Origin of the sequence: Flavihumibacter petaseus NBRC 106054, assembly GCF_000974785.1 — a bacterium.
In the GTDB taxonomy this organism is placed as follows: domain Bacteria; phylum Bacteroidota; class Bacteroidia; order Chitinophagales; family Chitinophagaceae; genus Flavihumibacter; species Flavihumibacter petaseus.
On record NZ_BBWV01000002.1, the window covers coordinates 230,687 to 692,059 of the forward strand.

Here is a 461,373-nt window from a genome sequence, read left to right on the forward strand (position 1 = left end):
CAGGATAGAGAAGTTGCAGGCGCGGTTTAATATTGTACCAACAGATTGCTTTCTAATCTAACTGGAATTATGGGAATCACATTGCTTGACACGAATCTAATGCATCCGGCCGAACAGATCACCATCATCATGCAAAGAATTTATGACCGCGTGATGACCACCACATCGGGTGGAAATATTTCGGTGATCGATGATGCGGGGAATATATGGATCACACCGACGGGAGTGGACAAAGGCCTGCTGAAAGAGTCCGATATTGTTTGTATTAAAAAAGACGGAACTGTAGAAGGCGTTAATCAGCCCTCCTCTGAATTTCCCTTTCACCAGGCCATTTATGAAGTGCGGCCCGATATCAGGGCAATTGTTCATGCCCATCCGCCGGCGCTGGTCGCCTTCAGTATTGTACACCAGGTGCCTGACATGAGCGTCTTTCCGCAATCCTGGAAACTCTGTGGTGAAATTGGTTATGCGCCCTATGCCTTGCCCGGTACAGCTGCACTGGGCAAAGAAGTAGCGGAAGCATTCAGTAAAGGACACGATGCGATTATCATGGAGAATCACGGTACCGTGGTAGGAGGGACTGATCTCAATGCCTGCTATCAGCGTTTCGAAATGCTGGAGATGACGGCACGCACCATCATTTACAGTAATATGATTGGCGCAACACCTGATTACCTTGATAAAGACATGCTGGCAAATTATGGGATTGCCCAGGGTAAGCCTGTCATACAGGAAGGCCGGGCACTGAGTGGCGAAGAACGCTCCCGCAGATCTGAAGTGTGCCGCATTGTGGCGCGTGCCGGTAAGCAGGGACTTATTCTCAGCGGTTTCGGAACAGTATCCGTGAGATTGAAAGATGGCCTGCTGATCACGCCAGGCAATAAGCCGCGAACGGATCTCCAGCCACATGACCTTGTTCGCGTGACCAATGGGAAGCAGGAGCCCGGTAAGGTGCCCTGTGCTTCAATCCTGCTGCACCAGTGTATTTATGACCGGCACCCGGAGATCAATGCCATTATCCTCACCCAGCCGGCCTACCTGATGGCTTACGCTATTTCAGATGCACCGTTTAATGTGCGTTCTATACCCGAAACCTGGATCTACCTGCAGGACCTTCGCAAGCTGCCCTTCGGCTTACAGGAGGAAGGCGCACCGGAAGCGATTGCAGAAGCCTTCTCTCCCGATCAGCCGGTGATGCTCATACGCAACGAAGCCGTACTGGTTGCGGGCACCAAACTGTTGCAGACATTTGATTACCTTGAAGTTTCCGAGTTCAGCGCCAAATCACTTGTCCTGTCTACCAGCATCGGCGACATGGTGCCGATCAGCAAAGAGCGCGTCGACGAACTCGGCAAGGTGATGAGCAAATGGAAGAACTATGAGTGGAAGATGTAACATTACTTACCGTATAAAATAAGGCTATGAGTTATCAGTATTCAATCATTCTGGGAAACCTGGGGAATACCTGCGACCGCTTTTGCAAGGGGTACAAGGATAATCCGTCTTCTCCCGAAATGTTGTCACGTGCCCTGGCAGCCATGCCGGGTATCAGCGGAATCGAACTGGTGGGAACCTGGGATATTCATTCCGGCAATGTTAAGGAAATGAAGCAGCGGCTGGCTGATGCCGGTGTCGCCTGCGCCAGCATTATTCCCGATACCTTTTCTCCCAAAGAATATGGCAAAGGTACTATCACCAGCAGGGATCCTGCTATCCGTAAAAAGTCACTCGATTATCTCCGTGAAATGAGTTATATCGCACTCGAAATGGATTGCAATATTGTGAACCTCTGGATGGCGCAGGATGGTTATGATTACCTGCTGGCAGCTGACTATGACCAGGGCCGGGAATGGCTGAAGGAGAATACCCAAAAACTCGCAGAAGAATTCCCGTCGCTTCGGTTTGCGCTTGAATATAAACCCAAGGAGCCGCGCAATTTTTCCTATCACGCCCGTATGGCAGATTCCATTCTTGCTGCAAAGGAAACCGGTTGCAGCAATGTAGGGATAACCATCGATACCGGTCACAGCTTTGTTGCCGGGGAGAATGTTGCCGAAGCCGTAGTACTCGCGAAACGCGCAGGCGATATGCTTTTTCATATGCACTTCAACGACAATCATGGCAGCTGGGACGATGATATGATCGTGGGTACCGTACATTTCGCTACCTATATCGACCTGCTGTTCTGGCTAAAGAAAACTGGTTACAATGGATGGATCTCCATGGATCAGTATCCCTACCGGGAAGATGCTGCTGAAGCCATTGCAGAGAGTATCCGCTGGGTACAACACTACGAAAGGCTGGTTGATGCCCATTTTGACGAGATCGATTCCCTCATCAAAGAAAACGATGCCATCCGCACTTCCCGATTCCTGCGCAAGCTGGTGGGAGCCTAATGCCTAATGTTATTGCCATGATTGCTATTCTTTCGCGTAAACCTGCGTTCGCGCTGGTGTTCCTCTTTCTTGTTGCCTGTACGGGAGCACTCCGTGCACAGACAGTATCACAATTGCAACCAACCGTTCAGTATGCCGTAAATCCACTCGGTATCGATGAAACAAACCCGGTTTTTGGATGGACCATACCGGAATCACAACGCAGTTTCCGGCAGCGCAGCTACCAGGTTCTCGTTGCTGATGATCCCGCACTGCTGACTCCAGCCACTGCGAATGTGTGGAACAGCGGCCTGGTAACAGGTGCCGTGTCGTCCGGTATCACCTATGCCGGAAAGCCGCTGGAAAGCCGCCGCCGCTACTATTGGAAAGTCTTATTGCAGGGAGTAAAGTCTCCTGATACCCTGAGCAGTGATGTGGCGAATTTTGAAATGGGGTTAATGCAACAATCCGACTGGCGGGGTGACTGGATCAGTTATCCATTTGGCTGGGTGGGACGGGTATTGTATTACCGCTGTGTTTTCCCTGCTGGTAAACCGCTGAAGCGTGCGCGGGCATATGTTTCGGGTATTGGCTATTACACCCTGAAACTGAACAGTAAAAAAGTAGGTAATTGTGTACTGGATCCCGCTACCAGTGACTATGCGAAATCTGTTTACTACAATACATTCGATATTGCACCGTACCTGACCGCTAACAATGTAATGATGCTTACGGTAGCACCCGGCTGGTATGGACAACCCAAGATGCGCCTCCAGGTTGAACTCGAATTCACCGATGGCAGCCAGCAAAGTTTCACGTCTTCGGATATGCGCATTGTTACACTCGGCCCCATTCAACGGGCAGGTATTCTCGACGGCGAGTATTATGATGCCCGCGAAGAACACCCGGAATGGTGGTTGCCGACCGATACCATTATCCACGGGCTGCCCAGCAAACACTGGGGTGTAGCCCATTCTGTAGAGCCACCCGGCGGCCGGATGCGGGCACAGCAGCTGGAGCCCATTGAAGTAGTGGAAACGATCCGCCCAGTCGCAGTATCGCAGCCGAAACCTGGTGTGTATGTGGTTGATGCGGGACAAAACCTCGCCGGCTGGGCCGCACTTAAACTTGCAGGGAAGCGCGGTGATAAAGTGGAACTGCGGTTTGCAGAGACGCTATATCCCGACGGAACGATCAACCAGGAGAACCTGCGCACGGCTGCAGCTACGGACACTTATATTTTTAAAGGAGAGGGCACGGAAAGCTGGGAGCCATCTTTCACCTATCATGGTTTCCGGTATATCCAGGTGGAGGGGTTGAGCAAACCACCTGCAGGTGACGAACTGCTGGTGCGTCGCGTACGTTCGTCGGTTCCGGTTTCCGGCACCTTCAACAGTAGCAATCCATTGCTCAACCGCATATACAAAATGGTACAGCATACGGAAGCCAGTAACCTGCACAGCATTCCGACGGATTGCCCCCAGCGTGATGAACGCATGGGATGGATGAATGACCTGACGGTACGTATCGAGCAGGCGTTGTACAATTTCAATATGGCGCGTTTCTATCCGAAGTTTTTACAGGATGTGGTGGATACGCAGCATGAAGACGGCGATATTACGGATACGGCGCCGTACCGCGTAGGCGGCCGGCCTGCGGATCCCGTATCAGCCAGTTTCCTGTTGCTGGCTGCGGAGAGCTATCGCTTCTATGGCAACGGTCACCTGGTTGAAAAACATTATACCGCATTGAAAGCCTGGGTAGATATGCTGGAAAAGAAAACGGTGGATGGCGTGCTGGAATACAGTTATTACGGCGATTGGTCGCCGCCCGCGGCCTTTAGTGTCAATGGCCAGGCCTATGGTGCACTGTCGAAAAATACACCCGGCAACCTCATGTCCACTGGTTATCTCTATTATTCCGCGGCGCTGTTGTCTAAAATGGCCGGGGTGATTCGCAATCCATCCGACAGCATCCGGTATGCACAGTTGGCACAGCGTACCGCTGCCGTGTTCAACAACAAATTCTATAATGCTGCCACCGGTGGATATGGCAGCAACAATCAGAGCTGCAACTCCTTCGCCTTATTCCTGGGGATTGTGCCTGCAGATAAACTTCAACGGGTGGTAGCGAATCTGAAAGAAGATGTCGTGAAACATGATTTCCACCTGACTACCGGTAACCTGTGTACGAAATACCTGTTGGAGTCGCTCACAGAGAACGGCGAGGTGGAAGCCGCCTACAGGATCGCTACACAGGAGACCTACCCCTCCTGGGGCTATATGTTGTCGAAGGGTGCTACCACACTCTGGGAGCGTTGGGAATATGAGACCGGCGGTTCCATGAATTCGCACAACCATCCTATGATGGGATCAGTGGGTTCCTGGTTTTACAAGTACCTCGTCGGGATCGTTCCGGAGGCAGAACATGCAGGATTTGAACGTTTCACCATCAGGCCTTACCTGCCGGAACACCTGCAGTTTGTGGAGGGTAGTTATCATTCCGTAAAGGGAATGATCCGCAGCAGCTGGAAAAAGGAAAAGGGAAAGGTGCAGTTTACGGTTACCGTGCCACCCAATAGTGTAGCGAAGGTGTACATCCCGGCACATGATCCGAAAAGCGTCCGCGTCAACGGGAAGTCCCTGAAAGCAGCAGGTATTACCGCCAGCGGTACCACCGCGCAGGCAGTAATGGCTGACTTGCAACCCGGCGAATATCACTTCAGCAGCAAGTGGTAACGGATACCGGATCGATTAATAATGATTGCCATGAAAAAGAATATCATATTGTTTGTCATCCTGCTGGCTGTAATGCAGCTGCAGGCGCAGCCGGATCTGAAGGTGGACGCGCTGCGTGTTGAAGGGCTGCAGGAACCGCTGGGAATTGATCGCGGGAATCCCCGTTTCAGCTGGAAAATAACGTCCGCTGGAAGGAATGTGCACCAGCGATCCTACCGGATCCTGGTGGCATCTTCACCAGATAAGCTCGCCAGGAAGTCTGGTGATATCTGGGATTCGGGAGTGGTACCCGCAGATCAGTCACTCGATGTACTATACGCCGGTAAACCGCTGGCAAGTTTTAAAAAGTATTACTGGACAGTGGAAGTGAAAAGCAACCATGGGGGGGCAGTTTGGAGCCGTCCCGCTACCTGGAGTATGGGGCTGCGAGACCCGGCTTTGTGGAAAGCTTCGTGGATCGGTATCAACGGTCACCGCAAGGAGGACCAGGTGGATAGTGTATTCACGCGGTTGTCTGCCCGCTACCTTCGGAAAGAAGCAACTTTGTCCAAACCGGTCAAACGTGCTACTGCCTACATTGCGGGACTTGGCCTGTATGAATTGTATGTGAATGGAAAGAAGGCGGGAAATGCTGTACTGGCACCCACTACCGCTGAATATGACAAAAGGGTGGTGTATAATGCCATCGACATTACTGCACAATTGAAGCAGGGGCGCAATGCACTGGGGGTGATCCTGGGGAACGGCCGCTATTTTATGATGCGCAATTACCAGGGCAAGCCGGATCCGCTCACCGGCATCCCACAGGCCAATTACGGTTATCCCTGCCTGTTGGTACAGGTTCAGGTGGAGTATACCGATGGCAGCACTGCGCAGATTGTCTCCGACCAGCAGTGGAAAGTAACCGATAATGGTCCCGTGATAGCGAACAGCGAATATGACGGGGAAGACTACGACGCCCGTAAAAACCTGAATGGCTGGGCTATGCCGGGCTATGCAGATCAATCCTGGAAAACGCCCGATATTATGCCCACACCAGCGCCGGTGGTGGAAGCGCAGCCCAATGAGCCGATCGTTGTGAAGCAAAAGCTGACGCCTGTTGCCCTGCATCGTACTGCGTCTGGCTCCTGGATCCTGGATATGGGACAGAATATGGTAGGCTGGGTAGCTATCCGGGTTAAGGGGAAGGCTGGAGATACAGTCACCCTGCGTTTTTCGGAAAAGCTGAAAACAAAAGACTCCCTGTACACTGATAATTTGCGAAATGCCAGGGCAACGGATAATTATGTGATAGGTGGCAACGGCTGGGAAAACTGGGAACCGCGATTCACTTATCATGGGTTCCGTTATGTGGAAGTAAAGGGATTGCAATATGTGCCGGATGCCTCACAATTTACGGGAAAAATAGTCTATGATGATATTGCTACAACAGGCTGGTTCAGCAGTTCCGACAGCACCATGAATGCAGTATTCCGGAACGCTTACTGGACCATCCGCGGCAATTATCGCGGTATGCCGACTGATTGTCCGCAGCGCGATGAACGCACCGGCTGGCTGGGAGACCGGGTCATGAGCAGTTATGGGGAAAGTTTTGTGTTTGATAACGCACGGCTGTATGCGAAATGGCTGCAGGATATAGCAGATGCACAACTGGAGAATGGCAGCATTCCTGATATTGTTCCCTCTTTCTGGAAGCGGTACGCCGACAATGTAACCTATCCCAGCGCGTTTATCCTGATTCCTGACATGCTGCGCAGGCAGTATGGTGACCAGGAAAGTTTCCGCAGGTTTTATCCGGCCATGAGAAAATGGATGGCCTATATGTGGAACACCTACAATGAACAGGACCTGGTATTGAAAGACAATTACGGGGACTGGTGTGTACCGCCGGAATCACTCGACCTGATCTGGTCGAAAGACTCTACGCGGGTGACGGAAGGCGGTTTGCTGGCGTCGGCCTATTTCTATCATTGCAGCCGCCTGATGGAGAACTATGCGCGACTGCTGCATAACGAAACCGATGTGCAGTATTTTTCGGGTATTGCTGACCGGGTGAAATCAGCCTTTAACAAACGTTACTATAATCCGCAGAAACAGCAATATGCCAACAATACCATTACGGCCAACCTGTTGCCCCTGAGCTTCGGTATGGTGCCTGAAAATGATCGTGCTGTCTTGTTCACCCGGATCGTGGATAAACTTAAGACTGCTGACAACCATGTGACCACCGGCATCATTGGCGGCATGTGGATGATGCGGGGATTGTCGGACAACGGCAGAACGGACCTTGCGCTGCAGCTGGCGACCAATACCACTTACCCAAGCTGGGGATATATGGTGGGGCAGGGCGCCACCACGATCTGGGAATTGTGGAATGGCGATGCGGCGAATCCTATGATGAATTCCGGCAACCACCAGATGCTGCTCGGCGACCTGTTGGTGTGGTATTATGAATACCTCGCCGGCATTAAAACTGACCAAAAGCTTACCGGCTTCAAAAAGGTGGTGATGCGACCCGAATTTCCTGCGGGCCTGAAACAGGTCAGTGCCTACCTGGATAGCCGTTATGGAAAGATCGCATCGGCCTGGAAAAAGCAGGACGGGCAAATCAGCTGGACGGTCACCATTCCACCCAATACGACAGCGGCCCTTGACATTCCCGGTAATGCAGCCACCATCCGTGAAAGCGGCAAACTGATCGCTGGTCAGCAAACATTTACAACATCCCGGGTGAGCGACACCGTTACACGCGTTGAAATCGGCTCCGGTACCTATCAATTCACAGTTGCCAATCCTTAACTGTATGCAAGCAATATTTGGTGTTATCTATCATTTTATCGGCGGCTTCGCTTCCGGGAGTTTTTATATCCCCTTCCGGAAAGTGCGGTCCTGGAGCTGGGAAACCTATTGGCTGACCGGCGGACTTTTCTCGTGGCTGATTATGCCACCATTGATGGCATGGTTAACGATCCCGGATTTCGGCAAGATCATCAGTGAAACATCCTCCTCCACGTTTTGCTGGACCTTTATATGGGGCATGCTGTGGGGTGTCGGCGGACTCATGTATGGCCTGGGGATGCGCTACCTGGGAATGTCGCTCGGTAATTCTGTACTGCTTGGTTTCACCTCTGCGTTTGGCGCGCTGGCACCGGCGATTTATTATGATTTCGCCCCGGTTGCCGGAAAGACCGGATTTCTTGAACTCCTGCAGACCGGCTGGGGCAGAACCGTACTCGCCGGGGTGCTCGTTTGTCTGATCGGAATTTATTATTGCGGAAAAGCAGGTTTTCTGAAAGAAAAGGAGTTGCCCGAAGAAAAGAAGAAGGAAAGTGTAAAAGAGTTCAACCTGACAAAAGGCCTGGTCGTATGTATCGTTTCCGGCATACTCAGTGCATGTTTCAACTATGGCATAGAAGCCGGTGCCCCGATGGCGCAGGCTGCCAATGCTGCCTGGAAAGCGCAACACCCGGAAGCGACCATCAATTTTCTTTTTCAGAACAACGTGATCTATGTAGTGCTGCTCTGGGGCGGACTGACCAGTAATCTTGCCTGGTGTCTGTTCCTGCATTTTAAGAACAAAAGTTTCCGGGATTATACCGATAAGAAAACGCCCCTGCTGAACAACTACCTGTTTGCTGCGCTGGCAGGCATCACCTGGTTCATGCAATACCTGTTTTACGGGATGGGGGAAAGCAAACTCGGCAACGGCGCCAGTTCCTGGATCCTGCACATGGCTTTTATTATCCTTGTAGCGAATATCTGGGGATTTGTGATGGGCGAATGGAAGGGCGTGAGCAATACAACCAGGAGGAATATCCTGGTGGGTGTTGCTGCTATTATTTTATCGGTAGTATTGGTAGGTTACGGAAATTCGTTAAACAACAATTGATATGCGTGCCGTGGAGAATGTAGTGGCGGTTTTTGATATCGGGAAAACGAACAAAAAACTGCTGGTTTTTAATGAAGACTATGAACCTGTTCTGGAAGAGAGCAGCCAGTTTGCAGAGACTGCAGATGAAGATGGATTTTCCTGTGATGATATAGCGGCGATCGGAAACTGGGTGAAGGAAAGCATGCGCCGGCTGATCCACTCCTCTGCATTCCGGTTGAAAGCAGTGAATTTTTCTACCTATGGTGCCTCGCTGGTGCATGTCGATCAGCAGGGGAAACGGGTTACACCGTTGTACAATTACCTGAAAGATTATCCCGCGGAGCTCCTGGAGCAATTCCTGGCTACCTACGGCGGGGCTGAACAGATCGGCACTTCCACCGCAACACCATTTACCGGCCATCTCAATACCGGCCTGCAGTTGTACTGGCTGAAGCACCGGCGGCCGGAACTGTTTGCACAGATCAGCCGCACCCTGCACTTTCCGCAATACCTCAGTTATCTGCTGACGGGAGAAAACTATGCGGAACTCACGAACCTTGGTTGTCATTCCGGGTTATGGGATTTCAGGAAGAAACAATATCACCCCTGGCTGCAGGCGGAAAGGATACTGCATAAACTCGCGCGGGTGACCAGTGGCAGTGAAGTAAGTGTTGTGGCGGTTGATGGCGTTTCGGTACAGGTTGGCCGTGGCCTGCACGACAGTTCAGCTGCACTGGTGCCTTACCTGCGGCAGTTCAGTGATCCCTTCACCGTTATTTCCACGGGTACCTGGTCGATCAGCCTGAATCCATTTAATCCTGAATTGCCCAATGCACAGGAACTGGCGCAGGGCTGTTTAAGCTACCTGTCGTATAAGGGGGATCCGGTAAAGGCTTCCATGTTGTTTGCCGGTAATGATCATGACCAGCAGGTGAAACGGATTGCGGCTCATTTCCTGGTGGATGCGGCCTTTTACCAGCAGCTGCCATACCAGCCCGGCGAAACATCCGGTGAAAGTGAGCGGCAGCAATATTACTATAACGGTGGTGTACAGCCGAGTGTTTTTGGCAGTCGTGATTTATCCTCGTTTTCCGATGTTACTGCTGCCTATCGCTGCCTCCTGCAGGATATCATTGCACAGCAGGTGATCAGTACCCGCCAGGTGCTGGGTAATGTCCGGATCCAACGCATCCTGGTGGATGGCGGTTTTGGCCGTAACGAGTGGTTTATGCGTCTCCTGGGCGCTGCATTACCCGACAAAGAAGTGATGGCCGCCTCCATGCTACAAGGTACAGCCATGGGCACGGCGATGGCCATTCATGACCATTGGAATACGAAACCGTTGCCTGACAATGCCATTAAGCTGAAGCGTATCAGTTAAACCGGCCCCCAAATATGTAACCATGGAACAATCCAGAATTGCGCTGCCTATCGGTAGTACGCTTGACCGTTTCCTGAAGAAGAGTGTCACCGGGACGGGCAATTTTGCCGGGGGACTACAGCAGGTACTGCTTGATATCGCACTGGCGTCTAAAGTCGTTAGGCGGGAAGTCAATAAGGCAGGACTGGTAGACATCAATGGCCTGAATGGCCTGGAAAATGCCGGCGGCGAACAGCAAAAGACACTCGATATGCTGGCGCATATCCGTTTCAGCCGCGCGCTGTTGAAAGGCGGCGAGGTTTGCGCACTGGTTTCGGAAGAAGCGCCGGAGCCTGAAATTTTGAACCGCGTGGGTGCTTATGTTGTCGCGATGGATCCGCTGGATGGTTCGGGTAACATAGATGTGAACCTGCCAATCGGGACGATCTTTTCCATCTACCGGCGCGGCACATCCGAAAACATGGATCCTGCAGCGGCTGATCTGTTGCAGGATGGTCGTCAGCAGGTTGCAGCAGGATATATCCTTTACGGCGTTTCTACGATGTTTGTCTTCAGTATGGGCAATGGCGTACAGGGGTTTACCTATGAACCGTCATTGGGGGAGTTCTTTCTGTCGCATCCCGATATCCGGATCCCGGAAGACCCGGCTTATTATTCTGTCAACGAAAGCCTGGCCGATAATTTTCAGCCGGGTATTCAACAGTTTATTCAGTACTGTCGGGAACGGCGTTTCAATGCCAGGTATGCCGGCTCGCTGGTAGCTGATTTTCACCGCAATCTCCTGAAAGGCGGCGTATATCTTTATCCCGACACGGATCATTATCCAAAAGGAAAATTGCGTCTATTGTATGAATGCCGTCCGCTGGCGTACCTGGTGGAGCAGGCGGGCGGGGCAGCAACAGATGGAAGGATGGATCTGCTGGATGTGCTTCCTCAAAGCATTCATCAGCGTTCGCCACTGATCATTGGTTCACCGGAACTGGTAAAGCATGCGACCGCCTGGGCAGGTAAACCAGTAATCCTGCGGGGGATTTATTAAGGCAGGCTGTGTAATTTTTCCACTGGCTGCCCGGCAACATCAGTGTTTACAGGCCTTATCGGGAGGCACGCCTTTTGATTATATATTATTGTGCGATGTTTCTGATCATCCCGGCAACCATTGCGGTGTTTGAGAATGCATCTGACAAGTCGCACCTGTAAATAGCAGACAGCCATGTGGTGCCCTATCGTTGACGATTCCGCTGGGGCAGCAAGGTGCCTTGCTATATTGAAGGGACAAACAGGAAATTTCGGTTTGTCCTTTTTTTGTAGGGTAGGCTTATCCGATGGGGACTTTTTCACGAGGATTTCGCAATATCTTACATGGATAAAAGCGCAATGCATGATAGCCTACTTCGCGAAAATTATGGTGGCCCTGATCGCACTGGAACACCTGTTTATTCTTTATATGGAAATGTTTGCCTGGGAAACTGTCGGCAGGAAAGTTTTCCGGGGAGCATTACCCGATGAGATGTTTCGTCCCACCCGGGTGCTCGCGGCGAACCAGGGCCTGTACAACGGGTTCCTGGTGGCAGGCCTGGTATGGAGCCTGCTGATTGATGATCCGTTGTGGCAACGAAAGGTGGCACTGTTTTTCCTTGGTTGCATTATTGTGGCCGGTGTATATGGTGCCGTCAGCGCCTCCCGCCGGATCTTTTTTACCCAGGCATTACCGGCGATTATTGGGTTTATTTTGGCATATGCTGCATAAGTAAAAAGTATTGTCCTTCCTGACGCTCGCCGTCGCCGGAAAAAAGAAAATGCAGGCTATTTGTTTCAGGATAAGCAGTCGGTTGCCGTTAACAGATTGATTCGATGGTCATCACACGACCATTGAAGGTCAATTGATCCCCTGGTTTTTTATTGATTATTGTTTTTGCCAATGGTGCGTGTGGCGAAAGAAACAGGATAGGCTGGCCATCGACCGTTTGTTTGCCCAGACCGGCACTCAGAAAAAAGAAAAGTGCGCCACTGCATTGCAGCAAGGCACCTGGCGTGACAATTTGGTGAACTGCATCAGTGTTCAGGCTGTTGAACTCACTTAATTCTTTCAAGTGACCTGCCAGCTGCCGCGCGAACATCTCCTTGTTGAGTTGCCCCATTGCCCTGGCGGTTTCATATTTATCTCCTGCAGAACTTTTTTCTTCTGCATTGGCTGCTTCCTGGGCACTGTCCATCGCCTGCCGCGCAGTGGCGATCCTGCTTTCAATAGTCTCCCGGCAGAACCGGGAAAGTCTTTTCTTCAGTGCAATCATATCGGCATTTGGAGTCATATCAGGCAATGTTAAGATTATTGCTCCGAAACAAATGAATTGTGTAATTTTCTCCGGAAAGGCATCTGATTAAAAACCTTGTTCATGAAGTTGAGCATACCGAAGCCCTGTAGCCAGTCCTGGAGCGATATGCATCCTGTTGATGATGGCCGTTTCTGTGTCCAATGCAATAAGATAGTGACTGACTTTACCTCCCTGTCTGATGAGGAGTTGTTGAATCATTTCAAAAAAGTGAAGGGGCAGGTCTGCGGGCGCCTCCGGGATGATCAGTTGAATACACCTTTAATTCCGAATGTTTCTGGCAGTTCTTTTGGCAGGCGCATTTCCGGATATTTCTGGGGAATACTGCTGGCAGCGGGTTTGCCGCAACTGGTGTCGGGAAAACCGGCCCTCAGGGCATCCGAGGCACAACCGTTTGTCCGACCGGCAGCATCACCGGGCGATACAACAAGGATCATAGGCGGACAAATCATGGATGATAAGGGACAAGGTGTTCCTTACTCGCTTGTCCGCATAACGGGTACAACGCTTAGTGCCATGGCTGACAGCAGCGGTAGATTTGCCCTGAAGATTCCAATGGATAAAATTCCGTTTTGCCAGACACTGGAAATCTCCGCAGTGGGATTCAGCCCTTGCAGCCATTCCCTGCCGGAAACCAATGCGTACCTGGAAATTCGTCTCGATGCTGTCTGCTCAAATCAGGCGACTGTCAGCGCGCCAGTATACAATCAGGAACTATGCGGTAGCATAGGTGGCATTTACATCAGCCGTCCAACATTCTGGCAGCGCGTACGGAACCTGTTCCAGTAAGCGCCGGTTGCCTTCAGGGGTTACAAATTTTTAATCCAGTGCTGCAACTTGCCAAACTGTTCCATCAGGAAAGATTCGTGTTCTTCACCGGTATCGCTTTTGGGCGGAAGTATATGTTCATAATAGGAACCCTTCAGCAATCTCCTTAATAGTCCTTCACCGGGAAAGGGTTTGTTGTCGTTCAGCGATTTCGTTGCTTTCAGCAGATGGCGGATATCATATTGCAGCGGGTTGATATCGGGCACCTGCTTGTTGATGTTCAGCAGTTCATATACCGCAATACGGCCTGTTCTTACCGAACTTTCCATCGTAAACACCACATCATTGTTGGTTTCTACAAATTGACCTACAAGTCCCAGGTTTTTGCAACCTTCGGGCACCACCCTTGGGCGGTCGCCCTTGGCCCTGGGCATGAACATCGACGTGATATAGGGCAGGTAGGAAGAACGGACAATGGTGTTGGCGATCACATTATCCAGCTGATCAATGATGCCCAGGTGATAACACAATTCTGCAAGAATCTCATTGCCCGTACAGAGCGGCATGGGCTTTTTGACATGGTTGCCTTCCTTGTCCATATACAGGGCATATACCCAGACTACGAGGATGTCATCAGGCTGCGTGGGGAAATGCGGCTGCCGGTTGCAGGTGAAGCTCATCAACCAGTTGGAATCCGTGATGGTGATGATGCCACCGGTAACCGTTTTTCCGGAATAGGGATCATTCACCGACAGCGCTTTCAGTTTTTCTACAAAAGCTGACGGTTTACAGGTAAGGGTAGCCGATTCCCATCCGGATTTCTCAATATTGCTGCAAAACTTTTCCGGCCTTCCGAAGATGGGCGATTTGGCTGCGAGATTTTTCCAGAGCTTCCAGCCGGAGCTTTGTCCGCTGTTGCTGTTGTCGATAGCAATGACCGGCGCCGTAGTATTGTTGCCATAAAACGTATCCTCTGTCATGGAGCCGGTGGTCACAATGACAAAATCACCTTTGGCTATAGGGATCGATGTTTCCTTTCCATCTTTTTCAATGATGATGGATTGCACCATTTTGCCGTCGGTATTGCTGTGCAGGCCCAGGTCTTTGACCAGTGTATTGAGGTCAATCTTTACGCCCTTGCTTTGCAGGTAATTGCGGAGGGGAACCACGAAATTATCATACTGGTTGTATTTGGGGAATACCAGGCAGGAGAAGTCCTTCATGCCGTCAATGGCATGCAGGAAGCGGTGCATATAGAGTTTCAGTTCGAGAAGACTGTGCCAGTTCTCAAAGGCAAACATGGTACGCCAGAGAAACCAGAAGTTGCTGTTGAGAAAAGATTCGCCAAAATAGTTTTCGATGGTGTGATCGTCGAGGTCTTCTTTTTTCTTCAGCAACAATTTGATAATGTCCAGCTGGTCTTTTTTGGTGAGGCCGAACTGGCTGAAGTCCTTTACCTGTCCCTGTTTGTGAAGCAATCTTGATTTGGAAAAATTGGGATCGTTATCATTCACCAGCCGGTACTCATCCAGTACGCTATAGGGTGCAGGAAGTTCCATGGCGGGTATATCCTGGAACAGGTCCCACAGGTTTTCATAAGTGAAATCCATTTCACGTCCGCCTCGTACGATATAGCCGTCTTTCGGATTCCCGGCTCCATCGAGGGAGCCGCCTTCGATATGCAGCTGGTCGAGGAACAGGATGTTTTCTCCCGGGATATGGCCATCGCGGATAAAATAATAGGCGGCGGACATGCCGGCGATGCCGCTGCCCACGATATAGACCTTGCTGTTTTTGTAGTTGTTCGGGGGGATGCCCTTGCTCCGCTGGTAGTTGCCGATCTGGTCGGAAAAGGGGAGGGTTTTGTCGGGTGTGTTCAGTTGTACTTCTTTGCTGGAATCTGGCTCGTGATCCATTTTGCCATAGGCTGACGCATTGTCGAGCAGCTTGTTGAATTTTGAAGTGATCTCGTTCATGGAAGCGATTTTGGTGATGGATGATGATTTGCTTCAGTGCACAAAATTCCATCAACAAGCCAAACGCATGATTGTTTTTATGTATTTGTGTTTTAATTCCTTGCTGCGGAAATCTACCCAACTACCACCTTTCCTACACATTCATGTAGGTAGTAAAAGTGAAAATGCTGAGTACTTTTCGGATGACCGGCTGAACAGTTGACAACCTTCAAAATGAATCGTCATGTTCCGGAAAGTATTCCTGTCACTACTTTGTTGTAGTGTTACCGCCATGGGCATATCCCAAACAATTACCAGCAGCAGCAAATGGATCTACAAAAAAGGGGAGACCTACAATTCCATCGCCCCAAGGCATTTCGGGCCGAAGGGCGTGCCCGATATCATCAACCAGCCCGGGTCGCGGAAAAGCGCCATGGTATGGCGGGATGCTTCCGGTAATCCATGGGTCATGGGTGGTCGGTCACGGGTTTATTTCAATTATCATATCTACTTCAATGACCTCTGGAAATATGATAAGGCCACGGACGACTGGACCTGGATGAAGGGTGACAACCGCATGGACGGTATCGGCTTCACCGGACTGATGGGAGTGCCTGGTCCAGACAACAATCCGATTTCGAGGGACAAGGCAGCAACCTGGACCGACAATCATGGGAATTTCTGGTTGTATGGTGGATTTGGCATGTCACGCGCCGAATTCGAAAGTCACAAGCATATGCCCCGGAACGATCTCTGGAAATTCAACCCGGTAACCAACGAATGGACCTGGGTCAAAGGGGTGCCGAATACCTATCATTTCATGCTGGTCACTCCGGTTTATGGTACACGAGGGGTAGCGCATAATCTCAACGAGCCGGGTGGGCGGTTTGGTGCTGCTACCTGGACGGATGCATCCGGGAAACTCTGGTTGTTCGGCGGTAATACGGAGAATCCGGCAGCCGGAACACCGAGTGAACTGTACAACGATCTCTGGATGTTTGATCCTGAGACGCAAAACTGGACATGGATGAAAGGGGCCGCCTCAACTGATGCTGCCGGCAGCTACGGATCCTTCGGCGTGGCGGCAGCGTCCAATACACCCGGGGCCAGGAGCAGCGCCATGTCGTGGACAGATGGTGAAAGTTTGTGGTTGATGGGCGGATATGGATTCGATGGTTCGGGCAGTGGCACAAAGGGATATCTGAACGATTTATGGCGATATGATATCAGTACGGGCATGTGGACATGGATCAAGGGCGGCAATTCGGTGGAATCACTGGCAATCTATGGCCTGCGGGGTATTGAGGGTCCCACCACCCGTCCCGGCAGCAGGAGAGACGCGGTAGCCATCACAGATGATGACGGGAATTTCTGGCTTTTTGGTGGCTTTGGGCATACGGGTTCCGGTGAAGCAGGGCACCTGAATGACCTCTGGAAATACAATCGCGTCAGCAACCGATGGACCTGGATCAGCGGAAGCAACCTGACCAACCAGTTGGGTAACTACGGGATCAGGTGGGATGGTGATGAAGATAATGTTCCGGGCGGAAGAATGGAAGCCTGTGGTTGGGCGGATAACGATGGGAAACTATGGATCATGAGCGGAAGCGGCTATGATCAGAAAGGATATAACGGCGATATCAATGACCTGATGATGTTCGATCCGACGAACGGTGAATGGACATGGGTGAATGGTTATTTCCTGACCAACCTGTTGTCTTATTCCCTGACTGATGGAAGTGCTGATATTATGAATACACCGGGTGCAAGAATGGGTTCCTCCGGGTGGACAGACACTGATGGCAATTTATGGTTATTGGGAGGCCGTGGGGGCGATTTCAATACTTATGGCTCGTACAGTGTCATGAACGACTTGTGGGTGTTTAGTCCTGTTACCAACAACTGGATTTTCAGGGGAGGAGGTAAACTGGCAAATGACGAAGGTGATTACGGCGTGATGGGTGTGCCTGCCGCTTCCAACTTCCCCAGGGCAAGGGCAGAGGCGGCCAGCTGGAAAGACAGGTCAGGCAAATTCTGGTTATTCGGTGGTGAAGCTAGTGGAGACTATGGCAGGGCAAAGCTGGATGATATCTGGCGTTTCGATCCGACTACAGGGCTGTGGACCTGGATGGATGGGCGCACCGGGATTAATAACGCGCCGGTTTTCGGTACGCGTGGAGTTCCGCATCCCGCCAATTCACCGGGTGGCAGAAGTTACACGGCTAAATGGTCTGATGCAGCAGGGAATTTATGGGTCTTCGGCGGCACGGATCATAGTGGGATGCACGGCGGTGGTAGTTACAGTGACCTTTGGAAATATGATATTACAACTGGCAACTGGACCTGGATGACTGGCCCGAATACCCTCGATGTGCCCGGTGTTTTCGGAACAATGGGTGTTGCTGCGACAACAAACAATCCGCCACCACGGGAAGGCGGTACCACCTGGACCGACAATGACGGCAAGCTCTGGCTGATGGGTGGTGATGGTCTTGGATTCGCTAATTTCCTGCACGACATGTGGTGTTATGATCCTGCTACCAATCTCTGGACATGGGTGAAGGGAACCAGTGAACGTTTTGTGAATCCAGAGTACGGAACAATTGATGTGCCCGACCCGGCGGACTTTCCCGGAGGAAGAATCGGCGCTTTAACCTGGACGGACGCGAATGGCGATCTCATTTTGTATGGCGGATTTATTTACGATGGGGGACAAGGTTGGAATTTTCTCAGCGATCTCTGGAAATATAACAAGGTTACGAATATCTGGACCTGGATTAAAGGAGACAATGAAGTGCAGGTGTTCGGCGACTACCTGGGTCAACATGGTGTAACTGTTGAAAAGCCCGGAGGTAGGGCTTATGCAACCACCTGGAAAGATAACCTGGGCGCATTGTGGTTTTTCGGCGGACAGGGGTATACTTCCAATGAAGGTCCATTGGGTACCAATGACATGTGGCGATTAACGCCGGCAGACCTGCTGACCTGTTACCGGGACAATGACGGCGATGGGCATGGCGATGCAGCCAGAACCAGCGAAGGGTATAGTTGTCCTGCCGGATATGTGTCCAGCAACGATGACTGTAATGATAACAACAATACGATCTACCCCGGAGCGGTTGAGATCTGTGGCAATGGAATAGATGAGAACTGCAGCGGTAAAACTGATGATGATCCCTGTATGATCACGCCGGAAATGCTGTTGCCGGTCGTGAGGGTGCCGGAAGCTGTTGCCCAGGCGGTTCTTACCGTTACACTCAACCGGACAAGTGACAAAGACGTGATGGTGGAATTTATCACGATAGACGGCAGTGCCCTGAGTAAGAAGGTAAATGGTCAGCCTGCGGATTACGAAGCGACATTCGGGAAGTTGCAGATCAAAGCCGGCAGCTCTTCAGGCAAGATTGTTATTCCAGTATATAAGGATGGAGTTAAAGAGGCCGAGGAATATTTTAAAGTGTTGTTCAGCAACCCGCAGCATGTGAAGTTGAAGACGGATATCGTTGAGGTGTTTATTGTTGACGATGGTGCGGGGCAAAAGAATGCTGCAGGTGTAACAAGCCAGGTGGGTGTGGCAAAAGAAGCTTCAGAAAAAGGGAATGACAATTTGTTTGAAGTGATGATATCGCCTAATCCGAGCAATAATATGTTTACGGTACAATTGCGGGGTAATAATCAAGAGCCGATGTCAGTGCAGGTGTTTGATGTAAATGGAAAATTGAAGGAGAAGCTGGCAGTTGCTGCAAATAGTGTGATTCAGGTGGGAGGGTTGTATCCTGCTGGGGTCTATGTTATTAATGTTGTGCAGGGGAAAGAACAACGGGTGGTAAAGGTGGTGAAGCAGTAAAGGAATTACCTGGGAGGGAGTGGTGATTTAATCTTTTGCAGCGCTCTGTTTGCTTCAGCTAGTTTTCTCGCAGCACTTTCTGTTTTATTTGACAAAATTAAATAGTTTCTGCTCTCCAGATTTTTTCACGCAGGCTGCAGTGCAAAAGCCTTGCAGCCCAGGGTGACTGATTGTTCGTAAAGTATCTTTTCCTGTTCCCTGCTTTTCATCGAATACTTATTGACAACATTTGGGCAGGCGCTGCCTGCCCAAATGTTGTGATGTATTATTTTCAGGATTGAATAAATGCCAGGAGATCTTTATTAATGGTCTCTGCTTCTGTTACCGGCATTCCGTGTGGAAAACCAGGGTAAGATATGAGTTTGCCATTCTTCAATAATTTGACGGCTTTCCTGGCTGTCAGTTCAAACGGAACTATCTGATCATCTTCGCCATGCATTACCAGTACAGGAAGATCAACAGCTTTCAGGTCTTCATTAAAATCGGTTTCGGAAAATACTTTGATACAATCATAATGAGCTTTGATGGCACCCATCATGCCCTGCCGCCACCAATTGTCCCGCACACCCTGCGATTCTTTTGATCCTTCCCGGTTATAGCCAAAAAAAGGAATGGTAAACTCTTTGAAGTATTCGGATCTCCTGGTGGCTGTGTTCACCCGGATATTGTCAAATACTTCCCTTGGCACACCTTCGGGGTTGCCGGCTGTTTTTACCATTAAGGGCGTAATAGCACTGATGAGCACGGCCTTTGCTACCCGGCCTTTCCCATGCCTGGCTACATAGCGGATCACTTCACCGCCCCCGGTAGAGTGGCCTACATGTATAGCGTCTTTCAGGTCAAGTGCTTTTGTCAGCTCTGCCACATCTGCCGCATAAGTATCCATGTCGTGTCCATCAGCTGTTTGCGAAGAGCGGCCATGACCTCTCCGGTCATGCGCAATGACCCGGTAACCTTTGCTCAGGAAAAACAACATCTGTGTGTCCCAGTCGTCTGCCGACAGCGGCCACCCGTGGTGAAACACGATGGGTTGACCGCTTCCCCAGTCTTTGTAATAGATTTCTGTACCATCTTTCACTGTAATGCTGTTCATGATTTTGGTTTTTGTGTTGAAGAAATTTTATTGCTTGCTATTAGTACCCGTCCCGATTTGCTTCGGGCAACTTTGTTTCATTATTCAGGATAAGGTCACGTAACCTGGTTTCGTTTTCATCAGCCCATTTACCCAAAGCTCCAATGAGCGGGATGATTGTTTTTCCAAAAGCAGTCAGTGAATATTCCACTTTGGGCGGAACGACCGCGTAAACTTTCTTCCTGATCAGGTCGTGCGCTTCAAGTTCATTTAACTGTACTGTCAAGACCCTCCGTGAAGCGCCCGGGATTTTTCTGTGCAATTCACTTGGGCGTTTATGCCCTTCGCTGATAAACCAAAGTAACCGGATCTTCCATTTTCCATACAAAACCTCACCGATCAGGTCAAGACCGCAATTCAGGTTCAAAGGAATTTTTCTTTCGCGCATCCTATAAAATTAACCTATGTTCCTCTAAATGCAATATGGGACAAATTTAGCCCTATGCAATTCGATCATCCCTTATTGTTAAAGCTGCTCATACGTTTGAATTTCGCAGTATCATTTTAAAACGAACGTATGAATTACAACAATGAGTTACAGGGAAAAATAGCCCTGGTATCCGGAGGTACAAAGGGAGCAGGAAAAGCTATTGCAGAAAGGTTGCTGCATGCCGGCGCAACGGTGATCGTGACTGCGAGGAACACACCTGCTGATCTGGCCACGGGCCTGCAATTTATTCCCGCAGATTTGAGTACGGAATCAGGGACGCAAAAAGTGGTGGATGAAGTCTTGTCTGCGCATAAAAAAATTGACATCCTGGTAAACAACCTGGGAGCGTCGGAAACCCCCGGCGGTGGCTTTGCGGTGTTAACCGGTCAGGACTGGGAAAAAGCGCTGCAAACGAATTTATTGGCACCAGTAAGGCTGGACAGGGCATTTCTACCGGGAATGCTGGAACAGCAAAATGGGGTGATCATTCACATTGCTTCTATCCAGGGGCGTCTTCCCCTGCATGATGCAACGCTACCATATGCGGCCGCCAAGGCCGGGCTGATCAACTACAGCAAAGGACTGTCTAAAGAGGTGGCTGCGAAAGGGGTACGGGTGTTGACGGTTTCTCCCGGATGGATCAGGACAGATAATGTAAAAACATTTTTGGAACGGATTGCCCGGAATGCCAATAGTTCTATCGAAGAAGCGCAACAAAGCGTTATGGATGCTTTGGGAGGAATACCCTTCGGAAGGCCCGCAGAGCCTGAAGAGGTGGCTGAGCTGGTTGGCTTCCTGGTTTCTCCCAGGGCAAAATATCTGACAGGAACAGAATTCGTTATCGATGGCGGCACTATTCCTACAATTTGAAAATCAATAAACAATCATGAACTTACCTAAAGTATTAGCTGACCTCGTGACAGCACAGAACGAATTTAACAGTGTAGCTTATGCGAACTGTTTCTCAGAAACAGCCGAAGTGTTTGATGAGGGGAAAACGCATTCCGGAAGGAAAGCAATCGAAGTTTGGATCGATGATTCAAATAAAAAGTATCAATCTGTCATGGAGCCTCTTTCCATAACGCACGATGGTAGTACCAGCATTTTGTCTGCAAAGTGTTCAGGAAAGTTTGAGGGAAGTCCGTTAGTGCTGCAGTTTCATTTTGATATTGAAGACGGACTGATTCAAAGATTGAGGGTGACGGGGTAGTGGTATTGGTTCGGTTTGAAAGTGAGTTGTAGGGGACTGGATTAATGTACCATTGATCCAGGTACTCCTGCGAGGGGCCTACCCAAAGGCCCCCGCGTCGCTATCGCGCCCGCGGCTTTCAACGCTGCCAAATAAAAAACCCCGACTTATCGTCGGGGCCTTTGTGCCCAGGACTGGATTCGAACCAGCACGCCGTTTCCAGCACCACCACCTCAAGGTGGCTTGTCTACCAGTTTCAACACCTGGGCGCCTGCTTAAAGCGGATGCAAATGTAAGAATTTAGGAATTACTGCCAAGTAAAAATTGAAAGGGCTGAAAACAGTTGATTTTCAGCCCTTTCAATAATAATTAAAACCTGATGGTATCCGGTAGGTATTTGGCCACAAGGGCCTCGTAATATGGCTTCAACTCCGCCCAGTTTGGCGGAACCGGGTTCTTGGAATACAAATCATATGGATTAAACAACTTCACCCAGGGCAACATTTTGCGGTCATGATCATCCAGCAAATACTCATACTCGCCTTCGCGATGCCAGGCATAAAAGGAATGATACCGCAGCATATACAATCCCTCTTCCGGGATATGCCCCTTCAGCATCTGGTACACATATTCATCATGCCCCCAGGACATGTCCACATTTCTCAGCCCGCACCCCTTTTCATATACACCGAGCGGCGTATTGAACTTTTCATCGGTGTAATCCGGGTTATTGGCGAAGTATTCTGGATAAACAACTTTATTGGAATAGGCACAGCCAACAGGAAATGTATCGCCTACCACTGCCCACTGCGGCTCACCAAAAAGGCACAATACCTTGCCCATATCATGCATCAGGCCAACCAATACCATCCAGTCCGGATGTCCATCAGCCCTGATCGCTTCCGAAGTCTGCAACAGGTGCTGGAACTGGTCCAGGTCCGTATCCGGATCTGAATCATCCACCAGCTGGTTCAGGAACTGGAATGCCTCCCAAACCGGCATCTGTTTTTTATCAAACTTCAAATATTCCGCTTGCTTCTCTTTTACAAAGGCATGCGTCTGGTAGGTATGATTGAGCCGGTAGAATTCCCGCACCGTATCGCGGCCGGGTTCTTCATAATTCCGGAACTCCTCTTTGGTTTTGGCAGGCTCGCCGGCAACAGGATATCTTTCCAGTACGGCTTCCTCCCATTGATCCAGACTTTCTAAAGGATTGATCTCTTTTTCTGAGAACTGGTGGTGCTGAGGTGCAGACATAACAATCGTTTTTATAGCTTACTATCTGACCTAAAATACTACTTTAATTGGATATATTAGCGATACAACGATTGTTATGGACCTGAAAATGGCTGATTACTGCATCATCATCCTTTATTTTCTTTTTGTTATCGGGGTAGGCTTTGTAATTAAGAGAAAAATCAAATCCAGTAATGATTTCCTGGCCAGCAGCCGCACCATCCCGCTGTGGATCACCAGTCTCGCCTTTATTTCGGCTAACCTCGGCGCACAGGAGGTGATCGGCATGGTAGCCTCCGGTGCGAAATACGGCATCGTCACGGTCCACTTTTACTGGGTGGGCGCCATCTTTGCCATGATCTTCCTGGGCGTATATATGATGCCCTTTTACTATGGCAGCAGGGCAAGAAGTGTTCCCGAATACCTGAAGCTGCGCTTCGATGAAAAAACAAGGGGACTGAATGCGATTTCCTTTGCCGTGATGACCGTTTTTTCTTCCGGCATCTCGTTGTACGCACTGGCGAAAATGCTGGAGATCATCCTCAAATGGAATTTTGATATCTCCATCTGGATCGCCGCGTGTATTGTGATGGTCTACATCTTCATGGGCGGCCTCACCAGTGCAGTGTACAACGAAGTGCTGCAATTTTTCCTGATTGTGCTGGGCTTTTCCCCACTGGTGATTGTAGCCCTGCAGGATGCCGGCGGATGGGCAGCCGTAAAAGCCAATCTCGCGCCCAATATGACGCACGCCTGGAAATACATGGGCGATAAGGATGCCAACCCACTCGGACTGCATTTTATGTCGCTCATCTTTGGATTGGGCTTCGTTATGTCCTTCGGGTACTGGTGCACAGACTTCCTCGTCATACAAAGGGCGATGATCGCCAAGAATATGCGGGAAGCGCGGCTTACCCCGATCGTTGCCGCAGTTCCGAAAATGCTGATGCCCCTGATCGTGGTTTTGCCGGGAATCGTAGCGATCGCCCTGATGCAGCCTGCATTGGCCAATGGTTATAAAATACCGGTGGATGAATCGGGACAACTGAACTATACCATGACGCTGCCTTCCCTGATTGCCCACTACTATCCCAGCGGGTTGCTGGGCGTGGGCATTACCGCCCTGATGGCCTCCTTCATGAGCGGCATGGCGGGGAACGTGACGGCATTCAATGCGGTATTTACTTTCGACATCTACCAACCCTATTTTGTAAAGAATAAATCGGACCGCCATTACCTCATCGTGGGAAAATGCGTGACGGTGGTGGGCATCCTGATCTCAGTAATGACCGCCTATATCGCCAAAGGCTTCAATAATATCAATGACTTCCTGCAGCTGGTGTTCGGGTTTGTGAACGGGCCGCTCTTTGCTACTTTCCTGCTAGGCATGTTCTGGAAACGAACCACTGCCCATGGGGCTTTCTGGGGATTGCTCGCCGGTACGGTGGGTGCAGCGTTGACGCACGGACTCACGATGGCAGAAGGGAAAGGCGGTTGGATAGCACCGTTATACGAAATCAAAAGCGGCATGGGCCAGGCCTTTATCGTGGCGCTGGTGAGTTGGATCGTAAACTTTTTCACCACCATCCTGGTGAGCCTTGTCACGAAACCGAAGTCCGATGAAGAACTGAAAGGGTTAGTGTATTCTCTCACCGAAAAGCAGGTGGACCATGGTGGCCCCTGGTATAAGCGGGTGACACCGGTTGCCCTGTTGCTGCTGCTGATTACGATTATCCTGAATATTATTTTCTTCTAAATCGAAAGGGATGCTGAAAAAATTCAATCAACTCAGTTTTGTGATCGGCGCCTTTTTTGCCATCACCGCGGTGATCCTTTTCGCCAATGAATTGCTGTCAGGAATGGCAGAAAAGATCAACCTGTATTCGGCTGCAGCTTTCCTTGCCTTTGGTGTTTTTATGATTTATCTCAGCAGTAAGGAGGAAAGTTAAGCGGACGCCGTGGGCAACACTATCCTGAAAGTTGTGCCCTTGCCCGGTTCAGAATGTTTTACAAACAGTTCGCCGCCATGGTACTGTTCGATGATGCGTTTGGATAGGGATAGTCCCAGTCCCCAGCCTCTTTTCTTGGTGGTAAATCCCGGCTGAAATACCCTTGCAAGGTTCGCGGACTGGATCCCTTTCCCGGTATCGGTCACATCGATCTGGATGTTATGGTGGCTTTGTTTAATATCAATCTGGATCGTACCCGCGCCATCCATGGCATCGAGGGCATTCTTCAGCAGGTTTTCCATTACCCAGTCGAACAGTGTAGGGGAGAGGGGAAGAATCAGCGACCCGGCTGCTGGTGCTTGCAGGTCGAACTTTACGCGGCTGGGTGCACGGCGCTTAATATAGTCCACCATGGCTTCCACTTGCGCCACCAGGTCGGCTGTTTCCAGGTGCGGCGTGCTGCCGATCTTGCTGAAGCGGTCGCTTACCAGTTTCAGGCGATCCACATCCTTTTCCAGCTCCCGCGTGATATTGTTTTCCTGTCCCGACTCCTTGAGCATTTCTACCCAACCCTGCAATGAGCTCAGTGGTGTGCCCAGCTGGTGTGCGGTTTCCTTGGCCATCCCGGCCCAGAGCTGGTTCTGTGTGGAGCGGTGTTGCGTGGTCAGCAGCAGCAGCAGCAACAGCAGGAGGAGGCCAACGATCACGAGCTGAACGATGGGGTAATACTGCACCTCATTGAGCAGCCGCGTATTGCCGTAGTAATAGCGGTTGGCGAGATAGGGGGTATCACTGAGCACCAGCACAAAGGGCTCATTGGCCCGTTTGAATTCGCGGAGCTTGCGGGGCAGGTAATCAGGATTGTTCAGGGCCTGTGCGGAATCGATGTTCACATAGCTGACGATGCTGTCGCGTTCATTCGTTTCGATGATGGGGATGGAGGTCTGGTCGTTCCGGATCATATTGGGCAGCGTAAGGGGTACATCCGGGTTGTCGAAGATGGCTTTGCTGGCGCTGACCCAGAGTTCCACCTTGTTGCGTTCTTCGAGGGCGATCTTACGGGCAAGGTAACGCGAATAGAAAATGGTGCCCGTTACGATACTGATCGCCACGACGGCCAGCCATACCCGCCAGTTGGAAAGAAAGCCTATCATCGGACTAATTTAGCTATTCGTATAGATCGGTTCCTGTATTTTTGCCCACTAAATTCCATATACCCCTTTTGACGCCCCGTATCGCCATAGTAATCCTTAACTGGAACGGCCGCCGCCACCTGGAAAATTTTCTGCCCACTGTTATCCGCCATAGTCATCCGCATGCTTCCATTATTGTGGCGGACAATGCCTCATCGGACGATTCCGTGCAGTGGTTGCAGGCGCATCACCCGGAAGTACGGGTTATTCAACTGGATAAAAATTACGGCTTCGCGAAAGGATACAATGAAGCACTGAAACTGGTGGAGGCAGAGTTCTACCTGTTGCTCAATTCCGATGTGGAAGTGACACCGGGCTGGTTGGAGCCTTTGCTGGAAGGGATGGACAGCAATCCGTCTCTCGGTGCCTGTCAACCGAAAATGCATTTGTGGGCGGATAAAGCTTCCTTTGAATACGCAGGCGCTGCTGGTGGTTGGCTGGATAGTTTAGGTTATCCCTTTGCCCGCGGCAGGGTATTCGATTATTGTGAGCTGGATCACGGGCAGTATGATGATGCGATAAAAGTATTCTGGGCAAGTGGTGCGGCGTTGCTGGTGCGGGCGGAATTGTATCGTCGGCTCGGCGGACTGGATGAGTTTTTCTTTGCGCACCAGGAGGAGATTGATTTCTGCTGGCGGTTGCAGCTGGCGGGATTTGAAGTGATGGTATTTCCAAAATCACTGGTGTATCATGTGGGCGGCGGAACCTTGCCGAAGGGCAATGAGTGGAAGGTATTCCTGAATTTCCGGAACAACCTGATCATGCTGGCGAAAAATCTGCCGTGGTATGAAGTGGCGTGGAAATTACCGTTTCGCTTTGCCCTGGATGCGGTATCGGCATGGCGGAGTTTGTTTCATGGGCAGGGCATATATTTTAAAGCGATCCTGGAAGCACATATCGGCGTGATCGGATGGATCCTGATCAGGAGAAAGCAATCAGTTTTTCCGGTCAGCAGGAAAGGAAAAGTTCATGGATGGTATCACGGGAGTGTGATCTGGCAACATTTTATAAAAGGGAAGAAACAATTTTCGGAAATTGTAGGTTGAACCCTATTTTTGCAGGGCAATTAACAAAACTATGGCGCACGAGCATACACATTCACATGCACAGGAGTGGGACAATCCGGCCGAGAAGGATTTCAAGTACAGCTGGGTGAATTCTTCAACTTTCCTGTTTTACCTCCAGGTTTTCTGTATTCTTGCTTTTGTACTGGGTGGTTGCTATGGCTTGTATACGCACAAGTATAAGGGGCATCCGAAGGTGAATGTTCCCGGCAATACGCAGTATACCCCGAGCTATAAATAATTAGAAAAAAGGGGCCTGGAAATTTGGCAGGAAACGGAAACTCCTTATCTTTGCCATCCCAATTGAAAAACAGTTCTTTATAAAGCACCGGTACCCAGGTAGCGGTGTGATAAATGCGGAAGTAGCTCATTTGGTAGAGCACGACCTTGCCAAGGTCGGGGTGGCCGGTTCGAGCCCGGTCTTCCGCTCCAGGAAATTCCAAACTTTGTTTGGAATTTTTTTTTGCCAGACATTTGGCAACAGGACACCCGGGTGGTGGAACTGGTAGACACGCCGGACTTAAAATCCTGTGATCTGCAAAGGTCGTACGGGTTCAACTCCCGTCCCGGGTACAGGAATAGATGCCCGCATTGAACAAAAGTTTAATGCGGGCATTTTCATTTAGATTATCATCCGGATCTCTAAAAAAAGAGTAGTTTGGTGTCTAAAACCTTATCTCATGACGCGCTTACACCTTGCCGTTGGCATGATGTTCTTTCTTGCCTTGACTTCCTGCAGCCACGATGACGACCCGGTACCGGAACCCGACAATACCCCGCTCCAGCTCGTAAAAAAGATTACCCGCCGCGAAATCGGAGGGTCACTTAAAACTGACTCAACAGCTTACACTTACGATGCTGAAGCGCATCTCACCGCCGTGATCAATCTAAGCACGACCTGGCCGCTTCAGAAAATGCTCTATACGGGCGATAACATGACTGCCCTGATTACCTATATCAATGAGGTGCCTGATACCCTTGAAAACCCGGTATCCCTCAGCAATGGCGGAAATACTATTGTTGTTGACTTTACCCGTCCCGTTACCGCCGCTGTTACGGATACTACCCTTGTCACTTACCAATGGCAGGGTGACAAATTGCTGGAAAGTTCAACCTACCTGCATTTAGTGACGCCCCCGATGCAGAGTTTGCAAAGAAAAGTTTTTTCGCATGATGCAGCCGGAAATGAGACGGAGCAAACGACAATACCCGGAATTGGAGACCCGCAGGTAGATTGGAGAATACTGGAGTTTGACCAGCAGAAGAATTATTTCCATGATATTCCCCGTCTCAACTACATATTCGGGACATGGGGCTTCCCTTATGCCACGAGATCAATTAATAATCCTGTAAAGGCGGAGTTGTATGGCGAAGTGGTGGAGTATAGCTGGACCTATAACGCTGCCGGCTATCCGCTTACCATGAAGGTCAAAGGAAAAGACTATGTGGCGGCAGAGTTTTATTACAACAGGTAATGCAGCAGCCATTGGCGCTGAAATCCATATTTAAAAGAACTTCAGAAAAATTAGAAATCCGCCTGATCCGGAAAAGAAGTTTGGGACGAGGTTAGATGTCACGGTTTGACCTCGGAATCCGAGGTGTTTGCCTCAATGGCGCTGTAATAGAAAGCGAAGCCGTGATAGCAGCAGTGGATTCAGCAAGTCAAGTACCGGTTGTCAGGCATCCCTAGAAAATGATTATTAATCGTCCATTTTTGATTGTCATTAAGCTTGTGAATAGCCCCAATGCTTATTTTGTAGTTAATGTGGAAAATGCTGAATTGCTTACGAAGAAGTAACAGGACATGGCTTTGCTCCCTGTTGTTGCTGGCAAGCTGTGGTTCCAGGCAAGACAATGAAATTTCTCAGCCATTGTTACTGCTTGCAGACACTATCCGCCCGGAAAGCCGGTATTTCGGAACGTGGCACGCTTCATTCACCATTTGGGATAAATCGGAATTGGTGTTGCAGGCGGATGGTACTTTCAGGTTAAAGAGCGGGGATTGTTTCGGTCAGCAATTCTCGGCCGGCCGATGGGTTTGCACCATGGGAATGATCCGGTTAACCAGTTTCGAAGACTTCCGGCAGGCTTCGCCTATCGTCCTCCAACCAACGGATTCTGCCCGAATATACCTGGATAATGTTCTGTTGAAGTTAGATAGTGGCGCGCTTTTCTGTTTAACAGGCAATAGATATCTTCATTGCGGACCGTTACGCAAAATGAGAACAGGATTATGAATTACTGGAAGCACAGCTTGTTGTCGAAGAAGAAATTTGGTGGTTCGGCTGATGACTACCTGCATATTCACAAATTTATTGACACCAGCAAGTTGTTTTACTTTGATTTCAAACACAGGATACTGCTGCATCATACCTATGGTATCGATATTTGTATTCAGAAGTTTGGAGAACTGGTTGTCAATTCCGACAACCAGACAATCCTCGTTCGTGATATCGCGGCTGAACACTGCAAGGAAGACCTGATGGGTGTAGTTCCCACCCTGAATAATTGGTTCAGGTATGTTGATGGCCGTGTGCTGGATCATATCAGACCGATTAATCCGTCGGATAGCCAATTGAAAGAATTCATACTCAGGCCAATGTTCCTTTCTGGCCTTAAATCAACACTGATTATCACCCACAGTAATTTTGGTATTTTTCTGGTAAAGGAATTGCTGGGCCTGGAGTATGCGTTGGAACTTGTTAACTATTTGGAGGAAGCCAATGTGAATGAACTGCTGCAATATGTGAAATTGAAGGAACGTTGGCAGTATACACCGGATGTAAATCAACTAAAACAGATCGATAATGGGATTAATCAGTAGTGTAATTAAGTTCATCTTCGGACAGCGACAGCAGCAGGCAAATGGGAAAGTTCCGGTCAGTAACGGCTATTTATCCAGGTGGGAGAAGGAGCGCCAGGCAAGGATAGCGGCCGCTGAAGCACAGCTGAAACCCTGGATTGGAGAAGTCTTAAAGGAAGAAGGGGAGCTGAGTTTTAGTTGGGAAAGCGGTAATGATGAAGCTTTTGTCACTTTTCAGAATAGCGATGAAGCCAGGGCAGATAATTTCGAAGATCTGGAGTTTTACATTATTGATAAGCTGGATATTCCCGATGCCGGTGAGTTTCAGATGAATGGCAGTGGTACGGTTTTTCTTGCAGGAAATTCTGTAAAAGTGAAATACAGCTCGATAATGAAAGAGGTAGTTGATTTTAATGAGGAAACTGAGGAAGAAATATATGGCGAGCAGATTGTTGATGGCGACGAAATCGTGTTGTTTGTATTATGATGAAACAAAGCCGGGGAGCACCTTCTGAAATCCTTCCACGCGGTGAAAGTGTTAGCGTTGTTGCACTCATTCCCCGCCTTCGGATATGCGGAAGCGGTAGGAGCTTAAGTCAGTTTTTCCAGTTGCCGCAAAACCGGGATCATAGCCATCCCTTTCTCCGTAAGGTGATATTCAATGTGTAAGGGCTTCTGCTGTATCACCGTTTTTTGGAGAAGTTCCGCTGATTCCATTTCCCTCAGCGCAACCGACAGCGCCTGTTTATTGGTTCCCTCCAGCTGACGCAGCAGGCTGTTGAACCGCAGTGGTGCTTTTTCCGCCAAACGAAGAATTTGTGGTTTCCATTTGCCGGACAATAATTTCAGTGCCTGTTGCGCCGGACAGGTTTCCCCGGCGTCTGTATTGTTTGGGGTAGTCATAAAAATGTGACTTATTGTGCAGCTGGTTACCGTTGGTGAATTTTGCGAAGTTAACCAATAGTACCCAGCAATATGGACAAGAAACATCCTGTGTTGTGTGATCCCGGCAGCGGAATCTGTGAACTGCCGGCAACCTCGTCTGCTATCCCTGTAATGTCTTCCGTTTCCAAAACGAAGCAATCCGTGACGAAGCCCCTGAAGCTCCTGTATTTCACAGATCCGATCTGTTCCTCCTGCTGGGGTATTGAAGCGCCCCTGCGTAAACTGAAACTTGCGTTTGGCCACTGCCTGGAAATTGAGTACAGGATGGGCGGCCTGCTGCCTGACTGGCGGTACAACAGCGGCGGGATCAGTAAACCTTCGGATGTTGCCGGCCATTGGGATGAAGTGAGCAATTATTACGATATGCCTATTGATGGAGATGTATGGCTGGAAGATCCGTTGCCCTCCTCCTTTCCGCCGTCGATTGCCTTCAAGGCCGCACAATTGCAGGATCCATTCAAGGCAGTGCAATGGCTTCGGGAGATCAGGGAAATGGTTTTCTTGCGCAAAAAGAATATCACCCGCTGGGAGCATCTATCCATGGCGGCGGTGATAGTTGGACTGGATGCAGTTCAGTTGAAGGAGGATTTTGCAGGAAAGGCTAATGAGTTATTCCAGGATGACCTGAACCTCGCCAGGGCAATGGGGGTGCGCGGTTTTCCCACGATCTTCTTCAGCAACCCGGCAGGGGAGGTGGTTAAAGTAAATGGCGCAAAACCATATGCAGTATTTGAACAGGCTGTATTGAAGGTGTATCCTGCTGCAAAACCGAACCGATATGACCAGCAGGAAGTTGCCCTGTTTACCCATTTCTCCAGCCTTACCGCAAGGGAATTTTCTGAACTGACTGATACGCCGCGGTTCGAGGCCGAGAGCCGGCTGAACGAACTTGTCGCACAGGGACACCTGGAAAAGTTTGTAACGAAGAACGGCAGTATCTGGAATAGGGGCGCACGCCCGTGATCTGTGCGGCATCCGCACCTTCAAATACCTGTACACTTGGGCTCAGTCATTTCCAGGGACGCACTTTTATCTTAATCTACATAAACTCCGATGCAACCCTGTTGATAAGCTTGTGAAACCCCATTGATTCTCCGGGTTTTACCCGGAATTGACCCGTTTTCCCTATGAAAACCAGGTAGAATCCGGGTAAAACCTGGATGCCCATCGGGTTACCAAAGGATAAACAAAGGATAGACAAAGGCGTGGTAACAGGGTTGCAGTGTAGTTGATTTATGGCTGAGCAGAAGTAGCAATGAAGTTGAATAGTGGTCACACTTTCCCGATCTGATACGGTGACCCCTGACCTGAGCAATCCTGTCCACTCGTAAGCATATTTGCCATAGAAAGGATCATGCAGGTTATGGAATACGCTCCGGAAGTATTATTTTGGAGAGACTAAACCTTAATTCTCATGAAACATGTTCCATCTTACTTTCTTCAAAACAAATAACCCAATCATTTTTTGGATAAAATCGGAATAGCAATTGTGTGAAAAAAGCAGCATCAACTATTTTATTCTTCATATTGACTTTCCAGGCTAATGCTCAGGATTACAAAACGGAGGTGAACAGGCAATTTGTAGATTTTTACAATTTATTTACTCAAAAGGATTTCGCCAACGCGGCAGAATACATTAATGAGGATTTTGTAAAACTTATTCGGGGAATTTCACGATATAAATTCGTGTAACTAATGTCTGTCTGGCAGAATTTTAAGGATACCGACCATAGTTTTGAAAAACTTTGTTTTAAATATCTGGCGTTTGGAGCGTTAGTTGCTTTGTGCTTATTCATAGGTATTATGATTTTCAGTAAAATCCCAGCTGTCGGCAGATCGTTACTGGAGAATAGCGGCACCTTTCAAATGTTCCTGGTTGCTTTTATCCTTGTTTTATTGCTAACAGGAAAGTTGTATTGGATGTCGCTTGACTATTTAGATAGCGAAACACACAAAACCGGACTAGTTCTGAGAATTTGTATTGGGATCTGGGTAGCCTTCTGGATTTGCTGGAGTGTGTTCTGTGCGCGGATGACTTTTGTGCCTGAGAAATGGACTAATTGGGAAAACCTGGCCATGTTGATCATCACTGTACTTCCAGGGTTTGGCGCATATCTGTTTGCAAGAAGTGTACGGTTGGATCAACTGAGGGAGAGGGACGCGTTTAAAAGACTGGCAGGGGATAAATGGAATGATTCGGGTTCAGATATATTGTACTCCGATAGAAAGTATTATTGCGGCTATTATGGACTAATTAGTCTGCCGGTCTACCTGGTATGTGTATTGGTGCATTACCTGCTCTGAACCCTGACAAGGGTCGCACAGGTTCATTACATATTACCCGAAGCATTATTGTATTTACTTCTATACTCCACCGGCGTAATTCCGGTAACACGCTTAAATACTTCCCTGAACGCCTGGATGTCAACATAGCCCACCTCCAGCATAATTTCGGAGATCGACTTCCTTCCCATCTCCAGTTGCTTTTTGGCGGCTTCTATCTTCACGCGTTGCATGTACTCACTGACGGTATGCCGTGTCGCCTTTTTGAACCTTCTTTCAAAGGTCCGTCGCGTCACAATGAATTTATCCGCCAGCTGATCCACTGTCAGCTTTTCTGCATAATTCGCCTCGATGTACTGCTGGGCGCTTTTGATCACCTCGTCGTCATGGTCTTTCAACCCATTGAACACGATGAAGGGGGACTGCATATCCTTATCGATATCCACCACGAAATACTTGGCCGCAAGAATGGCCATTTCGCGGCTGGTGAATTTCTCGATCAGGTGCAACAATAAATTCCACCAGGCATTGTTGCCGCCGCTGGAATACAAGCCGTTCTGGTCGGTAATCATTTTTTCATCCACCAGGTTTACGGTAGGGTAGAGGTACGCAAACTCGTTGGCATATTGCCAGTGCGTGGTACATTGACGACCTTTCATCAAACCGGAAAAGGCCAGTAGAAAGGCCCCGGTGCACATGCTGGCGATTTCAGCACCGCCCTTATATTGTTGTGCAATCCAATTGGCATATTCGCGGTTCACGTAGGTGGCGCCCAGCATATCCCCTGCCAGGGAAGGGATAATGACGAGATCGCTTTTGGGGGATCGATCCAGCGTGCTGTCAACATGAATGGAAATCCTGCCGCCCTGCAGGGGCACCACTTCGGTATCGGCAATGTATTGTACCACGAACCGGGGCGGCTGGTTGCGTGCCTTCAGGAAGTCATTGACTTTCTCAAAAGCATACCGGGCATCCGTTATTGCCGCCGGTACCGCATGGTTCAATACCAGGATCGAAATCGTCTTCATAGGGTAAAGGTAAACGGAACAATTGTCGCAATCAACCACCCCAGAATGTCGTATTCACACACCATAACATTGAAATAGTGACAATAACTTTGGGTATGATCAGTACAAATCCTTATCTGCATTTCGATGGCAACGCTGAAGCAGCCATGACCTTCTACAAGCGTGTATTGGGTGGATCGTTTACCATTTTCAGCCGGTATAAGGACATGCAGGGCAGTGAAAAATTGAGTGCTGACGACCAGCAGAGATTTGTCCACATCTCGTTAGCCGTCCGGGAAGGGGTGGTGATCATGGCAACAGACTCCCTGTCGTCCATGGGACAGAAGATTGTAACCGGCAATAATTATCACATTCATGTCCAGGCGGAGACCGGGGCTGAAGCGGACAGGATCTTTGAACAACTTGCCGAAGGCGGGAAAGTAGAGATGCCCATGAACATGACTTTCTGGGGCGCCTACTTCGGCATGTGCCAGGACAAATTCGGTGTGTACTGGATGATCAACTTTTCTGAACAGCGATGACCACTATTTAATCACCATAAAATCTTACCAGATGGACAGTTCAGTTTCAACCACAGCCTTGTGGGCAGGCCGCATATTGAAAATCCTGCTCTGCCTTTTTCTCGTGTTTGACAGCACGATGAAAATCATCCGCCATAGTACGTCAGTTGAAGGCACCAAACAGTTTGGCCTTCCAGATGCCAGCGTCAGGTTTCTGGGCATCTACCTGTTTGTCATAACGATCCTGTATATCGTTCCCAAAACGACCATTGCCGGTGTATTACTCCTTATTGCCTACCTGGGCAGCGCCACCGCCATCATGTACCAGCACCAACCGCAGGGATGGGGCTTCCTTTTCCCGGTAGTGTTTGCGATACTGATTGTAACAGCAGAACACCTGCAGAATGCCAGTTTCAGAAATATACTTCACCTCAATCCATAAGTCATGTCATTTCAGGCCTATATCGACAACATCAAACTGAAAACCGGTAAATCACCGGCCGATTTCAGAAAGCTAGCTAAGAAGAAAGGATTCCTCGACAAAGCGGGAATCAAGGCAACCGTAAAGGCCACCCAGATCACGGATTGGCTGAAAGCGGATTTCCAGCTGGGGTCCGGTCATGCGATGGCCATCTACGCGACATTTAAGGGTAAGACGGAATAAGTTCCGGTGATCCCCGGTCGGAAAAGGCTTATGTTCGCAGTATCGTTCTGAAAATGAACCTTATGTTGAAAGGCTTGTCCCCCGACTGCTGCGGATCTGTAAAACGATTTATCACCATTTTTTTCTCCGTGCTTGTAACCTGTCTTAGTGGATGCTTCCTTGCTCCGGGGAGTTATCCCTATTCGGAAGATTATGAAATCGATTTACCGGAAGAAGATGTCATCAAAGCCATTAAAGCATTTAAGACTGATAACCCTGAATTCGTAGTGCCCGGACCAGTGGGATACATGGATGGCAGGAAAGATAGCGCCGACTATTGGTACCATGCTTTTTTCTATTATTCAAAAGAGAACGTCATTGTCAATACCTGGACCCGACCAGTCAGCCGGTACAAAACAACTTTTGCATTTGTTGGTCTTAATAGTGGCCTTCAATTGGGCAACTGGAAACTGATCAATCACGATTTCGGCAGGTCTGAAAACAAGAGGCAGAAGAAATTGTTTGAAGAAAGAATTCTGAATGCGATCAAAAATACGACCATCAGCGAGGTGCCGTTATCAAAACACGGTTTGCCTTACGGCTACTACAGGCGTAAACCGCAAATGGAACAATACCTTAACCTGCACTCTCTTGAAAATGGCTTTGATTCATTGCAGATCAGGATCTGGTATAAATCTGGTGATTACGAAACCTCAAATCTCTTCGTTTTGAAAAGTCAGTCAGCGGAATGGCAAGCTGACCAATTTAACTGGACTTACCAGGAAAGTGTACATGGCGATTCGGTCTGGCCGGTTGGAATACAACATCGGCAGAGTGTGCCACGATCCGGTTGGCAAGTATTTATCGGAGAACTGAACGCGCTGGAGCTTACCACTTTACAGGACAGTCATTCCATTAAAGATTATCCGGATTTTGCTGATGGTAGCGGGGTGGTGGTGGAAGTAGCTTCCAAAAAACGCTACAGGATTTATTCCTATGCAGAACCAAAGCAAGCTGCAAAGAATGTACCGGAGGCTGCGCGTATTAATGCAGCATTGGAACTGATAGAGAATGAATTTGGGGAAATTGCAGGGTCTTCCCACTAAGGGAAACAGGGTTGCAACGTTTAAGGGCAGGATGTGGTAAGAAATGCAGGGACAGGAGTGGTGCCAGGGAAGTGCAATGAAAGTGCTGTGTAAGGGCCAGGAATACGCTGCTGTAGTGCAGGAAAAGAGCCGGCCGGGTGCAGGAAATGCTATAGCGAAGTGCGGGAAATATGCCACGATCTGTTTTATCTTCATGTGTTAAATAGAAACACTATGAAGGGACTGTTAACCGCCCTGTTTTTTTGCCTGGCGATAGGTAGCAGCAAAGCGCAGACCTCAAAAGAGCTTATTGGTAAATGGAAGCTGGTAAAAGAGACCAAAAATGGTAATGTCACCACGCCAAAAGACACCTACCAGGTATTTATGGAAGATGGGGTTTTCCATGGTATCAAAGAAGACAAAAGCAGAAAGGGGAAATGGAAATTGTCGGAGGATAATACAAAGCTTACCATCTCTATCAGCATTGTATCCATAAAATTCACTGTGGACTATTTTGATGCCAAAAAAAGGATCATCAGCAGCAGCGAAACCGGCACACTGGAGTATGAGAAAGTGGAAGAATAGTCCAGCAAATCAGGAAGTCTTCCGGTAGTTATAAATCGCCAGGCCATTTAGCAGCAGGGCAAATCCGATCAGGTAATAGAGCTCCATGCGTACATGCTCCAGCCCGCTGCCTTTCAGCACGATCAACCGCACCACGGCAATGAAATGGGTGACCGGCGTCAGCACAGAGATCTGGCGCGCCCACGGCGGCATGCTGTCGATGCTGGTGAAGAACCCGCTCATCAGGGTGAAGATCATCATGAAGAAGAAGGCCACGAACATCGCCTGCAACTGGGTGTCGCTGAAAGTGGAAATCAATAATCCGAATCCCAGCAATGCCACCAGGTAAACTGCGCCAAACAGGTATAACACCGCAATGCTTCCCTTCGGAAAGATGCCATACACCACGTACATCACGGTCAATCCGACCGTGAACACGATCATCCCTACGATCCAGAAGGGGATCAGCTTGCCCAGGATAAACTGCCATTTTTTGATCGGCGTTACATTGATCTGCTCGATGGTGCCGATCTCTTTTTCCTTCACAATATTCAGCGCTGTAATAAAACCCCCGATCATGGTCAGCAGCAATACCAGGATGCCGGGAACCATATAGTACTTGTATTCCTTCCGCGGGTTGAACCAGTCGGACCAGGTCACCTCAATCGGCGGCGCTTTCAGATCGGCGGTATTTTGCGGCATCCGGGTGATCACATCCAATGAACTATTGAAATCGCCCAGTACCGCGGTAAGATAACCACCGCCAATGGAAGATTTCGTACCATTGATCGCATCCACGGTCATGTTCACCTGCTGGCTGCCTTCCCGTACCAGGTTGCGTTCAAACCCCTGCGGAATCTCCAGTATCACATCGGCCTCATTCTTTTCCACCAGGTACAAGGCCTCACGATATCCCTGTTCATACCCCACGATCCGGAAATAACCGCTGGACGCGATCTTGTCCATCAGCCTCCGGGAATAGGTGCTATGGTCATGATCCACAAATGCTACGTTGATGTTCTTTACTTCGAAATTGGCCGCCAGGGGCAGGATGACCATCTGGATGATCGGCAGCATGAACATCATCGCCAGTATCGTTCTGTCCCGGAAAATCTGCCGGAACTCCTTCTGCAGTATAAATCCCAGCCTTTTCATGATAACCGCGTTTTGAATTTAGCCAGGGCAATTCCCAGCAGTCCGACCGACATACACGCGAGCACGAGGGTCTCTTTCCAGATATAACTGAAGTCGAGCCCTTTCAGCATCACGGCCTTGATGATGATATAGTAGTACCGTGACGGCACAATACGGGAGATGACCTGCAGGGGGATGGGCATATTCTCAATGGGGAACAGGAATCCGGTGAACAGCAGCGTCGGCAACATCATGCCCATCATGGAAATCAGCATGGCTGTTTGCTGCGAGTTGGTCAGGTTGGAGATCAGCAGGCCCAGTGCGAGACAGGTAATGATGAAGAGCACACTTTCACCAAAGAGCAACAGGAAATTTCCCCGCACCTGAACATCCAGCAGGTAGACCGACAACAAAATAATCAGGATGAAGTTGATGATCGACAGCACCAGGTAAGGGATGGCTTTGGCCACCAGCACCATAATGGGACTGAAAGGGGATACCAGCAGGACCTCCATCGTGCCCATTTCTTTTTCCCTTACGACGGATACGGAGGTCAGTGCGGTGCAGACGATCATGAAGATGAGAGCAATCACTCCCGGTACAAAATTCAGCGAGCCATTTTGTTCTTCGTTGTACAGCAGGCGCAACTGGGGCAGAATCTGATAATTGAGGTGCGGCGCGGGCCGCGTTTGCTGCAGGTAACTGTTGACCATACCCGAAATATAATTCACCGCAATGGTGGCCGTATTGGGGTCGGAGGCATCCGCAATCACCTGCACCTGGGCTTTGCCCGAGCGTTCCATATCAGCGGAAAAGTCTGCAGGAAAAACCAGGGCACACTTGATTTCTCCTTTCTTGAACCGCTCCTCTATTTCGGGATAGCTGTGAATGGCGGGTTTTACCAGGAAATAGCTGTTGGTCTGCAGGCGGTCGGTCAGCTGCCGGGAGTTGTTGTCCTGCGCATTGTCCAGCACGGCAATGCCGATATTCTTCACTTCGCTGCTGAGGGCAAAGCCAAAGAGGAGGATCTGCACCACGGGCAGGCCGAAGAGGATCAGCAGGGTGCGCTTGTCCCTGAACACGTGGTGAAATTCTTTCCGGATAAATGCCAGCAGTTGCTTCATGATCAGTCCGCGGTTCTTTGGGCACGGCGTGCCAGTTGATAAAATACTTCATCCATGGTCTGCGCCTGGAAAGAGTGCTTGAGTTGTGTGGGCGTATCCAGTGCTTCCACGCGACCATCCACCATGATGGAAATGCGGTTGCAATATTCCGCTTCATCCATGTAGTGCGTGGTCACAAATACGGTAATGCCATCGGCGGCTGCCGAGTAGATCAGGTCCCAGAACTGTCGCCGTGTCAACGGGTCGACGCCGCCAGTGGGTTCATCCAGGAACACGATCTTCGGCCGGTGAAAGATGGCCACTGAAAACGATAATTTCTGCTTCCAGCCGAGGGGCAATTCGCCCACCAGTTTTTTAGCTGATTGAGAAAGTCCCAGCATATCGATCATGTCGCCACCCCGTTTTTTGATTTCGGTTCGGGACAGTCCGTATACTCCCCCGTAGAATTCAATATTCTCGGTGACGGTCAGGTTTTCATACAGGGAAAATTTCTGGCTCATGTAGCCGATATTGGCCTTGATTTTTTCCTGCTGGTGGTACACATCAAATCCCGCCACAGTGGCCTTGCCGGAAGTCGGGAAGGAGAGTCCGCAGAGCATACGCATGGCAGTTGTTTTTCCTGCACCATTGGCGCCGAGAAAGCCAAAGATCTCGCCCTGCTCCACCTCGAAGCTGATATGATCGACGGCTTTGAACGCGCCGAACTGTTTGGTGAGGTCCTGGCAGATGATGGCTTTATTGCTCATGGTATTGTTTGTTGCATCAGGCGGATAAAACTGTCTTCGATCGTGGGGACGGTCTTTTTATACTCAAATTCAGCAGGCTGGTATTTGTCGCGCAACTGCTGCATCAACTGGTCGCAGTTGCCGGCATCTTTGAACGTGAGGTGCAGGTATTCACCGAATGCATAACAGCTTTCGACCGCGGGGTCTGACCGGAAATCCTTCAGCAGCTGGTAAAAGTTTTTTGCCTTAGCGGCATACAACGGTGCGGGAAAATTGCTGATGATATTTTGCGGTGTATCCACCGACAGGATATTGCCATTCTGGATGAGGGCGATGCGATCACATAAAGAAGCTTCATCCATATAGGGTGTGGAAACGAGAATGCTGATGCCCTGTTGTTTCAGTCTCTGCAACATCTCCCAGAATTCTTTCCGCGATACGGCATCAACACCCGTGGTGGGTTCGTCGAGGAACAGTACATCCGGTTTATGAATCAGCGCGCAGCATAGGGCGAGTTTCTGTTTCATACCGCCGGAGAGTTTTCCGGCCGGACGGTCGCTGAAGGGTTTGATCTGGTCGTAGATGTCTTTGATCAAATCATAATTCTCCTTGATGGATGTTTTGAATATCGTAGCAAAAAAAGTCAGGTTCTCCGAAACGGTGAGATCCTGGTACAGGGAAAACTTGCCGGGCATATAGCCGACCTTCCTGCGGATGGTTTTGAAGTCCTTCACCACATCCAGTCCTTCTACGGTTGCTTCCCCCTGGTCGGGCAGCAGTACCGTGGTCAGGATCCGGAAAATGGTAGTCTTGCCTGCACCGTCGGGACCGATCAGTCCGAAGAGTTCGCCCTTGTTCACGTCAAAGGAGACACTGTTGACGGCTTTCACCGTTCCCTTGTTGTAGGTCTTGCTGATATGTTGCAGGGATACCGCAGGCATGACTGATTATTTGAAAATGACTTCTCCGTACATGCCGATTTTCAGCAGGCCGTCATTGGGTACGCTGATTTTGGTGGCATACACGAGGTTGGCTCTTTCATTTTTGGTCTGAATGGTTTTCGGGGTGAATTCAGATTTGTCGTTGATCCACGTGATCTCCCCCTGTGTCTGCCGGTAACCGCCTTTGCCATCGTCGGTGCGGACGGTCACTTGCTGACCGATCTTAATCTGGGAAAGCTGGTCGCCGGTAACATAGGCGCGGAGGATCATTGTAGAAAGGTCAGCGATCTTATACAGCGGTTTACCAACCATGGCCATTTCGTGGGGTTCGGCATATTTGGTGAGCACCGTACCCTTCACCGGGTTGGTGATGGTGTATTTGCGCAACTGATCATTGATTTCCCTGATCTGTGCATCTACAGTGCTGCCCTGTTCCGTGAGGGAAGCCGTGGTGGTTTGCAGTGAGCTTTGCAGGGCGCGGATCTGTGCCTGCAGGGTGGCGACTTTGGCGCTAGCATCATCCAGTTGCTTCTGGGAGGCAACACCGCCTTTTACGAGGTTTTCTGCGCGGTTGCGGTCGAGCGTGGCATTGACCAGTTCTTTCTGCAATGCTGCTACCTGCAAAGCTGTTTGCGGGCGGCCGCTGAGGATGGCTTTTTTATTTTGTGCCAGCTGGCTTTTGCTGAGATGCACCTGGGTACTGTCGATATAACCGATCACGGTTCCCGAATCGAGTTGCTGGCCTTCTTCGATGGCAAACTGCAGTAGTTTTCCATTGGCTTCAGCGGCGATGATCGTTTCTGTTGTTTCGAAGGAACCCGAAGCATCGTACCCTTTTTCTTTTTCCTTGCAGGCGGCGATGGCGAACAGCAACAATAGCAATGTGGCGATCCTGGTCTTTTCCATGTTGGTATAATTAGTTTCCGGAAATCGTTTTATAGTCGTAGATGGTCATGAGCAACTGCATTTCGTGCAGGGCTTTCAGGGCGCGGGCATCGAGTTCGCGCTGACCGGCATTGAGGAGGTCGATCACGGGACTGACGCCGTTGTCATATTTTACCTGGTAGCCTTCGCGAATGGACCGTCGCAGGGCCACGATGGATTCGTCGTCGGTAAGAATAGCGCGTTGTTTGTCGATTGTGGCAGCCGATTGCGACAACTGCAGCCGGGTGTTGAACAGGAAGGTAGCTTCCTGCACGTCAATCTTGTTCAGCTGCTGCGTGGTGAGCTGTTTGTCGTTGTTGTTTTTGTATAGGCCGTTGATGTTCCAGGAGGCACTTACCCCGAGAACACCGAGACTCGACAGGGCAGTGGGGCCAAGATTGATGCCCGGGGCAAACAACACCCCTGCCCCCAGTACACCCAGCTTCGGGTAAAGATTTACTTTCTGCATACCGGCCTGGGCAGTAGCGAGGTTGCGTTGCTGTTTGAACAGGTTGAGTTCCGGTCGCACAATGTCCATACCGGCATATTGGCCAGCCGGGAGGGGTTTGTCAAGTATAGCCTCGTTGTTGAGCGGGCGGGCAATCAGCAGGGAAAGTACTTTGATATAACCGCTGCGCGTATAACTGAATTCGGTGCGTTGCTGGTGGAGACGGAGCTGTTCTGCCCTGACCTCATCCACATCTGTTTTGTACGCGAGACCGTTATCGCTTTTCAGCTGCACCGCCCGGATATTGTTGTTGAGAATGGAGTCCTGGATGGCCAGCTGTTTGAGTTGTTCGTCCACCATCAATACGCCGAAATACAACTGGTTGACGCGGGAACGAATGTCATGAAGCGACACATCGACTGAGGCTTTGTCGGCTTCGGCGGAAGCTTCAATGATTTTCTTTTGCGTTTTCGTGGCTCCGCCATCCCAGACGGTCTGGTTCACCTGCGCCAGCCCGATGAATTTGAAATTGCTGCCACCGGATTCCGGGAAACCGCCGAACACATAGCCTTCAATGGCCGTGAGGCTCACCTGTGGCAGGTAGGCCTTGGCTGCATTGTTCAATGTGTAGTCGCGCGTTTTGTCGATGAGGGCGTATTGCCGGATCTGCGGATAGTTACGCAGGGCCATCGCGTAACAACTGTCGATGGTGAGGGGTTGAGCTTTAGCCTGCGCAGCAGCTAACCCCATACAGGCGGCGATTTTAATCAGGTGTTTAAACATCTCCCAAAAAAATTTATTTCGCTTTCAGCATCGCTTTTACCCACACCGGTATGCGTTGCTTTCTTTCAAGCATGAGCTTTTCAAATTGTTTGTCGGATAGTTTGGCGATCGTTTTCACCATAGGGCTGGCGATAAAAGGGAACATAATCATACCGAGCAGGTTCAGCAGAAAATGCAGGGGATTGGGTTCGGTGATTTTTCCCTGCTTCACCGCTTCCTGGTACTGGGAAACAAAGACAGTCTGCAGGATCGATTCCGGGCCTTTCAGCCTGGTCAGCAGGTTTTTGGCGCTGGTCCTGATCTCACTCATCATGAAAAGCGGTACTTCCGGTTCGGTGATGATCAGGTCAATATATCCTTCCACGGCCAGTGTTATCTTTTTTTCCAGGGTGGTGCTTGTATCGTTGAACACCACCAACATGGTTCCGAAGAAGCCGGACAAGGTCTCTACCATGATGATCTGAAACAGGTTTTCCTTGCTTTTGAAATAATAGTTGAGCAGGGCCAGGTTCATGTTCGCTGCGGCTGCGATGTCACGGGTGCGGGTGGCGGCAAATCCTTTCTGGTGGAAAACCGTACGGGCTGCGGATTTGATAATGGATTCAGTGTTGGAGTCAAGGGGGCGCTTCGGTTTGGGCGAAACCTTTGCCTTTGCCGGTGCGGTAGTTTTCGCTGCCTGTGCGCTGTTGCGCTTACCTTTTGCGGAAGTGGCTTTGGTGGCCATGACGTTCAGATAATGGGGCAAAGATAGGGGGTTAATCAAATATTTTAATCAGATGATTAAATTATTTTCTTCCGGAGAAATGTCGTATTATTAATAGGATAAAATGAATCTTGAACATGACGGCAGTTCCGGATAAACAGTTTCATAAAGCAGTTGAAGCAATAGATGCCGGTGATATTATGGCCTTGCAATCCCTGCTGCAGGAATATCCGACATTAATCACCAAACGCCTGGAAACTGCGGAATCGGAAGGGTATTTCAAAGACCCTTACCTGATCTGGTATGTTGCAGACAATCCCATCCGGCACGAAAAATTACCAGCCAATATAGTTGATGTGACGGAAGTGCTGATAGAAGCGCTGCAACAACAACAGGACGCCAATTATGCTTTCATCCTGAACTATACACTGGGACTGGTAGCAACAGGTCGCATCCCAAAGGAGTGTGGTTTGCAGATTCCCCTGATGGAAATATTGATCGCGAAAGGAGCCAGTGTAAACGGGAGTGTATTGGGACCCATCGGGCAACGAAATCTTGACGCTGCGAAATTCCTGCTCAGCAAAGGTGCCGGGTATAACCTGGCAACGGCCATTGCGCTTCAACAAACTGCCGATGCGAATAGATTACTGGCTACTGCAACACCCTCGGAATTATTTGTTGCCTTAACAGTGGCGGCTTTCTTTGGCGATGCACCAGCAATTGACCTGCTGCTGCGAAATGGCGCCCAGGCTAACGGCAGTGGAAGCCTGTCGGACTTCGGGGGCTTCCATTCTCATGCAAGCCCCCTGCACCAGGCCGTATTTTCCGGATCACTGGAAGCGGTAAAGCTGCTGGTGGATGCCGGTGCAGATCTTAATGCCCGCGATATGGCTTATGATGGAACGCCATTGAACTGGGCCGAATACATGCCGACAGAAGGAAAGGATGCCGCAGCGGTTGCCCGGTACAAGGCGATCGAAAAATATTTATCAGCGGTACAGCGGTAATGACGCTGTATCCCTGATGGTGATGGCCTCTTTCAGCCGGATGTCTTCGGAAGATGCTCCGATCATGATGTCAATAGTGCCAGCTTCTACCATTCTTTTCATTTCAGGGTTGATCACGGACAGATCATAGTCACTCAAACGGAGGTTGACCTGGACGGTTTCACCTGCTTTTACCTGCAGCCGCCTGAATTGTTTCAGTTGTTTAATGGGTTGCACGGTTGAGGCTACATTGTGCCTGAGGTACAGTTGTACTACTTCCTCGCCATTGATGGTGCTGGTATTTTTAACAGCGAAGCTGATGGTAAAACCTTTGTCTGCGGGTTCAATTTTCAGATCGCTGTAAACGAAACTGGAAAAACTTTTACCATAGCCGAAAGCATACAAAGGCGTGGCCGGGCCCTCCACATAATCGTGGCCGCGGGGGATTTTTTTGTTATAATAAACCGGGAGTTGCCCGACGGAGCGCGGAACAGAGATCGGCAGACGGCCCGCAGGATTGTAATCACCAAAGATCACATCAGCGATCGCATTGCCGCCTTCCTGTCCGGGGTACCAGGCTGTCAGCAGGGCGTCAGCATTTTCAGCAGCCCAGTTCATATTCAGCGGCCTTCCCTGGATATACACCACGATCAGGGGCTTACCCGTTGCCTTCACTGCTTTCAGCAATTCCAGCTGGTTGCCCATCAGATCGAGTGTGGACCGGTCAAAGCCTTCGCCGCTTTCCATATCGCTCACCGATTCGCCGGAGGCAGTGGCGGCACCGGTTTCTATGTATTCTGTTTTGAAATCACGGGCACTGGAACCGCCAACCACAACAATGGCAACATCCGAATTCCGGGCGGCTTCCACAGCGTCCGGGATAGCGGTTTGTGTGGTATCGCGGATGGCAGTTCCTTTTACATACAATACTTCAGCATGGGGCAGCTTCGCCCTGGCACCATCAAGTACCGTGCTGATATTGGAACGATCCTGCGGTGCCGTATAGTCTCCCAGCTGGTTATAGTAGGTGTCTGCATTGGGGCCGATCACCGCAATTCTTTTGATGTTTTTGGACAAGGGTAGTGTGCCTTGTTTATTTTCCAGCAATACAACCGATTCACGGGCTGCTGTTCTGGCCAGAGTGATGTGTGCTGCAGTGCGAACACCCGTCTTAGCCTGTGCCGGATCCACATAGGGGTGTTCAAACAAACCCATTTCGAATTTCAGTCGCAGGATCCGGAATACTGCAGTATCGATTACGCCAACTTTGATAGTGCCTTCTTTCACTGCCAGTGGCAGTTCAGAAAAAGGTCTGGCGCCAAGGTCGGCATCAACGCCTGCCTTTAAAGCCATTGTTCCCGCCTCGCGGATGCTGCGGGCAACGCGGTGGCTGCCCATGAGTCCGTCAATACTGAAAAGATCAGACACTACAAATCCATTGAATTTCCACGCACCGCGCAGTACATCATTGAGCAGGTAGCCATTTCCGGTACAGGGAATACCATCGATCGAATTGTATGCCGTCATGATGGACAAGGCTCCTGCATCAACAGTGGCTTTGAACGGTGGCAGGAAAGATTCCTGTAGTTCGCGCGGACCAACAATGGAGGAATTGCCGTTGTGGCCACCTTCGGGAATGCCGTAGGCAATAAAATGTTTGATGGTGGTGATGGTGCTGAAGGGATTTTTAAGATTGCCACCACCAGCGCCCCTGGCAGAAGCGGCGCCCATAGCACCACTGAGCACCGGGTCTTCGCCGTAGGTTTCCTCCACCCTCGACCAGCGGGGTTCGCGGGAAAGGTCCAGTACGGGACCATATCCGATATGGGCTCCCTGGAGACGGACTTCTTTAGCGATAGCCTGAAACACCTGCTCCTGCAGGGAAGTGTTCCAGGTTGATGCAAGACCGATGCCGACGGGGAAAACAGTGGTACCTATGGCCATATGTCCGTGCGGGGCCTCTTCCGCAATAAAAACAGGGATACCCAGCCGCGTCTTTTCCATGGCATATTGTTGAAGGGCATTGGCAGCCTTTGCTGCCAGTTCAGGTGTCAGACCATTGGCCAGTGTTTTTTTCGTCCACGGATCAGCCCGGAACACGGCCCAGAACATGCCGACGTGCTGGGAGTCGATCAGCGCCTTATATTTTGCGGAATAGGTGACATCATTTCCTTTTCTTTCATACATCTCCCAGCCCATAGGGCAAAGGAGTTGTCCCACTTTTTCTTCCAGGGTCATCCGGCTGATCAGGTCGCGCGCCCGTTCAGAAGAAGACAGTTTGGGATTTTTATAGGGGAGTTTTTCCTGTGCGTGCAAAGGCTGAAGGAGCAGGAGGGCAATCAATGAAATTACAATAGCTGTTAAGGGTTGTCGTGCACGCATATACTATCCTTGACTAGGAAATCACGAAACTACATTGTTTTGGCTGCACCAATACATTGTAAATTCGCTTCATGTCCATCAGATCACTGGTATTTTTTGTATTCCTGGCAGCGGCTGTTCTTACTCCTGCAATTTCCTGGTCACAACAGGCAACATCAGAAAACATGATTTCCGAAGAGAACTTTATTGCTATTAACGGCATCGAGCAGTGGGTGACCATAAAAGGCGATCGCAGCAAGCCGGTCATCCTTTTCCTGCATGGCGGTCCCGGTAGTGTAATGAGCCCCTATGCCGATCATATTTACAAGGACCTCGAAAAAGAATTCGTGCTGGTGCAGTGGGATCAGCGTGGTGCGGGAAGGACATATGGAAAAACTGCGCCGGATGAACTGACATCATCGTTTCTGCAGGCCAATCCGTTAACAATCGATCAAATGGCAGCGGATGGTATTACCCTTGCGCAGTTTCTCTGTCAGTATCTGGGCAAACAAAAGATCATCCTTTTCGGAACATCCTGGGGGTCTGCGCTTGGCGTAACGATGGTTACCCGGCAGCCTGATCTCTTTTACGCCTGGGTAGGACATTCCCAGATCGTCAATCCTTCCAGTGATTCCCTGTTGTATGAAAAGGTCTTGACACTGGCAACGAGATCACATGATACTGCATCGCTGAATAAGCTGAGGGAAATCGAAAAGCCGCCTTATAGCCGGGCAAGAACAGTGGGACAATTGTGGCGGATTGTCAAGAAATATGAAAGGGAAAATTCAGCGCCTGCACCCAAAGGATGGTTTACAGAAATGCCCGGCTTTGATAACGCTAAGGATAGCCGGGACCGTGAAAATGGAGACGACTATTCCTTTGTCAACTTTGTTGGCGATCAGCAATTGAAGGTATCGGCGATGCGCAGATCCATCAATTTTGCAGAGAATAACCTGGAATTCAAAGTGCCTGTTTACCTCATTCAGGGCGAAGCAGATCTGCTCACACCAGCGGCGTCAACCAGGCAGTATTTCGACAAGCTAAAAGCACCGCATAAGGAATATGTTCTTTTGCCCAATACGGCACATGGATTCAACCAGGCTGTTGTAGATGCACAGGTAAAGATTTTCAGGGGCATCAGGATCACTGATCATTAAAGAAATCTATTTCCAGTCGAACGCCATTTTACTGCCTCTCTCCGCGCCAATTCTTTCTCCCACATGTTGTGGATCAGCCAGGAAGTAGTATTGCATCTGTTGGTTTGCCGGTCGCTTACGGTCAACACAAAAAACGATATGTTGACCATCAGGGGACCAGGCACCTTCACCCGGACTGCCACTATCGAATGTGGTCTCAGTAACAATGTTCTTACCGTTAAAGTCCATCGAAATCAGTGCAGTCTTGTAGACATCGGGCCGCACCTGTAACACCATGATCCTGTAGTCAACCGGCGACAATGCAGTGATGATACAGTTGAAGGATTTATCCGTCAGCAATGTGCTTTCACCCGTGGCCACATCATACCGGTATACGCCGGTCAACAGGGAATCCTTGGTGGCAGTGTAAAAAATATGTGCACCATCCCTTGACCACATCAGGTAGTTGTCGGTTATATTGTTGAGTTTGCCATTGTTCCACTGCGCCAGGGTTTTGCGTGTATTGTCGGGGTAAAGCAGATTGAGTTGCCATACTTTATAGTTGGATGCATTGATAAAAGCAACCAGTTTGCCATCGGGTGCGGGGCAGGCAATCTGTTCATTCGAATTTGGCGAATTGGTCAGATTGGTAAGACCTGTTCCGTCGGCTTTGATGGAAAAGATATCATGGTTTGTCGTGCCTGTTTCGGGCCGGGCAGTAAAAATAATGCGATCCGAAGTCCTGTCGAACCGCGGAAAGCGGGCTAAGCAGTTGACAACTGTGTCGTTTTCAGGATAAAGGAGCCGCTCAGTTCCCGTTGCCATGTCAATGATGCCCACCCGGTCGGAAACCTGATATTGGCTTGACCGCTCTCCATAGACGATCAGCCCGGAATGATAGCCAGCGGTTGCAATGGAGTCTGTTGGCGGTTCATATACAGGAACTTCGGGAACCAGGGTGTCTTTGGAGCCACAGGAAAAAAGAGAGATGAGCAGAAATAGGGAAAGCATCTGTTTCATAAGGAAAGGTTGTAGGCATGCAAATATAGCTGCTGCCTGGTAAAGTCATAGAAAGAAAACAGGCGGCAAGAAGGGCAAATATGATCAGGTCGGTCCACATCGCAACCGCTTCATTAATGCCTGTGGGTTTCTTAATAATGTGGAGCAATCCCGCAAGGCCATAGTATAAACCACTGGCAAATGCAGCCGGCATTCGCCAGTCTGGCCGCGAAATGGAGATGATGCCCATGAGTCCCAGGCAGATATTGGCAAATCCCAGTTCCCGGATCACGGCATAACTGTCGGTGCCGGTAAAATGGAAGATCTTATGTGCAGTAAAAGAAGGTTGCAGTGATTGCCTTAGCCCGGCGATAAAAAGGCGTAACCCTGCAGCGGAGAAAATAAACCATTTGCCAAATAGTTCGACAGTGAATGGAATTTCTCGCCGGCTAAGTTCCAGGAATGTTCCGGTTACAGGAACAACCAAGATCAGTAACAACAGGCTGACGAGATAGGTCTTGTTCATGCAGATACCCTGCACTGTTCAGGGGACTGCTGAAGATACTTCTAATTACCGGAATTACTTGCGGCTGCGCCCGATCACGATCATAATCAATGCTATCAGCCCAACTACCAGGATAATACCGAACCACATGCCTCCTTTGAAAATAGTGCCGATCGCTTCGCAACCGGAGAATACTGCAGCCATGGCGAGTAACGAAACAGGAATGGTCTTATTCATACGGGTTATTTGGTACACAGGCTATTCAAAAGCTATGCCCGTCAATCCCCAAAAACCGCTACCTTCAACACCTACACGCCATGGCAGTAGCAATCAACAAGTATACATTTCTGGAAGGTGGTGGAGAACTGGGCGAACTGGTCAGAAATTTCGACTGGTCTTCAACAGCCGTAGGGTCAGTAGAAGAATGGCCACCTGCGCTGCGTACCACCGTCGGCATTATCCTGCATTCAGGCTTTCCCATGTTTCTTTGGTGGGGAGATGAGATGATCCAGTTTTACAACGATGCTTACCGGCCAAGTCTCGGCGAAAATGGCAAACACCCCATAGCGTTGGGTCAGCACGCCCGTGATTGCTGGCCAGAAATCTGGGAAATTATCTACCCGTTGATCCGGAAGGTCAGGACGACCGGGGAATCATTTTTCCTCGAAGACCAGCTGGTTCCTATTTACCGCAATGGTAAGATCGAAGATGTTTACTGGACCTTCAGTTACAGCGCTGTTTTTGACGAAGACGAGATTGGGGGCGTATTGGTGGTTTGTCATGAAACCACCAATAAAGTGGAAACGATCAGGAAGCTGGAGAATGCGCAGATTGCGCTGCAACGCAGCGAGGTGAATCTGCAAAATATGATCCAGCAGGCACCCGTTGCAATCAGCATTCTGAAAGGACCCGATCATATTGTAGAAATCGCCAATGACCGGATGTTTGAACTCTGGGGCAAACCGAGGTCGCAGATGATGGGCAAGCCCGTATTTGATGAACTGGTGGAAGCCAGGAAAGAAGGTTTTGAAGCGTTGCTGGATTCTGTCTATCAATCCGGACTGACCTATACCGCCTATGGCGCTCCTGTTACCCTTTACAGGAACGGTGGAACCCAACTGGCCTATGTGCATTTTGTATATGAAGCTTTCCGCGATGGCGAAGGTAATATCACGGGTGTGATGGTGGTAGCAGTGGATGTGACGCAGGAAATGATCGTGCGCCAGAAACTGGAGCAAAGCGAAAACAAGATCCGCTCACTGGTAGAAGGTGCGCCGTTCCCGATCGGCGTTTACGAGGGTCCGGAAATGACCATTACCATGCTGAACCAGGCCATCATGACCGTTTGGGGAAAGGGCCATGATCTTATCGGTAAAACCTATATGGAAGTGTTGCCCGAACTGGAGAGCCAGGATATTTACCCGCAGCTGACAAATGTGTTCAAAACCGGCAAGGCATTTCATGCAAGGAACCAGAAGGTTGACCTGGTTGTCAATGGAAAACCGGATTCCTTCTTTTTTAATTACAGCTTCACGCCGTTGCTGGATAGCCGGGGCAATGTTTATGGAATCCTGAACACGGCTGCCGATGTGACCGATCTTAATCTTGCCAAATTGCAGGTGGAACAGAGTGAAAGTAATTTCCGGCAGATGGTGAAGCAGGCGCCGGTCGCCATGTGCATCCTGCTGGGCCCTGATCATGTGGTAGAGCTTGCCAATGATATGATGCTGGAACTCTGGGGGAAGCCTGTGGAATCGGTCATGCAACGGCCCATCTTTGAAGGCCTGCCTGATGCGCGCAACCAGGGCCTGGAAGACCTGCTGGATAATGTTTACCAGACCGGCGCGCCTTTTGTGGCCTATGAAATGCCCGTCCAACTGGTGCGGAACGGTATTGCTGAAACGGTCTTCCAGAATTTTGTGTACGAACCTTACCGCGATGCCAATGGCGTGGTAATCGGGGTGCTGGCGATTACGAACGATGTAACACCACAGGTTCTGGCACGCCATAAGATTGAAGAGATTGTTCAGGAGCGTACGGAAAGCCTGGAAAGAAAAAATGCGGAGTTGTCGCAGTTCGCATACATCTCCTCTCATGACCTGCAGGAGCCGGCGCGTAAGATCAGCATCTTCATCGATGCATTGAAGAACCTGCTGGCTGACTCCCATGATCCCAAGGTTAATAGCTATATCGAGAAAATCAGCCGTTCTTCCTCCCGGATGCTGGCCCTGATCCGCGACGTGCTGAGCATCTCGCAATTGTCGTCTCACCTGGAAAAATTTGAAAGGGTTGACCTCAATGAATTGCTGGCGGATGTCATCACTGATTATGAACTGATGATCCAGGAGAAGCAGTGCACTATTGAAGTAAAGGGATCGTTGCCGGTGGTGGAAGCTATCCCTATCCAGATGAGCCAGGTATTTGGCAACCTGATTTCGAATGCACTGAAATTCGCCAAAGCAGATGAGCCGCTGCGGATCGTCATCTCCCACCGGTTGCTTGATGCGGGCGAGCAGGTTGCGGCACACCTGAAGCCTGGTATTGCCTGCAGCCGGATTGATTTTTCTGATAATGGCATCGGCTTCCAGCAGGATTATGCCAACCAGATCTTCAATATTTTTCAGCGGCTGCATGGCCGTACGGAATATGCCGGAAACGGGATCGGGCTGGCCATGTGTAAAAAGATCATGGAGAACCACAACGGCCAGATCTTCGCTACTGCAACACCCGGTGCAGGTGCTACATTCACCTTGCTGCTACCACACTTATTGCCTGCAGTACCTGCTGATCAGCTGTAATCTGATTTCCTGTGCTTTCCTGCCCTTTGCCCGTTTGCTGAATGTGTCGGATGAACTGTTGTGCCGGTTCATACAGGGAGTTTGCCAGTTCATCGGTCAGGCGTGGCTGTTACCCGCAGATTGTTATTATTTAGCGATGAACTAAAACACTTATTATGCCTGCTCACACCGAATATGAATTGCTTCAGCAACAATTGCTGCAACAACGGAAGCGACTGAACCGCATCTCCTTCATCGCCTCCTTCCTGGTACTCGCACTCTTCGCACAGGTTCTGGTTTCCTTTCGGGACAAGGGAGATAATGCAAAAGTTATCCGGGCAAAGGGGATCGTTATTGTAGATGACCAGGGACGCGAAAGGATCCTGATCGGCGCCCCGCTGCCACAGGCTTCCAACCGGGTGAGGACAGATACTGCCCGGGTAAGGGCTTTGTGGTCGAAGCGGTTTGGCAATGCCGACCAGTATATGAAATGGTACCGGGAGTACAATCACCAGGCGAACGGGATCCTGGTGCTGGATGAAAATGGATTTGATAAGGTTTGCCTTGGCGACGGCGTGCCTGATGCCAATATCGGCCAGCGGATCGGTAAGCAAACCGGGTTGATCTTTTGCGATCACGAAGGATTTGAGCGGGGTGGGATAGGGGTCATTCGTCTTGAGAACCAGCAAAACCGGGTGGTGATGGCACTGGATGGCGAAAACGGGACGGATGCAACCGGCATATCGGTGATGGAAGACGGAGAGACTGGCTTTTTTGCCGGTGGAAAGGGATATCGCCTGTTCATGGGAGCTTCTCCCGCCGATGGGTATACGCCGGAGCCCTTGTTCGGAATGGTGGTCAACCAGAAGAAAAAGCAGCTGTACAAACTGAACCTGATGACAGATACCCTGTCGAAAAAGTAAGGGCAGCATCGGTCATGCCGGCCTAGCCACGCATCGGCCTGTATTTCCCCGGGCCCCTTCGTTGTGCCTGCTGTTGCTGGTATTCCTTCCACTTGGGACTGTTGCGGCTGATCATCATGCAATCGTAGTAACGGATCTGTTCGCGGCTGCCCATCGTTGCTGCGGCTTTGTTCAGGAAATGATTAAAGACAAAGTCCAGGTCATCGCTGGTGATCGCCCGCGCACCCTCCATTTTACGCCCGGAGGCGTCCACTATGGTGATCCAATACAGCCCCATGGAGCAAAGGTAATGCTAAAATAATTAGTAATTGTGCTCCGTAAAAATGTTCCGTTCCAATTGTCTAATTTGGTCCATCCAAAAACCAAAAGACGTTAACTATCAATGCAAAACAGCATCAATAAAATCAGGCAGGTCAGGTTATTTATCCTCCGGCAACTCGATGGACTTTCCAATGAGCAACTGAACAGAATCCCGGAAGGTTTCAACAATAATATCATCTGGAACATTGCCCACCTGATTTGTGCGGGCCAGGGATTGAGTTACCTGCGTTCCGGGCTACCAGCGACCGTGGACCAGAAATACATCGTTCCCTTTCGGACTGGTACTAAGCCGGAAGGCATTATTGCTGATGCCGAAACAGATACGATCAAGGAACTCTTTATCAATTCCATCGATGACATGGAGCGTGACTATAACAACAGTATCTTTCAACAGCAAACCTATACACCATCGGAAGGCATCCAGAAAGGGTATGGCATCACCCTCAGTAATATTGACGATGCGCTGGATTTTCTGCTGTACCATGAAGGCCTGCACAGCGGTCAGATACTTGCGCTGAAGCGCCTGGTAGTGTAGCTTATTTTTGAATGGAAGACGCAGGCCTGAAGAAACCACTAACTGCGATGACTGTACGTTTTACTGCAACTGCTGCTGTTTGTATTTCCTGCATTATAGGCTGCGCTGGAAAAGCTGTGGCCCAGGGTCATCCTGCTGAAAGGGCTGCAAAACCGTTGTTCGACAGTGTAAAAGTGCAGGACCTGCCAAGTGATGAACATGATCCGGCTGTTTTTAATGAAACCTCACTGCGATGGGATAAAGTCTTTGGGAAATCATTCGCGGTCAATATCAATGGCACTTACAGCATGGGAACAGACTGGTATGCAGACAGCAGCGGACCACACTGAAACACCGGGGGCCATCCATTGGAGGAGACTATTACAGTACCATAACCTGGAATGTTTTTTGGACGCTGCCCCGAATTGCATTAACACAGCAACAGAAACTTCAGTAAATTCTGGTATGAAATTCAGGAAAGGAATTCCGATTTTGTATTCCTCGGATGTGCTGCGCAGCGTGGCATATTACACCAGCGTGCTGGGCTTCGACAATCACTGGACCTGGGGCGATCCGCCAACATTTGCCGGCATCAGTAAAGATTCGTTCGAGATTTTTTTCTGTGAAAAGGGGCAGGGTAATCCCGGCACCTGGATGTCGGTTTTTGTGGACAAGGTGGACGAATATCATGACCTGATCAAAAGCCGCGGTGCGCAGATCCTGGTACCGCCTGTCGACCGGGAGTGGGGCGTCCGGGAGATGCTGGTGCAGGACCCCGATGCGCACAAGATCCGATTCGGATGCGGCATCTCCATCCGCGACAAAAGTTCAGTCAGTTTACCTGAGCAGGTACGCATCGTCGTGAGAAAGCCCTCACTGGAAGAAGAGTTGTCATTAGTTGCTTCAGTTGGCTGGACTGCCACCGGCGGGGTAGCTGACCAGCAGCGTCTCAATCAGTTGGTTTTCTCTGTTGTGGCAGAAGACACCCAGACAGGAACAGCTATTGGCTGTGCCGAAGTGGCCAGCGATCTTGCCAGTATCTATTACATCAAAAATGTAATCGTTCGTCCAGAATGGCAGAACCAGCGGATCGGTGCAGCACTGATGCAGGCCGTCACCCACTGGATTGATGCGAACGCGCTGGAAGATGCCCTTGTAACCCTCTTCACCGGCGAAAACCTTGCGCCTTTTTACCGGCAGTTCGGTTTCAATCCCGGCTACGGCATGACCAGGAAGCCGGGCAACAAAAAGTAGAGTTGGTTGTCGGGGATTAATTTAAAGCAATCATTGCAAGCTTGTAAAGTCCGAAACAGGTGAGGATAATACCGGCGATGAGAAAGAGGTTGAGCAGTGTTTTGACTAGGCCGGAAACGCTCCTTTTTGTAATAACCAGCCAATAGACTGGTGGACGCCCGACGGGGTATTCGGTGTTGTTGTTTGAAGGGTCTCTTTCAAAATACCTTAGGCTTTATGGCAAATGATAACGTGAATATCGTTGATTAGGTCAGCATTGATGCTGATGGCAGGAGACAACTGCATCGATGTTTACTTTAAATATGCGCCCAAAACAATAGCCATGGAATTTCCGGCACATGTGAAATCATTCCTTCACGATAATGGCTACTTATTTCGGCGGAAAGTGCTTGACATGCGCGACTGATTTTTACCAATCCTGCTCTCTGACACCACTTCGAATTTTTTATAAAAAACCATTGCGCCTTTGCTCCTCTGCGGGGAGCGTAGCGACCTTGCGAGAAAAAACCTTTGCGGGCTTTTCCCCAAAAAAACAGCAGCGTGAAACACGCTGCTGCCGTTGTGAAATGACCCTCGCGCTTACGCGAAAGGATTTTACACAGTTGGCGGATATTCGTATCGCTACAAAGACGCCATCCTGGTTCATTAAAGAGTCTTTCAACTTTGTTTTCAAGGTACGGGTACAGCCTACATTAAAAAAACATCGTGCCAGCAACGTTATCAGAGTTTCACTTTCTGTCCCGACGCCGCTGAACGCGTAGCAGCATCAAGAATCTTCACCACGATCAGGTTGTTCTCGAGGGAAGAAAGATCCACACCGGGGGCAACTTCTCCCCGGAGATAAGCCTGCAGGTACTGAATATTGTCTGTGTATTTGGTGATCGGGGGATTCAACTGCTGATAAGTGTCCTTGCTTCGCTGCCTTACCCGGTTGCCATCCTGGGCCTGGAGGTAACCTTTCACGCCAAAAACTTCCAGGTCTTTGATGGAATAGGGCCAGTTCCAGGAGGCTTCGATGATGCCAATGGCATCGGGGTATTCCAGCACGATCACAGCATCGTCATCCACTTTGGGATAAACATTCGGCTTAATGCGTTTGATGGTGGCAGTTACCGAAATGGGTGCCCTTCCGTCCATCAGCCAGGTCATCAGGTTTGCGCCGTAACAACCAAAATCCCGGGAGGCGCCGCCACCATTGCCAACAGGGTCGGTCAGCCAGTTCAGGAATTCGGCACTGCAGCCGATTTCTTTCGGTCCCTCGTGCCCATCATGGGCTACCATCTTCCGGATGGCACCGATCGATCCCTTGTTCTTCACCTCGCTGTATACAAACTGGTTGCTGTTGTACCAGGTGGTTTCGTAGTTCGTGAGAACCGGTACCTTATGTTTGCGGGAAAGCGTAGCGATCTTGTCGGCATCCACCATGGTGGTGGCAAGCGGTTTCTCCACCATTACAGGAACACCCTTCGGAATGCAGGCCTCCACAACGGCCAGGTGTTCATTGATCGCATTGTAGGCGAGCACGGCATCCGGCTTTTTATTCATGATCAGCGTCGTGAGGTCATTATAGAACAGGCTGTCCGGCAAGTCATAGGTTTTTTTGTAACGCTCCACCAGCAGGTGATCCCGCTCCACGATGCCTACAATTTCCACCAGGCTTTTTTTGAATTGCGACATTACCTGGTGGGCATGATCATGGGAGAGTCCGGCCACACCGACGCGCAGGAGGGCCTGCTTTTGCGCTGCTGCGGGCAGGTTGGCAAGTGTGGCTGTCAAAAGGCAGAAAACAGCCAGTAAATGTGGTACCAGGCGCATGGGGGAGAACTTCTGCATGGGTCCGTTTGTTTTATCATCCTAAGCTATTACTAAAACCATTACAATGATCCAACATCTTCCACTCGGCAGCCAGGGACTCGTGACGTCCCGCCTTGGTCTCGGCTGCATGGGCATGAGCGAATTTTACGGACAAACCGATGACGGGGAGAGCCTCCGTGTACTGGACCGCGCGGTGGAGCTGGGTGTCCATTTCTGGGATACGGCCGATATGTACGGTCCCTATACCAATGAGGTCCTGGTCGGCAAAGCGCTCAGAAAGCACCGGCAGGCGATCACGCTGGCCACCAAATTCGGGATTGTGCGGCAGCCCGGTGCGCCGCAAAGTCGCGGGGTGAACGGGCGGCCGGAGTATGTCCGGGAATCCTGTGAGGGTAGTCTTCAGCGGCTGGGCATCGACGTGATCGACCTGTATTATGTACATCGCAGGGATCGCAATGTACCGGTCGCGGAAACGATCGGTGCGATGGCTGACCTGGTAAAAGAAGGCAAGATCCGGGCGATCGGTCTTAGTGAAGTATCCGTGGAGACGCTTCGGGAAGCGCATAAGGTGCACCCGGTAACAGCGGTGCAAAGCGAATATTCCCTATGGAGCCGCGAACCGGAAGATGGCATGCTGCAGGCCTGTAAGGAACTCGGAGTCGCGTTTGTGGCCTACAGTCCTTTGGGTAGAGGTTTCCTGACGGGACAGATCAAAACACCCGAAGACCTTGCAGCTGATGATTACCGCCGGCATAGTCCCCGTTTCCAGGGAGATAATTTTTACCGGAACCTTGAACTCGTCAGGGCAGTGGAAGAGATCGCGCTGGCCAAAGCCACGACCACCGCAAGGGTTGCCCTGGCTTGGGTGCTTGCCCAGGGGGAGCATGTTTTTCCGATCCCGGGAACCAAAAAAATGAAATATCTTGAAGACAACGCTGCTGCGGTCAAACTTGAACTGACACCCGAAGAACTGGACAAATTGAGTGAAATTTTCCGCAATGGTGCAACGGGAACACGTTACCCGGAGTCATCGATGGGTTCACTAAATGGCTAATGATGAGGAGAGGACTGGCCACTATGGCCGCATGCTGTTTTTTAATAGGAATGCTGACTGCGTGTACACACCGTGACGGTTTTGCCGTTACCGCGAAAGTTATGAAAGTAATGCCCGGTGGAAAAGACGGGTATACTGCCGAGATCCAGGATGCGGACGGCAAGACTTATCACGCTGTGATCAGTCGTGTCAATATGGCCGTAGCAGGTATTTACCGTGAACTGAAAGTAGGAGAGGAAGCGCTATTTTTTGGAGACTCCACCCAACTCGAAAATGGCATCAGTATCAGGGTGCTGAAATTGCATTAAATTCCCGGGAAAATCCCTGATGAACTTTCACCGGTCTTTTAGCTCACAGGAAAAGCTTCATGTTGTTCTGTTGCTGTTGGCGTTGATGGCGGGCATTATGTCGCTGCGGGCGCAGCAGGAACGCTGGCTGACCAATCATGTTGGATATGATATGCGCGGCGCCAAAAATGCACTGCTGCAGGCAGACAAAACCGTTGCCCAGCCCACCTGGGAACTAATCAGCACCGCCGATGGTAAACTGATTCAAAGCGGTCCGCTCGTTTCCAGGGGAGGTATTGCGGGATGGGATAAACACATTTATTATACGGCTGACTTCAGCAACGTTCGCCAGGCGGGTACTTTTCAGTTGCGGTTGGCCGGCACCGGTATACTGTCGCATCCTTTTCAGATCGACAGCCAGTTGCTGGAAAAGGCTACACTTTCAGATCTCACTTATTATTTCAAGGGCCAGCGCTCCACCGGCCTTTTTGATGCCGCAGATCACCATTTGGCAATGAAAGCCTTCCCTGACAATAATATTGATGCCCATGGGGGCTGGTATGATGCCACGGGTGACTATGGAAAGCACCTGTCGCACCTGTCTTTTTCCAGTTATTTTAACCCGCAGCAGATTTCATTGACTGCATACAGCCTTTTCAAAGCTTATGAAGGATTCCGTAAGCGACCCGGAACTGATTTCCGGCAGATCAACCGCCGCCTTTTTGATGAAGCGCTTTATGGTGCGGACTATCTCGTTCGGATCCAGGTGAAAGGCGGATCCTTTTACCGGTCTGTACAGGCGCCGGGACCCGGGAAACTGGCAAAGGACCGTGTGATCGCCCCGGAGAGTTCTGGTTATGCCATTAAAAAAACAAAAGACCAGTCATTTGGCGGCGGTGCAGAAGGGAAGGATCCATTGGGCTACCAGGTGAGTTTTCGTTCCGGCGGGGGACTGTCCATCGCTGCGCTCGCCATGGCGGCGGGATATGATACCAGCGGTGAGTTTACCCGGAAGGATTATCTCGACGCAGCTGTGCGCGCTTTCGATTTTCTCGAAGCCAACAATGCCCGCCTGACCAATGACGGCAAGGAAAATATCCTGGACGATTACTGTGCGCTGACAGCCGCAACTGAATTGTACCGTACCACCAAACACACGAAATACAAGGCAGTCGCCAACAGGCGGGCCGGTGCGCTGCTGACACGCCTGCAGACTTCCTGGAAAAAGTACCAGTATTATTGGCGGGCAGATGATGCGGACCGGCCATTTTTTCATCCTTCGGATGCCGGGTTGCCCGTGGTTGCCTTACTGGAATGGTTGCCAATGGCAGATGCGGCACAGGCTGCAGCGATCAAAAAAGCAGTTGGCGTTTCATTGCGTTTCGAAATGACTATTACCCGTGAAGTCAATAACCCGTTCGGGTATGCAAGGCAGTTGGTGCAGGATACAGCCGGCCGGCGGTGGACATCCTTTTTCTTTCCCCACGGTTCAGAAGCTGCGCCCTGGTGGCAGGGAGAGAATGCCCGTCTCGGTTCGCTGGCCACTGCCGCGAGAATGGGCGCTGCTGTATTTGCCGGCGAGCGGGCTTTTGCGGACAGCCTGCAGGCATACGCAGCTGACCAGCTGAACTGGATCCTGGGATTGAACCCCTACGATGCCTCCATGTTGCAGGGCACCGGCTATAATAATCCCGCCTATGGCTTCTTCGGTACTTTTGAGTATAACAATGCGCCTGGCGGCATCGTCAACGGAATCACCAGTGGTGTGGAAAATGAGGCCGGCATCGATTTTAATCTCTCCTATGCGCAAACCGGAAAAGATATTGACTGGCGTTGGGCAGAGCAATGGTTGCCGCACGCAGCCTGGTACCTGATGGCGCTCGCCGCCGGGCGATGAATGGCTCGCGGTCGCATCAGGCACTGCCAGACAGTTGAAGCACTTGCCATAATGAATGAGCCCTGGGTAATGGGAGGTGGGTTTCTAAAAATTGGTAATTTATTAATTGCTCTGAAATCCGCTACCAGACTTCGTTTCAGAAAATCAGACGCTTTAATACTTCTTCTGCCAGAATAACGCTCCTGGCAGATTTATGGTAAGTGGGGCTTTTTCTGATCCTTGACGCCTGACGAACCTGAGGCTTTGGCCGATTAATCGTGCAATACAGCTTTCCACAAGCATCGCTGCAACTAATAAACTTCTAAACTCCTCAACTTCTAAACTCCTCAACCTTCTCCTCACTTCGAATAACTATACACCACTTTCCCCAGCAACTCCTGCTGTTTGTTATAGCACAGATCCATTTTCTTCAGGCCATTCTGCTCATATTGGTAGTACCATACCTGGTAGTCACTTGTGCCGGCAGGCACCAGGGTCATCTTTTTCAGTTGTCCCTCTGGACTGTATTCAAACATATAGTAGGGAAGGAGCCGACTGGCACGCGGATTAAAACGCACAACGTCGGTCAGTCTCCCGGAAGCATCGTGGTAGTAATAGAATGCCGGAACGGGAATGGCAGATTTTATTGTCTTTTCTTCACCCACCAGCCCCTTCTCATCCGGCAGAAACTCGATCAGGGAAGTATCGGAATTGTTCCTGATCCGCGTCATGTTTTTGGGGGTGCCATCAGGATTATACTGGTAGGTGTGGGTTTCTGAATTGGTGATATTGTCTGACTTGCTGTTACTGGTCAGCCGGGTCAGCCGGCCTTCTGCATCATATTCATACGCTGTTTTGGTAACGGCTTCCTGCGTGCTGTCGTTGGTGCTGATCAACTGTCCGTTAGCGTTATAGGTAGCCAGCACAAAAGAATTTCCGATAACGGCAGTTGTAGTCGTGCTGAGGATGGTCCGTTTGGCCGGATCGATTGTTTGTCCCGCGCTGAAACCCGCAGTCTCATTGGAATTGCCGTCAAAGCTGGCAAGTTCCACTTTGCGCACACCGGCAGCGGTGAGCTGTGCGTATTGGCGGTTCGTCTCCCGGGTGGTAACGATATCCTTATAATAGTATTGGGAATAAGCGAATTGAAAGGGCAGGACAAATAGGCCGAATAGGATATTTTTCATCTATTTTTATTCAAATTTCAGGAAAGTGTCGCATTATCCCCAAAGAACGGAAAAAGATTGTTTGAATTGCGGAACCATTGTAGAAGGTCATTATTGCCAGCATTGCGGACAGGAAAATATCGTACCCAAAGAGACATTCTGGGGCCTGCTGACGCACTTTGTGTATGATATCACCCATTTCGATGGAAAGTTTTTCAGCACGATCAGGCTGTTGCTCACGAAGCCGGGATTCCTGTCAAAGGAGTATATCCGCGGTCGCCGTGCCAGTTACCTGCATCCTATCCGGATGTATGTATTCACTTCGGCTATTTTTTTCATATTCTTCTTCATGCTTTTCAATGCAAAGAATATGATCACTTCCACGAAAGAAAAGCGGGAAGCCCAACTGACACAGGTTAACCAGGCGATCGATAACCTGGAAGAAACCTTACCTAAACAACAGGATAGTGTTCGTCGCCAGGCGGTGGTGAAAGCGATGGCTACCCTGGAAGCGGAGAAGCTGGCGCTGGAAAAGAAAATAGCGGCAGATTCCACGAAGATTACCGATAATGAGGAAGCTGATAAGGCAATAAAATCAGTATCTGATTCCCTCGCCAGAAAAGGCGTGGAGGTGCCGGATATGATGAAGCCCAGAAAAGTATGGAATGCAGATACGTCAAAGTCTTCCACAGGTTTCAATGAAGAGGTTACAAAATACAACCTGCATTCTGTGCTGGCTTACCAGCACATTCAACAGGCATTACCGAAGGCAGAAAGGGATGGCTTTCTCAAACGGAACCTCGCTGTACTGGTGGTGCGCGCAGTGGAAGATGGTCATAACCAGGGCAGTAAGGCATACCTGAAAAATTTTGTCGATAACCTGCTGCATCAGTTTCCCAAAATGCTGTTCGTGTCGTTACCCCTGTATGCACTGATCCTTCAACTGCTGTATGTGCGGAACAAGAACCTATTTTATGCTGATCACGCCATTTATACCATTCACCTGTATTGTGCCACTTTTATCTTCCTGTTGCTGTGGTTTGTTTTCCTGAAACTGAACGAAAGGTCAGGGTCTGCAATTTTACCCATTTTGCAGTTCCTGCTGATGACGGGGATCTATTTTTACCAGTACAAGAGCATGCGGAAGTTTTACGGACAGCGACGCGGTAAAACCATTCTTAAATTTATTTTGTTGAATTGGTTAAGCCTCGTAATGATGGTATTCCTGGTGGTTGTATTTACAGCGCTCAGTGTAACGATGATGGGAGGTTCCGGAGGAGGACATTAAAAAAATATTTTATGGCAGCAAGTGAGCAGGCTACAACCGCATTTGGCCAGTTGGTTCAGATCATGGAGGAGTTGCGGGAACAATGCCCCTGGGATAGAAAGCAGACTATTCATACGTTGCGGCAGCAGTCCATCGAAGAATTGTATGAACTGGCGGACGCCATATCCACATCCGACTGGAAAGGCATTAAAGAGGAATTGGGCGATCTTTTCCTTCACCTGGTTTTCTATGCAAAGATCGGAACAGAACAGAACCAGTTCACCCTGGACGAGGTGCTCAATGGAATCTGCGAGAAACTGATCCGGAGACATCCGCATATTTATGGCGATGTGGAAGTGAAAGATGCAGAGGAGGTGAAGAAGAACTGGGAACAGCTGAAGTTAAAGGAAGGCAAAACTTCTGTGTTAAGTGGCGTACCGCAATCACTTCCTGCTACGGTGAAAGCGATGCGGTTACAGGAAAAGGCCAAACAGGTGGGCTTTGAGTGGGACAACCGCGAGCAGGTCTGGGATAAAGTGGAGGAAGAAATGCAGGAATTGCATGCTGCAGTGGCCAGTGGTGACCAGGAGCATGCGGAAGAAGAGTTTGGGGATCTGGTATTTTCCCTGATCAATTATGCACGGTTTTTGCACCTCGATGCCGAAAATGCCCTGGAACGGACCAATCGAAAATTCATCCACCGGTTTACGGCGATGGAAGCCCGGGCGGCAGCACTGGGAAAATCATTAAGAGATATGACACTGACGGAAATGGATGCGCTCTGGAATGATATCAAAGCTGAAAAACGGATTACTTGAGAAAGTTTGCCCTGCTCATATTAAACCGTAATGCCTATTTTCTCCTGGCTTCGGCCTGGCTGTTCACCATTGCGTTTATCATCAATAATTACTATTCCGGCGCCTCCAGTGCCCCTTATCTCCAGTCAGCCATACAGAAACGGATCCGCCAGCTGGAAACCCAGATCGACGTGGTCGCCAGGGATACTGTTCAGTTGAAGGTCTTTTCTGAAGGTACCTATACAGAACAACAACTCCGCAAACTAATAGACCTCGATTTCGGCATTTACCTGTATAAACCCGCGCCCTACCAGAACTGGAGCCTTGCATTCTGGAGCAACCAGCAGTCCGAGCCAAACGCTGAAGTCATTTATGCGCCGGATACACGGCGGCTGGTCAGTCTGCGCAACGGACAATATGAATACGTCCGGAAACTGGTGCCGCTTGCCCGGGATTCCTTGCTGCTGATTGCTCTCGTTCCGATCCGCACGGAGTATTTTATCCAGAACAGCAACCTGCAGAAGCAATTTGTCAATTTTCCGCAGGCGGAAAACAGTGTATCCCTGCTCGAAACAGAAACGCAATATCCCGTTCGTTCAATAGATGGCAGTGCACTCTTTTACCTCGAACCCAAGAACCGCTACGCCGGTCAGTCCGCCAATGAATGGGCCCTGCTGCTGGAGGTGCTTGGTGTTATCCTGCTCCTGATCATCATCCACAATATTGCCACCGCCATTTGTGAAACATATGGCGTTTTGCGGGGGATCCTGTTCCTGATGGTTACCATCTTCTTCTTGCGTGCGATGACGTACTGGTTCAAGGAAGGGTTGAGCTGGCGGGCATATGACCTGTTTGATCCTTCTATCTACAGTTCGAATGCCATCAACTCGTCCCTCGGTGATCTCCTGATCAATGCCTTTCTGTTTTCCTGGCTGCTCTTTTTCGTGAACCGCAAGACGTATCGTTTTTCGCTCGCGGAATGGAGAGGGAAATTGCTGCACTGGCCAATCGTTGCCGCCGGGGCACTGATGATGGTAGTCATCACATTTGTACTTGCCGCCGTGGTGCAGAGCCTTATTGCCGACGCGCGCATATCCTTTAACGTCACGAACTTTTTCAGCCTTGACCGCTACAGTTTCTTCGGCTTTGTAGTGCTGGCTATGCTGGCGCTGAGTTATTTCCTCGCCTCCACGGTGATCATGCGGTTGCTGCAACCCCTGCTGAAAGGCCGGTCAATCGTGTTTTATGCGCTCATGGCCCTGTTCGGGCTGATGATGATCACTTTCATTGAGGGCAGTTCTCTGGTGGAATTAAATATTTATGTGCTGCTATGGCTGATCGGGTACATCTGGCTGATGCGCCTCCCTGTGGTGAGTTCGGTAGACAGCCGCTGGTCGATCTCCGTGCTGTTGCTGTGGATCTTCCTGTACTCGGTTTCGATTTCCCTGATCATCATTGCCGAGAATAGCCGCATTGAACTGGAACAACGGAAGCGGACAGCCGAAAAACTTTCGTTGCAGGCTGACCCGACCAGCGAAAGACTGCTCAGTATTGCGCTGACCTATTTCGACAACGATTTTCTTTACGCCAATTTTGACCGCTTCCGGGTAGAGTCCAGCAACCATTACCTGAAAGACAGTCTCATTAATAAGAATTTCAGCGCCTACCTCAATAAATACGACACACGGATCTACACCTTTGATGCCGCTGAAAAACCGCTGTATAATGATAATTCAGTCAGTTACGATACCCTGAACACCATCTTCCGGATAGAAGGCAAGCCGACCAATGTGGCCGACATGCGCTACTTTGAAAAGTCCTTCGACAAATTTTCCTACATCTCCCGCAAGATGATCACTGACTCTGCGGGGGTGGCCGTAGGATTTATGTTTGTTTTATCTGAGCCCAAAAAATACAAGAGCGATGCGCTCGTACCGGAACTGTTCCGCGCCCGCAAAGACTTTCTGCCGGATGAGTATTCGCCCATCTACAGCTACGCCATCTATAACAACCGCGAGCTGGTGGACTATTATAATGATTATGCCTTTCCCACCCGGCTGTCACCGGCACAGGTTCCGAAAGCCAGTTTCACGAGGCGCCAATCCTATAATTATGATGAACTCTGGTATCGTGATGATGCCAAGGTGGTGGTGATCGCCCGCCGCGATAACCTCTGGCTGGAATCCATGACCCTTGTGGCTTACCTGTTTACCACATTCCTCGTGCTTCTTGGACTTTTCCGCCTGGCCGCCATGCTCGTCCGTTCGCGCCTGCGGCTCAGCCTCATCCGCAAGGAAATGCAGCTCAACCTGCGCACCCAGGTGCATGGCACGATCATCTTCATCAGTCTTTTCTCCTTCCTGGTGATCGGTGCGGCTACGATCTTTTTCTTCATCAACCGATATAACAAGAACAAGCAGGATCAGCTCAGCAAGGCCATCCAGATCATGACAAATGAAGTGCAGTCAAAGATCAGCAGCCGTACTTTCTTTGATTATATGCTGAAGTTGTATGAAGAGGGGCAGAATGAAATTCTGGAAAGCCTGGTGCAGGAAGTATCTGAGATCCACGGTACCGATATCAATATTTATGATACCAACGGTGAATTGCGCCTTTCTTCCAATCCTTTTATATATGACAAGGGCATCCTGAGTGTGCGCATGAATCCGGAGGCTTATTTCATGATTCACCGGAAGCGGCTCGTGCAGGTGACCACGGAAGAACAGATGGGTGGCATCAGTTACCAGAGTATCTATTCGCCCGTTCGGGACGACCAGGGCAACGCCTATGCCTACCTGAATATGCCTTCTTTTGACTCCCAGGTAGAACTGAAAAAAGAGATCTCCAACTTTCTTGTGACCATCATCAACCTGAATGCCTTTATCTTCCTGTTTGCCGGTGTGATCGCGCTCTTCATTACCAACCGGATCACGTCATCTTTTTCGCTGATCAGTGAAAAGATGCGGGCAGTGAGTCTTGGACAGCACAACGATGAGATCGAATGGCACCGTGATGATGAAATCGGTGAGCTGGTGACGGAATACAACAAGATGGTATTGAAACTGGAAGAAAGTGCTGCGGCACTAGCCAAGAGTGAAAGGGAAGGGGCCTGGCGGGAGATGGCCCGGCAGGTGGCGCATGAGATCAAGAATCCGCTGACGCCGATGAAGCTGAGTATCCAGTACCTGCAGAAAGCTACAGACGCCAATACCGGTGATGTGAAGCAGCTGACGGCCAATGTCGCCCGCACCCTGGTGGAGCAGATCGACCACCTTTCCAAGATTGCCAGTGAATTCTCCCAGTTTGCCAATATCAGCATGGCTACCAATGAAGTCTTTGATCTCCACGAAATTCTCTATTCGCTTTCACACCTGTATAACGCCAGCGAACAGGTTCGTTTCAGCTGGATTCCGGTCAACCATAAACTGATGGTAAATGCGGACCGTACACAACTAAACCGCCTGTTCACCAACCTGCTGCAGAATGCCGTGGAAGCTACCATCAATGATGATGACCGTATGGTGCGGGTGCTGGAAGAAGCGGAAGATCATAAAGTGCTGGTGAGCATTTCTGACAATGGCCACGGCATTCCCGAGGCGATGCGCTCCAAGATCTTCACCCCGAATTTCACTACGAAAAGTTCAGGTACCGGCCTGGGGCTCGCCATGAGCAAGGGCATCGTGGAGCAGGCCAAGGGGCGCATCTGGTTCGAGACCAGCGAAGGGCAGGGGACCACCTTCTTCGTGGAATTACCGCTGATCAACGAACAGGCCTAAGCGCGCAAAGATTTTACGCAGGAATTTTTGGGTTTTGAGTCATGCACGGGCGGCGCTGCGCGCCTTTTTTTGTTTCGCGCAAAGCACGCCAGGGTGCAAAGGCGCAAAATAGAAGTATGGTTGAAATTGATTGCTGCTTCCCGAGTATAAAATTTTTCGGGCCCAACAAAGTTACTCTCAGATACATTTCCCTTGCGCCTTTGCACCTTGGCGTCTTTGCGAGAGCCCCTTTGCGGGAAAATCCTTTGCCGGCTTTGCTGCCCTGCCGGTTGAGTTGCCTACATTTGACTTTCCAAGCTACCATCATGCTCGACAACTACGCCATAGCCGACCAGTTTTCGCTTCTGTCAAAACTCATGGATATTCATGGGGAGAATTCCTTCAAATCGAAATCTTACAGTGTAGCGGCATTCAATATTGAAAAGCTTCCGCTGCAACTGGCAGACACACCTTCCGAAAAGATCGCCGGACTGAAAGGAATAGGCGACAGCACGTCAAAGAAGATAATAGAACTGTTGGAAACCGGTCGCCTCAAAGTGCTGGATGATCTTGTTACGCAAACACCCACAGGCATTCTCGAGATGATGCAAATCAAGGGGCTTGGCCCCAAAAAGATCGCAACCATCTGGAAGGAGATGGGGCTGGAATCATTGGGAGAATTGCTGTATGCCTGCGATGAGAACCGCCTGTTGCTGTACAAGGGTTTCGGCGAGAAGACACAGGAAAGTGTAAAGCAATCCATTCATTTTTACTTCACCAATAAAGGGCATTTCCTTTATGCGGAGATCGAAAGTTTTGCGCTGCAGTTAATCGGCAGCCTTCAGAAAGCTTTCCCTGAACAGCAGGTTTCCCTGGCAGGAGAGGCACTTCGCCAGAGCAATATTGTCAGCCAGCTCGAAGTGTTGAGTACGGTTCCCGTAGGAGAATTGCAATCCTTTCTCGAGGCAGCGTCATTTACGATCACTCAACAAACACCGGAAAGTCTTCTTGCCGGAAGCAGTCAGCATATCCAGGTGTTGTTTACTACCTGCACCACCAGCCAGTTTGTGGTCAAACGTTTTGTTTCCTCATGCAGTGAATTATTCCTGAATACGTTTCAGCAGAAAGGATTTTCACCTGGAACGACCTATGCGTCTGAAGCTGAAATTTTTGAACAGGCCGGGGTGCATGGAATCCCGGTGAATCAGCGTGAATTACCCGAAACCATTCAACAGGCAACCAGCGGTCCACTGGCCCCAGTGATCCAGGTAGACGACATTAAAGGGATCATCCACTCTCACAGTACATGGAGCGACGGGTTACACGACCTGGAAACAATGGCGAAAGCCTGTATTGCCAAAGGGTTGGAATACCTGGTGATCAGCGATCACAGCCGCACAGCTTTTTATGCCAACGGACTTTCTGTTGAGCGCGTACGCGAGCAGCATGCACAGATCGATGAACTCAACCGGAAACTGGCACCTTTCCGCATCTATAAAAGCATCGAGTCAGATATCCTGAATGACGGCAGCCTCGACTATCCGGATGAGATCCTGGCGAGTTTTGATCTTGTAATTGCCTCTGTGCACAGTAACCTGAAGATGACGGAAGAAAAGGCAATGATGCGGCTGCTGAATGCAATCCGTAATCCATATACCCGCATCCTCGGTCACATGACAGGCAGACTGCTGCTTAGCCGTCCCGGTTACCCCGTCGACCATCATGCGATCATAAATGCCTGCGTGGAAAATAAGGTAGTCATTGAGATCAATGCGCATCCCCGGCGACTCGATATCGACTGGAGCTGGATCCCCTACGCCATGGAAAAAGGTTGCCTGTTGTCCATTGATCCTGATGCGCACCAGGTGGAAGGTTTTGACGATATCCGGTATGGCGTGATCAGCGCGCAAAAGGGTGGCCTTACTGCTTCCCGCAATCTCAGTAGTTTTTCGCGCGAAGCTTTCGACACCTGGCTCGCGAAGTTAAAGTGAGTGGTGGTGATAGGGGTATTCACATGCGGTGTGTTTCCCGTAAGTATTGATTGACTATGTAATGCTGCGCATTTGGCGGCTCTGTTGCATTTTTTTCACGCCAGGTCGCAAAGGAGCAAAGGCGCAAATTTATTAGGAGTTGCGGCGTTGTTTCGGTTTGTTTGGGAACGGGTAAATGCGAAGGGTCAAACTTTGGTTATTGGGTAGTCATGTTAGAATTTTGTTCCATTTCAATGCCGGCGGATCGGCAACCCGACAAGAGATTCGGCCCACTACGGTCAGCCCGGGTAGAAATTAGGAAACCTTTTTTTTACACCTATCCTTTGCGATTTTGCTCCTTTGCGACCTGGCGTGAAAAACGTGCAACCAGGTCTGAAAACTGAGACTAAAGCCACACATTCCCTGCGTGAAGCCAGGGTACTGGAGCAGAAGGAATAACATTTAATAGCGGGAAGTGAAGGGGGAAGCGCAAATTGCGGCCTTTTTCAAAAAGAAAAGTCCCGGTAAAACCGGGACTTCAGTATCATTAAACTGCGAGCAATTTGGCTTATTTGCCAGCTGCTTTCTTAGCGATAGCTTTACGAACAACAGCTCTCTTGATAGCTTTCTTAACGACAGCCTTCTTGATTGCTTTTTTAACGACTGCTTTCTTAACTGCTTTTTTAACAGCAGCTTTCTTAACAGCCTTTTTAACTACGGCTTTCTTAACAGCTTTTTTAACTACAGCTTTTTTAACGGCTTTCTTAACAGCCTTTTTTGCTACAGCTTTTTTAACGGCTTTTTTTGCAGTTGCCATTTTTTTAGAATTTAATGATTAGTAAATGGGTTATTACACCGTAAAAATATAAACTAATCTGAAACTGCAAAATTTTTTTTGCCGTTTAATCGGAATTGATTAAGCGACAACTTCAACGGGAGTAACCGAAATAACAGTTTTATCACCCCTGGTTTTGCGGAACTCCACTACGCCGTCAATGTCAGCGAAGAGGGTGAAATCGCGGCCAACAGAAACGTTCTTACCAGGATGATAAGTTGTTCCGCGCTGACGCACGATGATGTTGCCGGCAATAGCTGGCTGACCACCGAAGATCTTTACTCCGAGACGCTTGCTTTGTGAATCGCGACCGTTCTTTACGCTGCCTTCACCTTTTTTGTGTGCCATGATCTATGAATTTTTGCGGACGTTATCCGCGGTTACGCGATTTCGCTGATCCTGATTTTGGTGTAGTGATTACGATGACCAAGTTTCTTGCGGAAACCTTTCCTTCTCTTCATCTTGAAGGCGATCACTTTGTCACCCTGCAGGTGATCAACGATCTCAGCTTTTACCACTGTCTTTACATCAGCACCAGCAGTAAGGCTGCCGTTGTTGTCAACCAGCAACACTTCAGAAAATTCTACTTTGTCGCCGGCGTTTCCTGCAATCTGAGGAACGTACAAAGTCTGGTCTTTTTCAACCTTGAATTGCTGTCCGGCTATTTTAACAACTGCAAACATAACTTACCAAAATTAGGAGTGCAAAGGTAAGGAGATTTTTGGTAGCTCCCAACCCTTTTTCAGAAATAATTACCCCAAATTTACGGGGCAGGAAGCAAATGGTCACCTAAATTTGTCGGCGTTCATCGAACACAGTACCATGAAATTCAAGTCTTTTCTTGCCAAACCGTTTGCGGCATACGTGGTAAAACAGATCCGGCGGTCCATGCAACAGGCAGTTCCCGACCAGGAAGCTATCTTTCAGGATCTCCTTAAAACCGGCGCCCATACTCAATTTGGCAAGGATCACCGGCTCGAAGAGGGCATGTCCCTGGCAGCCTACCGCCAGGCGGTCCCCATCCGCGACTACGAATCCCTGAAGCCTTATATCAACCAGATCAAGGAAGGGAAGCATAATATATTATGGAAAGGTCAGCCGCTTTACCTGGCCAAAACCTCCGGAACCACTTCCGGCGTCAAATACATTCCCATTTCCAAAGAATCCATGCCCAACCATTTCAATACGGGCAGAAATGCAGTTTTCTGCAACCTCACCGAAATGGGCAGCACCCGGGTCTTTGACGGGAAAATGATCTTTTTATCGGGGTCCCCGGAACTCGAAAGGGTAGGGGGCATCCCCACCGGACGCCTCAGCGGCATCGTTAATCACCAGATTCCCAGTTACCTGCGTACCAACCAGCTACCCACCTACGAGACGAACTGTATCGACGAATGGGAGACCAAACTCGACCGGATCGTAGAGGAGACCATCGATCAGAACATGACCCTGATCAGTGGTATCCCGCCATGGATGCAGATGTATTTTGACCGCCTGACCCAACGCAGCGGTAAAAAAGTGGGTGACCTGTTCCCCGAATTCTCCGTGCTGGTTCACGGCGGCGTTAATTTCGAACCCTACCGTGCCCGCCTGCTGGAGACCATCGGCCGCCCCGTTGCCACCATTGAAACTTTCCCGGCTTCTGAAGGCTTTTTCGCTTTCCAGGATTCACAACTATCAGAAGGCCTGTTGCTGAATACCAACAGCGGCATATTCTTCGAATTCGTACCGGTAGGTGAGATCTTCTCTGAAAACCCCACCCGTCTTTCCCTGCCGGAGGTGAAAACAGGAGAGAATTACGCACTCATCATCAACAGTAACGCCGGGCTCTGGAGTTATAATATTGGTGATACCGTACGATTCGTTTCCCTGAATCCCTACCGGATCGTCGTTACCGGGCGCATCAAACATTTCATCTCCGCTTTCGGCGAACATGTGATTGGTGAAGAAGTGGAATACAGCCTCATGAAAGCCGCCACCGAGTCGGGTGTTCATATCACAGAATTTACTGTAGCACCCATGATTTCGCAACAGGAAGGCAAAAGCTACCATGAGTGGTTCGTGGAGTTCGATCACGCACCCGATGACCTGGAAGCCTTTGCCGGCAAAGTGGATGGGAACCTCCGCAATAAGAACATCTATTATGACGACCTGATCACCGGCAATATCCTTCTGCCCCTGAAAATCAGGCCTGTCCGCCGCAACGGCTTTATCGAATACATGAAAGCACAGGGTAAACTCGGTGGTCAGAATAAAGTTCCGCGCCTGAGCAACGACAGAAGCCTGGCAACTGCGCTGGAGTCTTTTGTGGAACAATAATCCTGCCCCCAGGCTAAATCTCTGCAAGCAGTGTTTTTCACGCAGTGTTTTTCACGCAATGGCGCCTTTGGCACCAAGCAAAGGGGCAAAGGCGCAAAGATTTTTTGAAATTGGTGATAGTATGGATGCTGCAAGCATTGCGATTTCCAAATTATTGCGCGGGGCACATAACCTGTTAAGCACACCTCAAGAATTTTCGCGGATCCAACCCGCCATTACGAAGCGAACCTTTGCGATCTTCCAGCCGCAGGCTGGTAAACTTTCGGGTGTAAAACCCTCCGTATGTTGCATCGCTATCAGCTCCATTGTCTGCAAATTCTTTGCGGCTTTGCCCCTTAGCGTGCTTTGCGTGAAAACAAAAACGCCCTGCGTGAAACCCGTAAAGCTTACGCTTGTTAGCCTCAGCCGCTGAGTTTTATATATTTTTTTTGCCTGCATTCCGGCAAAATCGTATAATTTTGGCGAGCAAATTAAAAACACTGGCGTAAAGATGAAAGCATTCCAACAACATAGTGCCCCTGTTCAGATGAACGGCCTGGTTGTATTCTCCCCGGAAGCTACCCTTTGTTTGTACCCGCGACCGCGACGTGGTTGCTGATAGGACGAGCCCTTTGCACCGGCCCCTATCAGTGAAAAAAGCCCCGAGACTTTTTTACACACCACTGGTGTACCGCTAAAAACATCTTCTGATCCTTAATTTATTGCCGTTGGAAACAACATCCATTATCGTGAGGGTAGCCACTCCCGATGATATCCATTTTGCATCCACCATCACTGATGAGATGGAATCTTCCGCAAAAGCGAGGGGAACCGGTATCGCTAAAAGATCGCCGGACTATATCGCTGAAAAAATGCGCGAAGGAAAGGCAGTGATCGCCCTGACTGACACCGGAACATGGGTAGGCTTCTGTTATATCGAAACCTGGAGCCATGGAGAATATGTGGCGAATTCCGGGCTGATCGTATCCCCAAATTTCAGGAAGAGCGGTGTAGCCAAACGCATTAAGGAATGCACCTTCAAATTGTCGCGGGAAAAATTCCCGAATGCCAAACTGTTCGGTCTCACCACCGGCCTCGCCGTCATGAAGATCAACAGCGACCTGGGATACGAACCGGTGACCTATTCCGAACTCACGCAGGACGAAGCCTTCTGGGCCGGCTGCAAAAGCTGTGTCAACTTTGACATCCTTACCAGCAAGGAAAGAAAAAACTGCCTCTGCACCGCCATGCTCTACGATCCCAAAGATCATTACAAGCCCGAGGAAACTGCTGAAGATTTCAAGCAGCATTCCAAAGCCTATGAGCGCCTGCTGCGGTTCAAACAATCCCGCTTCCTCAAGGTCTTCAAGAAAAAGCAGGCCCAGGAAAATGCCGGAGGCGGTGATGCCGGTAAGAAAAAAATGTTCGCTGCACTTAGCTCCCTTTTTCATTTTTAAAACTGTTCAATCGTCAACATGGCCAAAAAAGTAGTACTTGGATTCAGTGGTGGTCTCGATACAACCTTCTGTGTAAAATACCTCAGCGAAGACCGCGGATTTGAAGTGCATTCCATCATTGTGAATACTGGTGGTTTCACCAAAGAAGAACTGGACCAGATCGAGCAGCACGCGTATAAACTGGGCGTGAAAAGCCACACCACAGTAGATGCCGTCAAAGGATACTATGACCGGATCATCCGGTACCTCATATATGGTAATGTCCTCAAGAATAATACCTATCCCCTGAGTGTAAGCGCCGAGCGGCTCAGCCAGGCGATCCATATCGCCGAGCATGTGAAAAAGCTCAATGCCGATGCCGTAGCGCACGGCAGCACCGGCGCCGGCAATGACCAGGTACGGTTCGATATGGTATTCCATATCATGATCCCCGGCGTGGAGATCATCACCCCCATCCGCGATCTGAAACTCAGCCGGGAAGCAGAAATTGAATACCTGAAAAGCAAAGGCGTGAATATGAACGCCGAAAAAGCCAAATACAGTATCAATAAAGGTCTTTGGGGTACCAGCGTCGGCGGCAAAGAAACCCTTTCTTCCAATGGCATGCTGCCCGAATCCGCGTGGCCAACACAGGTAACCAAAACCACCGGCGAACAGGTGAAAGTTCACTTTGAAAAAGGTGAGCTCACCGGCATTAATGACCGCACCTTCGATCACCCTTCCGATGCGATCCTCTTCCTGCAAAGCATTGCCGGTCCCTTTGGTATCGGCCGTGACATTCATATCGGTGATACGATCATCGGCATCAAAGGGCGTGTGGGCTTTGAAGCTGCCGCGCCGATGGTGATCCTCAAAGCGCACCATGCGCTCGAAAAACATGTGCTTACCAAATGGCAGCTGAACTGGAAAGATCAGTTGGCACAGTTTTATGGCAACTGGTTGCATGAGGGGCAGATCCTCGACCCGGTAATGCGGGATATCGAAGCCTTCCTCGCCAATAGTCAGCAACAGGTGACCGGTGATGTATTTGTGGAACTGATGCCATACCGTTTCCAGGTGACCGGCATCGAATCAGCCTTTGACCTGATGTCTTCCAGATTCGGCAAGTACGGTGAGATGAACAATGGCTGGTCAGGTGATGACGTAAGAGGCTTCAGTAAAATCTTTGGCAACCAGACTGCGATCTGGAACAGTGTGAACGAAGAGGCCAACAGCAAAAAGTAACATTCTAAACAGAAACAAGTGATCAAGGTCGGCATAATAGGAGGAGCAGGGTATACGGGCGGAGAACTGATCCGGCTGCTGGTACACCATCCCGCTGCTGAGATAACATTCGTACACAGCAAGAGCAGCGCTGGAAAACCTTTATACAGCATTCACCATGACCTGCTGGGAGAAACAGAACAACTGTTCACCGGTGAGCTCAGCACGGATATTGATGTGTTATTTCTCTGTACCGGGCATGGCGAAGCGCGAAAATTCCTGGAAGCAAATACTTTTCCGGCAGGCGTGAAGATCATTGATCTGTCCAACGATTTCCGGCTGCAGGCAGGCAACAGCCTGGGCGACCTGCAATTCGTTTACGGCCTTCCGGAACTGAACCGCGACAGGATCGCAGGCACTAACGGGCATGCCCCGGCGCAGGCGATTGCCAATCCGGGTTGCTTCGCTACGGCCATCCAGCTGGGGCTTTTACCACTGGCACATGCCGGGTTGCTGGATGAGATCTATACTACCGGCATCACCGGATCCACCGGGGCAGGACAATCGCTCGCAGCTACTTCTCATTTCAGCTGGAGAGCCAATAATATCCAGGCGTACAAAACGCTGTCGCACCAGCACCTGGGAGAGATCGGCGAATCCCTGCAGCAATTACAGTCCGCCACGGTCAACGCGATTCCCGACAAGGCGATCGGTCTTCATTTTGTGCCCTGGCGCGGTGATTTTACAAGAGGGATATTTATCAGCTCCACCCTCACGCTCGACCGCCCGATCCGCGACCTGGTGGCCCTTTATAAAGAATTTTACAAAGGACATCCGTTTACGCATGTCGCCGACGATACCATTTTTCTCAAGCAGGTGGTGAACACCAACAAAGCGGTGATCCACCTGGAAAAAGCCGGAACCAAACTCGTTGTGCACAGCGCGATCGACAATCTCCTGAAAGGAGCCAGCGGTCAGGCCGTGCAGAACATGAACCTGCTGTTCGGTGTTCCCGAAACAACAGGCCTCCAGCTGAAAGCAAACTATTTTTAAACCGATAAAAGACGCCAGATGAAATTATTCGACGTTTATCCCCTGAACAACATCACCATCGAAAAGGCCAGTGGCTCCAGAGTATGGGATGACCAGGGAAATGCCTACCTGGACATGTACGGCGGTCATGCCGTAATCTCTATTGGTCATACCCATCCGCACTGGGTTAAACGAATCGAAGATCAGCTGGAACGCATCGCGTTTTATTCCAACTCCGTACTCATCCCGCAACAGCGGGAACTGGCGGAAAAACTCGGCCATCTTTCCGGAAAGGAGAACTACCAGTTATTCCTTTGCAATTCCGGTGCGGAAGCCAATGAAAATGCCCTGAAACTCGCATCATTTCATACCGGCCGTAAAAAGGTCATTGCCTTCCGGAAATCCTTCCACGGAAGAACTTCCCTGGCCGTTGCCGCTACTGACAACCCGGCCATCGTGGCACCGGTAAACCAGACCGCTAATATCATCTTCCTTCCCTTCAACGATACGGATTCCCTCAAAGCCTGTTTCAAGGCACAGGGATCAGAGATCGCTGCAGTGATCGTGGAAGGTATCCAGGGTGTAGGTGGAATCAATGTGGCTACTGCGGAGTTCCTGCAGGCCATCCGTTCCTGCTGCGATGAATATGGTGCGGTGTATATCGCCGACAGTGTGCAGTGCGGTTACGGAAGAACCGGTAAGTTCTATTCTCACGATCATGCCGGTGTAGACGCTGATATCTATTCTATGGCAAAGGGCATGGGCAACGGTTTCCCGGTAGCCGGTATTTCCATTGCACCGCACCTCCAGCCCAAATATGGTATGCTGGGCACTACATTTGGTGGCAACCAGCTGGCCTGCGCTGCTGCATTGGCCGTGTTGGAAGTAATGGAAGCTGAAGACCTGATGGAAAAAGCGGCTGAAACCGGCGAATACCTGATGGAAGCCCTGCGGCAATTACCCGGCATTTCCAATGTGCGGGGCGTGGGACTAATGATTGGTTTCGATGTTCCGGATAACCTGAAAGACCTGAAGAAGAACCTGCTCAGCAAACACCATATTTTCACCGGTGAAGCCAAACCCAATGTGATCCGCCTGCTGCCTTCCCTTGCGCTCAGCAAAGAAGAAGCAGATGAGTTCCTGGAAGCGATCCGGGCAGAAATCACCACCCTTGAATTGTCGTCCACCCCAATTACCGCATAATGAATCATTTTGTTTCCGTTGCTGACGTACCGGACATCCCGGCACTGGTCAGTAGGGCTTTAGCTTATAAGAACGACCCATACCAGGATGTGACCCTCGGTGAACGCAGGCGAATCGGCATGCTGTTCCTGAATCCTAGTATGCGGACGCGCCTCAGTACCCAGGTGGCAGCGCAACAGCTCGGCATGGAAGCCGTAGTGTTCAATGTGGGCAGTGAAGGCTGGGCCCTGGAATTCGAAGAGGAAGCAATTATGAGCGGCAACACAGTAGAACACGTGAAAGACGCAGCGCCGATCATGGGCAAATATTTTGACATCCTCTGCATCCGCACCTTTCCATCCCTGAAGAACCGTGAAGACGATTACAGCGAACTGTATATTAACCAGTTTATCAAATACGCCGGCATTCCCATCGTGAGCCTGGAAAGCGCGACACTGCATCCGTTGCAGAGCTTTACCGATATCATCACGATCACAGAACAACTGGCACTGCAGGGCAAACTCGATACCGCTACCGGCAAGCCCGCACGGAAGCCGAAGATTGTGCTGACCTGGGCACCACATGTGAAGCCACTGCCGCAATGCGTAGCCAACAGCTTTGCTCAATGGGTGAATGCCTGGGGGGAAGCAGATTTCGTGATTACTCACCCTGAAGATTATGAACTCGAACCTTCCTTTACAAAGGGAGCTACCATCACACACGACCAGGATGAAGCACTGAAGGATGCAGACTTCGTGTATGTTAAGAACTGGAGCACCTTCAACGACTACGGCAAGATCTATGTAAATGATCCCGAATGGATGCTCACCAACGAAAAACTGGCACTCACCAACAATGCGAAAGTGATGCATTGCCTCCCGGTACGCCGTAATGTGGAACTCAGCGATGAGATTCTCGACGGACCGAACAGCATCGTGACTACACAGGCAGGTAACCGGGTGTGGGCAGCACAGGCCGTATTGTCGGAACTAATCCGCCGTAAATGAAACAGGTATTTGTCATCAAGATCGGCGGCAATGTGATCGATGATCCCGAAGCGCTAAACAGTTTCCTGGAAGATTTCCACCGGATCGACTCCCCGAAAGTGCTGGTGCATGGCGGGGGCAAGATCGCCTCGAGGCTTGGCGACCAGCTGGGCATCAAATCCAACTATGTTGACGGCAGGCGCATCACCGATGATGCTACCATTGACCTGGTAACAATGGTCTACGGCGGGCTTGTCAACAAGCAGGTCGTAGCGCAGCTGCAATCACTCGGATGCAATGCCATCGGTATCACGGGTGCTGATGCGAACCTGTTACCTGCCATTAAACGGCCCGTAAAAACCATCGACTTTGGTTGGGTGGGCGATGTGGAAGCCGGAAAGATCCCTGTGAATCGCTGGCAGGTTTTGCTGGACAATGACTTTATTCCCGTACTCGCACCACTCACCCACGATGGGCAGGGGCACATGCTCAATACGAATGCCGATACCATGGCTGCTGTGATCGCCGAAGCACTGAGTGTACAATACAATGTTCGCCTGCTGTATTGTTTCGAGAAAAAAGGTATCCTGGAAGATGTCAATAATGACGCCTCCGTGATCACGCACCTTGACAGGAACAGCTATGCGACACTCCGGCAGGAAGGAAAATTGTTTGCCGGTATCCTGCCGAAACTCGATAACGCCTTCGCAGCGATCGACGCCGGCGTAAAGGAAGTACTGATCGGACACGCTGAAGACCTCCTTCAGAACACTACCACAAAAACCACCGGAACCCTCATCACCGCATGAGTCAAACGCAACTATATGCAGCAGCTATTGACCTGTTGCAGGAACTGATTCGCATACCCTCCCTCAGCAGGGAAGAAGAAGGAACGGCCACCGCTTTGGTGCAGTTCCTGGAGCGGCAGGGCGTAACAGCGCGGCGCAGCGGTAATAATGTCTGGGCATTCCCCCGGCATTTTGATCCCCGGAAACCCAGCCTGCTGCTGAACTCCCACCATGATACCGTGAAGCCCAATCCGCAATATACACGCCTGCCATTCGTACCGCAGGTGGAAGATGGCCGCCTCTATGGACTGGGATCCAATGATGCGGGCGGGCCACTGGTGGCGCTGATCGCCGCATTCCTGTTTTTCTATACGCAGCATGATCTTCCCTGGAATATTGTGCTGGCTGCGACCGCTGAAGAAGAGATCAGCGGTCTCAATGGGATCGAAGCGCTGCTGAAAGATGAAGCGTTTCTTGAGGCTGCCCGCACCAGCGATGGTGAAACTTTCCGTTTATGGTCGGCCATCGTAGGAGAGCCCACCCAGATGGAAATGGCGGTTTCCGAGAAAGGATTACTGGTACTGGATGGCGTGGCAACCGGTAAAGCCGGGCACGCTGCGAGGGAAGAAGGCCTGAATGCACTTTACCTCGCCCTTAACGATATCAACTGGATCCGGAATTTTCAGTTTCCCGAAGTATCGCCAACACTGGGGCCGGTAAAGATGACCGTAACCGTGATCCAGACGGAGAATAATGCGCATAATGTTGTGCCGGCAGATTGCCGGTTCACCGTTGATATCCGGGTGACGGATAGTTATGCGCATGAAGAGATCCTTGAGATGGTTCGGAAGTCAGTCAGTTCCGTAATGACGCCGCGCAGTATGCGCCTGCGGGCAACGGCCATCGCAACGGACCATCCGCTGGTAGCAGCGGGGATTTCAATGGGAAAAGGATATTACGGGTCACCCACCAGTTCCGATAAAGCCCTCATGCCTTTCCCGGCACTCAAGTGTGGTCCCGGTGACAGCGCCCGGAGCCATACCGCCGATGAATTCATCTACCTTAGCGAAATCGAAAAAGGCATCGACGATTATATCACCCTCATTGGAAAAGCGATGACACTTCCTTTTCCGACAAGCGCTGCATAAAACCATTCACATGAAGCTCTGGCAGAAAAATACCGACTCCCTTAAAGAAGTGGAACAGTTTACGGTTGGCCGCGACCGTGAATTCGATACCATGATGGCCCGGCAGGATGTTCTGGGAAATATGGCACACGCTATCATGCTTTCCGAGATCGGGCTGCTTACCGCAGCGGAATGCCGTCAGTTACTCGATGCGCTCAGGGATATCTATGCCACCATCCAAAACGGCAACTTCCGCATACAGGATGGCGTGGAAGATGTCCATTCACAGGTTGAATTTTTACTCACCGAAAAACTCGGCGACACCGGTAAGAAGATCCATGCCGCACGCAGCCGCAATGACCAGGTGCTGGTTGACCTGAAACTGTTTCTGCGTGACGAATTGCAGTCGCTCACGGAAGCTGTACAGCCATTTTTCACGCTGTTGCAGTCGCTCAGTGAATTGCATAAAGACAAATTGCTGCCAGGTTACACGCACTTGCAGCTGGCCATGCCTTCTTCCTTCGGGCTTTGGTTCGGTGCTTACGCAGAAAGCCTGGTAGACGACCTCCTCACCTTGCAGGCGGCGTATAAGGTAGTGAACAAAAACCCACTCGGTTCTGCGGCGGGATATGGCTCATCTTTTCCCATTCAACGGCAACGAACAACCGAATTGCTGGGTTTTGAACGGATGAATGTGAATGTCGTTTACGCGCAGATGGGAAGGGGCAAGTCAGAGCGCATCGTTGCCATGGCGCTGGCCAACCTTGCGGACACGTTGTCTAAACTTTCCATGGATGCCTGCCTGTTCCTCAACCAGAATTTCGGATTTATTACGTTTCCCCCTGAATTGACTACCGGCAGCAGCATCATGCCGCATAAAAAGAACCCGGATGTGTTTGAAATCATCCGCGGGCATTGCAACCGGCTGAAAGCCCTGCCCAACGAGATCATGATGATGACCACCAACCTGCCGTCGGGATACCATCGTGACCTGCAATTGCTGAAAGAACACCTTTTTCCTGCATTCGGCACCCTGAAGGATTGCCTCAAAATGGCCAGCCTCATGCTGGAACATATTGAGGTGAAGGAAGGTATCCTGCAGGATGAAAAATATAAGTACCTCTTCAGCGTAGAGGCCGTAAACCAACTCGTATTGCAGGGGATGCCCTTCCGGGATGCCTACAAAACAGTGGGGTTGTCGATCGAGTATGGCAGCTATCACCCGGAGCATACCGTAGCGCATACCCATGAAGGCAGTATCGGAAACCTGATGAACGGGGAAATAAAATCCTCAATGGAATCCGTGCTGGAGGGATTCGGCTTTGCAGCTACCCGGGCAGCTGAACAGTCGCTATTGGACCTGTAAACAATTATCCTTTAATTTGCTGTTCGCCACAAGGAATAATGATGCAGAAAAGAATCGCCATTTTTGGTTCAACCGGATCCATTGGAAGACAGGCACTCGACGTGATTGCTGCTAACCCCGGATTGTTTTCCGTGGAAGTGCTGACTGCCATGCAGAATGATGAACTGCTGGTGCAGCAGGCAAAGCAGTTTCAGCCGAATATCGTAGTGATCGGGGATGAAGGCCGTTATACAAAAGTGAAGGAAGCGCTTTCCGGCACAGATTGCAAGGTATTTGCCGGCGAGAACGCCATTGAAGAAGTGGCGGCGATGGACTGTTACGACATGATGCTGGCAGCCATTGTGGGGTTCGCCGGACTTAAACCGACCCTGCAGGCGGTAGAGCAGGGGAAGGCAGTAGCCCTGGCGAACAAAGAGACACTCGTTGTTGCAGGCGATATTGTCATGAAAAAAGCCATCGAAAAAAGGGTGCCGATCATCCCGGTGGACAGCGAGCATTCTGCCATTTTTCAGTGCCTGGTGGGAGAGAACCTTAATCCGATCGACAAGATCATCCTGACCGCCTCCGGCGGGCCTTTCCTGGGCAAGAAACCCAACTTCCTGGTGAATGTGAAACGGGACCATGCATTGCAGCACCCTAATTGGAATATGGGCGCAAAGATCACCATCGATTCCGCTACGCTGATGAATAAGGGACTGGAAATGATCGAAGCGAAGTGGTTATTTGACCTGCGCCCGGATCAGATCCAGGTACTGGTACATCCGCAAAGTATTATACACAGTATGGTGCAGTTCGAGGACGGCAGCATCAAAGCCCAGATGGGTGTGCCTGATATGAAATTGCCGATCCAGTATGCGCTGGCATTTCCCAACCGGCTGCAGAACAAATTTCCCCGGTATGATTTCCGAAAGCCGAATACGCTTGCATTCGAAGAACCGGATATCAAAACTTTCCGGAACCTGGCACTGGCAACCGAAGCATTGCACCGTGGCGGTAACCTGCCCTGTATCCTGAATGCGGCCAATGAGATCGCCGTATTTGCCTTTTTAAGAAACAGGGTGGGCTTTCTCGACATGACCGACGTAGTAGAAAGGACCATGGCCAGGATTCCCTTCATTGCCCAGCCCACCCTGGATGAATATTTCGAAACGGATGCCAACGCGCGCGAATTTGCCGCTACGCTCATCCATCTCTGACGTTTATGGATTAACCACAACAAGCGTATCTGCCCTGAACAGGACGTCATTGTTGTAAAACCGGAATACCAGTTTGCCGGTCGCTTTCGGCGTGATCGTCAGGAAAGTGTCCTTGGTAATGGGAAAGTTCATGCAGGCAGATGGGTCATACCCGGAATAATCGGGGTTGGGGATGGATCCCACTGCCCGGATATCATACTGGTTACCAGCACTTGGTGTGCCGTTAAATCCTTCGAATTTGTAACAGGTATTGCTTCCGGTAACGGTTACATAGGATTTTACTGTATCTCCAACTGCGGCAGTATCAGGACTTTGTACTACGCTAAAGGACATTGAAGCATAAATGCGTTCAGCAGCGGGTGGAGTGCTCGTTTTCATACAGGCAGCCAATGCAACCATAACCACCCCGGCAAGAACAAATTTTTTCATGTACGTGTTTTTAAGCCTGACAAGATACGGGTTGCCAACGTTGCCCATTAGTAAAATTTTATCAGCTTGTTGAGCATTTTTCCCGGATATTTGTCACCATTCAAAAAAAGCACCGGAACGAATTATCAGTATGAGTTTGCTAGCAATTAACTGGGCTGAGGCAGGAATTAAGGCGGGACAGTTCATCTTATCATTTTCCATTATAGTTGTTCTGCATGAGCTTGGGCACTTCCTTCCGGCCCGTTGGTTCAAATGCCGGGTAGAGAAATTCTATCTCTTTTTCAATCCCTGGTTTTCCCTTTTCAAGAAAAAAATAGGTGAAACGGAATACGGTCTCGGCTGGGTACCTTTCGGCGGATACGTGAAGATCGCCGGAATGATCGATGAGAGCATGGACAAGGAGCAGCTGAAAAAACCTGCACAACCCTGGGAGTTCCGGAGCAAACCAGCCTGGCAGCGGCTGATTATCATGCTGGGCGGGGTAACGGTGAACCTCATACTCGGCTTTACCATCTACGCCGTTATGTTATGGCACTGGGGGGAAAGCTATGTACCTACCAATAAACTGGCTTACGGCATTTCAACAGATTCCCTGGCCCAAAGTATCGGCCTTCGAGATGGTGACCAGATCAAATCAGTAGACGGTGAATATATTGACCGGTTCAGCAAGATTCCCCTGAAAGTGGTGCTGGGCAGTGCAAAGACCATGGAAGTTGAGCGGGACGGTCAGCCGGTTACCATCAACATTCCTGACGATTTTGCCGCCAAACTGATCCATTACAAGGCAATCAATTTCATTGATATGCGGGTGCCTTTCCTGGCCATTGACTCCGTGGTGGACACCACAGTAGCCGGAAAAATCGGATTACGGCACGGCGACCGGATCCTTTCCGTGAACAACAAGCCCGTGCCTTATTACCATGAGTTCCGCAAATCAATCCAGGGCAGCAAGAACAAAACAGCTGACCTGGTGGTACTGCGGGGTGCAGATACGATGAACCTTAAAGCACCGATTGGTGCCAACGGACAGATCGGCTTATACCCGGTTTCCGTGAAAGAAAAGTTCGAAGTAAAAGAAATCAAATACGGCTTCTTCGAAGCCATCCCTGCCGGATTCAAGAAAAGTATTGAAACCCTTGAAGGATACTGGCTGCAGCTAAAACTCATCTTCAGCGGAAAGGTGAATACCAATGAATCCCTCGGTAGTGTCATCAGCATCGGCAAGATGTTTGCACCGGAGTGGGACTGGCAGCAGTTCTGGAGCCTGACGGCATTCTTCTCCCTGGTACTCGCACTGATGAATATCCTCCCGATCCCTGGCCTCGATGGTGGTCATGCCCTGTTTACGCTCGTGGAAATGATCTCCGGCCGCAAGCCCTCCGAGAAATTCCTGGAATATGCCCAGATGGGCGGCATGGTATTGCTGCTTGGCCTGATGGCATACGCGCTCGGGCTCGACATTTTCCGCGTGATCAGAGACCTGTTTTAACAAGAAGATTTGAAGTTTGGCTTTGCCCACCGAAGCTTTAGCGTAGGTGGGCTTTGCCCACCGTCTTTGACTGCTGAAGCTTTAGCGTAAGCGGTAGCTTTAGCGTAGGTGGGCTTTGCCCTTCGTAGCCTTGGCGGAGAAGGGAGCTGCTTTTTGAAAAAGGTGCAATATGTAAAACTCAGTGAAATGAGCTACCAGACTGAGTTTCACAAACTTACACGTTTGCAAACGGGTGTTGAATGTTGGTGGGTTATCCTGGTGCCGAAGCAACTTTGTAAACTGTTCCTCCCGTTACTGGTTATGATTTCACCAGCCGGGCTTCATAAAATTTTACCCGTATAAAATTTTATCCTTTTGGCAATTTGTCCGTTTAACAGGACAGTATTGTAAACGGATAATTCACATACGGCTCTGAAACGCAGTGTGGTGGCTCATTTCACTGAGTTTTTGAAATTGCGTTAATTTGAAAAAGTAGACACCTCCCGCGCGATCGAAGCGGCCTGTTTCTATTCGAGTTCGATACCGATCTTCTTCATAAGGATGCTGGCGTTCATACTCGTGCAGATGCCGTCTTTCAGTTTGTAATCGAAGTAGAGTTCTTCGCCTTCGACGCTTACATCAAAATGATAGTTGCGGATAGTATCAGGGTGGTCTTTAGCCAGTTCTGTAAGGCTGAGGTCATGGGTGGCCAGCAGGCCTGCGCCATGGTGGCGGATGAGCTGTAACACCAGCGCCCTGGAACCTGCCTGGCGGTCGTGTGAATTGGTGCCGCGCAGGATCTCATCCAGCAGGAAAAAGACAGGTTCCTGCCGGTTCACGGCTTCAATGATCGTTTTCAGTTTACTCAGTTCTGCATAAAAAGTAGAGGCATTCTCTTCGAGATTGTCGGCGATGCGCATGCTGCTCATGATGCGCATGGGCGAGACCGTCAGGTGTGCAGCACAGGCAGGCGCGCCAGCCATAGCCAGCACCTGGTTGACGCCGATGCTCCGCAGGAAAGTGCTCTTCCCGGCCATATTGCTTCCCGTGATCAGTGATACGGCAGGACGACCCGAAGTAGCGTAATCGCTCGTTACTCTTTTCTTTTCAGGGATCAGCGGGTGGCCAAGGCCGGTAGACTGGAATGTACCGGGCTTTTCCGTGATCTCCGGGAAATGCCAGCCGGGATGATTCAACGTGGCCCGGCCGATACTGTTGATCGCTTCAGTTTCACCGATCACCCGGAACCAGTCGGGTATCGCATCTTTTTCCAGTTGTTTCCATTTTTCCAGCCGCAGGATCTGCTGAAGGTCCCACAACAGGAATACGTTCAGCGGGAGGAAGACGAGCGGATTGAGGCGGTAGTCGAAGCGGTCGAGAATCGCGTGCAGCAGTCTGATCTGCGAAGAGGCGGATGTGTTGTTTAGGTGTTTAGGGTTTATAGGTTTAGTTGTTGCGTGGTTGCTTGTGACCAGCCTTTGTTGTAAGGTGGTGAGATAGCTGGCGGTAAAATTTCCGGATTCGATGGCTTTCAGCATCGCGCTGAGCGTCGAGAGCTGCGGTACGACCTTGTTCAACGATTTGTAGGCCGGGATAACCTTCCTGGTGATGGCGAAGGCGACGATTATATAGATCAGTATAAGAAAATAAAATCTGGGTGCATTGAGCAGATCATACCAGTAGGCGAACAAGGATCCCACGCTGATGATGGGGAAGACAATGGCGAGGAGCTTCCAGAATTTTTGACGAAAAACTGCCGGCTCTGACAGCCATTTCTGCAGCTGGATAGCGGTGTCCCATTGCAAGTGTGATAATTGTCCCGTTGCCTGTAGCAGAATGCTGTATTCCGGTTGTCTGGCAAGTTCTCCGGCGGCTTCCTGGCGCAAGGCGATAACCGGTGCGGTTGCAGGCGCCAGCAACCAGTCTGCAAAGACCTGGCGGCCGGGTTCTGACGGGCACCGTTGCAGATACTGGTAAAGGGAAGCCGGACCGAACAGGTCAAGATCGCCGGCATAGTCGTGTTGATGAGGCTGAAGGGATTTTCCGTCGAAACGGTGATGGAACTGGTGCTGGGCAATAGTCAGTTCTTCGGAACAGGTATCGATCTGCTGGGTGAGAAGGTCGATCTGTTGCTGAAGGTTGAGTGTTCTGGTAACCAGGAAAAGAAAGCTTCCGATAGCGATGACCAGTAACAGGAGCAGGGCATACCAGGGCAGGGGCCAGGTGAAATATATAATAGCGGCAGAGATGCCAACGATCAGCAGGCGAACGACAGCAACCTGGTTCTTCCGGCGCGTTAATGCGCTCTTTTGTGTAGATAAGGTTTGGTGAAAATTCCGGTAGAACAGGAGATAGTCTTGCTGTTTCATGCGGTGAAACTAGCATTTTTAGTATATTTGCAATCCGCTTTTTATGGGGTTGTACTGGCTTCGACAGCGTAGATCTTTGAACGTGTAAGCATGTAGTGCGTTGGATAATTAGCACTTTAATCTGAATATTCAAACTTCAAATGGCAATACTCAGTATGCCATGGCTGCCTAATCAGTGATTAAGTAGTCATTAGGGCCGCTTGAGCAGGTTGGTCTGTTACCATGCTCCGCCGCCGACTAAAAAGCAAATACAGGCTGCTGCAACGAAAGGCTGTGACCGTTGCCTAAGACCATCCAGCTAAGGAAAGAATCGGTTTGTTGGTTTCCTGTTCTTTCCCGACAAATAATAATCAAATAAACATGTAGAAAGCGTTTGGAGGATATGTTTGGACGGGGGTTCGACTCCCCCCAACTCCACTATACCCGACCTTGACAAGCCCGTTGGACAATTTGTTCTGCGGGCTTTTTCATCTGAAAAAATATGACTGCATTTACCGTTATCAGTTCGATTGTGTCGCCGGCTGCAATAGTGGAATTTGTATCCGGGCAATATTCGTTTATTCAGAACGCCCGTTGCCGTTTACTGAAAACAGGGATCAATGCCACTTATCGCATTGACGGTGATAATGCGTCTTTTGTTTTCAGGATCTATAGCTACAATTGGCGGACGCAAACTGAAATAAATGAAGAACTGGATCTGCTATTGTTGCTGCAACGCAACGGGGTTTCGGTTTCATACCCCGTTGCCGGCAACGACGGTATTTTCATCCAGACTATTAATGCACCAGAGGGGATGCGATATGCTGTACTGTTTACCTATGCGAATGGTAAAAAGCTTCTCAGCTTTTCCCGGGATGCACACTATAATGCAGGCATGCTGATGGCCCGTGTACATAGCGTTACTGAGGGACTGAAACAGGACCGTATCACCTATACGCCTGAAGTGCTCCTGCACCATTCACTGGACAGAATCCGGCAGTTCCTTCCGGAAGAATCAGAAGAGATGCAGTTTTTGCTGGCAACCCGGCCGCTGTTGGAGACGGAGTTGCTGAATGCTGACAAAAACATGCTGCGCCACGGGATCGTGCATTTGGATATCTGGTTCGACAACCTGAATATCTCCGATGACAATGAAATCACGCTTTTTGACTTTGATTTCTGTGGCAATGGCTGGTTGTGTCTGGACCTTGCCTATTATATAATGCAGTTGCACAGCACTGGAAAGGAAGAGGCAGCGAGAAATGATAAAATTGAAGCATTTTACTGCGGTTATGAATCCATCAGCAAGATCAGCAGCGAAGAAAGGCGGCTCATTCCTTTGCTGGGAATATGCCTGTATTATTTTTACCTGGGCGTTCAATGCCAGCGCTTCGATAACTGGTCCAATACTTTCCTGAACGACGTCTATCTGAAGCGATTTATTACCATTCTCATAAGAGGCTACTATGAGAAAGCAATTTCCCGGTCTGCCTTCGTGCAATAACAGTATACAAACGTATACGTTTGTGAAACGCAGTCTGGTGGCTCATTTCACTCGGTTTTATGAATTGACCGTTTTCGGAAAAGCAGCTCCCTTCTTCGCCAGGGCTACGAAGGTGAGCAACGCCCCCGCTGATAAGGCAATAGATTTTTTTTACTCTGTTCGCAGACTTTTAACGGGGTTGGCCATTGCGGCCCTCAAAGAATGGAAACTTACCGTTGCCAGGGCAATGCCCGTCACCAGTAATCCGGAAGCCCCAAACAGCCACCAGCTCAACGTTATCCGGTAAGGGTAATGCTGCAGCCACTGGTTAGTTGCCAGCCACGAAGCGGGAAGGGCAATCAGCAAAGAAATAAATACCAGTTTCAGAAAGCCCGTTGACAATAAAGCTAATATATTGCCGGCAGAAGCACCCAGCACTTTGCGGACGCCAATCTCTTTTGTTCTTCTTTCCGCGGACAATACCGACAATCCGAATAAACCTATACAGGAAATGAATATAGTGAGCATCGCGGAAGCCAGTATCATTTTTTTCCAGCGACGCTCGGCGGCATAGCTGTTTTCATTTTGTTCCTGTTTAAAACTGTATACAAAAGGGTCCAGCGGAAACAATTTGCTGAAAGTCTTCGATACGCAAAGCAAACTTGCGGATGCAGTGCCAGGTTTTATTTTGATATAGGCTGTCCCGTAGTCGTTGTTCGGATTCATGGTGAAAAGCTGCGGCGTCACCTTTTCAGTCATCGGCTTAAAATGATAGTCCTTCACCACGCCTACCACGAAGTAAGACCGACCGCCATCAATGCTTTCTATCTTTTGACCCAGGGGTTCTTTCCACCCGGCTTCCTTTACGAAAGTTTCATTTACCAGTGCTGCGTTCACCGGATCGGACGCAAATGCTGCTGAGAAATTACGTCCCGATAATATCGGTGCCTTAAGCAATGGAAGATAGCCCTCATCCGGCGTTTCCACTATAACATTGATATTCGTTTCACCATTTACTTTGACGGTATTGCCGGAAAAGTCCTGGTTCTTGAAGGCAACACCGGCCACACCTGGCTGCTCCAGCAGCAATTGTTTGAACAAAGCCGCGTCTTTTCGGCTTAATCCTGCTTTGTTGACCGTAATCAGGTCGCTGTCGTCATACCCTAACTTTTGTGTCGTAAGAAAATTAGCCTGAAGAAAAATGGCAAGCGTTCCCGCAATCAGAAATGTTGCCAGGGAAAACTGGACAACGACCAGGGCCTTCTGCAGGTAATTGCCGCCACCGGCCTGAACCCTGTTGTAGATTGTCTTTACCGGCTGGTAAGCGGATAATACAAGTGCCGGATAAAAGCCTGCCAGCAGTCCTGTAATGACTAAAATCCCAGCACAGGATGCCAGTGATTTCAACTGCAACAGGTAACTGAGAGAAAGTGCCTTGCTGGTCAACTGGTTGAAGACCGGCAGGAATGCAGAAACGATCACCAGCGCCAGGGCGAAGGCGGCAATACAAAGGATAAATGATTCTCCCATAAACCGGATCATCAATTGCTGCGGAGAGCCACCCATTAGTTTCCGGATGCCTATTTCTTTAGCGCGTTTCGAGGAGCGGGCAACGCTGAGGTTTACAAAATTGATGCAGGCGATCAGTAATATAAATACAGCAACTGCAGAAAGTATCCAGGAATAAGTGGGGTTGCTTTTGTTAAACAGGCTCTCATTTTCCGAAGACACCATCTTTCCAAGATGGATGTCGGCAAGCGGTTCGAGAACATAGGAAATACCAATATCCTGTATGCCATACCTGGATCTGATCAGGCTGATCGATTCATTGGCATCCGCTTCAAACACCCTGTTCATTTTCTGGTTGACAGCTGCCAATTCTGCACCCGGAGACAACACCACGAACGTGGTTAGAAAGGAATTGAACCAGTTCTCATTTTTGTTTTCGTCAGCAGCAGACACCTGTAAAGGCATGACGATCTCAAACCGGATGGATGAGTTTTGCGGACAATTTCTGGCAACGGCTGTTACTTCATAGGGAGTAAAGCCTTCCTGTCCTTTTATAGAAATAGTATTGCCGGTTACATCGGTACTGCCGAAGAATTTTTTGGCGACATCCTCTGTGATGACCACTGAATTCGGCCGGGAAAGCGCTGTTGCCGCGCTGCCGTGCAGCAATGGGAAGTTGAATACGGTGAAGAAATTTGCATCGGCAATGCTCACCGTTTGTGACTGGATCTCACTGCCGTTTTTAATATCGGCATAGGTTGTCTGAAATCGGACGAACTGTTGGATGTCAGGGATCTTTGCAGCAAACCGGGGACCAGGAAAATACCCGGTATAGCTGCCGGTCGAAACGCGCCCATCTTCCTTGCTGACTGTTTTGTCGATGCGATAGATCTGTTCTGTATGATGGTGAAACCGATCGTAACTGACCTCGTCGTTTACGTAGAGCAGAATGCATAAGACACATGCCAGGCCGAAACTTAGTCCGGCAATATTGATAACGGAGTAGGTTTTGTGGTGCAACAGGTTCCTTACGGCGGTTAAAAAGTAGTTCCTGAACATGGTAGGCTTCTTTGATAGGTAAAACTTACAAATGCGATACCATTGTTTTTGGTTCTGATAATCAGCCGTCTGGCCTACAGTTCCGGTAAATTATGTGCGCTTTTGATACAGCAGCGTCCGGTTGCAGCGAACATATTCCCTTGAGGATACTTGAGCTCACCGCCATGCCCCCTGGTAACAATGTCTTAGCTCAGGCACAATCCCGGTCCCGTTCCCTGGCCGGTGGGCTTGGTGGTAAAGAAGGGCTGAAAGATTTTTCCGATAATATTCTGTGGGATACCGTAGCCGTTATCGCCAATAGAGAAATCAAAATATTGCATTATTGACTGAAGAAAGTTTGTTTTTACCGGCAGTGGGAAGCTGGTGCACGCCAATGGGAGAATATCTGTGTGATTATTTCGTTAGCAGACAATCATTACTATATTGCACGGCAGATAAAAAATGGCCATTATTTTTTTGACCTTTTTTATAAATAAACCAAATCCCAATTTTATGCTGAAAGCATTTTCCGCAATTACCTTGTCCCTTGTTTTGTCCGTTTCCATGATTGCTTGTAAAAAGGGCGATGACGGCCCAAAGAATGAGCCTCATATGACTGCTAAATTCAACGGCGAGTCTAAGTCCTTCTCCCAGGCGCACGCCATGAAGACCCAGTTAGGTGAAGGCTACAATCTTTCTATCGTTGGTGTGAACGGTACAAAAGAGACCTTCACGATCAACCTTTGGAGTGACATGAATGATTTCCACAGCGGTGAAAGTTTTACTTCAGAAGCAGCCGTTAACGGCAGTGCCAATTCACTCGGCTGGGCTGCCGATCTCATGAATTCCAATGAAACCACTATCTGGTCCAATGCGTCTTTTTACGTGGAGAATCCTGAAGAAATGCATGTTACCATCACGGAAATCAACAGTGAAACCGTAAAGGGAACGTTCTCGGGAACTATCTACCAGAATGTGGCGAATCCTGGCAGCCGCACGATCACAGAAGGCGAATTTGTTGCAAAATTCTCACTGCAGTAAGCGACAACAGTCTTAGTGTATATTATTTCAGACCGCCTGTTGAAGGCGGTCTTTTTTATAATTGGACCGCACTTCAGCGTCATAGTCGCCCACCCAGTAACTCCAGTATTTCCTGCTTCCTGCGCCGGGATATCGGGACCCGGTTGCTGCGACGGATTTGTCATCCTTACCGAAAAAGAGATCGATGAGCTATTTGGCAGGAAGTAGACCGGGGAAAACCGGCCACAGTGGTTGCGCCTTCTTACCTTTGAAGCGGCTTGTTCAAATTCAGCCCCGGAAATGAAAAAGACTGTTGTAAAGGTTCTGAAGATCACCGGCATTGTCGCCGCCTCCGTGCTTGGCCTCCTGTTTTTATTGCCCATCCTGTTTCCTGTTACCATTGCCGCCCGCATTAAGGAATGGACCAACCAGAGCATAAAAGGCGAGCTCAATTTTTCGAAAGCCCGCCTTAGTTTCTTCCAGCATTTTCCAACGCTGACCCTCACCCTGCATGACTATTCCCTGTTGGGGGCCGAACCCTTTGCGAAAGATACCCTGATGGCTGGCCACGACCTGAGTTTCGGGATCAACCTGGCTTCCTTGCTGCACGGGGGGCTGGTAGTGGACCAGTTCTTTGTCGATGATTCCCGCATTCATATCCGTATCGATGAAAAGGGCAATGCAAACTATAATATTTACCGCTCTTCTGAAAAGGCAGCGCCTGCGACCACCGATACGACCAGCAACACCAGCCTGAAAATAGAACGCATTCAATTGTCCGACTGCCAGCTGATTTATGACGATCGCTCCCTGCCCATGCGGATCGAAGCAGTGGGGTTCGATTACGAGGGAAAAGGTGACCTGGCAAAAAACGAGTTTGACCTGCGCTCAAAGTTTCATGCCGATGCACTTGATTTTACCTATAATGGTACACACTACCTGAACCGGCGGAAACTGGAAGCTGACCTGATTACCAGTATCAACACTTCTTCCCTCAGGTTCCGGTTTCAGCAAAACAAACTGCTCATCAACCAGCTGCCGGTCGATTTTTCAGGTACCATGGCGATCCTGAAAGACGGTTATGACATCGACCTTCACGTGGTGTCCGGTACTACTGATTTCGGCAATGTGTTTTCTATATTGCCACCCGACTATGAACAATGGTTCAGGGATACGCAATTCAACGGCACCAGCCGGCTGACGGTGGACCTGACCGGTGCCTACCGGGCTGCAACAAACGAAGCGCCGGATCTTGCCATTGGCCTTTGGGTACGCAACGGCAGTATCAACCATAACAAAGCACCAGTGCCGTTAAAAGATGTAGCCATCAGGGCTGACCTTATGCTGCCCGGACTCAATGCCGACAGCCTGGCACTGACAGCTGATTCAATAAATTTCACCCTGAACGGGTTACCCACCAGCACCAGCCTGCAGTGGAAGGGTCTGACCACGCCACAGGTCAAAGCTAATATCAATAGCCAGCTTGACCTTGGTTTACTGCACCGGGCACTGGGGATGACCATTGCTGCACTGAATGGAAAACTGGATCTCAGGGCAACGGCAGACGGCACTTACCGTACAGGCCAGAACCCAAAGAATTTCCGGCCTGACACTGTTGTTTTGGCTATTCCCAACTACACGCTCCAGGCGACGGTCAGCAACGGCTATTTCAAATACAAAGACCTGCCTTTGGCGTTGGAAAACGTACATGCTGAAATCAATTCCACTGTCAATACGGGCAGGTGGGAAGATATATCCGCCAATATCAGCAACCTGCAGGCTGCTATCGGGAAAGGGCATTTACAGGGCAGGCTGTCGGTAACAGGACTCGACAAAAGCGAGCTCAATGCAGACCTGAAAGCTGATCTTCCCCTTGAATCCATCACACAGGCCATTCCGTTGCAGGGTTATGCCTTCGGAGGCGAATTGCATGCTGATATCAAGGCCAACGGTCACCTGGATGCCGGTCGCAGATTGTTTCCCGCCGCCCAGGGCAAACTGCAATGGACCAACGGTCTGGTACAAACGCCCTATTATCCCCATCCTGTTCGCGATATCCAGGTAAACGGACAGCTGAACAGCAATAAAGGATCGTATGATGACCTGATGGTGGTGCTGGAGCCGGTATCCTTTACTTTCGAAGAACAGCCCTTTGCACTCACTGCCCGCCTGTCTGATTTCAATGATTTGCGGTACGCGCTCACTGCTACCGGTGCCCTGGACCTTGGCAGGATCTACCAGGTGTTCGCCATAAAGGGATATTCGGTCAGCGGCCTGGTCCGGACCAATTTATCGCTGGGCGGCACGCAGGCAGATGCGGTAGCAGGACGATATCAGCGCCTGAAAAACAGTGGCACCCTGCAAATGGAAAACCTGTCACTCCGGAGCGACGACTATCCCTATCCCTTCCTGGTGCCGGAGGGGACTTTGGAGTTCAGACAAGACAAAGCCTGGCTGAAAAACACGGTGTTGCAATACCAGGAAAATAAATTCAAATTGAATGGTTATGCGCAGAACCTGGTTGCCTACTGGCTGCAGGACGAACTGCTCACCGGAAAAATGGAAATAGCTTCCGAAAGGGTAGTGGTGAACGATTTTATGGTATTTGCCGATACCGCAACTTCGGCCAATACAGGTGCTTCTTCGCCCGGCGGGGTGGTGTTGTTGCCGAAGAACCTTAACCTTTCCCTCCAGGCCACCATAAAAGAGATCATCTATGGCGCTTCAAAACTGAACGATTTTGCAGGTAGTGTGACCCTGCAGAACGGCCAGCTGGTACTCAATGATGCCCGGGCAGGGATCGCAGGGGCGGTGGTATCAGTGGCCGGCAATTATGCTCCTGTTGACTTGCACAAGGCAGGCTTTGGTGTAACGCTGAAAGCCGATTCCTTTGATGTAAAACGCGCTTACCGCGAAGTACCGCTTTTCCGGGAAATGGCCAGTTCAGCAGCGAATGCCGAAGGGGTGGTTTCTGTGGATTATGCCATCAACGGGCGGCTCAACGATAAAATGGAACCGGTTTACCCTTCCCTTGCCGGTAAGGGTGAAGTAAAACTGGAAGATGTAAAAGTAAACGGACTGAAATTATTCGGTGCCGTCGGCAAAGCTTCCGGAAAAGACAGTATCAATAATCCCAACCTCAAGGCTGTAGTGATCCGGTCTTCCGTTAAAAATAATATCATCACGATCGAACGGACAAAAATGAAAGTGTTCGGGTTTCGCCTTCGTGCGGAAGGACAGACTTCACTCGACGGCAAACTTAATATGCGCTTTCGGCTTGGCCTGCCGCCTCTTGGTATCATAGGCATTCCTATGACGATTACCGGCAATGCGGAGAATCCTGTTGTGAAGGTCCGGAAGGGCAGGGAAGAAGATGAGTTGGAGGAAGAAGAGGATACGGAGGATGTACATGAATAGGTTTGGGGTTTGGTGTTTGGGGTTTGGAATGGGTTCGGTTTTTTGACATCCGGCAATTTTTAACACTGAGTGAAATGAGCCACCAGGCTGGATTTTGGAAAAATAAACGTTTGTATAAAGTTACTCCATCATTGCAGCGCAGGTCGCGGCTTTACAACCCGGCGCACTGCAGTTCGGGTCCTTGCGGTAATCCTGCCAAGGGCAGGCCTTGGTACCAACGGGATTTTTACCCGGAGCATTTCATATAAAATATCCGGTTATAAACGGTCATATAAACGGTCATATAAACGGTCATATAAACGGTCCTATTAACCATTTAATAAACCGTATATTAAACATTTGGTACACATACGGAACTGAAACGCAGGCTGGTGGCTCATTTCACTCAGTGTTACAAATTGGTCCATTCTGGAAAAATGATACCTCCCGGTGTATTGCAACTTGTGCGGCACTTTATTAATTTGGCGGCAAATAGCCGGATGAAAGTATTTCAGTTATTGATATTGACAGTGCTGATCTGTTCAGGCATGGGATGCAGTCATTCATTTGATTTCCGGATAAGTACGGGGTGCTCGAATCCTATGACAATATGGAATGGCTTACCGGTGCAGTCCTGGCAATTGACAGCGCGACTTTGCACCGGTTTATTTATGACCAAAAATTTGACACGGCAAAAGATTTGTCCCAGGTTAATATTTCAGGCAATGGTTATTTGAAGAACTTTCCTGCTGCATTCAATACAGCAGAAAACATTTACCTTCTAAACAGGAGAGTTGGTGACAAAACCGTGAAATACGTCGCAGACCTGAACAGGCAATTGCTTTGGGCTGAAATCAATTATGCTGACTGGTCAGGAAATTGAGCTTTTATGATTGCGATACCCTCATAAAACTTTCTACCGTAACAAGGAGTTAACATCCTGCTTCATGGGTTTAGACTAACTTCACCATACGCCTGCTAAGTAGCTCCATTCTATTTTATCCGGTCGATTCTTCATCTTTAAGATTTACAATGGGTTTTATTGATCAATTGCTCCATACGCCTTCGTATGGGTGGGAAACTATATCCGGAACTTTACAGCAACCGTCAGCGGGGAAACTTTTCAACGAAGCTGCTTCGAGGATAAATATCTTCAAATCACGCACGAACTGGATCTCTTTATTGTCTGTGCTGATGATGTTATGCCTGGTGCCTTTCCTGTACTTCTTCCTGTTTCATTATTTTTCGTGGTGGTACCTGGGCGCCATGCTGTTTTACAGCCTCATCGTAATGGGTACCCATGGAACGGTATGGTATCACCGTTACTGTACGCATAAATCCTTTCGTTTCAGCAACCCGGTAACGCGCTTTATAATGCAGCACCTGGTAATTAAAACGCTCCCTGAAGAGATTTACGTGGTGTCACATCATGTACATCATGCGAAATCCGATAAGCCCGGTGATCCATACAATGCAAAGGGTGGTTTGCTTTATTGCATGCTGGCCGAATTCAATCATCAGCGCGTATCTGAAACACTTTCTGAAACAGACCATCGGAAAGCCTCCGCCATGCTTAACCATACCGGCGTTGGATTGAACAGCTTCCCGCAATATAAAAAATGGGGCTCGCTCACCAGTCCCGCATACACCCTGCTTTCCACTTTGATGAACTGGATCGGCTGGTACACGGTGTTTTACCTGCTGGGCGGGCATGGTCTTGCCTGCGCACTGTTCAGCGGCGCAATATTGTGGATGGCGCTGGTACGGGCGTTTAATTACACCGGGCACGCGCATGGAAAGGAAAAGCATATTGATGGTGTTGATTTTGACCGTTCCAATCTTTCTGTGAACCAAACGAGGCCGGGATTGTTTACAGGCGAATGGCACAACAATCATCACCTTTACCCGGGTAGTGCAAGGGCGGGCTTTCTGCCACACCAGGTTGATCTCGCCTGGATCTGTATCTACCTGATGTACAAAACAGGTGCTGTTGCCTCGTTTCATGATTCAAAGGCGGCCTTCCTTGAAAAATATTACAGCCGGCAAACAGTTAAATGAGTATCTTTACATTTGTGAACAACAGTTCTACTGCAAATAGTCAGGATCAGTTATAATTTTTACCCGCTCGTCCCCCGTAATTATTTTCCTCCTCTTTACACTTGTCTTAGCTCTCTTGTTACACCTTTTTATTTATCAAAACAAGTTTGTTATGAACATGTATGTATCGAACCTCGGTTACCAGGTTCAGGAGAATGATTTGCTGAAACTTTTCAGTCAGTATGGAGAAGTGACATCCGCAAGAGTTATTACGGATCGTGAAACTGGCCGCAGCCGTGGATTTGGATTCGTGGAAATGTCTTCCAATGAAGATGCTAATAAGGCGATGGCAGAACTGAACAGCCGTGAACTCGATGGCCGGGCAATTGCGATCAGCGTAGCGCGGGAAAAAGAGAGCCGGGCTCCACGCAATAAATGGTGATAAATTTTTCAGAAGGTGTCCTTAAAGGGCACCTTTTTTTCTAATCCAAACCAGTCTATGTCCAAATCAAGAGACACTTTCAATAAGCGCAACAGGCAATTACAAAAACTTAAGCAACGCCAGGATAAACAACTAAAAATGGAAGAGCGGCGGGAAAACACCCCCAAAGGAAAGAAGCTTGAAGATATGCTGGCCTATGTAGACGAGAACGGCAACATCAGCAGCACTCCTCCCGACCCGCGTAAAAAGATCGTTGTCCGTTCGGAAGATATATCGATCTCTACGCCAAAAGGCAACGAACGTGATAGCAGCCATACCGGCACGGTCCAGTTTTTTAATGAAGAAAAAGGGTTCGGGTTTATTACAGAAAATAAATTCCAGGAAAGAATATTCTTTCACAGTTCGCAATTGGCCGTTCCTGTGAAACTGAATGATAAAGTGGCATTTGACACGGAGCCCGGCGAACGTGGCCCTGTTGCAGTGGCCATCCGGAAAATTGAATTACCATGAATATTTATATCTCCAATTTAAGTACCGCGGTTCGGGAAGCAGATCTGCGGGATCTTTTCTCCCGTTTCGGCCCCCTGCAGTCTGTTAAACTTGCATTAGAAAGCAGCACAGGCCACAGCCGTGGATTTGGCTTTGTAGAAATGTCCAGGGAAAACGGCCTGAAGGCCATCCGCAGCCTCCACGGTAAGATCATTGAAGGAAAAGCCATTTCCGTGGCAGAATCCATCAAAAGAAACGGCATCTACGGCTGATCACCTGGCCCCGAAGGTTATTCGCTCCTCAGGCTTTCCACGGGGTTGCTAAGCGCCGCCCTGACCGTATGGAAAATCGTTGTCATCAGCGTGATCAGCAGCACCACCAGTGCCGATAATATAAACGGACTCACACTAAGGCCGGTATTGTAAGGAAAGATCTTCAGCCACTTCGTCATGAAATAGCCCGCCACCGGAAAGGCAATTATGCACGACAAGCCGACAAGGAATACAAAGTTGCGTGACACCAGCGGAATGATCTCTCCAACACTTGCCCCCAGCACTTTGCGGATACTGATCTCTTTCTGCCGCTGCTCGGTAGTGAAGGCGATCAGTCCAAGCAAACCGAGACAGGTGATGAGTATGGTGAGTACGGAGAATACCGTGAAGATCTTGCCGCGCTTCTGGTCAGCCGCATACTGGCTGTCAAAGTCCTGGTCGAGAAAGGTATATTGGAAGGGAATATCGGGGAAGGTATTCTTCCAGGTTTTTTCAATGCCGGCAACAGTGCCCGGAATATTGCCGCCGCTCAGTTTCATCTGGATCAGGTTGCCATTCCGCGTATAAACAAGGATCAGTGGTGCGATCTCGTTGTAAAGGGATTTCTGGTTGAAATCCTTTACCACGCCAATCACTTCGAGGTAGTTGCCTGAGGTGTCACCAGGGTATTTTACGCGTTTTCCCAGCGCTTCTTCACCCCACCCAAACTCCTTGACCAGCTTTTCATTCACGAGAATGCTGTGCAACGTATCGGCAATGCCGGAGAAGTTTCTGCCTTTCGCCATTTTGATGCCCAGGGTCTTCACATAATCTTCATCCACTGAATAAACATCAACACCTTTGTCTGTAAAACCGTTTTTGGTCTCCACCGAAAACAGGTTGAAGCTGATGCCGCCGCCGGGAATACCGTAAGATGAACTCACCGATTGAACACCCGGGTTCTTCCGCATTTCATTTTTGAAAGAAATGACGGCACTACGGATATCCCGGTCGATAATAGCCGAAGCGTTCATCACCTTGTCCTTATCAAAGCCGAGATCTTTGCTTCTTAAGTAGTTCAGTTGTTTATATACTACCCAGGTGCAGATCAGCATGATCATCGAGATGGAGAACTGCAACACCACCAGGGAGCGGCGGAGATTCACATTGCTTGAGCCTTTGGAGAGGCTTCCCTTCAGTACACTGATCGGATTGAATTTGGAAAGGTAGAAAGCCGGGTAGCTGCCACCAACTATACCGACAAAAAGCACGACGCCAAGCAGGATCAGGATCGTGTCCGGCCGGAATAATGTCAGGAACGAAATATGCTTGCCGGCAATATTGTTGAACAGGGGCAGGAAGATGGCGATCAGGCCGATACTGATCAGCAGGGCAAAGAATGCAGTCAGGGTAGATTCGATCAGGAACTGCATCACCAGCTGAGACTTGTTGGATCCGGTCACTTTCCGGATGCCGATTTCTTTTGCCCTGCGGGCGCTACGCGCGGTAGTCAGGTTCATGTAGTTGATGCAGGCAATCAGCAACATAAAAAAAGCAACTGCCGAAAAGATATAGATATAGGACATGCTGCCGAGTTCCTCAGGTTCATTAACGGTAGTGGAATGCAGGTGAATGGTGGTAATGGGTTGCGCTTCGAACCTGATCTTGATATTATACTGTTCAAAGATGGACGCGAGGTATTTGTCATACATCGGTTTCATCTTGTGGGTGAATGCAGCTGCCGATGTGCCGGGTTTCAGTAATACGTAGGTGTAAAAGTCAAAGCTGCCCCAGTTGTTGCCGAAATCAGCTGGCAGGGTCTTCCGGGAAACGAGCACATTGAAAAGGAAATGGGAGTTTCTCGGCACATCTTCCATGACGCCGGTTACCTTGTAAACTTTACCATTAATATTCTCCAGCGTTTTGCCCAGGTACCGCTGGTTGTTGCCGAAGAATTTGATGGCAGAAGATTTGGAAAGTACCAGGGTATTCGGTTCCTGCAGAGCGGTTTTGGGATTGCCTTCGATGAATTTGCACTGGAATACCTTGAATACATTGCTGTCTGCAAAGAACACTTTTTCCTCGTATAACTTTGTCGCCCCGTTTTTAAACATGGTGCGGCCGCTACCCACAAAGCGGACGGCCTCTTCCACTTCGGGATAGTCGCTGGCCAGTGCAGGTCCGGCAGGGAAGGGGGCAATGGCCCAGCGCATCGTATCCCGGTCTGCTTCCTTAATAATGGAATTGATGCGGTAGATCCGGTCAGCATTCGGATAGAATTTATCGAAACTGAGTTCATCCTTGATATAAAAGATCAGGAACATCCCGAAGGTAATGCCGATGGTCAATCCAAGGATGTTGATCAGGCTGTACCATTTGTCCTTCCGGAAATTGCGGAGTGCTACCAGCAAAAGATTTTTGAACATAACGGGCTTTTGTAAGTAAAATCAATATACCTAAAAAAGCCACCGTCCCCTGTTTAGCAGGGATAGCTGGCAGATCTTCTATTTTAACGGTTGCCTTCTGCTTCAGAAAGGAATTCTTCGGGAGTATATACCGGCAACATGGGGATGGCGGCTCTTTTCAGGGATTTATCCCGGCTGATGAAATAATCGAGTTTATGGTGGATGGCAGTATAATACTGAAGCGCATCTTCGATGTCTCCTATTTTGGAGTGCAGGGCATTGACCGCTATTTCATGATTGGTGTCAATAACGGTTACATCAGCCAGCAGGGTGAGCAGCAGTTCCTTTGCTTTTGCGTTTCCATACGCTTTTGTAAGCCAATAGCCGATTATGTGAACAATGGAAGGGGTGATAAATGCCTGCACCTGACCTTTGACCACCAGCTCCAATATTTTCCTGGAAAGCGGAAATGCGTCTCTTTTCAGCGTAAGATCCAGCAGGATGTTGGCATCCAGGAATGCTTTAGAAGCCATATTTTTCGGATTGCTCCTGGTAAAAAAGGTCTTTGAGATCGGCCTTTGGTGCGATGTCAGGCCGCTCCAGCTTATCTACCAGCTGGAGAATATTTTTTCTCCTGGAAGGACGGGCAACCGTTCTGAAGTGGTTTTCCACCAGTTCAGAAACACTGACGCCTTTGATGGCTGCGTAAGACTTGATCGCTTCCAGTAATACCTCGTCCACTGTTATGTTTAATCTTACTTTCAATTCCCAAAGATACGCATATTCTGTAAATATGCGCATAACCCAGAAAAAATGGTGGAATAACGGATTTTTTAATCTCCGGGCTGATGCAATCCTTTAACACCCCATTTACAGTTTTCTACAGAATTGCTACAGAACCCCATGTCACTTTTGGTTGATCAATCAAACCAAATAAAAAGAAATGACACTTCAGAAAGCCTTAACAACAACCCTGGTGCTGGGTGGCCTCGCCACCGGCAGCGTCTGGGCCTATAAACACTACCGGCACGAAGATTTTTTTGCCGGCAATCAAAACAGTAAATCCCTTTTTGAAAACGCGAAGTATACCGATAGCAACGGCAGCACTGTGGCTACCCCCATGGTGGACTTTGAAAAGGCAGCCACCAAGGCCAGTCCTGCCGTCGTCCACATCAAAACGGTGATGCGTGCCCAGCGTGGCGCCACGGCACAGATTCCTGACCAGTTGCGGGATTTCTTCGGTGATGGATTCGGTGATGAATTCGGGGGTGGCGGTTCCCGCCAGGCGCCGGCACAGCGCGCGTCCGGTTCCGGTGTGCTCATCACTGCAGATGGATATATTGTTACCAACAACCACGTGGTGGCTGATGCCACTGAGCTCACCGTAACGCTCAACAATAAAAAAGATTTCAGGGCTAAGGTTGTGGGAACTGACCCCAGCACCGACCTGGCCGTTATCAAAATAGAAGGAAAAGATCTTCCTTACCTGCGCTTCACCAATTCTGATGATGTGCACCTGGGGCAGTGGGTGCTGGCTATCGGCTATCCCCTGAATCTTGAAACAACCGTTACTTCAGGTATCGTCAGTGCCAAAGCACGCAATATCGGGATCAACAGCCGCAACAGCAGGGCTGCGATCGAATCCTTTATCCAGACCGATGCGGCCGTTAACCCCGGTAACAGCGGCGGCGCCCTGGTGAACACCGAAGGTGACCTGATCGGCATCAACAGTGCCATTGCTTCACCCACGGGTTCCTATGCAGGTTACGCTTATGCGATCCCTTCCAACCTCGCCCAGCGCGTGGCCAATGATATCATCAAATATGGCAGTGCGAAAAGAGCCTATCTCGGCATCTCCTTCCCGAATGATCAACTGAGTGAAGAGGAGCGCACGAAGAATAATATTAAGGAAGGAAAAGGCGTGTACGTCATGGAAGTTGCGGGCGGTAGTGCTGCTGCTGAAGCGGGTATCAGGAAAGGTGACTTCATCACCGCACTGAATGGCGCCGAGATCAACAGCGGTACAGAACTGATGGGCAAGGTCGGTGCCTTGCGTCCCGGTGATAAGATCGACATCACGTATAGCCGCGACAATGCAGAGAAGACTGTCACAGCAACCCTGAAAGGCAATGCCGGCGCATATGCTGCATCCGAAGGCAAAGCGCCTTCTGCCAACCAGCTTGGTGCCACTTTTGAAAACCTGGGCGCAGATGATGCTGCACAGCTGAACCTGCGTGCCGGTGTGGTGGTGAAAGACCTGGGAGACGGCATCCTTTCCGACCAGACCAGGATCCGCGAAGGATTCATCATCACCAAGGTCAACGGCCGCAGTGTTGGTTCCGTGGAGCAGCTGAATGAAGCCCTGCAGCGTTCCGGCAACAGCGCGCTCATAACGGGGGTGTACCCGAATAATCCCCGGGAAGAATATCAATATGCCCTCAACGATTTGAACAGGTAAGGTTTTTTAGTGGAGAGGTTTGGTTCCGCCCGCCCGGTAAGGGCGGGCTTTTTTGTCAGTATATTTGAAACACATGAAAATACTGGTGATTGAAGACGAGAAAGGGTTGCGCGAATCCATCCAGCAATACCTGGATTACCAGGGATACGTATGCGAAACAGCCGACAATTTCCTGTCAGCAAAAGAAAAGATCAGTGCATTCAGTTACGATTGCATCGTGGTGGATATCGGCCTGCCATATGGCAGCGGGCTCGACCTCGTGCGGGAGCTCAAACACATGGAATCTGAAGCGGGGATCATCATCATTTCGGCAAAGAATTCGCTGGATGATAAACTGACAGGGCTGGAGCTGGGGTCAGATGACTACATCACCAAACCCTTTCATCTTTCGGAACTGAATGCACGGATCAATGCCGTTTTGCGTCGCCGTAATTTCGGCGGAAATAAGGCCATAAGTTTTAACGAGATCAGGCTTTTTCCCGATGCGAAGCGCGTCACGGTCAACGAGAAAGTGCTCGACCTGACGGAAAAAGAATACCGGCTTTTGGAATATTTCCTGGTGAACCAGCGGCGTGCGCTTACCAAGCAGGCGATCGCCTCGCATGTTTGGGGTGACGAGTATGACTACCTGAATAATTATGATTTTATCTACACCCACATCAAAAACCTGCGTAAGAAGCTGGTGGATGCTGGTGGTTCGGATTATATCAAAACCGTGTACGGTTCAGGGTATCGTTTTACTGACAACTAAAATAGGAACATGCGGCTGCTGACAAAAACAACACTGTACTTCCTGGGCGCTATGACCCTGTTGCTCCTGCTGGCCGGGGCTTACCTGTTCCGGCAGTTCAGCCGCGAACTCGACCGCAAGGGCGACATGGAATTGCTGCAGGATGAAGCCGCCTGGATCCGTTACCTGCATGCAGAAGCAGCAAACGGGGTGACCTTTATGCTGCGGTCACCGGAGTTGTCGATTTTTTCGGTGGACGCACCACCGGGGAGACCAGTTATTACCGATGAAAGAACCAGTTTAACCGCTTTCCCCTATCGCCAGTTATCGCAGGTGGTCGTCGTTTATGGCATCTCTTACCAGATTGTCATCAGGAAATCCCAGGAACAGAAAGCTGCCTTGCTGGCGGACATCACGCGGATTATCCTGCTGGTGTTTGCCGGATTGTTCCTGGCAACCATCCTGTTCAACTGGCTGATCAGTAAACGCATGTGGGAGCCTTTCTACCAGACGCTGAATACGATCCGGAAGACCAACCTGACGGAAATCCGGGGAACACATTTTACATCCACCAACACCAGGGAGTTTAATGAACTCAATGCCGCACTGAACGGGATGACGGAGAAAATTCACAGCGATTTTCTCAGCATGAAAGAATTCACGGAGAATGCCGCACATGAAATGCAGACACCGCTTAGTGTGGCACAAAGCAAGATGGAGTTGTTGCTGCAGAAAGAAGATCTGCCCGAGCAGGATGCACACCTGATCCTGGAGGCGACCAATGCCTTGACACGCCTGTCGAAACTGAACCAGGGTTTATTACTGCTGGCAAAGATCGAAAACAACCAGTATGTGGCTTCGGAAGAACTCAACCTGACCACTGTGATCCGCAAACAGCTGGAGCTTTTTTCGGAGCTTATCCAGGACAAACGTCTGAACGTGACCACCGATTTCCACGCTTATTTTATGGTGCGCATGCATCCCATGCTGGCCGATTCACTGGTTTCCAACCTGCTGGGAAATGCTATCCGGCACAACTATGAAAACGGCAATATTGAGATTGTTGTTTCGGCGAACAACTTCCGGATCAGCAATACCACCCACCAGCCCGTTATTCCACGGGAGAAAATCTTTACGCGCTTTGCCGGTGGCGGGGGAGGAACTGCCGATTCTACCGGGCTGGGACTGGCCATTGTTAAAAAAATAACGGATATGCACGGGCTTTCGATCAGCTATCGTGCGGAGGCTGGCGAAACCATCTTTGATCTTCAGCGACGGTAATGTTTTGCTGAATTTTCTGTGGATTTCGTGATACAGTGCATCTCAGCTGATTTTAAAAACAGCCAACATGCGTATACTTTCCTTGCTGGTAACAGGATGTGTTGCTTTGGGTTTTATGTTGCCGGTAGCCGGGCAACCACAAAAAGGGACCCTGGTAACAGACAGCTTCACGTCAGTGGTACTTCGTGAAAACAAGCTGGCCCTCGGACTCAACAGGAAGGTTAAAATCTACCTTCCCCCTGGTTATACGGCTTCCGGCAAAGCTTACCCGGTAGTGTATTATTGCCACAGCATATTCGGAAATCCCGGCAGTATTTTCGGGGCGGCAACCGACCAGGTTGACCGAGCGGTAGCAGCAGGGGTGACGCGGGCATTTATACTCGTGGTGGCGGACTATTCTTCACCGACCTCCGGCAGCATGTACGAGAACTCCCCGGTGAGCGGGAAATGGCTCGATTTTACCGTGCAGGAGCTGGTGCCGTTTGTTGACAGGAAATACCGGACGATCCGACACCAGAACAGCCGGGCAATCACCGGTGATTTTATGGGTGGCCGGGGTGCACTGAAGCTCGCCATGACCTATCCCGATGTTTTCAGCGTTGTGTATGCGCTGCATCCTGTAGCCACCGGGGTGGGAACCCGACCCTGGACGGAATTAGGGGTCAACTGGACAAAGATCAATAAGGCGACAACCTATGCTGAACTGGCAGGGGATACCCCGTCACAGATCTTTGTTTCCATCTGCCAGGCCTTTCTACCCAACCCTTCCCGGCCTCCATTTTACTGCGACTTTTTCATGGAGCCTGATAGTTCCGGTGGCGTGAAAGTAAATACGCCGCATATGATCCATGTGCAGCATGATTTCATGCTGGAAGGTCAGTTGGCGGAGTCTGCCGGCAACCTGAAAAAGTTGCGGGCAATTGCTTTTGACTGGGCACGTTACGACGGCAATTTTGATCACGTATATGCGAACCGTGCTTTCACCCGTGATCTGGAGGATCTTGGTATAGAGCATGAAGCGGAGGAGTACCGCGGAAGACCCTGGAATAAAACCTGGAATGATGACGGACGGTTTTACACCCGCGTACTGCCATTTCTGAACCGCAACCTGGTCTTTGAACAGTGAAATCGCCTTGTTCAGATGCCGACCGCCAGGGAAGTTTCATTTCCAGGCAGGTCCCTGGCTGTTACCTGGACGACAGTACCTGGAGGGACAGGGTTGGAGGGCTGTGTTGAATAGATCCACCGGTTTTTAAACACGGGACTCATAGCAGCATAGCCCTCTTCTACGACGTCGCCCCCGGTTGTCAGGATGGTTACTTTCACCGCAACTACCCTGAAATCATCCGTGGCATGAATGGAGATGGCCTTTCCGGCCTGGCCTTCATAATCAGCTGCTTTGACCCATTCTATCACAGGGGCCGTCCTGTAATCTTTCATTGCGGCATTGTAAGCGGCTTTTCCGCGGGCACAGCCCATTTGATATTCGGCTTTGAGATCGGGATCGGCGATCGCCGTCCTGGCATATTGCTGGGAGTCACTGAAAAGGTCGCGGTTCCGCTCCTGGCTGGCTGAGGGTGGTTTGGACCTGTCATATTTTGGCATTTTGGTGATGATGGTGTCGTCGCCTTTTTGCTTGTACACTATCTGCTCACCCAGTTTGCCCCTGGCCCCTTTCACCAGGAGGTTATCAGTAATCTTACTCATGAATATTGATTTTTCACGTATTAGGTTAACGGCAAGTTACTGAAATTTGTAATATACTACGATAAACTTGCGATTAAAATTCGATAATCCTTCGAATAGCCCGTAGTGAGGTAGATGGTTTATCAAGGTAAATTCGAATTTTAATCGAAGGATTGATTAAATTTCCTGTTAATGCGAACCTGATTTTGGTCAGTTCGTGCAACCCCAACGACATAATACCTATCTTCATCGGTCTCGCATCCATAATTAAACCAGGAACCGGTTCATGAAGAAGTTGACTTTCAATAACAAACAGGCTGATTTTTCCAAAACACTCAACCGGGCGGCCGACCAGTATTTCAGCAGCCGGCAGCTCGCGAAAACGGGCAATTGGCGGTTGTATTCCAAAACCATTGTGCTGATTTCCGTTGCTGTCCTCGCTTACCTGGTGTTCCTTTTTATACCGATGAACCTCGGCTGGATGTTTCCTTTGGGGTTGCTGCTGGGCGTTACCAGTGCCTGCATCGGGTTCAATGTAATGCATGATGCCAACCACCAGAGCTACTCTTCCCGTAAATGGGTGAATCAGACCCTTGGCTTTTCCCTCAATGCGCTTGGCGGTAACAGCTTCATCTGGAAATACAAGCACAATGTAATCCACCACACCTATACCAATATTGATGGTATTGATGACGATATCGCGAAGAGCCCGCTGATCCGGTTATGCCCTTCACAACCCTGGGTTCGTGCGCACCGGTTTCAACACCTGTACACACCGGTGTTGTATGCTTTGAGCTCACTGATATGGGTACTCGTACAGGACTATGATAAGTATTTCCGGCCCCGTTTAGGTGACCAGGCAATGGCCGAAAAAATGCCCTTGAATGAACACATCATCTTCTGGGTGAGCAAGGCGATGTACCTGGCTTTTTACATTGTTATTCCGATTGTGGTAGTGGGCTGGCTGCCCTGGCTGGTTTTTTTCCTTTGCCTGCACGTGGGCCTGGGACTGACGCTCGCGGTGGTGTTTCAGCTGGCGCATGTAGTAGAGGGGCCAACCTTCGAAACAGCACATGACCATGAACACAAAAAAATTGAAGATGAATGGGCGATCCATCAAATCAAGACCACCGCGAATTTTTCACCCAATAGCCGGGTGATTACCTGGCTGGTGGGCGGACTGAATTACCAGATCGAACATCACCTGTTCCCGAGGGTAAGCCATGTGCATTATCCTGCGCTGAGCAAGATCGTGCGGGCCACCTGTGCGCAATTCAACCTGCCTTATCATTGCATGCCTGATTTTGCATCAGCGGTGAATTCGCACTTTAAACAGGTGAAGCAATTGGGCCGCGATCCGAAACTTGCGCTGTAATAGCTTCACATCATTTTCAAATAACTTTAAGCCTTGTCATGAACAAGGCTTTTTTAATTGACATTAAGAACGGAAGAGAAAGGACCTTCAGGCAGGCGCAAAAAAAAAGGGATGTATAGACATACTTCCCCGTTTTTAAATCCAATATCCTATGAAAAACCAATACCAAGATAGTAACTAAAACTGTGCCTCCTAGTTTTACAGCTTCGTTTTCGCCGGATTGCCCGTTATTGTCGATAATTGGGGAATTTTTTGTCCCCGTCCGGGGAATTTAGTTGTGTGAAAACGCTACAAAAACCTTTCAACAGGCAGGCAATGGATACCCGAAACCTCCCGGTATGAGTTAGTGCTATAGATCCGGTCGATATTTTCCAGGGTGGTTCCCTTGCTGAAAATGCCGTGGCTCACAATGAGGTGAACGGCGGCCGCGCCTTTTTGTTTCAGCAGGGCCGCGGTGCCCACAAAGGTTCCGCCGCCATCGCAGATATCGTCTACAATAAAACAGGTGGCGCCGGACAGTGAGGTGGCCGTGGTGGTGAATCCTGTTAGTTTCCCGGTTTTTACCTCCCGCTCTTTCATGCATTCCACGAGATGGGTAATGCCCAGGTGCTGGGCCAGCCCGTGGATTTTTTTCAGGGCGCCTGCATCGGGAGACACCAGGTAGTACCTGTCAGGTTGTAACGCCGGCTGCGTTTCCGCTAAAACCTGCTGCACATAATCATGATTTGTTACCGCATAGGAGCGTTCGATCATGGCAGTAGTGACTTCGGAATGCGGGTCGAAGATTTTAACCTTACGAAACTGCGCCTGGTTGATCATGGCAGCGATTACTTTCAGGGAGAAAGGTTCACCGCCCGTCATTACCCTGTCCATTCGGGCACAGAGCAGGTAGGTGATGTGCAACTCGATATGTTCGAATTCATGATAGTCGAGTGTGTTCTTAACGAACAGGGCCAGCAGGATATCATTCGCATTGGCCATGCGGGTCAGGATGCGTATAGGGGCGTTGTGATCGAGCTGCTGCAGGTCATCCGGATTGATTTTAATATGCGGTTGTCCGTCAGGAAAGATCATGGTGGTGAACTGCAGGTCAGATTTTTCCGGGGAGACCAGGTTGAGGGTATTCATGTTGAGTGTTCTTGAATGGATGGGTGGATGTTAACCAGCTACGGCAATTTCTTTTTCTGAAAACGCTGCCTGGCCGATAACACGCTGCCGGATGTCTGCCAGGGAAAAATCCACGATCAGTTTTCCATCCCGATATACAGTGACCAGTTCCCCCTGTGCTTCTTCTTCCCAGCTGCACTGGTCCTTCAGTTCCAGTTTACCGGTTTCTTCGTTGCGGTATACCTGCATCAGTCCTTTCGCAGATTTTTTGGTGCCGTCATCAGTCTTGGGATCCTTGAAGATCTCACGGCCTTCCCCGTTTACTTCGCCATACGTGGCTTTCATGGCAAACCCGTAGCTGTCGCGGGTGACATATTCATAAGTAAAGGAGCCGATGCCCAGCACCACATTGTAACTCGCAAAGCCATTTTGTTTCAGGCCTTCAAGTATGTCCTGTTGCCTTTCCAGCGTGATGCTGTCGCCATAGATCAGCCCGATATGCGGATCGAGCAATTTGTAACCCTGGGAAGTGATGGTGCCGCCAAAGGTTTCCCACATACAGGCAATCGCGCCTTTGTGTGCGGGACTGCCAGCGGGTGCGGACGGATCGCCGACGATGATTTTAACCGGGTCACCGCTGTCGGGCCGGATCACCACTTTTCCATTGCGGGCAAGAATTTCATTTTTCAGAGCGGGGAGGAAATCTGTGATGACCTGCCAGAAGTCCCACGTGTCACTTACAATGGAAACGATGCCGGTGGGGTAAACCTTGTCGATCAGCCTGCGGAAAGTGGCGAGTTCGTCTGTTTGCGTGCCCATGCACATCACACTGTGTTCTGTTGCCGCTACAGAACCACCGACCAGCTCTTCATCACTGTTGGCCTGGTAATATTCTTCGAGAAAATCGATGGCAGGGATGGTATCGGTACCGGTAAAGGAGAGGAGGTGGGCAGCGCCGCTCATCACAGCATCTTCGATGCCGCTCATGCCGCGGAACGAAAAATCGTGTCCCTGCCATGGAATAAAGGAAGTGTCTGCGCCGACTGTTTCAGCAGCATAGCGGTGAAAAGTGCAGAGGTACTGGAAAGCCGTGGTGGCAGAGGTGCAGGGTTTCCACAGGATCGCACTCATGACGGTTTCGAGCATATTGGTCAGCCAGAAAAAATCAGGGTGCGTATTGCGGATGGTGAGTACCGGCACCCGCATGGGTACCAGGGTTCCTTCCGGAATGGCTTTGATTTCGAGCGGCAGGTATCCCAGGTCGTGCAAAGCCGCAATATGGTCGAAAGTGATACTGTCTTTACCCAGGTAATTGTCTATCCTGCGCTGGTAGGTGCGGATGGCGGCTTCTTTCGGAAGGTTGAAAAAGCCTTCGTGAAACTGTCGTTGGAGATATTCTTTAATAAAATACTGCAGGCCGAAAAATACGATCTCGGAGATCTCTTTGTTGCGTGATTTGCGCGGCGTCAGGTTGGAATACACAAGTGTTGTGCCGTCTGGGTACTGGAACTTGTGACCGACTTTGTAACCATCTTTCAGTAACAGGGGAGTGATTCTCATGACAAAGGTTTATATGATTCAGATGTTGATCGTAAAATTTCCCGGATCGATATTGCTATTGAACTGGTAAATATCAGGATGCCGGTGTTGTGCACCGGTCTTTTTTTCACCGGTCATTACGATATAGCCGCTATCCAGGATTTTCCGGCGGAAGTTTCTCCGGTCAATCGGAATGCCGAGTATGGTTTCATACAGCCGGTGTAATTCCGGAAGGGTGAATTCGTGGTGCAGCAGTTCGAAGCCAACGGGATGATAGAGGATTTTGGCACGCAGCCGTTCAGCTGCCATTTGTACAATTGTGGTGTGGTCGAATCCGAGGCGTGGTAATTCTTCCATTGAAAACCATTTTACATCGTTTGCCATTTCGCCGGCAGTGATGTCGTAGTGGTCAGGGTTAACAAGAGCAAAATAAGCGACGGACAATACCCGGCCGCGTGGATCACGATTGGGCTGGTCAAAGGAATAGAGTTGTTCGAGGTAGAGATCCGCGATTCCCAGTTTGGTCTCCAGGATACGCTGGCATACCTGCCGGAAGGTTTCTTCCAGTCCAAGAAATGCACCCGGCAATGTCCATCGGCCTTTGAATGGTGCTTCTTTCCGGTTGAGCAGCAGGATGGAAAGCTGTTCACTATGATAGCCAAACACCACCAGGTCGACGGCAATGGCGGGATTTCGGTAACTGGTGAACGATCTCTTTTCCATGAATGCGTTATTATGACGCAAACAAACAACTTATTTTGATTTCCAGCAAACTTTAAACGGAAAATATTGGTTAAATAAATTGCCTACCTTTAAATGCTCTGTAACAGGAGCGAATAAGAAACTCCACCGGAACCCGTAGTAATCCTGCGGGTTTTTGTTTCCATCCGGTTCTCATTAGTACGCTCAACGATCGCTTGTCCATTGCCTGTGGATTCCTTTGATCATTTTTAAAAACAAAATCATGAGTAATGTTACATCAGTAGCGGACTATGCCTCCGACCCGGCCATTGAAGTACAGACCAAAGCATTTCTGACAGCTTTGAATACCAGTGGCGGAAAACCAATGGAAACGATGCAGCCCGATGAGGCACGGAAGGTGCTGGAGGGCGCACAGACATCAGTATCCGTTGATCTCTCCGGCGTGGAAGTATCGGAAAAGACGATCACGGAAGATGGTATTACTGTTAAGCTCTTTATTACGCGTCCTGCCGGGGTAAGCGGGGTGCTGCCGGTCTTTATGTTCTTTCATGGCGGTGGTTGGGTACTGGGTGATTTCCCGACGCATCGCCGTTTTATCCGCGACCTCGTAGTATACTCAGGAGCTGTTGCCGTTCATGCAGAGTACACGCGTTCGCCGGAAGCGCGTTACCCGGTAGCGTTGAATGAATGTTATGCAGCAACGAAATGGGTGGCAGCTCACGGGGCGGAGATTAAGGTAGATGGTAAAAGGCTCGCGATCGTGGGCAATAGTGTTGGAGGGAATCTTACTGCAGCAGTAGCCCTGATGGCAAAAGATAAAAAAGGTCCCGACCTGAAATTCCAGGTGTTATTCTGGCCGGTAACCAATGCAGATTTTGAAACAGGTTCCTATAACCAGTATGCCAGCGACCGCTTCCTGACGAAGAATATGATGAAATGGTTCTGGGATCATTATACTACTACTGACGTTTCAAAGCGAAAAGAGTACTATGCATCGCCCCTGCAGGCTGATGTCAGTCAGCTGAAGGGCCTGCCGCCCGCTTTGGTGCAAACTGCCGAGAATGATGTGTTGCGGGATGAAGGGGAAGCATATGCCAGGAAGCTGAATGCGGCTGGTGTTCCGGTATCGATGGTAAGGGGATTAGGCATGATCCACGATTACGGATTGCTGAATCCGCTTGCTGCAATACCTGAAGTACAGTCTTTGCTCCAGTATGCCGGCGCAGTATTAAAAGATGCATTGAAATAGATGCTGCACGATGATCACTTTTACGCATATCGACACCGCCTGTGTGTTGCTGACGATAGATGGCTTTACAATTCTCACCGATCCCACCCTGGATGCTGCCGGTCATTGGTACCACCACGGGATCGGGGCTTTCTCCAGGAAAACTTAACCCATTTTAAAGAGAATGAATTGCATTTGCGCAAGGCGATTGAGAGAAATGATGCGTTAAATAAAAAGACAATTATTCCAGAGCCGGGAAAAATGATCACGCTGTTGTACTGCCTTTTGTTTTTGTTCCTGTTGCCATTGGGCAGTGCCGGCCAGTCATTTCCCTTCTGGGGGGCCAAAGCGCCGTTGCCGCTGGAAACTCCTGTTGATTCGCTGAAGAAGGGGCAGTTCACCTGGGAAGCAGAAATAGCGCCGGCTGGTCCTATCCTGGTGGTAGTGAGCCTCGATGAGCAAAAGGCCTTTACCTATCGCAACGGTATACTGATAGGCGTCGCAACAGTCAGCACCGGCAAGAAAGGACATCCGACACCAACGGGAGTTTTCACAACCCTGCAGAAAGATGTCAATCATCACTCCAGTATTTACGATAACGCATCCATGCCCTATACCCAGCGGCTAACGAATTACGGCATTGCCCTTCATGCAGGCGGCCTGCCGGGTTATCCATCCTCGCACGGCTGTGTACACCTGCCTTCAGAATATGCGCGGCGCTTGTTCCAGGCAGCACCCCTGGGGATGACCGTAGTGATCGCCAACAGCCGCACGGCACCACAGGCAGTTGATCATCCTGCTTTTTTATCGCCGGTTTCTGTGAAGGGTAAAGTGGTAGATGCAAAGCGGCTGGATCCTGGTGAAAGTTATCGCTGGAACCCGGAATTATCTGCAACCGGTCCGCTATCGGTGGTCATCAGCCGCGCGGATCAACGCATTGTAGTGATGCGCAATGGCATTGAGATCGGCAGGAGCAGGGTGGATTTTGAACAGCCCGGGGATTCGATCGGTACGCATATCCTGGTCGCTCAAAATCCTGATACGGCACAACTTCCTTCTGTTTTAAAAGACGGAGGGGCCATCCGTAAATGGGTTTCTCTTTCTTTCAAGGATCTGAAATATGAACAACCTGTATTAGACCCGGTCAAAGACAATCGCTTTACCATCCCGCGTGAATTTCTTTCAGACCTCCTGCCGCAGGTTACAACTGGTACGTCTGTCGTGATCACGGATGCGGCTATCCTGCCTCAGAATTCCGGTGTCAGTATGGCGTTGCTGACATCACATCCGCAGGCATCAGGGAAAGGTACCAACTAAAGCACCTTTTAGGGTAACGATTATTTGAAGTCCCTCGACCGGGGTATGGACTGTGCTATGGATTTCGAGCGGGCATCACCCGGAGCAGGAGCTGATTTTTCATCGGCAAATGCCAATGTCAGCACAGGAAGGGTTTCTTTTCGTGAAGGCGTAAGATCACGCAGCAAACGGGTGAAGTCATAACAGTGTTCAGCGATCACATGAATCACTTCACCTTCCACCTGCAGTTTCCCTTCTACCATGATCAGCCTGCTTTGAAGAATAACTTTCCGGTATTGCTCAAACAGGTTTTCGAAGATGACCAGGTTGGCCACGCTGGTTTCATCTTCAATGGTCATAAAGCAAACACCTTTTGCGGTGCCGGGTCTTTGGCGTACCAGGACAAGCCCGGCTACCTTTACCCGGTCACCATTTTTCGCGGTGGACAAAGCCGCAGTGGTAAGAATATGGAGCTGGCTGAGTTTTTCGCGCACAAAGGAAACAGGATGGGCTTTCAGGGAAAAAGACATGGAAGCATAGTCCTGCACCACATGTTCCGAAACCGACATGGCAGGCAGGGTAACTTGTTCGTCCGGTGACTCGGAGGATTGTCCTGCATACAACAATTCGGGCCTGTCCTGAATAGCTGCTTCCCACAGCGCCTGCCGCCGGTCAAGCGCAATGGACCGGAAGGCATCACCCCTGGCCAGGATCTCCAGGGCGCTATCTGAAATGCCTGTATTGCGCAGTGCATTCGTGTGCGCATAACCGTTACCCCTGTTGCGGATCAGTACTTCAGCATCGGAAGCTTTGAATCCCCTGAGTTGCCGGAATCCCATCCTGATGGCGTGGTATTTTCCTTCAGCGGGTTCCAGGGTATTGTCCCATTGCGAACAGTTGATATCTACCGGTCGAATTTCCACCCCATGTTTTTTGGCGTCACTGATGATTTGCGCTGGCTGGTAAAAACCCATGGGCTGGCTGTTCAGCAGCGCACAGGCGAATATGTCGGGATAATGACATTTGATCCAGGCGGAAACATACACCAGCAAGGCAAAGCTGGCGGCGTGACTTTCAGGGAAACCATAACTGCCGAACCCTTCCAGTTGCCTGAAAACCCTCCTGGCATATTCTTCCGTATACCCATACTGCAGCATTCCCCGGATAAGCTTTTGTTCAAACTGGGTGACCAGTCCTTTTGCTTTGAAAGTAGCCATGCTTCGACGCAATTCGTCTGCTTCTGCGGGGGTGAAACCTGCAGCGACGATGGCGATCTTCATGGCCTGTTCCTGGAAAAGCGGAACGCCCAGTGTTCGTCCCAGGATGCCTTCCAGTTCAGGGGAAGGAAATTCTACCGGTTCCTCGCCATTGCGACGGCGGAGATAGGGGTGCACCATATCGCCCTGGATAGGACCGGGGCGCACGATGGCCACTTCAATCACCAGGTCATAAAAGCTTCTCGGCCTGAGTCGCGGCAGCATGGATTGCTGTGCCCGGCTTTCGATCTGGAAAACACCAATGGTGTCGGCGTGGCAGATCATTTCATACACTTCCGGATCATCCTGGGGAATATTGGCCAATGTCCAGTTGAGCTGGTAATGATCACGGGCCAGATCAAATGCTTTGCGGATACAGGTGAGCATCCCCAGTGCAAGTATGTCTATTTTGAGAAACCCCAGGGCCTCAATATCATCTTTGTTCCATTCAATATTGGTGCGGTTTTCCATGCGTGCATTCAGCACTGGACAGAGATCGGATAATTTTGTTTCCGTGATCACAAAGCCGCCGGTGTGCTGACCGAGCTGCCGCGGGAAGCCCATAAAAGCGCGGGTTAATTCCAGCACTTTTCGCAGATGAGGATCATCGGGATTGAGACCCTGCTCTGTTATCCGTTCGCCTTCAAACCATTCATCGGTAAATTCCCAGACTGATCCTGATAAACGGTTGATGGTATCTGCAGACAGGCCCATGGCCTTTCCCACATCGCGGAGGGAACCCCGTTGGTGTTGCTGGGTGACGGTGGCAACAATTCCTGCACGATCTCTGCCATATTTTGCATAGATATATTGCATGACCTCTTCCCGCCTTTCATGTTCAAAATCGACATCAATATCCGGTGGCTCATTGCGGGCGGAGGAAATAAACCGTTCAAAGAGCAGTTCAAATTTGGTGGGGTCAACGGCAGTGATCCCCAGGCAATAACATACGGTTGAATTGGCAGCGGAGCCGCGGCCCTGGCAAAGGATCCCATTTTTCCTGGCAAAGCGGACGATGTCATGAACTGTCAGGAAATATTCAGCATATTCCATTTTGCCAATGAAGTCCATTTCATGATGAATCGCAGTGATTACTTTTTCCGGTAATTCCTTCCCATAGATTTCATGCGCCCCCTGCCAGGTGAATTGTTGCAGTGCCTGCATGGGCGTTAGCCCTTCCGGCGTTACTTCTTTTGGATACTGGTATTTGATTTCATCCAGGGAAAAGTTGCAGGCTTCAGTGAGTACCTGCGTCTGATAAATTGCTTCGGGATAGGAGCGGAAGAGTCTTTTCATTTCGGGCACATCTTTCAGGTAACGTTCTGCATTCGCCTGAAGGCGATAACCTGCTTCGTAGATGGTGCATTTCTCCCGGATGCAGGTAAGGATATCCTGAAGTTCCCTTCTATCCGGTTCATGATAATATACATCGTTGGTGGCGAGCAGGGGGATGTCAAGCTGTTTTGCCAGGACTGACAACTGGTGCAACAATTTTCCGTCATCGCCATCATAACGCCTGGAAAGGGAGAGGGATAATTGTTTACCAAATACTTCGCGGTAGATGGCCAGGTCTTTGCGGAAGGCGGCTTCGATCTCAAAATCCGGTTGCAGGGTTAAGGGCGGAACAGCCACCCATTGTATATTTCCGGCGATGGGATAAACATCCGCTTTCCACAGGTCACATTTTCCTTTTTCTGTCCGCAGGTTTCCTGTGGTCAGCAGGTTGCTGAGTTGCGTATATCCCTGCAGGTTAGTTGGATAGGCCAGGAGGGAAGGACCATCTTTCAGGATGAGGCGGCAACCGGGGATAAAACGGATCCCGCATTTTTTAGCAGCCGCATGTCCCCTTACGATACCTGCCAGTGTATTGTGATCCGCCTGTGCAATAGCAATGTATTCCAGTGAATTTGCGGTCACAGCCATTTCTTCCGGGTGTGATGCGCCCCGGAGAAAACTGAAGTTGGTGGTGACCTGGAATTCGGTATAAGCCATATGCTTTTTTATGATGAAGGCTCATGCAAAGAATCCATGCAGGAACCAGCGATAGGTTTTTTCAGGATCATAATGGCCGGAACGGAAAAGCCAGAACCGTTCTCCTGCTTCATTTTCTACCCGGTAATAATCCCTGTGTTGTCCCTGGCTGAGCCACCATTCCTGTTCGATGCGTTCGGGGCCATCAGCCCTGGTGATCTTGTGCAGTTTTCCTTTATAGCGGAAAAGCATAGGGGGGTAGTCAGGGATGGGAGCAGTTACTTCAATGGGTTCCGGGTGGGGAAGCATCAGTATAGGCCGGAGTTTATGATCGGGCCATGCAAAGGGTAGCGGGTGGCTGACCGGTGCGGTGGTGAAAGCTCGTTCCGGCCAGTAATGCGCAGCAGGCAAATATCTGCGGATGGCTTTTTCCCCGATACGGTTGGATACCTTGTCAATCCATTCTGTCAGCACCTCCTCTTCCCAGGCGTTTTTGAGGGTCCACAACTGTTCCTGGTGGGGTTGAAGGTCATCTGTAACAACAGCTTCCAAAACGAACAATTCAATACCGGGATCCGGGTTCCATGACGGGATTTTGAGTCCGAAAAGTTGCAACAGGTGATGCTGTCGCAATGTCGGCTGCTGGGTCTGAATGAAAACCTCAACTAACTTTCCATCCGTACGGTATCCTTTAAAAACCGCCTTTCGGATACCCTTACCCGCTAAGCGTAACTGTTCGCAGAGTTCCCGCAACAGTTTTTCAAGGGCGATGGTAATACCTGTGGCGGTGATCACAGGATCGAAGCAGTTCACTCTTGCAGAGAATTGCTGAACGGGTTCAATTGCTGTCAGGGTCTCTTTGATTTTCCCGAAAGCCTGATCAAGCCTTTCCAGGATACCGGTTCCGAATCGCCTGCGCAAGGTGGCGCGGGGAATAGCCACCAGTTCACGGACTTTATACAAACCGAGTTGTTGTAATTTTTCCCAGAGCGTATTGTCGATCCGCAAGGCGATGGCCGGCAGGTCAAGCAGCCGCTGCTGATGGGTTTCGGGCGGGAGGATTTCAAGGCCGGTTGCTGCAACAGCAGGTTGTCCATAACGTGCTTTTGCCCAGGCGGCACCAATGGTATCTGCCATAGCGGCTGCCACGTGGAATCCTTTTTCATTGATGCGGTGGATGATCTCCTGGAGATAAGGTTCATCTCCACCCCATAAATGGGAACAGCCGCTGGCATCCAGCAGTATGCCTTCCGGAAGGTCAATACCTGCAACAGGCGTAAAGCGGATACACCAGGAAGCCATCCTGGACAATACCTGCCCTGCAAGATCAGGAATACTGTTCCGTACTTCCAGCCCTGGTATGAGTGCACGGGCATCTGCGAGGATCATACCAGGATAAGCGCCCTGGCTTCTTGCTTCCGCATTGGCGGCTTCCACGAGCATCCGGCCATGGGATTTGTAACTTAATACCAGCGGCTGGCCTATCAGGGATTGCTCGCGGATAGAGAAATAGTCCGTCAGCAGGTGCGGAAGCCATATCGATACGAAACGCTTTGCCATTTTAACCGGTTTTTCGCCTGATCTGAGGCATGCTGAAAGATTCTTTTTCGACCGCATGGAACCGCTGGTTTTTCCAGCATAGGGTGATTTGTCTGGGAACTCCCTGTCGAACCTTCAGCAGGTCCACCTGCCACTGCGGAAATCCGATTCCGGGAAGTGATTTAGGTGTATGGCTGGTTACCGGCTTTATTCGCCAGCGGGAAATACAGGCCGTTGCAGGCAGTTTATCAGAAAATGGGTGCAGGATGCATCCGGTAACTTTGCTGGATTCAACTGCCAGCTGCATTCTCCTGGATGCTGTAAAGGTTAATTCGGGTAATTCCGCCACTACAGCGGCAAAGCCACGGCATTTCAGCGCTTCTTCAGTCACCCAGAACAGGTCTTTTTCATTGGCAGGATGAATAAAAAGGACCTTGTCCGGCCGGATACCATAATGCACCAGGGCGGGGGGGTAAAGCTCCTTTTGCAGACCGATCCATACCATGGTCCCTTCCTTTTGCAGGAGGGGAGCGAGAATGGCAGCAATAAAAGCTGCTGAGGCGGACTTTTCCGGCCTGGAACCGACCAGCCATTCATGCATGCCGCCATAGGGAAAAACATGGCCGGGAAGTATGTCCGGCAGGTCTCCCAGTTCCTGGCTTGCAGACTCCATTACCACAGAAGGTTTGGTTCCTTCCATGATCCTGATCTGTTGTTTCAGGCGGGAAATGATGGTGTCGTCCGGCAATGTCATAAAATAGTCTGACAACAAAAATACTAAAAAATTTAGTAAAAAATGAAAAAGTTTTATTTGAAATGGGTTGTGCTTTCTTGAAATTTGTCAATTTTAAAAACTGAGTGAAATGAGCCACCAGACAGCGTTTCAGAAACTAAAATGGTTAAAGACGAATATTGAACGGTTTTTGTCTGATCTACATTGACCGACCGTGCACAATTTTGGAAAAGTCAACGGTTGAGGTTGTTTTTGAAGTTGGGTTTGAAGTTGATCATGATGGATTTGCAATTCTGTAAATCAATAGATTAAGTATGTGGAAGGGTATGGAAAGGGTAGGAACCACGGGGAAATAACCAGGGCGCTTTGCAATAAACGGATCCACGAGTTTATTTTTATGAAACGCTGTCTGGTGGCTCATTTCACTCGATTTTGTAAATAGCACGTTTTCCCAAAAGCAGGATCCGCCTCCGGAAATACTAAGTGGGCAATAACTCCAAACCCACACCTTCGCTAAAGCTACAGCTAACGCTAAAGCTTCAGCAGTCAAAGACGATGGGCAAAGCCAAACTTCAGGCTTCAAACAATTCTTATCTCCCTAATTCCTTAAACGTATTTCCCTGGCTAATGTCTCCGGTTTCAAAACCTTTTTTGAACCAGTAGACCCGTTGTGCTGAAGTGCCATGGGTAAAAGCATCCGGAACCACCCGGCCGGTGGACTGTTCCTGGAGGCGGTCGTCGCCAATCGCATTAGCAGCGTTCAGGGCTTCTTCAATATCGCCCTTGTCGAGGATGTTTTTCATCTTCTGTTCATAATGTGCCCAGACACCTGCGAGAAAATCAGCCTGCAATTCCATCATAACGGAGTACCGGTTGGCTTCGGCCTCGCTGGATTGCTGCCTGATCTGGTTTACTTTCCTGGCTGTGCCATTCAGGTTCTGGATATGGTGACCTACTTCATGGGCTATTACATAGGCCATGGCAAAATCACCGGGGGCATTCAGCTTGTCCTGCATTTCCTGGTAAAAGGAAAGATCGATATATAATTTGCCGTCACCCGGGCAATAGAAGGGGCCTGAAGCAGCACTGGCATACCCGCAGGCGGATTCCACCTGGTCGCGGAACATTACCAGGGTGGGTTCCTGGTATTGCTGTCCCTGTTCTGCGAAGAGTTTGTTCCAGACATCTTCAGTTTCAGCAAGGACAACTTTGACAAAACTTGCCCTTTCATCATCTGCTTTTTTCTCTGTTTCAGTCAGTTCCCGCTGGTTGGTGGTACCCGGCAAGCTGGGAATCTGTGAAGGGTCTACTTCACGGCCACCCAAAAAGGAATAGATCAGGTAAATGATCACCCCGATGACGCCACCGCCGGTGACCATTCCACCGGTGGATAATCCCCGGCGGTCTTCAACATTGGAGCTTTCTCTCCGGCCGAACCATTGCATAGAAGTTGTTTTAAGGTTATATTCATATTTCATACCAACAGCGGTAGCGGAAACTTGTTTTGGTTTTTGACATTGTTCAGCAATCCTGCTTAATATGGAACGTTCCTACAGGCAAATCATCTGGCTGTTCATTGGGATAGCCCTGATCATTTTTGCAGGGTTTTACAAAACCTATTTCCAGTACTTTCCCCATTGGTCAAAAGTGGATAATTTTCATCATTTCCATGCCATTGTACTTTGCTGCTGGCTAACCCTGTTGATCGTGCAGCCATGGCTGATCCGGCGGAAACAATTTGCCTGGCATAACAGGTTGGGGAAACTTTCGTATTTCCTGGTTCCCGTCATGATTGTTTCCATGCTGATAGCCTATAAAACCCAATATCTTCGGCTCGAAGCATCCGGAACACCACATAAGGACAACCTGGCAACTTTGTTTATGCCTTTTACGGATGTGTTTCCGTTTGCTGTATATTTTGTGATGGCCATGCTGAACAGCAATCATGTGCAGAAACATATGCGTTTTATCATCGCAACCGGATTGATTGTACTGGAATCGGGTTTGTTTCGCATACTGTTCTTTTATTTCAGACTTCCTTTTGTTACCTCTTTTAACCTTACTATCCTGACTGTTGCCTTGTTGTTTATTGCATTGATCGCTTATGACTATCGTAATGGAAAACCAGTGCGCCGGAACAGTTTTTCGACAGCATTGCTCATCTTCCTGGTACCAAATATGCTTTTCTTTTTGATTCCCCGGACAGCGTGGTTTCAATACATCGCAGAAGGATTCGTAAAACAAGTATTTTAGCAGGATGTCAAAAAGTGTTCCTTTGCGTATGGTGTACGCACCACAACGATTGTTGATCGGAAAAAAGATGGCGATGACCTTAGCGGACGACCAGACCCCCGTACTATGGCGCAGTTTTATGCCTTTCCGGCAAAATATTCCCCATCGTGTGAACGAGGAGTTGATCAGTCTCCAGGATTATGGCACAATGAAAATGGATCCCCCCGATCCGCAGGCTGTTTTCACCAAATGGGCGGCAGTGGAGGTAAGTGCGGTGGATAATGTTCCTGAAGGAATGGAAGTCTTTACCGTGCCGGCAGGTTGGTATGCTGTATTCCTGCACCGGGGATCAAACCAGGATACTTCCATATTCCAGTATATTTTTTCAGCGTGGTTGCCGGCTTCAGAATACTTGTTGGATCAGCGACCGCATTTTGAAGTATTGGGAGCGCGTTACCGGAATGGTGACCCGCTGTCGGAGGAAGAGATCTGGATTCCCGTAAAACCGAAGTGTGTTTTAACTTAGTACTTCTAAAACCCTCGTTATGCCCAAATACGTTATCGAAAGGGAGGTGCCCCAGGTGGGTGCTTCTACAGCCGCAGATCTGAAAAATATGGCTGCTACATCCTGCGATGTGTTGCGGAAAATGGGATCGGAAATTCAATGGGTACAAAGCTATATAACGGGAGATAAGATTTATTGTGTATATATCGCTCCCAATAAGGAAATGGTTTATGAACATGCCCGCCAGGGCGGATTTCCAGCGAATTATGTGGCAGAAGTGGCAGAAGTGATTGATCCCACAACGGCAGAGTAAGATCGGTCAGATGGCCTATATTTGAAAGCTTAAAATATAGACCATGCAGCTATTCCGTTCAAAAATTTTCGTTTATTGTACCCTGTTATGCATTGCCGTATTACCCCTCTCTGCATTTGCCGGAGATCCTGCAATTGAAGGACGGTGGGACGCGACGGTGATGGTAGATGGGAAAGCATTTCCTTCCTGGGTAGAAATTTATCATAGCGGTCACAAACGCCTGGTTGGGCATTATGTGGGTATCAGCGGCAGTGCACGCCCGGTAGCCAGCGTAGAATTCAGCAATAACAAGCTTCATTTTTCACTACCGCCACAATGGGAAGCTGAAGACAATGACCTGATCATTGATGCAGCACTGGAAGCGGATACCCTTCGCGGAACACTTCGTGCAGCAGACGGCAAAACCTATCCCTGGTCTGCCCACCGTGCTCCGGCTTTGCGGAAGACAACTGCGCCTTCCTGGGGAAAAACAATTACCCTGTTCAACGGAAAAGACCTGAAAGGCTGGCATGCACTGGGCAACAACCAGTGGGTAGTTGAACCGGGCGGGATTTTGCACAGCCCGAAATCCGGCGCCAACCTGGTAACAGACGAGGTATTCCAGGACTTTAAACTGCATATCGAGTTTCGATGCCCTCCCGGCAGCAACAGCGGCATTTACCTGCGTGGCCGATACGAAGTACAAATTGAGGACAGCTATGGAAAAGAACCGCAGAAGGATTACCTGGGAGCGATCTATGGTTTCCTGACACCTTCTGAAATGGCGGCAAAACCGGCTAATGAATGGCAGACTTACGACATTACCCTGGTAGGAAGGATGGTAACTGTTGTGCTGAACGGTAAGGAGATTATCTGCAACCAGGCGATCCCGGGTATTACCGGCGGTGCACTGGACAGCAATGAGGGGGTACCCGGTCCGATCTATATCCAGGGAGATCATGGGCCGATTGAATACCGGAATATTGCAATTACGCCGGCGAAGTAGTATCTTGCCAGCCGAGTCCAAATATACCTTATGAAAAATTTACGTGTATCCCTGCTTGTTATTTCGTTCGTTATTGGCATTGCCGGTACCTCCTGTGTGCATGTTCACCACACCGATCATGTTCATCATAAAAAAGGTCTCCCACCGGGACAGGCAAAAAAAGTGAACGGAGACAAATCTGCAAAAGCTTACGCCCCCGGTCAGCAAAAGAAGAAACATTAATTGTATTTAACGCACCTGGCCCTTTCCCTGGATGATCCACTTCTCAGTGACAAGTTTTTCCAGGGCAAAGGGCCCTCTTGCGTGGAGCTTCTGCGTAGAGATCCCAATCTCTGCCCCGAGTCCGAATTCGGCGCCATCCGTAAACCGTGTGGAGGCATTGGAATAGACTGCAGCAGCATCCACAAGATCAAGAAAGGCCCGTGCAGTAGTCTTGTTTTCTGTTACAATGGCTTCAGAGTGTTTGGTGGAATGGCGGTCAATATGATCGAGTGCTTCAGGAAGGCCATCAACAATTTTTACTGCACACTGCAGGCTGAGGAACTCCCGGTCATAGTCTGTTGCCTGTGCTTCTTCCAGCATGGGATATCCTTTCAGGAATGGTAACGCACCGGCTTCTGCAAATATTCTGACACCGGCATCGGCCATTGGTTTGGCAAGCAGGCGCAGGGTTTTTTCAGCGATTTTTTTATCCAGCAGTAATGTGTCCATAGCATTGCAGACGGAGGGCCGCGATGTCTTTGCATTTACTACGATCGCCACTGCCTTTTCCAGGTCTGCTTCCCTGTCCACGTAGACGTGGCAAACTCCTGCACCGGTTTCGATCACCGGAACCAGGCTGTTGCGGCGCACATATTGGATCAGTCCGTCAGATCCGCGGGGAATGATCACGTCCACATATTGAGGTGAATGTAATAGTTCGTCTACCACTTCCCGTTCGGCAGGCAGGAGGGTGATGCAATCCGGATCCAGCTGGTGTTTATTAAGTACGCTTTGCAGGATGGTTACGGCGATAAAATTGGTATGCCTGGCTTCACTGCTTCCTTTCAGTACCGCCACGTTACGGCTCCTGAGGCAAAGGGCAGCGATATCAAAAGTTACATTTGGCCTGGATTCATAAATGGCTCCCACCACACCCAGCGGAACAGTCACTTTACGCAATTTGAGGCCGTTTGAAAGGGAACGTTTAAGGAGAACCTGTCCCGTGGGGTCAGGGAGGTCAGCAACAGCGCGTACGCCATTGGCGATCTCCTGCAGGCGGTCTCTATTTAACAGGAGCCGGTCCCGTTTGGGATCATTAAGGTCAAAATTGTCCAGGTCCAGCTGGTTGGCGGCCAGGATTTCTGTTTCCTGTTTAAGAATGGCTTTGGCAATATCCAGGAGGCATTTCCGGATCTTTTTTCCAGGGGCCTGCTGCAATGATCTGCGGCTATGGTGGGCAGTGAGTAACTGGTCTTTAACGGTAGTCATGGTATCAGAATAGTACAATGTCGTCGGCATGTGCTGCGACTACATTTTTATGCGTTAATTGTTCCCGGAGCAGTGTTGCATCCAGTTTAGATTTGGCGACGCCGAGCAGTGTCCGGTCTTCATCCTTCAGCTGAACCACTTCGCCGGCAATGAATTTACCATCCACTTCACGGATGCCTACTGTCAGGAGGCTTTTGCGGTTCTGCAGGGCTTTTGCAGCGCCTTTGTCGACCGTGATCGTTCCCAAAGTTACTGATCCGCTTGCCAGCCATTTCTGACGGCTTCGCAAGGTGGAGGAGGAGGGTTCAAAATAAGTTCCGTTGGTGCCACCGAGCGCATTTGACAGCGGCTCGCTACCGGAAAGTCCGCAGATGATTACCGTAATGCCGAGGGAAACTGCCAGCCGGGTAAATGTCAGTTTGGACAGCATGCCGCCGAGTCCGACGCCGCTGGTGGTATGGTCAACAAACCGCTGGAGTGAGGCATCGATCTTTTTAACGCGGGGAATTACTTTTTTCTGGTCATCCAGTAATCCTCCTGCGCTGGTACAAAGGATCATGGCCGCGGCATCGAATCCGATGGCGATCAGGGTGGCGAGTTCGTCGTTATCCGAGAACTTGATTTCGACATTGCTGACCAGGTCATTTTCATTGACCACCGGGATGGCCTGGTTGGCCCAGAAGGTTTCAAAGGTTTCTTTTAACTGCAGGAACTGGCTCCTGTTGGAGAAATGTACTCTTTCGCAAAGGGCCTGGGCGACCGTGATGCCAAAAGGTTGAAAATAGTGCCGGTATTGCTGGATCAGGATCGGGTTGCCGATGGCCGCAGCAGCTTTGCGTTCGGAGAGGGTGCCTTTGTAGTTGTGAAGGAATTTCTTTCCGCTGCCAACAGCGCCGCTGGATACGAGGATAACATTGTATTGTTTGGAAAGTGAAGCAATTTCAGCTGCGATCTTTCTTATGATATTTTTTTCAATATTTCCTTCCTTGTTGCTGATAATGGCAGTTCCCAACTTGATAACCAACACTTTCTTCGACATAATTGCTTGCTTGAGCGGGCATTAAAAGTAAGAAAATTCCCTAAACTCCCCTAAACCGGTAGGGAAGTGTAGAATAAATGGAACAAGGCCTTTGGGTAATTTATGGCAATATTTTGTCATGTTTAAGATTAAGACGTCCTTCGTATTGAGATTCCCCTTGCCGGAGAATCTCATTTTTTATTTGGTTTCAACCATACTTTATGAATTTCAGCAAGCAGATCCTGGTACTCCTGGGAATATTTAGTGTTGTAACAGTAAGTGCACAGCAGGTAAATGATTACCGGACAAATCCGACCGCAGATGTGACGGTTGCGCTGAATTCGGCCACCAACTGGCAGATTTATACCAGTCCGGGTGGATGGATTACAGCTACCACCGCTCCATCTCTCAATACTGGTTTTAAGACAACAACACCATTTAATACGATCACAGTATCAGCAGGGGATACATGGAGTCATACTACTCCTCTCACCTTTCCGGCAAGTACAAACCGCGGAATCAACTTTGTGATCCAGGGAAATATTGGAACTGTTTCTGCAACACTGGCATTCCAGAACAACACCTCGACTTTAGTGTCTATTGAAAGATCGGGAAGTGTTGATCTGGCAAATTCTCTCAGTACGATAACTTTCAGGAATCTGAGTTTTATAGGTACTCCTTCTGCTTTAAGTGCTACGATTACGAGCAGTCTTACCGTTTTAAACAATCTGACATTAAACAATGCTACCCTGACACAAAACGGCTCCGGCCGGAACATGGCAGTCAGCGGCAACGTCGTTTTTACAGGGACAAGTCACCTCAACCTTGCAGGTACGTCCAACATATTGACATTAACGTCTACCAGTGCTTTTACCAATGCCAGTTCAACCAGTTATATTCAAATGAACGGAGCTGCCAGGGTAGTCAAGCCAATGACTTCGGGGGTAGCCGTTACTTTTCCAATCGGTACTACTCAGTATTATCTGCCTGCAACTGTTACAACGGGCGCGGGTGCCAACAAAACCGTTACAGTTGGTGTGTTTACACCTGCAACTACTGACGGAACACCTGGTGGTCCACCCTTCAATGCTACTCAATTATCATGGATGGTAAATGCAATGTGGATTATTCAAACCAACATGGGGGGCGGTGGCGGAAATCCTGGAGCCAGTGGTTCTTCTGTAAGTTATCAGTGGCCCGCTGCGTTGGAAGGTGAGCACTTTTCACCTTTAACGAACAGCCAGATTGGTATATCGAGTAAAGCGTCAACTGTTACTACCTGGTCCGGCGCTGCGCAGACAACTGGAAACAACAGCACCAACCAACTCACGCTCAGCAATGTTGTGTTGGGAAATGCTACAACATCCTCCTTTGGTATTGGCAATATCAACAGTCCTCTTCCCCTGAAAACCCGCGACCTGGTTGCCAGGTGGGTGGGTGAAGAAGTGAAACTGAGCTGGACAGGCGAAGCAACGGCTACAGCAGCATTTTTTACAGTAGAACGAAGCACAGAATTAAATGGTCACTATGAATCGATAGGAGACGTTCCTGTTTCCGAGACAGGTTCTATACGGTACCAGTTTACCGACAAAGCGGCCCGCCAGCCGACATATTATTACCGGATCCGCAATACGGATGAAAATGGAAAGGTTACCTATACGCCTTCTGTAAAATTGCAACTGGCTACCGGCAGGCTGGTGCTGGAGCAATTCTATCCGCAACCGGCAAAGAGCCAGCTTAACCTCAACCTGGTTACAGAACAATCCGGGAATACGGAAATGTTCCTGGTGCAATCCAATGGCCAGACTGCCTGGAAGCAAAACATGAATCTTCAGAAAGGCAGGCAGACGGTGCAGTTGAATTTCCCGGCTTTGTCTGCAGGTATTTACTGGCTGATCATCCGTAAAGGAGAAGACCAGCTGCAGCAGACGATCATCATCCAGTAGGCGCCAGTCGTGTCAGCGTTGAGGAAGTGTTTTCAGCGCTACCGGATCGTGGCAAACCATGGTGCCTGGAACTGCATTTCGTCGAATCGCAGGCGGAGATTCGAATTGAAGGATATCGCAAAACTGTTGATCTGGCCGAGCGTTCGCGGATACCAGGTGAGCCTGCCTTCGATGGTGCCAAAGATCAGGTTCTCATTCCGCGTCCGGAAACCGCCACCAATTGCGCTGAAAAGTTTCCCGCCGGTCAACGCTTCGGTTTGCCTCGAAAGCATTGCGCCTTTGGCGAATGCAAAGAACCCGATCTTGAATCCGAACAGTTTCCAGGGCGTGAACAACATGGTTTCCGTCCCCAGGGTCAGCCGCTGGGTTCCATAAGCGCTGTCAGTATTGTATCGGTCGAGGCCATAATCATTGTTCAGGTACAGTTTGTCGTACGCAGTAAAGTTGTTGATGCCGGCATAGCTTATCGTGGCATATTGCCTGACCTTCACTTTCCTGTATTGCAGCAGCGGGCTGTACCAGTTCATGGCTGTCAGCAGGCTGTTATCCGAGAACCCGTCTTTATTGTAGTTGGTGCCAAGCGCCAGGGTGTAGGACAATAGGTGGTCATGTTTGAGCACCATCCAGTGATTGTATTCCCATCCCAGGTAAGTGCGTTTCAGGCTATCGATCCTGGTTCTTCCCAGGATGATTTTGCGGGAGAAACCGACGGGCACATCTTCTGTGACACCGAACCCGAGGATATAGTTGGTCCGGTAATAATTCTGCCTGTACCAGCTGAAACTGCCCAGCACGAATTGTTTGTCCGTGTACAGGTAGTGGTAAAATGGGAGGTCTGGTTTTTCGGAAAATTTCTGATTGAAATAACGCAAGGCAGCAAAGCGGCGATTCCGGTCATCGGGTACATAGCGGCTACCCGTTCGGGTGATGCGGGTGCCGAAATTGTATCCCAGCCACACATCCTGCAGGTGATATGCATAAGCCCGGTAAAGACTGTCCGGTTTCTGTGTCCTGTTTTCCGATTTGCTTTGGTTAAGGTGAAGGCCGCCAGCCCATTTGGCATTGGGAGTGTATAGTGGTCTGTCCAGTTTAATATCGGCAGAAGTTTCATATTCATCACCCAGGGAAATTCCGCTGTTGATGTTGGAATAGGAGATCTCGCCATTGACGAATGAGCCGGCAATATTGTATTTGCGGTAAAGGATCTTAGATCCGAAGGCGGGACTACGGCCATGGTCGTACAGCAACGTATATTCTAAACGCTGGGCCCAACCGAGAAAATTGGCATCATACAGGGTGGCGTCAAAATCACTGATGCCATAGGCAGATGCTTTTACACCGAGACTGAACACATCCCTGACTTTTACGATCATATCCACGGAATCTTCCCCGACCGGTAACAACTGGATCCTGGCATCCTTAATGAAATCAAGTTGTCGCAACAATCTTTCATTATCTGCCAGTTGAAAGGGATCAACAGCGTCACCAGGGGACATAAACAGGAACTGATGGATGATGTATTGTTTGGTTCCGGCCTGCAGGTTATTGGCAAGTTTGGAAATTGTGGTGATCACCCTGTGGGTGGTATCGAGAACGTTCCTGGAAAAGTCTACCTTTTCGATAATGGTCTGACGGATCACCCGGCCGGCGTACTTCCGGTAACTTTGTTCACTCCGCTGGATGAAGGCCGTATCGTTCGGCAGTTGTTTTACCCTGAGGTAACTGTCATAAACATCCTTTGCCAGGCTCCTGGCTTTATTTTTGAGATTGCTGCTGTCCTGTGCATGCACTATTGATACGGCCAGCAAGAGCAGCAGACTAACCAGCCATTTGATCATATTGTAAAGTTGTCCCGTTTGGACCCATTGATGGTCCGGATAATCCTGTTGTCAGAAGTATACCGAATGTAATTTACGGGGAGATTAAAAAATCAGGCCATGTTGTTAAAAGGAAAAAACGCAGTAGTATTCGGTGCAGCCGGATCGCTGGGTACCGCGCTCTCGAAAGCATTTGCCAAAGAAGGTGCAACGGTATATTTATCCGGGCGCCGTCTGCAGCCGGTTCAGGCGCTGACTGATGAGATCATAGCCGGTGGCGGAAAGGCATATGCTGACCAGGTGGATGCATTGGTGGCGGGAGAAGTGAATTCATATGTTGACCGGGTTGCAGCGCAGGCGGGCAGGATTGACCTGGCCATTAACCTGATCAGCCTGGAAGACAGGCAGAATATGTTACTCACCGAAATGGCGCCGGAGGATTTCGAAAGACCAGTACAACGGGCGACGCGTACCCATTTTCTTACGGCAACGGCGGTAGCGCGTAAAATGATTCCCTTCCGATCCGGCGTGATCCTGTCACTGACTGCTACACCAGGTGGTATTGGTTATGCACTCACCGGTGGTTTCGGGCCGGCTTGCTGTGTGATGGAATCCTTCAGCCGGAACCTGGCTGCTGAGCTGGGGATCCACAATATCCGGGTGGTGAATATCAGGAGCGGGGGCTCGCCGGATTCCCGGGTATTCAGGGAAGCTATTGAACAGGGTGGGGACAGAACAGCGGCGTTTATTGACAAGATCAAAAATGATACGATGCTCAAGGCCATGCCGCTGATGCAGGATATCGCTGATGCAGCGGTATTCCTGGCGTCAGACAAAGCATCCAGGATCACGGGGGTGACCCTGGATGTGACAGCCGGTACGACGGCTGCGCTGAATTATAAAATGACCGACATCGCTTTCCTGGAGGAGGAAGACAACCGCTGGCGTTAATGCATGATGACCATCTTTTCCTGGTGGCTTTCACCGTTTCTGAGGTTAACACGGATCAGGTAATTACCGGATGGCAAATTGCCTATCCAGAGTGAGCGGCGGGGTGTGCCGTCCCAGCCATCGCGCCAGGATTGCACCAGTCTGCCTTCTGTATCAAACAATTCGGCTGATGAGGGTTGCTCGTTGTGCTGTGCTGAAGATTGTATTTGTATCCATGAAGTTGCCGGATTGGGGTAGATGCGGAAAGTGTGGACAGGTGGTGTTCCCGGGGTTGCTTCCCTCAGCGCACTATATCCTTCCAGTGTAATGCTGGCCAGCATGGCAGTATAGGTTTGTAGCGCTGCATGACCGATCATGATCAATTGATTGCTGAACAGCTTAGTATCCGTAATGGATTCCCGACCGGATGCGAAAGAGACTGCACTTTTTCCGTTAGTGCCAAAGCTGTTGTCTATTGTGCCATTAGGAAGTAAGCGCAGGTTGACCATTTCATTTTCATATAACGCGCGGTCTAAACAGGTGAAGAGCAGTTTTCCGTGATCTTCATTAATATCTATTCCACTAGCCTGTTCATTGGTAAGTGTTGCCTGGAAAAGCCCCTGGTTGGCAAATCCGGTCGCCCGGGTTCCATTGCTGTTAAATTTGAGGAGTGCAGCGCTGGTATGATACCCAGCATCGTAACCGTTTACACCGGCTATAAACAGGGAGTTGTCCGATTGTACCAGTGCGCCAAGCGGATTGAATTCTACGGTTCCGGTGGCGATGGGTTTGATCCCCTGTTGGTACGCCGGATCTGGCTTGCCATTTTCCAGCAAGCGGGTAATACCCAGCCGCCGGCTGCTTTCGGTGATGGACAAGGTGACCACGATGATCTTTCCATCCCGTTGTTGCCGCAGCAGGTGCATGTCATCATAGAAGGTTTCGAGATCGATATTGGTAAAGCCACCTGTTCCGAAATTCCAGTCGCGGCTGCCATCTGCCCTGAGGCACCAGGCTTGAACATCCCTTCCGTTGAGTCCTGTATTATACTCCTTTTCGTAGGCAAAGCCAATGAGGATGCGGTTATCGCGCAATACCCTGAGCTGTACATCCCGCGACAAGGGAGGAAGTTGCACCTGGACGTCACCGTTAGTTCCCCAGGTATTTTGCAGCTGGCCGGCATTGGTGTATTTTCTGATGTGTAGGATTGAGGGATCTGCCGCAGTACTGCTGCCCTGCAGACGCCAGAACAGGAAATGGCTGGTGCCCGCAGGATCAATACCCGCATTGTATTGGTCCATGGGTATGGTTAATGTACCGTTGTTGGCAAATGTTTTGATATCTCCACCTGCAGTATTGATTGCCTTGATCAGGTATTTCGGTTGACCGCCGTTAAATATGATTTGCCCGACAAGTACACCAGTTTCACCCAGTTTGATGCAACTGGTCCATCGGGAAGGTTGAAATGGCAGATTCACGGTCACGAATCCATCCTGGTCATAATAACGGTCCGGTACGCCCGAAGGGTTGATCTTGCCCAGTACAAAATTGATACCTGTTGTTCCGGAACCGGTGATCATGAGGTTTTTGCGGGGTGTCAGAGCGATATCATAATAGTAATTGTCGGGGTATTGGTCCAGTTGCAGCCACCCGGTAAGGTTGAATTGCGGGTCGGGATTTCCGGAAGGTGTGAGGCGTACAATACGCCCCTGTACCGGGTAACTCATCAGCAGGGAAAACCGGCCGTCTTCATCTGTTACGCCTTTGGAAACGGCACCCGTGAACGGGAGGGAAACTAGTTTCGTCCAGTTGGATACAGCAAAGTCGGGTGTGCCGTTTTGTTTCAGCAGGCTGAACCGGAGGGGTGCGTCATCATTGTGTGTTGAAGTGATTACACAGTAACCACCGTATTTCCGGAAGCCTGCAGCACTGATCTTGTCACCGGAAAGGAAGCCATTTAAATTCTGTACGCCGGCGTTACCAAAACTATTATCCTGTGTGCCGTCTGCATTCAGCCGGATGAGTAATTTTTTGTAGGGACCACCATCGCTCGGGTTATCGTTCAGTGCGATCAGGAATTTGCCATCAGGCTGCCGGCTGATGGCAACCAGGAACAGCTGAACACTTTCCTGACCAACGGGCAATTCGAACATGCCGTAGTTGGGTAAAGCGGGGTCATAGTCTCCCGATGCGGATAAGGTCAGTACGAACAATCGACTCTGGAGATATTCCTGCTGGTGGAAGATGACCATCAGTTTTCCGTTGGGAAGTTTCGTGATGTACTGTGGTTGGATGGAATTTCGGATGGGGAATATTTTTTTGATGCCTTTGTCTCCGAAATTATTGTCCCATTTCCCCTGCGGGTTGAGTTTTCCCAACACGAAATCACTGGTGTAATAGTCGACGCCAAAACCGGGTTCAATTTGATTGAATCCCGCGAACAGTACAGAGCCGTCGGGTTGCAGGAAATGCGCGCGGCCACCGAAGTTGAAGCAGTCCGAAAAGCCTTTGTTACCATATTGTGGTAAAGCAAAGCCATCGCCGGAACGTTTGTAAATGCCGATACCTCCGGCCATGCGGATCGTCGTATAGGTGTCGGCATTGTCATTCATCATGATGTCTTCTACCGTAACTGGATCGGAGGTGCTGCCGGGCACATAATCCAACCGAAACCCGTTGTTGCCAAATGCGGTGTTGAGCGATCCCGGCTGTGCTTGCAACAGAATAGGTACAGCAACGAAACATAGCGCCAGACACTGAAAGCGAATTGCGCAGCGGTAGGAAAGGTTACGTTTCATGCGAAAAGTTTTTGAGTTGATTTTTTTTTAACAGCTGCTGCCAATCAGTGCAGGATCACGATTTTTTCCTGCCGGCTTTCGTCATTGCTGAACCTGACGCGCATCAGGTAGTTGCCGGCGGGTATGTTGCCAATGTATAGGGCGCGGCGCGGGATGTTTTCCCAGCCGTTTTTCCATTGTTGAACCAGGCGTCCTTCTGCGTCGAACAATTCGGCGGAGGTGGGGTGGAGCGCAGGGTTGCCTGAAATTTCCAGTTGAATCCAGGTGGTGGCCGGATTGGGGTAAATGCGGAAGGTTTTTGTGGCAGGAGCAGCGGGTGCTGATTCTCTTAATGCACTGTATCCTTCCAGCGCAATGCTGGCCAGCATAGGCGTGATGATCTGCGTAGCGGCACTCCCTATCATGATCAATTGGTCCGAAAACAATTTGGTGTCAGTCACCGATTCAAAGCCTGTGGAGTAGGATATCGTGCTGCTTCCATCGATGCCGAAACTTTTGTCCGGCTTGCCATTTGCCAGCAGCCGGAAATGGATGATTTCGCCATAAGGCACTGTTCTGTCGATACAGGTAAACAGCAGTTTTCCGTGGTCATCATTGATGTCAAGTCCAGATCCGTAGTCCTGTGAAATTGGTGCTACAAAAATACCCTGGTTGGCAAACTCAGTGGCGCGTGTACCGTTTTCGCGGAACTTCAACAATGCGGCAGCATGAAAGTGATTCCCTGCATAGGCACTGTCACCTGCGATGAACAGGGAATTGTCAGCCAGCAGGAGGGCGCCGCCTATCCTGAATTCGGAGCTATACTGGTTGGTCTCCCGGATGCCCTGCACATAGGCGGGATCAGGCTTTCCATTCTCCAGCAGTCGGGTGATGGCCAGCCTGGGATTATCTTCCGTCCATGCGTTGCTGATGACGAGGATTTTCCCGTCTTTTTGTTGCCGGAACATTTCGATTTCATCCTGGAAGTCTTTCAGGTTAATGGTTACTGTTCCGCCATCACCAAAATTCCAGTCCCGGCTGCCATCCGGTTTGAGGCACCAGATTTTTGCATCTCTTGTGTAACGGGTCACCGCGTCATCATTGTCAACAGAGAAGCCAACCAGGATGCGGTTGTCGCGCAATACCCGCAGCACTATACTGATAGCCTTATCGGGGAGCTGTACCAGGCGCTCGCCATTGTTTCCCCATCGCAGGTCTTGTTGCCCGTTGTTGGTATAACGTTTAATGGTTACGACAGAAGGGCTGGTGGTGGAATAGTAATACGGGGAATGCCAGAACAGGAAATGGTTGTTGCCATAGGGGATGATACTGGTGGCTGCCAGTTGTTCCGGCAAGGGAATCAACAGGGAACCCCTGTTACCGAAGGATTTGATGTCTTTCCCTTCCGTATCCACTGCTTTGATCAGAAAACCGGGCTGTCCGTTGGTGGTGACGGTGGCTCCGGCAAGCAGACCCTTTTCGCCCAGTTTGATGCAGGCCTTCCATTCTGTTGACTGGAAAGGAAACGTCACCGCTACATACCCATCCCTGTCATAATAACGGTCTGGTATACCTGAAGGGGTGATCTTGCCGAGCATGAAGTTTGTTCCGGGTGTTCCCGATCCTGCCACCATCAGGTTTTTTCGTGGTGTCAGTGCAATGCTGTAATACCAGTCGTTGGGAAATTGGTTCAGCTGCAGCCAGCCGGTGCCGTTAAACTGCATGTCCGGGATGCCTTTTTCATCGAGTTTGACCAGGTAATGCAGGCCATAACTACCCATCAGGAGGGAAAACCTGCCATTGTCATCTGTGAGTCCGTCGATAACCGGGCTGGTAAAGGGCAGGGATACCAGCTTTGTCCAGTTTGGATTGTTGCTTGCCGGACTGCCGTTGGGAAGCAGCCTGCTAAAGCGGAGTGGGGAGTCATCGTTGAGGGAGGACGTGAGTACGATATATCCGCCATATTTCCGGAAGCCGGCGGCACTGATTTTGCCATCGGGAATAAAGGCGTCCAGGTACTGAATACCTGCATTACCGAATGCGGGATCAGGGCTGCCATCCTGGTTGATGCGGATCAGGATTTTGCGGGTAGTGCCATCCATCTGGTTGTCATTGAGGGCAATCAGCGATTTGCCGTCCTGCTGCTGGTTGATGGAAACCACGAACAGCTGTGCACTTCCCTGTCCAACGGCCAATTCGGTTATGCCGAAATTGGGAAGTGCAGGGTCATAATCGCCTTCCGCAGAAAGCACTACGGTGAAGAGTTTGCTGTTGCCGTATTCCTGCTGGTGCAGCATCACCAGCAATTTTCCATTGGGCAGTTTGCCCAGGTATTCCGGTTGTATGGTATTAACGAGCGGAAATATATTCCGGATACCGCGGGTGCCGTATTGGTTGTCTATTTTGCCCTGGGGCGTCAGTTTTCCCAGAACGAAATCACCTGTATTGGTGCCGGAAAAGTATTCTTCTATGCCCAGGAAACCAGCAAACAAAGCCGACCCGTCAGCAAGCAGGAGATGTGCATCACGACCGAAACTGAAACAGTCGGAAAATCCTTTGGTTCCATATCCGGCGGAAGGTGTGCCGTCTCCGGATCGTTTATACAGACCGGTTCCGCCAGCCATGGCGAATACCGAGTAGGTGTCTGCGTTGTTGTTTACCAGGATGTCATCAATGGTGGTATTGTTACTCTGTTCGCCAGGAATATAATCCAGCCGGAAACCATTGTTGGCGAAACGGGGATTCAGAGATCCCGGCTGTGCGTAGAGTAAAGCGGGTAAAAAAGAAAGCAAAACAAGGAAGTTGTTGCGCAGCAACATGCGCAGGAAGGATAAGTTTAGGTTCATGCCTGGTTATTTTGAGGATGAAAGTGGCAGGCCGGAAAATAAAGGCAGGATTTTTGGGTAGGAAGTTTTGAGATAGGCCCGGATCCGGCCAACAAATCTACGGCCGTCTTTATTACAGGAAAACGGGAAAATTCCCGTACCCTCAAACTTTGTTAACTTTATCACATGGTTACACTCGAGCAGATCAAAGCGGCTCATGCGAAGGTGAAAACCGGAGCAGATTTCCCCGCTTATACGCGTCAGCTGACCTTACTTGGCCTTACGCATTATACTGTTGAAGTGCGGGATGGCAGTGCCACCTATTTCGGGCCGAACCAGGAACCGATTCACGCCACACCCCTTTATGCGCCAATCGATATCAAAACGCCGGGTGATCCGGCCAGGTTAAAGCAGGCCCTGGAAAGGCATCAGAAGGGGCTGACCGATTATCTTGCCTTCTGTGTGCAGGCGGCTGATGCCGGGGTAGAACGCTGGACTACCTACCTCCTGGAAAAGGAAGTGCGTTATATTGACACTACAGAAGAAGTATTGTTGCGCGAACCGATTCCCTGATAGGTTGAGTTTCAGATCCGGGTAAAATCCGGAGTGGCAATCTGTGCCGCTTCGGCAAGCTATGTAGGCACAGCATTGAGTCGAGCTGTACAGTCAGAAGCAGGGGCAGGAACTCCTTTTTGAAAAAAAAGTGTTCACAAGTGGCTGTGCATTGATGCAATTGCGCAATGAACATTGCGCAATATTTTTAATTGAAGATCAGTTGTTTGAATTAGTATCCGGATTGCGGCTATTTGCTTATTTTACATAAATACAAATGTTAGCAGCAAGCATGACGACGACCCTGAATTACATATCAGACGTTGGATTTACGTTGAATTCTGTACCAATTAATTGGTTCACCACCCGTGCCGATGTAAGAAGACTAATCAACCTTCCATTTAAAGACATGGACAGCACCATTGACATTGGGGACAATCAGACAATTGAAAGCAGACGTGACGTTTATCAAAATATTAACGGTGGCGAAAACTATTTCTTTTTAAACTATAATGCGGACAATGTCTTGACTGAGGTCGAAGTTCATTGGGGCGTTGACATTTTCGTTAAAGAAGTTGCTCTCAATTTTAAAAGTCATATCCAAGACAATGTTAACGCTCTAAAGAAGCTGACTGACAACTTTAAGGAAATTGAGCCTGGTAATTATTTATTCTCAGACTTAAAGCTAACTATCGCCGACGCTGAATCATGTGGTGGTGACGGCCATGAACTAAGATACTTTTATGCGTCAACCGACATAGCGCATTTGAACGAATAGTGCCTGCTGCTAACATCGCATTGGCAATATGCGGGGGCGACGAATAAATCTTGTTCGACAGTAACACGGATTAATTGTAGTTCTAGCTTTCCGGATCACAGATGAGCTTTGGAATATACTCTCAGCTGTATATCTTTACCCGGCTGACGTTCCAGCAGGACGAAACACGGAATACCCGTACATCGCCAATACGCGGACGTAAGCGGCAACCTATGAAGCGTTTCAAAATCAACAACATTATGAATTTTGAATTAGCGGAGGACATCAGCGAACTTTTATCCACCAATAAACTTGATGATGCAATATTACTTGCGGAAACAAAATTAAAGGAGCAAGTTTCAACCGACTTCAACAAACTTTTAGGTCAGGATTTGCTCCACCAAACAGACAAATTGGTTGACTTCTTCTCGGACTTTTGCGAATCAGTGATTAGTAACCTCGACCTAAAAGCAATCTATGCAGAAATGAACGGTTTTACAATCAATTGCGACCTATGGTTTCTTGACTTATTCGCTTATGATAAAGTTGGCGGGACTGACGACACAGACTGGCTTGCTGACTGGGAAGAAGGCAATTCAACAACAAATAGCTTTCCATTGACAGGTTACGAAGAGTTACAAAAGACCTATCAGGACTATATGGACAATCAAAAATATAAGGACAGTCAAATACAAGCAGCAAGCGATGTGGCAGAACTTTTAATAGTGCTGCGACTGCAAGAATTAGTAAGGGCAGCGACAGAAGTAGCAAAAAACAAAAACTTATTTTGGGCGACCATTCCAGTATTTGCATCAGCACACGACTATTATGACACAGTCTACAAAGCAAATTAAGCAGACAAAATTCGTTTGAGAACTTTGGCAGCCGCTAACAGGCGGTTTGGCAATATGGCGTAGTGACGAATATTTGCTCAACATTTTGTTCGCTATTTGGCTTCAGTTCCAACCGACGAATAACGCCGAGCAGTAGAATAAGCAATGAGCTTTTATTTATAAATTTAACAACGGTTATGGGCTGACGATTATCAAATTCCGCCACATCACCAAGCCGTGTCCGTTGCCTGCAATTTTGAGAGACACAACATGCGACTCATTAGAAAATTAATATCAAACCTGTTATTTCTCCTCCCATTTTTCACCCAAGGACAATCTCAAGACAAAGTCATAGACATTTTTCAATTAAAGCAAACCTCATTTTTTAAAGAAACTAATAGTTTTAAGTCCGACTCGACCTTTACAATCCGACAAAAAGTATTCTATAATGAACCTTATAAAAAAGACGAAGAATATTCTCACCTATTGACAATCACAATTTTCGACAATTCTAAATTAGACTCAACAAATACATTTAACTTAGAAAAAGATGCTTCTGCAATTACATGCTCTTATGACAAATCCTCAGTTTGGAATTGGCACGCCGAAAAGACATCCATTAGCGGACAAGTGACAATAATATCAAAGACTGCAAAAAAAGCAAAATTGAAATTTGAAATCACAGTTTTAGACTCATCACATCAGACAAAATTAGTTTATACCGGCATTAGGACTTTCAATAGGGTTAAAACAATTAATAATCTATATTGACAGCAAGCGGTTATGGGCAGACGGAATGCTAATTCCCAACCTGCATAAGGCCCTGCTCGTTGTAAGCAACCCTGACAAAGACTGTGGTTATTGGTAAAATCAAAACTGTTTAATATGAAAAATAACTTTTTCCCACTCAGTTTTTTTTTGCTGCTATTTTATTTGTCTTCATGCAATAACAGCAACACCGCCAACACACAGAGCCAAGGCAGTACAGAGCCTCAACTCAAAAGCATTTTCATTAACGGTGACAGCATTCATTACATTGATATGGGTAAAGGCGACCCTGTGGTTTTTGTTCACGGTGCATTGAGTGATTACCGCACCTGGCGGAATGAAATAGATACTTTTGCCAAAACCCACCGGGTCATTTCTTACAGCCGGCGCTATGCCTGGCCTAATCAGCAAACGATAATCGACTCTTCTAAACATTCCTATGCATCCCATGTTAAAGACCTGGTGGAATTAATAAAGGCACTTAAACTTGAACCGGCTCACCTGGTAGGGCATTCCTCGGGCGCCTTTATTGCCATGTTGACCGGTATGGGACATCCTGAGCTTGTGCGTAGTCTTACACTTGGAGAACCGCCGATAGTGTCATTATTGCCTGAATTGAATGCAAACCGATTTTGGGGGCCAGTTGCCGAGGCATTTATAAACAATGAACAGGAAAAAGCGATAAAAATCTTCCTTGCCGCCGGGATAGACAGTACATACTTCTCCAGGATTTCCCCATTCGACCGCGAAATAGCTATGGCGAATCCTCAGGAACTTAGAGCTGCAGCTTTTGGCCAGGATTTTAAGCCGAATGTTACCTGCAAGGATTTGGAAAAAATAAAAACACCTGTATTACTCCTGGGCGGCGATAAAGCCTTCTCCGATGGATCAATATTTATTAAGATGGAACCTTGTTTAAGCAATAAAGAAAAAGCAACACTGCCCACGACGCATGGATTGGAGATTGAGAACCCGTCTGAATTTAATAAAGTTGTACTTGGGTTTATAGATAAATATTAAGTGCATGATTGCGGATAAAGAAGGGCTTCTTACAACAGGTTTTGCGTCAGCAGGGGGCGACGAATAGATCCTCACCAAAATTACTACTATCAGCTATATATCTGGCTGACCGAACACGGATGAGCTATAGAATGTATTTTTCACCTTTTGTAACTTACATCGGCTGCAGTAATAAAAGAGTTTCTAAGCGCTTTAGAAGTAGCGGTTGAAAAAAAGAAAGTATCTCAAGTTCAGGCTGCGATTAAGAAAACAGTTACCACGCTCAATAAACTCAACCCGAAGAATAATAATTTTATAGAGACACTTGAAAGAGACGAATTGATTGACTTTATGACAAAGGCTGTTAGGCTAACAGGTTTTAAGATTGAAGAAGGTGCAGACATCACAGAAGATTGGAGGGAATGGTAAATAGTATAACGACAGCTGACAGGGTATTACCGCAAGCCGGGCGGACGGAAGCTGTGTCGCATGACTTGGAATTTTTTTCAGCAGTAGGTCGGGCAGGACAGGTAACTTTAGCCGAGTACTTATCTTCAACTTTATCTATATTTTCAACATCAGTTGGCCTGGCAGCGGAAAACTATTTCCCAGCCTGCGTTAATGCCTGATCGTTGTGTACTATGCTCAATGACGCAAAACCGGTTCAATAATTTAAGAGATGCATAGTTATCACCTTTTCACAAGCAATTTGGTTGAGTTTTCATGAACCCTTTCGCTTGCAAACAATCAATTCCTGATCGTGTTTATCTGATATTTCTGTTGGATGCAAACCATGAGGTGCGACCACTATCTTCAGCGAATCGCCGTTCAGCTCATAACCAATACTCACAGGTGTGGGATTGTTAAGCGTGTCCTCTGACCGAACAATAAGCAACCTGGGGTTGGCGATAGTGTCCAGCTTGAAGGAATACTTCATCTCCTTCCCGGTCTCGTCTGTGAAACTAAGTGTATCGCCTTTGAAGACATACAGGAAAGATACATCTTTTTTGATCCCGTTCAGGCTTTCTGTTAGCCCCATCCAGGCTCCTTGCATGTTTTCCTTGTCCGTAGATGTTGCCGCATCCCCGGCGTCACTACATGACAAAGCGCAAACGAGTACTAATATGATGAGGTAAATTTTCATAATGTTTTATTTCTAAAACGCATAACTAAATGAAAGGTTACAAAATTGCTGTCTATCGATTATAATTATTATGCTCAGGAACAAACAACTCGCAAAATAAAAGAGAGAGAGGACACTACATAATACCCGACAACACAGCACACAACATTAGCTTTTTTGCAATTTTGGCGTGATCAGCAAACATCAACAAATCGCAAATCCAGGCTGTGGTTCGGCAGGACAAACAACTTTGAGCTTTAGTACTTAAATTCGACCTTATATTTTCAATCAGCAGTGGTTGTCGGCGTTGTATGCAATCTGAGAACTAACACCCTGAATTGGATAGTATAAAAGAGAATATGGAAAATTACTTAGACGGATTTGTGCTTCCGGTTCCACGAATTTACCTGGATGAATACAAGCGTGTGGCTGAAAAAGTGGCTGAAATTTGGAAAGAATATGGAGCACTGGCTTACTTTGAGTATGTCGGGGAAGATTTGAAATTGGAAGGCACGCGTTCGTTCGTCGAATTAGTGGAATTGAAAGAAGATGAAGTAATAGTGTTTGGGTGGGTTGTTTTCCCTTCCAAAGAGGTTCGTGACAGGGCTAACAAGCAAGTTCCCTCTGATTCAAGAATGACGGAATTGGTTGCTCCATTAACCGACCCGAGAAGATTGATTTTTGATGCCGAAAGAATGGTGTATGGAGGTTTTAAACCACTCGTTTAGTCGAGTGCCAGTGAAGTTGGATAGACTACAGATTATAACCACCGTACTCTTTATACTACACAGTTATGACATTTCGTAGGACTCAACTTTTTATATTTATCAGCTTAATAGCTTGTAATCGCATCGAGACAGGAGACGCATTAAACATGTCTGACATAGCTCGAATGCAGAAACTAAACCTGCTTGACAACGACGAAAAAGTTTATAGGTTCTACTCTGAATTTGGAAAAGAGGTAGCTGGCAACTTTTTTTCAGATAAGCGCATGGCCAAATATTGGATAGACAAAAAAGACAAAACAAAAGACGAAGTTTCATTTGCCTTTTATCAAGATATCAAATCAATTGACACAGTTTACTATGCAGGTTTGGCGTACTGCCCATATATGTTGGTGACAAAAAACGATAGTTCAAAATTCAAGGTTTGTGTTGACGGAGAACGAGAAGAAATAGGAGCTTTTTTTGAAGATGCACTTACAAATTGGAGACAAAGAAAAAGTGTAAAATGACTTATACAGTACAGTATTTCCGACCGGCATAATTAGCACGACTGCCCATTCGTACTGACCGTGACGATGTTTGCTCACGCAGGTTTCCAATAGCGAAATTCTTTATTGACTGGCAGGAAATTTATACGAATCCTGTATTTTTAGTAATTATCATGATATTTATCCGCAAAATTTTACAATGAGACCAATCAACGTTGCTGTGGTGGGTACAGGATTTATCGGTCCTGCCCATATCGAAGCCCTCCGCCGCCTGCCGAATATCCGCGTTGCTGCTTTATGCGAAGCAACAGCTGAACTCGCCAGGGAAAAGGCAGATGCGCTCGGAATTGAACGCGCTTATGTATTTGAAGAATTGCTGAAGCAGGAAGATATTGAGGCGATACATATCTGTACGCCGAATTTTCTCCATTATTCGCAATCCAAAGCTGCCCTGCTTGCCGGAAAACACGTGATCTGTGAGAAACCGCTTGCCACCAAAATCGAAGAGGCGGAAGAGTTGGTAAAACTGGCAAAGGAAAAAGGCCTGGTAAATGCAGTGCACTTCAACCTGAGATATTATCCGCTCGTCAGGCAGATGAAAACCATGCGGGAAAAAGGTGACCTCGGTGATATTTACGCTGTGATGGGCTCTTACCTGCAGGACTGGCTCTATTTTCAACACGATTACAACTGGCGCCTCGAGCCCGACAAGTCCGGTGAATCACGGGCGATTGCCGATATCGGGTCCCACCTGCTGGACATTATCGAATATGTGACGGGGTTAAGGATCACGGAAGTGATGGCAGATTTCTCCACCGTACATAAAACAAGGTTAAAACCCCTGAAGCGTATTGAGACGTATTCGCAGACAGCGCTCAGTGCAGCTGACTATGAAGAAGTTCCCATCAATACAGAAGACCATGCGAACGTTTTGTTGCGCTTTGACAACGGTAATAAGGGTGTGGTAACGGTAAGCCAGGTGTCTGCAGGCCGTAAAAACAGGCTGAATGTAGAAATCTCCGGGTCAAAAGCTAACCTGGAATGGAATTCTGAAAGACCCAACGAGATCTGGCTGGGAAAAAGGGAAGGGGCCAACCAGGTGCTGTTAAAGGATCCGTCGCTGGTTTACAGGGAATCCGCACAATTGATCAGCTTTCCGGGTGGACACAACGAAGGTTTTCCCGATACCTCCAAGCAGATGTTCAAGGAAGTGTATGCTGCCATTGAAGCGGGAAAACAGCCTGAGCATCCCAGTTATCCCGACTTTGCGGCAGGGCTGAGAGAACTGCTGATCTGCGAACGTATTATAGAAAGTCATAAGAAACAGGCCTGGGTAAAAATTTAACCAGGTTGTTAACAGGTACCTAAACCTGTTGCTTTAGCAGGCATACGGCAAACTTTTACAGATAGGATTCGTCTATGAGACGGATCCTTTTTTTATGCTTAAAAAGTTCTGTATGAAGTCAACTTTGAAATTGTTTGCCGTTTTTTCACTGGTTGCTATCCTGGCAACTTCCTGTCTGAAATCTTCTGACAATCAACCGGCCACCCCGGTGGCAGGATTAATGGCGTTTAACCTGGCGCCCGACCAGAACAGTATGGGGATTCGCCTAAATGGGAATAACCTTACCAATCAGCCCCTTTCCTATACCAACTACACGGGAGCCTATCTTCCGATATATGTAGGAGACCGTTCGGCCTGGGCTTTTGACTATTCCAATGGTGCGCCGCTTACAGAAGAAACAAAGTTTTCCGCTGCAGCAGACCAGTATTATTCGCTTTTTGTGGTCGGTTCCGACAGCAGCTATAAAACACTGGTGACCACTGATAACCTGGATAGCCTTCCTTTCACTGCCGGAAAGGCTTTTGTGCGGTATATCAACGCTATTGTCGATACGACCACTTCGCCTGAAGTAATCGTTGCAGGTGGCAGTACTTCCTATCAGCAGGAAGTGTCATTCGGGCAAGTAAGCGCTTTTCAACCCATCGACGCAGGAGATATCGCGGTATCTGTGAAAGCAGGAACGACGATCGACAAGAGCCGTACTTTCCCGGTGGAAGCTAATAAGATCTATACCGTACTGCTGGTAGGTGAACCTGGTGCTGCAGGCAACAAAGCCGTTGATATCAAATATGTGGTAAACGGCACTATACAAGATTCGACAGCGCATCAATAATTCTTTAATTGCCGATATTTGCGCAAAATTTTCAACGTATGCGCATTGCCATCAACGGGATGGGAAGGATCGGGCGGTTGTTGTTCAGAAGATTGCTCGGAGAGCAGGATGTGGAACTTGTAGCGGTGAATGATATCATGCCTTCAGATAACCTGGTTTACCTGCTGAAATATGATTCGCTCTACGGGCCAAATCCTGCTCCTTTGTTTTTGGAAGGGAATGCTATTGTTTCCGGTGATAAACGGATAATGGTATTCCAGGAAGATCATCCTGCTAAACTGAACTGGAAAGAACTCGGCGTGGACGTAGTGCTTGAATGTTCCGGGCGATTCCACCAGGCTGCGGGAGCAAAAGAACACCTGCAGGCAGGTGCGAAAGCCGTATTGTTGTCAACAACCGGTTCTGCTGATATCCCGTTGATGATCTATGGTTTCAATCAGCACCAGCTGACTAAGGAAACACAGGTAGTAAGTCCCGGTGGCTGCATGACCAACTGTTGTACCCATATCATTTATCTTCTGCAGTCAATCGGTATCGAGTCCATTCATTTCAATATCCTTCATTCTTATACATCACGACAGGAATTAGTGGATACCGCTCATAAACAATTCCGTCGCGGCCGTGCTGCCGCTGAGTCCATCATCCCTGTGGAAATCGACCTGGCCTCTTCCCTGGAACGATTGTTCCCCCTGAAAGACAGGATAGCTGCATTGTCCATCAGGGTGCCGGTCACGAACGGTGCCATGACTGACGTAACCGTGACCTTAAAAACAGAAACTTCTGCGGCGGAGATCAATAACCTGTTCCGGCATGCCGCTACGGGTCCCTATAAGGGAATACTGGACTATACAGAAGAGCAACTGGTTTCTGCCGACATCAAGGGGAATACCCATTCTCTTGTGATCGATGGCAGCCTTACGTCGGTTGCAGGCCGCCAGGTCAAACTGATCGCCTGGTTCGATAACGAATACGGTTATACGAGCAGGATGATTGACTGGCTCAGGTACTGGCAAAAGATCCGGTGACCAGGCCGTGACTCAGAAAGTTGACGGTACGAAGGCTGAATGTTTTCCTTCAAAATACCAGTGGGTGGCGATATATTTCTGAACATGGCCACGGCTTTCCTGTGGAAGGTATTGCTGCAATTCAAAGAAGTCGCGGCTTCCGGATTTTTTAATTGCCTTGTACACCGGCCCGGGACCGCAATTGTAGGCAGCGAGCGCCAGGAGCCAGTTGTCAAATTCTCCATAAAGGTCGCGTAAATACAAAGCGGCAGCTTTGGTGCTGAGCCGGGAGTTGAGGCGTTCGTCGATACTGTCGGAAACCTGCAGGCCGAGATCTCTTGCAGTTTCAGGCATCAGTTGCCACGTTCCAAGTGCACCGACCGGGCTGAGTGCTGTTGATTTGAGCTCAGATTCCACCACGGCGAGGTATTTCAGTTCAACGGGAAGTTTGTATTTGCGGAGGATTTTTTCCATCATGGAAAATGTACCGCGGCTGCTTTTACGGATGGCAACAAGTGCTTCTTCGTTGGAACGGAGATAAGCTTCCATTTTGCCATGTGTTTTCTTCCGGGCTTCAGTCTTGCTTTCCGCTTTCCCTTCAACGATACAAACCCGGAAGGTGTTGGCTGGAAGTGAACCCGTTCCTGCTGATGCCGACAGGAACAGAAATAGGTTGCATACGACGAGCATGCGGATTACTTGTGACCTGTACATTGTTTTCATTTTTTAAATGGTACAATGCCGAACCAGGTAGTGGATTAGATCAACAAGTTTTTGGCAGAGAATATTGGGAGGAAAAATAACCAACCGGTGTCGGACAAACAGGTTTTTCAATTGTCCGGGTGGCCATTTGGTCTAACAGCAACAAATCTAATACCAGCTTTTTTATCATCCTAAGGTGTTATACGTAGAAAATCTACTAAGTCTATTCTGAACGCAATGATTTGACAGGGTTGGCTAATGCTGCCTTAAGTGCCTGGAAACCAACAGTTAACATGGCAACTATTGCCGCGGTGGCTGCCGCCAGCACAAACACCCACCAGTCTAACCCGGTACGGTAGGCGAAATTCTGAAGCCATTGACTCATAGCGTAATAGCCCAGCGGAATGGCTATGCAGGTTGCCAGTACTACCGGTTTCATCAGATCCTTCGACAACAGTAGGATAATATTTGATTCGGATGAGCCCAGTACCTTCCGGACGCCTATTTCCTTGGTCCGCCTGGCAGCTGTAAACGAAGCCAGGCCGAATAGTCCAAGGCAGGCAATAAAAATGGCCAGGGCTGCAAAAATGGTCATGATCTGCTGCTGTTTCAGGTCGGTCTTGTATAACTGGTCGAATTTTTCGTCGAGGAAATTATATTCAAAAGGAAATTGGGGTGCCGCGGCGCTGTACTGTTGTTTTACGGCTGCGATATTATCGGCTATCCTACCGCTTTTGAATTTCACCAGGGCCACGCGGTTGTCGTCAGACGGCGAGATGACCAGCGGGTTGACCTGTTGTTTCAGTGACTGGAAATTGTAGTCGGCCACCACGCCGATAATATGCCTTCTTTCTGTGTCACGGATCGTGTTTTTGATCCATTTGCCGATGGCCTGTTCTGGTTGCTGGCAACCGAGGGCCCGCGCTGCGGTTTCATTGATCAGGACTGATCCTGCGCTGTCTGTCGGGAACGAACGATCGAAATCCCGGCCGGCTATAACTTTCAGGTTAAGCGTTTTCACCATGTCAAAGTCGGTGAATTCCGTGCAGGACTTCAACACCTGGCCATCCATTCCTTCCGCCTCAAAGGTATGTGTGTCGAAAAAGCCGCCTGGTTCGCCAGAGACTAGTGACACGCTGGCGATGCCGGATTGCCGTTCCAGTTCCTTTTTAAAATGGAAACGGTTATCGTAAAATTCATTGTTATCGATAGGGATGACGAGGGTCTGAGACTGGTCAAAGCCAAGTTCCCTGGAGCGTACGTAAGACATCTGTTTGGTGATAAAGATGGTTCCGATGATCAGCAGCACGGAAATCGAAAACTGCACCACTACGAGTCCCTGCCTGAACCAGGAGCCTTCCCTGCCAAGATTCAACTTCCCTTTTAATGCCTGAATGGGCGAGTATGCGCTGAGGAAAATGGCAGGGTAGGTTCCGGCAAAAGCACCCACCAGGAGCACAACTGAACCGAGGAACCCGTAGATCGGAAACCTGGTCCATTCAATAGCCAGTGTATACCCCAGGATATGGTTGTAGAAGGGTAGCAGGATCAGGGTCAGCATCACCGCAAACAGGCAGGAGATCAGCGCCAGGAGTATCGATTCACCGATGAACTGGGCTACCAGGTGGTTACGGAGCGCCCCCATCACTTTACGCAGGCCGACCTCCTTGGAACGTTCTACTGCCCGCATGGTACTCAGGTTCATAAAGTTGATGCAGGCGATGACCAGGATCAACACGGCAATGGACAAGAAAATATAAACAACCTTTTTATCGCCATGGCGAACAGCGTCAAAACGGGTTGCACTTTCAAAATAGATTTCATTCAGTGGATTCAGTGTCAGGCCGACCTTACTCTGGAACCGCTCCATTTCCTTGCCCATATACTTTTGCATAAAAGCCGGGAACTGTCTTTCCAGGCGGGCTGCCGAGCCTTCGTCTTTCAGCAGGGTATAGGTGAACATAGAATTGTTGATCCATACCTTAAACCATGGCCTGTTATAATAGTTGGACAACGGGGCGACCATATCAAATTCGAGGTGGGAATTCGCCGGAATATCTTTAGCGACACCTGTAACCGTCAATTGAATTTCCTTGTCGAGTTCCAGTCTTTTTCCGATAGGGTTCTCCTCACCAAAGTATTTCCTGGCTGCTGTTTCTGTAAGCACGATGCTTCCCGGCTCTTTCAGAACAGTATTGGGATCGCCTTTCAGCAGGGGAAAAGAGAACATGCTGAAAAAAGGCTCGTCCGTCAGTATAAGTTTCTTTTCGTTGAAGGACCTGGTTCCGGAGGTGACCAGGGCGTTGGAAGGCATTACACGCACCGCAGAGACAATTTCACCCTGGAAGTCGTTCAGCAGGGCGGTGGCATAAGGACCGGATACATAAGGGACTTTTGCCGGCAGTTTATCCAGCTCCATCGTGCGCATTACCCGGTAGATCCTTTTGCCATCAGCATGGAACTTGTCAAAACTGAATTCATTCTGGATATAGAGAAAAATCAACAGGCATACCGTAATACCGATTGTGAGTCCTGAAATATTGATGAGGGAGAAAATTTTATTCTTCTTGAGGTTTCTCCAGGCGATTTTGAAATAGTTCGTAAACATGCTTTCGGATTGATATACCATGTAGTCAAGGGGCGTGCCTCTTTTTCAATGCTTTAATAATCAGTATTTTGAGCCCTCGCTACGGTTGTGGCTGTCCGGTATCGGACAGTTTTTTGTCCGGTTCCGGTCATGTCGTAGATTGCTGCCCAAATCTGAACAGCATTGCCGGTTACTTCTTTTCCGTTAAGACAGGTGCAGGTGAATCGATATGTTACGCCGCTCAGGGAGGGTGGGTCATTGCCCGCGATTGCAGAGGCAGATGACGGGTTCCTGTATGTGCTGAAATTCAGGGGTGCCGGCCAGGGTGTAAAAGCTTTGATCGCTGAAGTGATCGGCGGCGAATTGGCCCGTGCAGCCGGACTGAAAGTGCCGGAGCTGGTACTGGCTACGCTGGATGAGGGCTTTGGCCGCACCGAACCCGACGAGGAGATCCAGAACCTCCTCAAGGCCAGTATCGGGTTGAATATCGGTTTGCACTATCTCAGCGGATCGATAACCTTTGATCCGGTGTCTACGCAGGTTGGGGCAACGCTTGCCTCCAGGATTGTCTGGCTGGATGCTTTGCTCACCAATGTAGACAGGACAGCCCGGAATACCAACCTGTTGAGCTGGAACCGGGAATTATGGCTCATTGACCATGGCGCATCCCTTTATTTTCACCACAACTGGGCCCAGTGGCAGGAACAGGCAATCCGGCCATTCGCTGCCATAAAGGACCATGTATTGCTGCCATTCGCTGAGGAACTGGAAGCAGCCGATACCTTTATGCAGGAACAGCTTACACCGGAACTGATCCGTGAAGTGGTACAGCAGGTGCCGGATAACTGGCTGCTGGCGTATCCCGATGAAGGCACGCCGGAAGAAAAGAAGCAGATTTACACCGATTTTCTGATCACCCGCAGGGCAAACGCACCTGTGTTTTTAAAAGCTGCAACTGATGCCCGGAAAGCACTTGTTTGAATATGCCGTGATTCGTTTTGTTCCCAGGGTGGAGCGGGAAGAATTTGTGAACATCGGTGTAACGGTGTTCTGTAAACGCCCGGCCTTCCTGGGTACCAGGATCAATATGGATATGGACAAGCTCCTGCATTTTGCACCAGAACTTGACATTGAAATGCTTAAAGAGCATCTTTACGGGTATGAGAAAGTGTGCCGGGGAGGGCCGGAAGGCGGGCCTATCGGTCAGCTCGATCATGCTTCAAGGTTCCGGTGGCTGACAGCGACCCGCAGTACTATTGTGCAGTGTTCCAGGGTGCACGCCGGGTTCAGTGACGATCTTGAGGCGACGTTGCATGCGTTGTTCCAGAAGCTGGTGTTGTAGCGTTTCACGCAATTTTATTGGGTTTTTTGTGTTTGAGGCGCTGGCGCTTTTTGGGCCTGGTTGGGTTTTTTTTCACGCGGAGCTCGCAGAGGAGCAGAGGCGCAAAGCGGAAGGTATTGGTGTGGAAAATACTTTACTTTTCGACCTTCACGTTGCAGCAGAAGTAGAAGAAATTGGCATTGGATCAGCCAGTAAATAAGGTTGCTCACGTAGCGATATAAACGCTATTCAAAATTTTTTCTTCTTTGCGCCATTGCACCTTAGCGTGCTTTGCGAGCAAAAACACGAGAAAAAACGAGCGGGAAACAAAACGACCTTTCGAGAAAACTACAGCGCGCTTTGCTTTAAGGAAACTGTAACAAATAATCTTTTAACCTCGCGATGGTGCGACAGTCCTAATAGCAAATGATCCCATATGAAAAAGCTATTCTACTCCATCGCATTGTTTGGTTTACTGCTTGTTGCCGCTAAATCCGAGGCGCAGGTACAGGTAGGTGTACAAGTGAATATCGGCGCCCAGCCGATGTGGGGACCTACCGGGTACGACTATGCGGAGTATTATTATCTCCCGGATATTGATGTTTATTACAATATTCCCCAACGGCAGTTTGTTTATCTTGATGGCGGCCGTTGGATCTTTGGGGCTTCCTTACCCTATCGCATGAGGCACTATGATCTCTACAGGGGGTACAAGGTTGTAGTCAATGCACCGACTCCCTACCTGCGTTGTGATTATTATCGCGGACAATACGGTCGTTACCGTGGATATACCGGCCATCAGGTAGTATTAAGGGATGCACCTCCCCGCAGGGTGTACCGCGACTATGACAGGCGTGACCGGAGAGATGACCGTTATGATCACAGGGATCGCAGATACGATCGTTATGACAGAGATGGTCACTATGACAAACGCGACAAGCATGACAGGCATGATAATGGCCGCCACAACGGGCGTCATCATTAATACAAAGTTCTATCCGTACGCTTTGAAGGATTGGTTGGCACCCTGAAGCAGCTCCCGAGAGCTGCTTCTTTATTTGATGCAATGGTTAGGTTAGTGATGTTTTTTAAGCCGGGTGGTATAAATGACATCGCGTTTGATCTGCGTATAGGTCTGAATGTCTTCGCTGAGATCCCTGGCCGTCAATACCAGCACGCTGTCGGGCTCCCAGCTGTAATGGTAGGTCTTGGCATAGGCGGGATAGAAGTATCCACCCGTAGCGGCAATCACAAAGTTGAACCCATCGAGATGTACCGAATCCTTTTGTTTCAGTTCCAGGGAGGCGGTAAGATCTTCTTTGCCAATAGCGGCATTGATATAGCCGATTGATTCAGGTAGTTCAACACCATTTAACGTTCCGGTTGTTTTCACTTCGGTATCCAGTACACGATAGGCCAGTCCGGCAACGCTCAGGTGCGCCTCATCAATCGTAACGACACCTTCGTTTGCCGTTGTCACGTAATCAAGGTGGCTTGTGGTCAGCGTTCTGTCAGATTCATACTGATGGTCAGTATTGACAGTTCCTTTAATGGTAATTCCAAGAAAGTCATACTGCCCGTAAAGATGATTGGCTGACGGAGGTTGCTCCTCCTGTTTATCTTTTGAACAGCCTGACAGTACAGTGCAAAACAGCAATGCCCCGGTGGCATATATTAAATATTTCATGCAAAGTTGTTATAGGAATTTTAGAATCAGGGGCGCTTTTTGTATCGTACGGTCATTTTAATGTCTACGCTGACAGTTACCGACGGATCAGGACTATTGGAGTCGATATAAGCATCATTTAAAATCAGGATATCGCCATCCCAACGATACTTCATAGTGGTGTTGGTTTTTCCTTCCAAACCGGAAGCGTTGACAGGTGGGTTGATGTTAAATCCTGTAAACTTAATGGAATCAGCTCCTTTCAGCACATAATCACCTTCGGCGTCTGAAGGAGGAAAGCTTTCATCCATGGGGAAGTCCAGGGGAACTGTTCCCGGAATACCTACCACCTGTGATTCTATACGAATGTTCTGTTTAACATCATAGCCAAGGCCTTTTGAGGTGACCTTGTTTTCAGTGAGTGTAAGCACGCCTTTGTTATTGATGGAAGTGTAGTCAAGGTAGGCGGTGCTCCGCATTGTCATCCCACCGGTTCTTGATTCCGTTTTGGTAGTTCCTTTAACGGCCATATCTATAAAGTCATACACGCCAACAAGGTTGCCGCCGCCGCCGGGTTGGTTGGGGTCATCCGGGTCATTTGGGTTGGCCGGGTTGTTAGGGCTGGCATTCGGCGTTTCAAAGCTGATTTCTTTCTGGCAGGCGGGGAGAATAAAAAATGAGATGGCGACCAATAGGGCCGTAGTAAGTTGTTTCATGGTGTAACGATAAGGTTTGGAGTTAGCAAGATTAGTTTACAGGGGGGCAAAATACATAAAAGTTATTGATTAAGCGATAAGGTGCAGTTTACGTCGTGGGCAAAAAGATCAACGGTGCGGGATTTGACATTAAATTAAGCTGAGCTGGTCCGGAACAGGGTGTTTCTGGCACCATTTTGGTCGTAAAACCCTTGTTGTTACCTAATCATCAATTATAAAATTGTTCGTTATGAAAAAGTTACTGGTATTGAGTTTATTCCTGGGATTTCTCACCATGAATGCAATCGCCCAGGATCACAAAATGGACAAATCAGAATGGCACAAGAAGGTAAAGGATGAATTGAAACTGACACCGGAACAGGTGACCAAGTACGATGCGCTGACCACCGAATATGATCCTAAGTTTGATGCGATCAAGAATAATTCATCGCTCACCAAAGATCAGATGAAGGAACAAAAAATGGCGCTCATGAAAGAAAAGGATGTCAAGCTGAATGAATTCCTTACCCCCGAGCAACAGACCAAATACAAGGAAATGATAGAAAAGAAGATGAAGGACATGAAAGATCATAAACAATAGCGATCGCGCTTACTGTATTTGAATACCATTTTCAAGCATAAAAAATGCCCCTGCAATGCAAGGGCATTTTTGTTGAAATAGGTTATCAGGGTTCGGTCAGACACCCAGGTTGACGGTTTTCCTGTTTGTTCTTACCACAAAATGTAAAAGGATCAGTGCTGCGCCAAGGGAATAGCCGGCAATCAGCTGGCTTTTATCTTCCCGGCCGATCATCCAGGTGATCGCCACTTGAGAAAGGCCCCAGACAAGCAAAACCTGCCTGATAGCCGCAATGAGGAACCTGCGGATAGTTAACATAGGGATAAATTTTGATGTAAGTATAACCATCTGGCCCCTGAAAAATTGTATCAATGCCCCGGATTTCGACGATTGACCCCGCAGAAACGATGAATGGCTAGTCATACAGGTAGGTCCATGCGCTTTCATGGGCTCCTGATTCCCCGGCAAAATGGATAAAATCACTGTAAAAGGGGTATTGCGACAGGGTAGCGCTGTCGCCAATGATGACGAGCTTTTTTTTGGCTCTTGTAACAGCCACATTCATTCTTCTCACATCTGCGAGAAAACCGATAGTGCCTTCGGTGTTGCTTCTGGCCAGGCTGATATAGATAATATCCCTTTCCTGACCCTGAAAACTGTCAATCGTATTTGCCGTAACTAAACTCCGCGGGTAAAACTCCGGTCCCTGTTCCTCCAGCTTGTCCTGCAGTATCTCGACCTGCAACCGGTAAGGAGAAATAATGCCGATATCGGGCAATTGGTTTCCCGGAAATTTCGAACGGATCTGGTCAACCAGCTGACGCAGGTGAAGCATCAGAAAATCAGCTTCTTCGGGATTGCAGATTCCGGTTCCTTCCCGCTTTTCTTCATATCCACATCCCGCCGTGTCAACAAAGGAAAGGGGAAGTTGGTCGTCAGGCAAAGTTCGTGTGGCCACTGCGGGGGCGGCAACGAGATGGCCGTTATAGAACTGCCGGGACGGAAATTCCATGATCAGCTGATGCATGCGGTACTGCATACTGAGCAGAAAAACCTGTTGCGGCAATGCTGCCGCCATCTTTTGCAAAAGTGTTTCTGACAAGCCGCCGTTGGCAGCGTCAGCAGATTTTACAGTTGGGGACAGCTGATGGTGGTCACCGGCCATAATCAGTTTACGGGTTTTCAGTACCGGAATCCAGGCGGCGGGTTCCAGTGCCTGGCCGGCTTCATCCATCACCACCATTGCAAACGATCTGTTGTTCAGCGTTGTATTGGCAGCGCCTACGAGGGTTGCAGTAATCACCTGCGCCCGCTCAAGTATATCCCCGGCAATATAATTTTCTGTTGCCATCACTTCCTTCATGATCTTACCCGCTTCATCAAACAATGCCTTCCGCTGATCCCGTTCTGCTTTTCCGAAACTGCGTTTGTATTTATGGGCCAGGTTGCGGTACTCGCTGGCCTGCCGCCGGAGTGCTTTGATCTGCTTCATCTGGGGATGGGCGCTCATCTGGTAATCGAGCGTCAGGTTGAGCTGTTTTTCGGCAACACGCGCCGGGTTTCCGATGCGCACCACCTTCAATCCCGCCACGGAAAGCCGTTCGCTGAGCAGGTCGACTGCGGCGTTACTGGGAGCAACCACTAATACCTGTTCGCCGGCCCTTAAATGACCGGAAAATGCAGCTTTCAGCAGGGCAACCAGGGTAATGGTCTTGCCGGTTCCGGGAGGTCCGTGAAGGATCGCTAATTCTTTGGCTTCCAGTGCAGCCTGCGCCGCAGCAGCCTGGGCCGGATTCAATCCCGTAAATTGAAATGGCGGGAGTGGAGCAGCGGGGGAAACTTCACCGGTCTTCGTAAGAATACGGATAAGTGTACCGTCTTCCCGGTGATCAAGTCTTTTTGAAGCCTGTTGCAATGCCGACCGCATTTCATCATAGCTGTTTTCGTCAAACAGCAGGTCCACACCCAGTTTACCTTCACGGGTCCAGCGGGGCAATTCGTCAACAGACAGGGATAATTTAAGTGTGTTCCCACTTAACCAGGTGATGATGCCATCCAGCCGGTCTGTTTCTGGGTCGTGTTGCGAAAACAGGGATGCGGGCATCCCGGAGCGGAATTGATGGACTGTATCCGTATGGGTGGTTCGTTCGATCTCAATGGTAATGTAATCGCCGCGGCCGATTTCAGTTCCCTTAATCGCAATGGGATACCAGCTCATGCCATTTGCCCGCCTTTCACTAACGGGGTTCTCATGTGTCAGCCGTCGCCAGGTTTCCCTGTCCTCTTTTCGTTCTGTTTCCAGGAGGGAAAGTAATCTGCTGAAATAATCCATGTGGGCAAAATTGCTTAAATAAAATGATTTCATCAGCGGGGCAACGGTATGGAAAGGATATCTGTCAGCATCCTTGTAACCGGACTGTGCCATAAAACCTTAAGACATGAAACTGCCAAAATCCCTCCTCAGCGCTCTTGTGATCGGAATAGCCGTTCAGGCCGTTCCTGCCTGTACCAAAACCAAAGAATCTCCGTCACAAAAGGCAAAGAAAGACGCCAAAGAGAAGGAAACAGAGAAGACCTCAATTCCGTTTAACTGCCCGGCTTGTGGAATGGGATGACAACATTAGCCGCAGTTGCCCTTAATCCTGACAGTAATTTGCTCACTGCAGCATTACCGCTGCTGGAGGAAGAAATGGTGGATGCTATCGAATGGTCATTCGATGCGGTAGATACCACCGGAAGGTTGCCTGCATACTTTCACGATCTCCTGCAATTTTACGCGAGCCACCATCGCCTTATCGGGCATGGGATCTATTTCTCGGCTTTTTCCGGGAAGTGGACACCAGACCAGCAGGAATGGCTTTCAAGGCTTGCGGCAGTTTGCCGCCAGTTTCCGCTGGAACAGGTCACTGAACATTTCGGTTTCATGACCGGAAAGGACTTTCACAAAGGGGCGCCGCTCAATATTCCCCGGAATGCGGCAACGCTCGCAATCGGGCGTGACCGGCTTGCAAGGATCAGACAGGCTTGTAATTGTCCGGTCGGCCTGGAAAACCTGGCTTTCAGTTATTCCCTTGAAGAAACCAGGCACCATGGGGCTTTTCTTGCTGAACTGGTTGAACCTGTAAACGGGTTTATCATACTGGACCTTCACAACTGTTACTGTCAGGCGATGAACTTTTCGGTTGATGCTGATCGTTTGCTGGATACCTATCCGCTTCACCTTGTAAGAGAGATCCATATCAGCGGGGGCAGTTGGGAACCTTTTCCGGATGCGCCGGGAGGAATGGTCAGGCGGGACACTCATGATGATAGTGTGCCACAGGAAGTTTTTGACCTGTTACAGCTGGCATTGCGCCGTTGCCCCAACGTCCGGTATGTTACCCTCGAACAGTTGAGTACGGCATTGGAAACAACATCTGCACAGGAGCAATTCTGCAAAGATTTCCGGCGGATGCGTGGAATGATGGCAATACCGGAAGGTGAAAGACAGCAAGCGGCATCCGGGGTGCCCCAGGTTGATTTCCATAGACCCATTCCCCTGTTAACCGGTCAGATTCCGGTTGAAGATATGCTGCTGTATCAGCAACAACGGGAACTTGCGGGTATTCTGGAATCTTCAGAGGACCTGGCGACAGCCCAAAAATTACTGCGCAATTCTTCGCTGGCGGCATCGGACTGGAAGATAGAAAACTGGGCGCCCTATATGGTGGAGACCGCGCGGCAGATTGCCCGGAAATGGAAATAAATTATCTTGCCGCTCATGAATTTTCTGCGTGTGTCGGCATTGTCGGTTAATTACCGCGAGGTTCCCATTTTACAGGATGTGAGTTTTCACCAGGAACCCCTGGAACGACTGGCCATCGCAGGAGAAACAGGATCCGGTAAAACCACCCTGCTGAAAGCAATCGGAGGACTGGTAACTCCTGCTGCCGGTGCTGTCCATTTTGAAGGCGAAAAGGTCCTGGGACCCCTGGAAAGGCTAATTCCCGGCCATCCGCACATCGCCTATCTTTCCCAGCATTTCGAATTACGCAATAATTACAGTGTATATGACATCCTGGAGTATACGAACCGGCTGAGTGATGACTGGCTTCCGCGGATCATTGAAATATGCCGTGTGGAGCATCTCCTGAAGCGGCGAACGGACCAGTTGTCGGGAGGTGAAAGACAACGGGTTGCCCTTGCGCGGCAATTGTTGACCAAACCCCGTTTGCTGTTGCTGGATGAACCATTCTCTAACCTTGATGGTAGTCACCGGGATCAGTTGCGGCTGGTGATAGATGAAATGGAAGCTGCATTGGGGGTGACCTGTCTCATGGTGTCGCATGACCCCTATGACAGTCTCAGCTGGGCTTCTCAACTTCTGGTAATGGAGCGAGGGTACCTTGTGCAACGGGGACGGCCAGCCGAAATATACGAACGGCCGGCGAACCGGTATGCAGCGCGGTTGTTCGGAAAGTTTAATCTTTTGCCTGCAGGCGGCAGGTTGCGGTTTCTGCGTCCTGAGCACATGCAGCTTACCGATCAGCAGGATGACGCGCTGCCAGGCAGGGTTGTACAGGCCAGGTATTACGGTTCGTTTTGGGAGTGGGAGGTGGAAACAACTGCCGGCCGGTTGCTGGTGCAGACAGGTAAACCTGATCCGGGCAAGGGAACAGGGATCCATATCCGCATTGATCCCCAGGCGCCGCATCACCTTGTTTCATCAGATTTCTAACGTACATTTCAAATCCGAAATAATTTGCCAATGAAAAATTTGCTTCTTCCGGTATTGCTGTTCGCCGGCATCACAACAATTGCGCAGCCCAGGCTTCCAGAAATTTTTGGAGACAATATGGTGTTACAGCGGGAACGCGCGCTGACCATATGGGGCTGGGCGGGCAAAAATGAAAAGATCACGGTCAGTTTTCACGATCAGAAACAAACGACAAAAGCTGATAAGCAAGGCAAATGGTCAGTTGAACTGTCACCTGAAGTTGCCGGCGGACCTTTTGAACTGGTTGTATCCGGGAAAGGGGAAAGAAGGATCAAAAATATTCTGTTGGGCGATGTGTGGCTTTGCAGCGGACAATCAAATATGGAATGGAATGTACGCAGTTCCAATAATGCTGAACAGGTCATTGCGGGTTCTGCCAATGACCGGATCAGGCATTTTGCGGTCGCCAAAACTATTTCAGATAAACCGTTGGATAATGTAAAGGCGGCCGCGTGGGAGATCGCAGGACCTGCTACCACCGGGAACTTTACCGCAGTCGGGTATTTTTTTGCAAAAACCCTGGAGAAGGAGTTAGGCGTTCCCGTCGGACTCGTGCACAGCTCCTGGGGTGGAACCGATGTGGAAACCTGGACTAGCCGCGAAGCCCTTGCAGACAGCAAGGAGTTTCACGACCTGATGACCGGTTTACCGAAACTGAACCTTGATTCATTGGCAGCTAAAAAAAATGCAGAAGCTGCTGCAGTGGTAACCCAATTGCAGGGTAAACTACCCGATGCGGCTACTGTTGCCAGATTTCCATCAGTTGAATTCGATCAGCGTTCCTGGCCGGAGATGCAACTACCTGAATTATGGGAAACACAACAGCTTAAGAATTTTGATGGTGTAGTATGGTTCAGAAAGACCATTCAGCTGACCAAAGAACAGGCTGCACAGGCGGCTACTTTGTTGTTGGGAACAATAGATGATTCAGATGACACCTATGTGAATGGTAAAAAGGTGGGAGCTACCATGAACTCTTATAATGTTGAACGCCGGTATGTTATCCCTGCCGGATTGTTGAAAGAGGGGGTCAATGTGATCGCCATACGGGTGGAGGATACAGGCGGCGGTGGTGGTGTTTACGGCGGTGCCGACCGGCTCCAGCTGACGCTGGGAGACCAGCATTTGCCGCTGGCAGGGAAATGGGCCTTACAGGTAGAGCGCCTTGCTGCCACTGCCACTTCGGTTGGACCGAACAGTTATCCATCGCTGCTTTATAACGGCATGATCCATCCGCTATTGAAGTTTCCTATAAAAGGTGCTATCTGGTACCAGGGTGAGAATAATGCCGGGCGCGCAGCGCAATATGCAACAGCCTTCCCTGTGATGATCAATGACTGGCGCAAAGGCTGGGAGGAAGGGAACTTTCCTTTTTACTTTGTTCAGCTGTCCAGTTTTATTGCCGGTGATGGCGACAGCAGGAAAGGAAGTGCATGGGCTGAATTACGGGAAGCCCAGACCCAGACACTGGTACTTCCCCAGACGGGGATGGCGGTGACGATTGATGTTGGCGAAAGGAACGATATCCACCCCCGTAACAAACAGGATGTGGGTTATCGCCTTGCTTTGCAGGCTTTGAAAAAAACTTATGGTAAAGGCGTTGTTGCCGATGGTCCTGTTTTTTCAAACATGGAGATCGACGGCAACGAGGTCCGCCTCGGCTTTGCCAATGCGGATGGTCTAATGGCCAAAGGCAGTGACGGTGTTGTATTGGGCTTTGATGTTGCCGGGGCTGACCGGAAATTCTACCCGGTAACAGGCAAAATTGAAAACGGCAAGGTAGTGTTGCAGGGAGATGCCGCTCAAAAACCGGTTGCGGTAAGGTATGCATGGGCGGATGATGCCGGTAAAGCTAACCTGTTCAATGGTGCCGGGTTACCGGCGCAGCCTTTCCGGACGGACCACTGGGAAGGGATTACAGAAAAAAATAAATACCAGGGAGGAAACTAAAACGAAAATGCCCCGCAAGGGGCATTTTACTGAGTAGGGTAGGGATCAAAATAGAGACATCCATGTAACAACCAAACCGTCTCTGAATCATTTTGGTATAACAAAGATGCAAAGCGTTTAGGTGCTCCTGAAATTGATTCTGCAAATGATCCCAAACCTTCGGTAACTGGACAGATTTGCCCGATTAGCGGGATAAGCTGAATAGTATTTTCATTAGTACCCTGTTCTGTTCCGGGTTGTCAAACGTAGCGGATAGCTCCTGGTTGGTATGGTGCTCATAATCGATATCATTATGACCCATATTAAAATAGACCATCCGGTAATGTTTGTTGGCCCAGATCACAGGGTAATATCCATCATGCCAGATTTCGTGAGGTTTCGGGCCGGTTCCCAGGGGGAAGGAAGTGCTGTCAATTGCATAAAGAATCCGGATAGCGCTGTCCCTGGTCAGATCGCGCTCCCAGCTGTACCATTCATTCGGAGAGGTTTTGAACTGGTCAGGAAGACCGGCTGAAACCGGAAGAACATTACCTGACTTTTGCAGAATGGCCGAAGTGGGCCGCCAGGTATTTCCCTTATAGGATCCGGCTCCCAGGAATGTATTGTGATACCAGTCCCAGTTTTGAGGATAGGCTGAAGGTGTAAGGGCAAACCCGGCAAAATGGAAGCCCATCCATGCTCCTCCGGATTCCATGTATTGCTGAAATGCGGCTCTTTGTTCAGATGTTTCGGGACGCGTATCCAGAAACAGCACTACCTTATATTCCGACAGATACTCCAGGTTAAGATTATTCCAGTTCGATGTGGTATCATATTGAAAATGATACAAGCCGGCCATCCGGGCCAGGTACTGGTTCGCTTCCCGTACAAAACTGATATGTGCCTGGTCGTGGTTGCCGGTAAAGAAAGCAACAACTTTCAGGTTTTTTGCCATGTTCGCAGCATCCGGAAGCAGGGAGTAAGCGCTGGTGTCGATATTTTTCCCCCTTGTTCCCCGCCACCTTTTCCAGAAATTTTCCCTTTTGTTTATCGGAGTGAACCCTGCCACCTGCTTTCCGGTAAAATCAATTACCGGGTCTTTCATGTCAGGCTCAAGCGCTGCCAGCTTGTCGGTTACAAATGGAATAATGGAAACAGTCGGTTCAACTTTTTTTCGGACATACCGGGTCAGCAGTTTTGTTTGAAAGGGATCTGATGCCAGTGCGATCCGGTTGAAGCCAAGGGTCTTTGCCAGGCGATAGCCATAATAGATATTTTCCGTGCTGTGTTCAGCTTTTGCTTCTGTAAAAATGTGTGTAGCCGGAATGCCCAGTGCGATGGCATATTCCCGCATCACTACAGCTTCTGTATAGGGAGTGTAGACAGCCCCTCCGGAAAACATGATGTTTTTAACGATCCCCTGGTCATACAGGTATTTTGCCCAGTAAATCCTGCCCTTCATAGTGCGGCTCCAGGATCCATTCTCGAGCGGCACCCCCGGCGCTACAGCAACATCAAAAGGCCCGTTGTTTCTTGCTTCCTGCAACAACCTGCGGGAAGTTTTTGAGGAGTAGGAACAGCCGGTAAATAACCCGGTGAGTAGTAACAGGTAAGTTGTAAGCTTGCAGATGCTCATGTTCCGGAAAGTTCCAGGATCAATCCATTTTCTTCAAAACTGCAGCGGGTAACCTGCAAATGCTGCAACATATTGGTGAGTTGCGGCACCTTGCGTAAATCAACTTCCAGCTGGCGCTGATCTTCCAGCCATGAAACTGGGGGTACTTTTTCAAGCTCCTTTTTGATTGCGCCACGCATTCCGGAAATCATCATCGATACAATTCCAGATGTATGGTAATTCAACAAAACGCCATGGGGGTAAACTTTATTAACGGACAGGGAAACATTTGCCATAAAGTTTACCTCAAGCTTGTGATTTCCTTCATATCTGAGGCTGATTGGTTTTTTGGACAGCTCTCTGATCAGTAATTCCAGTTCCGGGTAAGGTATTTCCAGTTTCATGCGATAAAAATAGCCAAAAATCATGCGACGGATAGGGGTAAAAGCAACCTGGGTTGTCGGATAGCAAAACTATTTTACGATGAACCCGATTCGTGTTATGATTTCAGCCGTGTTCTGCCTCATTGGGGCAACAACGCTTGCTCAGCAAAACCAGACAATTTTTGGCGACAAAGGCATTCATGGTTCAACCGGATATGGCGCCGCCGGTAATAAATTCACCAGTATCAACGGCCATTATGCCAATATGCCTGAAATATATGGCGGCTGGTTTGTCAACCATCGTTTTATGATCGGACTGGAAATGGCCGCAACGACCAACCGAATTCCTGTTCCGGCGGCCAATCAGATCGTTCCGGATCCCGACCGGTGTTACCAGTATGGCCAGTTTGGCCTGATGACCGAATATGTATTTGCCTCGAAAAAGAGTTTTCATGTTGCCGTTAACCTGATGACAGGCAGCGGCTTCATGTTGCAGTATTACAGGGGAAATAAATACGACTGGCATTATGATAGTGAGGTTTACGATGAGAACTTCTTTTTCGTAATGGAACCCGGCGTACAGCTTGAGGTAAACCTGTTGCAATGGTTGCGGTTTAGTCCCGGCATTTCCTACCGGCGGGCATTCGGGAGCAGCAGCAAGGGACTGACCGATGATGATATCAGCAGCCTGTCCGGAAATCTGACCCTCAAGTTCGGCAGGTTCTGACCGGAACTGTTCAGTTTCATGCAACAGGATGTATCGTAACCGAACACAGACTGAAGGATCGGGATTGCCAATTGGTTATTTATCAGTGGGTTAATTTATGGCATACGCTTGGCGTTGAAAAAGGTACATAATTAACCATCATGAAAATATTGCTAACATTCCTGTCGGTACTGACTGTTGCAGGTCTGGTTCAGGCACAGGACAATGCACAGAAACCTTACCAGGTAAAAAAACTATCCGGCAGCGATCAGATCAGTGCTGCGCGCATGGAAACTTCGGGTGGTAACCTGACGGTGACCGGCGTAGACAGTGATCCCAGGCTGGAGGTGTATGTTCGGCCCAATAATAACCGTGACCGCAGCATTTCCGATGCGGAAATAAAAGAGCGGCTTGAGCGCGATTTTGATTTGTCTGTTTCTGTGACCGGGGGTAAGCTGGTGGCAATTGCCAGGCAAAAACGCAATATCCGTGACTGGGATAAAACTGTTAGTATTTCGTTCAGGTTATATGCACCCCGCCAGGTGTCTACCGATCTCACCACCAGCGGCGGGAATATCAGCCTCGAAGGCATTACCGGGGGCTCACAGGACTTTACTACAAGTGGTGGCAACCTCGACGTAAAGTCGGTGTCAGGTAAGATAAAAGGGGTGACTTCAGGGGGTAATGTTCACCTGGAGAACTGCAGCGATAAAATTGATATGGCTACCAGTGGTGGTAATATTACTGCATCCGGCAGCAAGGGGAATCTTCGTCTGACCACATCAGGCGGAAATGTGAACCTGAATGACCTGGATGGTCAGGTTCTGGCAACTACAAGCGGTGGGAATGTGAAGGGTGATAATATCGGTGGAGAACTGGAAGCTTCCACCAGTGGTGGCAGCGTGCGGCTGGACAATCTTCGTTGCAGCCTGGAAGCCTCTACCAGCGGCGGTAATATTTCCGTCAACATGAAAGAGCTGGGCAAATATGTCAAGCTCGATAATTCCGGTGGCAATATCGACCTTGAAATCCCTTCCGGAAAGGGGCTTGACCTCGCGCTCCGCGGTGACAAGATCAAAACTTCCACCCTGAATAATTTCAAAGGTGACGTTGATGACAACTCCATTAAAGGATCCATTAATGGTGGAGGAATTCCTGTAGATATCCGGGCAAGCAGTGGCAGAATAACATTGACCATGCGGTGATTACCGTAGCGGTCAGCAACCTTATCCACAGTGCCGCAGCATTTTAGCTGCGGCATCTTTTTGTACTTTATTTTTACCGTTTACCGGTATTTTTTTTGCCTTCTGCTGTACCCGTTACAGAATTCGTGAGCCAATTCATCAGAATGCGGTAAATTAATCGCCTATATGAAAAAGCTAACGATACTGCTGACACTCAGTCTCTTCATGACTGCAGGGTTCTCGCAAAAGAAAAAGAAACTCTTCAACGGAAAAGATCTCTCCGGGTGGAATGTTCATGGTACGGAGAAATGGTATGTCGATAATGGTGAACTGGTTTGCGAAAGCGGGCCGGACAAGCAATACGGCTATCTCAGTACTGACAAGCATTACAAGAATTTTATCCTTACGTTGAAATTCAAACTGGAAGCCAACGGCAACAGCGGTGTTTTTATCCGTTCCGGGATCGAAGGCACCAAGATCAGTGGCTGGCAGGTAGAGGTTGCTCCTCCCGACATGCACACCGGCGGCATTTATGAATCTTATGGAAGAGGCTGGCTGATCCAGCCAAAGCCGGAAGACGAAAAGGCACTGAAGGCAACAGAATGGAATGAAATGAAGATTGAAGTGAAGGGTGATGAAGTAACCTCCTGGCTGAATGGTACACAAATGGTGCACCTTAAAGATGAGAAGATCGGAGCAGGAGACGGATTCATTGCCTTGCAGATCCACGATGGCGGCGGCATTAAAGTGCGCTGGAAAGATATCAGGATCCAGGAACTCAAATAATTCACAATCCCTTAAACAGCATCAATGGATAAGAATCACGAAGCATCCCGCCGGAGGTTTCTCCGGCACCTTGCGGCAGGCACAGCCGCAGTCGCAGCAGGCTCAAATGTTTTTGCAGCAGGCGAAGAGCGCCGCATTTTCCAGGAGAACCTCATCCGTAAACCATTTGCCGCCAATGACCAGATCAACATTGCATTGATTGGTGCGGGGGGGATGGGGGTACAGGATACCATCACGGCACTCGGTGTACCTGGTGCAAAGCTCGTAGCCGTCTGCGATTTATACGACGGCAGGCTGAAAGATGCCAAGGCCAAATGGGGAAATGACCTGTTCACCACCCGCAGCTATAAAGAGTTGCTATCCAGAAAAGATATCGACGCCGTAATTGTTGCCACACCTGATCATTGGCATCAGCAAATTTCTATTGATGCCATGAGGGCAGGCAAACATGTATACTGTGAAAAACCGATGGTGCACAGTATCACTGAAGGACCTGCGGTGATCAAAGCGCAGAAAGAAACCGGGAAGGTATTCCAGGTTGGCAGCCAGGGGGTTTCTTCACTGGGTAATGAGAAGGCAAAGGAACTTTTGAAAGAAGGCGCTATCGGTACTTTGAATTATGCCGAAGGATTCTGGGCAAGGTTTTCACCTACAGGAGCGTGGCAATACCCGATCCCTTCGGATGCTTCACCGGCGACCGTAGACTGGGATACTTTTGTAAGCAATACCACTAAAAGGGCATTCGATGCCACCCGGTTTTTCCGTTGGCGGAACTATACCGATTATGGTACCGGCATGTCAGGCGACCTGTTCGTACACCTGTTCAGCAGCCTCCATTTCATTACCAACTCCTTCGGACCTGAAAAGGTTTATGCTTCCGGCGGATTGCGCTACTGGAAGGACGGCAGGGAAGTACCCGATGTATTACTGGGTACATTTGACTATCCGCAAACCAATGTTCATCCGGCATTCAATCTTTCACTGCGTTGCAATTTCGTTGACGGCACCAGTGGCACCACTTACCTGAAGCTCGTGGGAAGTGAAGGATCCATGGATGTTACCTGGGATTCGGTGACGCTGAAAAGGAATAAGACCATTGCATCGGATGATCCGTTTTATATCGAGCAGCTGAAGAAAGCCGGCAAACCCATATCAGATCGCAAAAGAATCCTGGGGCCGGATGAATATACCTTCGAAGCTGAAAAAGGATACCTGGGCGGACCACACGACCACTTTGTCAATTTCTTCACAGCGATCCGGAATGGCGGCACTGTTGCAGAAGATGCAACGTTCGGATACCGCGCAGCAGCCCCGGCATTATTGTGCAATGACAGTTACAACCAGGATACTGCCATCCGGTGGAACCCTGAAAAAATGCAATTGATTAAAAAATAAATAGCTTTAACATGACGATCACCTGGAAAAAACAAATTCCGGCAGTTGCGCTTATGGCACTGGTGGCCTGTAACAACGCCGGCAGCAATCAGGAAACAACAACAGGCAGTACGGTGACAGCAACAGACACCACTGCAGCAACTTCAGCTCCAGCCGCACAACCGGAGACCCTGTTCGATGGCAAATCCCTGGCTGGCTGGCATGGCTTCAATAAAACCGGCGAAGTAAAGAACTGGGAAATTGAAGATGGCGCGCTTGTTTGCCTTGGAGCGGCCAAAGGCGACTCCGGTGGCGATATTGTAACTGACAAGGAATACACCAATTTCGAATTGAGCTGGGACTGGAAGATAACCAAAGGTGGAAACAGCGGTGTGATGTACCATGTGGTGGAGACTGCAAAATATCATGCCCCATATGAAACTGGTCCGGAATACCAGCTGATTGATGATGCCGGCTGGCCGGACAAACTGGAGGAATGGCAGAAAACCGGTGCTGACTATGCCATGAACCTTGCTGGTCCCAATAAGAAACTCAACCCGACGGGCGAATGGAACAACAGCAAAATTGTATTTAACAACGGGCATGTTGAACATTGGCTGAATGGGGAGAAGATCGTTGAGTTCCAGGCATGGGATGAAAAGTGGGAAAAAGAAAAGAAAGAAGGAAAGTGGAAGGATTATCCTGACTACGGTACGGCAAAATCCGGCAGAATTGCGCTTCAGGACCATGGCCATAAAGCGTATTTCAAGAATATTGTGATCAAACCCCTCTGAGTATTATGAAACGCGTGCTGATTTCCGGAGCCAACGGAGCATTGGGCAGTATTACAACGCAGTATTTCCTGGACAAGGGATATGCCGTAATTGCAATTGTGTCGGACATCAATAGCCGATCGCACCTGCCTGAACATCCAAACCTGGAAATTGCAGCAGTTGATCTCCGGGAGGAGAAAGCGACTGCAACGCTTATAACGGAACTGGTCACACGAAATAATAAGATTGACGGGGCATTGTTGCTCGCTGGTGGTTTCGCGGCCGGCGGCCTGGAATCCATTTCAGGTGATGCCATCCAGGAACAACTGCAGCTGAACTTTATGACTGCATTCCATGTTGCCCGCCCTGTATTTTCTCATTTTCTGCTGAACGGCAGTGGCAGGCTGGTGCTTATCGGCGCCCGGCCCGCCCTGCTTCCTTCAGCAGGAAAAGATATGATGGCCTATGCGCTGTCGAAATCCCTGCTTTTTAATTTTGCGGAACAACTCAATGCCACAGCCAAAGGCAAAGACATTACGGCCACTGTGCTTGTACCCAGCACCATTGACACGCCGGCCAACCGGAAATCAATGCCGGATGCAGACGCAGCCAAATGGGTTGACCCCGTAAAACTTGCCGCGATCATGGAGTGGCTCTTCAGTGCTCCCGCTGATGTGCTGCGGGAAACAGTACTGAAGGTTTACAACAACGCCTGACTTTATTTTACCGTGATAATGGCTTCCTGCCTGATATCACGGGAAGATGCACCGATCATCAATCTGAACTGACCCGGCTCAACCACCCGCTTCATTTCCCTGTTCAGCAGCTGTAATGTTTTTGGCCCGATAACGAAGTGCAGTTCCTTTTTTTCTCCGGGATCAAGTTTTACTTTCTGAAAACCGTGAAGTTCCAGCACCGGCCTGGTTACGCTCGACAACAAATCATTTACATACAACTGGACCACTTCTTCGCCGGTACGCTTGCCTGTATTGGTCAACGTAAAATGCAGGTCTATAGAGTCATCCGGCGCAATTTCGCTTTTGTTCATCGTTAATGGACCATAACTGAACTGTGTATAACTCAGGCCGTAGCCGAAGGGGAAAAGCGGCAGGCCTGACAGATTATGATAGTCATCACCACGGCCTGTCGGGTGATGGTTATATACCAGCGGGAGCTGCGATTCGTGCACCGGGAAAGTGATCGGGAGCCGACCTCCCGGATCCCTGTCGCCAAATAATACTGCGGCGATGGCTTCGCCACCGGCTTCGCCAGGATACCAGCAGTGTATCACAGCCTGTACTTTATCCAGCCAACGTTGCATGGTGATAGCGCTTCCGCCGGTAAGTAATACAACCACCGGCTTGCCGGTTGCCGCTACTGCAAGAATGAGGTCCTCCTGGTGTCCGGGTAGTGAAAGGTATGCCCGGTCCTGGAATTCGCCTTCATGAATGCCTGCTGCTATAATTGCAATGTCAGACCGCCGTGCCAGTGCTACGGCGCTGTCGATTGCTGCCTTCCAGGCCTGCAGTGCCCTGGGAGCCCAGATCAACCGTATGTGAGCGTTGCCAACCGGCTCATAAAATTCAACCCGGATATTATAGGCTTTCCCTTTTTCGAACAGGTATTTTTTCAACCGGCTGGAATACGAAGTTTTTGACCATTGATCAATGTGCAGGGCATTGTTGATATATAACCTGAAACCGTCGTTTCCTTCCAGCCCGATAGCAAATTCTCCGCTTTGCGGCATGGTGATCTGACCTTCCCACCGGATGCTGTATCGATCAGTGGTCAGGTCTCCAGTAGGGCGGGACAGCGTCCAGGAGAAGTCTACCTGCCCATCGGTCTTTTCCATTACCGGTTTACCTGTCAGGCTGGTATTGCTCCAGATACTGGTCTTTAATCCGGGTTTACCATCGTTACTTAGAAAGCTCGCAGGAACAGTTTCTGTTTCCTTATCAAATACACCGGCACCCCGAATATATTTTACGTTGGCCGTGTATTTCCGGATACCTTCAAGGATACTGATCTTACCGTTGCCGGTACCGCTATATCCGCCGAGCCTGGCAGTAATCGCCTCTTCGCCGATCAGCGCAATGTTGCGTGCCGGAGATGTAACTGGCAGTAATGCACCGTTGTTTTTCAACAAAACCAGCGCAGAAGCAGCAGCTTCAGCCGCAATTTTCTTATGCGGAAGCTCCTGCTGCTGACGAATGATCGCAGCTTCATCCATATAGGGTTGTTCAAATAACCCCAATTCAAATTTTGCTGTCAGGACCCTGCTCACGGCGTCGTCAATACGCGCCTGTGGAATGCTGCCATCCAGAAACGGGGGAATAAAAAGTTTGTAGTGATTGTATTCCGTCTGAAAAATTACATCCAGCCCGTTGGTGATGGCATTTTTTCCTGCTTCTGCATAATCCTTTGCTGTATGGTGCAACACAACTTCTCCGCCGACTGCATTGGCATCAGAGATGACAAATCCTTTAAATTCCCATTCTTTCTTCAGTTTCTGCATCAGCAGCCAGTTGTTGCTGGAACTGGCCGTTCCGTCAACAGCATTATAGGCGGTCATGATGGATCTGGAACCTCCCTGCTTCACGCAGGATATGAAAGGCGGAAAGAATACCTGTTCAAGCTGACGGTCGTTCCAGAAAATGGGATAACTGTCCCTGCCACCATCACCCACATTGGCTACAAAATGTTTGGGCGTGGTGACGATGCCACGATCTTCGAAGGCCTTGACGAAGGCAACACCCATGGCGCTGCTGAGCAGCGGATCTTCACCATAAGTTTCTTCCGTCCTTCCCCAGCGCACATCACTGGCAATATTGACCACCGGTGTCAGGATATCGCGGATGCCACGGGCGCGGGTTTCTTCAGCAATTGCTCCGGCTACCCTGTTCATCAATGTGGTATCCCAGGTTGCTGCCAGCGCGATGGCCTGCGGAAAGGACGTAGCACCTTCGCGGACAAGTCCGTGAAGGGCTTCATCAAATGCGATGATTGGGATACCCAGCCTGGTCTTTTCCACGAAGAATTTCTGGATGGCATTGATCTTTCTCAGCAACACCAGCCCGTTTTCACGGGTATTGTAGGAGAGCAGCTGGCCACCCGCGTCTCCTTTTGAAGCCGCACTGACCTGCAGGCCGAATATTCCCTGTGTGTATTGACCGGGCTGAACATTGTCGAGATCGCCGGGGATCATGAACAACTGCCAGAACTTTTCTTCCGGAGTCATGCGGGAAAGCAGGTCTTTCACTCTTTCCGGAACCGGAAGTGCAGGGTTCCTGTATGGAGCGGTATTTTGTGCGGTTGATAAAAAGGAGGTAAATAATAATAGTATCAGCGTAGGGGCAAATTTCACGATTGGTTATTTTAGCCGTATAAAGCTACAGTGCCAGGCGGCAACGTAATGCCTGAAAATTGCCTTTTCCTGTCGCGGCACTTCTAAAATCAGACGATATGCTGAAGCAACTATTGACAGCGGGATTATTCGCCCTGCCCTTAACGGGGCTGCTGGCGCAGGAACACAACATGTCACGGGATTATGTAAAGCCGGAAGATCCGCAGGTGCAGCAAAAACTTGCTGCCTGGCAGGACCTGAAGTTCGGACTGTTCATGCATTGGGGAACTTACAGCCAGTGGGGTATCGTGGAAAGCTGGAGTATTTGTCCTGAAGACGAAGGATGGACCCAGCGGAGAGGGCCGTATGCTGCCAGTTACAACGAATACATAAAAGCTTATGAAAACCTGCAGACGACTTTTAATCCGGTCAGATTCGATCCTTCCAAATGGGCCAATGCCGCTGAAGATGCAGGAATGAAATACGTAGTGTTTACAACGAAACACCACGATGGCTTCTGCATGTTTGATACCAAACAGACAGATTATAAGATCACTGATGTCAAAACGCCGTTTTCGTCCAACCCGAAAAGTAATGTTGCCAAAGAGATCTTCAACACATTTCGTGATAAGGGTTTTATGATCGGTGCATATTTCTCCAAGCCTGACTGGCATTCAAAAGATTATTGGTGGCCATATTTTCCGCCAAAGGACAGGAATGTGAACTATGATCCTGCTAAATACCCGGAACGCTGGAACGCTTTCAAAACCTATACTGCCAACCAGATCGGCGAGCTGATGAGCAATTACGGCAAGATGGATATCCTGTGGCTGGATGGCGGCTGGGTACGCCCCAAGGCCAGCATTGATCCTTCAGTGGACTGGCAAAAGTCCATCACCTTTAACCAGGATATAGATATGGCATCTATTGCAGCAGCCTCAAGGAAATTGCAACCGGGTCTGCTGGTGGTAGACCGCACTGTTGGAGGGCCGTATGAAAACTATGTTACACCGGAACAGACTATTCCCAGGCAGCCGCTTGATCATCCCTGGGAAAGCTGTATTACCATGGGCAACTCCTGGAGCTATGTTCCCAATGATCATTACAAGTCAGCCAACCAGATTATCCATATGCTGTTGCGTATTGTATCCAGGGGTGGCAGCTTGTTGCTGAATATCGGACCATCACCTGAAGGTGATTTCAGTGATACCGCTTATGCCAGGCTGAAAGATATCGGCGGGTGGATGAAGATCCATGGCAATGCGGTTTACGGCACCTCACCACTGGCACCCTATGAAGAAGGCCAGGCCGTTTACCTGCAATCAAAGGACAGGTCCCGGTACATTATTCACTACCTGAGCAATGAGCAGCAGCAGATGAATGTTCCCGAAACTATCGTATTGCCGGATTGGGAAAATGTTGATAAAAACACCGTTGTTACCAGTCCTGATCTCCCTGGCAAAAAGCTGAAGTTGCAGCAAGAGAATGGTAAATGGGGAATTGTTGTGCCGAAAGCGTTGCGTGAAGGAATGAATCTCCGGGCATATGCGATTACCTTTATAGTTGCGCCTTCAAAAAGTCGCAAATAAAGGCGCCTGCCTGCTTCCATCTTTTTTTCGCACCAAACCCGGCGAAGAGCGGATTGAAGTGCCGGTGAAGTTCATGTCCGCAGCGTTCAAAAGGGAGTACACTGTTTATTAGTTGTATCCTGTTTGCTTCCCGGTGGATGCTGGCGCTTCCGAATATAGCTTCACCGGAAACATCAGGAGGAACGACCCTGTCCCTCGTGCCATAAACACTGACAATGGGTACGGAAGACCGCTCTATCCAGAGCGTGTCAAAAATCGCGCCCCAGCAGTTTGCGATTGCGCGAACGGGTTGTGCCGGAATGTGGTTGCTGAAAACATATTGCAGCGCTACCATGGCGCCAGCTGAATTGCCGGCGAGAAAGATCCGGTTGGTATCTATCCGCAACTCATCGGCGTGTGCTTTAAAATAACGTATGGCTTTATCCAGGTCTTCAGTTGCATCAAAGCAGGCTTCCCTGAGGTCTTTCTCAAATTTCAATGGACGTTTCCGGCTCTTGCGGTAATTGATGGATGCTGTGACAAACCCAGCCCGGGCATATGTCCTGCTGAAAAAAGGCGTGCTTGCGCCGGATTTGTTCCCGATCTTGAATCCGCCGCCATGAAGGTTGATCAGCAATGGTCTTTTACTGCGCTGATCGCCTTTCCCTTCATACCAGTCATACCGGTAAAATTTTTGTTTTTCATCTTTCCCGGCCTCATAGTACTCCAGTTGTTTTGTTACAGAAAGCTTACTGAAAGTTGTATCGCCGGCGACCGCCTGCAATGAAGAGAATAGCATTACAATGCAGCTGGTTAGCATATGCGCCGTTTTTTTTGCCATACCTTCAATGTTACAAAATCGGATTTGAATACACCATTAATAAATCTTTGCATGAGGATGTTTATTTTGCTGCTGACGCTGATTACGCTGAACATTGAGCTGAATGCCCAGAAAGGCAGTAGCTATGATCTGAAAAAATTGTCCATTGAATGGCAGTTGACTACCAACCGGTATGAAGATGGTTCCAGGGCACTGAATACGCTGATCATAACCAATACCGATAAGCGCCCGTTTCCAGCTTCCGGTTGGATCATTTATTTCTCGTCTGCAAGGGAAATGTTGCCATCGTCTCCATCGAACGGTCTTTCCTGCACCCATGTAAATGGCGATATCTATCAGCTGGTACCGCAACCGGGTTTCACGGGAATTGAACCGGGTAAGTCTATCCGGACAAACTATATTACTAATGGGTTTTCCTACAACAAGTCCGGAGCGCCAACCGGGATGTACCTGGTTTGGGGCAATCAGCCGGAGAAAGGGATTCCGCTTGACAATTACCGCATTGGCAATAACCTGGATACTACACAGGTATATAAAACGCCGGAAGCAATATTTACCCGGAATACACTTTATTCAGCACCTGATCCTGCCCGGTTGTCACCGGTTTTCCCGACTCCCGAATCCTTTGAAAGGGGAACCGGCAATTTCGAACTGACCAGTGAAGTAGCCATCCTGTGCGGTAATGAATACCGGAAAGAAGCTGAATTCCTGGCAACGGCCTTGCAGCGGGTGACGGGTAAACAACCGGTTATCGCAACAGCATTTATCAGGCCGGTCCGATCGATCCAGTTTTTGCCAGCCACACTTCCGGATGAAAGTTATTCGCTTATGGTAGATACTGGCCAGGTGACGATACAGGCCGGTTCCGCCTCCGGGTTTTTTTATGGCGTTCAATCACTGCTAACGATGATGCCGGGTGAAACAACAGCCGGCCGGTCAGTTTCACTGCCCGTTTGCCGGATCACTGATAAACCCCGTTTTGGATACAGGAGCCTGATGGTGGATATCGGCAGGAATTTTCAGACAAAGGCAGAATTGAAAAAAATGCTGGACTTGATGGCCTTGTATAAGCTCAATACGCTTCACCTCCACTTCAGTGAAGACGAAGGCTGGCGCATCGAAATGCCTTCCCTGCCGGAACTGACTGCAGTTGGGGCGCAGCGGGGGCATCCACTCGATAGTAAAAAGAATCTGCCGCCCTCCTTCGGCGCTGGTCCGCTCACCGGAAAAATGCCTGCCAGTGGTTACTATTCACGAAATGATTTCATAGAGATACTCCGGTATGCCAGTGCGCGGCATATCCGCATTATTCCTGAAGTAGAGACTCCGGGACATGCAAGGGCAGCGATCAAGGCCATGGATGCCCGATACGATGCATTCAGTAAATCCGGTAACATGACTGGTGCACTGCAGTATCTCCTGAGGGATACGGCTGATCAGTCCCGCTACAGTACCGCCCAGGCATGGACGGATAACGTGATGTGTGTAGCCCTGCCATCCGTATACAGTTTTATCGAAAGAGTGGTTGACGATTTCAGGGATATGTACCGCGAAGCGGGCGTGCCCCTTAAAACGATCCATATGGGAGGCGATGAGGTTCCGGATGGTGCATGGGAAAAATCACCTGCCTGCCTGGCTTTGCTGAAGCAGGATTCCTCGCTCACAGAAATCAATGATCTCTGGTATTACTACTACACCCGTGTGGCTGAAATTCTCCGCAAAAGGAATATTGAAATGGCAGGATGGGAAGAAGTAGGCATGCGGAAAACGAAACTGGCAGGTGTGAAGAAACTGATAGTTAACCCGCGGCTGGCCAATGAAGGTTACCAGTTGCATGTTTGGAACAATATGGTCGGATGGGGAAATGAGGACCTTCCTTATCGCCTGGCCAATGCTGGTTACAAAGTGATCCTGAGCCCGGTCAGCAACAACTATTTTGATATGTCCTATTACAAACATCCCGACGAGCCCGGATTTTACTGGGGAGGTTTTACGGATGTGGACAAGCCTTTTTATTTCATCCCATTTGATTATTTCAGGAATACCACGGAGAATGCCAATGGTGACGCTGTGCGGGCAGATGCTTTTGTCGGAAAAGACCTGTTGACAGACTACGGAAAGTCCAATATTATCGGGCTGGAAGGGTTGATCTGGTCGGAGACCATCAGGAGTGAAGCTAACCTCGAATATATGGTGCTGCCGAAACTGCTGGGTCTTGCGGAGAGGGCATGGGCGCCGGATCCTGCGTGGGCAAATGAAAAAGATACGGCTAAAATGAATATTGCTTACCGGAAGGCCTGGTCTGATTTTGCTTACAGGATAGGGGTGATGGAATTACCGCGGTTGTCCACCTGGTTTGGTGGCTACCGGTACCGCATACCCGCACCTGGTTTGGTGGTTGACGCAGCAGGCGTGCAGGCAAATCTTCAGCTGCCGGGCTTTACGTTGCGCTATTCAACAGATGGGTCTGAGCCGGATCTGAAATCAAGGATCTTCACTGGTGTGATCAGGGAAAAGGGAGTAATCCGGATAAAAGCCTTTGACAAAACCGGCAGGGGCGGAAGATCAGTTTCTGTGACGGTAAAATAGCAGGTACTATTCCTGCTCACGTCCCGCATCTGCGGGAGTGCTTTGTGTGACTACATCGAAATCGAACTGCATGTCGTTCAGCCTGCGGTACAGGCCGTCGGTTGCCATCAATTCTGCATGGGTACCTTGTTCGAGAACGATGCCCTTATCGATCACGACGATCCGGTCGGCATTGCGGATGGTAGACAACCGGTGGGCGATCACGAATGAAGTACGCCCCTGCATCAGGTTTTCCAGTGCTTCCTGTACGAGTTGTTCAGATTCACTGTCGAGGCTGGAGGTTGCTTCATCAAGAATCAGGATCGCAGGATCTTTCAGGATCGCGCGGGCAATGGCTATCCGTTGCCGCTGCCCCCCGCTGAGTTTGATGCCTCTTTCTCCCACAATGGTCTGGTACCTTTCGGGGAATGCGTCTATAAACCCGTGAGCGTTTGCTTTTTTTGCGGCATTTTCCACTGCCTCATCAGTAGCCTCCGGGTGTCCATAGGCAATGTTTTCGCGGATAGAACCGCCGAAAAGGATTACTTCCTGGGGCACAAAAGCAAGTTGATGCCGCAATACGGATATTGGGAAACGGGATGGTGCCTTGCCATCGTAAAGAATTTCACCTGATTCCGGCTGATAGAATTGCAATAACAGTGAAGCGACAGTTGTTTTGCCTGCTCCGCTGGGTCCGACGAGCGCGATCTGTTCGCCGGGTCGCGCTTCCAGACTGAGTTGGCGTAATACCGGGATGTCGGGCCGGGATGGATAACGGAAGGCTACATGGTCAAAACGGACGCTTCCCGATAACCGGTGTTCCGGCTCGATGGTTACCGGGTGCAGGGCTACCGGTTCTCCTTCACCCCGCAGGATCTCCCGAATGCTTTCTGTAGCACCAAGGGTTTTTTGAAGTTGTGAAAAAAGGTCGGCGAAGCCGGCAAAAGTGCCGCCCACAAACATGGAAAAGATCACGAACATGGTCAGCGCACCGATGGTGAGACTGCCGTCCTGGATCATCCTTACGCCGTACCACATCACAAATGCCATGGCGCCAAAAACACTGAAGATCATAAAGGAAACAAATGCTCCCCTGTAGCGCGCATTGGTGATGGATGTATCCACAACAGCATAAACAGTCTGCAGGTAACGTTTTATTTCCCACCATTCACTTGTAAAAGCTTTTACCACCGTAATGCCATGAAAAGTTTCCTGCACAATATTGCTGCTGTCAGCCAGCTGGTCCTGAACCTTTCGTGCCAGCCTGCGGATAAACCTGCCGAAAAAAACAGCCACCAGGGCAATTACCGGTACTACGGATAGCATGATCAATGCCAGCTTCGGCTGAATCCAGAAGATGAAACACAAGCCGATAATCAGGGTAAAAATTCCCCGGAGAAATTCGGCTAATGAAAAGGAAACCGCGTCCTGGATCTGTGACAGGTCCGAAGAGATACGGCTGCTGAGTTCGCCCACTCTTTTCTCTGTAAAGAAAGTCATCGGCATGGTAAGCAACCGCGTATACACATCCTTTCGCATATCCGCCAGAGACTTTTCACCTACCTCGGTGAGCAGGTAAACCCGGAGGAAAGAAAAAATGGTCTGTACGCCCAGCTGGACAAAAATAAGCATCAGGGTAGTGTTGAGGCTCCAATGGACATGCCGCAGTTTTTCACCCAGAGACATAAATGTACCCATGGATGGAGCAGGGTTGCCTGCAGCAGTTGTACCCGCCACTGTGGCGGCATCGATCATTTTGCCCAGGAATAATGGAAACAAACTTGTCGTGAAAGCCGACAATGCAATACAAACCAGTGCGGCAATAAACCTGAGCCGATAAGGGCGTACGTAGGCAAAAAGGACAAAAGCTTCTCTTAGCCTTTCACGCGTTATCTTTATCCGGGGCTTCCGATTTTCTGCCGATGCCATGCTGCAATGAATTAGGCTGCAAGTTAACGCCCCTTTATCAATCACCCGAATGATGAACAAATTGAACGTGAAGACCCTTCTGGGAGGCATACTGCTAACCGGAAACACCTTCCTGGTAACCAGCATCGCTGCGCAGGAAACCTCCATAACGTACGACCGGTATGACCCGGTTTCCACGCTGGTAGTTACTGGTCATGAAGTAAAGCGGGCAAGATACCCGTTTATTGATGTGCATAACCACCAGGGAAGCATGAATGCAACGCATTTACGGGAACTGGTTGCTGATATGGATCAACTGAATATGCGGGTGATGGTAAACCTGAGCGGCGGGTCAGGAAACTCCCTGAAACAGTCCGTTATCTCCATCCGGGAGCACTACCCCGGCCGGTTCCTCGTTTTTGCCAATATCGACTTTAGCGGCGTTGGCGATCCGGGTTGGGGAGAAAAGGCAGCAGCTCAACTGGAAGCCGACGTGAAAAATGGAGCCAGCGGATTGAAGATATTCAAGAATCTTGGTTTTTCGGTTACGGATAGAAGTGGTAAACGCGTGCCGGTAGATGATCCCCGCCTGGACCCGATCTGGGAAAAATGTGCCGCATTGAAGATTCCCGTCCTGATACATACTGCTGACCCGAAGTCCTTCTGGGATCCACTGGATGAACATAACGAAAGGCTGATGGAGCTGCAAACCCATCCGGGACGGCAGAGAGGCGACAATAACCCTGAACCCTGGGCTGACCTTATCGATGAGCAACACAGGATGTTCGCCAGGCATCCGCGTACGACGTTTATTGCGGCCCACTTTGGCTGGTACCCCAATGATCTTGCGAAACTTGATCAGTTACTGACCCGTCTGCCTAATGTGGTGGTGGAATTCGGGGCAGTGATCGCTGAACTGGGGAGGCAGCCCCTTACCGCATCGCAATTCTTCAGTAAATACCAGAACAGGATCCTGTTCGGAAAGGACAGCTGGGTACCCGCTGAATACGCCACTTATTTCCGGGTGCTTGAAACCAAAGACGAATACTTCCCCTATCATAAGCGCTATCACGCCTTTTGGCGGATGTACGGGATGGGGCTTTCCGATGAAATACTAAAGAAAATCTACTACCGGAATGCGCTGCGGTTATTCCCCTCACTTGACCCCGCAGCGTTCGAACAGGTGTCCGTTAGTGGTAGGTGAGTTGTCTATTTTTTTACTCAATTACGACATATAATCGAATTTTACAATTTTAATTTGACTTTCTGAATTTCATTTATTTTCTTTGCTACCGGCTATTTTAGCCAATGGTTTAGCCACTGCTTACACCGCCTACCTGTCCTCTGTAACATACAATTCCTATAAAACCATAAGATCGAAACTGCCTGGACTCTAAACCCGCCAGGTTAACACGTGGAAAGATCCCCAACAGGGATTATCATATTCGTGACTTACATGCCTATGAATGCCTGGAGTGTCTGACTAACTGCAACGCTCATCGTACCCGGCATTTAAACCCGAGAAATCATGAAGGCCAGTAGAATCTTCAGGCGCCTTTGTTGCTGGTTGTTGGTGAGCAATATCATTGCTGTTCAGGAACTCGCTGCGCAGAGCAATACTATTTTATATTCGGATTTTGAGGGTCCCAACATTTCGTTGGGATGGGATGGGATGGAAACATGCTGTTCCTATTCCATGACTACGAGCACCACGTATAAACGAACCGGAAAACAGTCGCTCCGGCTGGAACTCCGTAAAACGGATACAGAGATCTACGGCAATAAAAGAGCGGAACTGGCAGACAACAGTTACCCGATACCGCATGAAACAAACCGTCGCTGGTGGGGATTCAGTACTTTTTTCCCGCCTGATTTTCAAAAAGATTCCGTTCATGAAATATTCGCACAGTGGCATTACCGCGCCACAAGTTCCAATATTTCCGCATCTCCGCCACTTTCCCTGCAGGTGTATAAGGGTGACTGGATTCTCGAAATACGGTATGACTCGGTTGATATCAATACGGACAAGGGCAGCAACATAAAGCTGGTATCCATTAACCTCGGTCCGTGGACGAAAAGTGCGTGGACAGATTGGGTGTTCAATTATAATTACTCACCGAATGACGACGGGTCGCTGAAGGTGTGGAAGAACGGTCAGTTGGTGGTGGATTATAAAGGAAAATGTTATTACAAGGGATCTTATGACCCCTTCTTCAAGATCGGTATTTACCGATGGGTTTGGGGCGCCACCTGGCCTTCCGTACTTGAACAGTCTGTTTTGAATACGCGGGTGTATTATGTCGATAATGTGCGCATTGGCAATAAACAATCCATTTTGCAGGACTTTTTGCTCCCCGCTTCATTGCCCACGAATGTAACTCCTGTGGCAACCGCCGGGGACGATCAGAGTATGCCGGTTCCGTATTATACAGCAACCCTGAAAAGCACGGGAACATTTGATCCTGACGGAACAATTGCCGGTTACCAATGGAACCAGGAATCGGGACCAAATATTCCCACATTGGCAGATCCCAAAGCTGCGGACCTGAAGATTTCCGGAATGAAACAGGGAAGCTACCGGTTTCGGTTAACCGTTACCGATAACCAGGGGGCTAAATCCTCCAGTACTGCTGAGGTAACAGTTACGGGTACAGCTGCCATCAATCAGCCACCCATAGCCTTCGCCGGAAATACGAAAATACTCACCCTGCCGACTAATGCTGTTACATTGTCCGGAACCGGATCAACAGATCCTGATGGGCAGATAGCCAGTTATACCTGGTCGCAGGAGTCTGGGCCATATACCGCACAGATTTTAAATCCGAAAAGCGGCAGCACAACGGTTTCCGCATTACAGAAGGGTTCGTATTATTTTAAACTGGTGGTAGCAGACAACAGTGGGGCAATCGCAACAGACTACGTACAGGTTTATGTGGATGGTGTTGCTGCGATGCCCAATGTAGCGCCCGTAGCAGCTGCCGGTAATGCACAGACGATCACCTTGCCGGTGAACAGCGTCACGCTGTCGGGGTCAGCATCATATGATTCAGACGGGAGCATCTCCGCCTACAGGTGGACGCAGTTGTCCGGTCCATCAACAGCTACGCTGGGCAATGCAGCAACGGCTACTGCAACCGCAGGTTCCCTCGTGGCGGGCACCTATGTGTTCTCGTTACAGGTTACAGATAATTCCGGTGCAACAGATACTGCCCAGGTAGCTGCAGTGGTGAATCCTGTTCCGGCCGGCGTTAATGTACCTCCTGTAGCCAATGCAGGAACCAATCAGACTTTTCCTTACTACTATAATACGATCACGTTAAGAGGTACCGGCTCTTATGATCCTGATGGTACCGTGGTGGCTTATCAGTGGAGCCAGGATTCCGGACCGGCTGTGTTGCTGTCAACCCCTGATTCAGTGAGCACGCTTGCGAGAAATGTGACGGTATCCGGAACTTATGTTTTCCGGTTAAGAGTAACCGACAATAAAGGGTTGACCAGTTCGGGCACCGTGACCGTTGTGCTGACACCTGCTGTGGACGGCGTGAGTGGCATACCTTCCCCGAACACATTGCCGGTGGCCCGCCCCGGCTCTAATGCCAGTTATCAGAATATGTACAATACGATTACCCTTAATGGTAATCAGTCGACAGATAGTGACGGTTTGATCGTCAAATACAAATGGGTGCAGGAATCCGGTCCTTCGATCCAGCTGGCTACACCGGATTCCTTTTACTGCCTCGCCCGGAATCCACAGGTGGCCACTTATGTATTCCGCCTTATTGTGACAGACAATAAGGGTGGCGTGTCTTCTGCTCCGGTTACCTACAACCTTCTGCCGGTGAATGTGAAACCGGTTGCCAATGCCGGGTCGTCGCAAACTTTTCAGATCATGTACACCACCATTACACTCAATGGCGGCCTCTCTGCCGACAGCGATGGTGTGATCTCAAAATACAGGTGGGATAAAGAATCGGGACCATCTGCAGGGACATCTTCCACCCCTGATTCTGTAGTGAATGTTGTAAGAGGAATTGCGGTAGGAACCTATGTATTCCGACTGGTTGTAACGGATGACGACGGTGCTGCAGATACCGCCAGGGTAACCATCAATGTTTTGCCCATTACAACAACGGCAAGGGTAACAGGAGGTACTGAAACTATTGCTGCTGAGCCAACGGCATTCAGGAGAAGCGGGGACGTCTGGAAATGGGGACAATTGCAGGCGGTGACCTATCCCAATCCTGTACGCAATCAGCTGCAGCTGGAAATGAACAGTAAGGACCAGGGCCGCGTTGTTGTCAGGTTGTTTGATCTGCACGGTGCACTGATCTGGCAGGACCGCTTTGAAAAGAACGGCGCCAGGGTGAACCGGACTTTGTATCTTAGTGGCGTGCCGGCCGGAATCTATCTGCTGAAGGTTACCCAGGGAGACAGGTCAATTCTGAGCAAGCAGGTCAGCAAACTCGAATAATCGTCAAAGAGCGGATGGAAAAAGGTAAGCAAGAAGTATTCAGCGCGGTATTACATATTGGTGAAGATCATGTGCATTTCAGGGGAGGGATCGGGGCCGTGCTGGCTACCTATAAAAAATTCTTTCCCGCTTTCAGGGCAATCGGCACCCAGCGCAGGATCTCAAACATCGGAAAGGTCTTTTATTTCGCTCAGAATTATATCAGGATGTGGTGGACCCTGCTTACCCGTCCGGAGATCAAACTCCTGCATATACATGGTTCGTTTGGGCAAAGCGTATACCGGAAAGCAGTAGTCGCGTTTACTGCAAAATCAATCTTCAGGAAGAAGTTTATCTATCATATTCATTCTTCCGAATACATTCTTAAATATGATGCCGGATCGGGGCTGTACAAAAAATTCTGCCATTATCTTCTGGATCATGCTGATGTAGTCGGCTGCCTGACCCCTAAATGGGAGGAACAATACCGGCAGAAATTCGGACTCACCAATACCAGGGTAATGTACAACCTGATCGCGCCACCGGCAGCGATCGATTTCCCCCGGGCGCATAAAGACCCCGCGGAACCGCTGAAGCTGCTTTTTCTCGGGCTTATTGACGAGAAGAAGGGCGTCTTCGATATGGTTGAAATGGCGAGAAGGCACCGTGCTGCACTGGAAGGGAAACTCACTATATTCCTGGGCGGTGTTGGTAAAACAGACAGGCTGAAAGAAGAGATCAGCCGGGATTCCCTGGAGAATATCCTGGATTACCGTGGATGGATCAATGAAACTGGTAAAAATCAGTACTTCCGGAATGTTGATGGATTTATACTTCCTTCCTATAATGAAGGGTTACCCATCTGCATCCTCGAGGCCATGAGTTACGGACTACCGGTAATGGCCAGCCGTGTGGGTGGAATTCCGGAGATCATGGAAGACAGGGTGAATGGATTCCTCTTTGAGAGGGGAGACCAGGAGGCCATGTTTGCTGCAATCAACCAGTATGTGGAGAATAACTACCTGCTGGAACAGCACAGTAAAGAGTCATTGCGGCTGATTCGTCATTTCTACCCGGAAGAAGTTGTTCCGCAGATGGAAGCGCTATACAGAAGCCTGCTATAATTATCCCGTTAATCAGATAAATACCCTCGTGCCGGCACCAACCGCATTGTAATTTTCCCTGAATTCTTTCGGAGTACAGCCTTTCTTCTTCTTGAAAACCCTGTTGAAGTTCGACATGTTATTGAAGCCGCAGCGATAGGCGATTTCACCGATGGAGTTGGTGGTGTCGATCAGCATGCGGGATGCATGGCCCAGCCGTATATCGATCAGGCTGTCGATAAAATTGTTGCCCGTGCGGGTTTTAAAAAAACGGGAGAAAGCAACATCACTCATACTTACCAGCCGGGCAACATCAGACAGGGAGATTTGCTTATCGAAATTGGCGTTCATGTATTCCAGTGACTTTTCTATCCTCCGGCTGTTATAAGTGAATTGTTCAATATTATTGAAGGTTGCATCTGAAAGTATGCGCATATTCCTGGAAATGCTCAGATCGTGCAGGATTGAAAACAACTCCAGTACGGAATCGAAACCATGTTTCTGATTGAGGTTGAGGATGCGGGGCGCTAGTAGCCGGGTGGTTTCAGGGGAAAAAAGGATGCCACGCAGCGATTTTTCCAGCATGGCGCGGATGAAACTCAGCTGGTTTCTGCGCAACATTTTTTCATCAAAAAGGTCTTTGTGAAACTGGATCGTTACTTCACGGATCTCACCGGACTGACATTTGTGGGTGAACCAGCCATGCTGCAGGTTGGAACCTACCAGCACCAGTTCCATGTCGTCGATCTCTTCCATATGATCACCCACCACCCGCCGTGCAGCCCTGGCATTCTGGATAAAATTGAGCTCGAATTCTTCGTGCATATGCAATGGGAAATCAAAGGCAGTCTTCGATCTGCTGAAAATGGTGAAACAATCACTCTGGGTTAACGGGGTAATTTCCCGTAGTATTTTTTCATTTTCCCTCTTCATGAGCTGCAATAAAAGTATTATTAACGGATCGGGCTATGTTTATTGTAAACTGGTGACATTCAGAACCTTAAAACAATGCTCCTCCAAAAATAAATAATCTGCCATATAAAAGTATAGTCTATTGATAATATAGTATCAGGATTCGGCTGGATTAGAATATATTTTTGATAAAACGAATTTGCCATAACTAACCGCATTTTTATACGGACTTACCTGTGTTCAAAGATCTTAGCAGTCGTAATGATGGCAGCAAGCCTTCTGTGTCTACAATCGGCTTCACTGCCATTTCTTAATTTATCAATCGAAAATTCCCCATGAAGCTGCAATGGATTGACTGGTCTATCATCGCTGCCTATTTACTGCTGATGGTCTTATTGGGGTTCTGGTTCAGAAAAAAAGCCAGGCAGAATCAACAGTCCTATCTCCTGGGTGGAAAATCCCTCCCCTGGTATATGCTGGGACTTAGTGATGCCTCTGATATGTTTGACATCAGCGGCACCATGTGGATGGTGGCTTTATGTTTTGTTTATGGAATGAAAAGTATCTGGATCCCCTGGTTATGGCCGGTGTTTAACCAGGTATTCATGATGATGTTCCTGTCTAAGTGGCTGCGGCGTTCCAATGCTGATACCGGAGCAGCCTGGCTGACGACGAGATTCGGGCATGCCGGAAAAGGAGTAAGAGGCTCGCACAATGTAGTGGTGGCATTTGCATTGCTCAGTTGCTTCGGATTTCTTGCCTATGGTTTCATTGGCCTCGGAAAATTCATCGAGATTTTTGTTCCCTGGCACCTGGTGCAGCAATATATTCCTTTCAGCGTATCGCCTCAATATGTTCCGCATTTCTATGGGATCATTTTTACGCTGTTTGCTATGTTCTACTCAATCCTTGGAGGCATGCACAGCATCGTGCTGGGTGATTTTATCAAGTACCTGATCATGACGGTCGCCTGCATTGCTGTGGCCATCATTGCCATAAAGCACCTGCACCGGCCGGGCATTCAGCTGCATACGCCAAAAGGCTGGACAAATCCCTTTTTCGGATGGAAACTGGACCTGGACTGGAATGCCATTGCGCCTGCAGCAAATGACAAGATCAGGGGAGATGGTTATGGTTTGTTCGGCATCTTTTTTATGATGATGCTTTTTAAGGGTTATTTCGCCAGCCTGGCGGGCCCGGCGCCCAACTACGATATGCAGAAAGTGCTGAGCACCAGGTCGCCGAAGGACGCCAGTAAAATGAGCGGGTTCGTCTCGATCATCCTGCTTCCCGTTCGTTATTCCCTGATCATTGGGCTCACCGTACTGGCCTTGCTATATTATAACCAGTTACCCCTGCAGGGCGCGGATGGTATTACAGATTTCGAAAGGATTCTGCCCGCGGCCATCAATAGTTTCCTCCCCACCGGTATACTTGGCCTCGTGCTGACAGGTTTGCTGGGAGCCTTCATGGGTACCTTTTCCGGCACCCTGAATGCCGCACAGGCGTACATCGTGAATGACATCTACCTGAAATACATTAACCCCGGTGCACCAACCCGCACCATCATCCGCACCAACTATATCGTTGGGGTCATCGTCGTTTCTATCGGTGTGATACTGGGATTTTTTGCAAAGGATGTAAACACCGTACTTCAAATTATCGTAGGGGCACTGTATGGGGGATACATCGCCGCAAATGTTCTGAAATGGTATTGGTGGCGCTTTAATGCGCATGGGTTTTTCTGGGGAATGCTTTCGGGTATCCTAGCAGGCCTCGTTTGCAGCATGGTGTATACGGGGTTATCGCTGTATTATTTCCCGGCATTGCTCGTGATCTCGCTGGCCGGTGCCGTTGCCGGAACCTATACAGCCCCTCCAACTGAAGAAGCTGTACTGATAAATTTTTATAAAACGGTCAGGCCCTGGGGATGGTGGGAACCGGTGCGGAAAAAAGTGCTGGCTGAGGACCCCGCATTTCCGGTGAACCGGAATTTCAGGCTTGATATGTTCAATGTAGTGCTGGGAATTATTGCGCAGTGCTGCCTTACGATTTTGCCCATGTACCTCGTGTTGTGGTTAAAGACCCCGCTGATGATTACCATCGGGATACTGGCGGTGATCATCTTTATTCTGAAAAAAACCTGGTGGAACAAATTGGAAAACTAACGCCAAAAAATCTTGTGATGAAACAGAACTATAACCGCAGATTGGAAAAGTTGCAGGAAGAACACCGGAGATTGCTGGAAAGGGAAAATTTCCCGCAAAAGGAAAGCAACGGCATCATTCAACGGTATCAATACCCCGTATTGACTGCGGAACATACTCCGTTATTCTGGCGATATGACCTCCGGTATGAATCAAATCCACACCTGATGGAGCGGTTCGGCATCAATGCTGTGTTCAATGCCGGTGCTATCAAATTCAATGACCGGTATTGCCTGGTGGCAAGGGTGGAAGGTGCGGACCGGAAATCATTCTTTGCCATCGCGGAAAGTCCCAACGGTATCGATAATTTCAGATTCCATGACTACCCGGTACGCCTGCCGGAAACCGCAATACCGGATACGAATGTTTATGATATGCGGCTCGTGGCACATGAAGATGGATGGATCTATGGCCTCTTTTGCACGGAACGCAGGGATCAGTCGGTTGGGGAGGCAGATCAGTCCGCCGCCATTGCCCAGTGCGGCATAGCCCGCACAAAAGATCTGGAAAGCTGGGAAAGACTTCCTGACCTGGTAACAGCCTCACCGCAGCAACGAAATGTAGTGCTGCATCCCGAATTTGTTCAGGGTAAATATGCATTCTATACAAGGCCCCAGGATGGATTTATCGATGCCGGAAGTGGAGGTGGAATCGGCTTCGGACTTTGTGATGATATTTCCCGTGCGGTGATCCATAAAGAAGTTATTGTTGACCGCAAGCGTTATCATACAGTGTATGAATCCAAGAATGGTCTCGGCCCGGCGCCAATAAAAACTTCGGAAGGCTGGTTGCATCTTGCCCATGGGGTTAGAAACACAGCAGCGGGTCTCCGATATGTTTTGTATCTTTTTCTCACCGACCTGGCCCAACCTGAAAAAGTTATTGCGAAACCGGCAGGTTATTTCATGGCTCCTGAAGGTGAAGAACGGACCGGTGATGTTTCCAATGTATTGTTCAGCAACGGCTGGATAGTGGAGGAGGATGGTACCGTACTGATCTATTACGCAGCTTCGGATTCGCGGATGCACGTGGCCGTGAGCAGTATCGCCCTGTTACTGGAATATGTAAGGCAGACTGCACCGGACGGATATACGTCCGCAACATCCGTAGATACACTTTGCCGGATCATCGATAGCAACCTGCAGGTAGCCGCGCAGGTCGGTTAAACCGAAACCAATATGCTGTTTCAACGATTGCAGCGGGAACTCCTTAATGAACTGGAAGCTATCCTGCAGTATTGGGCCATGCACATGCCAGACAACCGGTACGGTGGTTTTTATGGCCGAATTGATGAAAACAACTATGTCGTGCAGGGAGCTCCCAAAGGCGCCGTACTCAACGCCAGGATTTGCTGGACTTTCGCGGCTGCCCACCGGATCCGGCCGAACAAGGAGTGGCTCGCGCTTTCACAACGGGCTTACCATTATCTCAACCGTTTTTTTATCGACCCGGTATATGGTGGGGTTTGCTGGACAGTTGATCACACCGGGAGACCACTGGATACCAAAAAGCAGGTTTATGCCATTGCGTTTGTGCTCTATGCCTGCGCAGCGTATTACCGGGCATCTGAGGATGAACAGGCATTAACGGATGCCTGGAGCCTTTACCAGCAACTGGAGCAGTATTGTCTTGACCAGGAATACGGCGGTTACGGCGAAGCGTGGTCGCGTGAATGGGGCCGGCTCGACGACCTCCGCCTGAGTAAAAAGGATGCCAACGAAGCGAAAAGCATGAACACGCATCTGCATGTGTTAGAGGCATATGCAGCACTCTATCAGTGCCGGCCTGATCCCCGGTTGAAACAATCCATTGTTTCCCTGCTCAACCTGTTTGATCAGCATATCATTGACAGGGCTACGGGTCACCTGCACCTGTTCTTTGCTGCCAACTGGGAATTGCGGTCTTCCACCATCTCATACGGGCATGATATTGAAGCAGGCTGGCTGCTGCTTGAAGCAGCAACCATTACCGGCGATGCCGGCCTTGTCGAAATTTTCCGCCGCCGCGCCGTAAAGCTCACGAATGCTGCTTTGCGGGGAATGGATGCTGATGGTGGATTATGGTATGAGTATGAACCTTCCACCCAGCATCTTGTACAGGAAAAGCACTGGTGGCCCCAGGCAGAAGCACTCGTCGGACTGTTTAATGCCTGGCAGGTGACACTGGATGAATCTTACCTGCAACAGGTACTTGCCACCTGGAAATTCATCCAGCAGAAAATAAAAGACAAAGTGCATGGCGAATGGTTCTGGGGTGTTGATGCCAATGGACTTCCATTGCCCAACCAGGACAAAGCAGGTCTCTGGAAATGTCCCTACCACAATGGCCGGGCCTGCATCGAACTGCTCGAACGGATTCAAACCGGAATTGTTCACACACCAGTTGCCTCCTAACCCCTTATATTTACGTTCCATTTGTATAGTATGAAATATGCTTTGATGATGCTTTGCGCATCGGTTCTGGTAGCCATGTCTCTTCCCGCAAGAAAAAAGAAAGTGATTTTTTTCGGTGATTCCATCACACAGGCTGGTGTGGAAAAAGGAGGGTATATCACCCGCATCGGAGAAAACCTGCAGAAGCAGGGAAAAGGCGCAGACTACGAACTGATTGGCTCGGGAATCGGTGGAAATAAAGTGTATGATCTGTATCTCCGCATGGACAGTGACGTGCTGGCGAAAAAGCCGGACATAGTTTTCGTATATGTAGGAGTGAACGATGTGTGGCATAAAACCCTGCTGGGAACAGGTACTGATCTGGACAAGTTCACCAGGTTCTATTCGGCGCTCCTACGCAAAATCAAAGCAGCAAATGCGAAAGTGATCATGGTGACTCCTGCTGTAATCGGTGAAAAGAAGGATGGTGACAATGCGCAGGATAAAGACCTGGACATTTACAGCCAGGCGCTGCGGGATCTCGCAGCACAGGAGCAATGCCCGCTGGTGGATCTCAGGAAAATCTTCCTGGATTTCAATATACAGCACAATACAGGCAACGAGGCAAAAGGTATCCTGACTACCGATGGCGTTCACCTGAATGACACCGGTAACCAGCTGGTAGCGGATAAAATGACTGAATCACTCTTAAACCTGAAGTAACCAGATGTATACGCCCTCACCTCACCGGTACCAGAACATAAGTTATCGTCGATGTGGAAACAGTGGCCTGTTGCTGCCGCCAATTTCACTTGGACTGTGGCATAATTTCGGCGGAGTAGACGTTTTTGAACAGGGGCGTGCGATCATTCGCGCAGCCTTTGACAATGGCATAACCCATATCGATCTTGCCAATAATTACGGGCCGCCGCCAGGTTCAGCCGAATCCAATTTCGGAGAGATTCTGAAAAAAGATTTTACTGGCTACCTGCGCGATGAGTTAATCATCTCCACCAAAGCAGGTTATACTATGTGGGAAGGTCCTTACGGCGATTGGGGTTCCAGGAAATACCTGGTCTCCAGCCTGGACCAGAGCCTGAAACGCATGGGCCTGGAATACGTGGACATTTTCTATTCACACCGGCCTGATCCCAACACCCCGCTGGAAGAGACCATGATGGCCCTCGATCAGATTGTACGAAGCGGTAAAGCCCTTTATGCCGGTATTTCCAATTACAATGCCGATCAATCCGCCAGGGCAATGGCAATTCTGCGGGAACTGGGAACACCCTGTCTTATCCACCAGGCCCGGTATTCTTTATTTGACCGGTGGGTGGAAGACGGGCTGCTGGAAGTGCTGAAAGAGCAGGGGGCAGGCTGTATAGCATTTTCTCCGCTTGCACAGGGGCTACTGACCGACAAATACCTGAAAGAAATTCCTGTCGATTCCAGGATGGCAAAATCACATGGTCACCTGCAGCAATCTGCGCTTACTCCCGCAACGCACACCGCCATACGCGCACTTCATGCGCTGGCAGTTTCACGGGGACAAACACTGTCGCAACTGGCGCTGGCCTGGTTGCTGCACGATCAGCGGCTGACCTCTGTGATTATTGGCGTCAGCTCTGTTACCCAGTTACATCAGAACCTGGCAACGCTTGAGCATACGGCATTTGATGAAGAAACGCTACGGGCGATCGAGAACATTCTGAATGAAAGGAAAAAAGAAACCGCTGCCTGATCTGAACAGGACAGCGGTTGTACATGATAAACCAACTTATTTATAGCTGCTTGCTGGCTTCTTTTTTGCGGACCGTCGTTGTACCACCGCCATCGAGCGTGAGGTTGACGGGCTGATTGGTTTTCCAGTTTCCGCGGGTGAAATCCGGCACATCCACTGAACGGCTTCTTTTAGCCACAGATGCTTCTGATAATGGTGCCACGGCGCTCCAGAGCGCTGCATCGTAAACGTCCTGATCCAGCGGGAGTCCGTTGCGCAGGCAGTCGATCAGGCGCCAGTCCATGATGAAATCCATACCGCCGTGACCGCCAACGGATTTTGCAATATTGCCAATATGTTTCACAATGGGAAGGGTATATTTTTCTTCCAGTGACTTCATTTCCGATTCATTCACCCATTCATCGTTGAAGGCAATTTTCGCAGGGTCGGGCCATTTCTGTGCCATGCCTTTTGTTCCGCTCAGGAGATGAATGCGGGAGTATGGGCGGGGAGAAGTGACGTCATGCTGTACCATGATGGTTTTGCCTTTCATGGTACGGATAAGCGTCGTATTCATATTCCCCCTGAATTTCTGCGTGGTAAACTCGTTGTAAAAGGGGTCTTTGGCAGCCAGTTCCTTTGCATGGGCCTGCATCTGGAAATCATTGCTGCTCATGGCCACGAGGTGATCCATCTGATCACCGCGGTTGATATTCATGCATTGTGCGATCGGTCCAAGGCCATGGGTGGGATAGAGATTGCCGTTCCTTTTGCCGTTTTCGCGGAGGCGCCACATGTCCGCATATCCCTTTTTATTGAAATTCAGGTCGAGCAGGTTGTGGATATATGCCCCTTCTGCATGCACCAATTCTCCGAACAGCCCATTTCTGGCCATATTCAGGGTAAGGAGCTCAAAGAAATCATAACAGCAGTTCTCGAGCATCATGCAATGCTTGCGCGTCTTTTCAGAAGTTTCTACCAGCTGCCAGCATTCATCAAGGGTAACTGCAGCAGGAACTTCGGATGCAGCATGTTTGCCATGATTCATTGCATATACAGCAATCGGCGTATGCAGGATCCAGGGAGTCGTGATATAAATCAGGTCAATATCAGCACTCTCGCACATTGCTTTGTAACCCTCTTCACCGGAGTATTCCCTGGCTTCGGGAAGCCCCGCTTTGGTGAGGATGTTCTGCGCTTTCTTTACGCGGTCAGGATACTTGTCGCAAAGCGCCTTGATCTCCACGCCTTCAATAAAACTCATGCGTTCAACCGCCCCTGGTCCACGCATACCGAGTCCTACAAACCCGATACGTACCTTATCCAGTTTCGGTGCCGCATAGCCGCACATGTTGAATCTGCCAGCCCGGGCTACTGCTTCACGGGATGCCAGTTCCATGGCGTCACTTTCATTCGCCCAGGATGGAAGGCCACTGATCAGGGCGCCGGTGCCCAGGGTGATATCACGCAGGAAATGTCTGCGGTTCGAGCTCATTTGTTTGTATTTATGTGTTGATGCAATATTTTTTCCAGTTCGGGTTCTTCCCGCTGTAATTTCTTCAGCAGGTCAATCTGGTTGAGCGCCCTGTAGTAATTATGACCCGGGTAGCGGGCACCATAATAAATATCGTCATTAAAGTGATCAGCAAGAAAACGGATCGCCTGCATGTAGATCATGATCTTTCCGGCAAATATGAACGAACGTTTTTCCGCCATGGTCAGTTCATCCCGCATTTCCACCAGGTAACCTTTTACAATGGCTTCAAAGATCTCCTTACGGATATGATTTAAACTCAGATCGGTCTCTTCCTCACTCACTGGTGAAAGATACGTGCGGAGCATGTCGCCGGCATCACTGAAAAAATGGCCGGGCATCATGGTGTCGAGATCGATCACACACATGCCTTTGTTGTTTCTGTCGAGCAATACATTACTGATCTTGGTATCATGATGCATCACCCGGATTTTGTATGCCGGATCATTACAAATGCTGTCGTAGCCACTTACAATGAACGTAAATGCTTCAATGTCCTCGATGGCTTTCCCTGACGCTGCGATCCTTTCGCGGTTTCCTTTAATGAGCGATTGCCGGAACTGGTCGTACCGCAATCGAAGGTTATGAAAGTCGGGGATCGTAATGTGCAGCGCACTTGGATTCAGTTCACTCAGCCTGGCCGCAAAACGGCCGAACTGAAGGGCTGCTTCGTAGGCCTCATCCGGGTTTTCCACCACATCCAGTGAAGTAGAGCCTTTTACAAACGGGCTCAACCGGTAATAACCCATTCCTTCCACAAATGCCAGTTCCTGGCGTGATTTTGTCTGAATAGGCAATACAAAGGGGTAATCCGGATGGTTTTTGCGGAGATAGTCGCCGATCTTCCTCACATTATCTGCAATTTTCTGGGGATCACGGAATACCTGCTGATTGATTCGCTGGAGTATATAATCCTGGCTCCCGGTAAAAACGCGCCAGGTGGTGTTGATGAGGCCGGAACCATATGGTTCAGTTCTTCCATCGGTAAGGTTAATGGCAAATTCCGGTAAGACGGATGTAACCAAATCTGATTGTTCTATTGATATCATTCTGCGACTAACTTAGAATTTAGTCATCAGGTTTTGGTATGCAACCGTTTGCCCAAAAATGAATATCCCGTCGCAGGAGATTTACTCAATCGTTTGCTTATGTAATCTGGCTGCTGCAATGCCCTTTTCCGCATAGGGGTTTCCGGGGTTGATGCGCAGGTCTTCCCTGAAGACAGTTTCCGCTTCTTTGAATTTTTTGCTCTTCAGCAGCAGGTTCCCCCACCAGTGCCGGGCGGGAAGTAACCAGTCTCTCGGCTCGTCATAAATCATGGCATCTTCCGCTTTTGCCGCTGCCTCATAGGTTTTCAGTGCCGCTTTAGTATTCTTTTCGTTTTCTTCTATAGCTCCCTTAAGGATGAGCAACCCTACCCGCGAGCCGCTGGCCGGGGCATTGATGGGGCCGAGGGGCGCATAAAGGCCACTATCCTTTTTCAGGATCGCTTCAGCGCTTTCCAGTTCCTGCCTTGCTTCTTTGGTCCGTTGTGTGTTGGCATAAGCCACCCCTTTGCTAAAATGCTGTAACAGCCTGGCATAGGTGAGGCTGTCTGACATGTCGGGCTGGTCCAGGATCTCGTCCCAGCGCTGGAAGGCTACCCGGATAAACTCGGGAGTCATGTAGATATACTGCATGTAATAGCCGAATACCGGCATGGCGAGATATTCGTAGGGAATCGCTGCCTGACAGTCTTTTCCGTAACGGAGCGCAGTGGTATAATCATTCTGATTGATCGCGCAGGCTGCCTGCATATGCCTGTTGTGATATTCGTACAGGTCTGCCTTGTTAACGACATCAGGAAAGAGACCTTTATAGTGCAGGTAGGCTTTGACTGCGGTATCGTTAACTTTTATGCCTTCCTGGTACCGGCCTGTCCTTACATAGATGTGGGAAGGCATGTGAAGCATGTGGGAGAGGGCGGGTGTCAGGGTTCCCAGGCGATCGGCGCTGGGTGCAGCGTGTTCGGGATGCGGGGATGCCTCAACCACATGGATATAATAGTGATTCAGCCCCGGATGCATCGGCGCATCTTTGAGCGAGCTTTCGAGCAGTTTGACCAATGCCGGCGTCCAGGCGCGGGGATTGCCATCGGTTGTCCAGAAATCCCAGGGATGCAATAACATGTACGCGTCTACCGTCAATGCATTAACGTCGGCGACAGGAAATTTTTTGCTGAGTGCCTCCATGGCTTTGGCATAGGTCTCATTTAACTGCGCCTGGTTGGCACTGCTGTCGCCGGTATATCTTGTATCCATCGCTGAAATCAATGCCTTTTCGGTCTCACTGGCATTGTCAAGATGCCGTTTGGCTTTCTGAACAGCCTGCCAGGCATCATGGGAAGCTACGTAGCCAAAATCATTGATGTTTGGGCCAAGTGCCAGCGCTTCACCCCAGTACAGCATCGCACAGGCAGAATCGAATTGCTGCGCTTTCCGGAATGAGGGGACGGATTCAATGATATGGAAACCGTAATAACAATTGATTCCCTGGTTAAAATAAAACTGGGCGCTGTCGCTGGTGGTGGAGATTTTCCATTTCCAGATGCCGCTGCCCGGTAACGGTATCATTACATCGGCAAGTTCTTCAATGTTCAGTGTGCGCCAGTCAGGAGTGCAGGAGATTGCCGTAAGGGCTACTTTTTTGCGCGCTTTTTCAATTTCATCGGAAGGTTTGGTGGCTGAGCTTTCCGGGAACAGCGGAAATGATACCAGTAGTGTGCTGTACACCATGAAAGCCCAGATCATAAGAGGGTTCATGAAAAGTTAGTTTCCGGATAAGATACAAAAATCAGCCGGTTTACTACCCCTGTTTTTTCCATTGTTTTTTCTGGTGAGCCAGGTACCGGTCCAACAGAACAAGGGCCAGCACGATGTTAACCAGGATGAAAATATTGATATAGGTGTTATTGAAGATCCTTTCCAGGTGAAGGTCTTCTACTTTGAAGGGAATCCGGGTTCCGGAATCTGCTATTGTCCAGTTAATCTGTCCAAAGGCGTAAACCAGGAAACCCACGATCAAAAGCAGAAAGAAACCGCCAATGCCAAAGATGATCTTCTTATTGATATAGGAACCGGTTGCAGGAGCAATATGGTGGCGCATGATCTCTTCCATCACATTCCTGTTGAAACGGAGGGATGGTTCTTCCAGCGAGATGTCTTCCCCGAGGGAAACGCTGAATTGCAGCAGGTCTTCATATTTCTGCTTCCATTCCTTATCGTTGGCGATCAGGTTTTCGACGGTGGAACGCTCTGCAGCACTCAGGTGCCCGTCAATATATTCCCAAAGGAGGGAATCCATGGATGGATGTTCGTTCATATAAATCGTTTTAGCGCTCATCATGATGCGAGGTCACGCACCTCGGAAGCAAAATGTTTTTCCATTTTTTCTTTCAGCCTTTGCCTTGCCCGGAACAGGCGGACCTTGATGTTATTGGGTTCCTGACCCATAATCTGTGCAATTTCTTCCAGCGACTGTTCTCCTTTATAAAAGAGCGTAATCACCTGGGCATCGTCCGGACTCAGCATCGCGATTGCCTTATTGACCATTGCTGAGCGGGATTTTTGTTCCACCAGGTTTGCCGCCATGCCACTGTCAAGATTTTCTGCCTGGGCCAGCACTTTTTCGTTGTCCAGCGAATGGACTTCCAGCTTTTTCTTCCGCAGGAAGGTAATGCAGGTGGTTGTGGTAATGGTATACAACCAGGTGCTGAACTTACTATCCCCCCGGAAATCCCCGAGGCTCCGGTAGGCCTTGACGAATACATCCTGGGCCACTTCTTCGGCGTCTTCCCGGACTGGTAAATAGCGAAGCACTATGGTAAATACGAATCCCTGGTACTTTTTGACCAGTTCCGCATAGGCGCTTTGCTCGCCCCGCCGGACAAGACGGATGATATCGTTATCTGAAATCCCTATTTGCATCGACAAGCATATGACTACAACAGTATGAATCCGGTTACAGCAAATACAATTTACCCAAATTTTTGCCCTGGCTGTAACCTGACACTTCCAGCCGTAGTCAGATATTCCAGAAACAACAACAACTGAATATTTTAAATTAAACCTTTATGGACTCCGATGCACTGATTCTTGGAATTGTATTTCTTGGTTTTTTTACCATGATTTTTGGTCTTGTTTACCTGCGCAGCAGGGAAAATATGGCGATGATCGACCGCGGCATGAATCCCAAAGATGTAAAACCCCGGCCGGCCCCTTATAATAACCTTAAATATGGCCTGCTTCTGCTCGGATCAGGTATAGGGCTGGCGCTGGCCTACGTCATCACGCAGCATATGTTAAATACCGAAAACCCGGCACTCTGGTTTGCCTTTATCGCCATCGGCGGCGGTGCCGGCCTGATCGTTTCCTACAGGATTGAAAAGAAGGAAGTGCTGGATAAGCAATAGACCTTACACTAAAAACCTTGTCCAAAGCCCCGGTTCGGGGCTTTTATTTTTTATTGCCGATCACTTCCACTGCTTTTTCGATAGCCCTGTCGCCGTCGTTCATCACTTCAAAAAAGCCTTCGGAGCGCCATACATACCTGGCAATCAGTGCTTTCATCCGCTGGTTCAGGAAATAGCGGTCTTTTTCTGTAAGGCTGGCTACCGGTATTCCGGATTGTTTGGCAAAACGAAGGAAATCCTGCCAGTCCTTATCCGTCCACTGAAAATCCCTGACAAAACGCTGGGGTTGTTGGTAAGCTTTCAGCTTGTCTGCATTCGCCAGGTAGTAGAAGTAAGTAAAATTGTTGATCACATTGTTCTGGTAAAGTACCGTCACAATATTGCCGATGGCGGAGGTATCTGCGGCAACGAAATAATCGGGGGTAATACCGCCGCCGCCGTATACTGTTTTGCCACCATTTGTCTTATAAGCTTTGCCGTGTTCAGCGTGATTGCTGTCGGCATTTACCATTTCACCATGTTCATAACGCCGCACCAGGTCATTGTCGTAGTCATCCACGCCTTTGTCGTAGGGCTTCTGAATACTCCTTCCCGAAGGGGTATAATACCTGGCCACAGTCAGCCGCAGGGCAGATCCGTCACTGAGATCATACTGTTCCTGTACCAGTCCTTTTCCGAAGCTGCGCCGCCCTACAATTTCTGCACGATCCCAGTCCTGCAATGCACCAGCCAGTACCTCGCTGGCTGATGCGGATGCCTCATCGATGAGCAGCACTACTTTTCCTTTTTCAAAAAGTCCCGGACGTTTCGCACGGTATTCCTGGCGGGACACATGATTCCCCTCCGTATATACGATCAGTTTGTCGTCACTCAGAAACTCATCTGCCATATCAACCGCCTCACCCAGGATCCCCCCGCCATTGCTGCGGATATCCAGCACCAGGTCTTTCATCCCCATACCCTGGAGTTTCTCCAGCGACGCCATGAATTCCTCATAGGTTGTTTCCGCGAATTTGCTGATGCGGATATAGCCGGTTGAAGGTGTCAGCAGGTAGGCTGCATCCAAAGAAGGAAGAGGAATCAATCCTCTTGTTATGGTGAAGGGAAGTTTCTCTTTACCCCTTAAGATTTCCACCTGAACCGTTGAACCGCCGGGACCGCGTAATAATTTCTTAATACCCTCGGACGTGATCTTTCCGGCAACAGCTGAATCACCCACTTTCAGAAACTTGTCACCAATCATGAGGCCGGCTTTGGCACTGGGTCCGTCCGGCACCACGTTCATCACATTGACAGTATCATGGAAAATCTGGAATTCAATTCCGATGCCCTGAAAATTTCCCTGGAGATCTTCATTGATATCGGTGAGTCTTCTTGCCGGGATAAAACTGCTGTGAGGATCCAGCTTGGACAGCATGTCCTGAATGGCGTCATTGCCCAGTGTATCGGTGTCTACCTTGTCAACATATTTGAGCATCACCAGATCGAGCACTTCCTGCAGGGGCGACCGCTTCTTGCTGAACTGGAAAATACTGGTCGCGGTAATGGTGTTTTCCTTCAGTTTGTATCCCAATACCATGCCCAGCACCATTATGATGGAGAATAGAAAAGGTAGCCAAACCTGCAGTTTCTTTTTTTCGGGCATAGATTCCATTGTTCCGCAAATTACGCAACATAGTTTTATTTTCGTTTCACCATTAATGTAATAGTATGCCGATCCTGATAGCAGATAGCGGGGCGACCAAGTGTGAATGGTGTGTGGTAGAGAAGGGAAAACTGAAAAAGACAGTATTTACACTGGGAATCAGTCCCTATTTTCTCGATGGCACCCAGATTGAGGAATTGATCAGGAGAGACCTGGTGCCCGAAATCAGAAAGTTTTCGCTGGATGCCGTCTTTTATTATGGGACCGGTTGTAAAAATCCAGCCAACCGTAAAATGATCAGCAAAGCCCTGGGAAGGGTTTTTACAGAAGCTGCAATTGAAGTGGATCATGACCTGATGGGCGCTGCAAGGGGCCTTTGCCAGGCGTCCAAAGGTATTGCCTGTATCCTGGGGACCGGTAGCAACAGCTGTTATTTTAATGGTAAGAAAATTGTTAAAAACAGTCCGGGGTTGGGGTACGTACTCGGTGACGAGGGCAGCGGTGCCTACCTTGGGAAAAAAGTGCTTCAGTATTATCTCTACCAGACATTTGATGAGGAACTCCGGTACCGTTTCGATCAGAAGTTTGCGCTTTCCGAAATGGAAATTCTCGATAAGATCTACAAGCAGCCCTTGCCGAACAGGTTCCTGGCGTCATTTGCGTTATTCCTGGCCGAAAACAGGGGGCACTTTATGGTGGAGAACATTATTGAAGATGGCCTGAATGACTTTTTCTTTAATCATCTTTGCAAATACAGTGAAAGCTGGAAACTGCCCGTGCACTTTGTGGGAGGGATAGCGTTTGGTTTCCGCGACGTTATCGCCGAACTTTGCGGAAGTTACGAACTGGAACTAGGATCGATCCTGCAGCATCCGATGCAGGGGCTGATCGATTACCATGGTCAATAAATCAATATGAAGGATTTCGTGAAAGTTACCGAACAGGATAGTCCCTATCGTCACCTGGATAAAATGCCTGTCGGGGAATTGCTTGAGCATATCAACGCAGAAGACAGGCAGGTACCTGATGCGGTGGCGAAAGCGATCCCGCAGATCGAAAAACTGGTGGTAGCGATCAGCGACAAAATGCTGGCGGGCGGAAGGCTTTTTTATATCGGCGCCGGCACCAGCGGTCGCCTGGGGATACTGGACGCCAGTGAAATTCCTCCCACCTACGGAATGCCCTATGGCCTGGTGATCGGGCTGATTGCCGGCGGTGAAGTGGCTATCCAGAAAGCCGTTGAAAATGCGGAAGACGACGTAGATCAGGGCTGGAAAGACCTGGAAAAGTATTTTATTTCAGATAATGATGTAGTGGTAGGCATTGCGGCAAGCGGTACCACACCATATGTTATTGGTGCGTTGAAACACTGCCGCGAAAAAGGCATTACCACAGGATCCATTTCCTGTAACCCACAATCGCCGGTCAGTGAGCAGGCCGATTTTCCCATTGAAGTGGTGGTCGGTCCGGAAGTGGTGACCGGAAGCACCCGGATGAAAAGCGGCACCGCACAGAAACTGGTTTTGAACATGATCTCTACTGCCGTAATGATTCAGATCGGAAGGGTGGAGGACAACAAGATGGTCAATATGCAGCTCAGCAATGAGAAAATTGTTGACCGTGGTACCCGGATGGTGATGTCGCGTCTGCGGCTGGAAGATTATGAAACTGCACGGCAACTGCTCCTGAAATGGGGAAGCGTGAAGAAAGCGATTGAAAGTCATGCACAACATTGAGCCATTTTATAACTGGCGCCACATTTATGTGAGTGAAGAGGATGAGCGATCGCCTTTCTATGGCAGGGTGTATTCCGAGTTCGAGTTTTCCCAGACCATTTACAATTATTATATCCATCCGCAATGGGATGAATTCGGCTCAAGAACACTTTACCTGAAAGTGATCATGGCCGACTATGAAGAGGGATATGCCATTATCGAACTGATCGGCGAATGGAATGATGCCATTGAAAATGATATCATGAGCCTGAAAAGGGAAGTGATCGATAAATTCGAAGAATATGGCATCTACAAGTTCATCTTAATTGCCGAAAACGTATTGAATTTTCACAGCAGTGATCGCGAATACTATGAAGAGTGGTATGAAGAAATGATGGATAATGATGGTTGGGTCGTGTTGCTGAATATGCCTGAACAAACCCAGTATGAATTCCGAAAAGCCAAGCTGAACCGCTATCTGGAACTCGTTGAGCTCGATAACTGGCGCATCTTCAAGCCATATCATCTCTTCAAGAAAATTGATGAGGAACAACGCAAAAGACTGGCGTGAAGCCAAAAAAACTAACATTCGTAAGGAAAAAATCTTTTTGAAGTTGTTTGCGAATGATTATTTTTACCACATGATGAATCACAACGCATTTGGCCGATTTTATTTTTACTTCTACTTTTTTACCAGCAGAAGGCCGGCGATGCTTTGTGTTCGATCAGCAAACTAAGATCTAAACAAACAACATAAAGAGTCCCGGCAGAAAGCCGGGACTCTTGTTTTTTATGGCAACAAGAGTATCGATACAAGGTTACGAAGGCAGCTTCCACCAGGTGGCAGCGCAGCAATTCTTCGGGAAACAGGTGGAGGTGATCCCCTGCGATAATTTCAGGGATGTAGTCAAAATTGCCGGCAATCCCCGTGAAAGCGATGGCGGGGTAATGGCGATTGAGAACTCCATTGCCGGCAGCATTCTTCCTAATTACAACCTGCTGCAGAGAAGCAATCTCCAGGTGATCGGTGAAGTTTATCTCCAGATCCGGCAGAACCTGCTGGTGAATCCCGGTGTAAAGCTGGAAGATATCCGCGAAGTACATTCCCATCCAATGGCCATTCTCCAGTGTATCGACTACCTGGAAAAATATAGCTGGAAACTGGTTGAAACGGAAGACACGGCATTGAGTGCCAAACACATTCACCAGAAACGACACAAACATGCTGCTGCCATCGCCAGCAAACTGGCAGCCGAGCTCTTCGAACTGGATGTACTTGCTCCAAACATCCACACCATGAAAAACAATTACACCCGCTTCCTGGTGTTGCAGCCTAAAAAGGAGGCGCTTGCCATCGAAGGCGCCAACAAGGCGTCAGTGAATTTCCACACCGACCACTCCCGCGGAAGCCTCGCCCGCGTACTGTCTTCCATCGCGGAAGGCGGCATCAACCTCAGCAAACTGCAAAGCTTCCCCATCCCCGGCACCGACTGGGAATACAGCTTTCATGCAGACATGGAATTCGACAATATTGAACAATTGCAGCATATCCTGGAAGTCATCAAACCATTGACTGTTTCCCTTCAGGTATATGGCATCTATAAAAACGGCAGAAAATGAAGATCAACACCGCAAAGCGCCTGGATGGCATCGGAGAATATTATTTTTCCACCAAGCTCAGGGAGATTGATGCCTTGAACCAGGCAGGCAAGGCCATTATCAACCTTGGCATCGGCAGTCCTGATCTCCCGCCGCATCCCGATGTCATCAGGGTGCTTGCAGAAGAAGCTGCAAAACCGTCAACGCATGCTTACCAGAATTATAAAGGCGCTCCGGCATTAAGGGAAGCCATTCGCGACTGGTACCAAAACTGGTATGGGGTTGACCTGGATCCTGCTACAGAGATCCTCCCCCTGATCGGCAGCAAGGAAGGTATCATGCACATCTGCATGACCTATCTGAATGAAGGTGATAAAGCACTGATTCCCAATCCGGGTTATCCCACTTACAGCAGTGCCGTAAAACTTGCAGGTGGAATCCCGGTGCCCTACGAGTTGAAACCTGATCTTCACGGCGAGCCCGATCTTGATGCCCTGGCAGCCGGCGATCTTAGTGCCGTTAAGCTGATGTGGGTGAATTATCCGCATATGCCTACCGGCCAGTTGCCTTCCAAAAACTTCTTTGAAAAACTCGTGGCATTCGGAAAAAAGAACGGGATCCTCATCTGTCACGATAATCCCTACAGTTTTATACTGAACGATAACCCCGTCAGCCTCCTGGCTGTTCCGGGAGCGAAGGAAGTGGTACTGGAGCTGAACTCCCTCAGCAAAAGCCAGAATATGGCGGGCTGGCGGGTAGGTATGCTGGCCGGTGCCAAAGAAAGGATCGATGAAGTACTGCGTTTTAAAAGCAATATGGACAGCGGCATGTTCCTTCCTGTGCAACTGGCTGCTGCTCATGCACTGCGGCTGGGAAAGGACTGGTACGACAGTGTAAACGCCATTTATTCCCGGCGCCGTGAAAAAGTATTCAGGCTGCTCGATCTCCTGGGTTGCACTTATGACCGCAACCAGGTCGGTATGTTTGTGTGGGCACCGGTACCGGATAGCTACCAGGATGGCTTCGCCCTGAGTGATGCGGTGCTGTACAATGCCAACGTATTCATTACTCCAGGCGGCATCTTTGGTTCGGCCGGAAACGGATTTATCCGGATTAGCCTTTGTTGTACCGAAGAAAAACTCCAGCAGGCACTTGACAGGGTGCAACACTCACTCACCACCGTTAATGCGTAAGCGAACAATAAAATGGAAAGAAAGAAGATTTGTATCGTTGGGGTAGGACTGATCGGCGGATCAATGGCGCTACAGCTCAATGAGAAAGGACTTGCAGCCGGACTGATCGGCGTGGAGAGCAGTGAAATTCACGCCAGCCGTGCCCTGGAGCTGGGACTGGTAGATGAGATCCTGCCATTGGACCAGGCAATCAGAAACAGTGAAGCCATCGTGCTCGCCATCCCGGTCGATACACTCACGGGCCTCCTGCCGCAGATACTGGACCAGGTGACCAACCAGATCGTCTTTGATGCTGGTTCCACCAAGGAGCAACTGATCGAAGCAGTAAAAGACCATCCCAAAAGAGGGCGGTTCGTTGCCACTCACCCAATGTGGGGTACGGAATACAGCGGCCCCGCTGCTGCAGTTAAGCATGCTTTTGAAAATAAGGCCGTGGTCATCTGCAATGCAACGGACAGCGATGAAGATGCCGTTGAATGGGTAAAACAAGTTTACCGGAAGATCGGTATGCACCTTCTCGAAATGGATGCGGTATCCCATGACCTGCATGCTGCCTATGTGAGCCATATTTCGCACATCACCTCTTTTGCACTCGCCAATACTGTTCTCGAAAAGGAACGGGAAGACGAAGCCATATTCGAAATGGCCAGCGCTGGTTTCGAAAGTACCGTCCGCCTCGCCAAGAGTAACCCTGCCATGTGGGTGCCCATTTTCAAGCAGAACAGGGAAAATGTACTCGATGTGCTGAATGAACATATCGCGCAGCTGCGCAAGTTCAAATCGTGCCTGGAGAAAGAGAACTACGACTATCTGCAGGAACTTATTGAAAATGCCAACCGGATCCGCAGGATCCTTAAATAGTAATGATTTTTTGACTTTTTAATTATAATCTACCTTTACATGATGCAAGCAACCGATAACAAAACCATGAAACAAGTAACACAGGAAGCATGGGCAAAACGCCCCCTGATCATTTCAGGTCCCTGTAGTGCAGAGACTGAAGAGCAGGTGCTCGAAACCGCACAGCGGCTGGCCAATACGGGAAAAGTAGATGTGCTTCGCGCCGGTATCTGGAAGCCACGTACCCGTCCCGGGTCTTTTGAAGGCATTGGCACGAAGGGACTTCCCTGGTTGCAGCAGGCGAAAAAACTCACTGGCCTTCCCGTTGCTGTTGAGGTAGCTACCGCAAAACAGGTGGAAGATGCTTTGCATTTTGATGTGGACATCCTCTGGGTGGGTGCAAGAACAACTGTGAACCCCTTCAGTGTTCAGGAAGTGGCAGACGCCCTGCGTGGTGTTGATGTGCCCGTGCTGATCAAGAATCCCATCAATCCCGACCTGGAACTCTGGCTCGGAGCGGTTGAACGTGTTGCCAAAGCAGGTATCAACCAGATCGGCCTGATCCACCGTGGTTTCTCTTCTTACGGTAATACCGAATTCCGCAATGCGCCGATGTGGCACCTTGCTATCGAAATGAAGCGCCGGAATCCGGAACTGATGATCATCAATGACCCTTCCCATATCTGCGGTCGCCGCGATATCCTGATCGATGTTGCCCAGAAGGCCATTGACCTTGACTTCGACGGTCTCATGATCGAAAGTCATATTGATCCCGATAAAGCATGGAGCGATGCCAAACAGCAGGTGACACCGGAAAGACTGGCAGAAATGCTCGACAGCATTGCCTGGAGAAAAGAAGATGTCGATTCAGCAGCTTTTCATGCTGCCCTGGAAAAATTGCGTCAGCAGATCAATCACCTGGATGACGAACTGATGCAGATCCTCGGCCAGCGAATGAAAGTAGCTGAACAAATCGGTACTTATAAAAAGAACAACGGCATCACTATCCTGCAGACAAACCGCTGGAATGAAATTCTGGAACGTGCCTATGTAAAAGGCGACAAGCTGGGTCTGAGCAAAGAATTCATCACCCGCTATTTCGACGCCGTTCACATGGAAAGCATCAATCACCAGAATAAAATCATGAACAGCTAAGGCTGCAATACAGGAATGGAAAAAAAATCTATCCGGATAGGGCAGGCTGTTACAGACTATTATTTTGGTGGCGGGCTAAAGCAACTCGCAACGGTGACGGATAAACGCCATACCGTTGTACTGACCGATGAAAACCTTTATGGCATTTACGAAAAGCAGCTGAAAGGCTGGAAGACCATCGTGCTGCCGCCGGGCGAAGCGCACAAGCAGCAAAGCACGGTAGACGGTGTGATGAACCAGTTGATCGGGGCAGAGGCAGACAGAAAGTCTACGCTGGTGGGGCTAGGTGGTGGCGTGATCACCGATCTCGCCGGATATATCGGCGCCACCTATCTGCGGGGTATCAGGGTGGGCTTTATTCCGGGTAGCCTGCTGGCAATGGTGGATGCCTCGATTGGCGGGAAGAACGGAGTTGATGTGGGCGTTTACAAGAATCTTGTGGGCACCATCAGGCAACCTTCCTTTTTGCTTTTTGATGCAGCACTCCTGCAATCGTTACCGGAAAATGAATGGCAGAACGGTTTTGCCGAGATCATCAAACATGCCTGTATCAAAGATGCGGCGATGTTCAGGGAGCTCGAAGCAACTGATATCGCCGGATACCGTAAAAATAAAAAGGCACTGGCAGCCCTGCTTCGCCGAAACGCCCTGCTGAAAACAAAAGTGGTGCAGAAAGACGAGACAGAACAGGGTGACCGCAAGCTGTTGAACTTTGGTCATACTCTTGCCCATGCGCTGGAGAATCTCTTTCAATTGAGCCATGGGGAAGCTGTGGCCATCGGGATGGCCTATGCCAGCGAAATCTCTGCCAGCGAACTCGGCTTCAGGCAGGCTGAAAGGGTAAAGCGCGTGATCGCACAGTATGGATTGCCAACGAAGCTCAGTTTTGATCCGGATCCTGTATTTGACATCCTGAAGCATGACAAGAAGCGGGAGCGTGACTCCCTGCATTATATCCTGCTGGAAAGAATCGGCAAAGGGGTAGTACATACCCTGCCTTTGACGACCGTTAAAAAAATCATTGAACAAATTTCATAACCAGTACTATACATGACTGTTCGAGTTGAACCATCCGTGCTCGGGGGAACCATCTACGCACCGGCTTCCAAAAGTTCCATGCAACGTGCCTGTGCAGCTGCGCTTGCGGCAGGTGGCACTACACTGATCAAGAATCCCGGGCGCTCCAATGACGATCAGGCCGCAATAGGGGTGATCTCGGCCCTGGGAGCGGAAATCAGGCAAACACCTGAAGGACTTGAAGTGACTAGTTCGGGTGTACATGCCAGTAAGGACGAAGTGTTTTGCGGGGAAAGCGGCCTTGGAATCAGGATGTTCACACCCCTGGTGGCTATGAACAGGGGACCCATCAATATCAACGGTGAAGGAAGCCTTAAAACAAGGCCTATGGATTTCTTTGATAGTATCCTGCCACAACTGGGTGTAACGATCCATTCCAACGAAGGCAAACTTCCGCTTACAGTTGAAGGCCCTTTGCAACCGGCTGATATCCGGATAGACGGATCTCTCAGTTCGCAGTTCCTTACTGGTTTGTTACTGGCCTATGCAGCATCCGGTGCGAATGGTGTAACTATTTCAGTAGACAACCTGAAAAGCAAGCCATATGTGGATCTTACCCTCGAAGTAATGAAGGCTTTCGGCATGAACGTACCGGAGAACCGCAACTACGAGGCTTTCCATTTCGGTCAGCCCAAAACCGCTGCTGCTGCCACGAGATCCTACACGGTGGAAGGTGACTGGAGCGGTGCCGCATTCCTGCTGGTTGCAGGCGCCATTGCCGGTGATATCGTAGTAGAAGGACTGGATACCTTTTCCACCCAGGCCGATAAGGCCGTGTTGCAGGCCCTGATGCAAAGCGGTGCAGGATTAAGTATAGAAGCCAACCAGATCGCTATCCGGAAAATGCCGTTGAAGGCTTTTCATTTTGATGCAACAGATTGTCCTGATCTCTTCCCGCCACTGGTGGCGCTTGCAGCCTGCTGTTCCGGCACTACGGTGATAGAAGGTGTTGACCGCCTGGCGCACAAGGAAAGCAACCGCGGACTTACCCTTCAGGAAGAATTTGGGAAGATGGGTGTTGAAATTACCCTGCAGGGCAACCTGATGCTTATTAAAGGCGCAGATCAGATCAAAGGCGCAGTTCTCAATTCCCATCACGACCATCGTATAGCCATGGCTGGTGCTGTTGCTGCATTAAGAGCAGATGGTCCGTGTACTATCGGGCACGCATCCGCCATTAATAAATCCTATCCCGATTTCTTTGACCATATTGCCCGTTTGGGTGCCAAAGTTGATATAAGCCAGTAACATGAATGCATTCGGACGTCTTTTCAGGATCAGTATTGTTGGAGAATCCCACGGCCCGGCGGTAGGTGTGGTGATTGACGGTGTTCCTGCCGGATTGCCATTGTCCGCAGATGATTTCGCCGTTGATATCGAACGTCGTAAAGGTGGACTTCAGAAAGGCACCACGCCGCGGAAAGAAGATGATTTTCCCCTGTTTCAGACCGGTCTTTTTAATGGTCATGCTACCGGTGCTCCGATGACCATTTTCTTCGAGAACAAGAACACGCGTTCCGGAGATTATGAAAAGCAGCGCGCCGTTCCGCGGCCGGGGCATGCTGATATGGTCGCTCACCAGAAATTCGGTGGTTATGAAGACTTCAGGGGCGGTGGCCATTTCAGTGGTCGCCTTACTGTAGGACTGGTAGCTGCTGGTGTTGTGGCAAAAAAGATACTGGGAGATATATCAGTAAAAGCATCCATCCTGGAGATCGGGGGAGAACCTGACATTGAAAAAGGGCTGCAAAAAGCGATTGATGCGAAAGACAGTATCGGCGGTATAGTAGAGTGCCGGGTTAGCGGGCTTCCTGCAGGAATGGGTGAGCCTTTTTTTGATTCCGTTGAATCCCTGCTGGCGCATGCCGTTTTTGCAATTCCCGCTATCAGAGGCGTCGAGTTCGGCAGCGGTTTTGCAGCAGCCCGCATGTTTGGTGTGGAACACAATGATGCAATCGAAAACGTTTCGGGAAAGACGCGTACCAACCACGCCGGCGGTGTTGTTGGTGGCATTACCAACGGCAATGAACTGGTATTCCGCATTGCTGTGAAACCGACATCTTCCACACCTAAGGAACAACTTACCCTGAATTGGGAAACCGGGCAACAGGAAGAATTTTCTGTAAAGGGCAGGCACGACCTGTGCATAGCGTTGCGGGTACCTGTGGTACTGGAAGCAGTAACTGCAGCTGTTTTGGCAGACCTGCTGTTACAGGTGAATGCAGTTCCCAGGGTTTGGAAATCCTGACGCCTGCAGACAGGTGAAAGGAAAACCCTATCTTGTTGATCCGAAACCTGAATCGCATGAGATTGAAACCATATTTGTTGTGGTTGAGTTTACTGTTTTTCGTAGCCTGTGGAAACCCGTCAACGCCCCCAAAGCCACCCAGCGAAGTGGTGATCGCTGAAAAGCCGGAAGAAGTTCAGGTTAAAGCCAGCGAACAGCTGGAGAAACTGATCAGTTTCCTGGGTGAATCGAATGGCAAGCTGAATGATTCCACCACGTTGCGCAATTACCAGTTGCTGCGTGATATTTACAGCGGTAGTGGTTATGAGCCCATATGGAGCGAAAACAATCGCTGGAAACTTCTCGGTGATTCCCTTTTTCACGTCATTTTCAAAAGCAAGGAGTTTGGCCTTTTCCCGTCGGACTATCACCTCGAACCGATCCTGGCGATACGTAACAAATTCGTGATCGATACCGCTGCGAGAAAAAATATTGCTTCCTGGACCAGGGCGGATATCCTCCTTACCGACGGATTTCTCCAGATGGCCCGCGATCTCTACTCAGGTCGCCTGGTGAAAGACAGCATTACCATGCGGGCTGACAGTCTTTCTCCCCAACAGCTGAAGGGTTGCCTGGATACATTGCTGTTAACGAACCAGCCCCACGCCGTACTTGAACCGCTTGAACCACAACATCCGGGCTATAAGGCACTGCGCGCCGCATTACCGGGCTTCCTCGATTCCACGCAGTTCAGGAAGTACACCTATGTGCAGTTTCCCCAGGCTGATTCTATGACGCTGATCAGGGAGGTGGCCAGGCGACTCCAGGAAGACACCCTGCTGGCGGCAGACTGGCAGGAACAGGATTCGGCAGCGTATTCAGCAGCCGTGCGGAAATATCAGTCCGCACACAGCATCCGTACCACTGGTGTCGCTGCAGAACTGACCGTCAAAAGTCTTAACAACACTGGTTGGGAAAAATTCAAGCGGATAGCGATCAATCTTGACCGTTATAAGCAGATTCCAGCCAAACTTCCCGAGACCTATATCTGGGTGAACCTGCCTTCATTTACCCTCACCCTGGTGGATATGGACACCATCGCACTGCAATCAAAAGTGATCGTTGGGGCATCAAAAACCCGTACTCCGGTGCTGACCAGCGAGATCGTGAACTTCATTACCTATCCACAGTGGACAGTTCCTTACAGCATCATTTTCAAGGAGATGTTGCCGAAAATTCAAAAGGATACCAATTTTCTCGCCAGGCAGAACCTGATGGTGGTAGACAAGAACGATAGCGTAATCAGTCCTTCCTCGATCGACTGGTTTAAACTCAATAAGAATCATTTTCCATACCTGATCAGGCAGCGGCAGGGGGACGACAATTCCCTGGGAGTCATGAAATTCAATTTCAGGAACAAATATGCCGTATACCTCCACGATACCAATGCCAGGGGGTTGTTCAGCCGGAGCGCGAGGGCGCTTAGTCACGGTTGCGTACGGGTTCAGGAATGGGAAAAATTAGCACATTTTCTGGTTCGGAATGATGAAATAAGATACCATCCTGATACGTTAAGGGCATGGATCAGCCGCCAGGAAAAGCACGTAATCTCGGATTTTGTTCATGTTCCGATATTTATTCGGTATTTTACCTGTGAGGCGGACGGTGGCCGCATTAAGTTCTTCGATGACATTTATGCGGATGACCGGATGCTGGCTGAACGGTATTTCAGGAATAAACCCATTAATTGATCCATGAAAATCCTTCCCCGCGTATTGCTGGCCCTCAGCCTGCTTTATACGGGAGTGGCCGTTGCACAATCGGAACAGACACAGCCACCCACCCGGAAAAAAAGGAAAGCCAACACAGCCAAAGTGCAGTATGGCACAGCCAGTTATTATGCCAGTAAATTCAATGGCCGCAAAACTGCCAGCGGCGAGATCTACGACAGCCAGAGGATGACCGCTGCGCATAATGGATTACCGTTAGGCACATGGATCAAGGTGACCAATATGCGCAACAAACGAACCGTTATCGTTCGTATCAATGATCGTCTTCATTACCGCAACCCGCGCCTGGTGGATCTTTCACGTGCAGCAGCAAAAAAGCTCGGTTATACCGGACACGGTCTGGCCAAGGTGAAAGTTGAAGTGCTGGGCAAGAAAACTCCTGCCGAATTACCGGCCCTGACTACGAATAAATAATTTACGAATCTGAAGGCAAATTCTATTTTTGTGCCTTCAAAACAACCAACTTATGATGAAGAAACTGCTATTGTCATTGACGGTAGTTACGAGTGTATTGGGAAGTGTTACTGCACAGAATGCCGACTACAAAAAGCGGCCGGCGATCGGGATCCATTTTATTACAAATGATTTTGTAACGCCGCAAAGGATCAAGGAGACTTCTCTCACTGATGTGTTGAAAGATAAACAATGGGCAAAATTCGGTGAGATGGACTATGGTTTCGGCATCAGTTACCTGAAGGGTCTTTCCAATAAAATCGACTTCTCCACAACGTTAGGTGTTTCATTTTTGAGCTATCCCCTGAAAGATAATCCCAGCAATGGCGACGATGGCGCCCTGCTGGAATGGGATGCCATGGTGAGGGCAAAAATGACAAGCGACAAATACTGGGTATCTCCCTATATCTCTGCCGGTATCGGTGCTTCCAAATGGCGTGGCTATTATGGCGCCATTATCCCGGTTGGCCTGGGTATCCAGGTAAACTTCTTTGATGAGGCTTTCCTCTTGCTGGAAACACAATACCGCACCGGCATCACCAGCACCACCAGCAACCACTTTTTCAACAGCCTGGGCATTGCCGGCAATATCGGAAAGCCAAAAGAAGAGAAAGTTGTTCCGCAGCCGCCTTTGCCGATGGTTGCGCTGGACGAAGATAAAGATGGCGTGGTGGATTCGCTGGATGCCTGCCCGACAGTTCCCGGCCTTCCTGCCCTGCAGGGATGTCCTGACCGTGATGGCGACGGCATTGCCGATAAAGATGATAAGTGTCCGGATACACCGGGTATCGCCAAATACCAGGGCTGCCCCATTCCTGATACAGATGGCGACGGTATCAATGATGAAGAAGATAAATGTCCAACAGTTGCGGGCGTAGCCAAATACGAGGGTTGTCCTATTCCTGACCGGGATAATGACGGCGTGAATGATGATGAAGACCGTTGCCCGGATATTGCCGGACCAGCAGATAATGGCGGTTGCCCGAAACTGGAAACTTCTAAATTCAATGCTGCTGCTGTTCAGTTTGTTACTGGCAGTGCCACACTGACTGCTGCTGCAAAACGCGAGCTGGACAAGGCAGCGCGCATCCTGAACGAGCAATACCCGACGGTAAATGTTGAGATCGCGGGTCATACTGATAATACCGGGTCAGCACCTTTCAACCAGAAGCTGAGTGAAAAGCGCGCTGCAGCCGTGAAGACCTACCTGGTGAAGAAAAAGGTAAGTGCTGACAGGTTGACTGCCGTTGGCTTTGGCCAGGACCAGCCGATCGGAGACAACAAGTCAGCGTCCGGAAAAGCGCAGAACCGTCGGGTAGAATTCAAGGTTAGTCAGTAAGCGTATACTATAAGCTTTTAACCTTTTAACTACCAGTAGAATTCACTTTAAATCATAACATCCCCCGGCCTGAAACCGGGGGATGTTTTTTAAATGCTAACCCATTGGCATCCTGATGCCACCTCAATGATTATCTATTGGTAACCCGGCCAGTAGCCCGAATTTACCCGGATTCTACCCGGTTTTCATAGGGAAATCGGGTCAATTCCGGGTAAAACCAGGGGTACCAATGAGGTTCCAAAGGCTTATCAACGGGGTTGCATCAGGGTTGATGTAAAAAAGATAAAGGCTTCTTCCCTGTTTCATATAAAATGAAAATATAATTTTGCGGCCGGTTTTTGAAAAGTGGGGGTCGCAAGGAGCCATGGGAGAACGACCCCATGTTCTTCCCGCCGCTCAGAAACCACGTCGGAGGGTCTATAAATAGGAAGTCACCAAATAAATATTCTGGAAATTGAAATATTTGTTACTTATAACTTTCGTAATGATCTCTGGTTGTATTAGTAATTGTATAGATTGGAAGAAAAAAGCAGATAAAATTAATAGGGAGAGCCAGTTGTTGTTCTCAAATCAAAGGGAGGAGTTTGATGAATTGGCCCAATTAATCGATAGTCTGATTATAGTTGAGGCCAATTCTGTAAATTCCAAATCATATATCGGATATACAATTGAGCGCGAAAATTATTCAGATGGAAAGGTTAATCGACAAAATGAACATCTGTCAAGACTTTTATCTGGTATAAAATATAAAGAACTCATTATTGAATATAAAGTGCCCGGTGATTCTTTACCAATAGTAATATTATACCCAGGCAATTTAGACGATTTAAATACAGATGAAAATTGCCCGATTTTCAATGCGGAGCTGTTTTATAAACCAAACGTGAAAAGTTATGAAGTGGACAGCCCAAACTTCATATTCTTTAAATTGAGCAACAATTGGTTCATCAGATCAAGTGTGGCGACATTATGAAAAGGTAAATTCCCGGTACTTCTATCGCTTCAGACCGCAAGCTTGGTATAGGCCGGGAGCAGGGTACGAAAAGATTTTATACAAGCTCCCTGAACACGTCCAACACCGACGACCACAGCTTCATTCCAGCACACATCCGGCCAGCTACCGGCCTGGAAACACTATCGCCGGAGTATAGAACAACGAATGCCGCAATATATTAAACACTCTGATCAATACCCGGTTTTTGCCGGACCACAGTAACCCAACCCCAAACCCCAGACTACAAACCCCAAACCATTTCCTAGTTCTTATCCTTCTTCCCTCCAAATATCTTTCTCAAAAGTCCCTTCTTTTCCTTTTTGGGAGGCTCAACGGCAGGCGGTTTATCTCCGCCCTTTTTGTCGTCCTTTTTCTGATCCTTGTTGGCTTCCTTCAGTACATTCTGCTCTTCGTCGGACAGTTTGCTTTCAGGAGGAATGTTGGTGGTATCCGGTTCCATCATATAGTCACCGGCGCCGCCATTGCCCTGGTCTGCGCCTTCGGCGCCGGGTGGGGGCAACTGATCGATGATTGGTGTGTAGTCGTAGTTAAACTCCTTCCGGATGCTTTCAGGTTGCGTGAATCGGGCTTCGCGATCAATGCCCAGCGATTTGTCGGCATACACTTTCTGGAAGAAATACTCCCAGATCGGCATCGCCGCACGGCCGCCATAACCCAGGCCGCTTTCCAGCCGGATGAACCGGTCATCGCACCCGATCCAGGTACCACCCAGCAATTGCGGCGTAAAGCCGATGAACCATGCGTCAGCATTGTCATTGGTGGTTCCCGTTTTACCCGCCATTTCAGCTGCGCCCAATCTAGCCCGCAAACCTGCAGCCGTACCCACTTCCACCGGGCCAGCGAGCATTTTGGTAGTGATATAGGCTGCAGACTCACTGATCACCTGGTTCATTTTTGTCTGAAAACTTTCCAGCACATTGCCGTTCCTGTCCTCAATGCGGGTGATATAAGTCGGCTGTACACTGAAGCCACGGTTGGCAAACATGGTGTAGCCATACAGCATTTCATACATGGAGAGATCAACAGCACCGAGACAGATGGAAGGGTAGGGCTCTATCGGGGTCTTGATATTGATGTTGTGCAGGAAGTCCACGAACTGTTTGGGGCCCACCTGCTTCATGATATAGGCAGTGGCGCAGTTCAGGGAATAGGTTAAAGCGCTGGCCATGGAAACCGTATTGCCTTTGCATTCTCCCTTTGCCGGAACCAGGCCGTAACCCGGAAAGTTCTGGGCAACATTCTCCACCGGCGTTTCCGGTGTGAAACCCGCTTCTTCGAGCGCTTCACAATACAGGAAAGGTTTGATGGATGACCCTACCTGCCTTTTCGTGCCGATATTGACGTGATCAAATTTGAAAGTCTTGAAATCAATTCCGCCCACCCAGGCTTTTACTTCTCCTGTAATCGGATCAGTTACCATAAAAGAAGTTTGCAGCATCTGGTGATGATACCTGATCGAATCCATCGGCGTCATAATGGTATCCTTTTCACGCTTGGGATTCCAGGCAAATACCTTCATCGGTACTTTCTGGTTGAAACTGGCCTTAAGCGCAGCATCACTCATATTATCGTCCTTGCCGTTTTCCCACCTGTCACTGGCTTTCATGGCAGCGTCGAGTACATTGTCCCGTCCTTTCCACACGGTCCCTTTCTTAACGCTGTTCTGTGCACTTAGCACCTTTTGCAGCACCGGCATATGTCGGGCTACCGCTTCTTCCGCATACAGCTGCATACGAGGCACGATGGTGGTGTAGATCCGAAGGCCATCTTTGTAAATATCATATGGATCACCTGTACTGGGATTGTTGTGTTCCTTACACCATTTTTTGATGTCGTTCCGAACTACTTCCCTGAGATAGGGAGCGAGGCCGGTGTTTTCATCCTGTTTCTTATAGTTGAGCACAATGGGATCCTTTTTCAGCTTGCTTGCTTCCGCAGCAGTGATGTAGTTGTTCTCCATCATCTTATTGATCACATGGTTCCTGCGGGCCAGTGCCGGCTTGGGGTTCCGGCGGGGGTTAAAGAGTGTCGGACCGTTTACCATGCCGACCAGGATTGCAGACTCTTCAACATTCAGGCGGTCGGGTTCCTTGCTGAAGAAGGTGAGTGATGCATTCCTGATGCCATATACGTTATCACTGAAGGGAACCACATTGAGGTACAATGCCAGGATCTCCTGCTTGGTGAAATTTCTTTCCAGTTTGATGGCAATAATCCATTCTTTCAGTTTCTGAATCATCCGGGTGACCGGGTTTCTTGCCCGCTCATCAAACATGTTCAATGCCAGCTGCTGCGTAACAGTACTGCCTCCGCCTCTTGAACCCAGGAACAACAATGCCCGCAATACGCCCTTGCCATCAATACCGGAGTGTTCGTAAAATCTTTCATCCTCAGTTGCGACCAGTGCGTTGATTACATGTTTGGAGATGTCTTTGTATTCTACGTTACTCCTGTTGCCGCGTTCCCGGAAATACTTACCCATCAGGGTTCCGTCTGCAGCGTAGACCTCCGTTGCCTGCAGGATGGAAGGGTTTTCCAGTTCGCTGAGGGACGGGAGTTTTCCGAATACGCCAAGGTTGATCAGCAACAGCAGCAATGCAAATGCACCGATGCCAATAAAAAATAGTCTCCAAAATACGCGCGTGGCTTGTTTCATATGATTCGTCTGGTATTATAGATCTGGGAACAACTGTTGAAGGAATTTCCGGTAGCCCGGCAGGTCTTTGCTGGACATCAGCAGGTCCATATTGTCTTCCGCTACCGGTATAAAATAATACTTGTCAGCCTTGAGCCACGGTATGATCTCGCGGTTGGCGATCTCTTTGGCTTTTTTGATATAATCGACCGCTGCCTGTTCGTTGGCCAGACCTTTGATGGCAACCATCTTCACTTTGTCGTTAAGGCTTACCACCGTTACGTTCATCGGTGTGTTGTAATATTTCTCCTTGTTGTATCGGTCGAATGCATTCCTTGTTTCGTTCACATAAACCGGATCAACATCTTCCAGTATGATGGAAACGAAATGCGGTTGCTGGGCATGCCTGCTGAATTGCGTACCGGCAGGTGGTTTCGGTGCTTCTTTTTTCAGTCGTGTGCTGTCGGATACCGGCAGGTCTTTTACGATGCCGGGTACCTTGCCGGCCTTCGCTTCCGGTTCACGGATAACTGGTTCAGGAACTACAGGCGGCACTGCTTTCTGTTCTTCTACTTTCACAGGTTCTTCAACAGGGAGGGCAACACTGTCCTCTGCCGGTCTTTCAATCTGCAGGTTATTCAGGTATTGTTCGATCTCGGCGCGCCTGCTGAGCACACTGATCAGGTTGGTCGCCCTTTCTGCCAGGGGATGATCCGGGAACTGTGTGGCGAGCTGTCCCAGGGTTTGAATGGCGAGGCTGTCCTGCCGCACTTTCATGTAATAGATGGATTCTATATAGAGCAACTGCGGCGTCCAGTGATGTACACCAAACACACTGTCTGCTGCACGTTTTGCATCAACAGCTTCCGTAAACTGACCGCTGAGGAACATGTTGTAGATCTCTTCGTAGCGGGCGGTTGCCTGCCTCACCTGGGTGCTGTCTGATTCCTGAACGGCTTTCGGATCCACGGCAAGATGGGCCTGCCGGCTATCCGGGAAATCTTTCAGCAGTTTTGCCTTGAGCTGCGCCATCTGATCGGTCTTTCCGAGGTATTGATAGCAGATATACAGGTTGTACAGGATCTCCGCTTCATTTTCGTTATTCGGGAATTTTTCGAGGATTGTCTCATAGGCTTTTGCTGCGCCGGCATAATCCTCCAGCTTTTGCTGCAGGGTCATCCCCAGCAGGAATTGTGCACGGCGGATAGAGTCGTTGGAAACCTGCATCTGCTCGGGTGTCAGCGGAATCGGAGCCAGTAGTTTTTCCAGGCTCAGCTCATTTCCGCCTTCCGCTTCCTGACCTGTGACGCCGGCTTCGGGAACCTGCTGTGCGGGTTCCAGGTTGCTTGCACTGCTGCTGCGCCGCCAGTTGTCGGTATTCGGCCGGTTGCCCCATTTCTGCCGGAACTCTGTAAAGCCGCGCGACTTCAGGGAGTTGTTGTAGAAGTACCATTCGCCTGCATTAAAGGTGTTGAAGAGGTCAGTGGGTACTGAACTGGCATTGGGCAACAATACGGGTCCTCCTACCTGGGGTAACGATTCTTCTTCTTTCAACCCCTGTTGTTTACGCAAAGCCTTGAGTTGTTTTTTCAGGAATGCAGTACGGTCGGCTTCCGGCATGGCGGCAAGGCGTTGTAGACTGTCCTGCCGCTGGAGTACATAAAGCTGTTCCGTTACCAGGCCCAGTACTGCTTTCCGGTTTTCCAGGTTTTGTCCATCGGCTTCCGGCAACTGGTTGGTCTCAACACTGTCATAAAACATTTTGGCATTGAGGTATTGCTGCTGTTCGAAAGCCAGGTCGCCGAGCATCAGGTAAGATTTTGTTTTCTGCTCCGGGTTGTTAAAGCTGTATTTCACGCTTTTCAACAAGTGTCCCTGTGCCTCAGGTAGTTTTTCCCTGCGCAGGTCGATTCTTGCGATTGTATAATAAATCAGGTCGCGGTAATTGGTATAGCGTTCCTTTTTTGCCATTTTTTCAAGCGCGGCCACAGCGGCCTGCCAGTCAACTTCGTTGATGTTGTCGAATTGCTGGGTGGATTGCAATTGTGCGGCCACTTCCAGTACCGGGTTGAGGGTATGTTTTATGGCGCGGGCGAAAGCATCTTTGGCTGCTGCGCGGTTGCCGGAAAGACCGTAAAGCTGGCCAAGGAGGTATTCCCAGCGTGACAATTCGTTTTTATCAGCGGCCTGGGGGAGCGCTTTTTCGAGGTACCAGGCAGCGCTGTCGTATTGTGGCCGGTTATAGAAGTAATATGCCGTCACTTCCGCGAGGGCCGGTTGCAACCTATTGGGAAAAGTCGGATCATGCTGAAGTGTCTGGATCAGGGTTCCCGCAGCCGCCATATTTCCCTGTGTAATATAGGTGCGGATCAGCCAGATCAATCCATCATTGCGGCTGGGCGGCTCGGAAAAAACACGCTGGGGGAGGTTCCGTTTCTCTTCTGTAGATACCTGCATGGCATTTCCGCCCTCATTGGCGTTGGAAGCGATATAAAGGTCATAGCCATCGGCATCTTTCGGTGCAAAGGCATAGTTCATGTAATGAAAAGTCATATAGGCGGAATCCAGCTGGTTCCTGTAATAATAGGCCTGCCCCATAAGCAGGTACAGGTTGTCCATCCAGTTGCTTCTCAGGTCATGAAGGAGAATACCGGCATTTACTTTATAGATAACCGAATCAAGTTCAATTTTCTGTGTGGAAGTGGCTTCCAGGCTGTAGTTATAAAAAGGCAATAATTCTGTGTACCGGTCAATATGTTGCGCTTTGGCATCGTTGACGACCTTCTCCAGTTTGGCTTCAGCGTTAAAGGCGTAGTTGTAGTGGGTGTAGGTGTTCTGGAAAAAACGACGGGTAACCGTAAATCTCTTTTCTCCCGTTTTTTCTGCCCGCAGGGTACGATTCTCGTACTTGGCAGGTTTTTTAAGGTCAGGGTCCAGCGTTGGCTGCCCCCAACCGGTGAAAAAACAGGTAAGGCAGAATATTAAACAAACGATATATCTGTTACCCTGGCGTTTGGTCATCGGCGCAAACTAAATGGATTAAAACTACCGTGCAAGAAATTTATTTTAAAGTTATCCAATTTTTTTGGCCCGGATTTTATGTAAGTTGTGGACCTCATTCTGAAATAAGTGAACAATTTTAATGCCTGAAAGCAATACAGATACCACCTTTAAGCGTTTACGTAACCGGTACCGGCTGGTAGTGATGAATGACGACAGTTATGAGGAGGTGGTTACCTTCAAATTATCGCGGTTGAGTGTATATATCGGGCTGAGTACCATATTTGTAGTGTTGACCAGTCTTACTGTGGCATTGATTGTTTTCACCCCCCTGAAGCTTTATATCCCTGGTTACGGGTCTGTAAGTGCGACAAGGGAACTCCGGCAGCTCAAAATGCGGACGGATTCACTGGAACAGGCGATGGAGTTCAAAGACAAGTACCTGCAAAGCATCAAGAGCGTTTTACAGGGAGATGCGACCGTTAAACTGGATACCACCTCCCTCAATATACCGGCAACGGAAACGACCACTGATTAAATCCATTACTATGTTCAACGGAAAATCCAAATCTGAATTTGCTACTGAGACAACGGGCAACAGCACCAGCCTTATTGGAAGCGGTACCACCCTGAAAGGCGATCTGTCCAGCAATGGCGACATGCGCATTGATGGTACCCTTATCGGAAACGTGATCAGCACGGCCAAAGTGGTGATTGGCGCCAATGGGGTGGTAGAAGGTGATATCATCGGCCAGCAGGCGGATATCATGGGCAAAGTTACCGGCACCATCAAAGTAAAGGAACTGCTTCAGCTGAAGGCATCCGGTATTGTGAATGGCAATATTCACGCCGGCAAACTGCAGATCGAACCTGCTGCTACCTTCAATGGAGCGTGCCATATGGGAACCCCGGTAGAAATTGCCGAGGCACCCAAAATGAATGATAAGCAAAAAGACTCCAAGGCAGCCTGAGGATAGCAACAGCTGGACGCGATGGCTTGGCCTGGGCGCCCGATTCGTTGCTGTAATCACGCTTTCCCTGTTAGCCGGTTCCTGGCTGGACAAACGGCTGGGTACCGGCATGCCCCTATTGATTTGGATATTACCTTTGTGCCTGATCGCTGTCACCCTGTATCAGCTGGTGAAAGAAACAGCACGTCGCAATAATGGAAATAAAGACTCCGGCGCGTAAAACTGCCCTGCTCCCCCTGATTGTTATTTTTTTACTGGTTAATGTAGTCCTGATGATCTGGAACAAACGACTCACTGCCATGGGGGTAGATGTTCCGGTATTGCAGGTTGGTAACCTGGTGCTATTCCTGCTATTCCTGCTTTCCGGCCTCATGTACCGGGGTTCTTCCAACACTACACAGGCATTTCTCCGCCCGGTATATGGCGGCATGATGTTAAAACTGTTCGGAGGCGTTATTGCCGCATTTATATACATATATGTAATGCGGGAAAAAGTGAATAAACCCGCATTATTCGGTTGCATGTTCCTGTATGTGTTGTACAGTGCGCTGGAATTGCGCACGCTACTGAAAAAGAACCCGGCTCACTGACGATGCCCAAGAAAGAATACCCACTCCAGCAATTGGAACATTTTTTACCGGCCGGTGCTTTCCAGAAAGTGGTCGTCTACCTCCATCATTACAGGGTGCACCTCAGCATTACCCGTGAACGGAAAAGTCTGCTTGGGGATTACCGCCATGCGCACAAGAATGAGCATCACCGGATCAGTGTGAACGGCAATCTGAATCCCTATGCCTTTCTGATTACCCTGGTGCACGAGCTGGCCCACCTGCTCACCTTTGAGAAATATGGCCACCGCGTAATGGCACATGGCCAGGAGTGGAAAGCGCTGTATAAACTGTTGCTTCAGGATTTTCTTGGCCGGAATATTTTTCCTGCCGATGTGGAAGCGGCTCTTTTCAAAAGTCTCCATAACCTGCCGGCCAGCAGCTGCGCTGATGAACCACTTATGCGTGTGTTGCGGAACCATGACCATCCTGCGGAGCGGTCAACCCTGGTGGAAGAATTACCGGAAGGGACATTGTTTTCTATTGCGGGCGGACGCATCTTCCGAAAGGGAAAAAAGTTACGAAAACGTTACCAGTGCAAAGAAGTGGCGACGGGAAAACTGTATCTCTTCAGCGGACTTTATGAGGTGGAGCTGGCTTCCTGATCATCCAGGTTTTTAAGCATCCATAGTCCACATCCGAAATGACCGGAGTTGCCCATTGGTGCCTTCAGGTACCTGAAACCGAATTTCTCGTACATGGACAGTGCCTTTTTCAATTCGGGCATGGTTTCAAGGTAAACTTCCCGGTATCCCAGCATGGAGGCTTCTTTAAGGCAATGGGTAACCAGCGTACCACCGGTTCCCTTTCCCCTGGCAGCAGGGGTGAGGTACATCTTGACCAATTCACAGCAACCTTCCGGCAAGCTTTCTGTCGGGAAGATGCCTGCACCGCCCAGAAGACGTCCATCGGGCTCCTCGGCAACAAAATAAGCGCTGCGGGGTTGCCGGAAAAGTTCAAACAGATGATCAGTAGTGGGATCAAAGTAGACAGTGCCGGGTTTATCGGCACCGAATTCAGCCAGTGCTGCACGGATGATCCCGGCTAGCACTGCATTATCTTCCGGAAGAATGGGCCTGACGCGTAAACTCATGGCCCAAATCTAATGATCAGGCTAATACGAGGGCAAATACTGAATAAAATACCACCAGCGAGGTGAGTATGGCGGCGAGAAATACTCTATCTACGTTTTTCATAAATGGACCTTTTGCGAATAACGTGCCAAACCCCCGTTATGGTATGTAGCGAAAGCTTAATATTTTGATTGTCAGCTAGCGGTAGGCTTCCCTTACCGGCGTCCAGCTGTCGATCACCCGGCAATCGGTCAGTGCAAGGCCGCTGTGCGGAACATTGGGCGGGATCACCTGCACATTTCCCGGGCCGAACACGGTGGTTTTGCCGCCGATCGTCATCTGTAGCTCACCTTCAGTAATATAGGTAATCTGTTCATTCACATGGGAATGTTCGGGAATCACAGCTCCCTTTCTGATTTCCCAGACGCCCAGGGTGCTGGATTCACCGTGAAGCATTTTGCCAAAAAGTCCCGGCAGGAACTCCTTTGCCGGAATATCGTTGAGGTGTAACATATGAGGCTGAATTGATTATTGTTCCATGAAGCAGACTGATCCGCCGACCCATCGCTTATCCTTATTGTAGCGGACTCCGATCATCTTTCCCTTGCTGAGGCGGGCAAGATTGATGGCAGGCCTGGGCCTTTCCCAGTCATCTTTCCAAAGGTACATGATCCGGATCTCCGTTTTGGCCGGGCCATCGGGCGTCGGGATGACGTCCGCATAATTCACCTTCTGCTGGAGGATCCAGTTTTCGGGATCGCTGATGCGTTCAATGTCAGCCTGTTCCACATCAATCACCACACCCTGTCCCGCAAAGGAAAACAGCGGTTTCAATACATACCGTGAAAGGTCTGCCGGCAACTGTTTGAGTTCATCCAGGTAATAAGTGGGTGGTACATAGGGATGGCGGATCAGCGGTAACGTGAACTTGCTGATGCGGTAAAACCAGTTGGGATGCGGCACCCATTCAACGTCCAGGTCCTGTGTAATGTCAACAAAATTACCCAGGCTGGCACGGTTGGCGTTCAGGTCATCGAAGATAACGCGGTTGTATATGCGCCGGATCCGCTGTTTCTTGCCATTGAGGAGGTAATACAGTTTCCGGCCTTCCTGGATCAGTTCGGTTATGCATACCAGTTGTATGCCGGTATAGTCGCGGGTGCAGTAAAAGTCGATCCTCGTTTTCTGCTCATGCGGCCTGATCTCCAGCAGGATGACTTCCTCAGCCTGATGGTTTCCCAACAGCACTTCCCGCAAATCACGGAGATAAGTGTCGCGGTTATAGCCACCGAGGTATTGCTGATAATTGGCGGGTATCTCAAAATGCCGCCGCAGCACATCAGGATAGTACACCTGGAACCCGTAAAGGGTAGGGAAGCCCTGCATCTCGATCAGTTGCGGCTCCAGTTCGCCGGCGGAATTCGTGCAAACACCAAAATCAAAAGCAATCATTTGCGGCTGGCCTGTCTCATGTGGAACATATTCCTTAACGGGAATACTTCTTTCCGTCGCCTCGGGGAATGAATCCTCCAGCACCGCGTCAATGATCGTTTCACAGGCATCCAGCATTTTAGCCGTAAATGCCTTGTCAACGAAGACCGGCGTTTCTGCCACGCGGAAATCTATTGCATTGGGATAACCGCTATGAAGATCATTCAGAAATTCCTGGTATTTCTCTTCTGTAAAATGATTATTGTAGGCTGCTCGCAGTTCGGGAACCATGAAGGGCGCTTTTGTTATCGGGCAATTGTGCCAGTGAACTGCTGATGAAGTTAGGCAAAACCTGCTGGTAGGTCCAACGGATTTTATCCGGATCATCCAGGTGCTCGATCATGCTTTTCCATTTCTCCAGGCCGTGACTGTTAATCACGGTTTCTTTTTTGTCTTCCCGCTGCAGGTACATGCTCATGCCGGTTGCATCGGCTTCCGGATGGAACTGTGTGCCGATCATATATGGGTTGAATCGGATGGCCATCATTGCCCTTTCCAGCGGAACGTGGGGGCGGTCTTTTTCGATCGCAAGGATCTTTGCACCCAGTTGCCGGATCCGCACATAGTCGGGCTGTATTACCTGGAAATCGCGGCTGTCCACCGAATAAAAGGGGTCCCTGAGGTTCTCAAAAACCGGTTCACCGTGGGCACCCGGGAGGATATGGACCGGGAACACGCCGAATGCCGTAGACCGGCGACGCGTTACCTGTCCCACACCAAAATGGCGGCAAGCCAGCTGATACGAGTGGCAAATGAAGAAAACGAATTTTTTGGCGGAGTGAGCGGGGTCGGCATTAAAAAGTTCGATGTTGCGGAGCCATCCGAAGTAAACATTTTCCCATTCCGAACCGGCGGATTCAAGGGGACTCCCCGGACCGCCGCTGGAAATGTACAGATCAAAACTGAGGTCGGGTACCTGGTGTTTGATCCTCACCTCAAATTCCTCCCACACCAGGTTAATGCCGTGATGTTCGCGATACGAGGTAAGGATTTCACGGATACAGCGCATTCCCTGGTTTTCCGCGCCTTCATAGAGATCCAATACTGCTATCCTGATGTGTTTAGCCTCATCCATGTATTCAAAAATAAGCAATTTCGGGCCGCAGGTGGCGCTGGTAAGCCGTTACGGGCAAATGGATTGCCCTTTCGGGCAGCATGCGGTTGATGCTGTTCAGTCTGCTCATTTGGCGCCATGTACTTTTTTACCGCCTACATAGGTTGCTTCCACCCTGGTTTGCAGGATCTTTTCCGGCGCTACAGTCAGCAGGTCCTGGTCCAGCAAAACAAAGTCTGCCCATTTTCCCTTTTCCAGGCTGCCTTTTTCGCCTTCTTCAAAATTGGCTTTCGCTGCCCAGATGGTCATGCCTCTGAGGGCAGCTTCACGGGAAAGTGCATTTTCCATCTGAAAACCGCTGTCCGGCTTTCCAGCTGCATCTTTTCGCACCACCGCAGCATAAAAGGTTTTAAATGGTGAGATGTCTTCCACCGGGAAATCGGTTCCCAGGGGGATCCAGCCATTTTGCTGCAGCAGTTGCTTATAGGCATACGCACCCTTCACGCGTTCCGGCCCAAGTCTTTTCCCTGCCCAATACATGTCTGATGTGGCATGAGTGGGTTGAACCGAGGGAACGATGGACGCAGCACCAAATTTTGCAAAATCTTCCGGCGCAATGACCTGGGCATGTTCGATCCGCCAGCGCTTATCGTTTTTGCCTTCGAGTCGCCGTAAGTAAGTGTTCAGTATCGTCCGGTTGCCACTGTCGCCGATGGCGTGGGTGCACATCTGGAAATCGAGCGCCGCAAGCTCGTTGGCCACCGAGTCGAAATGTTTCGGGTCGCTGAGCAGAAAACCATAATGACCAGTCTGATCAGCATAAGGTGCAAGCAGGCAGGCACCCCTTGATCCAAGGGCACCGTCAGCATATACTTTAAAGGCCCGTACCGACAGCCGGTCAGTTTTGATCTTTCCCTTTTTACGGGCGAATTCATAGTTTGCCGGGGCGTCACTCAGCATCGCGTAAACGCGCATGGACAGTTTTCCTGTTGTCTGCATACTATCGATAAAGCTGACCACACGGGCATCCAGGCCGCAGTCGTCAACCGTTGTCAGTCCAACGGCAAAGCAGTTCTGTTGCGCATCAAGTAATGCATGCTCCACATCAGCCGGGCCGGGAGCCGGTATTTTCGCATATACGAGGTCAACGGCATTGTCCACCAGCAAACCGGTCAGCCGGTTTCGATCAGTATGAACTTCACCACCGGTGAGGGTCATGCCAGGCTGCACGCCGGCAAGCGAAAGTGCCTTTGCGTTGGCGATGGCGGCATGTCCATCGATCCGAGTCAGCAAAACCGGACGGTCGGGAAATAAAGTGTTCAATACATCATTGTTGGGAAATGCCTGGACGGCCCAGTCATTTTGGTCCCAGCCTCTTCCGATCAGCCATCCGTCGGGATGACGCACTGCGAAGGCCTTCATTGTATCAAGGATCGCCTCCCAGGAAGTTGTGCCGGTCAGGTCTGCCGTCTGCAACCCGAGGCCGTAATTGAAAAAGTGGCAATGCGCATCAATAAAGCCGGGATACAGGAATTTGCCACCTGCATCCAGAAGGTCAGGCGCATCGAATTGACCGAAGATCGCGTCATCTGACCCCGTTTCAACGATCTTTCCGTCTTTGATCGCCATTGCTGACACCCTGGAAAAAGTACTGTCTATCGTGTAGATTTTGGCGTTGTAAACGATCAGGTCTGCTTTTTTCCGGCTGCAGGAGACACAACAAATGATGCAGAGAATTGCCGTAAGGCGGGAAATTGTTTTAAATGCCATAAAGGAATTGATCTTTGATATAGTCTACGACTGCTACCATACTGTTGGTTTCATGGTACACGCGGAGCTGACGGTCTGCGCCGGTTCCTGTTTCCAGCAAATTAGGTACCAGCTGCAGGATATGCCGGCTGCCGAGGTGATCAACCACATCATCCACAAAGTCGAGGAGTTCATAGATCAGCACGCGCATGTTAACTTCTTCTTCCTTGCCGAAGTCAATGAGTCGTCCATCCAGGCCGTAACGGCTGGCGCGCCATTTGTTTTCATTGATCAGTGCACGGGAATACTGAATATAGTTCATGTTCTGGGTGCGCAATTTGTAGATCTTGGCGCATACTGCCTGGAAAAGGGCTGCAATCAGGATCGTTTCATGCGTAGTCATGGGAACATCGCAGATGCGGAACTCCACAGTATTGAAAAAAGGATGCACCCGAAGGTCCCACCAGATTTTTTTCGCGTTGTCGATACAATTGGTCTTCACCAGCAGTTTGATGAAATTGTCGTAATCTTCAATTGTAGCGAAATATTCAGGGATGCCAGTCCGCGGAAATTTGTCGAAAACTTTTGTCCGGAATGATTTATATCCTGTTTGTCTGCCTTCCCAGAAAGGGGAGTTGGTGCTCAGGGCATAAATATGGGGAAGGAAATAACGTGTGCTGTTCGCGATATGGTTGGCCATTTCACGGCTTTCCATACCCACATGCACGTGCAGGCCGAAGATGAGATTACTTCTCGCAGCTTCCTGCAATTCGTTTACAATTTCACTGTAACGCACATGGTCGGTGATGAGCTGGCTTTCCCAATGGCTGAAGGGATGGGTGCCCGATGCGCCCATGGCAAAACCGAGTTCTCCCGCGACCTGTGCGATGGTCTTCCGGAGATTGCCCACATCATGCAGCGCTTCATCGATGTCGCGGCAGATATCTGTACCTACTTCCACTACAGCCTGATGCATTTCCGCCTTGACCTTATCCTTGATCAGTTTTTGTCCTTCCAGAACGATCCGTTGCTCATGGCTTTTAAGCTCTCGTGTATTCGGATCAATCACCATGTACTCTTCTTCTACACCCAGGGTGAACTGCTGGTAATTGATTGTGCTCAATGTAAAAAGTGTTTAGATGTTTAGATGTATAGAAGTTTAGTAGTTTACCACCCGACGTTTGAATATTTCCTGTGATTGTTAGATGCTTGTGGTTGTGGGTAACCGTAGTTTGACATTTTAATAGTTGAAGCGTTAAATCTGCGGGGAACTAACAAATAAACCAGTAAACAGTTAAACTACTAAACTAATTTCTTCTTCGCCGCGCTTCTCGTTACATACTCGCCCCAGGTCAGGTTATCCTGATTGGGCTGGTGTGCCATCGCTTTTTCAATGGCAAAATTGGCGGCAGTTTCTACTACCCAGGCGAAATTGTCTTCCCCTACACTTTTGATATCAGCATCCGGGGCCGGATTGCAAAAGTCGATGGCATAGGGGATGCCATCCCGCAACGCGAGTTCAACCGTATTGAAATCATAACCGAGGTAGTGGTTGATGCGGAGCACGATGTCCTCCATCAGTTTCAGTTTTTCAGGGCTGGGACTGAAACCAGCCTGGTACCTGAGGTGATGCGGATTGCGCGGTTCATATGGCATGATCCGTACATATTTGCCGCCGATACAATAGCACCGGTAATATTCCTCAAACACGATCTCTTCCTGCAGCAGCATTACCAGTTCGCCTGTTTCTCCGTGCTTTTCAAAAAAGTCATTCATGCTTACCAGCTTGTACACATTCTTCCAGCCGCCGCCGGCAAATGGCTTCATATATGCGGGAAATCCGATATAATTAAAGATGCTCTCCCAATCCAGCGGATAGGCCAGGTTGCTGAACGACTGATCCGTCGTATCAGCGGGATGATCCCGTGAGGGGAGGATCACGGTTTTGGGTACCGGAACACCGATCTTGGTAGCCAGGCAGTTGTTGAAGAATTTTTCGTCTGCGCTCCACCAGAATGGATTATTGATCACCGCTGTACCACAAAGCGCAGCGTTTTTCAGGTAGGCCCGGTAAAAGGGGACGTCCTGTGAAATCCGGTCAAGTATAACCGCATAGTCAGTTGCTTCACCCTGAACGACTTTGGAGATGTTCACCGGTTCAGCCGTTATACCCTCGATTTGTTTGCTGTTAATCCTCTCGATAAAGGCCATGGGAAAGCTCCTTTCCTGGCCAAACAGGATGCCGATCTTCTTCATGCGCGCGCTGCGGTTTAATGGTTACTAACTGCAGTCAATATACTGGATTTTCGGCAAAAACCTGTAATTTACCGGCTTTACAACCTGCATGAGAGGAACTGAAGTACAACAACCCGTGAGCCTGGAAAACAGTAATGCAATTGAACACATCCGACTGGAAATTGAGTCGGTGTGGCTGGACAGAACCGTTATATCGGAAGCCTTCTTTCCAGGAGCGATTTCCCCCTCCGTTACACCATCGCTGTTGCTGATGAATGATGGTCAGCACCTCACAGAACTGGATGTTACCGCTTTACTGGAAGAAGGGTACCATAGCGGAACGTTGCGGCCGCTTGTCGTGATCGGGATCCATGCGGGTCCGGAAAGGAAACGTGAATATGGTACCGCTGCACAGGCCGACTATCTCGGGCGGGGTGACAAAGCAAATGCCTATACGCAGTTTGTCTTCAGGGAATTGTTGCCGGCATGGCGGAAGGCGCTTCCGTGGAGCGAATTCCGCGAGAAAATATTCGCAGGATTTTCCCTTGGCGGTTTGAGTGCGCTTGATATTGTCTGGGCCCATCCGCACGAGTTTACCAAAGTAGGTGTGTTCAGTGGATCATTTTGGTGGCGCAGCCTCGACCAGGATGATGCAGCATACAACGATAACCTGCACCGGATCATGCACCAGATGATCCGCAAAGGCAACTTTGCTCCATGGCTGCAGTTCTTCTTTGAAACAGGATCGCTGGATGAGACCAATGACCGCAACGGCAACGGCATTATCGATTCCATTGACGATACCTGTGACCTGATCACCGAACTGAAAACCAAAGGTTATCCTGCAGAACAAATCGCCTATCTCGAAATAGCAGATGGCAAGCATGATATCACCACCTGGTCCAGGGCGATGCCCGCTTTTCTCCGCTGGGCATTTGCGTATGGACAGTAGCGGTCATTTCCGCAGGAAATCCAGCACCGCAACCGCAAATTCAGGTGTTCTTACCGCACCACCGTGATCGCCGGGTACTGTTACATATTTTCCATTTGAAAACAGGTCTGCCAGATCAGACGCCTTGCCGTTATCGGAATCTTCCTTCCCGCAAACTACCAGTACGGGTTGTTTCACTTTTGCCAGTGCCGCTTTCGGTGTGGATGGTTGTTCCTTTTGCAACAGGGCGAGTGCCTGCTGGTCGAGTCCACTCTGCTGAACATAACGCACCATAGGTTCCAGCTCTTTCACCGTGTCGCCGCTGAGTGCACGGTAAAACATTTTGCGGCGGGGCCATTCGGGATCTGTAAAATCAGTTCCCATCCCACCCATTACTGCACGCCGTAATCGTTTATCCATTACAAGCAGTCTTGCAGTAATGATCGATCCCCGCGAATAGCCGACGGCAGTGTACTGCTCCAGGTTGAATTTGTCAGCCAGCAGCATGATGTCTTTTGCCTCTGCATCATTCGCATAGGCGTCAGCCAGATGCGGTTTTCCAGATTTTCCGTTACCCCTCAGGTCCATGGTAATCACCCGGTAACCCGAACGCAGCAATGAATCATACAAAGCTGTTTTTTTCCAGCTCTCACCATTTACAATAAACCCGTGAATCAGCAGCACAGGATCTCCGTTCCCCCTGGATTCATAATAAATGGGCGTGTGACCTATACCATCCAGGTAGCCCGAATCAACCTGGCCGTATACTTTTACAGTCAGCAGGAGCATCATCGTCATGCCGCCAAACACTCTTTTCACAATTTCCCCAAAACCAACCCTTCCCCTTTGCGTCTTTGCCCCTTCGCGAGCTTTGCGGGAAATAATTTGCGTGCTTTCCATTCTTTGCGAGCTTTTCCCAAAGTAAGCAGCAAAAACCATAAATTGAAAACTCTTCAACCACATGATATGCAGAAAGCACTGCGCAGCCAGCAATGGTTTGGAAAAAAAGGAAAAGATGGATTTATCTATCGCTCATGGATGAAAAACCAGGGGCTGCCGGACGACGAGTTTACCGGGAAGCCTGTTATCGGGATCTGCAATACCTTCAGCGAACTGACACCCTGCAATGCTCATTTCCGGGAACTTGCTGAATCGGTTAAACGGGGCGTATTGCAGGCGGGTGGCATTCCTTTCGAATTTCCCGTAATGTCGCTGGGTGAAACACTGATCCGCCCCACCGCCATGCTTTACCGGAACCTGGCCAGCATGGATGTGGAAGAATCTATACGTGCAAACCCTGTGGATGGGGTCGTATTGCTTTGTGGTTGTGATAAAACAACGCCATCCCTCGTGATGGGCGCCTGCAGCGTTGATATACCTGCCATTGTTGTTTCCGGTGGTGCGATGCTCACGGGTAAGTTCCAGGGCAGGGATATCGGCACTTCGGATGTGTGGCGGTTTGCCGATGCGTTGAAATCCGGCGCACTGGCAGAAGAATTGCTCAACAGCGCTGAAGGCAGCATGTGCCGCAGCAGGGGGCATTGTGCAGTCATGGGAACTGCTTCGTCGATGGCTTGTATGGTAGAGGCACTGGGACTAACCCTTCCGGGTAATGCAGCGATCCCCGCGGCCGATTCCAGAAGGAAAACCATCGCCCAGTTATCCGGCCGGCGGATCGTTGAGATGGTAGCGGAAGACCTTGTTCCTTCGCAGATCCTTACCCGGAAAGCTTTTGAGAATGCTATCAGGGTAAATGCAGCCATTGGTGGTTCCACCAATTTTGTGGTGCATCTCCTCGCAATTGCGGGAAGAATCGGTGTACCGCTAACGCTGGAAGATTTTGATCAACTCTCCCTGGATGTTCCGCTTGTTGCGAACATACAACCCAGTGGCAAATATTTCATGGAAGACTTTTATTACGCCGGTGGCTTGCCTGCACTGATGAATGTTATCGCTCCTTTCCTTCACCGGGAAGTAATTACCGCGAACGGAAAAAGCGTGGCAGAAAATATTACGGATGCGGTAAGTTTCAACCAGGAGGTGATCGGTACACTGGAACAGCCGTTCCGGGAGCAAAGTGGTATTATGGTGCTGAAAGGAAATCTTTGCGCGTCAGGAGCGGTGCTGAAGCCATCTGCCGCAACGCCGCAGTTATTGCAGCATCGCGGCCCTGCGGTGGTATTCGAGCATATTGAAGACTACAAGGCACGTATTGATGATCCGGATTTGCCGGTCACGGCAGACAGCATCCTGGTATTGAAACAGGTCGGCCCAAAAGGATACCCTGGTATGCCTGAAGTGGGCAATATGACACTTCCTGCAAAACTGCTTGCGGCTGGCGTTACAGACATGGTGCGCATTTCAGATGGCCGGATGAGTGGAACAGGTTTCGGTACGGTGGTATTGCATGTGTCGCCGGAATCTGCCGACGGTGGCCTGTTGGGATTGGTGCAGGATGGTGATATCATCGAACTGGATGCTGCCGCAAGAAAGCTGACGCTGGTGGTTGAGCCCGCAGAAATTGAAAGGCGCCGCGCTGTGCAACAACCTTTTGAAAGTCCTTACGCCCGCGGATATGTGCAATTGTATGTACGGCATGTTGAACAAAGCCACCTGGGCGCCGACTTTGATTTTTTACGGGGTGGTTCGGGTAGTACCGTTACGCGTGATTCGCATTGATCATGGCTGCAGTTAAACACCAACTTCAATCAAGCTACATGCAGACAAGCTTTATCGGACAAACAGCGATTGTCACCGGGGCAGCACAGGGCATTGGCTTTGAAATCTGCCGGCAGTTGTCTGCCAAAGGAGCTTTCCTGGTGTTGAATGACCGCGACGAACAACTGGCAGCTGCAGCGATTGAAAAGTTGTCTGCCGAAGGCGGACGTGGCATTGCCGTTGCCGGTGATGCCGGCAGTATGCATTGCATCCGCGAGTTGGTTGCTACGGCTTTAAAGGAAACAGGAAGGCTGGATCTGCTGGTTGCCAACGCGGGTATCACGCTGTTCGGTGATTTCTTTACCTATACGCCGGAGGACTTCCAGCAGGTAATGCAGACCAACCTGGCAGGTACTTTTTTCCTGGCACAGGCTGCCGCAAAGGAGATGCGTTCACAGGCTTCCGGCAGTAGCGGAAGTTTTCTGTTTATGTCTTCCGTTACCGGACACCAGGCACACCAGCATCTTGCCGCATACGGTATGACCAAGGCCGCCCTTGAAATGCTGGCCCGTCACCTGGTTCCGGAACTGGCGCCCCTTGGTATCAATGTGAATGCCGTGGCACCGGGCGCAACCATGACAGAACGTACCGCAGCAGACGCTGATTATGCTTCTGTCTGGTCGCGCATCACACCCATGGGGCGACCTGCCACCACTGCCGATATTGCATCGGCCGCATGCTTCCTGCTGTCTCCGGCTGCCCGCCACATCACCGGGCAAACCCTGATCATCGATGGCGGATGGACGGCCATGAGTCCACCACCTTTTTAGCCCAAAGCACGCCAAAACAGTACACCTGCTGTATCAATAACGGACATGCGCGCCGCCTGGAAAACGAGTGTGTACTGATAATCAATTGGTTATAATCTGGTATTGCCCTTGTTTAGCAATAGGGACCAACAACACCATAGCATGCTGTTCAATTATTTCAAAACTGCCTGGCGCACCCTTCTTAAGAACAAATTCAATTCCGTAATCACCATCGGAGGGCTCACCCTGGGCCTGGCGATCGGATTGTTGATCCTGCTCTGGGTAAAAGATGAAAAATCCTACGACACTTTCGCTGCCAATGGCCGTCAGATCTACAAACTGGAAAACATGGCCGGCACCGGTTCCAGCCGGCAGCTGTGGACCAACACCAATGCGGCAATCGGACCGCTGGGCGTAAACGCCTTCCCCCAGATACAATCCCAGGTGCGAACCACTTATGATTACACCCATTCTATCTTCCGTTTTGAGAATAAGTCCTTCCAGGAAGATTATAAATTCTTTGTGGACTCCAACTATTTCCGTTTCATGAATTTTCCCCTGGTTGCAGGTGATCCGGAAAAACCATTTACCGACAACCAGTCAATTGTGCTCAGCCGCCGTATGGCGGAAAAGTATTTCGGCACGGCTAATGCTGTGGGCAAAACGCTGATCGCAGATGATACCATTCCACTACGGGTAAGTGGCATCATTGCGAATCCCCCGGCAAACAGCAGTTTCCGTCTTTATGAAATGCTGCTGCCAATGGCCGCGCTGGAAAAATATATGTATGCAGGTGAACCCGGAAAGGCTTTCATCAACGATTTCAACCAGTACAATTACAACACTTACCTGACACTTCATGAAAATACCAGCCTGAAAGACCTCAGCGTCCGCCTCCGTGATCTTCATCTGCAACACAAGGCAGATGACACCGATATCGAATACCTGTTTCTGCCGTTGGAAAAGATGCACCTGTTCAGGGCCGATGGGGGAGACAATGGCTACAAGACGGTTCAGTTGTTTACTTTGATCGCCGTGCTGATCCTCGTGATCGCCTGTATCAATTATGTAAATCTGTCCACTGCGAGGTCGCTGCTGCGTGCCAAGGAAGTAAGTCTCCGGAAAATATCAGGAGCCAACAGGTCGCAGTTGTTTCTCCAGTTCATCGTGGAGACGACGTTGTTGTTTGCCATTGCCACAACACTGGCCCTTGCCCTGATCCCCGTACTGCTGCCTTATTTCAACCAGTTATCGGGCAAAGAACTCGAATTCGGACTGACCGATACGGGGGTCTGGAAACTGATCGGGCTGACGACACTGGGAACTCTTGTTTTGTCAAGCATCTATCCTGCCGTCCTATTGTCTTCTTTTGAGCCCCTTAAAGCGATCAAGGGGAAGATCACCCCCCGTTTCAATGATGTATTGTTCCGGAAGGGACTTGTAGTGGTGCAGTTTTGTTTTTCAATCATGCTGATCGCCGGTACGATCGTGATCGGGCGGCAATTGAAGTTTATCCGCGAAAAATCGCTGGGCTATAATAAAGACCAGGTATTCAGTTTCACCATGCGCGAAATGGGCAATCATTATGATGTAGTGAAGGCGTCGCTTGAAAAACAACAAGGCATCAGTGCCGTTACGCGGTCGGACAATAACAATATTGTTTCGCTTGGTTCGATGACCGGCAACACCGATTTCGACGGAAAGGAACCCAACTCGACCTTCATGATCCACGTGATGGCGATTGATAAAGACTTCCTTCCCTTCTTTAAAATGGATCTTGCCAAAGGAAATAATTTTACCGGCAGCAAGGCCGATAGCAGCCATGTGATCCTCAATGAAACAGCCGTGCGGGAAGCCAATCTTGGCCCGGATCCGATCGGAAAGCGATTCCGGATCTGGCAGAATAACGCTACTATTATTGGGGTGGTGAAAGATTTCCACTATGCTTCCATGAAAGACAAGATCGGGCCGGTGGTCATGTTCTATAACCCAAATGTGGAGAACAGGATTTATATCCGTACCCGGGGAGGACAGGCGCAGCAGGCGATTGCCGCTGCGGAGAAAAGTTTTAAACAATACAATAGTAACTATCCTTTCAAATATGCTTTCCTGGATGAAACCTATGACCAGTTGTACCGGTCAGAAACCAGGGTAGGTAACCTGTTCAAGGTATTTGCTGCCATTGCCGTATTCATTTCGTGCCTTGGATTGCTGGGGCTTACTGCCTATGCCGCGCAGGTTCGTCTCCGGGAAATCGGGATCAGGAAAGTGCTTGGTGCCAGCACGACGGGTATCGTCCGGTTACTGGCAGGTGACTTTATCCGGCTGGTATTACTGGCGATAGTGATCGGCAGTCCTGTTGCCTGGTGGTTCATGAGCAAATGGCTGGAAGATTTTGCCTATCGTGCGCCGCTCAGTGTGACCGTGTTTTTCTGGTCTGGTATCGCTGCTGTAGGGATTGCCTTGATCACGATCAGCCTGCAATCGCTAAAAGCGGCATTGACCAATCCTGTCAAAACATTGCGTTCCGAATAAAGAGTGTTTTTTTAGCAGTAGTAAATTGGTATTATCTTGAAAGCAAAACCCCCTGCTTCAGCAGGGGGTTTATTTATAGGCATGACCTTATTTCTTCCATAATTTATTGGAAAGGATTTTCTCCATCACCTGTTCCCGGTACTGTCGACCGATCGGTACGCGCCCGGAAGGCAGGATGATCTCGCCATTGTCGATGGCTTCCACCTTGCTGAGGGAGACCAGGAAGGATTTGTGCACCCGCAGGAATCGCGATCTGTCCAGTTGTTCTTCAACCTGTTTCAGGTTGAGCAGGGTCATGAATTTTCCCCGAGTGGTGTAAAGGGCAACATAATTCTGTAATGCCTCAATATGCAACAGGTCGGCCAGGTAGATCTTTTCATATTTGTAATCGCATTTGATGAAAAAGAAATCCGGTACAAGTGCTGTTCCCGCAGTTGCGCTGGATTGATAGTGCAATTGAAGCTGCTGGAGTTCTCTTGCTTTATTAACTGCCTTAAAAAACCGGTTGAAGGTAATGGGCTTAAGGAGATAGTCCACCACATCGAACTGAAAACCATCGAGCGCATAGCTGGGGTAGGCTGTGGTGATTATTATCATTGGCTTCCTGTTAGCCATACGGAGGTATTCGATCCCATTCATTAGTGGCATCTGGATATCGAGAAAAACGAGATCAATGGATTGCCCGCCGAGCAATTTTGACAACTCGATGGGATTGGAACCCGTACCGGCAAGTTCAAGAAAGTCAACCTCCCTTGCGTAGTTGACCACACATTCCCGGGCCAGCGGCTCATCGTCAATTACGACGCAACGAAGTGTCATACTGCAAGTTTTTGAAACTGTTTTTCCTGTTTCAGCAGGATTGACAGTGACACCTTGAAATCTGTCGCTTCCTGCTGCAGGTCTAATTTATAGATGTCCGGATATATTAGTTCCAGCCTTCTTTGCACGTTTTTCAATCCAATCCCGGACGAAGGGGGAAGGGAAGACCGGTTAAGCAGCCGTGAAGAGGTACTGTTGCTGGTGGACAGATAAAGGGTGTCTTCCGCCAAATTAATATTGATCCGGATATGGTTAGATTTTTCTTTGTCCTGCGAAACATGTTTGAAGGCGTTTTCAACAAAAGGCAGCAGGATAAAGGGCGCAATAAGCAAACTTCCTGTAGGATCAGTTGGAATAGTGATGGTTGTCTCTACATGGGTGTCGTGTCGCAATTGTTCCAGGCTGATAAAATTAGCCAGGAAATCAAGTTCCTGCTGCAATGGGATTTGCGCATCATTGCATTCATACAACTGGTGCCGCAACAGGTCCGAAAACTTTGCCAAAGCATCAGATGCCATGGAAGGGTTTTTGTGGATCAGTACAAATATGGAATTGATGGTATTGAACAGGAAGTGGGGATTGATCTGGGATTTAAGGAATTTCAATTCGGTTTCGAGTTTCTCCTTTTCCAGGGCCTGTTCCCGTTTTCTGCTCCTGATCCAGTTTCCGGCAAGTTTCAGACTCATCCCCAGTGTTGTACTGGCAACCGTGGATGGAAATGTGTTGATCTGAAAAAAGTAACTATAGTGCGATGGCGGAATCCCGTATAATTCCTGGAAGTCGCGCCCGGACAGCCACGCGCTTACGTAATATCCCGGCACGATCAGTATGGCCGTCACCAGCATGGTAAGCAGCAACAAGCCTGCATACCACCAATACCTGCCTTTCGCCAGGTAGCGCGGGATCAGATAATACAAATTGAAATAGACGCAGAGGGCCTGAAAGATGACGTAGAACAAAAATTTTATGGAGTAAGGCGTAAAGAACAGGTTGTTTGCGACCGCCCACACACTTCCGATAGTGAGGGTCCACCACAGGTAATGATAGACAAACCAGAAGGGCAGGTGGTACAATTTATACCGGTACCACCAGCGGGTATGTAAAGGTGAATTCACTTGTTTAAAATTAGCCAAAAATCGAGTGCTGTACCCCGTTTGAGGATGACCAGCATCCAAACATTGACAAGAGGTGCCTGGACAGGGCTGAAATGCAGATGCCGGCTTTTTCAGGGTTTTTTCCGGTAGCCGGAAGAAGGGCAGCGGCTCATCAATAATTTCCTGTCGTACAGCAATCGGAATTTTTCCTGCTGGCAGCAACAGTTTTCTTTACGGGCAATCAGCAAAAACCAACCATGAAGATTATATTGATCCTGCTGCAGGTGTTCCTTTCGGCTTATTCCATAGCCCAGGTAACGGGATCGGTCAGGAATGCCGGTAACCGGGCTGTTCCAGCTGCCAGCATATTGTTAATGGCTGATTCCGGCAGCATTGTAAAAGCGGTTCAGTCAAATGATTCCGGTGATTTTCGCATAAGCGGGATGGATAGTGGCAGCTACTTTGTAAAGATCAGTTCGATAGGATATGTCACCTGGAAATCTCCGGTTTTCAACTGGAAGGGAGCACCGTTTTCAGTTGCGTTGGGTGAGATTGAATTGCAAGCCGGGGAACAGTTGCTCAGCGCGGTATCGGTAAAAGCTCCGGCATCCATGATCCGTCAGACCGGCGAAGGGCTGGTGATTGACCCCACCAAAAGCCTGCTGACAACCGGGAGCACCATTCTCCAGGTGCTGGAAAGGTCATCCGGTATCAGTATCGACTATCAAAACAACAGCATTACGGTAAATGGTAAGCAGGGGGTGCAGGTGATGCTGGATGGCAGGCTGCTGATGCTTTCTCCGGAACAGGTGCTGCGGCTGCTCAGCGGAATGAATGCTGAAAACCTTGAAAAGATAGAAATACTCAGTACGCCGGGGGTTAAATACGATGCGGAAGGAAGCGCCGGCATCATTAACATTGTTTCCAGGAAACAACGTGGCCGGGGAACCCTCGCCAATGTATCACTGACTGCCGGATATGGGAGGGGCGAAAAAGTGCTCGCCGGTGTTCAGCTGACGCATCACAAAGGCCGGTTTCGATTGAATGGAAATTACAGCTATTCTCTTGATCACACCTATAGCGACATTGATATTCAAAGTGGCCAGCTGATGCCTTTACTGGGCGGGGCGCTGGCAGTGACTTCTGTCTCCGCGGCCAACAGGCGGCAGCAGCAACACGATGCAGGCCTGGGTATGGAAATGGATCTGGATTCCCGGACGAAAGCAGGTATACAAATGAATTTGAACAGCAGCCTTGGTCCGATGCATACGGAAACCATTGCCACGTACACTGTATTGCCCGATTCATCGCTTTACTTCAGGGGAAATATCGATTCGCGGAACAGGTGGAATAACCTGTTATCCACCTTGTACCTCGAAAAACAGTCCGTCAAGAAAGGAAAATGGAGATTGGGGGTCGATTTTCTTTCTTTCCGGAACACCAATCCCAATACCGTTAACAGCAGCTTTCTCAATGAAGCAGGCGAAAAAGCAGGCGGCAATGACAGCCTTTTTTCACCCTGGCAACGTGGCTACGCGGAAACCAGGATCAATGTGGCGGTGGGAAAACTGGACTACGAGCGGCCGCTTTCCGGCACCTGGAAAATAGAATCCGGATTGAAGGCTTCTGTTACCCGGGTGAACAGCAGTGCTGGCATTGAGTCACTGGTAGATGATGTCTGGATTGACCGGACTGGTGCAGCAACGGAAACAGGCATGCGGGAGGCAATCCTCGCAGCTTATGCCAATGCCACGGTAAAACCTGTAACAAACCTGTCCATCTCACTGGGTCTCCGGTACGAATATTCCATGATGGAACCTGTCGGCAAATCCGGGAATGTACAGGCTGCTCCGGTGCGCCGGTTGGGTGCGCTTTTCCCGGCATTTTTTCTGAACCGGCAAACGGGTGCCGGTGGCGAGTGGCAATTGTCGTTTACCAAAAGAATCAGCCGACCCTCCTACAATGACCTTGCTACCTATGTGGTGTACAGCGATCCTACTGCTGTCTTTACGGGTAATCCATTCCTTCAGCCGGCGATCCTGTATAATTTCAGAATAGGTTACAGTCAGAAGGGGTACAGTCTTTCCATGGTGCTTAGTGACGAGAAAAACGCTATTATCCGCTACCAGCTTGGGTATGGCCCGGTTGAGGGCTTGCTATATGTTGCTCCCAGGAATCTTGGTGGCCGGAAAAGCATTGACCTGACTTTGAGTTTGCCCATTGCTATTACCGAATGGTGGAAGCTCCAGATCGGTGGCAGTGGCGGTCCCCGGAAGTTCGAACTGACTCACACACCGCTACCAGCAGCAACAACCTATTTCGGTTTCACTGCCAATGCATCCATCGACCTGCGGTTTCCGAAAGCCTACGGTATGGAAATTTCTGGCTGGTACAGTGGCTCTTCGTATAATGGAAATGTGATGAATAAAGGTTTCGGATCACTGAATGCCGCTATTAAAAAAGTGCTGGACAAGAACCGCGGCACGTTGCAGCTGACCGCGAACGACCTGTTGCGGAGTATCCGGGTATACAACTATTATGGGGCCGTTACGCCGGAAGTGTTTTCCATAAAAAATGAGGTGATCTACAAGGCGGAGAGCACCCGTTTTCCAATCATCAAACTCAGCTATACCCGGACTTTTGGTTCCCTGGTAAAAAAGAAGGCTGAACAGGTGCCGGACAGGAAGGAAGAAGAAAGCCGTGTGAGGAAGGAGTAAAAAAGAACAGGTAGCGAAATATTCGCTACCTGTCAGTTCAGGGATTAGAGATACTATTAATTGAAAGTGTACCGGATGCCCACCTGGCCCTGCCAGCGGGAACCGAAGGTCATACTCCAGGGAATTGAATTCGGCGTATAGGTATATCCTTTGACGTTATTCACTGTTGCTGTGTTCAGGATGGTAAACGCCTGGTTGGTTACAATGAACTGCCGTCCCCACTCTTTATTGATCAGGTTGGTCAGGTTGAAAATGTCAAACGTGAGTTGAAGCCCGTGACGTTTGCCGCCTGCCGTGATAAAGAAATCCTGGGCAATACGGGCATCGATTACATGCTCCCACGGGGTACTTGAAGCATTTCTTTCTGTATACTGACCTTTACGTTTGCTCAGGTACTTATCATTGTCAATATAGGCGAAGAAGGCATCAGACTGCTGTTTTGCAGTATACCTTACCTGCCCGTTCTGGATCAGGTCAACAAAATTGATCTGGCTGGGATCAGCCGGTACATAGAGCAGGTCATTTCCGAATCGACCGTCGCTGTTAAGGTCAACGTTTACGAGGTAGGTGAACCGCTGGCCGCTGTTACCTGAATAAAACAGGGATACTGATGTTTTGAAATGTTTCGCATATTCTTTACCATAAGTAGCTGTTGCCAGGAAACGGTGTGTAAGGGAGTAGTTGCTGATAGCCAGTGGAGCATTGTTGGGATCACCCACAACCTGAACAAATTCCCAGTTCGATAGGGCAGTTGAACTGGCGCCGCTGTTTACATCTGTTGCGCCGTTGTGGTTATAGGAAACCTGTGTGTAAAGGTTCTTGAACGCTTTGCTTAAGGTGAAGCCGATATTGTAGCTAAATCCTTTACTGGTATTGGTCAGGTACAGCGCATTGGTAATGGACGGATTTATCCGGCGGGCAGCATTGTTGGCACCGAAAGCGATCCTGTCATCATAACCATTGTTGTAGGCCGGGTCAACAACACCTACAGCCGGGGTAAGGTTAACATCCTGGTAGAATACGTTGTTGATCGTTTTGCTGTAGATGAACTCCAGGGTGGCATTAATTCCACCAGGTAGTTTGGCATCTACGCCGACGTTGCCTCTGAAAACCTGGGGAAGTTTGAAGTTCTTATCCATCAGGTTGGTTTCAAAGCTGTTGCCGGCGGCGCCAATATTGCTCTGATTGTTGGGATCCGGATCAAAGCCTTTTCCGCCATTTACATCAAAGGGGGGCTGTGTGGGTGAATTGTCCGTTTGGCTGGTAGTACGCAACATCATACCGGTTCCGCCATACTGGTTGGAAATCCACACGAAGGGAACGCGGCCGGAGAAAATACCAACACCACCGCGTACGATCAGGCTGCGGTCACCCTCAACGTCATAGTTGAAGCCGACGCGGGGAGACCACATCAGTTGTCCATTGGGAATGTTCTGTGTGTTATACTTGCCGCCATAGGTTGAATCCACTACAGGATTGTACGTTGGTTCATCGGGTAGCACGGGTACGTCAAGACGAAGTCCGTAAGTGAGTCGGAACTGTGGATTGAACTGGATCTCATCCTGTGCGTAGAAGCCCAGCTGGGCTGCATTAAACTCAGCTGCGGGACGGGGATTCGTGGTTTTATTTGCTGAAAATGACACGTCGAATTGCCGGGGGAAGTTTCCGTAGAAATCATCCAGGCTGTTAAACCGCCAGCGGCCATTGAGGTTATTGATGAACAGGTTCCTGAATTGGAAAAATTCATTATGCGTGCCGAAGGTGAAGGTATGCTTGCCTTTAAATAGTTTCAGGTTGTCGGTAATTTCAAAGATATCCTGGTCCAGTTCGTTGGCAGTTGAACTTCTTTCAGAACCCAGTTGAAGTGTACCGCCACCTTTGGTGATTTCGATCGATGGGAAGAGTGAACCGTAGGTGCTGCGGTAGTCGCGAATGCGGTGCAGGCCCAGGATGAGGTTGTTGGAAACTGAATTGGAGAACCGGCTTCTCAATTCAAGAACAGTGATGTTCTGTTTGTTATTGAAACGATAGGTGTTGTTACCGAAACGGAATAGGGTTCTTGAGCGCGTGATGTTGTCATCGTAGGCATCAATATAGTTGTGGCGAAGGGTTAGACGATGCTTCTCATTGATATTCCAGTCAATTCTGGCGAAGAATTTATTGCTTTGTGTTTCTGCATCAAAAATATCGGCGGTACCTGCTTCATAATTATACTTGCTTTTCATATAGTCGGTAAGCTGGGTAGCTTCCGCCTTGGTAAGTACTGCGCCGTCATCGCCGGCGTTGAAGGTAGTCGGTGCGGAGCGGCGGGCCAGTTCAGCATTGGCAAAGAAGAACAATTTGTTTTTGATGATAGGGCCGCCCAGCCGGATACCATATTGTTTGTCGCTGAACTCCGTGGTTTTTACCTTGCTGACAGGGTCCTTGCCGGTCATGCCTTCATTACGGAAGAAATAATAAACAGATCCTTCCAGGTTATTCGTTCCGGAACGGGTTACAGCATTTACTCCACCACCGGTAAAGTTGCCGTAAGTGATATCATAGGGGGCCAGCACCACCTGGATCTCCTGGATCGCATCCAGGGAAATAGGCGTGGTATTGGCTTGTCCGCCGGGCGTACCGTTGCTGGCCAGACCAAATACATCATTATTCACAGCTCCGTCAATGGTAATATTATTGAAACGGTTGTTCATCCCGCCAAAAGAGTTGCCGTTGGCCTGAGGCGTCATCCGTGTAAAATCGGAAAGGCTCCTGTTGAGTGTGGGCATGGAAGCCAGTTGTTCTTTACTGATATTGGTCGATGCGCCGGTTTTGCGGCGACTCGTGCCGCGCTGGGCAGAAACCACCACGTTGGTAAGTTCTTTGGAACTGCCTTTCAGGTCTCCATCCAGGCGAAAGTTATCTCCAAGTGTCAGTGTAATTCCTGATTCCTGGTAGGGGTCAAATCCCACATGGGTAATTTCAACAGAATAGGGCCCGCCGGGAATCATGTTGGGAATATTGTAATTCCCGTTCTTGCCGGTCCGGGTGGAATAAATTGTGCCTGTCGGGATATGGACAGCTTTCACCGTAGCATTTTCCAGGATTTCGCCGGTGGCAGATTTCACGACACCGTTCAGGCTGCTGCTTGTTACCTGCCCCAGCATTACCGCCGGAAAAAGTAACATAATTAAAATCTGTAAGATGTTTCTTGTCATGGTGTGGGTTGGTTTACAGCTGCAAAGAAAAAGAATAATCGCGTCAAGGCGTTATGACAATATTAACAAATTGTAAGCTGCATCATGTGTAACCGGACTATAACCAATTATTACCATGTATCCGGCCGATCTTATCGGCTATACCGAACAAGCCGCCCTAATAATCGTTAGTTTTGTACTTAAATCCTGAAAACGCATGTTGGATACTATAGAGTCTGCCATTGAGGATATCCGCCAGGGTAAAATGCTGATTGTGGTAGATGACGAGGACCGTGAAAATGAAGGTGATTTTGTGATCGCCGCCCGGTTTGTGACCCCCGAAATCATCAATTTTATGAGTAAGGAGGGCCGTGGACTGATCTGCGCGACTCTGATCGAAGATCGTTGCGATGAGCTACAGCTGGAAATGATGGTTAACAGCAATACAGCACTTCATGAAACTGCGTTTACCGTGTCCGTCGACCTTCTCGGTCATGGTTGTACTACCGGAATTTCCGCCCACGACCGCGCTGCGACGGTCCAGGCCCTGATCAACCCGGCTACCAAACCATCCGACCTGGGTCGTCCCGGTCATATTTTTCCTTTGCGTGCCAAGAAGGGCGGGGTCCTTCGCCGTGCCGGTCATACGGAAGCTTCCATCGACCTTGCACGCCTGGCCGGCCTCGAACCTGCCGGCGTACTGGTGGAGATCCTGAATGAAGACGGAACTATGGCCCGCCTCCCGGAACTCCGCGAACTGGCTAAGAAATTCGACATGAAGCTGGTTTCCATCAAGGCGTTGATTGAATACCGGATCAAGCGGGAAAGCCTGATCGAAGAAGTGGTGCGCGTGGATATGCCCACCAAATACGGCCATTTCAAAATGGTTGCCTTCCGCGAAAAACATACCCAGAACGAACATATTGCCCTGATCAAGGGCGAGTGGGACAAAGACGATCCCATCCTTGTCCGCGTTCATTCTTCCTGTTTTACGGGTGATATCCTGGGTTCCCTGCGCTGCGACTGCGGAGAACAGCTGCATAAAGCCCTCCAGATGGTGGAAGCCGAAGGGAAGGGAATGGTATTATATATGAACCAGGAGGGAAGGGGTATCGGCCTGATGAACAAACTCCGCGCCTATAAACTACAGGAGGAAGGCATGGACACGGTAGAAGCCAACCTGCACCTCGGTTTTCCGATGGATCAGCGCGACTATGGCGTCGGTGCCCAGATTCTGCGTGCCCTGAACATAACCAAACTCCGACTGATCAGCAACAACCCCCGCAAACGGGCCGGCCTTGTCGGTTATGGTATCGAGATTGTTGATACAGTTCCTATCAAAATCAAACCGAACCCTCATAATGAGAAGTATCTGAAGACCAAGCGGGATAAGCTGGGGCACAGGATATTGGACTCCGAGTAAAAAGGGGTAAGGTTAAGTTTGGAAGTTTATCAGTTTAGATGTTTAATAGTTGCGATCCGTGACTGAAGGTGGTTTTGTAGGGGTAGATGTCGTGCCCAGAGCTGCAGGCTGTTGCCTGGACGCTATTGTGCAACCTTACAGCGTAGAGCCTGAACTGTCGGAGGAAATGGGATCGGCGGGTGCACCCTGGCGGAATGGCTTCTTCTTCTTGCGCCGCAGTAATTCATTGAAACGGTCAAATTCCTTGCGATAGGAGAAACTTACACCCGAACGTTGCAGCGCATTCTGCGCGATATAACTCCAGTTGTTGCGGTAGAAAAAGGTGAGCCTGAATTTTCCGTCAGGAGTAAGTTTGTATTCTGCTGTCACATCCGGAAGGAACTGGAAGGTGGATGTCTGCTGAGCACTGATCCCAAAATCAATGGCGCTTCCTACAATAAAGGTCAGCCTTTCGTTCAGGTAGCTCTTCGATACATTCACGTTGATGTTGGTACGGTCGGGAAGCAGGATCTGTGAATTCGATGCACCGGTAATATTGGTGCCGCTGTAAAGTGAAGCACTGAGGTTCACTTTCAGGCTTTTGTCGTTGAATACGTTTTGCAGCAGTTTAGAAAATTCATTCGTCAGCACAGAACTCAGAAACCCGGAGATACTGTTCACTACAAGGCTTTCAAATGCAGCTCCGGCAAATGCACCGGAATTGTTGCTGACGCTTCCTGCGGCGGTCAGTGGTCCAAATGTATTAAAGAGGATCAGGTAGGATACCTGTTTATTCAGCTCATTCTCATCCCGCTGGATTACACCTATCAGGGCTGCAGCTTCTGAGTTGTTTTTCAGCGCGCTGTTATCGGGAAGTTCAATCTGGAACTTAATCCTGGGTGCGGTAAGTTTTTCTGTTATACTCGCAATAACATTTACCTGGCCGCGGTACCGTTTCACATCTTCGCTGTTCACATAAAAGCCGCCGCTGCTCAGCAGGTCGCTAAAGCGCACATTTTCTGCTTCATACAAAGCGTCAATCTTGATTGTGGCGTCATATGGGTCACCATTCCAGGAAATGGAATTACCCCGGTCAGGCATCAGTTTGAATGTCTTCTTCCAGGCCTGGAAATTGAAATTATAATATCCGCTCTCAATTTCATAACGGCCGTTCATGGTGAAGTTCTGGTTGGTGCCTACCCTCATTTTCAGGTTGCCATTTCCCCGTGCCTGGATGATATCACCGGTTGTTTCGTCGATGATCATGTACACCGTAGCTTTATTATTTGCTGTGATATCAAGGTTTACGGTCAGGTTGCTTTCCTTGCCATAGGGGCGATAGGTTTCCATCTCTTTGCCGTATTGCTTCCACACGATGAAATCTGCATCTGCACTTTCCCGGCTGTTTCCGGAATTGATATAAACCTTGCTGCTGTCTGTTGGCTCACCCGCAATGTCCATCACCATGTCATATTGCGGTCCGGTAAAGTTCATGGTAGCCCGTCCGATCACATTTCCATAAAACAGGTTGTTGTCGGTCCGTTTCGTATTCAGCAGCAACATTTTGTTCGTTCGTACACGGAAATCGAAAGCCATATCCTTAAAATTGTTGTGGTACAACTTTCCTTCCGTAAGTTCTCCTTTATTGCCCAGGGTATCCTGCAGCTGGAATTTTCCGAAATCGATCTGGCCATCTGAAAAATGAATCTGCGCAGCCGGAATTTTATAATACACTTTGGTGTAGTCCACGAGCAGACCACCTTCCTGAAGACTTACGTCGCCCAGGTATTTCAGGTTGTTCGCCTTGCCCACTATGCGGAGTTGCCCGGTCGCCCGCCCTTCTACTTTGGAAAAGATGCTGGTCAGGTACTGCTGCAACACACCGATCTTCGTATTGTTGAACTCCGTCAGGATGTTCACTTCGTCAGAAAGACTGTCTTTTGTATTGACGAGGCCATCAATATTAAAATGATAATCTGCATTCGCCGAAATTGTTTTGAATGCCACCTTTCCCGATTTACTGGAATAGGTAGCGGAGAGATCCAGTACACCGACGGAGTCGTTATCCAGCCGGAATTGTTCAGCCCTGGCATTGCTTTCCACCTGAAGATTACCGAAAGGCTCAATCACCTCCACCGTGCCCGTAAGTTCTCCTTCGATGCGGTTGGATTTTACAAAGAATGGTGTGAAGTCCCCGATATTGATCCGTTTCAGATCCACTTTCAGGTCATTGCCCCGCCCTATCGAAGAGGGAGCACTCGTGATCATTATTTCCTGGACGCCACTATGTATCCTTACGCCATCCGTTGTCACCAATTCCCGGCTGAGAATCAATTCACCGCCTTTGTCGATCACCCATTGCTTGTTGTTAATGTCAAAAGTGGAGGGGTGGAAATTGATGCGGATACCATTTTTCAGGGTTTGTACCGTTGCCGAAATATCGGCGGTATTTAAAGTCTGATTGGCACTGGTCTTGATGTTTACATTCGAAATGTCATTGCTTGCATTAACCGACAGCTGCGTGCCTGGGAAATGCAGACTGTCGTTAACATAAGTGTCGCCGATGCTGGCAGCAACACTCAGTGAATCATAGTTGCCCCGGCCCTGCAGTTTGACATCATAAAATGCCAGTTTGTTATAACCGAACTGCGGAACCTCTGCATCGATATCAAAAACATTCTCGCGGGTATTGAGCCTGCCGTTGATGGTGCTGTAGTTGAAGCCTTTCAGACGTTTGTCCAGGAGATCAAGGTAATCATCCACTTTTCGGGTAGTGATGTAGAAACTGAAGTTGTCTGTCACCTTCTTACGCGATGCGGCGATATAACTTGGATAGTATCGGTTGAGGAAAGTCTGGAATGCATCCGGCAGCGTACTGATATTAAATTCGCCGGCCAATACCGCTTCGAATTCATTGCTCTTCACGGATATGGTTTTGTTGTCGTTACTGAGTACGGATGATTCCACATAGAGGGAATCAAATGAAATTCGTTGTCCGTTCTTGAAGACGGATGCGTCAGAAATCCGGGCTGTACCGATGAAGTTGTCGATCGTGTTTCCTGAAAAATCCATATTGAAACTGCCATTAAAATCCACTTCATCCTTGGTGAATTTGAGGGCATGCAGGTTCGCATTATTTACCAGTGCGTTGAAATTGAAAAGTGGAACCTTGCCGGACAAATCCACGAGCCCCTTCATGGTAGCCTCCAGGTGTTCGTCGTTAATGGCGAGATTACCGTTAAACAACCGTTTGGCAACTGTACCATCCACTGCTATATCCTTATAACGATAGCCATTGTATTCCAGGAAGGGCAGGGTTCCTTTCAGGGTTGCTTCCAGGGAACTCATGGTAAAACCTTTTCCCTGGATATCCCCCTCAAAGGCGAGACTCCCCAATATGGGCAATTCCAGCAGGGTGCCCAATTGCAATCCCGTCGTATTGACCGTCCCCTTGTAAGTGGGTGGGCCCTTTTCAGGAATCTTCATGTTCACATCAGTGCTGAGGGTACCCAAAGCAGTTTCGATTGTGCCGTAGGTTACAAAATCGCGGATGAAACCTGTAAAGCTCCCCTTGAATTTGAGCCAGTCGAGTTTATCCAGCCGCAGTTCTTTGATGTCTTTGATCTGTGGGAAGATCCGGACCGCGCTCTCATAGTTAGTGCGAAACTCATTGGCCGTAAAATCAATATAGGTACTGTCGATATCCGGTAGTCCTTTGAGTGCGATATCACCATCGAGATAGGTGTTGTTGCCGGCGGTGATCTTCAGATGCTTACCCATCAGGTCGCTTACGGGACCTTTGATTCTGCCGGTGATTGACAGTTGTTTTTTCCAGTCAGCCAGCGCGGGAGCGAAATAAGCTATATCATCACTATTGATAGTGGCGTCAACAAAACTGCCGTCAAGTGTGACTTTTTCAATAAAATCACTCATGTCGTCGAAAGTCTTGTACCGCATGGCGAAAGCATTGCGCAGCCGGCTTTTGCCGGTTCTGATATCAAGCTGATGAAATTCCATGCCTTCCGGATGGAATTTCAGGTTTGCCTGAAGTTTTTTGACTTCGAACCCGGAGCGTTCCTTTGTAGCAATATCGATTTTCGCAGAAATTGTATCCCTTTTCAGGATGACATCGGTGAAATGACTGTTGATGTCGTACCAAACAAAGTGGGCGCCATCAAAATAGTAATATGGCTTTCGTTCGGTATACACATCATTCTTGAACGCACCTTCCCGGATATTCATGTCCCGGATGGCGATATTCCAGCCGCCGGAATTCCAACGCAGCCTGGTGCTGTCATTCGGCGGAATCTTTTCCTGACGCATCCGGGTACGTGGTGGCCGGTACCCCTCATAGTTATAAATGGAAAAAATAGGATTGTCGATATTCAGCCTGCTGATGACAATCTCCTTCTGGTGCAGATCGAACCTGTCCGTTTCCAGCACCAGCTCCTTCATCGTTAAGCCCATATTCTCCCCCCGCCATTCATCCTGTTGCAGCAATCTGATATTCTTCAGATCCACATTTTTGACGGACAATTCAATGGGATTGTTCTTTTTAGCAGAAGGCGGGGCAGCAAAATAGTCAAGCAGGAACTGATAGTTCCAGACGGAATCCTTGCGGTGGAGGTAGATCGAAGCGTTTTCGAGGCCCAGGTATTTGAGTTCTACCTTGTCTTTCACAAAAAACCAGTCGGTAATATTGACCTTCAGCGCACCGGCATACAAGAGGGTGTCTTTATTCAGATCCCTTACCAGGGTCCCCTTCAGTTCGAGTGTATTGAAGAATTTGAGCCGGATATGGGAGACCCTCACTTCCGTTTTCAGCGCTTTTGACAGCCGGCTGGCTGCCTGCCGGGCGATATAATTCTGCATGAAACTTGTCTGCAGCAAAAAATAGATCAGTACTACCAGAAGCAGTAGCGAAAGAAGAATGTAGCCAATTATGGAGAGTACTCTTTTCACTTTTATATTCGCTACTTTGCGGATCGGGTCAGGTGCTATAAACGAACGAATTTACTATATGAGACTGATATACACTATCGTAGGTTTAATGCTTTTTAACATGGGATTGGCGCAACAAAAGCCGGGAACGGCAGGGGAAAAATACGTGCTGGTGATTCACGGCGGTGCCGGCACGATCCTGAAGAGCCAGATGAGCCCCGAAAAAGAGAAGGCTTACAGGGAAGGTTTAACACAGGCACTGGAAAAAGGGTATGCCATCCTGAAGTCCGGCGGATCGGCCCTGGACGCCGTTACCGCTGCGGTGACGGTACTGGAGGATAACCCCCTTTTCAACGCAGGCAAGGGGGCTGTATTTACCCATGAAGGGAAAAATGAAATGGATGCGGCTATCATGGATGGCAGCAAACAGGCGGCCGGCTCGGTGGCCGGGGTTACGGTCATCCGGAACCCGATCCTTGCGGCACGGGCTGTGATGGAAAAAAGCAATCACGTCATGATGACGGGCAAGGGCGCTGAAGCATTTGCCGCCAGCCAGGGAATCGCCATCGTAGATCCATCGTATTTTTACACGGAAGAACGCTGGAAATCCCTTCAGCGCGTAAAGACTGAAGACTCCCTGAAGACCGAACTTGACCATGGGAATAAACCCGGCAATAAAGGCACAGCCTTTCAATTTGAAAATAAAGACTCAAAATTCGGGACCGTGGGCGCCGTTGCACTCGACAAATCCGGCAACCTTGCTGCAGCCACCAGTACCGGCGGTATGACCAATAAACGTTACGGACGGGTAGGGGACGCGCCGATCATCGGGGCGGGTACCTATGCGAACAATGCCACCTGCGCCGTCAGCTGTACCGGTTGGGGGGAATATTTTATCCGCCTCGTGGTAGCGAAATCCATCAGCGACCAGATGGAATATGGCCACAGGTCACTTGACGAAGCCACCCGCGACCTGATCATGACCAAAGTTCCCGCCCTCGGCGGTGACGGCGGACTCATCGCGGTTGACCGGGAGGGTAATTATGCGATGCCGTTCAACACCGAAGGCATGTATCGCGGTGTGGTTAAAGCTGACGGAAAGATCGAAGTGTATATCTATAAACATTAGGAAAAGCATATTGCAGCCTCGGTGCTGGCGCGCCTTTCACGCTAAGGTATTTCACGCAATGGCGCGCTGGCGCGCCACGCAAAGGGGCAAAGGCGCCAAGTGATAAGCTGTGCAAGGGTAAATTAATTGTTCGTGTAAAAAGTATTGTGCGGTCGTTTCGGGTTTTTAGACTAGGTATTGAACAAATGCAAAATTGCGGTGATGTACATCCCTCGCCGCCCTGGTTCTTCCCGTTTAGTAATACCCTCAATCCCCTTTGCAGAAACAAAAACCATTCTTTGCGGCTTTGCCCATTTGCGGGGCGCGCCTGCGCCCTTGCGTGAAAATGAAGTAGCGTGAACTACCGGCATTTTATAAAATAGCGGGAAAACGATCAGCGTACCAACGCCTTCCGGAGCACGACCAATTCTTCGAGCAATCCTTCGAGCAAGTCAAGCTGCAGCATATTGGCGCCATCGCTCAACGCCTCTGCGGGCTTCGGGTGGGTTTCGATGAATAGTCCGTCTGCCCCCGCAGCCAGTGCTGCTTTGGCAATTGTGCCGATCAGCTGCGGGTTGCCGCCAGTTACACCGGTTGTCTGGTTTGGCTGCTGAAGGCTGTGGGTGACGTCCATTACAACGGGAACGCCGTGGGCCTTCATCCAGGGAATATTGCGGAAATCAACGACCAGGTCCTGGTACCCGAAAGTCGTGCCACGTTCTGTCAGGATGATTTTGTCATTTCCGGCTTTTCGGATCTTGTCCACTGCAAATTTCATTGCGGGACCGCTTACAAACTGGCCTTTTTTGACATTTACGATCTTGCCGGTATGCGCCGCTGCCTGCAACAGGTCGGTCTGCCGGCACATGAATGCGGGGATCTGCAGCACATCCGCATAACCGGCAGCAGGAGCTGCTTCATCGTGCGCATGTATATCGGTAGTAGTGGGTAAGCTAAATTTTTCACCGGTTTTCTTCAGCAGCTCCAGGCCTATGTCGTCACCGAGCCCTGTGAAGGAAGAGGCGCTGGTCCGGTTTGCCTTGCGGTAGGAGGATTTAAATATATAGGGAATGCCCAGTCGTTTGCAGATGCCGCTTACCTTTTCAGCAACCTGCAGCAGAAGGGCTTCGTTTTCAATAACGCAGGGACCCGCGATCAGGAAAAATTGCTTGTCGTCGTAAGTTTGTCCCTTGAACAGATCTTTTAAAAATGGTTCCATTGCATGAAGGTATGAAAACGATTGCGCCCGGCTCACCAAAAAAGCGCGGGGATTTGTACGTTTGCACACCTAATCTGTATACATGATCAAAGAGAAAATTCTCGTAATCGGCGCCTGCGGCCAGATCGGCGTTGAACTGACACTTGCCCTCCGAAAGATTTATGGCAATCAGCAGGTAATTGCTTCCGATCTGCGGGAAGAAAACGATTTGCTGAAGGGTACGGGACCTTATGTGTCTATCGATGCGCTGAACAAGGAAATGCTGCATGTACTCATCATCCGGCAGAACATCACACAGGTTTACCTGCTTGCTGCCATTCTCAGTGCGACGGGAGAAAAGAACCCCAACCTTGCCTGGCACCTGAATATGCAGAGCCTCCTCAATGTGCTTGACATTGCACGTGAAGAGAAATTGCATAAGGTCTACTGGCCTTCCTCCATCGCCGTTTTCGGTCCTACATCACCAAAAAAGAATTGCCCCCAGTACACCATCATTGAACCCACCACGGTCTATGGCATTTCCAAGTATGCCGGTGAGTTCTGGTGCAATTATTATTTTCAGCGGTTCGGTGTGGATGTACGCAGCCTCCGATATCCGGGACTCATCAGTTATAAATCAGCACCCGGTGGCGGCACAACCGACTATGCCGTGGAGATCTATCACGAAGCATTGGAGGAAAAGACGTATAAATCCTTCCTGAAAGAAGATACCTATCTGCCTATGATGTATATGCCCGATGCTATCCGGGCAACCATTGAGCTGATGGAAGCACCTGCAGACAAAATCACGGTACGTACTTCCTATAATCTTTCCGGAATGAGTTTTTCTCCGAAAGAAATAGGTGCTTCCATACGCAGGGAAATCCCCGATTTCTCCCTTACCTATGAACCGGACTACCGTCAGGCGATTGCGGACAGCTGGCCGCAAAGTATTGATGACAGTGTTGCCCGTCGTGACTGGGGCTGGAAAGAGGAATTTGATCTTGATGGCATGACAAAGGATATGCTGGAGAATTTGAAGGGGCAGTACAGCAATGAGTAAACTGCAGATTTCAGCGATAATCCTTATATTGCCGACTAATTTGGTAGACTATGAAGCGGTTTTTGATCCTGTTGCTGGCAGCATTGCCGGGTTATTTCACTTTTGCGCGTTCTGGTGACGGCTCTCCAGTACCGCTGAAAACGGGTAACTGGAAAGGTGTATTGCAGCGTGCTGACGGTGGCCAGATCGTTTTCATTTTTGACGTCCGGTATGAAAAAGGAAAACCGTTATTGCGCATCCATAATGCGGGAGAGCGGTTGGAAGTGAAACAGGTGAGCCAGTCCGCCGACTCTGTGTTTATCGAAATGCCGTTTTTTGAATCTTCTTTCCGGTTACAGCAGCAACCGGATGGTTCGCTTGCCGGTAACTGGATCAAAGGTACCAGCAGCAAAACCATCGTGATGCCCTTCACTGCCACCCCCGGCAACATCCCGCGTTTCACGGCGGCGGCAGCTCCCCAGGCCAATCTGACTGGCAAGTGGGAACTCACATTTTCAAAAAACGGCGATACAACTCCTGCTGTTGCTCAGCTGCAACAGAAAGGCGCGTTGCTTACCGGAAGTATCCTGACTCCCACCGGCGATTACCGCTACCTGGAAGGGATCGTTGCGGGTGACAGCCTTTACCTCAGCACCTTTGACGGTAGCCACGCCTATGTATTTACAGCTGCAGTCGGTGAGGGGCAAACGCTCAGGGGTGGCCGTTTTATATCAGGCCCTGTTTACCAGGAAGATTTTACAGGCAGGAAAAATGAGCAGGCTATGTTGCCTATGGAAGAAGTGGCCATGCGGCTGAAAGGGGATGAGGACCGGCTCAATTTCAGGTTTCCCGATATCAATGGCAAGCCGGTGGGCATCAATGACAAACGATTCGCCGGAAAAGTGGTGATCGTGCAGATCATGGGCAGCTGGTGCCCGAACTGCATGGATGAAACAGCCTTCCTGAGTGAATATTACCGCAGGAACCGCGGGCGCGGGGTGGAAATGGTTGCCCTTGCCTATGAGTATAGCACCGATACGGCCCGATCGAACAAGACGCTTCGCAAATTCCGCGATCGCTTCAATGTAACGTACCCGATACTGCTGACCGGCGTTACAACGGGTGATACCTTGCGGACACAGAAAACATTGCCGCAGCTGACAGAGATCAAATCTTTTCCCAGTACTGTCTTTATCGGCCGCGACGGCCGGGTGAAAAAAGTGCACGGCGGCTTTTTTGGTCCCGCTACCGGAGAAGCTTATACGCAGTATAAGGCGGAGTTTGAAGAAACGGTGAATAGTTTGCTGGTGGAGTAAGGGAAGAGTTGTTTAGTAGTTTGGGAGTTTAGTTGTTTAGTGGTTGCTTTGTTGCTGGAGGAGTTACAATTGTCCTGACGACAACTTCAAACTCATTGTTCCGCCGAAATATTTCATCATTTCCGGTCCCCCAACTTGTAAACAAATAAACAGCTAAACTCTTAAACTGCAGCTCCAGGCTCTTCCTTCATTACATCAAAGCCAGATCTGCCACAGTCTTTGTATCCAGTACTGTCAACGTTGCGTCACGTACTTCACGCATGAGATGATTCAGGCCGCAGCTCTTTTCATCGCAATCAGCGCAACGTTTGTAGAAATTAAGGCTGGCGCAGGGTACCAGGGCGATCGGGCCGTCTAGCAGCCGGATGACTGTGGAGACTTTGATCTTTTGCGGCGGCTGCGCAAGAAAATAGCCACCGCCTTTTCCTTTTTTGCTTTCCAGGAGCCCGGCCTTGCGGAGGTCCAGCAGAATGCTTTCCAGGAATTTGATGGGAATGCTTTTTTCTTCGGCAATTTCAGCAATCAATACTGGTCCCTTTTTGTCCTGCTGGGCCAGGTAACTTAATGCCTTCAGCCCATACTGGGTTTTCTTCGAGATCATAGCCTAATTTACAATCCTAATACGTCTTTCATCGTATAAATGCCTTTTTTTCCGGCCAAAAATTCCGCCGCAAGCACCGCGCCGGTGGCAAATCCGGTCCGGCTGTGCGCAGTATGGATGATTTCGATATCGTCAATAGCAGAGGAATACAACACTTTGTGGGTTCCTGGTGCCGGATCAATCCTTTCACTGATAATTGCCAGTTCCTCCGCCTTGTCGCTCGCATGATTCACCCATTGCTTCTTGGCGGGGTATCGTTGGAGGATCTGTTCCGCGAGGCTAACCGCCGTACCGCTTGGGGCATCCTTTTTCTGCGTATGGTGGATTTCTTCCATCCGGATCGCATATTCGGGATGCGGCGCCATCAGTTCTGCGAGGCGTTTGTTAACCTCAAAGAAGATATTCACCCCTACGGAAAAATTACTGGCATACAGGAAACTGCCCTGCTCCTGCAGGCAGTATTCTTCGATTGCTTCGTATTTGTCCAGCCAGCCGGTGGATCCGCAAACCACGGGTACATGGAAACTGAGCAACCGTTTCAGGTTGTCAAATGTGCTATGGGGGGAAGTAAATTCAATGGCAACATCGACCCTGGCCAGGTTTTCTGCCGTGAATGCATCCATATTTCCCAGGTCAATCGTCAGCACGATCTGATGTCCGCGGGACAAGGCAATCTGTTCGATCGCTTTTCCCATTTTTCCATATCCAATAAGCGCAATATTCATAGGGCGTAAAGTTAATCAGAAAAGAAAGACAGACAAGCCGCGTCCCGGCAACCTGCATTTCTTTCCCGAGTGCGCAACTTCACACGGGAATTTAACAACGTTGCATAGTACTGGAGAGGTTCGCATAAATACATCTTTGCGGCTCTGCACCTTTGCGTACTCTGCGTGGAATAAAAAAAGCGCGCAGCGCCAGCCAATTAAGCGGGAAAAATCGTTGCGTGCTTTTCCTTACCGAACAGACAGTGGTGCTGATCGCTTCGCTTTATGAATATCAAAGGCGAGGCTTAGTCCCGCAGTGCCCGGCGAGAACCCTGCCGTCGCCATGGCCGATCCGGTGCTGCTTACGCCGGGGAAGGTGGGCTTGATCCTCATACTGATATTGGGACTGACATCAAAATCCTTCAGGTGGGCATCAACGGTAGCATCCACTACATTGAGTCCCCAGAAAAGCATAAAGATCAGTACCGAGTAGTCGATATTCCTGCGAAACTCCCGGCGGTAGTTGTCGAGTGAGGTCGTTTCGTCCGGAACGAAAGGTTTCAGGTAATCGGCAACATCGTCATACTCATCGGTAAGCTTATTGACGCTCACTTTGTACGCATAGTTCACCTCGTTGTAGGTCTTCACGTTGTTGATAAATACAGCGCCTGTAATGCCCAGCGCAGCATACACAATCGGGATCTTCCAGTATTTTTTGTTGTATGCCTGTCCCCAGCCCGGAATGATTGCGGAACGTATGGCTGCCTTCCTGGGACTGTGTTTGGTAGTGGTATCGTCAATATTAAGCGGTGAGACGTCCATTTTCTGTGCAGTGACACTGTCCAGGCTTCCCCGCACCTGGGCAATAGCGGGCCGCGTGGCCAGCAGCCCCGGAATTCCCAGTAACAAAAGACACCAAATGCGGATGCTTTTCATGTATTTAGTTCACCTGCACACCCATCGATTCAAGGAGCTTATTCAGTTCCTGGATCGAATAATATTCCAGTGTGATACTGCCATGTCCTTTTTTGTTATGGTTCAGTTTTACACGGGTGCTGAAATGCGTTGCTAAATTATCTTCTATTTTCTTGTAGGCAGGGGGAAGTGCCTGATTTGCAGCAGATTTAACAGTGTTACCACCTTCCTTGTACATTTTGCGGACAAGCTCTTCGGTTTGTCTCACCGACAAACCTTTCTCTTTGATCTCCTTGAAGATGAAGAGTTGCTTGTCTACCACATCAACGTTGATCAGCGCCCGGGCATGTCCCATACTGATCACATTGTTCCTTACCGCTACCTGGATATCGGGTGGCAGCTTTAGCAGGCGAATATAATTGGCAACGGTACTTCTTTCCTTGCCCATCCTTTCGGCGACCTGCTCTTGCGTATAAGTGAGTTCATCCATCATGCGCTTGTAGCTGAGGCTCACTTCGATTGCATTCAGGTCTTCACGCTGCAGGTTTTCCAGCAGGGCCAGTTCAAGGAGTTGCTGGTCGTTTGCCTGGCGCACATAGGCCGGCATGTCTTTCAGGCCGGCGATCTTGGCAGCACGGAAACGGCGTTCACCGGAAATCAGGCGGTATTTTCCTGACGGCAGTTTGGAAACCGTTACGGGCTGGATGATATCATGGATCCTGATGGAAGCCGCAAGTTCATTCAGGGCCTGCTCATCGAAATCGTGGCGGGGCTGTTTGGGATTGGTTTCAATCTCCGTCAGTGCAATCCTGTTCATGCTGGTAGCCGCTTCCACCACCTGCGGCTTCAGCTGGCCGGAGGTGTTCTTAAGGTCGGCATCTATATTCTGGAGTAAGGAACGTATCCCTTTTCCAAGGGCATCATTTTTTTTATTGGGAGTAGACATGTGACAATAATAATTTTAGGATTCATCTTCTTCGGGCACTTCAATAATCCGGTCTTCCTGGCTGATCTTCGTCATATTGTTCTTTTGCAGGATCTCTTTCGCCAGGTTGAGGTAGTTCACAGAACCCTTGCTAAAGGCGTCATACAGGATAACAGGTTTTCCGACAGACGGCGCTTCGCTGATCCTGGTGTTGCGGTGAACAATGGTATCGAATACCAGTTCATCGAAGTGGCGGCGCACTTCACTGACCACCTGGTTGCAGAGACGAAGACGGCCATCGTACATGGTCATCAGAATGCCTTCAATTTCCAGTTCCTGGTTGAGGCGGTTCTGAACGATTTTGATCGTATTCAGGAGTTTACCGAGGCCTTCCAGGGCGAAGAATTCCGTTTGTACAGGAACGATCACCGAATTGGCGGCTGTTAATGCGTTGACGGTAATCAGGCCAAGGGAAGGGGAGCAGTCGATCACTACAAAATCATAATCATCCAGCACCGGTTGCAGAATTCCTTTGAGCACCTGTTCCCGGTTGGGGTAGTTGATCATTTCGATCTCGGCACCGACAAGGTCGATGTGAGAAGGAACAACATCGAGATGGGGCACTTCCGTTTTCAGGATCACGTCCCGGATCGGGGTCTGATTGACCATGCAATCATAAAGGCTCTGGGTAATGTTATGCAGGTCAAAACCCACGCCGGTGGTGCTGTTCGCCTGGGGATCAGCATCCACCAGCAGCGTGCGGAATTCGAGTACCGCGAAACTCGCTGCCAGGTTAATAGCCGTGGTGGTTTTGCCCACGCCGCCTTTCTGATTTGCTACGCCGATAATTCTAGCCATAATAGGGTCCTTATAAAGCAATACTGCCGCCAATGGCGGGCAGGTGCAATTTTCTGCCGGCAGCGGAAAATACCTGCTGCGCAGCCTGGTGATCGATCTTGATATATCCGAAAGTATCGTAATGCACACCGACTACCTGCTGGCATTGAACCATTTCGGCAGCGGCTAACGCATCGTGAACGTCCATCGTAAAATTGTCGCCAATCGGCAATACCGCAAAATTAAGTTTTGCCCAGCGGGGGATCAGCTGCATGTCAAGGGTAAGCGAAGTATCGCCGCTATAATAGAAATTGCCGGCGTCAGAAAACAGGATAAAACCCATGGGGTTGCCGCCATAGCTGCCATCGGGCAATCCGCTGGAATGCTGCGCCACCACACATTTTACCCGGAAATCACCAAAGTCCCAACTGCCGCCGGTATTCATCGGATGGGTATTCTCCACGCCATTTTTATTCAGCCATTCATGGATCTCAAAACTGGCGATCACTTTCGCGCCCGTCCTTTTGGCAACAGCAATGGCATCCGCCACATGGTCACCATGCCCGTGCGACAACAGGATATAATCCGCCGGAATGGTATTCACGTCCACCACATCCTTTGCCAGCTCATTATAAGTGACAAACGGATCGAAGAGTACGTGTTTCCCGTTGAGCCTCACGGAAAAACAGGAGTGACCATAATAGGTGAATTGCATGGCTGATTACCTTTAGGGGTAAGGATGGCAAAAATAATATTTCAGGCCAACAAAAAAGGAACAACATGTACACCATCATTTCCGGGACCAACAGACCAGGGAGTAATACGATTAAAATAGCCGCCCAATATCAGGAATTACTGAAAGCCAAAGGAATAGATGCAAAGATGATTTCACTGGAGAATCTTGAAGTCGGCACCCGCAACGACGCGATCCGTGCCCTGGAAGAAACCATTCTGATCCCATCAGAAAAATTCATATTTGTTTCTCCTGAATATAACGGGAGCATTCCCGGGGTACTGAAATCTTTATTTGACAGCAGCGATATTCAGCGCGTATGGTGGGGGAAAAAAGCGTTGCTGACTGGGGTATCCACCGGCAGGGCAGGGAATCTGCGTGGTATGGAACACCTTACCGGTATCCTCCATTATATGAAAGTAGTGGTGCATCCGAACAAACTGCCTATCTCGGTGGTAAATGTGCTGTTGAACCTGGATGGCACAATCAAAGACCCTGCTACCCTCAGGGCCATTGACCAGCAGCTGAATGAGTTCATCGCATTTTAAATTTTACGCATGCGAAACACCGGATTTCTCTGGATCATCATCGCGATCCTCATCGTTCTGGATATTTATGTTTACCAGGCCCTTAAAGTAGTCAGCCAATCCGCCGGTTCAAGGCTCCGGCTGATCCTGACCACCGCGTACTGGACTATTTCCGTTGCCACTATTGTGCTGCTGGCCGGGTTGCCCTACCTGCAAAGCGAACAATGGCCCAAAGCCCTGCGCACCTACAGCTTCGCCATTATCGTAGGATTATTCTTTTCCAAACTTATTGCCAGCACCTTCTTCCTGGTGGACGATGTACGCCGCGGCATGACCTGGATGGTCGGCAAGCTGTTCAGTAATCCTTCTGTACCGGTATCCCAGGGCGCAGATGGCATCACCCGATCTGCTTTTCTCAGCTGGCTGGGACTGGCGGCCGGGGGTACGCTTTTCAGCTCACTCGTGTATGGCTTTTCCAACAAATACAATTACCACGTTAAAAAGGTAAAGCTGAAATATGCCAACCTGCCACAGGGGTTCAAAGGACTAAAGATCCTGCACATCAGCGATATCCATTCCGGCTCATTCACTGATCACGAGGCCGTGTTAAAAGGGGTGCATACCATCCTGAAGCAACAGGCCGATATCGTACTGTTCACAGGCGACCTGGTTAACGACCGCGCCGTCGAAATGGATACTTACAAATCCGTTTTCTCCCAGGTAAAAGCGCCGATGGGCGTCTATTCCACCCTGGGCAACCATGACTATGGCGACTATTACCGCTGGGAATCACCGGAAGCCAAGGTGGCGAACCTCGAATCACTGAAAGCAGTGCATGGCGAGATCGGCTGGCGCCTGCTGATGAATGAGCATGTTGTACTGGAAAGAGGCGGAGACAAGATCGCGCTGCTCGGCATTGAGAACTGGAGTGCCAAGGGAAACTTTCCAAAATACGGGAAGATGGATCAGGCTTATCCCGGAACGGCTGACTATCCATTTAAGATCCTGATGAGCCATGATCCCAGTCATTGGGAGGGTGAAGTGAAACAGGTGTATCCCGATATCGACCTGATGCTCAGCGGCCATACCCACGGCATGCAGTTCGGGGTGGAACTGCCCGGGTTCAAGTGGAGCCCGGTACAATATATGTATAAACAGTGGGCGGGACTATATGAAGACGGCAAGCAGAAACTCTATGTGAACCGCGGGTTTGGTTTCATTGGCTACCCGGGCAGGGTGGGCATACTCCCGGAGATCACGGTGATCGAATTGGTTTGACTTTAACAGGCAGGCTTAACCGTAACCAGGGGCCATCCGCTATCTTAGCAGTTACAACTATCCCATATGAAAGTCAAATTGCTTCTGGCGGCAGCATTGTTTTGTGCAGCGACCGCTACCCAGGCCCAGGGCCTCCATTTCGGAATTAAAGGCGGCGCCAACATCACCAAGGTTGATGGCAAGGCCATGAGTGATGAATTTAATTTCGGTTACCACCTCGGCGGTTTTGCGGAGATCGGTTTCGGAAAAAAGATCTTCATCCAGCCGGAATTGTTATGGTCACAATATACCGGTCAGACCGGCAGTGATTTTTCTGATATTGTAGATGGCGCATTGCCCGGTTCCAACAACCAGGATATTAAATTGAATTATCTCCAGATTCCTATTACGCTCAATTATCGGCTGCTCGACTGGCTCAGCCTGCAGGCCGGTCCGCAGTTCAGTGTGTTGCTGGACAATGAGAAAAGCCTGCTGGAAAACAGCAAGGACGCTTTCAGTGCGGGTGATTTCTCCATAGTGGGCGGTGCACAGATCAACTTTGGTGCATTCCGGGTTACCGGACGTTATTTCACCAGTCTGAATGACATCAGTTCTTCGGAGATCGAGAATGCCTGGAAGAACAAAGGCTTCCAGATCGGCGTTGGTTTCAAGATCCTGTAAGGGCAAGTTTCGCTACATTAGCGGAAATTTTTTGCTATGGAGCTCAAAGAGCAGATTCTGCAGGCCTGGTCTGACAGGGAATTATTGAAAGATGGGAACTATGCAGACGCCGTACGGTCTGTGATGGAAGAACTGGATAAGGGTCGCCTCCGCGTGGCTTCTCCAGGTGAGAACGGGTGGGTAGTGAATGAATGGGTGAAGCAGGCCATTCTCATGTATTTCGGTATTCAACAGATGAAGACCTGGGAAGTAGGTCCTTTTGAGTTTTACGATAAGATGTCGCTCAAGAGCAATTATGCCAGTCTCGGTGTACGGGCAGTTCCTCATGCGGTAGCGCGTTATGGTGCATTTATTGCGCGGGGTGTGGTCCTGATGCCCAGTTATGTAAATATCGGTGCTTATGTGGATGAAGGCACTATGGTGGATACCTGGGCTACGGTAGGCAGTTGCGCACAGATCGGCAAAGGCGTGCACCTGAGTGGTGGCGTGGGCATTGGCGGCGTACTGGAGCCGCTGCAGGCCAGTCCGGTGATCATTGAAGATGGTGCATTTATCGGAAGCCGTTGTATTGTGGTGGAAGGCGTGGTAGTGGAGAAGGAAGCCGTGTTGGGCGCAAACGTGGTGTTGACGAAAAGTACCAAGATTATCGATGTGAGCGGTGCGGGTCCCGTTGAACATAAAGGCCGCGTTCCGGCACGCAGTGTGGTGATCCCGGGCTCTTATACAAAGAAATTCCCCGCAGGCGAATACCAGGTGGGCTGTGCGCTGATCATCGGTCAGCGGAAAGCCAGCACCGATCTCAAGACCAGCCTGAACGATGCGTTGCGTGATTTCAACGTAAGCGTATAATGCGCTGGACCGGAGTATTGCTCGTTTTTTTCGGCGCAGTAATGTTTTCCACGAAGGCCATCTTGGTCAAACTGGCTTTCCGTGAAGTACAGATGGATGCGGTAACGCTCCTTGCATTGCGGATGCTTTTTTCGATGCCCTTTTTTCTGGGAGCAGCCTTCTGGTCAAAACAACAGGGAGAAAACAAATTGACCACACGGCAATGGACAGCTGTAGCGGTACTGGGACTGCTCGGGTATTACCTGAGCAGTCTCTTCGATTTTGTAGGATTGCAATACATCTCCGCTGGCCTCGAGCGGCTGATTCTATTTCTTTATCCCAGTTTCGTTGCGCTGATCAATTTTATCTGGTTGAAGCAGGTGCTGAGTAAACGGCAGCGCTGGGCCCTGCTGCTTACCTATACCGGCCTTGCCATCGCTTATCTAGGCGAATTCCAGGTGGATCAGCAGAATCCGAATTTCCTGTTGGGCAGCTTCCTCATCTTTCTATGTTCCATTACCTATGCCTTCTATATTGCCGGCAGTGGAAAAATGATTCCCCAGGTGGGTGTTACCCGCTTCACCGCCTACGCCATGCTGGCCAGTACATTTGGTGTGTGGGTGCATTTCCTCCTGACGCATTCCGTCAATGCCCTGCAGTTTAGTCCTGCTGTGTGGCGCTATGGTATCCTGCTGGCCGTATTCGCCACGGTGATCCCGGCTTTCATGATAGCGGCAGGGATGAAAAGAATCGGATCTAACAACGCCGCGATTGTTTCCAGTATTGGCCCGGTAAGTACGATTGTGCAGGCATATTTCTTCCTTGGCGAAAAGATGCATGCGGGACAATTTATCGGCACAGTGCTGGTGGTGGCCGGCGTGATCCTGATAGGGTGGAAGGGGGGAGTAAGGTTGACTAAAGGCGAAATTCGACAAGATTCAAGACTATGAAAAAACTTTTAGAGGAAAATTCAATTGGTGGATGGTCGTCCTGCGGGTTGTAGCATTGACCTTATTTGGCGGTTTGTTTTTGCTAATGTCTTATTTAACCATCCTGGCTTTCGGACACCAATCCGCATTCGGCATATTTCTGTTGCAATTGTTCATGGGTGGCTGTTTATGCGGATTTTCATTAATTATATGTTGCCAGGTTTTTGCTGGACTCCTTCGGCAGCGGTATTCCGTGACCATAAATACTGATCATCTGGAAATCACCAATATTTTTTCTGCTAAAACGGATGTCGTTGAGATGGCAGCAGTAAGGGGTTTCAGTACTTCTGATATTATTACCAGGTATCGCACAATACATATGGTAATTCTATATTTTCAGGATGGGAGTGTAAAAGAATTCCCTGGAACTACCTTGAGGAATTTCAAACAATTGAAACCCGCGCTTAGAACTATTAATGTGCCCTACCTGGGTCATGAACGATATAGTGTCAGTTTACTGGGCCAGCGATATTATTCATTTTTATGGCAGGAATAGCAAACACAGATTTTGCCGGGAACAATAATTTCCTATATTTGCACCCCGTTACGCCAGTAACAGGATGCCCAGGTGGCGAAATTGGTAGACGCACCGTCTTCAGGTGGCGGCGCCGCGAGGTGTGCTGGTTCGAATCCAGTCCTGGGCACAAAGGCCCCGACGATTGTCGGGGTTTTTTTATTGGGCGGCGTTGAAAGCTCGCTTTCAAAAGTAGACCAATAAAAAAACTGAGCGGCGCGATAGTGACGCTGGACCTTTGGGTACGCCCCTCGCAGGAGTACCTGGATCAAGGACACATTAATCCAGTCCTGGGCACAAAGGCCCCGACGATTGTCTGGGTTTTTTATTGGTGCGCATTGAATCTTTACTTTCTTAAGCAAACCAATAAAAAATGGATTAATTCAATTTCTTAGAAACCTGAGGAGGTGAAATTGCCAGTCAACGTTTTGGGAGTTGTTTGGGAAGCTGTTTTGATGGTTCGGCTAATGGCAATTCTTGTTGTGAAAATATCATACATATCCACAGCAGGGGTGGTGACCAGGGAGAACTTATTGCCTGTAACCCCGTAATTTAACCGGAAATTTTCCTCATGAAAGCATTGTTCAGATTTTTCCTTTTCTGCGGACTCATCGCTGTTGCAGCATATTTTACCAAACCTTCGGAGACCACTATCCGAAAAGCAATACGTGAGCATTATATGGAGCACGCCGACGCTGGTCCAAGGGGATCCGTAACCGAGTCTATTGCGGGAGGACTGGCAAAGCTGGCTGCCGAAAAGTCGATTATAGTAGCGGATCAGGTGGTATACCGGACGGCAATATCCAGAGTTACCGGAGACGTTACAGCCATTGCTGCTTTTGGGCGGGTGTTTTTCCTGTGAGCCTGGTATTCCGGTAACTGAAACAGTTCCCTGTTTTGGCAGGTTATTTTGTGGTATTGAGCACCTCACAGCGTTTGTCAGAGAATAGACGCCAGTTTAGCCCCACAGAGACTAACATTTTCTCCTCGTTGTTTGTCTTCCATATCGATAAACACAACGTGCTACCAGTTAGATTTTAAGATACACATCGTCGCAGCAAGACGACAGATCACACAGTATTTCATAATGCTGAATTCTCATTTCCGTAACAAGTAGGTAATATGCCCTTCAGAACTTGCGGGCAAATAACCACTTACTATGAAACTGTTATTCATCAGCCTGTGTGCGTTTGTTAGTGTATCCGTAAATGCGCAATCAGAAAAACAGTCCCAGTTAAATCAGCAATGCAGAAAGAACGACCCTGGTTTCGATGTTATCGTGAAACCGGAGCAGGGCGGATCCTTTGTCTTACAGTTGGATAACCCGGAAATGAAAAAAATCAGTATCCAGATCAGTCATGCGGAATTAGGGACGGCGGTAGATACTGTGGTGCAGTCTGCTACTTATTATTGCCGGTACCGGTTTGACCTTGCGGAAGACGGTAATTATACCATCAGGGTAGGCAACGGAAAACAAGTTGTTTCCAGGAAGCTGCAAATCGAAACCAGGGCATTTGTAACAAGGCAAATTGAAATCAGGTAGTATTGGTGTCAGGCAGCATTGATGATGTGTCGGATTCCTGCTTCCGTCAGGCGTACCAGGCTTCGCTGTTCTGCGCCTTCCAGCCGGATAAGACCGGTTTCCTGTAAGGTTTGCAGGTGCTGTGTGATAATGTCCCAGGTCAGCGGGTGCCGGAGCAGGATTTCCGAAGGTGTAACGGCGTACCGCGTTGGCTGCGCTTCGTTACATACGGTGTTGTATAAGACCTGCAGGGTTATCGTGGCGCCATTCATGAACCTAAAATATGGTGTGGCGCCGAAAAGTGAAAATCGAGTTATGCACAATGCGATCAACTGTAAATGTTGCAACCAGGGTATTGTAGATGGTTAAAGCGCTTCACCAGGCACGTAGATGCAAAGTGAAGCGCTTTCTGATTTATTCCTGGGTGCCTATGAAGTGCATCGCTGCTTCATAATTTGTCCAGTCGATATTAAGTTTGGCCGCCCGGGCAGCCACGCCGCCTGGAATGATCACATACCTGTACTGCAAAAGCGTGGACAAGTTGACACTATTGCTATTATCATGTGTGAAACGGGAAACAAGGATTTTGCCAGTCATAGGGATAAATGCGATGGTATTTGGCTTATCTCCGGCATATGAAGTATAGGGCAATACCATCACACCGCCACCATATGTAAAGTATACCTGGATCAGTGAATTGCTCAGGTTCTCCGATGTTATCGATGGAGCATTGACATACCCACCTTCACGGATGAATGGTCGATGATGCTGTCATTGAATTTCGACGCATAGTTCCATCCGGAATAGATCACGTTTGCTGTTCCCGGATCTCCTTTCGGACCTTTCAGGCTGACCGGCGCATTCCATCCATTGGTATCTTTCGGACCATAAAGGTTATAGGTGTCTTTGTCCAGAAAATAATCCCCGGGGGTACCAATATTGGCAGCAGGAATTCCTGTACCTGCTATAATAGAATTCCCGTTTGCACCTGCCGCGCCAGTAGCGCCAGCGGCTCCCGCAGCTACCGTAGCTCCCGTAGCACCAGTGGCTCCTGTAGCACCAGTTGCTCCCGTAGCTCCGGCCAGCAACAGGGGTGTTCCCCATCCGGAAACCGTTTTAGGGCCATACAGTTTGGATGAACTCAGGTCGAGATAGAAGTCTCCATTGACGCCTGACGTTACTTCGGGGGCGCCGTTGCCGCTCACGATTTGTGTGCCGTCCGGCCCCTGGATGCCGGCTGCGCCCTGTGCGCCTGCCGGACCTGCCGGTCCTGTTTCTCCGGTATCTCCTTTTTTACAGGAAAACAACAGGGAAGTAACGATATGGAAAAATGGTATCGGGAATTCGACGGTCAGCCGCAAGAACGGCCGATTGGGGAATTTATTGACCACCCGGTAAGGCACACGGTACAACTACCGCTAATTCTTTATCGGCTACTATAATATCCGGAAGCATGGATTATTTGGCAGGTAATGGTTTTTGTTTAACTTTGCTGTTTGACAATAATGTCAAACATTGCCCATGGCTATCAAAGACAGCAATACGGAAAAACAGATCGTGGAGGCAGCCCGCCATATCTTTTTCAAGGAAGGACGGTTCAAAGCCACCACCCAGGAAATCGCTGATGCCGCAGGTGTCACCCGTACCCTGTTGAATTATTATTTCCGGTCACGGGACGTGCTGTTTGAGAAAATCCTGCAGGACGCCAGGGAAAACATGGACGCGAAACTCAAAACCGTCATGGAAGGAAGCAGCAGCTTCCGGGAAAAAATTGAATACTTCATTGATGTTTTTATTGAGCAATCCCTCAACCTGCCCTATATCGACGCCTATATGATCTCCCGGATGAATGACGGGATCCTTAACCCGGATGAAGTGGTGGACAAGCTGGCGACCAGGGATATGCATACCAAAGTGAAGCGCTTCCTGAAAGAAATAGAAACGGAGATAGAGAAAGGGACCATCCCCCATATGACCCCATTGGATTTCATGGTCAACCTCAGCTCCCTGCTGGCTTATCCCGGGGTAGCCCAGCCAATGTTCAAAAAAATATTCCAGATGAGTGATAAACAATACCGGCAATTCCTGGCGCAACGGAAAGCCGCCATTTTAAAAGCCTTGTTCAAATAGGCGATTTTTTTTGCCTGTGAATTGACATAAATGTCAAACAATATATTCAAACAATAATGTTAGAATTAAAAGTTAAAATTGAAAAGGAAGCCTGCAGTTTATTCAGCCGGTTCGGTATAAAAAGCATTACCATGGCGGAGCTCGCAGGTAAAATGGGGATCAGCAAAAAGACCATCTATTCCTGTTTTCAGAACAAACAGGAACTGGTGGACGCTGTCTATACACCGCAGCTGAAAGAGGCAAAGGCAGCCTGCCTGGCCAGCATCGCCACAGCAGAAGATGCCATCGAAGAATGCCTCCTCTGCTGGATCAGTCTCCGCCCCGTGATCACCTTCTTCCGGCAGAAAGCATTCTCCGATATCCAGCGGGAATTTTATCCGCTGTCTGCCCGCTATCAGCAATTCAGGAATGTCTTCCTCCGCCAGATGATCGAAAAGAATATTGAACGCGGACATTCAGAAGGCTTATACCGTCCATCCATCCATCCTGCCATCATCGCAAGCCTGCAAACCATACTCATCGAAGCGATGAGCGGGGAAATCCCTTTGTCCGGCAAATGGTCTGAGGACACCGTCGATGAACAGATTCTCCTGCACTACCTCAATGGCCTAGTTACTGCACGGGGTGCAGCACTTCTTGAACAGTATGAACAACAGTATTTAATAACTCCACAGGCATAAAACAACTTTTTCTCTTTAATCGAATGAAAATGAAACAACCGCTTTTCTTTATTTGCCTGCTCTTACTGGTTATCCCGGTATTTGCACAGGATAAACCACTCACCCTGCCGGATGCATTGAAATATGCCCTGTCCGCCAGCCAGACTGCCCACAAAGCCAAACTGGATGTGGAGAATGTAGAACACCAGATCGCCGAAGTGAAAGCCGGCGCCCTACCCACTATCTCTGGATCTGGTTCGCTGACCTATAATCCCTTGCTGCAGCTAACCCCCATACCGGGTGAATTGACCGGCCAACCCGGCACCACCACCCTGGTGGCATTCGGGCAGAAATGGAACTCCGGTGCCAATGTCAATCTTTCACAAAACCTGTACAACAAAGGGGTAATTACGGGTCTGCGTGCAGCAAACTCCAGCCGGGAATTTTATCGCATCAATGCACAGCTGACTGATGAACAACTCATCGAACAGGTATCCGGCATTTATTACCAGGTATTGGTGGAAAAACACAAACTGAATGTGCTGGATACTACTATTGAAAATACCGCCAGGATCAGTAAAGTAATCAAAGGCCTCTATGAAAGCGGCCTCGCCAAAGAGATTGATGTGGACAGAACAACCGTCAATCTCTCCAACCTATATGCCCAGCGCCAGCAGATCCTAAATTCCATCACGCTGCAGGAAAACCAGCTGAAGTTTGCCATGGGTATGGAAATTCAAACCCCACTTACGTTCCCGCCCATTGAGTTTAAGAAAATTCTCACCCAGGGCGATACCAGCCGGCCGGATGTCAATTCCCTTACGCAAATGCAGTTACTGCGCAAACAGGGAGAACTGCTGGAATTCAAAAAACAATCCATCAAGGCAGAATATTATCCCAGCCTCAGCCTCTCCGGTAATTACGGCGTACAGGGACTGGGCAATAGTTTTCCAATGGGCAAAGGTCCCTCCGTAAACTGGTTTGACTATGCGTCGATCGGATTGAACCTGAAGATTCCCATCTTCAACGGATTCTCCACACGGTCAAAAGTGAGACAGGCCAATATCGAAATCCTGAAAATGAAGGAAGATATCGATCAGGCAAGTCTGTCGCTGAACCTGGCCTATGAAAATGCTGCCACCCAGCTGAAGAACAGCCTCGTGGTATTGCGCAGCCAGCTGGATAACGCCACCCTGGCGCAGAAGGTGTACCGCAATACCCAGAGCAATTACAACCTGGGCCTCGCTCCGCTGACCGATCTGCTCGATGCAGAAAACGCACTAACGGATGCCAACAACAACTATTCCTCCGCCTTACTGGCTTACCGGATTGCTGAAATTCAATTACTGAAAACACAGGGTAAACTGAAATCCCTCCTCAACGAATAAACACCGATCAAAATAACAGTTATGAAGAAAAAGAAAGTTTTTAATGTTCTGATCACCGTAGTGATGCTTACCGGGCTGGTGGTGATCGTCGGACAGGTGCTGTCGAAGAACAAAAAAGAAAATGCAGCGAAGACGGCCATTGTTGCCCAGGCGGATGGTAGGGTAACTGTGCGTACCACTACCGTTCAGAAAGATTCACTCGCTCAGAATATCATGGCCAACGGAAATTTTATCCCTGCACAGCAAATGAATTTTGCAGCAGAAAACTCGGGCCGTGTAACCAGCGTACTGGTGGATGAAGGCAGCCGGGTTTCAGTTGGCCAGGTGCTGGCCATCATCAAGGCCGATCAACTGAACGTGGATGTGGAAAGTGCCAATGCGGCCTATGTTAATGCGAAAAGCGATCTCGGTCGCTATGAAAGCGCTCAGCAAACAGGTGGCGTCACTGCACAGCAGGTTGATCAGGCCAAACTGGCCCTGGTGAATGCAGAAGCCCGTCTACAGCAAGCTAAACTGAAAGTAGGGGATACCTATGTACGGTCATCCATCAATGGCATTGTAAACAAGCGGCTGATTGAACCCGGTGCAGTAGTTTCTCCAGGTACCCAGCTGTTCGAACTGGTGAATATCTCTTCCCTGAAACTGGCCGTAACCGTAAATGAACAACAGGTAGCCCAGGTAAAAGAAGGCGATGCCGTCAGGATCCGGGTGAGCGTGTTCCCCGACCAGGTGTTTACCGGGAAGATCAGTTTCATTGCTCCCAAATCAGATGCCAGCCTGAGTTTCCCCATGGAGATCGCATTGACAGCCAACCCCGGCAACAAAGTGCGCGCTGGTATGTATGGCACAGCTGAGTTTGATTTTGGTGCCGGGGCACCTGTCCTGTTGCTGCCCCGTTCCGCCTTTGTCGGCAGTGTGAGCAATAACCAGGTTTTTGTCAGCGCCGGTGATTCTGTTGCCAGGTTGAGAACGGTAACAGCCGGTCGCATTGCCGGAGAGCAGGTAGAAATTTTAAACGGATTGACAGCGGGAGAGAAAGTGATTACCAGCGGACAGGTGAACCTTAATGATGGCACCGCGATCACAGTGGTTCAATAAGCCCAAAAAGACTATCATGAAAATTGCAGAAATATCCATTAAGCGGCCGACCCTGGTAATCGTACTGTTTACAGTACTGATCCTCGGCGGACTGCTCAGTTATACCATGCTCAACTATGAGCTGTTACCGAAATTTTCGCCATCCGTAGTGTCGGTCACCACGGTATACCCGGGCGCTTCTCCCAGTGAAGTGGAAAACACCGTCTCCAGGAAAATCGAAGATGCCGTGTCCTCCATGGAAAACATCAAAAAATTAGAAACAAAATCCTTCGAAAGCCTCTCCATCGTGACGATCACCCTGAACAGTGGTACCGATGTTGACCTGGCTTTGAATGACGCGCAACGGAAAGTAAACGCCATCCTGGGCGATCTGCCGGATGACGTGGATCCGCCATCACTCAATAAGTTTTCGCTCGACGACCTGCCGATCATGACCCTGGCAGCAACCGGCAAAACCAGTGAAGCGGCCTTTTATGACCTGATGGACAAAAGGATCTCGCCGGTGTTGTCAAGGGTAGGTGGTGTCGCCCAGGTGAATCTCATCGGCGGACAGGAAAGAGAGATCCAGGTGAATATCAACGCAAAAAGCCTGGAAGGATTTGGGTTATCACTGGCACAGGTGCAGCAAGCCATCCTGACTTCCAACCTCGACTTTCCTACCGGTAGTGTTCAAACGCGGCAGAAAGATATCCTGATCCGCCTCGCGGGCAAATACCGCAATGTGGAAGAGTTGCGCAACCTCGTGGTGTTCAATAAAGATGGGGTACAGGTGAGACTCCGCGATATCGCAGATGTGCAGGATGTTCAGAAAGATGTTGAGAAGCTTGCCCGCGTAAACAGCCAGAGTGCGATCGCGTTGCAGATCATTAAACAATCTGATGCCAATGCCGTATCGGTAAGTAAGGAGGTAACCGCAATTGTAAAAAAACTGGAAAAGGATTATGCCAGCACCGGCCTGAAAATAGACATCGCGAGCGACAGTTCCGTGTACACGCTGCAGTCGGCCGATGCCGTGATTCACGACCTTATCCTGGCGATCGTACTCGTGGCCTTTGTGATGTTGTTCTTCCTGCACAGCATCCGAAATGCGCTGATCGTGATGGTGGCCATACCTGCCTCCCTGATCGCCACCTTTATTTTTATGAAGCTGCTGGGGTATTCCCTCAACCTGATGTCGCTGCTTGCCCTGTCGCTGGTGGTCGGGATCCTGGTGGATGATGCCATTGTGGTACTGGAGAATATTTACCGGCACATGGAGATGGGCAAGAACCGCGTGAGGGCTGCTTTTGATGCAACCAAAGAAATCGGCTTTACCGTGACATCCATTACACTTGTAATTGTAGTGGTATTTGTGCCGATTGCCATGAGCACCGGCCTCGCCGCCGATATCCTGAAGCAGTTCTGCGTAACGGTATCCATTGCCACTTTGTTATCATTACTGAGCTCCTTTACCATTGTGCCCTGGCTCTCCTCGCGCTTCGGCAAACTGGAAAAAATCACCGGCAAAAACTTTTTTGGAAAAATAATTGTCGGATTTGAAAGGCTGCTCTACAATTTCACCAACTGGGTAACCGGCCTGTTGAAATGGTGCCTGGGTCATAAAAAGACGACCCTGCTGGTGATGCTGGCCTTGTTCTTTGGTTCTTTCTTCCTGGTAGGTGCCGGTTATATCGGTGCGGAGTTCTTTGCCAAATCTGACCGGGGCGAATTCCTGGTACAGATAGAAATGCCCAAAGATGCTTCGGTGGAACAAACCAATGCCATGGCCCGCAAAGCGGAAGAGTTTTTAAAACACAAACCGGAAGTGACCAGGCTGATCACTACCGTCGGACAAAGCAGCGACGGGGGCATGGGGGCTACACAGTCCACCGCCTATAAAGCGGAGATCAACGTGCAGATGGTGCCTCGGGTTGAACGGGAAGATGAATCCAGTATCTATGCCGTCAAAGTAAAACGTGAATTGCAGGAGCAACTGGTGGGCGCCAAAGTGAAGACAGTTCCCGTGAGTATTCTCGGAACAGCTGAACAGGCACCGCTTGCGCTGGTGGTCACCGGTCCCGAACTCGACAGCGTGTTGAAATTTGCGAATGGCGCCATGAGCGAATTGCGCAAGGTGCCGGGCGCTTCGGAAATGAAGCTCTCGGTTGAAGCAGGTAACCCTGAAATCAATGTGCAGGTAGATCGCGACAAGATGGCGGCGCTGGGCCTCTCGCTCGGCGTGGTGGGCAGTACCATGCAAACCGCTTTCAGCGGCAACACCGATGGGAAATTCCGCCAGGGTGAATATGAGTACGATATCAATATCCGCTACCAGAATTTCAACCGGGAAAGTATGGACGATGTGCGCAACCTGGTTTTCATTAACGACAAGGGGCAACAGATCCGCCTGTCGCAGTTTGCTGCGATAAATGAAAGCAGCGGTCCCAGTCAGCTGGAGCGGAGGGATAAAAGCACGTCTGTAACTGTGCAATCGCAGGTAGTGGGCCGGCCATCAGGAACAGTCGCAGCCGAATGGCAGGCGAAATTCGACCAGCTGCCCCGTCCGCTTGGTGTGAGTTATGTGTGGGGTGGGGATATGGAAAACCAGAGCGAAGGATTTGGCTCACTGGGCATTGCCCTGCTTGCGGCCATTGTACTCGTATACCTCATCATGGTGGCATTGTACGACAGCTTTGTATATCCCTTCGTGGTATTGTTCTCGATCCCGCTGGCCATCATCGGTGCCTTCCTGGCACTGGCGCTGACCAACAATTCACTCAACCTGTTTACCATTTTGGGTTTGATCATGCTGATCGGCCTCGTGGCGAAAAATGCCATCATCCTGGTCGACTTTACCAACCAGCGAAAAGCAGAAGGCGCCAACACTTACCAGGCACTGATTGATGCCAACCATGCCCGTCTGCGACCCATCCTGATGACCACCATTGCCATGGTGATCGGTATGCTGCCGATTGCGCTGGCAAAGGGTGCGGGAGCCGAATGGAAAAATGGCCTGGCCTGGGTGATCATCGGGGGATTGATCAGTTCATTATTCCTGACCCTGGTGGTGGTGCCGGTGATGTATGCCATCTTCGATAAGCTGATCAACAAATTCAGTAAGAAGAAAAACAACACCACCATTGCCGAACAAATGGTGGAAGACTATACGCCGCTGGAACATGCCGATAGTCACGGATTCGATCCATCGCATATCTGATGAAGTAAAACGGCCGGTTCACAAAGGACCGGCCGTTATTATTTTTCAGCACTTTTCCAGCACTTTTCCCGCACCTGGCCAGCACTTTTGCTGCACCTTTCCTGCACTGCGCCGGCTCATTCACAGCACATTCACAGCACTTTCCCGGCACATTCCTGGGATATCATGCTCCATCTTTTCTCAAAATGCCCTTGTCAACGCTTTCGTTGATCAGCTGCGCTGCATATTTCCAGATGGCAGCTGATCCATCATTAATTGCCTTTTTCTTTTCGTACACTTTGTGGTAAGGGACATTAAATTCTGCCCAGGTGCCGCCATCATTGGAGGTGTTCTGCAGTAAAGGTTCAAACCTGTCCATAGACCTTGCAAATTTTGCTTCATCCGTCTGACCGTCTTCAAATTCTTTCCAGACGGATATCAGTTCTTCGGCCTGCGCATCAGGCAGCAGACCAAAGATCCGTTGTGCAGCAACCATTTCTTCGTCAGTATTGGTATGGTTTTTTGCTGCGTCATACAGAAAAGTATCCCCCGCATCAATCTCCACGATGTCGTGAATCAGGACCATTTTCAGTACCTTAAGCACATCAACCGGCTTATTGGAATGTTCTGCCAGTACAATCGCCATCATGGCCAGGTGCCAGCTGTGTTCAGCATCATTTTCCGGGCGATCGCTGTTAAACAATTTTGTTTTTCGCTGAATGTATTTGAGTTTGTCAATCTCTTTAATAAAAGCAACCTGTTTTAATAAGTCTTCCGGATGCATGGTTCCAAATTTTTAACGGCGTGGTATCGCCGGCAAATTTCGGAATAATCTTTACGCGACGGCTACTTCCTGGCTAACGCCGGGGGAGTCGGCTGGACGGAAACATTTTTTACTGGCTTAATGGTTTTCAGGTAGGCAAATATGGCCTTTAATTCATCGTCACTCATGTGTTTAACCGGCATCATAGACATGGGTGGCATCAATGGTCGTCCACCAGCCATTCCTTTACTGATACTATTCCTCAAGGCATAAAGGAATTGTTCTTCCGTCCAATTGCCCAGGCCGGAAGGGTCAGGTGTCAGGTTTGCCGAATAGGTAATGCCCCACGGACCGATCCAGGCGGTAAAATCTGAGGTTACTACAAGACCCTTGCTTTCCATGGCCTTCCTGTCAACTTCTGGTGCAGGTAAAGTTTCAGGATGTCCGGATAACATTAATGTACTGTCATCCGCGGGCCCCGCAGGTGTCATTTTCTTGGGGGTATGGCAATCATTGCAGCCACCGATAGTAACGAGGTGTTCGCCCCATTTCACCTGGGTGTCAAATCCTCCGAAATTTGGTTTTTCAGCTTCAGTAGTGGCGACAGTGGTTGCCGGCACATCAGCTTTGTTGTTTGAACACCGGGACAGGCAAGCGATAGTAAGTACCAGGCCGGTAATGAGTAGAAGGGACTTTCTCATAAACGTGCGGTTTTATGGTAATGAACAATTGTGTAACCAAACCTGATAGGGTATCACACAAATAACCTAATCACCATTCACGATTAACCTGTTCTCGGAGAGCGGATCGGGATGTAAGAAAGGCCGGAAATGTATTTCCATGTAAAAGCTAAGAAATTCCTTCCAATAAATTATCGGTTAGCCGGGAACTTGTTTCAGTCTGCTATTCCTGCCTCGGGTTCCAGTCTCCATGCAGGAATGCTGTTGTTTGCCGGATAAAGTCCGGCGTGTTTGATTTGCCGAGATGTGGCATGTGCCAGCCATTGGGTACTACCCACAGATGTGCACTGGAAATATGCCGGAACATTTCCCAGGCCTGCGAAACCGGGACAAAATCATTGTCCCCATGAACGACAAGTGTGTGGGCACTGATTTTCTTAAGGTCTTCATCTCGTATATCGGGGTCGCCCTTTAACTCATGAAAGTGATAAAACTGCCTGGCCAGTATCATGCCTTTTTCTTTACCGTGTTGCGCTTCCATTTCATTGAACTTCATGTAGTCCTCCGGCTTTGCGTTTTGACTGATAAAACTCCTGACCTCTGGACCGAAAAATGTCTGCGCGCTGACCGGTATGATGTTTACAAATCGACCGGGTTCTATCGTTGCGGCATACAACAACAGTATTCCGCCGGAACTGTGGCCGATAGCGCTGACTTTTCCCAGTTTTAATTTCTCCATGAGCAACAGGAGGTCTTTTGCGGCAACTTTATGCAGGAACGCCACGCCTGTGTCCGGATTGGACGATCGTCCATGTCCCCGCATATCCCAGGCGATCACCCGGTAGGTCCTGGCGTATTCGGAAATGAACGGCCTCCAGTCTTCCAGTGTACGGCCAAATCCGTGCAAAAGGATCAACGGTTCACCCTGGCCATATTCCTCGTAATAAATATTTGCTCCGTTTACCTCCATGAAATGGCCATTGGGATTTGCCTTGACCTGGGCGAGTAGGGTAGAGGCCGGAAACGATACTGAAAGCACAAACAGCAGGACCCAAAGTGATTTTATTGGTCCTGCTGATGTTGTTATTTTTATTTGTTCCATGATATACCTTTTTCCTGCATGTGCTGGCGTGTTATTGGGATAGCTTAAGTGTCTGTAAAGCATTGTCAATTGAACTGTCGGAAGTAAAATATTTTTTTTCGATTGCTTCCGACTGGGCAGAATTGTTCAAAGTGGTATACAGTGTTTTCCTGAGAAAAGCATAGTCGGTGAATTGGGTGGGGGTATTCAACAGGACCTGCAGCCACTTCCACATGTTGCCTTCCCCGATCTCTTTTTCAATAGCGAGAAAAATTGTCGGTGCATAATAGTATACATACAATTCCCTGTCATGATAGTCATTCCTGGTGTTGACCCTGGCAAACGGCACTACTTTGAAACCAGTCAGCATGCTTGCCTTTTTCCTGATGGTGGTGGTATAAACACTGTCGCTGATCAGGTCTTTGGTGACCTTGTAAGACAGGAACTCGGAAAAGCCTTCACTCATCATGTCTCCCAGTGCCGAATTGAATACTTTGTAAGTGCCAAAATAGTAATGCCCCAGCTCATGCGCAATATAGGGGCGGGCCCAGTCAGCCCTGGACTTCTCGATGAATTTTTTCATGCCCCATTGCCCGCGGCCAATATTGACGATGGTAGGATAGGAAACAAACAACCAGGAATTTTTCTCTGACGTAGGTGTTGTCTGGATGAATACCGGGTTACCCTTGTAGGGGATCGATAATTTTCCCTGCAGGTAGGATTTGAACCGGTTGGTGATGGTGGCAAATTGCTCAAGGTCCTGGCTGTTGAGATCCGGATTCAGGAAATAACTCCCGCCGATATTATTAAAATCATATTTCCCGGAAAACAGCGTCAGCTGGTAGGGGACGGTACTTTGAAAGCGTGCCGTTGAACCTTTTACAGGTAATGAGCCATTCACATAAATGCTGTTGCAGTCGGCGCAATCCACTTCTATATCATACCGCAGCTTGTCATACCTGCGGTCATTGTTGATGTCATACAAAACAGGATACCAGGCGCTTTGCATGCCATCTACCCGTAAAGAGTATCCGTTAAAGGAAAGGTTTCCCTTCCAGTCTTCCACGCTGAAGTCACCGGAACCCTCGCGAATTACCGGGTACATGCCCACATAGCGGAACTGAATTTTCCGGGGCAGGTATTTTCTTTTTCCTTCATTTCCCGCGGGGAAATAGTAAGCATTGGTTTCCCCGGTAGACATCGTATCGGCAAAGGATTTCTCGTAATAGATCAGGTTATTGTAGTCGAGGTCCCGGAAAGCATGAATGTTCATGCCGGAGTTGATCCTTATATAGTAGTTTTCAATGGCAGGAATATCGCTCAGGGTGAAATCGCACGCTATTGTTCCTTTGGTAATGGAAAGGGTTACTTTTCCGGTAAGCAGGGGGATGGTATCCTGGCTATAGGCGATCTGAATAAAGGCCAAAACAGGAAATAAGAGCAGGAAAATTCTTCTTGACATAGGAAATCCGGTTTGCGGATTTAAAATATATGTTTTTCCTGGATATGTTCCGTTGTATGATGAAATTTGTTCCGAAGTATGGTGAAATATGTGCTGAAACATACGTTTACCTCAATTCATTCGGAATTGATTCGAACATGAACCACAGATCGTTCATAAAACCCGTTCCGGAGCGGAAGCGGAAGGGAGTGCTCAATTTGATGGCTTTCTGATGGCAAAAGCCTTTCTCGGCCTTCGGGATGATTTCCCCGTAAAGAAGTCCATTAGCTCTTTTCGTTCCAGATCAGTTTGTTCCTGTACCATCCAATGGCTGGAGCCGGCGAGAAAGCCTGCGGACTGGGTTTGCCTACTTTTCCCGTTACTTTCAGTAATATACAGGATGATAGCTTTTAGCTAGATTCCAAAATTCAAAGCCAATGCTACCCCAGGTAAAAGCAGCAGCCCTGCTCTTCTGTCTCATGCTGGCCAACAACAGCAACGCTCAGCCGAAACCCCGCGCCCGCGACCTTGGAATCCCTTTTGAAGGAACGCCGGGAACCTATAATGCCATCACGGATGTGAAAGGGGTAGAAGTGGGCTACAGCACCATCATTTCAGGAACCGGAAAGAATATCAGGGGTAAAGGTCCGGTACGCACCGGGGTCACCGCTATTCTGCCGAGAGGCAAAAACAATAATCCCGTCTACGCCAACTGGTATGCGCTGAATGGGAATGGCGAAATGACCGGCACTACCTGGATTACGGAATCCGGCTTCCTGGAAGGACCGATTATGATCACCAACACCAACAGCGTAGGAGTGGTGCGGGATGCCGTGCTGAAATGGTATGTGAAGAAGGGCTGGTACAAGGAAGATTTCTGGTATACCTACCCGGTGGTGGCAGAGACTTATGATGGATTTCTCAATGATATCTATGGCTTCCATGTGAAAGAGGAGCATGCCTGGGCAGCGCTGGACAGTGCCAAAAGCGGTTCGCTGCGGGAAGGTAATGTGGGTGGCGGTACCGGGATGATGTGCCTGGGATTTAAAGGTGGCACGGGTACAGCATCAAGAGTAGTGAAGATCAAGGATTCTACCTATATTGTGGGTGTATTGGTGCAGTCCAACTTTGGGGGCAAACGGAATTTCCAGGTAGCGGGTGTTCCGATTGGCCGTGAACTGAAGGATACCCTGAATTACGAATTGAAAGGGTCGCCCGATTACCAACCGGGACAAGGATCGATTATTGTGGTGGTGGCAACGGACGCACCATTGCTGCCACACCAACTGAAACGGATCGCAGCGAGGGTGCCGCTGGGTATCGCCAACCTGGGAGGTTTTGGTGAAAACAGCTCCGGCGACATTTTCCTGGCGTTCTCCACTGCCAATACCACGGCCTTCCAGCGGGAGAAATTTACTGCCTCAGATGATCTGCCCAATGATCTGATCAATGCGCTTTTCGTGGCGACGGTTCGCGCTACGGAAGAAGCTGTGATCAATGCGATGGTAGCGGCCGAAACCATGGAAGGCATTAATGGTAATAAGGCTTATGCATTGCCCCACCAGGCGGTAAAGGAGATTCTGAAAAAATACAACCGGTTGAAGTGAAATTATAGTTTGTCAAGCTGAGTTTCCACTTCCAAAACTCTATAGTCTGGTCTGCAAAAGGGAAAATTAAGCAAGGACTGCAGCTGTGCCTTTCTGAGAAAATGAACTGAAGCCGAATTTAGATTAAAAGGTGAAGACAAATTATAGATGCTGGGTTGCGCTGGGTCGGGCAGAACCGAGACCGAAATATGAACTACTGTTTAGCTCGACCTTGCTTCAGCCCCGCTGATGCAAAATCAGCTGTTAGCGGCATCAGTCAGCCCAAAACTCGTTCCGTTTTATTCGTAATGACTTTGAATACCTGTCTCCGTTGTCAGTATACAAGTAGTTATATCTCCAAGTGCCGGTAGAAAGATCATGTACATATTCACTAATCAATGTCCCTTTGCTGTCGTAGACATACCTTCGATAATTGTCTAAAATGCCGTCATAATCATTAGGATCAGTGTTTTGACATGTAAAGCTCCAATGCTCTCTATATGCTATTAAGCCATTTGTGTCAATGTAGTTTGTATAAGAATGCTGAACACGACCGGTGACATTTTTTATATCGATCTTCTGCCGAGTGAATCCCATAGCATTTTTAGAATGAATGATCAATGAGTCCTTTGTGTTTAATAACGTGTCAACAAAGGTTGTCTCTGTCCAGTGAGATTTGATAAATTCAGAACGCTTCAACGAAAAAGTGTCAATATTGACAGTTTGTGATTTGGTCTGAACTGCACAAATGAAACAAAGGAGAAAGAACAACATCCTCATAATCTTGGATTAGTTAGGTTGCCGCTAACGGTCAGGGCTTGCTGCTGTGGCGGTATTCATTAGACGTCACACCTGGAACTGCTGCCGATGCTTGCAAATAGCTGAAGTTAATTGTGCAGCCAAATTTTGCCGGACGATATTTGGCTACCATTTTGTTTAACTATTTGTCAAAAAAACTCTTTATACTTTTTAACGTACTCAATATTTAAAGTATTTAAGTCGTCTTCGTATTCATGAAATTTCTGGTCAAGGTCGCTCCAGACTTCGTCGGCAGTTTCTTCAATCTGTTCAACAATTACAGTTCGTTCATCTCTGTCCTTTGGAACGTTTTTATTGGGGAATTGATTAATTGCCTTTTGAAGAATGTCCGCTGTGCTGTCAGCGCCAATTGCTTTGAGCGATAAAATTGTTTCGTGAGCATTGTCACCACTAGAATTACGAAAATATTGATTGAAACCACCATTATTAATTTCTCTTTCCAGGTTTTGGTTCAGGTAAAAACTTTTCTGGTAGTCTGTCAACTTGCTAATGTCATCGCCATATTCACAGAGTTCACCAATGAAATTGTCAAGTTCGATAATGCTTCCATTGGTGTCTTCTGAACTTAATAAAGTGTCTAAGATTGGAATTTTTGTCATAACGATTTTATGGTTTGGAACGTGGCGATTGGTTTGCAAACAACGAGCAGGGCTTTATCAGGTAGGAATTCATACTCTTCCGCCCACAACCGCTGCCAATTGAAAAGCTAATGTTGAAATTAAGAACTAAAGCTCAAAGACGTTTGTCCTGCCCGAACCACAGCATGGATTTGCAAATTTGTTGCTGTTTGTTGGGCATGCCCAACTTGCATAAACCCAATGATAGTGGCACACTTTTTACGTGTCGGTTGTTATGTCGTCCCAATCATCGGCATACATCGTCAGCCAGTTTAACGCAAAATGCCTCTCCATTACAATGTCCTCACTTAAAACAGCAGGCATTTTCCTGCCTTTTAAACGAGCTTCGGTTGTTGCCCAATGGATTCTATATATCAAATCTGTCTCGTTTAGTATGTCTTCTGTGTCACGCAATTTTGATTTTGCAATCCATTCAGTTGGATCGGTATCTAGGTTAGGAAGATTTCTATAATTGCCAAAATCACACATTGTTGTAGGAAAACTCAATGTGTCAAAATTGTCTAAAGCCCAAAGTAATACATTGAGATTTTCAATACGCCAGGTAATTAAGTTATTATCTTCACCTGTCTTATTCTCCTTTTCTAAATATTGTCTTTCATCAGGTGAGACTGTGTTCCAAAGATTATATTTTTTGAAATAGGTAATTATCTCCTCTGATCTCTTTTCTCCATGACCTACATAGATAAGCCCGTAAAGCACGACTGCTTTTTTAGCAACCTCGTTTCTATCTCGGAATTTGGCTTCTGTAAAATCTTCTACTAACGGCAGATGGTCTAATGTGGGAACTCCTTTTTGTTTAAGAAATCTATTAGAAAAATCCTTTCGCTCCTGCCCGGTTAGCTTGTGGTCTTTTGGGTAAAATGCAATAGAGCCTGTATCAACTGCGTTGGTCTTTGTATTAGAATTTTTCGTTTGCCCGCACCCAAAAAGTGAGAACAATCCTGCGAGAAGTCCCATAGAAATTAAATAAGTAATTTGTTTTTGCATGGTCACTTTAGAGTTGCCGCTAACGGTTCGGGGCTTTGCGATGGTGGGGCAATTGAAGCACAAATCTTCAATTTTGTACTAAAGTTCAATCGAAGATCTGCCGTTGAACTTTGCAGTTTCGCCCTACTATTACAAAACCCATGTTATCGGCTCATTTTTTTGTCGTTCCACTCTTTCATGTGTTCTTCAATTAGCAATTTGTCAATTGGTAGTTGTTGTTTAAATGTTTCAAGCATCGTTAAATAGTCTGATTTAGAAAAATTGAGTTCTTCAAATTTGTCAAACCATTCTACTGTCGAGCCAACTTTTTCAGCTTCCCATTTTTTTGTTTTGTCAATACCAATATGTTTCCATTGTATCAAGTCTCCGCAATTTCTTACTTCAGCAACAATTAATGTACAAGAAAAGTCATTGTCGTCAGGACACATAAGAATTGGGCAAATTGTAGTCTCGTTTTCGTCAGGTAAAATTCTTTTCCAAACGATTGCTTTTTCGTCCTCTTGTTCCATCCAGTAAACAAGTGTCGGAATAAGTCCTTTGTACATATTGTTTGGATAAATTTCGTCAAGCTTTTCGTCAAGCCAGTATCCGTCAATATGAAAATTTATGAAGTCCCAATAATCTTCATAATCACTTTTGTCCAGTATTCCTTCTATTTTGTTCATAGGGTTCTCTTAAAATGACCGCTAACGTTCGGGGCTTTGCGAAGGTTGGGCATTGGCATTCCTGTCGCTTGCAGTTATTCATTTTTTTAAGATCTGTCGAATTGCTTTTTCATATTGAGTCGAATCATTTGGATTTTCGTTAAAACTGTGTCCTAGATTTTTTAATTTGTTCTTTGTGTCAATACGATAAAAGCTGTAATAATTTGTGCCAGAAAGAGCAATGCTTGTAATGATATTATTAGTCGTATCTAAATCAGGATTTGGTAACTCCTCGAAATCTTTTACCCGAATCAATCTATGGTTTTTAAGATCGGTCAGGTATAAGTGATATGTCGGATTTGCTCTTGCGCCCGTATAGTAGAAAACCGTTATGTCAGCTATTTTGTCATTATTGAAGTCTTTAAAGTCAATGTCCTGATACATACAAAACATAGAATCACGGAATAGAGCCTTTGTTTGATTCCTGCCTTTCTTGCTAAAAGTTAAAATCGTATTGTTTTTCTCTGCGTCATAATTATTTGTCGTGTCAAATAGGTGCAGTATCAAGATATAAGAACTGTCGCCAAACAGTATGGTCGTATAGTCGTTGTTAAGTTTTGGTTGTGTTTGATTAAATGAGTCAGCTTGGTTTGCTGTATTTGTGTCAAGATTTGTCACCTGCATTTTGGCGAAAAAAGCAATAAGCGAAATAATACACACAATTATTATAAATGGTCTGTCCATATAATTGCACACAACGGGTAAGGGCTTTATGCAGGTTGGGATTTAGAATTCCGTCTGCCGATAACCACTGCTGATTGAAAATATAAAATTGAATTTAAGAACTAAAGTTGAAAGTTGTTTGTCCTGCCCGAACCACAGCTGGATTTGCAATTAGCTGATGTTTGCTGGTCATTCCCGACTTGCATAAAACCCCTTGTTGTGCGTTCGCTTTATTCAATAAGTATTGTTATTCGATTGCAGCTACTACACCACCAATATTTCTTTGAATTGTCCTCCAATTTACTCTCTTTCTTTTTGTGACTAATTAGAACATTCTCTTTCTAATGATTCATCTTCAAAAGCAGCATAGCCGCATTCATAACAACCCCATCTTGTCAACGGCGTTTCATCTTCGTCAATGCTCCATGTAAAGGAATCTAGCTTGCAATTTGGACAGATTTGTGTCGCCATAATAGTCTTACCGTTGAGTTACTTTTTTTTGTTCAGAAACAAAAAACATATTTGAATCAGTCCTAATGTCGCAATTATCCAAAGTCGTTTTGTAGCAAGTGCAGAATTTACCTTTGTGTTGTTCCTTATTATGTCAATGCTTGTATTTGCAATAGATTTTAGAGAATCAATATTTTGAAGACGGTCGACTTCCATTTTCTTCATATTGGTTAGTCCATTATTTTTTGTCGCAGCTATGTCGAGTTGAAATGAGCTGTCAATAAACAACCAAACTAATAATCCCAAAGAAAGTAAGACTAAAATGTTTTTAATCGTGGTATTTGGTGTCATGAAATAAGGGCTGTCTAAAGTGACGCACAACGAGCAAGGCTATATGCAGGTTGGGAATTATTATTCAGCCAGCCCACAACCGCTGCTAATTGAAATTATAAAGTTGAATTTAGTACTAAAGTTGATGATTGTTTGTCCAGCCAGAACCACAGCTTGGCTTTGCAATTTGCTGGTTACAATGTCATGCCAAACTTGCATAAAACCCAATGTTATGCGGTCGTTGTGGAGTTGTGCTCCTCAAACTCTTTCATCCATTTTTTGAAATGGTCTTTAATTATTTGGTCAATGTTTTGTCTGTTTGCACCGTCCCAATACCACTGAACCTCGTCTACTATCAGGTCGTCTTTGGCGTAGTAGAGTAGATAGAAATCCATGTACGCTGATTCCAAATCCAAGTCCTGGCAAATATTCTTTAACTCTCGAAGTGTTTTGCAATATGTTTCTGGATGGTCAACCGAGCTTATTATAAGATAATAAACGTAGTTTTTAAGAACAGTGTCTTTGTCTGCATAGGTGAAGCCTAAATCCTCTAAAACATTTCTTGTCAATTCGTGAAGTTCAAATTGATTGAAAGGTTTTGTCTTGCCAGCCAGAATATAAAGATTGTCTGACTGATAACCTGCCTCCATCATTTCAAGGGCCCAGTCAACCCAGGTCTCGTCAATATTTTCATTGAACGCTTTTGCTTTTAATATTTTATATGTAGATAAGACCTTCATTGATCAGTATTCGTCTGACTGTGACCTTTGAGAGTGTCCGTTCACAATGCCGCATAACGTTTTGGGGCTTTGCGTTCGGGCGGGAAATCGAAGCACAAAAGACAATATTATTACTAAAGTTCAATTAAAAAACCGCTGTTGTGTTTTGCACTTCAGCCCGCCTGACGCAAAACCCGTGTTAGCGGTAGTTTTTATTTCATTTGTCTAAATGTCAAACTAATTCTTCCATTTTCAGTGTCCGATTTTGGAATTGCGTGTTGCCATTTAGTTTGAATTTCTTGCGACATATAGATCAAGCTTCCCGATGGTAATTCATAACTCAAAAACTGCTCTGGATCGCTTATGTTCCTAAACCGCAATTCTCTTGTCTCGCCAAGCGACACAATTGCAATTCCTGAATTATTCTCTAGAATGTCGGTCTGGTCAGAATGATAACCCATCTTCGATTTTCCGTCCAAGTAGTAATTTATTAGGCAATTATTTGGCTCAAATCCTATTGCAGGTCTCAACTTCTCAATAACAAACTTAAGTTCAGGTATGAACTCTTGAAATGGATAGGCAATTTGTGAGTAGTTATATGCTTTACCAAAACTTGCAGTCTTTCTTGCAGTCATACGTTCGTCCCATTCTACTTTGGTCGATAATAACTCAAACAGTTCATTTGGATTGTTAATGAAATTCTCTATGTACAATATGCCGTCCATTCTTCAATTGTCATTTTGTGGTGTCACTTAAATTACCGCTAACGGTAGGTATTTGCGATGGCAGGGCATTCTGTGTTCCGTCAAGCCGATACCAAAGCTGATTTTTATTTGTAGCCGAAGATAACTACGAACGCTCAACAGCGCTCGGTAGCCGACAACTGCAGATAAAAAAAATTACTGCTGCCGAAGTGCGTTCCGTCGCCCCCTGCTATTGCAAATACTTTTGTTGTGCGTTCGTTTTTAGTCCTCTTCATTCTCGTATAAATTGAAAATTAAAGAATATCCGCTATCTATTATTTCATCATAGTACTGACTATAATTTTCATCCAGTCCTTCTTTGTCTTCAATAACAAAATATTCTTGCTCAAGCTCTATTATTTCCCAATCTTCTTCTTTAATGTAATATTTCGCAAGTTCAAATGCTCCGTCAATGTCCTTATAGTTTATGAACAAAACAGCATATGCTCCTTTGTACTTGGCAAAATGTCTTGAGTTTTCAGTCGGCTTTACGTGTGCAATTATTTGAAACATATTTATGTAATATCAGTTGTCCAAATAAGAATTTCATTAGTCAAAACTCAATAAGTAAGTCAATGCTAAATTGAAAGTGTTAGTCCGGCTACTAAAATTTTCGGAATGAATTTATTCCTTGATTTGTTGCCTCTTTTTATATGCCGCCAAATAAAGAAACTTGTCAAACCAATTGGATAAACAATTATCAAAGCGGCATTATACGTCCAAACTATTCCTGCCCACGCAAACCAAATTGCAGTCATAATTTCTGCCCAAAATAGAAAATTGTTCTTTGAAACTGTCATTGGTTTGGGTGTCGCTTTAAAATGACGCACAACGATAAAGCGTTGGCGATGTGGCGGTATTCTCTGTTACTTCTGCCAGGTGCCGTTGATGACTACAGATACAAAAGCTCATTGTTTATTCTGCCGATCGGTACTGTTCGTCTGGCGGAACCAAAGCTGATTAGCAAATAAAAAGCTGGGATTATATTCGTCGTCCGCCATATTGCCAATGCAATGTTAGCTGTGGTTTTTTCATTTGTCAAGCCCATATTTTTGTCCGTATTCCTTTACAGTCATTAGAAAATGAGGATTTTCTTTATTCTTCAGTAGTCCTTCGTATTCCCGTCTAGCTTTGTCAAACTTTTTAAGTTCTCCATAAACTATCAGTTTTCCTAAAGGTGTCATCATCATATCTGAGTTGTCTAGCTCTTGAAGCATTTTTTCAGTACTATTCATTCGGTCAAAATATGGCAAAATGAAATCTGTCAGATTTTTCCTCATTTCGGCAATTAGTTGTTGCTCTTCTGTTCGCTCTTTAATGTAATACCATGTGTCGTGCTGGTTTCTCAAGTTTCCAATTCTCTTTCTAATCAGACATTCTGGTTCAGTTGGATAGTCTGGAAGTCCTTTGTCGCTGTAATTATAAAATGCTAGCCAATATTCAGGGACAAAAATTCCAGTGTTTATAGTAAAACTAATACTGTCTTTATTTCCAAACGCACTTTTCTGAACATTAATGATTTGTCCGATAGAGTAAAGCTTTAAGTAGAAGTTATTAGCCTTTTTCTTAAAGCCCAATGGTTTTAGAATTTCGTAAAATCCGTCCTTTAAAATTTTGTCAAACTTTAGTTCTGACGTTGTTTTCATTTCTACTTACGATGTGCTGGTATAAAGTCACAGCTAACGTATGTGTTTATGTAATAAAGGCCATTAGACGCAGTTGCGATTTTTTGCTAAGTGGTTGGCGGCCAATAAAAAATATTGCGCAATGTGTATTGCGCGATTGCGGCAATGCGCAAGGTGATATTTTGTAATGTTTCTGTGATTTTCCTGTTGATATTCGCGAATGCTTCGCCGCCTCACTCACAGGTTGCGTTTGACCAACCGGCAGGCAGGGGATAAGGTTATGGAATCTTCTACGTATAATATTAGGTATTTCTAATGGTTGTTGCAACTGTTATTGTTGTGTTTGTGTGGTGACTTTGTTCCGGTTGGAACTGGACCGGCGCTTTAGGTTTTCTCGGCAATTGGCGGTAACTTAAAGGGACAAACCCGCCTCCATGCCTCCGTCCAGACAACTGGCTGCGATCCTGTTCGCGGACATCATGGGCTATACTGCCATGATGCAGGAGGAGGAACACACTGCCATCGCCCTCAAGGAAAAATTTAAAAACAAACTTGAAGCAGAACTCGCCCTCCATGGCGGCCGGCTCATCAAATTCAGCGGCGACGGCGCCCTCTGCAGCTTCAACAGCGCCCTCGAAGCCGTCACAGCAGCCGTCAATACCCAGCTGTTCCTGAGAACCGATCCAGTAGTACCAGTCCGGATGGGCATCCACCAGGCCGATATCGTCATGGACGACGCCGATATCTACGGCGATGGGGTCAATATTGCCTCCCGCTTCGAATCTATGGCGGTGCCGGGAAGTATCCTGGTATCAGGAAAAATCATCGATGACGTCAAGAACCACCACGAAATTCAATCCGTCCTCCTCGGCAAATACGTACTCAAAAATGTGAAGGAACCAGTTGACGTATATGCCATCAGTAACCCGGGACTCGAAGTGCCACTGAAGAAAAAGCTGGAAGGCAAAGCAGCCTTGTTTGTCGATCATAAAAAAATCAACAATAACCGCCTGCGGATCGCCGGCGTGTTTTTCCTCGTCGGCTTCCTTGCCGCAGCAACTTACGCCTTCCTGAATCCATGGATGAAAAAACAGCGTGCCCGCACAGAACTCATTCCCGCCATCCAGAAACTGATCAGCGAAAATTTCCAGGCACCCACCGCCGCCTTCACCATGGCAACGGAAGCAGAAAAATATCTCTCCAAAGATTCCGTACTGCAAAAACTGTGGCCGCTATTGTCCACCAGGGTCAATCTGAAAACAGCGCCCGAAGGGGCAGAAGTATGGTGGAAGGATTACGGTCAGCCCGATACCGCATGGCAACTGGCGGGTACCACACCGCTCCGCCAGGTCCGTTTCCCGCGATCCTACCTGCGTATCGAAATCCGAAAGCCCGGTTACCAACGCATCGAATACGCCGGACCGGGACTATACTGGCGCCTATGGAAAGACTCCGCTTCAGCGCTGCAACTCGACAAGGAAGGCTCCCTGCCAGAAGGTATGGTTAGAATCCCCGCGAGCGAAACGGACATCTATATTGTTGGCCTCGAACAAAGCGGACCGAAATACGTGCCGGCCTTCCTGATTGACAAATACGAAGTGACCAACAAAGCATTTAAAGTTTTTGTAGATGCCGGCGGCTATAACAACCCCCTTTACTGGAAGTACCCGGTTGATCGCAGCGCATTTACGGATAAAACCGGGAAACCCGGACCCGCCAACTGGGAAGCCGGTACTTACCCCGATGGCCAGGAAAATTTCCCGGTAACGGGTATCTCCTGGTACGAAGCGGCTGCCTATGCTGCCTGGGCGCAAAAATCCCTGCCCACCATCTACCACTGGGGCCGCGTTGCCGAAACTTCACGCACCTACAATATCGTTCCGCTGAGCAACTTCAACGGCAAAGATGCGGTACCGGTTGGCACTACCAAAGGGTATTCCAGCTTCGGGCTGTACGACCTCGCCGGAAACGCACGCGAATGGTGCCTTAACCAAAGGGGCGATCAACACGAGCAACATTATATCCTGGGCGGCGGCTGGAACGATCCTACCTATGCTTTCAACGATGGTTATACGGCAATAGCAACCGACAGAAGCGTTGCGAATGGTTTCCGGTGTATCAGGACCTTACCCGGCGATACAACGGTCACCGCTTTGTCTGCCCCCGTGGAAATGGCCTTCCGGGATTACAAAAAGGAAAAGCCCGTGGATGACAAAACATTTGAGATCTATAAACAGCAATTCCTCTACGATAAAGTACCCCTTGACCCTAAAGCTGATACCACGATAACGGCTGAATTCTGGCGCGCCGAAGCGGTCAGTTTCGAAACAGGCTACAACAAGGAACGCATGCAGGCCTGGGTATACCTGCCCAAAGAAGCAAAGCCGCCCTACCGCGTAGTATTGTTCTTTCCCGGTTCCGGAGATATCTTCCAGAAAGCATATAAAGACCACAACATCATGAACCGGTTTAATTTCCTCCTGAAGAATGGATACGCCGTGGTGCGCCCCATCTTCAAGGGAACATTCGAGCGGCACGATGCTTTGAAAAGCGACCTGCCGGATGAAACTGTTTTTTACCGCGACCACCTGGTCATGTGGCGCAAGGATATCGGCAGAACAATCGACTACCTTGAAACGCGAAAAGATCTGCGTGCCGATCAGCTGGGCTACCTCGGCTGGAGCTGGGGTGGCTATATGGGGGGGATCATGCCAGCAATCGAACCACGCATCAAAGCCGTGGTGCTGAATGTTGGCGGCATGGTCATGAACAAATCATTGCCCGAAGCTGACCAGCTGAATTATCTCCCGCATGTTACCCAGCCAGTGTTGATGTTAAATGGCCGGCACGATATGTTCTTCCCCGTTGAAACTTCGCAGATGCCCATGTTCAACTTTCTGGGAACACCGGCCGCACATAAGAAAATCATCATTTACGATGCCGGGCACCTCGTTCCGGTAACTGAATTCATGAAAGAAACACTGGCCTGGTTCGACCAGTATCTAAAACCATAACGGTCAGGCCTACACCACAACCGCAATCGTTTGCCTGAACTGACACATCTGCCGTAGTCAAAATGCAATCGGTCATTATATAACGGTAGCTTTGGAAAAGCAAAGCCTGCACAACATTCATCAAGTATTGTAAATAATATGAAAAGATTATTGACCCTCACCTGCTTACTGGCAGCCATTAACGCCATCTCACAAAAAACGCCGTCACCCGGAAAATGGATTCAGCTCTTTAATGGCAAAGACCTCAACAACTGGACAGTAAAAATTGCAGGCCATCCGGTGGGAGAGAACTACGGCAATACCTTTCGCGTGGAAAATGGCGTGATCAAAGTATCCTACGACCAGTACAATAACCAGTTCAAAGAACAGTTCGGCCACTTGTTTTATAAGGGGACTTTTTCGGCTTACCTCCTGGTGGTGGAATACCGGTTCACCGGTGACCAGATCAAGGACGGCCCCGGATGGGCCTACCGCAACAGTGGCCTGATGCTTCACGGACAAACACCGGAAAGCATGGTGCTTGAGCAGGACTTTCCCATTTCCCTTGAAGCGCAGTTGCTGGGTGGTAACGGTAAGGAACCCCGGTCAACCAACAACCTCTGCACGCCAGGCACTAATGTGTTCATGAATGGAAACCTGTTCACCCCCCATTGTGTGAACTCCACTTCCAAAACCTACGCGGGTGACCAGTGGGTCAGGGCTGAAGTGCTTGTACTCGGCGACTCCCTGATCAGGCATATTGTGGAAGGCGACACCGTGCTCACGTATTCCAAACCCCAGTACGACGGGAACGACAAATGGGTGAAAGCCGCGGGACTCACCGGTGGTCAGCTCATTCATGAGGGAACAATTTCCCTGCAAAGTGAAAGCCACCCCGTGGAATTCAGGAAAGTGGAATTGTTTGACCTGTCACCGTATAGAAACGATCCGAAAGCCCTCAATAAGGTGCTCCAGCAGCTGCATACTCGGAAAATTAAGTAGCCATCATCGTGTTGCTGGTTTGCCGGCGGAGACCAAGCTCCTGCAACATCAATCCGATTTTGTCCACCATTTCGATAGAAGCTTCGATCTCCGTTTTCCGGATCGCAACACTTTCTATATTGAATCCGAAAGGCACTTCTCCTGCGGCACAGAATTTCGCCAATGCCCGGGCCGTATTCAGGCAGAAATCCACTGACTCCTGCAGCATGTCATCGGCCTGCAATAATTGCGTCTTCAGTTTTTCCGGCACATGAATGCCCAGCCATTCCATAAAGGATAAGGTTTGTGCAGATCCGCAGGCGGTAAGGGTAAACAGGAGCGTGGGCATTCGCCGGTTTTCCCGCCGGCACGTTCGCCATAACGCGGCGGTCATTTGTTTGGCATAATCCAGGTTGAATACACATTGCGATACAAAAAAGGATACACCGCCTGCTGCCTTTTGCAGCATCCGGCTATCCTCATCCTGCAGCCTTGCATGCCTTTCCGGGATCGTCACCGCACCCAGTACCGTAGTATCGGCATAGGGCTGCCATAAACGGTAAGCATCTTCCAGGCTTGTTTTCACCGGGCTGCCGGGAGAGGGCTTACCTACCAGCACCGGGTGAAAGCGCTGCTGATGCACAGCCTCCAACCAACAGGATAACTCATCCGGCGTGAAGTTGCCGGCGGGGCGGTACAGGATCTTCGGCAGATCGAGCTCCGACAAATAGTTGGTGGTAAAATGCAGGGGATCCAATGCCCTGCGGAAAGGGAAGGGCCGGTCGGTGGCATTGCGTGCCGATTCATCCTGTACATCGTAAACCACCAGTGCATCAAGATCGAGGTGGGTAATCCGCGAAATTGTTTTGGCTGCAATTTCAGTGATGCGGTCAGGTGCAGTATCAGACTTGGGCGGTGTGATACCATACGTGAGGATGCCTGAAGCACCCGAATGTATTTTATGGGGAAACATAGTGGTCAATTGGTCTTTGGATTTCTTCGCGTGCCTGCCTGGCGGCTGCTACCATGTTGATAAGCGCGGATTTCGTCTCCGGCCATTTTCGTGTTTTTAGTCCGCAATCCGGGTTCACCCAGATGTTTTCTACCGGCAATAGCGCAGCAGCTTTTTTCAGCAGCGCTACGATTTCTGTGGTGGTGGGAACACGGGGAGAGTGTATATCGTATACACCCGGACCGATCTCATTCGGGTACCGGAAATTGGAGAATGCCTGCAACAGCTCCATTTGTGAACGGGAGGTTTCGATCGTGATCACATCAGCGTCCATAGCAGCCAGGTGTTCGATGATCTCATTGAATGCACTATAGCACATATGGGTATGGATCTGCGTATGGTCGTCCACACCAGCGGAAGCAATCCGGAAGGCTTTCACTGCCCAGTCCAGGTACTGTGCGCGCTTGGAACGCCGCAAGGGAAGTCCCTCGCGGATAGCAGCTTCATCGATCTGTATCATCCCGATCCCCGCATTTTCCAATGCCGCTACTTCATCGCGGATGGCCAGGGCAATCTGGTTGGTGGTCACTTCGCGCGGCTGATCGTCGCGTACAAAAGACCACTGTAAAATAGTGACCGGGCCGGTAAGCATTCCTTTCACCCATTTGCGGGTTTGTGATGCTGCAAAACGTGACCAGCGCACCGTCATATCTCCGGCACGTTGTACGTCGCCATAAATTACTGGTGGCTTAACACAACGGCTGCCATAACTCTGCACCCATCCATGTTGCGTGAACAGAAATCCTTTCAGTTGTTCACCGAAATATTCCACCATGTCATTGCGTTCAAATTCACCGTGCACCAGCACGTCCAGCCCGATCTCCTCCTGCCAGCGGATAGCGTCAACGGTCGCTTCCTCCACCGCCGTTTCATACTGCTGATGGGTGAGGGCTCCTTTTTTCAATTGGGCACGTAATCGGCGGACATCATCGGTCTGTGGAAAGGACCCGATGGTAGTAGTGGGAAACAGCGGCAATTGAAACCGCGCGCGATGTAGTTGCTGCCGCGTTTGGAATACACTCTTCCGGCTGATATAGGCTTCGCTGACAGCGGCTACACGGTCTTTCACTTCCTGCACATGCACTTTCGCTGACAAAAGCCTGCTTTGCATCGCCGACTGGTTAGCCTGCAACAGGCTGCTTCCGCTTCCTTCCGTTATCTGCTTCAGGGCAGCCACTTCCTGCAATTTCTGTTTGGCAAAAGCCATCCAGTTTTTGATTTCAGGATCAAGGGTTGTTTCGCTCTCAAGATCAATCGGGCTGTGCAACAGGGAGCAGGAGGGTGCGATCAGTACCCGGCAGGCACCCAGTGCCTGGACTGCCTGCTGAATCATCATAAGCGACCGGGCATGGTCGTTTTTCCAGACATTCCTTCCATCCACCAGTCCCAGGGATAGTTCAAGGTGATCTGGTACAAGGGGCAACAATTCATCCAGCTGTTCGGGGCCGCGCACAAGGTCTATATGCAGGGCAGCTACCGGGAGGTTCATTGCTACAGCCGCATTGTCTGACAATGCTTCAAAATAGGTCGCCACCAGCAGTTTTACGCCCTTTACACTGGCAGCCAGTACACGATAGGCTTCCGCAAATGCTGCCTTTACTTGGGGATCGAGGTCCAGGCACAAACAGGGTTCATCCAGCTGAATCCAGGTGGCACCCTGGTCCTGAAGGCGACCGATAATTTCAACATATACCGGTATCAGCCTGGAAAGGAGATCGATCCTGCTGAATCCATGCTCTTTTTCTTTTCCCAGTAACAGATAGCTTACCGGCCCCGGCAACACCGGCTTTGCCTTATCGCCCAGCAGCTGCCTGGCTTCTTTGAATTCATCGAACAGCTTATCAGAAGATATGCTGAAAGTTTGCCCGGCAGTAAATTCCGGTACGATATAATGATAGTTGGTGTCCAGCCATTTGGTCATCTCCATTGCGGTAATGTCAAGTCCATCCTGCTGGTAGCCGCGGGCCATGGCAAAGTAGCGGTCCGTTTCCGTTTTCCCCTTAATGGCAGACACCGCGTCATAGCGTTTTGGGATAACACCGAGCAACACACTGTGGTCCAGTATATGATCATAAAGACTGAAATCATTGCAGGGGATAAGGTCCATCCCGGCATCAAGCTGGGTTTGCCAGTTGTTGTTTTTGATGCGTCGGGCCACTTCGTGCAGGGAGGGTCCGTCAATTGCAGCTGCCCAATATTGTTCACAGGCTTTCTTAAGTTGTCTTTGGCCGCCGATCCGCGGATAGCCCAGGTTGTGCGTCAACATGATTAGTGATTTATTTAAGCGGAACAAATCTATGCCTGCCGGAATAGAATTCTATGCGAATACTTAAATACAGAAAGAATATCTTTTAATCTGTATTATTGCAAAATAATGTGCTGACGGGGCAGTGTATTCAGCTTGTAAAAAGAATATTCTTCTATGGACCAGTTAGACAATATTGATCTGAAATTACTTCGCTTGCTGGGAGAAGACTCCCGGCTCACTACAAAAGAACTGGCCGCGAAGGTGAACCTTTCTCCATCTCCCGTTTTTGAAAGAGTGAAGCGCCTCGAAGCAGCAGGCTATATCAAAAAATATATCGCCCTGATTGATGCGGAAAAGCTCAACTATGGTCTTATCATTTTCTGCAATATCCGCTTGAAGCAACATGATAAAAGTATCGGGCACCAGTTTGTAACGGATATCATGAAACTGAAGGAAGTGGTGGAGTGTTACAATATTTCGGGGGACTATGATTTCCTGCTGAAAGTTTATGCGAGGGACATGAAGCACTACCAGGATTTTGTTTTCAATAAACTCGGTTCAGTAAAAAGTATCGGCAGCACACATAGTACATTCGTCATGTGCGAAAACAAAAATACCCATAACATTAACTTCTGAGCGAGCGCCCTCCCCGGGCAGTTCCTGTTCCTGTTGATCCGCTTGTGTACAATATTGCCCGGCAACCCGCATGCCGGAAAGTACCCGGCTATGCGCATATTCTACCGGAGAAATATTTCAGGGAAAAATTTTGGGAATTGTAAAAAAACGATAATATTGTATACCAGTATGTACCAGTTCATAAATTGGTCTTACAGTAAAAAACGCTAACCGACCAAAACGATTGTTATGATCAGTTTACAGTTCCTTCCCCGGGTACTCTTCCTTCTGATCCTGTCGCTTTCCGTAACAGGACTTGTTGCCCAGACAACCATAACCGGCAAAATTGCCGACACTGACGGAAAAGCAGTGTCCGGTGCCACTGTTACCGTTAAAGGGCAGAAAGCCGGCGTCGCAGCCGACACAGAAGGAGCATTTAGTATCAGCGTACCACCAGGTACCAAATTTCTTGTGATCAGCTCTGTCGGCTATGCCGAACAGGAAGTGGACATTGCCGGCAAATCGGTGGTGTCTGTCGTTCTTACACCAGAATCCAAAACCTATTCCGACGTTGTAGTGGTCGGTTATGGAACCGTCCGCCGCCGTGACGCCACTGCGGCCATTGCCAGCATCGGCTCAAAAGATTTCAGTTCCGGTATTATCGTCAATCCTATGCAGCAGATCCAGGGAAAGATCGCCGGCCTTTCCATCACCCAGGCCGGTGGTGATCCGAATTCCAACCCCATTATCCGCCTCCGCGGACAAACCTCACTCAGCGGCGGCCAGACGCCCCTGATCGTATTGGACGGTATTCCGTTGGATGATCCCAATCAGATCTCCTCCATACCACCGGGTGATATCACTTCCTATGATATCCTCAAAGACGTGTCCGCAACCGCTATCTATGGTTCACGCGGGGCAAACGGGGTGATCATCATCAATACCAAGAAAGGAACTGCCGGCAGAACACGTGTAGAATACAATGGTTTCGCTGCTATGGACCGCCTCGCCAAGGGTTTTGACCTGGCCAATGCAGACGAATGGCGGCAGGCTAACCAGCTGGCTGGCGTAGACCCCGCCACCATTGCCAGCTATGATAAAGGTGCCAATACCGACTGGGCAGATGCTATTACCCGTACCGCCTTCACGCATAGCCACAATGTGGCTGTTTCAGGCGGAACCGGCGGCTTCAATTACCGCGCTTCTGTTTCCTATATGGACCAGGAAGGCATTGTGATCAATACCGGCAAAGAACAATTCGCAGTGCGTTTCAACGCGCAGCAGAAGGCGATGAAAAATAAACTGGATCTCCAGGTGTCGGTATTCAACAACCACAACAACCGGAACTATGCCGACTATGCCATCTTCGCTTATATCAATACCACACCACCGGTTTACCCCGTCTATAATCCTGATGGCAGTTACTATGCTTACAATGGCTTTGAGCAGCAGAACCCCGTTGCCCGGCAGGAATTGCAAACCAATAAAGCAGTTGACGACCTGACCCAGATCCTGGGCCGTGCCGATTATGAAATCATCCGTGGTTTGAAACTCGGGGTACTGGGTTCTATCTCCCGGTACAACATTCAGACGCAGAATTTCACACCCACACTTCCAGGTGTCGGCAATATCACGACCGGCAGCCAGGCCAACAGCAACCTCAATTCCAAAAAAGGTGACGTTCACCTGAATTACAATAAGGATTTCGGCAGGCACAACATTGCTGCCACCGCGGTATACGAATACAACGAATTCAACAACCAGCGCTTCAATGCAGGCGGGCAGGACTTCCTCGTACCCGACCTTGGTGTGGATTACCTGCAGGGCGGTAACCCCGCGTTGAATACGATCGGTTCCTACCGCGACCAGTTCAAGATCATTTCTTTCCTTGGCCGGGTAGCCTATAACTATGACCAGCGCTACTATGCTACAGTAAGCCTTCGCCGGGATGGTTCTTCCAAATTCGGTGAGAACAACCGCTGGGGTACATTCCCCGCTGTTTCAGCCGCATGGCGCATTTCAGGCGAGTCCTTCATGCAGGGGATCTACTGGCTCAGCGACCTGAAGCTAAGTGCCGGCTATGGCGTGGTGGGTAACCAGGATGCCATCTCACCCTACAATACGCTGCTGACACTCGGTGGTTCTACCCGCTACCTCGATCTCGGAAATCCCAGCTACCTTTTCCCGCAGTCCTATACGCCCAACCAGAATGCGAATCCCGATCTGAAATGGGAAGAAAGGCACGGTACCAATATCGGTCTCTCTTTCGGATTGTTCGACAACCGGTTTACCGGCAACATCAACTGGTATAACGACAAAACCAAAAACCTGCTGTTCAATTACCAGGTACCCATCCCGCCATTCTTCTACAATACCATCCTGGCCAACGTAGGCGAACTGACGAACAAGGGCGTGGAAATTCAACTGAATGCAGATGTTACCCGCGGCAAGAAATTCCAGTGGAACATCGGCGGCCAGATCACCTTCAGCAAAACCAGGATCACCAGCCTGTCAGGCTCTTTTGCCGGCCTGGATATCAAAACCGATGACGTGCGGATGGGGCAGGCTACCGGAAGAGGATATGCGAACAACTACATCACCTTCCTGAAAGTAGGCTATGCCCCCTATGTGTTCTACCTGCCGGAGTTTGCCGGGGTATCAAAAGAGATCGATCCTACCACACAGAGCAATCAGCAGTACTATGATGAGAACGGCGAACTGACCTATTCCGTTACTGCAGCCCGTAAAAAGTATATCGACCCCAGCCAGAATTTCAATTACGGCATTAACTCCACGATGGCCTACGGAAAATGGGGATTCAATTTCTTCCTGCGGGGCGTATCGGGACAGAAAGTGTTCAACAATTACCAGAACATCACCAGCAACCTGAGCCGCCTGCCGGGTAACAACATCACTAAACAGGGCCTGACCAACGGGATCCGCGGATCTCAGACAGCCTCTGATTACTGGCTGGAAGATGCCGGGTTCATGCGGCTCGACAATGCCACATTGTCATACACTTTCGGCGAAGTGGGCGCTTTTGAAAGTTTGCGACTGTACCTCACCGGTACCAACCTGTTCGTGATCACGAACTACACAGGACAGGATCCTGAAATCGCAAATGGCAACAGCGTGCAGTCCTATATCGATGCGAATGTGTCGGGTCTCGGATTCTATCCACGCTCACGCACCCTCACCCTCGGTATAAACCTGTCCCTGAAATAAACCATTGGCCCTTATCATAAACTAAGCGCATATGAAAAGCATCATCACCAATACTACCTTTTCACTGGCAATGGCCGCAATGCTGGGGTTATCAGCATGTACCAAGCTGGATGAAAAAGTATATAGCGTTGTTCCCAATCAGAATTTCTGGAACACGCCTGAACAGATTGCCGCCGGTGTGGCACCCGCCTACGCCAACCTTTCCCAGATTCCTTCTGGTGAATTCCAGAACCTGATGGAGCATTCCGGCGATGGACAACTCACACCAGCCCGTGGTGCCGACTGGCTTGCTGCCGGACAGCACATCGAAATGTGGACCCATACCTGGCATGCGGAAACAGAAGCAGTGGTAAATACCTGGCCTGATCTTTACCGCGGTATCAGCCAGATCAATTTTATTCTCAGCATTGTTAACGGCCTCAGCCCGGCACCGGAAAACCTGGCATCCATCAATGCAGAGCTGAAAACAGTTCGCGCATTGTACTATTACTGGGCGATGGACCTCTACGGTAATGTTCCGCTGGTGGTCGACTTCAATACCAATCCCAACACTGTTACGAACAGTCCGCGGAAGGATGTTTACGATTTCGTGGAAAAAGAACTGCTGGACAACAAAGCTTTCCTTTCGACCACAGTGGGTGCAACCACCTACGGCCGCGCTACCCGTTACCTGGCGTTCACCGTGCTGGCCAAGTTGTACCTCAACTCCCAGGTGTATGTCAATACGCCGCGCTGGGCGGAAGCCAGGGCGATGTGTGATTCCGTGATCAACAGCGGAAAATATACCCTGATGGCAAACTTCTACGACAACTTCTCCGAGAACAATACTGCTTCTACAGAAAACATCTTCGTAGTGCCGTTCGACAGGGCCAATATCGGCGGCAACAATATCCAGATGCAGACGCTGCATTACAACAACGGACCCAATACAGGTGTGCCTGGCGGCGGATGGAACGGCTATTGTTCCAATGCAGAATTCTACAGCAATTTCGATACTACTTCCACCTATTCCAAACGCGCCGGCAATACCTACCGCACCTTCCTCGACCAGCGCAGTGGTCAATACCTGATCGGCCAGCAATTCAATGAAATCATTACTTACCCGCCGAACAAAGACATGCTCGTGGCCAGTGATGATCCTTCCAAAAAACTGGTTGATGTGGGTACGGGCAAATTGCTGTCTTTTTATCCTGATGTAAAAGAGATCAACAACCCCGCGGATACTTTCCGTTTGGCAGGTGTACGCAACATCAAATTCTTCCCGAACAAAGGTGTAACGACTTCCATGAACAATGATTTTCCGCTGTACCGCCTGGCTGATGTGCTCCTGATGCGTGCGGAAGCATCGATGCGCAATGGGGATGCAAGTGATGACGATCTCAATGCCGTTAACCTGGTACGTTCCAGGGCTTACAACGGCGATCAGACGAAATTGTGGACGATGGCACAACTGACGCTGACCAATATGCTCGCTGAAAGGGCCAGGGAACTTTCCTGGGAAGACCATCGCCGTACGGACATCATCCGGTTCGGTACATTTGGAAATGCCAGGGTTCCCGCCAAAGCGCAGGATCCTGCCGACCGGCACCTGGAGATTTTCCCCATCCCGCTGGCAGAACATCAGGCAAACCCTAACCTGGTTCAGAATCCCGGATACCCTCCGTTTTGATTGTTTTCGTGAAAAAGAAAAAGCAGCGGTGATTCGCTGCTTTTTTTACTTTGTTGTGTCGCCATGAAATGTATTAACCATACCCTGGTTTTGTGCCTGGCCCTTTCCTGCCTGGTTGCCTGTTCCGGAAGCAGGGAGAATGATCCCTGTAAAGACCTGTTTACGCTGCTGCCAGCTTCGGAAACAGGCATCGGGTTTATCAACACGGTGAAAGACAGCGCTTCAGTCAACATTCTTAATTTCCGCAATTTTTACAATGGTGCGGGCGTAGCGATCGGCGATGTGAACAACGACGGGAAGCCGGATCTCTTCTTTACCGCCAACCAGCAGCATAATGCGCTGTACCTGAACAAAGGTAATTGGCAATTCGAGGATATTACCGAATCTGCCGGGGTACGGGGAATCAACAAATGGCACACTGGCGTGACCATGATTGACATCAATGCGGATGGCTGGCTGGACATTTATGTCTGCAACAGTGGTGACGTTGCCGGGAATTTCCGCCGTAATGAATTATACCTTAACCTGAAAGATGGCCGGTTCAAAGAATGTGCCGCCGCTTACGGACTCGATGATGACGGTATCGGCACACAGGCGGCGTTCTTTGATTTCGACCTCGATGGCGATCTCGATTGCTTTATCCTCAACAACAGTTTCCGCCCGATTGAAAGCTTCGGCTACGACAAACGTATCCGCCATATCCGCAGCAGGAGCGGGGGCCACCGGCTACTGCGCAACGATGAAGGTCATTTTACGGATGTCAGTGAAGCGGCCGGCATTTATGGCAGCGAGATCGCTTTCGGACTAGGAGTTAGCCTGGCGGATTTTAATAATGATGGCTGGCCGGATTTCTATGTGTCGAATGATTTTTTTGAACGCGACTACCTCTACATCAACCAGCGCAATGGTACGTTTAAGGAATCCATCATCGAATCCACCGGCCACACCAGCCTGGCTTCCATGGGAAGCGATGTGATGGATATCAATAACGATGGTAATCTTGACATCTTTACCACCGATATGCTCCCTGAAGGCGACTTTCGCCTTAAAACCACCTCCCGGTTTGATGACTATGATGTGTATAATGCCAAACTGCACAACGATTTCCACCACCAGTTCCAGGCGAATTGCCTTCAACTCAATAACGGCGACGGCACTTTTAAAGAGATCGCAGCCTATGCCGGCGTAGAAGCTACCGACTGGAGCTGGGGCGCCCTGAGTTTCGACTTCAACAATGACGGGTGGAAAGATATCTTCGTTTGTAATGGCATCAGCAAAGATCTGACTGACCAGGATTTCCTGGACTTCTACAGCGCCGCTGATATCCGCATGCATGCCATGACCAACGGATTCAGTTATACCGATTTTTTGCAAAAGCTGAAAAGCACACCCATCCCCAATTATGCATTCCTCAACCGCAAGACGATGAAGTTCAGCAACGAGGCGGCACATATGGGGCTCGCGACGCCCTCCTTCAGCAATGGTGCGGCATACGGTGACCTTGACGGTGATGGTGACCTCGACCTGGTGGTGAATAATGTAAACATGCCTGCTTTTATCTACCGGAATGAAACCAGCGAAAGACACATGGGCAACTATCTCGGCATTACATTGGAAGGTGACACACTCAATCGTTTCGGGATCGGTGCGCGCGTTCAGGTATACACCGGGGGCCAGCAGCAGGTTATGGAGAATTTTGCCTGCCGCGGATTCCAGTCATCGGTAGAACCGAAACTCCTGTTCGGGCTGGATAGTGCAACGGTTGTAGATAGTCTGGTGGTGCGCTGGCCTGATCAGCGCCGGCAAACACTGTATCATGTCAAGGCCAACCAGCATATCGTATTGAAGCAGGAACTCGCATCGGCGCAGCAACTTTCACCTGAACCGGCAGTTTCAACACCTCTTGTCCAGGCGAACGAACGCCTTCACCCGGTACCCATCCACCACGAAAACAATTTCAATGATTTTAACCGTGAACGATTAATACCGAAAATGCTTTCGGCAGAAGGTCCGCCATTGGCAACAGTTGACCTGAATGGCGACGGTCTCGAAGATTTTTTCCTGGGGAATGCTGCCGGTGACACCGCTAAAATTTACCTGCAAACACCAGATGGCCGATTCAGACCGGAGACCATCCCGGCATTCATTCAGGACAGAAATTTTGAGACAACCGGGGTTGCCAGTATAGATGCTGACAACGACGGAGATCTTGATTTGGTGCTGGTGTCAGGAGGCAACCAATGGCCCGACGGACACCTTAATCAACAGGTTCGCCTTTACCTGAATAATGGCAAAGGTGGTTTTGAAAAAGCATTTGCAGGCTGGCCCGCTGTATCGCTCAATGGTTCCTGCATTACCGCGGGGGATGTTGACGGCGATGGCCTGACGGACCTTTTTATCGGTGCGCGAAGCATCCCGGGTATTTATGGTGCGAGGCCCACATCCCGCTTACTGAAGAATAGAGGCAACGGCCAGTTCGCTGATGTGACAGCAACCCAGGCGCCGCAACTGCAGCAAATGGGTATGGTAACCTCAGCACTTTGGGTCTCCCTGGTACCAGGCAAGGCACCAGTATTGGTAGTAGCGGGCGACTGGATGCCCATCAGTTTGTTCCGCTACGAGGGCGGTCGCTTACAGCGGTATGACAGTTTGCCAACGTCATCCGGCTGGTGGAATGGATTGGCTGTTGCTGACCTCGATGGCAATGGATTGCCGGATCTCATCGCCCTGAACCAGGGGCAGAATTCAAAGATCCGTGCCGACAATAAACACCCTGCCCGCCTTTTTGTCGGAGACTTTGATAAGAATGGCCAGGAAGAATGTTTGCCGGCATATTATAAATCTGACAACCGATCCTATCCCTATCCGCTTCGCGGCGACCTGGTGATGCAATTGCCATCCTTCAAAAAGAAATTTCTCTATTACGCTGACTATGCCGGTAAAACCATTGAGGAAGTGCTGACTCCCGAGCAACGCAAAAATGCACTGACGTTTACCGTAGACGAAACCAGGTCAATGATATGGTACCAGGTCAGCCCCGGCCATTTTGAAGCGCAGCCACTCCCTGCAGAAGTCCAGTTTTCTGCAATGTATCGGGCCGTGGTGAAAGACATCAATAATGATGGAAAACCTGATATCCTTTTAGGTGGAAATTGTTACGGGCTGAAACCCGAAACCGGGAGGTACGATGCGAGCGAAGGCGTAGTGTTGATGAATGCTGGCAACCGCAGGTTCAGTTATTTGCCGGCAGTTCAATCGGGGTTTAAACCAACCGGCGAGATCCGGGATCTGAAAGTCATCAGCACGAAAAAAGGCGCAGCTGTTCTCGTGGCCCGAAATAATGAGGCACTCCAGTTTTATGAAATACGACCATGAGAATATTTGTCGCACTATGGATATTGCTGATGCTGGCCGGTTGTAAGGCGGAACCGCGCGCTGCGTTTGAAACGCTTTCACCGGGCCTCACGGGTATTTCTTTTGTGAACATACCCAACCATTCAAACGGTCTTAATTTCCTCGATTACCTGTATTATTACAATGGCGGCGGTGTGGCTGCAGGGGACATTGATAACGACGGACTGATCGACCTGTACTTTACAGCTAACAACGGACACAGCAATAAACTCTATCGGAATAAAGGCAATTTCCGGTTTGAAGACATTACGGATCAGGCGGGTGTAGCTGGTACAGCGAGCTGGCACTCCGGTGTTACCATGGTTGATGTTAACGGTGATGGCTGGCTGGATATTTATGTTTGTGCCGTAAGCGGTAAGCTGGGATTGGAAGGTCGTAACCAGCTTTACATTAACGATGGTACTGCGCACTTCACCGACCAGGCCAAGGCCTACGGACTCGATTTCGAAGGTTACTCCACGCAGGCTGCCTTTTTTGATTATGATCACGACGGCGACCTGGATTGCTACCTGCTTACCCAGTCAGACCATTCCGTTGAGCGCCTGGCAGATACTTCGCTGCGAAGAATGCCCGGCGGTAAAGCAGGCGACAGGTTTTTCCGCAACGACAACCATGTATTCAGGGATATCACTGCTTTGGCAGGGATCTATTCCAGTGTGCTCGGATACGGCCTGGGAGTAGCAGTTAGCGATATCGATGGCGATGGCTGGGATGATCTCTATATCGGCAATGATTTCCATGAGAACGACTATTATTATCATAACGATGGGAACGGGCATTTTACCGAAGAAGGCTCCCGGCATTTTGCGCATTATTCCCGGTTCAGTATGGGCAATGATATTGGCGATTTCAACAATGATGGCGCCCCGGACATCATTACGGTGGACATGCTCCCGGAAGAAGAAGCCTACCTGAAAACCTATAGTAGTGGTGAATCGCTGGATATCTACAGGCTGACCATTGAAAGGAATGGCTATCAGCCGCAATACTCCAGGAATGCCTTGCAGGTCAACCTGGGCAATGGGGTTGCTTTCAGTGATGCCTCACTGATGGCAGGCGTTTCAGCTACAGACTGGAGCTGGAGTCCCCTGTTTGCTGATTTCGACAATGATGGCTGGAAAGATCTTTTCATATCCAATGGGATCAGGCACAGGCCGGTTGACCTGGATTATATGCGATACATTTCTGACAATCTTGTGCAGCGGACAATGGGTCAGACAAGGCAGTTGGATAGTGCAGCCATTTCCCGGATGCCCGATGGCGCCGTACACAACTACCTGTTCAGGAACCAGGGCGGTAACACATTCGACAATATCAGCCAGGTGGCTGGTCTCACAGCAGCGGGATATAGCGCCGGGGCGATATATGCCGATCTTGATAACAACGGTACGCTCGACCTGGTAACCAACAATAGTTTTGCACCGGCTGTTGTATACAAAAACAATATCGCAACAGGGCATTGGCTGCAAATTTCCCTGCGCGACACAAGCGCTGCCAATAGGATGGGAGTGGGGGCGAAGGTGTGGCTATGGCAAAATGGGAAAATGCAATACCAGCAGCTGATGTGTACACGCGGGTTCCAATCGTCAGTAGCGCCATTGCTGCATTTCGGAATTGCAGCTCCCTTGGTCGATAGCTTGCGGATCGTCTGGCCCGATCAGTCCACTCAGCTTTTCACCGGCATCAACGCCGGCCAGCACCTGGTGTTGCAAAAAGGTCATGTGCCGGAACATTTCCGAAAAAAAGAATCGCCATTGAAACGCTTTACTGATGTAACGGACAGCATTACAATTCCCTGGGCACATCACGAGAATTCCTTTACTGACTTCAGCGTCCAGCGCCTGATTCCGCATGAACTTTCTGACCGGGGGCCAAAATTGGCAGTCGCCGATATTAATAACGACGGATGGGATGATTTTTATGTATGTGGTGCTGCCGGCAAAGCAGGAGCATTGTTTGTGAGTAATCATAGCGGCGGCTGGATCAAAAAAGAAATTGATGCCGGCTATTTGCCGGCTACCGATGAAGTGGCTGCGATATGGCTCGATGCTAATGGAGACGGGCTACCCGACCTGTACATAGCTTCGGGCGGTAATGAAAAATGGACGGGGGATAGCAGCCTGGCCGATCGCCTCTATCTTCAGGCAAAGACAGGCAGGTTCACAAGGAGCAATGGGCTGCCGCCGTTGTTGGAAAATAAATCGGTTATTGCCACCGGTGATCCTGATGGCGATGGCGATACAGATATTTTTGTCGGCGTGCTGGCTGATGCAAAGGCCTACGGAAAACCTGTTTCCAGCTACTTGTTGATCAACGACGGTAAGGGGCATTTTAGTAAGGCAGAAGAATCTGTAATACCGTTGAATGACCTGGGGATGGTCACCGGTGCAGTTTGGGGAGATCTCAATGGTGATAAAAAACCAGACCTGGTAGTGGCGGGGGAATGGATGCCGGTAACCTGTTTCATTAATAAGGGGAACAGGTTTGAAAAGTTTTCCTTTCCCCATAGTGAAGGCCTCTGGCAGTGCCTGCAGCTGGCTGATCCTGATGGCGACGGGGATCTTGACATTATTGCCGGGAATTTTGGTACCAACAGCAAACTCCGCGCAAGCCAGGAATATCCCCTGAAATTGTATGTGAAGGACTTTGATCAGAATGGCAGGACAGACCAGTTGCTGACTTACAGCAATGCCAAAGGGGAATTCAGTTTTTGGGGGAAGGATGAACTCGAAACCCAACTGCCCCTGATCAAACGCAGGTTTTTGTATTACCGTGATTATGCCGGAAAAAATGTGAAGGAAGCTTTTGGTGACTGGTTGAAAGACGCATTGGTGCTGAAAACCGAAACGCTGGCATCCGCGATCTTCAGGAATGACGGTAACATGAATTTCTATTCCATTGATCTGCCCTGGGAAGCACAGCTGTCTCCGGTCTTTTCCTTCCTTGTCGACGACATAAACGCAGATGGCAGAACAGACCTGATCCCCGGAGGGAATTTTTATGGTTCAAGCCCTTATGAGGGCCGGTACGATGCGAACTGGGGTTTCATACTACTGGGGAGAGCTTCCCTTCGCTTTGATGCCTGGTCACCTGCGGCAAGTGGGTTGTTAAATCCTGGTGAAACGCGGGATATTCAAAAATTACGCAGCAGCCGGGGATCTTTATACCTGGTAGCGCAAAACAACAGCCGGATAAGGGTGTTTCAATAAACAGGTACGATCACTTCCAGCTCCTGTTTCGGATCCCTGATGATTGCACCATCCCGTACCGGAAATTTATCCATGACCACCGCCACCCTTTTCATACGCTGATCATATATATAGTTGTTCAATGCCTGCTGCAGGGATGATTTTTTTTCAAGACTGCTTTTGCCTACCAATAATTTTCCCCGTGATGGTAATGCCAACACCTTCGATTCACCTGCTTGTGCCGGGCGCTTTTTAACCGGAACGCCAACCGCAGTTTCCACCAGGCCATTGGCTAAGCTGACCTTGCTGACAAAACAATAGCCTGGCATTTCTTCCCCCGGCAACTGCTTCAGGGTCTTGTACAGGCTTTGCGATAAAACATTGGCGATGCTGTCACTTTTCTCCCGTTGGCCAACGCGCTGCAGGGTAAGGATCAGCGAGTCGGAAACAGCCACAGGCCTGATTTCAAAGCCATATCGCCAGGCCGGGTCTTCCATCAGGGCCTTCAGTTTGTATAAAGTCTGCTTTTCCGGTGATCCGGCAATTTTTACCTCACAGGCGTGATCGCGGGTTACCGGGATAATCTCAAATGTATAGTGAATACTGTCCTGGTTATCGTACGTACTTAACACTACCGTTGATGCGGAAACTTGTCGCAATGTAACCTGGTGGTTGAATTTTTCCGGAAGCCACAAGTGATAACTGTTGCTGTCTGTCAGCTTTTGCATCACGTCGAATGGTGTTGCGTTTATGGAGATGACCTGTTCACGACTGTCAGTCAGAAAAAAGGCCGCAGCAATTGACGCAATGATTACGATTGCCAGGAGCGCCCATCGGATCCAGCCTTTCTTCATAGATCAAAAATAGTGCTGCCCGGTATGCATTTGCGTTTCGCTCGCAGATTTAACAGCATAGGAAAATCCCTCCTGGAGACAAAAGGCACCATGAACACCCTGTTTATTCAACGCGAGAAATCCTACCTGCATTTCTTTTGCTTTTGCGGGACTGCGTTTTACGATTCTTTCCACAGCTTCCCTGCACGCCTGTTGCGGCGTAAATCCCTGTCGCATGAGTTCCACGATCAGGTGCGCACCCGCAATCCTGATAACCTCTTCGCCAACACCGGTTGCTGTGGCGCCGCCAATTTCATTGTCTACATATAAGCCTGCCCCGATAACCGGGGAGTCGCCAACCCGTCCCTGCATTTTGAACGCCATTCCGCTGGTGGTACAGGCGCCGCTTACATTACCCTGCTGGTCAATTGCCAGCATGCCAATGGTGTCATGATTGTATTTACGGCCGGGAAGACTATCCTTCCCGCTATTCATCTTGTTTTCAATATTGATGACCGGCTCATATTTAGATGTCTTTAACCATTCTTTCCAGGCTTTTTTGGACGCCGGTGTCAACAGGTCAACTTTTTTGAATCCATTGGCCAATGCAAATGCCTGCGCGCCTTCTCCCACCAGGATAATGTGTGGTGTCTTATCCATCACCAACCGGGCAACAGAGACAGGGTGCAGGATGTTTTCAAGGCACATCACCGATCCGCAACCATACTTGTCGTCCATGATGCAGGCATCCAATGTCACGCGGCCATCCCGGTCCGGTAGTCCGCCAAGACCAACAGTAAAGTTATTCCCCGCTGCTTCAGTTACTCTTACACCCGCTTCTACGGCATCTACTGCCCGGCCGCCTTTTGCTAGTACGGCCCAGGCGCCTTCATTAGCCTCCCGGCCAAAATCCCACGTGGAAATGACGATGGGAAACACGGCGCTGCCGGAAACAGCTTTAGTTGCTGCAAGCATAGTATTTCCTGCCAAAAGGCCTGCAGATCCGGTAATGGACTGCTGGATGAATTTTCGTCGGTTGACCATTATCGGTGTATTAATGGGGGGCTACAAAAACATTCTCCATTTCTTCAAGTGATTTGCCCGAGGTTTCCTTTACGATATTGATACTGAAAAAATAGTTGATGAGACTGCACACTGCAAAGATCCAGAAGGTAATTCCGGCACCCACCGATTCCAGCAGCCACGGGAAGAATTGACCTACGATCCAGTTGGCGATCCAGAGAAACATGGTGCAGATAGAAACTGCCTTTACGCGTACGTCGGTCGGGAACATTTCATTGATGATGATCCAGGTGACGGGGCCAAGTGAAAAAGCAAAACAGGCAATGAAGATGAGGATCAGGGTGAGTACCAGTACGGGCGGGGTGTAACCGGTATAAAACAGGAATCCGCAGGTGAAGAGAGAAAAAACAATCCCGGTAAGTCCCCATTTTAAGAGTGCCTTTCGACCGTAACGGTCCGCAGTTTTAATGGCAACAATCGTGAACAGAACATTCACTGCCCCGAGAATGGACTGGAAAACCATGGCATTCTCATTCCCGGCATTCGCTGACGCAAATATTTTCGGACCATAATAAATAATGGCATTGATACCGGAAAATTGCTGGAATACCGCCAGTACGATTCCAATGATCAGCGGAAGCCGGATGGCAGGATCCTTCCAGGAACGTTGCTGTGTACTTTGCCGGGATGCTGCGGTTGTAATGGCATCCAGTTCTTTGGCAGCCTGTTCTGCAGGCCTGAGGTCATGCAGAATTACTGATGCCTGTTCCCGTTTCCCTCTTGTGATCAGCCACCGGGGACTTTCCGGCACCCTGAAAAGCAGGAGCAGGAATAGGATACTGGGTATGGCCATCACCAGGAACATTGTCCGCCATTTTTCCTGGACCAGCAGTGCAGCGATCGTGTTGCTGTCGGTTGCACCCTGCGGGAGGCCACTGATAATCACGTTGGAGAAATAAGCTGCTAGAATACCTGCTGTGATTGCCAGCTGGTAATAGGCAATCATGCGGCCGCGGCTTTCCGGCATGGCAAATTCTGCGATGAGCATGGGTGAGATGACAGATGCCATGCCCACCCCAACGCCGCCGATCAGGCGAAAAAAGATCAGTTGCGAAACGCTGGAAGGAAAACTACATCCGATTGCCGATACCAGGAACATAAAGGCTGCAAGCAGTATCGTTTTTTTTCTGCCGATACGGTCACTTAAAATTCCTGTGATCAGTACGCCAATGATGCAGCCGAGCAGGCCGCTGCTCACCAGCCATCCTTCCATAACAGTATTCAGGGAGAACTGGCCTTTGATCATCTGGAGGGCACCGGAGATCACTGCGGTATCGAAGCCGAACAGTAGTCCGCCGAGGGCAGCGGTCATGCAGATCCGTCGGGTTCTGGCAGCGTATTGTTTTGTATTCATGGGCAATCGTTAATAGCAATCTGTTTGAAGTTACCGGATATAATCATCATCGTAGCGGGCAATGTCTTCCTGCTGCCAGTTGCCAAAAGCAACTTCGAGCACCCGGACGGCCGAATTTCCATGGCAGCTCAAACGGTGTTTCTCATTGGCAGGAATCCAGATCTCATCACCGGCGCTGCATTCCCTGATTTCTTCACCCACCTGCACCACCGCGCCATCATCGATCACGATCCACAATTCTGCCCGGCCGGTATGCGACTGGAGACTCAACCGCTGACCAGGAAGACAGGTCATCATGCTCACCGTACAGTCTTCATTAAAAGCATATTGTTTGAAACTTCCCCAGGGCCGGGTCACAAAAGAAACGTCAGGCTTTTTTTCAGGAATGGGTTTGGTAACATAATTGATCATCTTGCTATAATTATGGTTGATGTCTTACAAAAGCTTTAATAGTGGCAATGGTCTTACCCTCGCTTTCACCATAAGGCCGGATGGTATATTGGCCAACTGCTGCCGGCAGGATAAATGTTTCTGCATAGTGCACTACGAATGGCTCAAAGGCCCCGGTGGCACTTTCTACGATTGCTTCCCTGCCTTCCACCAGGTTGAGCACGTTGACAGAACCATTGGTGTGGTGGTCAACCGGCTTGCTGAACCAATGCCGGCGCGTTTCAATGAATTCGCGTTCGTGCAGTCCGGTTCTCTCTTCTTTCCAGCCATCTCCTTCGCCGATAACGGTTACTGCATTGATCAGTTCCCGGCGGGTGCTTTCCGGTGTGCGATTGCGGTCAAGCACCTTTGCACCATGTTTGATATTGATTGGACGTGGTTTCCCGTCCAGCCCCATTCTTCCCCAGTCCCATAGTTTGAAAGTGAAAATATAGGGGGTCGCACTGATTTCCAGTACCATCGAATTGGTGCCTGAACAGTGTATGGTGCCAGCGGGGATCAGCACATGATCATGCTTTTTGACCGGCCACCTGGCCACATACTGGTCCGTGTCAAAGGTTGTCTTTCCTTCCTGTGCAACGGCCAGATCATGGAACATTTTATCGGTATCAACGCCGTCGTTTAATCCCAGGTAGACAACGGCATCATCAGACGCATCCAGCATGTAATAGCTTTCATCCTGGGTATAGTCCATGCCAAAATGTTCGCGTATATATTCTGTATAGGGATGCACCTGCAGGCTGAGGTTTCCGCCCTGCATGGTATCGAGGAAGTCGAACCGGATGGGGAACTCATCGCCGAAACGGGCTTGTACCGGATTTCCAAGAAGTTTCCTGCTCTGCGCGAATACCAGGTTGATGGCTGGTGTTTCAAACAGCAGGTCATTGAACCGGATCATCAGGCTGTTTTCCTCCGGCACGCAATCAAAACACCAGGCATAATTCACTGCACTGCGATCAAGATCACAATATTCTTTCATCCATTGTCCGCCCCAGGGCCCCGGGTCAAAAAATGGTGTTACCCTGAACGGACGCTCCGCCGTTTTAGCAAGAGCCTCCCGCAAGGCAGTTCCCGTCACCATTTTGGGTTCTCCGGGCACCGTACTGTCAATCACCAGGTCCCATTTAGGGATCAAAGTCTTTTTTAATTTGTCTGCCACGCGCCAGTCTACAAAAAACGCCTGTTTGTATTGCAGGGATGCTTTTGTGTTTTTATTCTGCACGCCAAGGTTGTTCACCTCATTGCGCCGGAAACGCAGCTGGCCTTCCCAGCGCGGCATATCGAAATATACTAGGAGATCATAGGCCGGGGCAACGAGACTGGCACCCGGACCATACACGAAAATGGTCTCTCCTTTGGCGGCTGCTAATGTTTGCTGTAGGGCGCCGGTTTTTACGGGATCGAAAAAGTTTTTCATTTCCAACCGGGTGATATAGCCGAAGATCTCATCGTCGGTTACATCAGGATATACCATCGCTGAAATTGCTTCCGGCGACTGCATGCAGGCCGAAGTGTGAAAGATCCGGCCGGACAAACCTTTTTCCAGGGCCGGGATAACTTCTTCTTCCAGTAAACCCGGGTAACATTCAAGTGCTACAATACAGGTACTCTTTCCGGTGGATTCAACCTGCCGGGTGATCTGTTCACAGATAGCAGGCCATCCTTTCCAGGAGATCTCACCACTTTGCCGGAAATCAACAAAGGGGTATTTGTCATAATTCGGTAGATATGCCATTTCGTTGTAAAGGGATGATTATTTGGAAGCAAGTACGGGTTCACCGTTTTGTTCAACCAGGATGCCGGAGAATCCTTTTTCACTGATGCTTTGGTAGTCGTGGCCGGCATCTGAGGGCCAGAAGGCACTGAATACAAGCATGCTGTTCCCGGTATTGGCTGTGCGGTGTGCCGTATGTCCGGGAATATAGTGAAGACTCCCCGGGTACATTTTTTCTGCACGTGTCTGGCGATCTTCATCCATTAGGATCAACATGCCTTCGCCTTCCAGGCAATGGTAAAACTCACCGCGGTCCCGCAACTGGTGAAAATGTCCGCGGGTCATAAAATATTCAGTGCCCACCTTGCCGGGGTAGATGTAAGTAATGCCAAAGAATAACCCTGCCGTTGTACCATCCGCTACCGGAAAATAACAGGCAACATCATATACCTTCTGATCGGCAGCCATGGCTGCCAGGGCATCCTTATCAGAAAAAACATCGGTCAGGTCCCCAAGCGTACGGGTGACACGGTCAATTTCCGGACCTTCAAGGGTTGTGCCCTGGAATAGCACGGCGGGATCATTAATGCTGGACATATATATACTTTAAAAAGAATTCCTGTCGATTATATTGAAGTTGTTTTCTATTACTTCTCCTTTTCCGGTCATCACCATTTCAGCCATTGAGCGGCCCATGGCGACAAAATCAGTGGTTATCGTGGTAATGCCGTTGCCGATGATCGATTTCAGGTTGGTCTCATTGTAGGAGATCAGACCGATATCTTTACCCAATTGCCATTTTTGGGATTTCGCGAGCTTTACGATATCAACAAGATGGTTGTCATCTATCACAATGAACGCATCGCCCGGCTTCACATCGGCAGCATTTATGCCGTTGATCACTGCTGATTTGATGATTTTTTTGCGGGCAAATTTGTTGAAGCCCGAAATGATGTCCGTGGTTTTTGCCGAAGCCGGAAATACAAGAAAGAGCCGCTTGTATTTTGCCATCATTTCTTTTGAAGCGACAAGGATATCATAAATGTCTTTCTCAAAATGCTGGTAGACTCCGGGAAAATTTTTGTGATAGTCATTGTAACCTACGTCAAACAGGAAGGTCCGCTTGGGATCCAGTTTTTCAAGAATTGCCCGGGCATCCGGATGGGTTTCGGGCATGATGATATAGGTATTGTAGTACGGCGCCTGCTCCCTGATCAGGTTCTCGAACATTTTCATACTGTGGTGATGAAAATAGATATCGAGCGATGCGTTTTTGGGAAGATGGTTTAACAGGGCATTGTACAATGTTTCCTTATAGGGAGTGAACGTGCTGAAAAGGAGGAATATTTTTTTGGCCAGGTTGGTTTCTGTGCTGGTCACGAAATAACCCTTCCCCGGAATGGAATCAATGATGCCGGAAGACCGCAATTCATTGTATGCCGTAAACACTGAACCCCGGGCCAGTGAAAAATGAGCCGCTATCTGGTTTACCGATGGAAGCATGTCGTCTTTTCCGAGACTTCCGTTATCTATGTTCCGGTGAATGGATTGAACGATCTGCTTGTATACAGGCGTGGTAAGCGTTGTGTCAATAAGGATAATGTCAGCGATATTCTTTTGCTTACTCATAATGGCAGCGCTTTTTGGGTGTTGACGGGTAAAAATAATAATTTCTCTGAAAATATGAACTGGTATATACTGGTATTTTTTTATTCCTATATTTGGAATGCATAAAACCCCGGGATAAAGATATTCATCGCCGGGAACGAACTGCAAAACTGATTGCTTCATGAACAACCAATCTTCCGTAAGTCTGAAAAAAGTAGCATGGCCCGATTATGGGAAAGCTATGCCTGTAATTATGCCCGGTTCTGGCGAAATCAGTGACCGGATCGCCCGCTGCAGGCGCGAAATGGCAACAAGGGGAATCACACACCTGGTGGTTTATGGTGACCGCGAACATTTCGCGAACCTGTTGTATCTCGTACATTTTGATCCGCGTTTTGAAGAAGCCTTGCTGCTCATTGACGGCACGAACAACCCGTTATTACTGGTGGGCAATGAATGTGTCTCCCACCTTACCGTTTCACCCTTATTCCTGGCCGGTCATCTGCGCTATGAGCGCTACCAGCCATTTTCACTGCTTAGCCAGCCACGCGATGAAAGCAGGCAGCTGTCAGATATTTTCAGGGAAGAAGGGATTGGGACGGGAGCAACTGTCGGCTGTGTCGGCTGGAAATATTTTCAGCAGTCCGAGTTTCGTCAACCCACGCTCGCCATTGATCTGCCTGCTTTTATAACTGACGAATTGCGAGACCTGTGTGGTCGCGAAAACGTCGTGAATGCCACCGACTTGCTCATGTCCCCGGTGGATGGCCTGAAAGCCACCTGTACACCGTTTGAAATTGCACAGTTCGAATTCTCAAATTGTATGGCCTCCGATGGCATGACCAGTTTCCTGCGAAACTTCACTACCGGAGTGACCGATTTCGAAATGGCAAAACATTACCAGTATACCGGGTACCCGCTGGGTTGCCATACAGGTTTGAAAAGCTCAGCCAACCTGCATATCGGGTTGTCCAGCCCGGCAGGGGGGGAGATCCGCCTGGGTGACCCGTGTTCCACCAATATTTCCTATTGGGGAAGCAACATCTGCAGGGCCGGCTGGGTGGCTTCCTCCGAAGCTGATCTGCCGGAATCCGCAAGAGGATATGTTGCTGAATTCGCATCTCTTTATTTCCTCGCCTGTGTGCAATGGCTGCAACAGCTCCGGCCAGGCGCCCGGGGCGGGGATATCTACGAGCTGATCCAGGAACTGCTTCCCTTTGACAAGTTCAATGTTTTTCTGAATCCCGGTCACCTGATCCATTTTGAAGAATGGACCACCTCGCCCATTTATAAGGATTCCAATGACACCATAAAGTCCGGCATGTATTTTCAGCTCGATATCATTCCGCGTTCCAAACAATTCTTTTCTTCCCGGATGGAAGATGGTTATGTTGTGGCAGACGCAGCGCTGCAACAGGCTTTGGCAGACCAGTATCCTGAAACCTACGCCCGTTGTATGGCCCGGCGGAACTTTATGCGTGATACGCTGGGCATAGACATGCCTGCTGAAATACTGCCGCTGTCGAACACAGCCGGCCTCGTTCCACCATTTTTCCTCGACTATCAAACTGTTTTCAGCCTGAAATAATTGTCTTTATGATTAGGTTCCTGATGATCGCTATTAGTTTTTTGCCAGTCACACTCCTGGCAAAAACAGCTCCGGTCAGCAAACGCATTCTCACGCTGGGCATCCGGAACGAATCAAATACATTCTCAACAGCACCCACCCGACTCTCAGATTTCCAGGTCAAAAGAGGGAAAGCCGTGCTTAAGGATGTGGAGTGGGCAGCTATCGCAGCCTCCGCAGGGGTACAGCTGATCCCTACGTTGCATGCCTATGCCTGGCCCGGCGGCGTTGTGGAGAAAAAAGCATTCGATCTGTTTAAAGCGGAGATACTGGACAGTATCCGGAAATCAGGACACCTCGACGGGATCTTCATGGAAATGCATGGTGCCCTGCATGTGGAAGGCTACGAAGATGCGCAGGCTACGCTCATCAAAGAAATTCGCGGCATCGTTGGCAATGCTGTGTTGATCAGTGCCAGCTTCGATCTCCACGGCAACCTGTCCCCGGCATTTGTATCCGGACTCAACCTGCTAACAGCCTACCGCACGGCACCCCATCGTGATGTGGAAGAAACCAAATCCAGGGCAGTCAGGCTGCTCATCAAAGCCATAGATGAAAATCTTCGCCCGGTAATGGAATGTGTCACCATCCCGATTCTTGTTCCCGGTGAAAAATCCATCACAGATAAGCTTCCGCTGAAACCCATCTACGATCAGCTTCCCGTCGTGTCCGCAAAGTCCGGTCTGCTGGATGCATCTGTTTTTGCAGGATATTGCTGGGCTGATCTTCCCCGCTCCGCCATGCGCGTATTTGTGCTTGCCCGCGACAGCAGTTACCGCGCGCTGGCCAGAAAAGAAGCACAAGCTTTGGCCGGCCAGATCTGGAAAGCAAGAACAGCCATGCAGCTCAGTGTTCCATCAGGAACCTTCGATGAAATGCTGACACTTGCCAATAAAAGCGACGCCAAAACAGTATTCATTTCCGATGCAGGTGACAATACCACCGCCGGGGCGCCGGGTGATAATACCTATGTGCTGGAACGACTGCTTGCTCAGAACCAGAAAAATATATTGCTCGGGGGAATCGTCGACCCGCAGGCTTTTGATGCCTGCATGGCGCGACAGCTTAATGATACAATCGCGTTAACGCTCGGCGCTAAAATAGATAACCGCTTTTCACACCCTGTCCGCATTACCGGAAAACTATTGTCCAAATCCAATGATGCGGCGATAGCCGACAAGCGTGGAGCCGTGGTATTGGACGTTAACGGCATCCGTACAGTAATACTCCGCGACCGCCGTTCGCTGAAGGAACGCCGTGATTTTGCAGACCTGTCGCTTGATCCGCTGTCCTTTAAAATCGTTATTGTCAAACTGGGTTATCTTTTTCCTGAACTCAATGAGATCGCACCCCTGCAACTCATGGCGCTGACACAGGGTTTCTGTAACCTCGATATCGCCCACCTGCCTTACAAACAGGTCACCAGGCCTGCCTATCCGCTGGACGAAACAATGGAATGGGATCCGGCGAATGAGACCAAAGAAGATTATGGACTTTCCTATGAAGGAAAAGCAGCTACGGCGCTTGTGGGTGATGGTAAGTTTATCGTCAAAACAGCACCGGAGCATTTTGTTGCAGCGCGGGGCATGAAAATGAATGGCCGGCTTCGCTTTTACCGCCAGGGGGAAGAAGTACTGCCGGCCAGTACGCTTTGGAACACTGTTGTGTTTCCCGGTGGAGCCCGCTATTCGATCCGGTTGGGCAGGGATAGTGTGACGGTAACTTATGGTGTACCTGCCGGGCCGGGATTTACCGTTGCCGTCGATGCTCCCATCTCCATTAGCCCCATCCTTGAAATGGAAGCCGGTACTAAGCTTGAAGAAAAAAGACGCCGTAACGGAGACCGCTATTTTACCAGTTTCTCACAAAAGGCTGCCACTTTCATGGCCTCAGATCCTGCTGCGTTTCAAAGCCAGCTGGAACAGGTGTACAGGAGTAAGCTGGTGGTGCAGACGCCACTGCCAACCCTGAATAAGGCGGTAGCTTTTTCACAGGAGCTGCTCGATCTCAGCTACAATGGCGACCTGATGTATTGTGAGTTATTCCGCTGGCTCGACATCTGGGCCCGCGACCTGGGTTCCGGCCTGCTGCCAGGCGCCCTTATCTCCGGACGTGGGGTGATGGCCCGGCAATCGCTGGTGTACGACCTCAACCGCTACGCTGGGATGTCGCCTTCAGATTGTAAAAACTCCAATGATCCGTCACAGGGAGGAACAGCATCCGAAGTGGGCTGGACAGTACGCTCTGTCTGGAATTATTATACCTGGTCCGGAAACCTTGACAGCCTCAGGAAAGATGCGGCCATCATCAGGCCATGGGTCACCTTCTGGATGAGCAGGGACTATGATGACGATGGACTGATCACCGATGTAACGGATTTCATGGATCATATGATCATGATGTTAAGCACCAACGGTGTACGGACGCTGGCTTCCAATTCCATGTATGCATCACTGTTGTTATACGCATCACGGATAGAGGAAGCCCTTGGCAACAAAAAACTGGCAGAAGAGCTGGATCACCGCTATCAACGGACGGTCAATGCCCTGAACACCATCTTCTGGAATGACGACAAAGGTTATTTCAGCAACATGACTTTATGGGATGGTGTTTGCCGGCGCAGCTCCCAGGCATCGCAGTCCATGTTGCTGAAGATCGGCGCCACAGATGCGGCCAGAACCAGGCGAACCCTTGATTACCTCCGGCAGAACAACTGGTGCCGGGCAGGCTCCATAACCATCACACCCCGCATGAATCATGTGGACATGGATAATGATCAGAACGTAAAGGTGTGGCCTTGGTGGAACCTTTGGGAAGCCGAAGCAAGGTTTCAGAACGGTGATCCGGGCGGCGGATTGCACCTGTTGCAACTGGCAGCAGCGACGATTGAAGATGAGAAATACCCCGGGCTCATTGAGGAAACGCTGGACACGACTGGTGTCTCAACCGGGGGGAACCTTTTTGTTACAGCAGCCGGCAACCTCCTTGAAACAGTGATCAAAGATCTTTTTGGGGTTGAACCGGCAAGGCCCGGCTGGCTTGAAGTGAAAGTGATGCCTGCAGTTCCGTCCTCATGGACAACCTATTCCTGCCGCATACCAACTCCGGGGGGATTCATCAGCCTCGATTGCAGGGAAGGCAAACTCCACATCACCGTAGCGGATCCCCGCATTAAGAACATATGGGTAAGACCAGGTGACAATTCCGTGGTGAACGGGGCAATAAGGCAGGAATGGCGCGCTCCGCAACCAAAAACGACTACCCCCTACACCAGTGTCAGCCGCCAGCAGCCAGCGCCCTTGAAAAAGGGGAGAAGCGTGCTGTTCTATGACGCTTCATTCCACCCGCAACAGCCGGCACTTGACATGGAAACCATCAACCTGTCGCAACTGGAATCACTCAACGCGCAGGGGCATCCGAAACTGGTGATTACCGGTAATATGCTTCCCTTGCATACACTTTCCGGAAAACCAGTGAAAGACCTGCTCGATCGTTATGTGCAACAGGGTGGTACCATCATCTGCTACGGCGCCCGAACCCATCCGAAAACAGAGGAAGATGGCGCAGGCATTCTTGGCGAACAGCATGGCATCATCGACTGGTATGATTTTCTGTCCTTAAGGAAAACCATTCCCCTGCAGGGATGGACATTTCAGCCAGCGGAACAAAACCCCGACGGCGCCAGGCGCGATGGTGTATACACCTGCACCGTATCGCCGGATGCAGCATTCAGTGGCAGCGATATTTACCTTGAACTCGGTCCCCTTGCCGGACGCGATAGTGTCTTCATCAACGGTCAGCTGGTTGCCACTTACCGTGATATGGAAGCTTTCATCCGCCAGGAGTACCCGACCCGAACACCTTATCCCGATACACACCGGTACAAAATGCTGAGCCGCTACTATATGATCAAAGCGGGAAGTCCGGCTTATCGCGCCATTCAGTTTGGTGCTACCAATAAAGTAGAAGTAAAGATGCAGGGCGATGGACTGAACCTCGGCATACCGGAAAGCAACCATCCATCACTGGGTATTATGACGGATAAACGCCAATGGCAACCGCTCGATGAAGCGCTGCCGGGAATCGGCCTCGCTAACCCGAAACGCAAAGGCGTAAACTATTGGGGCAACGAACAGTTCTTCAATTCCTGGAGCACCAAACATGGCCTGTTCGGGTTCAGCGTTAAAGGCAAAGGCGTTCAGTTTATGCCGGGTACAGTGCTCGCGGAACTTCCCGACACACCCCTTATTGTGAACGATATCTATACCGACTTTGCCGTCTTTAAACCCTGGAATTTTGAAGTGCTGGCCTACACCGGAACACAGGAGTCTTTATTGTATCCGGAGAAGACGGAAAGATATCCCTGTATTGCCCGCATTGCGCATAACGCATCGGGCGGCGGATTCATCCTCATCGCACCAGCCATCGCAGATAGCCCGCTGGGCCCTGAAGTACTGAAAAAAATCTCTGGCCGATAATCATAACAACATGCGAAAAATAGGCAGGAACATCCTGGCAATGATTTTCTTTCTGGCGCCGCTTGCAGGAGGCGCACAGTTGCATTCGGTTGACTATCGCTATGCGCCGCAATGGTATGCCTCCTGTATCTCCTTTCCTGACGATACCTGCAAAACTCTGGTGGGCCCCCTGGGACAGTTACTGTATGATTTCGGTGGGAAAAACTTTTTTCCCTATGCCAACGAGCGCGGATTTCATTCTGTAGTACATGTGCTGGCCGACGAAAATATGATCATCGAAAAACAGCAACTGCATAACGCAAGGGTGCCCATTGTAGTCACCGATTCGCGCTATGCGGGAACGCAGATCCGCCAGGAAGCCTTTGCACTGGCAACGGATTACATGCAATATGGTACTTCTACCAAAAACGGGAACCGCGAAGACATCGTGGTCACTACGATGCGCAACAGCACGCAGGAGATAAAACAATTGCATCCCACCGTAGTGTTGAATTCGGATCATCAGGTTCAGGTCAATGGGAATGTGGTGGTGTTTACTGACACGCTCGGCCACCACCGCAGACTATTACTGGGCAGCCAGGTTACCCGCATAAGGCAGTCACTGGTAGAAAACAACCGCAAAACGATCATCGATCTTGAGCAGATCACCTTACAGCCAGGCGTTGAAAAATCTTTCCTGGTGGTTTACGATAACGGCAAGCCCTCCCGTATCGCAGCCAGGATGCAGGCTGACCCGGCGGCACTGGTGGGAGAGGCTGGCAACCTGAAAAAAGAAGTCATCGCGTACTGGACCAGTCAGTCAGGGATACCTTACAATACCATCAGCATTCCTGACAGGGAGATCCAGAACCTGGTGGATGCATCAGTACGCGGCATCTGGCAGGCAAGGGAACGAAAACATGACAGCATCGCTTTCCAGGTGGGACCAACCTGCTATCGCGGACTCTGGATCGTTGATGGTGCGTTCCTGCTGGAGACCGCCACCATACTTGGCCGCGGCCAGGATGCGCGGCAGGGAATCGAATACATGTTGTCTTTCCAGCAACCTGATGGCGGATTCAGGAAGATGAGTGATAACTACTGGAAAGAAAACGGGATCGTATTATGGGCATGTGTGCAGCATGCCCTGCTGACCCAGGATGAGGTATGGCTGAAAGCTACCTGGACCAGGCTCCGGAAAACAGTTGATCATATCAAAGCACTTCGCATCCAATCCGCCACTAACAACATTCCCCTGGATGATGGCCTGATCCCTCCCGGGGAGATTGATGGTGGCTTATGGGGCACGTCAGACAAAGCTGAGTACAGCAATACCTACTGGAACCTGATCGGTCTCAGGGCAATGATACAGGCTGCCAAATGGCTGGGAGAAAATACTGACGCGGTAAACTGGCAAAAGGAATACGATGACTTTTTTGCCCGCTTCCGCCAATCAGCACAACGCGACCTGGCGACCGATGCATTCGGTAACAAATATATTCCCATTGTGATGGATCCAGCCATGCGGTCTCTGCCGCAGCGTGCACAGTGGACTTTTTGCCAGGCCGTATTTCCCGGACAGTTATTTGCTGCAGGTGATCCGTTGATGACCGGCACCATGAAAATGCTGGACGCCACTTTACAGGAAGGGATGGTGATGGGAACCGGGTGGCTGGCCGAGGGGATCTGGAACTATTTTGCCAGTTTTTACGGGCATGCCAATCTTTGGCTGGGCGATAAGGAAAAAGCGATCTCTTCACTTTATGCCTTTGCCAACCATGCTTCGCCTTTGTATGCCTGGCGGGAAGAACAAAACCCGCGTGACCTTCAGGCCAGGTATGTTGGCGACATGCCCCACAACTGGGGCAGCGCCGAGTTCATCCGCCTGGTTGTGCATATGCTTGCCCTTGATCGCGCAAAAGAACTCCACCTTTTTGAAGGGATGCCGGAGGAATGGCTGCAGCCGGGCATGATCACCAGCCTGAAAAAAGTAAACACCGTCTTTGGTGAACTTACCTTCAATCTTACCGTAAACAAAACCGGAAAAACAGCGACACTCAATATTGAACCCCTGAAAGGCGGAACCTGTGAAAAGATTTTTGTTCACCTGGGAGGCAATACACCAGTTGAACTGCAACCTGCGAGGCAAAACAATATTACGATTAACTTGAAACCTTAAATCTTTCAGATCAGTATGTATCATATAGGAATAGACCTGGGGGGAACCATTATCAAGATCGGAGTGGTGCAGGCTGGCTCTGTCATGGCCCTTCAAACACTTGATGCCAGCTCGGGAAAAGGGCTGCAGAACAGTCTCTCACGCATCGATGCTGCCATAACCGGATTGCTGCAAAGCCAGCAACTTGATCCTTCAGACCTGGGCGGAATAGGCCTTGCGTTTCCGGGTATTGTTGATCCCCGCAGGAAAAAAGTACTCTCTACCAACAAGAAATATGATGATGCCATTCAGCTTGACCTGGTGGAATGGGCGCAGCAGCAATGGAAGGTTCCGTTGTACCTGGACAATGACGCCCGCCTGTCTCTGATCGGTGAATGGCAATACGGGGCGGGAAAAGGATACAATGATATGGTTATGGTTACCATAGGAACCGGCATCGGAACGGGTGTCGTCATGGATGGAAAGGTATTGTACGGCGCACATTTCCAGGGCGGCTCACTGGGTGGACATTTTACCATTGACTACAAGGGGAGAACCTGCAATTGTGGTAACCGCGGATGCGTGGAAGCGATGGCTTCCTCTGCTTTCCTCTCGGCTGTGATCAGGGATCATGCAGCTGTTACACCAGCTTTCAAAGAAAGGGCTTTCGGTCTTGACTTCAGGGAGATCTTCCTGCTGGCTGGTGGCGGTGATTCAGATGCCCTGCTGGTGCGCAATGAATGCCTGGATGTTTGGGCAGCAGCGCTTACCACCTTCATCCATGCTTACGATCCGTCGGTTATCGTGCTGGCTGGTGGAATCATGAACAGCAGCGAAGTGATACTGCCATATCTCAAGCAAAAAGTAGCATCACTCGCCTGGACGCCGACACACACCGTAGACATCGTGCTGGCCCAAAAGGGAGATCACGCAGCACTCCTGGGAGCTTCCTTTAAAATTCAGGAAACAATTACAGCCGTATGAAATTTACCGGACGAATAGCCTTGTATGCATCAGTTTTCCTGGTGATTATCGCAGCCTGCCAGTCTGCCCATAAAAGCCAGCGCCCCACGTCTGAATGGAGCTTTCAGAACCGGGCTACAGGCGAGTATTTCTATGAAGACAATGGTGTTTTGCTGACTGGCGCAGCAGCCACTGACGACCGCTATCGCTGGATAGCGGAGGCAACCGCTACAGAGGCCGTTCGTTTCAGGAATAAGAAAACCGGTCACGTGTTGCAGCTGGATAACAATTCGAGGCCCGTTGTGAGGGAAGCAACGGATACTTCGGCAAAACAGGCCCGCTGGCTGTTTAAAGGATATGGCTGGCGCAATATGACCAGCTGCAGCTGGTACAGCGTTTCCAATGAAGCCACGGGAGACCGCCAATTCCTCTCCCAGGAAGGCAATACGATCACCGTAGCAGAAAAGGACCGGGACAAAGACTATTCCACGCAATGGACAGTAGTGCGCGAAGGAGGAACTGCTCTTCCTTTTGCGATCGCGCCAGACAGCGTTTCCGATGCCTCTTTTTTAGGCAACAGGATTGCCCGGGCCGTCTCGGCTACTGAAATCCGGTCCAACTACCACGGTGCGGGCCATCAATGGAAACTGCAGCAAGCGATCAGCAATTATCCCGCCTTCACAGCAGAGGGCAATCCAATGCTGGCTGCTTTATACAATATGGCGCTTGAAGAAATGGTGCTGAACCTCAGGGACGACAGTACTTTCCGCACCGGCAAGCTCTGGCCCGATACGTGGACCCGTGATGCCGTATACAGCATCTATTTTGCTTTTTCCTGGATGAACCCATCCATCTCCCTGAATACCCTTCGGAAACAGACACTGAAAAATCCAAAGGAAGCGCTGCAGGACACCGGTACCGGGGGATCATGGCCGATCTCCACAGACCGTGTCGTCTGGGCCATCGCTGCATGGGAGTACTACCTCGTGACAGGCGACAGGAACTGGCTGGCAGAAGCGTATGAGGGTCTGCGTTATACAGCGTTAAAAGATATACATGTTGCCTATGATGAACAGGTCGGCCTTTTCCGCGGCGAAGCCTGTTCCATGGACTGGCGAACACATACTTATCCCAACTGGTTTTCCAATGAAAATATTGGTGAGTCTTTTTCCACCGGAACCAATGCCCTGCATTTTTTCTGTTACGGCTTTTTGGAAAAAGCCGGTGTGTTGCTGAATAAGGAGGAAGAAGAAATCAGGTTGTGGCAGCATTACCAGCAAAGTATCCAAAAGGGACTTGACAAATATTGCTGGAACAAGGATAAAGGCCTGTATACCGCCTACCTGTACCCCGCCTTTCTCAGCTATAAACCGTCTGACCGGGTGGACATCATGTCTAACGGGTTATGCGCCCTGCTGGGTGCAGCATCGCCGGAGCAGGTGAACAGTATCGTGGCAAAATACCCGCTCTATCCCTATGGTGGCGCCACCCTTTATCCCACCATTCCGGATGATTTTGCTTATCACAACAAAAGTATCTGGGCAGTTTGGCAAACACCATTGATGTATATGGCAAAGCAATCCGGCAATGAAACTGTGGCCACGCACCTGATGAAGTCGCTGATGCGGCAGGGCGCCATGTTTCTTACCCACAAAGAGAATATGACCTATGATACCGGTTTTGATGAGAACACTGCGTTGAACTCCGACAGGCAGCTCTGGTCTGTTGCAGCTTACATCAGTATGGTTTACCGGATGCTGTTCGGGATGGAAATGACGCCGGCGGGAATCCGTTTCTCACCCGTGGTTCCCAAAGAGCTTGTGAACGGGAAACTCCGTCTCGAGCGACTGGTATACCGCGATGCCATGGTGAACATCACCATTGAAGGTACGGGTACAACCATTGCATCCCTTTCGGTCAATGGCAGTCCACAACAGCTGCCCTATGTGTTTCCCGCAACTGCCAAAGGAAATTTTGAGATTCGCCTGGTGATGCAGAACAGTACCCAAAGCCAGGGAAAGCAGGTCATGAACCTGGTAAATCCCGGCCCCGGCAAAGACTGGTCCCCGGTTGAACCTGGTTTACAGGTAACAGGAGATGAGCTGCGCTGGACTCCCGTACCAGGATTGAAGTATTATCTCCGCTCGCCGCAAAGGGATACGCTTATCCAGGCACCTTACTCCCTCGCCGGTAAACCCTTTGGATATTATTCGGTCTACGCAAAAGACGATAAGGGGTTTGCTTCTGATTGCTCCAACGTGGTGGTGTATTCCGGGTTCCAGGCAACGGTAGAAGCGGAGGGAGGGAATATGGCAGTGCGTTCCGGTGCGGCACCTGTTCCGGTATTGTCGCTTCCGCCCGCACCCAAAAAACCCGATGCTACAACGCCGGTTACCGGTTATTCCGGAACCGGGTACGTTAAGGACGAAACAAGTGGCAATACTTCACCCGCATTTGTTTTTGACATTCCCGCAGATGGCCGCTATAGTCTTACCCTGAGGGGATCCAACGGCAACGGTCCCCACGATGTTTACTGCTATATCCGGTCAGTACTCGTTGATGGAAAAGACATCGGGACTTTTATCCTGGAGTCATCGGGGAACTGGAGCCAGTGGACCCGCTCCAATCAACTGACCTTGCCCCATCTAACCAAAGGAAAACATGAACTGCGTCTTGTGTTGAATCCTGAGCAGAAAGGATACGACAACAATATGTCTTTTGCCAAAGGAGCAGGCTATAAAAATGAAGCCTATATAGACTGCCTGGAGATAATAGCGCTATAGGCAACTGGTTGTTCATTTTAAAGCAATCGTTTGCTTAACCTCGCTGCTTCCGTTAAAAAGTACAATGGTATGTTCTAATTTTACGATGTTATCTACATGCCATATAGCTGCTTACATAGTGATGAGGCGCTGCTGTCTGCTATGGCAGCAGGCGATCAGCAGGCTTTCACGCACCTTTACAGGCGCTACTGGAAAGGCCTGTATATGGCTGCAGCAAAAGCGCTTCGTGACAGGGATGCAGCTGCCGATATCGTTCAGGATATATTTCTCTCCCTCTGGAACCGGCGTACAGAATTGCAGGTTGAAGGATCTCTTGCCGCCTATTTACAAACAAGCGTCCGTTACAAAGTCATTCATTTTATTGAGCGGAACATTGTTCGCCATGACTATGTTTCGCAGCTGTCAAATATTGAAAGCAGCGCCATGCCCCCTGTTGCAGAAATAAGACTGCAACTGAAAGATGCCCAACTCATTATTCATCAGACAGTTTCCAGAATGCCTCCCAAAATGCAGGAGGTGTATAAACTCAGCAGGGAGGAACACCTTAGTCACAAAGAGATCGCTGATAAGATGGGGATCTCTTCCGAAACTTCGAAGAAACATATCCAGCATGCCATGAAACTAATAAAACTGGCGCTGGGTCAAACTGCCAGTACAGCTTCCATTCTGGCTGGTTTCCTGCTGTTAAAAAAATAATATCTTTTTATTACCCCTTTTTGTTTGCTGGCCGGACATACAATAATAAAAGCCGGCAACATGGATTTCAACCAGGCAAGGGATTTGTTACAGCGATACCGCAACGGGAAATGTACGCCCGATGAGACCCGGTTGGTCGAGACCTGGTATGACCAGTTGGTGGAAACCGGCAACCTTCAGTTTAACCAACAGGACCTGGAGCGCCTGCTGCAGGAGATGGAAATGCGCCTTCAGAAAGAAATCAGCGTTCACAATCATTTTCGCATTGGGAATTTATGGCGTTGGGCAGCAGCGGCTTCTGTAATACTGGCCATTGGAACTGGTGTGTATATTTTTTATCGCCAATCAGGACAGGTGTCCGTCAACAACACTGAGGCCCGGTCGGTTCCTGTCAATGATATCCAGCCACCTGCCTCCAATCGTGCTTCGATCACACTCGCCAATGGTCAGCAGGTCTTTCTCGATGAAGCCGGCAAAGGAGAACTGGCTGTTCAGGGCAATGTAAGCATTCTCCGATCAGCCAACGGGGAGATTGTTTACCAGGCCAACGATCTGAAAACCGAAACTCCCCGGTTCAATACACTCTTTAATCCACGTGGCAGCAAAGCAGCAGCGGTTATTCTGGCTGATGGCTCCCGGGTATGGCTGAACGCAGGATCATCGCTTACCTATCCTGTGGCATTTTACGGCAGCGAAAGAAAAGTTTCGATCACGGGTGAAGCTTATTTCGAAGTGGCTAAAAACAGTAACATGCCCTTTCATGTGACACGCGGCGCTATGACGGTCCGCGTTCTGGGAACCCATTTCAACGTTAATGCGTACGACGATGAAACGGCATTGAAGGTCACCCTGCTTGAAGGCGCTGTTGATGTTACCCTGAATGATGATCTGGTTCGGCTCCGGCCAGGTCAGCAGGCAGTATTAACTGGTAACAGGACGAGAATATTGAATGGCGTGGATATCAGCGAAGTAATGGCATGGAAAGATGGAATGTTCATTTTCAAAGGCGCTGATATCAACAGCATTATGCGTGAGGTGGCCCGCTGGTATAATGTAGACGTGGAATTTGAGAAAGAAGTGAAGGAGAAGTTCTATATAAAGATGGATCGCAACACCAATGTCTCCAATGTTTTCAGGATCCTGGAAACAACAGGGGGGGTGCATTTTAAAGTCAATGGAAACAAGATCATGGTGAAGCCTTAAATACCTGGGTGCCCTTAAACAAAAGCTGGAAGCGCTTGCAACACTCCCAGCAGGTTGTTTGGGTCAACCCATTAAAAATAAGTCCCGCAAGACTGCTTTTTGTGTAACCCAAACAAATCAAAGTTATGGATTTAAACGCCATTTGTATCCCCCCTGGTTGTAGTGGGGGAAAGCTAACCAAAACCCTGCGGATCATGAAGATTGCCGCTCTGCTGATGCTTGCTTGCTGCCTGCAGGTCAGCGCAAAAGTTTATTCCCAGAAAATTACACTGGCGGAAACCAATGCCGCCCTCGAAACAATTCTGGAAAAGATTGAAAAGCAAACCGGCTACACCTTTGCTTATACACAATCACTGATCAGCAGCGCCAGGAAAAGTACGGTCAACGTCAGGAATGCAACGCTGGAGGAGACATTAAAACTGTGTTTCAGCGGACAGCCCTTTACTTATTCTGTTATTGACAAAACGATTGTGATTCAGCCGCGTCAGCAGGAATCCGGCACTGTCAAACTGGAACAACCCGCTGCACCAATCGAAGTAAGGGGCAATGTTACAACCGAAAACGGAAGCCCGCTGGCTGGCGCTTCTGTGAGGCTGAAAGGAACTGACAAGGGGACAACAACTGATGAAAGCGGTGCCTTCAAACTGGAAATTCCGGAAGGCGGCGGGCGACTGCAGATCTCCTACATCGGACATCAGACCACAGAACTGCACGTCACCAAATCCGGCACTTTCAATGTAGTACTTAAGCTGGCTGATCAGAAGGTTGACGAAGTAGTTGTCGTTGCTTACGGCACCCAAAAGAAACTAAATCTGACAGGATCAATTTCGTCAGTTGGAAGTAAAGAAATTGAAGACAGGCCTGTAACCAGTACCGCCAATGCCCTGCAGGGAAAAATGGCAGGGGTAACAGTTACCACCACAAACGGTCAGCCCGGTCGGGATGCTGGTACTATCCGCATCCGCGGTATCGGTACCCTGAACAACAGTGACCCGATGGTAGTTGTCGATGGTGTTATTGCCTCCATGAGTGAAGTGAATCCCAATGATATTGAAAATGTAACAGTGTTGAAGGATGCTGCTTCTGCCGCTATTTACGGTTCCCGTGCAGCAAACGGCGTAATCCTGATTACCACCAAACGTGGAAAGAAGGGCCAGTTGCAGTTAAATTATAGCGGCTATGTGGGTAAACAGGATGTTCATCGCCTGCCCGATTTCCTTCCTGCATGGCAACAGGCTGAACTGTATAACGAAGCACTTGCCAACGAAGGGAAGTCGCCGAAATGGTCAGCAGAAGATATCCGGAAATTCAAAGATGGATCGGATCCCACACACCCGAATACCGATTGGCTCGACCTTTTCTATACAGAACCAGGTTTTCAGCAGAACCATTACCTGAACGTGAGCGGAGGTGACGGCAAAACACAATACATGGCCTCTGTTGGTTATTTTGACCAGCAAGGCAATGTAAAGGGAAGCAGCTTTACGAAGTATTCTACCCGGTTTAACCTGAACTCGAAAATCAATGAGAAGCTCAGCTTCAATACGAACCTGGCTTATCAGCACGCTCCGTTCAGCGAACCAGTCAGCACTTATGCTACCGGCTTCTCTCAATTGGTGAGAATGGTTAACCGTATTTCCAATACCGTGCCCTATAAATATCCCAACGGCGCTTATGGCTATGTGGCCGATGGCAGCCCCATGGCCTGGCTCGAAGCAGGTTCCTATAATAAAACTACCGGAGATATCCTGACTACCAATTTCGGACTGGACTGGGAAATCATCAAAGACCTGCATTTCAGGCCCGGATTCAGTTACCGGTCCAATAGCGGAAGACGTCAGCAGTTTGTAAAGGATATCCAGTATTATAGTGGTTCCACCGGCGAACCAACAAAATACCAGGGCCCAAATAATCTCATTGAGAGTTCCGATAAAACAACCTACACCAACCTCCAGGCCATCCTGGAGTACCAGAAGACCATTGCGAAAAACCACCAGGTTAAAATTACATTAGGCGCAACGCAGGAGCAACAGGTATACAACTACCTTTACGCATACCGCCAGGGATTCCTGAACAATACCCTGACGGAATTGAATGCTGCTCCCAAAGACGGACAACAAAATGAAGGCTATTCCCAGGAATGGGCGCTGCAATCCTATTTCGGTAGACTGAACTATGACTACAAAGGCCGTTACCTCCTGGAAGCAGACCTTCGTCGGGATGGCTCATCCCGCTTTGCAGAGGGTAACCGGTGGAGTGTATTCCCTTCATTTTCGGCAGGGTGGAATATTTCCAGGGAAAGTTTCTTTGAACGACTGTTGCCAATTGTGAATTCACTGAAGTTGCGGGGATCATGGGGACAATTAGGCAACCAGAATGTGGTGGGCTATTACCCCACTTACGCCACGATTTCAACCGGCGTCAACTATTCTTTCAACCAGACACTGGCCTCCGGCATCGCACCCAAAAATGGGGCAAATTCCGACATTCAATGGGAAGCGACTACCACAACAGATATCGGCATGGACGCAACGTTCTTCAGGAATAAGCTCCAGTTTACAGCCGATTACTTTACCAGGAAGACATCTGATATCCTGTTGAATCTGCCAGTTGGTGCAGTTTATGGCCTTACTTCTCCCTACCAGAACGCTGGTGCTGTATCCAATTCAGGATGGGAGTTTTCCGCGGGTTACCGCAACCAGTTCAGGGAGGTTACCTACGACGTTGCAGCCAATATTGCCTTTATTAAAAATGAAGTCAACGATCTCAAGGGAAGCGGTCCCTATATTTCCGGCGGAACCTTTACCGATGTTGGTTACCCCATCAACTCGCTGTATGGCTATATCTGTGATGGAATCTTCCAGACGCAGGAAGAAATCGATAACCATGCCACACAAAGTGGGGGTAAGATCGAACCAGGTGACCTGATCTATCGCGATATCAGCGGTCCCTCCGGTAAACCCGATGGCGTTATTGATGGCAATGACAGGACCTATCTCGGTACTTACTTCCCCAAAATCACCTATGGTTTGACACTCGGGGCGCAGTGGAAAGGAATTGAGTTGTCTGTATTCTTTCAGGGAGCTGGTGGTGTTAAAGTGGCAAGCGGAAACCTGATCGGTGAAGTTGGCCCCGACGTCAATAAACCCACTTCTGTTTACCTGGACAGATGGACAGCGGATAACCCTTCCACCGCTTTCCCGAGACTGTCTTATGGCTACAAACAAAACAGCCCAACCAGCACACCATCATCTTTCTGGGTAAAGGATGCCTCCTACCTGCGGCTGAAAAACTTACTGGTGGCTTACAATCTTCCGGCCAGGTTCGTAAACAAAGTGGGACTGAAGAATGTGAAGCTCTATTACAGTGGACAGAATATTCTGACGATCACCAATTTTTACAAATGGATCGATCCCGAGGTGGGCTCTACAGGAAGCATCTACAGCTATCCCCAGGTAGTAGTCAATTCCTTCGGCATCAATGTTGGATTCTAAAAAATAATATCATGAAATATATATATCTGCTTGCCTGCGTATCTGTGTTGACGCTGGCCGGTTGTAAAAAAGATTTTTTGGACAGAAGTCCCCTCGATGCATACAGCAACAGCTCTCTTTGGACATCCAGGCAGGATGTGACTGCAGCACTTAATGGCTGCTACAGCGGATGGGAACTTGGCGACAATATTGTTTACAACGATTGCATGACCGATAATGGCTATGACCAGTTCCCCTGGGAGGGATATGAAACACTGGCTTCCGGCTATGCCACGCCAACTGATTACGGAATCGGCCGATGGGACTATACCACTGTTCAGAGATGTAACTGGTTCCTCGATAATGTCGACAAGACTCCTTCCACAGCCCTTTCAGATGAATTGAAAGCCAGCATGAAAGGAGAGGTGCGCTTCCTGAGGGCCTACCAGTATTTTATCATGAGCCAGGTGTACGGCGATGTTCCCCTGGTATTACATGAACTGAGCCCTGCTGAAGCCAATACCGTCTCCCGCACCCCCAAGGCAGCAGTCGTACAGTTTATCCTGGATGAACTGAATGCAATTGCGCCCGACCTTCCGGTCTCCTACGAGGGAACAGAAATAGGCCGCATCACCAGGGGTGCCGCGCTGGGACTGAAGGCAAGAACAGAATTGTTCAATGAAAAATGGGCGGATTGTATTGCCACTACCCGGCAATTAATGACTGCACCGTTTACCTATAGCCTGTATCCATCCTATTCAGAACTCTTCCGGCCCGGAAATGCCAACAATGAAGAGGTGATGCTCGATGTGCAATACCTGAAAGATGATAATGCTGCCTGGGTGTTGATTGTACTGGCGCCAAATTCACAGGGCGGCTGGAGCTCCGTTTCTCCCACGCAGCAACTGCTGGATGCCTATGAGACCATCAACGGCAAAACGATCTCTACGGACGCCGCCTATAATCCATCGCAACCCTATAACAACCGTGACCCGCGGCTGGATGCCACGATCATCCGGCCCGGTGCCATGTATGAAGGCGCGTATTTTGATCCTTATTCCGGAACAGATTACTACAAAAACAACAACTGTTCTCCCACAGGATACAATGTCCGGAAATTCATTCCGCAACTGGAGGATTTCCGGGGTACCGAATATGGCACAGACATTGACAACACCGGCCTGAATTTTATCGTCATGCGCTATGCCGAAATGCTGCTGACCTATGCAGAAGCGAAAATTGAAGCCGGCCAGATCGATGCCAGTGTTTACAATGCCATTGACGCAGTAAGGCAAAGAGCCGGGATGCCCGTTACTGACCAGTCAATATATAATGACCAGGCATCGCTGCGTACGCTTGTTCGCAGGGAGCGCAGGGTAGAACTTGCTATGGAAGGACTTCGCTGGTTTGATATTCAACGCTGGAAAATCGGTGAAACGGTAATGCCGGGAACAGTAACCGGGGCATTGCTTGGCAGTGTTAATCCGGATAACGGCAACCTGACACTTACCAATGAGCGGATCAGTCCCGTTTCAGAAAGAGTATTCGATACGAAGAACTATTTGTTCCCCATTCCCCAGAAGGAGATCGACCTGAACAAGAATCTTTCCCAGAATCCCGGGTACTGATTCCCATCAGGAAAATAACTATCTATGAAAAAACGGGGGGCGAATTTTTGCCCCCCTTCACTACTGATTTTTCAACATCTTTCTTCAATGGTAACCAGGATAATTTCTCTTCTGCTGTGCATTGCCCTTTTGCAGCAGCGGGATCTTTTTGCCCAGCCCGCATTGCCGAAACAGGTCTGGACACCGGATAACGGTAACGGGACTTTCAAAAACCCATTGTTATGGGGAGACTGGCCTGATCCGGATATAATCAGGGTGGGCGATGAGTTTTATTTTGTGTCGACGAGTATGCATTATGTGCCAGGATGCCCGATCCTGAAATCCAGGGATTTGGTGAACTGGGAAATGGCAGGATATGCTGTGGAGCGTTTCAATGAAGATCCCCGGTATAACCTTGAAGGCGGGCAGATGTACCTCCGGGGGTCATGGGCCGCTACGATCAGGCACCACAACGGCCTGTTTTATGTCGGCTTCTGTACACCCCGGTGGGATAAGGAACCGGGACAATTTTCCATTTGTACGGCGAAGGATATTAAAGGTCCCTGGACCCGCACGATATTCCCGGAATACATGTATGATCCGGGTTTGTTTTTCGATGACAACGGGAAAGTATATGTGGTGCACGGACAGGGGAAGTTGTTCGTGACGGAGCTTGCTGCCGGCGCACTTTCGGTAAAGGGGCAGCCTGTCGAAATATGGACCAGGCCGGTGCCAAAACCAGCAGGATCCACAGCACCCTACGAAGCCTATAATATGGAAGGTTCACATGTTTACAAGGTGAACGGTTACTACTATATTACCTGCCCGGCTGGCGGTACGGAAGGCTGGCAGGTTTGTCTCCGCAGTAAAAATATTCATGGTCCTTATGAAAGCAGGGTGATCATTCAGGATGAAAGCTCCTATCCGGGTAACGGGCTGCACCAGGGCGGTATGGTGCAGTTGAAAGACGGCAGCTGGTGGTTTATCATCATGCAGGACCGTGGCCCGATTGGTAGGGTGCCACACCTCGTTCCCGTAAAATGGATCGACAACTGGCCAATGCTTGGAAAGGCTGGCAATGGTAAAGGGGTGGTTGATTACAAAAAGCCCGTGTCCGTCAGAAATGGAACCATCGCTGTTCCGGCGACGGCCGATGAATTCAATAACCCTGCACTGGGTTTGCAATGGCAGTGGAACCATAATCCCGATAATTCAATGTGGTCGCTGAAGGAAAGAAAGGGTTACATGCGGTTGCATGCGTCATTGGCCGACGATCTTGTCATGGCCAGGAATACGCTGACACAAAGAGTGCAGGGACCGACATCCGCAGGAACAGTTGAACTCGGCCTGTCCAACCTGAAAGATGGCAATGTTGCGGGTTTCGGAATTTTCCAGGCCCCCTATGCCTATATCGGCGTCAGGAAGGAGGGAGATGTACAAACGCTCGTGATGGTAAACAATGGTAAAGTGATGGACAGCATTGCTGGATTTCAGCCGCGCAAAATTTGGATCAGGGCAGTCGCGGATCACAGTGATTTTTCAGCGCATTTTTATTACAGTACTGACGGTATTAATTATTTTCCTTTCGGCAACCAGCTGAAGATGGGATTGGGATACGACTGGACAGCCAACCGGTTTGCCCTTTTCAATTTCAGTACAAAAACGGAAGGCGTGGGAGGCAGTGCTGACTTCAATTGGTTCCGGTTCAGCGGGGTTGATTACTAAAATATCGGGAAGTAGTATGCCGGATCAAACCGAAATTTGCAGCATGATCATCGATACACTAAAAAGTTTGTTCAGAAGGGACCTGAATAAATTGCGGCAGGAATTAGAATTATACCGGCACGAAGAAAATATCTGGAAGAAAGATAAACAGATTGCAAATGCAGCGGGTAATCTCTGCCTGCACCTTGTCGGCAACCTGAATACCTATATCGGTAAGGAGATCGGTGCTACGGATTACATTCGGAACCGGGACCTCGAATTTTCACAGAAAATGATTCCCCGCGAGGATTTACTGCGAATGATCGACGATACGATCCACGTGGTGGACGTTTCCCTTGAAAAACTTTATGGCACCGACCTTGAACGCGATTATCCCATCGTAGTATTTGACCGGATCACCTCCATGCATTATATGCTCGTACACCTGGCCACACATTTAGCGTACCATCTCGGGCAAGTCAATTATCACCGGCGGCTGCTGGATGAGACACAGGATCCCGGGTAATTATGGCGCTGAGGGTGCGCCGTTCTTATCTATAAACAGCGCCTTCCCGATCATAATGGAATTTTCTACCCGCCTCTGCCATCTGATTTTGCCCATTTTGCTGTCGAAAGCATAAAAGAGCCGTTCGCCGCCACTTCCCGCATAGACCACGCCGTTGGCAGCAATGGGGCTGCCGCCATTTCCAAATACCTGGTGTGACCATATTTCATGCCCGTCTGCTATGGATAATGCATGTATTTTAAGATCATCTCCGTTTACAAATACATTGTTTCCGTCCAACGCTATATCGGAAGAAAAGCCGGTATTCGGCAAGGCAGTCCATTGCAATAATCCTGTACCAGCGTCCACTGCATACAGGGCTCCGGCCTGCGAAGAATCCCAGGTATTATACCAGCCCGCAATGAGGATATTGTTGCCGGCTTTTACAGGTCCGCAATCTTCTAGGGAAATGCCACCGAAATCCGTTTTCCACTTCAGACTGCCGTCTGAGACATTGACTGCATAAAGAAATCCATCACGGGAACCCACATATACCACGTCATTGTCCAGGTAAGGATGACTGCCATTGATCATTGCCATGGTGGCAAATTTCCACTGCAAGCTTCCCGTAGCGGTATCCAGCGCGTAGAGGAAGCCATCAGAACTGCCGAAGATGACCCTGTCCTGGTAAATGACCGGACGGGTACTGACATTGCCCCAGGTTGGATATTGCCACCTGATTTCCCCGGTTGTGGCATCAAGGGCATTAAGAAAGTCATCATTGGTGCCCACATAAACAGTATTTCGGTTAATGCAGGGTGGTGATTCGATTCCGGTTCCCGAAAGAAAAGTTTTGAATAAGACAGTGCCTTTCATGGCATCAAATGCATACAGGTAGCCGTCTATACCACCGGCATACAAAATGCCTTTTGAAACCGCTGGCGTTGAATACGCGAAAGATTGTGTGCCGGCATAGGTCCACACCGGGGCTCCATCTGCCGCATTCCAGGCATGCAGCATATTGTCGCTGCCTCCGAAATACAACATTGCTGATGGGTATACGGCACTTACCACCACTACGTATTCGCGGCTCTTTCCGCTTTCTGCCCTGATGGTAAAGGACACAGGTTCATGATAATCCGTGATGGTGGAAGGTTCCGGAGAAATTGAAATGCCGTTGTGATTGATGGTAGAAACAAGTCGTTCGAGGTCGGCATTGTAAGGGAGGCTTACAATGATAGTATCCTTTCCGATTTTTACTGTCACCTTTTCGAAAGCAAAGGTTTGTCCGGTCAGCGATTTGAATTGAATGGCAGTAATAAGTAGTTCGGGATCGGGAATTTCAGGCACCTCCGGGTCAGTGATCACTTCGGTGGATTTGGTGCAACCGGTGAATAGTAAGGTAAGGCAGAAAATGGCTGCAACAGCCAGGTAATTTCTCATGGGCTAAGGTTTGTACGAAGATAGGGGAATGGCATTTCTCGGGGATTGAATAAATTGCGGCCTAAACGCGATTTTGATGTTTAAAAGGCTATGTTCCGCAGGGTTGTTGCTGTTGTTGTTTACAGGTTTACTATCGTCGGCGCAACCCGGGAGGTATACGCAATGGGTGAATCCCTATATCGGCACAGAGGGCCACGGGCATGTATTTCTTGGTGCCAGTATTCCTTTCGGAGCAATGCAACTCGGGCCCTCCAATATCATGCGTTCCTGGGATGCACTGGGTGGGTGGGACTGGTGCAGCGGATACAATTATATCAGTGAAGAGGTCCTGGGTTTTACCCATACCCACCTGAGCGGCACCGGAATCGGTGATCTGAATGATATTCTGTTATTGCCGGCGAACGGACCGGTGAAAGTGAAACCGGGCGCATTTGAAAACCTGGAAACAGGATATGGATCACACTTCACCCGCGCAAATGAACAGGTTCGCCCCGGTTACTACAGCGTTCACCTCGACCGTTATGATGTAGATGCAGAACTTACTACTACGGCACGGGTAGGATTGCACCACTATCACTTCAATAAAACAGATAATGCCCATATCCTGGTAGATCTCGCTTTCGGCATGGGATGGGACGGACCCACAGACACCTATATGCACCAGGTGAATGACTCCACGTTTGAAGGATATCGCTTTTCTACCGGATGGGCGAAAGACCAGAAAATATTTTTCGCCATCACTACCTCACGACCGGTTCAAAGGGTACTTTTCTTTAATGATTCTATCCCTGCACAGGGCCAATCGGCGAAAGGCAAAAAAATAAAGGCAGCGCTATACGTCGATGCTTTCAAACAGCCGGATATACTGGTGAAAGTGGGTATCTCACCAACCAGCTCCACCAATGCACTGAACAATATCCGTGCGGAGATGCCAGGATGGGATTTCAAAGAGGTGGCGAAACAGGCCGATGCATTATGGAACAATGAACTGGGAAAAATTCAATTTGACGCGGATACAACGACCAAAACAGTTTTCTACACTTCGCTGTACCATACGATGATCTCGCCGGCTTTGTTCGACGATGCAGCAGACGCGCTCTCCGGTCACAGCAACTACAGCATATTTTCTCTTTGGGATACCTACCGGGCCTGGAATCCGCTGGCTACCCTGATCCATAGCGACCGGGTGAATGATTTTGTCCGCTCCTTTCTGAAGATCTACCAGCAACAGGGCAAACTTCCCGTCTGGCATCTGAACGGAAATGAGACCAATACCATGATCGGTTACTCCGCAGTGCCCATTATGGCGGATGCCTATCTGAAAGGCTACCGTGATTACGATACAAAGCTGGCATACGCAGCAATGAAGCAGTCTGCAATGCAAAAAACAGATGGACTGCAATATGTGCAGCAACTGCAATTCATTCCAGCTGATAGTGTAAAGGAATCGGTGGCCAAGGCGCTCGAATATGCCATCGATGACTGGTCGCTGGCCCAGGTTGCGAAAGCCATGGGAAAAGATGAAGACTACCGTTACTTCATGAAAAGAGCTGCGTTGTACAAAAACTATTTTGATGCCGGCACCGGGCATATGCGGGGACGGCTTTCAGCAGATTCCTGGCGTTATCCCTTCAATCCTTACCAGGCAGCCCACCGGCAGAATGATTTCTGCGAAGGAAATGCCTGGCAATATACCTGGCTCGTTCCGCATGACGTGAAGGGATTGATACAGCTTTTCGGCGGTGAAAAGCCCTTTGTGCAGAAACTTGATTCCCTGTTTGCTGCGCCGTCCTCCATGTTAACAGACGCCTCTCCCGATATAACGGGACTGATCGGTCAGTACGCACAGGGAAACGAACCCAACCACCATATCGCTTACCTGTATGCCTATGCAGGGCAACCTGAAAAGACGGCAGCACTGATCCGGAGGATCACCAGGGAGTTTTACACCAACCAACCGGATGGCATTTGCGGCAATGAAGACGCCGGGCAAATGAGTGCCTGGTATGTGCTGTCAGCAATGGGATTCTATTCGGTGAACCCTGCATCCGGCGTTTACGTATTCGGAAGTCCCCTGATGAATAGGGCTGTAGTGACCCTCCAGGGTAACAAACAGTTCACCATAGAAGTAAAAAACCAGGGCCCGGAAACCCTCTATATCCAGCGCATGTGGCTGAACGGTAAACCCTATACGAAAAGTTATATTCACCACGAAGACCTCGTGCGAGGCGGAAAGCTGGAGATTGAAATGGGCAAAACGCCATCTGCTACCTGGGGAAAAGCGCCTGGCGACCGGCCATAAGGTATCGCCAGGAATGGTCCACTGATGTTTCAGTTTTCCTGGAAAAATCAAAACTATCCGGCGCAGCTATGGTCCGGATCCGATAACCGCCGGAAGGATGTACTCCGTCATCATGCGATCTGCCTGCGGATGCGCATAGGGTTGACCGTAAGCTGTTGCAGTAATTACTACCACCAACTCCGGGTCCTTAAAAACAAAAACCTTGTTGCCGCCATTTCCGGTACAATACCAGGCTTCCATAGCCCTTTCCTTCACGGAATAAGTTTTGTTCCAGAAGAGATAACCGTAATACTCGTTCGTTCTTCCCGGGATCGGCAACTGATGGGTAAAGCTTTCCTTCACCCAGTGTTCCGGCAGCACCTGCCTGCCGTTCCAGCGACCGCGGTTGACATAGAGTTGCCCGTATTTTGCCAGATCAAGTGACCGCAGCCGGATTCCGCCAGCAGTATTGGGTGCCTGCTGAGGGGTAAACTGCCATTGATAGTGGGTGATGCCCAGCGGCCTGAACAGGTTTTTATCAGCATAACTTTCCAGTCCGCCGGGGATCAGTTGATGGAGAAGACTTCCCTGCAACATCACACCGGCTGTGAAATAGTGCCATTGCCCGGTGTACTTGACCGTGTCCATAGGCAGGTCAAGTGTGAACTTTACCCAATCGTCAGTGGGATACATGTTCTCTTCATTGCCGGGTGAATGCATATCATCATCATTGCCATCAAAACGGGATGACATGGTCAGCAGTTCCCTCACGGTTACGGCTGCTTTTGCCGCTGAATAATGAGCAAATTGTTGCAACGCATACTTGCTGCCGAGTCTAGTCGTAACGCTCTCCAGGTAGTGGTCACGTATGGCCATTCCGGTTAATGTGGAAGCAAAAGATTTTCCGACCGACCGCGTATCATTCAGGCTGTCGCGCCCGTTGCCATTAAAATATTCTTCGACCAGGATCTTTCCCTTTTTCAGCACCACTATACTCGTTACGTGCCGGAAAACGCCGGCATCGATCCAGGCTTTAAGTTGTTTGATCCTGTTCCTGTCAAAAGCATCCGACGAAACCGCCAGTCCATTGTACGGCTTTACCGGCGTCAGTGATATGGTCGCCAGGTCAATTTTTGGTTGGCGGTTGACGTCCAATACAACACTGCCCTCCGCGATAATATCACCAACGATCAGCTGACCCCTGTTGACATAGGGCCGTAATACCAGCCGCAACGTGTGCCTGCCTTCTGTCAAAGCACTATCACCACCATTGTACATAAAGCGGTTCCAGGCAGACTGGCTCCACCAGGTGCCCTCATGTTGGTTGTCAATGAGTGGTTTTGTCCATAGTGTATCCCGCTGCTGCTGTTGCGGTCTTGGCGCGCCAGGCCACAATTCCGTGTGATAAATAAGGCGGCCGTCTATATAGAAGTTGAACTGGTAATTGCCCACTGCAGACAACGAATCAACACTTAATTGCGGCGCCATTTGTTGCAGGTACCATGACAATGGTTTTTGTAAAGAAACAGTGAGGAACAGGTTTGTACGCGGTTGCAGCGTGATGCCTGATAATTCATTCGTAGAATGCCCTGTACCCGTAAGCGGGGCGACAGTGTCAAAAACAATCCTGCCGGGCTGACCTTGCACGCCGGTAACTATTGAAAAAAGCAGCAGGACAAAAAAGTACGGTTTCAGAAATTGGTACATGCCGTAAAGGTAGGTGCGTCAAAATCTCCAAAATAGAACTGTATTAACATCATCGCAACAACCGGCGATAGGCGAGTGGTGTCATTCCCTGTGATTTCCGGAAAGCCCGGATAAAATGACTCTGGTCTGCAAATCCGCATTCAGCTGCTATTGCTGCCAGGTTGTGCCGGTCATCAGATAACAAGCGCATCGCTTGATGCAACTTCATCGCCTGCAGCACATCCGACAAACGATGACCGAAATACGACGGAAATGCGCGGGACAAATGTACCGGATGTACCGCTGTTGCGGCTGCCAGTTCGTTCAGCCGCCAATGCCGACTTTCCGGCTCATCAAACAGCAGCTGTTCCAGGTGCAGTACCCATCGCGGGAAATCGCTGCCCTTCACTACAGGCGTTCTGCCCAAATCGGCAAACAGGTCCACCAGCAGGCTGTCTAAGACGGCAGGCTGGTCCGCATATTGCCTGAAGGCGGCGAAGAGCCGGTAAAACAATAACCGGTGATGAGGATGAATGAGCTTGTGGCTGCCTTCCAGCAGGTTTTCAGGGAGATCAAATTGCCGAAACCAGCCGGGCCTCAGTTCAAGATGAAATCCCCGTGTAAATCCTGCTGGTTTGATATTGAAATGCGGTTCCTGCCAGTGATGAAACAAAAGGTCGCCTGCGCCACAATGATAGGTTTCCTTTTTATTCCCTTCCAGTACTTTCCCTTCGAGAATAAATGTGAAATAGGCATTTTCGTGATAATGCCAGTCAACTTTCGGTTCTGTATACTCGGTGTCCGTCAGCGTCATTTCCTGCAACCGCAACGTTTTGCTGGTAACGCCATAAAACTGACCTGTTTTCCTGAAGTGCATATTCCTGGTTTGATTCAGCTGGCGGATTACACGGATAATTACCGCAGCTGCAATGTCAGTTCTTTCTTGTGGGAAAGTGCAAAATCAATTGCTGTTTTGATAAAGTCATTCAACGAAATATTTTTGGTTGCTGCAAATACTGCAGCGTCTTTGTGCAACTCAGCCGGAACCCTCACGTTAAATGTGCCCTTGTACGTTTTGTCAGGTTCTTTTCCCAGTTCTTCGCAGAGTTCCAGGTAATCGTCTACCGCTTCGTGAAAAGCCTTTTTCAGCTCCCTTACAGAGCTGCCTTCGAAGCTGATCAGGTCGGCAGTGGTGAGTACCTTGCCCACAAATACATCATCTTCTGCACTGAAATGTACTGTGGCGAGATAGTTCTTGTATGTCAGAAATTCACTCATCTTGTAGGTAGTTTCTTTTTTGGAGAAATTCAATCAACTGATCCAGTACATACCGTTTAATGATATTCCCCGGGTGAGGCTCATGTAAACTGATAACCTCCAGGTTTTTGTTCACAAATTTTCTTCTTGAGCCACCCGTTTTTCCATTTTTCTTTTCCGAAAAACCGAACATGGCGAGTACTCCAATTAACTCCTCCCATGTAAAATCCTTTGGTTTCGACAACAAACGCTGCAGTAGCTTTTCCTTTATGACATCCTTTGACCGTTTTATGCTCCCAACCACAAAACGGCTAAACTAAATACAAGCTATTTCGCTGACCAGCGTTTTATCACTGTTTATATTTGCAACTAAATTTCAGTTGCAAACTTATATTCCTTCCCTTAATTTTCCAATTTTTTACAGGGAATTTTCTTCCGCTTATGCAAATATTTTATGACAGGTATCCGAAAGAAAATTAATGAGGAGTGCTGATTCTGTTCCGGAATATTCCAAATAGGCTGTACATTCGGCGATCCCCTTTTAAATCATCAGCAGCATTGGAACCGGGCAGCAGTCAGAAATTGTACGGCCTTGACCACCTCAGGGCCCTGGCCATCTTATTGGTCTTTTTTTTCCATTATTTCATCCTCAGCGGGGGACAACCAACGTGGTTACCCGATTTCGCCAGCTTCATGTGGACGGGTGTTGACCTGTTCTTCGTACTGAGCGGTTTTCTGATCGCCTCCCAACTTTTCGCCCAGGTCAAATCCGGTGAAATCATCTCGTTCCGGGTGTTTTTCGGGAAGCGGTTTTTCAGGATCATTCCTCTTTTCCTGGTTACGGTTATGTTCTATTTCGCCTTTCCCTTTTTCCGCGAACGGGATAGCCTTCCGCCGCTCTGGAAATTCCTCACGTTTACCCAGAACTTCGGCCTCAACCTGAAAACTGGTGGCGCTTTCTCGCATTGCTGGTCGCTCTGTGTGGAAGAGCATTTTTACCTGCTGCTGCCACTGGTGCTTCTACTTCTTCAGGTGACTGGCAGCTTCAGAAAAGGAAAATGGCTGTTGCTGATCCTCTTCCTGCTCGGATTGGTGTTCCGCATTTTCAGCTTTACCCGGTTGTACCAGCCATTGTCTGATGGCCCGCTCAGCGGCATCTACTGGTACAAGTATATCTATTACCCCACCTATAACCGTCTCGACGGATTGCTTGCCGGTGTATCCCTTGCCGCACTTTATCGCTTTCTGCCGGACACCTGGAACCGGATAGCACAATATGGCAACCTGTTGCTGCTGCCGGGTATCGCCTTGTTAACAGGCGCCTACTTCCTATGCGAAAAACAGTTTTCATTTGCTGCATCGGTGTTAGGCTATCCGCTGATCGCTGCGGGTTATGTCTGTCTCGTTGCTGCCGCCGTCAGCCCGGCTGGTTTCCTGTACAGATCCCGCTCACGTTTTACCGAACGCATTGCGACTTTGTCCTACGCGCTCTACCTGACCCACAAGGGCGTGGTCCACATGATGCACAATTTGCTGGCCGACTTTAACATCAATCCCAACCTGATGTTCGTGATCGCGCTGATCGCCAGTATTGGATTTGCCTGGATCCTGCACCTGCTGGTGGAGAAGCCTATGATGAAACTGCGTGACCGGTTTATTGTTCCTGCAGCTGCGGAACAGCTCCTGCCGATACCAACTGTTCATAAAAATTCATAGGTGTCGCAGCGATCCCGGCCAGCTCCTGGCAGTTCAGCTCCTGCTAAATCTCGGGCAATCATGTTTAAAGCTGAACCTTCCGAATCCCTTCTTTCTATTTCCTTTTGATGGTTGGGCAGAGCGGCCTGGCGTAATAGTGAATTTCCTGTTGGGAAACACTCTGGATACTATTTTATGGCAGAGTTACAATGTACTTGATTTTCAACGTTTTATTGAGATTTCGGAAGTTGTTTGGCCTGTGATCAATGCTTTCCATATGCTACCTTAATTTTCCCATAGTACTCCCATTATTCTCCCATCATCCTCCGTTGTTTACGGAAGAAAATGGGAGTATAAAGGGAGAAAAAAAGGAGAACAGTGGGGGAATTGAACAGTGACTGAACAAAATTTGAGTTATATTTAAGAAAAAAAAATATGGCAGTTGATCGTGACCGTTCAAGCATTATCGCCACTTTCTCAGGGAAGGTGGGCAACATGTTACTAAAGCGTTATGCAGACAAAATCGTGATAAGCAAAATTCCCAATATGGATGACAGGGTATTAAGCGAGAAGCAATTGAAATCGAATGAATTAATGTATGAAGCGATTCAATTTGCAAAGGGTGCTATTGATGACCCGATTCGTAAAATGCTGCTGGCGCACAAGTTCAAAATACCTGTTGGTAAAGTTTACCACAGAATGGTAAAGGAGTATATGTTGTGTAAAGGAGATGACGCCCATCTTCAGCAACTCGTCGAATTGCCAGAGGTGCCGGGTTATAACCAGCAACAATAAATAAGCCTCATCGCACAGGGCGATGAGGCTGAAAATTATTCAGGATCTTTTTTCTTCTCTGCGCCTTTGCCCCTCTGCAAGCTTAGCGGGAAATAATAAGGCGCGTATTACCTGCTGAAGCTTTAGCGTAAGTACGCAGCGCCCAACCTTACTGAAACCAGGCCGGCGAGATAACTTTGCGCGAGCCAAAAGGCGCCTGCGCCTCCAGCTCCAGCGTATACCCGCCGCCACCTTCAATGAACTTCAGTTCAAACTGATGGGCGCCACTTTTCAACGCCGCCTGTCCGCTCTTTTCCTTCGCGGAGTGCAAGCCATCGTTATCCACCACCATTTGTCCATCGATCAGCAATACAGCGCCATCATCTGCTTTCAGGAAAAAGGTATACACGCCATCTGCAGGAACTGTGATGAGCCCCTTGTACCGCAAGCCAAATACATCCGATCCTGAAGTGCGTGATTTGTCCACTTCAAGATTAGTCTGAGACCAGCTGGATGCAGCAGTCTGCGCATCGAGGTCCGCCGTCGATTTGAATGTTCCGGGATAATAGGAGACGGTCAGTCCTGATGTGGTAGCGCCAGAGAATGCCGGCAACAGCGCCTGCTGTTTGAAACGTACATTATAAACATCTCCACGAAGATCACCTTTGAAGGCGGCCAGCTTGAACAGGGTAGAGGCAGTGACGCTGATGGGTTTATCCACTATGGGTGAACTTTTCGTCGGAGCCTGGCCGTCTGTGGTGTACCGCAGTACAAGTCCGGCAGCGGGTGATGATGGATAAAATCTCGCCTTGTCCACAAACACATTTTCTTCCACGAGTCCTTCTATGTCCGGAAGTCTGTATTTCGTTTTCAGTGTATCCAGCCGGGTGTAGTGTGCATCGAGCCTTTCCAGGAATCCATCATAGTCGTTCTGGCGGTTGGTCCACAACACTTCAGGCAGGGCGAGCATGCGTGGCAGGGTCATGTATTCCAGCCGGTTTTCTGTAGGGATCCACTCGCTCCAGATATTCGCCTGTGCACCGATGATGTTGGCCGCCTCGGCTTCCGTCAGTCCCTTTGGAATGGGATTGAAGCGATAGACATTTCTCACGGCGTACTGGTCTGGCGCGGCATCAAAGTATAAAGGATTGCCTGGTGTCATGATCACCTTGTTGCCATTTTTGGCTGCTTCCACAGGGGCTTTGGGAACCCAGCTGCGCCAGTACATGACGTTGGCTGTGGAACTTACACCGCCTTCAAGAATCTCATCCCATCCGATCAGTTTTTTACCGTTCGCATTGAAGAACTTTTCCATACGGTGTACAAAATAACTTTGCAATTCTTCTACTGATTTCAGTCCTTCTTTTTCCATCAGTTCCTTACAGTCAGTATAGTTCTTCCAGCTGGATTTGTTCACTTCGTCCGCGCCAAGGTGTACATATTCGTAAGGGAAGATGTCGAAGATTTCTTTAAAGATATTTTCAGCAAATTCGAAGGTGGTTTCCTTGCAGGGACAAATGGGAACGGTGAAAGGTCCGCCTTTCCAGCCGCCTTCCGTGCAGGCGAGGAAAGGATATTGCTGGATGGCAGCATCCATATGACCGGGCATATCTATCTCGGGCACAATATCGATGTGGCGGGCTTTGGCATATTTCACCAGCGCGCGCAACTGATCCTGGGTATAGAAACCACCATACTCCGTAACACCGTCGGTAGTGCGGATGAAACGTTTGTCAAGCTCCATGTCAGGATTGTCCGTTTCTTTCGCGAGCCGCATACAGACCGTGTCCTGGTTGTTTAGCACGCGCCAGGCGCTTTTTTCTGTGAGCAACGGATATTTTTTGATCTCGACGCGCCAGCCCTGATCATCGGTGAGGTGCAGGTGCAGTTTGTTGAATTTGTATAATGCGAGTCGGTCGATGAATTTTTTCAGGTAGTCGATGGTGAAGAAATGACGGGATACATCCACGTGCATACCACGGTAAGCATAAACCGGAAAGTCACGGATCAGGACGGCAGGTAGTGAAACAAGTTTCAGCGCGTTCTTTCCTTCAATTGCCGGAGGTGCCAGCTGCCTGATGGTTTGAACAGCGCGAAATGCCCCGGAAGGTTGTTTTGCCCTGACCAGGATGCGCTCATTGCTGATGTCCAGCGAATACCCCTCATCCTGTGTAATGGTACTATCGGCCATAAACTGGATATAACCTTTGGCCGGCGCTTTCGGTAATTTTTTCAAGGCTATTCCCGCCTGGCGGAAAAGGGATGCCAGCTGGTCCGCTTCTCCCGTGAAGACCTTGTCTTTTACTACCAGGGCCGTCTGGGCAGTAACGGTGAAATTGCCACTGCGTTCCTGCAGTTCCTGCGGATAGGGGATCAGGGGGTAACGGGGATTCGATTGTGCAAGAAGGCTGCTGTTTACCAACAGCTGCGCCGCCAGCAGCATCAGGGCCAGAAGAGAAAGACGTTTCATCATTAAAATTGAGGGTCTAAGATAGGTTGACGGGGTGGCATTAGCCTTATTCGGGCTTATCTTTAACTGATAAAATTTGAACTATGAAGCGAATGAGCTTTTTACTGACGTTTATCTGGATGGCCTTTGTTGCTTTTGCGCAGGACAATAAATTCGATGTTGTTACTAAAATCAATGGAGACGAACTGACGGGTACGGTGCAGGAGATTTCACAGGACGTCATCAAATTCGTGTATAAGAATGAAAAACTGGTATATACTTTTAAAAAATCTGAGATTTTCAAGATAAAATATGCGAGCGGACGGTCTGAGGTGTTTACAACACCGGGTCAGTCCGCACCTGCCCAGCCTGCCGGCCAGCAGGCGCCGGTTGCCGCGCCGGCAGGAACGCCACTGCCAACGTCCACTCCGGAAGAACGACACAGCAAAGTAGGTGTATTACCCTTCACTTACCTGAAAGACAGCCGCAGCAGCGGAGAAGACATGGAATATAAAGTGCAGCGCGATGTATACAATTACCTGGTGGGCCATGCGCCAATGTATAAAATCGTGGATCCCCGCACGATCAATGCCACTTTGCTGAAAGCGGGCATTACCAATGACAAGCTGCGTGCGTTTACCATGCAGGAGCTGTGTGAGATCCTCGGCGTTGAATTTGTGGTGAGTGGTACAGTTGATCAGAAAACCGGAACAGCTACCACCTATTCTTCTGACACCTACAATCAGAAGAACAAAGATGATAAATCTTCCGGCAGTGCAAGTTCAACAACGACCTCTTCGCAAAAGATTGAAACGAACGTTACTGTTGCCATCTTCAACGATAAAAATGACAACGTCTATAACAAGACCCATCAGCAATTCCTGGGGAGTACGGATGGCTCTTACCTGAGCACTATAGAATACATCATGAAACGTTCTCCGCTTTACCAGAAATAGTCAACAGCCCCTTTTTTCTTTCCCCGCAGGTGCGGAATCCGGCTTTTTCCAGTGTTTTGCGGGATGCTGTATTGTCCGGATTACAGCGTGCTGCCGGGACGCGTCCATGCAGGTAGACCTGCCGTTTTATTTCCTGGATCAGGTAACTGCCATATCCCTTCCGCCGGTGTGCTTCAGGAACTTCCATATAGAGGTCGCCATAGGGAAAATTATAGTTGAAAAGCACCCCGCCGGTCGCCACAATCAGGCCTTCATGCAGTAATTCGAACTTCCACTCGTCACTCCGGTCACCGGCTTCCTGCGGCAGCCTGTTGCAGGTTAACCCTGTGTCAGGGAGGTCGGTGGATCTGTGATCTTCAAACAGAATGGCTTCTGTAACGGCATCGGGGACATAGTTTATTGCCAGGGGGTGGAGCAGGGGATCGTTCGTTTGCCATTCAATATGGGTGGCTGCAGTGGCGCGAATAAACAGCGGGAAATACAGGGGGGCTAGTTCCCGGTAGGTATTGATCAGGTAGAACTCGAAGATAGCATCCCGGTCCTCCCGGCGGTCCTGTCCCCATACAGCGCCATACCCGATGATCGTTTTCCCGAGCCAGCAGGCATATTCATCGGCCCAGCCGTAGTCGTGGCATTTGTTGAACACGAACTGCATATTGGCTTCATGCAGAAATAACTGCCGGAAACGGAGGATTTCGGAAAGGCTCGTTTTTTTTACCGCTTTGACCATGGCAGACCCGGTTTATCTTCAATTTCCCTAATTTGCCCCATGTCCGGAAAAAAATTGCTGCCATTTCCTGCCTTGCCGACTTTTGTAGTTACCGCTATAGCCTCCTGTTGCTCCACCGGACTGATGGCGCAACAATTGAATGATTCCGCTTTACGAAAGGAAGATCCGATCACGATTACAACTTCCCATGGAAGAAAGCCTTTCGTGCTGGGACAGGTACGTGAATTCTATTCAACCATACTGGGGGAGAAACGGAACCTGAATATCTACCTTCCTGAAGGCTATGGGCAAAATGACAGCACCCGCTTCCCGGTAATTTACCTGCTGGATGGATCGGCGGATGAAGATTTCATACATGTGGCCGGACTGGTACAGTACTTTAATTTTCCGTGGATCAACCAGTTACCGCCCTGTATCCTGGTGGGTATCTGCAATGTGGATCGCCAGCGCGATTTCACCAGTACGCCAACTTACCAGGAGGAGAAGGAAAAATTCCCGCATGCGGGTGGCTCTGCTGCCTTCATTGAATTCCTGGAAAAAGAGCTGAAACCATTTGTGCAGGAATCATACAAGACAACTTCACAGGCGACATTGATCGGTCAGTCGCTGGGCGGATTGCTGGCAACGGAAATTCTGTTGAAGCAACCGCACCTGTTTAATCGATTCATCATTATCAGTCCGAGTTTATGGTGGAACAACAGGGCATTGTTGCAACACGAATTCACAACGGAGCAACAAGAAACCTTAACGACAAGACAAGTATACATCGCAGTCGGAAACGAAGGACCCGGGGTGATGTTTGGCAACACAAAGATGGAGACTGATGCGAAGAATCTTTTGCAGAAAATCAAGCGCGCTGCACCGCAGAATAAAAATTTTACACTAGATTACTTTCCTGATGAAACCCACGCCACCATTGGCCATCCTGCAGTCTTCAAGGGTTTCCGCTATTTGCAGTCGAGACATTAAAATTGTCTTGTGCTTATAAAATAGCAAGATTTCTAAACTCATTTTTACCTCCGGATGCAGCACTAATCCCGTAGATAATATCTTATCGTGTAGAGAAAAGAAAATACCTATGCCGGCAAGAAGTATGTTTTCGGCGGGCGTATCCATTGATGGAATCGATGTACTCGAAAATTTGCTGAACATCAAATCACTTTTCACCTCCGATTTGTTCAGCATCAGCGATTTCAGCTACTACTATAACAATGGATTGATTAGTAAACAGGGATTTAATACCGAGTTCAGTTTTTGCCTGACCCGGAGCGGGGAGTTTTTTCTCCGTTCTGACGGGCGCGATTATGAAACCTTCAATGGAAGGGTGTTGGTGGAGAAGCCGGGGTCTGTTTATCATTTCTGCCACCAGGGCAATGGGGCGGGCAATTTCACCGTGTTCCGCTTTAACCAGCATATTTATGATCTCGCGAAGGCGAGCATGATGCAGCAATGCGATTTTTTACAGGATCATCGTTTACGTACTGCCGTGATGGTGACGAATCCGGAGATCGATTATCTCCATCATGCGATCAGGCAAACCCTGTCTCATGATAAGTATTCAAAATCAGAAATCACCGGCATGACAATTGAGTTGATGAAACTTGTCATGAAGGCAATGACATCACCGCGCGCAATGCCGGTGATACCGCCGAGTAACAAACAACTTCACCTCGCAACCATTGAAAGAGCGAAGGAATACCTGCTTGATAATTTCACTAAGAGCATATCGCTGGTGGACTTATCTAGATATTGTTATGTAAGCACTTTTCACTTCAGCAGGTTATTCAAACTCTTCACGAATTACGCGCCCCATCAGTATTTGCAGCGGATACGGCTCAAGCATGCAGAGACGCTGATACGTACCACACGGTTACCTATAACCGATATTTGCTTCAAGAGCGGATTTAGCAGATTGGACTATTTTTCTGCAGCATTTACCAAAGAATTTTCCGTTTCCCCAACGAAATATCAAACGGCTACAGTTGAACCTCAACCTTAGCAAGATATCTAAACTGAATTGTTAAGAACCATCCTAATTTGATTTAATAGTTAATTAAACTGTTGCGTACATGAGAAAAATACTATGCCTGTTATTGGTATTGCTATCTACCATAACATACGGCCAGAAAAAAACTATCACCGGAAAAGTTACAGATGAGAAAGGAGATGCCGTTCCTTTCGCTTCGATAAAGGTCAAGGGAACCCGTTCGGGCATCTCTGCTGACGAAAACGGCAATTTCAAGATCAGTGTTGCCGGTACCGAAACATTGCAGATCAGTTCTTCCGGGTTTACGCAGAAAGAAGTTTCTGCGGCCGGACTGAATGACGGCTTTACCGTTACCCTGGCACCATCCGGCAATGAATTGACTGCAGTTGTGGTGACTACTGCATTGGGTATTAAACGTCAGTCGAAGGAGCTGGGTTACGCCGCTACTTCGCTTTCCAATAAAACCCTTACCCAGGGTAAATCCGTTAACGTGCAGCAGGCGCTGAACGGAAAGGTTTCCGGGGTTTCCATTGCTACTGTCAACAGCGGGGTGTTCGAGAATTCAAAGATCAATATTCGTGGTATCCGCTCACTGACCGGTAACAACCAGCCGATGCTGGTGGTGGACGGCGCACCAACCCCGCTTAGCTTTCTTTCTTCCATTCCGCCAGACGATGTGCAGGACCTTACCGTGCTGAAGAGTTCCGCTTCTGCGGCAATCTATGGTCCGGATGCCGTTAATGGTGTGATTGTGGTGACTACAAAAAAAGGTGCATCGAAAAAGATCAGTGTAACAGTGAGCTCTACGTTGCAGGCATCCAGAGTTGCCTACTTCCCCAAAATGCAGCGGGAATTCGGGGCAGGTGCCGGTGAAGTAGTTGATCAGTATGGCAACTACGGTTATGTGCCTTACGAAAACCAACAGTACGGTCCGAGGTTCGACGGATCGATGCAGCCGATTGGTAAGGAACTTGAGGATGGTGACATCCAGATGGGTCCTTATAATGATGGGCGGTATAAAGACAAGGTGAAATTCTGGAATACCGGTCTTACCTGGCAGAACTCCATCAGCCTGGCAGGAGAAGATTATTATGTCAGTATCCAGGATGCAAAAGTGAAAGGACTGATGCCGGATGATGAGAACCGTCGTACCAGTTTCCGTTTTAATGGCGGAAAGAAGTATGGCAAGCTTTCTGTAAACTATGGTTTAAACTATGTGCTGCAGAACTACGATGTGGTAAACGAAACCGGTCTTTCCACACTGTTTCCCTCTTCCTACAACGGCAGTATTTTCTTCCTGGTGATGCAGACGCCGAGCAACGTTCCGCTCACGGAGTATGAAGACTGGAAAAATTCAAAATATGCACAGTACTCTAATTATTATAATGAATTTGCCGTGAACCCGTATTGGGTGATCGGGAATATCCGGCAGAAAGGTACACAGCATGATCTCATTGGTAACCTTGATGTTGGTTACCAGATCATGCCATGGTTGCGTGCGAATGCAAGAGTGAGTACCAACCTGACTTTCCTTGACTTTAAAAATACCACGGCGCCGGTGGTGGTATCCGACTTTGCACATGCTACCCGTAGCGCCAACCAGTATACCAGCCAGGCAGGAAATATGCTGACAGGCAACAGCAACACCTCCAGGATCAACCTCGATTACTGGCTCAACGGTGAGACTTCCATTATTAAGGATCTTGGCGTGAAATACCTGGTAGGAGGAATGGTTCGTCAGACCAAGACCAATGATGTTTCTGTTGGCGGTAACAACCTGGTTGTACCTTACCTCTATAATGTGTCCGTGAGAAGTGGCGATGCGAATGTGCCCTTGTATCCAAACAACGCCTCTACCGAATACCGCCAGTTATCGGTATATGGAAGTGTGGGCTTCAGCTGGCGCGACTGGGCCTTCCTGGAACTCACCGGACGGAATGACTGGGACAGTCGCCTGCTGGCTGAAAACAGGTCCTTTTTCTATCCTGGAGCCAATGCCGCCGTGGTATTGACAGATGCGATCCCGGCTCTGAAGAATGGTAACCTGCTCTCTTATGCAAAGGCCAGGGCTTCCATTTCCAAATCCGGTAACGTTAACCTGAATGTTTATTCCCTGTCAGCCACCTATTCACAACCTTTGGGTTTTCCATTTGGCGACAATGCAGGTTTTACAGCTAACCAGACTATTCCAAGTCCGGATCTGAAACCGGAATTTATTGTTACCAAGGAAATCGGAATTGAGCTGGGCTTCCTGAAAAACAGGATCAATTTTGAAGCTACCTATTTCCATCAGAATAGTGACAACCAGATCCTGCAGGTATCTCAGTCTTCCACCACTGGTTATACCATTGGCCTCGCGAATGCCGCGAGCTTTAAGAATTACGGGATAGAAATGGACCTCGGTCTGACACCGCTGGTGAATGTGGGCCGTGGCAAAATCGACCTTAGGATCAACGCCACTTACAACGACAACAAGGTGACCAGCACGCTGGGAAATATTCCGGTAGTGATTGGTGGTAACAATGGCTTTATCCAGAACTCCACCAGTTCACCGACAGCCAACAATATTGCCGTTGTGGGCAAACCGGCATTTGCTTTCCAGCTGACCGATTATATGCGTGATTCGCTGGGTCGCGTGATTGTGGATGCCAATACAGGTTATCCTTCCATTGCGCCCGAGCTGGTGGTTAAAGGAAGGTCACTGCCGCTTTGGGTAATCGGTATCACACCGTCATTTACCCTGGGTAATTTCTCCGTCAGCATGACCTGGGATTATAAAGCTGGTCACTATTTCTATGCTGGTATGGGCAGTGATATGGATTTCGCAGGTATTTCAGAGCGCAGTGCAAAATATGGCCGTCAGCGTTTTGTATTCCCGAATTCCGTTTACTACGATGGATCAAAATATGTTGAGAATACCAACATCCAGGTGCAGGACGGTAACTACGGTTTCTGGACCGGTGCTTCGACCAACTCACAGATTGCGACCAACTATTTTGCCAGTGCAGCAGCATGGCGCCTGCGGGAGCTGAACATCTCCTATAACCTGCCGTTCAAGTGGATTGGACCTACACAGGTGATCAAGCGCTTTACCGTGAGTGCGATTGGCAAGAACCTGTTGTTGATCGTGCCGGAATCCAACCAGTGGGGTGATCCGGAATTCAACTATTCTGCCACCAATAACACATTTGGTATCAGTAGTTCCTTCCAGTCACCGGCTGCGCGCTTTTTTGGCGGTGGTATCTCCTTAACATTTTAATCAAGTCTAAAGCTGCATACATGAAATACCTGAAAATAATAACGGCGTTGATCCTCATCGGGTCCATTGCAGGAACCGGATGTAAGAAGAGTTGGCTTGACGTAAACGATGACCCTAACCGGGTAACTGATGAAAATATCACTCCCGACCTGCTGTTCATACAGTCTGCCACAGCAGCGGGTGCCCGTCAGGCTTCCAATAATTTCCGATTTGTTGAGCACTGGATGGGGTATTGGTCACCTCCCGGAGATTTTGCCATTGAGCAGGATGAAACTTCCTATAATATTGATTTCTCCTTTGGAGATGCCTTGTGGCAGAATCATTATGGGGTTTTGTTTGACCTGAAGCTCGCGAAAGACAAGGCACTCGCTACCGGTGATTCCTGCCTGGCAGGCGCCGCGATGATCCTTTCAGCCAAGCTCTTCCAGGAGCTCGTGGATATTTATGGAAATATTCCTTATTCACAGGCCTTCAACAACGATCAATACCGTCAGCCGGTATATGACAATGCTGCGGAAATTTATGCATCCCTGCAGGAACGCCTGGACTCTGCCATCATCTATATGTCAGTCGATGCTCCCAAGAGCTCTTTTGAAACTACAGATGTGATCAATCATGGAGACCAGGTGTTATGGATCAAGTTTGCCAATACGCTCAAACTGCGAATGCTGATCCGTCAGTCTGAAACACCGGGCTTTGATCCTTCGGGAGAGATCGATAAGATTGTGAACTATTTTGGTACGCTGCAGGAAGGCGAGAATATCATGGTGAATCCGGGATATGTGAATGACAACAACAAGCAGTCTCCATTTTATGCCAACTATGGCAATACACCGGCTGGTGTTGATGCGGCAACTTCCACACGCGCAAATGCTTATTATGTGAACCTGCTCAGCAGCACCGGAGATCCCAGGTTGTCAAGGATCTTCAGGCCTACCTCGGGAACTTTCGTCGGTGCTGTCTACGGGGCATCAACAGGAAATCCTTTCGGAACTGCCAGTTCACGGCTCGGGCCCGGACTCGCCGGCAGTGCGTCACAGGATGCCTGGATTTACCCGGCATTTGAAGCAATGTTTCTGGAAGCAGAAGCCACAGCCCGCGGATGGATCGACGGAGATGCGCAGGAAATATATGAAAGGGCTGTTACCGAGTCTTTTGTTTTCCTGAACAAAGACAATGAAGATGGTGATCCGGAAGCTGAAGCCGCAGATTATTTGTCCAGTGTGGACATTGCCAAATGGTCAAATGCCGGAAGCTCCGTTGAATCCCAGGCGAAATTCATTACTTACCAGAAATACATAGCCCTGGGAGGTGTTGATCCACTGGAAGCCTGGAGTGACCTTCGCCGCCTGAATATGATACCGGACAAGGGATATATATCAGCGAATCCATCGCGGTTGTCCAACAGTCTGCCGGTCCGTTTGCTGTATCCGCAAAGTGAGTATACCACCAATGCAGATAACGTAAATGCGCAGGGAACCATTAACCAGTTCACGTCAAAACTCTTCTGGCAACCATAAAGGTGCCCACTCAAAAACACATGATTATGAAATGCACATTCTCAATAAAAATACTTTCACTGCTGGCCATCGGCGCAGCATTGTCAGGGTGCCTGAAGGATGAACTCTACGATAACCGGGATACACAGGCCACCAGGCCGGGTGACCAGCCGCAAATGATTGAAATTGCACTGACCAGCGCTTCAGCCAGTAATTTCCTGATCCAGAATCCTTTGCCGCGGCTGGAATCGGATACAACGATCAACCTGATACCGGTACACCTGAATACCACAGGTCCGGCAACTGAAGATATCCAGGTTACGCTGGAACAGGACAATACCCTTGTGAGTGACTATAATGCTGAGAACGGTACGGATTATGGTATTCCGCTGCCAGGCATGCTGACCATTGTCAACAATGTGGTTACCATTCCGGCTGGTTCAAATACGGGGTACCTGCAGGTGACGATGAAGACGGCTGATTTTTCCGACAGCACCTGGGCAACCGGTTTCAGGATCACGAGTGTTGACAAGGACGCTTATGGCATCAGCGGCAACCTGCGTTCAGGTGTAGTAGTAATGCCTGTGATCAATAAATATGACGGGTTGTACCATGCGGTCGGGCACTTTGCTCACCCCACTGTTCCGCGTGATTTTGACCTGCCGGATCTGCCACTGACCACCATCAGTCCCCGCGGTGTAAGCAAAGATCTTGGGGATCTCGGTGCCGGAACGAAGATCAATATCACCATCAATCCAGATAATTCCGTAACCATCACTCCAGGTGCCGGAACATCCGGAACAACTGCCAGTGTGCGCAACCTGACCGGTGATCCGGTATACAACAATACTTACGATCCCGACACCAAGACATTCTGGTTGCATTATGGTTATCCGAATCCCGGTCCATCACGGATCATTACGGAGAAAGTAACCTTGCAATAGAAATGTTTGAGGTTTGGCTTTGCCTACCGAAGCTTTAGCGTAGGTAGGAGTTTGAGAGTTGGGGTTTGGCGTAAAAGTTTGAGGTTAGTCCATGGACTAACCTCAAACTTTAAACGCCAGACCCCAAACTATTATCAATTGCCCTCAGCGTATTGCTTGAAGTTGTTCATGATCGATTGCCAGCCACCCTGCTGCATTTCCAGCGGATTTTCGTTTTCCGGTTCGAAAGCTTCGATGATACGGGTCTTGTCGCCATCCGCAACAAAGTCAATCGTTACCTTTCTTCCGTCATCCATTGTATAGGCAATATGTTTTTCTTTGGTAACGGCAGTGTATTCTCCTCCGAAATCAAAGCCCATGCTGCCATCCCTTGCTTCCATACGGGTCATGAATCTTCCTCCGGTCCGCAAATCATTTTCAGCCCGCGGAGCATGCCATTCCGGGATAGCAAATGCCCATTTGGTAACATGGGCAGGTTCGTTCCAGTATTCCCATACCCTGGCTACGGGTGCATTAACAGTAGTTTCAACGGTCAGTACTTTGTTGGCTGTTTCCATGGTAAATGTTTTTACAAACTTCATTCAAAATCCTGCAACAACCAATGTGCAGATGCGACAATAAATGGGTGCTTTGCGACTACTTGCCGGATGCTCCGTATGATCCACCCTGTGCGGGTAACTGGTGCGCAAGACGGTCAACCTTGTGTTCAAGCCGTTCCAGCATCTCCAGTTGTTTTTGCTGAATATCACACAGGTGCTGGAACTGGTCGATGATGGAAAGGTCCATTTTCTGGTGAAGGTTCCGGATTTCAATCTCTGATTTGAGATTCACCAGGTAATCATTTTCCGCACGTTGACGGTCCTTTGCTTCCTGGCGGTTCTGGCTCATCATGATGATGGGTGCCTGGATGGCTGCAATACACGATAGAATAAGATTCAGGAGTATGAATGGGTAGGGGTCGAAAGCGCGGTTTACCAGCATGAAGCCATTCAGTATGATCCAGAAAAAGAGTACTGCCAAAAAGAGAATGATGAAAGTCCAGCTGCCGCCGAAGGTGGCCACCCTGTCGGCAACCCTTTCTCCAAAACTGGTCTGCCCATGTCCGGAGATCTCGGGAAGCTTCCCTGTCAGCAGGGTTTGTTCTTCAACAGCCTGCTGCACGATCTGATTGAGTTTGCCGATCTGTTCGTTTTCAGTTTCCAGCAACTGCCGGATGTAGGCATGCGTATTTTTCATGGCAGAAAATTACGCCTAAAATGCTGTTAAAAAATGTTTGTTGGAATCCCGTAAGTCGCACCGGTAGTAGATTTAACAACAATTGCCAATCACCCATAAACTGCTCTCATGACTTATTCCAGGATCAATCGGATTACCGGCTGGGCGGTGTTTGCCATCGCTGCTGTTGTTTATCTCAGTACCATGGAAGCGACAGTAAGCTTCTGGGACTGCGGCGAATTTATTGCCAGCTGTTTCGGTGTACAGATACCCCATCCGCCAGGCGCGCCCTTGTTCGTTTTACTGGGAAGGCTGTTCATCATCCTGTCAGGAAGCAATCCACAGACAGCAGCAATCGCCGTAAATGCGATGAGTGCCCTGGCAAGTGCATTCACCATATTGTTCCTGTTCTGGACGATCACGCATTTCGCCCGGAAGATGTCTGACAATATCCCGGCAGTGATGGCTGCGGGAGTAGTGGGTGCCCTGGCATATACCTTTTCGGATTCGTTCTGGTATAGTGCCGTGGAAGGAGAAGTGTATGCGTTGTCATCCCTGTTTACCGCTGTCGTTTTCTGGGCCGTGCTCAAATGGGAAGAACAGGCTGCCAATGCAAGAGCAGACAAATGGCTGGTATTGATCTTCTTCCTGATAGGATTGTCCATCGGCGTTCACCTGCTGAACCTGCTGGTTATTCCGGCAATTGTGATGGTGTACTATTTCAAGCGGTATAAGCCCACAGCAATGGGTACTGTGATGGCCTTTATAGTGGGATGTGCCCTTACCGGTTTTGTACAGGTGGTGATGATCCAGACTACCATCAAGGCTGCAGGCAAAATGGACATCTGGTTTGTAAATGACCTGGGATTGCCCTTCTTTTCAGGTTTTGCTTTTTTCTTTTTGGGGATCGCGGCATCGCTGGTGTTTACCATAAGGTATGCAAAGCGCAGAGGCTACTACCAGCTGTCACTGGTATGCTGGAGTATGGCTTTCCTTTTGTTGGGTTACAGCACATACCTCACTACGATGATCCGGTCAAATGCTGACCCCGCTGTGGATATGTTCAATGTGGATAATCCTGTGAGCCTGGCAGGCTACCTGGGCAGGGAGCAGTATAACGACTGGCCCATCCTGTTTGGGCCAGACTTTACGGAAGAAGCGCCAAGAATTGCTAACGGAGAGAACTATTCGAAAGGTGACAAAGCCTACCTTCCTGCAGGTACGGTATATAAATATGACTGGAAAAATGCCCCCGGGGCCCACCTGTTCCCGCGCATTTGGGATGCGGCAAATGACCGCAACCAGAAAGCGGTTTACCAGCGGTTTGCCGGCGTGGACGATCAGACGACGCCCACCATGGCAGATAATATCCGGTATTTCACCAACTACCAGGCAGGGTGGATGTATTTCCGGTATTTCATGTGGAATTTTGCCGGACGGCAGAATGACCTGCAGGGCCTGGGCAATGCAGCAGACAGCAACTGGGTGAGTGGTATTCCCGTTGTGGATAATGCCCGGTTGGGTGACCAGGAAAAATTGCCGGACAGTATCCATGATAACAATAAAGCGTATAACAGGCTTTTCTTCCTGCCGTTGGTACTGGGGATTGCCGGCCTGATCTGGCAGTACCGCCGCAGTCGGAGGGATTGGTTGGTGAATGGCCTGCTGTTTTTCTTTACCGGACTTGCCATCGTTATTTATCTTAACCAAAGCGGTTACCAGCCCCGGGAGCGGGACTATGCCTATGTGGGATCTTTTTATGCATTTACCATCTGGATAGGTCTCGGCGTACTGGCTGCGTTGAAAGGAGCAGAGCGTCTTTCTGCAAAACCTGTGCTGCGGTATGCCACCCTGCTGGCTTGCCTCGCGGTACCAGCCTGGATGGCGGTGCAGGAGTGGGATGATCATGACCGTCATGACAAGACGCTTGCCCGCGACCTGGCCCGCAATTACCTTGAATCCTGTCCACCCAACGCCTTGCTGATCTCGGCAGAAGACAATGACACGTATATGTTATGGTACCTGCAGAATGTGGAAGGCGTGCGGCGTGATGTGCGCGTGGTCGTCAATACGATCTTTGCCTCTGACTGGTACACCGATCAGTTGCGGTATAAGATCTATGACAGTGCTCCGTTTGACCTGCTGTTTACAAAGGAACAGTTCAGGGGCAATAAGCGGGACGTGGCTTATTTTCTTGACCTTCCCGGGTTTGATAAAAATACTTATCACGATCTTGATCAGATCCTCACCAATGTTGCAGGCAGTGATGATCCGCAATACAGCAGGCAGACCGAACAGGGACAAGTGATCAACCTGATGCCCGTACGCAAGCTATCTGTACCGGTTGACGAACAGGTCGTGCGGGCTAATGGAACTGTTCATCAGCAGGACAAAGTATTGCCTTCCCTCGCTATCGATATCGCACCCGATAAGCAGTACCTCCTGAAGAATGAACTGGCTTTGCTGGGCATCATTGCCCGCAATCACTGGAACCGCCCGATTTGCTTCACCAATACATCAGATGTAGAAGCGCTGGGCCTTGGCCGCTATATGCGCCAGGAAGGAATGACCTGGCAGCTGGTGCCTGTAGAGGCACCGGGTGTGGACCTGGACAAATCGTATCAGCTGGTGATGAAATCCTTTGCATATGGTGGTATTGACAAGGCGGGCACTTACCTGGATGAAGACAATCGCCGGCGCCTTCAGTTGCTTCAACTGGCCCATGCCCGTATCGCTACAGGGTTGGTTAATGCGGGCCGCATCAACGAAGCCCGTGCGGTGTTGCAGCATTTTGATCAGCAGGTGAAGACTACCAGTTTCACTTATGGAATGGCTTCCAGCCGCGGCAACCAGCACAACGGACTGTCACTCGAATTTCTGCGTGCCTGTTACGCTGCAGGAGACAAGCCGCTGGCAGAGAAAGTGGCGGCTTCCCTGGGCAAAGACCTGAATCAGCAGATGATCTATTACCAAAGCCTCAGCGCTGATGTCGTGCCGGAGGAGCAGCTGGCCGAACAAGCCTGGCTGCTCATCCAGGGTAAGCCCGGGTACCTGTCGGACCGCCAGCTGGATTTTGCCATGGATATCGTTACCACGTTCCAGGTTAAACACCAGCTGGAGGCACTGCGTACGTTGTAGTCCGTATTTTTGCCGCGATGAAAAAATGGATAATGTGCAGCCTGGTCGGATGCCTGGGGAAATTTTCATGGGGGCAGGATACCACTGTTGCGAAAGAAGCGAAGCCGGTGAAGGATACCACGCATTTTTTCCTGTTTGTGAATGGATCAGGGAATGTCAACCGTACCAATGACGGTACCACCTATGTGTTCAATAATTCCATCCGGTTCAATGTGCGGGGAAAAGTGCTGAACCTGAATACCCTGAACAGCTGGGTATATGGTGAGAATCCAACCAAAAAAACCAACAACGATTTTATTTCAGCGGTTGACCTGGATGTGTTCAGGGAGACAAGGCGATGGTACTACTGGGCACTCGCGGCATATGAAACCAGCTATTCCCTGCGGATCCGCGACAAGGTACAGACCGGCGGTGGGATCGGCCTGAATGTGATCCGGAAGCCGGAAGGATCGCTCATCCTTACCGACGGCTTACTGTACGAAAGGAATGTGCTGATGGATGTTGATCAATATGGTCGTCAACGCTATGAAACAGTCAGAAACTCCTTCCGTGTCAAGTTTCATGTAGCCCTGAAGGACCGTTTTCGCATTGAAGGCAGCAATTTTTTCCAGAACAGCCTGTCAGACGGGGATGATTACATTATCCGTTCCAATACCGTGGCATCATTGCGTCTTTATAAAGCGCTTAATCTGACCATGACACTGGTATACAACCGCACGAATATTACTGCGCGGGAGAACCTGCTGTTCACCTATGGTCTTGCTTTTGAGAAGAAATTCTGATGCCGTGTGGTGTTGTTATCCGCGGTCTTCGTCACCACCGCCACCACCGCCATTTTCCCTGCGTTTGAACAGGTCAAGGTCGCTGCTGCCGAAGCGATAACTAAAGGTCAGGCGGAAGGTGCGCACGTTCCAGCGACGGTAAGAATCCTGGTAAAAACTTTCGGTGTCTGTTATGCTGCCGAACCTGCGGGAATTCAGAACGTCGTTGACATTGAACACCAGGGAGCCGGCCTTGTTCTTCAGGAAGTCTTTCCGGATGGCGAAATCGATACCGTATTGTTCCAGTTGTTTGCCCTGCGGTGTTACCCTCGAGGATTCATACTGGCCGGATAACTGGAAGGAAATATTGTTCACCAATGGCGCGGTAGGCGTCACGACGCGATAGTTCGCCATCAGTTTAGCGCTCCAGTTAAAGCCGTAATTGCTCAGGTTGACATCATTTACAGTGGCTTTTACATCACGGTATTGTCCGTTGATATTGGGCGTTATGTCGAAGTTTTTACCAAATCGCTGTTGCAGGGTCATTTCAACACCCATGCGATTGGTCCGGTCAGCGTTGATAAACGTGGTCAATAAAGCGTTCGGATCGATGGATGCATTGTTAAGGTCTTCAATATCCTTCTGGCTCAATGTATCACTGTACATGGTGATGTCGGCAGTATTGTTCCTGTAATACGTGCTGAGCAGGAAGTTGCCGGAGCTGTACTGCTTGTTGTAATTCAGCTCAAAGGAATTGGTGAATTCCGGCTGCAGTTCAGGGTTGCCACGGCGGATATTCATCGGGTCACTGATATCGACATAGGGATTGATCTGCCAGAAATTCGGACGGTTAATGCGGCGGGTAAAGTTTGCCTGGAGGTCATTGCCGTTGCCCAGCTCGTAAGTCAGGAAGAGGCTGGGGAACAGGGTGTTCCAGAGATTATTGCCGCCTGAGGGATAATCATATCCAAACTTCTGGAGACTGTCCAGCAGTTCTCCCTTGAAGGTAGACTGCTCAATCCGTAAACCACCCTGGTATTTCAGGTTGCCGATGGTATTGGAGTAGTTGGCATAAACGGCATTTACCATTTCACGGAAGCGGTAATTATTACTCAGCGGCAGTTTCACTCCGTCCCCTGAAGGAGACATTGAATACACGTCCAGTTTGTCGAGAGATACATTGTAAAAACTCCTGGCGCCGAATTCAAGTTTGCTTTTTTCTGTAAGCGGGTTAACATAATCAGTCTGGAAGGTCAGCTGGTTACCGGAACCTTTGCCATAACTGTTTACGTTGTCGATGGGACTTAACGGGTCACCATTCGGCTTATACAACTGGTTGCCGATGATACCGTCGCCACCATTATGACCGCCACTGTAGGTGAAGTCTGCGGTCCATTCTTTACCCGATTTGTCGTATGTACGGCGATAGTTCAGCTGTGTATTCGCGCGGTTGAACCAGTCATTATCTGTACTGAGGCGGTAGCCCGTTGACGTAAGCGCGCCATCCTTATCATAATAAAACTGGTCCTGCTTTTCTGTATTGTCAAATTTGCCGCTTACAAATCCCTGGGTGAGGGAGATTGTGTTGTATTTGTCGATGAAATAATCTGCACCGAAGCGGACAGAAGCGAAGCGGCGCAGACGGTCGGTTTCACTGTTCTGATTGAAATAATCCGTGATTACGCCTGCGGATTTATTTTCACGGTAGGCTTCTCCTTTCGCAACGCCACCGGAACGGTTGTAATTGCCGCTGGCGAAGAAATTGAATTTGTTTTTCCGGTAGTTGAGGCTGAGGCTTCCGTTTAAGAGTTCCGGTGTACCTGCACCGACACTGGCAATACCATTAAGGCCAGCTTTCCGGTTCTTTTTCATGATGATGTTGATGATGCCGCCTGTGCTTCCTGCGTCATATTTTGAAGAAGGGTTGGTGATCACTTCTACTTTATCGATATCATCTGCAGGAATCTGTTCGAGCGTAAGAATTGTTGGTCTTCCATCCACCAGGATTTGTGGTGTGCTGTTGCGCAGCTGAACGCCGCCGTTCACATCAACACTCAGGGAGGGAATATTCTTCATCACATCCACAGCATTACCGCCTTTTGCTGTAACGGCAGCATCGGCACTGAATATCCTTCTGTCCACAGCAAGTGTCATGGCAGGTTTTTTTGCCGTTACCACAACACCAGCAAGGTTGGCTGCGTCGGTGATCATCAAAAATTTCCCGGCATTATATTCTTTGTCTGTTTCGTCGAGGCTGATGCGTTCCAGTTGTTTCTCAAATCCGACAGCACTGATCTCGATTTTAATACGGGTAGTCTTAGCAATGGTGATGGAAAAATTTCCGTCTTTGTCGGTGACGGAATGACCGGATACACTATCCGTTCCATTGGGAGCAGTCAACGTAATGGTGGCAGCTTCAAGGGCTTTACCGGTCTTTTGGTCGATTACTTTACCATAGATTTTTATGGGATCAGTGAGGGAGGACTGGGCTGAAACGGCAGGGATTAATCCGCAGCAGAGGAGCATGATGAGAAAATAATGGGAGAGAATTCTGCGGTATAAGGGTAAATTTAGCGTCATATATGCAAAGGACGTTAAAATTGATAAAAAAGCCTTCCGCATTTTCTTAAAGAAAGAATAAAAACCGTATTAACACTTATTAGTTTTTTTGATGAATCCGGAGCAGGAAAGATTAAAACAGCCAGAATGGAAACGATGGGGATCGTATGTTTCCGACCGCCAGTGGGGAACAGTACGCGAAGATTACAGCAGTAATGGAGATGCCTGGAATTACACTACCCATGACATGGCCAGAAGTCGTGCGTGGCGGTGGGGTGAAGAAGGAATTGGGGGCATATGCGATGATAATCAACTCTTATGCCTGGGATGGGCATTCTGGAATAAGCGGGATCCCATCCTTAAGGAGCGGTTGTTCGGTTTGAACAACAGTGAAGGCAATCATGGTGAAGATGTGAAGGAAGTGTATTATTATCTTGATGCGACCCCTACGCATTCTTACATGAAAATGTTGTATAAGTACCCGCAGAAGGAATTTCCGTATGAGCAGTTGCTGCTGGAAAACCGGCGTCGCGGGCGGCAGGTCCCGGAATTCGAACTCGTAGACACAGGTATTTTTGACACAGGGGAATATTTTGATTGCATGATCGAATATGCCAAAGTGGATATTGATGATATACTGGTAAAACTCACTGTCGTCAATCACGCCCCTCATGCTGCAAGCCTGGTTGTGTTGCCGACGCTGTGGTTCCGCAACACCTGGTCATGGGGCAGGGACGGTTATCGTCCTTCACTGTCTAAGGCTGCCAGCCAGGTGCTGGCCATCCGGCATGAGGAACTGGATATGCAGCATTTTTATTTTGAGGGATCGCCGGTGCCGCTGTTCTGCGACAACGAGACCAATAACCGGCGGCTTTACGGGGCTACTACCAGTAATGCATACCCGAAGGATGGCATCAATGATTTTATCATTCACCGTTATCCCACTGTCAACCCGGCCGGTAGTGGCACAAAGGGGGCGCTGTCTTATGAACTGCATCTCGAAGCCGCAGGTACAGGCGTATTACGGTTCCGGTTATGCAAACAGGAACAGACAGATGCCTTTGCAGAATTTGACAGGTTATTCGCTTTGCGTCAACGGGAGGCAGATGACTTTTATGCCGCTCACCAGCAGCAGATACAACATGCGGAGGAGAAAAAGATCCACCGGCAGGCGCTGGCTGGCATGTTATGGAACAAGCAATTTTATTCTTACAAGGTTCAGCAGTGGCTGGATGGTGATCCGGCGATGCCTTCGCCGCCACCGGAAAGGAAAAGCGGCCGCAATCACAACTGGCCGCAACTTTACAACAATGATGTGATCTCGGTACCGGATAAATGGGAATTTCCCTGGTATGCTTCCTGGGATCTTGCGTTTCACTGCGTGAGCATCGCATTGGTAGATCCGGACTTTGCCAAGGAACAATTGAAACTGCTCACGCAGGAATGGTACATGCATCCGGCGGGAGAATTCCCTGCCTATGAATGGTCACTTCGTGATGTCAATCCGCCGGTGCATGCCGGAGCTGTTTACCGGATCTTCAAACTTGATGCAAAGGCAAAAGGGAAAAAGGATTATGCCTTCCTGGAATCTGTTTTTCATAAACTGGTGATCAATTTTACCTGGTGGGTCAACCGGAAAGACCGTACCAACAGCAATGTTTTTGAAGGTGGATTTCTCGGCCTGGATAATATCGGCGTTTTTGACCGGAGTGCAACGCTGCCCCAGGGATATATGATGGAGCAGGCGGATGCTACCAGCTGGATGGCTATGTATGCCCTTAATATGTTGCATATTTCACTGGAGCTGTCATACCATAATAAGACTTATGTGGGCATGGCCACCAAGTTTTTTGAACACTTCCTTTATATAGCCGGGGCGATGGCCTATATGGGGAAGAACAGCAGTGGCCTGTGGGATGAAACCGATGAATTTTTTTACGATCAGTATCGCCTGCCGGATCAGCGTTTAGAAAAGCTGCGGGTAAAGAGCATGGTGGGACTGATCCCGCTTTTTGCGGTGGAAGTGATTACGAAGGAAACGCTGGATGCCCATCCTGAATTTGCGGAAAGGATGGACTGGTTCCTCCGGCATCGTCCCGATCTTGCCAACCTGGTGTCGCGCTGGAATGAAACGGGCAAGGACGAGAAGCACCTGCTGAGCCTGTTGCGTGGTCACAGGATGAAACGCCTGCTGATGCGCATGCTCGATGAAACTGAGTTCCTGAGTGATTATGGTGTGCGGTCATTGTCCAGGAAATATGAACAGGAGCCTTACCGGCTGAATTTTGCAGGGGCTGACCTGACAGTCAGGTATGTGCCGGGGGAGAGTGACAGCGATATGTACGGCGGCAATTCCAACTGGCGCGGCCCGGTTTGGATGCCAATGAATTTCCTGATCATTGAAAGCCTGCGGAAGTTTCATTTTTATTACAGTGATGATTTCCGGCTGGAGTTTCCGACTGCTTCAGGAAAATACCTGACGCTGAAAGAGGTGGGTACTGAACTGGCGAAGCGATTGCTGCGTATGTACCTGCCGGACGCGTCCGGAAAACGGCCGGTATCCGGGGAATGCCGCATACTGCAGGAGGATGCGCAGTTTAACCAGTACCTGCACTTTTACGAATATTTTCATGGCGATTCCGGTAAAGGATTGGGCGCTTCTCATCAGACAGGCTGGACGGGCCTGCTGGCTAACCTGATCGTGATGCTCAACACGGATGAAGCTCCCAGGTCATCGTGAAGTTTATTTGGTTGCCGGTTGCTTAACAATCAGGCTGACACGGTATACCAGCCAGATACAGACCAGTACCACCGTTGTAACGACCCATCCCAAACGGGGGTAATGTTCAATGGGGCTATGGGGATGCGGCTGAAAAACGATGAGTCCGGCTGCCATGGCAGCCACACCGCCAGCCATTTGTTGCAGGGATGCACTGATACTCATGTAAGCACCTCTGTCGTGCATTTCCGGAATACTCGTGTTCAATGCCACCGCCGGTATTATCCGGCTCATAATGCCCATAAACATGATCATATTGACCATAATGAGCAGCCAGAGCGGCACCGGTGGAAGATGCGTGTAGATGAGTACCATGATCATCGAGAGCACGCTGCCGGCAGCGAATAGTTTAAACCGGTCAACCCGGTCACTGAGCCGCCCGATCATCGGCATGATGATAATGGAGGATATTCCTGAGAGCATAAAGATCAGCGGCAGGTCTTCCTGGGTCAGCAACAGGTTGTTGATGATAAAGGCACTGCCGAATGGCATCAGCATGAATCCGCCGACAGGAAGAAATGTGGTTGCCAGGAAACCGGTTTGGTATCTTTTATTCAGTAGTGTATGCCACAGGTGCAGCAGTGGATTTTTGTCCGTCCGGTTGTCGAGGTGTGCAGTTACCGGTTGCATGTTAAGGAGGACGGCCAATCCGATCAGCAGCCCGAAAGCTGCAATCATCAGGAAAGTAGCATGCCAGGTCCACCGGTTGGCAAGGAATAGTCCCAGCGGTATACCCAGCACCTGGCTGCCGGCAAAGCCCATCTGGATGACGCTCATCACCCGGCCGCGCTGATCCGGGCGGAAGAGGTCAGCAACGATGGCCAGAGAAACTGCACCGATCACCCCGCCGAACAGTCCTGTAACAATACGTGCTGCCAGCAGTTGGGTGAAACTGTCGGCCATGCCGCAACTGACCGTTCCGAGTAAAAATCCGGTGTAAAAAAAGAGGAGTAGTTTTTTCCGGTCGAACCGGTCGGCGAATCCGGCGGCCATTATGCCTGAAATAGCAGCGCTGAAGGCATACGCGGAAACAATTAGTCCGAATTGTGCCGTGTTGATGTCAAGCGATTTCATGAGGATATCACCAAGCGGTGAGATAATCATAAAATCAAGTACGATCGTGAACTGTAATAGTCCGAGGATAGCGATAATGAACCGCTGGTAGGGCGTGAACCCACTGATGGCTTCTGTCTGCAAAAGATATTATTTGATAGAACTGGTAACAGCCTGAGTGGTCTGGCTGTTCGCACGAAGCAAACCTTCCTGGGTGATGTGCACCAGGGTGGCCCGCTCCAGTTGTTGCAACCGCACGAGTCCCTCTTCGTGCAACTGCATAATATGGGAAAGGATGGTATCCCATGGAAGAAACTGTCTTACGATGATCTGTGCAGGTTTGCAGGGATAACTGGTTGGATCATTGTCCTCCTTCACGATGGAATAGATGGTTTGCAAAGTCGAATAGTGGTTATCCATAATTCAAAATATACCCAAAAATCCACATGCAAAAAAGAAGTTTTCAACCTAAGGTGAATGGGTAGTCAATTTGCGCCAAGGTGCCCGGAAACAACCAGATCTTCCATGATTTGCCGTTGTATAACATATTGTGCATCGCGGAATCCATGGGCATTTATCCAGATTTCGATGGTCACGGCGTATTTGTCGGGTTCCAGCGCTGCCACACCAATCCGCCGGGGAGGATCTTTTAAAACAGCATCCAGTTTATCGAGTGCTGTTTCGATCACGTTTTGCACATCTGCCAGCGGTTTGGTGTAACCGAATTTCAGGGTGATATCCATACGACGTTTTCCTTCCCGGCTGAGGTTGATCACTACGTTGTTAGACAACTGTCCGTTTGGAATAATGATCGTCTTGTTGTCGAATGTGAGCACGGTAGTAAAGAAAAGCTGAATTTGCTGCACCGTACCTTCCTGAGATTGTGTGATGATATTATCTCCGACTTTGAAGGGACGTAACAACAGGATCAGGATACCACCAACAAAATTCTGCAGGGTGCCACTCAGTGCAAGGCCAGCCGCAACACTAAACCCTGCAATGATCGCCGCCATAAAACTGAGCTGGATCCCGGCTACCTGGAATACACCAAGGATCAGCAGAACCTGCAGGGAGATCACCACAAAATTCTGCAGGAAATAGCGCAGGGTAGGGCTGATTGCTTTTGCGTCTAGCAGTTTGTTGATCCATTTTCCGAACAGCCTGATCAACCACAGTCCCACAAACAGCAATACAATGGCTGCAAGGATGCCTGGCCCTTTATCTATAATCCAACCGGATAACTGCTGTGAAATTGTATTCCATTCCCACTTCATCTTTTTTCAGGCAATTGCCTAAAAAACTATGCCCTGAGCGGGAACACCCTCACGGGTGATCCTGACCGGCCGGATCAGTCCTTTTTCGTCGAATTGCAACACCTCAATACAGGTCTCTCTGGAGTTTCCGTCAGTTTCTGTAATGGGCCTGCGATGGTAGATGATGTAATACTGGTCTTTTCCGGGTACCTGGATGACGCTGTGGTGACCGGCGCCGTTAGCGATGGCGGGGTCCTGCTTCAGGATTGTACCGATCCTGCGAAACGGACCCAGGGGACTGTCAGCAATGGCATAGGCAACGCTATAGTCCGGACCCGTCCAGCCACCTTCCGACCACATGAAATAATACTTTCCGTTATGCCGGAACATGAATGGTCCTTCCACATATTTCTCCGGCGTGATCTCTTTGAAAGTTTTTCCATCAGGAAATGGTTCGAAGCCGGTGAAGTCGGGTTTAAGCCGCGCAATATTGCAATGCCGCCAGCCGCCGTAGATCAGGTAGTACTGGCCGGTAACGTCTTTGTATACAAACTGGTCAATGGGCTGCGCACCATTGTGAAACTTATCGACGAGGGGCTTGCCGAGATAATCGCGGAAAGGTCCTTCCGGCTTGTCGGCAACAGCAACACCGATGCCGCCTTTTTCCTTGTCGTTCTGGATATCATTGGCGCCGAAGAACAGGAAATACCGGCCATCTTTTTCGATCACCGATGGCGCCCACATGGCGCGTTTTGCCCACTTCACAGCAGCTGTATCGATGATCCGGGAGTGTTTGGTCCAGTTTACCAGGTCGGGTGAAGAAAACGCATCCATGAAAACCTGCTTTTCATAGGGTGCAGAATAAGTGGGATAGATCCAGTAATTCTTCCCGAATACAATTCCTTCGGGATCCGCATACCAACCGGGAAACAGCGGATTGCCGGAATATCCGGCAGGTTTCGGTTGTGCATAACCGTTCAACAGTGCACCAATCAGCACACCGGCAAATAATAGTTTTTTCATCGTTGGGGATTGGGCGTAAAAATGATGTTGCCATCGGGATAACCGATCAGCGTGGCTGTTGCATATTGCAGGAACAGTCCATTTTCCACTACACCGGGAATCTGGTTCAGCCAGGCATGCAGGTTTAACGGGTCTGCAATAGTCCCGAAATGACAATCGAGTATATAATGGCCGTGATCGGAAATGAAGGGAGCGCCGAATTTTTCACGAACGGTCACGTCGATGCCATAGGTTTTTGCGATCTTCTGCTGCACCTGGCGGTATCCGAAGGGAACCACTTCTACCGGTAAAGGAAACCTGCCCAGCTGAGACACCAGTTTTGATGCGTCCGCAAGAACGATCATGCGATCGGCAGCAGCGGCAACCATTTTTTCCTGGAGGTGTGCACCACCACCACCTTTGATCAGGCGGAAGGCTGGGTCGATCTCATCAGCCCCGTCCAAAACAAGGTCAATTTTGTCCACCTCATTCAGTGTTTTCAGCGGCACATTATTCTCGATCAGGAGATTGGCAGTTGCAGTAGAAGTAGGTACTGCAACTACATCGAGCCCCTGTTTTACTTTTTCGCCCAGGGCCTGCAGGAACCAGTAAGCAGTGGTGCCGGTACCGGCACCGATCGTCATGCCACTACTTACATAATCAGCGGCGGCAAAGCCGAGGTTTTTTTTGATATCGTCGTTTGAAAGCATGCGGAAAAATACTGATTTCCGGCATATGCTCATTACCGGATGGTGGCGCGGTCTTTGTCCCGTCCCTTTAAACCCACGCCTGTATTGCCTTTCACGGAATAGAAAACAGATTTCCACACCAGGTTGAAAAAAGATTTGGTAGTGACACGCCGGTAGCTTGCAATTGTCTGATCAGGAAATTTGTCTCCGGGCTTATTGTTCTCATGCAATATAAAGGTGTTGGCGATCATGCTGAGCAGACCCTTTTTCTTGAACCCTTCGTCTTCACTGCCTTTCATAGCCGCAATTTTTAGTCCTTCATAGTTCAGCGTGGTGACGGCGGTGGCGGAGTTATCGTTTCCTTCCACCCGGAAAAATAAGCGGGTGACCTTTCCGGATTGAAGCGCTGTGCTGCCCAGTGGAAGACAGGCTTCATTCAGTTGCCGTACATCGAATGACTGGAAGCGGGCGGTGACTGCAAAATGGCCGTTCACCGGGGGAAAATCAAAAGTCACGTGCATACCGGATTTTCCCATAAACAGTGCGTCGAAATCTGCGGTGAAGGGCCTGATGCCGGTGCCTTTACCCGATAGAGGACCGACTTTTCCATTCACTTTAGTAAAATAGACCTTGCCCACACCGTCTCCTTTTTCATTCTTTTCAAGATAGGTGACTGCGCCATTTTCAACCACAAGCAAGGGTATGTTCAGCCGGAATGGAAATTTCCGCAACAACTGGTGAGGGTATTGCCCGACCTTACTTTTAGTTGCCGGCGGATTTGATTTGTCGTTAAATACCTGGAGGACCGGGGAACTCATCAATACATTGGCAGCGCTGATGGTACTGTCTTCCAGCAACGCTGAAAACCGGAGACTGGTAGCCGTTATTTCCTTTATGGCAATTGCGTAAATGTCTTGTTGTACACCTGCCTGTGCTGCAGCTGTTTCGAGCGGGCGGGTGGGGACTGCCTGTAGTTTTAAACCTCTGATGTGGGTAAGTTGTTTGCTGCCGGCAATCACCAGAAGTTTTTCGGCGCTTAACAGATATCGGTTATCCGAAACCGGTAGCCGGAGGCTGTCGATGGCAACATTGATGCTGCGGGCAAAAAAGAAACGGCTCGTATCTGCCAGTCCGGCTGAGTCAATCGCGAGATCGTACAGGTCTATGTGGATTTTTTTCACCAGGTGTTTCTGGTGTTTCCGGTTGAAATACGTGACGTCGATATCGTTAAGCTGGATAGTATCCACCAGTATGCTGTTCAGCGATTTTTTTACAGAACGCAGGATCTTTTTGCTGCTTTCCCGGATATCTGGTGCCTTTGTGGTATCGGACTTTTCTTTCAGTTGACCGAGGCTGGTGATCTCGAGTTCGCCGCCGGAAACTGTAATGTTGTTCAGTTTAACCTGTTGTGCTGCGAGTATGGCTGCGATATCGACATGTTTCAGCAGAATGTTGTCCAGTTTTAACCGGTAGCGCAAGCCATCCTGCAGGAGCAATGTATCCGGCAGCAGTTCGATGTTCCGTAATGACGCAGACTGGTTGTCGGGATCGATATGGATATCGCCGATACTCAGTTGGTACCTGCCATTACTTTTTTCATTCACGAGTTGGTATATTCTTTCCCGCAGGTTGCGGCTCAGGTCAGGGCTTTTCAGGTAACGGCGCAGGTAGAGATAACCTCCGGCCACCAGTATTAATAATACAATAATGCCAATCAGGATTTTTTTCATGCATGGCAATTAATGTTGTTCCAGTGGCTTTGGCGGATTATCGGAATTGGGCTGACTGTATTTAGCATTCCTGGCACTGTCTTCAGGGGTCATGTAGCCGGTATCGGTTTTAGAGGTGCTGTCGTTGTTGATCGTGCCGCTTCCGTCAGGCGCTTTATCCGGGCCGCCGCATGCCAATGCGAGCGATGTTCCGGCCATCGCCAGTAAATAATTGATTTTCATATTTATTTTTTTAGCAACCGCTGTACCCCAGCAACCAATAAATAAGGAAGAAGACCACGATGGTTCCAAGACATCCACCTCCCCATTTGTAGGCGCCGTATCCAGCGATCAGTGTTCTCAGCCAGTCTTTCATGCAATAAGTTTTCAATGCTTTAAAAAATAATATGCCAGCCAATCCAGGGGCTGTTGCGGTAAAAGTTCCTCATTTTTTATCATAAAATATGCGCTCATTAACATCCTGCACGGATCTGCGGGTAAACCGGTATATTTAATATTGCGATGAATAAGCCCCTGATTGTACTTGCCAGTATTGCAGCAGGCGTTGCCGTACTTGCCGCCTGTATGCAGAAACAACCCGATGCTGACCGGTTACCCGACCAGGTCAGCTATAATTTTCATATCCGCCCAATTCTTTCGGATAAATGTTTCAAATGTCACGGTCCCGATGTGAATCACCAGGAAGCCGGTTTGCGGCTGGATATTCCGGAACGGGCGCTTGCGGCGTTACGGGAAACCAAAGGCGCATTTGCAATCGTTCCAGGATTTCCTGATTCTTCGGAACTGATCCGGAGGATTGTTTCCGATGATCCTGGTTACCAGATGCCAACACCGGATTCGCATCTCGGACAATTATCAGAAAAAGAAGTAGCCCTGTTCCGGAAGTGGATCAAACAGGGAGCAAAATATGAGCGTCATTGGGCGTTTACAGCGCCGAAAAAGCCGGCACTGCCCGAGGTTTCCGATAAAAAGTGGGCAAAGAACGAGATCGATTATTTCATTTTGGCAGGCCTGGACCAGGCCGGACTCGAACATAATGATGCTGCAGATCCCGAACACCTGCTGAAAAGGGCTGCACTGGACGTTACCGGTTTGCCGCCAACGCCGGCGGTTTTAGACAGTTTCCTGCAACAGCCGGATGATGCGGCTTATGCGGCAAGGGTGGATCAGTTGCTGAACAGCACAGCTTTCGGTGAAAAAATGGCTGTACACTGGCTAGACGTCGCCAGGTATTCAGACAGCTATGGCTACCAGGATGACAATATCCGTACACAGTGGGCATGGCGCGATTGGGTGATTCACGCTTTCAACGAAAATCTGCCCTATGATCAGTTTGTCACCTGGCAGCTGGCAGGAGATCTGTTACCGGGAGCCTCCAGGGAACAGATACTTGCTACCGGTTTTTTGCGGAACCACAAATACACAGAAGAAGGTGGCGTAATACCCGAGGAGTACCGGATTGAATACAATCTCGATAAGACGAAGACCTATAGTAAAGGCGTATTGGGCCTGACGGTTGAATGCGCGCAATGTCATGATCACAAGTATGATCCGTTCTCGCAAAAGGATTACTACAGGTTGTTTGCGTTTTTTAACAACGCGAAAGAGCTCGGATTTGAAGGTGATATCACAAGTTCGAAGCCGGCGAAAATGCCGGTATTGAAGCTTACGGCAGATGAGGTTCATAATACACTGCAGTTTATTAATTATAAAGACACCGGGTCACTGATGGTTTCTGTGATGGGAGAGAACGATACGCTGCGCAAGACCTTCGTATTGAACCGTGGTGTGTATGATCAGCCAACCGTACAGGTGTTGCCGGCTGCGTTGCCTGCTGTGATGTCTTATGATACGGTAAATATTCCCCGCAACCGGCTGGGCCTTGCCCAGTGGACTGTCAGCAGGCAGAATCCGCTTACTGCCAGAGTCTGGGTCAACCAGGTTTGGCAGGAGATCTTTGGACGGGGCATTGTGAAAACATCAGGAGATTTCGGCATGCAGGGTGACCTTCCATCGCATCCGGAGTTGCTTGACTGGCTTGCAGTGGATTTTATGGAACATGGATGGGATACTAAGCGGTTGATCAGGCAGATATTGTTGAGTAATACCTACCGGCAGTCTGCCAGGGTGTCGAAGAAAGCATTGCAGGAGGATCCGGAAAACATTTATTATTCCCATGCGCCACGCGTAAGACTTCAGGCAGAGTCGGTACGGGACCTCATATTAAGTACAAGTGGTTTACTGGTGAGTGAAATTGGCGGTCCCAGCGTGAAACCGTATCAGCCCAAAGGCCTTTGGGAAGCTGCTACTTCCGGCCGCGGAGAACTGGCTACCTACCAGCAGGATAAAGGTGATAAACTTTACCGGAGAGGAATTTATACATTTATCAAGCTTACTGTTCCACCTCCTTCGATGATCCTTTTTGATGCGAGCAATCGTGATCAGTGTGAAGTAAAGCGCCTTCAGACCAATACTCCCTTGCAGGCGCTGGCCATGCTGAATGACCCCCTGGTGCTGGAGGCTTCGCGCGTATTCGCGCAGAAATTACTGGCTGGAAATAAAGATGCAACAGCCAATATCAGCCTGGCGTTCAGAACCATCCTCTGCCGGGCGCCGTCATCTAAAGAAAAAGAAATCCTGGGCAAATATTTCGAACAGCAACTGGATGCCTTCCGGAAGGGAAAACTGGACGCTGCCAAAACGGTAGCGGTAGGGGAGTATCCTCCTGATCCCACTGCAGATAAAGCGCAGCAGGCGGCGCTGATGAAGACCATCAACCTCATTTATAACATGGAAGAAGCCATCGTAAAATCGTGAACATGGAAAAAGAACAGTTGGAATTCCACATGAATATTAATCGCCGGCGCTTCCTGACCACCCTGGGTGTGGGGCTTGGTGGCGTTGCGCTGGGTTCATTGCTGGTACCTGATCTGTTTTCGGGTAAGGATCAACAGGAGGCGTTGCTGCAGAAATTACCGCAGTTTGCTCCCAAAGCCAAACGCATTATCTACCTGTTCCAGAATGGTGCGCCATCTCAACTGGATTTATTTGACTACAAGCCATTGCTCAGCGAGCGTTTCGGACAGGATCTGCCTGCATCCATCAGGATGGGTCAAAGGCTTACCGGGATGACTTCAGATCAGAAGAAATTTCCGCTTGCCGGATCCTATTTTAATTTTTCGCAACACGGCCAGACTGGTGCGTGGTTTAGTGAGTTGCTGCCACATACTGCCGGCATTGCAGATGAACTTTGCGTGATCAGGAGTATGTATACCGAAGCCATTAACCATGATCCTGCGCTTACTTTTTTCCAGACCGGTGCACAGGTGGGGAATCGCCCCAGTATGGGCGCCTGGCTGAGTTACGGCCTGGGCAGTGAGAATCAGAACCTCCCCGGTTTTTGTGTATTGCTTTCCAAAGGAAAAGGGAATGGTCAGGGTGTTTATTCCAAGCTATGGACAAATGGTTTTCTTGATTCTGTGCACCAGGGAGTACAGTTCAGCAGTGGAGAAAATCCCGTACTCTATCTCAATAACCACGAGGGGATACCGGGAACGGACAGGCGTGAGATGCTGGACAAACTCGCTGAACTGAATAATGAGAACTATGCAAACTTTGCGGATCCCGAGATCAAGGCGAAAGTTCAGCAATATGAAATGGCTTTCCGGATGCAGACTGCCGTTCCGGAAATTACAGATCTCAGCAAAGAACCAGAGTCGATCGTAAAGATGTATGGTGCGGATTGCCTCACGCCGGGCACCTACGCAGCGAACTGTCTGCTGGCCAGGAAACTGTCAGAAAGCGGCGTGCGTTTTGTGCAGTTGTATCACCAGGGTTGGGATGGCCACGGAAATCTTCCCAATGAGATCCGTGGGCAATGCCAGGATACCGACCAGGCTTCAGCGGCATTGGTTAAGGATCTGAAGCAGCGGGGGCTGCTGGATGAGACGCTCGTCATCTGGGGCGGCGAATTTGGTCGGACCAACTATTGCCAGGGCCTTCTTAAAAAAGACAATTACGGAAGGGATCACCATCCCCGCTGTTTCACGATCTGGATGGCAGGCGGTGGGGTGAAACCCGGCGTCTACGGTGAAACAGATGAATTTGGATATAACATCGTGAAGAACCCCGTGCATGTACATGACTTTCATGCAACAGTGCTTCACCTGATGGGATTGAATCACGAAGAGCTTACTTTCAAACACCTTGGCCGCCGTTACCGGCTGACAGATGTCGCCGGGAATGTTGTAAAGGATATCATTAAAACATAGCAACAATGGATCGCAGAAAATTTGTAAAACAAAGTGCAATGGCAGCAGGTGCAATCATCGGCAGTGGATTTGTTACGGCGGGAGATGACGTTATACTCGGGCATAACAAGAAAAAATACAGGCTTGACAAAACGTGGAGCAAGGCCGATGTAACCAGGAATCCCGTTAACGACTGTCATGAAATGGTGCAGGACAGCAAGGGCAGAATCCTGTTGCTTACCAATGATACGCACAACAATGTGCTTATTTACGATAAAAAAGGCAAGCTGATTTCTTTCTGGGGCACCACCTATCCCGGTGCACACGGGCTCACACTGTTCAATGAGAACGGGCAGGACGTATTATTTATCTGCGACAACAACCGTCACCAGGTGATCAAGACGATTATCGACGGGCGGGAACTGATGGTGCTGGATTATCCTGCAGCGTCAGGATTATATGCAAAAGCAGAGGAGTATATTCCTACAGAAACAGCTATTGCTCCCAATGGTGATATTTATGTAGCTGACGGATATGGTAAAGATTATGTGCATCATTATGATGCCAAAGGAAATTACCTGGGGTATTTCGGTGGCAAGGGGACAGAGAAGGGATCATTGCTGAATGCCCACGGCATTGTAGTAGATCTCCGGCAACCGAAAACACCCAGCCTGATCGTGACGTCACGCCAGGAGAATGCCTTCAAGCGGTATGACCTTCAGGGGAACTATCTTGAAACCATCGCAATGCCGGGGGCATGGGTTTGCCGCCCGGTCATACACGGTGAATACCTGTATGCCGCTGTGTTGCAGTCAAACAACCGCCAGTGGAAAGGATCCGGATTTGTGACCATTCTTGACAAAAACAACAAAGTTGTTTCCAATCCGGGCGGTTTTGCACCGGCATATGAAAACGGCCAGCTGAAAACCATGGAACAGGAAACCCCTGCTTTTGTTTACCCGCACGATGTTTGTATCGATGATGAGGAGAATATGTATGTTGCTCAATGGAATTCTGGCAAGGTGTATCCTTATAAACTTTCGCTGATATCGTGATGCGCAACCGGAAACAGTTTTTATACAATGGCGTATTCGCCCTGAACTGCCTGCTCGTTTTTTTACTCCTGATGGAATCCAGGCTTCACCTGCCTGCCTGGTTGCAGGTGGCCGGAAGGTTGCATCCGCTCGTGTTGCATTTTCCCCTGGTGCTGGTGATCCTGACCGTTACCTGGGAAGGGTTGCGGGCGCTTGGATTCCTGCCTTCCGACCTGGCGGAAAAAACCGGAGATACGTTGTTGCTGGCCACGGCAGGAACAGCAGCAGCTGCAGCCATCTGTGGTATGTTATTGTCACGCGAACCCGGATATGACGCCGGGCAATTGTTATGGCACAAATGGACGGGTATACTGGTTTCACTTGGTTGTTGTGCCTGGTATGCCGGACGCCGGGGAATCAGGAAGCGGCGCTGGATCCTGGGAGCAGGGTCTTTTGTGATGTTGCTGCTGCTGCTGGTGACCGGCCATGAAGGTGCCGGCATCACCCATGGCGAGGATTTTCTGACTGCCCCGCTGGCATCGCGGGAGGAAAAGAAAATCATTGCACTGGAAGATGCAAAAGTTTTTGACGATGTAATTCTCCCCATACTGGATACCAAATGCAATAGTTGCCACAACAGCCGGAAGGCAAAAGGTGAACTGGTGATGACGGACAAGATCGGTTTTCTGAAAGGGGGCAAGAACGGAATCTTGTGGGATTCCACTGCAAAGGATTTCGGCCTGTTATTGCGGCGGATACATTTGCCGCTGGACGACAAAAAGCGGATGCCGCCAAAAGGCAAACCTGAACTGACACCGGAAGAAGCGGCTATCCTGTTTTACTGGATCCGCAGCGGAGCCAACACGGCAGTAAAGCTTACGGATCTTCCCAAAGATGACAGCCTGCGTGTGCTTACGGAATCTAATTTTAAAACTTCGGGAACAGAGTATTATACATTTGAGCCAGCTTCATCCGGAACTGTTGAAAAACTGAACAATCACTATCGGTTGGTTGCTCCTATTTCAACCGGATCTCCGGCATTGACGGCCAATCTATTTGGCGCAAAAGCCTACTCAGGGAAATCGCTGGAAGAATTGCTGCCAGTCAAAAACCAGCTTGTATCTCTCGGTCTCGATAAAATGCCTGTTACCGACAAGGACCTGGAAGTGGTTGCTCAATTCAGCAACCTGCGGGAACTTCGGTTGTCTTTCACTGATATTACCGATGCCGGTGTTTCCAGGCTGGCGAAACTGCCTTTTCTGCGGGAAGTTTCTGTAACCGGTACCAAAGTGTCTGCCACCGGTTTAAAAGCGATCGCAGGTATTCCTTCCGTAAGAACCGTTTATTGCTGGAGCATGGGTGCAAAGGACGCCGATATACGGCAGTTGGCTAAAGCATATCCCGGAATACAATGGGAAAGCGGCTTTTTCAGTGACACTGTAAAGATCAAACTGAATCCACCGGTGATTGAAAATGATAAAGTGATCTTTGCAGACCTTGACAGCATCAGCATGAGGCATTTCTTCCCTGGTACAATACTGCGGTATACGCTTGATGGCTCGGTTCCCGATAGTATTACCTCACCTGTTTACCAGCATCCTGTGGTGATCAGAACAAGTACACCGGTACGTGTACGGGCTTTCCGGGAGGGTTGGGTAGGGAGTGAAACCATCACCAGATTTTTTTACCTGAAGGGCAAGATGCCTGATTCCACCTGGTTCCGATTTGCGCCGGACAGCGGTTACCAGGGAAAAGGCACGGCAACATTGTTCGACGGTGAAAAGGGCGGTATGATTTACCGGGAGAAACAATACCTGGGATTCAGGAATCATCCACTGGAATTGTATATGCGCTTCAACAAGCCCGTTTCATTGAACCGGCTGGAATTGAGTGCCCTTGTTGATGTACCCAGTTATATTTTCCCGGCAACAGGTATTGAGCTATCTGGTCGAAAGGGCAGCCAGCCTTACCAGTTGCTTTACCAGACATCGCCCCGTCAACCCCAGCAGGACTCTGCTGCATACCAGACTATTTTCAGTTGCACCTTTCCGGAGCGGGAGGTTACTGAATTGCGCCTCCATGTGCAGAGTACCCAGAAACTTCCCAAATGGCACCGGGGCAAAAATGAAAAAGGGTGGGTGTTCGTGGATGAGATATTTTTACAGTAACCAGACAGTATGTATCAACACAGTTGGAAAAGGACCGGGTGGTTACTGCTCGGGTGGATGATCCTCATCCTGTTCATGATGTCTCCGGAAATACTCATCCAGGCGCCATCCTATTTTTTCACGGGGCTTTTCCTGATACAATACGGCATCTTTGGACTGGTCAATTTCGTCATTTTCTGGATTTCTGCTTTTTACATTACGCCGCGATTTTTTCAGACGCGCCGTTACCTTCTTTTTTCAGTCAGTTATATAGTTGCCATTCTGGGATTCGGAATCCTCAAGTATTTTATCGGCCGGATCTTTGATGACATTGTCCTGATCTCCTATCGTCTTCCCGGGCTATCAGAATTTGAAGTTGCCAGGAATTTTGTCTGGATTACGATCCGCAACACTTTTTGTTCATTGCTCATCGGGTTGGCCTACCGCAGTTTTGTGGACTGGGTGCTGACGGACCGGAAAAAAAGAGAGCTGGAAAACCAGCGTATCACTGCTGAGATGGCATTTCTGAAAATGCAGGTAAATCCACATTTTCTTTTCAATGCGCTGAACAACCTCTATTCCATGGCGGTGTTGGAGAAGACCAGCAGGACTGCAGAAGGAATCATGAAGCTGTCTGATCTGTTCCGGTATATGATCTACGAAAAGGAAGACCACGACAACAGGGTTTCGCTGGACAAGGAGATCGATGTGCTGAACAGCTTTATCGATCTGCAGAAATTGCGGTATGAAGGTCCCGTGTATGTGCAATTCAGTATCGAACAGGATACATCAGCCGTGCGGGTGGCCCCGTTGATCCTTTTTCCGCTGGTTGAAAATGCGTTCAAGCATGGCATTGTGGATGATCCCGGAAAGCCTGTGATTCTCCAGTTAAAGGTTGACAGGAATACGCTCTTTTTTACAGTCGAAAACAGTGTGAACGATTACCTGAAAGACAGGATGGGCGGCATTGGACTGGTTAATGTGGAAAAGCGGCTGGCACTCATTTATAAAGGCAGGCAGACAATGCAGATCAACCGCGACGGCAACCGGTTTCGGGTTGACCTGGAACTCCCATTGTAGATTTCTTTATTTTTGGAGATGTTGCAATGCTGGGTAATAGATGACGAGCCACTCGCAATCAGGCTGCTGGAAGATCATTTGAGCAAGGTCCCTTTTCTCGAAATGACGGCCAGCTTTTCCAATCCGATGGATGCCTTGCTCGAACTGAACAAGACAAGTGTTGACCTGATCTTTCTCGACATTCAGATGCCCCAGCTGAACGGCATTCAGTTCATGGAACTATTGCGGAACCGGGCTATGGTGATCGTTACCTCGGCATACCATGAATATGCCATCAATGGATTTGAGCACAATGTTGTGGACTACCTGCTGAAGCCTATTTCTTTTGAACGGTTTTACAGGGGCGTGGAAAAAGCCTATAATTTAAAAGTACCGGGCGGATGGGAAAAACAACAACCCGATTTTAGTCCGGCTTCAGGAGGCTATATTTTTGTAAAGGTTGACAGCAAAAGGGTAAGGGTGGAACTGGACGATATTTTTTATATCCAGGGGCTGAAGAATTATGTGTGCATTGTGACGCGGACCCGTAAACTGGTTACCCTGCAGACCATGAAACAACTGGAAGAATTGCTGTCTCCATCGAGGTTCGTTCGCATTCACAAATCCTACTTTGTGGCCCTTGATAAAGTGGATGTTGTTGAACGGCAGCAGGTTTATCTCCTGGACAAGGCGATACCCGTTGGCAGTACTTACCTGGACCGGTTCAACCAGATATTAAGTCAGCATAAAAAAAGTAAATCATGACCACCTACGAAGAGATTTTCGAAAACAACCGGCGCTGGATTGCCGCGAAAAAGGCAGGTGACCCGCAGTTCTTTGAAAAGATTGCACGGTCGCAACACCCGGAATACCTGTATATCGGATGCAGTGACAGCCGGGTGACCGCAGAAGAGATCATGGGAGTTGAGCCGGGAGAAGTGTTTGTACACCGTAATGTTGCGAACCTTGTCAACTCGACCGATCTCAATGTGATGGCGGTGCTGAACTACGGCGTACGCCACCTTGGTGTAAAACATATCATCGTTTGTGGCCATTATAATTGCGGGGGCGTTAAAGCAGCAATGGAAGCCAAAGATCTCGGCATCCTGAATCCCTGGCTGCGCAACATCAGGGATGTGTACCGGCTTCACAAGAAAGAACTTAACTCCATTTCTGATGAAGGTGCAAGGTATAACCGGCTGGTAGAACTGAATGTACAGGAACAATGCGTCAATGTGAGTAAGCTTGCCAGTGTACAGCAGGGATATATGGACCATGGATACCCGGAAGTGCACGGTTGGGTTTTCGATATCCGCAACGGGGAGCTGATTGACCTGAAATTGGATTTTCCCAATATCCTGAAGGATATTCAGGAGATCTACCGGCTTACCGGCGAGTGAGGAACCGGCGGAGATCATTTTTTACTAATTTACCCTCATGAGAAAAATATTGCTTTGCCTGCAACTGCTGCTGTTGGCAGGCCTGATAGCTAACGGTCAGGATAATACGCTTTCCAGGAAACAAGTTAAGGCAGGTTGGATCCTGTTGTTTGATGGCCACAGTGCTTCAGGATGGAAAGGTGCGTTTATTGACGACTTTCCCCCTAAAGGATGGCAGATCGACAGCGGGATGCTGATGGTGGACCCTGCTGAAGGAAAGGAGTCTGTTAATGGCGGAGATATTGTAACCAGGGAGTTGTACAGCGATTTCGAGTTACTGGTTGATTTCAGGATCACGGAAGGTGCGAACAGCGGCATCAAATATTTTGTGGACCCTGCACAACCAGTTCCGCAAAACCCGCGCTCGGCAATCGGCCTGGAATTCCAGATACTGGATGATGCCCGCCATCCTGATGCCAAACTGGGTCGTAATGGTAACCGTACGCTGGGCTCCCTGTATGACCTCATCCCTGCCCCGGATACTAAACCGGTTCATGCTGTCGGCGAATGGAATCATGCGCGGATCGTATCCAGGGGTAACCATGTGGAACACTGGCTGAATGGAGTAAAACTGATTTCCTACGAAAGGGGTAGTGCCGGGTTTGCTGCTATCGTGGCCGAAAGCAAATACAAAGACATTCCCGGATTCGGGCAGGTGAAAGCGGGCCGGATCCTGTTGCAGGATCACGGGAACAGGGTCTGTTTCAAAAATATCTACCTGAGAAAATTATAGCATGCCATATGAGAAAAAATTCTGACCGCCGCAATTTTTTGCGCCAGGCCAGTATGGGAAGCGCTGCACTGCTGGTTGCAGGACAGGCACCATTGCTGGCTTTCAACGGTTCTCCCAATGAGAAAGTGGTGCTGGCAGTGATGGGTACGAACGGAAGGGGAGAATATCTCGCCACACTTTTTGCAGGGATTCCCGGTGTTGAAATCGGTTATATCTGTGAGGTGGATGAAACGGTAATGAACCGCACCCTCGGTGTAATTGAAAAGAAAACAGGAAAGCGACCACCGGGATTTAAGGATATCCGGAAATTACTGGAACAGAAAGATATTGATGCACTGGTTGTAGCTGCTCCCGATCACTGGCATGCGCCGGCAACATTACTGGCGGTACAGGCCGGAAAACATGTTTATGTCGAAAAGCCCTGTTCCCATAATCCGGCTGAGGGCGAGTTGCTGGTTAAGGCAGCTTCCGTACATAACCGGCTGATCCAGATGGGCAATCAGCGCAGGTCATTTCCCGGCGTGATGAAAGCGATGCAGGATCTGAGAGATGGCGCCATCGGAAGACCTTATTTTGCCAAAGGCTGGTATACCAACAACCGCAAGTCCATCGGCAGGGGAAAAGAAACAGCAGTTCCGGCCAATCTTGATTTTGATCTCTGGCAGGGCCCGGCGCCGCGCCGTGCCTATAAGGATAACCTGGTGCACTATAACTGGCACTGGTTCTGGCATTGGGGCACCGGCGAGGCATTGAACAATGGTACCCATGAACTCGATGTAATGCGCTGGGGCCTGGACGTTAGTTTCCCTTCCAAGGTAGTGTCTGCCGGGGGACGGTACCAGTGGAAAGATGACTGGGAAACGCCGGATACCCAAACCATCAGTTACGAATTCAACAACAATACGGCGATCCTCTGGGAAGGCAGAAGTTGTAATGACTACAGGATTGAAGGGAGTGGCAGGGGCGTGATCTTTTATGGTGAAAAAGGTACCCTGGTCATTCCCGGTGGTGATGATTACCGGATACATGATGAGAGTGGTAAAATGATCCGTGAGGAAAAGAGTAAGGTGGGGAAAATAGAAGCCACCACGATCGGAATGGGAGAAACGCTGGACCAGTTACACCTGATCAATTTTATCAACAGTATCCGGGGACAGGAAAAATTGCATTCTCCCATTGCGGAAGGTCATGTGTCCACCCTGCTGCCGCAACTGGGCAACATTGCCTGGCGGACGGGAAACACGTTGCATTGTGACCCTGTTAACGGCCATATCCTTAATGATAAGAAAGCCATGGCTTTGTGGAACCGCGAATATGAAAAAGGCTGGGCGCCAAAATTATAACGATGAAACAGATCAGCATTTTAGTTATTGGTATCCTATTGTTCCCGGCGTTGCTGAAAGCGCAGCGTAATCCGGGTGTGGTGTCCTATACTTTCCGTGATGCATTTGCGAAAGATGTGTCCGGCACGCTGGACACGATAAAAGCGATGGGCATTGATAATATTGAATTTTCCAGTCTTTTCGGACAAACCCCCGAAGCGTTGAAGCGGATGCTTGATGAACGCGGCATGTTTTGTACTTCATATGGTGTGAGTTACGGCGACCTGGTCAGCAAGACGGATGAGGTGGGAAAGACGGCCCGGTTGCTGGGTGCGTCTTTTGTACGCGTAGCCTGGATTCCCCATGACTCAACCGGTTTCAATGAGGCAGTCGCTAAAAAGGCAGCAGAAGATTTTAACCGTGCGGGTCAGGTGCTGAAGGAGCAATATGGCATTCAGTTCTGTTATCACAATCATGGGTATGAGTTCGCGGATTTCGGTAACGGAACTTATTTTGATTACCTGATGCAGGCGACGCGGCCGGAATGGGTAGGCGTGGAACTGGATATCCTGTGGGTATATTTTCCGGGGAAAGATCCCGTAGAAATTCTGAAAAAATATGGCAACAGGATCTACCTGATGCACCTGAAAGACCTCAAGCCGGGCATTGCCAGGAGCCCGGTAGGTGGAACATCGGGGCAGAATAATGTGCCGTTGGGGCAGGGGCAGATCGATATGCGCGGGGTACTGAAGGCAGCGAAGAAGGCGAAAGTCCGGTACCAGTATATTGAGGATGAAAGTGACCGGGTATTCCGTCAGGTACCTGAGAGCCTGAAATTCCTGAAAGAATTGAAGTGAACAGCCGGAAAAAAGTAAACCGGGAATATTTTACTATCCCCGGTTCAGTGGCTGGTAAGCAAAAAGCAGTAAGATCTGGTCAATAAGATGGTAAACAGATACCGTCCTGATACAATAGACTCAGGGTTTTCTGGTTCTGCTGCTTCTCATTAAAAAAAAATTAAAGCGCCATCAGGCTGCAGCCCCGGATATCGGAATTATCGAGCCGGCCCAGCACTTCGAAGCCCCCGGAAGGATGGAGCCTGCCCATATCATCGGTGGCAATAAAGGCGCAGGAATCGAGGTTGGCAAGGTCGGCCACATTGATGACACCCTGCTTTGGTTCGTTTCCTAATGGTATGATTTTCAATGGATCATCTTCTTCCCGCAAGGAGATTCGCATCCAGGGCGGTGTCATGAAGATACCGTTCCGGGTAGCGTAGGCCTGCGACAGAAGTTCGGTCATACCGTACTCTGAATGGATGGAGGGGTGTCGGAAAGCTTCACCGAGAACCGCATGCAGTTCAGGCCGGGTAAGTTCCTTTCCGCGGCCTTTCATGCCGCCGGTTTCGATCAGCGTGGTATGCTGCAGGCGCATTGGGTGGCTTTCTGCAAAGTCCAGCAACGCAAAAGTGACTCCAAACAGCAATGTTTTCTGACCAGCGGCTTCCAGTTGTTCCAGCTGCGCGGCGAGTTTGTTCTGTTCGTAGAGATAAAAACCGCTGCCCGGATGGCTGGATCGACGGATCAGTTCGTCTACCATTACTACCAGCGAAGAGTGACTGCGTTCAAGATATGCGGGCAGCAGACCGATAATACACCATTCCTGCGGCTGGCCGTAAAAAATTTCGAAACCCCGGAGAAAGCTGTCGCGGTAAAGTGAAAGGTCCTTTATGAGGTGCCTGCTATTGACGGTTCCTGTGGTGCCGCTGCTTTCAAACCAGGTTTCCGGTTCAAATTTTCCTGTCTGCACGGTGTGTGATTTAAAAAAAGCAATGGGCAGATAGGGGATCCGGTCAATTTCAGAAACGTTGTCGGGGCTTCGTTTCAGGGCATCACAAAAGTGCCTGTATAAAGAATTTTCCGCATATTGATACCGGTAGACTTCCAGCATCAATTCGTTCCGGTCACCAGCCGGTGCATGGAAAATTTTATGAATCAATTCGCTTCGCATGTTAGGTTAATCAGCGGGTAGTTGATAAATTCGTCCACAAGATAGATGCAATATGATTCGGAATTCGTTCTTGCTTTTCGCTGGTGGTATTTTGGTGCTGTCTGGAATTTCCGCGTGTGGCAAAGATAAATTCGAAACCAAACCCACCCTTGAACTGAAAAGTCAGAGTTCGGTGGTGCCGTTTGACCCTGAAATTGCTTTCAGCATTACGATGAAGTTCACCGATAAGGAGGGAGATCTTTCCGGGCTGCGGGACAGTTCCATTGTTTATTTTCCTGTCTGGCTGAATGTAAGGGAGCCGCAGTTTCCTTACCCGGTTGCCTATTCCACCTTGCCGGAGTTTCCCGACAACAAATCCGGTGAAATAGAACTCCGCCTTTCGCAATTGGATTATTACCGCGATTTCCTGCAAACCCAACCACCGGATGTTGACAAGAATGATACGATCCAGTTCAAGGTGGTCGTAAAGGATAAAGCCGGCAATGTCAGTGACACGCTGACGACTAACCCTATCGTCCTGCTGGGACAATAATTTATCAAAATAGTTTTCATGGCCGTTTCGAAATCTGCTAAAAAGCAGCCTTCGCTGCTTGATGCTTCTGCACATGCTTTTCTCCGTAATTATCTGAATACGCCCTCACCGGTAGGCTTTGAAAGTACCGGGCAGAGAGTCTGGCTGGATTATATCCGGCCTTTTATCGATGACCACCTGGTGGATCCCTATGGCAGTGTGGTGGGAATTGTAAATCCCGATGCTCCCTTTAAGGTTGTGATTGAAGCCCATGCTGATGAGATCAGCTGGTTTGTGAATTATATCAATTCCGAAGGACTGATCTACCTGAAGCGGAATGGTGGCGTTGATCACCAGATCGCGCCAGCGCAACGGGTCCTCATTCATGGCAAAAAAGGCCCCGTGAAGGCCGTTTTCGGATGGCCGGCTATTCATACCCGCCTGGGAAACCCTGACCAGAAGGAACCCGCACCAAAGGTGGATAATCTTTTCCTGGACTGCGGTGCCAGGAGTAAAAAGGAAGTGGAAGACCTTGGGATCCGGATAGGTTCCGTGGTAACCTACCAGGACGGGTTTGATGAACTGGCCAACGACAATTATATCGCGCGGGCTTTTGACAACAGGATCGGTGGTTTTATGATCGCCCAGGTGGCCAGGCTGCTGAAAGAAAACAAGAAGAAACTGCCATTCGGCCTGTATATCGTCAATGCGGTACAGGAAGAAGTGGGGCTGCGGGGCGCTGAAATGATTGCCCGGCGGTTACGGCCCGATATTGCTATCGTGACCGATGTTACGCATGATACTACCACACCCATGATCAACAAGATCATCGAGGGCGACGTGAGCCTGGGTAAAGGGCCTTCGCTGGCCTATGGACCTGCAGTACATAATAAATTGCTGGAGCTGGTTCAGGATGTAGCCGAAAAGCACAAGATCCCCGTGCAACTCCGGGCTGTGAGCAGGAGCACCGGTACCGACACCGATTCTTTTGCTTATGCCCACGAGGGTTGTCCGTCTGTATTGATCAGCATACCTTTACGGTACATGCATACCACCGTGGAGATGCTGCATAAATCAGATATCGAGAGTACTATCCGGCTGATGTATGAGACTTTATTAACGTTGACGCCAAAGACAAATCTGAAGTATCTTTGATGACTTTTATGTCGAAATTTCTTCTGTATATAGATCCCGGAAGCGGTAGTTACCTGGTTCAGATGATCATCGCTGCTATTTTGGGCGCTATGTTCTATTTCAAGAATATCTGGTTCCGGATACGGACATTTTTCACCGGCAGAAAAAGGGATGACAAAAAGGAACCAGGTGCCTGATCTGACAGGTGTGCGGCGATTGGGGGGCTCTTTCAGAGACCCGGCCGGTTTTCTTTTTTTTGAAAATGACATCCCTCTTCGCCAGGTTAACCCGGTTTATGCAGACAACTTCAAGTTGTTGACCGGGTCTGGTCTGTATCAGGAATTGTCTGACGCCGGACAGCTGATTTCTCATGAAATTGTTCCGGAACACAAAGGTTTGGATGGAAAAGCCTGGTGTGTGTTGCGCCCGAAATGGCTCAGCTTTGTCAGCTATCCTTATGAATGGTCTTTTTTCCAACTGCAGCAGGCCGCTGTACTAACGCTTGATATCAATTTAAAGGCAATGGCCAAAGGCATGATCCTTAAGGATGCCAGTGCCTGGAATATTCAGTTTGATGGTTGCAGGCCGGTTCTGGTTGATACATTATCACTGGAACGTTACGATAAGTCGAAACCCTGGGTTGCCTACCGGCAATTCTGCCAGCATTTTCTGAATCCTTTGTTGCTGGCTGCTTATTGTGATGCAACAGTATTGCAGGAGTTTATTTTCAGACGGGAAGGCTTCAGTGCGGCTTATGCAGCTTCAAGACTACCCTGGCGAACCAGGTTGAATTTGGGTATATTAATGCATGTGCACCTTAACAAACGACTGTCTGTAAACACATCCGGCAGTGATCCGGCAGCAACGTTTTCGTTTGAAAAACTGGAGCGGGTGCTGCTGCATCTTCGCGGAATGGTGGCTTCATTAAAGCCCCGGGCTTCCAAAACGACCTGGGAGGACTACTATTCAGGAAGTATATCCGGGGAGGGTTACCTCAATGAAAAAGCCGCAGTTGTTGAGGAACTTATTCAGTTGACCAATGGCATAACTGCTACGGACCTTGGATGTAACAACGGTTATTTTTCACGCATGCTTCAGCAGGCCGGATATCGCGTAATTGCAATTGATTCGGATGTTCAGGCTATAGATCAGTTGGCGAGAGCAAATCATCAATCGCCGGTTAATTCCCTGTTGACAATAGTCGCTGATATATCCAATCCTTCCCCGGCACTGGGATGGCGGAATAGTGAAGACAAACAGTTGATCGACCGCCTCGAAGCTGACACCTGTCTGTCGCTTGCATTATGGCATCACCTGTATTTTCAGTATAATATTCCACTTGCGGACATAGCCGCTTTTACCGCCAGCATCTGCAGGCAATTTCTGATTGTTGAATATGTGCCCGTGGATGATAAAAAAACGCAGATTATTTCCCGTGGGAAGGAACAATTGATTCCTGGTTATTCCCGCGAAGCGTTTGAGAAAGCTGTATCAGTTTTTTTCAGGATAATTGAAATCCGCATGCTTAGTGAAGAAAAGAGGATCATTTACCTGTTAAAGAGAAACACATGAAGCGTTTAGCTTTTTCAGCCAGGGATTTACTGCTGGTGTTTGGTGTGATCCTGCTATTCATGGTTGCCTTCGCACTTCCCATCATCAGGTCCTATTATCCTTTTTCAGATATCGCTGATTGTTCTGGTTTTTTATCCGTTCACCTATTGTTATTCGGGATCATCTGGTTGATTCTAAGGATGGTTACCCATAGTAACGACAGGTCCAGGCTGGGCTTGGTACTCCTGCTGATTGTCTATTTTTTTTTCAGTGCTTTTCATGACGCTGTTAATGATCTTTTTCCTGATTCCTTCCTGAAGCGCTACAAATTCCAATTGCCAGCTCTTTGTGTGTTTTTGACAATTGGTTTTTATATTATTCTGAGGTCAGGGTCGCGGTCTGCCGGTGCCTGGAGGTATTTTACTGTTGTGGTGATGATTTTTTCCGGCTTACAATTGATACAACTTTTCGGACAGATATTAGGGAAGAATAACAGCGGAACTGTGGGGTTGCAATCACATTCCCGGAAGCCAGAGTCAGGCAGCGTGGTTGAAAAGCGTCCGGATATTTACCTGATAATAGTAGATGAATTGGCCGGTAGCAGTTCACTTCAGCGTTATTATGGCATCGATAATTCATCCCTGGATTCAGGGCTGGCTGAAAAAGGGTTTCAGGTGCTTCCGCATTCCCGCTCCAATTATTACTGGACACATTTTTCAGTAGCATCACTTTTGAATATGGACTTACTGGAAGTGCCCGGGCGGAAAGCACTTGTGTATGATGACTATCTTTCAGCGATGCGGCTCATGCAAAACAACCGCCTGATGAATTATCTCGGGAATAATGACTATTCCTTTTATGCTTATTCGAGTTTTATGGAGAAGGGCCTGCGCCCCGCAGTACGGACCAGTTTTCAGCCAAGACTGTTAACCGCTTTGAAAGAAAATACCCTTCCGGGAAAAATTTTGAAGGATATCGGATTTCATTTTTGGGAAAGTGATCCCGTCAAAACGCTTTATTCCCAACAGCAGCAGTTAGAGGCATATCATACCTGGGTTAAAGAAGAAACATTACGATCGGCGGGGGGGACGCATAAGAAGCCATTTATGGTGTATTCCCATCTGTTCATTGCGCATGAACCTTTTTTGCACGATAGCCTTGGCGCTCTCCGTTTGCCTGAGCTTCAGTTAAGGGATACCACCAGGGCACAAAAAGTAGCAGCTTACGGTAGTAATCTGCAATATGTTAACAGGGAACTCAGCAGTTTTGCCGATTCTCTCCTTCAACGAACTAATGGCGCTGCAATCATTATTATTGCTGGCGATCATGGTTTCCGCCCTGAATTTGACCAGGGTTACGGAATGCAATATTTTGATAATTTCTGCGCAGTTTACCTCCCGGACCCGATCCGGAGGCCGCTACCGGATTCAACCACCCTGGTGAACCTGTTTCCTTCAATATTCAACACAAGTCTGGGACAGAAATTGCCACTTATGCCCGATAGTACCATATTTTTGTATGATAAGGTCGAGAAGTAATCACCCAAAAAAACTAACGGATTATGATTCGTAACAACTGGACAAAGGAAGAGATAGAGCAAATTTACCATATGCCTTTGCTGGAGCTGGTTTATCGGGCTGCAACGGTTCATCGTGAATACCAGGATACTGCGGAAGTGCAGGTCTGTACTTTATTGTCAATCAAAACCGGCGGCTGTTCGGAAGACTGTGCCTACTGCCCGCAGGCTGCCCGTTATAATACGGGTGTTGATGTTAAGGCACTGATGAAAACAGATGATGTGCTGACTTATGCGAAGAGAGCAAGGGAAGCAGGTTCGACCAGGTTCTGCATGGGTGCAGCCTGGAGGGAAGTGCGGGACAACCGCGATTTCGACCGCGTACTCGACATGGTTAAAGGTGTAAATGAACTGGGTATGGAAGTCTGCTGTACCATGGGGATGCTTACCGAATCACAGGCGGCCAGGCTCCAGGAAGCGGGATTGCATGCATACAATCACAACCTTGATACTTCCGAGGAGCATTATGGAGATATTATTACTACCCGGACCTATGATGACCGACTCAACACACTGAATAATGTTCGCAAAGCCGGTATCAGCGTTTGCAGCGGTGGCATTATCGGGTTAGGGGAATCGCATGATGACCGTATCGGGATGCTCCATACCCTCAGCACATTGCCCCGTCATCCGGAATCCGTTCCCATTAATGCACTGGTGCCTGTAGCCGGAACACCGTTGCAGGATAATCAGAAAGTTGATGTCTGGGATATGGTCAGGATGATCGCTACGGCAAGGATACTGATGCCTGGTTCCATGGTGCGTTTAAGTGCAGGAAGAAATGAAATGAACGTCACCGAACAGGCATTTTGTTTTATGGCTGGTGCTAATTCAATATTTGCAGGTGAAAAATTATTAACTACGCCCAATCCATCATTTGAGGAAGACCAGCAAATGTTTCAGTTGCTTGGTCTCAAACCCAGGGAGGCATTTAAACCACAAGTGCTGGAAGAAGCTTGTGCAGGATAAATATCAAACCTGCCTGAAACAAGAAAGCCCCGCCATTAACATGGAGGGGCTTTTTTAACCCTTAAAACAACCAACATGAAAATTTCAACTACTTCAATTACAAATCAGAAAGGTGATTGTTCAGGTTAGTGCAATATCCAATACTTGTTGCATGGTTTTAACATAATGAAAATCCAGGCCTTTGATATAATCCTCTTCAATTTCCGCAACGTCCTTTTCATTCTGCCAGCAAAGGATGATTTCTTTAAGGCCGGCCCGCTTGGCGGCAAGCACTTTTTCTTTTATACCACCCACGGGTAATACCTGTCCTCTCAGCGTGATCTCGCCTGTCATGGCGAGGTAGGGTTTAACTTTCTTCCCGGTAAAGGCAGAAGTAATTGCCGTGAGCATGGTGATGCCGGCACTTGGACCGTCTTTGGGAACAGCACCTTCGGGCACGTGAATATGAATGTTCTTTTTCTGAAACTGATCGGCGGATATACCCAGTTTTTTGGCGTTGGCCTGGATATAGGTCAATGCAGTACTGGCGCTTTCCTTCATCACATTACCGAGATTACCGGTAAGCCGCAGTTCGCCTTTTCCTTCACTCAACGCGGTTTCAATGAACAGGATGTCTCCACCAACATACGTCCATGCCAGTCCGACAGCCACACCGGGCATATTGGATGTTTTATAGATATCGTTGCTGTATTTGGGTTTGCCAAGGATCTGTTCAACATCGCCGATACTCAGGGAAGGTTTCAGTTTTTCTTCCTGTGCATATTCTTTTGCGAGGGAACGCATGATCGAAGCGAGTTGCCTGTCCAGTTCACGTACACCGCTTTCACGGGTATAATCTTCCACTACTTTCTCCAGCACTTTATCATTGATCCTGAACGGGATTTTGGATAGACCATGTGCCTCTTTCTGTTTGGGAACAAGGTGTCGCCTTGCGATCTCCACTTTCTCTTCGATGGCATAACCGCTGAGGTCGATGATCTCCAGGCGGTCTCTTAATGCCGGCTGGATATTGTTGATATTATTCGCAGTGGCGATAAACAATACTTTGCTGAGATCATATTCCAACTCAAGATAGTTGTCGTAGAACGTATGGTTTTGTTCGGGATCCAGTACCTCCAGCAGGGCAGAGGAGGGATCGCCCCGGTGATCGGCACCCACCTTGTCGATCTCATCGAGGATCATGACAGGGTTACCGGATTTCACTTTCCGGATGCTTTGCAGGATGCGGCCGGGCATGGCACCGATATACGTTTTGCGGTGCCCGCGGATCTCACTTTCATCATGGAGACCACCGAGGCTGAGCCGAACATATTTCCTGCCAATGGCCGATGCAATGCTGCGGCCGAGTGAAGTCTTCCCGATGCCGGGAGGTCCGACAAAACAGAGGATCGGGCTTTTCAGATCGCCTTTCAATTTGAGCACGGCAATATATTCCAGGATCCTTTCCTTGATCTTATCCATACCGTAATGGTCATGATCAAGCACCTTCCGGGCATTTTTAAGATCAAATGAATCGGTTGTATAGTCGCCCCACGGGAGATCGAGCATGAGGTCGAGGTGATTGTAGACCACAGAATAATCGGGCGTGGAAGGATGCATCCTTTCAAGCTTCTCAATGCCTTTGCGGAACATGTCTTTCGCAGCGGCAGACCAGGTCTTCTGCTCTGCCTTTTTCCGCATTTCCTTCAATTCAAGTTCGTTGGTATCGCCACCCAGTTCTTCCTTGATGCTTTTCATCTGCTGCTGCAGGAAATATTCCCGCTGCTGCTTGTCGAGTTCAGTTTTTGTTTTATTGGTGAGCTTGTTTTTTAATTCAGCGAACTGCAGTTCCCGCTGCAGCAGCTTCATCAGCAATTCTGCTCTTTCCTGGATGCCGTTAAGCGTGAGCAGTTGCTGTTTTTCCTGGAGTTCCGTATTCAGGTTACTGGATACGAAATTGATCAGGAAGGATGGGTTTTCAATATTTTTCAGGATGACCTGTGCTTCAGATGGAATATGTGGTGAAAGCTGGATGATCTGGTTGGCGAGGTCCTTGATATTGGCAATATAGGCAGCCATATTGTCGTCGTTGCCGGCTGCGGCTTCTTCGATCAGGCTGACATGGGCTTTAAAATAGGGTTCTTCAGAAGTGAAGTGGTCAAGCGTGAAGCGCCGCTTACCCTGTATGATGACAGTAGTGCCACCATCGGGCATCTTGATTTGTTTAACGATTTTGGCAACCGTGCCGATCGTTTCCAGGTCATCTTTTCCGGGATCCGCAACATTGCTGTCTTTCTGCGCGACCACACCCACCAACCGGTTATGCTTGTTCGCCTCGTTGACGGCCTTGATGCTTTTGTCCCGTCCAACGGTGATGGGCAGCACTACTCCCGGAAAAAGGACAGTGTTGCGAAGGGGCAGAATGGGAAGATCCGCCGGTACTTCAAGTTCTGTATTGTCTTCAGTTTCGTGTTCGTTCAGCGGAATTATTGGAATAAAATCCATCTCATCGTCTGCATTCATATAAAACTTTGATTCGATCATTTTAGCTGATTCTTATGACAAAATAACATTTCCTGCCTGCAAATTTGATGTCAGGGGTTCTGAATAGTGGTGACAAGATTGGTGCCATGCCAGACTATTGACCAATTTTGGCGGAAAAGAAGCCATATAGGTTATATTTGCCGCCATATTTAAAACACTAGTATGTCAGCTTTGATGGGAAGGTTGGCCGAAACGGTCGGATTTATCAAAAGCCGTTATCCTCATATACCACAAGTGGGGATCGTGCTGGGGAGCGGATTGGGGAATCTTATAGCGGAAATGGAAGTGGAGGCTGAAATTTCTTATGAAGACCTGCCGCATTTTCCGGTCTCAACGGTAGAGGGTCATTCCGGTAAGCTGATCTTCGGCGAACTGGGTGGAAAAAAGGTGCTGGCGATGGCGGGCAGGTTTCATTATTACGAAGGATATACTGCCCAGGAAGTGGCCTATCCGATCCGGGTAATGAAATTACTGGGGATCGGTACCCTCTTGATCAGCAATGCGGCTGGCGGTATGCACCCGGATTTCGCGGTAGGTGACCTGATGATCATCAGCGATCAGATTTCGTTGTTTACGGTGAATCCCCTGCTGGGGAAAAATGAGGAGGAGCTCGGTCCGCGGTTTCCCGACATGAGTGAGCCCTACAGCAAAGCGTTGGTGAAAAAGGCCAGGGCCATTGCGCATGACAAAGGAATAAAAGTACATTCCGGTGTATATGTCGGCGTTACGGGGCCGACATTTGAAACCAGGGCAGAGTACAGGATGCTTCACCTGCTGGGTGCAGATGCTGTTGGCATGAGCACCGTCCAGGAAGTGATCGTAGCCCGGCATATGGGCATCCAGGTTTTTGCGCTGAGTGTGATCACGGACCTGGGCATCCGGGAGGAAGACAACATCATCACCCACGAAGAAGTATTGACCGCAGCCAAGGCAGCGGAGCCCAGGCTTACCACCCTGTTCAAAGAACTGGTCTTATCCCTCTGACCCTTGATGCGAAGCGTATATATATTCACGATAGTACTACTGCTGACCGCCCTCCAGACACGGGCGCAAAACCCGCTTCGCCGCCTTCCGGGAATGAGTGGCATGGGCGGGGGCTCAAAAGGTCAGGATAGCCTCAAGCATCGCGATAACCTCGAAGATTCGATCACCATCCGCTTCCGCTTTCTCGATTCTTCCAGGATGCAGAAATTCGATTCTTCCGTGGTTGATTTCAGGAGCAAATACCCACTGCCTGCCAATTACACCTCACTGGGCAATACCGGATCTGCAGCCCGGGCATTTGCCTTCCATCCCCTGATGAACAGCGGATGGGACCCGGGGTTTCACGCATTCGATATTTACAAGATCAGGATGGACCAGGTCAGGTTCTTTCAGACGACCCGGCCGTACTCTGAACTCGGCTACCTGCTGGGCAGCCGTTCAGAGCAGATCATTCACCTGATGCATACGCAAAACATCAAGCCGAACTGGAATGCTGCATTTCAGTACGATCTCATCAATTCACCAGGATTTTTCAAGAACCAGAATGTAGCGCATAACCGGTATCTTTTCAATACCCATTACCAGTCAAAAAACAAACGGTATAATCTCTACTTCGTTTTGCTAGCGAATGTGATGCAGGCAAATGAAAATGGTGGCATCCGCGATGACCAGGACTACCTGGATAATGTTACTACCTACAAGGAAAGAAGTTCTATACCTGTTCAGCTGGGTAACTATGTAAGGCCGGAGCAAAGCTTTCTCAACAGCAAGCTGAATACGGGCAACCGGCAGTCGTCCACAACCTTCCTGCTGCGGCAGCAATATGACCTGGGAAAAAAAGATTCAGTGGTAACGGATTCCACTGTTCAAAAACTGTTTTATCCCAAACTGAGGATGGAATATAACGTGCAGTACAGCCTGCACAAGTTTAAGTATTACGATGCCGAGCCTGACGACAGCTTTTACGTGAAACATTATAATTTTCTGACCGCTCTCAATAACGGCTTTACGCTGGAGGAGCACTGGAAGGACCTGGTCAATGATTTTTCACTGTACAGTTTTCCGGATGAACGGAATGCGCAGCAATTCCTGAAGGCGGGTTTTTCTTTCCAGAACCTGACGGGAGATTTTTCCGATGGCCGCCGCACATTCTATAACATGTTCCTGCATGGCGAATACCGCAACCGTACCCGGAACAGGAAATGGGATATACAAGCCAGCGGTAAATTCTACCTGGCAGGATTTAACAACGGCGATTTTGATTTCAATGCTTCATTGCAAAGATTCCTGAGCCGGAAACTGGGATATGCTTCCATTGGATTGCAGAACGTGAACAGGACGCCTTCCTATATTTACGAAACATCGAGCAGTTTCAGCTTTGGTGCGATGCCTACCTTTAACAAGGAGAATGTTACCCGTATTTACGGTGCGGTGAACAACGATGAATACCGGTGGCGTCTTGCTGCGAGTTACTACCTCGTCAGCAACTTCGCGTATTTCAAAAATTATTATGTTACCGATCAGGCCTCAGCGCTCTTCAATGTTTTCAATATAGAAGCGGAGAAGACCTTCCGGGTCGGAAGACGCTGGCACTGGATGGCCAATGTGCAGATCAATCAACGACTGGGAGACGGACCTGTTAATATGCCGTTATTTTTCACCTTCCAGCGGTTCGGATACGAGGGTAACCTGGGGTTCAAAAACCTGAGCTTTGCAGCAGGCCTGGAAGGCAGGTATTTTAGCCCCTATAAAGCCGATCAGTATTCACCCCTGCAAAGCCAGTTCTTCTACCAGGATACCATGCAGATCTCGATGAAATTTCCTGATCTCACGGCGTACCTGCACTTCAGGATCCGGGGATTCACCCTTTATCTCCGTGCTGAAAACCTCAATACAGCGAGCTTTGCCGGCGGTAGTTTCGGGTGGACAAATAACAACCTGGCGGCGCCATATTATCCTACTCCGGGCTTCCAATTGCGGCTGGGCATCTTCTGGAGCTTTGTAAATTGACAATAGCGGTTATCTTTGTAGGGTGAAGAAATTCCTGACCATAGCGATGGCCTTCCTGTATCTGCTGGTTTCCAGCGGGTTTATGGTCGAAATTCATCATTGCATGGGCCGTGTTGCAGATACCGGCATCAGGTTATTCCATATCGGTGACGACGATACCCATTGTGGCAAATGCGGGATGGATAAGTCCGGCTCCGGCAAACATTGCTGCAAGGATGAATACAAGTCTCTTCAGGTAAAAGATGATCAGAAGCCTGCTTCCCTGCATTTTCAGCTGGATGCACCGGTACTGGTCCTGAACAGCAAACCATTTGAGGCCGAACCGCCAACTGTATTGCAGGACCGCTGTCTTTATCCTTTCCGGCCAAATCCGCCGCCGGATCTGACTGATCCGCCACTTTCCCTTCTTTGTGTTTTCAGAATATGAGCTGATTGTTTGTATCTACAGGCAATTCTTTCGTTCATATTCAAACAAAACTCATGAAATCAATATTCAGTTTATTGCTGTTGCTGGGATGTTTTAACCTGGCCATGGCTTCCAAAGACACTACATTACTTCCACAGCAGGCTGCACTTCAGCATTCCTGCTGCAAAAAAGAGAAATCAGCCGCAGTTGCTTCCTGTCACGAAGCAACACCCAAACAGGTTGTCGCAAAAGCGGGCAAGGCCAAGCAGGATTGCTGTGCCAAATCAGCTGCATCTGCTGAAAAGAAAGCGTGTTGCGCCAACGGCAACTGTTGCACCCAGGGGGATTGCTGTAAAGGCGGCGCATGTTGCGGAGGTGCTTCCTGTTGTGCTGAAAGCAAATGTTGCTCCGGTGAAGCCTGCTGCAGCGCAGACAAGGGATGCACCAGTGGATGCTGTTCTAAAAAATCCACTGCAGAAAACACATTGCCGTCAACCCCAAATCGTTCCTGATGAAAAAGATCATGATGTTGTGGTGCCTCCTGGCGGTGGCCGGAAGCGCGTGGGCGCAATTCAGCAGCGCAACCCTTCAGGCGAGCGGACTGACCTGTGCCATGTGTACCAGGGCGATCAACAGTTCACTGGAGCAGTTGTCTTTTGTAGAGAAAGTGGTGCCGGAGATTAAGACGTCATCTTTTACCATTGTCTTTAAAAAAGATGTTACGGTAGATCCGGATGCTTTGCGCAAAGGTGTTGAAGATGCAGGCTTTTCTGTTGCAAAACTCCAGTTGAAAGGCGATTTCAGCGGCCTCCGGGTAAAGCAGGACACCCACCAGGATATTGGCGGGAAAATGTTCCACTTCATTGGCGTGAAAGACCAGGTGCTCACGGGAAGTGCCGTGCTGACTGTGGTGGACAAAAATTTCGTGGTGGCGAAGGTTTTTAAAAAATACAGTGCTGAAACAACGATGCCTTGTATTCAAACCGGCAAATCCGGACAATGCTGTCAAAAAAACGGCGTTAAAGAGGCAACAAGAATCTACCACGTAACCATATGAAAAATTGCTTCCTGATCGTTGCACTGCTATTTACATCTGGTATTCAGGCACAACCCAGGGTAGGCAGGCCTGCACCGGAGATCTCTATTGTTGGCCGCGATAACCAGACAATGTTGCTTTCGGCATTGAAAGGTAAAGTTGTGCTGGTGGATTTCTGGGCAAGCTGGTGCATGCCCTGCCGGGAAAGCAACCGGTCTCTTGTTTCTGTCTACCGGCGTTACCACAGCAAGGGATTCGAGATCATGGGCATCAGCCTCGATCACGATTCGACAGCATGGGAAACTGCCATCCGCAAAGATGGTATCAACTGGATGCAGTTTAACGAAAGAGGCGGAAGGAGAACACCGACGGCTGATGCATGGGGTGTGGCCATGTTGCCCACGGCATTTCTGATTGATAAGCATGGTGTGATTATCTCCGTCGATCCCGGCACCAGGGAGTTGCAGCGGTATCTCCAGGAAGCATTAAAAGAATAACATGATCAGATCAGTTATCCTGGCCACAGGGGCGGTGCTTTTGGCACTGTCCCTGCGGGCGCAGGAGTTGTATGTATTCACAGAGCCTGCATCCAATATACCCGGGGGGAGCCTCAATGCAAAGCTGGCGGCAAGGTATACCCGAAATCAGTACACCGGGGCATTTGCGCAACGCTATACACCGGAGTTGATGGCTGGTATCAGCAAAGCGGTGCAGGTGAAGGTCAGCGGAACTTTTTCAGATTTCTACAGCAGTGCATTGCAACCTGAATCGTTTAAGGGTTATGTGAAATGGCGTTTCCTCAGCGAGGATGATATTCACAGGCATTTCCGGATGGCTGCTTTCGCAGATGGATCCTGGTCGCGGAATGATATGGTGTATGACGAGATGACCCTGGATGGTGACAATAGTGGAATTCAAGGCGGAATAGTAGCGACACAATTGTTGAACCGGCTGGCCATATCCGGAACGGCCAGTGTCATGCGGATTTTCGACGAAAAGTTTAAAGATCCGGCGCACGCTTCCCTGCATGACCAGAACAGCATTAATTACAGCTTTTCTGCTGGGTACCTGCTGTTTCCCTTCCATAACGACGACTACCGGCAGATGAACGGGAATCTTTACCTGGAAATGCTGGGGGCGAAGGGGCTGGAGCAAGGCAATTATTATCTCGATGCCGCTCCCGCTATCCAATTGATTTTCAATAGTCGTATCAAGGTCAATGCCGGCGCCAGGTTCCAGGTGACCGGTGATATGACCCGGTTGGCCCGCAATAATTATTTTCTTAGCGTGGAAACGAGTTTTTTGCAGGTGTTCCGGAAGCGAAGGAGAGAATAAAAGGCCGGGTGGAAGCGTTATAGGCTGGCCAACCCGTACTTATGAAAACCAAAATGCTATTGGCCGGTTTGCTGTTCCTGCAAGGATTAACCGCCCAAAAAGTTGATCTTGACCGATTTTCGTTTTCTGTCGCTTACCGCGATCTGCCCAGGCAACCCATTGATTCCGGATACCATACTTATGCCTTTCAATTGCAAACGGGTCCGCTGATGCGGGTGGCCCGGGAGCAGGCCAGGGGCACGGAAACCCTGTACATTGAAGGATGGATGGGGGTTGTGGATGGCGCGGATATCGCTGTTTCGCTGGTGATGGAAGACCTGGTGGTGACAAAATCTGCCATTGCCGAACGCGAAGAAGTAAAGAAAGACAAGGAAGGCAAGATCATATCTGCACGCAGATTCTATGCACCGGTACTGACTTACTATTATGCTGCGCGGATGGAGTTGCGAGACAGGCAGGGCAGGACCCTGCAATCAAGGCAACTGGTTACCAGGAACCAGTCGTTTCAGTATACCGGCCCTGAAAAAAGTAGCCGTGCCGAGGTGTCCGGCCTCATGATGAACAGCTTTGACCTTACCGGCCCCCTGAGTTATTCCGTCGTTACCAAAACCATCCGCGATCTTTCTGTTGACCTGACTAACAGTTACGGCTATGCGGAACGCCGGATTTCCGACCAGGTATGGGTACTGGATAGCCGGCAGCACCCGGAATACGAGGCTTTCCGACAGCATTGGGGCAATGTAAAGAACGGCCTCATCCTGCTTCAGCCAGACGTTCCCCTGGATGATGTAAAGCGCAGCATCGCTTCAGATATTACTTATTTTGAATCGCTGCCGGATAAGTATTCCGGCAGAAGCAAAGCTGACAGGAAATTAAGGTATGCCGCCTATTATATGCTGGCGAAGATTCACTATTACCTGGATAACCCTGGTCTTTCGGCTACTGCAGCCACGAGCCTTGTTTTGAACGACTATGACAGCAGAGACGGGAAATACCTGGAGGCGGCAGCACTTGAACTGATGGAAATATTCCGGATCAACAAGCGGCATAGCCGGCATTTTCCACTGTATTTCGACGGTATGGCGGCAACAAATCAGTAAATTGGTGGCATTGCAATGCCTATGCGCTACTTTGCGGGATTAGATATCGGGACCACTCATACCAAATTGATCGTTACTGATGAGCAACTCCATGTAGTGTTTCAGGCAAAAAAAGGATATGAGCTGGGGCATGGTGCGCGGCTCGATGCGCCGGAAATATTATCTCACAGTATTTACCTGGTAGAAGCAGCCTTGCTGCAATTGCCCGCTGCTGCTGAATCTTTGGTGATCGGGTGCAGTGCCGCCATGCACAGCCTGTTGCTGTGTGACGATCAGGGCGCTGCGCTCAGCACCCTGCAAACCTGGGCAGACAACAGCAGTCAGCCGATTTTGCCAAGACTTCGGGAAGACCGTGAAGTAGCTGTTTTTTTTGCTGTTACCGGAACGCCATTACACCCGATGTCGCCATTCTGCAAACTGGCATGGTTGCGGCAGCAGCATCCTGCGTTGCTCGATCACGCAGCGAAGTGTGTAGGTATAAAAGAGTACCTCTGGTATCACCTGACTGGATACTGGGAGATTGATACCAGTCTTGCTTCTGCTACCGGTTTGTTCTCCTTGGCAGACCAGTACTGGCACCTGCCGGCGGTATTGAAGGCGGGCATCAGGCCGGACCAGTTGTCGTTACCCGTACCGGCCACGCATATACGCCAGCCTTTGGCTAACCTGCTGCCGGCACTTCATAAGGTCGATTACCCCGTGAGCCTGGTAATTGGTGGCAGTGATGGTTGCCTGGCACAGCTGGGTTCGGGTATACTTTCTCCCGGCGCCGCAGCACTTACCATCGGTACCAGCGGCGCCATCCGGATAACCCGCAAACAGTTATGGACAGACGAAGAACAGAAATTGTTCACCTATATCCTCGATGGTGATTACTGTGTAATTGGCGGTGCTACCAATAACGGTGGTATAGCGCTTCAATGGTGGCAGGAGGCGGTGGCGATCAAACCTGGTGACCCGGGTGCCGTACTGACCGATTTTAACCAGGCTTTATTGCGAACACCTGCGGGTGCCGGTGGTTTGACATGCGTTCCCTGGTTCTGGGGAGAAAGGGCACCTGTGTGGGATGCGGAAGCTACCGGAATATTTGCCGGCGTTACCAGCAGTCATGAACAGGTGCATTTCCAGCGGGCGATGGTGGAGGGGATCTGTTTTGGATTCCGGAAACTGTTGCAGCACCTGGAAAGGGCAGGAGGTTCAATTCATACCATTGCTGCCAGTGGGGGCTTCACGGCCAGCGAAGCGTGGTTGACGACCATGGCGGATATTCTCCGGCGACCAGTTGAGATTACTGCTGAAGGAGTGGATAAATCTGCCCTGGGCGCAATTGCGATGGCGATGAAGGCGTCCGGGCAACTGGATAGCCTGGAAGCATTTGCAGCGCTGACCGATGCCGGCACCAGGCGATTCCTTCCCAACCAGGAAACCCAATTACTCTACGATAAGCAATTTCAATACTATAGCCGCCTATGTCAGTGCTGATCATTGTTCTGGCCATCGGATTACTCTTTTGGCTAACCCTAAATAAGGTACTTCCGTTCATTGCCTTGTTACTGGTAACCATCCTGATCGGTCTCGCCTTCGGAATGTCGCTGAATGAATTATTAAAAGCCATGCAGGACGGCATCGGTAGCATGCTGGGCAGTATGGCGCTGATCCTCTGTTTTGGTGCCATACAGGGCCGGCTGCTCGAGAAAACCGGTGCCGCCACGGTGATCAGCAGGTTCCTGATGGACAAGCTGGGTAGACAGCATATTCAGTGGGCGGTGCTGCTGATGGGCTTCCTGGTGGGCATCCCGCTGTTTTACAACGCAGGTTTTGTGATACTGGTACCGTTCGTTTTTACGATTGCCGCGAGTGCGCGGCTTCCCTTGTTATACGTTGCCATTCCGACAGCTTCGGCGTTGTCGGTTACTCATGGTTTTTTACCACCCCATCCCGGTCCGGTTGGCCTGGCTGCCATTTTTCATGCGTCGATCGGGAAAACGATTTTATATGGACTCCTGGTGGCGGTGCCAACAGTTTGCCTTGCAGGTGTGGTTTTTGGCCGGCGATTCCGTCATCACTCCGTGATGCCCCGGGAAGCAGCTACCCTGGAAACAACAGAAGCATTACCGCCTGTAGGGCGTTCCATTGCCGTATCGCTGCTACCTGTTTTTTTGATTGCAATGTCTGCCGGCATTGGTCCCTTTCTGCCGGAAGAAAGCCTGTTGAGAACAATACTGGCAGCTATTGGTGATCCTGTGATCGCCCTGATGATCACCGTAGGAGCTGCCTCCTGGTTCCTGGGATGGGCGAGAGGGGTGAAGACCGTAACGATTATGGACCATTATGGAAAAGCTATTGAAAGTGTTGCCATTATCATGATGGTGATCGCAGCAGGCGGAGCGCTGAAGGAAGTGCTGACGAAAAGCGGTGTAGCCGCAGAAGTGGCGGGATTTATTTCCGGCAATCAGTTTCCACCGCTGGTTGCGGGATGGCTGGTAGCAGCGGGGATCCGGGTGGTGATCGGGTCGGCAACCATTGCGGGACTTACGGCAGCAGGTATACTCGCCCCGCTGGTTGCAGCGGGATCTGTGTCACCGGAATGGATGTTGTTGTCCTGTGGCGCAGGCAGCCTGTTTTGCAGTCATGTTAACGATACCGGCTTCTGGATGTTCAAAGAGTATTTCGGGCTTACCGTAAAGGAAACGCTGTTGTCGTGGACAATGATGGAGACGATTATTTCCGTTGCAGGACTATTGCTGATCCTCTTGTTTTCCTGCTTTGTCTGATTATTGATTCCAGTCGTTCCAGATAGAGCACTGGAAGGATTTGTCTTCCCGTTGCAGGTGTCTCATGGAGCCGACATATACCGCATTCATTACAGCCCTGGGCCTGAAGCGGATATCGCCATTCCGCAGCTGATAGCCCGTACCAAAATGCGATAGTCCCAGGGCATGACCGGTTTCATGCAATGCTACGGATTCAATGTCGTAATCTGTATTCTGGCTGTTGCGCCAGTTGAAATTGTCGTTGTAGTAGGTTTCGCGGAAGGCGACATCATTTACGCCATTGTGGTCAATGTCCGTAGGCAGGCCATCATCACCAAAATAGACAAAAGTAAAGGTAACGGCCAGCACAAAGCTGCCGCCATCCGGCGTCAGTGCGTCAAAGAATCCGCGGGGCAGAAAGCCTGCATGCTGCAGGTCTGCTATATTGGTCGGCCATCCGCCAAAACCGATCTGGCTGGCAACATAACCAATGCTCTCCTCGTTGGTCACTTTTTTAAAAATCAATCGTGAACAGCTGCTCTCGCTCCAGTTGTTCATAGCGCGGTCTATCGCATTGTTCACTGCCTGTTTGCTCACGCCGAAATCACGGGTATATGCATTGCCAATCGCATAGGTGATCACGCGCCTGCCGCCTCTCCGGGGATCGCGTGTTACAAACTCTGCGTCGGGTTTGGTTTTTTTATCGTTATACAGGATGGTGGCATTATCATTGTTGCCGCGCTTCTGACAACGCATGTATTCGGCTTTCAGCAACACCGGATGATGTTTAGAAAAGGCACTGGCCGGCATCACCGTGTAGTCGAGATCACCCGGTTTATTCACACCGGATACCTGTTTGCCGGGGCTGGACAAGGCATCGGCCAGGTGATCAGAAAGTTCGTCTTTTTTGGCACAGGAAAAGAGCATCCAGGAGGCGGATGCCAGCAGGAGGGTTGACAACGGCTTCATAAACTATTGGATTTACAACACATTATCATTTTACTTCATTTCTCCTCCTTTTAACGTCAGAAATGATTCTTTTCGCATGTATCCTGGAATTTTCTATGAAAAGACTGTGGGTATCCATCCCGCCGCAGATCACCCCGGCGAGATAAATGCCTGATACACTGGACTCCTGTGTTTTTCCATGGAGGATAGGCCGCCTGCTTTCATCCAGGGATAATTCTACCCCTACCGATTCCAGGAAGGCGAGATTCGGCTCATATCCTGTCATGGCAATAATCCAGTCGTTCGGGAGCGTTATGGGGCCATCGGGTGTTGCAATGTCTACTTCCCGCTCACGGATGGCGGTAATGGAACTGCTGAAATATGCTTTGATCGAACCTTCTTTGATCCTGTTGATAATATCCGGGCGCACCCAGTATTTGACCCTTTTGCCCACCTCTTCCTGCCGGATGATCATGGTTACCCGGGCGCCTTTGCGCCATGTTTCCAATGCGGCATCTACCGCGGAATTCTGCGCGCCTACTACCACCACGTCCTGGAAGGCATAAAAATGAGGATCCTGGTAATAGTGCGTGACCTTGGCCAGTTCCTCACCAGGAACTTTCAGTTTATAGGGAATATCAAAAAAGCCCGTCGCTATAATAATATGACGGGCTTTGTATTGTTCTTTAATGCTGGTCACTGCAAACCAGCCGTTTTGCCTTTCTACCCCAGTGACTTTCTCAAACAGCCGGATGTTCAATTCGAAACTGGTCGTGACACGACGGTAATATTCAAGAGCCTCTGCGCGGGTCGGCTTTGCATTATTGGAAACGAAAGGTACATTGCCGATCTCCAGTCGCTCTGATGTTGAAAAGAAAGTCATATTGGCCGGATAGTGGTACAGGGAATTCACCAGGCAACCCTTTTCCAGGATCACGTAAGAAAGCTTTGCTTTTTTTGCTTCCAGTCCACAGGCCAGTCCGATCGGACCACCGCCGATGATCAACACATCATATACGTCATTTGTCATTCCCCAAATCTACTGCATCGGCGTCACCCTGCCAGAACCGGACACTTTGAGTTTTATCTGAGGCGTTCCTTTGTACCAGACATTTCCACTGCCGGAGATTTCACTCTCCAGGTATTCATCCGCCCAGAGCCAGATATCACCGGAACCACTGGTTTCCGTATAGGCCGATTTGGCGGTTACTGCACGCAGGTCGGTTTGACCGCTGCCACTGATTTTTATTTTTTCAGTTTGCACCTGTCCGTTTTGAATGCGGATACTACCGCTGCCGCTTATCCGTGTTTCCAGTTCATTGGCTGACAGGCTCATCACCGAAATGCTGCCGCTTCCGCTTGACTCCAGCCAGAGTCTTTGTGTATTAACGGGTGAAGCTACCTGGGCTGACCCGGATCCGCTGAGGTGAAGGCCATTGAGTGTGCTGCCATAAACATGTACTTCAATAGGTTCATAGGAGCGGATCACGGTATGTTCCCGCAAACGGATTCTCAGTTCATCTCCACTCACAAAAGTTTCGATCACATCCAGTATGTTTTGCTGGGCCCTGATCTCCAGGCGCGGTTCGTTGCCCGTTTCAAAGGTCAGGGTACCCGGTATGGCATAATGCACGGCGGTGAAACTGCCGGGCTGTCGCTGCTCTGTGATCACAGGTCCATCGCCGTTCACCTTTTTGCAGGCGTTCAGGGAAACAAGCATTGCTAACAGGTAAATTATCGATTGCTTCATTACTATTGATTTTTAAAATTGTATGGCGTAGTTGAGTACAGGAATGATTCCTGTCATGTGTTCATTGATGATTTCACCTTTCAGCGGGTCATACCGCCTGCCATAAATATTGGCACGGTTGGTAAGATTCTGTACGTCAAGTGACAGTGTGCTGGTATGGCGCGGCCGGTTCCACTTCATGCTCAGCCGGATATCCATACGGAAGTACGCCGGCATCTGTTGTGAGAAGGCAAGGTTTTCATAGTATTTGGTATAGCCCAATTGCTCTGAGGCTTCAAAGTTGATCGGCGTATCCCGGTAGCCGCCGAGGTAGACCAGTTTTCCATTGACGCCAAAGCTGCGTTTGTTGGTGTGATGAACGAATTCCTTTCCCGCGGTGAGTGTTGAGGCGAGTCCGCCATTGAACCTGGTGTTGCGCTCCACACCATCAGCTGCCGTGTAAAGGCTCTTGTAAAATGAATTGGAAAACAACAGGTAAAAATGATTTCGCAATTGTTTTTCAAAGGAAATCTCCAGCCCATAATTTCTTCCCTTGCCATTGTTGACCAGCGGATCGGTAACAAAGTCTTCCATGATATTCAGTGTACTGAAAGTGCTGGTGTCATAAATGCTAATGGGCACGTCAGCGAGCATCTGGTAATAGGCTTCTGCACGTAGTTTCAGGCCTTTTCCCAACAGCCTGTTGTACGACAATACAAAATGCTGCGCGCGGGTCAGATCAAGATTTTTATTGGGTAATGAATGTGTACTGCCATCCGGTGTTTCGGCAAAATACACACCCATTCCCTGGATCTGGCTGTGGCTGCCATAGCCGAATGCAAAACTGTTTTTGCGGTCGGCATCATACCGGATCGCCACACGTGGTTCAATGGCGTTGGTGTTGTTGAGCATGAGTTGCAGGAAGTGCAATCCGCCGGTTACCATCCACTTTTCAGACATCCGGTATTGCCATTGAGCGAAAGCCTGAACCGTTCCGGTATTGCCGGTTGTATTGATGCGTTCCAGTACCGGGTCGCCGGGATTTTCCCTGCTGTGTTGCAGGTAGTTGAAGCGGATACCGGTAAAGGTGAGCCCTCCGCTGAAGGCATGTTTATTGCTCAGCTGGTATTGTATGGCTGTGTTGGCGATCATCTTCCTGGTATCATAGGATTCTTTGTAGGTGTTGAGAATACTGTCAGGTCTTTCTGCATATCGTTCATCATACTGGTTTTCCTGCAGTGAATAGGCGATCCTTGTTTTCCACTGAATTTTTTTACCGATCGGCAAACTGTATGTCATGCCGGCAACACCTGTTTTGCCTTCATATTTGCCGCCATACCGGTCGGCTTCCGTTTCCCATTTAACGGGATCTGTTTCCGTATCAAAATTTTGAGCGCTCTGGCCACCAAATCCGAACAGGGTAAATGTTCCCGCCTTTCCTGCGGGAAGATTGATGTTAAAGGAAAGGTCCTGGAAGTCTGTGGAACCGGTACCGATATCCAGGCCGAGTTTTCCCAACAACTGCAATGTAGAATACCGGTAATTCACCAGGTAGGAGCCTTTGTAGTGCTTGCTGAACGGGCCTTCCGCCGCAAGGTTCAGTCCCAGCATCCCGATCTGTGCGGTATATTCTCTTTTCTCATTGTTTCCTTTGCGCAGATGGAGATCGAATGCACCGCCGAGTGCGTTACCGTACTCTGCTGCAAATGCACCGGTAACAAAATCAGAAGTGGAGAGCAGCTGGGCACTGAGAATGGAGATCCCGCCACCGCTGCTGTTTGCACTCGCAAAGTGATTGGGATTGGGAATGTCAACCCCTTCCATACGCCATAACAATCCGGACGGCGCATTGCCCCTGATCACAATGTTGTTTCCACCATCATCAGAACCCACAACGCCTGCAAAGCTGGTGGCCATCCGCAACGGATCATTGACCGCAGCAGCGTAGCGCTGGGTTTCTTCCACGCTGAAAGCACGGGCGCTGACAACACTGAGCTCATTCAGTGGTTTGGTTCGTAAAGCCTTTGCCTTGACAACCACTTCTGCTTCGCTTTTGATGGATAATTGCATAGGAACCGACAATACCATTTCCTTACCGGAGATCAGGTTGAGGTTATCCATCCAGATCTCCTGGTACCCGGTGTGCGTGATATTCAGTTGCTGGATGCCAATGGGTACCTGGTCAAACCGGAAGTAGCCCTGTTGATCCGTAACGGTTTTGCGGTTGAGTGCAGGCAGGCTCACAGTAGCACCCGCTACAGGTGTTTGCAGCAACTGATCAGTTACCTGCCCGCGAAGGGTCTGTGTTACCTGTGCGCTTAAGAGAAAGGGAATCAGTATTCCGAAAATGCCGATAAGGTTTTTCCAATATTTAAACATCATGATCGTCGTTTGTCATCCGACAACCAACGTTCTTCTTACCCCCATCCGCCAAAAGATAAAATCTGTTAAAATAATTGAAATCCCGCATGCCATCCGAGCCAACCTGTGCGGTTCTCACCCAGGTCATAGGTCTTGAACGAACCGGATGGTATGGGATATTGCCAACCTTTCACCGCAGCAGGCTGGTCACTGATCATTACGCTGAAAGCCGGACCAGCATACACTTCCAGCCATTTTGAGATTCTTACGCGAAGCTGAACGCTTGCCCTGTTCAACAGGTTGAGATAATCCCAGGTGCCGAGATAACAATATTGTGCAGAGAATTCGGCCATCATGCCAAAGGTTTTTCCGAAAGACAGGTCAGTGCCAACACCATAACCGAATGTTACGATTCTTTTGGTGGTATCAGGATGAACGCCACCCAGCAGTATGCTATACAATTTGTGATTGCCTGTTTTGAATGCAGCATTGAATGGGGTGACCTCATTGTTGTAAAATGCAAGTTTATGATAGCCTTTCAATACAATGTTGATCAGCCCGATGCTGTAGCCCTCCGATGTGTCTGCTACATTGATCAATCCTATCTGAACCCCTTTCAGCTTCCTGGCAAAGTTGATCACGCCGCCAATTTGTGCTCCTTTCAGTGTATCTCTTACAAAATTGGTCACACCACCGAGCTGCATCCCGGTCAGTGACCTTCCGGTATAATTGCTGATGCCCGATACCTGTACGCCTCTCACTGATTTTGCTGTGAAATTATTCAGGCCACCGATCTGAAGGCCGTCACCACTTCCAAGAACGGTATTGCTTAAGCCACCGATCTGAACACCCGTCATGTTTCCCCCTACAATATTGAAGAGGCCGCCCACCTGCACATATTGTACGTCTTTTTTGTCCATGTTGAAAAGACCGCCGAGCTCAAATCCTTTAACACCGCCGCTGTATCCTCCAAAGACGTTAAAGGAAAAGTTGTTAACCACCTGCGCATTCAGCTTGCCGTTGCTGGACAATCCGGGAGTAAGTGAAACCTGCACGGGTCTGACGGTAAAGAATTTGCTGAGGTTAATGCTTTGGGCTTTAAGGCGCGACGACAAAAGGAATTTGCCGAGGGCAGTGCGCTGCACTTTCAGCGAATCCATCTTTTTATAGATATACAGGATGCTGCTGCTGTCAGGCTGCGGCACGGCAATAAACAATGAATCGGGTACGGTGCCGATGCCGGGAGCTACAATTACGTCAGCGCCACTGAATTCAACAGGAGACAGGGTAATGGTAACGGCCTGGTTGTAACCCGACCGGATACGGACGGTCGTATCTTCATAAAATTCCTTGCTTACCGTCAGCGAGGCATTGCTGTAGCGGCTTTTCAGGCGGAGCCGGAAAGCGCCGGATTCATCCGTCAGCGTAGCTGCCAGTCTTTCTTTCTCATAAATACTGGCGGCCGCGATGCGTTCGCCAGTCTGGTCATCGCGCACCACACCCGTTACAAAGTAATTGTTTTCCCCGGCTGGCTGTTCATTGGTGATCAGTTGAATCCTGATGGGTGTTCTCCGGATGATGATATAGTTTTCCGACTCTCTGAATTCGTATCCGGAAGGGAAGATCAGGTTGAGGGCGGCCCTGACGGTGCGCGTACCACCGGGATAACTGACAATACTGTCGCGCCGCAGAATACTGCTGTTGTAGCTGAAGTAGAAATTGCCCTGGTTGCTGATGAGCTCAAGCAGGTCTTCCACGGATTGCCGGTTCGGTGCCAGTGTTATTTCCCTGTTCAGCAATTGTGCTTTGGAAGAAACCGTAACAGCCAGCAAAATCAATATGAGTACGATCTGTTTACTCGAGAATATAGTTCTCCCCATTCCGGCTGGCTTTTATATCGAATGTTTCGGTGATGACCCTGATGATCTGTTCCAGGGGTTCTTCGTGGAAGGTTGTGGTAAGCCGCAATTCGCGGAGCGCCGGCGTCCTGATATCGATTTTGACGTTATAGGCCTGTTCCAGTGTTTCCGCCAGTTTCCAGAGGGGCGTATTGTCGCACACGAAGGTACGGGTTGAATAATACTGATACAGCTTGTCAGGTTCGCCGGTTTTTTGCAGCAGGGTATCTTTGTCTGGCACTATGGTTTTTTCACCAGGTCCCAGTGTGATCTGCTGCGCGTTGCGGGATACCTGAACTTTTCCGCTGGCGACGGTGACAATGGTCTTATTGCCTGCCTGCCGGATATTAAAGGAAGTGCCGAGCACCGTTATGATCACATTGCCCGTTCTGACCACGAAGGGGTGCTGTTTGTCGGGTGTTACCTTAAAAAAACCTTCCCCTTTCAGCGTAACAGCGCGCTCTTTTCCACGAAAGGCTTTCGGATAATCCAATTGGGAGGATTTGTTCAGTACGACGGTGCTGCCGTCCGAAAGCGTCCGGGATGCAGGAGTGGTACCTGAAGCCCATGCTATCGGCTCCCTGTCTACGCTGCTCCGGATAAACAGGTAAACAATACCGGATATGCCGATCAACAGGCCAATGATAGCTGCGGCCCTCAGCAGCCCAAATCGCGGCCGGATTACCCGGGGCTGATGTTGCACCCTTTCCTGAAACCTGTTCCAGGCTGCGTTTTCATCTACTGTGGAAATTGCTGCAATATGTCGGCTTTCCGTCCAGATGCGGCGAAAGTCTTCCAGCTGGCGGCGATTGGCGGGGTCAAGGTCAAGCCAGGCTTCGAGCCAGGCTTTCTCTTCTGGCGTAGCTTCATCTGCCAGCAGCTTGATCAGCAGATCTTCGGGTTCATATGGTCCGGGATAGGTCAATTTTGTTGATTAAACAGGAATATTAGTAATGGAAGAAAGTCAACCAGTTTTTCCCGCAGGATCCGCAGCGCCTTTCCCATTTGATTTTCAATCGTTTTAATGGATAACCCCAATTTATCGGCAATTTCCTGGTATTTAAGCTCCTCAAAGCGACTCATCTGGAAGATGGTGCGGCATTGTTCGGGCAGCTCCTGCAAAGCCTGGTCCAGCTGCCGCTGCAGTTCACCCAGTTGAAGTTTGCCGGTGGCGGGAAACCTGTTGTCTTCCTGCCGCGACAAAGCAAACTGCCGGTAGGCTGATCTGACCTGCTGGTGTTTGAGGTGGTTGAGACACTCGTTGTAAACGGATCGATAAAGGTAAGCGGTGGCGGACTGCCGGATATCGAGTGATTCTTTCTTTTCCCAAAGCCGCACAAAAACATTCTGAACCATCTCTTCCGCCAGGGTTTCTTCTTTTACCATAGACAATGCATAGGCATGCAGGCTTTTAAAATGTGATTTAAAAACCGCCTCAAATCCCTGTATGCCCTCATCGGTATTCAGTTGAAAAACACCGGGAGTTGGTAACGCCATGCGGATCGATTGGTATCTCCTGTCAAATATAACGGCTTCTCGCAAATAGGCTTTTGTATACGACAACCGTCTGTCATTTTACCCCTATGCCGGCAGGAATTATTTATTCAAAACAGGCTTTCCGGAGTACTTCCATATAGGCAAGGCCTTTCTGGCGGGCGAACCGGATATTACGGTCAGGGATATCGTCCGGATCATCAGGATAGAATTCCAATGCTTTTTCGATGCTTTCTTCCCGGAGCAGGTGAAACATCGGGTAAGGCGAACGGTTGGTGAAATTGGCCGGATCGTCTGCGGTTGATCCTTCGAACTTGTATTGCGGATGAAAGCTGGCCAACTGATAAATTCCTTCGTATTCTTCCTGAATCAGGAAGTCCTCCAGCTGATAAAGCATGTCAAGATAGTCTGTAAACGCAGTAAGCTGTTCGGGTAATATGATCAGCGTGGTTTCAAGTGCGGGTGTATTGTCCAGCCGCTCCATTTCCTCCCTTAACAACAGGAATAAATCAGGGGCATCAGATACGACCCTGTAGAAAATGGTACCCCTGTCCATTTCCCTTTTGGCGAAAGGGCAGAAGTTACAGCCGATCACTACATCTTCGATCCACCGGCGGGTATGTTGGATGATGGTCTCCTCATTCATGCTGCAATTTAAGAAATCGCGTTTCTATGGCGCCTGTTAGCGGTGAGGATCAGGATCGAACCAAGCAGCAGGAAGAACAGGGCTATATACAAGGCATGCAATAATGTTACCGGGTAGCCCAGCTGACTGACATTCACAAAGGGGTAGGGGTAGTAGCCGCTGTAAGCGCCATAAGTCAGCACCCAGCCCAGGTACAGTACCGGGTAGACCAGCCAGGGAAGCAGTTGCGTAAAGGGTATTTTTCCGGCTGGCTTCAGCCACCACCATACCGCCAGTGCAGCCAGGGGATTAACAGTATGCAATAATTCGTCGACCAGCTTTTGAAAGCCCTGGGGGTTCCAGACATGGCGCAGCAGTAACTGATAGACTATCCCTACGATGCAGATATAAACGGTTACTGCCGTGAAGGGGGAAGCACGCTGAAAGAACTTGCCTGCAGCTGAAAGGGGAAACCATGCGATCGCGGTATAGCAGATTGCCACGAGGATATTTGTCAGTATCGTGAAATAGGTGAAAAACCGGATGATGGTGGTGGTCAGGCTTTGCTGGCGGTTTTCAATGATCAGGTAAAGCTGGCCGATCACGGAAAACCACAAAAGGACAGCAAAAACAGCCGCTATTTTTTGTAGTCGCATATGGGAAAAATAGGCATTAATTGGCTTACTGCGCTTTGCGCACCTGTTCCGGTGCGATGGAAGCGATTCCACCAATTTGCAGTGTTTCAAGCGGAATATGAAGGGAATCTCCGGTAATTACCCCGGTCCGCTTCAATACCTGCTCCACCTTGCATCCCAGCATTTTGAGCTTGCCGGCAATAGCCGTGATCTGGGTTTTGTCTGAAACCACCGCTACAAATTTCATAGTTGTAAGTTACGCTAGTATTGCAAGCGATCCTAACTGCGTATAAACGCAAGGCCTGCACCAACATCAGTAGCCGGGAGATTCAGCCGCTTTGCAGTTTGTACCAGTTTCATCCACAGGGCAGGAGCCGTCAGCGTCGGTTCCGCTTCCAGCAACAGCGCCGCAAGGCCTGCTACCATCGGGGTTGCCGCTGATGTTCCCGATTCCCGGCGGTAACCCTTATTCTTCCACGCGCTCCAGATATTTACGCCGGGAGCTGCAATGTCTATCTGTCCGCCATCCGGATTGATGCCGCCACAGGAAAATTCCGCAATACCGAGGTTTGCTGTCAATGCGCCCACTGCCATGATGGATGGGCAGTTGGCAGGATGCGCTACCGGGGAGATCAGTTTCTCTGCTCTTGCACTTTCGTTGCCTGCGGCAGCGATGATCAGGCAATTCTGTTTGAGGCATTCTGCTGCCACTGACTCATAGATGCGGGACCATGTTTCTCCTTCATAGGTTTCACTGCCGAGCGACAGTGAAACGACACGGCACTTATTGTCCAACGCCCATTCAATACCGGCAAGTATGTTTGCATCGGTTCCTTCTCCCTGGTTGTTCAATACCTTACCAATCAGCAGAGATGCAAGCGGTGCAACGCCATACCGGAATCCCCTGGTTGCATGCTGGTTGCCGGCTGCCAGTCCGGCGCAATGCGAGCCGTGTCCGTTCAGGTCGGTTACCTGCTGACCGCTGACGAATGTCTTTTTTCTGCGGATCCTGGGATGGAGATCAGGATGTGTTGTGTCTGCACCCGTATCAAGCACCGCAACCGGAATGTTTTTTCCTTTCAGGGGGCTGCCCAGGATATTCATTGCATGGATTCCCCAGCTGGCTGCCGCATTATCGGTATAGTCTGCTGATGCGCGTCGGCGGGATGCTATTGCATACACATATCTTTCCTGTTCTGTAAACAGGAAATGCGGCTGTTTTTGTTTGCCGGAAGAAAGTGCAGGTTTGAGGAGCGGTTCAGCGGACTCATTGATCACCGCTACCTTCAACCGGTCAAAATAAATGCCGTCCGCCTGCCGGAATGCTTCGTTGAGATAGTCTCCTGTTTTTGCCTTGCTGAAATCGGAAACAGCGGCCAGCCGGAGGGAATGTTTCCTGGCATGGCTGATTACCTGGCTGCTGTTGGAAGCGCGGTTGATCAGTACCAGTTTTCGGCCGGTATATCTTGGTTTGCGTTCGTCATCGCGCAGGGTGATTGCCGGAATGGTTACGTAGGATCTGGACATCCTCAAATTTACGCCTGATCCGACAAGTCGATGTATTTCTTTTTGATTGCCTCGATCTCTTCTTCAGTGAGATCTTCAATGTCAATCAGTTTGTTATCCGCTTTTTCAATGGCCTGGATCAATTCATTCAGTTTCAGTTGTATGGCCATAGTGTCTTTGTTTTGCGACTGCTGAATGATAAATACCATCAGGAAGGTGATGATGGTGGTTCCCGTATTGATGATCAGCTGCCATGTTTCTGAATAATGTGCAACGGGCCCTGTAATTGCCCAGCCAATAACGATTATTGTGGCAATGATAAAAGCATAGGGACTTCCTACAGCACGGGTAATTTTTCCGGCTATTTTGTCAAATAGAAGTGCCGGCTTGCTGGGTTGTTTGGCATGAAGTGACATATTGCTTTTTTTACTCCACAAAAAATACATGCCATGTTCTGATCCGGGGAATATATGCACCTGCCTGTAATGATGTTCCACCAGGGAAAGTAGCATGGCATTGGAACGATTGTTGAAAATTCCGTCAGGTAGTCGTAACTATTAAACTGAAGATCATGTCAAACACAAAAAAATCAACCCGGCAGGGAACACAGCATGCTGAGCACCTTGGAAAGATCCTTGACGAGTCGCTGAAGGATATTTACTGGGCGGAAAATCACCTGGTGAAAACGTTGCCGAAGTTGTCCGCAGCAGCTACCGATGAGCTCCTGAAGGAAGCTTTTGATGCACATCTTGGTCAAACCAGGGAGCATGTAGCGATCGTGGAACAGGTATTCAAACTACTTGGAAAAGAGGCTTCGGGAAAACGTTGTGCCGCTATGGCGGGACTTTCTGAGGAAGCCCTGGAGGTAGTGGAACAACATGAAGCGGGAGCAGCTAAAGATGCCGCACTGATCATGAGCGCACAGAAAGCTGAACATTACGAGATAGCAGCCTATGGTTCTATGGTATCATTTGCCATTCACCTGGGCAGGGAAGATGTTGCCGACCTGCTCACGGAAGTGCTAAGCTAGGAAAAGGATGCTGATGTAAAACTCAGTTCAATTTCCAATGATATCAATGACAGGGCCAGTATGGGCTAAAAGCTTACATGTACGATCTTGCCATCAAGAATGGTGAGTACACTGCGGGTGCCGGGTAACTGTTGCAAGGGAACAGCGAAAATGTCCTGTGACAACACGGCAAGGTCAGCCACTTTTCCCTTTTCTATTGTTCCTTTTGTCTTTTCGCGGCCTTCTGCTTTTGCTGATCCCAAAGTGTAGGCAGAAACAGCTTCCCTGACAGTCAGCGCTTCCTGGGGCCGGAGAGGATGAACACAGGCAAAGAAAATATTCAGGTATGGATTCATGGGGCCATCACTGCCCAGTGCCAGGGGAATCCCGGCCCGCAGAAGTGATTTCAGGGGAAGGGCAGTTTGCAGAACACCTGCTTGCCAACGAAGGCGCATCACCGAATCCATCATCAGGTGGGCAGGGTTTTGCACGACGATGATCTTTTGTTTCTTCAGCGCGTTGTAATGTTCGGGTCTGATGCCATCGCCGTGCTCAATACGGATCCGCGGTATCTTTCCGGCGGATTCATTTTTCTCCAGCCCGTTGATCAGCGTTGCAATGCTGCGATCGCCAACAGCATGAATATGCAATGGGCGATCGGTTGCGGCAGACCACTTAATAATGGTAGCCAGTTCCGCCTCATTGTAGTTCAGGCTGCCTTTCCAGAATCGTTTGTCTGCATAGTCAGTTGACATTGCTGCTCCCCGTTCGAGCGGCGTTCCGTCAAGCATCCATTTTATACCGCCGGTATAATACCTGCTTCCCTGCAACCATTTGTCGAGTGATGGATTGGAAAGCCGGGAATAATCATCGTTACTGAGTTTACCCCAGCGGATCAGACGCATGCGCAGCGGGAATTCTGCTGCCGGCAGCCACCGGCCGTAAACCTCCGGTGTTGCAGCGGTACACATATTCTGAATCGTGGTAATGCCCCAGCCGGAAGCATCCCTTGCCAGTTGCCGGAGGCTTGTTATGGCAAGATCGTCTTTGATGAAGGGCAGGGGCTGGCCGTACAACTGGGCTTCTTCCTGTAGCCTGCCGTTAATGATTCCCTCACCTGTTCTTTCCATCATGCCACCGGGAGGATCTGCCTGGTGTCCGGTAATGTCAAGTGCCTTCAGGGCGGCGCTGTTCAGAATGCTTCCATGCCCCCAATAGGCTGCCAGCCAGATCGGGTGATCGGAGGAAAGGCTGTCCAGCAGGTAACGGTTGATACTGGTATCCGACATCACCCCGATATCCAGGCTGCCAAAGATCCAGGTGCCTGCAGGAGTATTTGCAATGGCTTGCATCAACGAATCGCGGCAGGCAGACCACTCGGCAACACCTGTTTCAGGAAAGTCTATCGTATATCCAAGGTGAGCAGGGCGATGATGATAATGCGCATCATTGATGCCCGGAATCACAGTCTTTCCTTTCAGATCAATCTGACGGGTGGCCTTGCCGATGTGACGACGGATGTTTGCATTGGAGCCAACTGCGAGAATGGTATTTCCCCGGATGGCTACTGCATTGGCGAAACCGGCATCACCAACACCTGTAAAGATCTTGCCGTTTACGAGTACCAGGTCGGCAACCTGTGCTGCAACCGGCAGGAATAATGCCACCAGCGCGCCCGCGAGGAATATTTTCAGAAAGGAATATTTATCGGTTTTTGATGTACATTCCATAAGCGACTAAACTACACATTTTTGCAGTAAAGTAAAATTGCTGACTGTTATGAACAGACGAAGTTTTATCCGGAACATGACACTGGCGGGCGGCGCTATCAGCCTGCAGCATCCCTGGGAGATGATAGGCGGTATCAGGAAGAAAACACCGCTTTTATCCTTTTCTACATTGGGTTGTCCGAAATGGCCGCTCGAAAAGATCCTGAACACTGCTGTGCAATTCCAATATAACGGTATTGAGATCAGGGGTATCCAGGGGGAACTTGATTTGCCTAAATCTCCGTTGTTCAGCTCACCTGAAGCCATCAAACAAACTTCCCGGCTGATCCGGGAGAAAGGCCTGGTGATTGCAGGATTGGGATCTTCTGCAGAGTTGCATCATGCTGATATGGTTAAGCGCCAGTCAAACCTGGATAGTGCGAAAAGATTCATCGATCTGGCAGCCTCACTGGGTGGCACCAATGTTCGGGTGTTCCCTAATAATCTTCCCAAAGAGGAGGAGAAGGCCGTTGTACTGGCCCGGATAGCCGAAGGCCTGCAGGAGCTGGGTACCTACGCCGCGGGAAAAAAAGTAAGGGTGCTGATGGAAACCCATGGAGAACTGGTCTGGTCAGACGATATCCTGGCCGTAATGAAACAGGTGACAGCACCGGATACCGGGCTTATCTGGGATATCTACAATATGTGGACGGTTAGCAAAGAGAGTCCGGCTCAGGTGTTTGCCAAACTCAAACCCTATATATATCATACCCATATTAAAGACTCAGTTAAACGCGATGGAAAAGAAAACTATGTATTGCTTGGTCAGGGGGAGGCCCCATTAAAAGAAGCCATTACATCGTTGAAAGCCTCTTCTTATAAAGGGTTTTATAGTTTCGAATGGGAGAAGCTCTGGCATCCGGAAATTGCTGAACCGGAAGTGGCTATCCCGGATTTCCCCCAGGCTTTCAGGAAGATCTGGGGGTGATCTGCTGCGGCATTGACAATCCGTTTTTAACAGCGATGAGGTTCTCTGCCGCCATTACCGCCATCTTTGTCCTGGTCTCAAGTGTTGCAGAGCCAATGTGCGGCAATACACATACGTTGGGCATTTCCAGGAGGGGATTGCCTGGAGCCATTGGTTCGGGGTTGGTTACATCAAGTCCGGCGCCCCAGATCCAGCCTTTCTGCAACGCTTCAATGAGTGCCTGCTCCTCATGGATCTTTCCCCTGGCCGCATTGATGAAAATGGCGCCCGGTTTCATGCGCCGGAACGCGTCGCGGTTAAAGATGCCTGTTGTTGCGGGATAAAGGTTGGCGTGTACCGAGATGACATCACTTTCCTGCAGCAGGGTGTCAAAATCAACCCAGGTGGCCTGCACCAAATTTTGTTCCGGTGAAAGCTTGCTCCGGTTATGATAGAGGATCTTCATTCCGAATGCAGCGGCTGCCTTTCTGGCCATCACCAGGCCAATATTTCCCATGCCGAAGATGCCGAGTGTGCGACCTTCCAGGTCCCGGCCAAGGTTGGCCATCGGGTCGAAAAAATTCCAGTTGCCCTTTAGTATTTCCTTATGCATCTGAAATGCGTTCCTCGAAACTGCCAGCATGAGGAGAAAGGCGACATCTGCCGTGGCATTGCTCAGCACTCCCGGGGTGTTGCTCACGGGAATGCCAAGCGCGGCAGCTTCATCCAGGTCAATCTTGTCAAAGCCGGCGCTCATCAGGGCAATGGCTTTCAGATGCCGGCAGCGCCGGAGGAACTCGCCGTCCATCACTGGTCCGCCGACACTCAGTAACGCATCAAAATCCTGTAACAGGCTGATCAGGTGATTTGGGGAAAGCTCAGATTTGCTTTCATGCTGCACTACCTGGCAGCCCGCTGTTTCCAGCAGGCTGACAGCGTTTGCAGCGATCACCCGCGTAATAAAAATTCTCATTTTTTATCGATACGGTAGAGTTTACCCATATCCGTTACGGCATACAATGCCCCGTCTTTTCCCTGCGTAATATCGCGGAATCGTTGATTCTGATCAGCAAGGAGTCTCTCTTCACCGGTCACTTTATTGTTGTTGTCGATCACAAGCCGGGCGATATGCATGCTGCTCAGACCGCAAATAAAAAGATTGTTCTGCCATTCCGGAATACGGTTACCGGTATAGAAGGTCATGCCGCTTGGGGAAAGGACAGGATCCCAATAATAGACAGGCTGTTCCATTCCATCTTTTTGTGTGATGCCTTCTCCCACTTTTGGACCTGCATATTCTATTCCGTAGGTAATGGTGGGCCAGCCATAGTTTTTTCCGGGCTGGATCCGGTTGATCTCGTCACCACCACGGGGCCCGAATTCTCCTTCCCAGATATCTCCGGTTACAGGATGGAATGCCAGTGACTGAACATTGCGATGACCGTAGGAGTAGATTTCCGGCCTCGCGTCAGCCCTTCCTTCAAATGGGTTGCCGGGAGCTGGTTTTCCTTCGGTCGTTATTCTTAATACTTTACCCAGTGCGGCATCGAGCGACTGTGCAAGCGGCCTGGTGGCAAGGTCTGATCTTTCACCGGTGGTGACGATCAGGTTTCCTGTTTTGTCGAATAGTATTCTGCCGCCATAATGCAGGTTGCTTTTATATGCCGGAGTTGCCTCATAAATTACGGTTGCCTGTTCCACTGATTTTTCATCCGCTGAAAGTTTTCCTTTGGCCACTGCAGTAAGGTTGCCGTCAGCGGTTTTTTCAGAGAAAACCCAGTAGATCATCCTGTTCTGTTCGAATGCCGGGTCAATGGTGACGCCCAGCAGGCCACCCTGACCGGCTGCATTTACGGCTGGCACTCCGCCAATGGGAGCGCTGACATTACCGGTAGTGGTTGCGATCCTTAAGGTGCCTTTTTTTTCGGTGATCAGCAGACGGCCGTCAGGAAGCGTGGTTATGCCCCAGGGACTGTTCAGGTTGGTGGCGATGGCTTTACCCTCCCAGGTGGTTGCAGTGGTTACTTTTCTGATCCTGGTTTGTCCCTCAAATGCAGGTTTATAATCTGTATTGGGTTTTTGCGTTTCCACGCCGAGAGTGGTGGTGTCGGTAACTGCTGGTGAATCAGGGCCGCCTGGTCCGGAGTCGCTCTTGCAACTGCCTGCATAGAGGCCTGTTGCGCCTGCTGCCAGGAGTCCGAAGAGAATGTTGAGGTTGAATGTAGTCATATGAGAAAGGTTAAAATATTATGCCAAAAAAAGGGCTGCTTTACAAGCAGCCCGTATAAGTTAAGCCAACTGAAATCAGGCAGCTGTTACCGCTTTGTTAACCAGGTCGGCTGCCTCGCTGAGAAGGATAGCACTTTGAACCTTCAATCCGCTTTCGTCAAGCAGTTTTTTGCCTTCAGCGGCATTGGTACCCTGCAGCCTTACAATAATGGGTACTTTGATTTCTTCCATGCTTTGGTAAGCTTCGATAACTCCGGCAGCCACCCTGTCGCAACGTACCAGACCACCAAAAATGTTGATCAGGATCGCCTTCACTTTAGGGTCTTTCAGAATAATGCGAAATCCGGCCTCGACCGTTTGTGCGTTGGCAGTACCGCCCACGTCCAGGAAGTTGGCAGGTTCACCACCGCTGAGTTTGATGATATCCATGGTCGCCATGGCGAGCCCGGCACCATTCACCATGCAGCCTACGTTGCCGTCAAGTTTTACAAAGTTGAGGTTGTATTTGCCGGCTTCTACTTCCGTGGGGTCTTCTTCTGAGATATCACGCATGGCAGCGAGGTCAGGATGACGGGTGAGGGAATTGTCATCGATATTCATTTTGCAGTCAACGGCAATGATCTTTTCGTCGGAAGTTTTGAAAAGCGGGTTGATCTCCAGCATGGCGCAATCCAGTCCGATATACGCATTATACAGGTTAGTTACAAATTTCACACAATTCTTGAATGCTTCCCCGCTCAGCCCCAGGTTAAATGCAATCTTGCGGGCCTGGAACGGTTGCAGTCCGCCAGAGGGGTGAACCCACTCTTTAAAGATTTTGTCAGGGGTGTTGTGCGCCACCTCTTCAATGTCCATACCGCCTTCAGTGCTGTACATGATCACGTTCATGCCTTTGGAGCGGTCAAGGAGTACGGAAAGGTAAAACTCCTTTACAGGGTTGGCCCCTTCGTAGTAGACGTCCTGTGCTACCAGTACCTTGTTCACCACTTTTCCTGCTTCGCCGGTCTGGATGGTGATGAGTGTTCCACCCAGGATGTTCTGAGCAATATTTTTAATATCTTCTGCTGATTTGCCAACGGCTACACCGCGTTGTTCAGTTCCTTTGATCTTTCCCTTGCCACGGCCACCTGCATGAATCTGGGCTTTTACTACGGCAAATTTGCTGCCGTACTGGGTATGGATCTGGCGGTAAGCTTCTTCTGCTTCACCGGGTGTGTTGCAGGCAATCCCTTCCTGCACCGGTACATTATACTTCTTCAGTAATTCCTTTGCTTGATATTCATGCAAGTTCATAGAGGAAAAAATTTGGGCGAAGATAGGGGAAAAGGAAAACTTTGCCGACGATGGACTTCAACGAAACATTGGAATCAGCGCTCAAAGCGCTCTCCCTGGGCGATGCTGTTGCACTGCCAACAGCCGCGGGCATCCTGCTGGCCGTGGATGCCGGCAATGAGGAAGCTGCTGACCGGCTGGCACCCGGTGCCCGGAACCCGGTACTTTTACTGGCGGAGGAGCGGGATCTCCTGCAGTATATCAGCGCACTGGATCTTTCCGTGGCGGATCAGCTGAGAGAAGCACCACCCGCAACAGCATTCCGGTTTTCCGGAGTATTGCAGGTCGCCGATGCCTGGCTGAACAGCGATGGCTCCATTCCGGTGGCCCTAAGCAAAGACACATTCAGTTTTCACCTGTTGAAACGCTTCCGTCGGGCACTCGTGCTGCTGGAGGCAGATGCCGGCGTTATGGCGCAATATGCAGGCCATGCTCCGGCTAGCGGGGTTGAATTGTTAAGACAAGGTTACCTGGTGAGATCTTTCGAATGATCGTGCCGGATTATCTTCGCACCATGCCGAAATTCCTGGTCATACAAACTGCATTTATCGGAGACGTGGTTCTTGCTACCGGCATCCTGGAAAAACTACATCATTTTTTCCCGGATGCACAGCTGGATTATTTAGTGCGAAAGGGCAATGAATCGCTGCTGGCAGGACATCCTTTTTTAGATGAGGTGTTGGTATGGGATAAGAAGGCCGGAAAATACCGGGATCTTTTCAGGCTGCTGAAGGTCATCCGTGCAAAAAAATATGACAAGGTGATCAATGTCCAGCGGTTTGCAGCAACGGGATTGCTGACTGTCCTTTCCGGCGCAAAAGAGCGTATCGGTTATGATAAGAATCCGCTCAGTAATTTCTTTGACCGTCGCATACCCCATATCGTCAGCACGACAGCCGCTCCCAAACACGAGATCGAACGCTGTAATGATCTTATCGCTGCGTTTACGGACAATGTCGCGTATAAACCCAGGCTGTATCCGGCAGCGGCTGATCATGAGCGGATCATGCGTTACCGAAAGGGCAATTATATTGTTATTGCCCCGGCTTCGGTTTGGTTTACCAAACAATATCCGGCAGTTAAATGGATTCCGTTTCTGAAAAAACTTCCGGCTGACCTGCGTGTATACATTGTTGGTGCACCGGGGGATGCTTCTTTGGCAGACGAGATCATATCCGGAACAGGCAGGGAGAACATGGAATCGCTTTGCGGCAAACTGAGTTTCCTGGAATCCATCGCACTGATGGAGCATGCCCGGATGAATTACGTCAATGATTCTGCCCCAATGCATTTTGCCTCGGCTGTCAATGCCCCTGTAACCGCTGTTTTCTGTTCCACGATTCCGGCATTCGGATTTGGTCCCCTGAGTGACCAGCAGTCGATCGTTGAAATTGAATATCCGCTGGCATGCCGTCCTTGCGGTCTCCATGGCAGGGCTGCCTGTCCGCAGGGGCATTTCAAATGCGCACTGGATATCCGGGATGAGCAGCTGCTCACTTCCGGAGGTTTTTTTCATACTGCGTGATCCAGTCCTTTACGGATATTTTTTCACACAGTTCACTGATCAGTGCATAGGGGATCTTCGCGGAATCTTTGAAACGGATGCAGCTTTTCCCCATATCCAGCTTCCAGCCGGTAGCTGCATAGGATTTTCTGAACCAGTCCAGCAATACAGGATCGCCATAAAGTCCCATATGATACACTGCATAGAAATTCTTCTGGGCGGCAAGGCACATAAAAGGCAGGGGCTGTTCAGGCGATACATGATATCCATCCGGATATAGACTGTGCGGAACCACATAGCCGATCATACCATATCCCATCACTTCCTTAAAGCCTTCGGGGAGATGATCCAGGATCGCAGCCCTTAACCTGCGGACGGTTTCCTGCCGGTCTTGCGGCAGTTCATTGATATATTGATCAGGAGTAGATGAAGTTGAACCGGCCATAGCAGTACTAAAATACAGAATTCTTACCTTTGCCCCTCCATGGATATCCAATGCACCGAAAGAGAATTGTTCCTCATCAAGAAGATTGCGCACGCGGCTGCCGAGATCGAAGTTCCGGCATACCTCGTGGGTGGTTTTGTGAGAGATAAACTATTGGGCCGCCCTTCTAAGGATGCGGATATCGTATGCGTGGGCGATGGCATTGCACTTGCCCATAAAGTTGCGGACCGGTTTCACCCACGGCCTATAGTTGCCTTTTATAAAAATTTTGGAACAGCGTCCATCCGCCTGGATGGTTTTGAAGTGGAGTTTGTTGGTGCCCGTAAGGAATCCTACCGGTACCATAGCCGCAATCCCGAGGTTTTACCGGGTACACTTGAAGAAGATCAGCTGCGCCGGGATTTTACGATCAATGCCATGGCCGTCAGCCTGAATGAAAATGACCTGGGGAAACTGATCGATCCGTTTGACGGTGTACAGGATCTCGCCGGCAAGGTGATCAGAACACCGCTTGATCCGTCACAGACCTTCAGTGACGATCCGCTGCGGATGCTGCGTGCCATCAGGTTTGCTTCACAGCTGGGATTCGTGATTGAACAGCGCACATGGGATGGCATCTGCCTGCAGGTAGACAGGATCAAAATAATTTCCCAGGAGCGGATCACAGAAGAATTCAATAAAATACTGAGCAGCAGGCAGCCATCAGTCGGTCTTGACCTGTTGTACCGGTCGGGGCTCATGCATATCATTTTCCCCCAGATGGTGGACCTTGCCGGCGCAGAATATATTGACGGCATGGGCCACAAAGACAATTTTTATCACACGCTACAGGTGGTAGACAATATTTCCAGGCATACCGACGATCTGTGGCTGCGTTGGGCGGCATTGCTGCATGATATCGGGAAACCACCGACGAAGAAATTTGAGGCGGGTCATGGGTGGACATTTCATGGCCACGAAGTGGTGGGTGGCCGGATGGTGCCCCGCATATTCGCGAAAATGAAACTGCCGCAGAATGAAAAAATGCGGTATGTCCGCAAGCTGGTGGAACTCCATCTGCGGCCTATCAGCCTGACCAAGGACAATATAACGGATAGCGCTATCCGCAGGCTGCTGTATGATGCAGGAGAAGAAATCGACGACCTTATGTTATTGTGCAGTGCGGATATTACTTCCAAAAACCGGGTAAAAGTGAAACGGTTCCTGGAAAATTTTAACCTTGTGCGGGAACGTTTGCACGAAGTGGAGGAAAAAGACAAGATCCGCAACTGGCAACCGCCGATCACGGGAGAGATCATTATGACAACCTTTGGCCTGCCACCCGGAAGAATAGTGGGGGAGATCAAAAATGCGATCCGCGAGGCTATTCTTGATGGAGATATTCAGAACAATTACGATGCGGCATACGAATTGATGATGAAAAAAGCAACCGAGTTCAACCTCCAACCCGTTCTCTAAAAGAATTGTATTTTAGTTTCAAATCGAACAACAACCATGGCTATTCTGAAGTTCCGGATCTATTTTGAAGAAGACGACAGTGTTTACCGCGACATTGCCATCAGGCATAAGCAGCATTTTCTGGACCTGCATCAGGCGATCCTGAAAGCCTATGAATTCGACAATAAACATGCAGCTACTTTTTATCGCAGTAATGACAGCTGGCAGCGTGGCAGGGAGATAACCCTGGAAAAATATCAGAAGCCGTACAAGGTCGAGCCATTATTGATGGCGGAAACTGCAATCGGTACAGAGATCTCCAATCCCAACGAGAAGTTCATTTACCAGTACGATTTCAACCGCAACTGGGTTTTCCTGGTGGAACTGATCAACGTATCGAAAGAAGAGAACCCCAAGGTTGATTATCCCGCCACCGTCAGGGTGGAAGGAATAGCGCCTTCACAATATGGAACAAAGGGGCTGGTAGGTGACAAGCTTACCGAAATGGAAGAAAAATATGACCTGCAATCCGGTGCCGAAGGTTTCGGAACGGAAGGGGATGACGACGATGGGCAATCTGATGCAGAAGACGCAGTGGATTACGGAAGCGAGGGCGAAGAAGAAATCTGATCAGTGAATAGAGACCGGCATAGGGACCTTGTGATCATCGTGGTAGGACCTACCGGTGTTGGAAAGACAGCGGTAGCCGTGGAACTGGCAGGCCTCTACGGAACGGAGATCATATCTGCAGACTCCAGGCAGTGTTACAGGGAACTCTCGATCGGGGTTGCGCGTCCTTCTCCAGCTGAACTGGCTGCAGTGCCGCACCATTTTATTGCTTCCCATAGTCTGCTGGAAAACCTGACTGCTGCCGATTTTGCAGCATTTGCGCTGGGAAAGGCAGCAGCATTATTCACAAAGTACAGGGTAGTAGTGATGGCCGGCGGCACAGGGCTTTATGTAAAAGCTTTTGCCGATGGTCTCGATGATATTCCGGCTGCCGATCCGGCCATTCGGGCAGGCATTATTAAACAATATGAAGTGGAAGGCCTGCTATGGCTGCAGGAGCAGGTCAAACAAGCGGATCCGGCCTGGTTTGCCGACGGTGATATTCAGAACCCCCAGCGGTTGATGCGGGCGCTGGAGGTTTATCAAAGTACGGGTCAAAGCATCCGGACTTTCCAGCGCGGTACCAAAGCGCAAAGACCTTTCGATATCGTCAAACTGGGACTGGACCTGCCACGTCCCGAACTCTACAAACGCATTAACCGTCGTGTTGACCTGATGATGGAAGCCGGATTGTTACAGGAAGTGAAAGACCTGGTCAGCCTGTTTGCACTGGAACCCGGAAAGGAGGTGCCGAATGCGCTCCGCACCGTAGGGTACACCGAGATGATCGCGCACCTTTTCGGAAATATCAGCCTGGATGAAGCAGTTCACCTGATCAAACAAAACACGAGGCATTATGCCAAGCGACAGCTTACCTGGTTCCGTAAAGATCCGGAAGTGACCTGGGGCAAGCCATTTCCTGAATTCACAATTCCTTAATATTGCAATTGCTGAAAGCACCGAGCTTCGTGACCCATGATAAATGCCAATGCATTCGGTCAGAATTTTTACTGGGGGGTCGCAATATCTGCTGCACAAAATGAAGGCGCCATCGCTGAGGGTGGAAGGAGCCCTTCGATCTGGGATAGTTTTGTCAGAAGACAGGGTGTAATAAAAAAGGGAGGCAAAACCAGTCCCGCCTGCGATTTTTATCACCGTTACAAAGATGATATTCTGCTTGTAAAGGCACTGGGTTTTAACTGCTTCCGGTTTTCCATTTCCTGGTCCCGGCTACTGCCTGACGGCACCGGTAAACCGAATCCTGCGGGCTTGCAGTTTTATCATGCGGTGATTGATGAATGCCTGCGTCTTGGGGTCACTCCTTTCATTACGTTGTATCACTGGGATCTTCCCCAGCGTCTCCAGCAGGAGGGAGGCTGGGCGAGTCCGCTGATCAACCGGTGGTTCCGCCACTTTACCAAGATCTGCGCAAAAGCCTTTGGGGATAAGGTAAAGCACTGGATCGTTCTGAATGAGCCCGTGGGCTTTACGTCACTGGGGTATATGCTGGGAAAACACGCTCCCGGTAAAAAAAGCCTGGATGATTTTCTCCGAACCGTACACCATGCTGCACTGGCCCAGGGGGATGGCGGCAGGGTATTGCGGGAATTTGTACCACATGCCGTGATCGGTACAACATTTTCCTGCTCTGAAGTAGTGCCTTACAGCGAAAGACCGGAAGACAGGACCGCTGCTGCAAGAATCGATCTCCTGTTAAACCGGTTGCTGATTGAGCCCTTACTGGGCAAAGGTTTTCCCGAGGATGATAAAGGGCTGATGGATAAACTGGTCAGGCAGAACCTCAGCTGGAAATACCAGGAACGGATGCATTTTGATATGGATTTTATCGGACTTCAGAATTACTTTCCGGTAACGGTCAGACACCAGGGATTTATGCCGCTGATACAGGCAACCGAAGTGAAACCCGTTCAGCGCAAGGTTCCGCATACTGCCATGGGTTGGGAAATCAACCCGGGTGCATTTCACCGGATAATTAAAAAGTTCTGGAAGTACGGTGCCATCCGCCAGTTGATGATCACCGAAAACGGCGCTGCCTTCAAAGATACCCTGCACCAGGGCCGGATCGCTGATGCTGAACGAACCGCCTATTACCAGAGCCACCTTGCAGCATTGTTACAGGCGAAAAAAGAAGGGGTCAATATCGGTGGTTATTTTGCCTGGACCCTGATGGATAATTTCGAATGGGCAGAGGGCTATGAGGCCCGTTTCGGCCTGGTACATGTAGATTTCAAAACGCAGTTGCGCACGGTAAAAGATTCGGGTTACTGGTGGCGCGATTTCCTTAGTATGCAGACCATCAGAACTTGATCCCAACAGTAGCCATTACTGTTCCGCCGCTGCCGTCCACACTGGCATAAGTGTTCGCTTTGTCAGGGAGCCGGTAGGGAAAATTCACGTCTTTGGTTATACGCTGTGAATAGGAAAGATCCACGAAGAAACCTTTGTTGCGGTATCCGAGTCCGCCGCTGATAAACATCCGGTTGCCGTCGAGGTTGCTGTCGTCATAGGGATTGCCATAAAATGCGAAACCCGCACGTGCCATCAGCGTATTGAATTTCATCTCGCCGCCAATCCTGGCATTGATGGCGCCTTTGTAAATTTCCTTCATTGTTTTGTTCACGGCGTTGTAGTATTCATCGGAACTGGCGTCCTCTTCGTCGCCGCTGTGAAAACGGTTGCTGCCATAAGTGACGTATTCCAGGTCAGCAGTAATGAATCCCCTTTGTAGTTTGGTGTCTTCCACTGCATTGAATACCCATGATCCGCTGACAAGTAAATGCCAGGGAGATACCATGTCGTATTTGTATTCGGGGAGGTAACCGCCATTCAGGGTTTTTACATCAACAGTGCTGGGGGCATTATAATTTTCCAGGTCTGCGTACATGCTTGCATCATAGGTTTCCTTCAGCGCATACCAGGTTGGCGTATGTATGGCGAGACCCAGGCGCAAGGCATTTACAGGCTTAAAGATCATTCCCAGTTTCAGGTTGATACCAGCGCCTTTGCTGGTAGCCGTTTCCCTGAGTTCAGCGTTTTTAAAGTAGCTTTCTGTATTGTTGCTGGCGTCCTCTTCCGTATATACGCTGGTCTTTTCATAATTGAGAATGGGAATACCCAGGCTGACGCCCCAGTAGAATTTGTCCTTGCTGTTTCCGGCAAAACTCACGGCAATCTCTGTAATGCCTCCCTTTGTTTCAACATCATTCCGCTGGTTCAGCAGGAATGCGGTATCATTCAGGTAGGCATAGCGCAAAGGTGTACCGACAACTTCGGTACCGCGACCGGGTGTTGTCAGTGTATCTACCAGGTAGGTGTATAAAGCCATCCTTGCCGGGAAAGAAATGCTGTTGCTGTTCAGTGCGTCTTCGATGCTGAGGCCGGAAGCGCTGATTTCGGCAGCATAGGCTTCAGTAAAGGAGCTGTAGTCGTTCTGGCCCTGGTAGGTTACCCTGTTGCGGAAATCAGCCGTTCTGTTAACGGCAAAGCTGAATGCCGTACTCTTATTCGGATTGTACCGGTCGGGCATGCCAAATACAAAACCGGTAGTGCCGAACTGGAAACCGGAACCGGACTGACTGGTCTTTGTTTCGCGGTAATTGGAATTGTTATTGAAAAAACTGAAACCGGGCGACAGTACAAATTCGTTGGTTTTGTACAGGCCGAGCCCGGCGGGGTTGATGTAATTGGAACTGATATCACCTCCAAGTGAACCACCTGCACCTCCGATCGCCTGGTTACGGGCCGTTCCGTTGGGAGTAGTCCAGGAAGTTCTGAGGGCGTCTTCGGGTACCTGGGCATAAGTGTTCAGGTATACTACACTCATGGCTGCAATCAAAAAACCTTTCCTGTTCTGCATGCTGCTGTTAATCGCTTATTGTAAAAAAAAGAGGAAACAACTCTATAGAACAAGCGTTTGTTTCCTCTGTTGGTCTGTAACCGTCCATCTTAATGTCCTGTACGGGCCGGCCGGCTTACGCCGCCACCGCCACTGCTGCCACTGCTGCCTCCAGAGCTGCTCCGCGATCCGGATGAGCTGCTGTTGTTGGAAGAAGAAGGCGTATAACTTCTGTTCGGCCGGTCATAGCTGCTGTTATAGCTTTCGCTGGTCTGGCCATAGCCGGAACGACGACTGTTGTTATTGGTATTATAATACGAACCGTTGCGGTTGTTGGAGTTGTTAAAGGAGCTGGAGTAAGTACGGCCGGGACGATAGGAGTTGCCCAGGTTCGCACCATTGGTGTTCAGGTAACTGCCCATTGCGAACGACGATACTGGACGGCTCGGCCGTACAAAAGTTTCGTAGCTGCCGCCCTTTCCCGGTACCACATAAATGGGGTTGTAGCAGTAAGGACTGTAGCCAGCGTAATAGTATGGATTATAAAAGCTGTTCCAGTACCACATGCTATTATAAGGGCTGGCAAAACCTGCATTCCAGGTCATGTAGCTGTTCCATCTCCAGTTGTTTACCATCCATGGATCAGCCATTCCCATACCGCCGTTATAGTAATAGTCATTGTAGTAACTATTTGAATAACGTCCGCTGGAAATCATCATGCGCAGGTACTGATCGTCGCGGTAAGAGTAGTCGCCGTATCCATTGTCAACAGAGCGGTTACCCCTCCTGGAATTGGTTTCCAGGTATTCCTGCTGATTATTGTTTTGTTGGGATGAAGCCTTTGCGATCGCCGGCTTACCGGGAGAATAATAAACGTCATCCGGCGTCTGCGCGGATTTATACACTCCTGAGCAGCTGCTTAAGGCAACCAGGCCGATACCTGCCAACCAACCGGAAAATTTGAGTTTCATACCCCAGCTAATTAATGGTTTGAAAAAATTACTTTTGCGTTCGCTGTATAAAAGTACAAAGATAAGACAGTGTTTCATAACGGAATGTTGCAAGCCAATTGTTAAAAACCAACTACTTAGCATGAGCAAAGAGATCACCAGCCGGAACGAAGACTACGCCCAATGGTATAATGACCTGATCATAAAAGGCGGACTTGCAGAAAATTCTGCTGTTCGCGGTTGTATGGTAATTAAACCTTATGGGTTTGGACTGTGGGAGAATATGCGCGACCAGCTCGACCGCATGTTTAAGGAAACCGGTCACGTGAATGCCTATTTTCCGCTGTTTATTCCCAAAAGCTTCCTTTCAAAAGAGGCAGCCCACGTGGAGGGTTTTGCCAAGGAATGTGCGGTGGTTACCCATTACCGCCTCATGAACGATCCTAACGGCAATGGCGTTGTGGTGGATCCGGAATCCAAACTCGAAGAGGAGCTGATCATCCGGCCTACCTCGGAAACGATCATCTGGAATACATATAAAGACTGGATCCAGAGTTACCGCGACCTGCCGCTGCTGATCAACCAGTGGGCCAATGTGGTCCGCTGGGAAATGCGTACGCGACTCTTTCTGAGAACGGCAGAATTCCTGTGGCAGGAAGGCCACACTGCCCATGCCAGCAAGGATGAGGCGATTGAAGAGACCCGCCGGATGCTTGATGTATATGCCGATTTCGTGGAGAACTATATGGCCGTACCCGTTATTAAGGGTGTGAAGACCGCATCTGAACGTTTTGCGGGTGCAGAAGACACTTACTGTATCGAAGCCATGATGCAGGATGGTAAGGCATTGCAGGCCGGTACCTCCCATTTCCTCGGGCAGAATTTCGCGAAGGCATTTGACGTTAAATTTCTCAATACGCATAACAAACAGGAATATGTGTGGGCCACCAGCTGGGGCGTAAGTACCCGCCTGATTGGCGCACTGGTGATGGCCCACAGTGATGACGAAGGCCTTATTCTTCCTCCCCGGATCGCTCCCTTGCAGGTGGTCATCGTGCCCATTTTCAAAGGTGATGAGCAGAAAGGCTTTATCGACAACACCGTCAGACCGGTTATCCAGTCGCTCCGTGAATTGGGCATTTCTGTTAAATATGACGACAGCGACAATAATCGTCCCGGCTGGAAATTCGCTGAATATGAAAAACGTGGAGTGCCGGTGCGCATCGCCATCGGCCAGCGGGATATTGAAAACAATGTTGTTGAAATTGCCCGCCGTGACACCCGCGAAAAGAGCTCCGTTTCCATGGAAGGTCTTGCATTTTATGTGAAGACATTGCTGGAGGAGATTCAGCTCCATATGTACAATAAGGCGAAGGGTTACCGCGACAGTGTGATCACAGAAGTAAACACCTGGGAAGAATTCGAGACCCTGCTCGATACCAAAGGAGGTTTTCTCTCTGCGCATTGGGATGGCACCGCCGAAACGGAGGAAGCGATCAAAGAGAAAACCAAGGCAACTATCCGTTGCATCCCGCTGAACAATCCACAGGCAAACGGCACCTGTATCTTCAGTGGCAAACCCAGTACGCAAAGGGTACTGTTTGCCCGGGCTTATTGATCGAACTGACCCACCCCGTTATGACCGAACAACAGGATCAGCAACCACATCTCGCGCAAGACGGCTGGGAAGCCTATCATGCCGCAGCGAAATGGGCAAGATTTCTTGCCTGGATCGGGTTTGCCTTGCTGGCCATTATGTTGTTTGCAGCAGTATGGGCGCTTCGGCTGGCCTATTTTACCCCCAGGATACAGGGCATCAATAAAGACATGATCAGCATGGCGATGTATTTCGGATGGAGCTCACCCGTCATCGCCATGCTCTATATTTTTCCCGTGTGGTTATTATACCGGTTTTCCCGTACAGCAATCCGGGCATCACGGCAAAAGGATATAGGGGTACTGCGGGACTCTTTTCAGCGCCTGCATGCATTTTTCCGCTATATAGGAATACTCATGATCGTGTTTCTTGGAATTTACCTGCTTTTCTTTATTATTGCCGGAACAGCTGCCATGCTTGGCCTCGGAGAACAATAACGACACACTAAATTCTTTCCGCCGTCGTTATTTTTCCGCCGCCGCCAAAACTATGGCGGTCAAACCAAACACCAACTTAAACCTTAACCTTTCCTATGGAGCATCGTTATTACAAGCTCAATTTTCAGGGCAGCGGACTCGAGCTCTTCCGCATCAAACTGGTCAATCTTATTCTCACTATGCTGACACTTGGCCTTTATTATCCCTGGGCCAAGGCCAAAACGCTCGACTATCTCTACAACCAGACATACTTTGAAGATAGTCCCTTCAGTTTCACCGGTACGGGAAAAGAAATGTTCAAGGGATTCATCAAAGCGATGCTTATCCTGCTCGTATTTTATGCTGCACTTATTATTTCGATGCGGTTTGGCGAGGATCACCCGGGCTGGTTTCTTACCGGTGTGTTGTGCTTCTACCTGCTGTTCATCGTGATGATGCCTTTCATCCTTCACGGTTCGTACCGCTACCGGATGGCAAAAAGCAACTGGCGCGGGATTCGTTTCGGTTATGTAGGTGAACGTAAAGTGCTGGTAGGTATTTTCCTGAAAGGATTTTTCCTGACGCTGATCACTTTTGGTATCTACGGAGCCTGGTTCCAGGTGAACCTCCGCCGCTATATGCTGAGCAATGTTCGCATCGGCAACGCCAATTTTGTTTACGATGCTGACGGGATGGACTTCTTCCTGCTCAATATCAAAGGGTATTTCCTCACCATCTTCACCCTGGGAATCTATTGGTTCTGGTGGCAGCGGGATCTCTACCGTTTTTTTGTCAATAACCTCCGGCTGGAGCAGGGCGAAAACAAAGCGCTCTTTTTCAACAGCAGGGCTGAAGCGGTTGATTTCTTCGAACTGATTGTGCTGAATACGCTGATCGTTTTCCTTACATTAGGCCTGGGAACGCCATGGGCTACCACACGTACCCTTAATTTTGTAACCAGGAACATGCTGATCAACGGCTATGTGGCATTCGACGAACTCGAACAGGCACAGGAGGCGTACAGCGATGCTACCGGTGAAGAGTTCAGCGATTTGCTGGACTTCGGATTTATTATCTGATATGAACAACAGCGATACAGTTTTCTATTTTGACGGTACAGGTGCCAGGCCGAGGCCGGCCAGGCTGTTGCTGTACAACGGCGGTGCGCACCTGTATGAGACCGGTGAGGATCATTTTATCGCTGCTTTTCCCTATAGTGAAGTACACCTCATCAGCAACGACAACAGCTACCACCATTTCAGCCTGCTGCCTGACCGGTCGCAGGCACTGGATGTGGCCAATGACCACCCGTTGTTGCCGGAGTTACTGATACAAAGCGGAAAAACAAAAAAAGGTCTGGTCAAAAGACTTTCGGGGCTGAAACTGCCTGTGCTGGTATTGCTGGTCGCTGCTGTAGTGGCGGGCCTGTATTTCCTGCTCGTCGCAGGCCTCTCCGGTGTAGCACTGCAGCTGATCTCACCGAAAAAAGAAGCTGAACTGGGTAAGATCATTTACGATAACATGATCTCTGGTTCACAGGTAGATACCAATGCTACGGCAATGCTCACCCGCTTTGCATCCAACCTGAAGCTGAGTGACAAATATCAATTGCAGTTCACTGTTCTGGATGAAGACGAGATCAATGCTTTTGCAATCCCCGGCGGACATATCGTGGTGTATAAGGGTATTCTTAAAAAAATGCAGCGGCCGGAAGAACTCGTTGCCCTGCTTGGCCATGAATCCACCCATGTGAATGAGCGCCATAGCCTGAGAAATATGTTGCAGCAAATGACCGGTGGCATCTTATTGTCAATGGTTTTCGGCGACCTCGGATCCATGGGGTCAGTGGTGGCTGAACGTGCCAATGCGCTTCAGAGCCTGTCTTATTCCCGGGGGCTTGAATCTGAGGCTGATGAAAAGGGTATGGAAAAAATGATTACCAATCATGTTGATCCAGCCGGAATGGTGAAACTGATGGACCGGCTGAAAGAAGCGGAAAAGGATTATCATCTTCCCGGATTCCTGAGCAGCCATCCGCTTACAGCGGAAAGAAAAGAAAAAGCACAGCAGTTTGTTCGTGACCACGGTTTCCGGGCTCAGCCACTTCCCGCACTGGATAAAGAATGGCAAACCCTGAAAGCAGAAGTAGGGGATGACGTACCTTCGCGAAAAATTGACGGTGACAGAGAATAACGCCACCAACAGCTACGAAGAAGGTAGAGTACTGCTGATTGATAAGCCCCTTGACTGGACATCCTTTGACGTGGTCCGGAAACTCCGGAACCAGATCAAAATAAAAAAGATCGGACATGCAGGAACACTGGATCCTCTTGCGACTGGTCTGCTGATCATCTGCACCGGCAGGTTTACCAAAAAGATCAATGAATACATGGCCCAGGAAAAGGAATATACCGGAAGCATTACCCTGGGTGCTACCACTCCCACATTTGACCTGGAATCCGAACCGGAGAATTTCCTTTCCACAGAAGGCATCACGCCGGCCATGATTGAGCAGGCAACGGCGGCATTTACCGGCCCGATCCTCCAGGTACCGCCCATCCATTCAGCCATCAAGATCAACGGGCAAAGGGTATATGAACTGGCCAGGAAAGGCAAGGAAGTAAAACTGGAACCCCGCCCGGTGACCATTTTCTCTTTTGAGATCACCGCTATCGAATTACCGGTCGTTTATTTTAAAGTGACGTGTTCCACGGGTACCTATATCCGCAGCCTTGCCAATGATTTCGGTGCCGCACTCGGATGCGGTGGTTATCTCAGCAGTCTGCGCCGCACGCGGATCGGAGCATTTCAGGTGGAAGATGCGGTTCCCATGGAAGCCGTCAGAACGGATAGTTGATACCCAGCTGGAACTGGCCTTTGAAAAGGTTCATGTCATAGAACCAGCCATTCTTGTGTTCTGCGTAAAACGGATCCTTAAACTTGTAGGCCCAGTCAAAGCGGATCAGGAAATAGTTGAAGTCCAGGCGCAGACTCGTTCCCAGATCCACGGCAAGGTCCCGGTATAACTTGTTTACCTTGAAAACGGCGTCATCGAGACTCGGGTCTCCCTGGTTGTTCCTGTACCAGATATTACCAAAATCGGTAAACAGCGCACTCTTTAACTTGATTCCGAACACCACTGCAAGGTCAAAACGGTATTCGATATTGCCTTCCAGCTGGATATCAGCGAAGCGGTCAGCGTTGTTGTTGGCAAAGATCTTCGAAGAGCCCGGTCCAAGCTGCCTGATCTGCCAACCCCGCATACTGGAAGGGCCCCCGGCGAAATAGGATTTATAAAAGGGCAGCGTCTGTTCTTTGACAATATTCTTGGTACTGTCCAGCAATTGCCCGTAGGGCACGCCCATGGCGCCAAAAATCCGGAAAGCCCAGGAGTGTTTGTCATGGTTCACGTAGTACCGGAAATCTATATCTCCCCGTACAAACCGTGACAACCTGCCCTGCAGGTCGATCGTCGGGAACATTCCGAATATGGCACCGCTCTCCTCCACCTGGGTTTTGAGGCTGTATAACTTATTACCCCTTCCCCATGTATTCCTGAGGATCAGGTATTGGCTGATGATCAGGCCATCGTTAAACAGGTTCTTCAGGTTCGGGATACTGTCATATAGTTTCCGGAGGCTATCGGTGTCGTATACCCGAACGAATTCAATATTTAACGGGCTATAGGTCCAGTTCCTGTTCTTGCGGTTCACCCAATCATAGGCGATAGAGGTATTCAGGCTCCTGGTGGCATAGAAATCGCGCCGGTCCGTATAGGCTGCTGTTGCATTCAGGATAGTCCGGGTGGCGAGCAATGACCGGTCTGCCCGGATTTTAAAGGGCAGTACAAATTTGGGGATGGTAAAACTCTGGCTGAGATTGGTCTGGAAGGTCTGGATGATCTGTCCCTGGTTACCCAGTTCAATTCCAAAACGGAGATTGGTACTGCTCAGTACCGATTGCCGTGAAACATTACGGTCCTGCAGGCCGAACTGTACACCGATACCAAACAGGTTGGTTGAGGTAAGGATGTCTGACTGGTTGCGGCTTACTTCAAAATCGCCACCGATATTCCGCCGTTTTGCAGGATACATATTGATATTTGCATCCACCACACCAATGCTGTCAATTGGTCTGAGTTCGATACCCACCTGTTTCCAGGCACTCATTTGCCCGAATACATTATTGGTTCTGTTGACATTGTCCTGCCGGTAGATGGCGCCCGGCTTTATGGTATTGTTGCGGGCAAGGAAAGAGGGTTTGAAAAGGTTACGGCTCTGGTAGATCATCACCCCGCCGCGCCGGGCAGTATCACCAAATACCTGCACCGTATCCTGAACCAGTTGCAGGTCAGGATAGATGGATACATTGCGGAAGAAATACTGACGCAGGTGTTCGGGGTTCTTGGCGCCGCGCTGCAGAAAGCGGACATCGATCTTCGGATCTTCCCTTCTTTTCTGCATTTCTTCCAGCAACCGGATCTGTTCAAAAGGATCCAGTCCCGGATCGAAGATGCCGGCTACCACAGTATCCACTTCTGCGTAAATATCTTCCCGGCTGATCTTCAGGTAACCGTTGTTACGGAAGACGTTCAGCAGCCTGTCGAGTTCCTGGGCGATCTTATCCTTCGTATAAGTATCTCCTTTCTTTAGTTTGCCGGCATCCTGGTTCACCAGGGCAAGTGCCTGAAGCGTTGAATCCCTGAAACCATAACCGACAGAATCGACGTGCATTACCTTACCGGTATTCACCGTAAAAGTGGTATAAACCCGCTGCTGCTGCTTTTTCGGAACGATTACAAGGCTGGTATCCCAGGTGATATTGCCATAGATATAACCGTTTGCTTTCAGCAGGTCATTCAGGAAGATGGCGGATTGTGTAACATTTGCCGTGTCAAAAACAGGGGGATTGTTGAGCACCTGTTTCACAAATAATTTTGTTACCCAGCGCGACTGAAGGCTGTCTGCGACCTGTTTTTCCAGCTTGGACAACAATATCGATTTTTCTGCCTGGGGCAGGCGGGTATTCAGTTTGACTGTGGTCTTATAGACAAAGGGTTTATCCTTGGGATAATTTTTGGTAACCTTGCAGCCGGCGAGGAGGAGGAGCGGCAACCATAAGCAGAGCCCGAAAAACAATTTCCGGGTATGGTTGACGGCAACAGGTATAGACATGGCTGCGGAAAAAATCAAATGATGATTACAAAAAATCAGGTCAAATATATCCAAAGTTTAAGCCAGAAAAAACTAAGGGATAGCGAAAAGCTTTTCGTTGCGGAAGGACCCAAAGTGGTGGGAGAGTTGCTGGCCATGTCATCACTACAATGCACGGCCATTTACGGCACACAGGAATGGTTCGATACCCAACAACCTTTGGCAGTAACAGAAAGCCAGGTGATCGAAGCCGGTGAACTGGAACGCATTTCATTTCTGACCACCCCCAACCAGGTGCTGGCGCTGTTCAGGCAGCCTGTTTGGAACCATCCGCCGGGTAACTGGCAACTCCTGCTGGACGGTATCCAGGACCCCGGTAATCTCGGTACCATCATCCGGATTGCGGACTGGTTTGGCGTGTACAGCATCATCTGCAGCAGGGATACGGCGGATTGTTTTGCTCCGAAAGTGGTGCAAAGTACCATGGCCAGCATCGGAAGGGTGGCAGTGGAATATGCCGACCTGCGGGAATACATTGCAGCGAACGCAGGCAGAAACTACTATGCTGCGACACTGGATGGCATTCCGCTGACCGGGGTGAATCCCCGGTTGCCGGCTACACTGGTGATCGGCAATGAGTCAAAAGGAATCCGGCCGGAAGTGCTGGAAGGCATTCAGCACCAGGTAACCATTCCCAGGGCGGGGGAAGCAGAATCACTCAATGCTGCCGTAGCCACCGGGATCCTGTTGTCGCACCTGACTTCATAAAGCATCATTATTTCCAGGCCATTGCCTTAACCGGCTGCACTCTTCTGACGATCCAGGTCGGAATCAGCAGTACCGCCATGCAAACAAGGAAAGTTCCCACGTTAACAGCGAGGATCTGCCAGGGCACCACCACCACTTCGGCCTTATCGATATAATACATCTCTTCAGGCAACCGGATGATGCCGTATTTTTTCTGCAGGAAGATCAGGATAAAGGCAAGGAGATCGCCAATCAGAATTCCTGCGAGGGTGATTACAGCACCATGGTACAGGAAAATCTGTTGTATCCTGATATTGTAGGCGCCCAGGGCTTTCAGTACACCGATCATGCGCGTTCTTTCCAGTACCAGGATGATCAGGCAGGTGATCAGGTTCAGCACGGCCACGATCGTCATGATGATCAGGACAATCAGGATGGTTTTGTCCTGCAGGTTGAGCCAGTCAAAAATATTGGGGTAGATCTCCTCAATGCTGCGGTTGATCCACATCGGTGGAAGAAGATCGAAGATTTTTTCATTCAGTCGGGGAACATCATGAAAGTCTTTGGCAAAAACTTCATACCCGCCGATCTGGTCGGGAGGCCAGTTATTCATCCGTTGTACCAGCCGGAGATCACCCAGTGCAATGAGTTTGTCATATTCTTCAATACCGGTCTTGTATAATCCGGAGATCATCAGTTTGCGGACGCGGGGCGGGGATCCGTCACTTTGAATAAAATAGATCAGTAATTCTTTGCCAACAGCCAGTGACAGCTGGTTGGCAGTATAAACAGAAAGAACGATTTCGTTGCTGTACCCGCTGTCCGGAAAATGCATCCAGCGTCCTTCTTTCAGAAATGCCTTCATCCGGCTGGTATCATAGGCGGCATCAACACCCTTGAACAGTACCCCTTCGATGCTCTCCGCCGTTTTCAGGATGGCATTCCTGGTAGCAAAGGCCTGGATGCTCTGGATACCCGGTATCACCTTCTTTAACTGTTCGACGGTGTCATTCCTGGTGATCGGTAATTCTTCGGCGATATTTACTTTCTCAGGTTCATAGTGCTTCACACGGACATGACCCCAGAAAGAAAAAATCTTCTGGCTGATCGCTTGCTGGAAGCCGGTAGTAAAGGATAATGCGATGATCATGGCTGTAACGCTCACCGCCGTGGCTGCCACAGCCAGCCGGATGATAAACCGGGAAAAGGATTTCTGGCGGTTAAGGGCTATTCGGGTCGCGATGAAGCGCGGTATGTTCAACAGGCATGATTTTAGACGCCAAATATAATGTAGCATTGTGACATGATTAGAATCACCCTGATTTGCCTGATGGCCCTGCTGGGTCTCGTGCAGCCTGCAGGTGCACAGGAACCCGATCTGGTGTTGTATGCCAATATCCAGAATCTGAAACTGTTTCCTGCCGGCAACCCCCTGGGGTATCCGATCATTATGCTGCGGAGTAACGATCAGCTTGAATTGCATTTTGACGACCGCGAAGGCGGCGTAAAAGCATATTCATATACCTGGCAGCTCTGCAATGCCGACTGGACGCCGGCCAATCTAAGTCCCATGGATTATATCAGGGGCTTTACCCAGCAACGCATCCTGACTTACCGCAGTTCGTCGGTTGCCCTCACCCGTTATACCCACTACACCCAGGTGATTCCGGAGAAAAACATAGGCCCCTCCAGGTCAGGCAATTACCTGCTGAAAGTTTTCCTTGACGGCGATCCCAACAAAATTGTCTTCACCCGGCGGGTGCTGGTAGTTGAAGAAAAGGCAGGAGTGGGGATGCAGGTGCAGCAGCCATTCAACAGCCAGATCTTCCAGACTCATCAGAAAGTGGTGTTCCGGGTAGATACAAGATCATTGAATATTATGAACGCGCCGCAGCAGGTTACTGTCCGGATCCTGCAGAACTACCGCTGGGACAACAGCAAGTTTGGCCTGCGCCCCACCTTCATCAGGCAGAATTCCCTGGAATACAATTATGAACAGGATTGTATTTTTTCTGCCGGAAAAGAATGGCGATGGCTTGATCTCCGGAGTTTCCGCCTGCAAAGTGACCGGGTGGACAGTGCACAATACGGCAATACTTTTACCAATATTTACGTAGTTCCGGATGGCGATCGCGCCGCAAGCCGGTTTGTTTATTACCGCGATGCCAATGGCATGTATTATAATCAGACCCTCGACGGACTTAACCCGTACTGGCAGGGAGACTATGCAACTGTCCGCTTCAGCTACAAGCCGCCGGCCGGACAAGCCTTTAAAGAAGATGTGTACCTCTTCGGCGAGCTGACGAACTGGGGCAAGGACCCCGCTGCAAAAATGAGTTTCAATGCAGCAAGGGGCATGTATGAGACCGCCATCTGGCTGAAACAGGGTTATTACGACTATGGCTATGCGCTTTCAACAGGTACCGGTGAGAAACAGGTCTTTTCGATGGATCGCACGGAAGGCAACTACTGGGAAACGGAAAACAATTACATCGTCCTGGTGTATTACCGCGGCATTGGCGGAAGGGCCGATGAGCTCGTCGCATATGGAAAAATCAACTCATTGGTAGGCCGGCCACAATAGTTCCATATTTATTTGTCGTGAAATCTTCGTTATGCTATCTTTGCGCCGGCAGGTCTTACACGGCCAGCTCCTACTGAACTCCCCCAGGGTCGGAAGACAGCAAGGGTAGGTGGTTGTAGCGGCGCGATGTAATAAGCCTGCCATTTTTTATTCCCCCTCTGCTTTCATATCTTCGTTGGCGCTCATCAAAAAACTAATACATGAAATTTTTTATTGATACGGCCAATCTGGCGCAGATCAAAGAAGCCAATGAATTGGGTATCCTCGACGGTGTGACGACCAACCCCTCCCTGATGGCAAAAGAAGGTATCAAAGGAGAAGAGAACATTGTTAATCATTATAAGACGATTTGCGAGCTGGTGGACGGCGATATCAGCGCCGAAGTACTTTCCACTGACTTTGCCGGTATTGTGGAAGAAGGCAAAAAACTTGCCGCTATCCATCCGAATATCGTGGTGAAAGTACCCATGATCAAAGACGGTGTAAAAGCGATCAAATGGTTCACCGACAACGGCATCCGTACGAATTGTACCCTGGTATTCTCTGCAGGTCAGGCAATTCTTGCTGCCAAGGCTGGTGCTGCTTACGTTTCTCCCTTCATTGGAAGAATTGACGACAGCGGCTGGGAAGGCACCGAACTCATCGCGCAGATTTCCAATATTTTCAGCATCCAGGGTTTCAAAACAGAAATTCTTGCTGCCTCTATCCGCAACCCTAACCACATCATCAAGTGTGCTGAACTGGGTGCTGATGTCTGCACGTGCCCGCTGGATTCCATCCTCGGCCTGCTGAAACATCCCCTGACTGATATCGGTCTGGCCAAGTTCCTGGAAGACGCAAAAAAAATGTAAGCAGAATACAGCTCAATTTTTTCGACGCGGCGGTTTACTGCCGCGTTTTCCATTTAATACTTCCTCTTCTGTTTTGAGAATTTCATTGTCGGGCAGCGTCTTGATGTAAACGTCCCGCTGCAGCTCCAGCTTTGGATTGCGCCTGTCCTTCACTGTTATGTTCACAAACGGACCGGTGAAACTGCTGTCGATGATCAGGCTGTTCCCTTCGAACCTGCCTTGCGGGCAGCTGAAAACCAGTTGATCCTGTGTGAGGGGGTACCAGCCACCACCCACCAGGCGCGCATCTACATTGATGTAGTTGTGTACGTTGCGTTTGAGGCTGTCGGTATACAGGTGAAATGCGATGCTGTCGTATGCAGGAACGGTTGCTGCCGTCTTATTTTTCTGGGCCGGAAGAACGTAATAACTGCAACACAGCAGGATGACGAATAGCGTTTTCATAATCACGAATTTGCTGCCCTTTGCAGGCGGTCATTAATGGCGAGGCCAAGGCCTTCCTCCGGAAACCGGTCTGCAATGATCAGGTCTATATCCATATCGTCAGCCAGCCTCATGGCTGCAAAAAGTCTGCTTGCTGCTTCCTCCAGGCTGCCACTGGCCGACAGGCGGAACTGATAGGCGTCGGGAAGTTCGGGAAAAATACTATTCAGCGAGATACTGGCGATGCGGGGGATCGGATCGCTCCGGAGCGCTTCCCGGATCAGGGTTGCCGCATTGCCCAGCTGCAGCGGATGCCGGGTGGCGTAGTGCCTTGCGAGCTGCCCCGGGGCAACCGGATTATCTACATATCCTTTCTCAGGCCTGGCGACAGGCCCGATTAACTTTTCTATTGCTTCCACTGCTACCCCGCCATAGCGCAGTAACCTGGGCTGATCTTCCAGGAACGAAATAATAGTGGATTCCACGCCGATCCTGCACGGCCCGCCATCAAGGATATAGGCTACCTTATCGCCCAGTTGTTCTGCCACATGTGCAGCAGTGGTAGGACTCACCCTGCCTGATGGATTGGCACTGGGGGCGGCCAGCGGAAAATCCAGCGTTTTCAGCAACCGTAACGTTAGGGGGTGTTGCGGAATCCGCACCGCCACTGCCGGTGTTCCTGCAGTAATAATGCCCGGGATCTTTGATGACGAAGGGATCACATAGGTTAACGGACCCGGACTGAACTGCTCATACAGCCTGGTGGCAGCAGCAGGAAGGGAGAGGTTCAGCGCGTCGAGCTGTGCGGCATCTGCCACATGAAGAATCAACGGATTGAACTGTGGCCGCTGCTTGGCCTGGTAGATTTTTACCACCGCTGCTTCATTTAAGGCATTGGCGGCCAACCCATATACCGTTTCGGTAGGAATAGCCACCAGCGCGCCTTCCCGCAATAATGCCGCCGCTTTTTCGATATCCGTTCCCATCCTGCAAATATACTACGCATGAAAAAATTTGGTGTTTTGATTTGCTTTGCTATATTTTTGCGGGCGATATGAAAAGTTTCATGCAACATCACCATCATCATTTTTTGCCTTCGCGGTAAGCGGATGATGTTTGCATGTACTAACAAAAACATTTGAGGGCTTACTACAGGTAAGCCCTTTTTTATTTTAAATCAGGCTATGGACCAGAAGCTACGAATCGCCATTCAGAAAAGCGGCAGGTTGTATGACGACTCAGTAAAACTGTTGAAAGATTGCGGCATTGATGTGAAGAATGGAATAAACAAACTCCGTACGGAAGCAGAGAATTTTCCCCTGGAGATCTATTTTCTCCGCGACGATGATATTCCGCAATATGTGGAAGACGGCGTGGCCGATATCGGTATCGTAGGTGAAAATGTGGTATTTGAAAAGAACCGCAGGGTGACTGCTGTGGAACCGCTGGGTTTTGGAAAATGCCGCCTGAGTATTGCAGTGGGACGAAAGGACGACTATACCGGTCCGAAATACCTGGAGGGTAAAAGGATCGCTACCAGTTACCCCGTACTCGTTCAGCGTTTCCTGGATGACAACGGCATCCGCGCAGAGATCCACGAGATCAGCGGGTCTGTGGAGATTGCACCCGGTATCGGGCTGGCAGACGCCATCGTTGACCTGGTGAGCAGTGGATCGACACTATTCATGAACGGCCTCAAGGAAGTGGATACCGTGCTCAAAAGCCAGGCAGTACTCATCCGCAACGGAAACCTCGACGAAGTAAAACTGGCCCTGCTCGAACGTTTGCTTTTCAGGATCAGGTCAGTGAAGAAAGCCAAGAACAATAAATACGTGCTGCTCAACGCACCGAACAATAACCTGGAAGCGATTATCCGGTTGTTACCCGGTATGAAAAGTCCCACCGTGCTGCCACTTGCTGAGCCCGGATGGAGCAGTGTACACAGTGTGATCAGTGAAGACCAGTTCTGGGATATCATTGAACAACTGAAAGCGGCAGGTGCCCAGGGCATACTGGTAGTGCCGATTGAAAAAATGATCATTTAACACCAACACATGAAACTGGTAAAATCCCCGGAGAAAAAGGATTGGCCGGATATTATCCGCCGGCCGGTGATGGATACAACAGCGTTGGCTGAAAAGGTAAGAACGATCCTGAATGATCTGCAGCGTAATGGTGATGCTGCGTTGCGGCAGTATACCCGCCAGTTCGATGGGTATGAAGGAACGGAGATCAGGGTAACGCCGGCAGAATTTGCAACAGCATCGGGCAAGCTGGATCCTGCCCTGAAAACAGCGATTCGCGTTGCAGCAAATAATATCCGCAAATTCCATGAGGCACAGCAGCAGGAACCGGAACTCATTGAGACCATGCCCGGCGTGCGCTGCTGGCGTGCGGCGGTGGGAATTGAAAAGGTGGGTCTTTATATTCCCGGTGGAACGGCGCCTTTGTTTTCCACCCTGCTGATGCTGGGTATCCCGGCAATTATAGCAGGATGTAAAGAGATCATTCTCTGCTCACCGCCTGATGCGGCAGGAAATCTTCATCCTGCGCTGCTGTTTGCAGCAAACGAGATCGGGATCAATAAAGTATTCAGGGCAGGTGGCGTGCAGGCGATCGGAGCAATGGCTTATGGAACTGAAACTGTTCCGGCTGTTTACAAGATCTTCGGACCAGGCAACCAATATGTGACCTGTGCCAAGCAGCTGGTACAGCAGGATGGTATTGCCATTGATATGCCGGCCGGCCCTTCAGAAGTAGCTGTACTGGCTGATCATACCGCCAATGCCGGTTACCTCGCGGCAGACCTGCTGAGCCAGGCAGAACACGGGGCAGACAGCCAGGTGCTGCTGGTCGTAACAGAAGAAAAACTGGCGCAACAGGTGCAGCAGTGTCTGCTGAATCAGCTGGAAAAACTACCCCGCCGCGACCTTGCCGAAAAGGCACTCGCCGCCAGCCACCTCGTGGTGATGCCTTCCAAAGGTCTCGCGATGGAACTGTTGAATGCCTATGCACCGGAACACCTGATACTGGCAACAGAGGATGCACTTGCGCTCAGCCGTGAAGTAGTAAACGCCGGATCAGTATTCATCGGGCATTTCTCACCGGAGTCCGTGGGCGATTATGCCAGCGGTACCAACCATACCCTGCCCACCAATGGTTTCGCCAGGGCATACAGTGGTGTAAGCCTCGACAGTTTCGTAAAAAAGATCACTTATCAACAGCTCACTTCCGAAGGATTAAGGCAGATCGCCCCCGCCGTAATAGCCATGGCCAGGGCAGAAGGCCTGGATGCCCATGCCAATGCTGTAAGTATCCGCCTGGAAAAAAACCAATAAAAGTATGTTTCAGCTTGAAGAACTTGTTCGTCCGAATATATTGACCCTGGTGCCATACTCTTCTGCAAGAGATGAATTCAAGGGGGAAGCAGATATCTTCCTGGATGCCAATGAAAATTCGCTTGGCTCCCCGCTCACCAAATGGTATAACCGTTATCCCGATCCGCTGCAGTGGAAGGTAAAAGAAAAACTCAGCGCCATTAAAGGCATTGCTTCCCGGCATATATTCCTGGGAAACGGCAGTGATGAGTGTATCGATGTGCTGCTCCGTGTATTCTGTGAACCGGCGATCGATAATATCGTAATTGTGCCGCCGACCTACGGCATGTATGAAGTAAGCGCAGCCATCAACAACGTGAAGGTGCGCAAAGTGCCACTGACACCCGACTTTCAGCTGGACCTCGCCGGTCTTGAAAAGGCAATTGACGGCCATACCAAGATGATCTTCCTTTGTTCGCCGAACAATCCTACGGGCAATTCCCTGGACAGGAAGGATGTGGAAGTTTTGCTGAACAACTATTTCGGGATCGTTGTGATGGATGAAGCATACATTAATTTCTCCCGCCAGCGGTCATTCGTGCCCGATCTTCCTGATTACCCCAACCTGGTAGTGATGCAAACACTCAGTAAAGCCTGGGGACTGGCGGCACTCCGGCTCGGAATGGCCTTTGCTTCCCAAGAAATTATCAGCCTGATGAACAAGGTCAAACCGCCTTATAATATCAACCAGGCAACACAGGATCTTGTGCTGAAGGCACTCGATGAAGTGGGACAGGTGAACGATATGATCCGGGTGCTGGTGGATGAGCGCGGGCGGCTTGAACAGGAATTGAAACGATTGTCCATTGTAAGGGAAGTGTATCCGTCGGATGCCAATTTCCTGCTGGTAAAAGTTGACAACGCAACAGGTACTTACCGCAAGCTGCTGGATAACGGCATTGTGGTTCGTGACCGCAGCAATGTCATCCTGTGTGAAGGATGCCTGCGGATAACCGTGGGCACGGAAACAGAGAATGATGCGTTGCTGAAGGCCTTAATCCACTAATTTCACCATATCAATCCAGGCAAATGAAAAAGATCATCCTGATTTCCGCCTTCCTGGCAGGAGGAGCCGGGTTAACTGCAAAAGCTGGTGATACCACGAATGTTTACCATTCTCCCGCAAACATTAAAGTGCCGAAGGGGTTTGAAGCGACGATCATTGCTGATGAGCTCGGCAGGGCACGTCATATTGCTGCGGCACCCAATGGCGTGTTATTCATCAAACTGGAAAGATTGAAGAACGGCAGGGGGATCCTTCGCCTGCAGGATGCCGACAACAATGGATCATATGAGAAGGTCACTTCCTTTGGCAATTACGGAGGAACGGGTATTGCAGTGAAGAACGGATACCTCTATGCCTCTTCCGATGACGCGGTCTACCGGTACCGGCTGAACGAAAATATGGAAGTTGCCGACACCGGAAAGCCTGAAGCGATTGTTACCGGGTTACTGAATAAGCGGCAACACTCCGCCAAGGCCATCGCCCTGGACAACAACAATCATCTTTATGTCAATATCGGTGCGCCTTCCAACGCGTGCCAGGTAGCCGACCGTACCAAAGGTTCACCAGGCCAGGATCCCTGTCCCATCCTGGATTCTGCCGGTGGTATATGGCAGTTCAGCGCAGATCAGCCGGCACAGTCTTACAAAGAAGGCAAACGGTATGCAACAGGCCTTCGGAATGTGGTAGGACTCGACTGGAACAGCAATGTGAATGAACTCTTTGTAGTGCAGCACGGGAGAGATCAGCTGGCAACGCTGTATCCCGAATTGTACAATGACAAACAAAGTGCCGAACTGCCTGCTGAAGAACTGTTCATGGTAAAGGATGGTGCCAATTGCGGATGGCCATATTGCTACTATGACGGACAGCAACAGAAAAAGGTTCTCGCACCGGAATTTGGAGGCGACGGTAAAAAAGAAGCACGTTGTGCGGACATGGTACAGCCATTGGTTGCATTTCCCGCACACCTGGCGCCCAATGCCCTGTTGTTCTATACCGGTGATAAATTTCCGGCACGATACAGGAATGGTGCATTCATCGCTTTCCATGGGTCCTGGAACCGTGCGCCGCTCCCCCAGGAAGGATATTATGTAGTGTTTGTGCCCTTCGAGAAGGGCCAGCCAGCCGGAAAGTGGGAGGTATTTGCCGACGGATTTTCAGGACTTACTGAAGTGAAGTCCCCCAATGACGCAAAGCACCGTCCCTGCGGGTTGGCGCAGGCACCTGACGGATCGTTGCTGGTGACAGATGATGTAAAAGGAACAGTATATAAAATCAGTTATAAAGGATAAGCATGTATAAAATCATAGCAGGCGCTGCCGTACTCCTGGCCCTGGCTTTTACTGCCAGGCAGCCATTACCCAAAGGATCACTGGAAAGAGGAAAAAAAGTGTATGCCACCAACTGCCTCGCCTGTCACCAGGCCGACGGAAGCGGTGTACCCAACCTGAATCCGACATTGGCCAAAACGCCGCAGGTGACGGGAGACCGACAGAAGCTCATCAATATTATCCTCAAGGGGCTGGATGAGGAAATAGAGATTAATGGAGAATCCTTCAGCAATCCAATGCCTTCACAAGCGCACCTGAGCGACCAGGAGATCGCTGATGTGCTCACCTATGTGCGCAATAGTTTTGGCAATAAGGGCACTGCTGTAAGTGCAGCCATGGTAACTACCGAAAGAAAAAAAATGTAAAGATTTCTCATGAGCAAAAGAGTGTTGTTTATCGACCGTGATGGTACCCTGATCAATGAAGCACCGCCTACCTACCAGATCGACGATCTTTCCAAGCTGACCTTCTACCCGGAAATGTTTAAATACATGGGAAGAATAGCCCGGGAGCTGGATTACGAGCTGGTGATGGTGACCAACCAGGATGGGCTTGGAACAGCAGATTTTCCGGAAGCAACCTTCTGGCCGCTGCAGGAATTCGTGATGAAAAGCCTGGAAGGTGAGGGGATTCATTTTACCGGTGTTCATATTGACCGCAGCTTTCCGAAAGACAACCTGCCCACCAGGAAACCAGGCACGGGAATGTTGTTGCAGTACCTCAATAGTGATCAGTATGATATCGCCAACTCTTTTGTAATCGGAGACAGGATCACAGATGTGCAGCTGGCCAAGAACCTGGGCTGTAAGGCAATCTGGCTGAATGCCGACCCGGCGTTGGGCGGCGCTGAGGTAAGCGACCAGGTGGATACGCTGCGGAGAACCGCTGTGGCGCTTGAGTCCACCGCCTGGAGTGAGATCTATGCTTTTCTGAAACTTGGCCTCCGCCAGGTGGAGCATGTGCGCAACACCAACGAAACGAAGATTACCGTTCGGCTGAATATGGATGGCAGTGGCAAATCATCCATTCATACCGGTCTTGGTTTTTTTGACCATATGCTTGACCAGATTGCGCGACACGGAAAGATTGACCTGGAGATCGAAACGAAAGGAGACCTTCATGTGGATGAGCACCACACGATAGAAGATACCGGGCTTGCGCTGGGAGAGGCTTTCGCTATGGCACTGGCTGATAAACGGGGTATGGAACGGTATGGTTTTGCATTGCCGATGGATGAGGCGGATGCCAAAGTGCTGATCGACTTCGGTGGTCGCAACTGGCTGGTATGGAAAGCAGTATTTCAGCGGGAAAAGATCGGAGAAATGCCAACCGAAATGTTTTTCCATTTCTTCAAATCATTCAGTGACGCTGCAAAGTGCAACCTGAATATCGAATGCCAGGGAGAGAATGAACACCACAAGATCGAAGCAATTTTCAAGGCATTTGCGAAAGCGATCCGGATGGCAGTGAAGCGAGACCCGGTCAGCAATTACCTGCCTTCTACCAAAGGCGTGCTGTAATTACAGCACATCAGCATATTCTTCCTTTTTGCGTTTCATCACTGCATGCGCAAATGGGCAGAGGGGAACGATCTTGAGGTTGTGTGTGCGGGCATATTGCACAGCAGTCTCCACGAGCTGTTCGCCTACATGTTGCCCTTTAAGCGTTTCAGAGACTTCGGTGTGTTCGATGATCATACGGTCCGGATAAGGTTGAGAATAAGCCATTTCTGCAAGGAAAGCACCTTCTTCACCGACATAGAAAACACCCTTGTCGCCCTGTTGGGTATGTTTGATCAGCATTGGCTGGAGTTTACAGCAAACTACCAAAAATAATTTTGTTCATTCCGAATTGCTGCTGCATATTTGTGTCCTCATGATTTTCAAACAACATAATCAGTGGTGGTGGCATACAAACTCTTCTGGGGTGCTGTAAAGCCATTGCTGTTATTGTAACATATCAGAACCCCGGTGATCATCATCGGGGTTTTTCTATTAAAACAGGCGAATTGAAAAGGATTCAGATCGAAACGACAGTCAAACAAATGCTCGCGGATGTGTATACACCGGTCGGCATTTACCTCCGGTTAAGGGACCGGTTCCGGGATACCGTACTCCTGGAAAGCACCGATCATCACGCTGCCGACAACAGTTGGTCTTTCATTGGCATCAATGCCATTGCCGGGATGGAAATCACTTCCATGCATGCCATCGAATACAAATTTCCGGGACTTCCGCCGGAAAAAGCAGGGATCAGTGATCCTGCTGGCGTGCCCGATCAGCTCTGGAGTTTTATGCAACGTTTCGAAATGGTACCCGGTGCTCCGAAAGAAGCAAGGTATGCCCAGGGACTCTATGGTTATACCAGTTATGATGCCGTACAGTTTTTTGATACGATACAATTCAACGACAGGAAACCAACGTCAGGCATTCCCCTGATGCGGTACCGCCTGTACCAGTACGTGATCGCTATCAATCATTTTAAAGACGAACTGTTTCTCTGCGAAAACAGGATTAAAGGAATAGAATCAGAAGTTGCCGTGGTGGAATCATTGATCCGCAGCAAAGACGTGCCGGTATTTCCTTTCCGGATCAAGGGAGAGGAGCAGAGTAATATGGCACCTGAAGCCTATGAGGAGATGGTGCGCAAAGGTATCGCCAGCTGTTACCGGGGAGATGTTTTCCAGATTGTATTGAGCCGGCGTTTTCAGCAACAGTTCATCGGTGATGAATTCAATGTGTATCGTGCATTGAGGAATATCAACCCTTCACCTTACCTGTTTTACTTTGACTATGGAGATTACCGCCTGCTGGGATCCTCTCCGGAGGCACAACTGATCATCAGCAAGGGAAAGGCAGTAGTGCACCCGATCGCCGGCACTTACAGGAGAAGTGGTGATGACGATATTGATCGCGCAGAAACGGAGAAGCTCCTGATGGATGCCAAGGAAAATGCGGAACACGTGATGCTGGTTGATCTCGCCAGGAATGATCTCAGCCGGCTGTGCACGGAAGTGGCTGTGGCGCAATACCGCCAGGTACAGTATTTCAGTCACGTGATTCACCTCGTTAGTGAAGTGACGGGTAAAGTGCCTGATCAGACGAATCCTTTCCTGCTGGTGGCCAAGACTTTCCCTGCAGGTACGTTAAGCGGGGCGCCCAAGATCCGCGCCATGCAACTGATCGATTCCTTTGAGCCTACTGCACGATCTTATTATGGCGGCGCCATCGGCTTTATGGGATTTGATGGTGCCTGCAACCACGCCATCATGATCCGCACCTTTCTCAGTCAGCATAATGTGCTGACCTACCAGGCCGGTGCCGGTGTGGTGGCTGCCAGCAAACCTGCGGCTGAACTGGCGGAGGTCAACAACAAACTCGGTGCCCTGAAAAAGGCGCTTGAACTTGCACAAACGATTTAATAAAGAAGCATGCGCATCCTTGTATTTGATAATTACGATTCATTCACCTATAACCTGGTGCATCTCGTGGAGAAGATCACCGGATCTTCAGTAGAGGTTTTCCGCAACGATGCCATTCCCATGGAAGCTGTTGCCGCCTACGACAAGATCATTCTTTCTCCCGGTCCCGGAATTCCGGAGGAAGCCGGTTTGTTGCTGCCGCTTATCAAAACCTATGGTGCTTCCAAATCCATACTCGGTGTCTGCCTGGGTCATCAGGCCATCGGTGAGGCTTTTGGCGGAACACTTGCCAATCTCGACGAGGTATACCACGGCATTGCAACGCCGGTAACGGTGAATAACAAACGAAAAATAACCAGTAATGACGTGTTTCGGGGCCTGCCTGAGACCTTTGATGTGGGCCGCTACCACTCCTGGGTGGTGAAAGAAGATGGATTTCCCGGAGTACTCGAAGTAACAGCAAGAGATGCCTCGGGTATGATCATGGGACTTCGCCACCGCGAATATGATGTACAGGGCGTACAGTTCCATCCGGAAAGTGTATTAACGCCCAATGGTGAAAAAATGCTTCGCAACTGGTTACAAATCAACTGAACGACATGAAAAAAATTCTTCTGCACCTTTTTGAGCACAAAACGCTGAGCCGTCAAATGGCCCGCGACGTGCTGCTGCAGATCGGTAAGGGTGTATATAATGAACATGAAATCACCGCTTTCATGACGGTATTCCTGATGCGGAGCGTAACGATCGAAGAATTGCAGGGATTCCGCGATGCGCTCCTGGAGCTCTGTGTTCCCGTGAGCTTTAACGGTCACGCCGTAATGGACATTGTCGGAACCGGCGGTGATGGCAAGAATACCTTTAATATCAGCACCCTGGCCTGCTTTATTGTGGCCGGTGCGGGACATAAAGTAGCCAAGCACGGCAACTATGGTGCTTCGTCCGTGAGCGGATCGTCGAACGTGATGGAACAGCTCGGATACAAATTCAAGAACAGCACGGATGCCCTGAACCGTGAACTCGATGAGGCAAATATCTGTTTCCTGCATGCACCCCTGTTTCACCCTGCCTTAAAAGTAGTAGCGCCCATCCGGCGTAACCTGGGGATGCGCACTTTTTTCAATATGCTGGGGCCATTGGTCAATCCTGCTTCGCCGGCATTCCAGTTGGTAGGCGTGTACAGCCTCGAAATGGGCAGGATCTACAATTACCTCCTGCAGCAAACAGGAAAGGATTTTACCATCATTCACGGCATAGACGGTTATGATGAGATCTCGCTTACCAACGACACAAAAGTGTTCACGCAGGCGGGGGAAAAGATTTACACACCCGAAACGCTGGGCAAGCGGCTTGTTCAGGCTTCAGATATCTATGGCGGACAAACCGTAGAGGAAGCAGCGAAACTGTTCCGACAGATCCTGGATGGAAATGGCAGCTGGGCGCAGAATGCAGTGGTGCTGGCCAATGCCGCCATGGCGCTGTATGGCACCGGGCAGTTCAATAATTATGACACTGCCTATGCCGAAGCTGTGGAGAGCCTGGAAAGTGGAAAAGCAAAGCGGTCACTGGAAGCACTGGTGGCGTTACAATAAAAAATTATTTTGCAGGCAGAATGAATATTTTAGATCAGATCATCGCAAGGAAACGGGAGGAAGTAGCTTACCGGAAAAAACACCAGCCGGTGGAACGTTTGCGGGACCAGGGGAGTTTTCACCGGTCCGTTTATTCCCTGGGTGTATTTCTGCAGGACAAGGCCTATACCGGTATCATTGCAGAATTCAAGCGGCGATCCCCATCCAAAGGGGTGATCAATGCTGAAGCGTCAGTAGAAGATGTAACCCGTGCATATGCCGGTAATGGCGCCAGTGCAATTTCAGTGCTGACTGACAGGGATTTTTTTGGCGGATCCACCGCTGATCTCGAAGCAGCCCGGTTTAACCAGGTTCCCCTGTTGCGCAAGGACTTTATTATCGATCCCTATCAGCTGACGGAAGCCAGGGCCATGGGGGCAGATGTCATCCTGCTGATTGCCGCCTGTCTCTCTCCCGTGCAGGTAAAGGACCTGGCAGCTGAAGCGCTGTCACTCGGACTGGAAGTGCTGCTGGAGTTACATGACGAACAGGAACTGGAACATGTTTGTAAAGAGACGGCCATTATTGGCATCAACAACCGCGACCTGAAAACTTTTACGGTCGATATCGACAGAAGCCTCCGGATGGCGGCACAGTTACCGGTGGATAAGCTGAAAGTGGCGGAGAGCGGCATCGATAAGGTAGAGAATGTGATGAAATTCCGGGAACATGGTTTCCAGGGATTCCTGATCGGCGAACAATTCATGAAGGCGGATGATCCCGCCAGGGCATTTCAGCAGTTTGTGATTGCCCTGCGTAAATTATCGGTTTGACAATACGGCCACTGACATGGCTGTTTTCTGAATAACACTTAAAATCCGGGCACAGTATGAGAGTAAAAGTGTGTGGCATGACCCAACTGGCACAGGTCGACAGGCTGGAAAGTTTGGGAGCAACATTTGCGGGCTTCATTTTTTATCCGAAAAGTCCGCGGTATGTATTGCGCTACATGACCACAACCCAATTAAAAAAAGAGAATAATATCAATAAAGTAGGCGTGTTTGTCAATGCAGGAATAGAGGAAGTATTACAGATGGTGGATGAATGCCGCCTCCACATGGTACAATTGCATGGCGATGAAACACCCAAGTATTGTGAAAAGATAGCCGATTATGTTTCTGTGGTAAAAGCTTTCCGGCTGAGTGAAAACGACAGTATTTCCTGGATGACCCGGCCCTATATGGAGTGCTGTGATATGTTCCTCTTTGATACAATGGGCGTAGGGTATGGCGGCACCGGGAAAAAATTCGACTGGAAAATCCTGAAGGACGAACATATCGGCAAACCTTTTTTTCTCAGCGGGGGTATCGAGCCGGGTGATGAGGAGTCACTGATCACCTTTTCAAAGCAGCCCGAGGCGAAAGGACTATTTGCCATTGATATCAACAGCAGGTTTGAAACCAGTCCGGGCGTGAAAGACCTGGAGAAGGTCGGAACATTTATTAAAAATCTAAACGTGATACAGCCATGATCATACGGCAAGCGGTATCAGGCGATCTTCCTGCGATACTGGATATCTACAACGATGCGATCCTGAACACTACTGCCGTGTATGATTACCAGCCACACACCCTGGCGATGCGGGAAACCTGGTTCAACACGAAAGTTGAACAACGGATGCCTGTACTCGTTGCGGAAGACAGTGGCATGATCCAGGGCTTTGCCTCCTACGGCCCCTTCCGGGCATGGGCAGCTTATCAGTATACCGTAGAGAATGCGATATATGTACATCCCGCGCACCGGGGAAAAGGCATTGCCAAAGCACTGATGCAGCCGCTGATTGAAGCGGCAAGAAAGCAGCAACTCCATACGATGGTAGCTGGCATTGATGCCAGTAATGCAGCGAGTATCGCCTTGCACAGGCAATTCGGTTTTGAGGAAGTGGCGTGTTTCAAAGAGGTGGGATACAAATTCAACCGCTGGCTGGATCTCGTGTTCCTTCAATTGATGTTGTAAAAAGAAATTATGGAAACAAGTTATCAGCATCCTTCCCCGGAAGGGTATTATGGCCGCTTCGGTGGTGCTTATATTCCGGAAATGCTTTTCCCCAATGTGGAGGAATTGCAGGCCCGGTACCTCCAGATCATGGAAGAACCGGCTTTCCGGCAGGAGTTCAATGAGCTGCTGCGCGATTATGTGGGCAGGCCAAGTCCCCTGTATCTCGCCAGGAGGCTTAGCCAGGCTTATGGTGTGCAGCTCTACCTGAAAAGGGAAGACCTCAACCACACGGGTGCGCACAAGATCAACAATACCATCGGGCAGATCCTGCTGGCGGAAAGGCTCGGCAAAAAAAGGATCATCGCAGAAACGGGAGCGGGGCAGCATGGGGTTGCTACAGCAACCGTCTGTGCCCTGAAAGGCCTTGAATGCATTGTGTATATGGGGGAGAAGGACATTGAACGCCAGGCGCCTAATGTTGCGCGGATGCACATGCTTGGCGCTAAAGTGATTCCGGCCACCAGTGGCAGCAAAACGCTCAAGGATGCTACCAATGAAGCGATCCGCGACTGGATCAACCACCCGCATGATACCCACTATATTATTGGCAGTGTGGTTGGTCCCCATCCTTACCCGGATATGGTTGCCCGCTTTCAAAGTATTATCAGTGAAGAAACGCGCTGGCAGCTGAAAGAAAAGACGGGGAGGGAAACACCGGATCGCGTGATCGCTTGTGTGGGTGGTGGTTCAAATGCTGCAGGTGCCTTTTATCATTTCCTTGATGAGCCGCAGGTGGAGCTTGTCGCAGTGGAAGCCGCCGGCCTGGGGATTCATAGCGGACTGAGTGCGGCAACTACGGCCCTCGGCCGACCGGGAATTTTACACGGCAGCAAGAGCATTGTGATGCAGACCGAAGATGGGCAGGTAGTGGAACCGCACAGTATTTCCGCCGGACTGGATTATCCCGGTATCGGACCCCTGCATGCGCATTTGTTTGACAGTGGCCGGGGAAAATTTCTCAGCGCAACAGATGAGGAGTCAGTGCGGGCCGCCTTTAAACTGGCACAACTGGAAGGCATTATTCCTGCACTGGAATCAGCGCACGCACTTGCAGCGCTGGATCAGCTGGACCTGGTAAACGGTGAAACCATCGTGCTTTGCCTCAGCGGTCGCGGCGACAAGGATATGGCCACCTATATGAAGCAATTGCAAATGACCAACGGAGCGAATTATGAGTAAGATCAAATCGGTATTTGTGCCGGGCAAAGCCGGCGGCATTCTAAACGTATATATTACAGCAGGCTATCCTCAGCTGAACAGCCTCGCGGAAATTCTTCCTGCACTGCAGGATGGTGGTGCAGACCTCGTAGAGATCGGTATACCCTACAGTGATCCGCTGGCTGACGGGCCTGTTATCCAGCACAGCAGCACCGTTGCGCTGGCAAACGGCATGACGTTGCAGCTGTTGCTTGAACAGCTGTCGGCCCTGAAAGACCGCTTGACCGTTCCTGTCATACTGATGGGATACATGAACTCCGTGATGCAGTATGGTTTCGAAAAATTCTGTGCTGATGCGGCAGCTGCAGGTGTATCCGGTCTGATCCTTCCCGACCTTCCCGAGTTTGAATTCCGCAAGGAATATGGCGCTGTGATCAACCGTAACGGGTTGGATTTTATTTTCCTCGTTACACCGGAGACTGCCGAAGAACGTGTACGCAGGCTTGACGAATTAAGCAACGGCTTCTTGTATGCAGTATCATCGTCTTCCACTACCGGATCGGACAAGGATATGAGTGCAGTCATCGATTACCTGCAACGCCTGAAGAAAATGAAATTGAAAAATCCTGTTCTGGTGGGTTTCGGCATACGCGACCGGCAGAGCTTTGCCGCAGCTACTGCCATTGCCGATGGCGCCATTATCGGCAGCGCCTTCATTCAATCACTTGAAAACAGCAGCGATCCGGCAGCGGATACCACGCGTTTTCTGCAAAGTATCCGTTCATGACCACGGCCATCGTGCAATATAATGCAGGCAATATCCGGAGTGTGTTGTATGCACTGGAGCGTATCGGTACCACGGCTATCGTTACGGATGATCCGGAACAGTTGCGCAGCGCAGACAAAGTGATCTTTCCCGGTGTTGGCGAGGCCAGCTCGGCCATGGCGTATCTTAAAGAACGCGGCCTTGACCAGGTGATTGCGGGCCTCACGCAACCTGTACTGGGCATTTGCCTGGGCATGCAGCTGATGTGCAGCTGGTCAGAAGAAAATGATACCGTTTGTCTCGGAATATTTCCGGAAAAAGTGAAACGTTTTCGTCCGGCAGATAAATTGCTGAAAGTACCGCAGATCGGGTGGAATAACATCACCAGGCTCAAGAGTTCCCTCTTCGAAGGCGTAGCAGAAAACAGTTACTGCTATTTCGTGCATGGCTATCATGCTGCCATAGGCAGTCATACCATTGCCACCACCGATTATGGCGGGGACTATAGTTCAGGGCTGCACCGCGAAAATTTTTACGGGGTCCAGTTCCATCCTGAAAAATCTGCAGCAGTGGGAGAACAGATCCTGCGCAACTTTTTGTTCAAGATCAATACATGAACCGGTTAACAATCAAAGCAAATCTTTGCCGGCCCCAACTGGACGGCGTGTGGGCACTGCGCCGGGAAGCCATGTATCCAGAACGGGAGCTCTCTTTTGTACAGCTGCCCGATGATGCAGCGGGGCATCACCTTGGGATGGAAACAGACGGGCAACTGGTGAGCGTGGTGAGTTTTTTTGTAAAAGGAAAGAGCCTCCAGTTCCGCAAGCTGGCTACAGCAGAACGGTTCAGGAACCAGGGACTGGCAACGCGGTTATTGCAGGAAGTCTTTTCCTTCGCAGCGCAGCACCGGATGGACGAGATCTGGTGCAATGCAAGACTCGAAGCCATCAGCCTGTATGAGACGATGAATATGCGGCGCGAAGGGAACACCTGGCAGGCTAACGGGCATAATTATACGATCATGAAGAAAATACTGAACCGCCGTATGGAGATTATCCCGGCGATTGACCTGATAGATGGTAAATGCGTGCGCCTTACGCAGGGCGATTACAACCAGAAGACCATATACAATGAAGATCCGCTGGAGGTAGCGCTGGAATTTGAAGCAGCGGGACTGCGAAGGCTCCATTTGGTGGACCTTGACGGTGCTCGCCTGGGAAAGGTAACCAACTGGAAAGTGTTGGAGCGGATTGCTTCCAGGACCGGGCTGGTGATTGATTTCGGCGGCGGGGTGAAAACAGCGGAGGACCTGCGGATTGTGCTGGAAAGTGGTGCAGCGCTGGTGACCATTGGCAGCCTCGCGGTAAAAGCACCAGATACATTCGCCGCCTGGATGAGCACTTATGGCGCAGACAAATTTCTATTGGGCGCTGATGTAAAAAATGAAAAGATCGCAGTTGCCGGCTGGCTGGAAACAACTGATGTCTGGATCTATGATTTCCTGCGCGAGTATTTTCAGAAAGGCATTCGCCAGGTATTCTGTACGGATGTGAGCAAAGACGGCAAACTCGAAGGTCCGGCCCTGGATCTTTACAGGAATATATTGAAAGAATTGCCGGAACTCGATTTAATCGCTTCCGGCGGTGTCAGCAATATGGCTGATGTGGAAGCCCTGGCAGAAATCGGTTGCGCCGGGGTGATCATCGGCAAGGCGATCTATGAGAACAGGATCACCCTGAAAGACCTTCAATCCTTTCAAGCTTAAATCAGCATCGTGCTTACAAAACGCATTATACCCTGCCTCGATATCAAAGACGGCAGAACCGTTAAAGGGACCAATTTCGTTGACCTTCGTGATGCCGGCGATCCGGTTGAACTGGGAAGGCTGTATGCTGAACAAGGTGCCGACGAACTCGTGTTCCTGGACATCACGGCTACAGTCGAAAAAAGAAAAACGCTGCGTGAGCTGGTAAACCGGATCAGTCACGGTATCAATATTCCCTTTACCGTGGGTGGCGGTATCAGCAGTGTGGAAGACGTCAGTGTGTTGCTGCAGCATGGAGCAGATAAGATCTCGGTGAATACTGCGGCATTTAAAAATCCGGCACTGATCACAGACCTTGAAAAGAGCTTCGGAAGCCAGTGTGTGGTATTGGCCATCGATACCCGGCTGGAAGAAGATGGCAACTGGTATGTATACCTCAACGGCGGAAGAACCCGCACGGAACGACTGTGCACGGACTGGGCAAAAGAAGGCGTGGCGCGTGGCGCAGGCGAAATTCTGCTGACCTCAATGAACCACGATGGCACCAAGCAGGGGTTTGCCCTGGATATCACGGCAGAACTATCACGCAGCCTGCAGGTTCCGGTGATAGCCAGCGGTGGCGGTGGAAATGCCGCGCATTTTGCCGAAGTATTTGAAAAAGCCGGCGCGGATGCAGCGCTGGCAGCCAGTATCTTCCATTTCAAGGAAGTAGCCATTCCGGACCTGAAAGCCGAACTGGCCGCACGCGGCCTGCCCATCCGGCGTTAGTGATAAAACAGCTTATTTTTGCAATATGAAAGTGGATTTCGAAAAATATCCCGATCAGCTCGTTCCGGCCATCGTACAGGACCACCAGACCCAGAAAGTGCTGATGCTGGGATTCATGAACCCCGAAGCGCTGCACCAGACAGAATCAACCGGGAAAGTGACCTTTTACAGCCGCAGTAAAAAGAGGCTGTGGACCAAGGGGGAAGAAAGCGGTAATTTCCTGGAACTCAGGTCGATTGCTGCTGATTGTGACCATGATACGCTGTTGATCAAGGCGCATCCCGTAGGACCTGTCTGCCATACCGGCGCCGATACCTGCTGGAGTGAAAGAAACCACTCGGAGGACTTCCTTCAATACCTGGAAGATATCATCGACCTGCGCCGCCAGGCTTCTCCGGATACATCCTATGTAGCCAAGCTTTTTTCAAAAGGCATTAACAAAGTGGCGCAAAAGGTTGGGGAAGAGGCTGTTGAACTGGTCATTGAGGCGAAAGACAACAATGACGCGCTTTTCCTGAACGAAGCGGCCGACCTTCTTTTCCACTATTTGCTTTTGCTTAACGCCAAAGGCTTTAGCTTGCAGGATGTGGTGGAAATCCTGAAAGACCGTCATTCCAAATAAATTTGCTACCCGGACATATGAAAAGACTTTTCCCCTTACTGCCGCTTCTCCTGTTGGCCTTTCTGCAGAAATCCATCGCACAGGACATTCAGATTACCGGCAAGGTCACCGGCGTAGCCGATAAAAGCCAGGTTTACCTGACCGATCCTGACAAGCCTGGTGATACACTCGCCACTGCAACGAGCAAGCAGGAGAATTTTGTGCTGAAAGCACAATTACCGGCGACCAAACTTTACCAGGTAAGCTTCATGCCTGCAGGTAAAAAGGGATTGCTTTTCCTTGAGCCCGGAAAGATCCAGGTTACCGGAAATCTTGATAAGATCCAGGACCTGGAAGTGAAAGGATCAACTGCACAGGCGGGTTTTAAGGCCTTTCAGGCAACATTTGATCCCTATTTCAAACGCTACAGCCAGCTGACGCAACTAGCGAACCAGAGTGGCGTGAATGACAGCCTGATGACCCAGTACAAGCAACTGGTTGCGGAGATCGGTGATGCGGCGGAAAAATTCGCTGGAGAACATGCATCCGAGCCGATAGCGCCCTTTATGTGGGCAACCCTGCTGCAGGTGGTAGAGGATCCGGTACGCATCGAGAAAAGCTTGAATGCTTTCAGTGCTCCGGTAAAGGAAAGCTTTTATGGAAAGTATCTCAGCGATAAAGTTGCCGAGATGAAAATTGGCAGGGTAGGAACACCGGCACTCGATTTCACCCAGGCAGACACTTCCGGTAATCAGGTGACCTTGTCATCTTTCCGTGGCCGTTATGTACTGGTAGATTTCTGGGCCAGCTGGTGCGGTCCATGCCGGCAGGAAAACCCCAACCTGCTTGCCGCATACAAGAAGTTTAAAGAAAAGAATTTTACCGTACTGGGCGTATCACTCGACAACAACAAGGACCGCTGGCTGAAAGCCATTGCTGATGACCGGCTGCAGTGGACGCAGGTAAGCGATCTGAAATACTGGCAGAATGAAGTAGCGTTGCAGTACAAGATCCAATCCATTCCCCAGAACCTCCTGATTGATCCCAATGGCGTGATCGTGGCGAAGAATCTTCGCGGTGATGCGCTGGAGCAGAAGCTTTGTGAATTGCTCGGGTGTAACTGATTCGCGCCTGGTCCAATTTCACGCTGAGGTTTTTTCCTGCCTACGCTAAAGCTCCGGCAGGCGAGGCACGCAAGGTCGCTGGCTACCTATGCTAAAGCTTCGGCAGCCGCTGCGCTCCCCGAGGGGCAAAGGCGCAAAGAAAAGTTTACCAGCCTTCGGCTGGAGGCGCGCAAAGCGTTAGTTAACTGGTAGTCAATAGTCCCGATTCCGTTCGTTTCAATACAATGCTTTGTATTCGCAGTTCATGACGGATGCCCTTTCCTTTGGTTTGATGTTGCCGCAACTTTGGTGCATTAAACCTTCGATCATGAAAGTAGCAATACTCGGCATGGCACTCCTGATGGTGGTGGCCTGCTCCAAATCTTCAGACGATGAAGTGGTTATCCCGGATACTCCCCGGAGTGAAGTTCCCGAAGCGCTTACCGGTAAATGGCTCAATGGCACTTTTTCCATGAGCAACTGGTATACCTACGACGGACAATACGCCGGCAATCCTTTTTCGAGCTCCCGTGCTTTCCAGTTTTCCCGTAATGGTGATGCGGAATTTTTCCAGGTGATCGTTTCGAATGATGGGGCATGCACCCGGCAGGCTTTTACGGAATTCAAAGGAACGGTACAGTTCGATGC

At 49.4% G+C, this 461,373-nt stretch carries 394 protein-coding genes, 4 tRNA genes and 2 other RNA genes (1 of these 400 running past the window's edge); 246 read left to right on the forward strand and 154 right to left on the reverse strand.

Translation table 11 applies throughout. From position 1 onward, the window contains the following. Window positions 1-69: 69 nt before the first annotated feature. The 8 genes from FPE01S_RS10790 (at window position 70) to FPE01S_RS10830 (ending at window position 12,115) form a co-directional block, all read left to right on the forward strand. The gene (locus FPE01S_RS10790; RefSeq protein ID WP_046369027.1) at window positions 70-1,395 is read left to right on the forward strand and encodes a class II aldolase/adducin family protein; all 1,326 of its coding nucleotides are present in this window, start codon (window positions 70-72) and stop codon (window positions 1,393-1,395) included. A gap of 26 nt (window positions 1,396-1,421) precedes the next feature. Beyond that, a complete protein-coding gene (locus tag FPE01S_RS10795; protein ID WP_046369028.1) occupies window positions 1,422-2,396 on the forward strand; it encodes a sugar phosphate isomerase/epimerase family protein in 975 nt (324 codons plus the stop codon). A gap of 17 nt (window positions 2,397-2,413) precedes the next feature. Next, on the forward strand, window positions 2,414-5,113 hold the full coding sequence (locus FPE01S_RS10800) for an alpha-L-rhamnosidase (protein WP_169749155.1): 2,700 nt from the start codon (window positions 2,414-2,416) through the stop codon (window positions 5,111-5,113). A 30-nt stretch (window positions 5,114-5,143) separates the two neighbouring features. Continuing rightward, window positions 5,144-7,912, forward strand: a complete 2,769-nt coding sequence (locus tag FPE01S_RS10805; RefSeq protein ID WP_046369809.1) for an alpha-L-rhamnosidase — start codon at window positions 5,144-5,146, stop codon at window positions 7,910-7,912. Window positions 7,913-7,916: 4 nt separating this feature from the next. Further along, a complete protein-coding gene (gene rhaT, locus FPE01S_RS10810) occupies window positions 7,917-9,002 on the forward strand; it encodes an L-rhamnose/proton symporter RhaT (protein ID WP_046369029.1) in 1,086 nt (361 codons plus the stop codon). Window position 9,003: 1 nt separating this feature from the next. Further along, a complete protein-coding gene (locus tag FPE01S_RS10815) occupies window positions 9,004-10,365 on the forward strand; it encodes an FGGY-family carbohydrate kinase (protein ID WP_046369030.1) in 1,362 nt (453 codons plus the stop codon). A 22-nt stretch (window positions 10,366-10,387) separates the two neighbouring features. Next, a complete protein-coding gene (gene fbp, locus FPE01S_RS10820; protein WP_046369031.1) occupies window positions 10,388-11,404 on the forward strand; it encodes a class 1 fructose-bisphosphatase in 1,017 nt (338 codons plus the stop codon). A 342-nt stretch (window positions 11,405-11,746) separates the two neighbouring features. Then, window positions 11,747-12,115 carry a DUF1304 domain-containing protein gene (locus tag FPE01S_RS10830; protein ID WP_046369033.1) on the forward strand — a complete coding sequence of 123 codons (369 nt, stop codon included), beginning with the start codon at window positions 11,747-11,749 and terminating at the stop codon, window positions 12,113-12,115. Window positions 12,116-12,203: 88 nt separating this feature from the next. On the opposite strand, the gene FPE01S_RS10835 is transcribed toward FPE01S_RS10830, so the two are convergent. Then, complete coding sequence (locus FPE01S_RS10835) at window positions 12,204-12,677, reverse strand: hypothetical protein (protein ID WP_046369034.1); 474 nt, start codon at window positions 12,675-12,677, stop codon at window positions 12,204-12,206. Between the two features lie 84 nt (window positions 12,678-12,761). Between FPE01S_RS10835 and FPE01S_RS10840 the strand changes: the two genes are divergently transcribed. Further along, window positions 12,762-13,487 carry a peptidase associated/transthyretin-like domain-containing protein gene (locus FPE01S_RS10840; RefSeq protein ID WP_046369035.1) on the forward strand — a complete coding sequence of 242 codons (726 nt, stop codon included), beginning with the start codon at window positions 12,762-12,764 and terminating at the stop codon, window positions 13,485-13,487. 20 nt (window positions 13,488-13,507) lie between these two features. On the opposite strand, the gene FPE01S_RS10845 is transcribed toward FPE01S_RS10840, so the two are convergent. Continuing rightward, window positions 13,508-15,442, reverse strand: coding sequence for an oleate hydratase (locus FPE01S_RS10845; RefSeq protein ID WP_046369036.1), 1,935 nt, complete (start codon window positions 15,440-15,442; stop codon window positions 13,508-13,510). 223 nt (window positions 15,443-15,665) lie between these two features. Here FPE01S_RS10845 and FPE01S_RS24845 point away from each other — a divergent pair, with 223 nt between their 5' ends. Further along, window positions 15,666-19,268, forward strand: coding sequence for a Kelch repeat-containing protein (locus tag FPE01S_RS24845; protein ID WP_083990233.1), 3,603 nt, complete (start codon window positions 15,666-15,668; stop codon window positions 19,266-19,268). A 271-nt stretch (window positions 19,269-19,539) separates the two neighbouring features. On the opposite strand, the gene FPE01S_RS10860 is transcribed toward FPE01S_RS24845, so the two are convergent. Beyond that, a complete protein-coding gene (locus FPE01S_RS10860) occupies window positions 19,540-20,361 on the reverse strand; it encodes an alpha/beta fold hydrolase (RefSeq protein WP_046369038.1) in 822 nt (273 codons plus the stop codon). 40 nt (window positions 20,362-20,401) lie between these two features. Beyond that, window positions 20,402-20,788, reverse strand: a complete 387-nt coding sequence (locus FPE01S_RS10865) for a winged helix-turn-helix transcriptional regulator (protein WP_046369039.1) — start codon at window positions 20,786-20,788, stop codon at window positions 20,402-20,404. A 129-nt stretch (window positions 20,789-20,917) separates the two neighbouring features. On the opposite strand from FPE01S_RS10865, the gene FPE01S_RS10870 reads away from it, so the two are divergent. Next, window positions 20,918-21,700, forward strand: a complete 783-nt coding sequence (locus tag FPE01S_RS10870) for an SDR family oxidoreductase (protein ID WP_046369040.1) — start codon at window positions 20,918-20,920, stop codon at window positions 21,698-21,700. Window positions 21,701-21,716: 16 nt separating this feature from the next. Beyond that, on the forward strand, window positions 21,717-22,040 hold the full coding sequence (locus FPE01S_RS10875) for a nuclear transport factor 2-like protein (protein WP_046369041.1): 324 nt from the start codon (window positions 21,717-21,719) through the stop codon (window positions 22,038-22,040). 164 nt (window positions 22,041-22,204) lie between these two features. Here the strand turns inward: FPE01S_RS10875 and FPE01S_RS10880 are convergent. Together FPE01S_RS10880 and FPE01S_RS10885 are read right to left on the reverse strand one after the other, a co-directional pair. Next, window positions 22,205-22,288: transfer RNA gene (locus tag FPE01S_RS10880), tRNA-Leu, on the reverse strand. A 100-nt stretch (window positions 22,289-22,388) separates the two neighbouring features. Then, window positions 22,389-23,276 (reverse strand): inositol oxygenase family protein, encoded by an 888-nt coding sequence (locus tag FPE01S_RS10885; protein ID WP_046369042.1) that lies wholly within the window; start codon window positions 23,274-23,276, stop codon window positions 22,389-22,391. Window positions 23,277-23,352: 76 nt separating this feature from the next. On the opposite strand from FPE01S_RS10885, the gene FPE01S_RS10890 reads away from it, so the two are divergent. Both FPE01S_RS10890 and FPE01S_RS10895 read left to right on the forward strand, forming a co-directional pair. Further along, window positions 23,353-25,011, forward strand: coding sequence for a sodium:solute symporter family protein (locus FPE01S_RS10890; RefSeq protein ID WP_046369043.1), 1,659 nt, complete (start codon window positions 23,353-23,355; stop codon window positions 25,009-25,011). A gap of 10 nt (window positions 25,012-25,021) precedes the next feature. Further along, window positions 25,022-25,204 carry a hypothetical protein gene (locus tag FPE01S_RS10895; protein WP_046369044.1) on the forward strand — a complete coding sequence of 61 codons (183 nt, stop codon included), beginning with the start codon at window positions 25,022-25,024 and terminating at the stop codon, window positions 25,202-25,204. On the opposite strand, the gene FPE01S_RS10900 is transcribed toward FPE01S_RS10895, so the two are convergent. Beyond that, a complete protein-coding gene (locus FPE01S_RS10900; protein WP_046369045.1) occupies window positions 25,201-26,358 on the reverse strand; it encodes a sensor histidine kinase in 1,158 nt (385 codons plus the stop codon). The two genes, FPE01S_RS10895 and FPE01S_RS10900, sit on opposite strands and share 4 nt — an antisense overlap. Window positions 26,359-26,426: 68 nt before the next feature. Between FPE01S_RS10900 and FPE01S_RS10905 the strand changes: the two genes are divergently transcribed. The 7 genes from FPE01S_RS10905 to FPE01S_RS10940 all read left to right on the forward strand — a co-directional run bounded on the left by FPE01S_RS10905 (window position 26,427) and on the right by FPE01S_RS10940 (window position 30,751). Next, on the forward strand, window positions 26,427-27,443 hold the full coding sequence (locus tag FPE01S_RS10905) for a glycosyltransferase family 2 protein (protein ID WP_046369046.1): 1,017 nt from the start codon (window positions 26,427-26,429) through the stop codon (window positions 27,441-27,443). A gap of 31 nt (window positions 27,444-27,474) precedes the next feature. Next, the gene (locus FPE01S_RS10910; protein ID WP_046369047.1) at window positions 27,475-27,702 is read left to right on the forward strand and encodes a hypothetical protein; all 228 of its coding nucleotides are present in this window, start codon (window positions 27,475-27,477) and stop codon (window positions 27,700-27,702) included. A 115-nt stretch (window positions 27,703-27,817) separates the two neighbouring features. Next, window positions 27,818-27,893, forward strand: a tRNA-Gly gene (locus FPE01S_RS10915). A gap of 55 nt (window positions 27,894-27,948) precedes the next feature. Next, a tRNA-Leu gene (locus FPE01S_RS10920) sits at window positions 27,949-28,034 on the forward strand. A gap of 107 nt (window positions 28,035-28,141) precedes the next feature. Beyond that, window positions 28,142-28,936, forward strand: coding sequence for a hypothetical protein (locus tag FPE01S_RS10925; protein WP_046369048.1), 795 nt, complete (start codon window positions 28,142-28,144; stop codon window positions 28,934-28,936). A gap of 758 nt (window positions 28,937-29,694) precedes the next feature. Next, the gene (locus tag FPE01S_RS24850) at window positions 29,695-30,285 is read left to right on the forward strand and encodes a DUF6915 family protein (protein ID WP_052955713.1); all 591 of its coding nucleotides are present in this window, start codon (window positions 29,695-29,697) and stop codon (window positions 30,283-30,285) included. Then, window positions 30,269-30,751, forward strand: coding sequence for a hypothetical protein (locus tag FPE01S_RS10940; protein ID WP_046369050.1), 483 nt, complete (start codon window positions 30,269-30,271; stop codon window positions 30,749-30,751). Before FPE01S_RS24850 ends, FPE01S_RS10940 begins: the two co-directional genes overlap by 17 nt. A gap of 104 nt (window positions 30,752-30,855) precedes the next feature. Here FPE01S_RS10940 and FPE01S_RS10945 read toward each other — a convergent pair whose 3' ends face one another. After that, a complete protein-coding gene (locus tag FPE01S_RS10945) occupies window positions 30,856-31,167 on the reverse strand; it encodes a winged helix-turn-helix transcriptional regulator (protein WP_046369051.1) in 312 nt (103 codons plus the stop codon). Window positions 31,168-31,239: 72 nt separating this feature from the next. Between FPE01S_RS10945 and FPE01S_RS10950 the strand changes: the two genes are divergently transcribed. Further along, a complete protein-coding gene (locus tag FPE01S_RS10950) occupies window positions 31,240-32,172 on the forward strand; it encodes a DsbA family protein (protein ID WP_046369052.1) in 933 nt (310 codons plus the stop codon). Between the two features lie 732 nt (window positions 32,173-32,904). Beyond that, window positions 32,905-33,513 carry a hypothetical protein gene (locus FPE01S_RS10960; RefSeq protein ID WP_046369054.1) on the forward strand — a complete coding sequence of 203 codons (609 nt, stop codon included), beginning with the start codon at window positions 32,905-32,907 and terminating at the stop codon, window positions 33,511-33,513. Window positions 33,514-33,539: 26 nt separating this feature from the next. Here the strand turns inward: FPE01S_RS10960 and FPE01S_RS10965 are convergent, their stop codons facing one another. After that, on the reverse strand, window positions 33,540-34,520 hold the full coding sequence (locus FPE01S_RS10965) for a GlxA family transcriptional regulator (RefSeq protein WP_046369055.1): 981 nt from the start codon (window positions 34,518-34,520) through the stop codon (window positions 33,540-33,542). 95 nt (window positions 34,521-34,615) lie between these two features. Here FPE01S_RS10965 and FPE01S_RS10970 point away from each other — a divergent pair, with 95 nt between their 5' ends. The 5 genes from FPE01S_RS10970 (at window position 34,616) to FPE01S_RS10990 (ending at window position 37,333) form a co-directional block, all read left to right on the forward strand. After that, on the forward strand, window positions 34,616-35,041 hold the full coding sequence (locus FPE01S_RS10970) for a VOC family protein (RefSeq protein ID WP_046369056.1): 426 nt from the start codon (window positions 34,616-34,618) through the stop codon (window positions 35,039-35,041). 31 nt (window positions 35,042-35,072) lie between these two features. Next, entirely contained in the window at window positions 35,073-35,462 is a 390-nt protein-coding gene (locus FPE01S_RS10975; RefSeq protein WP_046369057.1) for a DoxX family protein, read from the forward strand. A 3-nt stretch (window positions 35,463-35,465) separates the two neighbouring features. After that, complete coding sequence (locus FPE01S_RS10980; RefSeq protein WP_046369058.1) at window positions 35,466-35,684, forward strand: DUF4287 domain-containing protein; 219 nt, start codon at window positions 35,466-35,468, stop codon at window positions 35,682-35,684. 62 nt (window positions 35,685-35,746) lie between these two features. Continuing rightward, a complete protein-coding gene (locus FPE01S_RS10985; RefSeq protein WP_046369059.1) occupies window positions 35,747-36,769 on the forward strand; it encodes a hypothetical protein in 1,023 nt (340 codons plus the stop codon). A 213-nt stretch (window positions 36,770-36,982) separates the two neighbouring features. Continuing rightward, window positions 36,983-37,333, forward strand: a complete 351-nt coding sequence (locus FPE01S_RS10990; RefSeq protein WP_046369060.1) for a lipocalin-like domain-containing protein — start codon at window positions 36,983-36,985, stop codon at window positions 37,331-37,333. A 9-nt stretch (window positions 37,334-37,342) separates the two neighbouring features. On the opposite strand, the gene FPE01S_RS10995 is transcribed toward FPE01S_RS10990, so the two are convergent. Genes FPE01S_RS10995 through FPE01S_RS11025 form a run of 7 tightly spaced genes read right to left on the reverse strand, consistent with a single transcriptional unit; the run spans window position 37,343 to window position 44,115 of the window. Next, window positions 37,343-38,467 carry an ABC transporter permease gene (locus FPE01S_RS10995; RefSeq protein WP_046369061.1) on the reverse strand — a complete coding sequence of 375 codons (1,125 nt, stop codon included), beginning with the start codon at window positions 38,465-38,467 and terminating at the stop codon, window positions 37,343-37,345. After that, entirely contained in the window at window positions 38,464-39,570 is a 1,107-nt protein-coding gene (locus FPE01S_RS11000) for an ABC transporter permease (RefSeq protein ID WP_046369062.1), read from the reverse strand. Before FPE01S_RS11000 ends, FPE01S_RS10995 begins: the two co-directional genes overlap by 4 nt. 2 nt (window positions 39,571-39,572) lie before the next feature. Next, the gene (locus FPE01S_RS11005; RefSeq protein ID WP_083990234.1) at window positions 39,573-40,316 is read right to left on the reverse strand and encodes an ABC transporter ATP-binding protein; all 744 of its coding nucleotides are present in this window, start codon (window positions 40,314-40,316) and stop codon (window positions 39,573-39,575) included. Continuing rightward, window positions 40,313-41,236, reverse strand: a complete 924-nt coding sequence (locus FPE01S_RS11010; RefSeq protein WP_046369063.1) for an ABC transporter ATP-binding protein — start codon at window positions 41,234-41,236, stop codon at window positions 40,313-40,315. Before FPE01S_RS11010 ends, FPE01S_RS11005 begins: the two co-directional genes overlap by 4 nt. A 6-nt stretch (window positions 41,237-41,242) precedes the next feature. Then, window positions 41,243-42,142 carry an HlyD family secretion protein gene (locus tag FPE01S_RS11015; RefSeq protein ID WP_046369064.1) on the reverse strand — a complete coding sequence of 300 codons (900 nt, stop codon included), beginning with the start codon at window positions 42,140-42,142 and terminating at the stop codon, window positions 41,243-41,245. Window positions 42,143-42,152: 10 nt separating this feature from the next. Next, a complete protein-coding gene (locus FPE01S_RS11020; RefSeq protein WP_046369065.1) occupies window positions 42,153-43,391 on the reverse strand; it encodes a TolC family protein in 1,239 nt (412 codons plus the stop codon). 13 nt (window positions 43,392-43,404) lie between these two features. Continuing rightward, window positions 43,405-44,115, reverse strand: coding sequence for a TetR/AcrR family transcriptional regulator (locus tag FPE01S_RS11025; protein ID WP_083990235.1), 711 nt, complete (start codon window positions 44,113-44,115; stop codon window positions 43,405-43,407). A 116-nt stretch (window positions 44,116-44,231) separates the two neighbouring features. On the opposite strand from FPE01S_RS11025, the gene FPE01S_RS11030 reads away from it, so the two are divergent. Further along, entirely contained in the window at window positions 44,232-45,101 is an 870-nt protein-coding gene (locus tag FPE01S_RS11030; protein WP_046369066.1) for an ankyrin repeat domain-containing protein, read from the forward strand. On the opposite strand, the gene FPE01S_RS11035 is transcribed toward FPE01S_RS11030, so the two are convergent. Continuing rightward, window positions 45,084-47,462, reverse strand: a complete 2,379-nt coding sequence (locus tag FPE01S_RS11035) for a glycoside hydrolase family 3 N-terminal domain-containing protein (protein WP_046369067.1) — start codon at window positions 47,460-47,462, stop codon at window positions 45,084-45,086. The two genes, FPE01S_RS11030 and FPE01S_RS11035, sit on opposite strands and share 18 nt — an antisense overlap. A 71-nt stretch (window positions 47,463-47,533) precedes the next feature. Between FPE01S_RS11035 and FPE01S_RS11040 the strand changes: the two genes are divergently transcribed. Continuing rightward, window positions 47,534-48,598: an alpha/beta fold hydrolase gene (locus FPE01S_RS11040; protein WP_052955714.1), complete on the forward strand. Its 1,065-nt coding sequence runs from the start codon at window positions 47,534-47,536 to the stop codon at window positions 48,596-48,598. 6 nt (window positions 48,599-48,604) lie between these two features. On the opposite strand, the gene FPE01S_RS11045 is transcribed toward FPE01S_RS11040, so the two are convergent. From FPE01S_RS11045 to FPE01S_RS25880, 3 genes are read right to left on the reverse strand one after another with little or no spacing between them, the layout of a single operon-like run. Beyond that, window positions 48,605-49,597: a PD40 domain-containing protein gene (locus tag FPE01S_RS11045; RefSeq protein ID WP_083990236.1), complete on the reverse strand. Its 993-nt coding sequence runs from the start codon at window positions 49,595-49,597 to the stop codon at window positions 48,605-48,607. Then, on the reverse strand, window positions 49,509-50,102 hold the full coding sequence (locus FPE01S_RS11050) for a DUF6790 family protein (protein WP_052955715.1): 594 nt from the start codon (window positions 50,100-50,102) through the stop codon (window positions 49,509-49,511). The genes FPE01S_RS11045 and FPE01S_RS11050 overlap by 89 nt, the downstream gene beginning before the upstream one ends. A 54-nt stretch (window positions 50,103-50,156) precedes the next feature. After that, on the reverse strand, window positions 50,157-50,318 hold the full coding sequence (locus FPE01S_RS25880) for a phosphatidate cytidylyltransferase (protein WP_157473989.1): 162 nt from the start codon (window positions 50,316-50,318) through the stop codon (window positions 50,157-50,159). An 80-nt stretch (window positions 50,319-50,398) separates the two neighbouring features. Here FPE01S_RS25880 and FPE01S_RS11055 point away from each other — a divergent pair, with 80 nt between their 5' ends. Together FPE01S_RS11055 and FPE01S_RS11060 are read left to right on the forward strand one after the other, a co-directional pair. After that, window positions 50,399-52,879 (forward strand): PAS domain-containing sensor histidine kinase, encoded by a 2,481-nt coding sequence (locus FPE01S_RS11055; RefSeq protein ID WP_046369069.1) that lies wholly within the window; start codon window positions 50,399-50,401, stop codon window positions 52,877-52,879. A gap of 155 nt (window positions 52,880-53,034) precedes the next feature. Then, entirely contained in the window at window positions 53,035-53,781 is a 747-nt protein-coding gene (locus FPE01S_RS11060) for a hypothetical protein (RefSeq protein ID WP_046369070.1), read from the forward strand. A 22-nt stretch (window positions 53,782-53,803) separates the two neighbouring features. On the opposite strand, the gene FPE01S_RS11065 is transcribed toward FPE01S_RS11060, so the two are convergent. Next, the gene (locus tag FPE01S_RS11065; protein ID WP_046369071.1) at window positions 53,804-54,058 is read right to left on the reverse strand and encodes a hypothetical protein; all 255 of its coding nucleotides are present in this window, start codon (window positions 54,056-54,058) and stop codon (window positions 53,804-53,806) included. Between the two features lie 105 nt (window positions 54,059-54,163). Here FPE01S_RS11065 and FPE01S_RS11070 point away from each other — a divergent pair, with 105 nt between their 5' ends. From FPE01S_RS11070 to FPE01S_RS11080, 3 genes are read left to right on the forward strand one after another with little or no spacing between them, the layout of a single operon-like run. After that, entirely contained in the window at window positions 54,164-54,637 is a 474-nt protein-coding gene (locus FPE01S_RS11070; protein WP_046369072.1) for a DinB family protein, read from the forward strand. A 47-nt stretch (window positions 54,638-54,684) separates the two neighbouring features. Continuing rightward, window positions 54,685-54,966 carry a hypothetical protein gene (locus FPE01S_RS26000; RefSeq protein ID WP_169749156.1) on the forward strand — a complete coding sequence of 94 codons (282 nt, stop codon included), beginning with the start codon at window positions 54,685-54,687 and terminating at the stop codon, window positions 54,964-54,966. Further along, window positions 54,941-55,870: a GNAT family N-acetyltransferase gene (locus tag FPE01S_RS11080; RefSeq protein WP_281176200.1), complete on the forward strand. Its 930-nt coding sequence runs from the start codon at window positions 54,941-54,943 to the stop codon at window positions 55,868-55,870. Before FPE01S_RS26000 ends, FPE01S_RS11080 begins: the two co-directional genes overlap by 26 nt. 720 nt (window positions 55,871-56,590) lie before the next feature. Here the strand turns inward: FPE01S_RS11080 and FPE01S_RS11085 are convergent. Further along, the gene (locus FPE01S_RS11085) at window positions 56,591-57,703 is read right to left on the reverse strand and encodes a Gfo/Idh/MocA family protein (protein WP_245623987.1); all 1,113 of its coding nucleotides are present in this window, start codon (window positions 57,701-57,703) and stop codon (window positions 56,591-56,593) included. 46 nt (window positions 57,704-57,749) lie between these two features. Between FPE01S_RS11085 and FPE01S_RS11090 the strand changes: the two genes are divergently transcribed. Genes FPE01S_RS11090 through FPE01S_RS11100 form a run of 3 tightly spaced genes read left to right on the forward strand, consistent with a single transcriptional unit; the run spans window position 57,750 to window position 60,923 of the window. Beyond that, window positions 57,750-58,739 carry an aldo/keto reductase gene (locus tag FPE01S_RS11090; RefSeq protein WP_157473990.1) on the forward strand — a complete coding sequence of 330 codons (990 nt, stop codon included), beginning with the start codon at window positions 57,750-57,752 and terminating at the stop codon, window positions 58,737-58,739. 2 nt (window positions 58,740-58,741) lie between these two features. After that, the gene (locus FPE01S_RS11095; RefSeq protein WP_157473991.1) at window positions 58,742-59,047 is read left to right on the forward strand and encodes a hypothetical protein; all 306 of its coding nucleotides are present in this window, start codon (window positions 58,742-58,744) and stop codon (window positions 59,045-59,047) included. Window positions 59,048-59,066: 19 nt separating this feature from the next. Next, window positions 59,067-60,923: a glycoside hydrolase family 9 protein gene (locus FPE01S_RS11100; protein ID WP_245623988.1), complete on the forward strand. Its 1,857-nt coding sequence runs from the start codon at window positions 59,067-59,069 to the stop codon at window positions 60,921-60,923. Between the two features lie 338 nt (window positions 60,924-61,261). On the opposite strand, the gene FPE01S_RS11105 is transcribed toward FPE01S_RS11100, so the two are convergent. Further along, window positions 61,262-62,089, reverse strand: a complete 828-nt coding sequence (locus tag FPE01S_RS11105) for a hypothetical protein (protein WP_046369076.1) — start codon at window positions 62,087-62,089, stop codon at window positions 61,262-61,264. 61 nt (window positions 62,090-62,150) lie between these two features. Between FPE01S_RS11105 and FPE01S_RS24855 the strand changes: the two genes are divergently transcribed. The 4 genes from FPE01S_RS24855 to FPE01S_RS11130 all read left to right on the forward strand — a co-directional run bounded on the left by FPE01S_RS24855 (window position 62,151) and on the right by FPE01S_RS11130 (window position 69,878). Further along, complete coding sequence (locus tag FPE01S_RS24855) at window positions 62,151-63,356, forward strand: DUF3667 domain-containing protein (RefSeq protein ID WP_169749157.1); 1,206 nt, start codon at window positions 62,151-62,153, stop codon at window positions 63,354-63,356. 11 nt (window positions 63,357-63,367) lie between these two features. Continuing rightward, the gene (gene mazG / locus FPE01S_RS11115) at window positions 63,368-64,153 is read left to right on the forward strand and encodes a nucleoside triphosphate pyrophosphohydrolase (protein ID WP_046369077.1); all 786 of its coding nucleotides are present in this window, start codon (window positions 63,368-63,370) and stop codon (window positions 64,151-64,153) included. Further along, window positions 64,150-67,908 (forward strand): sensor histidine kinase, encoded by a 3,759-nt coding sequence (locus tag FPE01S_RS11120; RefSeq protein ID WP_046369078.1) that lies wholly within the window; start codon window positions 64,150-64,152, stop codon window positions 67,906-67,908. The genes mazG and FPE01S_RS11120 overlap by 4 nt, the downstream gene beginning before the upstream one ends. Window positions 67,909-68,213: 305 nt before the next feature. After that, window positions 68,214-69,878, forward strand: coding sequence for a DNA polymerase/3'-5' exonuclease PolX (locus tag FPE01S_RS11130; RefSeq protein WP_046369080.1), 1,665 nt, complete (start codon window positions 68,214-68,216; stop codon window positions 69,876-69,878). Window positions 69,879-70,425: 547 nt separating this feature from the next. Here FPE01S_RS11130 and FPE01S_RS11135 read toward each other — a convergent pair. The 3 genes from FPE01S_RS11135 to rplU form a co-directional block, all read right to left on the reverse strand. Continuing rightward, complete coding sequence (locus FPE01S_RS11135) at window positions 70,426-70,674, reverse strand: hypothetical protein (RefSeq protein WP_072053987.1); 249 nt, start codon at window positions 70,672-70,674, stop codon at window positions 70,426-70,428. A 99-nt stretch (window positions 70,675-70,773) separates the two neighbouring features. Further along, window positions 70,774-71,040 carry a 50S ribosomal protein L27 gene (rpmA, locus tag FPE01S_RS11140; RefSeq protein WP_046369081.1) on the reverse strand — a complete coding sequence of 89 codons (267 nt, stop codon included), beginning with the start codon at window positions 71,038-71,040 and terminating at the stop codon, window positions 70,774-70,776. Window positions 71,041-71,072: 32 nt separating this feature from the next. Next, window positions 71,073-71,375 (reverse strand): 50S ribosomal protein L21, encoded by a 303-nt coding sequence (rplU, locus tag FPE01S_RS11145; protein WP_046369082.1) that lies wholly within the window; start codon window positions 71,373-71,375, stop codon window positions 71,073-71,075. 139 nt (window positions 71,376-71,514) lie between these two features. On the opposite strand from rplU, the gene FPE01S_RS11150 reads away from it, so the two are divergent. From FPE01S_RS11150 to FPE01S_RS11200, 10 genes are all read left to right on the forward strand, one after another. Beyond that, window positions 71,515-73,011 (forward strand): GH3 auxin-responsive promoter family protein, encoded by a 1,497-nt coding sequence (locus FPE01S_RS11150; protein ID WP_046369083.1) that lies wholly within the window; start codon window positions 71,515-71,517, stop codon window positions 73,009-73,011. A 707-nt stretch (window positions 73,012-73,718) separates the two neighbouring features. After that, window positions 73,719-74,447 (forward strand): GNAT family N-acetyltransferase, encoded by a 729-nt coding sequence (locus FPE01S_RS11160; protein ID WP_046369085.1) that lies wholly within the window; start codon window positions 73,719-73,721, stop codon window positions 74,445-74,447. 18 nt (window positions 74,448-74,465) lie between these two features. Further along, window positions 74,466-75,671, forward strand: a complete 1,206-nt coding sequence (gene argG / locus FPE01S_RS11165; RefSeq protein ID WP_046369086.1) for an argininosuccinate synthase — start codon at window positions 74,466-74,468, stop codon at window positions 75,669-75,671. Window positions 75,672-75,689: 18 nt separating this feature from the next. Beyond that, window positions 75,690-76,703 (forward strand): N-acetyl-gamma-glutamyl-phosphate reductase, encoded by a 1,014-nt coding sequence (gene argC / locus FPE01S_RS11170; RefSeq protein ID WP_046369087.1) that lies wholly within the window; start codon window positions 75,690-75,692, stop codon window positions 76,701-76,703. A gap of 18 nt (window positions 76,704-76,721) precedes the next feature. Continuing rightward, window positions 76,722-77,885 carry an aspartate aminotransferase family protein gene (locus FPE01S_RS11175; protein ID WP_046369088.1) on the forward strand — a complete coding sequence of 388 codons (1,164 nt, stop codon included), beginning with the start codon at window positions 76,722-76,724 and terminating at the stop codon, window positions 77,883-77,885. After that, window positions 77,885-78,871 carry a Rossmann-fold NAD(P)-binding domain-containing protein gene (locus tag FPE01S_RS11180; RefSeq protein ID WP_046369089.1) on the forward strand — a complete coding sequence of 329 codons (987 nt, stop codon included), beginning with the start codon at window positions 77,885-77,887 and terminating at the stop codon, window positions 78,869-78,871. Before FPE01S_RS11175 ends, FPE01S_RS11180 begins: the two co-directional genes overlap by 1 nt. Next, on the forward strand, window positions 78,868-79,659 hold the full coding sequence (argB, locus tag FPE01S_RS11185; protein ID WP_046369090.1) for an acetylglutamate kinase: 792 nt from the start codon (window positions 78,868-78,870) through the stop codon (window positions 79,657-79,659). Before FPE01S_RS11180 ends, argB begins: the two co-directional genes overlap by 4 nt. Continuing rightward, window positions 79,656-80,786: a M20 family metallo-hydrolase gene (locus FPE01S_RS11190; protein WP_046369091.1), complete on the forward strand. Its 1,131-nt coding sequence runs from the start codon at window positions 79,656-79,658 to the stop codon at window positions 80,784-80,786. The genes argB and FPE01S_RS11190 overlap by 4 nt, the downstream gene beginning before the upstream one ends. Window positions 80,787-80,796: 10 nt before the next feature. Beyond that, window positions 80,797-82,131: an argininosuccinate lyase gene (argH, locus tag FPE01S_RS11195; protein ID WP_046369092.1), complete on the forward strand. Its 1,335-nt coding sequence runs from the start codon at window positions 80,797-80,799 to the stop codon at window positions 82,129-82,131. 38 nt (window positions 82,132-82,169) lie between these two features. Then, window positions 82,170-83,327, forward strand: a complete 1,158-nt coding sequence (locus FPE01S_RS11200; protein WP_046369093.1) for a 1-deoxy-D-xylulose-5-phosphate reductoisomerase — start codon at window positions 82,170-82,172, stop codon at window positions 83,325-83,327. A gap of 3 nt (window positions 83,328-83,330) precedes the next feature. Here FPE01S_RS11200 and FPE01S_RS11205 read toward each other — a convergent pair whose 3' ends face one another. Further along, window positions 83,331-83,756 carry a hypothetical protein gene (locus FPE01S_RS11205; RefSeq protein ID WP_157473992.1) on the reverse strand — a complete coding sequence of 142 codons (426 nt, stop codon included), beginning with the start codon at window positions 83,754-83,756 and terminating at the stop codon, window positions 83,331-83,333. A 130-nt stretch (window positions 83,757-83,886) separates the two neighbouring features. Here FPE01S_RS11205 and rseP point away from each other — a divergent pair, with 130 nt between their 5' ends. Further along, the gene (gene rseP, locus FPE01S_RS11210) at window positions 83,887-85,245 is read left to right on the forward strand and encodes an RIP metalloprotease RseP (protein ID WP_046369095.1); all 1,359 of its coding nucleotides are present in this window, start codon (window positions 83,887-83,889) and stop codon (window positions 85,243-85,245) included. Between the two features lie 506 nt (window positions 85,246-85,751). On the opposite strand, the gene FPE01S_RS11215 is transcribed toward rseP, so the two are convergent. Continuing rightward, a complete protein-coding gene (locus FPE01S_RS11215) occupies window positions 85,752-87,593 on the reverse strand; it encodes a MutS-related protein (protein ID WP_046369096.1) in 1,842 nt (613 codons plus the stop codon). A gap of 45 nt (window positions 87,594-87,638) precedes the next feature. Here FPE01S_RS11215 and ssrA point away from each other — a divergent pair. Further along, window positions 87,639-88,013: a transfer-messenger RNA gene (gene ssrA / locus FPE01S_RS25455) on the forward strand. Between the two features lie 61 nt (window positions 88,014-88,074). Further along, a complete protein-coding gene (locus FPE01S_RS11220) occupies window positions 88,075-89,076 on the forward strand; it encodes a phosphotransferase enzyme family protein (RefSeq protein ID WP_046369097.1) in 1,002 nt (333 codons plus the stop codon). Between the two features lie 150 nt (window positions 89,077-89,226). On the opposite strand, the gene FPE01S_RS11225 is transcribed toward FPE01S_RS11220, so the two are convergent. Together FPE01S_RS11225 and FPE01S_RS25885 are read right to left on the reverse strand one after the other, a co-directional pair. Next, window positions 89,227-91,623: an ABC transporter permease gene (locus tag FPE01S_RS11225; protein ID WP_046369098.1), complete on the reverse strand. Its 2,397-nt coding sequence runs from the start codon at window positions 91,621-91,623 to the stop codon at window positions 89,227-89,229. A 185-nt stretch (window positions 91,624-91,808) separates the two neighbouring features. Then, window positions 91,809-91,943 carry an ATP-binding protein gene (locus FPE01S_RS25885; protein WP_157473993.1) on the reverse strand — a complete coding sequence of 45 codons (135 nt, stop codon included), beginning with the start codon at window positions 91,941-91,943 and terminating at the stop codon, window positions 91,809-91,811. A gap of 172 nt (window positions 91,944-92,115) precedes the next feature. Between FPE01S_RS25885 and FPE01S_RS11230 the strand changes: the two genes are divergently transcribed. The 7 genes from FPE01S_RS11230 to FPE01S_RS11260 all read left to right on the forward strand — a co-directional run bounded on the left by FPE01S_RS11230 (window position 92,116) and on the right by FPE01S_RS11260 (window position 99,258). After that, a complete protein-coding gene (locus tag FPE01S_RS11230; RefSeq protein ID WP_157473994.1) occupies window positions 92,116-92,643 on the forward strand; it encodes a hypothetical protein in 528 nt (175 codons plus the stop codon). A 279-nt stretch (window positions 92,644-92,922) separates the two neighbouring features. Next, complete coding sequence (locus tag FPE01S_RS24860) at window positions 92,923-96,039, forward strand: AsmA family protein (RefSeq protein WP_052955717.1); 3,117 nt, start codon at window positions 92,923-92,925, stop codon at window positions 96,037-96,039. A gap of 589 nt (window positions 96,040-96,628) precedes the next feature. Then, a complete protein-coding gene (locus FPE01S_RS11240; RefSeq protein WP_157473995.1) occupies window positions 96,629-96,901 on the forward strand; it encodes a hypothetical protein in 273 nt (90 codons plus the stop codon). Between the two features lie 149 nt (window positions 96,902-97,050). After that, on the forward strand, window positions 97,051-98,076 hold the full coding sequence (locus FPE01S_RS11245) for a fatty acid desaturase (RefSeq protein ID WP_046369101.1): 1,026 nt from the start codon (window positions 97,051-97,053) through the stop codon (window positions 98,074-98,076). Between the two features lie 151 nt (window positions 98,077-98,227). After that, on the forward strand, window positions 98,228-98,497 hold the full coding sequence (gene rbp, locus FPE01S_RS11250) for an RNA-binding regulator (RefSeq protein ID WP_046369102.1): 270 nt from the start codon (window positions 98,228-98,230) through the stop codon (window positions 98,495-98,497). Between the two features lie 57 nt (window positions 98,498-98,554). Then, window positions 98,555-99,007 (forward strand): cold-shock protein, encoded by a 453-nt coding sequence (locus FPE01S_RS11255; protein ID WP_046369103.1) that lies wholly within the window; start codon window positions 98,555-98,557, stop codon window positions 99,005-99,007. Continuing rightward, window positions 99,004-99,258, forward strand: coding sequence for an RNA recognition motif domain-containing protein (locus FPE01S_RS11260; RefSeq protein ID WP_046369104.1), 255 nt, complete (start codon window positions 99,004-99,006; stop codon window positions 99,256-99,258). Before FPE01S_RS11255 ends, FPE01S_RS11260 begins: the two co-directional genes overlap by 4 nt. A 17-nt stretch (window positions 99,259-99,275) precedes the next feature. Here FPE01S_RS11260 and FPE01S_RS11265 read toward each other — a convergent pair whose 3' ends face one another. From FPE01S_RS11265 to FPE01S_RS11275, 3 genes are all read right to left on the reverse strand, one after another. Continuing rightward, window positions 99,276-101,663, reverse strand: a complete 2,388-nt coding sequence (locus tag FPE01S_RS11265; protein WP_046369105.1) for an ABC transporter permease — start codon at window positions 101,661-101,663, stop codon at window positions 99,276-99,278. Between the two features lie 83 nt (window positions 101,664-101,746). Further along, window positions 101,747-102,175 (reverse strand): type II toxin-antitoxin system VapC family toxin, encoded by a 429-nt coding sequence (locus tag FPE01S_RS11270; protein ID WP_046369106.1) that lies wholly within the window; start codon window positions 102,173-102,175, stop codon window positions 101,747-101,749. Further along, window positions 102,165-102,443 carry a DUF6364 family protein gene (locus tag FPE01S_RS11275; protein ID WP_046369107.1) on the reverse strand — a complete coding sequence of 93 codons (279 nt, stop codon included), beginning with the start codon at window positions 102,441-102,443 and terminating at the stop codon, window positions 102,165-102,167. The genes FPE01S_RS11270 and FPE01S_RS11275 overlap by 11 nt, the downstream gene beginning before the upstream one ends. A 142-nt stretch (window positions 102,444-102,585) precedes the next feature. Between FPE01S_RS11275 and FPE01S_RS11280 the strand changes: the two genes are divergently transcribed. The 4 genes from FPE01S_RS11280 (at window position 102,586) to FPE01S_RS11295 (ending at window position 107,237) form a co-directional block, all read left to right on the forward strand. After that, window positions 102,586-104,100: a trypsin-like peptidase domain-containing protein gene (locus FPE01S_RS11280; protein ID WP_046369108.1), complete on the forward strand. Its 1,515-nt coding sequence runs from the start codon at window positions 102,586-102,588 to the stop codon at window positions 104,098-104,100. A 73-nt stretch (window positions 104,101-104,173) separates the two neighbouring features. Further along, window positions 104,174-104,851 carry a response regulator transcription factor gene (locus FPE01S_RS11285; protein WP_046369109.1) on the forward strand — a complete coding sequence of 226 codons (678 nt, stop codon included), beginning with the start codon at window positions 104,174-104,176 and terminating at the stop codon, window positions 104,849-104,851. 9 nt (window positions 104,852-104,860) lie between these two features. Beyond that, entirely contained in the window at window positions 104,861-106,111 is a 1,251-nt protein-coding gene (locus FPE01S_RS11290; protein ID WP_052955718.1) for a sensor histidine kinase, read from the forward strand. Window positions 106,112-106,178: 67 nt separating this feature from the next. After that, window positions 106,179-107,237, forward strand: coding sequence for an alpha/beta hydrolase (locus FPE01S_RS11295; RefSeq protein WP_046369110.1), 1,059 nt, complete (start codon window positions 106,179-106,181; stop codon window positions 107,235-107,237). A gap of 11 nt (window positions 107,238-107,248) precedes the next feature. Here the strand turns inward: FPE01S_RS11295 and FPE01S_RS11300 are convergent, their stop codons facing one another. Beyond that, window positions 107,249-107,818 carry a hypothetical protein gene (locus FPE01S_RS11300; protein ID WP_046369111.1) on the reverse strand — a complete coding sequence of 190 codons (570 nt, stop codon included), beginning with the start codon at window positions 107,816-107,818 and terminating at the stop codon, window positions 107,249-107,251. 265 nt (window positions 107,819-108,083) lie between these two features. Between FPE01S_RS11300 and FPE01S_RS11305 the strand changes: the two genes are divergently transcribed. Then, window positions 108,084-109,172: a fatty acid desaturase family protein gene (locus tag FPE01S_RS11305; protein ID WP_046369112.1), complete on the forward strand. Its 1,089-nt coding sequence runs from the start codon at window positions 108,084-108,086 to the stop codon at window positions 109,170-109,172. 288 nt (window positions 109,173-109,460) lie between these two features. Here the strand turns inward: FPE01S_RS11305 and FPE01S_RS11310 are convergent, their stop codons facing one another. Genes FPE01S_RS11310 through FPE01S_RS11320 form a run of 3 tightly spaced genes read right to left on the reverse strand, consistent with a single transcriptional unit; the run spans window position 109,461 to window position 112,541 of the window. Further along, window positions 109,461-110,300 (reverse strand): phosphoribosyltransferase family protein, encoded by an 840-nt coding sequence (locus FPE01S_RS11310; RefSeq protein WP_046369113.1) that lies wholly within the window; start codon window positions 110,298-110,300, stop codon window positions 109,461-109,463. Between the two features lie 30 nt (window positions 110,301-110,330). Continuing rightward, a complete protein-coding gene (locus FPE01S_RS11315) occupies window positions 110,331-111,839 on the reverse strand; it encodes a nicotinate phosphoribosyltransferase (RefSeq protein WP_046369114.1) in 1,509 nt (502 codons plus the stop codon). 18 nt (window positions 111,840-111,857) lie between these two features. Continuing rightward, window positions 111,858-112,541 (reverse strand): NUDIX hydrolase, encoded by a 684-nt coding sequence (locus FPE01S_RS11320; protein WP_046369115.1) that lies wholly within the window; start codon window positions 112,539-112,541, stop codon window positions 111,858-111,860. A 241-nt stretch (window positions 112,542-112,782) separates the two neighbouring features. On the opposite strand from FPE01S_RS11320, the gene FPE01S_RS11325 reads away from it, so the two are divergent. The 3 genes from FPE01S_RS11325 (at window position 112,783) to FPE01S_RS11330 (ending at window position 115,065) form a co-directional block, all read left to right on the forward strand. After that, window positions 112,783-113,769: an alpha/beta hydrolase gene (locus tag FPE01S_RS11325; protein WP_046369116.1), complete on the forward strand. Its 987-nt coding sequence runs from the start codon at window positions 112,783-112,785 to the stop codon at window positions 113,767-113,769. Window positions 113,770-113,779: 10 nt separating this feature from the next. Then, on the forward strand, window positions 113,780-113,917 hold the full coding sequence (locus tag FPE01S_RS26005; RefSeq protein ID WP_169749158.1) for a hypothetical protein: 138 nt from the start codon (window positions 113,780-113,782) through the stop codon (window positions 113,915-113,917). Between the two features lie 92 nt (window positions 113,918-114,009). Next, on the forward strand, window positions 114,010-115,065 hold the full coding sequence (locus FPE01S_RS11330) for a L,D-transpeptidase (RefSeq protein ID WP_052955719.1): 1,056 nt from the start codon (window positions 114,010-114,012) through the stop codon (window positions 115,063-115,065). Window positions 115,066-115,085: 20 nt separating this feature from the next. On the opposite strand, the gene FPE01S_RS11335 is transcribed toward FPE01S_RS11330, so the two are convergent. From FPE01S_RS11335 to ypfJ, 4 genes are all read right to left on the reverse strand, one after another. Continuing rightward, window positions 115,086-118,292, reverse strand: a complete 3,207-nt coding sequence (locus FPE01S_RS11335; RefSeq protein ID WP_046369117.1) for an error-prone DNA polymerase — start codon at window positions 118,290-118,292, stop codon at window positions 115,086-115,088. A 21-nt stretch (window positions 118,293-118,313) separates the two neighbouring features. After that, window positions 118,314-119,831: a Y-family DNA polymerase gene (locus FPE01S_RS11340; protein WP_046369118.1), complete on the reverse strand. Its 1,518-nt coding sequence runs from the start codon at window positions 119,829-119,831 to the stop codon at window positions 118,314-118,316. Between the two features lies 1 nt (window position 119,832). Then, window positions 119,833-120,564 carry an ImuA family protein gene (locus FPE01S_RS11345; RefSeq protein WP_046369119.1) on the reverse strand — a complete coding sequence of 244 codons (732 nt, stop codon included), beginning with the start codon at window positions 120,562-120,564 and terminating at the stop codon, window positions 119,833-119,835. A 569-nt stretch (window positions 120,565-121,133) separates the two neighbouring features. After that, window positions 121,134-121,988: a KPN_02809 family neutral zinc metallopeptidase gene (ypfJ, locus tag FPE01S_RS11350; protein WP_046369824.1), complete on the reverse strand. Its 855-nt coding sequence runs from the start codon at window positions 121,986-121,988 to the stop codon at window positions 121,134-121,136. 94 nt (window positions 121,989-122,082) lie between these two features. On the opposite strand from ypfJ, the gene FPE01S_RS11355 reads away from it, so the two are divergent. Genes FPE01S_RS11355 through FPE01S_RS11375 form a run of 5 tightly spaced genes read left to right on the forward strand, consistent with a single transcriptional unit; the run spans window position 122,083 to window position 124,800 of the window. Then, window positions 122,083-122,796 carry a hypothetical protein gene (locus FPE01S_RS11355; protein WP_046369120.1) on the forward strand — a complete coding sequence of 238 codons (714 nt, stop codon included), beginning with the start codon at window positions 122,083-122,085 and terminating at the stop codon, window positions 122,794-122,796. 4 nt (window positions 122,797-122,800) lie between these two features. Beyond that, window positions 122,801-123,301: a GyrI-like domain-containing protein gene (locus FPE01S_RS11360; protein WP_046369121.1), complete on the forward strand. Its 501-nt coding sequence runs from the start codon at window positions 122,801-122,803 to the stop codon at window positions 123,299-123,301. A 19-nt stretch (window positions 123,302-123,320) separates the two neighbouring features. Continuing rightward, a complete protein-coding gene (locus FPE01S_RS11365; RefSeq protein WP_046369122.1) occupies window positions 123,321-123,593 on the forward strand; it encodes a DUF4242 domain-containing protein in 273 nt (90 codons plus the stop codon). Window positions 123,594-123,636: 43 nt separating this feature from the next. Then, window positions 123,637-124,578 carry a 3-keto-disaccharide hydrolase gene (locus FPE01S_RS11370; protein WP_046369123.1) on the forward strand — a complete coding sequence of 314 codons (942 nt, stop codon included), beginning with the start codon at window positions 123,637-123,639 and terminating at the stop codon, window positions 124,576-124,578. 30 nt (window positions 124,579-124,608) lie between these two features. Beyond that, complete coding sequence (locus FPE01S_RS11375; protein ID WP_046369124.1) at window positions 124,609-124,800, forward strand: hypothetical protein; 192 nt, start codon at window positions 124,609-124,611, stop codon at window positions 124,798-124,800. A gap of 6 nt (window positions 124,801-124,806) precedes the next feature. Here FPE01S_RS11375 and FPE01S_RS11380 read toward each other — a convergent pair whose 3' ends face one another. Together FPE01S_RS11380 and proB are read right to left on the reverse strand one after the other, a co-directional pair. Further along, window positions 124,807-126,078, reverse strand: coding sequence for a glutamate-5-semialdehyde dehydrogenase (locus FPE01S_RS11380; protein WP_245623989.1), 1,272 nt, complete (start codon window positions 126,076-126,078; stop codon window positions 124,807-124,809). Then, the gene (proB, locus tag FPE01S_RS11385) at window positions 126,053-127,087 is read right to left on the reverse strand and encodes a glutamate 5-kinase (RefSeq protein ID WP_046369125.1); all 1,035 of its coding nucleotides are present in this window, start codon (window positions 127,085-127,087) and stop codon (window positions 126,053-126,055) included. Before proB ends, FPE01S_RS11380 begins: the two co-directional genes overlap by 26 nt. Window positions 127,088-127,287: 200 nt before the next feature. On the opposite strand from proB, the gene FPE01S_RS11390 reads away from it, so the two are divergent. Continuing rightward, on the forward strand, window positions 127,288-129,012 hold the full coding sequence (locus FPE01S_RS11390) for a T9SS type A sorting domain-containing protein (protein ID WP_046369126.1): 1,725 nt from the start codon (window positions 127,288-127,290) through the stop codon (window positions 129,010-129,012). 38 nt (window positions 129,013-129,050) lie between these two features. Here the strand turns inward: FPE01S_RS11390 and FPE01S_RS11395 are convergent, their stop codons facing one another. Then, window positions 129,051-130,850 carry a BamA/TamA family outer membrane protein gene (locus tag FPE01S_RS11395; protein ID WP_046369127.1) on the reverse strand — a complete coding sequence of 600 codons (1,800 nt, stop codon included), beginning with the start codon at window positions 130,848-130,850 and terminating at the stop codon, window positions 129,051-129,053. A gap of 99 nt (window positions 130,851-130,949) precedes the next feature. Here FPE01S_RS11395 and FPE01S_RS11400 point away from each other — a divergent pair, with 99 nt between their 5' ends. Then, window positions 130,950-131,780 (forward strand): SDR family NAD(P)-dependent oxidoreductase, encoded by an 831-nt coding sequence (locus tag FPE01S_RS11400; protein ID WP_046369128.1) that lies wholly within the window; start codon window positions 130,950-130,952, stop codon window positions 131,778-131,780. Here the strand turns inward: FPE01S_RS11400 and FPE01S_RS11405 are convergent. Together FPE01S_RS11405 and FPE01S_RS11410 are read right to left on the reverse strand one after the other, a co-directional pair. Next, window positions 131,777-134,557, reverse strand: coding sequence for a T9SS type A sorting domain-containing protein (locus tag FPE01S_RS11405; protein WP_046369129.1), 2,781 nt, complete (start codon window positions 134,555-134,557; stop codon window positions 131,777-131,779). The two genes, FPE01S_RS11400 and FPE01S_RS11405, sit on opposite strands and share 4 nt — an antisense overlap. 44 nt (window positions 134,558-134,601) lie before the next feature. Further along, window positions 134,602-137,382 carry a T9SS type A sorting domain-containing protein gene (locus FPE01S_RS11410; protein WP_046369130.1) on the reverse strand — a complete coding sequence of 927 codons (2,781 nt, stop codon included), beginning with the start codon at window positions 137,380-137,382 and terminating at the stop codon, window positions 134,602-134,604. A 165-nt stretch (window positions 137,383-137,547) separates the two neighbouring features. Between FPE01S_RS11410 and FPE01S_RS11415 the strand changes: the two genes are divergently transcribed. From FPE01S_RS11415 to FPE01S_RS11435, 4 genes are all read left to right on the forward strand, one after another. Then, complete coding sequence (locus FPE01S_RS11415) at window positions 137,548-137,934, forward strand: DUF1398 domain-containing protein (RefSeq protein WP_046369131.1); 387 nt, start codon at window positions 137,548-137,550, stop codon at window positions 137,932-137,934. 256 nt (window positions 137,935-138,190) lie between these two features. Then, window positions 138,191-138,691: a hypothetical protein gene (locus FPE01S_RS11420; RefSeq protein WP_046369132.1), complete on the forward strand. Its 501-nt coding sequence runs from the start codon at window positions 138,191-138,193 to the stop codon at window positions 138,689-138,691. A gap of 212 nt (window positions 138,692-138,903) precedes the next feature. Then, on the forward strand, window positions 138,904-139,524 hold the full coding sequence (locus FPE01S_RS11425) for a hypothetical protein (protein ID WP_157473998.1): 621 nt from the start codon (window positions 138,904-138,906) through the stop codon (window positions 139,522-139,524). An 864-nt stretch (window positions 139,525-140,388) separates the two neighbouring features. Continuing rightward, on the forward strand, window positions 140,389-141,291 hold the full coding sequence (locus FPE01S_RS11435; protein ID WP_046369135.1) for an alpha/beta fold hydrolase: 903 nt from the start codon (window positions 140,389-140,391) through the stop codon (window positions 141,289-141,291). 700 nt (window positions 141,292-141,991) lie between these two features. Here the strand turns inward: FPE01S_RS11435 and FPE01S_RS11440 are convergent. Beyond that, window positions 141,992-142,414: a hypothetical protein gene (locus tag FPE01S_RS11440; protein WP_046369136.1), complete on the reverse strand. Its 423-nt coding sequence runs from the start codon at window positions 142,412-142,414 to the stop codon at window positions 141,992-141,994. A gap of 338 nt (window positions 142,415-142,752) precedes the next feature. On the opposite strand from FPE01S_RS11440, the gene FPE01S_RS11445 reads away from it, so the two are divergent. From FPE01S_RS11445 to FPE01S_RS11465, 5 genes are all read left to right on the forward strand, one after another. Next, on the forward strand, window positions 142,753-143,121 hold the full coding sequence (locus FPE01S_RS11445) for a DUF1428 domain-containing protein (protein ID WP_046369137.1): 369 nt from the start codon (window positions 142,753-142,755) through the stop codon (window positions 143,119-143,121). Window positions 143,122-143,267: 146 nt separating this feature from the next. Next, window positions 143,268-143,627, forward strand: a complete 360-nt coding sequence (locus tag FPE01S_RS11450) for a hypothetical protein (protein ID WP_046369138.1) — start codon at window positions 143,268-143,270, stop codon at window positions 143,625-143,627. Between the two features lie 178 nt (window positions 143,628-143,805). Next, window positions 143,806-144,951: a Gfo/Idh/MocA family protein gene (locus FPE01S_RS11455; RefSeq protein ID WP_046369139.1), complete on the forward strand. Its 1,146-nt coding sequence runs from the start codon at window positions 143,806-143,808 to the stop codon at window positions 144,949-144,951. A gap of 112 nt (window positions 144,952-145,063) precedes the next feature. Continuing rightward, a complete protein-coding gene (locus FPE01S_RS11460) occupies window positions 145,064-145,783 on the forward strand; it encodes a DUF4397 domain-containing protein (protein ID WP_046369140.1) in 720 nt (239 codons plus the stop codon). A gap of 38 nt (window positions 145,784-145,821) precedes the next feature. Then, window positions 145,822-146,808 carry a type I glyceraldehyde-3-phosphate dehydrogenase gene (locus tag FPE01S_RS11465; protein WP_046369141.1) on the forward strand — a complete coding sequence of 329 codons (987 nt, stop codon included), beginning with the start codon at window positions 145,822-145,824 and terminating at the stop codon, window positions 146,806-146,808. Between the two features lie 12 nt (window positions 146,809-146,820). Here the strand turns inward: FPE01S_RS11465 and FPE01S_RS24865 are convergent, their stop codons facing one another. Continuing rightward, on the reverse strand, window positions 146,821-147,501 hold the full coding sequence (locus FPE01S_RS24865; protein ID WP_169749159.1) for a lytic transglycosylase domain-containing protein: 681 nt from the start codon (window positions 147,499-147,501) through the stop codon (window positions 146,821-146,823). Window positions 147,502-147,712: 211 nt separating this feature from the next. After that, window positions 147,713-150,097 carry an ABC transporter permease gene (locus tag FPE01S_RS11475; RefSeq protein ID WP_046369827.1) on the reverse strand — a complete coding sequence of 795 codons (2,385 nt, stop codon included), beginning with the start codon at window positions 150,095-150,097 and terminating at the stop codon, window positions 147,713-147,715. Window positions 150,098-150,295: 198 nt separating this feature from the next. Here FPE01S_RS11475 and FPE01S_RS11480 point away from each other — a divergent pair, with 198 nt between their 5' ends. The 3 genes from FPE01S_RS11480 (at window position 150,296) to FPE01S_RS11490 (ending at window position 152,382) form a co-directional block, all read left to right on the forward strand. Beyond that, a complete protein-coding gene (locus tag FPE01S_RS11480) occupies window positions 150,296-151,057 on the forward strand; it encodes a HipA family kinase (protein ID WP_245623990.1) in 762 nt (253 codons plus the stop codon). Beyond that, the gene (locus FPE01S_RS11485; RefSeq protein WP_046369143.1) at window positions 151,035-151,418 is read left to right on the forward strand and encodes a DUF3037 domain-containing protein; all 384 of its coding nucleotides are present in this window, start codon (window positions 151,035-151,037) and stop codon (window positions 151,416-151,418) included. The genes FPE01S_RS11480 and FPE01S_RS11485 overlap by 23 nt, the downstream gene beginning before the upstream one ends. A 415-nt stretch (window positions 151,419-151,833) precedes the next feature. Beyond that, window positions 151,834-152,382, forward strand: coding sequence for a hypothetical protein (locus FPE01S_RS11490; RefSeq protein WP_046369144.1), 549 nt, complete (start codon window positions 151,834-151,836; stop codon window positions 152,380-152,382). 90 nt (window positions 152,383-152,472) lie between these two features. Here the strand turns inward: FPE01S_RS11490 and FPE01S_RS11495 are convergent, their stop codons facing one another. Together FPE01S_RS11495 and FPE01S_RS11500 are read right to left on the reverse strand one after the other, a co-directional pair. Then, on the reverse strand, window positions 152,473-153,084 hold the full coding sequence (locus FPE01S_RS11495; protein WP_046369145.1) for a hypothetical protein: 612 nt from the start codon (window positions 153,082-153,084) through the stop codon (window positions 152,473-152,475). Between the two features lie 26 nt (window positions 153,085-153,110). Continuing rightward, complete coding sequence (locus tag FPE01S_RS11500; RefSeq protein WP_046369146.1) at window positions 153,111-153,779, reverse strand: hypothetical protein; 669 nt, start codon at window positions 153,777-153,779, stop codon at window positions 153,111-153,113. Between the two features lie 229 nt (window positions 153,780-154,008). Here FPE01S_RS11500 and FPE01S_RS11505 point away from each other — a divergent pair, with 229 nt between their 5' ends. Further along, a complete protein-coding gene (locus FPE01S_RS11505; protein WP_046369147.1) occupies window positions 154,009-154,359 on the forward strand; it encodes a hypothetical protein in 351 nt (116 codons plus the stop codon). Window positions 154,360-154,455: 96 nt separating this feature from the next. Here the strand turns inward: FPE01S_RS11505 and FPE01S_RS11510 are convergent, their stop codons facing one another. Further along, window positions 154,456-154,656 carry a hypothetical protein gene (locus FPE01S_RS11510; protein WP_046369148.1) on the reverse strand — a complete coding sequence of 67 codons (201 nt, stop codon included), beginning with the start codon at window positions 154,654-154,656 and terminating at the stop codon, window positions 154,456-154,458. Window positions 154,657-154,753: 97 nt separating this feature from the next. Then, entirely contained in the window at window positions 154,754-156,670 is a 1,917-nt protein-coding gene (locus FPE01S_RS11515; protein WP_046369828.1) for an AAA domain-containing protein, read from the reverse strand. A gap of 106 nt (window positions 156,671-156,776) precedes the next feature. On the opposite strand from FPE01S_RS11515, the gene FPE01S_RS25890 reads away from it, so the two are divergent. Genes FPE01S_RS25890 through FPE01S_RS11530 form a run of 4 tightly spaced genes read left to right on the forward strand, consistent with a single transcriptional unit; the run spans window position 156,777 to window position 161,044 of the window. Further along, window positions 156,777-156,953, forward strand: a complete 177-nt coding sequence (locus tag FPE01S_RS25890) for a chryseobasin-related MNIO class RiPP peptide (RefSeq protein WP_157473999.1) — start codon at window positions 156,777-156,779, stop codon at window positions 156,951-156,953. Continuing rightward, window positions 156,950-158,083, forward strand: a complete 1,134-nt coding sequence (locus FPE01S_RS11520) for a multinuclear nonheme iron-dependent oxidase (RefSeq protein ID WP_046369149.1) — start codon at window positions 156,950-156,952, stop codon at window positions 158,081-158,083. Before FPE01S_RS25890 ends, FPE01S_RS11520 begins: the two co-directional genes overlap by 4 nt. A 15-nt stretch (window positions 158,084-158,098) precedes the next feature. Next, the gene (locus FPE01S_RS11525; RefSeq protein WP_046369150.1) at window positions 158,099-159,055 is read left to right on the forward strand and encodes an ABC transporter ATP-binding protein; all 957 of its coding nucleotides are present in this window, start codon (window positions 158,099-158,101) and stop codon (window positions 159,053-159,055) included. Window positions 159,056-159,085: 30 nt separating this feature from the next. Next, window positions 159,086-161,044, forward strand: coding sequence for a sialate O-acetylesterase (locus tag FPE01S_RS11530; RefSeq protein ID WP_046369151.1), 1,959 nt, complete (start codon window positions 159,086-159,088; stop codon window positions 161,042-161,044). A 184-nt stretch (window positions 161,045-161,228) separates the two neighbouring features. Here the strand turns inward: FPE01S_RS11530 and FPE01S_RS25650 are convergent, their stop codons facing one another. Both FPE01S_RS25650 and FPE01S_RS11540 read right to left on the reverse strand, forming a co-directional pair. Beyond that, the gene (locus FPE01S_RS25650) at window positions 161,229-162,659 is read right to left on the reverse strand and encodes a ThuA domain-containing protein (protein WP_083990240.1); all 1,431 of its coding nucleotides are present in this window, start codon (window positions 162,657-162,659) and stop codon (window positions 161,229-161,231) included. Next, complete coding sequence (locus tag FPE01S_RS11540) at window positions 162,656-163,042, reverse strand: hypothetical protein (RefSeq protein WP_046369152.1); 387 nt, start codon at window positions 163,040-163,042, stop codon at window positions 162,656-162,658. The genes FPE01S_RS25650 and FPE01S_RS11540 overlap by 4 nt, the downstream gene beginning before the upstream one ends. Window positions 163,043-163,121: 79 nt before the next feature. Here FPE01S_RS11540 and FPE01S_RS11545 point away from each other — a divergent pair, with 79 nt between their 5' ends. The 6 genes from FPE01S_RS11545 (at window position 163,122) to FPE01S_RS11570 (ending at window position 168,560) form a co-directional block, all read left to right on the forward strand. Further along, a complete protein-coding gene (locus FPE01S_RS11545; RefSeq protein ID WP_046369153.1) occupies window positions 163,122-163,748 on the forward strand; it encodes a hypothetical protein in 627 nt (208 codons plus the stop codon). A gap of 140 nt (window positions 163,749-163,888) precedes the next feature. Then, on the forward strand, window positions 163,889-164,932 hold the full coding sequence (locus FPE01S_RS11550) for a DUF4097 family beta strand repeat-containing protein (RefSeq protein ID WP_046369154.1): 1,044 nt from the start codon (window positions 163,889-163,891) through the stop codon (window positions 164,930-164,932). 165 nt (window positions 164,933-165,097) lie between these two features. Next, window positions 165,098-165,697: a 3-keto-disaccharide hydrolase gene (locus FPE01S_RS11555; RefSeq protein ID WP_046369155.1), complete on the forward strand. Its 600-nt coding sequence runs from the start codon at window positions 165,098-165,100 to the stop codon at window positions 165,695-165,697. 24 nt (window positions 165,698-165,721) lie between these two features. Next, window positions 165,722-167,092, forward strand: a complete 1,371-nt coding sequence (locus FPE01S_RS11560; RefSeq protein ID WP_046369156.1) for a Gfo/Idh/MocA family protein — start codon at window positions 165,722-165,724, stop codon at window positions 167,090-167,092. A gap of 11 nt (window positions 167,093-167,103) precedes the next feature. Then, the gene (locus FPE01S_RS11565; RefSeq protein WP_052955721.1) at window positions 167,104-167,865 is read left to right on the forward strand and encodes a 3-keto-disaccharide hydrolase; all 762 of its coding nucleotides are present in this window, start codon (window positions 167,104-167,106) and stop codon (window positions 167,863-167,865) included. A gap of 5 nt (window positions 167,866-167,870) precedes the next feature. Next, complete coding sequence (locus FPE01S_RS11570) at window positions 167,871-168,560, forward strand: SDR family NAD(P)-dependent oxidoreductase (protein ID WP_046369157.1); 690 nt, start codon at window positions 167,871-167,873, stop codon at window positions 168,558-168,560. A gap of 2 nt (window positions 168,561-168,562) precedes the next feature. Here FPE01S_RS11570 and FPE01S_RS11575 read toward each other — a convergent pair whose 3' ends face one another. Then, complete coding sequence (locus tag FPE01S_RS11575; protein ID WP_083990241.1) at window positions 168,563-171,208, reverse strand: glycoside hydrolase family 3 protein; 2,646 nt, start codon at window positions 171,206-171,208, stop codon at window positions 168,563-168,565. A gap of 98 nt (window positions 171,209-171,306) precedes the next feature. On the opposite strand from FPE01S_RS11575, the gene FPE01S_RS11580 reads away from it, so the two are divergent. Beyond that, a complete protein-coding gene (locus FPE01S_RS11580) occupies window positions 171,307-172,776 on the forward strand; it encodes an alpha-L-fucosidase (protein ID WP_046369158.1) in 1,470 nt (489 codons plus the stop codon). Here FPE01S_RS11580 and FPE01S_RS24870 read toward each other — a convergent pair. Beyond that, window positions 172,745-173,575: an alpha/beta hydrolase gene (locus FPE01S_RS24870; protein WP_169749160.1), complete on the reverse strand. Its 831-nt coding sequence runs from the start codon at window positions 173,573-173,575 to the stop codon at window positions 172,745-172,747. The genes FPE01S_RS11580 and FPE01S_RS24870 overlap by 32 nt on opposite strands. 72 nt (window positions 173,576-173,647) lie before the next feature. On the opposite strand from FPE01S_RS24870, the gene FPE01S_RS11590 reads away from it, so the two are divergent. After that, entirely contained in the window at window positions 173,648-176,185 is a 2,538-nt protein-coding gene (locus tag FPE01S_RS11590) for a family 20 glycosylhydrolase (protein WP_046369159.1), read from the forward strand. A gap of 6 nt (window positions 176,186-176,191) precedes the next feature. On the opposite strand, the gene FPE01S_RS11595 is transcribed toward FPE01S_RS11590, so the two are convergent. Further along, the gene (locus FPE01S_RS11595) at window positions 176,192-178,093 is read right to left on the reverse strand and encodes an ABC transporter ATP-binding protein (RefSeq protein WP_046369160.1); all 1,902 of its coding nucleotides are present in this window, start codon (window positions 178,091-178,093) and stop codon (window positions 176,192-176,194) included. 49 nt (window positions 178,094-178,142) lie between these two features. Here FPE01S_RS11595 and FPE01S_RS11600 point away from each other — a divergent pair, with 49 nt between their 5' ends. The 3 genes from FPE01S_RS11600 to FPE01S_RS11610 all read left to right on the forward strand — a co-directional run bounded on the left by FPE01S_RS11600 (window position 178,143) and on the right by FPE01S_RS11610 (window position 183,646). After that, window positions 178,143-179,276, forward strand: coding sequence for an amidohydrolase family protein (locus tag FPE01S_RS11600; protein ID WP_245623991.1), 1,134 nt, complete (start codon window positions 178,143-178,145; stop codon window positions 179,274-179,276). 324 nt (window positions 179,277-179,600) lie between these two features. After that, window positions 179,601-182,543: a PKD domain-containing protein gene (locus FPE01S_RS11605; RefSeq protein WP_083990243.1), complete on the forward strand. Its 2,943-nt coding sequence runs from the start codon at window positions 179,601-179,603 to the stop codon at window positions 182,541-182,543. Between the two features lie 14 nt (window positions 182,544-182,557). After that, window positions 182,558-183,646, forward strand: a complete 1,089-nt coding sequence (locus FPE01S_RS11610) for a glycosyltransferase family 4 protein (RefSeq protein WP_046369162.1) — start codon at window positions 182,558-182,560, stop codon at window positions 183,644-183,646. 12 nt (window positions 183,647-183,658) lie between these two features. On the opposite strand, the gene FPE01S_RS11615 is transcribed toward FPE01S_RS11610, so the two are convergent. Continuing rightward, a complete protein-coding gene (locus FPE01S_RS11615) occupies window positions 183,659-184,558 on the reverse strand; it encodes a helix-turn-helix transcriptional regulator (protein ID WP_046369163.1) in 900 nt (299 codons plus the stop codon). A 314-nt stretch (window positions 184,559-184,872) separates the two neighbouring features. On the opposite strand from FPE01S_RS11615, the gene FPE01S_RS11620 reads away from it, so the two are divergent. The 5 genes from FPE01S_RS11620 to FPE01S_RS11640 are packed head-to-tail and all read left to right on the forward strand — an operon-like array spanning window position 184,873 to window position 190,857. Further along, window positions 184,873-186,705 carry a sodium:solute symporter family protein gene (locus FPE01S_RS11620; RefSeq protein WP_046369164.1) on the forward strand — a complete coding sequence of 611 codons (1,833 nt, stop codon included), beginning with the start codon at window positions 184,873-184,875 and terminating at the stop codon, window positions 186,703-186,705. A 17-nt stretch (window positions 186,706-186,722) separates the two neighbouring features. Then, window positions 186,723-187,910 carry a glycoside hydrolase family 130 protein gene (locus FPE01S_RS11625; RefSeq protein WP_046369165.1) on the forward strand — a complete coding sequence of 396 codons (1,188 nt, stop codon included), beginning with the start codon at window positions 186,723-186,725 and terminating at the stop codon, window positions 187,908-187,910. A gap of 12 nt (window positions 187,911-187,922) precedes the next feature. Next, window positions 187,923-189,137, forward strand: a complete 1,215-nt coding sequence (locus FPE01S_RS11630; protein ID WP_046369166.1) for an AGE family epimerase/isomerase — start codon at window positions 187,923-187,925, stop codon at window positions 189,135-189,137. Window positions 189,138-189,167: 30 nt separating this feature from the next. Then, entirely contained in the window at window positions 189,168-189,839 is a 672-nt protein-coding gene (locus tag FPE01S_RS11635; protein WP_046369167.1) for an SGNH/GDSL hydrolase family protein, read from the forward strand. Between the two features lie 4 nt (window positions 189,840-189,843). Further along, entirely contained in the window at window positions 189,844-190,857 is a 1,014-nt protein-coding gene (locus tag FPE01S_RS11640; protein WP_157474000.1) for an aldo/keto reductase, read from the forward strand. Between the two features lie 40 nt (window positions 190,858-190,897). Here FPE01S_RS11640 and FPE01S_RS11645 read toward each other — a convergent pair whose 3' ends face one another. The 5 genes from FPE01S_RS11645 to FPE01S_RS11665 form a co-directional block, all read right to left on the reverse strand. Further along, complete coding sequence (locus tag FPE01S_RS11645) at window positions 190,898-192,331, reverse strand: Gfo/Idh/MocA family protein (protein WP_046369168.1); 1,434 nt, start codon at window positions 192,329-192,331, stop codon at window positions 190,898-190,900. Continuing rightward, window positions 192,328-193,395 carry a phosphotransferase enzyme family protein gene (locus tag FPE01S_RS11650; protein ID WP_046369835.1) on the reverse strand — a complete coding sequence of 356 codons (1,068 nt, stop codon included), beginning with the start codon at window positions 193,393-193,395 and terminating at the stop codon, window positions 192,328-192,330. Before FPE01S_RS11650 ends, FPE01S_RS11645 begins: the two co-directional genes overlap by 4 nt. A 105-nt stretch (window positions 193,396-193,500) precedes the next feature. Further along, window positions 193,501-195,171, reverse strand: a complete 1,671-nt coding sequence (locus FPE01S_RS11655) for a tetratricopeptide repeat protein (RefSeq protein ID WP_157474001.1) — start codon at window positions 195,169-195,171, stop codon at window positions 193,501-193,503. 43 nt (window positions 195,172-195,214) lie between these two features. Next, the gene (locus FPE01S_RS11660; RefSeq protein ID WP_157474002.1) at window positions 195,215-195,730 is read right to left on the reverse strand and encodes an anti-sigma factor family protein; all 516 of its coding nucleotides are present in this window, start codon (window positions 195,728-195,730) and stop codon (window positions 195,215-195,217) included. Between the two features lie 20 nt (window positions 195,731-195,750). After that, window positions 195,751-196,335 (reverse strand): RNA polymerase sigma factor, encoded by a 585-nt coding sequence (locus FPE01S_RS11665; RefSeq protein WP_046369170.1) that lies wholly within the window; start codon window positions 196,333-196,335, stop codon window positions 195,751-195,753. A gap of 146 nt (window positions 196,336-196,481) precedes the next feature. Between FPE01S_RS11665 and FPE01S_RS11670 the strand changes: the two genes are divergently transcribed. Continuing rightward, on the forward strand, window positions 196,482-196,820 hold the full coding sequence (locus tag FPE01S_RS11670) for a DUF6249 domain-containing protein (RefSeq protein ID WP_052955724.1): 339 nt from the start codon (window positions 196,482-196,484) through the stop codon (window positions 196,818-196,820). A gap of 43 nt (window positions 196,821-196,863) precedes the next feature. Here FPE01S_RS11670 and FPE01S_RS11675 read toward each other — a convergent pair whose 3' ends face one another. Further along, window positions 196,864-198,465 (reverse strand): S41 family peptidase, encoded by a 1,602-nt coding sequence (locus FPE01S_RS11675; RefSeq protein ID WP_046369171.1) that lies wholly within the window; start codon window positions 198,463-198,465, stop codon window positions 196,864-196,866. Between the two features lie 65 nt (window positions 198,466-198,530). Here FPE01S_RS11675 and FPE01S_RS11680 point away from each other — a divergent pair, with 65 nt between their 5' ends. The 14 genes from FPE01S_RS11680 to FPE01S_RS11750 all read left to right on the forward strand — a co-directional run bounded on the left by FPE01S_RS11680 (window position 198,531) and on the right by FPE01S_RS11750 (window position 212,826). Next, complete coding sequence (locus tag FPE01S_RS11680) at window positions 198,531-199,373, forward strand: N-acetylglucosamine kinase (RefSeq protein ID WP_046369172.1); 843 nt, start codon at window positions 198,531-198,533, stop codon at window positions 199,371-199,373. A 6-nt stretch (window positions 199,374-199,379) separates the two neighbouring features. Then, window positions 199,380-200,201: an N-acetylmuramic acid 6-phosphate etherase gene (gene murQ / locus FPE01S_RS11685; protein ID WP_046369173.1), complete on the forward strand. Its 822-nt coding sequence runs from the start codon at window positions 199,380-199,382 to the stop codon at window positions 200,199-200,201. Then, window positions 200,188-200,751 carry a hypothetical protein gene (locus tag FPE01S_RS11690; protein ID WP_046369174.1) on the forward strand — a complete coding sequence of 188 codons (564 nt, stop codon included), beginning with the start codon at window positions 200,188-200,190 and terminating at the stop codon, window positions 200,749-200,751. Before murQ ends, FPE01S_RS11690 begins: the two co-directional genes overlap by 14 nt. A 221-nt stretch (window positions 200,752-200,972) precedes the next feature. After that, window positions 200,973-201,800: a prephenate dehydratase gene (locus tag FPE01S_RS11700; RefSeq protein ID WP_046369176.1), complete on the forward strand. Its 828-nt coding sequence runs from the start codon at window positions 200,973-200,975 to the stop codon at window positions 201,798-201,800. Then, a complete protein-coding gene (locus tag FPE01S_RS11705; protein ID WP_046369177.1) occupies window positions 201,797-202,972 on the forward strand; it encodes a pyridoxal phosphate-dependent aminotransferase in 1,176 nt (391 codons plus the stop codon). The genes FPE01S_RS11700 and FPE01S_RS11705 overlap by 4 nt, the downstream gene beginning before the upstream one ends. A gap of 12 nt (window positions 202,973-202,984) precedes the next feature. After that, window positions 202,985-203,833 carry a prephenate dehydrogenase gene (locus tag FPE01S_RS11710; RefSeq protein ID WP_046369178.1) on the forward strand — a complete coding sequence of 283 codons (849 nt, stop codon included), beginning with the start codon at window positions 202,985-202,987 and terminating at the stop codon, window positions 203,831-203,833. Between the two features lie 66 nt (window positions 203,834-203,899). Beyond that, window positions 203,900-204,967, forward strand: a complete 1,068-nt coding sequence (locus tag FPE01S_RS11715; RefSeq protein ID WP_046369838.1) for a chorismate mutase — start codon at window positions 203,900-203,902, stop codon at window positions 204,965-204,967. Window positions 204,968-204,982: 15 nt separating this feature from the next. Next, window positions 204,983-206,005 carry a 3-dehydroquinate synthase gene (aroB, locus tag FPE01S_RS11720; protein WP_046369179.1) on the forward strand — a complete coding sequence of 341 codons (1,023 nt, stop codon included), beginning with the start codon at window positions 204,983-204,985 and terminating at the stop codon, window positions 206,003-206,005. 12 nt (window positions 206,006-206,017) lie between these two features. Beyond that, a complete protein-coding gene (gene aroA / locus FPE01S_RS11725; RefSeq protein WP_046369180.1) occupies window positions 206,018-207,292 on the forward strand; it encodes a 3-phosphoshikimate 1-carboxyvinyltransferase in 1,275 nt (424 codons plus the stop codon). Window position 207,293: 1 nt separating this feature from the next. Beyond that, window positions 207,294-208,292, forward strand: a complete 999-nt coding sequence (locus FPE01S_RS11730; RefSeq protein ID WP_046369181.1) for a chorismate synthase — start codon at window positions 207,294-207,296, stop codon at window positions 208,290-208,292. Between the two features lie 56 nt (window positions 208,293-208,348). After that, window positions 208,349-210,022: a L,D-transpeptidase family protein gene (locus FPE01S_RS11735; RefSeq protein ID WP_046369182.1), complete on the forward strand. Its 1,674-nt coding sequence runs from the start codon at window positions 208,349-208,351 to the stop codon at window positions 210,020-210,022. Between the two features lie 3 nt (window positions 210,023-210,025). Beyond that, window positions 210,026-210,475 carry a septal ring lytic transglycosylase RlpA family protein gene (locus FPE01S_RS11740; protein ID WP_046369183.1) on the forward strand — a complete coding sequence of 150 codons (450 nt, stop codon included), beginning with the start codon at window positions 210,026-210,028 and terminating at the stop codon, window positions 210,473-210,475. Window positions 210,476-210,527: 52 nt separating this feature from the next. Further along, complete coding sequence (locus tag FPE01S_RS24875; RefSeq protein ID WP_052955725.1) at window positions 210,528-211,853, forward strand: OmpA family protein; 1,326 nt, start codon at window positions 210,528-210,530, stop codon at window positions 211,851-211,853. Window positions 211,854-212,337: 484 nt separating this feature from the next. Continuing rightward, window positions 212,338-212,826, forward strand: a complete 489-nt coding sequence (locus tag FPE01S_RS11750) for a hypothetical protein (protein WP_046369184.1) — start codon at window positions 212,338-212,340, stop codon at window positions 212,824-212,826. 283 nt (window positions 212,827-213,109) lie between these two features. Here FPE01S_RS11750 and FPE01S_RS11755 read toward each other — a convergent pair whose 3' ends face one another. Then, window positions 213,110-215,524: a penicillin-binding protein 1A gene (locus FPE01S_RS11755; protein ID WP_046369185.1), complete on the reverse strand. Its 2,415-nt coding sequence runs from the start codon at window positions 215,522-215,524 to the stop codon at window positions 213,110-213,112. A 15-nt stretch (window positions 215,525-215,539) separates the two neighbouring features. Next, a complete protein-coding gene (porW, locus tag FPE01S_RS11760) occupies window positions 215,540-218,524 on the reverse strand; it encodes a type IX secretion system periplasmic lipoprotein PorW/SprE (protein ID WP_046369186.1) in 2,985 nt (994 codons plus the stop codon). Between the two features lie 121 nt (window positions 218,525-218,645). Here porW and FPE01S_RS11765 point away from each other — a divergent pair, with 121 nt between their 5' ends. The 5 genes from FPE01S_RS11765 to FPE01S_RS11785 are packed head-to-tail and all read left to right on the forward strand — an operon-like array spanning window position 218,646 to window position 220,687. Beyond that, window positions 218,646-219,041 (forward strand): hypothetical protein, encoded by a 396-nt coding sequence (locus FPE01S_RS11765; protein WP_046369187.1) that lies wholly within the window; start codon window positions 218,646-218,648, stop codon window positions 219,039-219,041. Between the two features lie 10 nt (window positions 219,042-219,051). Then, window positions 219,052-219,474: a bactofilin family protein gene (locus FPE01S_RS11770; protein WP_046369188.1), complete on the forward strand. Its 423-nt coding sequence runs from the start codon at window positions 219,052-219,054 to the stop codon at window positions 219,472-219,474. Further along, on the forward strand, window positions 219,443-219,694 hold the full coding sequence (locus tag FPE01S_RS11775; protein WP_052955726.1) for an AtpZ/AtpI family protein: 252 nt from the start codon (window positions 219,443-219,445) through the stop codon (window positions 219,692-219,694). The genes FPE01S_RS11770 and FPE01S_RS11775 overlap by 32 nt, the downstream gene beginning before the upstream one ends. After that, entirely contained in the window at window positions 219,669-220,064 is a 396-nt protein-coding gene (locus FPE01S_RS11780; protein WP_157474003.1) for a hypothetical protein, read from the forward strand. The genes FPE01S_RS11775 and FPE01S_RS11780 overlap by 26 nt, the downstream gene beginning before the upstream one ends. Window positions 220,065-220,066: 2 nt before the next feature. Further along, window positions 220,067-220,687: a SprT-like domain-containing protein gene (locus FPE01S_RS11785; RefSeq protein WP_046369190.1), complete on the forward strand. Its 621-nt coding sequence runs from the start codon at window positions 220,067-220,069 to the stop codon at window positions 220,685-220,687. Here FPE01S_RS11785 and FPE01S_RS11790 read toward each other — a convergent pair. From FPE01S_RS11790 to FPE01S_RS11820, 7 genes are all read right to left on the reverse strand, one after another. After that, window positions 220,663-221,175: a GNAT family N-acetyltransferase gene (locus FPE01S_RS11790; RefSeq protein ID WP_046369191.1), complete on the reverse strand. Its 513-nt coding sequence runs from the start codon at window positions 221,173-221,175 to the stop codon at window positions 220,663-220,665. The genes FPE01S_RS11785 and FPE01S_RS11790 overlap by 25 nt on opposite strands. A gap of 178 nt (window positions 221,176-221,353) precedes the next feature. Next, a complete protein-coding gene (locus FPE01S_RS11795) occupies window positions 221,354-221,668 on the reverse strand; it encodes a cupin domain-containing protein (RefSeq protein WP_046369192.1) in 315 nt (104 codons plus the stop codon). A 15-nt stretch (window positions 221,669-221,683) separates the two neighbouring features. After that, complete coding sequence (locus tag FPE01S_RS11800; RefSeq protein ID WP_046369193.1) at window positions 221,684-222,877, reverse strand: hypothetical protein; 1,194 nt, start codon at window positions 222,875-222,877, stop codon at window positions 221,684-221,686. Further along, window positions 222,846-223,721 carry a type 1 glutamine amidotransferase gene (locus FPE01S_RS11805; protein ID WP_046369194.1) on the reverse strand — a complete coding sequence of 292 codons (876 nt, stop codon included), beginning with the start codon at window positions 223,719-223,721 and terminating at the stop codon, window positions 222,846-222,848. Before FPE01S_RS11805 ends, FPE01S_RS11800 begins: the two co-directional genes overlap by 32 nt. Window positions 223,722-223,826: 105 nt before the next feature. Then, on the reverse strand, window positions 223,827-225,470 hold the full coding sequence (locus tag FPE01S_RS11810; RefSeq protein ID WP_046369195.1) for an amidohydrolase: 1,644 nt from the start codon (window positions 225,468-225,470) through the stop codon (window positions 223,827-223,829). After that, a complete protein-coding gene (locus FPE01S_RS11815; protein ID WP_072053988.1) occupies window positions 225,460-226,572 on the reverse strand; it encodes a carboxylate-amine ligase in 1,113 nt (370 codons plus the stop codon). The genes FPE01S_RS11810 and FPE01S_RS11815 overlap by 11 nt, the downstream gene beginning before the upstream one ends. Window positions 226,573-226,751: 179 nt before the next feature. Beyond that, window positions 226,752-227,705: an ATP-grasp domain-containing protein gene (locus tag FPE01S_RS11820; protein WP_046369196.1), complete on the reverse strand. Its 954-nt coding sequence runs from the start codon at window positions 227,703-227,705 to the stop codon at window positions 226,752-226,754. 88 nt (window positions 227,706-227,793) lie between these two features. Between FPE01S_RS11820 and FPE01S_RS11825 the strand changes: the two genes are divergently transcribed. Beyond that, window positions 227,794-228,636 (forward strand): alpha/beta hydrolase, encoded by an 843-nt coding sequence (locus FPE01S_RS11825; RefSeq protein ID WP_046369197.1) that lies wholly within the window; start codon window positions 227,794-227,796, stop codon window positions 228,634-228,636. A gap of 3 nt (window positions 228,637-228,639) precedes the next feature. On the opposite strand, the gene FPE01S_RS11830 is transcribed toward FPE01S_RS11825, so the two are convergent. Next, on the reverse strand, window positions 228,640-229,434 hold the full coding sequence (locus FPE01S_RS11830) for an alpha/beta fold hydrolase (protein WP_245623992.1): 795 nt from the start codon (window positions 229,432-229,434) through the stop codon (window positions 228,640-228,642). Between the two features lie 147 nt (window positions 229,435-229,581). Here FPE01S_RS11830 and FPE01S_RS11835 point away from each other — a divergent pair, with 147 nt between their 5' ends. From FPE01S_RS11835 to FPE01S_RS11845, 3 genes are all read left to right on the forward strand, one after another. After that, the gene (locus FPE01S_RS11835; RefSeq protein WP_046369198.1) at window positions 229,582-231,294 is read left to right on the forward strand and encodes an IlvD/Edd family dehydratase; all 1,713 of its coding nucleotides are present in this window, start codon (window positions 229,582-229,584) and stop codon (window positions 231,292-231,294) included. Between the two features lie 38 nt (window positions 231,295-231,332). Then, window positions 231,333-232,103: an SDR family NAD(P)-dependent oxidoreductase gene (locus tag FPE01S_RS11840; protein ID WP_046369199.1), complete on the forward strand. Its 771-nt coding sequence runs from the start codon at window positions 231,333-231,335 to the stop codon at window positions 232,101-232,103. 141 nt (window positions 232,104-232,244) lie between these two features. Next, window positions 232,245-234,617: an ABC transporter permease gene (locus tag FPE01S_RS11845; protein WP_046369200.1), complete on the forward strand. Its 2,373-nt coding sequence runs from the start codon at window positions 232,245-232,247 to the stop codon at window positions 234,615-234,617. 87 nt (window positions 234,618-234,704) lie between these two features. On the opposite strand, the gene FPE01S_RS11850 is transcribed toward FPE01S_RS11845, so the two are convergent. Then, entirely contained in the window at window positions 234,705-235,436 is a 732-nt protein-coding gene (locus FPE01S_RS11850; protein ID WP_046369201.1) for a LytR/AlgR family response regulator transcription factor, read from the reverse strand. Next, a complete protein-coding gene (locus tag FPE01S_RS11855; protein ID WP_046369843.1) occupies window positions 235,433-236,551 on the reverse strand; it encodes a sensor histidine kinase in 1,119 nt (372 codons plus the stop codon). The genes FPE01S_RS11850 and FPE01S_RS11855 overlap by 4 nt, the downstream gene beginning before the upstream one ends. Before the next feature lie 236 nt (window positions 236,552-236,787). Between FPE01S_RS11855 and FPE01S_RS11860 the strand changes: the two genes are divergently transcribed. After that, window positions 236,788-239,247, forward strand: a complete 2,460-nt coding sequence (locus tag FPE01S_RS11860) for an outer membrane beta-barrel family protein (RefSeq protein WP_046369202.1) — start codon at window positions 236,788-236,790, stop codon at window positions 239,245-239,247. Window positions 239,248-239,303: 56 nt separating this feature from the next. Here FPE01S_RS11860 and FPE01S_RS11865 read toward each other — a convergent pair whose 3' ends face one another. Next, the gene (locus tag FPE01S_RS11865; RefSeq protein WP_217998208.1) at window positions 239,304-242,414 is read right to left on the reverse strand and encodes a TonB-dependent receptor; all 3,111 of its coding nucleotides are present in this window, start codon (window positions 242,412-242,414) and stop codon (window positions 239,304-239,306) included. Between the two features lie 226 nt (window positions 242,415-242,640). On the opposite strand from FPE01S_RS11865, the gene FPE01S_RS11870 reads away from it, so the two are divergent. After that, window positions 242,641-243,846, forward strand: coding sequence for a bifunctional 3,4-dihydroxy-2-butanone-4-phosphate synthase/GTP cyclohydrolase II (locus FPE01S_RS11870; protein WP_046369204.1), 1,206 nt, complete (start codon window positions 242,641-242,643; stop codon window positions 243,844-243,846). Window positions 243,847-243,981: 135 nt separating this feature from the next. Here FPE01S_RS11870 and FPE01S_RS11875 read toward each other — a convergent pair whose 3' ends face one another. Next, a complete protein-coding gene (locus FPE01S_RS11875) occupies window positions 243,982-248,787 on the reverse strand; it encodes a translocation/assembly module TamB domain-containing protein (protein ID WP_157474004.1) in 4,806 nt (1,601 codons plus the stop codon). 58 nt (window positions 248,788-248,845) lie between these two features. On the opposite strand from FPE01S_RS11875, the gene FPE01S_RS11880 reads away from it, so the two are divergent. Beyond that, the gene (locus FPE01S_RS11880) at window positions 248,846-249,895 is read left to right on the forward strand and encodes an isoaspartyl peptidase/L-asparaginase family protein (protein ID WP_083990245.1); all 1,050 of its coding nucleotides are present in this window, start codon (window positions 248,846-248,848) and stop codon (window positions 249,893-249,895) included. Between the two features lie 373 nt (window positions 249,896-250,268). Here FPE01S_RS11880 and kdsA read toward each other — a convergent pair whose 3' ends face one another. Continuing rightward, complete coding sequence (kdsA, locus tag FPE01S_RS11890; protein ID WP_046369208.1) at window positions 250,269-251,093, reverse strand: 3-deoxy-8-phosphooctulonate synthase; 825 nt, start codon at window positions 251,091-251,093, stop codon at window positions 250,269-250,271. 82 nt (window positions 251,094-251,175) lie between these two features. Here kdsA and FPE01S_RS11895 point away from each other — a divergent pair, with 82 nt between their 5' ends. After that, a complete protein-coding gene (locus FPE01S_RS11895) occupies window positions 251,176-252,135 on the forward strand; it encodes an NAD-dependent epimerase/dehydratase family protein (RefSeq protein WP_046369209.1) in 960 nt (319 codons plus the stop codon). Window positions 252,136-252,185: 50 nt separating this feature from the next. Beyond that, window positions 252,186-253,430 (forward strand): peroxiredoxin family protein, encoded by a 1,245-nt coding sequence (locus tag FPE01S_RS11900; protein WP_046369210.1) that lies wholly within the window; start codon window positions 252,186-252,188, stop codon window positions 253,428-253,430. 190 nt (window positions 253,431-253,620) lie between these two features. Here the strand turns inward: FPE01S_RS11900 and FPE01S_RS11905 are convergent, their stop codons facing one another. The 6 genes from FPE01S_RS11905 to FPE01S_RS11930 form a co-directional block, all read right to left on the reverse strand. Next, a complete protein-coding gene (locus FPE01S_RS11905; RefSeq protein WP_046369211.1) occupies window positions 253,621-254,031 on the reverse strand; it encodes an RrF2 family transcriptional regulator in 411 nt (136 codons plus the stop codon). A gap of 8 nt (window positions 254,032-254,039) precedes the next feature. Then, window positions 254,040-254,756, reverse strand: a complete 717-nt coding sequence (dapB, locus tag FPE01S_RS11910; protein WP_046369212.1) for a 4-hydroxy-tetrahydrodipicolinate reductase — start codon at window positions 254,754-254,756, stop codon at window positions 254,040-254,042. Window positions 254,757-254,984: 228 nt separating this feature from the next. After that, window positions 254,985-255,671 (reverse strand): DUF5683 domain-containing protein, encoded by a 687-nt coding sequence (locus tag FPE01S_RS11915; protein WP_052955727.1) that lies wholly within the window; start codon window positions 255,669-255,671, stop codon window positions 254,985-254,987. A gap of 4 nt (window positions 255,672-255,675) precedes the next feature. Continuing rightward, window positions 255,676-256,596, reverse strand: coding sequence for a ParB/RepB/Spo0J family partition protein (locus FPE01S_RS11920; RefSeq protein ID WP_046369213.1), 921 nt, complete (start codon window positions 256,594-256,596; stop codon window positions 255,676-255,678). 15 nt (window positions 256,597-256,611) lie between these two features. Continuing rightward, the gene (locus tag FPE01S_RS11925; RefSeq protein WP_046369845.1) at window positions 256,612-257,433 is read right to left on the reverse strand and encodes a ParA family protein; all 822 of its coding nucleotides are present in this window, start codon (window positions 257,431-257,433) and stop codon (window positions 256,612-256,614) included. 10 nt (window positions 257,434-257,443) lie between these two features. Next, entirely contained in the window at window positions 257,444-258,127 is a 684-nt protein-coding gene (locus FPE01S_RS11930; protein WP_046369214.1) for a metal-dependent hydrolase, read from the reverse strand. A 65-nt stretch (window positions 258,128-258,192) separates the two neighbouring features. On the opposite strand from FPE01S_RS11930, the gene FPE01S_RS11935 reads away from it, so the two are divergent. The 8 genes from FPE01S_RS11935 to FPE01S_RS11975 all read left to right on the forward strand — a co-directional run bounded on the left by FPE01S_RS11935 (window position 258,193) and on the right by FPE01S_RS11975 (window position 264,484). After that, a complete protein-coding gene (locus FPE01S_RS11935; RefSeq protein ID WP_046369215.1) occupies window positions 258,193-258,693 on the forward strand; it encodes an NADPH-dependent FMN reductase in 501 nt (166 codons plus the stop codon). A 9-nt stretch (window positions 258,694-258,702) separates the two neighbouring features. After that, window positions 258,703-259,950: a metallophosphoesterase gene (locus FPE01S_RS11940; RefSeq protein ID WP_046369216.1), complete on the forward strand. Its 1,248-nt coding sequence runs from the start codon at window positions 258,703-258,705 to the stop codon at window positions 259,948-259,950. A gap of 66 nt (window positions 259,951-260,016) precedes the next feature. Then, window positions 260,017-260,610, forward strand: a complete 594-nt coding sequence (locus FPE01S_RS11945; RefSeq protein WP_046369217.1) for a porin family protein — start codon at window positions 260,017-260,019, stop codon at window positions 260,608-260,610. A gap of 36 nt (window positions 260,611-260,646) precedes the next feature. After that, the gene (locus FPE01S_RS11950) at window positions 260,647-261,459 is read left to right on the forward strand and encodes a 2,3,4,5-tetrahydropyridine-2,6-dicarboxylate N-succinyltransferase (RefSeq protein WP_046369218.1); all 813 of its coding nucleotides are present in this window, start codon (window positions 260,647-260,649) and stop codon (window positions 261,457-261,459) included. Next, the gene (locus tag FPE01S_RS11955) at window positions 261,459-262,388 is read left to right on the forward strand and encodes a DMT family transporter (RefSeq protein ID WP_046369219.1); all 930 of its coding nucleotides are present in this window, start codon (window positions 261,459-261,461) and stop codon (window positions 262,386-262,388) included. The genes FPE01S_RS11950 and FPE01S_RS11955 overlap by 1 nt, the downstream gene beginning before the upstream one ends. A gap of 601 nt (window positions 262,389-262,989) precedes the next feature. After that, a tRNA-Leu gene (locus tag FPE01S_RS11965) sits at window positions 262,990-263,071 on the forward strand. Window positions 263,072-263,512: 441 nt separating this feature from the next. After that, window positions 263,513-263,803 carry a hypothetical protein gene (locus tag FPE01S_RS11970; RefSeq protein ID WP_046369221.1) on the forward strand — a complete coding sequence of 97 codons (291 nt, stop codon included), beginning with the start codon at window positions 263,513-263,515 and terminating at the stop codon, window positions 263,801-263,803. 297 nt (window positions 263,804-264,100) lie between these two features. Next, a complete protein-coding gene (locus FPE01S_RS11975; RefSeq protein WP_046369222.1) occupies window positions 264,101-264,484 on the forward strand; it encodes a hypothetical protein in 384 nt (127 codons plus the stop codon). A gap of 8 nt (window positions 264,485-264,492) precedes the next feature. On the opposite strand, the gene FPE01S_RS11980 is transcribed toward FPE01S_RS11975, so the two are convergent. The 3 genes from FPE01S_RS11980 to FPE01S_RS24880 all read right to left on the reverse strand — a co-directional run bounded on the left by FPE01S_RS11980 (window position 264,493) and on the right by FPE01S_RS24880 (window position 265,824). Next, entirely contained in the window at window positions 264,493-264,735 is a 243-nt protein-coding gene (locus FPE01S_RS11980) for an ArsR/SmtB family transcription factor (protein ID WP_046369223.1), read from the reverse strand. 142 nt (window positions 264,736-264,877) lie between these two features. Further along, window positions 264,878-265,003: a hypothetical protein gene (locus tag FPE01S_RS26330; protein ID WP_281176203.1), complete on the reverse strand. Its 126-nt coding sequence runs from the start codon at window positions 265,001-265,003 to the stop codon at window positions 264,878-264,880. A 176-nt stretch (window positions 265,004-265,179) separates the two neighbouring features. Then, entirely contained in the window at window positions 265,180-265,824 is a 645-nt protein-coding gene (locus FPE01S_RS24880; protein ID WP_052955728.1) for a hypothetical protein, read from the reverse strand. A 160-nt stretch (window positions 265,825-265,984) separates the two neighbouring features. Between FPE01S_RS24880 and FPE01S_RS11995 the strand changes: the two genes are divergently transcribed. The 5 genes from FPE01S_RS11995 to FPE01S_RS12015 are packed head-to-tail and all read left to right on the forward strand — an operon-like array spanning window position 265,985 to window position 272,934. Next, complete coding sequence (locus tag FPE01S_RS11995) at window positions 265,985-266,593, forward strand: TetR/AcrR family transcriptional regulator (protein WP_046369225.1); 609 nt, start codon at window positions 265,985-265,987, stop codon at window positions 266,591-266,593. Window positions 266,594-266,649: 56 nt separating this feature from the next. After that, window positions 266,650-267,273 (forward strand): TetR/AcrR family transcriptional regulator, encoded by a 624-nt coding sequence (locus FPE01S_RS12000; RefSeq protein ID WP_046369226.1) that lies wholly within the window; start codon window positions 266,650-266,652, stop codon window positions 267,271-267,273. Between the two features lie 29 nt (window positions 267,274-267,302). Next, window positions 267,303-268,640: a TolC family protein gene (locus tag FPE01S_RS12005; protein WP_052955866.1), complete on the forward strand. Its 1,338-nt coding sequence runs from the start codon at window positions 267,303-267,305 to the stop codon at window positions 268,638-268,640. Between the two features lie 21 nt (window positions 268,641-268,661). Next, window positions 268,662-269,738, forward strand: coding sequence for an efflux RND transporter periplasmic adaptor subunit (locus FPE01S_RS12010; RefSeq protein ID WP_046369228.1), 1,077 nt, complete (start codon window positions 268,662-268,664; stop codon window positions 269,736-269,738). A 16-nt stretch (window positions 269,739-269,754) separates the two neighbouring features. Next, window positions 269,755-272,934 carry an efflux RND transporter permease subunit gene (locus tag FPE01S_RS12015; protein WP_046369847.1) on the forward strand — a complete coding sequence of 1,060 codons (3,180 nt, stop codon included), beginning with the start codon at window positions 269,755-269,757 and terminating at the stop codon, window positions 272,932-272,934. Between the two features lie 163 nt (window positions 272,935-273,097). Here the strand turns inward: FPE01S_RS12015 and FPE01S_RS12020 are convergent, their stop codons facing one another. From FPE01S_RS12020 to FPE01S_RS12035, 4 genes are all read right to left on the reverse strand, one after another. After that, entirely contained in the window at window positions 273,098-273,697 is a 600-nt protein-coding gene (locus tag FPE01S_RS12020; RefSeq protein WP_046369229.1) for an HD domain-containing protein, read from the reverse strand. A gap of 62 nt (window positions 273,698-273,759) precedes the next feature. Further along, a complete protein-coding gene (locus FPE01S_RS12025) occupies window positions 273,760-274,377 on the reverse strand; it encodes a c-type cytochrome (protein WP_046369230.1) in 618 nt (205 codons plus the stop codon). A 202-nt stretch (window positions 274,378-274,579) separates the two neighbouring features. Further along, window positions 274,580-275,458: an alpha/beta fold hydrolase gene (locus tag FPE01S_RS12030; protein WP_169749161.1), complete on the reverse strand. Its 879-nt coding sequence runs from the start codon at window positions 275,456-275,458 to the stop codon at window positions 274,580-274,582. A 31-nt stretch (window positions 275,459-275,489) separates the two neighbouring features. Further along, a complete protein-coding gene (locus FPE01S_RS12035; protein WP_046369231.1) occupies window positions 275,490-276,899 on the reverse strand; it encodes a gluzincin family metallopeptidase in 1,410 nt (469 codons plus the stop codon). A 416-nt stretch (window positions 276,900-277,315) separates the two neighbouring features. On the opposite strand from FPE01S_RS12035, the gene FPE01S_RS12045 reads away from it, so the two are divergent. Then, entirely contained in the window at window positions 277,316-278,485 is a 1,170-nt protein-coding gene (locus FPE01S_RS12045) for a DmpA family aminopeptidase (RefSeq protein ID WP_046369233.1), read from the forward strand. Window positions 278,486-279,411: 926 nt separating this feature from the next. On the opposite strand, the gene FPE01S_RS24885 is transcribed toward FPE01S_RS12045, so the two are convergent. The 8 genes from FPE01S_RS24885 to FPE01S_RS12100 form a co-directional block, all read right to left on the reverse strand. Beyond that, complete coding sequence (locus FPE01S_RS24885; protein ID WP_157474005.1) at window positions 279,412-279,882, reverse strand: DMP19 family protein; 471 nt, start codon at window positions 279,880-279,882, stop codon at window positions 279,412-279,414. A 237-nt stretch (window positions 279,883-280,119) separates the two neighbouring features. After that, window positions 280,120-280,908: a DUF4272 domain-containing protein gene (locus FPE01S_RS12060; RefSeq protein WP_157474006.1), complete on the reverse strand. Its 789-nt coding sequence runs from the start codon at window positions 280,906-280,908 to the stop codon at window positions 280,120-280,122. Between the two features lie 143 nt (window positions 280,909-281,051). Beyond that, window positions 281,052-281,573, reverse strand: coding sequence for a hypothetical protein (locus tag FPE01S_RS12065; RefSeq protein ID WP_046369236.1), 522 nt, complete (start codon window positions 281,571-281,573; stop codon window positions 281,052-281,054). Window positions 281,574-281,651: 78 nt separating this feature from the next. Further along, window positions 281,652-282,296: an XAC2610-related protein gene (locus FPE01S_RS12070; RefSeq protein WP_157474007.1), complete on the reverse strand. Its 645-nt coding sequence runs from the start codon at window positions 282,294-282,296 to the stop codon at window positions 281,652-281,654. 989 nt (window positions 282,297-283,285) lie between these two features. Beyond that, on the reverse strand, window positions 283,286-283,795 hold the full coding sequence (locus tag FPE01S_RS12080; protein ID WP_046369239.1) for a hypothetical protein: 510 nt from the start codon (window positions 283,793-283,795) through the stop codon (window positions 283,286-283,288). A 191-nt stretch (window positions 283,796-283,986) separates the two neighbouring features. Beyond that, complete coding sequence (locus tag FPE01S_RS12085) at window positions 283,987-284,499, reverse strand: alpha-ketoglutarate-dependent dioxygenase AlkB (protein ID WP_046369240.1); 513 nt, start codon at window positions 284,497-284,499, stop codon at window positions 283,987-283,989. A gap of 240 nt (window positions 284,500-284,739) precedes the next feature. Next, entirely contained in the window at window positions 284,740-285,030 is a 291-nt protein-coding gene (locus tag FPE01S_RS12090) for a hypothetical protein (RefSeq protein WP_046369241.1), read from the reverse strand. A gap of 518 nt (window positions 285,031-285,548) precedes the next feature. Continuing rightward, window positions 285,549-286,163 (reverse strand): DUF4304 domain-containing protein, encoded by a 615-nt coding sequence (locus FPE01S_RS12100; RefSeq protein ID WP_046369243.1) that lies wholly within the window; start codon window positions 286,161-286,163, stop codon window positions 285,549-285,551. Between the two features lie 413 nt (window positions 286,164-286,576). On the opposite strand from FPE01S_RS12100, the gene FPE01S_RS24890 reads away from it, so the two are divergent. Both FPE01S_RS24890 and FPE01S_RS12110 read left to right on the forward strand, forming a co-directional pair. After that, window positions 286,577-289,156: an SUMF1/EgtB/PvdO family nonheme iron enzyme gene (locus FPE01S_RS24890; RefSeq protein WP_052955731.1), complete on the forward strand. Its 2,580-nt coding sequence runs from the start codon at window positions 286,577-286,579 to the stop codon at window positions 289,154-289,156. Between the two features lie 138 nt (window positions 289,157-289,294). Beyond that, a complete protein-coding gene (locus FPE01S_RS12110; protein ID WP_046369244.1) occupies window positions 289,295-290,137 on the forward strand; it encodes a 3-keto-disaccharide hydrolase in 843 nt (280 codons plus the stop codon). On the opposite strand, the gene FPE01S_RS12115 is transcribed toward FPE01S_RS12110, so the two are convergent. Further along, complete coding sequence (locus FPE01S_RS12115; protein WP_046369245.1) at window positions 290,130-291,089, reverse strand: methylenetetrahydrofolate reductase; 960 nt, start codon at window positions 291,087-291,089, stop codon at window positions 290,130-290,132. The genes FPE01S_RS12110 and FPE01S_RS12115 overlap by 8 nt on opposite strands. Next, the gene (gene metE / locus FPE01S_RS12120; RefSeq protein ID WP_046369246.1) at window positions 291,076-293,394 is read right to left on the reverse strand and encodes a 5-methyltetrahydropteroyltriglutamate--homocysteine S-methyltransferase; all 2,319 of its coding nucleotides are present in this window, start codon (window positions 293,392-293,394) and stop codon (window positions 291,076-291,078) included. The genes FPE01S_RS12115 and metE overlap by 14 nt, the downstream gene beginning before the upstream one ends. Before the next feature lie 156 nt (window positions 293,395-293,550). Here metE and FPE01S_RS12125 point away from each other — a divergent pair, with 156 nt between their 5' ends. The 5 genes from FPE01S_RS12125 to FPE01S_RS12145 all read left to right on the forward strand — a co-directional run bounded on the left by FPE01S_RS12125 (window position 293,551) and on the right by FPE01S_RS12145 (window position 305,508). After that, the gene (locus FPE01S_RS12125) at window positions 293,551-294,012 is read left to right on the forward strand and encodes an Lrp/AsnC family transcriptional regulator (RefSeq protein WP_046369247.1); all 462 of its coding nucleotides are present in this window, start codon (window positions 293,551-293,553) and stop codon (window positions 294,010-294,012) included. Window positions 294,013-294,240: 228 nt separating this feature from the next. Next, window positions 294,241-297,216, forward strand: a complete 2,976-nt coding sequence (locus tag FPE01S_RS12130) for a SusC/RagA family TonB-linked outer membrane protein (protein WP_046369248.1) — start codon at window positions 294,241-294,243, stop codon at window positions 297,214-297,216. Between the two features lie 31 nt (window positions 297,217-297,247). Continuing rightward, window positions 297,248-298,885: a RagB/SusD family nutrient uptake outer membrane protein gene (locus tag FPE01S_RS12135; protein WP_052955732.1), complete on the forward strand. Its 1,638-nt coding sequence runs from the start codon at window positions 297,248-297,250 to the stop codon at window positions 298,883-298,885. A 63-nt stretch (window positions 298,886-298,948) separates the two neighbouring features. Further along, entirely contained in the window at window positions 298,949-302,260 is a 3,312-nt protein-coding gene (locus FPE01S_RS12140; protein WP_046369249.1) for a VCBS repeat-containing protein, read from the forward strand. Next, window positions 302,257-305,508 (forward strand): VCBS repeat-containing protein, encoded by a 3,252-nt coding sequence (locus FPE01S_RS12145; protein ID WP_046369250.1) that lies wholly within the window; start codon window positions 302,257-302,259, stop codon window positions 305,506-305,508. Before FPE01S_RS12140 ends, FPE01S_RS12145 begins: the two co-directional genes overlap by 4 nt. Here the strand turns inward: FPE01S_RS12145 and FPE01S_RS12150 are convergent. Genes FPE01S_RS12150 through FPE01S_RS12180 form a run of 7 tightly spaced genes read right to left on the reverse strand, consistent with a single transcriptional unit; the run spans window position 305,502 to window position 312,550 of the window. Further along, a complete protein-coding gene (locus FPE01S_RS12150; RefSeq protein ID WP_046369251.1) occupies window positions 305,502-306,341 on the reverse strand; it encodes a hypothetical protein in 840 nt (279 codons plus the stop codon). The two genes, FPE01S_RS12145 and FPE01S_RS12150, sit on opposite strands and share 7 nt — an antisense overlap. Before the next feature lie 3 nt (window positions 306,342-306,344). Further along, window positions 306,345-307,364, reverse strand: a complete 1,020-nt coding sequence (locus FPE01S_RS12155; RefSeq protein WP_046369252.1) for a glycosylasparaginase — start codon at window positions 307,362-307,364, stop codon at window positions 306,345-306,347. Window positions 307,365-307,374: 10 nt separating this feature from the next. Next, the gene (locus tag FPE01S_RS12160) at window positions 307,375-308,757 is read right to left on the reverse strand and encodes a sugar porter family MFS transporter (protein ID WP_046369253.1); all 1,383 of its coding nucleotides are present in this window, start codon (window positions 308,755-308,757) and stop codon (window positions 307,375-307,377) included. Between the two features lie 30 nt (window positions 308,758-308,787). Next, window positions 308,788-309,168 carry a phosphomannose isomerase type II C-terminal cupin domain gene (locus FPE01S_RS12165; RefSeq protein ID WP_046369254.1) on the reverse strand — a complete coding sequence of 127 codons (381 nt, stop codon included), beginning with the start codon at window positions 309,166-309,168 and terminating at the stop codon, window positions 308,788-308,790. A 10-nt stretch (window positions 309,169-309,178) separates the two neighbouring features. After that, on the reverse strand, window positions 309,179-310,942 hold the full coding sequence (locus FPE01S_RS12170) for a class I mannose-6-phosphate isomerase (RefSeq protein ID WP_046369255.1): 1,764 nt from the start codon (window positions 310,940-310,942) through the stop codon (window positions 309,179-309,181). An 18-nt stretch (window positions 310,943-310,960) separates the two neighbouring features. Beyond that, complete coding sequence (locus tag FPE01S_RS12175; protein ID WP_046369256.1) at window positions 310,961-311,518, reverse strand: glucose-6-phosphate isomerase family protein; 558 nt, start codon at window positions 311,516-311,518, stop codon at window positions 310,961-310,963. A 9-nt stretch (window positions 311,519-311,527) separates the two neighbouring features. Then, entirely contained in the window at window positions 311,528-312,550 is a 1,023-nt protein-coding gene (locus tag FPE01S_RS12180; RefSeq protein ID WP_046369852.1) for a GntR family transcriptional regulator, read from the reverse strand. Window positions 312,551-312,710: 160 nt separating this feature from the next. Here FPE01S_RS12180 and FPE01S_RS12185 point away from each other — a divergent pair, with 160 nt between their 5' ends. From FPE01S_RS12185 to FPE01S_RS12235, 11 genes are all read left to right on the forward strand, one after another. Continuing rightward, window positions 312,711-314,117 (forward strand): M24 family metallopeptidase, encoded by a 1,407-nt coding sequence (locus FPE01S_RS12185; RefSeq protein ID WP_052955734.1) that lies wholly within the window; start codon window positions 312,711-312,713, stop codon window positions 314,115-314,117. A gap of 8 nt (window positions 314,118-314,125) precedes the next feature. After that, window positions 314,126-318,634 carry a M81 family metallopeptidase gene (locus FPE01S_RS12190; protein WP_046369257.1) on the forward strand — a complete coding sequence of 1,503 codons (4,509 nt, stop codon included), beginning with the start codon at window positions 314,126-314,128 and terminating at the stop codon, window positions 318,632-318,634. Window positions 318,635-318,644: 10 nt separating this feature from the next. Continuing rightward, window positions 318,645-320,792 (forward strand): hypothetical protein, encoded by a 2,148-nt coding sequence (locus FPE01S_RS12195; protein ID WP_046369258.1) that lies wholly within the window; start codon window positions 318,645-318,647, stop codon window positions 320,790-320,792. Between the two features lie 15 nt (window positions 320,793-320,807). Next, window positions 320,808-321,755, forward strand: a complete 948-nt coding sequence (locus FPE01S_RS12200; protein ID WP_046369259.1) for an ROK family protein — start codon at window positions 320,808-320,810, stop codon at window positions 321,753-321,755. Further along, entirely contained in the window at window positions 321,752-324,517 is a 2,766-nt protein-coding gene (locus FPE01S_RS12205; RefSeq protein WP_046369260.1) for a carbohydrate-binding protein, read from the forward strand. The genes FPE01S_RS12200 and FPE01S_RS12205 overlap by 4 nt, the downstream gene beginning before the upstream one ends. 96 nt (window positions 324,518-324,613) lie before the next feature. Next, window positions 324,614-325,213, forward strand: a complete 600-nt coding sequence (locus FPE01S_RS12210) for an RNA polymerase sigma-70 factor (RefSeq protein WP_046369261.1) — start codon at window positions 324,614-324,616, stop codon at window positions 325,211-325,213. 60 nt (window positions 325,214-325,273) lie between these two features. After that, a complete protein-coding gene (locus tag FPE01S_RS12215) occupies window positions 325,274-326,416 on the forward strand; it encodes a FecR family protein (protein ID WP_046369854.1) in 1,143 nt (380 codons plus the stop codon). Window positions 326,417-326,610: 194 nt separating this feature from the next. After that, window positions 326,611-329,910 carry a TonB-dependent receptor gene (locus FPE01S_RS12220; RefSeq protein ID WP_046369855.1) on the forward strand — a complete coding sequence of 1,100 codons (3,300 nt, stop codon included), beginning with the start codon at window positions 326,611-326,613 and terminating at the stop codon, window positions 329,908-329,910. Window positions 329,911-329,921: 11 nt separating this feature from the next. Continuing rightward, window positions 329,922-331,517 carry a RagB/SusD family nutrient uptake outer membrane protein gene (locus FPE01S_RS12225; RefSeq protein WP_157474008.1) on the forward strand — a complete coding sequence of 532 codons (1,596 nt, stop codon included), beginning with the start codon at window positions 329,922-329,924 and terminating at the stop codon, window positions 331,515-331,517. 87 nt (window positions 331,518-331,604) lie between these two features. Continuing rightward, the gene (locus FPE01S_RS12230) at window positions 331,605-333,221 is read left to right on the forward strand and encodes a glycoside hydrolase family 43 protein (RefSeq protein WP_052955737.1); all 1,617 of its coding nucleotides are present in this window, start codon (window positions 331,605-331,607) and stop codon (window positions 333,219-333,221) included. A gap of 43 nt (window positions 333,222-333,264) precedes the next feature. After that, on the forward strand, window positions 333,265-333,726 hold the full coding sequence (locus tag FPE01S_RS12235; protein ID WP_046369262.1) for a DUF1572 family protein: 462 nt from the start codon (window positions 333,265-333,267) through the stop codon (window positions 333,724-333,726). Here the strand turns inward: FPE01S_RS12235 and FPE01S_RS24895 are convergent, their stop codons facing one another. Beyond that, entirely contained in the window at window positions 333,727-335,148 is a 1,422-nt protein-coding gene (locus tag FPE01S_RS24895; RefSeq protein ID WP_052955738.1) for an outer membrane protein assembly factor BamB family protein, read from the reverse strand. It lies immediately after the preceding gene. 76 nt (window positions 335,149-335,224) lie between these two features. Between FPE01S_RS24895 and FPE01S_RS12245 the strand changes: the two genes are divergently transcribed. Next, window positions 335,225-337,450, forward strand: coding sequence for a GH92 family glycosyl hydrolase (locus FPE01S_RS12245; RefSeq protein WP_046369263.1), 2,226 nt, complete (start codon window positions 335,225-335,227; stop codon window positions 337,448-337,450). 66 nt (window positions 337,451-337,516) lie between these two features. Here the strand turns inward: FPE01S_RS12245 and FPE01S_RS24900 are convergent, their stop codons facing one another. The 4 genes from FPE01S_RS24900 to FPE01S_RS26445 are packed head-to-tail and all read right to left on the reverse strand — an operon-like array spanning window position 337,517 to window position 340,676. Further along, window positions 337,517-339,136 carry a serine hydrolase domain-containing protein gene (locus tag FPE01S_RS24900; RefSeq protein ID WP_052955739.1) on the reverse strand — a complete coding sequence of 540 codons (1,620 nt, stop codon included), beginning with the start codon at window positions 339,134-339,136 and terminating at the stop codon, window positions 337,517-337,519. 49 nt (window positions 339,137-339,185) lie between these two features. Next, window positions 339,186-339,992 carry a helix-turn-helix transcriptional regulator gene (locus FPE01S_RS12255; RefSeq protein WP_046369264.1) on the reverse strand — a complete coding sequence of 269 codons (807 nt, stop codon included), beginning with the start codon at window positions 339,990-339,992 and terminating at the stop codon, window positions 339,186-339,188. Window positions 339,993-340,030: 38 nt separating this feature from the next. Beyond that, the gene (locus tag FPE01S_RS12260) at window positions 340,031-340,393 is read right to left on the reverse strand and encodes a type II toxin-antitoxin system HicB family antitoxin (protein ID WP_046369265.1); all 363 of its coding nucleotides are present in this window, start codon (window positions 340,391-340,393) and stop codon (window positions 340,031-340,033) included. After that, window positions 340,386-340,676: a type II toxin-antitoxin system HicA family toxin gene (locus FPE01S_RS26445; protein WP_369403728.1), complete on the reverse strand. Its 291-nt coding sequence runs from the start codon at window positions 340,674-340,676 to the stop codon at window positions 340,386-340,388. The genes FPE01S_RS12260 and FPE01S_RS26445 overlap by 8 nt, the downstream gene beginning before the upstream one ends. A 254-nt stretch (window positions 340,677-340,930) precedes the next feature. Between FPE01S_RS26445 and FPE01S_RS12270 the strand changes: the two genes are divergently transcribed. Continuing rightward, window positions 340,931-342,088, forward strand: coding sequence for an acyltransferase family protein (locus FPE01S_RS12270; RefSeq protein ID WP_046369861.1), 1,158 nt, complete (start codon window positions 340,931-340,933; stop codon window positions 342,086-342,088). A 414-nt stretch (window positions 342,089-342,502) separates the two neighbouring features. Continuing rightward, on the forward strand, window positions 342,503-342,862 hold the full coding sequence (locus tag FPE01S_RS12275) for a hypothetical protein (protein WP_046369266.1): 360 nt from the start codon (window positions 342,503-342,505) through the stop codon (window positions 342,860-342,862). A gap of 148 nt (window positions 342,863-343,010) precedes the next feature. On the opposite strand, the gene FPE01S_RS12280 is transcribed toward FPE01S_RS12275, so the two are convergent. Continuing rightward, window positions 343,011-345,311 (reverse strand): family 20 glycosylhydrolase, encoded by a 2,301-nt coding sequence (locus FPE01S_RS12280; protein WP_245623993.1) that lies wholly within the window; start codon window positions 345,309-345,311, stop codon window positions 343,011-343,013. An 83-nt stretch (window positions 345,312-345,394) separates the two neighbouring features. Between FPE01S_RS12280 and FPE01S_RS12285 the strand changes: the two genes are divergently transcribed. Beyond that, window positions 345,395-346,246, forward strand: coding sequence for a hypothetical protein (locus FPE01S_RS12285; protein WP_046369268.1), 852 nt, complete (start codon window positions 345,395-345,397; stop codon window positions 346,244-346,246). On the opposite strand, the gene FPE01S_RS12290 is transcribed toward FPE01S_RS12285, so the two are convergent. Continuing rightward, window positions 346,215-346,976, reverse strand: coding sequence for a GNAT family N-acetyltransferase (locus tag FPE01S_RS12290; RefSeq protein ID WP_046369269.1), 762 nt, complete (start codon window positions 346,974-346,976; stop codon window positions 346,215-346,217). The genes FPE01S_RS12285 and FPE01S_RS12290 overlap by 32 nt on opposite strands. A 39-nt stretch (window positions 346,977-347,015) precedes the next feature. On the opposite strand from FPE01S_RS12290, the gene FPE01S_RS12295 reads away from it, so the two are divergent. From FPE01S_RS12295 to FPE01S_RS12315, 5 genes are all read left to right on the forward strand, one after another. Further along, window positions 347,016-347,945, forward strand: coding sequence for an alpha/beta hydrolase (locus FPE01S_RS12295; RefSeq protein ID WP_217998209.1), 930 nt, complete (start codon window positions 347,016-347,018; stop codon window positions 347,943-347,945). 109 nt (window positions 347,946-348,054) lie between these two features. Beyond that, a complete protein-coding gene (locus FPE01S_RS12300; RefSeq protein WP_046369270.1) occupies window positions 348,055-348,975 on the forward strand; it encodes a helix-turn-helix domain-containing protein in 921 nt (306 codons plus the stop codon). Between the two features lie 70 nt (window positions 348,976-349,045). Beyond that, complete coding sequence (locus FPE01S_RS12305) at window positions 349,046-352,222, forward strand: SusC/RagA family TonB-linked outer membrane protein (protein WP_046369271.1); 3,177 nt, start codon at window positions 349,046-349,048, stop codon at window positions 352,220-352,222. 20 nt (window positions 352,223-352,242) lie between these two features. Further along, window positions 352,243-353,742, forward strand: coding sequence for a SusD/RagB family nutrient-binding outer membrane lipoprotein (locus tag FPE01S_RS12310; RefSeq protein ID WP_046369272.1), 1,500 nt, complete (start codon window positions 352,243-352,245; stop codon window positions 353,740-353,742). A gap of 26 nt (window positions 353,743-353,768) precedes the next feature. Further along, window positions 353,769-354,665: a BT_3987 domain-containing protein gene (locus tag FPE01S_RS12315; protein ID WP_169749162.1), complete on the forward strand. Its 897-nt coding sequence runs from the start codon at window positions 353,769-353,771 to the stop codon at window positions 354,663-354,665. 134 nt (window positions 354,666-354,799) lie between these two features. On the opposite strand, the gene FPE01S_RS12320 is transcribed toward FPE01S_RS12315, so the two are convergent. Together FPE01S_RS12320 and FPE01S_RS12325 are read right to left on the reverse strand one after the other, a co-directional pair. Next, window positions 354,800-355,222, reverse strand: a complete 423-nt coding sequence (locus FPE01S_RS12320; protein WP_046369863.1) for an SRPBCC family protein — start codon at window positions 355,220-355,222, stop codon at window positions 354,800-354,802. A gap of 79 nt (window positions 355,223-355,301) precedes the next feature. Then, complete coding sequence (locus FPE01S_RS12325) at window positions 355,302-355,901, reverse strand: DUF1003 domain-containing protein (protein ID WP_046369274.1); 600 nt, start codon at window positions 355,899-355,901, stop codon at window positions 355,302-355,304. Between the two features lie 108 nt (window positions 355,902-356,009). On the opposite strand from FPE01S_RS12325, the gene FPE01S_RS12330 reads away from it, so the two are divergent. Both FPE01S_RS12330 and FPE01S_RS12335 read left to right on the forward strand, forming a co-directional pair. Further along, the gene (locus FPE01S_RS12330) at window positions 356,010-359,018 is read left to right on the forward strand and encodes a glycosyltransferase family 117 protein (protein WP_046369275.1); all 3,009 of its coding nucleotides are present in this window, start codon (window positions 356,010-356,012) and stop codon (window positions 359,016-359,018) included. Window positions 359,019-359,035: 17 nt separating this feature from the next. Next, a complete protein-coding gene (locus FPE01S_RS12335) occupies window positions 359,036-359,800 on the forward strand; it encodes a DUF481 domain-containing protein (RefSeq protein WP_052955741.1) in 765 nt (254 codons plus the stop codon). A gap of 15 nt (window positions 359,801-359,815) precedes the next feature. On the opposite strand, the gene FPE01S_RS12340 is transcribed toward FPE01S_RS12335, so the two are convergent. Next, the gene (locus tag FPE01S_RS12340) at window positions 359,816-362,305 is read right to left on the reverse strand and encodes a TonB-dependent receptor (RefSeq protein WP_046369276.1); all 2,490 of its coding nucleotides are present in this window, start codon (window positions 362,303-362,305) and stop codon (window positions 359,816-359,818) included. 145 nt (window positions 362,306-362,450) lie between these two features. Between FPE01S_RS12340 and FPE01S_RS12345 the strand changes: the two genes are divergently transcribed. Beyond that, window positions 362,451-365,078 carry an MGH1-like glycoside hydrolase domain-containing protein gene (locus FPE01S_RS12345; RefSeq protein WP_046369277.1) on the forward strand — a complete coding sequence of 876 codons (2,628 nt, stop codon included), beginning with the start codon at window positions 362,451-362,453 and terminating at the stop codon, window positions 365,076-365,078. 3 nt (window positions 365,079-365,081) lie between these two features. Here FPE01S_RS12345 and FPE01S_RS12350 read toward each other — a convergent pair whose 3' ends face one another. The 8 genes from FPE01S_RS12350 to FPE01S_RS26335 all read right to left on the reverse strand — a co-directional run bounded on the left by FPE01S_RS12350 (window position 365,082) and on the right by FPE01S_RS26335 (window position 371,199). Further along, window positions 365,082-366,314 (reverse strand): MFS transporter, encoded by a 1,233-nt coding sequence (locus FPE01S_RS12350; RefSeq protein ID WP_046369278.1) that lies wholly within the window; start codon window positions 366,312-366,314, stop codon window positions 365,082-365,084. Window positions 366,315-366,320: 6 nt separating this feature from the next. Continuing rightward, window positions 366,321-366,590 carry a hypothetical protein gene (locus FPE01S_RS12355; protein WP_046369279.1) on the reverse strand — a complete coding sequence of 90 codons (270 nt, stop codon included), beginning with the start codon at window positions 366,588-366,590 and terminating at the stop codon, window positions 366,321-366,323. Window positions 366,591-366,655: 65 nt separating this feature from the next. Then, window positions 366,656-367,444, reverse strand: a complete 789-nt coding sequence (locus FPE01S_RS12360; RefSeq protein WP_046369280.1) for a mechanosensitive ion channel family protein — start codon at window positions 367,442-367,444, stop codon at window positions 366,656-366,658. 18 nt (window positions 367,445-367,462) lie between these two features. Further along, complete coding sequence (locus FPE01S_RS12365; RefSeq protein WP_046369281.1) at window positions 367,463-368,446, reverse strand: glycoside hydrolase family 43 protein; 984 nt, start codon at window positions 368,444-368,446, stop codon at window positions 367,463-367,465. Next, the gene (rpiA, locus tag FPE01S_RS12370) at window positions 368,443-369,135 is read right to left on the reverse strand and encodes a ribose-5-phosphate isomerase RpiA (protein WP_046369282.1); all 693 of its coding nucleotides are present in this window, start codon (window positions 369,133-369,135) and stop codon (window positions 368,443-368,445) included. Before rpiA ends, FPE01S_RS12365 begins: the two co-directional genes overlap by 4 nt. Before the next feature lie 32 nt (window positions 369,136-369,167). After that, a complete protein-coding gene (locus FPE01S_RS12375) occupies window positions 369,168-370,844 on the reverse strand; it encodes a hypothetical protein (RefSeq protein WP_046369283.1) in 1,677 nt (558 codons plus the stop codon). 9 nt (window positions 370,845-370,853) lie between these two features. After that, entirely contained in the window at window positions 370,854-371,066 is a 213-nt protein-coding gene (locus tag FPE01S_RS12380; RefSeq protein WP_157474009.1) for a hypothetical protein, read from the reverse strand. Between the two features lie 10 nt (window positions 371,067-371,076). Continuing rightward, window positions 371,077-371,199: a hypothetical protein gene (locus FPE01S_RS26335; RefSeq protein ID WP_046369285.1), complete on the reverse strand. Its 123-nt coding sequence runs from the start codon at window positions 371,197-371,199 to the stop codon at window positions 371,077-371,079. 146 nt (window positions 371,200-371,345) lie between these two features. On the opposite strand from FPE01S_RS26335, the gene FPE01S_RS12390 reads away from it, so the two are divergent. The 10 genes from FPE01S_RS12390 to FPE01S_RS12435 are packed head-to-tail and all read left to right on the forward strand — an operon-like array spanning window position 371,346 to window position 383,685. Continuing rightward, a complete protein-coding gene (locus FPE01S_RS12390) occupies window positions 371,346-373,661 on the forward strand; it encodes a PSD1 and planctomycete cytochrome C domain-containing protein (RefSeq protein WP_046369286.1) in 2,316 nt (771 codons plus the stop codon). A 2-nt stretch (window positions 373,662-373,663) separates the two neighbouring features. Next, window positions 373,664-375,115: a DUF1501 domain-containing protein gene (locus FPE01S_RS12395; RefSeq protein ID WP_046369287.1), complete on the forward strand. Its 1,452-nt coding sequence runs from the start codon at window positions 373,664-373,666 to the stop codon at window positions 375,113-375,115. A gap of 5 nt (window positions 375,116-375,120) precedes the next feature. Beyond that, window positions 375,121-376,149 (forward strand): NHL repeat-containing protein, encoded by a 1,029-nt coding sequence (locus FPE01S_RS12400; protein WP_046369288.1) that lies wholly within the window; start codon window positions 375,121-375,123, stop codon window positions 376,147-376,149. Beyond that, window positions 376,149-378,296 (forward strand): FN3 associated domain-containing protein, encoded by a 2,148-nt coding sequence (locus FPE01S_RS12405; protein WP_046369289.1) that lies wholly within the window; start codon window positions 376,149-376,151, stop codon window positions 378,294-378,296. The genes FPE01S_RS12400 and FPE01S_RS12405 overlap by 1 nt, the downstream gene beginning before the upstream one ends. Before the next feature lie 9 nt (window positions 378,297-378,305). Next, window positions 378,306-379,355 (forward strand): sensor histidine kinase, encoded by a 1,050-nt coding sequence (locus FPE01S_RS12410; RefSeq protein WP_046369290.1) that lies wholly within the window; start codon window positions 378,306-378,308, stop codon window positions 379,353-379,355. Window positions 379,356-379,373: 18 nt separating this feature from the next. Then, entirely contained in the window at window positions 379,374-380,099 is a 726-nt protein-coding gene (locus tag FPE01S_RS12415; RefSeq protein WP_046369291.1) for a LytR/AlgR family response regulator transcription factor, read from the forward strand. Further along, window positions 380,096-380,734, forward strand: a complete 639-nt coding sequence (locus FPE01S_RS12420) for a carbonic anhydrase (protein ID WP_046369292.1) — start codon at window positions 380,096-380,098, stop codon at window positions 380,732-380,734. The genes FPE01S_RS12415 and FPE01S_RS12420 overlap by 4 nt, the downstream gene beginning before the upstream one ends. A gap of 37 nt (window positions 380,735-380,771) precedes the next feature. Beyond that, window positions 380,772-381,506: a 3-keto-disaccharide hydrolase gene (locus FPE01S_RS12425; protein WP_046369293.1), complete on the forward strand. Its 735-nt coding sequence runs from the start codon at window positions 380,772-380,774 to the stop codon at window positions 381,504-381,506. Window positions 381,507-381,514: 8 nt separating this feature from the next. Next, window positions 381,515-382,849, forward strand: a complete 1,335-nt coding sequence (locus FPE01S_RS12430; RefSeq protein WP_046369294.1) for a Gfo/Idh/MocA family protein — start codon at window positions 381,515-381,517, stop codon at window positions 382,847-382,849. Between the two features lie 2 nt (window positions 382,850-382,851). Further along, complete coding sequence (locus FPE01S_RS12435) at window positions 382,852-383,685, forward strand: sugar phosphate isomerase/epimerase family protein (protein WP_157474011.1); 834 nt, start codon at window positions 382,852-382,854, stop codon at window positions 383,683-383,685. Between the two features lie 160 nt (window positions 383,686-383,845). Here the strand turns inward: FPE01S_RS12435 and FPE01S_RS12440 are convergent, their stop codons facing one another. Then, entirely contained in the window at window positions 383,846-384,838 is a 993-nt protein-coding gene (locus FPE01S_RS12440) for a LuxE/PaaK family acyltransferase (protein WP_046369296.1), read from the reverse strand. Between the two features lie 52 nt (window positions 384,839-384,890). On the opposite strand from FPE01S_RS12440, the gene FPE01S_RS12445 reads away from it, so the two are divergent. Genes FPE01S_RS12445 through bioB form a run of 6 tightly spaced genes read left to right on the forward strand, consistent with a single transcriptional unit; the run spans window position 384,891 to window position 390,579 of the window. Next, entirely contained in the window at window positions 384,891-385,370 is a 480-nt protein-coding gene (locus tag FPE01S_RS12445; protein WP_046369297.1) for a hypothetical protein, read from the forward strand. A gap of 18 nt (window positions 385,371-385,388) precedes the next feature. Then, the gene (locus FPE01S_RS12450) at window positions 385,389-386,504 is read left to right on the forward strand and encodes a M42 family metallopeptidase (protein WP_046369298.1); all 1,116 of its coding nucleotides are present in this window, start codon (window positions 385,389-385,391) and stop codon (window positions 386,502-386,504) included. A gap of 8 nt (window positions 386,505-386,512) precedes the next feature. Then, entirely contained in the window at window positions 386,513-386,680 is a 168-nt protein-coding gene (locus FPE01S_RS26010; protein ID WP_169749163.1) for a hypothetical protein, read from the forward strand. Then, entirely contained in the window at window positions 386,655-388,055 is a 1,401-nt protein-coding gene (locus FPE01S_RS12455) for a class I SAM-dependent methyltransferase (RefSeq protein WP_046369299.1), read from the forward strand. The genes FPE01S_RS26010 and FPE01S_RS12455 overlap by 26 nt, the downstream gene beginning before the upstream one ends. Next, window positions 388,052-389,572 (forward strand): hypothetical protein, encoded by a 1,521-nt coding sequence (locus FPE01S_RS12460; RefSeq protein WP_046369300.1) that lies wholly within the window; start codon window positions 388,052-388,054, stop codon window positions 389,570-389,572. The genes FPE01S_RS12455 and FPE01S_RS12460 overlap by 4 nt, the downstream gene beginning before the upstream one ends. A gap of 23 nt (window positions 389,573-389,595) precedes the next feature. Further along, window positions 389,596-390,579: a biotin synthase BioB gene (bioB, locus tag FPE01S_RS12465; RefSeq protein WP_046369301.1), complete on the forward strand. Its 984-nt coding sequence runs from the start codon at window positions 389,596-389,598 to the stop codon at window positions 390,577-390,579. Window positions 390,580-390,699: 120 nt separating this feature from the next. On the opposite strand, the gene lon is transcribed toward bioB, so the two are convergent. Beyond that, entirely contained in the window at window positions 390,700-393,102 is a 2,403-nt protein-coding gene (gene lon / locus FPE01S_RS12470) for an endopeptidase La (protein WP_046369302.1), read from the reverse strand. A 162-nt stretch (window positions 393,103-393,264) separates the two neighbouring features. On the opposite strand from lon, the gene FPE01S_RS12475 reads away from it, so the two are divergent. From FPE01S_RS12475 to FPE01S_RS12520, 10 genes are read left to right on the forward strand one after another with little or no spacing between them, the layout of a single operon-like run. Further along, on the forward strand, window positions 393,265-394,086 hold the full coding sequence (locus FPE01S_RS12475; protein ID WP_157474012.1) for a purine-nucleoside phosphorylase: 822 nt from the start codon (window positions 393,265-393,267) through the stop codon (window positions 394,084-394,086). Window positions 394,087-394,092: 6 nt separating this feature from the next. Then, window positions 394,093-396,096 (forward strand): putative porin, encoded by a 2,004-nt coding sequence (locus FPE01S_RS12480; RefSeq protein WP_046369303.1) that lies wholly within the window; start codon window positions 394,093-394,095, stop codon window positions 396,094-396,096. 22 nt (window positions 396,097-396,118) lie between these two features. Then, the gene (locus FPE01S_RS12485; protein ID WP_157474013.1) at window positions 396,119-396,523 is read left to right on the forward strand and encodes an HYC_CC_PP family protein; all 405 of its coding nucleotides are present in this window, start codon (window positions 396,119-396,121) and stop codon (window positions 396,521-396,523) included. A 53-nt stretch (window positions 396,524-396,576) separates the two neighbouring features. Beyond that, complete coding sequence (locus tag FPE01S_RS12490) at window positions 396,577-397,014, forward strand: hypothetical protein (protein ID WP_046369304.1); 438 nt, start codon at window positions 396,577-396,579, stop codon at window positions 397,012-397,014. After that, window positions 397,014-397,559 carry a heavy-metal-associated domain-containing protein gene (locus FPE01S_RS25660; RefSeq protein WP_046369305.1) on the forward strand — a complete coding sequence of 182 codons (546 nt, stop codon included), beginning with the start codon at window positions 397,014-397,016 and terminating at the stop codon, window positions 397,557-397,559. Before FPE01S_RS12490 ends, FPE01S_RS25660 begins: the two co-directional genes overlap by 1 nt. Then, window positions 397,556-398,035, forward strand: a complete 480-nt coding sequence (locus FPE01S_RS12500; protein ID WP_046369306.1) for a TlpA family protein disulfide reductase — start codon at window positions 397,556-397,558, stop codon at window positions 398,033-398,035. Before FPE01S_RS25660 ends, FPE01S_RS12500 begins: the two co-directional genes overlap by 4 nt. Before the next feature lies 1 nt (window position 398,036). Further along, window positions 398,037-398,873 carry a hypothetical protein gene (locus FPE01S_RS12505; RefSeq protein ID WP_046369307.1) on the forward strand — a complete coding sequence of 279 codons (837 nt, stop codon included), beginning with the start codon at window positions 398,037-398,039 and terminating at the stop codon, window positions 398,871-398,873. 41 nt (window positions 398,874-398,914) lie between these two features. Further along, a complete protein-coding gene (locus FPE01S_RS12510; protein ID WP_046369308.1) occupies window positions 398,915-399,973 on the forward strand; it encodes a hypothetical protein in 1,059 nt (352 codons plus the stop codon). Window positions 399,974-399,988: 15 nt separating this feature from the next. Further along, on the forward strand, window positions 399,989-401,455 hold the full coding sequence (locus FPE01S_RS12515) for a gluconokinase (RefSeq protein WP_083990248.1): 1,467 nt from the start codon (window positions 399,989-399,991) through the stop codon (window positions 401,453-401,455). Further along, complete coding sequence (locus tag FPE01S_RS12520; RefSeq protein WP_046369309.1) at window positions 401,443-402,747, forward strand: GntT/GntP/DsdX family permease; 1,305 nt, start codon at window positions 401,443-401,445, stop codon at window positions 402,745-402,747. Before FPE01S_RS12515 ends, FPE01S_RS12520 begins: the two co-directional genes overlap by 13 nt. On the opposite strand, the gene FPE01S_RS12525 is transcribed toward FPE01S_RS12520, so the two are convergent. From FPE01S_RS12525 to FPE01S_RS12580, 12 genes are all read right to left on the reverse strand, one after another. Beyond that, window positions 402,748-403,695 (reverse strand): matrixin family metalloprotease, encoded by a 948-nt coding sequence (locus FPE01S_RS12525; protein ID WP_046369310.1) that lies wholly within the window; start codon window positions 403,693-403,695, stop codon window positions 402,748-402,750. Window positions 403,696-403,720: 25 nt separating this feature from the next. Then, window positions 403,721-404,704: a YpdA family putative bacillithiol disulfide reductase gene (locus FPE01S_RS12530; protein WP_046369311.1), complete on the reverse strand. Its 984-nt coding sequence runs from the start codon at window positions 404,702-404,704 to the stop codon at window positions 403,721-403,723. A 9-nt stretch (window positions 404,705-404,713) separates the two neighbouring features. Further along, complete coding sequence (locus FPE01S_RS12535; RefSeq protein WP_083990249.1) at window positions 404,714-405,424, reverse strand: head GIN domain-containing protein; 711 nt, start codon at window positions 405,422-405,424, stop codon at window positions 404,714-404,716. A gap of 12 nt (window positions 405,425-405,436) precedes the next feature. Then, entirely contained in the window at window positions 405,437-407,785 is a 2,349-nt protein-coding gene (locus FPE01S_RS12540) for a TonB-dependent receptor (protein ID WP_052955745.1), read from the reverse strand. Window positions 407,786-407,850: 65 nt separating this feature from the next. After that, the gene (locus tag FPE01S_RS12545; RefSeq protein WP_083990250.1) at window positions 407,851-409,644 is read right to left on the reverse strand and encodes a carboxypeptidase-like regulatory domain-containing protein; all 1,794 of its coding nucleotides are present in this window, start codon (window positions 409,642-409,644) and stop codon (window positions 407,851-407,853) included. After that, the gene (locus tag FPE01S_RS12550) at window positions 409,619-410,587 is read right to left on the reverse strand and encodes a FecR domain-containing protein (protein WP_046369314.1); all 969 of its coding nucleotides are present in this window, start codon (window positions 410,585-410,587) and stop codon (window positions 409,619-409,621) included. Before FPE01S_RS12550 ends, FPE01S_RS12545 begins: the two co-directional genes overlap by 26 nt. After that, on the reverse strand, window positions 410,584-411,159 hold the full coding sequence (locus FPE01S_RS12555) for an RNA polymerase sigma-70 factor (RefSeq protein ID WP_046369315.1): 576 nt from the start codon (window positions 411,157-411,159) through the stop codon (window positions 410,584-410,586). The genes FPE01S_RS12550 and FPE01S_RS12555 overlap by 4 nt, the downstream gene beginning before the upstream one ends. Before the next feature lie 103 nt (window positions 411,160-411,262). Next, window positions 411,263-411,802 carry a DUF1415 domain-containing protein gene (locus FPE01S_RS12560; protein WP_046369316.1) on the reverse strand — a complete coding sequence of 180 codons (540 nt, stop codon included), beginning with the start codon at window positions 411,800-411,802 and terminating at the stop codon, window positions 411,263-411,265. Between the two features lie 8 nt (window positions 411,803-411,810). Then, window positions 411,811-412,437 carry a Pr6Pr family membrane protein gene (locus FPE01S_RS12565; RefSeq protein ID WP_046369317.1) on the reverse strand — a complete coding sequence of 209 codons (627 nt, stop codon included), beginning with the start codon at window positions 412,435-412,437 and terminating at the stop codon, window positions 411,811-411,813. Between the two features lie 25 nt (window positions 412,438-412,462). Beyond that, on the reverse strand, window positions 412,463-412,663 hold the full coding sequence (locus FPE01S_RS12570) for a hypothetical protein (protein WP_046369318.1): 201 nt from the start codon (window positions 412,661-412,663) through the stop codon (window positions 412,463-412,465). Window positions 412,664-412,695: 32 nt separating this feature from the next. Beyond that, entirely contained in the window at window positions 412,696-413,943 is a 1,248-nt protein-coding gene (locus tag FPE01S_RS12575; protein ID WP_052955746.1) for a S8 family serine peptidase, read from the reverse strand. 8 nt (window positions 413,944-413,951) lie between these two features. Next, on the reverse strand, window positions 413,952-414,434 hold the full coding sequence (locus FPE01S_RS12580) for a low affinity iron permease family protein (RefSeq protein WP_245623994.1): 483 nt from the start codon (window positions 414,432-414,434) through the stop codon (window positions 413,952-413,954). A gap of 59 nt (window positions 414,435-414,493) precedes the next feature. On the opposite strand from FPE01S_RS12580, the gene FPE01S_RS12585 reads away from it, so the two are divergent. Next, window positions 414,494-414,952: a DUF892 family protein gene (locus FPE01S_RS12585; protein WP_052955747.1), complete on the forward strand. Its 459-nt coding sequence runs from the start codon at window positions 414,494-414,496 to the stop codon at window positions 414,950-414,952. Window positions 414,953-415,017: 65 nt separating this feature from the next. On the opposite strand, the gene FPE01S_RS12590 is transcribed toward FPE01S_RS12585, so the two are convergent. Beyond that, the gene (locus FPE01S_RS12590; RefSeq protein ID WP_046369319.1) at window positions 415,018-416,661 is read right to left on the reverse strand and encodes an amidohydrolase; all 1,644 of its coding nucleotides are present in this window, start codon (window positions 416,659-416,661) and stop codon (window positions 415,018-415,020) included. A 49-nt stretch (window positions 416,662-416,710) separates the two neighbouring features. Here FPE01S_RS12590 and FPE01S_RS12595 point away from each other — a divergent pair, with 49 nt between their 5' ends. Continuing rightward, on the forward strand, window positions 416,711-417,628 hold the full coding sequence (locus FPE01S_RS12595) for a sugar phosphate isomerase/epimerase family protein (RefSeq protein ID WP_072053989.1): 918 nt from the start codon (window positions 416,711-416,713) through the stop codon (window positions 417,626-417,628). Here the strand turns inward: FPE01S_RS12595 and FPE01S_RS12600 are convergent. The 3 genes from FPE01S_RS12600 to sucC form a co-directional block, all read right to left on the reverse strand. After that, window positions 417,609-418,580, reverse strand: coding sequence for a 2-hydroxyacid dehydrogenase (locus tag FPE01S_RS12600; RefSeq protein ID WP_046369320.1), 972 nt, complete (start codon window positions 418,578-418,580; stop codon window positions 417,609-417,611). The two genes, FPE01S_RS12595 and FPE01S_RS12600, sit on opposite strands and share 20 nt — an antisense overlap. Further along, the gene (locus FPE01S_RS12605) at window positions 418,577-419,836 is read right to left on the reverse strand and encodes a PQQ-dependent sugar dehydrogenase (protein WP_046369321.1); all 1,260 of its coding nucleotides are present in this window, start codon (window positions 419,834-419,836) and stop codon (window positions 418,577-418,579) included. The genes FPE01S_RS12600 and FPE01S_RS12605 overlap by 4 nt, the downstream gene beginning before the upstream one ends. Window positions 419,837-419,911: 75 nt before the next feature. Continuing rightward, the gene (gene sucC, locus FPE01S_RS12610) at window positions 419,912-421,129 is read right to left on the reverse strand and encodes an ADP-forming succinate--CoA ligase subunit beta (protein ID WP_046369322.1); all 1,218 of its coding nucleotides are present in this window, start codon (window positions 421,127-421,129) and stop codon (window positions 419,912-419,914) included. Window positions 421,130-421,179: 50 nt separating this feature from the next. Here sucC and FPE01S_RS24905 point away from each other — a divergent pair, with 50 nt between their 5' ends. Beyond that, entirely contained in the window at window positions 421,180-421,659 is a 480-nt protein-coding gene (locus FPE01S_RS24905; protein WP_052955748.1) for a hypothetical protein, read from the forward strand. A gap of 23 nt (window positions 421,660-421,682) precedes the next feature. After that, the gene (locus tag FPE01S_RS12620) at window positions 421,683-422,693 is read left to right on the forward strand and encodes a glycosyltransferase family 9 protein (protein ID WP_046369873.1); all 1,011 of its coding nucleotides are present in this window, start codon (window positions 421,683-421,685) and stop codon (window positions 422,691-422,693) included. On the opposite strand, the gene FPE01S_RS12625 is transcribed toward FPE01S_RS12620, so the two are convergent. Continuing rightward, window positions 422,662-423,117, reverse strand: coding sequence for a DUF1801 domain-containing protein (locus FPE01S_RS12625; protein WP_046369323.1), 456 nt, complete (start codon window positions 423,115-423,117; stop codon window positions 422,662-422,664). The two genes, FPE01S_RS12620 and FPE01S_RS12625, sit on opposite strands and share 32 nt — an antisense overlap. A 39-nt stretch (window positions 423,118-423,156) precedes the next feature. Here FPE01S_RS12625 and FPE01S_RS12630 point away from each other — a divergent pair, with 39 nt between their 5' ends. The 4 genes from FPE01S_RS12630 to FPE01S_RS12645 are packed head-to-tail and all read left to right on the forward strand — an operon-like array spanning window position 423,157 to window position 427,491. After that, window positions 423,157-424,575, forward strand: coding sequence for a CCA tRNA nucleotidyltransferase (locus tag FPE01S_RS12630; RefSeq protein WP_046369324.1), 1,419 nt, complete (start codon window positions 423,157-423,159; stop codon window positions 424,573-424,575). Between the two features lie 36 nt (window positions 424,576-424,611). Continuing rightward, entirely contained in the window at window positions 424,612-425,184 is a 573-nt protein-coding gene (locus FPE01S_RS12635; RefSeq protein WP_046369325.1) for an IS1096 element passenger TnpR family protein, read from the forward strand. A gap of 3 nt (window positions 425,185-425,187) precedes the next feature. Further along, window positions 425,188-426,102: a tRNA (adenosine(37)-N6)-dimethylallyltransferase MiaA gene (miaA, locus tag FPE01S_RS12640; protein WP_046369326.1), complete on the forward strand. Its 915-nt coding sequence runs from the start codon at window positions 425,188-425,190 to the stop codon at window positions 426,100-426,102. A gap of 36 nt (window positions 426,103-426,138) precedes the next feature. After that, a complete protein-coding gene (locus FPE01S_RS12645; RefSeq protein WP_046369327.1) occupies window positions 426,139-427,491 on the forward strand; it encodes a GH1 family beta-glucosidase in 1,353 nt (450 codons plus the stop codon). Here the strand turns inward: FPE01S_RS12645 and FPE01S_RS12650 are convergent. Both FPE01S_RS12650 and FPE01S_RS12655 read right to left on the reverse strand, forming a co-directional pair. Continuing rightward, window positions 427,481-429,040, reverse strand: a complete 1,560-nt coding sequence (locus FPE01S_RS12650; protein WP_046369328.1) for an OmpP1/FadL family transporter — start codon at window positions 429,038-429,040, stop codon at window positions 427,481-427,483. The two genes, FPE01S_RS12645 and FPE01S_RS12650, sit on opposite strands and share 11 nt — an antisense overlap. A gap of 89 nt (window positions 429,041-429,129) precedes the next feature. Next, complete coding sequence (locus FPE01S_RS12655) at window positions 429,130-429,990, reverse strand: hypothetical protein (RefSeq protein ID WP_046369329.1); 861 nt, start codon at window positions 429,988-429,990, stop codon at window positions 429,130-429,132. Between the two features lie 121 nt (window positions 429,991-430,111). Between FPE01S_RS12655 and proS the strand changes: the two genes are divergently transcribed. The 5 genes from proS to truB all read left to right on the forward strand — a co-directional run bounded on the left by proS (window position 430,112) and on the right by truB (window position 434,899). After that, a complete protein-coding gene (gene proS, locus FPE01S_RS12660; RefSeq protein ID WP_046369330.1) occupies window positions 430,112-431,587 on the forward strand; it encodes a proline--tRNA ligase in 1,476 nt (491 codons plus the stop codon). A gap of 20 nt (window positions 431,588-431,607) precedes the next feature. Further along, a complete protein-coding gene (locus tag FPE01S_RS12665) occupies window positions 431,608-432,063 on the forward strand; it encodes a hypothetical protein (RefSeq protein ID WP_046369331.1) in 456 nt (151 codons plus the stop codon). Window positions 432,064-432,158: 95 nt separating this feature from the next. Beyond that, the gene (locus FPE01S_RS12670; RefSeq protein ID WP_046369332.1) at window positions 432,159-433,121 is read left to right on the forward strand and encodes a YjgN family protein; all 963 of its coding nucleotides are present in this window, start codon (window positions 432,159-432,161) and stop codon (window positions 433,119-433,121) included. 1 nt (window position 433,122) lies between these two features. Next, window positions 433,123-434,235, forward strand: coding sequence for a M48 family metallopeptidase (locus FPE01S_RS24910; protein WP_052955749.1), 1,113 nt, complete (start codon window positions 433,123-433,125; stop codon window positions 434,233-434,235). Further along, window positions 434,222-434,899 (forward strand): tRNA pseudouridine(55) synthase TruB, encoded by a 678-nt coding sequence (gene truB, locus FPE01S_RS12680; protein WP_245623995.1) that lies wholly within the window; start codon window positions 434,222-434,224, stop codon window positions 434,897-434,899. Before FPE01S_RS24910 ends, truB begins: the two co-directional genes overlap by 14 nt. Here the strand turns inward: truB and FPE01S_RS12685 are convergent. Continuing rightward, window positions 434,883-437,216, reverse strand: coding sequence for a BamA/TamA family outer membrane protein (locus tag FPE01S_RS12685; protein WP_157474014.1), 2,334 nt, complete (start codon window positions 437,214-437,216; stop codon window positions 434,883-434,885). The two genes, truB and FPE01S_RS12685, sit on opposite strands and share 17 nt — an antisense overlap. Before the next feature lie 21 nt (window positions 437,217-437,237). Here FPE01S_RS12685 and FPE01S_RS12690 point away from each other — a divergent pair, with 21 nt between their 5' ends. Next, window positions 437,238-437,963: a TrmH family RNA methyltransferase gene (locus tag FPE01S_RS12690; protein ID WP_046369875.1), complete on the forward strand. Its 726-nt coding sequence runs from the start codon at window positions 437,238-437,240 to the stop codon at window positions 437,961-437,963. 7 nt (window positions 437,964-437,970) lie between these two features. Here the strand turns inward: FPE01S_RS12690 and FPE01S_RS12695 are convergent, their stop codons facing one another. Continuing rightward, window positions 437,971-439,203, reverse strand: coding sequence for an ABC transporter permease (locus FPE01S_RS12695; protein ID WP_046369335.1), 1,233 nt, complete (start codon window positions 439,201-439,203; stop codon window positions 437,971-437,973). Between the two features lie 42 nt (window positions 439,204-439,245). On the opposite strand from FPE01S_RS12695, the gene FPE01S_RS12700 reads away from it, so the two are divergent. From FPE01S_RS12700 to fsa, 3 genes are all read left to right on the forward strand, one after another. Then, complete coding sequence (locus FPE01S_RS12700) at window positions 439,246-440,526, forward strand: type IX secretion system plug protein (RefSeq protein WP_046369336.1); 1,281 nt, start codon at window positions 439,246-439,248, stop codon at window positions 440,524-440,526. Between the two features lie 46 nt (window positions 440,527-440,572). Beyond that, window positions 440,573-440,672, forward strand: an RNA gene (gene ffs / locus FPE01S_RS25475) — signal recognition particle sRNA small type. A 54-nt stretch (window positions 440,673-440,726) separates the two neighbouring features. After that, window positions 440,727-441,377, forward strand: coding sequence for a fructose-6-phosphate aldolase (fsa, locus tag FPE01S_RS12705; RefSeq protein ID WP_046369337.1), 651 nt, complete (start codon window positions 440,727-440,729; stop codon window positions 441,375-441,377). 12 nt (window positions 441,378-441,389) lie between these two features. Here fsa and FPE01S_RS12710 read toward each other — a convergent pair whose 3' ends face one another. After that, on the reverse strand, window positions 441,390-441,821 hold the full coding sequence (locus FPE01S_RS12710; RefSeq protein WP_052955750.1) for a hypothetical protein: 432 nt from the start codon (window positions 441,819-441,821) through the stop codon (window positions 441,390-441,392). 2 nt (window positions 441,822-441,823) lie between these two features. Beyond that, window positions 441,824-442,786 (reverse strand): L-threonylcarbamoyladenylate synthase, encoded by a 963-nt coding sequence (locus tag FPE01S_RS12715; RefSeq protein WP_046369338.1) that lies wholly within the window; start codon window positions 442,784-442,786, stop codon window positions 441,824-441,826. A gap of 198 nt (window positions 442,787-442,984) precedes the next feature. Between FPE01S_RS12715 and hisG the strand changes: the two genes are divergently transcribed. From hisG to hisB, 6 genes are read left to right on the forward strand one after another with little or no spacing between them, the layout of a single operon-like run. Then, window positions 442,985-443,845, forward strand: a complete 861-nt coding sequence (gene hisG / locus FPE01S_RS12720) for an ATP phosphoribosyltransferase (RefSeq protein ID WP_046369339.1) — start codon at window positions 442,985-442,987, stop codon at window positions 443,843-443,845. Window positions 443,846-443,854: 9 nt separating this feature from the next. Then, a complete protein-coding gene (hisD, locus tag FPE01S_RS12725) occupies window positions 443,855-445,138 on the forward strand; it encodes a histidinol dehydrogenase (RefSeq protein ID WP_046369340.1) in 1,284 nt (427 codons plus the stop codon). Between the two features lie 4 nt (window positions 445,139-445,142). Continuing rightward, window positions 445,143-446,183 carry a histidinol-phosphate transaminase gene (gene hisC / locus FPE01S_RS12730; protein WP_046369341.1) on the forward strand — a complete coding sequence of 347 codons (1,041 nt, stop codon included), beginning with the start codon at window positions 445,143-445,145 and terminating at the stop codon, window positions 446,181-446,183. A gap of 23 nt (window positions 446,184-446,206) precedes the next feature. Beyond that, complete coding sequence (locus tag FPE01S_RS12735; RefSeq protein ID WP_046369342.1) at window positions 446,207-447,475, forward strand: PQQ-dependent sugar dehydrogenase; 1,269 nt, start codon at window positions 446,207-446,209, stop codon at window positions 447,473-447,475. Window positions 447,476-447,477: 2 nt separating this feature from the next. Beyond that, window positions 447,478-447,879 (forward strand): c-type cytochrome, encoded by a 402-nt coding sequence (locus FPE01S_RS12740; RefSeq protein ID WP_046369343.1) that lies wholly within the window; start codon window positions 447,478-447,480, stop codon window positions 447,877-447,879. A 9-nt stretch (window positions 447,880-447,888) separates the two neighbouring features. Continuing rightward, window positions 447,889-449,034 (forward strand): bifunctional histidinol-phosphatase/imidazoleglycerol-phosphate dehydratase HisB, encoded by a 1,146-nt coding sequence (hisB, locus tag FPE01S_RS12745; protein ID WP_046369344.1) that lies wholly within the window; start codon window positions 447,889-447,891, stop codon window positions 449,032-449,034. Here hisB and FPE01S_RS12750 read toward each other — a convergent pair whose 3' ends face one another. Next, entirely contained in the window at window positions 449,035-449,316 is a 282-nt protein-coding gene (locus tag FPE01S_RS12750; RefSeq protein WP_046369345.1) for a GNAT family N-acetyltransferase, read from the reverse strand. A 206-nt stretch (window positions 449,317-449,522) separates the two neighbouring features. Between FPE01S_RS12750 and FPE01S_RS12755 the strand changes: the two genes are divergently transcribed. The 14 genes from FPE01S_RS12755 to FPE01S_RS12820 all read left to right on the forward strand — a co-directional run. Beyond that, window positions 449,523-450,935, forward strand: a complete 1,413-nt coding sequence (locus tag FPE01S_RS12755) for an anthranilate synthase component I family protein (protein ID WP_217998210.1) — start codon at window positions 449,523-449,525, stop codon at window positions 450,933-450,935. 9 nt (window positions 450,936-450,944) lie between these two features. Continuing rightward, a complete protein-coding gene (locus FPE01S_RS12760; RefSeq protein ID WP_046369347.1) occupies window positions 450,945-451,529 on the forward strand; it encodes an anthranilate synthase component II in 585 nt (194 codons plus the stop codon). A gap of 5 nt (window positions 451,530-451,534) precedes the next feature. Beyond that, window positions 451,535-452,527 (forward strand): anthranilate phosphoribosyltransferase, encoded by a 993-nt coding sequence (gene trpD, locus FPE01S_RS12765; protein WP_046369348.1) that lies wholly within the window; start codon window positions 451,535-451,537, stop codon window positions 452,525-452,527. A gap of 20 nt (window positions 452,528-452,547) precedes the next feature. Next, a complete protein-coding gene (trpC, locus tag FPE01S_RS12770; RefSeq protein ID WP_046369349.1) occupies window positions 452,548-453,339 on the forward strand; it encodes an indole-3-glycerol phosphate synthase TrpC in 792 nt (263 codons plus the stop codon). A 56-nt stretch (window positions 453,340-453,395) separates the two neighbouring features. After that, window positions 453,396-454,037, forward strand: coding sequence for a phosphoribosylanthranilate isomerase (locus FPE01S_RS12775; RefSeq protein ID WP_046369350.1), 642 nt, complete (start codon window positions 453,396-453,398; stop codon window positions 454,035-454,037). After that, a complete protein-coding gene (locus tag FPE01S_RS12780; RefSeq protein WP_174446982.1) occupies window positions 454,034-454,522 on the forward strand; it encodes a GNAT family N-acetyltransferase in 489 nt (162 codons plus the stop codon). The genes FPE01S_RS12775 and FPE01S_RS12780 overlap by 4 nt, the downstream gene beginning before the upstream one ends. A gap of 9 nt (window positions 454,523-454,531) precedes the next feature. Then, window positions 454,532-455,743, forward strand: coding sequence for a tryptophan synthase subunit beta (gene trpB, locus FPE01S_RS12785; RefSeq protein WP_046369351.1), 1,212 nt, complete (start codon window positions 454,532-454,534; stop codon window positions 455,741-455,743). After that, the gene (gene trpA, locus FPE01S_RS12790; protein ID WP_046369352.1) at window positions 455,736-456,509 is read left to right on the forward strand and encodes a tryptophan synthase subunit alpha; all 774 of its coding nucleotides are present in this window, start codon (window positions 455,736-455,738) and stop codon (window positions 456,507-456,509) included. Before trpB ends, trpA begins: the two co-directional genes overlap by 8 nt. After that, on the forward strand, window positions 456,506-457,105 hold the full coding sequence (gene hisH / locus FPE01S_RS12795; RefSeq protein ID WP_046369353.1) for an imidazole glycerol phosphate synthase subunit HisH: 600 nt from the start codon (window positions 456,506-456,508) through the stop codon (window positions 457,103-457,105). The genes trpA and hisH overlap by 4 nt, the downstream gene beginning before the upstream one ends. Beyond that, complete coding sequence (hisA, locus tag FPE01S_RS25480) at window positions 457,102-458,253, forward strand: 1-(5-phosphoribosyl)-5-[(5-phosphoribosylamino)methylideneamino]imidazole-4-carboxamide isomerase (protein ID WP_072053990.1); 1,152 nt, start codon at window positions 457,102-457,104, stop codon at window positions 458,251-458,253. Before hisH ends, hisA begins: the two co-directional genes overlap by 4 nt. Window positions 458,254-458,262: 9 nt before the next feature. Then, complete coding sequence (hisF, locus tag FPE01S_RS12805; RefSeq protein ID WP_046369354.1) at window positions 458,263-459,021, forward strand: imidazole glycerol phosphate synthase subunit HisF; 759 nt, start codon at window positions 458,263-458,265, stop codon at window positions 459,019-459,021. A gap of 25 nt (window positions 459,022-459,046) precedes the next feature. Further along, a complete protein-coding gene (hisIE, locus tag FPE01S_RS12810) occupies window positions 459,047-459,643 on the forward strand; it encodes a bifunctional phosphoribosyl-AMP cyclohydrolase/phosphoribosyl-ATP diphosphatase HisIE (protein WP_046369355.1) in 597 nt (198 codons plus the stop codon). A 17-nt stretch (window positions 459,644-459,660) separates the two neighbouring features. Further along, the gene (locus tag FPE01S_RS12815; RefSeq protein ID WP_046369356.1) at window positions 459,661-460,746 is read left to right on the forward strand and encodes a TlpA disulfide reductase family protein; all 1,086 of its coding nucleotides are present in this window, start codon (window positions 459,661-459,663) and stop codon (window positions 460,744-460,746) included. 307 nt (window positions 460,747-461,053) lie between these two features. Further along, window positions 461,054-461,373, forward strand: partial view of a hypothetical protein gene (locus FPE01S_RS12820; protein WP_157474016.1) — the 5' portion only. Its footprint extends 229 nt past the window's final position; 320 of the gene's 549 nt are visible here — the first part of the coding sequence; the start codon lies at window positions 461,054-461,056; its stop codon lies off the right edge, out of view.

Bases quoted from the DNA above. Each gene is read 5' to 3' on its own strand.
- FPE01S_RS10790 (WP_046369027.1), top strand. From the start codon at position 70: ATGGGAATCACATTGCTTGACACGAATCTAATGCATCCGGCCGAACAG.
- FPE01S_RS10795 (WP_046369028.1), top strand. From the start codon at position 1,422: ATGAGTTATCAGTATTCAATCATTCTGGGAAACCTGGGGAATACCTGC.
- FPE01S_RS10800 (WP_169749155.1), top strand. From the start codon at position 2,414: ATGATTGCTATTCTTTCGCGTAAACCTGCGTTCGCGCTGGTGTTCCTC.
- FPE01S_RS10805 (WP_046369809.1), top strand. From the start codon at position 5,144: ATGAAAAAGAATATCATATTGTTTGTCATCCTGCTGGCTGTAATGCAG.
- rhaT (WP_046369029.1), top strand. From the start codon at position 7,917: ATGCAAGCAATATTTGGTGTTATCTATCATTTTATCGGCGGCTTCGCT.
- FPE01S_RS10815 (WP_046369030.1), top strand. From the start codon at position 9,004: ATGCGTGCCGTGGAGAATGTAGTGGCGGTTTTTGATATCGGGAAAACG.
- fbp (WP_046369031.1), top strand. From the start codon at position 10,388: ATGGAACAATCCAGAATTGCGCTGCCTATCGGTAGTACGCTTGACCGT.
- FPE01S_RS10830 (WP_046369033.1), top strand. From the start codon at position 11,747: ATGATAGCCTACTTCGCGAAAATTATGGTGGCCCTGATCGCACTGGAA.
- FPE01S_RS10835 (WP_046369034.1), bottom strand. From the start codon at position 12,677: ATGACTCCAAATGCCGATATGATTGCACTGAAGAAAAGACTTTCCCGG.
- FPE01S_RS10840 (WP_046369035.1), top strand. From the start codon at position 12,762: ATGAAGTTGAGCATACCGAAGCCCTGTAGCCAGTCCTGGAGCGATATG.
- FPE01S_RS10845 (WP_046369036.1), bottom strand. From the start codon at position 15,442: ATGAACGAGATCACTTCAAAATTCAACAAGCTGCTCGACAATGCGTCA.
- FPE01S_RS24845 (WP_083990233.1), top strand. From the start codon at position 15,666: ATGTTCCGGAAAGTATTCCTGTCACTACTTTGTTGTAGTGTTACCGCC.
- FPE01S_RS10860 (WP_046369038.1), bottom strand. From the start codon at position 20,361: ATGAACAGCATTACAGTGAAAGATGGTACAGAAATCTATTACAAAGAC.
- FPE01S_RS10865 (WP_046369039.1), bottom strand. From the start codon at position 20,788: ATGCGCGAAAGAAAAATTCCTTTGAACCTGAATTGCGGTCTTGACCTG.
- FPE01S_RS10870 (WP_046369040.1), top strand. From the start codon at position 20,918: ATGAATTACAACAATGAGTTACAGGGAAAAATAGCCCTGGTATCCGGA.
- FPE01S_RS10875 (WP_046369041.1), top strand. From the start codon at position 21,717: ATGAACTTACCTAAAGTATTAGCTGACCTCGTGACAGCACAGAACGAA.
- FPE01S_RS10885 (WP_046369042.1), bottom strand. From the start codon at position 23,276: ATGTCTGCACCTCAGCACCACCAGTTCTCAGAAAAAGAGATCAATCCT.
- FPE01S_RS10890 (WP_046369043.1), top strand. From the start codon at position 23,353: ATGGACCTGAAAATGGCTGATTACTGCATCATCATCCTTTATTTTCTT.
- FPE01S_RS10895 (WP_046369044.1), top strand. From the start codon at position 25,022: ATGCTGAAAAAATTCAATCAACTCAGTTTTGTGATCGGCGCCTTTTTT.
- FPE01S_RS10900 (WP_046369045.1), bottom strand. From the start codon at position 26,358: ATGATAGGCTTTCTTTCCAACTGGCGGGTATGGCTGGCCGTCGTGGCG.
- FPE01S_RS10910 (WP_046369047.1), top strand. From the start codon at position 27,475: ATGGCGCACGAGCATACACATTCACATGCACAGGAGTGGGACAATCCG.
- FPE01S_RS10925 (WP_046369048.1), top strand. From the start codon at position 28,142: ATGACGCGCTTACACCTTGCCGTTGGCATGATGTTCTTTCTTGCCTTG.
- FPE01S_RS24850 (WP_052955713.1), top strand. From the start codon at position 29,695: ATGAATTACTGGAAGCACAGCTTGTTGTCGAAGAAGAAATTTGGTGGT.
- FPE01S_RS10940 (WP_046369050.1), top strand. From the start codon at position 30,269: ATGGGATTAATCAGTAGTGTAATTAAGTTCATCTTCGGACAGCGACAG.
- FPE01S_RS10945 (WP_046369051.1), bottom strand. From the start codon at position 31,167: ATGACTACCCCAAACAATACAGACGCCGGGGAAACCTGTCCGGCGCAA.
- FPE01S_RS10950 (WP_046369052.1), top strand. From the start codon at position 31,240: ATGGACAAGAAACATCCTGTGTTGTGTGATCCCGGCAGCGGAATCTGT.
- FPE01S_RS10960 (WP_046369054.1), top strand. From the start codon at position 32,905: ATGTCTGTCTGGCAGAATTTTAAGGATACCGACCATAGTTTTGAAAAA.
- FPE01S_RS10965 (WP_046369055.1), bottom strand. From the start codon at position 34,520: ATGAAGACGATTTCGATCCTGGTATTGAACCATGCGGTACCGGCGGCA.
- FPE01S_RS10970 (WP_046369056.1), top strand. From the start codon at position 34,616: ATGATCAGTACAAATCCTTATCTGCATTTCGATGGCAACGCTGAAGCA.
- FPE01S_RS10975 (WP_046369057.1), top strand. From the start codon at position 35,073: ATGGACAGTTCAGTTTCAACCACAGCCTTGTGGGCAGGCCGCATATTG.
- FPE01S_RS10980 (WP_046369058.1), top strand. From the start codon at position 35,466: ATGTCATTTCAGGCCTATATCGACAACATCAAACTGAAAACCGGTAAA.
- FPE01S_RS10985 (WP_046369059.1), top strand. From the start codon at position 35,747: ATGTTGAAAGGCTTGTCCCCCGACTGCTGCGGATCTGTAAAACGATTT.
- FPE01S_RS10990 (WP_046369060.1), top strand. From the start codon at position 36,983: ATGAAGGGACTGTTAACCGCCCTGTTTTTTTGCCTGGCGATAGGTAGC.
- FPE01S_RS10995 (WP_046369061.1), bottom strand. From the start codon at position 38,467: ATGAAAAGGCTGGGATTTATACTGCAGAAGGAGTTCCGGCAGATTTTC.
- FPE01S_RS11000 (WP_046369062.1), bottom strand. From the start codon at position 39,570: ATGAAGCAACTGCTGGCATTTATCCGGAAAGAATTTCACCACGTGTTC.
- FPE01S_RS11005 (WP_083990234.1), bottom strand. From the start codon at position 40,316: ATGAGCAATAAAGCCATCATCTGCCAGGACCTCACCAAACAGTTCGGC.
- FPE01S_RS11010 (WP_046369063.1), bottom strand. From the start codon at position 41,236: ATGCCTGCGGTATCCCTGCAACATATCAGCAAGACCTACAACAAGGGA.
- FPE01S_RS11015 (WP_046369064.1), bottom strand. From the start codon at position 42,142: ATGGAAAAGACCAGGATCGCCACATTGCTATTGTTGCTGTTCGCCATC.
- FPE01S_RS11020 (WP_046369065.1), bottom strand. From the start codon at position 43,391: ATGTTTAAACACCTGATTAAAATCGCCGCCTGTATGGGGTTAGCTGCT.
- FPE01S_RS11025 (WP_083990235.1), bottom strand. From the start codon at position 44,115: ATGGCCACCAAAGCCACTTCCGCAAAAGGTAAGCGCAACAGCGCACAG.
- FPE01S_RS11030 (WP_046369066.1), top strand. From the start codon at position 44,232: ATGACGGCAGTTCCGGATAAACAGTTTCATAAAGCAGTTGAAGCAATA.
- FPE01S_RS11035 (WP_046369067.1), bottom strand. From the start codon at position 47,462: ATGCGTGCACGACAACCCTTAACAGCTATTGTAATTTCATTGATTGCC.
- FPE01S_RS11040 (WP_052955714.1), top strand. From the start codon at position 47,534: ATGTCCATCAGATCACTGGTATTTTTTGTATTCCTGGCAGCGGCTGTT.
- FPE01S_RS11045 (WP_083990236.1), bottom strand. From the start codon at position 49,597: ATGAAACAGATGCTTTCCCTATTTCTGCTCATCTCTCTTTTTTCCTGT.
- FPE01S_RS11050 (WP_052955715.1), bottom strand. From the start codon at position 50,102: ATGAACAAGACCTATCTCGTCAGCCTGTTGTTACTGATCTTGGTTGTT.
- FPE01S_RS25880 (WP_157473989.1), bottom strand. From the start codon at position 50,318: ATGAATAAGACCATTCCTGTTTCGTTACTCGCCATGGCTGCAGTATTC.
- FPE01S_RS11055 (WP_046369069.1), top strand. From the start codon at position 50,399: ATGGCAGTAGCAATCAACAAGTATACATTTCTGGAAGGTGGTGGAGAA.
- FPE01S_RS11060 (WP_046369070.1), top strand. From the start codon at position 53,035: ATGCCTGCTCACACCGAATATGAATTGCTTCAGCAACAATTGCTGCAA.
- FPE01S_RS11065 (WP_046369071.1), bottom strand. From the start codon at position 54,058: ATGGGGCTGTATTGGATCACCATAGTGGACGCCTCCGGGCGTAAAATG.
- FPE01S_RS11070 (WP_046369072.1), top strand. From the start codon at position 54,164: ATGCAAAACAGCATCAATAAAATCAGGCAGGTCAGGTTATTTATCCTC.
- FPE01S_RS26000 (WP_169749156.1), top strand. From the start codon at position 54,685: ATGACTGTACGTTTTACTGCAACTGCTGCTGTTTGTATTTCCTGCATT.
- FPE01S_RS11080 (WP_281176200.1), top strand. From the start codon at position 54,941: ATGCAGACAGCAGCGGACCACACTGAAACACCGGGGGCCATCCATTGG.
- FPE01S_RS11085 (WP_245623987.1), bottom strand. From the start codon at position 57,703: ATGCAGAAGTTCTCCCCCATGCGCCTGGTACCACATTTACTGGCTGTT.
- FPE01S_RS11090 (WP_157473990.1), top strand. From the start codon at position 57,750: ATGATCCAACATCTTCCACTCGGCAGCCAGGGACTCGTGACGTCCCGC.
- FPE01S_RS11095 (WP_157473991.1), top strand. From the start codon at position 58,742: ATGAGGAGAGGACTGGCCACTATGGCCGCATGCTGTTTTTTAATAGGA.
- FPE01S_RS11100 (WP_245623988.1), top strand. From the start codon at position 59,067: ATGAACTTTCACCGGTCTTTTAGCTCACAGGAAAAGCTTCATGTTGTT.
- FPE01S_RS11105 (WP_046369076.1), bottom strand. From the start codon at position 62,089: ATGAAAAATATCCTATTCGGCCTATTTGTCCTGCCCTTTCAATTCGCT.
- mazG (WP_046369077.1), top strand. From the start codon at position 63,368: ATGGCAGCAAGTGAGCAGGCTACAACCGCATTTGGCCAGTTGGTTCAG.
- FPE01S_RS11130 (WP_046369080.1), top strand. From the start codon at position 68,214: ATGCTCGACAACTACGCCATAGCCGACCAGTTTTCGCTTCTGTCAAAA.
- FPE01S_RS11135 (WP_072053987.1), bottom strand. From the start codon at position 70,674: ATGGCAACTGCAAAAAAAGCCGTTAAAAAAGCTGTAGCAAAAAAGGCT.
- rpmA (WP_046369081.1), bottom strand. From the start codon at position 71,040: ATGGCACACAAAAAAGGTGAAGGCAGCGTAAAGAACGGTCGCGATTCA.
- rplU (WP_046369082.1), bottom strand. From the start codon at position 71,375: ATGTTTGCAGTTGTTAAAATAGCCGGACAGCAATTCAAGGTTGAAAAA.
- FPE01S_RS11150 (WP_046369083.1), top strand. From the start codon at position 71,515: ATGAAATTCAAGTCTTTTCTTGCCAAACCGTTTGCGGCATACGTGGTA.
- argG (WP_046369086.1), top strand. From the start codon at position 74,466: ATGGCCAAAAAAGTAGTACTTGGATTCAGTGGTGGTCTCGATACAACC.
- FPE01S_RS11175 (WP_046369088.1), top strand. From the start codon at position 76,722: ATGAAATTATTCGACGTTTATCCCCTGAACAACATCACCATCGAAAAG.
- FPE01S_RS11180 (WP_046369089.1), top strand. From the start codon at position 77,885: ATGAATCATTTTGTTTCCGTTGCTGACGTACCGGACATCCCGGCACTG.
- argB (WP_046369090.1), top strand. From the start codon at position 78,868: ATGAAACAGGTATTTGTCATCAAGATCGGCGGCAATGTGATCGATGAT.
- FPE01S_RS11190 (WP_046369091.1), top strand. From the start codon at position 79,656: ATGAGTCAAACGCAACTATATGCAGCAGCTATTGACCTGTTGCAGGAA.
- argH (WP_046369092.1), top strand. From the start codon at position 80,797: ATGAAGCTCTGGCAGAAAAATACCGACTCCCTTAAAGAAGTGGAACAG.
- FPE01S_RS11200 (WP_046369093.1), top strand. From the start codon at position 82,170: ATGATGCAGAAAAGAATCGCCATTTTTGGTTCAACCGGATCCATTGGA.
- FPE01S_RS11205 (WP_157473992.1), bottom strand. From the start codon at position 83,756: ATGAAAAAATTTGTTCTTGCCGGGGTGGTTATGGTTGCATTGGCTGCC.
- rseP (WP_046369095.1), top strand. From the start codon at position 83,887: ATGAGTTTGCTAGCAATTAACTGGGCTGAGGCAGGAATTAAGGCGGGA.
- FPE01S_RS11215 (WP_046369096.1), bottom strand. From the start codon at position 87,593: ATGAAACAGCAAGACTATCTCCTGTTCTACCGGAATTTTCACCAAACC.
- FPE01S_RS11220 (WP_046369097.1), top strand. From the start codon at position 88,075: ATGACTGCATTTACCGTTATCAGTTCGATTGTGTCGCCGGCTGCAATA.
- FPE01S_RS11225 (WP_046369098.1), bottom strand. From the start codon at position 91,623: ATGTTCAGGAACTACTTTTTAACCGCCGTAAGGAACCTGTTGCACCAC.
- FPE01S_RS25885 (WP_157473993.1), bottom strand. From the start codon at position 91,943: ATGCAATATTTTGATTTCTCTATTGGCGATAACGGCTACGGTATCCCA.
- FPE01S_RS11230 (WP_157473994.1), top strand. From the start codon at position 92,116: ATGCTGAAAGCATTTTCCGCAATTACCTTGTCCCTTGTTTTGTCCGTT.
- FPE01S_RS24860 (WP_052955717.1), top strand. From the start codon at position 92,923: ATGAAAAAGACTGTTGTAAAGGTTCTGAAGATCACCGGCATTGTCGCC.
- FPE01S_RS11240 (WP_157473995.1), top strand. From the start codon at position 96,629: ATGGAATGGCTTACCGGTGCAGTCCTGGCAATTGACAGCGCGACTTTG.
- FPE01S_RS11245 (WP_046369101.1), top strand. From the start codon at position 97,051: ATGGGTTTTATTGATCAATTGCTCCATACGCCTTCGTATGGGTGGGAA.
- rbp (WP_046369102.1), top strand. From the start codon at position 98,228: ATGAACATGTATGTATCGAACCTCGGTTACCAGGTTCAGGAGAATGAT.
- FPE01S_RS11255 (WP_046369103.1), top strand. From the start codon at position 98,555: ATGTCCAAATCAAGAGACACTTTCAATAAGCGCAACAGGCAATTACAA.
- FPE01S_RS11260 (WP_046369104.1), top strand. From the start codon at position 99,004: ATGAATATTTATATCTCCAATTTAAGTACCGCGGTTCGGGAAGCAGAT.
- FPE01S_RS11265 (WP_046369105.1), bottom strand. From the start codon at position 101,663: ATGTTCAAAAATCTTTTGCTGGTAGCACTCCGCAATTTCCGGAAGGAC.
- FPE01S_RS11270 (WP_046369106.1), bottom strand. From the start codon at position 102,175: ATGGCTTCTAAAGCATTCCTGGATGCCAACATCCTGCTGGATCTTACG.
- FPE01S_RS11275 (WP_046369107.1), bottom strand. From the start codon at position 102,443: ATGCGCATATTTACAGAATATGCGTATCTTTGGGAATTGAAAGTAAGA.
- FPE01S_RS11280 (WP_046369108.1), top strand. From the start codon at position 102,586: ATGACACTTCAGAAAGCCTTAACAACAACCCTGGTGCTGGGTGGCCTC.
- FPE01S_RS11285 (WP_046369109.1), top strand. From the start codon at position 104,174: ATGAAAATACTGGTGATTGAAGACGAGAAAGGGTTGCGCGAATCCATC.
- FPE01S_RS11290 (WP_052955718.1), top strand. From the start codon at position 104,861: ATGCGGCTGCTGACAAAAACAACACTGTACTTCCTGGGCGCTATGACC.
- FPE01S_RS11295 (WP_046369110.1), top strand. From the start codon at position 106,179: ATGCGTATACTTTCCTTGCTGGTAACAGGATGTGTTGCTTTGGGTTTT.
- FPE01S_RS11300 (WP_046369111.1), bottom strand. From the start codon at position 107,818: ATGAGTAAGATTACTGATAACCTCCTGGTGAAAGGGGCCAGGGGCAAA.
- FPE01S_RS11305 (WP_046369112.1), top strand. From the start codon at position 108,084: ATGAAGAAGTTGACTTTCAATAACAAACAGGCTGATTTTTCCAAAACA.
- FPE01S_RS11310 (WP_046369113.1), bottom strand. From the start codon at position 110,300: ATGAATACCCTCAACCTGGTCTCCCCGGAAAAATCTGACCTGCAGTTC.
- FPE01S_RS11315 (WP_046369114.1), bottom strand. From the start codon at position 111,839: ATGAGAATCACTCCCCTGTTACTGAAAGATGGTTACAAAGTCGGTCAC.
- FPE01S_RS11320 (WP_046369115.1), bottom strand. From the start codon at position 112,541: ATGGAAAAGAGATCGTTCACCAGTTACCGAAATCCCGCCATTGCCGTC.
- FPE01S_RS11325 (WP_046369116.1), top strand. From the start codon at position 112,783: ATGAGTAATGTTACATCAGTAGCGGACTATGCCTCCGACCCGGCCATT.
- FPE01S_RS26005 (WP_169749158.1), top strand. From the start codon at position 113,780: ATGATCACTTTTACGCATATCGACACCGCCTGTGTGTTGCTGACGATA.
- FPE01S_RS11330 (WP_052955719.1), top strand. From the start codon at position 114,010: ATGATCACGCTGTTGTACTGCCTTTTGTTTTTGTTCCTGTTGCCATTG.
- FPE01S_RS11335 (WP_046369117.1), bottom strand. From the start codon at position 118,292: ATGGCTTATACCGAATTCCAGGTCACCACCAACTTCAGTTTTCTCCGG.
- FPE01S_RS11340 (WP_046369118.1), bottom strand. From the start codon at position 119,831: ATGGCAAAGCGTTTCGTATCGATATGGCTTCCGCACCTGCTGACGGAC.
- FPE01S_RS11345 (WP_046369119.1), bottom strand. From the start codon at position 120,564: ATGACATTGCCGGACGACACCATCATTTCCCGCCTGAAACAACAGATC.
- ypfJ (WP_046369824.1), bottom strand. From the start codon at position 121,988: ATGCAATGGTTCGGCCGGAGAGAAAGCTCCAATGTTGAAGACCGCCGG.
- FPE01S_RS11355 (WP_046369120.1), top strand. From the start codon at position 122,083: ATGGAACGTTCCTACAGGCAAATCATCTGGCTGTTCATTGGGATAGCC.
- FPE01S_RS11360 (WP_046369121.1), top strand. From the start codon at position 122,801: ATGTCAAAAAGTGTTCCTTTGCGTATGGTGTACGCACCACAACGATTG.
- FPE01S_RS11365 (WP_046369122.1), top strand. From the start codon at position 123,321: ATGCCCAAATACGTTATCGAAAGGGAGGTGCCCCAGGTGGGTGCTTCT.
- FPE01S_RS11370 (WP_046369123.1), top strand. From the start codon at position 123,637: ATGCAGCTATTCCGTTCAAAAATTTTCGTTTATTGTACCCTGTTATGC.
- FPE01S_RS11375 (WP_046369124.1), top strand. From the start codon at position 124,609: ATGAAAAATTTACGTGTATCCCTGCTTGTTATTTCGTTCGTTATTGGC.
- FPE01S_RS11380 (WP_245623989.1), bottom strand. From the start codon at position 126,078: ATGCCGACGACATTGTACTATTCTGATACCATGACTACCGTTAAAGAC.
- proB (WP_046369125.1), bottom strand. From the start codon at position 127,087: ATGTCGAAGAAAGTGTTGGTTATCAAGTTGGGAACTGCCATTATCAGC.
- FPE01S_RS11390 (WP_046369126.1), top strand. From the start codon at position 127,288: ATGAATTTCAGCAAGCAGATCCTGGTACTCCTGGGAATATTTAGTGTT.
- FPE01S_RS11395 (WP_046369127.1), bottom strand. From the start codon at position 130,850: ATGATCAAATGGCTGGTTAGTCTGCTGCTCTTGCTGGCCGTATCAATA.
- FPE01S_RS11400 (WP_046369128.1), top strand. From the start codon at position 130,950: ATGTTGTTAAAAGGAAAAAACGCAGTAGTATTCGGTGCAGCCGGATCG.
- FPE01S_RS11405 (WP_046369129.1), bottom strand. From the start codon at position 134,557: ATGAAACGTAACCTTTCCTACCGCTGCGCAATTCGCTTTCAGTGTCTG.
- FPE01S_RS11410 (WP_046369130.1), bottom strand. From the start codon at position 137,382: ATGAACCTAAACTTATCCTTCCTGCGCATGTTGCTGCGCAACAACTTC.
- FPE01S_RS11415 (WP_046369131.1), top strand. From the start codon at position 137,548: ATGGTTACACTCGAGCAGATCAAAGCGGCTCATGCGAAGGTGAAAACC.
- FPE01S_RS11420 (WP_046369132.1), top strand. From the start codon at position 138,191: ATGTTAGCAGCAAGCATGACGACGACCCTGAATTACATATCAGACGTT.
- FPE01S_RS11425 (WP_157473998.1), top strand. From the start codon at position 138,904: ATGAAGCGTTTCAAAATCAACAACATTATGAATTTTGAATTAGCGGAG.
- FPE01S_RS11435 (WP_046369135.1), top strand. From the start codon at position 140,389: ATGAAAAATAACTTTTTCCCACTCAGTTTTTTTTTGCTGCTATTTTAT.
- FPE01S_RS11440 (WP_046369136.1), bottom strand. From the start codon at position 142,414: ATGAAAATTTACCTCATCATATTAGTACTCGTTTGCGCTTTGTCATGT.
- FPE01S_RS11445 (WP_046369137.1), top strand. From the start codon at position 142,753: ATGGAAAATTACTTAGACGGATTTGTGCTTCCGGTTCCACGAATTTAC.
- FPE01S_RS11450 (WP_046369138.1), top strand. From the start codon at position 143,268: ATGTCTGACATAGCTCGAATGCAGAAACTAAACCTGCTTGACAACGAC.
- FPE01S_RS11455 (WP_046369139.1), top strand. From the start codon at position 143,806: ATGAGACCAATCAACGTTGCTGTGGTGGGTACAGGATTTATCGGTCCT.
- FPE01S_RS11460 (WP_046369140.1), top strand. From the start codon at position 145,064: ATGAAGTCAACTTTGAAATTGTTTGCCGTTTTTTCACTGGTTGCTATC.
- FPE01S_RS11465 (WP_046369141.1), top strand. From the start codon at position 145,822: ATGCGCATTGCCATCAACGGGATGGGAAGGATCGGGCGGTTGTTGTTC.
- FPE01S_RS24865 (WP_169749159.1), bottom strand. From the start codon at position 147,501: ATGTACAGGTCACAAGTAATCCGCATGCTCGTCGTATGCAACCTATTT.
- FPE01S_RS11475 (WP_046369827.1), bottom strand. From the start codon at position 150,097: ATGTTTACGAACTATTTCAAAATCGCCTGGAGAAACCTCAAGAAGAAT.
- FPE01S_RS11485 (WP_046369143.1), top strand. From the start codon at position 151,035: ATGCCCGGAAAGCACTTGTTTGAATATGCCGTGATTCGTTTTGTTCCC.
- FPE01S_RS11490 (WP_046369144.1), top strand. From the start codon at position 151,834: ATGAAAAAGCTATTCTACTCCATCGCATTGTTTGGTTTACTGCTTGTT.
- FPE01S_RS11495 (WP_046369145.1), bottom strand. From the start codon at position 153,084: ATGAAATATTTAATATATGCCACCGGGGCATTGCTGTTTTGCACTGTA.
- FPE01S_RS11500 (WP_046369146.1), bottom strand. From the start codon at position 153,779: ATGAAACAACTTACTACGGCCCTATTGGTCGCCATCTCATTTTTTATT.
- FPE01S_RS11505 (WP_046369147.1), top strand. From the start codon at position 154,009: ATGAAAAAGTTACTGGTATTGAGTTTATTCCTGGGATTTCTCACCATG.
- FPE01S_RS11510 (WP_046369148.1), bottom strand. From the start codon at position 154,656: ATGTTAACTATCCGCAGGTTCCTCATTGCGGCTATCAGGCAGGTTTTG.
- FPE01S_RS11515 (WP_046369828.1), bottom strand. From the start codon at position 156,670: ATGGATTATTTCAGCAGATTACTTTCCCTCCTGGAAACAGAACGAAAA.
- FPE01S_RS25890 (WP_157473999.1), top strand. From the start codon at position 156,777: ATGAAACTGCCAAAATCCCTCCTCAGCGCTCTTGTGATCGGAATAGCC.
- FPE01S_RS11520 (WP_046369149.1), top strand. From the start codon at position 156,950: ATGACAACATTAGCCGCAGTTGCCCTTAATCCTGACAGTAATTTGCTC.
- FPE01S_RS11525 (WP_046369150.1), top strand. From the start codon at position 158,099: ATGAATTTTCTGCGTGTGTCGGCATTGTCGGTTAATTACCGCGAGGTT.
- FPE01S_RS11530 (WP_046369151.1), top strand. From the start codon at position 159,086: ATGAAAAATTTGCTTCTTCCGGTATTGCTGTTCGCCGGCATCACAACA.
- FPE01S_RS25650 (WP_083990240.1), bottom strand. From the start codon at position 162,659: ATGAGCATCTGCAAGCTTACAACTTACCTGTTACTACTCACCGGGTTA.
- FPE01S_RS11540 (WP_046369152.1), bottom strand. From the start codon at position 163,042: ATGAAACTGGAAATACCTTACCCGGAACTGGAATTACTGATCAGAGAG.
- FPE01S_RS11545 (WP_046369153.1), top strand. From the start codon at position 163,122: ATGAACCCGATTCGTGTTATGATTTCAGCCGTGTTCTGCCTCATTGGG.
- FPE01S_RS11550 (WP_046369154.1), top strand. From the start codon at position 163,889: ATGAAAATATTGCTAACATTCCTGTCGGTACTGACTGTTGCAGGTCTG.
- FPE01S_RS11555 (WP_046369155.1), top strand. From the start codon at position 165,098: ATGAAAAAGCTAACGATACTGCTGACACTCAGTCTCTTCATGACTGCA.
- FPE01S_RS11560 (WP_046369156.1), top strand. From the start codon at position 165,722: ATGGATAAGAATCACGAAGCATCCCGCCGGAGGTTTCTCCGGCACCTT.
- FPE01S_RS11565 (WP_052955721.1), top strand. From the start codon at position 167,104: ATGACGATCACCTGGAAAAAACAAATTCCGGCAGTTGCGCTTATGGCA.
- FPE01S_RS11570 (WP_046369157.1), top strand. From the start codon at position 167,871: ATGAAACGCGTGCTGATTTCCGGAGCCAACGGAGCATTGGGCAGTATT.
- FPE01S_RS11580 (WP_046369158.1), top strand. From the start codon at position 171,307: ATGCTGAAGCAACTATTGACAGCGGGATTATTCGCCCTGCCCTTAACG.
- FPE01S_RS24870 (WP_169749160.1), bottom strand. From the start codon at position 173,575: ATGCTAACCAGCTGCATTGTAATGCTATTCTCTTCATTGCAGGCGGTC.
- FPE01S_RS11590 (WP_046369159.1), top strand. From the start codon at position 173,648: ATGAGGATGTTTATTTTGCTGCTGACGCTGATTACGCTGAACATTGAG.
- FPE01S_RS11595 (WP_046369160.1), bottom strand. From the start codon at position 178,093: ATGGCATCGGCAGAAAATCGGAAGCCCCGGATAAAGATAACGCGTGAA.
- FPE01S_RS11600 (WP_245623991.1), top strand. From the start codon at position 178,143: ATGATGAACAAATTGAACGTGAAGACCCTTCTGGGAGGCATACTGCTA.
- FPE01S_RS11605 (WP_083990243.1), top strand. From the start codon at position 179,601: ATGAAGGCCAGTAGAATCTTCAGGCGCCTTTGTTGCTGGTTGTTGGTG.
- FPE01S_RS11610 (WP_046369162.1), top strand. From the start codon at position 182,558: ATGGAAAAAGGTAAGCAAGAAGTATTCAGCGCGGTATTACATATTGGT.
- FPE01S_RS11615 (WP_046369163.1), bottom strand. From the start codon at position 184,558: ATGAAGAGGGAAAATGAAAAAATACTACGGGAAATTACCCCGTTAACC.
- FPE01S_RS11620 (WP_046369164.1), top strand. From the start codon at position 184,873: ATGAAGCTGCAATGGATTGACTGGTCTATCATCGCTGCCTATTTACTG.
- FPE01S_RS11625 (WP_046369165.1), top strand. From the start codon at position 186,723: ATGAAACAGAACTATAACCGCAGATTGGAAAAGTTGCAGGAAGAACAC.
- FPE01S_RS11630 (WP_046369166.1), top strand. From the start codon at position 187,923: ATGCTGTTTCAACGATTGCAGCGGGAACTCCTTAATGAACTGGAAGCT.
- FPE01S_RS11635 (WP_046369167.1), top strand. From the start codon at position 189,168: ATGAAATATGCTTTGATGATGCTTTGCGCATCGGTTCTGGTAGCCATG.
- FPE01S_RS11640 (WP_157474000.1), top strand. From the start codon at position 189,844: ATGTATACGCCCTCACCTCACCGGTACCAGAACATAAGTTATCGTCGA.
- FPE01S_RS11645 (WP_046369168.1), bottom strand. From the start codon at position 192,331: ATGAGCTCGAACCGCAGACATTTCCTGCGTGATATCACCCTGGGCACC.
- FPE01S_RS11655 (WP_157474001.1), bottom strand. From the start codon at position 195,171: ATGAACCCTCTTATGATCTGGGCTTTCATGGTGTACAGCACACTACTG.
- FPE01S_RS11660 (WP_157474002.1), bottom strand. From the start codon at position 195,730: ATGAACGAACATCCATCCATGGATTCCCTCCTTTGGGAATATATTGAC.
- FPE01S_RS11665 (WP_046369170.1), bottom strand. From the start codon at position 196,335: ATGCAAATAGGGATTTCAGATAACGATATCATCCGTCTTGTCCGGCGG.
- FPE01S_RS11670 (WP_052955724.1), top strand. From the start codon at position 196,482: ATGGACTCCGATGCACTGATTCTTGGAATTGTATTTCTTGGTTTTTTT.
- FPE01S_RS11675 (WP_046369171.1), bottom strand. From the start codon at position 198,465: ATGCCCGAAAAAAAGAAACTGCAGGTTTGGCTACCTTTTCTATTCTCC.
- FPE01S_RS11680 (WP_046369172.1), top strand. From the start codon at position 198,531: ATGCCGATCCTGATAGCAGATAGCGGGGCGACCAAGTGTGAATGGTGT.
- murQ (WP_046369173.1), top strand. From the start codon at position 199,380: ATGAAGGATTTCGTGAAAGTTACCGAACAGGATAGTCCCTATCGTCAC.
- FPE01S_RS11690 (WP_046369174.1), top strand. From the start codon at position 200,188: ATGCACAACATTGAGCCATTTTATAACTGGCGCCACATTTATGTGAGT.
- FPE01S_RS11700 (WP_046369176.1), top strand. From the start codon at position 200,973: ATGGCAACAAGAGTATCGATACAAGGTTACGAAGGCAGCTTCCACCAG.
- FPE01S_RS11705 (WP_046369177.1), top strand. From the start codon at position 201,797: ATGAAGATCAACACCGCAAAGCGCCTGGATGGCATCGGAGAATATTAT.
- FPE01S_RS11710 (WP_046369178.1), top strand. From the start codon at position 202,985: ATGGAAAGAAAGAAGATTTGTATCGTTGGGGTAGGACTGATCGGCGGA.
- FPE01S_RS11715 (WP_046369838.1), top strand. From the start codon at position 203,900: ATGAAACAAGTAACACAGGAAGCATGGGCAAAACGCCCCCTGATCATT.
- aroB (WP_046369179.1), top strand. From the start codon at position 204,983: ATGGAAAAAAAATCTATCCGGATAGGGCAGGCTGTTACAGACTATTAT.
- aroA (WP_046369180.1), top strand. From the start codon at position 206,018: ATGACTGTTCGAGTTGAACCATCCGTGCTCGGGGGAACCATCTACGCA.
- FPE01S_RS11730 (WP_046369181.1), top strand. From the start codon at position 207,294: ATGAATGCATTCGGACGTCTTTTCAGGATCAGTATTGTTGGAGAATCC.
- FPE01S_RS11735 (WP_046369182.1), top strand. From the start codon at position 208,349: ATGAGATTGAAACCATATTTGTTGTGGTTGAGTTTACTGTTTTTCGTA.
- FPE01S_RS11740 (WP_046369183.1), top strand. From the start codon at position 210,026: ATGAAAATCCTTCCCCGCGTATTGCTGGCCCTCAGCCTGCTTTATACG.
- FPE01S_RS24875 (WP_052955725.1), top strand. From the start codon at position 210,528: ATGATGAAGAAACTGCTATTGTCATTGACGGTAGTTACGAGTGTATTG.
- FPE01S_RS11750 (WP_046369184.1), top strand. From the start codon at position 212,338: ATGATCTCTGGTTGTATTAGTAATTGTATAGATTGGAAGAAAAAAGCA.
- FPE01S_RS11755 (WP_046369185.1), bottom strand. From the start codon at position 215,524: ATGAAACAAGCCACGCGCGTATTTTGGAGACTATTTTTTATTGGCATC.
- porW (WP_046369186.1), bottom strand. From the start codon at position 218,524: ATGACCAAACGCCAGGGTAACAGATATATCGTTTGTTTAATATTCTGC.
- FPE01S_RS11765 (WP_046369187.1), top strand. From the start codon at position 218,646: ATGCCTGAAAGCAATACAGATACCACCTTTAAGCGTTTACGTAACCGG.
- FPE01S_RS11770 (WP_046369188.1), top strand. From the start codon at position 219,052: ATGTTCAACGGAAAATCCAAATCTGAATTTGCTACTGAGACAACGGGC.
- FPE01S_RS11775 (WP_052955726.1), top strand. From the start codon at position 219,443: ATGATAAGCAAAAAGACTCCAAGGCAGCCTGAGGATAGCAACAGCTGG.
- FPE01S_RS11780 (WP_157474003.1), top strand. From the start codon at position 219,669: ATGGAAATAAAGACTCCGGCGCGTAAAACTGCCCTGCTCCCCCTGATT.
- FPE01S_RS11785 (WP_046369190.1), top strand. From the start codon at position 220,067: ATGCCCAAGAAAGAATACCCACTCCAGCAATTGGAACATTTTTTACCG.
- FPE01S_RS11790 (WP_046369191.1), bottom strand. From the start codon at position 221,175: ATGAGTTTACGCGTCAGGCCCATTCTTCCGGAAGATAATGCAGTGCTA.
- FPE01S_RS11795 (WP_046369192.1), bottom strand. From the start codon at position 221,668: ATGTTACACCTCAACGATATTCCGGCAAAGGAGTTCCTGCCGGGACTT.
- FPE01S_RS11800 (WP_046369193.1), bottom strand. From the start codon at position 222,877: ATGGTTCCCGAACTGCGAGCAGCCTACAATAATCATTTTACAGAAGAG.
- FPE01S_RS11805 (WP_046369194.1), bottom strand. From the start codon at position 223,721: ATGGATGAGGCTAAACACATCAGGATAGCAGTATTGGATCTCTATGAA.
- FPE01S_RS11810 (WP_046369195.1), bottom strand. From the start codon at position 225,470: ATGGCATTTAAAACAATTTCCCGCCTTACGGCAATTCTCTGCATCATT.
- FPE01S_RS11820 (WP_046369196.1), bottom strand. From the start codon at position 227,705: ATGAAGAAGATCGGCATCCTGTTTGGCCAGGAAAGGAGCTTTCCCATG.
- FPE01S_RS11825 (WP_046369197.1), top strand. From the start codon at position 227,794: ATGAGAGGAACTGAAGTACAACAACCCGTGAGCCTGGAAAACAGTAAT.
- FPE01S_RS11835 (WP_046369198.1), top strand. From the start codon at position 229,582: ATGCAGAAAGCACTGCGCAGCCAGCAATGGTTTGGAAAAAAAGGAAAA.
- FPE01S_RS11840 (WP_046369199.1), top strand. From the start codon at position 231,333: ATGCAGACAAGCTTTATCGGACAAACAGCGATTGTCACCGGGGCAGCA.
- FPE01S_RS11845 (WP_046369200.1), top strand. From the start codon at position 232,245: ATGCTGTTCAATTATTTCAAAACTGCCTGGCGCACCCTTCTTAAGAAC.
- FPE01S_RS11850 (WP_046369201.1), bottom strand. From the start codon at position 235,436: ATGACACTTCGTTGCGTCGTAATTGACGATGAGCCGCTGGCCCGGGAA.
- FPE01S_RS11860 (WP_046369202.1), top strand. From the start codon at position 236,788: ATGAAGATTATATTGATCCTGCTGCAGGTGTTCCTTTCGGCTTATTCC.
- FPE01S_RS11865 (WP_217998208.1), bottom strand. From the start codon at position 242,414: ATGTTACTTTTTCCGGCGGTAATGCTGGGGCAGGTAACAAGCAGCAGC.
- FPE01S_RS11870 (WP_046369204.1), top strand. From the start codon at position 242,641: ATGTTGGATACTATAGAGTCTGCCATTGAGGATATCCGCCAGGGTAAA.
- FPE01S_RS11880 (WP_083990245.1), top strand. From the start codon at position 248,846: ATGAGACTGATATACACTATCGTAGGTTTAATGCTTTTTAACATGGGA.
- kdsA (WP_046369208.1), bottom strand. From the start codon at position 251,093: ATGGAACCATTTTTAAAAGATCTGTTCAAGGGACAAACTTACGACGAC.
- FPE01S_RS11895 (WP_046369209.1), top strand. From the start codon at position 251,176: ATGATCAAAGAGAAAATTCTCGTAATCGGCGCCTGCGGCCAGATCGGC.
- FPE01S_RS11900 (WP_046369210.1), top strand. From the start codon at position 252,186: ATGAAGCGGTTTTTGATCCTGTTGCTGGCAGCATTGCCGGGTTATTTC.
- FPE01S_RS11905 (WP_046369211.1), bottom strand. From the start codon at position 254,031: ATGATCTCGAAGAAAACCCAGTATGGGCTGAAGGCATTAAGTTACCTG.
- dapB (WP_046369212.1), bottom strand. From the start codon at position 254,756: ATGAATATTGCGCTTATTGGATATGGAAAAATGGGAAAAGCGATCGAA.
- FPE01S_RS11915 (WP_052955727.1), bottom strand. From the start codon at position 255,671: ATGAAAAGCATCCGCATTTGGTGTCTTTTGTTACTGGGAATTCCGGGG.
- FPE01S_RS11920 (WP_046369213.1), bottom strand. From the start codon at position 256,596: ATGTCTACTCCCAATAAAAAAAATGATGCCCTTGGAAAAGGGATACGT.
- FPE01S_RS11925 (WP_046369845.1), bottom strand. From the start codon at position 257,433: ATGGCTAGAATTATCGGCGTAGCAAATCAGAAAGGCGGCGTGGGCAAA.
- FPE01S_RS11930 (WP_046369214.1), bottom strand. From the start codon at position 258,127: ATGCAATTCACCTATTATGGTCACTCCTGTTTTTCCGTGAGGCTCAAC.
- FPE01S_RS11935 (WP_046369215.1), top strand. From the start codon at position 258,193: ATGTACACCATCATTTCCGGGACCAACAGACCAGGGAGTAATACGATT.
- FPE01S_RS11940 (WP_046369216.1), top strand. From the start codon at position 258,703: ATGCGAAACACCGGATTTCTCTGGATCATCATCGCGATCCTCATCGTT.
- FPE01S_RS11945 (WP_046369217.1), top strand. From the start codon at position 260,017: ATGAAAGTCAAATTGCTTCTGGCGGCAGCATTGTTTTGTGCAGCGACC.
- FPE01S_RS11950 (WP_046369218.1), top strand. From the start codon at position 260,647: ATGGAGCTCAAAGAGCAGATTCTGCAGGCCTGGTCTGACAGGGAATTA.
- FPE01S_RS11955 (WP_046369219.1), top strand. From the start codon at position 261,459: ATGCGCTGGACCGGAGTATTGCTCGTTTTTTTCGGCGCAGTAATGTTT.
- FPE01S_RS11970 (WP_046369221.1), top strand. From the start codon at position 263,513: ATGAAAGCATTGTTCAGATTTTTCCTTTTCTGCGGACTCATCGCTGTT.
- FPE01S_RS11975 (WP_046369222.1), top strand. From the start codon at position 264,101: ATGAAACTGTTATTCATCAGCCTGTGTGCGTTTGTTAGTGTATCCGTA.
- FPE01S_RS11980 (WP_046369223.1), bottom strand. From the start codon at position 264,735: ATGAATGGCGCCACGATAACCCTGCAGGTCTTATACAACACCGTATGT.
- FPE01S_RS11995 (WP_046369225.1), top strand. From the start codon at position 265,985: ATGGCTATCAAAGACAGCAATACGGAAAAACAGATCGTGGAGGCAGCC.
- FPE01S_RS12000 (WP_046369226.1), top strand. From the start codon at position 266,650: ATGTTAGAATTAAAAGTTAAAATTGAAAAGGAAGCCTGCAGTTTATTC.
- FPE01S_RS12005 (WP_052955866.1), top strand. From the start codon at position 267,303: ATGAAACAACCGCTTTTCTTTATTTGCCTGCTCTTACTGGTTATCCCG.
- FPE01S_RS12010 (WP_046369228.1), top strand. From the start codon at position 268,662: ATGAAGAAAAAGAAAGTTTTTAATGTTCTGATCACCGTAGTGATGCTT.
- FPE01S_RS12015 (WP_046369847.1), top strand. From the start codon at position 269,755: ATGAAAATTGCAGAAATATCCATTAAGCGGCCGACCCTGGTAATCGTA.
- FPE01S_RS12020 (WP_046369229.1), bottom strand. From the start codon at position 273,697: ATGCATCCGGAAGACTTATTAAAACAGGTTGCTTTTATTAAAGAGATT.
- FPE01S_RS12025 (WP_046369230.1), bottom strand. From the start codon at position 274,377: ATGAGAAAGTCCCTTCTACTCATTACCGGCCTGGTACTTACTATCGCT.
- FPE01S_RS12030 (WP_169749161.1), bottom strand. From the start codon at position 275,458: ATGGAACAAATAAAAATAACAACATCAGCAGGACCAATAAAATCACTT.
- FPE01S_RS12035 (WP_046369231.1), bottom strand. From the start codon at position 276,899: ATGTCAAGAAGAATTTTCCTGCTCTTATTTCCTGTTTTGGCCTTTATT.
- FPE01S_RS12045 (WP_046369233.1), top strand. From the start codon at position 277,316: ATGCTACCCCAGGTAAAAGCAGCAGCCCTGCTCTTCTGTCTCATGCTG.
- FPE01S_RS24885 (WP_157474005.1), bottom strand. From the start codon at position 279,882: ATGACAAAAATTCCAATCTTAGACACTTTATTAAGTTCAGAAGACACC.
- FPE01S_RS12060 (WP_157474006.1), bottom strand. From the start codon at position 280,908: ATGCAAAAACAAATTACTTATTTAATTTCTATGGGACTTCTCGCAGGA.
- FPE01S_RS12065 (WP_046369236.1), bottom strand. From the start codon at position 281,573: ATGAACAAAATAGAAGGAATACTGGACAAAAGTGATTATGAAGATTAT.
- FPE01S_RS12070 (WP_157474007.1), bottom strand. From the start codon at position 282,296: ATGGACAGACCATTTATAATAATTGTGTGTATTATTTCGCTTATTGCT.
- FPE01S_RS12080 (WP_046369239.1), bottom strand. From the start codon at position 283,795: ATGAAGGTCTTATCTACATATAAAATATTAAAAGCAAAAGCGTTCAAT.
- FPE01S_RS12085 (WP_046369240.1), bottom strand. From the start codon at position 284,499: ATGGACGGCATATTGTACATAGAGAATTTCATTAACAATCCAAATGAA.
- FPE01S_RS12090 (WP_046369241.1), bottom strand. From the start codon at position 285,030: ATGTTTCAAATAATTGCACACGTAAAGCCGACTGAAAACTCAAGACAT.
- FPE01S_RS12100 (WP_046369243.1), bottom strand. From the start codon at position 286,163: ATGAAAACAACGTCAGAACTAAAGTTTGACAAAATTTTAAAGGACGGA.
- FPE01S_RS24890 (WP_052955731.1), top strand. From the start codon at position 286,577: ATGCCTCCGTCCAGACAACTGGCTGCGATCCTGTTCGCGGACATCATG.
- FPE01S_RS12110 (WP_046369244.1), top strand. From the start codon at position 289,295: ATGAAAAGATTATTGACCCTCACCTGCTTACTGGCAGCCATTAACGCC.
- FPE01S_RS12115 (WP_046369245.1), bottom strand. From the start codon at position 291,089: ATGTTTCCCCATAAAATACATTCGGGTGCTTCAGGCATCCTCACGTAT.
- metE (WP_046369246.1), bottom strand. From the start codon at position 293,394: ATGTTGACGCACAACCTGGGCTATCCGCGGATCGGCGGCCAAAGACAA.
- FPE01S_RS12125 (WP_046369247.1), top strand. From the start codon at position 293,551: ATGGACCAGTTAGACAATATTGATCTGAAATTACTTCGCTTGCTGGGA.
- FPE01S_RS12130 (WP_046369248.1), top strand. From the start codon at position 294,241: ATGATCAGTTTACAGTTCCTTCCCCGGGTACTCTTCCTTCTGATCCTG.
- FPE01S_RS12135 (WP_052955732.1), top strand. From the start codon at position 297,248: ATGAAAAGCATCATCACCAATACTACCTTTTCACTGGCAATGGCCGCA.
- FPE01S_RS12140 (WP_046369249.1), top strand. From the start codon at position 298,949: ATGAAATGTATTAACCATACCCTGGTTTTGTGCCTGGCCCTTTCCTGC.
- FPE01S_RS12145 (WP_046369250.1), top strand. From the start codon at position 302,257: ATGAGAATATTTGTCGCACTATGGATATTGCTGATGCTGGCCGGTTGT.
- FPE01S_RS12150 (WP_046369251.1), bottom strand. From the start codon at position 306,341: ATGAAGAAAGGCTGGATCCGATGGGCGCTCCTGGCAATCGTAATCATT.
- FPE01S_RS12155 (WP_046369252.1), bottom strand. From the start codon at position 307,364: ATGGTCAACCGACGAAAATTCATCCAGCAGTCCATTACCGGATCTGCA.
- FPE01S_RS12160 (WP_046369253.1), bottom strand. From the start codon at position 308,757: ATGAATACAAAACAATACGCTGCCAGAACCCGACGGATCTGCATGACC.
- FPE01S_RS12165 (WP_046369254.1), bottom strand. From the start codon at position 309,168: ATGATCAATTATGTTACCAAACCCATTCCTGAAAAAAAGCCTGACGTT.
- FPE01S_RS12170 (WP_046369255.1), bottom strand. From the start codon at position 310,942: ATGGCATATCTACCGAATTATGACAAATACCCCTTTGTTGATTTCCGG.
- FPE01S_RS12175 (WP_046369256.1), bottom strand. From the start codon at position 311,518: ATGTCCAGCATTAATGATCCCGCCGTGCTATTCCAGGGCACAACCCTT.
- FPE01S_RS12180 (WP_046369852.1), bottom strand. From the start codon at position 312,550: ATGAGTAAGCAAAAGAATATCGCTGACATTATCCTTATTGACACAACG.
- FPE01S_RS12185 (WP_052955734.1), top strand. From the start codon at position 312,711: ATGAACAACCAATCTTCCGTAAGTCTGAAAAAAGTAGCATGGCCCGAT.
- FPE01S_RS12190 (WP_046369257.1), top strand. From the start codon at position 314,126: ATGATTAGGTTCCTGATGATCGCTATTAGTTTTTTGCCAGTCACACTC.
- FPE01S_RS12195 (WP_046369258.1), top strand. From the start codon at position 318,645: ATGCGAAAAATAGGCAGGAACATCCTGGCAATGATTTTCTTTCTGGCG.
- FPE01S_RS12200 (WP_046369259.1), top strand. From the start codon at position 320,808: ATGTATCATATAGGAATAGACCTGGGGGGAACCATTATCAAGATCGGA.
- FPE01S_RS12205 (WP_046369260.1), top strand. From the start codon at position 321,752: ATGAAATTTACCGGACGAATAGCCTTGTATGCATCAGTTTTCCTGGTG.
- FPE01S_RS12210 (WP_046369261.1), top strand. From the start codon at position 324,614: ATGCCATATAGCTGCTTACATAGTGATGAGGCGCTGCTGTCTGCTATG.
- FPE01S_RS12215 (WP_046369854.1), top strand. From the start codon at position 325,274: ATGGATTTCAACCAGGCAAGGGATTTGTTACAGCGATACCGCAACGGG.
- FPE01S_RS12220 (WP_046369855.1), top strand. From the start codon at position 326,611: ATGAAGATTGCCGCTCTGCTGATGCTTGCTTGCTGCCTGCAGGTCAGC.
- FPE01S_RS12225 (WP_157474008.1), top strand. From the start codon at position 329,922: ATGAAATATATATATCTGCTTGCCTGCGTATCTGTGTTGACGCTGGCC.
- FPE01S_RS12230 (WP_052955737.1), top strand. From the start codon at position 331,605: ATGGTAACCAGGATAATTTCTCTTCTGCTGTGCATTGCCCTTTTGCAG.
- FPE01S_RS12235 (WP_046369262.1), top strand. From the start codon at position 333,265: ATGATCATCGATACACTAAAAAGTTTGTTCAGAAGGGACCTGAATAAA.
- FPE01S_RS24895 (WP_052955738.1), bottom strand. From the start codon at position 335,148: ATGAGAAATTACCTGGCTGTTGCAGCCATTTTCTGCCTTACCTTACTA.
- FPE01S_RS12245 (WP_046369263.1), top strand. From the start codon at position 335,225: ATGTTTAAAAGGCTATGTTCCGCAGGGTTGTTGCTGTTGTTGTTTACA.
- FPE01S_RS24900 (WP_052955739.1), bottom strand. From the start codon at position 339,136: ATGTACCAATTTCTGAAACCGTACTTTTTTGTCCTGCTGCTTTTTTCA.
- FPE01S_RS12255 (WP_046369264.1), bottom strand. From the start codon at position 339,992: ATGCACTTCAGGAAAACAGGTCAGTTTTATGGCGTTACCAGCAAAACG.
- FPE01S_RS12260 (WP_046369265.1), bottom strand. From the start codon at position 340,393: ATGAGTGAATTTCTGACATACAAGAACTATCTCGCCACAGTACATTTC.
- FPE01S_RS12275 (WP_046369266.1), top strand. From the start codon at position 342,503: ATGGCAGTTGATCGTGACCGTTCAAGCATTATCGCCACTTTCTCAGGG.
- FPE01S_RS12280 (WP_245623993.1), bottom strand. From the start codon at position 345,311: ATGAAACGTCTTTCTCTTCTGGCCCTGATGCTGCTGGCGGCGCAGCTG.
- FPE01S_RS12285 (WP_046369268.1), top strand. From the start codon at position 345,395: ATGAAGCGAATGAGCTTTTTACTGACGTTTATCTGGATGGCCTTTGTT.
- FPE01S_RS12290 (WP_046369269.1), bottom strand. From the start codon at position 346,976: ATGGTCAAAGCGGTAAAAAAAACGAGCCTTTCCGAAATCCTCCGTTTC.
- FPE01S_RS12295 (WP_217998209.1), top strand. From the start codon at position 347,016: ATGTCCGGAAAAAAATTGCTGCCATTTCCTGCCTTGCCGACTTTTGTA.
- FPE01S_RS12300 (WP_046369270.1), top strand. From the start codon at position 348,055: ATGCCGGCAAGAAGTATGTTTTCGGCGGGCGTATCCATTGATGGAATC.
- FPE01S_RS12305 (WP_046369271.1), top strand. From the start codon at position 349,046: ATGAGAAAAATACTATGCCTGTTATTGGTATTGCTATCTACCATAACA.
- FPE01S_RS12310 (WP_046369272.1), top strand. From the start codon at position 352,243: ATGAAATACCTGAAAATAATAACGGCGTTGATCCTCATCGGGTCCATT.
- FPE01S_RS12315 (WP_169749162.1), top strand. From the start codon at position 353,769: ATGAAATGCACATTCTCAATAAAAATACTTTCACTGCTGGCCATCGGC.
- FPE01S_RS12320 (WP_046369863.1), bottom strand. From the start codon at position 355,222: ATGGAAACAGCCAACAAAGTACTGACCGTTGAAACTACTGTTAATGCA.
- FPE01S_RS12325 (WP_046369274.1), bottom strand. From the start codon at position 355,901: ATGAAAAATACGCATGCCTACATCCGGCAGTTGCTGGAAACTGAAAAC.
- FPE01S_RS12330 (WP_046369275.1), top strand. From the start codon at position 356,010: ATGACTTATTCCAGGATCAATCGGATTACCGGCTGGGCGGTGTTTGCC.
- FPE01S_RS12335 (WP_052955741.1), top strand. From the start codon at position 359,036: ATGAAAAAATGGATAATGTGCAGCCTGGTCGGATGCCTGGGGAAATTT.
- FPE01S_RS12340 (WP_046369276.1), bottom strand. From the start codon at position 362,305: ATGCTCCTCTGCTGCGGATTAATCCCTGCCGTTTCAGCCCAGTCCTCC.
- FPE01S_RS12345 (WP_046369277.1), top strand. From the start codon at position 362,451: ATGAATCCGGAGCAGGAAAGATTAAAACAGCCAGAATGGAAACGATGG.
- FPE01S_RS12355 (WP_046369279.1), bottom strand. From the start codon at position 366,590: ATGGATAACCACTATTCGACTTTGCAAACCATCTATTCCATCGTGAAG.
- FPE01S_RS12360 (WP_046369280.1), bottom strand. From the start codon at position 367,444: ATGAAGTGGGAATGGAATACAATTTCACAGCAGTTATCCGGTTGGATT.
- FPE01S_RS12365 (WP_046369281.1), bottom strand. From the start codon at position 368,446: ATGAAAAAACTATTATTTGCCGGTGTGCTGATTGGTGCACTGTTGAAC.
- rpiA (WP_046369282.1), bottom strand. From the start codon at position 369,135: ATGCTTTCAAACGACGATATCAAAAAAAACCTCGGCTTTGCCGCCGCT.
- FPE01S_RS12375 (WP_046369283.1), bottom strand. From the start codon at position 370,844: ATGAAAAAAATCCTGATTGGCATTATTGTATTATTAATACTGGTGGCC.
- FPE01S_RS12380 (WP_157474009.1), bottom strand. From the start codon at position 371,066: ATGAAAATCAATTATTTACTGGCGATGGCCGGAACATCGCTCGCATTG.
- FPE01S_RS26335 (WP_046369285.1), bottom strand. From the start codon at position 371,199: ATGAAAGACTGGCTGAGAACACTGATCGCTGGATACGGCGCCTACAAA.
- FPE01S_RS12390 (WP_046369286.1), top strand. From the start codon at position 371,346: ATGAATAAGCCCCTGATTGTACTTGCCAGTATTGCAGCAGGCGTTGCC.
- FPE01S_RS12395 (WP_046369287.1), top strand. From the start codon at position 373,664: ATGGAAAAAGAACAGTTGGAATTCCACATGAATATTAATCGCCGGCGC.
- FPE01S_RS12400 (WP_046369288.1), top strand. From the start codon at position 375,121: ATGGATCGCAGAAAATTTGTAAAACAAAGTGCAATGGCAGCAGGTGCA.
- FPE01S_RS12405 (WP_046369289.1), top strand. From the start codon at position 376,149: ATGCGCAACCGGAAACAGTTTTTATACAATGGCGTATTCGCCCTGAAC.
- FPE01S_RS12410 (WP_046369290.1), top strand. From the start codon at position 378,306: ATGTATCAACACAGTTGGAAAAGGACCGGGTGGTTACTGCTCGGGTGG.
- FPE01S_RS12415 (WP_046369291.1), top strand. From the start codon at position 379,374: ATGTTGCAATGCTGGGTAATAGATGACGAGCCACTCGCAATCAGGCTG.
- FPE01S_RS12420 (WP_046369292.1), top strand. From the start codon at position 380,096: ATGACCACCTACGAAGAGATTTTCGAAAACAACCGGCGCTGGATTGCC.
- FPE01S_RS12425 (WP_046369293.1), top strand. From the start codon at position 380,772: ATGAGAAAAATATTGCTTTGCCTGCAACTGCTGCTGTTGGCAGGCCTG.
- FPE01S_RS12430 (WP_046369294.1), top strand. From the start codon at position 381,515: ATGAGAAAAAATTCTGACCGCCGCAATTTTTTGCGCCAGGCCAGTATG.
- FPE01S_RS12435 (WP_157474011.1), top strand. From the start codon at position 382,852: ATGAAACAGATCAGCATTTTAGTTATTGGTATCCTATTGTTCCCGGCG.
- FPE01S_RS12440 (WP_046369296.1), bottom strand. From the start codon at position 384,838: ATGCGAAGCGAATTGATTCATAAAATTTTCCATGCACCGGCTGGTGAC.
- FPE01S_RS12445 (WP_046369297.1), top strand. From the start codon at position 384,891: ATGATTCGGAATTCGTTCTTGCTTTTCGCTGGTGGTATTTTGGTGCTG.
- FPE01S_RS12450 (WP_046369298.1), top strand. From the start codon at position 385,389: ATGGCCGTTTCGAAATCTGCTAAAAAGCAGCCTTCGCTGCTTGATGCT.
- FPE01S_RS26010 (WP_169749163.1), top strand. From the start codon at position 386,513: ATGTCGAAATTTCTTCTGTATATAGATCCCGGAAGCGGTAGTTACCTG.
- FPE01S_RS12455 (WP_046369299.1), top strand. From the start codon at position 386,655: ATGACAAAAAGGAACCAGGTGCCTGATCTGACAGGTGTGCGGCGATTG.
- FPE01S_RS12460 (WP_046369300.1), top strand. From the start codon at position 388,052: ATGAAGCGTTTAGCTTTTTCAGCCAGGGATTTACTGCTGGTGTTTGGT.
- bioB (WP_046369301.1), top strand. From the start codon at position 389,596: ATGATTCGTAACAACTGGACAAAGGAAGAGATAGAGCAAATTTACCAT.
- lon (WP_046369302.1), bottom strand. From the start codon at position 393,102: ATGATCGAATCAAAGTTTTATATGAATGCAGACGATGAGATGGATTTT.
- FPE01S_RS12475 (WP_157474012.1), top strand. From the start codon at position 393,265: ATGTCAGCTTTGATGGGAAGGTTGGCCGAAACGGTCGGATTTATCAAA.
- FPE01S_RS12480 (WP_046369303.1), top strand. From the start codon at position 394,093: ATGCGAAGCGTATATATATTCACGATAGTACTACTGCTGACCGCCCTC.
- FPE01S_RS12490 (WP_046369304.1), top strand. From the start codon at position 396,577: ATGAAATCAATATTCAGTTTATTGCTGTTGCTGGGATGTTTTAACCTG.
- FPE01S_RS25660 (WP_046369305.1), top strand. From the start codon at position 397,014: ATGAAAAAGATCATGATGTTGTGGTGCCTCCTGGCGGTGGCCGGAAGC.
- FPE01S_RS12500 (WP_046369306.1), top strand. From the start codon at position 397,556: ATGAAAAATTGCTTCCTGATCGTTGCACTGCTATTTACATCTGGTATT.
- FPE01S_RS12505 (WP_046369307.1), top strand. From the start codon at position 398,037: ATGATCAGATCAGTTATCCTGGCCACAGGGGCGGTGCTTTTGGCACTG.
- FPE01S_RS12510 (WP_046369308.1), top strand. From the start codon at position 398,915: ATGAAAACCAAAATGCTATTGGCCGGTTTGCTGTTCCTGCAAGGATTA.
- FPE01S_RS12515 (WP_083990248.1), top strand. From the start codon at position 399,989: ATGCCTATGCGCTACTTTGCGGGATTAGATATCGGGACCACTCATACC.
- FPE01S_RS12520 (WP_046369309.1), top strand. From the start codon at position 401,443: ATGTCAGTGCTGATCATTGTTCTGGCCATCGGATTACTCTTTTGGCTA.
- FPE01S_RS12525 (WP_046369310.1), bottom strand. From the start codon at position 403,695: ATGAAGCCGTTGTCAACCCTCCTGCTGGCATCCGCCTCCTGGATGCTC.
- FPE01S_RS12530 (WP_046369311.1), bottom strand. From the start codon at position 404,704: ATGACAAATGACGTATATGATGTGTTGATCATCGGCGGTGGTCCGATC.
- FPE01S_RS12535 (WP_083990249.1), bottom strand. From the start codon at position 405,424: ATGAAGCAATCGATAATTTACCTGTTAGCAATGCTTGTTTCCCTGAAC.
- FPE01S_RS12540 (WP_052955745.1), bottom strand. From the start codon at position 407,785: ATGATGTTTAAATATTGGAAAAACCTTATCGGCATTTTCGGAATACTG.
- FPE01S_RS12545 (WP_083990250.1), bottom strand. From the start codon at position 409,644: ATGGGGAGAACTATATTCTCGAGTAAACAGATCGTACTCATATTGATT.
- FPE01S_RS12555 (WP_046369315.1), bottom strand. From the start codon at position 411,159: ATGGCGTTACCAACTCCCGGTGTTTTTCAACTGAATACCGATGAGGGC.
- FPE01S_RS12560 (WP_046369316.1), bottom strand. From the start codon at position 411,802: ATGAATGAGGAGACCATCATCCAACATACCCGCCGGTGGATCGAAGAT.
- FPE01S_RS12565 (WP_046369317.1), bottom strand. From the start codon at position 412,437: ATGCGACTACAAAAAATAGCGGCTGTTTTTGCTGTCCTTTTGTGGTTT.
- FPE01S_RS12570 (WP_046369318.1), bottom strand. From the start codon at position 412,663: ATGAAATTTGTAGCGGTGGTTTCAGACAAAACCCAGATCACGGCTATT.
- FPE01S_RS12575 (WP_052955746.1), bottom strand. From the start codon at position 413,943: ATGTCCAGATCCTACGTAACCATTCCGGCAATCACCCTGCGCGATGAC.
- FPE01S_RS12580 (WP_245623994.1), bottom strand. From the start codon at position 414,434: ATGCTACTTTCCCTGGTGGAACATCATTACAGGCAGGTGCATATATTC.
- FPE01S_RS12585 (WP_052955747.1), top strand. From the start codon at position 414,494: ATGTCAAACACAAAAAAATCAACCCGGCAGGGAACACAGCATGCTGAG.
- FPE01S_RS12590 (WP_046369319.1), bottom strand. From the start codon at position 416,661: ATGGAATGTACATCAAAAACCGATAAATATTCCTTTCTGAAAATATTC.
- FPE01S_RS12595 (WP_072053989.1), top strand. From the start codon at position 416,711: ATGAACAGACGAAGTTTTATCCGGAACATGACACTGGCGGGCGGCGCT.
- FPE01S_RS12600 (WP_046369320.1), bottom strand. From the start codon at position 418,580: ATGAGAATTTTTATTACGCGGGTGATCGCTGCAAACGCTGTCAGCCTG.
- FPE01S_RS12605 (WP_046369321.1), bottom strand. From the start codon at position 419,836: ATGACTACATTCAACCTCAACATTCTCTTCGGACTCCTGGCAGCAGGC.
- sucC (WP_046369322.1), bottom strand. From the start codon at position 421,129: ATGAACTTGCATGAATATCAAGCAAAGGAATTACTGAAGAAGTATAAT.
- FPE01S_RS24905 (WP_052955748.1), top strand. From the start codon at position 421,180: ATGGACTTCAACGAAACATTGGAATCAGCGCTCAAAGCGCTCTCCCTG.
- FPE01S_RS12620 (WP_046369873.1), top strand. From the start codon at position 421,683: ATGCCGAAATTCCTGGTCATACAAACTGCATTTATCGGAGACGTGGTT.
- FPE01S_RS12625 (WP_046369323.1), bottom strand. From the start codon at position 423,117: ATGGCCGGTTCAACTTCATCTACTCCTGATCAATATATCAATGAACTG.
- FPE01S_RS12630 (WP_046369324.1), top strand. From the start codon at position 423,157: ATGGATATCCAATGCACCGAAAGAGAATTGTTCCTCATCAAGAAGATT.
- FPE01S_RS12635 (WP_046369325.1), top strand. From the start codon at position 424,612: ATGGCTATTCTGAAGTTCCGGATCTATTTTGAAGAAGACGACAGTGTT.
- FPE01S_RS12645 (WP_046369327.1), top strand. From the start codon at position 426,139: ATGATAAATGCCAATGCATTCGGTCAGAATTTTTACTGGGGGGTCGCA.
- FPE01S_RS12650 (WP_046369328.1), bottom strand. From the start codon at position 429,040: ATGCAGAACAGGAAAGGTTTTTTGATTGCAGCCATGAGTGTAGTATAC.
- FPE01S_RS12655 (WP_046369329.1), bottom strand. From the start codon at position 429,990: ATGAAACTCAAATTTTCCGGTTGGTTGGCAGGTATCGGCCTGGTTGCC.
- proS (WP_046369330.1), top strand. From the start codon at position 430,112: ATGAGCAAAGAGATCACCAGCCGGAACGAAGACTACGCCCAATGGTAT.
- FPE01S_RS12665 (WP_046369331.1), top strand. From the start codon at position 431,608: ATGACCGAACAACAGGATCAGCAACCACATCTCGCGCAAGACGGCTGG.
- FPE01S_RS12670 (WP_046369332.1), top strand. From the start codon at position 432,159: ATGGAGCATCGTTATTACAAGCTCAATTTTCAGGGCAGCGGACTCGAG.
- FPE01S_RS24910 (WP_052955749.1), top strand. From the start codon at position 433,123: ATGAACAACAGCGATACAGTTTTCTATTTTGACGGTACAGGTGCCAGG.
- FPE01S_RS12685 (WP_157474014.1), bottom strand. From the start codon at position 437,216: ATGTCTATACCTGTTGCCGTCAACCATACCCGGAAATTGTTTTTCGGG.
- FPE01S_RS12690 (WP_046369875.1), top strand. From the start codon at position 437,238: ATGATTACAAAAAATCAGGTCAAATATATCCAAAGTTTAAGCCAGAAA.
- FPE01S_RS12700 (WP_046369336.1), top strand. From the start codon at position 439,246: ATGATTAGAATCACCCTGATTTGCCTGATGGCCCTGCTGGGTCTCGTG.
- fsa (WP_046369337.1), top strand. From the start codon at position 440,727: ATGAAATTTTTTATTGATACGGCCAATCTGGCGCAGATCAAAGAAGCC.
- FPE01S_RS12710 (WP_052955750.1), bottom strand. From the start codon at position 441,821: ATGAAAACGCTATTCGTCATCCTGCTGTGTTGCAGTTATTACGTTCTT.
- FPE01S_RS12715 (WP_046369338.1), bottom strand. From the start codon at position 442,786: ATGGGAACGGATATCGAAAAAGCGGCGGCATTATTGCGGGAAGGCGCG.
- hisG (WP_046369339.1), top strand. From the start codon at position 442,985: ATGGACCAGAAGCTACGAATCGCCATTCAGAAAAGCGGCAGGTTGTAT.
- hisD (WP_046369340.1), top strand. From the start codon at position 443,855: ATGAAACTGGTAAAATCCCCGGAGAAAAAGGATTGGCCGGATATTATC.
- hisC (WP_046369341.1), top strand. From the start codon at position 445,143: ATGTTTCAGCTTGAAGAACTTGTTCGTCCGAATATATTGACCCTGGTG.
- FPE01S_RS12735 (WP_046369342.1), top strand. From the start codon at position 446,207: ATGAAAAAGATCATCCTGATTTCCGCCTTCCTGGCAGGAGGAGCCGGG.
- FPE01S_RS12740 (WP_046369343.1), top strand. From the start codon at position 447,478: ATGTATAAAATCATAGCAGGCGCTGCCGTACTCCTGGCCCTGGCTTTT.
- hisB (WP_046369344.1), top strand. From the start codon at position 447,889: ATGAGCAAAAGAGTGTTGTTTATCGACCGTGATGGTACCCTGATCAAT.
- FPE01S_RS12750 (WP_046369345.1), bottom strand. From the start codon at position 449,316: ATGCTGATCAAACATACCCAACAGGGCGACAAGGGTGTTTTCTATGTC.
- FPE01S_RS12760 (WP_046369347.1), top strand. From the start codon at position 450,945: ATGCGCATCCTTGTATTTGATAATTACGATTCATTCACCTATAACCTG.
- trpD (WP_046369348.1), top strand. From the start codon at position 451,535: ATGAAAAAAATTCTTCTGCACCTTTTTGAGCACAAAACGCTGAGCCGT.
- trpC (WP_046369349.1), top strand. From the start codon at position 452,548: ATGAATATTTTAGATCAGATCATCGCAAGGAAACGGGAGGAAGTAGCT.
- FPE01S_RS12775 (WP_046369350.1), top strand. From the start codon at position 453,396: ATGAGAGTAAAAGTGTGTGGCATGACCCAACTGGCACAGGTCGACAGG.
- FPE01S_RS12780 (WP_174446982.1), top strand. From the start codon at position 454,034: ATGATCATACGGCAAGCGGTATCAGGCGATCTTCCTGCGATACTGGAT.
- trpB (WP_046369351.1), top strand. From the start codon at position 454,532: ATGGAAACAAGTTATCAGCATCCTTCCCCGGAAGGGTATTATGGCCGC.
- trpA (WP_046369352.1), top strand. From the start codon at position 455,736: ATGAGTAAGATCAAATCGGTATTTGTGCCGGGCAAAGCCGGCGGCATT.
- hisH (WP_046369353.1), top strand. From the start codon at position 456,506: ATGACCACGGCCATCGTGCAATATAATGCAGGCAATATCCGGAGTGTG.
- hisA (WP_072053990.1), top strand. From the start codon at position 457,102: ATGAACCGGTTAACAATCAAAGCAAATCTTTGCCGGCCCCAACTGGAC.
- hisIE (WP_046369355.1), top strand. From the start codon at position 459,047: ATGAAAGTGGATTTCGAAAAATATCCCGATCAGCTCGTTCCGGCCATC.
- FPE01S_RS12815 (WP_046369356.1), top strand. From the start codon at position 459,661: ATGAAAAGACTTTTCCCCTTACTGCCGCTTCTCCTGTTGGCCTTTCTG.